Source organism: Brevundimonas sp. EU05-FHT14B07, from assembly GCF_058790795.1.
The window spans coordinates 277,456-723,568 of the sequence record NZ_JBYTCZ010000001.1 but is presented as its reverse complement, the minus strand read 5'-3'; the positions used below and the strand labels follow the sequence as shown (position 1 = coordinate 723,568).

At 66.9% G+C, this 446,113-nt stretch carries 429 protein-coding genes, 2 tRNA genes, 3 pseudogenes and 2 riboswitches (2 of these 436 running past the window's edge); of the genes and pseudogenes, 201 read left to right on the top strand and 233 right to left on the bottom strand.

The window, feature by feature from the left end:
• Together pstC and AC3WRC_RS03565 are read right to left on the bottom strand one after the other, a co-directional pair.
• On the bottom strand, positions 1-1,397 hold the 5' portion of the coding sequence (gene pstC, locus AC3WRC_RS03570) for a phosphate ABC transporter permease subunit PstC (RefSeq protein ID WP_492302925.1). It extends 34 nt beyond the left edge of the window; 1,397 of the gene's 1,431 nt are visible here — the first part of the coding sequence; the start codon lies at positions 1,395-1,397; the stop codon falls past the left edge of the window.
• A 140-nt stretch (positions 1,398-1,537) separates the two neighbouring features.
• The gene (locus tag AC3WRC_RS03565; protein ID WP_492302924.1) at positions 1,538-2,935 is read right to left on the bottom strand and encodes an ATP-binding protein; all 1,398 of its coding nucleotides are present in this window, start codon (positions 2,933-2,935) and stop codon (positions 1,538-1,540) included.
• A 144-nt stretch (positions 2,936-3,079) separates the two neighbouring features.
• Here AC3WRC_RS03565 and AC3WRC_RS03560 point away from each other — a divergent pair, with 144 nt between their 5' ends.
• From AC3WRC_RS03560 to ychF, 8 genes are all read left to right on the top strand, one after another.
• On the top strand, positions 3,080-5,368 hold the full coding sequence (locus AC3WRC_RS03560) for an ATP-binding protein (RefSeq protein ID WP_492302923.1): 2,289 nt from the start codon (positions 3,080-3,082) through the stop codon (positions 5,366-5,368).
• A 134-nt stretch (positions 5,369-5,502) separates the two neighbouring features.
• Positions 5,503-6,135: a 50S ribosomal protein L25/general stress protein Ctc gene (locus AC3WRC_RS03555; RefSeq protein WP_045810293.1), complete on the top strand. Its 633-nt coding sequence runs from the start codon at positions 5,503-5,505 to the stop codon at positions 6,133-6,135.
• A gap of 86 nt (positions 6,136-6,221) precedes the next feature.
• A complete protein-coding gene (pth, locus tag AC3WRC_RS03550) occupies positions 6,222-6,830 on the top strand; it encodes an aminoacyl-tRNA hydrolase (protein ID WP_055755013.1) in 609 nt (202 codons plus the stop codon).
• 49 nt (positions 6,831-6,879) lie between these two features.
• Positions 6,880-7,266 carry a hypothetical protein gene (locus AC3WRC_RS03545; protein ID WP_492302922.1) on the top strand — a complete coding sequence of 129 codons (387 nt, stop codon included), beginning with the start codon at positions 6,880-6,882 and terminating at the stop codon, positions 7,264-7,266.
• A gap of 67 nt (positions 7,267-7,333) precedes the next feature.
• Positions 7,334-9,415, top strand: a complete 2,082-nt coding sequence (locus tag AC3WRC_RS03540; RefSeq protein WP_492302921.1) for a TonB-dependent receptor family protein — start codon at positions 7,334-7,336, stop codon at positions 9,413-9,415.
• On the top strand, positions 9,415-10,770 hold the full coding sequence (locus AC3WRC_RS03535; protein ID WP_492302920.1) for a PepSY-associated TM helix domain-containing protein: 1,356 nt from the start codon (positions 9,415-9,417) through the stop codon (positions 10,768-10,770). Before AC3WRC_RS03540 ends, AC3WRC_RS03535 begins: the two co-directional genes overlap by 1 nt.
• Positions 10,771-10,783: 13 nt before the next feature.
• The gene (locus AC3WRC_RS03530) at positions 10,784-11,275 is read left to right on the top strand and encodes a copper chaperone PCu(A)C (RefSeq protein WP_492302919.1); all 492 of its coding nucleotides are present in this window, start codon (positions 10,784-10,786) and stop codon (positions 11,273-11,275) included.
• A gap of 70 nt (positions 11,276-11,345) precedes the next feature.
• Entirely contained in the window at positions 11,346-12,440 is a 1,095-nt protein-coding gene (ychF, locus tag AC3WRC_RS03525; protein WP_066623261.1) for a redox-regulated ATPase YchF, read from the top strand.
• On the opposite strand, the gene AC3WRC_RS03520 is transcribed toward ychF, so the two are convergent.
• The 3 genes from AC3WRC_RS03520 to AC3WRC_RS03510 all read right to left on the bottom strand — a co-directional run bounded on the left by AC3WRC_RS03520 (position 12,433) and on the right by AC3WRC_RS03510 (position 15,530).
• Positions 12,433-12,966 (bottom strand): hypothetical protein, encoded by a 534-nt coding sequence (locus AC3WRC_RS03520; protein WP_492302918.1) that lies wholly within the window; start codon positions 12,964-12,966, stop codon positions 12,433-12,435. The genes ychF and AC3WRC_RS03520 overlap by 8 nt on opposite strands.
• Positions 12,967-13,034: 68 nt before the next feature.
• Positions 13,035-14,468: a hypothetical protein gene (locus AC3WRC_RS03515; protein ID WP_492302917.1), complete on the bottom strand. Its 1,434-nt coding sequence runs from the start codon at positions 14,466-14,468 to the stop codon at positions 13,035-13,037.
• Positions 14,469-14,540: 72 nt separating this feature from the next.
• Positions 14,541-15,530, bottom strand: a complete 990-nt coding sequence (locus tag AC3WRC_RS03510) for a helix-turn-helix transcriptional regulator (protein WP_492302916.1) — start codon at positions 15,528-15,530, stop codon at positions 14,541-14,543.
• Between the two features lie 91 nt (positions 15,531-15,621).
• On the opposite strand from AC3WRC_RS03510, the gene AC3WRC_RS03505 reads away from it, so the two are divergent.
• On the top strand, positions 15,622-15,846 hold the full coding sequence (locus tag AC3WRC_RS03505) for a hypothetical protein (protein ID WP_055755021.1): 225 nt from the start codon (positions 15,622-15,624) through the stop codon (positions 15,844-15,846).
• Between the two features lie 2 nt (positions 15,847-15,848).
• On the opposite strand, the gene AC3WRC_RS03500 is transcribed toward AC3WRC_RS03505, so the two are convergent.
• From AC3WRC_RS03500 to AC3WRC_RS03460, 9 genes are all read right to left on the bottom strand, one after another.
• Positions 15,849-16,955 (bottom strand): acyltransferase family protein, encoded by a 1,107-nt coding sequence (locus AC3WRC_RS03500; protein ID WP_492302915.1) that lies wholly within the window; start codon positions 16,953-16,955, stop codon positions 15,849-15,851.
• A gap of 51 nt (positions 16,956-17,006) precedes the next feature.
• Positions 17,007-17,303: a hypothetical protein gene (locus AC3WRC_RS03495; RefSeq protein ID WP_492302914.1), complete on the bottom strand. Its 297-nt coding sequence runs from the start codon at positions 17,301-17,303 to the stop codon at positions 17,007-17,009.
• A 111-nt stretch (positions 17,304-17,414) separates the two neighbouring features.
• Positions 17,415-18,836, bottom strand: a complete 1,422-nt coding sequence (locus tag AC3WRC_RS03490) for an NAD(P)(+) transhydrogenase (Re/Si-specific) subunit beta (RefSeq protein WP_492302913.1) — start codon at positions 18,834-18,836, stop codon at positions 17,415-17,417.
• 13 nt (positions 18,837-18,849) lie between these two features.
• A complete protein-coding gene (locus tag AC3WRC_RS03485) occupies positions 18,850-19,116 on the bottom strand; it encodes a hypothetical protein (RefSeq protein WP_165115899.1) in 267 nt (88 codons plus the stop codon).
• Positions 19,113-19,460, bottom strand: coding sequence for an NAD(P) transhydrogenase subunit alpha part 2 (locus AC3WRC_RS03480; RefSeq protein WP_165115897.1), 348 nt, complete (start codon positions 19,458-19,460; stop codon positions 19,113-19,115). The genes AC3WRC_RS03485 and AC3WRC_RS03480 overlap by 4 nt, the downstream gene beginning before the upstream one ends.
• A 4-nt stretch (positions 19,461-19,464) precedes the next feature.
• Complete coding sequence (locus tag AC3WRC_RS03475; protein WP_174085687.1) at positions 19,465-19,677, bottom strand: hypothetical protein; 213 nt, start codon at positions 19,675-19,677, stop codon at positions 19,465-19,467.
• Positions 19,674-20,807, bottom strand: a complete 1,134-nt coding sequence (locus AC3WRC_RS03470) for a Re/Si-specific NAD(P)(+) transhydrogenase subunit alpha (protein WP_492302912.1) — start codon at positions 20,805-20,807, stop codon at positions 19,674-19,676. The genes AC3WRC_RS03475 and AC3WRC_RS03470 overlap by 4 nt, the downstream gene beginning before the upstream one ends.
• Before the next feature lie 130 nt (positions 20,808-20,937).
• A complete protein-coding gene (locus tag AC3WRC_RS03465; RefSeq protein ID WP_017505952.1) occupies positions 20,938-21,210 on the bottom strand; it encodes an aa3-type cytochrome c oxidase subunit IV in 273 nt (90 codons plus the stop codon).
• Between the two features lie 76 nt (positions 21,211-21,286).
• Entirely contained in the window at positions 21,287-23,080 is a 1,794-nt protein-coding gene (locus AC3WRC_RS03460) for a M3 family oligoendopeptidase (RefSeq protein ID WP_492302911.1), read from the bottom strand.
• Positions 23,081-23,176: 96 nt separating this feature from the next.
• Here AC3WRC_RS03460 and AC3WRC_RS03455 point away from each other — a divergent pair, with 96 nt between their 5' ends.
• Positions 23,177-24,946, top strand: coding sequence for a DUF4153 domain-containing protein (locus AC3WRC_RS03455; RefSeq protein ID WP_492302910.1), 1,770 nt, complete (start codon positions 23,177-23,179; stop codon positions 24,944-24,946).
• 106 nt (positions 24,947-25,052) lie between these two features.
• Positions 25,053-26,504: a sigma-54-dependent transcriptional regulator gene (locus AC3WRC_RS03450; protein ID WP_492302909.1), complete on the top strand. Its 1,452-nt coding sequence runs from the start codon at positions 25,053-25,055 to the stop codon at positions 26,502-26,504.
• Positions 26,505-26,532: 28 nt separating this feature from the next.
• Here AC3WRC_RS03450 and AC3WRC_RS03445 read toward each other — a convergent pair whose 3' ends face one another.
• The 3 genes from AC3WRC_RS03445 to ykgO all read right to left on the bottom strand — a co-directional run bounded on the left by AC3WRC_RS03445 (position 26,533) and on the right by ykgO (position 27,518).
• Positions 26,533-26,910, bottom strand: a complete 378-nt coding sequence (locus AC3WRC_RS03445; RefSeq protein ID WP_492302908.1) for a hypothetical protein — start codon at positions 26,908-26,910, stop codon at positions 26,533-26,535.
• 12 nt (positions 26,911-26,922) lie between these two features.
• On the bottom strand, positions 26,923-27,198 hold the full coding sequence (gene gapR, locus AC3WRC_RS03440; RefSeq protein WP_017505946.1) for a nucleoid-associated protein GapR: 276 nt from the start codon (positions 27,196-27,198) through the stop codon (positions 26,923-26,925).
• A gap of 194 nt (positions 27,199-27,392) precedes the next feature.
• Positions 27,393-27,518: a type B 50S ribosomal protein L36 gene (gene ykgO, locus AC3WRC_RS03435; RefSeq protein WP_008263184.1), complete on the bottom strand. Its 126-nt coding sequence runs from the start codon at positions 27,516-27,518 to the stop codon at positions 27,393-27,395.
• A gap of 470 nt (positions 27,519-27,988) precedes the next feature.
• On the opposite strand from ykgO, the gene AC3WRC_RS03430 reads away from it, so the two are divergent.
• Positions 27,989-29,272, top strand: coding sequence for a lytic murein transglycosylase (locus tag AC3WRC_RS03430; protein WP_492302907.1), 1,284 nt, complete (start codon positions 27,989-27,991; stop codon positions 29,270-29,272).
• A 667-nt stretch (positions 29,273-29,939) separates the two neighbouring features.
• Here AC3WRC_RS03430 and cysS read toward each other — a convergent pair.
• On the bottom strand, positions 29,940-31,391 hold the full coding sequence (gene cysS / locus AC3WRC_RS03425) for a cysteine--tRNA ligase (protein ID WP_492302906.1): 1,452 nt from the start codon (positions 31,389-31,391) through the stop codon (positions 29,940-29,942).
• Between the two features lie 128 nt (positions 31,392-31,519).
• On the opposite strand from cysS, the gene folE reads away from it, so the two are divergent.
• The 14 genes from folE (at position 31,520) to AC3WRC_RS03355 (ending at position 43,960) form a co-directional block, all read left to right on the top strand.
• Positions 31,520-32,134, top strand: coding sequence for a GTP cyclohydrolase I FolE (gene folE / locus AC3WRC_RS03420; RefSeq protein ID WP_066552114.1), 615 nt, complete (start codon positions 31,520-31,522; stop codon positions 32,132-32,134).
• A gap of 168 nt (positions 32,135-32,302) precedes the next feature.
• Positions 32,303-32,737, top strand: coding sequence for a biopolymer transporter ExbD (locus tag AC3WRC_RS03415; protein WP_055753310.1), 435 nt, complete (start codon positions 32,303-32,305; stop codon positions 32,735-32,737).
• Between the two features lie 126 nt (positions 32,738-32,863).
• Positions 32,864-34,693 carry a gamma-glutamyltransferase family protein gene (locus AC3WRC_RS03410; RefSeq protein ID WP_492302905.1) on the top strand — a complete coding sequence of 610 codons (1,830 nt, stop codon included), beginning with the start codon at positions 32,864-32,866 and terminating at the stop codon, positions 34,691-34,693.
• 23 nt (positions 34,694-34,716) lie between these two features.
• Complete coding sequence (locus AC3WRC_RS03405) at positions 34,717-35,079, top strand: MmcQ/YjbR family DNA-binding protein (protein WP_284877923.1); 363 nt, start codon at positions 34,717-34,719, stop codon at positions 35,077-35,079.
• 38 nt (positions 35,080-35,117) lie between these two features.
• Positions 35,118-35,960 carry an aldo/keto reductase gene (locus AC3WRC_RS03400; RefSeq protein ID WP_492302904.1) on the top strand — a complete coding sequence of 281 codons (843 nt, stop codon included), beginning with the start codon at positions 35,118-35,120 and terminating at the stop codon, positions 35,958-35,960.
• A gap of 18 nt (positions 35,961-35,978) precedes the next feature.
• Positions 35,979-36,641 carry a Pr6Pr family membrane protein gene (locus AC3WRC_RS03395; protein WP_492302903.1) on the top strand — a complete coding sequence of 221 codons (663 nt, stop codon included), beginning with the start codon at positions 35,979-35,981 and terminating at the stop codon, positions 36,639-36,641.
• 10 nt (positions 36,642-36,651) lie between these two features.
• Positions 36,652-38,181 carry a UbiD family decarboxylase gene (locus AC3WRC_RS03390; RefSeq protein WP_492302902.1) on the top strand — a complete coding sequence of 510 codons (1,530 nt, stop codon included), beginning with the start codon at positions 36,652-36,654 and terminating at the stop codon, positions 38,179-38,181.
• 30 nt (positions 38,182-38,211) lie between these two features.
• Positions 38,212-38,844, top strand: a complete 633-nt coding sequence (locus tag AC3WRC_RS03385; protein ID WP_055753382.1) for a hypothetical protein — start codon at positions 38,212-38,214, stop codon at positions 38,842-38,844.
• Between the two features lie 101 nt (positions 38,845-38,945).
• Entirely contained in the window at positions 38,946-40,715 is a 1,770-nt protein-coding gene (locus AC3WRC_RS03380; protein WP_492302901.1) for a M14 family metallopeptidase, read from the top strand.
• Positions 40,716-40,718: 3 nt separating this feature from the next.
• The gene (locus tag AC3WRC_RS03375; RefSeq protein WP_284877917.1) at positions 40,719-41,126 is read left to right on the top strand and encodes an MAPEG family protein; all 408 of its coding nucleotides are present in this window, start codon (positions 40,719-40,721) and stop codon (positions 41,124-41,126) included.
• Between the two features lie 39 nt (positions 41,127-41,165).
• Entirely contained in the window at positions 41,166-42,521 is a 1,356-nt protein-coding gene (locus tag AC3WRC_RS03370) for a TldD/PmbA family protein (RefSeq protein ID WP_492302900.1), read from the top strand.
• Positions 42,518-43,315 carry a 3'(2'),5'-bisphosphate nucleotidase CysQ gene (locus AC3WRC_RS03365; RefSeq protein ID WP_284877915.1) on the top strand — a complete coding sequence of 266 codons (798 nt, stop codon included), beginning with the start codon at positions 42,518-42,520 and terminating at the stop codon, positions 43,313-43,315. The genes AC3WRC_RS03370 and AC3WRC_RS03365 overlap by 4 nt, the downstream gene beginning before the upstream one ends.
• Positions 43,316-43,424: 109 nt before the next feature.
• Positions 43,425-43,670 (top strand): DUF4170 domain-containing protein, encoded by a 246-nt coding sequence (locus tag AC3WRC_RS03360; protein WP_284877913.1) that lies wholly within the window; start codon positions 43,425-43,427, stop codon positions 43,668-43,670.
• Positions 43,671-43,747: 77 nt separating this feature from the next.
• Positions 43,748-43,960, top strand: a complete 213-nt coding sequence (locus AC3WRC_RS03355) for a hypothetical protein (protein ID WP_112861567.1) — start codon at positions 43,748-43,750, stop codon at positions 43,958-43,960.
• A gap of 5 nt (positions 43,961-43,965) precedes the next feature.
• Here the strand turns inward: AC3WRC_RS03355 and AC3WRC_RS03350 are convergent, their stop codons facing one another.
• Positions 43,966-44,631, bottom strand: coding sequence for a fused DSP-PTPase phosphatase/NAD kinase-like protein (locus tag AC3WRC_RS03350; RefSeq protein ID WP_284878072.1), 666 nt, complete (start codon positions 44,629-44,631; stop codon positions 43,966-43,968).
• A gap of 88 nt (positions 44,632-44,719) precedes the next feature.
• On the opposite strand from AC3WRC_RS03350, the gene AC3WRC_RS03345 reads away from it, so the two are divergent.
• Genes AC3WRC_RS03345 through lpxK form a run of 5 tightly spaced genes read left to right on the top strand, consistent with a single transcriptional unit; the run spans position 44,720 to position 50,098 of the window.
• Positions 44,720-45,241: a COG3650 family protein gene (locus AC3WRC_RS03345; protein WP_284877912.1), complete on the top strand. Its 522-nt coding sequence runs from the start codon at positions 44,720-44,722 to the stop codon at positions 45,239-45,241.
• 31 nt (positions 45,242-45,272) lie between these two features.
• Positions 45,273-47,102, top strand: coding sequence for an ABC transporter ATP-binding protein (locus AC3WRC_RS03340; RefSeq protein ID WP_492302899.1), 1,830 nt, complete (start codon positions 45,273-45,275; stop codon positions 47,100-47,102).
• On the top strand, positions 47,099-47,782 hold the full coding sequence (locus AC3WRC_RS03335) for a lysophospholipid acyltransferase family protein (protein ID WP_165115858.1): 684 nt from the start codon (positions 47,099-47,101) through the stop codon (positions 47,780-47,782). Before AC3WRC_RS03340 ends, AC3WRC_RS03335 begins: the two co-directional genes overlap by 4 nt.
• Before the next feature lie 10 nt (positions 47,783-47,792).
• Positions 47,793-49,085 (top strand): 3-deoxy-D-manno-octulosonic acid transferase, encoded by a 1,293-nt coding sequence (locus AC3WRC_RS03330; protein WP_492302898.1) that lies wholly within the window; start codon positions 47,793-47,795, stop codon positions 49,083-49,085.
• Positions 49,082-50,098: a tetraacyldisaccharide 4'-kinase gene (gene lpxK, locus AC3WRC_RS03325; RefSeq protein WP_492302897.1), complete on the top strand. Its 1,017-nt coding sequence runs from the start codon at positions 49,082-49,084 to the stop codon at positions 50,096-50,098. Before AC3WRC_RS03330 ends, lpxK begins: the two co-directional genes overlap by 4 nt.
• Here lpxK and AC3WRC_RS03320 read toward each other — a convergent pair.
• Positions 50,083-51,408, bottom strand: coding sequence for a metal-dependent hydrolase family protein (locus AC3WRC_RS03320; protein WP_492302896.1), 1,326 nt, complete (start codon positions 51,406-51,408; stop codon positions 50,083-50,085). The genes lpxK and AC3WRC_RS03320 overlap by 16 nt on opposite strands.
• Before the next feature lie 156 nt (positions 51,409-51,564).
• Here AC3WRC_RS03320 and AC3WRC_RS03315 point away from each other — a divergent pair, with 156 nt between their 5' ends.
• Entirely contained in the window at positions 51,565-52,215 is a 651-nt protein-coding gene (locus AC3WRC_RS03315; protein ID WP_235559190.1) for a murein L,D-transpeptidase catalytic domain family protein, read from the top strand.
• 82 nt (positions 52,216-52,297) lie between these two features.
• A complete protein-coding gene (locus tag AC3WRC_RS03310; RefSeq protein WP_492302895.1) occupies positions 52,298-53,236 on the top strand; it encodes a hypothetical protein in 939 nt (312 codons plus the stop codon).
• A gap of 8 nt (positions 53,237-53,244) precedes the next feature.
• On the opposite strand, the gene purD is transcribed toward AC3WRC_RS03310, so the two are convergent.
• The 3 genes from purD to AC3WRC_RS03295 all read right to left on the bottom strand — a co-directional run bounded on the left by purD (position 53,245) and on the right by AC3WRC_RS03295 (position 55,202).
• Entirely contained in the window at positions 53,245-54,519 is a 1,275-nt protein-coding gene (gene purD / locus AC3WRC_RS03305) for a phosphoribosylamine--glycine ligase (RefSeq protein ID WP_492302894.1), read from the bottom strand.
• A 73-nt stretch (positions 54,520-54,592) separates the two neighbouring features.
• On the bottom strand, positions 54,593-55,024 hold the full coding sequence (locus AC3WRC_RS03300) for a hypothetical protein (RefSeq protein ID WP_492302893.1): 432 nt from the start codon (positions 55,022-55,024) through the stop codon (positions 54,593-54,595).
• A gap of 16 nt (positions 55,025-55,040) precedes the next feature.
• Positions 55,041-55,202 (bottom strand): hypothetical protein, encoded by a 162-nt coding sequence (locus AC3WRC_RS03295; protein ID WP_165115848.1) that lies wholly within the window; start codon positions 55,200-55,202, stop codon positions 55,041-55,043.
• Between the two features lie 64 nt (positions 55,203-55,266).
• Here AC3WRC_RS03295 and xseA point away from each other — a divergent pair, with 64 nt between their 5' ends.
• The 8 genes from xseA to AC3WRC_RS03255 all read left to right on the top strand — a co-directional run bounded on the left by xseA (position 55,267) and on the right by AC3WRC_RS03255 (position 63,747).
• The gene (gene xseA / locus AC3WRC_RS03290; RefSeq protein ID WP_492302892.1) at positions 55,267-56,862 is read left to right on the top strand and encodes an exodeoxyribonuclease VII large subunit; all 1,596 of its coding nucleotides are present in this window, start codon (positions 55,267-55,269) and stop codon (positions 56,860-56,862) included.
• A gap of 64 nt (positions 56,863-56,926) precedes the next feature.
• Positions 56,927-57,433 (top strand): signal peptidase II, encoded by a 507-nt coding sequence (lspA, locus tag AC3WRC_RS03285; protein ID WP_055804071.1) that lies wholly within the window; start codon positions 56,927-56,929, stop codon positions 57,431-57,433.
• Between the two features lie 71 nt (positions 57,434-57,504).
• Positions 57,505-58,071 (top strand): DUF3035 domain-containing protein, encoded by a 567-nt coding sequence (locus AC3WRC_RS03280; RefSeq protein WP_055753289.1) that lies wholly within the window; start codon positions 57,505-57,507, stop codon positions 58,069-58,071.
• Positions 58,072-58,145: 74 nt separating this feature from the next.
• Positions 58,146-58,589 (top strand): PaaI family thioesterase, encoded by a 444-nt coding sequence (locus tag AC3WRC_RS03275; RefSeq protein ID WP_055753288.1) that lies wholly within the window; start codon positions 58,146-58,148, stop codon positions 58,587-58,589.
• 120 nt (positions 58,590-58,709) lie between these two features.
• Positions 58,710-59,396 (top strand): Tat pathway signal sequence domain protein, encoded by a 687-nt coding sequence (locus tag AC3WRC_RS03270; protein ID WP_492302891.1) that lies wholly within the window; start codon positions 58,710-58,712, stop codon positions 59,394-59,396.
• Positions 59,396-61,198, top strand: coding sequence for an arginine--tRNA ligase (gene argS / locus AC3WRC_RS03265; RefSeq protein ID WP_492302890.1), 1,803 nt, complete (start codon positions 59,396-59,398; stop codon positions 61,196-61,198). The genes AC3WRC_RS03270 and argS overlap by 1 nt, the downstream gene beginning before the upstream one ends.
• 35 nt (positions 61,199-61,233) lie before the next feature.
• On the top strand, positions 61,234-62,244 hold the full coding sequence (locus tag AC3WRC_RS03260; RefSeq protein WP_492302889.1) for an adenosine deaminase: 1,011 nt from the start codon (positions 61,234-61,236) through the stop codon (positions 62,242-62,244).
• Positions 62,245-62,415: 171 nt separating this feature from the next.
• Complete coding sequence (locus AC3WRC_RS03255; protein WP_492302888.1) at positions 62,416-63,747, top strand: Y-family DNA polymerase; 1,332 nt, start codon at positions 62,416-62,418, stop codon at positions 63,745-63,747.
• Positions 63,748-63,753: 6 nt separating this feature from the next.
• On the opposite strand, the gene pncA is transcribed toward AC3WRC_RS03255, so the two are convergent.
• The 3 genes from pncA to AC3WRC_RS03240 form a co-directional block, all read right to left on the bottom strand.
• Positions 63,754-64,374, bottom strand: coding sequence for a bifunctional nicotinamidase/pyrazinamidase (gene pncA, locus AC3WRC_RS03250; RefSeq protein WP_055753282.1), 621 nt, complete (start codon positions 64,372-64,374; stop codon positions 63,754-63,756).
• Positions 64,374-65,339, bottom strand: a complete 966-nt coding sequence (locus AC3WRC_RS03245; RefSeq protein ID WP_492302887.1) for a class 1 fructose-bisphosphatase — start codon at positions 65,337-65,339, stop codon at positions 64,374-64,376. The genes pncA and AC3WRC_RS03245 overlap by 1 nt, the downstream gene beginning before the upstream one ends.
• Before the next feature lie 131 nt (positions 65,340-65,470).
• Positions 65,471-66,508, bottom strand: coding sequence for an alpha/beta hydrolase (locus tag AC3WRC_RS03240; RefSeq protein WP_492302886.1), 1,038 nt, complete (start codon positions 66,506-66,508; stop codon positions 65,471-65,473).
• 105 nt (positions 66,509-66,613) lie between these two features.
• A riboswitch (glycine riboswitch) is annotated at positions 66,614-66,711 on the top strand.
• Positions 66,712-66,714: 3 nt separating this feature from the next.
• Positions 66,715-66,799: riboswitch (glycine riboswitch) on the top strand.
• Positions 66,800-66,854: 55 nt separating this feature from the next.
• On the opposite strand from AC3WRC_RS03240, the gene gcvT reads away from it, so the two are divergent.
• The 8 genes from gcvT to AC3WRC_RS03200 all read left to right on the top strand — a co-directional run bounded on the left by gcvT (position 66,855) and on the right by AC3WRC_RS03200 (position 74,047).
• The gene (gcvT, locus tag AC3WRC_RS03235; protein ID WP_492302885.1) at positions 66,855-67,967 is read left to right on the top strand and encodes a glycine cleavage system aminomethyltransferase GcvT; all 1,113 of its coding nucleotides are present in this window, start codon (positions 66,855-66,857) and stop codon (positions 67,965-67,967) included.
• Positions 67,968-67,978: 11 nt separating this feature from the next.
• Positions 67,979-68,344, top strand: a complete 366-nt coding sequence (gene gcvH, locus AC3WRC_RS03230) for a glycine cleavage system protein GcvH (RefSeq protein WP_185223822.1) — start codon at positions 67,979-67,981, stop codon at positions 68,342-68,344.
• A gap of 62 nt (positions 68,345-68,406) precedes the next feature.
• A complete protein-coding gene (gene gcvPA, locus AC3WRC_RS03225; protein WP_492302884.1) occupies positions 68,407-69,747 on the top strand; it encodes an aminomethyl-transferring glycine dehydrogenase subunit GcvPA in 1,341 nt (446 codons plus the stop codon).
• Between the two features lie 25 nt (positions 69,748-69,772).
• On the top strand, positions 69,773-70,279 hold the full coding sequence (locus AC3WRC_RS03220; RefSeq protein WP_492302883.1) for a surface-adhesin E family protein: 507 nt from the start codon (positions 69,773-69,775) through the stop codon (positions 70,277-70,279).
• On the top strand, positions 70,276-71,844 hold the full coding sequence (gene gcvPB, locus AC3WRC_RS03215; protein WP_492302882.1) for an aminomethyl-transferring glycine dehydrogenase subunit GcvPB: 1,569 nt from the start codon (positions 70,276-70,278) through the stop codon (positions 71,842-71,844). The genes AC3WRC_RS03220 and gcvPB overlap by 4 nt, the downstream gene beginning before the upstream one ends.
• Before the next feature lie 66 nt (positions 71,845-71,910).
• Positions 71,911-72,828 carry an SDR family oxidoreductase gene (locus AC3WRC_RS03210; RefSeq protein WP_492302881.1) on the top strand — a complete coding sequence of 306 codons (918 nt, stop codon included), beginning with the start codon at positions 71,911-71,913 and terminating at the stop codon, positions 72,826-72,828.
• 211 nt (positions 72,829-73,039) lie between these two features.
• Positions 73,040-73,444, top strand: coding sequence for a PGPGW domain-containing protein (locus tag AC3WRC_RS03205; RefSeq protein ID WP_156355841.1), 405 nt, complete (start codon positions 73,040-73,042; stop codon positions 73,442-73,444).
• Between the two features lie 132 nt (positions 73,445-73,576).
• Positions 73,577-74,047, top strand: coding sequence for a DUF6789 family protein (locus AC3WRC_RS03200; RefSeq protein ID WP_091748144.1), 471 nt, complete (start codon positions 73,577-73,579; stop codon positions 74,045-74,047).
• 76 nt (positions 74,048-74,123) lie between these two features.
• On the opposite strand, the gene AC3WRC_RS03195 is transcribed toward AC3WRC_RS03200, so the two are convergent.
• The 5 genes from AC3WRC_RS03195 to AC3WRC_RS03175 all read right to left on the bottom strand — a co-directional run bounded on the left by AC3WRC_RS03195 (position 74,124) and on the right by AC3WRC_RS03175 (position 76,714).
• Complete coding sequence (locus AC3WRC_RS03195) at positions 74,124-74,639, bottom strand: F0F1 ATP synthase subunit B (RefSeq protein ID WP_017505300.1); 516 nt, start codon at positions 74,637-74,639, stop codon at positions 74,124-74,126.
• Positions 74,639-75,211 (bottom strand): F0F1 ATP synthase subunit B family protein, encoded by a 573-nt coding sequence (locus tag AC3WRC_RS03190; RefSeq protein WP_165115817.1) that lies wholly within the window; start codon positions 75,209-75,211, stop codon positions 74,639-74,641. The genes AC3WRC_RS03195 and AC3WRC_RS03190 overlap by 1 nt, the downstream gene beginning before the upstream one ends.
• A 68-nt stretch (positions 75,212-75,279) precedes the next feature.
• On the bottom strand, positions 75,280-75,504 hold the full coding sequence (locus AC3WRC_RS03185; protein WP_017505298.1) for a F0F1 ATP synthase subunit C: 225 nt from the start codon (positions 75,502-75,504) through the stop codon (positions 75,280-75,282).
• Positions 75,505-75,562: 58 nt separating this feature from the next.
• Positions 75,563-76,348 (bottom strand): F0F1 ATP synthase subunit A, encoded by a 786-nt coding sequence (locus AC3WRC_RS03180; RefSeq protein ID WP_017505297.1) that lies wholly within the window; start codon positions 76,346-76,348, stop codon positions 75,563-75,565.
• Between the two features lie 6 nt (positions 76,349-76,354).
• Positions 76,355-76,714, bottom strand: coding sequence for an AtpZ/AtpI family protein (locus tag AC3WRC_RS03175; RefSeq protein ID WP_017505296.1), 360 nt, complete (start codon positions 76,712-76,714; stop codon positions 76,355-76,357).
• A 251-nt stretch (positions 76,715-76,965) separates the two neighbouring features.
• On the opposite strand from AC3WRC_RS03175, the gene ispH reads away from it, so the two are divergent.
• Positions 76,966-77,937 (top strand): 4-hydroxy-3-methylbut-2-enyl diphosphate reductase, encoded by a 972-nt coding sequence (ispH, locus tag AC3WRC_RS03170; protein ID WP_492302880.1) that lies wholly within the window; start codon positions 76,966-76,968, stop codon positions 77,935-77,937.
• On the opposite strand, the gene AC3WRC_RS03165 is transcribed toward ispH, so the two are convergent.
• The 6 genes from AC3WRC_RS03165 to AC3WRC_RS03140 all read right to left on the bottom strand — a co-directional run bounded on the left by AC3WRC_RS03165 (position 77,934) and on the right by AC3WRC_RS03140 (position 84,174).
• The gene (locus AC3WRC_RS03165; protein WP_492302879.1) at positions 77,934-79,529 is read right to left on the bottom strand and encodes a sensor histidine kinase; all 1,596 of its coding nucleotides are present in this window, start codon (positions 79,527-79,529) and stop codon (positions 77,934-77,936) included. The genes ispH and AC3WRC_RS03165 overlap by 4 nt on opposite strands.
• A gap of 50 nt (positions 79,530-79,579) precedes the next feature.
• The gene (scpB, locus tag AC3WRC_RS03160) at positions 79,580-80,260 is read right to left on the bottom strand and encodes an SMC-Scp complex subunit ScpB (protein ID WP_492302878.1); all 681 of its coding nucleotides are present in this window, start codon (positions 80,258-80,260) and stop codon (positions 79,580-79,582) included.
• The gene (locus AC3WRC_RS03155) at positions 80,257-81,075 is read right to left on the bottom strand and encodes a segregation and condensation protein A (RefSeq protein ID WP_045810344.1); all 819 of its coding nucleotides are present in this window, start codon (positions 81,073-81,075) and stop codon (positions 80,257-80,259) included. Before AC3WRC_RS03155 ends, scpB begins: the two co-directional genes overlap by 4 nt.
• 6 nt (positions 81,076-81,081) lie before the next feature.
• Positions 81,082-82,131, bottom strand: coding sequence for a beta-N-acetylhexosaminidase (nagZ, locus tag AC3WRC_RS03150; protein WP_492302877.1), 1,050 nt, complete (start codon positions 82,129-82,131; stop codon positions 81,082-81,084).
• On the bottom strand, positions 82,128-82,907 hold the full coding sequence (locus AC3WRC_RS03145; RefSeq protein WP_492302876.1) for an SPOR domain-containing protein: 780 nt from the start codon (positions 82,905-82,907) through the stop codon (positions 82,128-82,130). Before AC3WRC_RS03145 ends, nagZ begins: the two co-directional genes overlap by 4 nt.
• A gap of 76 nt (positions 82,908-82,983) precedes the next feature.
• The gene (locus tag AC3WRC_RS03140) at positions 82,984-84,174 is read right to left on the bottom strand and encodes a deoxyguanosinetriphosphate triphosphohydrolase (RefSeq protein ID WP_492302875.1); all 1,191 of its coding nucleotides are present in this window, start codon (positions 84,172-84,174) and stop codon (positions 82,984-82,986) included.
• 141 nt (positions 84,175-84,315) lie between these two features.
• Between AC3WRC_RS03140 and erpA the strand changes: the two genes are divergently transcribed.
• A complete protein-coding gene (gene erpA / locus AC3WRC_RS03135; RefSeq protein ID WP_492302995.1) occupies positions 84,316-84,633 on the top strand; it encodes an iron-sulfur cluster insertion protein ErpA in 318 nt (105 codons plus the stop codon).
• On the opposite strand, the gene AC3WRC_RS03130 is transcribed toward erpA, so the two are convergent.
• From AC3WRC_RS03130 to AC3WRC_RS03120, 3 genes and pseudogenes are all read right to left on the bottom strand, one after another.
• Positions 84,617-84,814 carry a hypothetical protein gene (locus AC3WRC_RS03130; RefSeq protein ID WP_039245449.1) on the bottom strand — a complete coding sequence of 66 codons (198 nt, stop codon included), beginning with the start codon at positions 84,812-84,814 and terminating at the stop codon, positions 84,617-84,619. The two genes, erpA and AC3WRC_RS03130, sit on opposite strands and share 17 nt — an antisense overlap.
• Positions 84,811-86,006 (bottom strand): annotated as a pseudogene (locus AC3WRC_RS03125) (PepSY-associated TM helix domain-containing protein). Before AC3WRC_RS03125 ends, AC3WRC_RS03130 begins: the two are co-directional and overlap by 4 nt.
• Positions 85,976-87,874, bottom strand: a pseudogene (locus AC3WRC_RS03120) (TonB-dependent receptor); the annotation flags it as partial. The pseudogenes AC3WRC_RS03120 and AC3WRC_RS03125, both read right to left, overlap by 31 nt.
• Before the next feature lie 356 nt (positions 87,875-88,230).
• Between AC3WRC_RS03120 and AC3WRC_RS03115 the strand changes: the two are divergent.
• Genes AC3WRC_RS03115 through AC3WRC_RS03100 form a run of 4 tightly spaced genes read left to right on the top strand, consistent with a single transcriptional unit; the run spans position 88,231 to position 90,582 of the window.
• Complete coding sequence (locus tag AC3WRC_RS03115; RefSeq protein WP_492302874.1) at positions 88,231-88,536, top strand: metalloregulator ArsR/SmtB family transcription factor; 306 nt, start codon at positions 88,231-88,233, stop codon at positions 88,534-88,536.
• Positions 88,533-89,213, top strand: coding sequence for an SdpI family protein (locus AC3WRC_RS03110; RefSeq protein WP_492302873.1), 681 nt, complete (start codon positions 88,533-88,535; stop codon positions 89,211-89,213). Before AC3WRC_RS03115 ends, AC3WRC_RS03110 begins: the two co-directional genes overlap by 4 nt.
• Before the next feature lie 22 nt (positions 89,214-89,235).
• Positions 89,236-90,168 (top strand): alpha/beta hydrolase, encoded by a 933-nt coding sequence (locus AC3WRC_RS03105; RefSeq protein WP_492302872.1) that lies wholly within the window; start codon positions 89,236-89,238, stop codon positions 90,166-90,168.
• 54 nt (positions 90,169-90,222) lie between these two features.
• Complete coding sequence (locus tag AC3WRC_RS03100) at positions 90,223-90,582, top strand: hypothetical protein (protein WP_492302871.1); 360 nt, start codon at positions 90,223-90,225, stop codon at positions 90,580-90,582.
• Positions 90,583-90,611: 29 nt separating this feature from the next.
• Here the strand turns inward: AC3WRC_RS03100 and AC3WRC_RS03095 are convergent, their stop codons facing one another.
• The 3 genes from AC3WRC_RS03095 to AC3WRC_RS03085 form a co-directional block, all read right to left on the bottom strand.
• Entirely contained in the window at positions 90,612-91,334 is a 723-nt protein-coding gene (locus tag AC3WRC_RS03095; RefSeq protein WP_492302870.1) for a prephenate dehydrogenase/arogenate dehydrogenase family protein, read from the bottom strand.
• On the bottom strand, positions 91,331-92,662 hold the full coding sequence (locus AC3WRC_RS03090; protein WP_492302869.1) for a dihydroorotase: 1,332 nt from the start codon (positions 92,660-92,662) through the stop codon (positions 91,331-91,333). Before AC3WRC_RS03090 ends, AC3WRC_RS03095 begins: the two co-directional genes overlap by 4 nt.
• Before the next feature lie 163 nt (positions 92,663-92,825).
• A complete protein-coding gene (locus AC3WRC_RS03085; RefSeq protein WP_492302868.1) occupies positions 92,826-93,785 on the bottom strand; it encodes a glycosyltransferase family 9 protein in 960 nt (319 codons plus the stop codon).
• An 86-nt stretch (positions 93,786-93,871) separates the two neighbouring features.
• Between AC3WRC_RS03085 and AC3WRC_RS03080 the strand changes: the two genes are divergently transcribed.
• The 7 genes from AC3WRC_RS03080 to rnhB all read left to right on the top strand — a co-directional run bounded on the left by AC3WRC_RS03080 (position 93,872) and on the right by rnhB (position 99,476).
• Positions 93,872-94,102 carry a hypothetical protein gene (locus tag AC3WRC_RS03080; RefSeq protein ID WP_492302867.1) on the top strand — a complete coding sequence of 77 codons (231 nt, stop codon included), beginning with the start codon at positions 93,872-93,874 and terminating at the stop codon, positions 94,100-94,102.
• Positions 94,099-94,665 carry a hypothetical protein gene (locus AC3WRC_RS03075; protein WP_492302866.1) on the top strand — a complete coding sequence of 189 codons (567 nt, stop codon included), beginning with the start codon at positions 94,099-94,101 and terminating at the stop codon, positions 94,663-94,665. The genes AC3WRC_RS03080 and AC3WRC_RS03075 overlap by 4 nt, the downstream gene beginning before the upstream one ends.
• 67 nt (positions 94,666-94,732) lie before the next feature.
• Positions 94,733-96,121, top strand: coding sequence for a hybrid sensor histidine kinase/response regulator (locus AC3WRC_RS03070; RefSeq protein ID WP_492302865.1), 1,389 nt, complete (start codon positions 94,733-94,735; stop codon positions 96,119-96,121).
• A 50-nt stretch (positions 96,122-96,171) separates the two neighbouring features.
• Positions 96,172-96,975 carry a CAF17-like 4Fe-4S cluster assembly/insertion protein YgfZ gene (gene ygfZ / locus AC3WRC_RS03065; RefSeq protein WP_492302864.1) on the top strand — a complete coding sequence of 268 codons (804 nt, stop codon included), beginning with the start codon at positions 96,172-96,174 and terminating at the stop codon, positions 96,973-96,975.
• 7 nt (positions 96,976-96,982) lie between these two features.
• A complete protein-coding gene (locus AC3WRC_RS03060) occupies positions 96,983-97,741 on the top strand; it encodes a 3-oxoacyl-ACP reductase (protein WP_492302863.1) in 759 nt (252 codons plus the stop codon).
• 501 nt (positions 97,742-98,242) lie between these two features.
• Positions 98,243-98,842: a DNA-3-methyladenine glycosylase I gene (locus tag AC3WRC_RS03055; RefSeq protein WP_492302862.1), complete on the top strand. Its 600-nt coding sequence runs from the start codon at positions 98,243-98,245 to the stop codon at positions 98,840-98,842.
• Complete coding sequence (gene rnhB, locus AC3WRC_RS03050) at positions 98,835-99,476, top strand: ribonuclease HII (RefSeq protein WP_492302861.1); 642 nt, start codon at positions 98,835-98,837, stop codon at positions 99,474-99,476. The genes AC3WRC_RS03055 and rnhB overlap by 8 nt, the downstream gene beginning before the upstream one ends.
• Before the next feature lie 7 nt (positions 99,477-99,483).
• Here rnhB and AC3WRC_RS03045 read toward each other — a convergent pair whose 3' ends face one another.
• From AC3WRC_RS03045 to AC3WRC_RS03030, 4 genes are all read right to left on the bottom strand, one after another.
• Positions 99,484-99,762, bottom strand: coding sequence for a hypothetical protein (locus tag AC3WRC_RS03045; protein ID WP_492302860.1), 279 nt, complete (start codon positions 99,760-99,762; stop codon positions 99,484-99,486).
• A 62-nt stretch (positions 99,763-99,824) separates the two neighbouring features.
• Positions 99,825-100,862, bottom strand: a complete 1,038-nt coding sequence (locus AC3WRC_RS03040; protein WP_492302859.1) for a DNA adenine methylase — start codon at positions 100,860-100,862, stop codon at positions 99,825-99,827.
• Between the two features lie 271 nt (positions 100,863-101,133).
• Positions 101,134-103,623, bottom strand: coding sequence for a TonB-dependent receptor domain-containing protein (locus AC3WRC_RS03035; RefSeq protein ID WP_492302858.1), 2,490 nt, complete (start codon positions 103,621-103,623; stop codon positions 101,134-101,136).
• Between the two features lie 216 nt (positions 103,624-103,839).
• Positions 103,840-105,720 carry a methyl-accepting chemotaxis protein gene (locus AC3WRC_RS03030; protein WP_492302857.1) on the bottom strand — a complete coding sequence of 627 codons (1,881 nt, stop codon included), beginning with the start codon at positions 105,718-105,720 and terminating at the stop codon, positions 103,840-103,842.
• 381 nt (positions 105,721-106,101) lie between these two features.
• Between AC3WRC_RS03030 and AC3WRC_RS03025 the strand changes: the two genes are divergently transcribed.
• Positions 106,102-107,166: a DUF2332 domain-containing protein gene (locus AC3WRC_RS03025; RefSeq protein ID WP_492302856.1), complete on the top strand. Its 1,065-nt coding sequence runs from the start codon at positions 106,102-106,104 to the stop codon at positions 107,164-107,166.
• A gap of 346 nt (positions 107,167-107,512) precedes the next feature.
• Positions 107,513-108,202: a VIT1/CCC1 transporter family protein gene (locus AC3WRC_RS03020; protein WP_492302855.1), complete on the top strand. Its 690-nt coding sequence runs from the start codon at positions 107,513-107,515 to the stop codon at positions 108,200-108,202.
• Here AC3WRC_RS03020 and AC3WRC_RS03015 read toward each other — a convergent pair whose 3' ends face one another.
• The 3 genes from AC3WRC_RS03015 to AC3WRC_RS03005 all read right to left on the bottom strand — a co-directional run bounded on the left by AC3WRC_RS03015 (position 108,203) and on the right by AC3WRC_RS03005 (position 112,220).
• Complete coding sequence (locus AC3WRC_RS03015; RefSeq protein WP_492302854.1) at positions 108,203-110,578, bottom strand: TonB-dependent receptor; 2,376 nt, start codon at positions 110,576-110,578, stop codon at positions 108,203-108,205. It lies immediately after the preceding gene.
• A gap of 21 nt (positions 110,579-110,599) precedes the next feature.
• Positions 110,600-111,571 (bottom strand): FecR family protein, encoded by a 972-nt coding sequence (locus tag AC3WRC_RS03010; protein WP_492302853.1) that lies wholly within the window; start codon positions 111,569-111,571, stop codon positions 110,600-110,602.
• Positions 111,572-111,656: 85 nt separating this feature from the next.
• Positions 111,657-112,220 carry an RNA polymerase sigma factor gene (locus AC3WRC_RS03005; RefSeq protein ID WP_492302852.1) on the bottom strand — a complete coding sequence of 188 codons (564 nt, stop codon included), beginning with the start codon at positions 112,218-112,220 and terminating at the stop codon, positions 111,657-111,659.
• Positions 112,221-112,342: 122 nt separating this feature from the next.
• Here AC3WRC_RS03005 and AC3WRC_RS03000 point away from each other — a divergent pair, with 122 nt between their 5' ends.
• From AC3WRC_RS03000 to AC3WRC_RS02975, 6 genes are read left to right on the top strand one after another with little or no spacing between them, the layout of a single operon-like run.
• Positions 112,343-113,029 (top strand): thermostable hemolysin, encoded by a 687-nt coding sequence (locus AC3WRC_RS03000; RefSeq protein ID WP_492302851.1) that lies wholly within the window; start codon positions 112,343-112,345, stop codon positions 113,027-113,029.
• A complete protein-coding gene (locus AC3WRC_RS02995) occupies positions 113,026-114,450 on the top strand; it encodes an AMP-binding protein (protein WP_492302850.1) in 1,425 nt (474 codons plus the stop codon). Before AC3WRC_RS03000 ends, AC3WRC_RS02995 begins: the two co-directional genes overlap by 4 nt.
• 8 nt (positions 114,451-114,458) lie before the next feature.
• Positions 114,459-115,136 (top strand): iron-containing redox enzyme family protein, encoded by a 678-nt coding sequence (locus AC3WRC_RS02990; RefSeq protein WP_492302849.1) that lies wholly within the window; start codon positions 114,459-114,461, stop codon positions 115,134-115,136.
• Positions 115,126-115,878 (top strand): SDR family NAD(P)-dependent oxidoreductase, encoded by a 753-nt coding sequence (locus AC3WRC_RS02985; RefSeq protein ID WP_492302848.1) that lies wholly within the window; start codon positions 115,126-115,128, stop codon positions 115,876-115,878. The genes AC3WRC_RS02990 and AC3WRC_RS02985 overlap by 11 nt, the downstream gene beginning before the upstream one ends.
• Positions 115,879-115,902: 24 nt before the next feature.
• Complete coding sequence (locus tag AC3WRC_RS02980) at positions 115,903-116,550, top strand: tetratricopeptide repeat protein (protein WP_492302847.1); 648 nt, start codon at positions 115,903-115,905, stop codon at positions 116,548-116,550.
• An 11-nt stretch (positions 116,551-116,561) separates the two neighbouring features.
• Positions 116,562-117,191 (top strand): methyltransferase family protein, encoded by a 630-nt coding sequence (locus AC3WRC_RS02975; protein WP_492302846.1) that lies wholly within the window; start codon positions 116,562-116,564, stop codon positions 117,189-117,191.
• A gap of 115 nt (positions 117,192-117,306) precedes the next feature.
• On the opposite strand, the gene guaA is transcribed toward AC3WRC_RS02975, so the two are convergent.
• The 5 genes and pseudogenes from guaA to guaB all read right to left on the bottom strand — a co-directional run bounded on the left by guaA (position 117,307) and on the right by guaB (position 122,745).
• On the bottom strand, positions 117,307-118,869 hold the full coding sequence (gene guaA / locus AC3WRC_RS02970; RefSeq protein ID WP_492302845.1) for a glutamine-hydrolyzing GMP synthase: 1,563 nt from the start codon (positions 118,867-118,869) through the stop codon (positions 117,307-117,309).
• 157 nt (positions 118,870-119,026) lie between these two features.
• Positions 119,027-119,536: pseudogene (locus tag AC3WRC_RS02965) on the bottom strand (5'-methylthioadenosine/S-adenosylhomocysteine nucleosidase); the annotation flags it as partial.
• A gap of 38 nt (positions 119,537-119,574) precedes the next feature.
• Positions 119,575-120,876: an RsmB/NOP family class I SAM-dependent RNA methyltransferase gene (locus AC3WRC_RS02960; protein WP_492302844.1), complete on the bottom strand. Its 1,302-nt coding sequence runs from the start codon at positions 120,874-120,876 to the stop codon at positions 119,575-119,577.
• 9 nt (positions 120,877-120,885) lie between these two features.
• Positions 120,886-121,281, bottom strand: a complete 396-nt coding sequence (locus tag AC3WRC_RS02955; protein ID WP_066626054.1) for an MAPEG family protein — start codon at positions 121,279-121,281, stop codon at positions 120,886-120,888.
• A gap of 6 nt (positions 121,282-121,287) precedes the next feature.
• Positions 121,288-122,745, bottom strand: a complete 1,458-nt coding sequence (gene guaB / locus AC3WRC_RS02950) for an IMP dehydrogenase (RefSeq protein ID WP_271041476.1) — start codon at positions 122,743-122,745, stop codon at positions 121,288-121,290.
• A 127-nt stretch (positions 122,746-122,872) separates the two neighbouring features.
• On the opposite strand from guaB, the gene AC3WRC_RS02945 reads away from it, so the two are divergent.
• The gene (locus tag AC3WRC_RS02945) at positions 122,873-123,418 is read left to right on the top strand and encodes a DUF2061 domain-containing protein (protein WP_492302843.1); all 546 of its coding nucleotides are present in this window, start codon (positions 122,873-122,875) and stop codon (positions 123,416-123,418) included.
• Positions 123,419-123,422: 4 nt separating this feature from the next.
• Here AC3WRC_RS02945 and AC3WRC_RS02940 read toward each other — a convergent pair whose 3' ends face one another.
• Complete coding sequence (locus AC3WRC_RS02940) at positions 123,423-124,133, bottom strand: RlmE family RNA methyltransferase (protein ID WP_066626066.1); 711 nt, start codon at positions 124,131-124,133, stop codon at positions 123,423-123,425.
• 72 nt (positions 124,134-124,205) lie between these two features.
• Between AC3WRC_RS02940 and AC3WRC_RS02935 the strand changes: the two genes are divergently transcribed.
• From AC3WRC_RS02935 to AC3WRC_RS02925, 3 genes are all read left to right on the top strand, one after another.
• A complete protein-coding gene (locus tag AC3WRC_RS02935; protein WP_017504078.1) occupies positions 124,206-124,667 on the top strand; it encodes a peptidylprolyl isomerase in 462 nt (153 codons plus the stop codon).
• A gap of 69 nt (positions 124,668-124,736) precedes the next feature.
• Entirely contained in the window at positions 124,737-125,834 is a 1,098-nt protein-coding gene (locus AC3WRC_RS02930) for a glycosyltransferase family 4 protein (protein ID WP_492302842.1), read from the top strand.
• Positions 125,827-126,879: a glycosyltransferase family 4 protein gene (locus tag AC3WRC_RS02925; RefSeq protein ID WP_492302841.1), complete on the top strand. Its 1,053-nt coding sequence runs from the start codon at positions 125,827-125,829 to the stop codon at positions 126,877-126,879. Before AC3WRC_RS02930 ends, AC3WRC_RS02925 begins: the two co-directional genes overlap by 8 nt.
• On the opposite strand, the gene AC3WRC_RS02920 is transcribed toward AC3WRC_RS02925, so the two are convergent.
• The 7 genes from AC3WRC_RS02920 to AC3WRC_RS02890 all read right to left on the bottom strand — a co-directional run bounded on the left by AC3WRC_RS02920 (position 126,825) and on the right by AC3WRC_RS02890 (position 134,092).
• The gene (locus AC3WRC_RS02920; protein WP_492302840.1) at positions 126,825-128,057 is read right to left on the bottom strand and encodes a glycosyltransferase; all 1,233 of its coding nucleotides are present in this window, start codon (positions 128,055-128,057) and stop codon (positions 126,825-126,827) included. The two genes, AC3WRC_RS02925 and AC3WRC_RS02920, sit on opposite strands and share 55 nt — an antisense overlap.
• Positions 128,033-129,211 (bottom strand): O-antigen ligase family protein, encoded by a 1,179-nt coding sequence (locus AC3WRC_RS02915; protein WP_492302839.1) that lies wholly within the window; start codon positions 129,209-129,211, stop codon positions 128,033-128,035. The genes AC3WRC_RS02920 and AC3WRC_RS02915 overlap by 25 nt, the downstream gene beginning before the upstream one ends.
• Before the next feature lie 35 nt (positions 129,212-129,246).
• Complete coding sequence (locus AC3WRC_RS02910; RefSeq protein WP_055753227.1) at positions 129,247-130,161, bottom strand: glycosyltransferase; 915 nt, start codon at positions 130,159-130,161, stop codon at positions 129,247-129,249.
• The gene (gene glf, locus AC3WRC_RS02905) at positions 130,158-131,306 is read right to left on the bottom strand and encodes a UDP-galactopyranose mutase (RefSeq protein WP_492302838.1); all 1,149 of its coding nucleotides are present in this window, start codon (positions 131,304-131,306) and stop codon (positions 130,158-130,160) included. The genes AC3WRC_RS02910 and glf overlap by 4 nt, the downstream gene beginning before the upstream one ends.
• Complete coding sequence (locus AC3WRC_RS02900; RefSeq protein WP_492302837.1) at positions 131,290-132,537, bottom strand: oligosaccharide flippase family protein; 1,248 nt, start codon at positions 132,535-132,537, stop codon at positions 131,290-131,292. The genes glf and AC3WRC_RS02900 overlap by 17 nt, the downstream gene beginning before the upstream one ends.
• Before the next feature lie 104 nt (positions 132,538-132,641).
• Positions 132,642-133,055 (bottom strand): DUF2177 family protein, encoded by a 414-nt coding sequence (locus tag AC3WRC_RS02895; RefSeq protein WP_039245498.1) that lies wholly within the window; start codon positions 133,053-133,055, stop codon positions 132,642-132,644.
• Positions 133,056-133,066: 11 nt separating this feature from the next.
• Positions 133,067-134,092 (bottom strand): SAM-dependent methyltransferase, encoded by a 1,026-nt coding sequence (locus AC3WRC_RS02890; RefSeq protein WP_492302836.1) that lies wholly within the window; start codon positions 134,090-134,092, stop codon positions 133,067-133,069.
• Between the two features lie 334 nt (positions 134,093-134,426).
• Here AC3WRC_RS02890 and AC3WRC_RS02885 point away from each other — a divergent pair, with 334 nt between their 5' ends.
• Positions 134,427-135,152: a CoA transferase subunit A gene (locus AC3WRC_RS02885; RefSeq protein WP_137722023.1), complete on the top strand. Its 726-nt coding sequence runs from the start codon at positions 134,427-134,429 to the stop codon at positions 135,150-135,152.
• A 2-nt stretch (positions 135,153-135,154) separates the two neighbouring features.
• Entirely contained in the window at positions 135,155-135,811 is a 657-nt protein-coding gene (locus tag AC3WRC_RS02880; protein WP_045810180.1) for a 3-oxoacid CoA-transferase subunit B, read from the top strand.
• Between the two features lie 20 nt (positions 135,812-135,831).
• Here the strand turns inward: AC3WRC_RS02880 and AC3WRC_RS02875 are convergent, their stop codons facing one another.
• Entirely contained in the window at positions 135,832-136,611 is a 780-nt protein-coding gene (locus AC3WRC_RS02875; protein WP_492302835.1) for a hypothetical protein, read from the bottom strand.
• Positions 136,612-136,687: 76 nt separating this feature from the next.
• Between AC3WRC_RS02875 and trmFO the strand changes: the two genes are divergently transcribed.
• Positions 136,688-138,082, top strand: coding sequence for a methylenetetrahydrofolate--tRNA-(uracil(54)-C(5))-methyltransferase (FADH(2)-oxidizing) TrmFO (gene trmFO, locus AC3WRC_RS02870; protein ID WP_492302834.1), 1,395 nt, complete (start codon positions 136,688-136,690; stop codon positions 138,080-138,082).
• A 19-nt stretch (positions 138,083-138,101) separates the two neighbouring features.
• On the opposite strand, the gene AC3WRC_RS02865 is transcribed toward trmFO, so the two are convergent.
• Complete coding sequence (locus AC3WRC_RS02865) at positions 138,102-139,307, bottom strand: MFS transporter (RefSeq protein ID WP_492302833.1); 1,206 nt, start codon at positions 139,305-139,307, stop codon at positions 138,102-138,104.
• A gap of 66 nt (positions 139,308-139,373) precedes the next feature.
• On the opposite strand from AC3WRC_RS02865, the gene AC3WRC_RS02860 reads away from it, so the two are divergent.
• Positions 139,374-139,865, top strand: coding sequence for a MarR family winged helix-turn-helix transcriptional regulator (locus tag AC3WRC_RS02860; RefSeq protein ID WP_492302832.1), 492 nt, complete (start codon positions 139,374-139,376; stop codon positions 139,863-139,865).
• 1 nt (position 139,866) lies between these two features.
• Here AC3WRC_RS02860 and AC3WRC_RS02855 read toward each other — a convergent pair whose 3' ends face one another.
• Positions 139,867-140,502, bottom strand: a complete 636-nt coding sequence (locus AC3WRC_RS02855) for a squalene/phytoene synthase family protein (RefSeq protein WP_492302831.1) — start codon at positions 140,500-140,502, stop codon at positions 139,867-139,869.
• Positions 140,499-141,440 carry a polyprenyl synthetase family protein gene (locus AC3WRC_RS02850; RefSeq protein ID WP_492302994.1) on the bottom strand — a complete coding sequence of 314 codons (942 nt, stop codon included), beginning with the start codon at positions 141,438-141,440 and terminating at the stop codon, positions 140,499-140,501. The genes AC3WRC_RS02855 and AC3WRC_RS02850 overlap by 4 nt, the downstream gene beginning before the upstream one ends.
• A gap of 198 nt (positions 141,441-141,638) precedes the next feature.
• Between AC3WRC_RS02850 and AC3WRC_RS02845 the strand changes: the two genes are divergently transcribed.
• From AC3WRC_RS02845 to tgt, 3 genes are all read left to right on the top strand, one after another.
• Positions 141,639-142,397 (top strand): tRNA1(Val) (adenine(37)-N6)-methyltransferase, encoded by a 759-nt coding sequence (locus AC3WRC_RS02845; protein WP_492302830.1) that lies wholly within the window; start codon positions 141,639-141,641, stop codon positions 142,395-142,397.
• Between the two features lie 63 nt (positions 142,398-142,460).
• A complete protein-coding gene (locus AC3WRC_RS02840; protein WP_492302829.1) occupies positions 142,461-142,934 on the top strand; it encodes a hypothetical protein in 474 nt (157 codons plus the stop codon).
• Positions 142,935-144,047, top strand: coding sequence for a tRNA guanosine(34) transglycosylase Tgt (gene tgt, locus AC3WRC_RS02835; RefSeq protein WP_492302828.1), 1,113 nt, complete (start codon positions 142,935-142,937; stop codon positions 144,045-144,047). It begins immediately after the preceding gene.
• 3 nt (positions 144,048-144,050) lie between these two features.
• Here tgt and AC3WRC_RS02830 read toward each other — a convergent pair whose 3' ends face one another.
• Positions 144,051-144,590, bottom strand: coding sequence for a hypothetical protein (locus AC3WRC_RS02830; protein ID WP_091745976.1), 540 nt, complete (start codon positions 144,588-144,590; stop codon positions 144,051-144,053).
• A 112-nt stretch (positions 144,591-144,702) separates the two neighbouring features.
• On the opposite strand from AC3WRC_RS02830, the gene AC3WRC_RS02825 reads away from it, so the two are divergent.
• Complete coding sequence (locus tag AC3WRC_RS02825) at positions 144,703-147,177, top strand: PAS domain-containing protein (protein ID WP_492302827.1); 2,475 nt, start codon at positions 144,703-144,705, stop codon at positions 147,175-147,177.
• Between the two features lies 1 nt (position 147,178).
• Here AC3WRC_RS02825 and AC3WRC_RS02820 read toward each other — a convergent pair.
• Positions 147,179-147,255: transfer RNA gene (locus AC3WRC_RS02820), tRNA-Lys, on the bottom strand.
• A 94-nt stretch (positions 147,256-147,349) separates the two neighbouring features.
• Between AC3WRC_RS02820 and AC3WRC_RS02815 the strand changes: the two genes are divergently transcribed.
• From AC3WRC_RS02815 to AC3WRC_RS02800, 4 genes are all read left to right on the top strand, one after another.
• Positions 147,350-148,432 (top strand): CaiB/BaiF CoA transferase family protein, encoded by a 1,083-nt coding sequence (locus AC3WRC_RS02815; RefSeq protein ID WP_492302826.1) that lies wholly within the window; start codon positions 147,350-147,352, stop codon positions 148,430-148,432.
• Between the two features lie 73 nt (positions 148,433-148,505).
• Entirely contained in the window at positions 148,506-148,769 is a 264-nt protein-coding gene (locus AC3WRC_RS02810) for a hypothetical protein (RefSeq protein ID WP_055753212.1), read from the top strand.
• A gap of 44 nt (positions 148,770-148,813) precedes the next feature.
• Positions 148,814-150,604 carry an autotransporter assembly complex protein TamA gene (locus AC3WRC_RS02805; protein ID WP_492302825.1) on the top strand — a complete coding sequence of 597 codons (1,791 nt, stop codon included), beginning with the start codon at positions 148,814-148,816 and terminating at the stop codon, positions 150,602-150,604.
• A gap of 38 nt (positions 150,605-150,642) precedes the next feature.
• On the top strand, positions 150,643-154,839 hold the full coding sequence (locus AC3WRC_RS02800) for a translocation/assembly module TamB domain-containing protein (RefSeq protein WP_492302824.1): 4,197 nt from the start codon (positions 150,643-150,645) through the stop codon (positions 154,837-154,839).
• 21 nt (positions 154,840-154,860) lie between these two features.
• Here the strand turns inward: AC3WRC_RS02800 and AC3WRC_RS02795 are convergent, their stop codons facing one another.
• Both AC3WRC_RS02795 and AC3WRC_RS02790 read right to left on the bottom strand, forming a co-directional pair.
• A complete protein-coding gene (locus AC3WRC_RS02795; protein ID WP_492302823.1) occupies positions 154,861-155,205 on the bottom strand; it encodes an arsenate reductase family protein in 345 nt (114 codons plus the stop codon).
• Positions 155,202-155,744, bottom strand: coding sequence for a hypothetical protein (locus AC3WRC_RS02790; RefSeq protein ID WP_492302822.1), 543 nt, complete (start codon positions 155,742-155,744; stop codon positions 155,202-155,204). Before AC3WRC_RS02790 ends, AC3WRC_RS02795 begins: the two co-directional genes overlap by 4 nt.
• Before the next feature lie 95 nt (positions 155,745-155,839).
• On the opposite strand from AC3WRC_RS02790, the gene AC3WRC_RS02785 reads away from it, so the two are divergent.
• The 5 genes from AC3WRC_RS02785 to AC3WRC_RS02765 are packed head-to-tail and all read left to right on the top strand — an operon-like array spanning position 155,840 to position 162,139.
• Entirely contained in the window at positions 155,840-157,090 is a 1,251-nt protein-coding gene (locus AC3WRC_RS02785) for a hydrolase (protein WP_492302821.1), read from the top strand.
• Between the two features lies 1 nt (position 157,091).
• Complete coding sequence (locus AC3WRC_RS02780; protein ID WP_492302820.1) at positions 157,092-158,099, top strand: arginine N-succinyltransferase; 1,008 nt, start codon at positions 157,092-157,094, stop codon at positions 158,097-158,099.
• Complete coding sequence (astD, locus tag AC3WRC_RS02775; protein ID WP_492302819.1) at positions 158,096-159,511, top strand: succinylglutamate-semialdehyde dehydrogenase; 1,416 nt, start codon at positions 158,096-158,098, stop codon at positions 159,509-159,511. Before AC3WRC_RS02780 ends, astD begins: the two co-directional genes overlap by 4 nt.
• Positions 159,508-160,845, top strand: coding sequence for an N-succinylarginine dihydrolase (gene astB, locus AC3WRC_RS02770; RefSeq protein ID WP_492302818.1), 1,338 nt, complete (start codon positions 159,508-159,510; stop codon positions 160,843-160,845). Before astD ends, astB begins: the two co-directional genes overlap by 4 nt.
• A gap of 25 nt (positions 160,846-160,870) precedes the next feature.
• Positions 160,871-162,139 (top strand): MFS transporter, encoded by a 1,269-nt coding sequence (locus AC3WRC_RS02765; RefSeq protein ID WP_492302817.1) that lies wholly within the window; start codon positions 160,871-160,873, stop codon positions 162,137-162,139.
• Between the two features lie 6 nt (positions 162,140-162,145).
• On the opposite strand, the gene phhA is transcribed toward AC3WRC_RS02765, so the two are convergent.
• The gene (phhA, locus tag AC3WRC_RS02760; RefSeq protein WP_492302816.1) at positions 162,146-163,021 is read right to left on the bottom strand and encodes a phenylalanine 4-monooxygenase; all 876 of its coding nucleotides are present in this window, start codon (positions 163,019-163,021) and stop codon (positions 162,146-162,148) included.
• A 55-nt stretch (positions 163,022-163,076) separates the two neighbouring features.
• Entirely contained in the window at positions 163,077-163,385 is a 309-nt protein-coding gene (gene hspQ, locus AC3WRC_RS02755; RefSeq protein WP_017504111.1) for a heat shock protein HspQ, read from the bottom strand.
• A gap of 145 nt (positions 163,386-163,530) precedes the next feature.
• Between hspQ and AC3WRC_RS02750 the strand changes: the two genes are divergently transcribed.
• Positions 163,531-164,631, top strand: a complete 1,101-nt coding sequence (locus tag AC3WRC_RS02750) for a Ppx/GppA phosphatase family protein (RefSeq protein WP_492302815.1) — start codon at positions 163,531-163,533, stop codon at positions 164,629-164,631.
• Here the strand turns inward: AC3WRC_RS02750 and AC3WRC_RS02745 are convergent, their stop codons facing one another.
• Genes AC3WRC_RS02745 through gyrA form a run of 5 tightly spaced genes read right to left on the bottom strand, consistent with a single transcriptional unit; the run spans position 164,632 to position 170,598 of the window.
• On the bottom strand, positions 164,632-165,504 hold the full coding sequence (locus AC3WRC_RS02745; RefSeq protein ID WP_492302814.1) for a peptidylprolyl isomerase: 873 nt from the start codon (positions 165,502-165,504) through the stop codon (positions 164,632-164,634).
• Positions 165,505-165,530: 26 nt separating this feature from the next.
• Entirely contained in the window at positions 165,531-166,394 is an 864-nt protein-coding gene (locus AC3WRC_RS02740; RefSeq protein ID WP_066550839.1) for a peptidylprolyl isomerase, read from the bottom strand.
• Positions 166,395-166,407: 13 nt separating this feature from the next.
• Positions 166,408-166,893 carry a pantetheine-phosphate adenylyltransferase gene (gene coaD / locus AC3WRC_RS02735; RefSeq protein WP_017504115.1) on the bottom strand — a complete coding sequence of 162 codons (486 nt, stop codon included), beginning with the start codon at positions 166,891-166,893 and terminating at the stop codon, positions 166,408-166,410.
• Positions 166,894-166,946: 53 nt separating this feature from the next.
• Complete coding sequence (locus tag AC3WRC_RS02730; RefSeq protein ID WP_066550838.1) at positions 166,947-167,786, bottom strand: aminotransferase class IV; 840 nt, start codon at positions 167,784-167,786, stop codon at positions 166,947-166,949.
• Between the two features lie 34 nt (positions 167,787-167,820).
• On the bottom strand, positions 167,821-170,598 hold the full coding sequence (gene gyrA / locus AC3WRC_RS02725; RefSeq protein ID WP_492302813.1) for a DNA gyrase subunit A: 2,778 nt from the start codon (positions 170,596-170,598) through the stop codon (positions 167,821-167,823).
• Positions 170,599-170,720: 122 nt separating this feature from the next.
• Between gyrA and AC3WRC_RS02720 the strand changes: the two genes are divergently transcribed.
• Complete coding sequence (locus tag AC3WRC_RS02720; protein ID WP_045810201.1) at positions 170,721-171,296, top strand: superoxide dismutase family protein; 576 nt, start codon at positions 170,721-170,723, stop codon at positions 171,294-171,296.
• Positions 171,297-171,334: 38 nt separating this feature from the next.
• Here the strand turns inward: AC3WRC_RS02720 and AC3WRC_RS02715 are convergent, their stop codons facing one another.
• From AC3WRC_RS02715 to AC3WRC_RS02625, 19 genes are all read right to left on the bottom strand, one after another.
• Positions 171,335-171,868: a DUF1003 domain-containing protein gene (locus AC3WRC_RS02715; RefSeq protein WP_492302812.1), complete on the bottom strand. Its 534-nt coding sequence runs from the start codon at positions 171,866-171,868 to the stop codon at positions 171,335-171,337.
• A gap of 19 nt (positions 171,869-171,887) precedes the next feature.
• Positions 171,888-172,826 (bottom strand): DMT family transporter, encoded by a 939-nt coding sequence (locus tag AC3WRC_RS02710; protein ID WP_492302811.1) that lies wholly within the window; start codon positions 172,824-172,826, stop codon positions 171,888-171,890.
• A 118-nt stretch (positions 172,827-172,944) separates the two neighbouring features.
• A complete protein-coding gene (gene ssb, locus AC3WRC_RS02705; RefSeq protein WP_492302810.1) occupies positions 172,945-173,442 on the bottom strand; it encodes a single-stranded DNA-binding protein in 498 nt (165 codons plus the stop codon).
• A gap of 166 nt (positions 173,443-173,608) precedes the next feature.
• Positions 173,609-174,031 carry a hypothetical protein gene (locus tag AC3WRC_RS02700; RefSeq protein WP_492302809.1) on the bottom strand — a complete coding sequence of 141 codons (423 nt, stop codon included), beginning with the start codon at positions 174,029-174,031 and terminating at the stop codon, positions 173,609-173,611.
• Positions 174,031-174,702, bottom strand: a complete 672-nt coding sequence (locus AC3WRC_RS02695; protein WP_492302808.1) for a hypothetical protein — start codon at positions 174,700-174,702, stop codon at positions 174,031-174,033. The genes AC3WRC_RS02700 and AC3WRC_RS02695 overlap by 1 nt, the downstream gene beginning before the upstream one ends.
• A gap of 81 nt (positions 174,703-174,783) precedes the next feature.
• A complete protein-coding gene (locus AC3WRC_RS02690; protein ID WP_492302807.1) occupies positions 174,784-177,492 on the bottom strand; it encodes a transcriptional regulator in 2,709 nt (902 codons plus the stop codon).
• A gap of 60 nt (positions 177,493-177,552) precedes the next feature.
• Positions 177,553-178,377: a flagellin gene (locus AC3WRC_RS02685; RefSeq protein ID WP_055753194.1), complete on the bottom strand. Its 825-nt coding sequence runs from the start codon at positions 178,375-178,377 to the stop codon at positions 177,553-177,555.
• Between the two features lie 135 nt (positions 178,378-178,512).
• Complete coding sequence (locus AC3WRC_RS02680; RefSeq protein ID WP_492302806.1) at positions 178,513-178,755, bottom strand: flagellar protein FlaG; 243 nt, start codon at positions 178,753-178,755, stop codon at positions 178,513-178,515.
• A gap of 123 nt (positions 178,756-178,878) precedes the next feature.
• Positions 178,879-179,616 (bottom strand): flagellin, encoded by a 738-nt coding sequence (locus AC3WRC_RS02675; protein WP_055753193.1) that lies wholly within the window; start codon positions 179,614-179,616, stop codon positions 178,879-178,881.
• Positions 179,617-179,727: 111 nt separating this feature from the next.
• A complete protein-coding gene (locus tag AC3WRC_RS02670) occupies positions 179,728-180,531 on the bottom strand; it encodes a flagellin (protein ID WP_055753192.1) in 804 nt (267 codons plus the stop codon).
• A 140-nt stretch (positions 180,532-180,671) separates the two neighbouring features.
• Entirely contained in the window at positions 180,672-181,415 is a 744-nt protein-coding gene (locus AC3WRC_RS02665; RefSeq protein ID WP_055753191.1) for a flagellin, read from the bottom strand.
• A gap of 287 nt (positions 181,416-181,702) precedes the next feature.
• Entirely contained in the window at positions 181,703-182,521 is an 819-nt protein-coding gene (locus AC3WRC_RS02660; RefSeq protein ID WP_055753190.1) for a flagellin, read from the bottom strand.
• A gap of 218 nt (positions 182,522-182,739) precedes the next feature.
• Entirely contained in the window at positions 182,740-182,922 is a 183-nt protein-coding gene (locus AC3WRC_RS02655) for a hypothetical protein (protein ID WP_492302805.1), read from the bottom strand.
• Positions 182,882-183,361 (bottom strand): hypothetical protein, encoded by a 480-nt coding sequence (locus tag AC3WRC_RS02650; RefSeq protein ID WP_492302804.1) that lies wholly within the window; start codon positions 183,359-183,361, stop codon positions 182,882-182,884. The genes AC3WRC_RS02655 and AC3WRC_RS02650 overlap by 41 nt, the downstream gene beginning before the upstream one ends.
• Positions 183,358-183,741, bottom strand: a complete 384-nt coding sequence (locus AC3WRC_RS02645) for a M15 family metallopeptidase (RefSeq protein ID WP_055808057.1) — start codon at positions 183,739-183,741, stop codon at positions 183,358-183,360. Before AC3WRC_RS02645 ends, AC3WRC_RS02650 begins: the two co-directional genes overlap by 4 nt.
• Positions 183,738-184,007, bottom strand: a complete 270-nt coding sequence (locus AC3WRC_RS02640; RefSeq protein WP_492302803.1) for a hypothetical protein — start codon at positions 184,005-184,007, stop codon at positions 183,738-183,740. The genes AC3WRC_RS02645 and AC3WRC_RS02640 overlap by 4 nt, the downstream gene beginning before the upstream one ends.
• Positions 184,004-184,159, bottom strand: a complete 156-nt coding sequence (locus tag AC3WRC_RS02635; protein WP_165117449.1) for a hypothetical protein — start codon at positions 184,157-184,159, stop codon at positions 184,004-184,006. The genes AC3WRC_RS02640 and AC3WRC_RS02635 overlap by 4 nt, the downstream gene beginning before the upstream one ends.
• Positions 184,156-185,592, bottom strand: coding sequence for a DUF2793 domain-containing protein (locus tag AC3WRC_RS02630; protein WP_492302802.1), 1,437 nt, complete (start codon positions 185,590-185,592; stop codon positions 184,156-184,158). Before AC3WRC_RS02630 ends, AC3WRC_RS02635 begins: the two co-directional genes overlap by 4 nt.
• Before the next feature lie 143 nt (positions 185,593-185,735).
• Entirely contained in the window at positions 185,736-186,197 is a 462-nt protein-coding gene (locus AC3WRC_RS02625) for a DUF4112 domain-containing protein (RefSeq protein WP_055753365.1), read from the bottom strand.
• A 68-nt stretch (positions 186,198-186,265) separates the two neighbouring features.
• Between AC3WRC_RS02625 and AC3WRC_RS02620 the strand changes: the two genes are divergently transcribed.
• Positions 186,266-187,222, top strand: coding sequence for an endonuclease/exonuclease/phosphatase family protein (locus tag AC3WRC_RS02620; protein ID WP_492302801.1), 957 nt, complete (start codon positions 186,266-186,268; stop codon positions 187,220-187,222).
• Here AC3WRC_RS02620 and AC3WRC_RS02615 read toward each other — a convergent pair.
• The 6 genes from AC3WRC_RS02615 to AC3WRC_RS02590 all read right to left on the bottom strand — a co-directional run bounded on the left by AC3WRC_RS02615 (position 187,197) and on the right by AC3WRC_RS02590 (position 192,038).
• A complete protein-coding gene (locus AC3WRC_RS02615; RefSeq protein WP_492302800.1) occupies positions 187,197-188,411 on the bottom strand; it encodes a CCA tRNA nucleotidyltransferase in 1,215 nt (404 codons plus the stop codon). The two genes, AC3WRC_RS02620 and AC3WRC_RS02615, sit on opposite strands and share 26 nt — an antisense overlap.
• Positions 188,408-189,070 carry a CoA pyrophosphatase gene (locus tag AC3WRC_RS02610; RefSeq protein ID WP_492302799.1) on the bottom strand — a complete coding sequence of 221 codons (663 nt, stop codon included), beginning with the start codon at positions 189,068-189,070 and terminating at the stop codon, positions 188,408-188,410. The genes AC3WRC_RS02615 and AC3WRC_RS02610 overlap by 4 nt, the downstream gene beginning before the upstream one ends.
• Positions 189,067-189,612, bottom strand: coding sequence for a DUF1285 domain-containing protein (locus tag AC3WRC_RS02605; protein ID WP_492302798.1), 546 nt, complete (start codon positions 189,610-189,612; stop codon positions 189,067-189,069). Before AC3WRC_RS02605 ends, AC3WRC_RS02610 begins: the two co-directional genes overlap by 4 nt.
• A 37-nt stretch (positions 189,613-189,649) precedes the next feature.
• Positions 189,650-190,144, bottom strand: a complete 495-nt coding sequence (locus tag AC3WRC_RS02600) for a GNAT family N-acetyltransferase (RefSeq protein WP_492302797.1) — start codon at positions 190,142-190,144, stop codon at positions 189,650-189,652.
• A gap of 68 nt (positions 190,145-190,212) precedes the next feature.
• Positions 190,213-190,986: an enoyl-CoA hydratase gene (locus AC3WRC_RS02595; protein ID WP_492302796.1), complete on the bottom strand. Its 774-nt coding sequence runs from the start codon at positions 190,984-190,986 to the stop codon at positions 190,213-190,215.
• The gene (locus AC3WRC_RS02590; protein ID WP_492302993.1) at positions 190,983-192,038 is read right to left on the bottom strand and encodes an MBL fold metallo-hydrolase; all 1,056 of its coding nucleotides are present in this window, start codon (positions 192,036-192,038) and stop codon (positions 190,983-190,985) included. Before AC3WRC_RS02590 ends, AC3WRC_RS02595 begins: the two co-directional genes overlap by 4 nt.
• A 151-nt stretch (positions 192,039-192,189) precedes the next feature.
• Between AC3WRC_RS02590 and AC3WRC_RS02585 the strand changes: the two genes are divergently transcribed.
• The 4 genes from AC3WRC_RS02585 to AC3WRC_RS02570 all read left to right on the top strand — a co-directional run bounded on the left by AC3WRC_RS02585 (position 192,190) and on the right by AC3WRC_RS02570 (position 195,610).
• A complete protein-coding gene (locus AC3WRC_RS02585) occupies positions 192,190-193,194 on the top strand; it encodes a hypothetical protein (protein ID WP_492302795.1) in 1,005 nt (334 codons plus the stop codon).
• Positions 193,195-193,298: 104 nt separating this feature from the next.
• Positions 193,299-194,084, top strand: a complete 786-nt coding sequence (gene xth, locus AC3WRC_RS02580) for an exodeoxyribonuclease III (RefSeq protein WP_492302794.1) — start codon at positions 193,299-193,301, stop codon at positions 194,082-194,084.
• A gap of 5 nt (positions 194,085-194,089) precedes the next feature.
• On the top strand, positions 194,090-194,605 hold the full coding sequence (locus tag AC3WRC_RS02575) for a hypothetical protein (RefSeq protein WP_055753176.1): 516 nt from the start codon (positions 194,090-194,092) through the stop codon (positions 194,603-194,605).
• An 87-nt stretch (positions 194,606-194,692) separates the two neighbouring features.
• The gene (locus AC3WRC_RS02570) at positions 194,693-195,610 is read left to right on the top strand and encodes a cobalamin biosynthesis protein CbiG (RefSeq protein WP_492302793.1); all 918 of its coding nucleotides are present in this window, start codon (positions 194,693-194,695) and stop codon (positions 195,608-195,610) included.
• Positions 195,611-195,620: 10 nt separating this feature from the next.
• On the opposite strand, the gene recN is transcribed toward AC3WRC_RS02570, so the two are convergent.
• A complete protein-coding gene (gene recN / locus AC3WRC_RS02565; protein ID WP_492302792.1) occupies positions 195,621-197,318 on the bottom strand; it encodes a DNA repair protein RecN in 1,698 nt (565 codons plus the stop codon).
• 76 nt (positions 197,319-197,394) lie between these two features.
• Positions 197,395-198,249, bottom strand: a complete 855-nt coding sequence (locus AC3WRC_RS02560; RefSeq protein WP_039245588.1) for an outer membrane protein assembly factor BamD — start codon at positions 198,247-198,249, stop codon at positions 197,395-197,397.
• Between the two features lie 190 nt (positions 198,250-198,439).
• On the opposite strand from AC3WRC_RS02560, the gene AC3WRC_RS02555 reads away from it, so the two are divergent.
• Together AC3WRC_RS02555 and AC3WRC_RS02550 are read left to right on the top strand one after the other, a co-directional pair.
• Positions 198,440-199,375, top strand: a complete 936-nt coding sequence (locus AC3WRC_RS02555; RefSeq protein WP_039245590.1) for a ribose-phosphate pyrophosphokinase — start codon at positions 198,440-198,442, stop codon at positions 199,373-199,375.
• Between the two features lie 83 nt (positions 199,376-199,458).
• Positions 199,459-200,592: a hypothetical protein gene (locus tag AC3WRC_RS02550; protein ID WP_055753172.1), complete on the top strand. Its 1,134-nt coding sequence runs from the start codon at positions 199,459-199,461 to the stop codon at positions 200,590-200,592.
• Positions 200,593-200,660: 68 nt separating this feature from the next.
• Here AC3WRC_RS02550 and AC3WRC_RS02545 read toward each other — a convergent pair whose 3' ends face one another.
• Together AC3WRC_RS02545 and aceA are read right to left on the bottom strand one after the other, a co-directional pair.
• Positions 200,661-200,870, bottom strand: coding sequence for a hypothetical protein (locus AC3WRC_RS02545; RefSeq protein ID WP_066626249.1), 210 nt, complete (start codon positions 200,868-200,870; stop codon positions 200,661-200,663).
• Between the two features lie 19 nt (positions 200,871-200,889).
• Positions 200,890-202,170 carry an isocitrate lyase gene (aceA, locus tag AC3WRC_RS02540; RefSeq protein WP_492302791.1) on the bottom strand — a complete coding sequence of 427 codons (1,281 nt, stop codon included), beginning with the start codon at positions 202,168-202,170 and terminating at the stop codon, positions 200,890-200,892.
• 156 nt (positions 202,171-202,326) lie between these two features.
• Here aceA and AC3WRC_RS02535 point away from each other — a divergent pair, with 156 nt between their 5' ends.
• Positions 202,327-203,757 carry a helix-turn-helix domain-containing protein gene (locus AC3WRC_RS02535; RefSeq protein WP_492302790.1) on the top strand — a complete coding sequence of 477 codons (1,431 nt, stop codon included), beginning with the start codon at positions 202,327-202,329 and terminating at the stop codon, positions 203,755-203,757.
• A gap of 3 nt (positions 203,758-203,760) precedes the next feature.
• Here the strand turns inward: AC3WRC_RS02535 and AC3WRC_RS02530 are convergent, their stop codons facing one another.
• From AC3WRC_RS02530 to petA, 5 genes are all read right to left on the bottom strand, one after another.
• A complete protein-coding gene (locus AC3WRC_RS02530; RefSeq protein WP_492302789.1) occupies positions 203,761-205,404 on the bottom strand; it encodes a M28 family peptidase in 1,644 nt (547 codons plus the stop codon).
• A 72-nt stretch (positions 205,405-205,476) separates the two neighbouring features.
• Positions 205,477-207,144, bottom strand: a complete 1,668-nt coding sequence (locus AC3WRC_RS02525; protein WP_492302788.1) for a M28 family metallopeptidase — start codon at positions 207,142-207,144, stop codon at positions 205,477-205,479.
• Positions 207,145-207,296: 152 nt separating this feature from the next.
• Complete coding sequence (locus AC3WRC_RS02520; RefSeq protein WP_200918537.1) at positions 207,297-208,172, bottom strand: cytochrome c1; 876 nt, start codon at positions 208,170-208,172, stop codon at positions 207,297-207,299.
• Positions 208,173-208,177: 5 nt separating this feature from the next.
• The gene (locus AC3WRC_RS02515) at positions 208,178-209,482 is read right to left on the bottom strand and encodes a cytochrome b (RefSeq protein WP_039245598.1); all 1,305 of its coding nucleotides are present in this window, start codon (positions 209,480-209,482) and stop codon (positions 208,178-208,180) included.
• Between the two features lie 16 nt (positions 209,483-209,498).
• On the bottom strand, positions 209,499-210,056 hold the full coding sequence (gene petA, locus AC3WRC_RS02510; RefSeq protein ID WP_045810115.1) for a ubiquinol-cytochrome c reductase iron-sulfur subunit: 558 nt from the start codon (positions 210,054-210,056) through the stop codon (positions 209,499-209,501).
• A gap of 194 nt (positions 210,057-210,250) precedes the next feature.
• On the opposite strand from petA, the gene AC3WRC_RS02505 reads away from it, so the two are divergent.
• Entirely contained in the window at positions 210,251-210,706 is a 456-nt protein-coding gene (locus tag AC3WRC_RS02505) for a tRNA (cytidine(34)-2'-O)-methyltransferase (RefSeq protein ID WP_292078412.1), read from the top strand.
• Here the strand turns inward: AC3WRC_RS02505 and AC3WRC_RS02500 are convergent.
• Positions 210,697-211,956 (bottom strand): dipeptidase, encoded by a 1,260-nt coding sequence (locus tag AC3WRC_RS02500; RefSeq protein WP_492302787.1) that lies wholly within the window; start codon positions 211,954-211,956, stop codon positions 210,697-210,699. The genes AC3WRC_RS02505 and AC3WRC_RS02500 overlap by 10 nt on opposite strands.
• 103 nt (positions 211,957-212,059) lie before the next feature.
• Between AC3WRC_RS02500 and hemF the strand changes: the two genes are divergently transcribed.
• Complete coding sequence (hemF, locus tag AC3WRC_RS02495; RefSeq protein ID WP_492302992.1) at positions 212,060-212,941, top strand: oxygen-dependent coproporphyrinogen oxidase; 882 nt, start codon at positions 212,060-212,062, stop codon at positions 212,939-212,941.
• Here the strand turns inward: hemF and AC3WRC_RS02490 are convergent.
• Positions 212,938-213,813 carry a LysR family transcriptional regulator gene (locus tag AC3WRC_RS02490; protein ID WP_316409501.1) on the bottom strand — a complete coding sequence of 292 codons (876 nt, stop codon included), beginning with the start codon at positions 213,811-213,813 and terminating at the stop codon, positions 212,938-212,940. The two genes, hemF and AC3WRC_RS02490, sit on opposite strands and share 4 nt — an antisense overlap.
• 76 nt (positions 213,814-213,889) lie before the next feature.
• Here AC3WRC_RS02490 and AC3WRC_RS02485 point away from each other — a divergent pair, with 76 nt between their 5' ends.
• A complete protein-coding gene (locus tag AC3WRC_RS02485) occupies positions 213,890-214,951 on the top strand; it encodes a YeiH family protein (protein WP_492302786.1) in 1,062 nt (353 codons plus the stop codon).
• Here the strand turns inward: AC3WRC_RS02485 and AC3WRC_RS02480 are convergent.
• On the bottom strand, positions 214,948-215,679 hold the full coding sequence (locus AC3WRC_RS02480; RefSeq protein WP_316409499.1) for a glutamine amidotransferase-related protein: 732 nt from the start codon (positions 215,677-215,679) through the stop codon (positions 214,948-214,950). The genes AC3WRC_RS02485 and AC3WRC_RS02480 overlap by 4 nt on opposite strands.
• Positions 215,680-215,701: 22 nt before the next feature.
• Positions 215,702-216,517: a 23S rRNA (adenine(2030)-N(6))-methyltransferase RlmJ gene (gene rlmJ, locus AC3WRC_RS02475; protein ID WP_492302785.1), complete on the bottom strand. Its 816-nt coding sequence runs from the start codon at positions 216,515-216,517 to the stop codon at positions 215,702-215,704.
• A gap of 91 nt (positions 216,518-216,608) precedes the next feature.
• Between rlmJ and AC3WRC_RS02470 the strand changes: the two genes are divergently transcribed.
• Positions 216,609-216,953, top strand: coding sequence for a hypothetical protein (locus AC3WRC_RS02470; RefSeq protein ID WP_492302784.1), 345 nt, complete (start codon positions 216,609-216,611; stop codon positions 216,951-216,953).
• A complete protein-coding gene (locus tag AC3WRC_RS02465) occupies positions 216,953-217,975 on the top strand; it encodes a DNA topoisomerase IB (protein ID WP_492302783.1) in 1,023 nt (340 codons plus the stop codon). Before AC3WRC_RS02470 ends, AC3WRC_RS02465 begins: the two co-directional genes overlap by 1 nt.
• Before the next feature lie 17 nt (positions 217,976-217,992).
• Here AC3WRC_RS02465 and tdh read toward each other — a convergent pair whose 3' ends face one another.
• The 9 genes from tdh to AC3WRC_RS02420 form a co-directional block, all read right to left on the bottom strand.
• Complete coding sequence (tdh, locus tag AC3WRC_RS02460) at positions 217,993-219,045, bottom strand: L-threonine 3-dehydrogenase (protein ID WP_055807997.1); 1,053 nt, start codon at positions 219,043-219,045, stop codon at positions 217,993-217,995.
• A 105-nt stretch (positions 219,046-219,150) separates the two neighbouring features.
• A complete protein-coding gene (locus tag AC3WRC_RS02455) occupies positions 219,151-220,341 on the bottom strand; it encodes a glycine C-acetyltransferase (RefSeq protein WP_492302782.1) in 1,191 nt (396 codons plus the stop codon).
• A gap of 42 nt (positions 220,342-220,383) precedes the next feature.
• On the bottom strand, positions 220,384-221,298 hold the full coding sequence (locus AC3WRC_RS02450) for a DUF4232 domain-containing protein (protein ID WP_492302781.1): 915 nt from the start codon (positions 221,296-221,298) through the stop codon (positions 220,384-220,386).
• Positions 221,299-221,350: 52 nt separating this feature from the next.
• The gene (gene mce, locus AC3WRC_RS02445; RefSeq protein WP_492302780.1) at positions 221,351-221,773 is read right to left on the bottom strand and encodes a methylmalonyl-CoA epimerase; all 423 of its coding nucleotides are present in this window, start codon (positions 221,771-221,773) and stop codon (positions 221,351-221,353) included.
• Complete coding sequence (gene scpA / locus AC3WRC_RS02440) at positions 221,770-223,929, bottom strand: methylmalonyl-CoA mutase (RefSeq protein ID WP_492302779.1); 2,160 nt, start codon at positions 223,927-223,929, stop codon at positions 221,770-221,772. Before scpA ends, mce begins: the two co-directional genes overlap by 4 nt.
• Positions 223,926-225,305 (bottom strand): methylmalonyl-CoA mutase family protein, encoded by a 1,380-nt coding sequence (locus AC3WRC_RS02435; RefSeq protein ID WP_492302778.1) that lies wholly within the window; start codon positions 225,303-225,305, stop codon positions 223,926-223,928. The genes scpA and AC3WRC_RS02435 overlap by 4 nt, the downstream gene beginning before the upstream one ends.
• 157 nt (positions 225,306-225,462) lie before the next feature.
• Complete coding sequence (locus AC3WRC_RS02430; protein WP_492302777.1) at positions 225,463-227,442, bottom strand: acetyl-CoA carboxylase biotin carboxylase subunit; 1,980 nt, start codon at positions 227,440-227,442, stop codon at positions 225,463-225,465.
• Positions 227,443-227,461: 19 nt separating this feature from the next.
• Positions 227,462-228,160, bottom strand: coding sequence for a hypothetical protein (locus AC3WRC_RS02425; RefSeq protein WP_492302776.1), 699 nt, complete (start codon positions 228,158-228,160; stop codon positions 227,462-227,464).
• Positions 228,157-229,692, bottom strand: coding sequence for an acyl-CoA carboxylase subunit beta (locus AC3WRC_RS02420; RefSeq protein WP_492302775.1), 1,536 nt, complete (start codon positions 229,690-229,692; stop codon positions 228,157-228,159). The genes AC3WRC_RS02425 and AC3WRC_RS02420 overlap by 4 nt, the downstream gene beginning before the upstream one ends.
• Here AC3WRC_RS02420 and AC3WRC_RS02415 point away from each other — a divergent pair.
• Genes AC3WRC_RS02415 through AC3WRC_RS02405 form a run of 3 tightly spaced genes read left to right on the top strand, consistent with a single transcriptional unit; the run spans position 229,691 to position 232,290 of the window.
• Positions 229,691-229,828 (top strand): hypothetical protein, encoded by a 138-nt coding sequence (locus tag AC3WRC_RS02415; RefSeq protein ID WP_153923009.1) that lies wholly within the window; start codon positions 229,691-229,693, stop codon positions 229,826-229,828. The two genes, AC3WRC_RS02420 and AC3WRC_RS02415, sit on opposite strands and share 2 nt — an antisense overlap.
• Positions 229,821-231,245: a helix-turn-helix domain-containing protein gene (locus AC3WRC_RS02410; RefSeq protein WP_492302774.1), complete on the top strand. Its 1,425-nt coding sequence runs from the start codon at positions 229,821-229,823 to the stop codon at positions 231,243-231,245. The genes AC3WRC_RS02415 and AC3WRC_RS02410 overlap by 8 nt, the downstream gene beginning before the upstream one ends.
• A gap of 7 nt (positions 231,246-231,252) precedes the next feature.
• A complete protein-coding gene (locus AC3WRC_RS02405) occupies positions 231,253-232,290 on the top strand; it encodes an oxidoreductase (RefSeq protein ID WP_492302773.1) in 1,038 nt (345 codons plus the stop codon).
• Here the strand turns inward: AC3WRC_RS02405 and pyk are convergent.
• The 5 genes from pyk to AC3WRC_RS02380 form a co-directional block, all read right to left on the bottom strand.
• Positions 232,287-233,732 (bottom strand): pyruvate kinase, encoded by a 1,446-nt coding sequence (pyk, locus tag AC3WRC_RS02400; protein WP_055753148.1) that lies wholly within the window; start codon positions 233,730-233,732, stop codon positions 232,287-232,289. The two genes, AC3WRC_RS02405 and pyk, sit on opposite strands and share 4 nt — an antisense overlap.
• 136 nt (positions 233,733-233,868) lie before the next feature.
• Positions 233,869-235,572 (bottom strand): alkaline phosphatase family protein, encoded by a 1,704-nt coding sequence (locus AC3WRC_RS02395; RefSeq protein ID WP_313007799.1) that lies wholly within the window; start codon positions 235,570-235,572, stop codon positions 233,869-233,871.
• Positions 235,573-235,644: 72 nt separating this feature from the next.
• Positions 235,645-236,589 (bottom strand): DUF808 domain-containing protein, encoded by a 945-nt coding sequence (locus tag AC3WRC_RS02390; protein WP_492302772.1) that lies wholly within the window; start codon positions 236,587-236,589, stop codon positions 235,645-235,647.
• A 2-nt stretch (positions 236,590-236,591) separates the two neighbouring features.
• A complete protein-coding gene (locus AC3WRC_RS02385; RefSeq protein WP_055753360.1) occupies positions 236,592-237,800 on the bottom strand; it encodes an LL-diaminopimelate aminotransferase in 1,209 nt (402 codons plus the stop codon).
• Positions 237,801-237,963: 163 nt separating this feature from the next.
• Complete coding sequence (locus tag AC3WRC_RS02380; RefSeq protein ID WP_492302771.1) at positions 237,964-239,997, bottom strand: TonB-dependent receptor; 2,034 nt, start codon at positions 239,995-239,997, stop codon at positions 237,964-237,966.
• A 123-nt stretch (positions 239,998-240,120) separates the two neighbouring features.
• Between AC3WRC_RS02380 and AC3WRC_RS02375 the strand changes: the two genes are divergently transcribed.
• Positions 240,121-240,711 carry a class I SAM-dependent methyltransferase gene (locus tag AC3WRC_RS02375; protein ID WP_492302770.1) on the top strand — a complete coding sequence of 197 codons (591 nt, stop codon included), beginning with the start codon at positions 240,121-240,123 and terminating at the stop codon, positions 240,709-240,711.
• Positions 240,712-240,714: 3 nt separating this feature from the next.
• Here AC3WRC_RS02375 and AC3WRC_RS02370 read toward each other — a convergent pair whose 3' ends face one another.
• Positions 240,715-241,866 (bottom strand): glycosyltransferase family 4 protein, encoded by a 1,152-nt coding sequence (locus AC3WRC_RS02370; protein WP_492302769.1) that lies wholly within the window; start codon positions 241,864-241,866, stop codon positions 240,715-240,717.
• Between the two features lie 3 nt (positions 241,867-241,869).
• Complete coding sequence (locus AC3WRC_RS02365) at positions 241,870-242,835, bottom strand: glucosamine inositolphosphorylceramide transferase family protein (RefSeq protein WP_492302768.1); 966 nt, start codon at positions 242,833-242,835, stop codon at positions 241,870-241,872.
• 197 nt (positions 242,836-243,032) lie between these two features.
• Here AC3WRC_RS02365 and AC3WRC_RS02360 point away from each other — a divergent pair, with 197 nt between their 5' ends.
• The 3 genes from AC3WRC_RS02360 to AC3WRC_RS02350 all read left to right on the top strand — a co-directional run bounded on the left by AC3WRC_RS02360 (position 243,033) and on the right by AC3WRC_RS02350 (position 247,090).
• Entirely contained in the window at positions 243,033-243,560 is a 528-nt protein-coding gene (locus AC3WRC_RS02360) for an RNA polymerase sigma factor (RefSeq protein WP_492302767.1), read from the top strand.
• Positions 243,561-243,669: 109 nt separating this feature from the next.
• A complete protein-coding gene (locus AC3WRC_RS02355; protein ID WP_492302766.1) occupies positions 243,670-244,626 on the top strand; it encodes a FecR family protein in 957 nt (318 codons plus the stop codon).
• Positions 244,613-247,090: a TonB-dependent receptor gene (locus AC3WRC_RS02350; protein WP_492302765.1), complete on the top strand. Its 2,478-nt coding sequence runs from the start codon at positions 244,613-244,615 to the stop codon at positions 247,088-247,090. Before AC3WRC_RS02355 ends, AC3WRC_RS02350 begins: the two co-directional genes overlap by 14 nt.
• A 720-nt stretch (positions 247,091-247,810) precedes the next feature.
• Here the strand turns inward: AC3WRC_RS02350 and AC3WRC_RS02345 are convergent.
• On the bottom strand, positions 247,811-249,055 hold the full coding sequence (locus AC3WRC_RS02345; protein ID WP_492302764.1) for an MFS transporter: 1,245 nt from the start codon (positions 249,053-249,055) through the stop codon (positions 247,811-247,813).
• Between the two features lie 207 nt (positions 249,056-249,262).
• Here AC3WRC_RS02345 and AC3WRC_RS02340 point away from each other — a divergent pair, with 207 nt between their 5' ends.
• Positions 249,263-251,119 (top strand): glycoside hydrolase family 9 protein, encoded by a 1,857-nt coding sequence (locus AC3WRC_RS02340; RefSeq protein ID WP_492302763.1) that lies wholly within the window; start codon positions 249,263-249,265, stop codon positions 251,117-251,119.
• 62 nt (positions 251,120-251,181) lie between these two features.
• Here AC3WRC_RS02340 and AC3WRC_RS02335 read toward each other — a convergent pair whose 3' ends face one another.
• The 4 genes from AC3WRC_RS02335 to AC3WRC_RS02320 all read right to left on the bottom strand — a co-directional run bounded on the left by AC3WRC_RS02335 (position 251,182) and on the right by AC3WRC_RS02320 (position 257,718).
• The gene (locus AC3WRC_RS02335; RefSeq protein WP_492302762.1) at positions 251,182-252,612 is read right to left on the bottom strand and encodes a sugar porter family MFS transporter; all 1,431 of its coding nucleotides are present in this window, start codon (positions 252,610-252,612) and stop codon (positions 251,182-251,184) included.
• Between the two features lie 47 nt (positions 252,613-252,659).
• On the bottom strand, positions 252,660-253,964 hold the full coding sequence (locus AC3WRC_RS02330) for a cation:proton antiporter (protein ID WP_492302761.1): 1,305 nt from the start codon (positions 253,962-253,964) through the stop codon (positions 252,660-252,662).
• Positions 253,965-253,995: 31 nt separating this feature from the next.
• Positions 253,996-256,521 carry a glycoside hydrolase family 3 protein gene (locus AC3WRC_RS02325; protein ID WP_492302760.1) on the bottom strand — a complete coding sequence of 842 codons (2,526 nt, stop codon included), beginning with the start codon at positions 256,519-256,521 and terminating at the stop codon, positions 253,996-253,998.
• 153 nt (positions 256,522-256,674) lie between these two features.
• Positions 256,675-257,718: a LacI family DNA-binding transcriptional regulator gene (locus AC3WRC_RS02320; RefSeq protein WP_235551222.1), complete on the bottom strand. Its 1,044-nt coding sequence runs from the start codon at positions 257,716-257,718 to the stop codon at positions 256,675-256,677.
• Between the two features lie 137 nt (positions 257,719-257,855).
• Here AC3WRC_RS02320 and AC3WRC_RS02315 point away from each other — a divergent pair, with 137 nt between their 5' ends.
• Both AC3WRC_RS02315 and AC3WRC_RS02310 read left to right on the top strand, forming a co-directional pair.
• Positions 257,856-259,382: a tryptophan halogenase family protein gene (locus AC3WRC_RS02315; RefSeq protein WP_492302759.1), complete on the top strand. Its 1,527-nt coding sequence runs from the start codon at positions 257,856-257,858 to the stop codon at positions 259,380-259,382.
• Positions 259,379-260,785 carry a tryptophan 7-halogenase gene (locus AC3WRC_RS02310; protein WP_492302758.1) on the top strand — a complete coding sequence of 469 codons (1,407 nt, stop codon included), beginning with the start codon at positions 259,379-259,381 and terminating at the stop codon, positions 260,783-260,785. The genes AC3WRC_RS02315 and AC3WRC_RS02310 overlap by 4 nt, the downstream gene beginning before the upstream one ends.
• A gap of 65 nt (positions 260,786-260,850) precedes the next feature.
• On the opposite strand, the gene AC3WRC_RS02305 is transcribed toward AC3WRC_RS02310, so the two are convergent.
• Positions 260,851-263,946, bottom strand: coding sequence for a TonB-dependent receptor (locus AC3WRC_RS02305; RefSeq protein ID WP_492302757.1), 3,096 nt, complete (start codon positions 263,944-263,946; stop codon positions 260,851-260,853).
• Between the two features lie 214 nt (positions 263,947-264,160).
• A complete protein-coding gene (locus tag AC3WRC_RS02300; RefSeq protein ID WP_492302756.1) occupies positions 264,161-265,672 on the bottom strand; it encodes a tryptophan halogenase family protein in 1,512 nt (503 codons plus the stop codon).
• Between the two features lie 199 nt (positions 265,673-265,871).
• Here AC3WRC_RS02300 and AC3WRC_RS02295 point away from each other — a divergent pair, with 199 nt between their 5' ends.
• Positions 265,872-266,813, top strand: a complete 942-nt coding sequence (locus AC3WRC_RS02295; RefSeq protein WP_055753131.1) for a histone deacetylase family protein — start codon at positions 265,872-265,874, stop codon at positions 266,811-266,813.
• A gap of 2 nt (positions 266,814-266,815) precedes the next feature.
• Entirely contained in the window at positions 266,816-267,346 is a 531-nt protein-coding gene (locus AC3WRC_RS02290; RefSeq protein ID WP_492302755.1) for a 2'-5' RNA ligase family protein, read from the top strand.
• A gap of 331 nt (positions 267,347-267,677) precedes the next feature.
• On the opposite strand, the gene AC3WRC_RS02285 is transcribed toward AC3WRC_RS02290, so the two are convergent.
• Positions 267,678-267,890: a hypothetical protein gene (locus AC3WRC_RS02285; RefSeq protein ID WP_492302754.1), complete on the bottom strand. Its 213-nt coding sequence runs from the start codon at positions 267,888-267,890 to the stop codon at positions 267,678-267,680.
• Positions 267,891-267,994: 104 nt separating this feature from the next.
• The gene (locus tag AC3WRC_RS02280; RefSeq protein ID WP_492302753.1) at positions 267,995-268,531 is read right to left on the bottom strand and encodes an arylesterase; all 537 of its coding nucleotides are present in this window, start codon (positions 268,529-268,531) and stop codon (positions 267,995-267,997) included.
• Between the two features lie 240 nt (positions 268,532-268,771).
• On the opposite strand from AC3WRC_RS02280, the gene AC3WRC_RS02275 reads away from it, so the two are divergent.
• The 6 genes from AC3WRC_RS02275 to AC3WRC_RS02250 all read left to right on the top strand — a co-directional run bounded on the left by AC3WRC_RS02275 (position 268,772) and on the right by AC3WRC_RS02250 (position 274,163).
• Positions 268,772-269,464: an ABC transporter ATP-binding protein gene (locus AC3WRC_RS02275; protein ID WP_492302752.1), complete on the top strand. Its 693-nt coding sequence runs from the start codon at positions 268,772-268,774 to the stop codon at positions 269,462-269,464.
• Entirely contained in the window at positions 269,461-271,974 is a 2,514-nt protein-coding gene (locus AC3WRC_RS02270) for an ABC transporter permease (protein ID WP_492302751.1), read from the top strand. Before AC3WRC_RS02275 ends, AC3WRC_RS02270 begins: the two co-directional genes overlap by 4 nt.
• Positions 271,975-272,131: 157 nt before the next feature.
• Positions 272,132-272,275 (top strand): hypothetical protein, encoded by a 144-nt coding sequence (locus AC3WRC_RS02265; RefSeq protein ID WP_492302750.1) that lies wholly within the window; start codon positions 272,132-272,134, stop codon positions 272,273-272,275.
• A gap of 77 nt (positions 272,276-272,352) precedes the next feature.
• Positions 272,353-272,859 (top strand): hypothetical protein, encoded by a 507-nt coding sequence (locus AC3WRC_RS02260; RefSeq protein ID WP_492302749.1) that lies wholly within the window; start codon positions 272,353-272,355, stop codon positions 272,857-272,859.
• Position 272,860: 1 nt separating this feature from the next.
• The gene (locus AC3WRC_RS02255) at positions 272,861-273,100 is read left to right on the top strand and encodes a helix-turn-helix transcriptional regulator (RefSeq protein ID WP_492302748.1); all 240 of its coding nucleotides are present in this window, start codon (positions 272,861-272,863) and stop codon (positions 273,098-273,100) included.
• A gap of 169 nt (positions 273,101-273,269) precedes the next feature.
• Positions 273,270-274,163 carry a tyrosine-type recombinase/integrase gene (locus AC3WRC_RS02250; protein ID WP_492302747.1) on the top strand — a complete coding sequence of 298 codons (894 nt, stop codon included), beginning with the start codon at positions 273,270-273,272 and terminating at the stop codon, positions 274,161-274,163.
• A 28-nt stretch (positions 274,164-274,191) separates the two neighbouring features.
• On the opposite strand, the gene AC3WRC_RS02245 is transcribed toward AC3WRC_RS02250, so the two are convergent.
• Positions 274,192-274,281: transfer RNA gene (locus tag AC3WRC_RS02245), tRNA-Ser, on the bottom strand.
• Positions 274,282-274,420: 139 nt separating this feature from the next.
• Here AC3WRC_RS02245 and msrA point away from each other — a divergent pair.
• The 6 genes from msrA (at position 274,421) to AC3WRC_RS02215 (ending at position 282,013) form a co-directional block, all read left to right on the top strand.
• Positions 274,421-275,071, top strand: a complete 651-nt coding sequence (msrA, locus tag AC3WRC_RS02240) for a peptide-methionine (S)-S-oxide reductase MsrA (protein WP_055753107.1) — start codon at positions 274,421-274,423, stop codon at positions 275,069-275,071.
• A gap of 71 nt (positions 275,072-275,142) precedes the next feature.
• Entirely contained in the window at positions 275,143-276,465 is a 1,323-nt protein-coding gene (gene hglS, locus AC3WRC_RS02235; RefSeq protein WP_082464968.1) for a 2-oxoadipate dioxygenase/decarboxylase HglS, read from the top strand.
• Between the two features lie 86 nt (positions 276,466-276,551).
• Positions 276,552-278,399, top strand: coding sequence for an acyltransferase family protein (locus tag AC3WRC_RS02230; protein WP_492302746.1), 1,848 nt, complete (start codon positions 276,552-276,554; stop codon positions 278,397-278,399).
• Positions 278,400-278,553: 154 nt separating this feature from the next.
• On the top strand, positions 278,554-280,518 hold the full coding sequence (gene mdoH / locus AC3WRC_RS02225; protein WP_185225583.1) for a glucans biosynthesis glucosyltransferase MdoH: 1,965 nt from the start codon (positions 278,554-278,556) through the stop codon (positions 280,516-280,518).
• A 111-nt stretch (positions 280,519-280,629) separates the two neighbouring features.
• Entirely contained in the window at positions 280,630-280,947 is a 318-nt protein-coding gene (locus AC3WRC_RS02220; protein ID WP_055753103.1) for a hypothetical protein, read from the top strand.
• Between the two features lie 79 nt (positions 280,948-281,026).
• Positions 281,027-282,013 carry an SDR family oxidoreductase gene (locus AC3WRC_RS02215; protein WP_492302745.1) on the top strand — a complete coding sequence of 329 codons (987 nt, stop codon included), beginning with the start codon at positions 281,027-281,029 and terminating at the stop codon, positions 282,011-282,013.
• A gap of 42 nt (positions 282,014-282,055) precedes the next feature.
• On the opposite strand, the gene AC3WRC_RS02210 is transcribed toward AC3WRC_RS02215, so the two are convergent.
• From AC3WRC_RS02210 to AC3WRC_RS02180, 7 genes are all read right to left on the bottom strand, one after another.
• Entirely contained in the window at positions 282,056-282,340 is a 285-nt protein-coding gene (locus tag AC3WRC_RS02210; RefSeq protein WP_052689639.1) for a GNAT family N-acetyltransferase, read from the bottom strand.
• Positions 282,341-282,406: 66 nt separating this feature from the next.
• Positions 282,407-282,790: a hypothetical protein gene (locus AC3WRC_RS02205; protein WP_492302744.1), complete on the bottom strand. Its 384-nt coding sequence runs from the start codon at positions 282,788-282,790 to the stop codon at positions 282,407-282,409.
• Between the two features lie 10 nt (positions 282,791-282,800).
• Entirely contained in the window at positions 282,801-283,457 is a 657-nt protein-coding gene (locus tag AC3WRC_RS02200; protein WP_492302743.1) for a hypothetical protein, read from the bottom strand.
• An 82-nt stretch (positions 283,458-283,539) separates the two neighbouring features.
• A complete protein-coding gene (gene folB / locus AC3WRC_RS02195; RefSeq protein WP_200918529.1) occupies positions 283,540-283,938 on the bottom strand; it encodes a dihydroneopterin aldolase in 399 nt (132 codons plus the stop codon).
• 3 nt (positions 283,939-283,941) lie between these two features.
• Positions 283,942-284,703 (bottom strand): SDR family oxidoreductase, encoded by a 762-nt coding sequence (locus tag AC3WRC_RS02190; protein ID WP_492302742.1) that lies wholly within the window; start codon positions 284,701-284,703, stop codon positions 283,942-283,944.
• Between the two features lie 146 nt (positions 284,704-284,849).
• Positions 284,850-285,869: an NADP-dependent oxidoreductase gene (locus tag AC3WRC_RS02185; RefSeq protein WP_492302741.1), complete on the bottom strand. Its 1,020-nt coding sequence runs from the start codon at positions 285,867-285,869 to the stop codon at positions 284,850-284,852.
• Positions 285,869-286,657 (bottom strand): SDR family NAD(P)-dependent oxidoreductase, encoded by a 789-nt coding sequence (locus AC3WRC_RS02180; RefSeq protein WP_492302740.1) that lies wholly within the window; start codon positions 286,655-286,657, stop codon positions 285,869-285,871. The genes AC3WRC_RS02185 and AC3WRC_RS02180 overlap by 1 nt, the downstream gene beginning before the upstream one ends.
• A gap of 103 nt (positions 286,658-286,760) precedes the next feature.
• On the opposite strand from AC3WRC_RS02180, the gene AC3WRC_RS02175 reads away from it, so the two are divergent.
• From AC3WRC_RS02175 to pgsA, 7 genes are all read left to right on the top strand, one after another.
• Entirely contained in the window at positions 286,761-287,324 is a 564-nt protein-coding gene (locus tag AC3WRC_RS02175; RefSeq protein WP_492302739.1) for a TetR/AcrR family transcriptional regulator, read from the top strand.
• Positions 287,325-287,447: 123 nt separating this feature from the next.
• A complete protein-coding gene (locus tag AC3WRC_RS02170; RefSeq protein WP_492302738.1) occupies positions 287,448-287,918 on the top strand; it encodes an NUDIX domain-containing protein in 471 nt (156 codons plus the stop codon).
• 42 nt (positions 287,919-287,960) lie between these two features.
• On the top strand, positions 287,961-288,569 hold the full coding sequence (locus AC3WRC_RS02165) for a hypothetical protein (RefSeq protein WP_492302737.1): 609 nt from the start codon (positions 287,961-287,963) through the stop codon (positions 288,567-288,569).
• On the top strand, positions 288,566-289,012 hold the full coding sequence (locus tag AC3WRC_RS02160; RefSeq protein ID WP_492302736.1) for a DMT family transporter: 447 nt from the start codon (positions 288,566-288,568) through the stop codon (positions 289,010-289,012). The genes AC3WRC_RS02165 and AC3WRC_RS02160 overlap by 4 nt, the downstream gene beginning before the upstream one ends.
• Before the next feature lie 16 nt (positions 289,013-289,028).
• Positions 289,029-290,909: an excinuclease ABC subunit UvrC gene (uvrC, locus tag AC3WRC_RS02155; protein WP_055805754.1), complete on the top strand. Its 1,881-nt coding sequence runs from the start codon at positions 289,029-289,031 to the stop codon at positions 290,907-290,909.
• A 21-nt stretch (positions 290,910-290,930) separates the two neighbouring features.
• Positions 290,931-291,554, top strand: a complete 624-nt coding sequence (locus tag AC3WRC_RS02150; RefSeq protein WP_055753092.1) for a carbonic anhydrase — start codon at positions 290,931-290,933, stop codon at positions 291,552-291,554.
• A gap of 44 nt (positions 291,555-291,598) precedes the next feature.
• The gene (gene pgsA, locus AC3WRC_RS02145) at positions 291,599-292,243 is read left to right on the top strand and encodes a CDP-diacylglycerol--glycerol-3-phosphate 3-phosphatidyltransferase (protein WP_026108402.1); all 645 of its coding nucleotides are present in this window, start codon (positions 291,599-291,601) and stop codon (positions 292,241-292,243) included.
• On the opposite strand, the gene AC3WRC_RS02140 is transcribed toward pgsA, so the two are convergent.
• A complete protein-coding gene (locus AC3WRC_RS02140; RefSeq protein WP_492302735.1) occupies positions 292,240-292,755 on the bottom strand; it encodes a retropepsin-like aspartic protease family protein in 516 nt (171 codons plus the stop codon). The genes pgsA and AC3WRC_RS02140 overlap by 4 nt on opposite strands.
• 73 nt (positions 292,756-292,828) lie before the next feature.
• Positions 292,829-293,050, bottom strand: a complete 222-nt coding sequence (locus AC3WRC_RS02135; protein WP_492302734.1) for a DUF1289 domain-containing protein — start codon at positions 293,048-293,050, stop codon at positions 292,829-292,831.
• A 156-nt stretch (positions 293,051-293,206) separates the two neighbouring features.
• On the opposite strand from AC3WRC_RS02135, the gene AC3WRC_RS02130 reads away from it, so the two are divergent.
• Positions 293,207-293,359, top strand: coding sequence for a hypothetical protein (locus AC3WRC_RS02130; RefSeq protein ID WP_017505113.1), 153 nt, complete (start codon positions 293,207-293,209; stop codon positions 293,357-293,359).
• 116 nt (positions 293,360-293,475) lie between these two features.
• A complete protein-coding gene (locus tag AC3WRC_RS02125; RefSeq protein WP_271041664.1) occupies positions 293,476-294,273 on the top strand; it encodes a crotonase/enoyl-CoA hydratase family protein in 798 nt (265 codons plus the stop codon).
• A gap of 9 nt (positions 294,274-294,282) precedes the next feature.
• Here AC3WRC_RS02125 and AC3WRC_RS02120 read toward each other — a convergent pair whose 3' ends face one another.
• The 3 genes from AC3WRC_RS02120 to AC3WRC_RS02110 are packed head-to-tail and all read right to left on the bottom strand — an operon-like array spanning position 294,283 to position 297,246.
• Positions 294,283-295,287, bottom strand: coding sequence for an HlyD family secretion protein (locus AC3WRC_RS02120; RefSeq protein WP_039248126.1), 1,005 nt, complete (start codon positions 295,285-295,287; stop codon positions 294,283-294,285).
• Between the two features lie 34 nt (positions 295,288-295,321).
• Entirely contained in the window at positions 295,322-296,077 is a 756-nt protein-coding gene (locus AC3WRC_RS02115; protein ID WP_039248125.1) for an ABC transporter ATP-binding protein, read from the bottom strand.
• On the bottom strand, positions 296,074-297,246 hold the full coding sequence (locus AC3WRC_RS02110; protein ID WP_313445351.1) for an ABC transporter permease: 1,173 nt from the start codon (positions 297,244-297,246) through the stop codon (positions 296,074-296,076). Before AC3WRC_RS02110 ends, AC3WRC_RS02115 begins: the two co-directional genes overlap by 4 nt.
• Before the next feature lie 214 nt (positions 297,247-297,460).
• Between AC3WRC_RS02110 and AC3WRC_RS02105 the strand changes: the two genes are divergently transcribed.
• The 7 genes from AC3WRC_RS02105 to AC3WRC_RS02075 all read left to right on the top strand — a co-directional run bounded on the left by AC3WRC_RS02105 (position 297,461) and on the right by AC3WRC_RS02075 (position 305,993).
• Entirely contained in the window at positions 297,461-299,554 is a 2,094-nt protein-coding gene (locus tag AC3WRC_RS02105) for a S46 family peptidase (RefSeq protein ID WP_492302733.1), read from the top strand.
• Between the two features lie 179 nt (positions 299,555-299,733).
• Positions 299,734-301,812: a S46 family peptidase gene (locus tag AC3WRC_RS02100; RefSeq protein ID WP_492302732.1), complete on the top strand. Its 2,079-nt coding sequence runs from the start codon at positions 299,734-299,736 to the stop codon at positions 301,810-301,812.
• Positions 301,809-302,318, top strand: coding sequence for a GNAT family N-acetyltransferase (locus AC3WRC_RS02095; protein WP_492302731.1), 510 nt, complete (start codon positions 301,809-301,811; stop codon positions 302,316-302,318). The genes AC3WRC_RS02100 and AC3WRC_RS02095 overlap by 4 nt, the downstream gene beginning before the upstream one ends.
• Positions 302,319-302,363: 45 nt before the next feature.
• Positions 302,364-302,939, top strand: a complete 576-nt coding sequence (locus tag AC3WRC_RS02090; RefSeq protein ID WP_492302729.1) for a TetR family transcriptional regulator — start codon at positions 302,364-302,366, stop codon at positions 302,937-302,939.
• A complete protein-coding gene (locus AC3WRC_RS02085; protein WP_492302727.1) occupies positions 302,939-304,636 on the top strand; it encodes an MFS transporter in 1,698 nt (565 codons plus the stop codon). The genes AC3WRC_RS02090 and AC3WRC_RS02085 overlap by 1 nt, the downstream gene beginning before the upstream one ends.
• Before the next feature lie 13 nt (positions 304,637-304,649).
• Positions 304,650-305,765 carry an HlyD family secretion protein gene (locus tag AC3WRC_RS02080; RefSeq protein WP_284876721.1) on the top strand — a complete coding sequence of 372 codons (1,116 nt, stop codon included), beginning with the start codon at positions 304,650-304,652 and terminating at the stop codon, positions 305,763-305,765.
• Positions 305,766-305,816: 51 nt separating this feature from the next.
• Positions 305,817-305,993, top strand: a complete 177-nt coding sequence (locus AC3WRC_RS02075) for a hypothetical protein (RefSeq protein ID WP_492302725.1) — start codon at positions 305,817-305,819, stop codon at positions 305,991-305,993.
• Positions 305,994-306,000: 7 nt separating this feature from the next.
• On the opposite strand, the gene AC3WRC_RS02070 is transcribed toward AC3WRC_RS02075, so the two are convergent.
• From AC3WRC_RS02070 to AC3WRC_RS02055, 4 genes are all read right to left on the bottom strand, one after another.
• Positions 306,001-306,204 carry a hypothetical protein gene (locus AC3WRC_RS02070; protein WP_228763748.1) on the bottom strand — a complete coding sequence of 68 codons (204 nt, stop codon included), beginning with the start codon at positions 306,202-306,204 and terminating at the stop codon, positions 306,001-306,003.
• Positions 306,205-306,355: 151 nt separating this feature from the next.
• Positions 306,356-307,789 carry an efflux transporter outer membrane subunit gene (locus AC3WRC_RS02065; RefSeq protein ID WP_492302723.1) on the bottom strand — a complete coding sequence of 478 codons (1,434 nt, stop codon included), beginning with the start codon at positions 307,787-307,789 and terminating at the stop codon, positions 306,356-306,358.
• A complete protein-coding gene (locus AC3WRC_RS02060) occupies positions 307,789-311,067 on the bottom strand; it encodes an efflux RND transporter permease subunit (protein WP_492302721.1) in 3,279 nt (1,092 codons plus the stop codon). The genes AC3WRC_RS02065 and AC3WRC_RS02060 overlap by 1 nt, the downstream gene beginning before the upstream one ends.
• Positions 311,068-311,070: 3 nt before the next feature.
• The gene (locus tag AC3WRC_RS02055) at positions 311,071-312,273 is read right to left on the bottom strand and encodes an efflux RND transporter periplasmic adaptor subunit (protein WP_055803768.1); all 1,203 of its coding nucleotides are present in this window, start codon (positions 312,271-312,273) and stop codon (positions 311,071-311,073) included.
• 132 nt (positions 312,274-312,405) lie between these two features.
• Between AC3WRC_RS02055 and AC3WRC_RS02050 the strand changes: the two genes are divergently transcribed.
• A complete protein-coding gene (locus tag AC3WRC_RS02050; RefSeq protein ID WP_240893620.1) occupies positions 312,406-313,011 on the top strand; it encodes a TetR/AcrR family transcriptional regulator in 606 nt (201 codons plus the stop codon).
• A gap of 70 nt (positions 313,012-313,081) precedes the next feature.
• On the opposite strand, the gene AC3WRC_RS02045 is transcribed toward AC3WRC_RS02050, so the two are convergent.
• Together AC3WRC_RS02045 and AC3WRC_RS02040 are read right to left on the bottom strand one after the other, a co-directional pair.
• A complete protein-coding gene (locus tag AC3WRC_RS02045; RefSeq protein WP_492302719.1) occupies positions 313,082-314,356 on the bottom strand; it encodes a sugar MFS transporter in 1,275 nt (424 codons plus the stop codon).
• 199 nt (positions 314,357-314,555) lie between these two features.
• The gene (locus AC3WRC_RS02040; protein WP_492302717.1) at positions 314,556-317,354 is read right to left on the bottom strand and encodes a TonB-dependent receptor; all 2,799 of its coding nucleotides are present in this window, start codon (positions 317,352-317,354) and stop codon (positions 314,556-314,558) included.
• 289 nt (positions 317,355-317,643) lie between these two features.
• On the opposite strand from AC3WRC_RS02040, the gene AC3WRC_RS02035 reads away from it, so the two are divergent.
• Together AC3WRC_RS02035 and AC3WRC_RS02030 are read left to right on the top strand one after the other, a co-directional pair.
• Positions 317,644-319,461, top strand: a complete 1,818-nt coding sequence (locus AC3WRC_RS02035; RefSeq protein ID WP_492302716.1) for an alpha-amylase family glycosyl hydrolase — start codon at positions 317,644-317,646, stop codon at positions 319,459-319,461.
• A complete protein-coding gene (locus AC3WRC_RS02030; protein WP_492302715.1) occupies positions 319,458-321,101 on the top strand; it encodes an alpha-amylase family glycosyl hydrolase in 1,644 nt (547 codons plus the stop codon). Before AC3WRC_RS02035 ends, AC3WRC_RS02030 begins: the two co-directional genes overlap by 4 nt.
• Before the next feature lie 5 nt (positions 321,102-321,106).
• Here the strand turns inward: AC3WRC_RS02030 and AC3WRC_RS02025 are convergent, their stop codons facing one another.
• Positions 321,107-322,120, bottom strand: a complete 1,014-nt coding sequence (locus tag AC3WRC_RS02025) for a LacI family DNA-binding transcriptional regulator (protein WP_271042717.1) — start codon at positions 322,118-322,120, stop codon at positions 321,107-321,109.
• A 103-nt stretch (positions 322,121-322,223) separates the two neighbouring features.
• Between AC3WRC_RS02025 and AC3WRC_RS02020 the strand changes: the two genes are divergently transcribed.
• Genes AC3WRC_RS02020 through AC3WRC_RS02005 form a run of 4 tightly spaced genes read left to right on the top strand, consistent with a single transcriptional unit; the run spans position 322,224 to position 329,117 of the window.
• Positions 322,224-324,290 carry a glycoside hydrolase family 97 protein gene (locus AC3WRC_RS02020; RefSeq protein ID WP_492302713.1) on the top strand — a complete coding sequence of 689 codons (2,067 nt, stop codon included), beginning with the start codon at positions 322,224-322,226 and terminating at the stop codon, positions 324,288-324,290.
• Positions 324,287-325,798 (top strand): MFS transporter, encoded by a 1,512-nt coding sequence (locus AC3WRC_RS02015; protein ID WP_492302711.1) that lies wholly within the window; start codon positions 324,287-324,289, stop codon positions 325,796-325,798. Before AC3WRC_RS02020 ends, AC3WRC_RS02015 begins: the two co-directional genes overlap by 4 nt.
• Positions 325,795-326,736, top strand: coding sequence for an alpha/beta hydrolase (locus tag AC3WRC_RS02010; RefSeq protein ID WP_492302710.1), 942 nt, complete (start codon positions 325,795-325,797; stop codon positions 326,734-326,736). Before AC3WRC_RS02015 ends, AC3WRC_RS02010 begins: the two co-directional genes overlap by 4 nt.
• Before the next feature lie 8 nt (positions 326,737-326,744).
• Positions 326,745-329,117, top strand: a complete 2,373-nt coding sequence (locus AC3WRC_RS02005) for a glucan 1,4-alpha-glucosidase (RefSeq protein ID WP_492302709.1) — start codon at positions 326,745-326,747, stop codon at positions 329,115-329,117.
• Positions 329,118-329,176: 59 nt separating this feature from the next.
• Here the strand turns inward: AC3WRC_RS02005 and AC3WRC_RS02000 are convergent, their stop codons facing one another.
• From AC3WRC_RS02000 to ilvD, 10 genes are all read right to left on the bottom strand, one after another.
• Positions 329,177-329,872 carry a TorF family putative porin gene (locus tag AC3WRC_RS02000; protein ID WP_492302708.1) on the bottom strand — a complete coding sequence of 232 codons (696 nt, stop codon included), beginning with the start codon at positions 329,870-329,872 and terminating at the stop codon, positions 329,177-329,179.
• 71 nt (positions 329,873-329,943) lie between these two features.
• On the bottom strand, positions 329,944-331,224 hold the full coding sequence (locus AC3WRC_RS01995) for an ammonium transporter (RefSeq protein WP_088582703.1): 1,281 nt from the start codon (positions 331,222-331,224) through the stop codon (positions 329,944-329,946).
• Positions 331,225-331,504: 280 nt separating this feature from the next.
• On the bottom strand, positions 331,505-332,611 hold the full coding sequence (gene leuB, locus AC3WRC_RS01990) for a 3-isopropylmalate dehydrogenase (RefSeq protein WP_066552359.1): 1,107 nt from the start codon (positions 332,609-332,611) through the stop codon (positions 331,505-331,507).
• Positions 332,608-333,195, bottom strand: a complete 588-nt coding sequence (leuD, locus tag AC3WRC_RS01985) for a 3-isopropylmalate dehydratase small subunit (RefSeq protein ID WP_017505141.1) — start codon at positions 333,193-333,195, stop codon at positions 332,608-332,610. Before leuD ends, leuB begins: the two co-directional genes overlap by 4 nt.
• Entirely contained in the window at positions 333,188-334,600 is a 1,413-nt protein-coding gene (leuC, locus tag AC3WRC_RS01980) for a 3-isopropylmalate dehydratase large subunit (protein ID WP_492302707.1), read from the bottom strand. Before leuC ends, leuD begins: the two co-directional genes overlap by 8 nt.
• The gene (locus AC3WRC_RS01975; protein ID WP_492302705.1) at positions 334,593-335,843 is read right to left on the bottom strand and encodes a 2-isopropylmalate synthase; all 1,251 of its coding nucleotides are present in this window, start codon (positions 335,841-335,843) and stop codon (positions 334,593-334,595) included. The genes leuC and AC3WRC_RS01975 overlap by 8 nt, the downstream gene beginning before the upstream one ends.
• On the bottom strand, positions 335,843-336,094 hold the full coding sequence (locus AC3WRC_RS01970) for an ACT domain-containing protein (protein ID WP_039244600.1): 252 nt from the start codon (positions 336,092-336,094) through the stop codon (positions 335,843-335,845). Before AC3WRC_RS01970 ends, AC3WRC_RS01975 begins: the two co-directional genes overlap by 1 nt.
• 1 nt (position 336,095) lies before the next feature.
• Complete coding sequence (gene ilvG, locus AC3WRC_RS01965) at positions 336,096-337,808, bottom strand: acetolactate synthase 2 catalytic subunit (protein ID WP_492302704.1); 1,713 nt, start codon at positions 337,806-337,808, stop codon at positions 336,096-336,098.
• 19 nt (positions 337,809-337,827) lie between these two features.
• Positions 337,828-338,841 carry a ketol-acid reductoisomerase gene (gene ilvC / locus AC3WRC_RS01960; RefSeq protein ID WP_492302702.1) on the bottom strand — a complete coding sequence of 338 codons (1,014 nt, stop codon included), beginning with the start codon at positions 338,839-338,841 and terminating at the stop codon, positions 337,828-337,830.
• A 6-nt stretch (positions 338,842-338,847) separates the two neighbouring features.
• A complete protein-coding gene (gene ilvD, locus AC3WRC_RS01955) occupies positions 338,848-340,587 on the bottom strand; it encodes a dihydroxy-acid dehydratase (RefSeq protein ID WP_492302701.1) in 1,740 nt (579 codons plus the stop codon).
• A gap of 497 nt (positions 340,588-341,084) precedes the next feature.
• Here ilvD and gap point away from each other — a divergent pair, with 497 nt between their 5' ends.
• From gap to fba, 4 genes are all read left to right on the top strand, one after another.
• Positions 341,085-342,092: a type I glyceraldehyde-3-phosphate dehydrogenase gene (gene gap, locus AC3WRC_RS01950; RefSeq protein ID WP_492302700.1), complete on the top strand. Its 1,008-nt coding sequence runs from the start codon at positions 341,085-341,087 to the stop codon at positions 342,090-342,092.
• A 21-nt stretch (positions 342,093-342,113) separates the two neighbouring features.
• Complete coding sequence (locus tag AC3WRC_RS01945) at positions 342,114-342,536, top strand: hypothetical protein (RefSeq protein ID WP_492302699.1); 423 nt, start codon at positions 342,114-342,116, stop codon at positions 342,534-342,536.
• The gene (locus AC3WRC_RS01940; RefSeq protein WP_492302698.1) at positions 342,533-343,729 is read left to right on the top strand and encodes a phosphoglycerate kinase; all 1,197 of its coding nucleotides are present in this window, start codon (positions 342,533-342,535) and stop codon (positions 343,727-343,729) included. The genes AC3WRC_RS01945 and AC3WRC_RS01940 overlap by 4 nt, the downstream gene beginning before the upstream one ends.
• A gap of 143 nt (positions 343,730-343,872) precedes the next feature.
• Complete coding sequence (gene fba, locus AC3WRC_RS01935) at positions 343,873-344,958, top strand: class II fructose-bisphosphate aldolase (protein ID WP_055803694.1); 1,086 nt, start codon at positions 343,873-343,875, stop codon at positions 344,956-344,958.
• Positions 344,959-344,967: 9 nt separating this feature from the next.
• On the opposite strand, the gene AC3WRC_RS01930 is transcribed toward fba, so the two are convergent.
• Positions 344,968-345,603: a DUF2799 domain-containing protein gene (locus tag AC3WRC_RS01930; protein WP_492302696.1), complete on the bottom strand. Its 636-nt coding sequence runs from the start codon at positions 345,601-345,603 to the stop codon at positions 344,968-344,970.
• An 83-nt stretch (positions 345,604-345,686) separates the two neighbouring features.
• Here AC3WRC_RS01930 and AC3WRC_RS01925 point away from each other — a divergent pair, with 83 nt between their 5' ends.
• A complete protein-coding gene (locus tag AC3WRC_RS01925; protein WP_492302695.1) occupies positions 345,687-346,706 on the top strand; it encodes an RluA family pseudouridine synthase in 1,020 nt (339 codons plus the stop codon).
• A gap of 230 nt (positions 346,707-346,936) precedes the next feature.
• Positions 346,937-347,824, top strand: a complete 888-nt coding sequence (gene rpoH / locus AC3WRC_RS01920) for an RNA polymerase sigma factor RpoH (protein ID WP_026108409.1) — start codon at positions 346,937-346,939, stop codon at positions 347,822-347,824.
• A gap of 47 nt (positions 347,825-347,871) precedes the next feature.
• Here rpoH and AC3WRC_RS01915 read toward each other — a convergent pair whose 3' ends face one another.
• The 8 genes from AC3WRC_RS01915 to AC3WRC_RS01880 all read right to left on the bottom strand — a co-directional run bounded on the left by AC3WRC_RS01915 (position 347,872) and on the right by AC3WRC_RS01880 (position 357,836).
• Positions 347,872-348,684, bottom strand: a complete 813-nt coding sequence (locus AC3WRC_RS01915) for a response regulator (protein ID WP_091748431.1) — start codon at positions 348,682-348,684, stop codon at positions 347,872-347,874.
• A 106-nt stretch (positions 348,685-348,790) separates the two neighbouring features.
• Positions 348,791-350,086: an adenylosuccinate synthase gene (locus tag AC3WRC_RS01910; RefSeq protein ID WP_492302693.1), complete on the bottom strand. Its 1,296-nt coding sequence runs from the start codon at positions 350,084-350,086 to the stop codon at positions 348,791-348,793.
• A gap of 75 nt (positions 350,087-350,161) precedes the next feature.
• Positions 350,162-351,322 (bottom strand): phosphoserine transaminase, encoded by a 1,161-nt coding sequence (locus tag AC3WRC_RS01905; RefSeq protein ID WP_492302692.1) that lies wholly within the window; start codon positions 351,320-351,322, stop codon positions 350,162-350,164.
• 46 nt (positions 351,323-351,368) lie between these two features.
• Complete coding sequence (locus AC3WRC_RS01900) at positions 351,369-352,295, bottom strand: DnaJ C-terminal domain-containing protein (protein WP_174085876.1); 927 nt, start codon at positions 352,293-352,295, stop codon at positions 351,369-351,371.
• 90 nt (positions 352,296-352,385) lie between these two features.
• A complete protein-coding gene (locus AC3WRC_RS01895) occupies positions 352,386-356,084 on the bottom strand; it encodes a baseplate multidomain protein megatron (RefSeq protein ID WP_492302691.1) in 3,699 nt (1,232 codons plus the stop codon).
• Between the two features lie 4 nt (positions 356,085-356,088).
• Positions 356,089-356,577 carry an NlpC/P60 family protein gene (locus AC3WRC_RS01890; RefSeq protein WP_492302690.1) on the bottom strand — a complete coding sequence of 163 codons (489 nt, stop codon included), beginning with the start codon at positions 356,575-356,577 and terminating at the stop codon, positions 356,089-356,091.
• Complete coding sequence (locus AC3WRC_RS01885) at positions 356,574-357,221, bottom strand: phage/gene transfer agent baseplate hub protein (RefSeq protein WP_492302689.1); 648 nt, start codon at positions 357,219-357,221, stop codon at positions 356,574-356,576. The genes AC3WRC_RS01890 and AC3WRC_RS01885 overlap by 4 nt, the downstream gene beginning before the upstream one ends.
• Before the next feature lie 3 nt (positions 357,222-357,224).
• Positions 357,225-357,836 (bottom strand): phage distal tail protein, Rcc01695 family, encoded by a 612-nt coding sequence (locus AC3WRC_RS01880; protein WP_492302688.1) that lies wholly within the window; start codon positions 357,834-357,836, stop codon positions 357,225-357,227.
• A gap of 97 nt (positions 357,837-357,933) precedes the next feature.
• Between AC3WRC_RS01880 and AC3WRC_RS01875 the strand changes: the two genes are divergently transcribed.
• Positions 357,934-358,635, top strand: a complete 702-nt coding sequence (locus AC3WRC_RS01875; RefSeq protein ID WP_492302687.1) for a DUF805 domain-containing protein — start codon at positions 357,934-357,936, stop codon at positions 358,633-358,635.
• Positions 358,636-358,692: 57 nt separating this feature from the next.
• Here AC3WRC_RS01875 and AC3WRC_RS01870 read toward each other — a convergent pair whose 3' ends face one another.
• From AC3WRC_RS01870 to AC3WRC_RS01835, 8 genes are all read right to left on the bottom strand, one after another.
• Positions 358,693-359,217, bottom strand: a complete 525-nt coding sequence (locus AC3WRC_RS01870) for a phage tail tape measure C-terminal domain-containing protein (RefSeq protein ID WP_492302686.1) — start codon at positions 359,215-359,217, stop codon at positions 358,693-358,695.
• The gene (locus tag AC3WRC_RS01865; protein ID WP_492302991.1) at positions 359,207-359,344 is read right to left on the bottom strand and encodes a phage tail assembly chaperone; all 138 of its coding nucleotides are present in this window, start codon (positions 359,342-359,344) and stop codon (positions 359,207-359,209) included. The genes AC3WRC_RS01870 and AC3WRC_RS01865 overlap by 11 nt, the downstream gene beginning before the upstream one ends.
• A 35-nt stretch (positions 359,345-359,379) precedes the next feature.
• Positions 359,380-359,658 carry a GTA-gp10 family protein gene (locus tag AC3WRC_RS01860; RefSeq protein WP_492302684.1) on the bottom strand — a complete coding sequence of 93 codons (279 nt, stop codon included), beginning with the start codon at positions 359,656-359,658 and terminating at the stop codon, positions 359,380-359,382.
• Positions 359,655-360,065, bottom strand: coding sequence for a phage major tail protein, TP901-1 family (locus AC3WRC_RS01855; RefSeq protein WP_492302683.1), 411 nt, complete (start codon positions 360,063-360,065; stop codon positions 359,655-359,657). The genes AC3WRC_RS01860 and AC3WRC_RS01855 overlap by 4 nt, the downstream gene beginning before the upstream one ends.
• The gene (locus AC3WRC_RS01850) at positions 360,062-360,475 is read right to left on the bottom strand and encodes a DUF3168 domain-containing protein (protein ID WP_492302682.1); all 414 of its coding nucleotides are present in this window, start codon (positions 360,473-360,475) and stop codon (positions 360,062-360,064) included. The genes AC3WRC_RS01855 and AC3WRC_RS01850 overlap by 4 nt, the downstream gene beginning before the upstream one ends.
• On the bottom strand, positions 360,472-360,750 hold the full coding sequence (locus AC3WRC_RS01845; protein ID WP_492302680.1) for a phage head-tail adapter protein: 279 nt from the start codon (positions 360,748-360,750) through the stop codon (positions 360,472-360,474). Before AC3WRC_RS01845 ends, AC3WRC_RS01850 begins: the two co-directional genes overlap by 4 nt.
• Before the next feature lie 14 nt (positions 360,751-360,764).
• On the bottom strand, positions 360,765-361,028 hold the full coding sequence (locus AC3WRC_RS01840) for a head-tail connector protein (protein ID WP_492302678.1): 264 nt from the start codon (positions 361,026-361,028) through the stop codon (positions 360,765-360,767).
• 164 nt (positions 361,029-361,192) lie between these two features.
• Positions 361,193-362,419: a phage major capsid protein gene (locus AC3WRC_RS01835; RefSeq protein WP_492302677.1), complete on the bottom strand. Its 1,227-nt coding sequence runs from the start codon at positions 362,417-362,419 to the stop codon at positions 361,193-361,195.
• Positions 362,420-362,464: 45 nt separating this feature from the next.
• Here AC3WRC_RS01835 and AC3WRC_RS01830 point away from each other — a divergent pair, with 45 nt between their 5' ends.
• Positions 362,465-362,743 (top strand): hypothetical protein, encoded by a 279-nt coding sequence (locus tag AC3WRC_RS01830; RefSeq protein WP_156355822.1) that lies wholly within the window; start codon positions 362,465-362,467, stop codon positions 362,741-362,743.
• Positions 362,743-363,561 (top strand): hypothetical protein, encoded by an 819-nt coding sequence (locus AC3WRC_RS01825; RefSeq protein WP_492302675.1) that lies wholly within the window; start codon positions 362,743-362,745, stop codon positions 363,559-363,561. Before AC3WRC_RS01830 ends, AC3WRC_RS01825 begins: the two co-directional genes overlap by 1 nt.
• On the opposite strand, the gene AC3WRC_RS01820 is transcribed toward AC3WRC_RS01825, so the two are convergent.
• From AC3WRC_RS01820 to AC3WRC_RS01775, 10 genes are all read right to left on the bottom strand, one after another.
• On the bottom strand, positions 363,548-363,961 hold the full coding sequence (locus tag AC3WRC_RS01820) for an HK97 family phage prohead protease (RefSeq protein ID WP_492302990.1): 414 nt from the start codon (positions 363,959-363,961) through the stop codon (positions 363,548-363,550). The genes AC3WRC_RS01825 and AC3WRC_RS01820 overlap by 14 nt on opposite strands.
• 47 nt (positions 363,962-364,008) lie before the next feature.
• Positions 364,009-364,242 carry a hypothetical protein gene (locus AC3WRC_RS01815; RefSeq protein ID WP_492302674.1) on the bottom strand — a complete coding sequence of 78 codons (234 nt, stop codon included), beginning with the start codon at positions 364,240-364,242 and terminating at the stop codon, positions 364,009-364,011.
• Between the two features lie 101 nt (positions 364,243-364,343).
• Entirely contained in the window at positions 364,344-365,516 is a 1,173-nt protein-coding gene (locus AC3WRC_RS01810; RefSeq protein WP_492302672.1) for a phage portal protein, read from the bottom strand.
• A gap of 39 nt (positions 365,517-365,555) precedes the next feature.
• A complete protein-coding gene (locus AC3WRC_RS01805; protein WP_492302671.1) occupies positions 365,556-366,611 on the bottom strand; it encodes an acyltransferase family protein in 1,056 nt (351 codons plus the stop codon).
• 38 nt (positions 366,612-366,649) lie between these two features.
• Complete coding sequence (locus AC3WRC_RS01800) at positions 366,650-367,789, bottom strand: SGNH/GDSL hydrolase family protein (protein WP_492302670.1); 1,140 nt, start codon at positions 367,787-367,789, stop codon at positions 366,650-366,652.
• Positions 367,789-368,076, bottom strand: a complete 288-nt coding sequence (locus AC3WRC_RS01795; protein WP_492302668.1) for a spike base protein, RCAP_Rcc01079 family — start codon at positions 368,074-368,076, stop codon at positions 367,789-367,791. Before AC3WRC_RS01795 ends, AC3WRC_RS01800 begins: the two co-directional genes overlap by 1 nt.
• A gap of 32 nt (positions 368,077-368,108) precedes the next feature.
• Positions 368,109-369,281, bottom strand: a complete 1,173-nt coding sequence (locus AC3WRC_RS01790) for a DNA-packaging protein (protein WP_492302666.1) — start codon at positions 369,279-369,281, stop codon at positions 368,109-368,111.
• Positions 369,250-369,693, bottom strand: a complete 444-nt coding sequence (locus AC3WRC_RS01785) for a hypothetical protein (RefSeq protein ID WP_066552402.1) — start codon at positions 369,691-369,693, stop codon at positions 369,250-369,252. Before AC3WRC_RS01785 ends, AC3WRC_RS01790 begins: the two co-directional genes overlap by 32 nt.
• A gap of 116 nt (positions 369,694-369,809) precedes the next feature.
• Positions 369,810-370,271, bottom strand: coding sequence for a YcgN family cysteine cluster protein (locus tag AC3WRC_RS01780; RefSeq protein WP_082854124.1), 462 nt, complete (start codon positions 370,269-370,271; stop codon positions 369,810-369,812).
• A gap of 40 nt (positions 370,272-370,311) precedes the next feature.
• Positions 370,312-370,650 carry a DMT family transporter gene (locus AC3WRC_RS01775; RefSeq protein WP_055803632.1) on the bottom strand — a complete coding sequence of 113 codons (339 nt, stop codon included), beginning with the start codon at positions 370,648-370,650 and terminating at the stop codon, positions 370,312-370,314.
• Positions 370,651-370,825: 175 nt separating this feature from the next.
• Between AC3WRC_RS01775 and AC3WRC_RS01770 the strand changes: the two genes are divergently transcribed.
• Positions 370,826-372,643 (top strand): ABC-F family ATP-binding cassette domain-containing protein, encoded by a 1,818-nt coding sequence (locus AC3WRC_RS01770; protein ID WP_492302665.1) that lies wholly within the window; start codon positions 370,826-370,828, stop codon positions 372,641-372,643.
• 48 nt (positions 372,644-372,691) lie between these two features.
• On the opposite strand, the gene AC3WRC_RS01765 is transcribed toward AC3WRC_RS01770, so the two are convergent.
• Positions 372,692-372,859 carry a hypothetical protein gene (locus AC3WRC_RS01765; RefSeq protein WP_492302664.1) on the bottom strand — a complete coding sequence of 56 codons (168 nt, stop codon included), beginning with the start codon at positions 372,857-372,859 and terminating at the stop codon, positions 372,692-372,694.
• A 92-nt stretch (positions 372,860-372,951) separates the two neighbouring features.
• Between AC3WRC_RS01765 and AC3WRC_RS01760 the strand changes: the two genes are divergently transcribed.
• Entirely contained in the window at positions 372,952-373,920 is a 969-nt protein-coding gene (locus AC3WRC_RS01760; protein WP_492302662.1) for an alpha/beta hydrolase, read from the top strand.
• Here the strand turns inward: AC3WRC_RS01760 and AC3WRC_RS01755 are convergent.
• On the bottom strand, positions 373,917-376,787 hold the full coding sequence (locus AC3WRC_RS01755; protein ID WP_492302661.1) for a PAS domain S-box protein: 2,871 nt from the start codon (positions 376,785-376,787) through the stop codon (positions 373,917-373,919). The two genes, AC3WRC_RS01760 and AC3WRC_RS01755, sit on opposite strands and share 4 nt — an antisense overlap.
• A gap of 1,127 nt (positions 376,788-377,914) precedes the next feature.
• Here AC3WRC_RS01755 and AC3WRC_RS01750 point away from each other — a divergent pair.
• The 5 genes from AC3WRC_RS01750 to AC3WRC_RS01730 all read left to right on the top strand — a co-directional run bounded on the left by AC3WRC_RS01750 (position 377,915) and on the right by AC3WRC_RS01730 (position 382,544).
• Positions 377,915-378,688 carry an energy transducer TonB gene (locus tag AC3WRC_RS01750; protein WP_492302660.1) on the top strand — a complete coding sequence of 258 codons (774 nt, stop codon included), beginning with the start codon at positions 377,915-377,917 and terminating at the stop codon, positions 378,686-378,688.
• Between the two features lie 44 nt (positions 378,689-378,732).
• On the top strand, positions 378,733-379,773 hold the full coding sequence (locus AC3WRC_RS01745) for an ABC transporter substrate-binding protein (RefSeq protein WP_492302659.1): 1,041 nt from the start codon (positions 378,733-378,735) through the stop codon (positions 379,771-379,773).
• 95 nt (positions 379,774-379,868) lie between these two features.
• On the top strand, positions 379,869-380,771 hold the full coding sequence (locus tag AC3WRC_RS01740) for a hypothetical protein (RefSeq protein ID WP_492302657.1): 903 nt from the start codon (positions 379,869-379,871) through the stop codon (positions 380,769-380,771).
• On the top strand, positions 380,768-381,883 hold the full coding sequence (locus tag AC3WRC_RS01735; protein WP_492302656.1) for a DUF2336 domain-containing protein: 1,116 nt from the start codon (positions 380,768-380,770) through the stop codon (positions 381,881-381,883). The genes AC3WRC_RS01740 and AC3WRC_RS01735 overlap by 4 nt, the downstream gene beginning before the upstream one ends.
• Before the next feature lie 232 nt (positions 381,884-382,115).
• Positions 382,116-382,544, top strand: coding sequence for a hypothetical protein (locus tag AC3WRC_RS01730; protein WP_492302655.1), 429 nt, complete (start codon positions 382,116-382,118; stop codon positions 382,542-382,544).
• Positions 382,545-382,664: 120 nt separating this feature from the next.
• On the opposite strand, the gene AC3WRC_RS01725 is transcribed toward AC3WRC_RS01730, so the two are convergent.
• The 4 genes from AC3WRC_RS01725 to AC3WRC_RS01710 all read right to left on the bottom strand — a co-directional run bounded on the left by AC3WRC_RS01725 (position 382,665) and on the right by AC3WRC_RS01710 (position 386,358).
• Entirely contained in the window at positions 382,665-383,099 is a 435-nt protein-coding gene (locus tag AC3WRC_RS01725; protein WP_055753018.1) for a Ros/MucR family transcriptional regulator, read from the bottom strand.
• Positions 383,100-383,249: 150 nt separating this feature from the next.
• Entirely contained in the window at positions 383,250-384,467 is a 1,218-nt protein-coding gene (locus AC3WRC_RS01720) for a DUF2336 domain-containing protein (RefSeq protein WP_271042674.1), read from the bottom strand.
• A 43-nt stretch (positions 384,468-384,510) separates the two neighbouring features.
• Positions 384,511-385,491 carry a cysteine synthase A gene (cysK, locus tag AC3WRC_RS01715; RefSeq protein ID WP_039244679.1) on the bottom strand — a complete coding sequence of 327 codons (981 nt, stop codon included), beginning with the start codon at positions 385,489-385,491 and terminating at the stop codon, positions 384,511-384,513.
• 105 nt (positions 385,492-385,596) lie between these two features.
• Entirely contained in the window at positions 385,597-386,358 is a 762-nt protein-coding gene (locus tag AC3WRC_RS01710) for a LytTR family DNA-binding domain-containing protein (protein ID WP_174085861.1), read from the bottom strand.
• Positions 386,359-386,494: 136 nt separating this feature from the next.
• Between AC3WRC_RS01710 and AC3WRC_RS01705 the strand changes: the two genes are divergently transcribed.
• Together AC3WRC_RS01705 and AC3WRC_RS01700 are read left to right on the top strand one after the other, a co-directional pair.
• Positions 386,495-387,484 (top strand): alpha/beta hydrolase family protein, encoded by a 990-nt coding sequence (locus AC3WRC_RS01705; RefSeq protein WP_492302653.1) that lies wholly within the window; start codon positions 386,495-386,497, stop codon positions 387,482-387,484.
• 153 nt (positions 387,485-387,637) lie between these two features.
• Positions 387,638-388,927, top strand: a complete 1,290-nt coding sequence (locus AC3WRC_RS01700; protein ID WP_492302651.1) for a sensor histidine kinase — start codon at positions 387,638-387,640, stop codon at positions 388,925-388,927.
• Here the strand turns inward: AC3WRC_RS01700 and AC3WRC_RS01695 are convergent.
• A complete protein-coding gene (locus tag AC3WRC_RS01695) occupies positions 388,924-389,406 on the bottom strand; it encodes an Lrp/AsnC family transcriptional regulator (protein WP_492302649.1) in 483 nt (160 codons plus the stop codon). The genes AC3WRC_RS01700 and AC3WRC_RS01695 overlap by 4 nt on opposite strands.
• An 84-nt stretch (positions 389,407-389,490) precedes the next feature.
• On the opposite strand from AC3WRC_RS01695, the gene AC3WRC_RS01690 reads away from it, so the two are divergent.
• On the top strand, positions 389,491-390,399 hold the full coding sequence (locus AC3WRC_RS01690; protein WP_492302648.1) for an EamA family transporter: 909 nt from the start codon (positions 389,491-389,493) through the stop codon (positions 390,397-390,399).
• On the opposite strand, the gene AC3WRC_RS01685 is transcribed toward AC3WRC_RS01690, so the two are convergent.
• Positions 390,396-391,892, bottom strand: a complete 1,497-nt coding sequence (locus AC3WRC_RS01685; RefSeq protein ID WP_492302646.1) for a methyl-accepting chemotaxis protein — start codon at positions 391,890-391,892, stop codon at positions 390,396-390,398. The two genes, AC3WRC_RS01690 and AC3WRC_RS01685, sit on opposite strands and share 4 nt — an antisense overlap.
• A gap of 205 nt (positions 391,893-392,097) precedes the next feature.
• On the opposite strand from AC3WRC_RS01685, the gene fliI reads away from it, so the two are divergent.
• From fliI to AC3WRC_RS01670, 3 genes are read left to right on the top strand one after another with little or no spacing between them, the layout of a single operon-like run.
• Complete coding sequence (fliI, locus tag AC3WRC_RS01680; RefSeq protein WP_066552424.1) at positions 392,098-393,441, top strand: flagellar protein export ATPase FliI; 1,344 nt, start codon at positions 392,098-392,100, stop codon at positions 393,439-393,441.
• Positions 393,442-393,449: 8 nt separating this feature from the next.
• On the top strand, positions 393,450-393,860 hold the full coding sequence (locus tag AC3WRC_RS01675; RefSeq protein WP_055803572.1) for a flagellar export protein FliJ: 411 nt from the start codon (positions 393,450-393,452) through the stop codon (positions 393,858-393,860).
• Between the two features lie 43 nt (positions 393,861-393,903).
• Positions 393,904-394,971 carry an endo-1,4-beta-xylanase gene (locus tag AC3WRC_RS01670; protein WP_492302645.1) on the top strand — a complete coding sequence of 356 codons (1,068 nt, stop codon included), beginning with the start codon at positions 393,904-393,906 and terminating at the stop codon, positions 394,969-394,971.
• An 81-nt stretch (positions 394,972-395,052) separates the two neighbouring features.
• On the opposite strand, the gene AC3WRC_RS01665 is transcribed toward AC3WRC_RS01670, so the two are convergent.
• Positions 395,053-395,298 carry a hypothetical protein gene (locus tag AC3WRC_RS01665; protein ID WP_492302643.1) on the bottom strand — a complete coding sequence of 82 codons (246 nt, stop codon included), beginning with the start codon at positions 395,296-395,298 and terminating at the stop codon, positions 395,053-395,055.
• Between the two features lie 91 nt (positions 395,299-395,389).
• Positions 395,390-395,584 (bottom strand): hypothetical protein, encoded by a 195-nt coding sequence (locus AC3WRC_RS01660; protein WP_017505846.1) that lies wholly within the window; start codon positions 395,582-395,584, stop codon positions 395,390-395,392.
• A gap of 195 nt (positions 395,585-395,779) precedes the next feature.
• Here AC3WRC_RS01660 and AC3WRC_RS01655 point away from each other — a divergent pair, with 195 nt between their 5' ends.
• From AC3WRC_RS01655 to AC3WRC_RS01645, 3 genes are all read left to right on the top strand, one after another.
• Positions 395,780-396,496 (top strand): response regulator, encoded by a 717-nt coding sequence (locus tag AC3WRC_RS01655; RefSeq protein WP_112861390.1) that lies wholly within the window; start codon positions 395,780-395,782, stop codon positions 396,494-396,496.
• The gene (locus tag AC3WRC_RS01650) at positions 396,484-397,797 is read left to right on the top strand and encodes a sensor histidine kinase (protein WP_492302640.1); all 1,314 of its coding nucleotides are present in this window, start codon (positions 396,484-396,486) and stop codon (positions 397,795-397,797) included. Before AC3WRC_RS01655 ends, AC3WRC_RS01650 begins: the two co-directional genes overlap by 13 nt.
• Positions 397,798-397,883: 86 nt before the next feature.
• On the top strand, positions 397,884-399,263 hold the full coding sequence (locus AC3WRC_RS01645) for a serine hydrolase (RefSeq protein WP_492302639.1): 1,380 nt from the start codon (positions 397,884-397,886) through the stop codon (positions 399,261-399,263).
• 63 nt (positions 399,264-399,326) lie between these two features.
• Here the strand turns inward: AC3WRC_RS01645 and ctrA are convergent, their stop codons facing one another.
• A complete protein-coding gene (ctrA, locus tag AC3WRC_RS01640) occupies positions 399,327-400,028 on the bottom strand; it encodes a response regulator transcription factor CtrA (protein WP_017505852.1) in 702 nt (233 codons plus the stop codon).
• 379 nt (positions 400,029-400,407) lie between these two features.
• Here ctrA and AC3WRC_RS01635 point away from each other — a divergent pair, with 379 nt between their 5' ends.
• The gene (locus tag AC3WRC_RS01635; protein WP_017505853.1) at positions 400,408-400,764 is read left to right on the top strand and encodes a hypothetical protein; all 357 of its coding nucleotides are present in this window, start codon (positions 400,408-400,410) and stop codon (positions 400,762-400,764) included.
• Positions 400,761-401,471, top strand: coding sequence for a DUF6456 domain-containing protein (locus AC3WRC_RS01630; RefSeq protein ID WP_492302638.1), 711 nt, complete (start codon positions 400,761-400,763; stop codon positions 401,469-401,471). The genes AC3WRC_RS01635 and AC3WRC_RS01630 overlap by 4 nt, the downstream gene beginning before the upstream one ends.
• Positions 401,472-401,547: 76 nt before the next feature.
• On the opposite strand, the gene AC3WRC_RS01625 is transcribed toward AC3WRC_RS01630, so the two are convergent.
• Both AC3WRC_RS01625 and AC3WRC_RS01620 read right to left on the bottom strand, forming a co-directional pair.
• Positions 401,548-402,006, bottom strand: coding sequence for a hypothetical protein (locus AC3WRC_RS01625; RefSeq protein WP_492302636.1), 459 nt, complete (start codon positions 402,004-402,006; stop codon positions 401,548-401,550).
• A gap of 559 nt (positions 402,007-402,565) precedes the next feature.
• Positions 402,566-402,829 (bottom strand): hypothetical protein, encoded by a 264-nt coding sequence (locus AC3WRC_RS01620; protein ID WP_492302635.1) that lies wholly within the window; start codon positions 402,827-402,829, stop codon positions 402,566-402,568.
• A gap of 232 nt (positions 402,830-403,061) precedes the next feature.
• Between AC3WRC_RS01620 and AC3WRC_RS01615 the strand changes: the two genes are divergently transcribed.
• A complete protein-coding gene (locus AC3WRC_RS01615) occupies positions 403,062-404,453 on the top strand; it encodes a hypothetical protein (RefSeq protein WP_492302633.1) in 1,392 nt (463 codons plus the stop codon).
• 330 nt (positions 404,454-404,783) lie between these two features.
• On the opposite strand, the gene AC3WRC_RS01610 is transcribed toward AC3WRC_RS01615, so the two are convergent.
• Together AC3WRC_RS01610 and AC3WRC_RS01605 are read right to left on the bottom strand one after the other, a co-directional pair.
• Positions 404,784-407,507, bottom strand: coding sequence for a hypothetical protein (locus tag AC3WRC_RS01610; RefSeq protein WP_492302632.1), 2,724 nt, complete (start codon positions 407,505-407,507; stop codon positions 404,784-404,786).
• A gap of 556 nt (positions 407,508-408,063) precedes the next feature.
• Positions 408,064-408,342: a hypothetical protein gene (locus AC3WRC_RS01605; protein WP_492302630.1), complete on the bottom strand. Its 279-nt coding sequence runs from the start codon at positions 408,340-408,342 to the stop codon at positions 408,064-408,066.
• 188 nt (positions 408,343-408,530) lie between these two features.
• On the opposite strand from AC3WRC_RS01605, the gene AC3WRC_RS01600 reads away from it, so the two are divergent.
• From AC3WRC_RS01600 to AC3WRC_RS01590, 3 genes are all read left to right on the top strand, one after another.
• Positions 408,531-408,833 carry a hypothetical protein gene (locus AC3WRC_RS01600; RefSeq protein ID WP_492302628.1) on the top strand — a complete coding sequence of 101 codons (303 nt, stop codon included), beginning with the start codon at positions 408,531-408,533 and terminating at the stop codon, positions 408,831-408,833.
• Between the two features lie 16 nt (positions 408,834-408,849).
• Positions 408,850-409,074, top strand: coding sequence for a hypothetical protein (locus tag AC3WRC_RS01595; RefSeq protein WP_492302627.1), 225 nt, complete (start codon positions 408,850-408,852; stop codon positions 409,072-409,074).
• A gap of 94 nt (positions 409,075-409,168) precedes the next feature.
• The gene (locus tag AC3WRC_RS01590; protein ID WP_055752995.1) at positions 409,169-409,411 is read left to right on the top strand and encodes an acid shock protein; all 243 of its coding nucleotides are present in this window, start codon (positions 409,169-409,171) and stop codon (positions 409,409-409,411) included.
• 630 nt (positions 409,412-410,041) lie between these two features.
• Here the strand turns inward: AC3WRC_RS01590 and AC3WRC_RS01585 are convergent.
• On the bottom strand, positions 410,042-410,683 hold the full coding sequence (locus tag AC3WRC_RS01585) for an NrsF family protein (RefSeq protein WP_492302626.1): 642 nt from the start codon (positions 410,681-410,683) through the stop codon (positions 410,042-410,044).
• The gene (locus AC3WRC_RS01580) at positions 410,673-411,200 is read right to left on the bottom strand and encodes a sigma-70 family RNA polymerase sigma factor (protein WP_373427513.1); all 528 of its coding nucleotides are present in this window, start codon (positions 411,198-411,200) and stop codon (positions 410,673-410,675) included. The genes AC3WRC_RS01585 and AC3WRC_RS01580 overlap by 11 nt, the downstream gene beginning before the upstream one ends.
• A gap of 197 nt (positions 411,201-411,397) precedes the next feature.
• On the opposite strand from AC3WRC_RS01580, the gene AC3WRC_RS01575 reads away from it, so the two are divergent.
• The 4 genes from AC3WRC_RS01575 to AC3WRC_RS01560 are packed head-to-tail and all read left to right on the top strand — an operon-like array spanning position 411,398 to position 413,790.
• The gene (locus AC3WRC_RS01575; protein ID WP_055805874.1) at positions 411,398-411,688 is read left to right on the top strand and encodes a BufA1 family periplasmic bufferin-type metallophore; all 291 of its coding nucleotides are present in this window, start codon (positions 411,398-411,400) and stop codon (positions 411,686-411,688) included.
• 14 nt (positions 411,689-411,702) lie between these two features.
• Complete coding sequence (gene bufB, locus AC3WRC_RS01570) at positions 411,703-412,566, top strand: MNIO family bufferin maturase (protein WP_492302625.1); 864 nt, start codon at positions 411,703-411,705, stop codon at positions 412,564-412,566.
• A 7-nt stretch (positions 412,567-412,573) separates the two neighbouring features.
• Positions 412,574-413,332, top strand: a complete 759-nt coding sequence (locus AC3WRC_RS01565; RefSeq protein WP_174085226.1) for an HvfC/BufC N-terminal domain-containing protein — start codon at positions 412,574-412,576, stop codon at positions 413,330-413,332.
• Complete coding sequence (locus AC3WRC_RS01560) at positions 413,329-413,790, top strand: DoxX family protein (protein WP_492302622.1); 462 nt, start codon at positions 413,329-413,331, stop codon at positions 413,788-413,790. Before AC3WRC_RS01565 ends, AC3WRC_RS01560 begins: the two co-directional genes overlap by 4 nt.
• Positions 413,791-413,987: 197 nt before the next feature.
• On the opposite strand, the gene AC3WRC_RS01555 is transcribed toward AC3WRC_RS01560, so the two are convergent.
• The 3 genes from AC3WRC_RS01555 to AC3WRC_RS01545 all read right to left on the bottom strand — a co-directional run bounded on the left by AC3WRC_RS01555 (position 413,988) and on the right by AC3WRC_RS01545 (position 416,433).
• Positions 413,988-414,248: a hypothetical protein gene (locus AC3WRC_RS01555; protein ID WP_284876610.1), complete on the bottom strand. Its 261-nt coding sequence runs from the start codon at positions 414,246-414,248 to the stop codon at positions 413,988-413,990.
• A gap of 1 nt (position 414,249) precedes the next feature.
• A complete protein-coding gene (locus tag AC3WRC_RS01550; protein ID WP_492302621.1) occupies positions 414,250-415,860 on the bottom strand; it encodes a methyl-accepting chemotaxis protein in 1,611 nt (536 codons plus the stop codon).
• A gap of 114 nt (positions 415,861-415,974) precedes the next feature.
• The gene (locus tag AC3WRC_RS01545) at positions 415,975-416,433 is read right to left on the bottom strand and encodes a MarR family winged helix-turn-helix transcriptional regulator (protein ID WP_492302620.1); all 459 of its coding nucleotides are present in this window, start codon (positions 416,431-416,433) and stop codon (positions 415,975-415,977) included.
• A 249-nt stretch (positions 416,434-416,682) separates the two neighbouring features.
• On the opposite strand from AC3WRC_RS01545, the gene AC3WRC_RS01540 reads away from it, so the two are divergent.
• Positions 416,683-418,233, top strand: coding sequence for a PAS domain-containing hybrid sensor histidine kinase/response regulator (locus AC3WRC_RS01540; RefSeq protein WP_492302618.1), 1,551 nt, complete (start codon positions 416,683-416,685; stop codon positions 418,231-418,233).
• A 22-nt stretch (positions 418,234-418,255) separates the two neighbouring features.
• Here AC3WRC_RS01540 and AC3WRC_RS01535 read toward each other — a convergent pair whose 3' ends face one another.
• Positions 418,256-418,753, bottom strand: a complete 498-nt coding sequence (locus AC3WRC_RS01535; protein ID WP_492302617.1) for a hypothetical protein — start codon at positions 418,751-418,753, stop codon at positions 418,256-418,258.
• 143 nt (positions 418,754-418,896) lie between these two features.
• Between AC3WRC_RS01535 and AC3WRC_RS01530 the strand changes: the two genes are divergently transcribed.
• The 5 genes from AC3WRC_RS01530 (at position 418,897) to AC3WRC_RS01510 (ending at position 424,501) form a co-directional block, all read left to right on the top strand.
• Positions 418,897-419,394 (top strand): GAF domain-containing protein, encoded by a 498-nt coding sequence (locus AC3WRC_RS01530; protein ID WP_492302615.1) that lies wholly within the window; start codon positions 418,897-418,899, stop codon positions 419,392-419,394.
• Between the two features lie 60 nt (positions 419,395-419,454).
• Entirely contained in the window at positions 419,455-420,132 is a 678-nt protein-coding gene (locus tag AC3WRC_RS01525; RefSeq protein WP_492302613.1) for an SDR family NAD(P)-dependent oxidoreductase, read from the top strand.
• Complete coding sequence (locus AC3WRC_RS01520) at positions 420,132-420,962, top strand: HpcH/HpaI aldolase/citrate lyase family protein (RefSeq protein ID WP_492302612.1); 831 nt, start codon at positions 420,132-420,134, stop codon at positions 420,960-420,962. The genes AC3WRC_RS01525 and AC3WRC_RS01520 overlap by 1 nt, the downstream gene beginning before the upstream one ends.
• 215 nt (positions 420,963-421,177) lie before the next feature.
• Positions 421,178-423,232, top strand: a complete 2,055-nt coding sequence (locus AC3WRC_RS01515; RefSeq protein ID WP_492302611.1) for a capsule polysaccharide biogenesis protein — start codon at positions 421,178-421,180, stop codon at positions 423,230-423,232.
• 114 nt (positions 423,233-423,346) lie between these two features.
• A complete protein-coding gene (locus AC3WRC_RS01510) occupies positions 423,347-424,501 on the top strand; it encodes a beta-ketoacyl-ACP synthase III (RefSeq protein ID WP_370451836.1) in 1,155 nt (384 codons plus the stop codon).
• A gap of 4 nt (positions 424,502-424,505) precedes the next feature.
• Here the strand turns inward: AC3WRC_RS01510 and AC3WRC_RS01505 are convergent, their stop codons facing one another.
• Together AC3WRC_RS01505 and AC3WRC_RS01500 are read right to left on the bottom strand one after the other, a co-directional pair.
• Positions 424,506-424,967, bottom strand: a complete 462-nt coding sequence (locus AC3WRC_RS01505; RefSeq protein WP_055752982.1) for a DoxX family protein — start codon at positions 424,965-424,967, stop codon at positions 424,506-424,508.
• A gap of 41 nt (positions 424,968-425,008) precedes the next feature.
• Positions 425,009-426,214: a M48 family metallopeptidase gene (locus AC3WRC_RS01500; RefSeq protein WP_492302609.1), complete on the bottom strand. Its 1,206-nt coding sequence runs from the start codon at positions 426,212-426,214 to the stop codon at positions 425,009-425,011.
• Between the two features lie 136 nt (positions 426,215-426,350).
• Here AC3WRC_RS01500 and AC3WRC_RS01495 point away from each other — a divergent pair, with 136 nt between their 5' ends.
• Entirely contained in the window at positions 426,351-426,620 is a 270-nt protein-coding gene (locus AC3WRC_RS01495; RefSeq protein WP_017504786.1) for a hypothetical protein, read from the top strand.
• A 72-nt stretch (positions 426,621-426,692) separates the two neighbouring features.
• Here the strand turns inward: AC3WRC_RS01495 and AC3WRC_RS01490 are convergent, their stop codons facing one another.
• Together AC3WRC_RS01490 and ppdK are read right to left on the bottom strand one after the other, a co-directional pair.
• Positions 426,693-427,220, bottom strand: a complete 528-nt coding sequence (locus tag AC3WRC_RS01490) for a porin family protein (protein WP_354071957.1) — start codon at positions 427,218-427,220, stop codon at positions 426,693-426,695.
• Positions 427,221-427,452: 232 nt separating this feature from the next.
• A complete protein-coding gene (gene ppdK, locus AC3WRC_RS01485) occupies positions 427,453-430,134 on the bottom strand; it encodes a pyruvate, phosphate dikinase (protein WP_492302608.1) in 2,682 nt (893 codons plus the stop codon).
• Between the two features lie 196 nt (positions 430,135-430,330).
• Here ppdK and AC3WRC_RS01480 point away from each other — a divergent pair, with 196 nt between their 5' ends.
• Positions 430,331-430,684 (top strand): endonuclease domain-containing protein, encoded by a 354-nt coding sequence (locus AC3WRC_RS01480; protein WP_492302607.1) that lies wholly within the window; start codon positions 430,331-430,333, stop codon positions 430,682-430,684.
• A 157-nt stretch (positions 430,685-430,841) separates the two neighbouring features.
• Here the strand turns inward: AC3WRC_RS01480 and glyS are convergent, their stop codons facing one another.
• From glyS to AC3WRC_RS01445, 7 genes are all read right to left on the bottom strand, one after another.
• Positions 430,842-433,040, bottom strand: a complete 2,199-nt coding sequence (glyS, locus tag AC3WRC_RS01475) for a glycine--tRNA ligase subunit beta (RefSeq protein WP_492302605.1) — start codon at positions 433,038-433,040, stop codon at positions 430,842-430,844.
• Positions 433,040-433,417, bottom strand: coding sequence for a hypothetical protein (locus AC3WRC_RS01470; protein ID WP_143007350.1), 378 nt, complete (start codon positions 433,415-433,417; stop codon positions 433,040-433,042). Before AC3WRC_RS01470 ends, glyS begins: the two co-directional genes overlap by 1 nt.
• Positions 433,414-434,307: a glycine--tRNA ligase subunit alpha gene (locus AC3WRC_RS01465; protein WP_091749489.1), complete on the bottom strand. Its 894-nt coding sequence runs from the start codon at positions 434,305-434,307 to the stop codon at positions 433,414-433,416. The genes AC3WRC_RS01470 and AC3WRC_RS01465 overlap by 4 nt, the downstream gene beginning before the upstream one ends.
• A 100-nt stretch (positions 434,308-434,407) precedes the next feature.
• Complete coding sequence (locus AC3WRC_RS01460; RefSeq protein WP_492302604.1) at positions 434,408-435,304, bottom strand: fasciclin domain-containing protein; 897 nt, start codon at positions 435,302-435,304, stop codon at positions 434,408-434,410.
• A gap of 203 nt (positions 435,305-435,507) precedes the next feature.
• Positions 435,508-436,386, bottom strand: a complete 879-nt coding sequence (locus AC3WRC_RS01455) for a 4-(cytidine 5'-diphospho)-2-C-methyl-D-erythritol kinase (protein WP_492302603.1) — start codon at positions 436,384-436,386, stop codon at positions 435,508-435,510.
• A 3-nt stretch (positions 436,387-436,389) separates the two neighbouring features.
• Complete coding sequence (locus tag AC3WRC_RS01450) at positions 436,390-438,267, bottom strand: tetratricopeptide repeat protein (protein WP_492302601.1); 1,878 nt, start codon at positions 438,265-438,267, stop codon at positions 436,390-436,392.
• A gap of 64 nt (positions 438,268-438,331) precedes the next feature.
• The gene (locus tag AC3WRC_RS01445; protein ID WP_492302989.1) at positions 438,332-439,987 is read right to left on the bottom strand and encodes an electron transfer flavoprotein-ubiquinone oxidoreductase; all 1,656 of its coding nucleotides are present in this window, start codon (positions 439,985-439,987) and stop codon (positions 438,332-438,334) included.
• A 195-nt stretch (positions 439,988-440,182) separates the two neighbouring features.
• Here AC3WRC_RS01445 and AC3WRC_RS01440 point away from each other — a divergent pair, with 195 nt between their 5' ends.
• Together AC3WRC_RS01440 and AC3WRC_RS01435 are read left to right on the top strand one after the other, a co-directional pair.
• The gene (locus tag AC3WRC_RS01440; RefSeq protein ID WP_492302600.1) at positions 440,183-440,995 is read left to right on the top strand and encodes a uracil-DNA glycosylase; all 813 of its coding nucleotides are present in this window, start codon (positions 440,183-440,185) and stop codon (positions 440,993-440,995) included.
• A gap of 84 nt (positions 440,996-441,079) precedes the next feature.
• The gene (locus tag AC3WRC_RS01435) at positions 441,080-442,765 is read left to right on the top strand and encodes a lytic transglycosylase domain-containing protein (protein WP_055805946.1); all 1,686 of its coding nucleotides are present in this window, start codon (positions 441,080-441,082) and stop codon (positions 442,763-442,765) included.
• Positions 442,766-442,769: 4 nt separating this feature from the next.
• Here AC3WRC_RS01435 and AC3WRC_RS01430 read toward each other — a convergent pair whose 3' ends face one another.
• The 3 genes from AC3WRC_RS01430 to AC3WRC_RS01420 are packed head-to-tail and all read right to left on the bottom strand — an operon-like array spanning position 442,770 to position 443,948.
• Positions 442,770-442,901, bottom strand: coding sequence for a hypothetical protein (locus AC3WRC_RS01430; protein ID WP_255353863.1), 132 nt, complete (start codon positions 442,899-442,901; stop codon positions 442,770-442,772).
• A 35-nt stretch (positions 442,902-442,936) separates the two neighbouring features.
• Entirely contained in the window at positions 442,937-443,605 is a 669-nt protein-coding gene (locus AC3WRC_RS01425) for a glutathione S-transferase family protein (RefSeq protein WP_492302598.1), read from the bottom strand.
• A gap of 22 nt (positions 443,606-443,627) precedes the next feature.
• Complete coding sequence (locus AC3WRC_RS01420) at positions 443,628-443,948, bottom strand: DMT family transporter (RefSeq protein ID WP_492302597.1); 321 nt, start codon at positions 443,946-443,948, stop codon at positions 443,628-443,630.
• 162 nt (positions 443,949-444,110) lie between these two features.
• On the opposite strand from AC3WRC_RS01420, the gene purB reads away from it, so the two are divergent.
• From purB to AC3WRC_RS01405, 3 genes are all read left to right on the top strand, one after another.
• Complete coding sequence (purB, locus tag AC3WRC_RS01415; RefSeq protein WP_492302595.1) at positions 444,111-445,412, top strand: adenylosuccinate lyase; 1,302 nt, start codon at positions 444,111-444,113, stop codon at positions 445,410-445,412.
• On the top strand, positions 445,409-445,909 hold the full coding sequence (locus AC3WRC_RS01410) for a DNA-deoxyinosine glycosylase (protein ID WP_492302594.1): 501 nt from the start codon (positions 445,409-445,411) through the stop codon (positions 445,907-445,909). Before purB ends, AC3WRC_RS01410 begins: the two co-directional genes overlap by 4 nt.
• 148 nt (positions 445,910-446,057) lie before the next feature.
• Positions 446,058-446,113 carry the 5' end (the start) of a fasciclin domain-containing protein gene (locus AC3WRC_RS01405; RefSeq protein WP_055752966.1) on the top strand. Its footprint extends 577 nt past the window's final position, so the window shows 56 of its 633 coding nt (coding positions 1-56); its start codon is at positions 446,058-446,060; its stop codon lies off the right edge, out of view.

Sequence of the window (446,113 nt, the reverse complement as noted above, 5' to 3'; positions counted from 1 at the left end):
CGGTGGGCGATGATGTTCAGCATCAGGGTGACCAGGAACAGGGTCAGGCCCAGGCCGAAGGCGGACAGGGTCTTGGCGCTGTTGAACTCCTGGTCGCCGGTCAACAGGGTCACGATCTGAACGGTGACGGTGGTGACGGTGTCCAGCGGATTGAAAGTCAGGTTGGCGGCCAGGCCCGCGGCCATGGTCACGATCATGGTCTCGCCAATGGCGCGCGACACGGCCAGCAACAGGGCGCCGGCGATGCCCGGCAGCGCGGCGGGCAGAAGAACCCGCTTCACCGTCTCGGACTTGGTCGCGCCCATGGCGAACGAGCCGTCACGCAGCGACTGGGGCACGGCGTTCAGGATATCGTCGGACAGGGACGACACGAACGGGATCAGCATGATGCCCATCACCGCGCCGGCCGTCAGGGCCATCTGGTTCTGAACCAGGGCCAGGTATTGACCCAGCCCGTCCAGCGGTCCGCCGATCAGGAAGAGGCCGATCTCGTTGAAGAACACCCGCAGCAACGGCCCGACGGTCAGGGCGGCGAAGAATCCGTAAACGACGGTCGGCACGCCGGCGAGGATCTCCAGCAGCGGCTTGATCACCGCGCGGGTCGTGCGGCCGGCGTATTCCGACAGATAGATGGCCGACAGCAGGCCGATGGGCGCTGCGACGCACATGGCGATGACCATGATCAGCAGGGTGCCGGCGAACAGCGGCACGGCCCCGAAGGCGCCCGACGACCCGACCTGATCGGCGCGGATGGCGATCTGCGGGCTCCATTGGGTGCCGAACAGGAAGTCGAGAACCGGCACCTTCTGGAAGAAGCGGAAGCTGTCGAAGGCCAGGGAAGCGATGATGCCCAGGGTCGTCAGGACGGCGATGGCCGAGCAGACGAACAGGGCGCCGTAGATCCAGCCCTCGACCCGGTTGCGGGCGCGCGTCTGAGGCTTGATCTGCGTCAGGGCGAACAGGCCGCCCAGGATGGCGGCCAGGATGGCGGCGACACCGCCGCCCCACGACAGGGTGCGTTCGATGCGAACCATGCGGCGCGCCTCGACCGGCAGCTGTTCGGCCAGCGAGCGTTCCCAGATCTGGAGCGCGGCCTCTCCGCGACCCACGCGGTGGGCGTCGGCGAAGAAGGCGTCGCGACGGAACGGCTCCAGCGCCGCGACCGCATCAGGCGTGCCGACAGCGGTCAGCTGACGCTGAAGCGGCGCGGCGAAGACCGAGGCCAGGATCAAGACCAGCAGAGCCGGCGCGGCGACCCAGATCAGCGCATAGGCGCCGTGCTGGCCGGGGCGGGAATGGGGTTTTGCGCCGATCGCACGACGACGCGCCAACGTGCGTCCGCCCAAGAAGGCGGCCGCACTCAAGGCGACGAGGATCAGCAGATAAATCCAGATCATTCAGAAGTCCGAAGCGCCGTGCGCGAATCGACGACAGTCCTGAACATCGGGACCAACGCGGCGCGACTACTGCCTGCGAATGGTCAGCGGATTACGACGGGTCGATGACAGTTGGGTGACAGCGACCGTCCGTCGCGCCCTCAGCGTCGCTCGATCGGTTGAGGAAACCAGGCGGTGAAGGCCGCGCCCATACCCGGCGCGCTTTCGACCACCAGACCGCCCTGGTGACGATTGATGATGTGTTTGACGATGGCCAGGCCCAGCCCCGTCCCCTGCCGCTCGCCGCTCTTTTGACCCTCGACCCGATAGAAGCGCTCGGTCAGGCGGGGCAGGTGTTCGCGCGCCATGCCGGGCCCATGATCGCGCACCGTGACGGCGGCATAGGAGACGCCCGCCGTGCGGTCCGGCGTGACCAGCGGCAGTCGTGTGGCGCCAGGCATGCGCGAGGCCCAGGCCTCGTCGAACGACAGGTCCGAACGCACCGAGATTTCGACCGTGCCATTGCGTGACGAATATTTGACGGCGTTGTCGAGCAGGTTCTGAACCACTTGCAGAATCTCGTCGCGATCGCCGCTGATCGACGCCCTCGCCTCCCCTTGATCTAGGGCGATGGCGATCTCCTTTTCGCGCGTCAGAACGCTGATGGCGTCGACCACGTCAGATGCGGCGCGGTCCAGATCGACACGGCCGGACGGCGGAATATGCTCGTTCAGTTCGATACGGCTTAGCGACAGCAGATCCGCGACCAGCCGCCCCATCCGGTCCGCCTGGGCCGACATGATGTCCAGGAAGCGGTCCCGCGCGACCACGTCCTCACGGGCGTGGCCTTTCAAAGTCTCGATGAAACCGCTTAGCGAGGCCAAGGGCGTGCGCAGTTCGTGGCTGGCGTTGGCCAGGAAGTCCACGCGCATCATCTCGATGCGGCGCGAGTCCGTTTCGTCGCGCAGGATCAGCAGGGCCAGTTCCGACCCGGCCTTGCCTGACGCATCGAGTGAGAGCGGACGGGTCCAGGCGCGCCAGCGTCGGTCGCGCTGACCGCCCGTCGCATAATCCGTTGTGCGCGCCGTCCCGCCGAACAGGGCCTCGTCCACCGCCTCTAGCACGCCCGGTTCGCGGATCACCTGAACCAGCAAGGCGCCCTGACGCTGGATGCGAAGAAGTTCGCGTGCGGCCGCGTTCGCCATGACGATGCGTCGCCCGGCGATGTCGTCCGGCTCGCCGCCGCTGACCACCAGCACCGGATCATCCAGCGCCTCGAATACCCGGTCGAGAAGATCGCCTGTCACCATGTCTATGGCGGGCTCGGTCGCAGCGCCTTGACTGGTCGCCGGCTCAGCCCTGCTCGCCTCGCTCATGTTCAACAGCCAGGCCGAGGCCGCCACGATCACCGCCCCGCCGACCAGCCAGTTCGCGAGTTCGGGATGCAGGATCGCCAGCACGAGCAGGGTCACGATGGCGATGCCAATGCTGGCGCCGACCGTCCACAGCCGCGAGGTGGATACCGGAGCGACAGGCGATGGCGAGACTTCGTAAGGCATGGGTCCGGGCGACCTCGAACTGAAGAACGATTCCGATCCTTGCACGGATTCTGTGACGGCGTGCCGACAGCCTGAGGCGCCCATAAGCTTCGCCGCACGGTTTCTTTAGGATTGTCGCCTATCGTACATCCAAGGGGAGGCCTCGTGGACCGCATCATCCATTGCATTGCGCACGATCACGACTGGCGGATTACGGTATTCGCTGCGCTGATCTGCATGGCCGGTCTGGGCGTCTCCACCCACGTCATGCAGCAGATGGGCCGACGCGACCCCAATCGACGCCGCCGTTCGGTCCTGCTGGCCGTCATGATCGGGGCCCTGTCGATCTGGGCGACCCATTTCGTGGCCATGCAGGGGTTCGTCGCCGGCGTGCCGGTGCGTTACAATCCCTTCCTGACGGTCGCCTCCCTGGGGATCGCGCTGGCCATGATCGGCCTGACGATCGGCTCGACGCTGATGGGCAAGGGCCGCATGTGGCGCGTGCTGGCCGCCGTGATCGCCGTCGCCGGCGTCGGAGCCATGCATTACCTCGGTATGGCCGCCATCAAGGCGCCGGCGCACATTAGCTGGGACCCCGGCCTTGTCGCCCTGTCCATCATCGCGGCTCTGGCGATCGGCGGCGCGACGGCCTTCTTCTATCGTCGAGGCGGCCTGCTGCGGCTGCTGGTGACGACGACGGGACTTTCCGCGACCGTCATCGTTCTTCACTTCATCGGCATGGCGGCCATCACGGTGACGCCGGACCCGACCGTCGCCGCCGACCAGGGGCTGTCCAGCGAGGCGATGAGACTGCTGCTGGCCGCCATTCTGCTGATGATCTGCACGGCCGCCGCCGTCCTGGGCATGATGGCCTATATTTCGCGCGCCACCGCGCTGCGCCGTATCCGCGAGGCGGTGGACGCCATGCCTGACGGCCTGGGCTTCTATGATTCCAAGGATCGGCTGGTGCTTTGGAATGCACGCTATGCCGAGGTGAACCCCGAGCTTGAGCCGCATCTGGTTGTCGGCCTGACCTTCCGAGAGGCCCTGCGCATCGGTATCGACGAAGGCCGCTATCAGGAGGCGGCCGGCCGTGAGGAGGAATGGCTGAACGAGCGCATGCAGGCGCGTCGTCAGCTATCATCGAACAGCGAGCAACAGGTCGCCGGCGGGCGTTGGCTGCGTATTCAGGATCGCCGCACATCCGAGGGCGGAACCGTCACGGTCTGCAACGACATCACCGATCTGAAGCGCGACGCCGAGGCCCTGTCCGAAGCGCGTGACGCGGCCGAGGCCGCCAATGTCGCCAAGAGCCAGTTTCTGGCCAACATGAGCCATGAGATCCGCACGCCGTTGAATGGTGTGATCGGCCTGTCCCAGGCCCTGGCCAAGACCGATCTGACGGCTGAACAGCGTGAGATGCTGGATCTGATGCAGGCGTCGGGAAAGACGCTGCAGACCCTGCTGAGCGACATCCTGGATCTGGCTCGCGTCGAATCGGGCAAGCTGGAGCTGACCGAAGACGCCTTCGAACTGGCGACGGTCGTGCGCGAGGCGGCTCAGCTCTATGCCGAGAACGCGCGCGAGAAGCATCTCGACTTCCATGTGGATATCGATCTGGAAGACGACGTCTGGATCTTGGGCGATGCGGTGCGCCTGAAACAGGTGCTGACCAATCTGATCTCGAACGCCGTCAAGTTCACCAGCAAGGGCTTTGTCGGCCTGATCGTGCAGCGCGGAGCGGATCGCCAGGGCTCGCCCGTGCTGCGTTTCACCGTCGAGGACAGCGGCATCGGCTTCGACGCCGCGACGCGGGCGCGCCTGTTCAGCCGGTTCGAACAGGCCGACGGCGGCATCACGCGCAAGTTCGGCGGCTCGGGTCTTGGCCTGTCCATCTGTCGTCAGCTGGCCGAGATGATGGGCGGCGACCTGGGCTGCGAGAGCGAACCCGGCGGCGGCGCGGCCTTTATCCTGACGTTGCCGCTGAGACAGACCCAGGCCCCGTCGCGCAAAGAACCGGCGCCGGCCCAACCCGCCGTCGTGGAGCAGGCGCGGACGATCCGCGTGCTGGTCGCCGACGATCATCCGACCAACCGCCGCGTCATCGAACTGATTCTGGCGCAGACGCCGACGCAGATCGTGATCGCCGAGAACGGCGCCCAGGCGCTGGAAAGTTTCCGGGCCGACACCTTCGACCTGGTGCTGATGGACATGCAGATGCCCATCATGGACGGGCTGACGGCGACTCAGGAGATTCGCCTGCACGAGGCGACGATGGGTCTGGATCGCACGCCGATCGTCATGCTGACCGCCAACGCCATGCCAGAGCACGTCGCCGCCGGACGCGCGGCCGGGGCGGACCACCACCTGGCCAAGCCGTTCAATGCCGCAGAACTGCTGGGCATCGTCGCAGCGCCGACCTCGCTCCTGAAGGATCGCGCGCGGGCAGCGTGAAGCGGAACCTTTGACGGTTGCGCCTTGGACCTGATGCGTGTAATAGCCCGCGCTCTTGAATTCGAGGGTTCATCACCCCCGCCGCGAGAGCCCCGGGTTGGCGCGGCGTTTCCGTTGTTGTTGAGGCGAGCCACATGGCCGAGATCATTCTGAACGTGGACGTCCGCGATGGCGTCGGCACCGGCGGCGCTCGCGCTGCGCGTCGCGCCGGTTTCGTGCCGGGCGTCCTTTACGGCGGCGAGCAAGCCCCCGTCGCCATTTCGGTGAACGAGAAGGACTTCCGCAAGTCGCTCTACACCGGCAAGCTGCTGGGCCATTTGGTGACCCTGAAGTACGGCGACGAGACCCAGCCGGTCATCGCCAAGGACGTGCAGTTCGACCCCGTTTCGGACCGCCCCCTGCACTTCGACCTGATGCGCGTCGACGAGAAGGCTCCGGTCAAGATCGAAGTGCCGGTTCACTTCCTGAACGCCGATGAAGCGCCCTACTCGCGTCAGGGCGGCTCGCTGGAGATCGTCCGTCACGCCGTCGAGATCCTGGTCCGCGCCGACCAGATCCCGGAAGAGCTGGTTGTCGATCTGGCCAAGGCCGAAATCGGCGACACCATCCGCATCTCGGACATCAAGCTGCCCAAGGGCGCGGAAGCCACCATCACCGACCGCGACTTCGTGATCGCCACGGTCAAGATCTCGTCGGCCGCCCTGTCAGAAGCTGCTGACGAAGCCGCTGACGCCGAGGCCGCCCCGGCCGAGAAGACCGAAGACTGATCCTTCGTCGCTTCGACAAGATCAGGCCCCGCCCGGTTCGCCGCGCGGGGCTTTTCTTTGCCTGACGCAAACGGCAAGAGGACGCCATGATCATCATCGCGGGGCTCGGCAATCCGGGCGGGAAATACGAAAAGAACCGGCACAACATCGGCTTCATGGCCGCCGACGAGATCGCGCGCCGGTGGCAGTTCGGTCCCGAGCGCGCAAAGTTCCAGTCGATCGTCAGCGAGGGTCTGGTCGACGGGACCAAGGTCCTTCTGATGAAGCCCCAGACCTATATGAATGAAAGCGGTCGGGCGGTCGGCGAGGCGGCGCGATTCTACAAGATCAAGCCGAGCGAAATCATCGTCTTCCACGACGAGATCGACCTGGCCCCCGGGCGGTTCCGCATGAAGACCGGCGGCGGCGCGGCCGGCCAGAACGGCATCCGCTCCCTGATCAGTCATCTGGGCGCCGACTTCCGACGTGCGCGCATGGGCATCGGCCATCCCGGCGAAAAGGAACTGGTCATGCCCCATGTTCTGGGCGACTTCCACAAGGCGGAACAGCCTTGGCTGGACGCCATGCTTCAGGCCTGCGCCGACGCCCTGCCGTTCGCGATCGCCGGCGACGACGAACGCTATCAGGGCGAGGTCATGCGCCTAGCCCCCGCGCCCAAGTTCAGCCCCCGCCAGGCCGCGCGCGGCGAGCTTTAGGACAAACCGCCGCCTATCGCGCCGTCGCAAAACGCCGTAGAGGCCAGACGTGACCCGCGCCCAGGCCGACAATTGGTCGATCTCGCAATCGCTCGCCTTCCTGGCGGCGGTGTTCGCGCTCGTGCTCGGAACCCTGCTGCCGTTCGCGGCTCTCGCGGCGGTCCAGCCGGGTCATCCGCTGGTCATCTGTTCGGCGGAAGGCCCCCAGACGATCCAGTCCGGCGGCATGGACGGCCCGGTCAACAAGCACGTCGGGGCCAAATGCGCCGCCTGCGTCATGCCGTTGGCCGCCGCCCTGCCCTGCCCGCCTGCGCCCGAGCCGGCGCCGGTGGTCCGCACCGTCGAGCGCGTCGTCTATGTCTCTGCAAGCGTCAGCCCGCCGCCGCCCGCGCGCGCGCCGCCGCGTCCGCCGTCCACCGCCCCACCCCAAGCCTGAACCAGACCCAAGCCCGCGCCGTCCTCAACGCCTGCGCGCCGTCTCGTTCTGATTTCAGGTTCATTCCATGTCCTTCAAGACTACCGCAGCGCCCTGCGCGCTGCTGCTCGCCGCCCTCTCCAACGCCGGTTGGACGAGCCCCGTCCTGGCCCAGCAGACGCCCGAACCGGCTTTGCTGGACAGCGTCATCGTCACCGGCCGCCGCAACGCCGAGGATCCGCCCATCGTCGCAGACGCGCGACAGCGGCTGTCACGCACGCCGGGCGCCGTTGCTGTCATTTCAGCCGAATCCTATGCCGACCGGTATGCGACCAATCTCGCCGACGTGCTGCGCGATGCGCCTGGCGTCTATGCCCAAAAGAAGTGGGGCGGCGACATTCGCCTGTCGATTCGCGGATCGGGCATAGGCAATGCCGTCCACAACCGAGGCGTTCTGCTGGCTCAGGACGGCGTGCCGTTCAACGAGGCCGATGGGTTCGGTGACTTCCAGCTGATCGACCCGCTGATCGCCCGCTACACCGAAGTCTACAAGGGCGGGAATGCGCTGCGGTTTGGTGGAGCCCTGCTGGGCGGAGCGGTCAATCTGGTCACGCCGACGGGACACACAGCTTCGTCTAACCTGAATCTGCGCCTGGACGGCGGCTCCTATGGAGCCCTGCGCGCCCATGCCGAGGTTGCGGGCGTTCGCGGCGACTGGGACGGTTTCGCCGCCGTAACGGGCCAGAGCGTCGATGGTTGGCGCCAACAGAGCGAAGGCAAGGCGCTGAACCTGTCGGGCAACATCGGGCGCAGCTTTGGGCAGGATCGCGAAGCTCGCCTGTTGGCCTCGTGGGGCGACATCCATCAGGAGATTCCGGGCAGCGTCAGTCTGTCCGACGCCCTGACAAATCCCGAGGCGGCCAATCCCGCCAATATCGCCCTCAACTATCAGCGCAATATGCGCTCGCTTCGCACCACTTTGCAGACCCGCTGGAGACTGGACGACGCGACGGTGTTCGAGGGCGCCCTCTATGGGACTTGGAAAGACCTGGACCATCCCATCTTCCAGGTCATCGACCAACAGAGCCGCAACTACGGCGCCTTCGGCCGGTTCGATTGGCAGGGCCGGATCGGCGGGCTGCGCGCCGACGCCTTCTATGGCGCTTGGTATCGACAGGGTGATCTGGACGCCAAACAGTGGGTCAATGTCGGCGGACAGCAGAACGGTTTACGCGCCCGCAGCTTCCAGAACGGCAAGGGGCTGGATGTCTTCGGCGAAGGGCGACTGTTCGTGACCGACCGTCTGGCGCTGGTGGCCGGTGGAACCTGGGGGCGCGCCGAGCGGGATTATCAAAGCTATGTCGTCCCCGGCGTCGTCGGCACGATCGATCTGACCACCGACAAGATCTTCGACTGGTTCGCGCCTCGCGCCGGCCTGTTGTGGGAGAGCGAGGACGGCGCCCAGGTCTTCGCCAACTTCACCCGCTCGATCGAGCCGCCCAACTTCTCGGCCCTGTCGCCGACCGCCGGCGGCTATCAGCCCCTTGTTCCGCAAGAGGCCGTGACCTGGGAAGTCGGCACCCGGGGTCGGCAGGGACCGCTGACGTGGGACGTGACCGCCTATCGCGCCGATCTAAAGCACGAACTGCTGAACTTTGCGGTAAACGCCGCCCTAGGCATACCGGCTGCAACCTTCAATGCCGGCCCGACCATCCACCAGGGGATCGAGGCAGGGCTGGATTGGCGGATCGCGCCGCAATGGCGGCTGCGCCAGACCTACGCCTTCTCCGACTTCTATTTTGACGGGGACAAGGTCTATGGCGAAAGCCATCTGCCGGTCGTGCCGCCTCATTTGTACCGCGCAGAGCTTCGCTACGACGATCCGGCCGGCTGGTTCATCGCGCCCAGCGTGGAATGGTCGATCAAGGATGCCTGGGTCGATTACGCCAACACTCTGAAGTCGCCGTCCTACGCCGTCGCGAACCTGAACATGGGCTGGACCGTCAATCGCCGACTGACGGTGTTCGCCGATGTACGCAACCTGTTCGACGAAGCCTATGTGTCGAACTTCGGCGCGGTCACGGACGCCCGGGTGGCTACCGTGTCCAAGGCCGTCTTTTTCCCCGGCGACCGCCGTTCGGCCTATGTCGGCGTCAGGATGAGCTACTGATGGCGCGCAATCTCGACAAGACGACGCCGGACGACCTGTCCGACGCCTATCGCGCGGTCTGGCGCTGGCATTTCTATGCCGGCGTGTTCGTCATGCCGGTGCTGATGCTGCTGGCCCTGACGGGGGGTCTTTATCTGTTCAAGGACGAGATCGACGGTTTTCTTTATCGCGACATGATCCGCGTGCCGGCGGTTCAGGCCGAAGCGGCGCCGGATGCCTGGGTGGCTTCGGCCGCACAGGCCGCAGGCGGGGGGCGCGTCGCCAATCTGGTCATGCCTGCGCGCGGCGATCAGGCGATCCGGCTGCGGGTCGATCGACCCGACGGCGTGCAGAAGACGGTCTTCGTCGATCCGCACACCGGCCGGGCCACCGGCGTCATTCCGGCCGGCGGGTTCATGGAGCTGGTCAAGAAGACACACAGCCTGACCCTGCTGGGGCGGCCGTTCAACATCCTGGTCGAAATCGTCGCCGGCTGGACGATCATCCTGTTCGCCACGGGGCTTTATCTGTGGTGGCCGCGCGGGCGGGGCGTGGCGACCTTTGCGCCGCAGACGACAGACAGCCGCCGACGACCGTTCTGGCGCGACCTGCATGCGCTGACGGGCTTCTATGTCGGCGGAGTGGTGCTGTTTCTGGCCGTGACCGGCATGCCGTGGTCCGCGGTCTGGGGCGACAAGGTCATGGGGGCGGTCAAGGAGACGGGGCTCGGTCGGCCGCCAGCACCCGTCGCCGGCGCCTGGCAGAGGGCGCAGCACCACGATGCGCCGGTCGGGGCCGGCTGGACCATGGAGGGCATGGTGATGACCCACGACCATGCCGGCCATGGCGGCCTGGCGCAGGTTCTGCGGGTCGCGGATCAGGCCGGTCTGGCGCGCCCCTATACGGTGAACATCCCCAAGGCCGATGACACCGCCTATACGCTGACGACCCAGGCGACGCGGGTTCAGGACAGCCGGTCGCTCTATGTCGATGCGGCCTCCGGACGGCTGCTGGGCGACATCGGCTATGACCAGTTCGGCGCCGGCGCCAAGGCCATCGAGTTCGGCATCTATACGCACCAGGGCACGCAGTTCGGACAGGCGAACCGCATCGTCATGCTGCTGGGCTGCATCGGCGTTTGGCTATTGGCGATCAGCGGCCTGGTCATGTGGTGGAAGCGCCGCCCGCCCAATCTGTCGCGCCGACGCCTGGGCGCGCCGCCTGCCCCGCCAGGACCGCGAGCGCGCGCCGCCGTCCTCGGCATCGTCCTGCCCCTCGCCATCCTCTATCCCCTGACGGGACTGAGCCTGATCGCGGCCGTATTGCTCGACCGAGCCCTGCGTCCGATGATCCGGCGCTGTTCCGCCGCCTCGTGAAAGACCTGACGCCATGAAGATCAAACTCGCCCTCGCCGCCGCCGCCCTGTCGCTGGCGGCCTGCAATCCGTCTGAGCCGGCCAAGGCGCCGACGGCTAAGACGCCGACGGCGACCGCCACCGTGACCGCGACCGACGCCTGGTGCCGCCCGTCGCCGAACGGGGCCAAGGCCGGCGGCTGCTACGTCACCCTGACCGCTGCGACCGACGACCGACTGACGGGCGGATCGACGCCGCGCGCCGCATCGCTTCAGGTGCACGAGATGAAGACCGAGAACGGCATGATGAAGATGGCCGAGCTGACGGCGGGCCTGCCCCTGCCCGCTGGTCAGGCCGTGGCCCTGGCGCCGGGCGGCAACCACCTGATGCTGATCGGCCTGACCGCGCCTCTGGTCGCCGGCGAGACCGTGCCGCTGACGTTCCAGTTCGCCTCGGCGCCGGCGATCACGGTTCAGGCGCAGGTTCGCCAACCGGCCATGGACGGCATGGATCACGCCGCCCACTGACCTCAGTTGAAGCGCGAGCCTGACAAACGGCTCTGAACCCGCTAAAGGCTCGCGCCTCACGAGGAATACCATGGCTCTTAAAGTCGCGATCGTCGGCCTGCCCAACGTCGGCAAGTCCACCCTGTTCAACGCCCTGACCAAGACGGCGGCGGCCCAAGCGGCCAACTATCCGTTCTGCACCATCGAGCCGAACACCGGCGACGTGGCGGTGCCCGAGGCGCGTCTGAACGCCTTGGCCGAGATCGCCGGATCGAAAGAGATCATCCCAGCCCGCATCACCTTCGTCGACGTCGCCGGCCTGGTGCGCGGCGCGTCCAAGGGCGAAGGCCTGGGCAATCAGTTCCTTGCCAACATCCGCGACTGCGACGCCGTGGCCTTCGTCGCGCGCTGCTTCGTCGATGACGACATCACTCACGTCGAGGACCGCATCGATCCGATCGCCGATCTGGAGATCATCGAGACCGAACTGATGCTGGCCGACATGGAAAGCCTGGAGCGCCGCCGGCCGCAGCTGGAGAAGCGCGCCAAGGGCGGCGACAAGGAATCCGTCCTGACGCTGAAGCTGGTCGATCTGGCCCTGGCCCAGCTGAACGCCGGCAAGCCCGCGCGCACCGCCGAGGTGTCCAAGGAGGACATCAAGGCCTGGCACATGCTGCAACTGCTGACGGCGCTCCCAGCTCTTTATGTCTCGAACGTCGAGGAGGGCTCGGCCGACAAGGGCAACGACCTGTCGGACAAGGTCGCGGCCCGGGCCGCCCAGGACAACGCCAACTCGGTCGTCATCTCCGCCCAGATCGAATCCGAGATCGCCGTGCTGGACGACGAGGAACAGAAGGAGTTCCTGGAGACCCTAGGTCTCGAAGAGCCCGGCCTGAACCGTCTGATCCGCGAGGCCTATAAGCTGCTGGGCCTGCAGACCTATTTCACGGTCGGGCCAAAGGAAGCCCGCGCCTGGACCATCAATGTCGGCGACACCGCGCCCCAGGCGGCCGGCGTGATCCACACCGACTTCGAAAAGGGCTTCATCCGCGCCGAGACCATCGCCTTCGACGACTTCGTGGCCCTGCGTGGGGAAGCCAAGGCGCGCGAGGCCGGCAAGCTGCGCGCCGAAGGCAAGTCCTATGTCGTCAAGGACGGCGACGTGATGAACTTCCTGTTCAACTAGGCGGCGCGGCAGGCGGGGTTTCGGCCCCGTCCTTCTTCATCATCTTTTCCAGCGGATTGGCGGGATCGGGCGCGCGCGGCGAACCGGGGCAGCGCGCCAGTTTCACCGTCTTCATGTCCTGATCGACATAGGTCAGGTTCATCACGTCGCCGCTCGTGCCCATGTGCACCCGCTCGGTCTGAGGCCGGCCCGCACATCGCAGCACTGCGACATAGCCGGAACCCGTCTCGTCGATGCTGGCGATGTCGCAGTTGCGGCCGTAGGCGTCGAAGCGCAGGGGCGTCAGGGTGATCGGGCTGCGTTCGCCCTGGGGCCGGGCGCACCATTGCGGGTTCGCCGCCCAGACGCCCACGAAGCTGCGCGGCCCACGTCCAGCCAGAGACGACGGTCCAGGCGGTTCGACCGGCTGCATGGCCTCGGGCGTTCGCAGCGGCGCCGCCGGTTCGTTCGGCGGATTGACATCGTGATCGCCGCAGGCGGCCAGAAGGGCGATCGCACCCGCCATCGGGATCAAGGCTGTTTTCATCCCGCCACAACGCCACGGCCAAGGTTCGGGTTCAATCCGACTAACCGCGCCAGCGGCTGAGATCGGATTCAGCTCAAGACCACGCGGCCGTCGATCATGCGGAAGGCCACGCCGGTGCGCTGGAACAGGCGGGCGATGACGGCGGACGGATCGGGCGCGCCCTGGTCCAGCAGCCGCTCGACATCGCCGCGCAACGACGGGTCGCGCGATGTCCGGGTCAGGGCCGTCAGCCATTCCTCGCGGCTGAGCACGCCGTCCGGCTGGCGCAGCAGAGGTCTGAGGAAGTCGAACCAATCGCCGCTGGTCCGCTGACGTTGCGCGCCTTCCGCCGCCAGGGCGAAGACAGCTCCGCAGGCGTAGTAGGCGCGGTGTTCGCCCCGGGCGCCGGCTTGGGCGACCGGCTGGCGGGCCAGGTTGACGCAGTCGTCCACCTCGGACTGAAGCTCGGCCCGGTCGTCATAGTTTGCGTCGAGGGCCTTCAGGGCGCGCACGGCCATCAGGTCGGCCCCGCCCTCGGTGATCCAGGCCTCGTCGGCGAAGGCGTATCGCACCGTCTGCCCCAACCAGAAATGCGCCCCTTCGTGGCCGATGAACCAGCGCGAACGCTCCACGATTTCCGGCTGGGGCGAGGTCACGCCCCTGCCCTCGAACGACATGACGATCAGGCCGGGCAGGACGCTGCCGCCCATGCTGGTCATGCTTTCCGTCGGCCCGTTCCAGGCCACCATGACGATGGGCGTATCGCCGCCAGAGCCCGGCGCGCCGAGGCGGTCGCGGTAGTAGTGACCGACACGCGGCGCAAAGCCCCGGATCTCCTCGCCGATCCACGGCGGCAGATTGGGGTCCATGACGGTCGACAGGCCATCCCCCGGCGTCACCGTCGCCTCGCCCAGCAGGACATAGCTACGCTCGTCCGTCGTGGTCAGTTCGTCGCGGCGGCGCCCGTTGAACAGGACGGGTCCGTTCTCATCGCGCCACGTCACGCGCGAGGGACCGCCATCCAGCCGGATCCGGTTCAGGTCGTCCGGCACCTGTTCGGCCGCCTGTGCCGACGGCAGGGCGAAGACGTCCAGTTGCCGGGTCGGCAGCGCCACCGCGCCATTGGAGAACAGCAGGGTCGGATACTCGGCCTCAAGATCCACCGCCTGCGGTCGAACGCGGAAGCGGACTTCGCACGGCACGGGACCGCCGTCGGTGCTGCGGATGATGTCGTAATGGCCGCGTCGCTCCATGACGACGCCGGCCGTCTCGACCGTCCATTGGCGCGGCCGCCAGGGCTGGCGCGAATCCTGTTCCAGCGCCGAATCCTGGAAGGCCCAGACCGGCACGTCGCGCCCGAAGCGATAGTCGATGTTGAGGTGATCGCCGTCGCGGGTCACCGTCACCTGGGGTCCGCCTTCCTCCTGAAGGGTCGCCGGCGCCGACATGGGCCCTGCGGCGCAGGCGCCGCTCATAAGGGCGAGGGCCAAAACGGCGGACGAGGCGAAGGCGTGGACGCGCAAGGGCGATCTCCTGAAGGGCGCTCGGCGCGAAGCCTAGCGGTCGTCAACGCGCCGCGTCAGCTTACGGTTTCGTCAGGCTGAGGCCCGTTCCAAGGCGCGCCCCGCCGCCGCCAGTTCGCCGGCCATCACGGCCTTTAGCCGCTCCGGCGCCAGGATCTGCACCTGCTCGCCCCAGGTGAACAGATGCCAGGCCAGCTCGCGCATGCCCGAGGCGCGGAACCGCACGATCACGCCGCCGTCCGACTGGTCCTCAAACGACTGGGTCGGGTGCCAGCGCCAGCCCCTGGCCTCGGCCGCGCCGTCGGGCGCGATGCGCAGCACGATGTCCTCGATCTCGTCCTGATAGATGCCGAAGGACTGGCTGGCGAAGACGCCGAGGTCGAAATCGGCGGGCGGGACGGCCATCCCCTCCTGCGGGGCGACGTGGCTCATCCGGTCCAGACGGAAGGTCTGGATGCGGCCCGTCTCGCGGTCGGCGGCGACCAGATAGTTGGCCCGGCCGAACATGACGCCGCAGGGCGCCACGCTGCGCCGACGCGGCTCGGCGCCTGGACGGGAATAGGTGAAGCCCAAGGGCTGCTGCGCCAGCACCGCCGCGCGGATAGCGGTCAGCATGGCCTCGTCGGCGGAGGGGCGCGGCCCGGCCTGGACCGCAATGGTCTCGGCCCGGACCAGGGCCTCCAGATCCGGCGCCATCCGATTCAGCGTGGTCGAACGCATCGCCGCCTTCAGCTTGCGCTCCAGCCCCTCCAGCGCCGTGGCGCGCGCCGGTTCGCCGGCAGCGCGCAGAGCGGTCGCCGCCTTGGACAGTTCCAGCATTTCGGTCGCCGTCGGGGCCTGTTCGAAGGCCGACAGACCGCCCCGGATGCGCCAGCGTTTGGACGGCGGGTCCGAGACCTCGTCCACCTGGGGAAACAGCATCAGCACGGCGTCGCGCATCCGTTCGGCGGTGCGGCGGCCGACGCGCATGTCGCGCGCGATCTCGTCCAGGCTCAGCCCTTCGGCGCTGGCGGCCATGCGGCGCGCCAGATCGATCACCATCGCCGCCTTGTCGTGTCTCAATGCTCTCGCCGATCCCTACGTCCGTTTCTGACGCAACACTGCTTCATAACGACATCATCGACAAGAGGCCCTCGCTTCAGGAGATCATCAGATGGCGCGTTTCCAACCCACCCAGACCGTCAACGCCAGCCGCTACATCATCGTGCCGTGCGAGGCCGATGGCTCGTCCGACCTCGCCGTGATCTGGGACCGGCTGGAGGAACAGGTGGTCGACGTCATTTCGGCCGCCGCCAGCAGCCGCTATTCGGACGAGGACATGCTGTGGGATGAAGGCCGCGCCGGCGACATGGCCCCCGAATGGCGGATGGCGGCCTGAGCTCAAGCCGCCTTCGGCTTGGTCCAGCGATCGATCATGCGCTGGGCCGGCTGCTCGACTAGTCGGTGCGCCACGACGGCGACCGCAACGATGAAGCAGAACATGGCGACGGCGAACAGGTCGTTCAGCCAGACAGAGCCAAAGTCGATGCGACGAACCGGTACGAGGTCCAGCTTCCTGGCCACGATCATCATCACGGTCAGGATGAACATGTGGACCATGTAGATGGCGAACGACCATCGTCCCAAGGTGACCAGAGCTGGGTGATCCAGCACGCGTGACAGCGCCCCCTCCTCGCCGGCGAAGACCCAGATCAGCGCCACGAAGATCAGCGTGACCGCCACGGTGATCGGCCCCTGAGCATAGCCGATGAAGACACAGGCCGCGACGATGGCCGCGATCTCCAATAGCGTCGCGGCGCCGCCCTTGAGCCGCGGAATGCGGGTCCAGAGCCCTTGGAGCAGGCAGCCCAGGAAGAAGCCATAGACCGCGCGCGGCACGGCGAAGTCATAGGTCGTGTTCATCCAGCGCCGGGCGTAGCTGAGCACCAGCACGCCGCCGATGATCGCCAGCACCAACCCGATCCAGCGGAACCGTTTGGGCGCAATCAGCACCAGACCCGCGAAGATCAGATAGCAGGCCCATTCGGCGCTGAGCGTCCACGACGGCCCGTTCCAGGTCAGATAGGGATGCACATGCCAGGCCTGGATCAGCGCCAGATTGGTGAAGATCGCCTCGATCGACCGATCCCGCGTGAAAGGCGGCGCGCTGTCGAAATGGAAGACAAGCCGCGCCAGCTCCAACCCGATGAAGGCCGCCAGCATCAGCAGATGCAGCGGCCAGATCCGCCCGAAGCGCCGCACCATGAACCGCCCGGCGTCGCGTCCCGACTTCAGTCGGTTCGCATAGGCATGGGCAATGACGAAGCCCGACAGGACGAAGAAATAGTCGACGAACAGATAGGAATGCTGAATGAAACCCCAGTCGCGCCAATGACTTGCGACCGGCATGTGGAACATCACCACAAGGATGGCGCACACACCCCGCAGGGAGTCCAAAGCCTCAAAACGGCGATGGACGGCAGGAAGAGGTTCGGACAATGTGTTCACGGGCGCGTGATAGCGCCGGTCAAGGTTGCGCGATAGGGGTCTGACGAGACTTCAGTCCGCCCCGGCTTTGAGCGCACGAACAGCGCGACCGCAAAGGTCGCGCAGAACCGCCTGATCGACATCTTCCAAACGCGAAATATAGAGGCAGCCAACGCCGGTTTTCACCTTGCCCAAGCGGGCGATAAGCTCGGCACGTTCAGGGAAATCCCCAGCGACATAAAGCACCAGATTGGCTTTTCGCGGCGAGAAGCTGATCAGCGGCCAGCCGCCCTTGGGGCCGCCGTCATTGCCGAACCCGATGATGGACGATCCCCAGAGCACGGCCGGTTCACCGGTGATCTCCGACATCAGCGCGGCGACGGCATGAGCGTCAGACCGTCGGCGTGGATCGTCGATCGCAGACAAGAAGTCATCGACAGAGGCGTCTGTGGGGCCGGTCTTGGGCGTGCTGGCCATGGCTCAAAGCCCCTTCACGATCCCTTCGACCATCTTCTTGGCGTCGGCGAACAGCATCATAGTGTTATCGCGGAAGAAGAGTTCGTTCTCGACCCCGGCATAGCCCGAGCCCATGCCGCGCTTGATGAACAGCACCGTGCCGGCCTTTTCCACGTCCAGGATCGGCATGCCGTAGATGGCGCTGGTCGGGTCGGTCTTGGCCGCCGGGTTGGTCACGTCATTGGCGCCGATGACGAAGGCGACGTCGGCGGTGGCGAACTCGGCGTTGATGTCCTCCAGCTCGAACACCTCGTCATAGGGGACGTTGGCCTCGGCCAACAGGACGTTCATATGGCCCGGCATCCGGCCGGCGACGGGGTGGATGGCGTATTTCACCTCGACGCCCTCCTCCTTCAGCTTGTCGGCCATTTCGCGCAGGGCGTGCTGGGCCTGGGCCACCGCCATGCCGTAGCCGGGCACGATGATGACCTTGGACGCATTCTTCATGATGAAGGCCGCGTCCTCAGCCGAGCCCTGTTTGACCGGGCGCGTCTCCTTGGCGCCGCCGGGATCCGCGGCCGCATCGCCGCCGCCGAACCCGCCCAGGATGACCGAGACGAAACTGCGGTTCATGCCCTTGCACATGATGTAGCTGAGGATCGCGCCCGACGATCCGACCAGGGCGCCGGTGATGATCAGGGCGATGTTCTCCAGCGTGAAGCCCAGCGCCGCCGCCGCCCAGCCGGAATAGGAGTTCAGCATCGACACCACGACCGGCATGTCGGCCCCGCCGATGGGGATGATCAGGGTCGCGCCCAACACTAGCGCGATCAGGAAAACGCCCCAGAAGGCCCAGGTCGCCGCGCCGTTCGTTCCGATCAGAATGCCGATCAGGAAGACCAGGCCCAGCGCTAGGCCGACGTTGATCAGGTGCCGCGCCGGCAAGATGATCGGCGCGCCGCTCATGTTGCCATTCAGCTTGGCGAAGGCGATGACCGAACCGGTGAAGGTAATGGCCCCGATGGCCACGCCCAGGCTGAGTTCGATGATCGACAGCGTCTTGATGCCGTTTCCGTCGTCGGACAGGATTCCGAAGGCCTCGGGCGCATAGATGGCGCCGATGGCGACGAGGCAGGCGGCCATGCCGACCAGGCTGTGGAAGGCTGCGACCAGTTGCGGCATGTCGGTCATGGCGACCCGCTTGGCGATCAGGCCGCCTGCCCCGCCGCCGACGATGACGCCGCCCGCGATCAGGGCCAGGGTCACGGTATCCAGCGCCCCCGTCGTGCCCAGCGTCAGCAGGGTCACGCCGATGGCCAGCGCCATGCCGACCATGCCGAAGGTGTTGCCCTGACGGCTGGTCTCGGGGCTAGACAGCCCCCGCAGCGAAAGGATGAACAGGACGCCCGAAACCAGATAGGCCAGTGCGGCCAGCGATGCGTTCATCACGCCCCTCCCCTCAAGACGTGCGGGCCAGCCGCCAAAGGGCGGCGGCGATGAACAGCGGGCCGATGAAGAACAGGGCCCATTCGAAAACGCCCAGCGGCCGGTCCTGCGTCACCACGCGAACCAGAATGGCCGAAAAGACCAGGGCGATGCCGCAGTCGTGCAGCCGCTGGCGCTTGATTGGGATTTTCGTCCCGAACCAGCCATACAGCCAAAGGCAGAAGCCGATGCCGGTCGCGACCCAGGATCCGGTGATGGCGATCTGTGCGGCGTCCGTCACGTTGACGCCTCGGGAGCGGCCTTGGCAGCGGGCCGCTCCTTCTTCTTGTACATGGCCAGCATCCGCCGCGTGACCATGAAGCCGCCGAAGATGTTGACGCTGGCCAGGGTGACGGCGAGCACGCCCGCGCCCTTGGCGATCCAGGCGCTGGGGCCGCTCGCGTCACCGGACACGGCCGCCGCCGCGATCAGGCCGCCGACGATGATAACGCTGGAAATGGCGTTGGTCACGGCCATCAGCGGCGTATGCAGGGCCGGCGTCACGCTCCAGACGACGTAATAGCCGACGAAGATCGCCAGCACGAAGATGGCCAGGCGGAAGACGGTGGGATCGACGTGTTCCATATCACTACGTCCTTTTTTTTGGTCGAGCCGGATCGTTTTTGGGTTCCAGCCCAAGACGGCGAGCCAGATCAACAGCGGCCAACATCGCCACCATCACGCCAGTATAAGCCGCAAAGTGCTGCCCTGAATGATCGACTTTCCAGAGGACTACCGCGACCGCACCTGCACCGGCGGCGATCGCAATGAGATGGAATGGGTGTTTCCAGATCGCGTTCATCCCCGCACCCCCTCATGCACCACGGCGCCGCCGTTGGTGACCACTGCCGCTCTCAGAATCTCGTCTTCGAGGTCCACCGACAGGCCGCCGTCCTTGATCAACAGACCCACAAACGCGGTCAGGTTGCGGGCGTAGAGGGCGCTGGCGTCGGCGGCGATGCGGCCGGGCAGGTTCGACCAGCCGACGATGGTGACGCCGTTCGCGGTGGTCACCACTTCGTTGAGCTTGGAGCCCTCGACATTGCCGCCCGCCTCGACCGCCAGATCGATGATGACCGAGCCGGGCTTCATCGAGGCGACATGGGCGGCGGTCAGCAGCACAGGCGCGGCGCGGCCGGGGATCAGGGCCGTGGTGATGACGATGTCCTGCTTGAGCACATGGGTCGCGGTCAGTTCGGCCTGTTTGGCCTGATATTCGGCCGACATGGGTTTGGCATAGCCGCCGGCGGTCTGGGCGTTCTTGAACTCCTCGTCCTCGACGGCCAGGAATTTGGCGCCCAGGCTTTCGACCTGTTCCTTGGTCGCGGGGCGGACGTCGGTGGCGGTGACGACGGCGCCCAGGCGACGCGCGGTGGCGATGGCCTGCAAGCCCGCGACGCCCACGCCCATGATGAAGACCTTTGCGGCGGCGACGGTGCCGGCCGCCGTCATCATCATCGGGAAGCCCCTGCCATAGGCATAGGCCGCCTCGATCACCGCGCGGTATCCGGCCAGGTTCGCCTGGGACGACAAGACGTCCATGACCTGGGCGCGGGTGATGCGGGGCACGAACTCCATGGCGAAGGCGGTGGCGTTGGCCCCTGCCAGGGCGTCGACGGTCGCCTTGTCGCGCCAGGCGTCCAGCAGGGCGATAACGACGGCGCCAGACTTCAGCGCGCTGGTTTCCTGAGCGGTGGGGCCGCGCACCTTCAGCACGATGTCGGCGCCGTCCAGCACGGCGCGGGTGTCCGGCTTCACCACCGCGCCGGCGGCGGCGTAGTCGGCGTCAGGAATAGAGGAGCCAAGGCCGGTCCCGGCCTCGACCGTGACGGTCGCCCCAAGGGCGATCAGCTTCTTGACCGTCTCGGGCGTGACGGCGCAGCGCGTCTCACCTTCGCGACGTTCACGGGTGACGGCGATAGCGACGGCCAAGCGAATCCCCTCGTTCTTTTCGTTGAACGAAGGTTAGGCCCTTCCGGAGCAGGCCGTCAAAACACGGTTATGCCAAAGCTTGGCGAGGGCGCGTGATTTAAGACCGCCGCAAGGCGATCCGATGCAAGGCTCAGTGCGCGGCGCCCGGCTTGGACTTCAGCGCCACGAAGCCGACGCCGCCCAGAACGACCGCGCCGATGACGGCGGCCATAAAGCTGCCGCCCGGGTGGAACCACAGCGTCAGGAACAGCAGCAGCACGGCGATGGCCAGGCTGCCCCACTTGGCCAGGTTCAGGAACAGGCGGTAGGTCGAGACCTGTTCGCGCACTTCCATATGGCCGTGCAGATAGGCTTGCGCATCGGCGTCGGCAGGTGCGTTGGCGGTGTCGTGCAGGTCGGCCATTCGTGGAATCCCCTCGTCGTTATCGCGGACTTACACCGAGGCGACCGCCCCGCTCAAGCCCGCAGTCATGCCTTGGTCAGGCCAGCGCCTCGAACTGATCGACCAGCCGCTCCAGCCTCTGACAGCCGACGCTCCAGAAGGCCGGGTCGCGCGGGTCCAGACCGAACGGCTTCAACGCCTCGACGTAGGTCCGCGATCCGCCGCCGGCCAACAGCTCGCGATATAGCGGCGTGAACCCAGCCGGGTCATTGCGTCGCGCCTCCATCAACGCCGCAACCAGCAGGTCCCCGAACGCATAGGCGTAGACGTAAAACGGCGAGTGGACGAAGTGGCTGACATAGGCCCACCAGTGTTCATAGCCGGGGTTCAGCTTGACCGACGGCCCCAGCGAGGCGGCCATTTCCTCCAGCCACAGCTGGTTGATCCGCTGCTGTGACACCTCGCCCTGCAGCCGCTCGTCGTGGAAGCGGGTTTCGAACCGGTGGAAGGCGATCTGGCGCACGACGGTGTTCAGCCCGTCCTCGATCCGACCGGCCAGCAGGCCGCGCTGCTCGGACTTCGGCGCGGTCGCCAATAGACGATCAAAAGTCAGCCCCTCGGCGAAGATCGACGCCGTCTCGGCCAGGGTCAGGGGCGTATCGGCCAGAAGCGTGCCCTGATCGGCCGCCAGGGTCTGGTGGACGCCATGACCCAGTTCGTGCGCCAGGGTCAGCACGTCGCGCCGCTCGCCCATCCAGTTCAGGAAGACATAGGGATGGCGGTCGGCGGTGACGGGGTGGGCGTAGGCGCCCGACTGCTTGCCCGGCCGCGCCCGGCCGTCGATCCACGGCTTGTCGAAGAAGCCGCCGGCCCGGTCGGCGAAATCGCCGCCCAGGTCCGAGAAACTGTCCAGCACGATCTCGCGCCCCTGGGTCCAGGTGAAGGCGCGCGGGGCGGTCGTTTCGATAGGCGCGTTGCGGTCCCAGTGGTCCAGGCGCGCCTTGCCCATCGCCTTGGCCTTCAGCGCATAGTAGCGATGCGACAGGCGCGGATAGGCGGCGGCGACCGCCTCGGCCATCGCATCCACGGCCTCGCCATCCACCTCGTTGCCCAGGTGACGGCTGTCGGCGGGACGTCTGAAACCGCGCCAGCGATCCTCCATCGCCTTGTCGGCGGCGACGGTGTTAAGCACCAGGGCCAGGGTCGGGGCGCGGGCGGCCAGCGCTTCGGACAGGCCCTCGGCGGCGGCCTTGCGACGCGCCGGCTTGGCGTCCGACAGGCGGTTCAGCGCCTCGGCCAAGGTCAGGTCCTCGCTGCCCGCCTTGGCACGCAGGGCAGCCAGTTGCTCATCAAACAGGCGCGGCCATTGGGCCGTGATCGGGCCGCGCTCGGCGATGAAGGTCTCCAGTTCGGCCGAAAGCTCATGCGGCTTCATCGCCCGCACGCGCCGCAGCCAAGGCCGCCAGCGCGCCGCGCTCGCATGGGCGATCAGCGCCGCTTCCAGCGCCGCATCGTCGATCTGATTGATCTCCAGCGTCAGCCAGACGGTCGGGGTGGCGATGGCGGTGATCTTCTCGCGCACATCGGCCTCGAATCCTTGCGCCGTCGCATCGTCGCGCGCGGTCGAGGCCGACAGGAAGGCGTAGGCGCCCAGCGCGCCCAGCACATCGGACGCCTGCTCATAAAGCTGAATCGCGCGGTCCAGCGCCTCGCCCAGCGCCTGGGCGTCCTGATCCGCCGCTAGCCGACCCTTCAGCCCGTTCAGAGCCTCGACCAGACCCCGCGCCTTTTCCAGATCGGCGGCGACCTTGGCGTCGTCGCGCGACGCATAGAGGTCGGTCAGGTCCCACAGCGGGGCTTCAGTGTTGGGCGTCTTGAAGGGAGCGTTCATGCCCCTGTTCTGGGGATGCGCGGCGACGGCCGCAACCGTCCCTTGCGCTTTCTCGGCGTCACGGCCCGTGCAATCCTGCCTTTCGGAGACGCGTGAATGACCGAAACCCTGCAGCATGACACCGGCCGGACGGGCCTTGGCGGGGCCTCGGCCCTGTTTGCGATTCGCCTGGCGACGGGTCTGGTTCAGGGGTTGGCGCTCTATCTGCTGTATCTGGCGGCCGACAGCCGCGTCTGGCCCGAAACCCAGCCGGTGGTGTTCGGCGCTCTGGCCTTGGCGGCCGGCTATGTGCCGGTGGTGGTTCTCGCCGGCGTCGGTCGGGTCAAAGCGCTGGCCCTGATCCTGTGGGCGGCGGCCGCGGCCGGCGTGCTGGCTCTGTTGGGCGCCCACGACGTCGCCCGCCAAGTGCTGAAGCCGCATGAGGAGCCGCCTTTCCTGAGTTTCCCCGTGCTGGCCTTCGGGGCGGCGGCTCTGTTTATCGCCCACCACCTGATCGTGCCCGCGATCCGCGAAAGACGCTGGATCGTCGACTATCCCGACTATTTCGACATCGCCTGGAAGGCGGGGGTACAACTGGCCCTGTCGCTGGGCTTCACCGGCGCCTTCTGGATCCTGCTGCATCTGGGCGCGGCCCTGTTCAAGATGATCGGCCTCGGCTTTCTGCAGCATTTGCTCAGCGAGGCGTGGTTCGCCATTCCGGTCACGGCCCTGGTCTTCGCAACCGCCGTCCAGCTGACCGACGTGCGCGACGGCCTGATCCGGGGGGTGCGGACGGTGGCCCTGATGCTGTTGTCCTGGCTGCTGCTGGTGATCACGGTCCTGGTCGGCGGCTTCCTTCTCGCCCTGCCCTTCACCGGATTGGACGGCCTGTGGGAGACGCGCAGCGCGACGGCCCTGGTGCTGTCGGCCGCCGCCGCCCTGATCGTGCTGATCAACACGGCCTATCAGGATGGGCGCGCCGACAATCTGCCGCCGGTCGTCCTGCGATACGGCGTGCGGGCCGCGTCCGCCCTGATCGCGCCGCTGATCGTTCTGGCCGCCTGGGGCCTGGGCTTGCGGATCGGCCAGCACGGCCTGACGCCCGATCGGATCATCGCCGTCGCATGCACCCTGATCGGCTTGGTCTATGGCGCGGGCTACCTGCTGGCGGCCGTAAAGCCGGGCGGCTGGATGAAGCCGCTGGAGCGGACCAATGTCGTCGCGGCGGTTCTGGCGGTTCTGGTCATCCTGGCCCTGTTCAGCCCGCTGGCCGATCCCGCCCGCCTCGCTGTGCAGGATCAGGTCGCTCGGTTGCAGCGTGGGGCGGTGTCCGCAGACACCTTCGACTATGACTTCCTGCGCTTCGAGAGCGGCAAGGCCGGTGAGACGGCGCTGAGACGTCTGGCCGCCTCAACCGATCCACGCATCGCGCGAAACGCGCGCGCCGCCCAGGCTCGCCCGTGGCCGTCAGGCGATACAGCGCAGGGACGGAAAGAGCGCAAGGCCGCCATCCGCCTGAAGGCCGTCGATGGCCAATCCGTGCCCGCCAGCTTCGTCGACCAGTTGGATGCGCAGGTGGACGTGCTGTTCAGTTGCAATGCGGAAGCCCCCTGCGTCGTGCGATCAATGGACCTGAACGGCGATGGACGAACCGATCTGCTGGTCGCCACGGCTCGTGAAATCGTCGCCTTCGATCAGGACGCCCAGGGCCAGTGGCGCGTGACGGGCCGATACGGCTTCACCTGCGGGCGCAATGCCGAACGGATGAACGAGGGCCTGTCGAAGGGCGTCGCGACGGCGCCGGCGGCCCTGCCCGACCTGGTTGTCGACGGCCAGAGATTGCGCGCCAGCCCCGAGGTGCGATGCGACGCAACAGAGCCGCGTTAACGGGACGCTCACCACGCCGTGTCACCCGATTTTCACCTCGCCACCCTAGGAATCGTCCCGAAACGATCCATCCGTGACGGGCTGGGCGACAGGACAAGGGATTTTCATGGCCAAGACCATCCTGGTCGTTGACGACGATCCGACCCAGCGCCGGTTGATCCAGGCCGTGCTGGAGCGGGACGGCAACGCCGTGGTCCATGCCGCCAGCGGCGGCGAGGCCATCGACCGGATGACGCGCGGCGGCGGGGCCGACCTGATCCTGCTGGACATGGTCATGCCCGAGATGTCGGGGCTGGAATGCCTGGCCGAACTGCGCAGCGCCGGGGTCAATGAGCCGGTGATCGTCCTGACGGCCAACGGCGGCATCGACATGGTGGTGAAGGCCATGCAGGCCGGGGCCCAGGACTTCTTCGTCAAACCGGTGGGCCCGGAACGCCTGTTGGTCGGCGTGCGCAACGCCATGCAGATGAAGCGCCTGACCGCCGAGGTCGGGCGCCTGACCAAGCGCGTCCAAGGCCGCACCAGCTTCGACGATATCGTGGGCGACAGCCCGCCGATGCGCATGGTCAAGGCGCTGGGCGCCCGGGCCGCCAAATCCTCGATCCCCGTCCTGATCACCGGCGAGAGCGGCGTCGGCAAGGAGGTCATCGCCCGCGCCCTGCACGGCGCCAGCGACCGGGCCGGCAAACCCTTCGTCGCCGTCAACTGCGGCGCCCTGCCCGCCAATCTGATCGAGTCCATCCTGTTCGGGCATGAGAAGGGCGCCTTCACCGGCGCCGTGGACAAGACGCTGGGCAAGTTCCGCGAGGCGGACGGCGGCACCCTGTTCCTGGACGAAATCGGCGAACTGCCGCTGGACATGCAGGTCAAGCTGTTGCGCGCGCTGCAAGAAGGCGAGATCGATCCCGTCGGCGGCAAACGCCCGGTCAAGATCGACGTGCGCATCGTCTCGGCGACCAATCGCGACCCGGCCCAGCAGGTCAAGGACGGTGCCTTTCGCGAGGACCTGTTCTATCGCCTGAACGTCTTCCCGATCGAGGCCCCGTCCCTGCGTGACCGCCGCGAGGACATCGCGCCCCTGGTCGATCACTTCATCGCCCGCTTCAACGCCGAGGAGGGCAAGCGGATAGCCGGATGCGCGCCCGAAACCCTGGCCCTGCTGCAAGGGTTCGACTGGCCCGGAAACGTGCGACAGCTGGAAAATGCGGTGTTCCGCGCCATCGTGCTGGCCGATGCGCCCTTCCTTCAGCCGCACGACTTCCCCGCGATTTCGGGCGTCGCCGCGCCAATGCCCGACGCCCGGCCCCTGAAGGCCGCCACAGCCGCCGGCGCTCAGACCGACGCCGCCGCGCAGGTCGATCAGCCGATCCGTATCCTGGACGAGCGCGGCCATCTGCGCACGCTCGAGGACATCGAACGCGACCTGATCCAGCACGCCATTGAGGTCTATGCCGGGCACATGAGCGAGATCGCACGCCGCCTCGGCATCGGCCGCTCGACCCTGTATCGCAAGGTCCGCGAACAGGGGCTGGAAGGTCAGCTCAAGGAAGCGGGCTGAGTCTCTCGCAATTTATGGGGTGAGCTGATCACTCCGACGGCTTCCTGCCCCACCGCCGTTTCGGCTCTTCGCCATTGGCCTTGGCGGTGATTTCTTTCAGCTTGCGGCCCTGCATGGCCGAGAGGGCCTGGCCCGGCGCGCCCTTTTCGGGGTCGGCGAAGGCGCGGCCGTGGGTTTTCACACGCTCGCTGACCGAATCGATGAACTCGCCCTCCCATTCGGACAGCGAAACGCCCGCCTTGTCCGCCGCGCGGCGAGCGCGTTTCAAGGCATTCAACGCAGCGCGTTTAGCCGCCTCGCGCTGCATCTCGAAGGGGCTGGGCAGCGGCTTCTTGTTGGCGCCATCGCCCTTCAAGCCGCCTGATCGCGACAGCCCGCCTCCTGGCTTGAAGGGGGTGCGCTTCAAGCCGGGTCAGCCTCAGATCTCGCCGAGCGCCGACAGGTAGAGGTCCAGGATGGCGTCCTCTTCCTGACGCTTGGCCTTGTCCTGCTTCCTGATGCGGATGACCTTGCGCAGGATCTTGACGTCGTAGCCCTCGCCCTTGGCCTCGGCGAAGACCTCCTTCATGTCGGTCATGACGGCCTGCTTGTCCTCTTCGAGGCGCTCCAGGCGCTCGATGATGGTGCGAAGGCGGCCCTGCGCCGTGGCGGTGAGAACGTCGGAACCACCGTCGAACGAGGCGTCGTCAGCCATGGGAATACTCCAGAAATCAGGCGCGGACGCTAACCATGCGGACAGGCGCGCGACAACCGCCAACACGAAAAAGGCCGCGGACAGAAATCCGCAGCCTGTGGATCGTCATCTTTCAAGCGCGCTATCGCCCTTCGGGCTGCTTGAGCGCGACCCAGCGTGCGCACGCCGCCGAAGCGGCGCGCAGCGAACGCTGCTTAGCCCTGCTTCGCCTTGAAGCGCGGGTCGGTCTTGTTGATGACGAAGACGACGCCCTTGCGACGCACGACCTTGCAGTCGCGGTGGCGGGTCTTCAGCGACTTGAGCGAGCTACGGACCTTCATGGTCGGACGTCCTGAAAGAAACCAATAAGAAAGCCGCTGACCCGGTCGGATCGCGGCGGAGGCGGTCGTATAGAGAGAGGGGTTCGGAAGGTCAAGCCGCCAAAGGCCGAAACCGCAGAAAACCCAGGCCCCGCCTGCCTGGCGACGCATTTTCTTACACGTGCTCAAGTAGCGCGAAGCGCGATAGCACGACAAAAACTATGGAGGCCTGACCTCCGAGTCGAACGGAGGGTTTACGGGGTTGCACGCCCGCCGCGTCGCCGCTCCGCCATCAGGCCGTCAGAGGTGGTGCGTTATTACGACACACACGTCTAAGGCGTCCAATACAAAGGTGGTTAACGGCGCGCCTTACACCCGAGCGGGGAACGGCGAGGCAACGCATTCGCGCCGCGCGCGCTTTAGGGCGTCGAAATGGCCGTTCGCGCGGATGTCATTTCGTGTCTGACCCCGGGGGCTCTAGTTTGAATCTCATGCGCTTTTCCTACCGCCTTCTCCTGATCGGCTGCGTCTCGGCCTGCGCGCCCATGCTGCCCGAGCCGCAGGTGAACCTGCCGACGCCCCAGCCTCAGCCCCAGGCGGGCGCGCCGGTCACGACGCCAGCCCCCGCCCCCCAGACGCCGCCGTTGGCCGCCTATGACCAGCAGGGTTTCGAGGGCTGGAAACAGGGATTTCTGGCGCGCAAGGGCGGCGCCCGCCGCGCGGACTACGCCCGGGAACTGGAGGGCCTGACGCCCGATCCGACGGTGATCCGCCTGGATCGCAACCAGCCTGAGTTCTCCAAACCCGCCGGCGCCTATGTTCAGAATGCGGTGACCCCGGTGCGAATCGCCCAGGCCAAACAGCGCATAGACCGGGTGCCGTGGTCGGTGGTTCAACGCTTCGGCGTGCCCAGCGAAATCCTGGTCGGCGTCTGGGCTCAGGAAAGCGCATTCGGTCAGGTGCAGGGCGACTATGACGTGATCCGCTCGCTGGCGACCCTGGCCTATGATGGTCGCAGACGCGATTGGGCCGAGGGGCAGCTGAAGGACGCGCTGGACATCGTCGTGGACGGCCGGCGCGAGCGTTCGGGCCTGAAGGGCAGCTGGGCCGGGGCCATGGGCCAGACCCAGTTCATGCCCGACAACTATCTGCGCCTGGGCGTGGATCAGGACGGCGACGGCAAGGTCGATATCTGGCGCGACGACGCCGACGCCCTGGCGTCCGCCGCCAACCTGCTGGCCCAGGCCGGCTGGAAGCGCGGTCAGGGCTGGGGCTATGAAGTCACCTTGCCCTCCGGCTTCGACTATGCCGAGGCGGAAGGCCCGAAACACAACTGGGCCTATTGGGCGGCCAAGGGCGTGCGCCTGGCGCAAGGCGGCACCCCGAACGGCGCCGAGGCGCTGGAAGAGGCGACCATCCTGCTGCCGCAGGGCGCGAACGGTCCGGCCTTCCTGGCCCTGCCGAACCACTATGTGATCCGCCGCTACAACAACTCGGTATCCTACGCCCTGGCGATCGGCCTGACGGCAGACGGGATCATGGGCAAGCCGGGGCTGACCAAGGCCTGGCCCAACGATCCGTCGATGACGCGCGATCAGCGTATCGGGGCGCAGCGCGCCCTGACCCAGCTGGGCTACGACACCCAGGGCGTCGATGGGGTGATCGGCTCCAACACCCGCGCGGCCCTGCGTCGCTGGCAGATCGCCAACAACCGGATCGCCGACGGCTATCTGACGCCGACGCTCGCGGACGAACTGATCCGCCGGACGAACTGAGGGCGTAAATCCGGGCATGATTCGGCGCTCCTGCCTTTTACCGGGCGGAGGGATGGAGGGCTGGGCGGAGCGCCGGGCCTTCGCCCGGAGTGTGAGTTTATAAGTAGCGTTTCGACGAAGGGTATGACGCTCCGCGCGGGGGGTCGGCCTGCAAGCTCGGGGCGCCGAGCGGTGGCGGTCTTATCGCCTAACCCCATAAGCCTGCGACGGGCGGGTCGGAGCAGCGATCCCCGATCCCCGGTGCGGCCGAGTATCCCCCTCGACCCTGCGACGCGACTGCGGACGCCGGGGCGATCCCCCGACCGATCAGCCCCGGCGCCGCGATGGGATTTCACCATCGCCCCCGTTCCCTCCGCTCTCGCCGCCGCAAGGTCGCAGGCCAGGCGAGCCCTCCATGCGACGAGACGGGGGCATTATGGCGCTGTTTGACCCCTGGGATGGGAGACGGGGGACATAAATCGGCAAGCGGTTGAAATCGCAGGAAACGGACCAGCGGCATTGCGATGGCTGAGCATCGTCTCCTCCCCATGTCATGGGGAGGTGGCTCGGAGCGCAGCGGAGAGACGCAGGGGCTCTTCAGCGCATCGCAGGCGTCTGTGGGACGTCAAGAACCCCTCCACCGCTTCGCGGTCCCCCTCCCCGCGCTGCGGGGAGGAGACGGTTGATCTCAGCCCTTCACGCGCCAGGTGGCGCCGTCGGGGCCGTCCATGACGACGACGTTCAGGGCGTTCAGGCGGTCGCGGATGCGGTCGGCCTCGGGCCAGTCCTTTGCGGCGCGGGCCTTGGCGCGTTGGTCCAGCAGGGCCTCGACCTCGGCCTTCAGGGCGGGATCGCCGCCCTCGAACCAGGCGTCCGGCGTCAGCGACAGGACGCCGAGCAGACCGGCCGCTTCCTTCAGGCTCCAGCGGGCCATGGCGACATCGTTGATATCGGCCTCGGCGTCATTCAGCAGCTCGCGCAGGGCGTTCCCGAGCCCGAACAACTGGGCGATGGCGCCCGGCGTATTGAGATCGTCTTCAAGCGCGTCCAGCACCGGATCCAGGGCGTTCTCGGCCAGCTCCATCTCAGCCTCGTCCAGCGTGGCCTCGTCGAAGTCGGCCAAGGCCGCGTCGGCGTCGCGCAGGACGCCATACAGCCGGTCCAGGTTCTTGCGACTCTGATCCAACAGCCCCTGGTTCCAGTCCAGCGGCTGGCGGTAGTGGGCGCTGAGCAGGGCCCAGCGGACGACCTCGCCCGGCATGGCCTGGACCAGGTCGTGCAGCAGCAGAACGTTGCCGATCGACTTGGACATCTTCTCGGCGTCCACGGTCAGAAAGCCATTGTGCATCCAGTAGCGGGCGTATTCGTCATGAGCCTGATCGCCATGGGCATGGCCGTGGGCGCAGACGCCCTGGGCGATCTCGTTCTCATGGTGGGGAAAGACCAGGTCGATGCCGCCGCCGTGGATGTCGATGGGCAGGCCCAGGGTCTTTTCGATCATGGCCGAGCATTCGATGTGCCAGCCGGGGCGCCCCTCGCCCCACGGCGAAGGCCAGGACGGCTCGTCCGCCTTGGACGGCTTCCACAGGACGAAGTCGTGCGGGTTCTTCTTATAGGGCGCGACCTCGACGCGGGCGCCGGCGATCATGTCGTCCAGGTTCCGCCCCGACAGGGCGCCGTAGGCCTTGTAGGACGAGACATCGAACAGGACGTGACCCTCGGCCGCATAGGCGCAGCCGGCGTCGACGATGGCCTGGATCTGATCGACGATGGCCGGGATGTAGTCAGTGACGTGGGGCGCGATATCGGGCGGCGAGACGTTCAGCAGGCCCATGTCGGCGAGGTAGGCGGCTTCATAGCGGGCCGTGACCTCGCCGATCGGCACGCCTTCGCGTGCGGCCTTCTGATTGATCTTGTCGTCCACGTCGGTGACGTTGCGGGCGTAGATCACATGGTCGGCGCCATAGGTCCGGCGCAGCAGCCGCACCAGGACATCGAACACCACCGGCGGACGCGCATTGCCGATATGGGCGTAGTCATAGACCGTGGGGCCGCAGACATAGAGGGTCACACGATCCTTGTTCCGGGGCTCGAACAGGCGCTTTTCACGGCGCAGGGTGTCGTGGATGTGCAGCGGCATGGATCAGTCTTTAGCGGGTTTTCTTGCGGGACGGACGGTCTGTCCCATATAGCGGCCTGATATACAGTCCCGACGGATTGTAGAAGGTAAACCGGGCGACCCGCCCGCCCCGGCCGGAAATCGAGTTCATGAGCGTCACCCCCGCCAAGCCCGTCCTCGTCAGCGACGAAACCGTGCAACGCCCGTCGCGCGAACAGGCGCTGGAGGCCGTGCGCACCCTGATAGCCTGGGCTGGCGACAATCCCAATCGTCCGGGCCTGATCGACACGCCCAAGCGGGTGGTCGACGCCTATGGCGAATGGTTCGACGGCTATGACGCCGATGCGGGCAAGGAGCTGAGCCGCACCTTCGAGGACGTGACCGGCTATGACGACATGGTCATCCTGCGCGACATCGAGGTCGAGAGCCACTGCGAGCACCACCTGGCCCCGTTCCTGGGCAAGGCCTACGTCGCCTATCTGCCCGGCGAGAAGGTGGTCGGCATCTCCAAGCTGGCGCGGGTCGTCGAGATTTATGCGCGGCGCCTGCAGAACCAGGAAACCCTGACCAACGACATCATCGAGGCCATCGAATCGCACCTGCAGCCGCGCGGCGTGGCGGTGCTGGTGGACGCAGAGCATCAGTGCATGACCACGCGCGGCGTGCATCATCGGCACGTTTCGACCATCACGACCCGCTTCACCGGCGCCTTCAAGGACGATCCTGCCCTGGCGGACCGTTTTTTGAAGCTGGCCAAGGCCTGAAGGCCGAACCGTCGTCCCTCTGTCGTGTATAATTGACGTTCGGGAACGGCAGATCGTTTAGAACCGCTTTACAAGCCCGCATCGGGACGCCAAGAACCGATCAAGCCTTCGGGCGATCCATAGGGAAATGTCGGCGCGGAACGCAGCCGGCGAGTAACGGAGACGAGCATGGCTGCGAAGATCGGCGGTTCCGGTGGGGACAAGCACACGATCGAACAGACGGCGGATATCAACATCACGCCGTTCATCGACATTCTGCTGGTGCTCATGATCATCTTCATGGTCGCCGCGCCGATGGCGACCGTGTCGATCCGTCTGGACCTGCCGCCCGCACAGCCGCCCACCAATCCGACCGAAGAGAAGGAGCCGGTGTACATCACCATCCAGGAAAACGGTCAGCTGTTCCTGTCGGATAAGCAAACCTCGATCGACAACCTGGCTACCGACGTCTGCACCGCCCTGGGCGGCGGCGCCTGCCAGGAAGAGCGCGTCTTCGTCCGCGCCCAGCCCGAAGTGAAATATTCGCAGTTCATGGAAGTCATGAACAAGATGCAAGAGAACGGCTTCTTCAAGGTCGGCCTGCTGAACGAAGACATCGAATAGGACCTTCGTCCTTCCAGGATTTGGGCCGCGTTCCGAAAGGGACGCGGCCTTTTTCTTTGCCGCAAGGCTTGCCGGATCGATCGACTGCACCCTTGATGCCGCATCGGTTATTCGAGGAGTCCGCCCATGCGTCGTCGCACTTTCCTGTCCGCCCTGCCCGCCGGCGCGCTGGCGGCGACCGCAGCCCAGGCCCGGCAGGCTTCTCCCGCTGCCAAGCCGACCGAGGCGGCCCCAGCGCCGGCTCGCCCGGCCGACCCCTATGCCGGCGTCGGCATAGGCGACCGGATCTCGGGACCGAAGTTCATGGGGCGCTCGACCGTTTGGGGCGCGAACGGAGCGGCGGCCACGGCGCACCCGGCGGCCAGTCTGATCGGCATCGACACCTTGCGGCGCGGCGGATCGGCCATCGATGCGGCCATCGCCATCAATGCGGCCCTGGGCTTTCTTGAACCGGTGGCCAACGGCATCGGCGGCGACGCCTATTGCATGCTCTGGGACCCGAAACAGAAGAAGGTCGTCGGGCTGAATGGATCGGGCGCCAGTCCGCGGGGCCTCAGCCTGGAGATCGCGCGATCCAAGGCCATCGACGGCTATCTTCCCCGCTATGGCGCGGTGACGGTCAATGTGCCGGGCACGGTGGACGCCTGGTGGAGCGCGCATCACCGCTATGGGAAACTGCCGTGGAAAGAGGTGCTGCTGCCCGTCGCCGAACTGTGCGAACAGGGCGTGCCCGTGCCCCAGGTCATCGCCTACTATCTGGAACGCAACATGGCTGCGTTTGATCGGGGCCAGATCCCGATCGAGGAAAACGAGAACCGAAAGCGCATCTGGGCCGCCAGCGGAGCGACGCCGAAGGTGGGCGAGATTTTCGCCAATCCCTATCTGGGCAAGACCCTGCGGATGATCGCAGAGGGCGGCCGCGACGCCTTCTACAACGGTCCCATCGCCGATCAGATCGAGGCCTATTTCAAGCGGATCGGCGGCTGGATGACCCGCGCCGATCTGGCCGCCCATCACACCGAATGGGTCGAGCCGATCCGGACCAACTATCGTGGGGTCGATGTTTTCGGCCTGGGGCCGAACACCCAGGGGCTGAGCACCAACCAGATCCTGAACATCTGCGAACAGTTTGACCTGAAAGCCATGGGCTTCCAGTCCGCCGCCTCGCTGCACGTCCAGGCCGAGGCCAAGCGGCTGGCGTTCGAGGACCGGGCGCGCTGGTTCGCCGACGACCGTTTCTCCAAGACGCCGGTCGAATGGCTGAACTCCAAGGCCTATGCGGCAGAGCGGGCCAAGCTGATCCGGCCCGATCGGGTCATGGATCGCGTCATGCCGGGCGATGCGCCGCACCACGGCGACACCACCTATTTCAGCGTCGCCGATGCCGACGGGATGATGGTCAGCTGGATCCAATCCAACTATCGCGGCATGGGTTCGGGCCTGGCGCCCGATAACGGCTCCGAACCGCTGGGCTTCATGTTTCAGGATCGGGGCGAGCTGTTTGCCCTGACCGACGGCCACCCCAACATCTATGCGCCCGGCAAGCGTCCGTTCCAGACGATCATTCCCGGCTTTGCGGTCAAGGACGGCGAGCCGTGGATGGCGTTCGGCGTCATGGGCGGCGCCATGCAGCCCCAGGGCCAGGCCCAGATCATCATCAACATGGTCGATTACGGGCTGGAGCCCCAGGCGGCGGGCGACGCGCCGCGCTGGCAACACTATGGCTCGTCCGAACCGACCGGCCAGCCGCAGGAAGGAACCGGCGTGCTGCATCTGGAAAGCGGCGTGCCCGAGACGACCAAGGCCCAGCTGCGCGCGATGGGATGGACGCTGGGCGAACCCGACGGCGGCTTCGGCGGCTATCAGAACGTCATGAAACAGATGAACCCCAGCGGACGCTGGACCTATGGCGCGGCGACCGAGATGCGCAAGGACGGGATCGCGCTGGCTTATTGAAGTGGCCTGAGGTTGACCGAGCGATGACCCACGACGACCTCCGCGCCCTTCTGCTCTCGTTTCCCGGCGTGGAGGACGGCGTGTCCTATGGCGAGCCGTCGTTCAAGGTGGCGGGCAAGTTCTTCACCTGGATGCGCCCGGCGCTGGACGACAGCATCGTGGTGCATCTGGACAATCGGGATGAGCGCGAACTGCTGATCGAAATGGACCCGGCGACCTTTCATTTCACCGACCACTATCGCGACCATCCCATCGTCCTGGCGCGCATCGCCAGCGTCGATCCCGTCTGGCTTAGGGCGGCGCTTGAGAAACGATGGCGTCGGATCGCGCCGAAAAAGCTGTCCAAGGCGCATCCAGACCTTATCGGAGCGGGGTCGGGCGCCTAACTACGCCCCTCAAGCGGACCCAGCCCAAGGAGCGCCCCATGGCCTATGGCGACCAACCCACGATCACCGTCGACGGTATCGAAATCCCCCTGCTCGGTTTCGGCACCTGGCAGCTGGAGCCGGACGATGCGCGGCGCATGGTCGCCGAGGCCCTGCGGATCGGATACCGCCACATCGATACGGCCTGGATCTACAAGAACGAGAAGGCTGTCGGGGAAGGCATCCGGGACTCCGGCGTGGCGCGCGAGGACATCTTCCTGACCACCAAGATCTGGGTCGAACATTTCACCCACGACGCCCTGCTGAAACAGGCCAGGGAATCGGCCGACAGCCTGGGCACGACGCCCGACCTGCTGCTGCTGCACTGGCCCAAGACGACGCCGACGTTCGAAGAAACGCTGGGCGCCCTGAACGTGGCCAAGGAGCAGGGCCTGACCAAGTCGATCGGCCTGTCCAACTTCCCCTCCAAGGAATTCCGCCAGGCGCAGGGCCTATCCAAGGCGCGGCTGCTGACCGATCAGGTCGAACATCACCCCTATCTGGGCGTCGATCAGCTGGTGGCGACGGCGGCCGAGCTGGGGTCGTCGATCACCGCCTGGTCGCCGCTGGCGCAGGGCAAGATCGCTGACGACGCCACGATCAGCGAACTGGCCAAGGCGCATGGCAAGACCAACGGCCAGATCACCCTGCGCTGGCTGATCCAGCACGGGATCATCGCCATCCCGCGCACGACCAAGGAGAGCCGCGCGCGCGAGAACTTCGACATCTTCGACTTCGCCCTGACGGACGAGGAGATGCAGCGGATGGACGCCCTGGATCGCGGCGAGCGATTGGGCGACTGGCTGGACCCGGCGTTCGAATGGGACAAGACTGCCGCCTGACCGACAAGGGAGGCGCCGGTGTTTCGCAAGCGGGACCAGCCCAGGCTGTGGCGTGCGACGTTCGCCGTCGTGGGCTGGACCGCGCTGGCGCTTCAGTATCTGCTGATGATCGCGCCGGCCCAGGGCTGGACCGTGCTGGAACGGACGATCAACTACTTCAGCTTCTTCACCATCCTGAGCAACATCCTGGTCGCCCTGGCCTTTACCGGGCCGCTGCTGGGTGAAGGATCCCGGCTGGCCCGCTGGTCCGCCAGCGAAGGCGTCAGGGCGGCCGTCGCCATGTACATCGTGGTGGTCGGGGTGGTGTACCACTTCCTGCTGCATCCCTACTGGAACCCGACAGGCTGGTCATTGGTGGTCAATCTGGTGCTGCACTACGTCATGCCCGCCGCCTTCGTGCTGGACTGGGTGTGGTTCACGCCAAAGGGCCGTTTGCGCTGGATCGACCCGGCGAAATGGCTGGCCTTTCCCTTGATCTATGGCGGGTGGACGCTGATCCACGGCCTGGCGACGCGCTGGTGGCCCTATGGGTTCGTCAATGTGGATCAGCTGGGACTGGTCCGGGTCGTGGTGATCTTCGGCGTGCTGCTGGTGTTTTTCCTGATCGTCGGGCTCGGCCTCGTCGGGCTGGATCGGCTGTTCGGTCGCGCGACGCGTGACAGAGGGGCCACTCCCGCCTAAGCGTCGCGGCATGGCCTACAAATCCCTGCGTGACTTCATCGACCAGCTGGAAGCTCAGGGCGAGCTGGTGCGGGTGTCCGAACCCGTCTCCACCGTGCTGGAGATGACCGAGATTCAGACCCGGCTGCTGAGGAACGGCGGACCGGCGGTGCTGTTCGAAAAACCGGTGATGCCGGACGGCACGATCAGTCCCATCCCCTGCCTGGCCAATCTGTTCGGCACGGTGAAACGGGTCGCCATGGGGGTGACGCTGGAGGGCAAGGACCGAACCACGGCGGGCGAACTGCGCGAGGTCGGCGAACTGCTGGCCTTCCTGCGCAATCCGACGCCGCCGCGCGGTCTGGGCGACGCGATGGAGATGCTGCCGCTGATGCAGACCGTCCTGTCGATGCGGCCCAAGACGGTGAAGAAGGCGCCGGTGCAGGAGGTGGTGCTGAAAGGCGATCAGATCGACCTGACCGCCCTGCCCGTCCAGTCGTGCTGGCCCGGCGAACCGGCGCCCCTGATCACCTGGGGCCTGGTCGTGACCAAGGGGCCGTCGGACGACCGCGAGGACGACTTCAACCTGGGCATCTACCGGATGCAGGTGTTGGGCAAGGACAAGGCCATCATGCGTTGGCTCGCCCACCGCGGCGGGGCGCAACACTATGCCCGGCACAAGAAGGCGCGGCCCAAGGAGCCGCTGCCCTGCGCCGTCGTGTTGGGCGCCGATCCCGGCACGATCCTGGCGGCGGTGACGCCGGTGCCGGACACCCTGTCGGAATATCAGTTCGCGGGCCTGATGCGGGGCGCCAAGGCCGAGCTGGTCCCATGCAAGACCGTGCCGCTGATGGTGCCGGCCCAGGCCGAGATCGTGCTGGAGGGCCATGTCCTGCTGGACGAGTTCGAGGACGAGGGCCCGTACGGCGACCACACCGGCTATTACAACTCGGTCGAGAAGTTCCCGGTCTTCAAGGTCAGCGCCATCACCATGCGCCGCGACCCCATCTATCTGACCACCTTCACCGGCCGGCCGCCGGACGAGCCGAGCGTGCTGGGCGAGGCGCTGAACGAGGTGTTCATTCCCCTGCTGCGCCAGCAGTTTCCCGAGATCACGGACTTCTGGCTGCCGCCCGAGGGCTGCAGCTACCGGATCGCGGTGGTGTCGATGAAGAAGGCCTATCCGGGCCACGCCAAGCGCGTGATGCTGGGGGTCTGGAGCTATCTGCGCCAGTTCATGTACACCAAATGGGTCATCGTCGTGGACGACGACATCGACGCCCGCGACTGGAAGGACGTCATGTGGGCCATCTCGACCAAGATGGACCCGGCGCGCGACATCACCGTGATCGAGTCGACGCCCATCGACTATCTGGACTTCGCCAGCCCCGAGAGCGGCCTGGGCTCCAAGATCGGCCTGGACGCCACCGACAAATGGCCGCCCGAGACCAAGCGCGAATGGGGCGAGGAAATTCGCATGGACGAGGCGGTCGTCGAACGGGTCAACGACCTGTGGGATCGTCTCGGCCTGCCGGGTGACGGAACGCCGATCTGGAAATAAGCTTGGCTTTTGGTCACGCCGGGGGGCGATGTGAGCGCATTCGAGTTCTTCTTCAGCTTTTACGGCCTGCTGCTGGGCCTGTCGGTGGCCGAGCTGGTCGGCGGGTTCGCGCGGGTGCTGCATGAGAAGCAGCGGATCCGGTTCGGCTGGCTGACGCCGATGCTGGCCCTGTTCGTGGCGATCGACATCGCCACCTTCTGGAACCAGGCCTGGGTCATCTTCCGCGGCGCGCCGTTCAACACCTTCGTGCTGCTGGTTTCGCTGGCCATCGCCGCGACCTTCTACGTCGCCGCCAGCGTGACCTTCCCCCGCGTTTCGGCCGAGGGCGGCGATCAAAAGATCGATCTGGACGCGCATTTCTGGTCGCATCGGCGACTGGTGTTCGGCTGCATCCTGGCGGCCAATCTGATCGTGGCGGTGATCGTGATCATCCTGGCACAGCTCAATCCCGGCTTCGCCAAGATCGCCGGCTCGGTGCGTTTATGGGTCGGAGTCGCCATCTTCGTGATTGGCACGGCGACGGCGGCGTTTGCGCCATCGCGCCGGGTTGCGGTCGGCGCCCTGGTCGTCGTGCTGCTGTACAGTCTCTGGCAGATGGGCAACGCGGCGACGCTGTTGCTCAAGGCCGGCGGCTGGGCGCCCGTCCTGGGCGGGGGCGGTTGAAACCTTGTCAGGGCGACGCAATCGGCTCACGAAAGGCCATGCAGTCCCCTCTTCTGGTTTCGGCGCTGGTCGCCGCCCTTGCCTGTAGCGTGAGCCCCGCCATGTCCCAAACGCTTCCCAACACCGCGCCTTGGGATCAGGCCTTCCTGCCGCCCGCCCCCGCATGGGACGGGGCGTCAAAGGCCCTATTGCGCGACGCGAGCGATCCGTGGGTCACGGCGTTCGAGGCCGATCCGGCGCATGATTTTTCGCCGAACTATGTCGACACCCGCGCCTGGTTCGACCGTCTGGACGCCGCCAGCGACCTGATCCGCATCGAACAGTTCGGCGTCTCACCCGAGGGGCGGCCCATCTATGCGATGATCGCGTCCAAGGACGAGGCGACGTTCGATCCGGCCAAGCCGGTGCTGATGATCCAGGCCGGCATCCACCCCGGCGAGATCGACGGCAAGGACGCGGGCATGATGCTGCTGCGCGACATCGCCTTCTATGGGAAAGACGCCCTGCTGGACCGGGTCAACCTGATCCTGATCCCGATCCTGAGCGTGGACGGCCACGAGCGTTCCGGCCCCTATTCCCGGCCGAACCAGCGGGGGCCGCGCATCCAGGGCTGGCGCAACACGGCGACCAACCAGAACCTGAACCGCGACTATCTGAAGCTGGACCAGCCCGAGATGCGCGCGGTGCGGGGCCTGATCCTGAAATACCGGCCGGACCTGTATGTGGACGTCCACGTCACCGACGGCATGGATTACCAGTACGATGTCACCTACGGCTTCAACGGCGAGGACGGGACCTTCAGCCGCTCGCCGAACGGCTCGGCCTGGCTGGATTCGATCTTCAAGCCGGCGATGAATGCGGCGCTGGAGCGTGAGGGTCACATCCCTGGCGAACTGGTGTTCGGCATCGACGACGACGAGCCGAAGAAGGGCCTGTCGGACGGCGGTCTGGGCGAGCGGTTCTCGAACGGCTGGGGCTCGGCCGCCCATGTGCCGACCATCCTGATCGAAAACCACAGCCTGAAACCGCACGAACAACGGGTGCTGGGCACCTATGTCTTCATCGAGGAGGCGATGCGTCTGCTGGCCGATCAGGGCGCGGGTCTGAGGGCCGCGACCGAGCAGGACAAGGCGCTGCGCCCGGCGCAGATCCCCGCCAACTTCGAGGCCGACGAGACGCCGTCGTCCACCCGGCCCTTCAAGGGCATGCTGTACGAGACGTATGACAGTCCCGCCTCGGGTCGGAAGGAAATCCGCTGGCTGGGCCGGCCCGATCCCGATCTGTGGCAGATGCCCTTCTATGGCTCCAAGCCGACGCTGACCCTGACGCGACAGACCGCCTATTGGGTGCCGGGCTATCGCACCGACATCATCGAGCGGCTGAAGACGCACGGGATCGAAATGGAGACGGTCGAGGCTGCGCGCACCGTCAACCTGTCGATGCTGCGCCTGGTCGAACCCAAGCTGGCGACGCGGGCCAACGAGGGTCACGTCCAGGCCTCAGTGAAGACGGTCGAGGTGGAGAAGCGCGACTGGACGTATCCCGTCGGGTCGGTGCGGGTGCCGACCGATCAGCCGCTGGGCGACATCGTCGTGCTGCTGCTGGAGCCGCAATCCAGCGAGAGCTTCTTCGCCTGGGGCATGTTCCCAGAGGTCATGAGCCGGGTCGAATATATCGAGGCCTACGCCATCGCGCCGCTAGCGGACAAGATGATGGCGGCGGACCCCGCGCTGAAGGCCGAGTTCGAAGCCAGGCTGGCGGCCGATGCGATGTTCGCCGCCGATCCGCAGTCGCGCCTAGCCTGGTTCTACGAACGAACGCCCTTCTATGACGACCACTATCTGCTCTATCCCGTCGGGCGCGAGGACTGATCGATGACCACCCCGCTGATGTACGCCGTCCAGGCCGCCGCCCTGTGGAGCGGCCTGCTGATCCTGATGATGCTGGTGCTGTCGGGCGTCGTGGTCAGCGGGCGCCGCAAACACATGGTGTCGTTCGGCGACGGCGGAAACGCGGATCTGATGGCCGCCAGCCGGGCCTTCGGAAATCTGGTGGAATATGCGACGCCGGGCATGATCGCGATGCTGCTGCTGGCCGCCGTCGGAGCACCGGCCTGGATGGTCCATGGGGTCGGCGCGACGCTGTTCGTCGGTCGGGTCGCCCATGCCGTGGGCCTTTTGCTGCAGACCGGGCCGTCGCTGGGTCGCGTCGTCGGCATGCTGCTGACCTGGGTGGCGCTGCTGACGGCGGCTGTGGGCCTGATCGCCTTCGCCGTCGTCTGACGCTGTTGCGGTGCAGCGGGGCGTCCGCCATATCGGGGCATGACTGAAACCCTGGCCGCGCCCGTTTCCACCGATCTTCTCAACGACATCGTCAAGGCCGCGCTGAAGGCCGGCGCCGACGCCGCAGAGGCGGTCAGCGCTGATCGCCGATCCCTGTCGGTCGGGGTGCGCAACGGCAAGCTGGAAGACGTCGAACGCGAGGAATCGCGCGACTTGGGCCTGCGCGTGTTCGTGGGCCAAAGGCAGGCGTCAGTCTCGGCCTCGGATCTTTCGCCGGCGACCCAGACGCGGCTGGTCGAGCGGGCCGTGGCCATGGCGCGGTTGGCGCCGGAAGATCCATACGCAGGTTTCGCGCCCGAAGATCGGCTGGCGCGGGGGCCGTTTGTCGATCTGGACCTGTTCGATCCCAGCGAACGCAGCGCCCAAACTCTGGAGCAGGTCTCGGCCGAGGCCGAGGCGGCGGCCCTGGCGGTCCCCGGCGTGGCGCGGTCGGAAGGCGGACACGCCGGCTGGTCGTCCAGCCGCTGGCGGCTGGTGACCTCTCACGGGTTCGACGGCGCCTATGAGGGTTCGGCCTTTTCGCTGGGCGTCGGCGTCATCGCCGAAAAGGATGGCGCGATGGAGCGCGGCGGCGAGAGCCGTTCGACCCGCCATTTGTCCGACCTGCCGGGCGCCGACCTGATCGGCCGCACCGCCGGCGAGCGCGCGGTGGCCCGCGTCGGGCCGCGCAAGATCGCCTCGACCACCGCCTCGGTGATTTTCGACAACCGGATGGCGGGCCAGATCGTGTCGCCGGCCATCGGCGCCATTTCCGGCCCGTCGATCGCGCGCGGCACCTCGTTTCTGAAAGACCGCATGGGTCAGCGCGTGTTCGCCGAGGGCGTCACCCTGATCGACGATCCGTTCCGCCCGCGCGGCATGGGATCGACCCCGTTCGACGACGAAGGCGTGGCGGTTCAGAAGCGCGCCCTGTTCAACGACGGCGTCCTGACCACCTGGTTGCTGAACAGCGCATCGGCCCGACAACTGGGCCTGGAAACCACCGGCCATGCATCGCGGGGTTTGGCCGGGCCATCCGGCGTCTCGACCCACAATCTGCATATGGAGCCGGGCGAGCGGGATCTGGCGGGCCTGATGGCGGATGCCGACACCGGCCTGTTGGTGACGTCGATGTTCGGCCCGTCGCTGAACGGCAATACAGGCGACTGGTCCGCCGGGGTGTCGGGCTTCTGGTTCGAGAACGGCGTGATCGCCTATCCGGTCAGCGAGGTCACAGTCGCGGGAAAGCTGACCGACCTCTATCTACGCATCCAGCGCGGTTCGGATCTGGAGTTCCGGGGCGGGTTCAACGTGCCCAGCCTGATGTTCGATGCGGTGGCCATCGCGGGCAAATGATCGACTTGCACGCCGACCTCGACCTGATCCGCCAGGCGGCCATCGACGCCGGGGCGCTGGCCATCGCTGAGCGTGAGGCGGGGCTGAAGATCGAGGCCAAGGTCGGCGGTTCGCCCGTCACCAGCGGCGACCTGAAGGTCGACGCCATGCTGAAGGACAGGCTGCTGTCGGCGCGGCCCGACTATGGCTGGCTGTCGGAAGAGACGGCGGACACGGCCGAGCGTCTGTCGAAACGCCGCATCTTCGTGGTCGATCCCATCGACGGCACCGTCGCCTATATGAAGCGGACGCCGTGGTGGTGCGTGCCCATCGCCGTGGTCGAGGACGGCGAGGTCGTCGCCGCCGTCATCCATGCGCCCGAGGTGGACGAGACCTATGTGGCGACGCGCGGCGGCGGGGCGCGACGTAACGGCAAACCCATCCACGCCTCGGATGTCGATACGCTGGAGGACGCCTCGATCCTGGGCGATGCGCGACTGATCGAAGCGCCCTATTTCGACGAAGAACCCTGGCCGTCGATGCGGTTCGAGAAACGCAACGCCCTGGCCTATCGGATGGCGCTGGTCGCCGCCGGCGCCTTTGACGCCGCCCTGGCCCTGACGCCGAAATGGGATTGGGACGTCGCTGCGGGCTGGCTGATCGCGACTGAAGCCGGCGCGAGGGTCAGCGATCACCACGGGCGGCCGTGGGCCTTCAACCGGCCCGATCCGCGTCAGGCCAGCCTGGTCTGCGCGGCGCCGATCATCCAGCCGATGATCGTGCGGCGCTGTAAAAACGTGCCGCTTTCGACCTGAGGCGAGGGCGGAAAAACCCCGGCCCACATTGATCCGAGGGCGTTCTCGGCCTATGCCGCGCGCAAACCTCCTCCCCCAAAGCCTTCTGGCCCAGCCTTCAGGATTTCCGATGACCGATCAGAACGCCGTCTCGCCGCAACTTCTGCACATCGTGATCGGCGGCGAGCTTCGTCACCTGGGCGAGCCGACTTTCCGCGACCTGTCGCAGGTCGAGTTCGTCGGCGCCTTCGGCAGCTATGACGAAGCCAAGAAGGCCTGGAAGGCGCGCGCCCAGGCGACCGTGGACAACGCCCACATGCGCTATTTCATCCTGCACGCCCACAAGCTGATCGATCCGCGCGGCGACGTGGCCTGAGCCGAGGACTGAGTGCGACATCGAGGAGCCGAACCGGCTCCTCGATCCGACGTTTCGATCTGTAGGCGAGGACGACGATGAACCTGGAACCGCAACAGATCTTCCAACTGGTCAGCCTGCTGGCCGTGCTGGCGCTGTTCAGCTTTTCGCTGCGCGGCCACATCAACTACGCCCGCTGGTTCAAACGGTGGGAGGCCGACCGCAAGGCCCGTCGCGACGCCGAACTGGCCGCCGAGGCCCGCGCAAACGGCGAGGCCGGCGACGAGCCGAAAACCGGCCCCTGGGGCTGAAGCCCCTACTCCCGCCGCAGCAGCTTGTCGGTCAGCAGCGTGCCCCACCAGCCGGCTTTGAACTCGGCGCGGATGGCCTTGGGGTCATAGTCGGGGCTGTCGACCCAGTCGATAAAGCTGACGCCCTTCGGCTCGATCTCGTTGACGTATTTTTCCAGCGTATAGTCCAGCACGCCGGTCAGCCCTTCGCGGGAATGCAGATATTTCTTGGAGAGCTGCTTCATGGCGACCGCGATCGGCTCGCCCAGGTGGAAGTGGCGATAGAAGACCGCCATCATGCCCGCCCGATCCGCGCCGGACTTGCAGTGGATCAGCACCGGATACTGGATCGTCCTGAACAGCTCGCGCGCGCGGTGGATCCGCACCGTCTCGGGCGGATCGCGCGAGTCCAGCGGCGCGTCGATCAGGGTCAGGCCCAGCCGCTCGCAAGCGTCCTTCTCAAGCCAGTAATAGCCCTCGTCGCGTTCACCGCGCAGGTTGATGACCGTCTTGACGCCCTTCTTTTTCCAATAGGCCAGCTGGCGCGGCGACGGCTGGTTGGTGCGCACCAGATCCGGGCCCAGCCAGTGGGCGTTGGAAAAGACCACGCGCAGAAACGCGTGGTCGGCCCAGAAATAATGCCAATGCGCCCGAAAACGGCCCATCGCGGTCGAGAGGTCGAAGCGCGCCATGCCCGCCAGATAGCGATCCGACGCCGCCGCGTCATCCGATCTCGATCCTGATGCGTTGGAATGTTCGTCGAGACCGGAGAACACCCCGATGAGAACCCTCGCCGCAACCGTTGTCTTCGCCGCCAGCCTGTGGGCCGGCGCGGCCGCCGCACAAACACCACCGCCCGAAGACCCCGCCCTGATCGCCTATCTGCGCGACCGGGCCAAGAAGGCGCTGGACACCACCCGCTATACGGCCGCGATCACACCGGACGGGGCGATGACCCTGGTGTATCTGACCGGCCCCAATTGGTGCGGCTCGGGCGGATGTCGGCTGCTGGTGCTGGACCGCACCGGCGCGACATATCGCTCGGTCGGCGAGATCAGCGTCGCGCGCGCGCCGATCCGGCTGCTGGAGCGACAGACCCATGGCCGACGGGATCTGGGCGTCTATGTCGCGGGCGGCGGAATCACCGAAGGCTATGAGGTCGCCGTGCCGTTCGACGGGCGTCGATACGCGTCCAATCCGACGGTTCCGCCCGCCGTAAGGATCCAGGAAGCGCCCGGCGAAACCCTGATCCGCGCCGACGAGCCGGGCCGTGCGCTGGAACCTTCGCCGGACAAGCCTTGACTTGAACGGCGGCTCGGACGACCGAGAGCCGATGACCGTCGCCGCCTCCGAAACCATGCCGCTGCGCGCCTTGCTGGCGCGGATTTGGCGCGACTATCTGTCCAAGCACAAGGGATCGCTGATCCTGTCGGTCTTGTGCGCGGCGACGACGGGTCTGCTGACGGCGGCGCTGCTGAAGCTGCTGGAGCCGGCCGTCAACGGTCTGTTCCTTGGCGGGACCAGGCCGATCAGCCTGTTCGGCCTGGTGACCTTTCCGGCGGACAAAGCCGTCGTCTGGATCCCGGTCGCCATCCTGACCGTCGCCATTGCGCGGACCCTGGCGGCGCTGGGTCAGGCGGCTCTGGTTAACCGGCTGGGCCACACCATCGTCGGCGACATCCAGATTCGCCTGTTCGGGGCCATGATCCGCGCCGATCTGGCGCGCTTACGCAGCCAGCACTCGGGCGGCTTCGTCTCCTCGGTGCTGTTCGACGCCAATATGGTGCGCGAGGCCTTCACCTCGGGCGTGGTCAACTACACCCAGAACCTGCTGACCCTGATCGCGGTCTTGATCTACATGGGCTTCATCGACTGGCAGTTGACGATCGTCGTGCTGCTGGGCGTGCCGCTGGTGGCGCTGGTGCTGCGGCGGTTCGGGCGCAAGACGCGCAAGGCCGCGGTCGGCGCCATGGCCGAGACCGAGAACCTGTCCACTGCCCTGATGGAGAACCTGGACGGGGTTCGCCTGATCAAGATCGAGAACCGCGAGGCCGCAGAACAGGACCGCGTCGCCGAGGTGGTCGCCCGACGCCAGCGCTACGTCATCAAGGGCGCCAACGCCCGCGCCTTCGCCGGTCCGTCCAGCGACCTGGTCGCCTATATCGTCGTCGCCGCCGTCATGGCCTACGCCGGATGGCGGGCGCAATCGGGCGACATGACGGTAGGGGGCTTCGCCGCCTTCATCGGCATGCTGCTGGCCGCAGGGCAAGCCCTGCGCCAGGTGACCAACCTGGCCACAGTGATGAGCGAGGGCTTCACCGCCGCGCGCCGCCTGTTCGGCGCCCTGGACATCCAGCCCGAAATCCGTGAGGCGGCCGACGCCGCGCCCCTGGCCGCCGGGCCGGTCGAGGTCGTGCTGGACAAGGTGTCCTTCGCCTATGCCGGGACCGATGCGCCGACGCTGGACGGGGTGTCCTTGCGGGTCGCGCCGGGCGAGACGGTGGCGCTGGTCGGGCCGTCGGGCGGCGGCAAGAGCACGATCCTGAGCCTGCTGCCGCGCTTCTATGATGTGACCGGCGGGGCGGTGACGATCAACGGCGCGGACGTGCGCGCGCTTCGCATCCATGACCTGCGCGACCACATCGCCCTGGTGACGCAGGAGCCCTTCCTGTTCGACGACACCATCGCCGCCAACATCGCCTATGGCCGGCCCGGCGCGACGCAGGCGCAGATCGAAAACGCCGCGCGGTCCGCCGCCGCCCACGACTTCATCACGGCCTTGCCTGAAGGGTATGCGACCCGCGCGGGCGAGGCCGGCCTGCGCCTGTCCGGCGGTCAGCGCCAGCGGATCGCCATCGCCCGCGCCTTCGTCAAGGATGCGCCGATCCTGCTGCTGGATGAGGCCACCAGCGCCCTGGACACCGAGAGCGAGGCCCTTGTCCAGGCGGCGCTGGAGCGGCTGATGCAGGGACGCGCCACCCTGATGATCGCCCACCGCCTGTCCACCGTCAGAAACGCTGATCGCATCTATGTGATCGAGGCCGGCCGGGTTGTCGAGGAAGGCTCGCACGACGTCCTGGTCGCCAGAGGCGGCCTCTATTCGCGCCTGGCCCGCCAGCAGTCGCTGGACGGCGCCGCGCCCAGCGTCGAGACGGTCGCGTGAGGCCGTTTCGGAATCCCGTCGTCCAGTCCGCCCTGGCCTGGACCCTGGCGCAGTGGATGCGGTTCTGCATCAAGACCATCCGCTGGACCCAAGAGAACCCGTCGGTCGCGGAAAAGGTCTGGCACCAAGGCGGCGGCGTTCTGTGCGTCTTCTGGCATTCGCGCATCGGCCTGGCGCCCGCTTGCTGGCCGCTGGACCGGGCGCAACCGGCCAAGGCCCTGATCTCGCTATCCGCAGACGGCGAGTTCATCGCAAAGGCCGTGGCGCGTCAGGGGTTCCCCGCTGTGCGCGGATCATCCGCCAACAAGGACAAGGCCGCAGCCGCCAAGGGCGGATCTCAGGCGCTGCGGGATGGGCTGAAACAGCTGAAGGTCGGCGCTCTGGCGATTACCCCGGACGGGCCGCGCGGGCCGGCGAACGTCATGGCCGAGGGCCTGCCGTTGATGGCGAAACTGTCAAAGGCGCCCGCCCTGTTCATCGGCATGTCTTGCAATCCGGCGATCCGGCTGAAGAGCTGGGACAGGGCCGTTCTGCCGCTGCCCTTTGGCAAGGGCGCGATCGTCTGGGATCGCGCCGACTTCCCCGCCGATACCGACGTGGCCGATGTCGTCGCCGACTGGACCGCGCGGCTGAAAGCCGTCGAGGCGCGGGCCGATGCGATCACGGGCCTGAAGCCGTGAGGATGCAGCCGTGACGCCGCTGCCGCTGATCGCCTATCGGCTGGCGACGCGCGCGCTGGAGCCGCTGGCCCCGCGCCTGCTGGATGCGCGCGCCAGGCGGGGCAAGGAAGACCCGGTGCGGGTGGACGAGCGGATGGGCTTCACCCGCACCCAGCGCCCCGCAGGTGATCTGGTCTGGCTGCACGGCGTCAGTGTTGGCGAGAGCCTGTCGCTGCTGCCCGTGGTTGAGCGGTTCGTAAAGGCGCGACCGCACCTGACCGTTCTGGTCACCTCCAGCACCGTGACCTCGGCGCATATTCTGGCCGAACGGCTGCCGACAGGCGTGATCCACCAATATGCGCCGGTCGATGCGCCGGGCGTGGTCGAGCGGTTCCTGGACCATTGGCGGCCAAGCCTTGCGGTCTTCGTCGAAAGCGAACTGTGGCCGAACCTGCTGCTTGAGGCGAAACGTCGTGGCGTGAAACTGGCCTTGGTCAGCGCGCGGATCACTGAAAACACGGTCGAGGGCTGGGCGCGGTTTCCGGCCTCGGCGCGGGCGCTGACCGGCGCCTTTGATCTGGTCCTGCCGCAGGATGCGGTTTCGGCCCAACGGCTGGAGGGCATGGGCGCGCGGATCGACGGGCTAGTGAACCTGAAACTGTCGGGAGAGGCCCTACCGCACGATCCCGCCGCCTTCAGCCGTCTAAGCGCCGCCATCGGCGACCGGCCGGTGATCGTCGCCGCCAGCACCCATGAGGGCGAAGAGATCGCCATCGTGCGCGCGCTGGACCATTTGAGCGAGCGTGTCTGCCTGATCCTGACGCCACGCCATCCCGAGCGGGGGGCGCACATCGCCCAGGCGCTGCAACGCGACGGATACGCCTTCGCCATGCGCTCGCGCGGGGAGACGATCGGGCCGGACACCGACATCTATCTGGCCGACACCCTGAACGAGATGGGCCTGTTCCTGCGCCTCGCCGATGTGGTGGTGATGGGCGGCTCGTTCGCGCCCGCCATCGGCCTGCCGCCCGTCGGCGGGCATAATCCGCTGGAGCCCGCGCGGCTGGGCAAGCCGACGATCACGGGGCCGGATGCATCCAACTGGGCGCCGGTGACCGCGGCCTTGGTCGAGGCGGGAGGCCTGGCCCTGGTTCAGGCGCCGTCCGAACTGCCCGGCGTGATCGAGCCCCTGCTGGAAGACCTCAACGCGGCCAAGGCCATGGGCGAGCGCGGGCGTCGCGCGGCGGTTGAGGCCGGAGGCGGCTTGAAGCGACTGTGGGCCCTGGTGTCGCCGCTGATGCCGCAGAGGCAGGGCCGGCGATGAAGCTGAACACGCCGCGCTGGTGGTATGTGCGCGACAGCAACCACGCGCGGATGACGCGCACGGCGCTGAAACCGCTGGGCTGGATCTGGGCCGCCGTGACGGCGCGTCGGATCGCCAAGGCCGTCCCGGTCGACCCCGGCTGCGCCGTCATCTCGGTCGGCAATCTGACGGTCGGCGGATCGGGCAAGACGCCGGTCGCGCGCGAAACCCTGCGGCTGCTGCGCGCTGCGGGGCTGGAGGCGCAAGGCCTGTCGCGCGGCTATGGCGGGCGGCTGGAAGGGCCGGTCCAGGTCGATCCTCAAATCCATACAGCCGACGATGTCGGGGACGAACCCCTGATGCTGGCGCAGGGATCGCCGGTCTGGATCGCGCGCGATCGCGCGGCGGGCGCCAGGGCCGCCGTCGCGGAGGGGGCGCAGGCTTTGGTGCTGGACGACGGCCATCAGAACTCGGCGCTGAAGAAGACCGTCAGCCTGATCGTCGTGGACGGCGAGACGCGCGGCGACGAATGGCCGTTCGGGGACGGATCGGTCTTTCCCTCAGGCCCGATGCGCGAGCCGTTGAAGGCCGGGCTGGCGCGCGCCGACGCCGTGGTGGTCATGCTGCCGACCGATGTTGAGGACGCCGATCCCGAACTGCTGGCGGTGTTCGGCGCCCTGCCCGTCTTTGTCGCGCGCCTGACGCCAGAGGGGCCGCCGCCGTCGGGGCCTCAGGTCGGGTTCGCCGGCATCGCCAAGCCGTGGAAGGTCGAACGGTCGCTTAAGGCGGCGGGCTGTGACCTGGCGGACTTCGTCCCCTTCCCTGATCATGCGGCCTATAGCGCCGAGACCATGGCGTTCCTGGCGGATCGGGCGGCGGTGTTCGACGCCGGGCTGGTGACCACGGAAAAGGACTGGGTCAGGCTGACGCCCGACCAGCGCGCGCATGTCACGGCCTGGCCGGTCGTCGCCAGGTTCGAGGATGTGGCGGCTTTCGCCGCCTTCCTGACCTCCAGGATTCAATCGGCGCGATAGATGACGCCGGACTTCATCACGAACTTCATCCGCTCCAGCTCGGTCACGTCCGTCAGCGGATCGCCCGACACAGCGACGATGTCGGCGGGCATGCCCACGGCGATCTTTCCGGCCTCATTGGCGATGCGCAGGTGTTCGGCGGCGCCGACGGTGGCGGCCTGGATGGCCTCAAGCGAGCTCAGGCCGGCGCGGACCAGAAGCGCGAACTCCTGGGCGTTGTCGCCGTGGGCCGAAACGCCCGAGTCGGTGCCGAAGGCGATCTTGACCCCGCCCTCGTGCGCGCGGCGCGCCATGTCCAGCATCTTGGGCCCGGCTTCCAGCGCCTTGGCCGTCTGGGCGGGGGTGAAGAAGTTGTCGGGTCCCGAGGCGATGCGCGCCACAAAATCCCCAGCCAGCAGGGTCGGGATCAGCCAAGCGCCGTTCGACTTGAACAGGCGGATCGACTGATCGTCCAGATAGGTCCCGTGCTCGATGGAATCGCCGCCGGCCCGCAGGAAGGCGTTGATGCCGTCCACCCCGTGGGCGTGCGCCGTCACCTGGCGGCCCATGCGGTGGGCGCTGCCGACGATGGCGGCCAGTTCGTCGTCGCTGAACTGCTGGTTCAGGCCGGCGGCGGTATTGGACAGCACGCCGCCCGTCGCGGTGATCTTGATGATGTCGGCGCCGGCGCGAACCTGGGTGCGCACGGCCCGCATGCAGTCCTCAGGTCCCGAGCAGATGCTTTCGGACGACAGCAGGTGCATGACGTCCTCGCGATAGCCGTTTATGTCGCCATGCCCGCCGTGGATCGACACCGACGACCCCGCCGCAATGATGCGCGGTCCCGGCACGTCGCCGTTCCTGACAGCGTTCCGCAGTGCGAAGATGGCTTGGTTCGAGGCGCCCAGATCCGCCACCGTCGTAAAGCCGGCCATCAGTGTGCGACGCGCGTAGCGGGCGCCGACCATCGCCTGGTCCGCGTCCGAAAGGGTCACCTCTTCGAGGCGTGCGTTCGGGTTTTGCTGGCTCGTCAAATGGACGTGGCTGTCGATCAGGCCGGGCAGGACAAAGGCCTGGCGCAGGTCCACGACCTTGCCTTGCGACGCGTCGCCGACGAAGCCGTCGCGCACGTCAACGACCTGGTTCCCTCTGATCACGAGAGTTTTATCGCGTTGCACAACGCCGTTCGCCGGATCCGCAAGCAACCTTCCGGCCTCAACGAACGTTGTGTTGGGTTGCGTCGAAACGCCTGTGGCCACGGGGGTTTGCTGCGCGTGAGCGCTTGGCGCCGACGCCATCAGCGCCGCCAGCGCGATTCCAAAACGTTTCATCGATCTCTCCCCGCGACGCGTCGGCCGCAAAAATGCCCCACAAGGCTCAGGTTGCCTCGCCCGTAACCAACTGAAACAAACACGCCTCAAGACCAACCGCAACGAGGGCGTCGCATGCGGCTATCGAGACGAGGACTTATTCTGGGTGGATCGGCCATGCTGGCGGGATGCGCCAGCGCGAGCGCTACGGCGCCGCTGACGACGGCTCAGAACGGAACTCCGATCGCCATGCCGCAGGTCGGTCTGCCTACGGTCCAGACCTCCGCCCTGACGCCGCCGCCGCTGGATCCGCGCGGTCACGTTCGCAAGGACCTGATGGAGCGCGCCATGACCGCGCTGGATACCCACCATCACCGCCTGCCTCTGCGTGACCGGATGTATCTGGTCGATTTCCAGAAGTTCTCGGGCGAGGAGCGTCTCTATGAGGTCGATCTGATCGCGGGTGAAGTGAAGGTGCTGCGCACCTGCCACGGTCGGGGATCGGACCCCAGCCACACCGGCTATGCCCAGCGCTTTTCCAACACGCCGGATTCCAACATGTCCTCGATCGGCGCCTATGCGACGGCGGGCGCCAATTGGGGCGCGCAGCAGGGGCCGAACGTGCTGCTGGACGGGCTGGAGTATACCAACGACAAGGCGCGCGAGCGCGCCATCATCATCCACGGCGCCGACTATGCCGATCCCGACTTCCTGGCGCGCGAAGGCAAGCTGGGTCGCAGCTACGGCTGCTTCTCGGTCGCACACACCGACCTTCCGGCCTTGCGCGAGCGCATGGGCGAAGGCCGACTGCTGTTCGCGGCGGCCTAAACTGCAACGTCGCCCGCTCGCTCAAGTGGTTTGACGGCCTCGTGAAAGGTGCATAGGGTTTGCTCCTCACAGGAGCACCCCGATGTCTCTCGTCGCCGCTTTGGCCGCTCTGATGCTCATTCAAGAGCCATCAGCGGGTGCGGTCGATCAGCCCACGCGGCTGGAAGACATCGACGTGGTCGGAAGAAGCCTAAGATCGATGATCGATGACTTCGTCGGCGAAGTCGCTGCTCCGAACTCGGGTCGCGGCATCGCAAGATGGGATAATGCGGTCTGCGTAGGCGTTGCCAATCTTGAACGAGAGACGGCGCAATACATCGCCGACAGGGTGTCGACAGTAGCGGAAGACATTGGTCTTTCGCCTGGCGCGCCGGGATGTAAACCGAATATATTGGTGATCGCCACTGACCAGCCGTCAGCCTTGGCGACCGAGCTTGTGCAGCGGCGCTCGAGAGCTTTTCGAATGGGTGGGTCCGGTATGGACCGAGGCGGCGCTGCTCTTCGTGCCTTTCAGTCGTCTGACAAACCTGTTCGATGGTGGCAACAGGCAATGCCCGTAGACTCTGAAACGGGGCAGCGCGCGGTACGTATTCCGGGCGAGTGTCGCAACTCTTGTACAAGCGTGAAAGACTTTGCCCCTACAATCAGCGTTTTTTCCGCATCGCGCATTTCGTCTCAAATCGTGGACAATATTTTCCGAACGATTGTAGTAGTCGATGTCAATCAAACAATGAATGTCTCCGGTCAGCAGTTGGCTGACTACATAGCCATGATTTCGTTTGCTCAGATTGACCCTGACGCTAATACGCGACCTTACGTGTCTGTGCTCAATGTCTTCGACACGCCAGACATAGCTGAAGGCCTGACCGATTGGGACGTGGCTTATCTAAAAGGCTTGTATGACGCCGAAAGAACGCGCCAAAACGGTAGAGCGGGAAAGACAGAAATCGCGGCATCAATAGAGCGCACCCACGAGAGATTGCGTTCAGCAAGCGATGCGGACGAAGCGCCTCCTCCCTGATTTAGGCTTCAACCCCGGTCCAGCGCGCGCCAGCCGATGTCGGAGCGGTTGAAGCCACCGGGCCAGTCGATCTTGCGGATGGCGGCATAGGCGCGTTCGCGGGCCTGAGCGATGTCGTCGCCCTCGGCGCAGACGTTCAGGACGCGCCCGCCCGAGGCGGCCAGCAAGCCGTCGTCGCGGCGCTTGGTTCCGGCGTGGAAGACCTGGACATGAGGGCCGAAGTCCTGATCGGCGCCACGGATGATCGAGCCTTCCAGCGGGCTGTCGGGATAGCCCTTGGCGGCCATGACCACACAGATCACCGTCTGCGGCTTGAAGGCGGGCGAAGCCAGGCCCGAAACGTCGCCGCGCGCGCAGCCCAGCAGATAGGGCACGATGTCACCCGCCATCCGCATCATCAGCACCTGGCATTCCGGGTCGCCGAAGCGAGCGTTGAACTCGACCACCTTGGGGCCGTCTTCGGTCGCCATCAGACCGGCGTAGAGGACGCCGCGATAGGGCGCGCCTTCCTCCGCCATCTTGCGGATCGTCGGCTGGACGATCAGCGCGTCGGCCTGCTGGACCAGATCGGGGGTGAAGACAGGCGCGGGCGAATAGGCGCCCATGCCGCCGGTGTTCGGCCCCAAGTCGCCGTCGAAGGCGCGCTTGTGGTCCTGGGCGCCGCCGAACAGCAGGGCCTGCTTCCCGTCGCACAGGGCGAACAGCGAGCCTTCCTCGCCGTCCATGAACTCCTCGATCACGACACGGGCGCCGGCTGCGCCGAACCGGCCGCCCAGCATGCGCTCGATTTCGGCCTCGGCGTCGGGGCGGTCGGGGCTGATGGCCACGCCCTTGCCGGCGGCCAGGCCATCGGCCTTGATGACATAGGGCGGCCGGAACACGTCCAGCGCCGCCTTGGCGTCCTTGACCGTGTCATAGACGCCGTAGCCGGCGGTGGGGATTTCGTGCCGTTCAAGGAAGCCCTTCGAAAAGGCCTTCGAGGTTTCCAACTGCGCCGCCTTGGCGGTCGGCCCGAAGCAGGGGATGCCGGCTGAGGCCAGACGATCAGCCAGACCAGCGGCCAACGCCACCTCTGGCCCCACAACGACCAGGTCGGCCTTGATCTCTCTGGCCAGGGCGGCCAGGCCGTCGGCGTCGTCCGCCTTGACGGCGCGCAGCTCGCACAACTTCTCGATGCCAGGGTTGCCGGGCGCCGCGACCAGGCGCGTGACCAGCGGCGACTGGGCGATCTTCCAGGCCAGGGCGTGTTCGCGGCCGCCCGATCCGACGAGAAGAATGTTCATGAGATCGGGCAATGACCGGCCGGCGCCGGCCGGTCAAGCGCCCGTCAGACTTAACGCCGCATTCAGCGTCCAATCAGCGCGCTGGCGAGGTCCAGGCCGGCAGGGCCTGAAGCTGACCGGGCGTCAGATCGGTGACCAGATCCCGGTCGCCGTTGCGGTCGATCGGAGACACGTCCGCGACCGGAACCAACACCTTCATGTCGCCAGGTCCCTCCAGTTCGACGACCAAATGGGTCAGGGCGCCCGAGGCGTCCAGCACCAGGGTTTCCACGTCGCCCAAATCGACGTTGGCGCGCGAATACAGATCCGCGTCTTCCAGCTGATCGCGGGTCATGTTGAAGGCCAAGGCGGCGTTCGAGGCGGCGGCATCCGCCTGCTGGTCCGGCAACGCCACGGGCGCTGCGCCCGGCGCAGGGGCCTGGACGACATCGTCGTCGCGATCCGAGCAGGCCACGACGCCGCCGGTCAGGCAAAGAATGGCGGCGAGCGGGACGAAGCGGTTCATACGGCCTCCTTGGGCGTTAGAGCAAGGCCGAGACGACATAGACGCCCAGCCCCAGCAGAATGATGCAGCCGATGATCAGCCACGGGCTCATGGCGCCGCCGCCCCCGGCACGGCGCGACAGATCGCGCTCGTGCGGGTCGCGGTCAGAAGGATCGGTTCCGGGCGGGTCGGCGGCCATGAAAGTCGAACGACAGGGCGCGCGCGGCGTTCCCGGGCGGATCGACGCAGGCTAGGATGCTTCCATGAGCGACGACACCTACGTATTCGAAGGTCCGGCCGAGGTCCCTGCCCCGCGCGACAACAATCCGCCCCTGTCGATCTCGGAGCTGTCGTTCGCGCTGAAGCGCACGCTGGAAGACCGGTTCGGCCACGTGCGGCTGCGCGGCGAGGTCTCCAAGGTCAATCGCCACGCCTCGGGCCACATCTATCTGACACTGAAGGACGACAAGTCGGCCATCGACGGTGTGGTGTGGAAGGGGTCGGTGCGCGGCCTCGGCGTCCAGCCCGAGGCGGGGCTGGAGGTCATCGTCACCGGCAAGATCACCTCCTATCCGGCGCGGTCGTCCTATCAGATCGTAATCGAGAGCATGGAAGCGGCCGGGGCGGGCGCCCTGCTGGCCCAGTTGGAACGGCTGAAGGTCCGCTTGCGTGAGGAAGGGCTGTTCGAGCTGGGGCGCAAGAAGCCCCTGCCCGCCTTTCCCGCGACCATCGGCGTGATCACCAGCCCGACCGGCGCGGTGATTCGCGACGTGCTGCACCGGATTGCCGAACGCTGGCCCTGTCGTGTCATCGTCTGGCCCGTGGTCGTTCAGGGCGAATCGGCCTGCGGTCAGGTGTCGAACGCCATTCGCGGCTTTGATGCGATGACCGCCGACGGGCCGATCCCCCGCCCCGACCTGCTGATCGTCGCGCGCGGCGGCGGGTCGGTCGAGGACCTGTGGTGCTTCAACGACGAAGGTCTGGCGCGGACCGTGGCGGCGGCGCGCATTCCCATCATCTCGGCCGTGGGGCACGAGACGGATACGACCCTGATCGACTTCGTGTCGGATCGCCGGGCGCCGACCCCGACGGGCGCGGCCGAAATGGCGACGCCGGTGCTGGCGGACCTGCGCTATACCGTCGCCGACATGGACCGGCGCATGGTGCAGGCGGGCGGACGGCTGATCGAGGATCGACGCACGCGCCTGCGGGCCGTGGCGCGCGGCCTGCCGGCGCGGCCGGAGGATCTGCTGGCCCTGGCGCAGCAACGGCTGGACCATGTGTCGAGCCGGCTGGGATCGGGCCTGCAACGCAATGTCGCCCTGCACGAGCGGCATCTGGCGGTGACGGGCGGCAAGCTGAGCCCGGGCCTGCTGCGCACCCGGATCGAGCGAGGTCAGGACCGGCTGCGCGGCGCGAGCGATCGGCTGGGCGCGGCGCTTCAGGCCGGAGTGGCGCGCGGCGAGCGGCGGCTGTTGCAGGTCTCTGGGCGGCTGTCGCCCGAACCGCTGCATCGACGGCTGGACCAGCGTCAGGCGCGGCTTGAAGCCGTCGGCGCGCGACTGGACGGGGTCATGCCCCGTCGGCTGGAGCGCGAAGCCGATCGCCTGGCGGCGCTGTCTCGCGCGCTGACGACCCTGGACCCCGGACGGCCCAAGCCCGGCTTCGCCCGCGTTGAAGATTCAGACGGCGCCTGGATCACCTCGGCCAAGGCGCTGGAGGCGGGTCAATCGGTCCGACTGGTGTTCGGCGACGGCGTTCAGCCCGCGACGATCGACGGCGGCGAATCCCGTCCGTCCCCGCTGCGGCCGGCGGCCAAGCCGAAGCCGACCGCCGCCGATCAGGGCAGCCTGTTCTGACGCCGGCGGATATGACCCGCGTTTTCCGCTTCGCCCCGGCGCCGCTTCCTGCTAACCGCGCCGCATGAAGATCACGCGCCTCGCCGTCACCGCCTATGTGTTCGCCCTCCTGATCATCGTCCTGGATCAGCTGACCAAGGCCTGGATCATCAGCGGCCTGTCGCTGCAGGAAGTCGGCCGCATCCCCGTCTTCCCGCCGATCCTGAACTTCAGCTGGGTCGAGAACACCGGCGTCAGCTTCGGCCTGTTCGGCGGCGGCGAAGCGCGCTGGGGCCTGGCCATCTTCTCCATCGTCGTCTCGGCCGGCCTGGCCTGGTGGGCGACGCAATCGAACCGGCGCCTGCTGATCACCGCGATCGGGTTCGTCATGGGCGGCGCCCTGGGCAATGTGATCGACCGGATCCGCTTCGGCTATGTGGTCGACTTCATCGACTTCTCGGGCACCGGCGTGTTTCCTTGGGTGTTCAACGTCGCCGACAGCGCCATCACCATCGGCGTCGTGCTGCTGATCATCGACAGTCTGGTGTCTGACAAACCCGCCAAGGTTGGCGCGGCCGTCGAAAAGTCGTAATCACCCCGTCTTCACTATGCCGACTGCGCCATCGCGGCGCTTCCTGCATCAGCCGACCAGAGCCTGAAACCATGCGTATCCGCAGTGTCGCCGTCCTGACCCTCGTCGCCTCCTCCGCGCTCGCCGTCTCGGCCTGCGGAAGCATCAAACAGGGCATCGGCCTGACCAAGGTCGTGCCGGACGAGTTCGTCACCGTCTCCACCGCCCCGCTCAGCATTCCGCCCGAGTACGGCCTGCGTCCGCCCGCACCGGGCCAGCCTCGCCCGCAGGAACTGGCCCCCGAAAGCGCCGCGCGTCAGATCCTGCTGGGTCAGCGCCAGGCCGTCACCCGCACGCCGGGCGAGCAGGTTCTGGTGGCCCAGGCCGGCGGCGAACAGGCCGATCCCCTGGCCCGCTACGTCGTCGACGACGAGTTCGGCGACCTGGCGCACAAGGACGAAAGCTTCGCCAACCGCCTGATGTTCTGGCGCAAGGACGACGCCTCGACCCAGGCCCCGACGGTTCGCCAGACCGCCGAAGGCCAGAAGACCATCGACGCCACGACCGAGGCGGCCCGCCTTCAGGCCCTGACCGGCGGCCAGCAGGCCATCACGATCCAGCCGCGTCGCAGCAGCGGCTTCAAACTGCCGGGCCTGTAAGGACCGATACGACGGGCGCTTGCCACGGCAGCGTCCGTCCTTATTGTAAACGGACCTGATAAGGAGCCGTTTGCATGAGCCAAAACGTGGATATCGCCGCCCTGTCCGGGATCGACCAACTGCGTCTGGGCATGACGGGCGGCTTCATCGCGCCCATCGCTCGCACAGTCGGCTTCGAACTGACCGAAGTGGAAGAAGGCCGGGTGGTGTTCGAGGCCATCCCCACCACCGCCGTCTATAATCCGCTGGGCACCGTCCATGGCGGTTGGATCGCGACGGTGCTCGACTCGGCCTGCGGCTGCGTTGTCCATTCGACGCTTCGGCCGGGCCAGACTTATACGACGCTGGAACTGAAAACGGTTTTCCATAAGGCGCTGACGGCCGGCACGCCGGTTCGGGCCGAGGGCCGGATCGTTCAGGCCGGTCGCCGGGCGGCCTTCTCGGAGGCCGATCTGCGCGGCCTGGACGGCAAGCTTTATGCAACCGCGACCTCGACTTGCCTGGTCATGGAGCGTTGAGGGGAGCGCTGAGGGCAGCAAGCGTTTGCCGCGCCTCGCTTTAGCCGCTATCAGCGGCGAGCGTTGATGATCGGCCGCCGATCGTCGTGCGCCCTCTCTCGCTGTCGGAAAAATAAGCTGATGCGTCGCGTGTTCACCGCCCTGGCCGCCCTCTCCATCGCGGCCTCCGTCCTGCCCGTCGCCGCCGAGGCCCAGACCTCCCAGCGTCAACGCGAGCGCGACGGGCAACAGCAGCAGGCCTCGGGTGAAGACGCCGCGCCTGCCCGTGCGCCGCGTATCGCCCCCTTGCGTCGCCGCGCCAACGCCGGCCCCTGCCCCTATGTGAAGATTCTCTACGACGCCGCCCGCTACGTCGAACTGGAAGGCGGCCGCGCCGCCGTGGCCAATGTCGGCTACACCGGCGAGATCGAAGGCATCTCTTCGGACTGCGAATATCGCGAGGCCGATCCGATTCGCGTCGACATGGACGTGCTGTTCAACCTGGGCCGTGGTCCGCAGGCGGCGGGCGAACAGCGCACCTACCGCTACTGGATTGCGGTGACCGAGCGGAACAACGCCATCCTGTCCAAGGAATATTTCGACCTGCCGGTGAACTTCGAGGGCCAGCGCACCGCCTCAGTCACTGAAAAGCGCACCATCGTCATTCCGCGCGCCGGCATCGAAACCAGCGGCAGCAACTTCGAAATCCTGGTCGGTTTCGACGTGACGCCTGAAATGGCCGAGTTCAATCGCTCGGGCAGCCGCTTCCGCGTCAACGCCGGCACGACGCCGGCCGCCCCCGCGCCTGCCTCCGCACCGAGCCAATAATGTCTGATCTGAAGACCGTCCTCAGCGAAGCGGTCGCCGCCGCCTTCGCCGCCGAAGGCGTGGACCCGGCCCTGGCCCGCGTTACCCCGTCGGACCGCCCCGACCTGGCCGATTTCCAGTCCAATGGCGCGCTCGCAGCCGCCAAGGCGCTGAAGGCCAATCCGCGCGAACTGGCCGGCAAGATCGCCGAGCGGCTGAGCGCGGACGTGCGCTTCGCCTCGGTCGAGGTGGCGGGACCCGGCTTCATCAATCTGAAGCTCTCCGACGCGCTGCTGGCAGAACGGGCGACCGAGGTGGCGAACGACGCAGACCACGCGGGCGCCGCGACTGTGGCCGAACCGCGCCAGGTGGTCATCGACTACGGCGGTCCCAACGTCGCCAAGCCGATGCACGTCGGCCATCTGCGCAGCGCCATCATCGGCGAGAGCCTGAAGCGGTTGTTCCGCTTCCGCGGCGACCACGTCACCGGCGACGCCCACTTCGGCGACTGGGGCTTCCAGATGGGCCTGCTGATCGTCGCCTGCGGCGACGAGGGCCTGGCCGAGGCCTTCATGGCCGAAGGCGATGGCCCCTTCCCGGCCGAAAGCCCGGTCACCCTGGCCGATCTGGACCGCCTTTATCCGCAGGCCGCCGGCAAGGCCAAGGAGGACGCAGGTTTCCGCGATCGCGCCCGCAAGGCGACGGCGGAACTCCAAAACGGACGTTCCGGCTATCGCGCGCTCTGGCAGCATTTCGTGGCGGTCAGCCGAGAGGCGCTGAAGCGCGAATACGGCGACCTGTCGGTCGATTTCGACCTGTGGAACGGCGAGAGCGACGCCGATCCGCAGATGCCGGAAATGCTGGCGCACCTGAAAGAGACCGGCCTGCTGGTCGAGGACGACGGCGCCCAGGTGGTTCACGTCGCCAAGCCCGGCGAGACGCGCAAGAAGAAGCTGGCCGACGGCTCGGTGATCGAGGCCCCCTCGCCCCCGCCCCTGTTGGTCATCAGCTCGGAAGGCTCGGCCATGTACGGCACGACCGACCTGGCCACCATCCTGGACCGCAAGAAGGCTCTGGCGCCCGACCTGGCCCTCTACGTTGTCGACGAACGCCAGGCCGAGCATTTCGAACAGGTCTTCCGCGCCGCCTATCTGGCCGGTTACGCCGAACAGGGCGCGCTGGAGCATCTCGGCTTCGGCACGATGAACGGCCAGGATGGCAAACCCTTCAAGACGCGCGCGGGCGGGGTTCTGAAACTGCGCGACCTGATCGATCAGGCGACCGAAAAGGCGCGCGAGCGCCTGCACGAGGCTAAGCTGGGCGACGACCTGTCGCCGGAAGAGTTCGAGGCCATCGCGCACAAGGTCGCCATCGCGGCCCTGAAGTTCGCCGACCTGTCGAACGCGCGCACCACCAGCTACGTCTTCGATCTCGACCGCTTCATGAGCTTCGAGGGCAAGACCGGGCCCTATCTGTTGTATCAGTCGGTCCGTATCAAATCCCTGCTGCGCAAGGGCGCCGAACAGGGACTGACGCCCGGCGCCATCGTCATCGCCGAACCGGCGGAGCGCGATCTGGCCCTGACGCTGGACGCCTTCTCGACCGCCGTGTCGGACGCCTACGACAAGCGGATGCCGCATCTGGTCGCCGAACACGCCTATCGCGTGGCCCAGTCCTTCTCGAAGTTCTACGCCGCCTGCCCCGTGCTGATCGCGCCGGACGAAGCGACCAAACGCTCGCGTCTGGGCCTGTCCGCTGCGGCTCTGCGCCAGCTGGAAATCGCGCTGAACCTGCTGGGCATCGACACGCCGGAGCGGATGTAGGGTATAGACGGGCGACATCCTCCCGGAGATCGCCCATGTCGCTCGACGCCTATATCGCCGGCCTGCCCAAGGCTGAACTGCACCTGCACATCGAAGGCTCGCTGGAGCCCGAGCTGATGTTCGAACTGGCGCAGCGCAACGGCGTGTCCATTCCTTACGACAGCGTCGAGGCGGTCAGGGCGGCCTATGATTTCTCGAACCTGCAGGACTTCCTGGACATCTATTACGCGGGGGCCGCGGTTCTGCTGACGCGGCAGGACTTTGAGGACCTGGCCTTCGCCTATTTCCAGCGCGCGGCCGCCGACAATGTGCGCCACGCGGAGATCTTCTTCGATCCCCAGACCCATACCGACCGGGGCGTGCCGTTCGGCGTGGTGGTCGAGGGTCTGATCGCGGGCATGGACCGGGCGAAAGCGGAGCTGGGCGTGTCCAGCGGCCTGATCCTCAGCTTCCTGCGCCATCTTACCGGGGAGGAGGCCTTCGCCACCCTGGAGGCGGCCAAACCCTATCTGCACCATTTCATCGGCGTCGGACTGGATTCGTCGGAGGTCGGCCATCCGCCGTCCAAGTTCCAACGCGTTTTCGCCGCCGCGCGTGAGCTGGGCCTGAAACTGTGCGCCCACGCCGGCGAAGAAGGGCCGCCCGCCTATGTCCATGAGGCGCTGGACCTGCTGAACATCGACCGGATGGACCACGGCAATCGCTCCATGGAGGACGAGGCCCTGGTCCAGCGGCTGGTCGCCGAGCAGATGACCCTGACCGTCTGTCCCCTGTCGAACCTGAAGCTGTGCGTGGTCGATGACCTGAAGGACCATCCCGTCCCCGAGATGCTGCGCCGGGGTCTGCACGTCACCCTGAACTCGGACGACCCGTCCTATTTCGGGGGATATGTGAACGATAACTATAGCCGGCTGGCTGAGGCCGTCGGCCTTACGCGCGATCAGGTGACGCAGTTGGCGAAGAACAGCTTCGAAGGGTCTTTCCTGGGCGAGGCGGAGAAGGCGGCCTACCTGGCTGAGGTTGATGCCTACGCGGCGGGGCACTGACGCCCTCTCCTTTCGTCATTCCGGGGCGTCCGAAGGACGAACCCGGAACCCAGGAGGCGCGCATCCGGCCTAGGCTGTATCGTGCAGAGGGAATGCGGCCCTGGGTTCCGGGTCTTCGCTACGCTTCGCCCGGAATGACGAAAGGAAGAGGTGATCGCTTCCTCGAACCCAATGTTCCTGATATGTTCCGGCATGGACCAGGCGGGCACTAAGGTAGAAGACAGCGCGAACCTCCGTTGGCTCTTCGTCGATCTGAACGCCTTCTTCGCCAGCGTCGAACAGCAGATGAACCCGGACTGGCGGGGCAAGCCGGTCATCGTGCGGCCGGCGATGAGCGAATACACCGGCGCCATCGCCGCCAGCTATGAGAGCAAGGCCTGGGGCGTTCATACCGGGATGCGGGTGTCCGAGGCGCGCAAACTGTGCCCCGACCTGATCGTCGCCGAGGCGCGCCCCGACCTCTACGTCAAAATCCATCAGCAGATCATGGCCGAGATCGACCGGCATGTGCCGGTGTGGAAGGTCGGCTCGATCGACGAATGTTCCTGCGAGTTGCTGGGTCCAGAACGGCTGGAGGCGAACGCCGTCGCCCTGGCCCGCCGGATTCAGGCGGGCATCCTGCAAAACGTCGGCGACTGTCTGCGGTCGTCTGTCGGGCTGGCGCCGTCGCGGTTCCTGGCCAAGACCGCCTGCGGCATGCAGAAGCCCGCCGGGCTGACGGTGCTGCGCGCCAACGAGCTGCCCGGTCCCTTGCTGGACCTGCCGCTGTCGAAATATCCAGGCATCGGCTCGCGTATGCAGATCCGGTTGCAGGCGGCGGGCGTCACCGACACGTCCGGCCTTTGGAACATGAGCGCGAAACAGGCCCGGGCGGTCTGGAACAGCATCGAGGGCGAACGCATCTGGCGCGGCCTGCACGGTCTGGACAGCGAGCCAACGCCCGAGAAACCGCCCGCCTCCATCAGTCATAGCCACGTCCTGGCCCAGGCCATGCGGACGCCGGACAAGGCGCGGGCGGTAGCGCGGCGGCTGGTGGTCAAGTGCGGAGCGCGTCTGCGGCGCATGGGCCTGACCGGCGCCAGCCTGACCCTGCATCTGGACATGGGGCCGAAGGCGACGCCCCGAAGCGGTCGTCGCGGGTGGGAAACGGCGGCGATGAGTTGCCCCATCGCGCCGACGCAGGACACCTTCGCCCTGCTGGCCGCGCTCGACAGTCTGTGGCGCAAGGTCGAGCCGGAGCTGGAGGCGGGACGCCTGAGCTATGTCGGGGTCGGGGTGCACGGCCTGAAATCCCGCGACGCGTTCGAGACCGACCTATTCGCCGCCGGCCCGGATCAGGATGGCGAGGCTCCGTCTCTTCGCCTTTCCCAGGCGCTGGATGCGCTGAACCGCCGCTACGGCAAGGACACCGTCAGCATCGGCCCCAAGGCCGGCTTGCCCGATTATATCGGCGCCAAGATCGCCTTCACCCGCATCCCCGAGGCAGAGGATTTCTGGGAGTGACCCAGGCTAGCTCAGCAGGGACGCCGCGGCGATCTCCGCCACGCCCAAGGCCCGGAAACTGTCTTGGGCCGCCACCTCAGTCTGCGGCGCGATGGCCCGGCTGGCGTCAGTGATCACCACGGCTTCAAACCCCTCGCGAATCGCGTCCTCGGCCGTGAAACGGACGCAGTAGTCGAAGGCCAGACCGCATAGGAAAACGCGCTTCACGCCCAGTTCGCGAAGCAGGCCGCCTAGGCCCGTCGGGGTGCGGTGATCGTTCTCGAAGAAGCCGGAATAGCTGTCGACCGCCGGATTATAACCCTTGCGGATCACGGCCATGGCCTTGTCCACCGTCGGCGCTGCATCGGGATGAAAGTCGGCGCCAGGCGTGCCCTGAAGACAATGATCCGGCCAAAGCATCTGGCGACCGTAGGCGACCTCGATCTCGGTGAAGGGCGCCGCGCCGGGGTGGTTGGAGGCGAAAGAAATCTGGTCCGGCGTATGCCAGTCCTGGGTCACGATCACCCGGTCGAACCGAGCCGCCAGCCGGTTTATCAGCGGCATGATCCCCGCGCCGCCCGCCACCGCCAGACGGCCGCCTTCGCAGAAGTCGTTCTGCGGATCGATGACCAGAAGGGCGGCGCTCATCAGACGCCTGCGTAGGCGTCGATCTCGTTGGCCGAACCGAGCGCGACGGGGATGCGCTGGTGCAGATGCTCGGGCTGCACGTCCAGAATGGCCTGGCGTCCGTCCGTCGTCGCCTTGCCGCCCGCTTGCTCGACCAGGAAGGCCATCGGATTGCCTTCGTACATCAGCCGCAGCTTGCCCGGCTTGTTCGGCTCGCGCCGATCCCAGGGATAGAGGAAGACCCCGCCGCGCATCAGGATGCGGTGAACATCCGCGACCATGGCCGCGACCCAGCGCATGTTGAAGTTCTTGGCCCGAGGCCCTTCCTCGCCCTTCAGCAGGTCGCCGACATAGGTCTGCACCGGCTCGGCCCAGTGGCGCAGGTTCGACATGTTGATGGCGAACTCCTTGGTGTCCGGCGAAATGGCGATGTCGTCGTGGGTCAGGATCCAGTCGCCGTCGTTCGACAGCGTGAACCCCTTCACGCCCGCGCCGGTCGTCAGCACCAGCATGGTTTGCGGTCCGTAGACGGCGTAGAGGGCGGCGACCTGATTGCGGCCGGGCTGCATGAAATCAGTCTCGGTCGGCGTCGCCGTCGCGGACTTCAGCACCGAGACGATGGTGCCGACGGGCGCATTGATGTCGATGTTGGACGAGCCGTCCAACGGGTCGAACAGCACAAGATAGTCGCCGGCCGGATTGGAGGCCGGCTGGACCTCGTCCATCTCTTCCGACGCGACGCCGGCGACGGCTGAGCTGGCCAGCAGGGCCTCGGTCAGCATGTCATTGGTCATGACGTCGAGCTTCTTCTGCTCCTCGTCCTGCACGTTGATCTGACCCGATGCGCCCAGCGCCCCGGCCAGGGCGCCGCCCGCAACGACCTTGCTGATGTCCGCGCAGGTGGCGGCGACCACGGTCAGAACCGTCTTCAGCCCCTCAGGCGCATCCAGGGCGGCGATATGGGCGTCGAGGCGTGTGCGGGTCATGCGAGCAGTCCGGTTCTGGGCGTTGCGCCGTTTTGGCGGGGGATAGGCCCCAGGGCAAGGCGGCAGGGCGCCGCGACAACGAAAACGCCCCGGCGAAACCGGGGCGCTTCCTTATCCATCGGCGTTGTCGATCAGATCGGCAGGATCGCCGTACCGAACGCCCGCTTCAGTTCGTGGGCGGCGAAGGTCTGGGCCGCCGCCGCATCCGGCACGACCGCCGCCATGCCGAAGAACTCGTGCGTCGAGCCGTTGAAGGTCTTGTGACGCACATCGACGCCCGCCTGCTCCAGCTTCTCGGCCAACAGCTCGCCCTCGGTGCGCAGCGGATCGATCTCGGCGCAGATCACGGTGGTCGAGGGCAGGCCCGACAGGTTCGCCTTCTCGACGATATTGATGCGCGGGTCTTGCGCGTCGGCCTCGTTGGCGAAGATGTGCTTCACGAACCACTTCATCATCGGCTTGTTCAGCGGCTTGGCGTCGGCGTTCTCGACGTAGGACTCGTTGTCCATGTCCACGCCGGCGACCGGATAGACCAGCACCTGATGTTTGGGCGCCGGCAGGCCGGCGTCGCGCGCCATCATCGACACGCCGATGGCCAGGTTGCCGCCTGCGCTTTCGCCCATGACCGCCACCTTCTGCGGGTCGCCGCGGAAGGTCTGCGCATTCTCCAGAACCCAGCGGTAAGACGCCAGTGCGTCGTCGTGGGCGGCAGGGAAATGATGTTCCGGGGCCTGGCGATAATGGACCGAGACTACGATCACATCGGCCATCTTGGACACGCCGCGCGGGCCGCCGTCATAGACGTCCAGATCCGCGATCACGAAGCCGCCGCCGTGGAAATAGACGACGACCGGGTGCAGCTTGTCTTCGGAATGGTCGTGCGGCTTGTAGATGCGCGCCTGGATCGGGCCAGCGGCGCCGGGGATGGTGATGTCGCTGGTTTTGACGCCCATGTCGTCGCTAGGGTCCTTGCCGTCCTTGCGCAACAGCGATTTCACCGCATCGGTCGGCGTCGGTTGCTGGCGGGCCTCCTCTGGCGACAGGGTCTCGATGGGCTTGCCGCCGAGGGACGCGAGTTCGTCCAGCACCTTCTGCATTGGGCCATCGGCCTTGGCGGGCGTATCGCGCGGCTTGTCGTTGTCGCCGAACAGCTTGTCTATAATGGACATTTTCGCATTCCTGGGTTTGGTTTCGGGGTTCGGAACGACAACCCGCCGCACGCATCCTTGTTCCCGGCCCGCTTGACTTGGCGCTTGAGTCGATGCCTTAGGTCGCAGGCTCTCGCGGGAGAGATCGGGCGCTGGAAACAGGGTTCGACGCCGAAGGCGCAACCGCCCCGGAAACGCTCAGGCAAACGGACCGCGAAGCATACGGACGCTGGAAAGTCGCCCATTCGGGCGCGCCGACGGAGCAAGGCGACATGATTTGGTCGCCGGAATCTCTCAGGCTTCAGGACAGCGGGGGCGCGAGGACGGCGGAGCTCCGCCACAACACGCGACCGTGAAAGCCTGAACCATGACCGACCAGACCCTGAAGACCACGCCCCTGAACGCCGCGCACCGCGCGCTGGGCGCCCGTATGGTGGGGTTCGGCGGCTATGACATGCCGGTCCAGTACGAAGGCGTTCTGGCCGAGCACCGCTGGACGCGGGAACACGCCGGTCTGTTCGACGTCTCACACATGGGCCAGTGCAAGATCACCGGCGAGGATGCGACCGCCCAGTTCGAACGGTTCGTGCCCGGCGACTACGCGATCCTGAAGGCCGGCAAGCAGAAGTATTCGCTGCTGCTGAACAAGGACGGCGGCGTCATCGACGACCTGATGGCCGGACGGCCGGATCACGACGGCCTCTTCGTCGTCGTCAACGCCGGCAACAAGGACGAGGACTTCGCCTTCTGGAACGCCAATCTGGAAGGCGACGCCAAGCTGACGGTGCTGGACCGCGCGCTGATCGCCATCCAGGGACCGGAAGCCGCCGAGGTCATGGCCGCGCACGAGCCGATCCTGGCCGAAATGGGCTTCATGGAATGCGCCCGCCTGATGCTGTTCGGCGCCGACTGCTACGTCTCGCGCTCGGGCTACACCGGCGAAGACGGCTATGAGATTTCGGTCCCGGTGGACCAGGCCGAGCGCATCTGGAACACCATTCTGGAAGACGCCCGCGTCAAGCCGATCGGCTTGGGCGCGCGCGACAGCTTGCGTCTGGAAGCCGGCCTGCCGCTCCACGGCCACGACATCGACCCGACCACCTCGCCGGTCGAAGGCGCCCTGACCTTCGCCCTGTCCAAGTCACGCAAGGAACGCGGGGACTTCGCCGGCGCCGACCGGATCCTCAAGGAGCTGTCCGACAGCCCGTCGCGCGTTCGCGTCGGTCTGATCGTCAAGGAAGGCGCTCCGGCCCGTGAAGGCGCCGACATCGCCGACGCCGACGGTAATGTGATCGGCAAGGTCACTTCTGGCGGCCCCTCCCCCACCTTGGGCAAGAACATCGCCATGGGCTACGTCCCGCCGGCCCATGCCGCCCTGGGCACGGCGCTGAAGGTCATCGTGCGCGGCAAGACCGCCGCAGCCGAAGTCGTCGCCATGCCCTTCGTGGCCCAACGCTATTACCGCAAACCCAAAGCCTGAGAGATCAGACCATGAAGTTCACCAAGGATCACGAGTGGGTCAGCCTGGACGGCGACATCGCCACCGTCGGCATCTCCAAACACGCCGCCGACGCCCTGGGCGACGTGGTGTTCGTCGAAGTGCCTGAAGTCGGCAAGACCGTCTCGAAGGGCGACAGCTTCGCCGTGGTCGAGAGCGTCAAGGCGGCGTCGGACGTCTACGCCCCCGTCTCGGGCGAAGTGGTCGAGGCCAACGACGCCCTGTCGACCGCCCCGGAAACCGTCAACTCGGGCGCCGAGGCCGACGGCTGGTTCGCCAAGATCAAGGTTTCGGACGCCTCGCAGTTGGACGCCCTGATGGACCAGTCCGCCTACGACGCCTTCCTCGCCACCCTCTAAGCCCCATCGGACCCGCTGATTAGTCAGCGGGTCTTCGGCCTTTCATGGCCCAGGACAAGACCATGCGTTACCTCCCCCTGACGCCCGACGACCGCACGGCGATGCTCGCCGCCATCGGCGCGAAATCCATCGATGATCTGTTCGCGGACGTGCCGCAGGCCGCCCGTCTGGACGGCCCGGTCGATCTGCCGCGCGTTGCGGGTGAGTTGGAGGTCGAGCGCGCCCTGTCCGCCATGGCGGCCAAGAACGCCACCGCCGGCGCCGTGCCCTTCTTCTGCGGCGCAGGGGCATACAAGCACCACGTCCCGGCGACGGTGGATCACGTGATCCAGCGCTCGGAGTTCCTGACCAGCTACACCCCCTACCAGCCGGAAATCGCGCAGGGCACGCTGCAGTACCTGTACGAGTTCCAGACCCAGGTCGCGAACCTGACCGGGATGCCGGTCGCCAACGCCAGCCTGTACGACGGTTCGACCGCCATGGCCGAGGGCGTGCTGATGGCTACCCGCGTGACCCGTCGCAACAAGGCGGTGATCTCGGGCGGCGTCCATCCGCACTACATCAAGGCGACCGAGACCGTGGTTCACGCCGTCGGCGTCGAGACCCTGGCCCTGCCCGCCGCCGTCGACGCCGAGGCCGCCGTCATCGAACAGATCGGTTCCGACACCGCCTGCGTCGTCGTCCAGACCCCCAACGTCTTCGGCACGGCCACCGACGTGACCAAGATCGCCGAGGCCGCCCACGCCGCCGGCGCCCTGCTGATCGTCGTGGTCACCGAGGCCGTGTCGATGGGCCTGCTGAAATCGCCCGGCGAGATGGGCGCCGACATCGTCGCCGCCGAAGGCCAGTCGATCGGCAACGCCCTGAACTTCGGCGGTCCCTACGTCGGCCTGTTCGCCACGCGCGAGAAGCTGATCCGCCAGATGCCCGGCCGCCTGACCGGCGAAACCGTGGACGCCGACGGCGAACGCGGCTTCGTCCTGACCCTGTCCACGCGCGAGCAGCACATTCGCCGCGACAAGGCGACGTCGAACATCTGCACCAACTCGGGCCTGTGCACCCTGGCCTTCACCATCCACATGAGCCTGCTGGGCGAGACGGGCCTGCGCAAGCTGGCCCTGCTGAACCACGAAAAGGCCGTCGCCACGCGTGACGCCCTGGCCGCCATTCCGGGCGTCGAAATCCTGACCGACCGCTTCTTCAACGAGTTCGCGGTGCGCCTGCCCAAGAACGCGGCCGAGGTCGTGGATCAGCTGGCCGCCCATCACGTCCTGGCCGGTGTGCCCTACAGCCGCCTAGCCCCCGACGCCGGCATGGACGACGTCCTGCTGGTCGCTGCGACCGAGACGACCCTGGATGCCGACATCCAGATTTTGGCGAAGAGCCTCACAAAGGTTTTGTAGAATGAGGCATATTACAGTTGCTGCTATGGCGACGATACTGGCCCCTTCAGCGCCCGCTTACGCTCAGGCCGATCGCGGCGATCAGCCGGCACTGATTCATCGAAGTCAGACCGTTGAGGGTGATTGGTCATCATTAGTCCAATGGATCAAGGATAATGTTCCGTCAGAGAACATCCGCGATCTGGCAACGATGATCCCGGGTTCTGCGGTGGTCTGGGTTGATCGCAGCTCCGTCTCGAAAACGGACGGGCTGGGGCAGGCCTGGCAGCACTGGGAAATATATGACGTTGATACGGCCAAGGCCGTCGGGTTCAGGTCTTTCCGGATCCTACAAAGGTATCAATGCGCTGAGGGCGGGACGGTCTATGTCGAAGGCTTGATGTATCCAGGTAATGGCCTGACCGGCACGCCCGTAAAAGTTCCTCCCGCCGGCGCACCGGATTGGAAGGGGCTTAATTTCGTCCTTTCGGACGACCTTCGACACACCGTCTGCGACGGGATCTATTTCTTCGACGAGAAGGCGCCCCAATGAGCACCATGAACACCGTCGGCCGCCCGACCGCTCCGAACCAGGTCCAGACCAAGCCCGCCACCCTGACCGGCGGCCGCGGCCTGTTGCAGAACGAAGCCCTGATCTTCGAGGGCGACGGCTGGGGCAAGACCGGCGTCGATCTGCCGGAACCCAAGACGGACGGCTCCGACCTGGGCGACCTGGTCCGCAAGGATCCGATCGGCCTGCCCGGTCTGTCCGAGCCGGAAACCATGCGCCACTATGTGCGCCTGAGCCAAAAGAACCACGCCATCGACCTGGCCATCTATCCGCTGGGATCGTGCACGATGAAGCACAACCCGCGCCTGAACGAGAAGATGGCCCGCCTCCCCGGCTTCTCGGACATCCACCCGTTGCAGCCGATCTCGACCGTTCAGGGCGCGCTGGAGCTGATGGACACCCTGGCCCACTGGCTGAAGACCCTGACCGGCATGCCCGCCGTCGCCCTGTCGCCCAAGGCCGGCGCCCACGGCGAACTGTGCGGCCTGATGGCCATCCGCGCCGCCCACGAGGCCTCGGGCCAGCATGAGAAGCGTCGCAAGGTTCTGGTGCCCACCAGCGCCCACGGCACCAACCCGGCCACCGCCGCCTTCGTCGGCTATTCGGTGGTCGAAGTGGCCCAGACCGAGGACGGCCGCGTGGACGTCGCCGACCTGGCTTCGAAGCTGGGTGACGACGTCGCCGCCATCATGGTGACCAACCCCAACACCTGCGGCCTGTTCGAGCGCGACATCCTGGAGATCAGCCGCCTGACGCATGAGGCCGGCGCCTACTTCTATTGCGACGGGGCCAACTTCAACGCCATCGTCGGCCGGGTTCGTCCTGGCGACCTGGGCGTCGATGCAATGCACATCAACCTGCACAAGACCTTCTCGACGCCCCATGGCGGCGGCGGTCCGGGCGCGGGTCCGGTCGTCCTGTCCGAAGCCCTGGCGCCGTTCGCCCCCGCCCCCTGGGTCGTGCATGACGACGGCGGCTATCGCCTGATTGAGCGCGAGGAGGACGAGGCCGAGCAAGCCTTCGGCCGTCTGTGCGCCTTCCAGGGCCAGATGGGCATGTACACCCGCGCCCTGTCCTACATGATGTCGCACGGCGCCGACGGCCTGCGTCAGGTCGCCGAGGACGCCGTCCTGAACGCCAACTACATCAAGGCCCGGCTCGGTGATTTGATGTCGGCCGCCTTCCCCGACGGCCCCTGCATGCACGAGGCCCTGTTTGACGACGAATGGCTGAAGGGCACGGACATCACCACGCTCGACTTCGCCAAGGCGATGATCGACGAGGGCTTCCACCCGATGACCATGTATTTCCCGCTGGTCGTCCACGGCGCCATGTTGATCGAGCCGACGGAAACCGAGTCCAAGGCCGAGCTGGACCGCTTCATCCACGCCATGCGCCTGCTGGCCGAGGCGGCGAAAGCCGGCGACGTCGACCGCTTCAAGGGCGCGCCCTTCCACGCGCCGCTGAAACGTCTGGATGAAACCCGCGCCGCCCGTTCGCCGGTTCTGCGCTGGACCGCGCCGGAAGGCTCCAACAAGGCGGCCTGACCCCTTAGCCGCCCCTTCCTGCGGGAAGGGGCTGACGCGGGGCTGATCCATCGCTAGGTCATGGCCATGACCTGGACGACGAACGACATCCCCGACCTTTCCGGCCGACTGGCCATCATCACCGGAGCGACCGGCGGGCTGGGGCTGGAAACCGCCCTGGTGCTGGCCGGCAAAGGCGCCGAGGTCGTGCTGGCGGCCCGCAATCCCGACAAGGGGGCAGAGGCCGAACGGCTGATCCGGGCTCGTCATCCGAACGCGGCCGTGCGGTTCGAGCTGCTGGACCTCGCCAGCCTAGCCTCCGTCCAGGCCTTCGCCGAGCGGTATCTGGCGACGGGACGCCCCATCGACATCCTGATCGACAATGCGGGCGTCATGGCCCTGCCGACGCGCCAGACGACCGTCGATGGGTTCGAGATGCAGTTCGGGACCAACTACCTGTCCCACTTCGCCCTGGTCGGCCGCCTGCTGCCTTTGCTGAGGACTGCGAAAGCCCGCGTGGTCCAGCTGTCCAGCGTCGCCCACCGCAGCGGCCATATCCGCCTGGACGACCTGAACTATCAGACCCACTACAGCCCCTGGCCTGTCTATCAGCAGTCCAAGCTGGCCATGCTGATGTTCGTCTTGGAGCTTCAGCGCCGCAGCGACACGCACGGCTGGGGCCTGACCAGCGTGGCGGCCCATCCCGGCTTCGCCCGCACCGACCTGATCGCCAACGGCCATGCCGGCAAGCCCGGCCTGTTCGCGCGCGGCGCTCGCCTGCTTGAGGCCGTGCTCAGCCATTCGGCCGCGGACGGCGCCCTGCCCGTCCTGATGGCCGCGACCCTGCCGGACCCGACGCCCGGCGGCTATTACGGCCCCACCGGCTTTCAGGAGATGAAAGGCCCGCCCGGCGTTGCGGTGATCAAGCGCCACGCTAGCGACGCCGATGTGGCCAGGCGTCTGTGGGCGGAATCGGAACGGCTGACGGGCGTAACCTACGGCTGACGGCGCGGGGCGTGTCCGTCGCGACACGACGCGGAGAGATCGTCTCTTCATGACCAAAGCTTCACCCGCCGGACATCCATCCGCCATGGACGCAGGGCGTTAAGGGGTCTTGTGGCAAGGTCGTCACGGTCGCCTTTTCCTTTCCCGACGAGGGATCGCGCGCCCGTGGCGACCGTTGTCATGACGATCCTCCTCCCCATCCGGCGTATTCGTGACCTCACTCCCCGTTCCCTTCGTCCGCCCAGACAAGCCGCGCGCCTCGACGCTGCGGGTCGTCAAGCGCTGGGCGCTGATGATCGGCGGTCTGTTCGTCGTGCTGCTGGGCATTCTGATCGCCCCCCTGCCCGGGCCCGGCGGCATTCCCGTCATCGCCGTCGGCCTGATGCTGATCCTGAAAAGCTCGTTCTGGGCCAAGCGACAGTTCATTCGCGCCCAATATGCGCGGCCGAAATGGGTCTATCCCTTCCGTCGCCTGATGCGGAAGAAGCCCGAGTTCGCACCGGTCTTCTGGCAACAGGCGCTCCGCGCCGAGAAGATCGTGACCAAGCGGTCCAGCCGTCGCCTCTCGCGCGGCCGCAAGAGCGTTCGGCGCTATTTCCGCAAGCTTTTCCGCTAGTCGCCGCCTGATTTCGCGGTTGCGTTGCTGCAACCGCTAACCACAGGATCGTGAACACCGCTCTCCCAAGTCAGGCGTATTCTGTCTGCGCGTTATCAGAGAACCACTTAGGCGTTGGGAGGCGCTAAGGTCATGATGTCACGCGTACAAAAAGGTCTGATCGCCGGCGTTGCGGCGACCGTGGCCGTCTCACTGCTCGAAATACCCAATATGTTCCTGAACTGGTTCGATCCCTTCCAGGGGGTCATCGCCAGCATGATCGGCATGCCCGGCAATCTGGCCGTCGGCTGGGTCGTTCATGTCATCAGCGGCGTCTTCATCCTGGGGCCGCTGTTCGCCATCCTGTGTCCCCGCCTGCCGACGGACACGCCCGAGACCAAGGGCATCGTCTTCGCCGTCGGCGCATGGATCCTGATGATGGCCGCCATCGTGATGTTCGGCAACTACCGCACCTTCACGGCCGGCGCGGGCTTCGGCACCTTCGCCTGGCTGCTGATCACCCATGCGGTCTTCGGCATTGTGCTGGGCAACGTCTATGCCCGGCTGGTGGCGCGCGACAAGCGGATGGGCGCGACCATCATCGGCGGCGCACACGCCCACTGATCACGACTTGATCGCCCAAGAAAAAGGCCCCCGACGGCGACGTCGGGGGCCTTGTTTCATTCAGGATCAACCCTGATTAGTTCAGGCGATCGCCGATCTGGGCGATGGCGCTGTCGAGCAGCGGATCCTTGGCGCCGCTGGCGAGGCGCGCGGCCAGAACCTGTTCCGCCGACTTGGCGGCCAGATCGGCGGCGGCGGCCTTCACCTCGGCCGAGGCCTGGGCTTCGGCTTGGGCGATGCGGGTTTCGGCCATCTTCTGACGACGGGCCAGCGTCTCTTCCAGCTTGGCCTTGGTCTCGACTTCCAGACGACGGGCGTCGGCTTCGGCCTGAGCCATCATCTCGGCGGCTTGAGCTTCAGCCTCGGCCTTCTCCTTGCGGATCTGGGCCAGCAGGGCTTCGGCCTCGGCGCGCAGGCGAGCGGCCTCGTCCAGGTCGGCCTGGATCTTGACGGCCTTGGCGTCCAGCGCCTTGCCGGCCATCTTGGGCACGCCGGCGGCGATCAGGATGCCGAAGAAGATGATCAGGCCGATGCCGACCCAGATCTCCGCATTGGCGAAGCTCCAGATGCCGTGTTCGAAGATCAGGTTCATCAGGCGGCTCCCTTGACGGCGGCCAGCTCGGCGGCGGTCGCGGCCTTGCCGGTCAGACGCTCGACCATGGCGGCGGTCGTGTCGGAGGCGATGGTGGAGACATTGGCCATGGCGGCGTCGCGCGTCTTGCCTATCGAGGCTTCCGCCTCGGCGATGCGGGCGTTGACCACGGCTTCTTCGGCGGCCTGACGGGCGTTCGCTTCTTCGGTCACGCGCGCCTTGGCGGCGGCGGCCGTGGCGCGGGCGTCAGCGCGAGCCTTGGCGACTTCGGCCTGAGCCTGGGCGGCCTGTTCGGCAGCCTCGGCCTGAACCTGACGCGCGGTCGCAACGGCGGTTGAAATGGTGTCGGCCCGTTCGTCCATCACCTTGCGAAGGCGTGGCGCGAAGACCTTGGAAACCAGAACATACAGGATGACGAACAGGATCAGCAGATAGCCGATCTGGCCCGCCCAGTGTTCGAACTGGAATTGCGGCAGGCCGCCCGAGCCGTGCTCGGCGGTGGTCGCCGTCTCGGCGTGCAGGTCCGCTTCGACCGAAGGCGGGACCGCGTCGATGGTGTGGGTGCTGGCCATGAACCGTCTACTGCAGGATCAGATGAAGCGGCGCGCGGGCGAACCCCGCGCGCCGTAATCGACTGATATCAGCCGAAGATCATCAGGATGCCGAGGACGAAGGCCAGGATGCCCAGGGCTTCGGCCAGAGCGGCGCCGACGAACAGGTTGCCGACTTGGCCGGCGGCGGCCGACGGGTTGCGCAGGGCGCCGGCAAGGAAGTTGCCGAAGATGTTGCCCACGCCCAGGGCCGAACCGATCATGCCCAGGGTGGCGAGACCAGCGCCGATGTACTTCGCGGCTTCAGCGTCCATGATTGTATTCCTAGATTAAAGTCGTTGGTGGTTGGGGTGAAGAGACTGGTCCGGCCCTTTAGTGGGCGTGGTCCAGGTTGACCACATCGTTCAGATAGATGCAGGCCAGAACGGCGAAGACGAAGGCCTGGAGGAAGGCCACCAGGAACTCCAGAGCGGTCAGGGCGACGACCATGCCCAGCGACAGGGCCGCGACCGGGAAGGCCAGCAGACCGATGCCGCCGCCCAGGCCCAGAAGGCCCAGCGACACGACGAAGCCGGCGAAGATCTTCAGCGCGACGTGACCGCCCAGCATGTTGCCGAACAGACGCAGCGCCAGGGTGACCGGGCGAAGCAGGAAGGACACGAACTCGATCAGGCCGACCACCGGGCGCAGCGCCAGCGGCGCGCCCATCGGCCAGAACAGCTTGAAGAAGCCCAGACCGTTCTTGGCGAAGCCGACGACCAGCACCAGACCGAAGGTGATCAGGGCGAAGGTGGCGGTGATGGCCAGCTGCGAGGTCGCCGTGAAGGTCAGGAACAGACCCAGAATGTTCATGCCCAGGATCAGGATGAACAGGGTGAAGATGAACGGGAAATACTTGCGGCCTTCGTGACCGATGATGGAATCGGCCAGATTGTCGATCAGGCCGAACAGGCCCTCGCCGGCGGCTTGCAGCCGGCCGGGAACGACCTGGGCGTTCGCGGTCACGGCGGCCAGGAAGCCGACGATCAGCACGAAGGCCACCGTCATAGCGATGTGCGAGTTGGTGATCGCCAAATCGACCGTCCCCAGCACAGGCAGGGTGACGTCGCCAAGGTCGACGACCTTCTGAATCGCAAACTGATGAATCGGATCGGCCATGAAGCCCTATCGTTCCCCGTCTTCGTCGGCCTCGACGTAGGGCTCGGCCGGAGCCGTCGTCCCTTGCGCCTTGGCCTGCGCCATCAGCCGGTTGGCTGTGCGACGCGCCATGTAAATCGACAAGGCGAAGCCCAGAAGGACCCCGCCGATCAAACCCCACGGACGGGTCCCGAGGGCCCAGTCTGCGATCGCTCCGAACGCCAGCCCCACGAAGACGCCGCCGAGAAGCTCGGCGATGATCTTGTAGGCCTGACCCGACACCTGATGGCCGGTCAGTTCGGCGGATTTCTCCGCCGTGGTCCGCGCCTCCAATGCGGATGCGCTGTCTTGGAGGCGTTTGATCGCCTCTTCGCGCGATTCCGACATGGGGGATAGGACCTGTGCGTTCGGCGTCCAGACGGTGCGTCCGGACGGGTCTGAATTCGGCGCGGAAACTAATCGTGAGCGGCCTACAGGTCAAGGCGTCGTGATTATAGCCTAAGACATTGTAGAATATCGGCTTTCCATTCGCGCCCGCCCGCCGTGACGATGCGCCGCTGCTGCGGGCGACAGAATCCGTCGCATCCGCCCTTCGGCTCCGATGGCGGTCAGCGCCGCAAACGACTAGGTTCGCCGCCATGAATGCGCATGTTACTGTCCCCAACGCTCCGCTTCGCCCGCTTTCGGTGAGGTTGGCCACCCCGCGGGGCTTTTGCGCCGGGGTCGACCGGGCGATCCAGATCGTCGAGCGCGCGATCGAAAAGTTCGGCTCCCCCGTCTATGTGCGCCACGAGATCGTCCACAACAAACATGTGGTCGAGCGGCTGAAGGCCATGGGCGCCGTCTTCGTCAAGGAACTGGACGAATGCCCTGACGACCGGCCGGTCGTCTTCTCGGCCCACGGGGTGCCCAAGTCCGTGCCGGCGACGGCGCGGGCGCGCGAACTGGTCTTCCTGGACGCGACCTGCCCCCTGGTGTCCAAGGTCCACGTCGAGGCCGAGCGTCATCATGCGGCCGGCCGCCACATCATCCTGATCGGCCACGCAGGCCACCCCGAGGTCGTCGGCACCCTGGGCCAGCTGCCGCCCGGCGCCATCACCCTGGTCGAGACCGAGGCCGACGCCGAATCGTTCGAACGCCCCGACGACGCGCCTCTCGCCTACGCCACCCAGACCACCCTGTCGGTGGACGATACGGCAGGCATCCTGAAGGTGCTGAAGCGCCGCTTTCCCGAACTGCCCGATCCGCACAAGGAAGACATCTGCTACGCCACGACCAATCGCCAGGACGCCGTCAAGGCGCTGGGCGAGGGCTGCGACCTCGTACTGGTCGTGGGGTCCAAGAACTCCTCCAATTCGGTGCGCCTGGTCGAGGTCGCGATGCGCGCCGGCGCCCCGGCCGCCTATCTGGTGGATGATGCGTCCCAGGTGGACTGGTCCTGGTTCGACGGCGTGAACACCGTCGGCGTCACCGCCGGCGCCTCGGCGCCCGAGCCGCTGATCGAGGCACTGGTCGACGCCATCCGGGCGCGCTTCGACGCCACGGTGACCGAAGACGACGGCGCGCGCGAAACCGTCACCTTCAAACTGCCGCGCCTGCTGACAGCCTAGGCGACCGCCTTCAACGGCAAGACGACGCGGAAGGTGCTGCCGGCGCCGGGCGCTGTGACGATTTCGATCTTGCCGCCCATCAGAGCCGCCAGACCGTGCGCCGCCGTCAATCCCAGTCCCAGCCCTTCGGCGGTGCGCGTCGCGCTTTCATCGCCCTGGGTGAAAGCCTCGAACAGGCGCGCCGCTTCCGCCGGCTCCATGCCCGGCCCGGTGTCCTCGACCTCCAAGGCCAGGCCCGCGCCCGCAACGGCGCGCAGCATCACGCCGCCGGTGCGTGTGAACCGCACCGCATTGTCCGTCAGCGCCGCCATCAGCTTTTCGACGTGGACCGGGTCGCCCAGCCACTCGCCTTCGGCGGCCTCGACCGAAATCTTCAGTCCCTTGGCCTCGGCGGCGCCCCGGAAGTCGTTGGCGACCCGCTGCAGCAGGTTGTCGGGCCGGAACGGTCGGGTTTCCAGCGCCACGGCCCCGTCGCGCAGCCGCACCACGTCTAGCAGCTCCTCGACCAGCCTCAGTTGCTGACGTCCCGACGCCTTCAGGATTTCCAGTCGCTCGCGCTGCTGCGGCGTCACCAGATCGGCCCCGATGATCTCGGCCATGCCCAGAACCCCGTTCAGGGGCGTGCGCAGTTCGTGACTGACGTTGGACAGGAACCGCGTCTTGGCCCGGTTCGCCGCCTCGGCCCGCTCCAGCGCCGCGGACAGGGCGACCTCCGAGGCTTTGAGGCGCCGAACGTCGGCCGTCGTGTTCCACAGCAGCGACCCGGTGCCGATCAGCAGCACGATGAAGAGCAGCAGCAGCAGCGGCCCGGCCTTGGTCAGGATCTGATAGCCGGGCTGCTCCGGCGCCCAGACGACACGCCCCAACAGGGCGCCGCCGACGTCGCGAACATCGACGCCGATCATGCCCTTGGGCGGCTCCGAACCGCCGGGCTGGAAGTGAATTTGGTCCAGCGCCAGCCGCGTTCGCAAGAGATTGAGCTCGCCGGCGAACGGTTTGAACGACGCGACGATCGGATCGGACGCCGGCGTCGATCCGCCTGCCGTATGCCGCACGACGGTGGAGGCCCCCAGCACATAGACGTCGTCGCCGACGCGAACGAACGCCGCCTTCAGACGCACCCCGGCATCAGCGGTGACCAATCGGTCGCGCCCGGCGGCCTCGGCCCGGAGCGCGTCGATCAGCGGCCGGGCCGCCTGGCCGAATGGCTCGCCGACCTGCGTCTCGGCCGGTCGGCCCAGCGTGCTGATGCGAAACAGCCGCCCGGTCCCGTCATAACCCAGTGTGAACTGATGCTTATGCTGCGCGGCGTAGAAGGCGCCGAAGTTGCGGTCGTACCAGGCTACATCGCCCGCCGTCATCCGATCGACGGCCTCGTCCCAGACCGAGGCGGTGGTCAGGTTTTCGCCGATGGTTTCCAGCGCGCGCGTCAGACGCAGCCGCACCAGACCTTCTTCCTTGCGCGCCTGATGGGCGTCAATGCCGCGACTGACGATCGCCAGAACCCCAGCCATGCCGATGATGGACGACAGCATCAGGATCAGCGCGATCCTGAACGTGCTCCACGCCCGCCAACCCGTCTTCGATGTCACGCCACTCATACGGTCTGGCTTAAGGTGCGCAGACTAAGACGTCGTGAACATCATCCAGGTCCGCCGCGTTCGCCGACGAAATCCTGGGCGAACTCGGGCGCCTCGTCGTCCAGCGGCAATGTGCCGTCCTCGTCGTCCGCCTCGGAGGCGCGGCTGGGATCCGGCACCTCGAACCCGACGGGCAGCGACAGGTCCAACAGGCCCGCCGCCTTCATCTCCTGCACGCCCGGCAGATCGTACAGGGTCGCCAGGCCGAAATGCTCCAGGAAGCGGTCGGTGGTCGCATAGGTGACGGGCCGCCCCGGCGTGCGCCTTCGTCCGCGCAACCGCACGAACCCCATCTCCAGCAACAGGTCCAGGGTGCCCTTGGAGATGCTGACGCCGCGCACGCTCTCGATCTCGGCGCGGGTGACGGGCTGGTGATAGGCGATGATGGCCAGGGTTTCCAAGGCGGCCTTGGACAGCCGGCGCGGCTCCTCGCGCTCCTGCGTCATCATGAAAGCCAGGTCCGGCGCGGTGCGGAAGCGCCAGCGGTCGGCGACGCACTCCAGCTCGACCCCCCGCCCCTCATAGCGGGCGCGCAGACCCGATATGGCGCGGGCGACGTTGCAGTTCCCGGGCAGGCGCGCGGCGATCTCGGCCGCCGTCAGCGGCCCGGCGGCGGCGAACAGCAGGGCCTCGACCCGCCGCTCGATCTCGGCCTCGTCGGGCTGGAACGACAGGTCGCTCACGGCGTCAGCTCCAGCGGCTGGCCCGGTCCGCGCCGCTTCAGATACAGGTCCGCAAACGCCTCGCTCTGCCGGATGTCCATCGCCCCCTCCTTCACCAGCTCCAGACTGGCCGAGAGGGTCGAGGCCGTAAAGCTGGCCTGGCTGGGCCCCTCCTCGTCCTCGCGATGGGGCGCCACCTGTTCCAGCGGCGTCCAATCCGCCAGCTTCGGCATAATCTCGCGCAGCCAATCGCGCGCGGCCTCCAATGGAAAGGCCTCGACCCGCTGGCCGGGGGCATAGCGTCGGGCCTCCTCTCGCCGGCGCTGCACCACATAGGCGCTCATCAGTTCGTACAGGCTGGCGTCGATGCGATCCGACGGCACGATCACCGTCGCCTCGGGATCGCCGCGTGTGAAGACGTCGCGTTTCAGCTGGGGCCGGGCCATCAGCTGTTCGACGGCCTTTCGCATCGCCTCCAGCTTCTGCAGCCGGAACGCCAGGGCGGCGGCCATTTCCTCAGCCGGCGGTTCTTCGGCCTTGCCCTTGTCGGTGCGCGGCAGCAGCAGGCGCGACTTCAGATAGGCCAGCCACGACGCCATCACCAGATAGTCCGCCGCCAGGGCGAAGTTGCGCCTGCGCGCCTCGTGGACGAAGGCCAGATACTGTTCCGCCAGCTGGGTGATCGACAGCTTCAGCAGATCGACCTTCTGGTTTCGCGCCAGGGCCAGCAAGACGTGCAGCGGTCCCTCATAGCCCTCCAGATCGACGACGAAGGCCTCGCGCTCCTCGACCTCCTCGGCGTTGAAATCCAGATTGGGCTGGAAAGACTCCGTCATAGGTCTTTAGGCCTGCGCCTCACCCACGTCCGGCCCCTTGGCGACGTTCATCCGACCGCCCATGGCCTTGAAGAAGCGATCGTGCCCCGCGACGGGATCGAGCGGCTCGGGCGTCCGCACAATCCGGGCCAGCGCGGCTTCCGCCCGGCGGCGCGCCCCGCCCTTCAGCGATCCGACGCCCTCGGCGACCTGGCGCATTTCGTCCATGTCGCCGTTCCAGTGGACGACGAGATCGCACCCCGCCTTCAGCGCCTTGTGAGCGCGCTGGGTCAGCGAGCCCGAAAGGGCGTTCATCACCAGATCGTCGGACAGCAGCAGACCGCCGAATCCCAAGCGCTCGCGGATCAGGCGAATGGCCTTCTTGGACTGCGTCGCCGGATGTTTGCGATCGATCGCGGTGAAGACGATGTGCGCCGTCATGCCGATCGGCATATCCGACAGGGCCTTGAATGGCGCAAAGTCCCAGGCGTCCAGCGTGTCCAAGTCGGCATGAACCGTGGGCAGGTCCTTGTGCGTGTCCGCAAACGCCCGGCCATGGCCCGGCATGTGTTTGATGCAGGGCAGAACCCCGCCTGCCAGCAGCCCCTCCGCCGCCGCCCGGCCCAGCACGGCGACGGTCTCGGGATCGACGCCATAGGCGCGGTCGCCGATGATGTCGTGGGCGCCGGGAACCGGTACGTCCAGCACCGGCAGCAGGTCGACGGTCACCCCGACCTCGCGCAGATCGTGCGCCATCAGACGTGCGCCCAGGCGCGTCAGCTCACGCGCCTGAGCCAGCTCGTTCGTCGCCTTCAGATAGGCGTTACCCGGCGGATATTTGGGCCAGTGGGGCGGCCCCATCCGCTGGACGCGACCGCCTTCCTGGTCGATCAGGATCGGCGCCTCGGGATCGCCGATGGACGCCCGCAGTTCGTCGGTCAGGGCCCGCACCTGTTCCGGCGTGTCGATATTGCGCCGGAACAGGATGAAGCCCCAGGGTCGGACCTCGGCGAAGAAGGCCTTTTCGGCCTCCGTCAGCCGATGTCCCAAGCAGCCATAGATGGCGGCGGACGTCACCGGACGATGCAGTCCCGGCCCGCCGCCTTCAGCGCGTTGCAGAAGGCGACCGCCCGTTCGCGCGACAGGCCCGAGAAGGCCGTGCGGTAAAGGGTCGATCCGCTGGACGAGGTCACTTCGGTCACCCGCTTTTCAGCGCCCGAGGCGTACGCGCCGAAGCGGCCGGCGACGGCGGCGTATTCACGGTCCGCGATCTCGGTCGAGGAGAAGGCGCCGATCTGGACCGAGGCCGATCCGCCGGTCGCGGCCGGAGCCTTGGTCGCCGGCGCAGCGACGGGCGCGGGCGCCGGGGTCGTCGGGCGCGGCGCCGGTGCGGCCGGCATCGCCGTATTGGCGGGCGGCAGGCCCTGTCCGGTCGGTGCGGCGGTCGGCGGTGCGGCCGGACGCGGCTGGGGCGCCTCGGGCGGCGGGGTGAAGGTCACGGGCGCATCTGTCGTCTCGGTCTCGTCGCGATAGACGCGCACGCCCTCGGCCGGGTCGATAGGCTGGGCGTCGATGGGCGCGGCGGTCTTCATCTCGCCGACGGGCTGACCCACGGCCGGCGGCGCGTCGGTCGAGGCGCGCATGCCTGAGCGATAGAAGAAGATCACCGCCACGATCAGCAGCAGCAGGACCACCGCGCTGATGATCAGCGTCACTGGCGGCGCCTTGCCCCCGCCCGAGCCGACATTGCGGCCGCTGCGCGGATCGTAGCTGTTGCGGCGGAACGGCAGGTCGTCGTCGGTCGGCGGCGTATAGGCGCCCCGGCCGGGTTTGTTGTCGTCGTCAAAGGACATGGTCGCGCTCCGCCGTCTGTCGGCGCGAATCGGCGCGCCGAACGATCACTCTACGCCCCCGCGTGCATCTTTCGAATCACAGATCGAGGGCGAGGTCGAGGCTGAACAGCTTCTGGTGCACTTCTATGGCGTAACGGTCGGTCATGCCGGCGATGTAGTCGCACACGGCGCGCGCCCGCTGCGTCTTGTCCGGGGTCATCGCCGGCTCTCCCCATTCCGGCGGCATCACCTCGGGCTCGGCCATGAACAGTTCGAACAGTTGCGACAGCACGCGCCGCGCCTGGCTGCGGGTGCGGTTGACCCGGTAGTGGCGATACATCCGCTCGAACAGGAACTTCCTCAGCACTGCCAGATCGACGTGCATGGTGTGCGAGAAATCCACCATCGTGCGCCTGGCCATCCGCACGTCCTCGGTCGTGACGATCCGGTCTTCCTCCAGCCGCCGCGCCGTCTCGGCCAGCACGTCCTCGACCATGACGCCGATCATCCGCCGCACCGCCTCGATCCGCAGCATCCGGTCGTCGATCGTGGGATATTCGCTGCGCACCTCGGCCAACATGGGGCCGATCAGCGGCACCTGATCCAGATCGCGCAGGGTGATCAGACCCGCCTGCACCCCGTCATCCACGTCATGGTTGTTGTAGGCGATGTCGTCGGCGATGGCCGCGCACTGGGCCTCCAGCGAGGCGAACGTCCCCAGCCGCAGGTCCCACCCCGCCTCGCCACCTGATGCATAGGGGCGCACCACCGACCAGGCCGGCTCGTCCAGCCGGTGCGATACCGGGCCGTTGTGCTTGATGACGCCCTCGACCGTCTCCCAGCTGAGGTTCAGCCCGTCGAACTGCGGATAGCGGTTCTCCAGCTCGGTCACGACGCGGAAGCTCTGGACGTTGTGATCGAACCCGCCGTGATCGCGCATCTGCACCACCAGCTCGTCCTCACCGGCATGGGCGAAGGGCGGATGGCCGAGGTCGTGGGCCAGGGCGATGGTCTCGGCCAAGTCGTCATCCAGCCTCAGAGCATGGGCCAGCGACCGTGCGATCTGCGCCACCTCCAGCGAATGGGTCAGGCGGGTGCGGTAGTGATCGCCCTCATGCGCCACGAAGACCTGGGTCTTCTCCTTCAGCCGCCGAAACGCCGTCGCATGGATGATGCGATCACGGTCGCGAGCGAAAGCGGTGCGCGTGCGGCTGGCGGGCTCGAAAACGCGGCGGCCCTGCGTCAGGTCGGCGCGTTCGGCGTAGGAAGCGAGGTCTGTGTGGCTCAAGTCATCAACTTTGAGGCTGCTTTGATGCGGGGGGCCTTTGCGAACGGCCGTGCCCGCCTCATATAGACAGCCGTGAGCACCGTCCAATCCACAGAACCGTCCACACCCGCCTTCACCGTCGCCACGCGCGCGCCGGAAGGCATCGTCCTGGCCGCCAGCGCCGCCAAGCGCCTGGCCAAGCTGGGCGCGGCCGAGGGCAAGACCCTGATGCTGCGCGTCGCGGTGGACGGCGGCGGCTGCTCAGGCTTCCAGTATCGGTTCGAGCTGGTCGAGACGGCCCAGGACGGCGATCTGCGCATCCATGCCGACGGCCAGACCGCCTTGATCGACCCCGTCTCGGTTCCCTTCCTTAAGAATTCCGAGATCGCCTACGTCGATGAACTGGCCGGCGCCCAGTTCGTGGTCAGAAACCCAAACGCGGCCTCCAGCTGCGGCTGCGGCGTCAGCTTCTCGATCTGACGACGGCCCAGCCGGTCGCCAGGATGGGCGAGGCCAGCAAGGCCGCAAAGGCCCAGTCCCACACCCCATCCTGCAACAGCGCGCCCACCAGCCCGATCAGGCTGAGCGCAAACAGGACGATGGGCGCGCGGAAGATGGCCCACAGGGTCAGATCCCTCGGGTTATGACGGCGACGGCTCACGCCTTCCGCCTCCCCTTGCCCAGCCACAGATAAAGACCGGACCCCAGGATCACGATGGTGGCGATGTCCAAGAGCGCCCACAGGATCTTCAGCGCCAGCCCGCCGTAGTCTCCGAAATGCAGCGGCTGCGACAGCGACAGGGTCTTCACATACCAGGGCATCGGCGCCACCGCCGCCAGTTCCCCCGTCCGCGCGTCGATCAGCGCCGGCGTCGTCATATGCGTCGTCAGCGGCGTGTCGCCGTGGAAGAAGACGGCATAGTGGTGGTCGGTCGAATAGTCGGTCCCCGGAAACGCCACGAACTGCAGCTTCATGCCCGGCAGCGCCGCCTTGGCCCGCTCCACCGCCGCGTCCAGCGAGGCCCGGCCCTGCGCGGGCGCCGGCGTGTCATAGGCGACCGTCAACTCCTTCAGCGCCGTCTCTTTCCAATAGGCCAGGATGGGCGTGGCCAGGGTGTTGACCACCCCCGTCAGCCCCACCACCAGCACCCAGGCCGCTGTCACAACGCCCAGCAGATTGTGATAGTCCAGCCACCGCGTCCGCGCCGCCTTCTTGACCCGCACCGTCCCGAACGGCAGCCGACGCATGAAGGGCGCATACAGCACCACGCCCGACACCACGGCGACGACCAGCAACAGCCCCATCGCGCCCAGAAACAGCATTCCCGGCAGACCCAGGAACATGTCGGTGTGCAGCTGAAGCAGGAACTCCATCACCGGATGACCGGCGACCAGCGGCGCGCCCTCGCCGCTGGTCTGGTCGATGGGCTCGAAACTGTATTTGCCGGCCGGGGCGTCGGGGGCGCGGCTGGTGACGTTCACCACCGGCCGGTCCTCGTCGAAGCTCATGAAGGCCGGAACCTCGCCCGGATGTTTGGCCAGACCGGCGGCCAGCACCTGATCCAGGCTCAGCAGCGGCCCGTCCGGATTGGCGGGCTCCCACGCCTGTGGCAGCAAGACTTCCTCGATCTCGTGCGTGAACACCAGCGGTAGGCCCGTGACGCACAGCATCAGCAGGAAGACGGTCGAGATCAGGCTCGACCATTTATGCGTCCAGGACCAGGCGCGGATTGTTCGGGCGTGCATCAGCCGGCGCGGATCAGAACTCGGCCGAGACCGACAGGCGGAACGTACGCGGCGCGCCCAGCGTCAGATAGCTGGACGTCGGGGCGTAACCACCCACCGACACCCACTGATCCTCGTCGGCGAGGTTCTCGACCCGCGCGCGAACCGTCAGCGGCTTGCCGCCCGCCTCGAAGGCATAGCGCACGCCCGCATCGAAACGGGTCCAGGCGTCCAGCTCCACCGTATTGGCTGCGTTGACCGGTTGTTCGCCCGTATAGACCGCGCGGCCTTCCAACGTCAGGCCGGCGACCATCGGCACATCCCATTCCGCATTCAGATTGGCCTGGAACTCGGGCGATCCCGTGGGCCGTTTTCCGACCAGAGTGGCGTCCAGCGAACGGGTGACCTCGGCAGCCAGCCAGGTCGCGCCGCCGATCAGGCGCACGCCCGCGACCGGTTCGCCATAGACGCCCAGCTCGACGCCGGTGTTCTGCTGCTCGCCGTCGGCGGTGTAGTTCTGGCCGTCGAAATAGGCCTGCGGGCGGTTCGCCTGGAAGACGCTCAGCGTGCCTCCAAACGTCCCGGCGTCATATTTGACGCCGACTTCGTATTGCTCGGACTGGAAGGGCGCCAGCACTTCGCCGGCGTTGCCGACCGGCGCGCCGCCGACCTGGGCCGGCGCCGTCGCGCCCGGCTGCAGCGCTTCGGCATAGTTGGCGTAGAGCGAGATACGGTCGCTGGGCTTGAAAACAACCGCAAAGGCCGGCGTCCAGGCATCGCCCTCATAGGCTCCGTTTTCGACATCGGTGTTGTAGTCGAACGACCGCGTCTCGATCTCCTGATACCGCACCCCGACCGTGGCCAGCAGGCGACCGTCCAGTAAGGACATCATGTCGGCGAAGGCGACCGAGCGATTATTCACACGCTCCGTCACCCGCGGATCGGACAGGTCGCCGCCGACGAAGAAGTCGGGCGTCGGCGCCGTCACGTCGACCGGGTCATCCAGATTGCTGGCAAAACCGGCGAAGTTCGAAAAGGCGTAGGCGTTCTTGGACTTGGACCGCACCTGCGACGCCGAGACGACAAGCCGATGTCCGACCGGGCCCGTCGTCACGTCCGCACGCAGGCCGACATCGCCGGCCCACACCGTGTCCTCGCGCACATTGTCGAAGCGATAGGCGCTCAGCGTCCCGTCGGCCGCGGCGTTCGGATTGGCCAGCACATTGTCCTCCTCCCCACGACGCCCGCCCACGGCCGCCCAGGCGGTGACGCGGTCGGTCAGGTCGAACTCGCCGCGCGCGGCGCCGAACAGCTGTTGGTCGTCGGTATAGGTCCAGGGCTGCGCGAAGTTGGCGTCGGCCGAGGGCGCCTCGGGAACCGCGCCGTTGGGCGTCACCTGCGGCTGCGGCGCGTCGATGCGGTGGTCCTGCCAGCCCAAATCGGCCGAGAAGCGGGCGCGTTCCCCGCGACGGTCCACGCCCAGGCCCAGCACGCGCAGTTCGCTGTGCTGATCCTCGACCGCGCCCTCGCCGGCACGGCTGACCAGGTTCAGGCGCGCGCCCCAGGCGTCGTCGGCGCCGAAGCGGCGCGCCAAGTCGGCGGCGGCGTAGATCTCGTCGCCGCCTTCCCATCCGGCCGTCAGGCGGTTCAGGTCCGCGCCCGTCGCGCGCTTGGGAACCAGGTTGAAGGCTCCGCCGACCCCGCTGCCACCCGGCGCCGCGCCGTTCAGGAAGGCCGTCGCGCCGTGAAAGACCTCGACCCGCTCCAGCAGTTCCGGCGCCACATACTGGCGGGGCAGAACGCCGTACAGGCCGTTGTAGGTCATGTCGTCCGAGTAAACCGGGAAGCCCCGGATCAGATAGACTTCCTGGAAATTGCCGAACCCCTTGGTCACCCGCACGGCTGGATCGTTCTGCAACACGTCGCCCACGCTGCGCGCCTGCTGATCGCGGATCAGGGTCTCGGTATAGCTGGTCACATTGAACGGCGTATCCATCGCATCCAGCGCGCCGAACAGACCGACGCGGCCGCCTGTGGCGACCTGTCCGCCGGCATAGGTGCCGGGCAAGCCGACTTGAGACCCGCCGGTGACCACGATCTCGCCCAGCTCCACGGGCTCCGACGTCGTCGACTGCGCCAAGGCGGGCGCGGCGGCGGCAAGGGCCAGGCTGCTGACGGCACAGGCGAGACGGGACGAACGGATCATGAAGTGCAACGCATTCTCAGGAACAAAGACGGCGCTCTTACTCTTCGTTGCGACTGCTTTGCAATGGCGAGTTCGCGCCTGCGACATAATGCAGTCCATCCATCCCGAGCTTGCATTTAGCCAATTTCCTAATTATGGATATCCCTATGAACACCCTGTTCAAGGCTCTGTCGCACCCCGTGCGTCGTCGCATCATCGCCATGCTGCGCGCCGGTCCGCTGGCGTCCGGCGACATCGCCGCCGCCTTCGACATGAGCTGGCCCACCATCACCGGCCATCTCAACGCCCTGAAGGAGGCCGGCCTGGTCAGCCCGGAGCGCGAGGGCCAGACCATCCGCTATCGGCTAGAAATCTCGGCGGTCGAGGAGGCGATGGCCTTCCTGATGGACATCGTCGGAACCGGCGAAGCGACCGAAGCCCTGCCTGACGCCCGCAAGGAGCCCCGTCGATGAAGGACCGCCTGTCGCTGCTGGACTATCTGACCGTCGCCGTCTTCGGCATGCAGGCGGCCTTCGCCCTGTATATCGGCGTCAACGGCCCGACGACGCCCATGCCGATGCACTGGACCGCGGACTGGCAGGTCGATCGCTGGGGCGACCGGGTGGAGTTCGCGACCTTCACGGGCGGCATGGCGGTGATCGGCTTCATCGCCGCCGCCGGCCTGGGTCTGGCCGCCCTGCGCGCCGAGGCCCAAGGCGACGCCTCGCGTCGTCGTTCGATGCGGATCGGTCAGGGACTGACCCTGTTCATCGTCGCCGCCATCGGCGTGATGATCGCCTGGGCCAGCCTAGGACATGCGACCGTCGACAGTGGCCCCGCCGTCATGACGGGCGCCCTGTCGCTGATCCTGCTGGTCGTCGGCGCCTTCCTCGGCCGGGTCGCGCCCAATCCCCTGATCGGCGTGCGCACGCCCTGGAACTACAAGAGCCGCCTGGCATGGGACCGCTCGAACCGTCTGGCCGGCCGGCTGTTCTGCCTGGTCGGTCTGGCCGGCCTGATCGCCGCGCCGATTGCGCCCCCGCCCTACGGCGTCACGGCCCTGACCGCCGCCGTCATCATCGTCGCGGGCCTTTCGATCTTCGAAAGCTGGCGCGTCTGGCGCGCCGATCCCGACCGCCAACCTTTCTGATCTCGCCGCCAAGGAGACTGCAATGCTGACGCTGACCCACGCCCTTCTCGCCGCCAGCCTGCTCGCCGGCCCGGTTTCGACAGACATCGCCCTGCCCGCCCAGCCCGCGCCCCTGCATGGCACGCTGCTGACGCCCGAGGCGCCGACGGCCGTCGCCGTCATCCTGCCCGGCTCCGGCCCGACGGATCGAGACGGCAACAGCCCGATGGGCGTCGCCGCCTCCACCTATCGCCTGCTGGCCGAAGGCCTGGCGGAACAGGGCGTCGCCACCGTCCGCATCGACAAGCGCGGCATCGCGGCCAGCGCCGCCGCCGGGCTCGAGGAGACCAAGCTGCGTTTCGACGACTACGCCGCCGACGCCCGCGCCTGGGCCGCCGAGGCCGCCTCGCGCACGGATCAGCCCTGCGCCTGGTTGATCGGCCACAGCGAAGGCGCCCTGGTCGCGCTGAAGGCGGTCGAGGGCGGAGACGACAAGATTTGCGGCCTGATCCTGCTGTCCGGCGCCGGCCGTCCAGCGGGCGTAGTGATCCGCGAACAACTTCAGGCCGGCCTGCCCGAACCCCTGAAGACCCAGGCCTTCGCCGTCCTGACCGAGCTTGAGGCCGGCCGCACCGTCGCCGACACGCCGCCCGCGCTGGCGGCCCTGTTCCGCCCCTCGGTCCAGCCCTATCTGATCTCGTGGCTGCCGCTGGACCCCGCCGCCCTGCTCGCCGCCTACGACGGCCCGGTCTTTATCGGCCAGGGGACCACCGACCTCCAGATCGGCGTCACGGACGCGCAAGGCTTGGCCGCCGCCAACCCCAAAGCCACGCTGAAATTCTGGGACGGCGTCAACCACCTCCTGAAGACCGCCCCCGCCGACCGCGCCGCCAACCTGGCGACCTATTCAGACCCGACGCTACCGCTAGCGCCGGGCGTAGAGGAGGATGTTAGGTCGTTTATCCGGGCGCATTAATCGTCATCAACATCTGACCGGCTTGAAAAAATTATTCAGGCGACCGAGGCTCGCTTGAGCATGCGCAGGGTGATTAACGAACTTCGGGTGGTATGGACCTTTCACAAGGTTGCTCTAGGTGGAGCGCTTATTGTGGTCGTACTCGCGGTCGTGATGGCGATCGTGGTAGCCTTTGTTAGCGCACCGCAATTCACCAAAGGCAAGGTGATATCGTTCGATGTCGCCGGAAGCGAACGGCGCAATGCTCCTGCGGCTATCGTTCATGTGGAAGGCCGCTTGGCCCGGATCAAAGTGTACAGACGCATCTCGTGCTTGGTCGGCGAAGAGATGGAGCTCATGCGCTATGACACGCCACTCGGATCGTTTTACGCTCTCGCTTCTGGTCCTCGCCCCTGCCATTCGCCGGAGGGCTGAATGGCGATTATGAGAACTTCGCCGTAAAGTTAGTCCACCCCTCCCCGCGCCTCATCCGCCAAAGCGAAAAACCGCTCCCTGACCTCGGCCGCGAACGGGTTGTCGCGTTCGATGGCGCGGAAGACGGCGGGGCTGTCGTGGCGGACCATGTCGACGGCCTGCATCAGGCGATCGAAACTGGCGGTGGTCATGCGCGTCGGCAGGGGCTCCATCGCCATCAGGACGCGGGCGATCAGATGGGTCAGACCCTGCACCGTCGCAGCCTCGCGGTCGTGGTCCTCGGGACTGACCTGAAACACCTTCAGGCGCAGCGCCCGGCGGCAGAAGGCGGCGACGCGGCGCGCGTCTTTCGCCCCCCTCACCTCGCACACGGCGATCCGCAGGCCCGCGATGCCGTCCTTGCCGCTCTGTGGGCCGAACAGCGGGTGCGTCCCGACAATCCGCACGCCGGGCGGCAGCAGTTCGTTCATCGCCTGCGCCGGCTTCACCTTCACCGAGCCCACGTCGATGACCAAGGCGTTGGGCCTCAGGAGCGGGCCGATGGCGATCAGCGTCGCCTCCAGCGCCTCGACCGGCACGGCCAGCATCACCGTCGGAAAGGCGGCGGCGGTCGCCAGATCGGTCAGGGTCGCGAGGCCCTCGTCATCGCTGGCCGCCGGATCATGCGCCAGGATATCGAACCCCGCCGACAGATGCCGCGCCGTCAGCCGCCCGAAGGCGCCGAAGCCGATCAGGCCGAGCGTTTCCCTCACAGTGTCTCCATGAACCGCACCGGCCGCCCGTGCGCCGATCCGATCAGTTCGCCGTCCTGCATCACCACCCGGCCGCGCACGATCGTCGCCATCGGCCAGCCTGTCGCCTCCACCCCATCGAACGGGGTCCAGCCGCAGCGCGTCGCCTGCTGTTCATGGGTGATCGTCCGCTTGGACTTCAGATCGACGATGGTCAGGTCGGCGTCATAGCTGACGGCCATCCGCCCCTTGTTGGCCGTGCCGAACACCCGCTGCGCGCCCGCCGAGGTCAGGTCGATGAACCGCTCCAGCGACAGTCGCCCGTTCGCCACGTGCGTCAGCATCAGCGGCACCAGCGTCTGCACCCCCGGCATGCCGGACGGCGAGGCCGGGTACGGTTTGGCCTTCTCCTCCTTCGTGTGCGGCGCGTGGTCGGAGCCCAGCACGTCGGCCACGCCCTGCTGCATTCCCCACAGCCACAGGGCGTCCACATGCTCCTGCGACCGGATCGGCGGGTTCATCTGGGCATAGCTGCCCAGCCGCTCATAGACTTCCGGTCCGACCAGGGTCAGGTGCTGGGGCGTGATCTCGACAGTGGCGACATCCTTGTGGAAGCGCAGATATTCCATCTCGTCCCTGGTCGTGACGTGCAGCACATGGATGCGCGCGCCCGTCTCCTTGGCCAGGCCGACCAGGCGCCGCGTCGAGCGGATGGCGCTCTCGGCGTCGCGCACCTCGGGGTGGCTGGTCCAGTCGCCGGTGCGGGCCAGACCGCGACGCTCGACCAGACGGTATTCGTCCTCGGAGTGGAAGGTGGCGCGACGACGCACGTTCGACAGGACCTTGCGCACCCCCTCGTCGTCGGCGATCAGCAGGTCGCCGGTCGAGGCGCCCATGAAGACCTTGACCCCGCAGCAGCCAGGCAGCCGCTCCAGCTCGCCCAGATAGTCCGCATTCTCGTGCGTGCCGCCGATGTAGAAGGCGTGGTCCGTCCACATCCGATCCTTGGCCCGCGCCAGCTTGTCGGCCATGGTGTCGGGGTCTGTGGTGTTGGGATTGGTGTTTGGCATCTCGAACACGGCGACGACCCCGCCCAGCGCCGCCGCGCGGCTGCCCGTCTCCAGATCTTCCTTCCACTCCAGCCCCGGCTCGCGGAAATGCACCTGGGTGTCGATCACCCCGGGCAGAACCGTCAGGCCCGTCGCATCGAAGACCTCCCCGGCCGAGGCCTGAGACAGGTCGCCGATGAAGGCGATCTTGCCGTCGATCACCCCGACATCCGCCATGCCCCGCCCCGCATGGTTCGCCACTTCGCCGCCACGGACGATCAGGTCATAGGTCTGGGTCATGGGGCGGCGTCCTTTCTTTCACTCCGTCATCCTCGGGCTTGACCCAAGGATCGGACTGTCCGCATCGCGACAGGCGACGCATTGACGCCATGCTTCTACCGGAACCACCGCCCAGCGGAACCCTCGATCCTCGGGTCAAGCCCGAGGATGACGGAAGACATGATCAACGTTTCAACATCCGCTGCGCCGCCTTCAGCACCCGCTCCCACGGCAGGTCCATCATATGCTGGATCGCCTGGTTCAGGCGCGGATCCAGCTTTTTGAACTCGTCATAGGTGCGCGGCCCGCGCACGGCTTCGCCCTTCCAGGGTCCGCGCACGGTCTCGTCGGACGGTCCAAACACGGCCACCACCGGCACGCCCGAGGCCACGGCCAGCTGGGTCCAGATCGAGTCCGCCCCGATATACAGCACCGACGTCGACAGGGCCGCGACCGTCTGCAGCCGCGTCAGCCTGCCCTGAAGCTCGATCACCCTCGCGCGCGGCACGGCGTAGCGGATCGTGTGCGCCGCCTCGCGGTCGATCTCCTCGCCCACGATCATCAGCCGGCCGCCCGCCAGCGGCCCGTCGTCGGCCAGCAGCTTGGCCGCGACCTTGGCGTAGCGTTCGGCGGGCCAGCGCTTGCCCATCCATTCCACGCCCGGGCCGACCGCCAAGATCGGCCCGTCTCCACCCGTCGCCGGGATCAACGCCTCGACCTGGGCCCGCGTCTCATCCGAGACGTAGAGTTTCGGCGCCGGGATCTCATCGGGCTCCAGCTTCAGCACCGCCGCCGCCGCCTCGACCGCATGCAGGCCCGGCTGATCCTTGCCCCGCACCGCGCGCTTGTGCCGCCTCAGCTTGCCCGACAGATCCGAGCCGCGCATGTCCACGACCAGCCCCCATTTGGTCGCGCGCACCTGGTTCCACAGGGCGATCCATTCGAAATGGCCTTCGCGCTCCAGCACGATCGACTTCGTCAGGCGCGGCGTATCGGCGAACAGCGGCGCGCTGGCGGCCGATCCGACGATGGTGAAGGTCGCGTGCGGCAGGCTCTCGACCAGATGCGCCAGCACGCCTGAAGACAGCACGGCGTCCTCGGCGTCCGCCTCGGCGATGTACAGGATGGGAAACCGCCCGATCATCCGTCGACGGATACAGGGATTCTATCTGCGGTTCAGCGCCAAACGCGTGTTTCCACAGAAAGGCCCCATGCGCTACAGCACCGCGCATGAGCCACACGCCCGACGCCGCCCCGGATCCAGAAGCCGCCGCCGCCCTTGAACGCTTCAAGGCCCAGCGCGTCACGGCCATCTACCGGCTGGACCTGATCGCCAAGGGCGCGACGATTTCCTACGAGGACGGCACGCCCATCGACATGGCTTCCGAAAAGGCGCGACTAGAAGCGGTCGTCGCCGACATGGATCGCCGCATCGCCCGGATGGAGCGTTCAGCCGGGTGAGCCTGCCCCTCCTCCCCGGCCGGACCTGCGGCGGTTGCGTCGAATGTTGTCGGGTCATTCCGCTGAACCTGCCGGAACTGGCCAAGCCGACGGGCGAACTGTGCGCCTATTGCGTCGACGGCGCGGGCTGTTCGGTCCACGCGATCCGACCGAACACCTGCCGCGTCTGGTTCTGCCTGTGGCGTGTGGTCGAGCTGTCCGACGACTGGCGACCGGATCGCAGCGGCGTCATCGTCCGCCCCGACGGCGTCGAGGATGGGGTCATCACCCTGTATGTCCTGCGCCGCTCCGACTTCCTGGCCTCGCCCGAGTTTTTCGTGACCGTCGCCGGCTGGGTCGCGGAAGGCATTGAGGTCGCACTCAGCATTCCCGGCCCCGTCGGGACCTATCCGGCCCGTGCCGTCGTCACCGATTGGCTGCGTCCGGCCATCGAGGATGGCGACACGGACGCCTTCACGACCCGCGTTCTGATGTCCCTCGACCGGCTGGCCGAACACGATTTCCAGCCGGACGGCGTCGTCGCGCGATATGCGGTGACAACCCAGGATCGGCCGAAAGCTTAGCCGAAGCTTAAGCCCTTGGCGATACGATAAAATCCGTAACGCCGTCGCTGGAAAGGGCACGCCGTCGATGCAGGCCTGGGACGCGCTGAAACGACCGATCTGGATGTTCGATCCGGTCGCCTTGCGCGGCGTCTACGCTAATGCGGCCGCGCTCGACCTCTGGGGCTCCGATAATCTCGACGCCCTTCTGGCGCGCGATTTCAGCAACGTCTCCCCCGCCGTCCTGGCTCGCACCGAGCGTCTGGCGCGCGAGACGGCCAATGGTGAGACCCTAACGGAAGACTGGACCTTCTACCCGCACGGGCGACCGCTAACGGTGTCGGCGGTGATCTCGACCTATCGCCTGACGGACGGCACGCCGGTTCTGCTGTTTGAGGCCGCGCCCATTGCGGTCGAAAACGAGGAGCGTCGCGCGGTGGAGGCGTTGCGCCACACCTCGACGCTGATCACCCTGTTCGACAGCGAGGCCCGCCCGATCTTCTCCAATCCGTCGGCCTTCGCCGCCTACGGATCGACCGCGCACCCCTTCGAGGCCCGGTTCGCCGAACCCGAGCGCGCCCAGCCCATGCTGGCGACCGCCCTGTCGGGGTCAGCGATTTCCGACGTCTGCGAGATCATCACGCGAGAAGGCGTGCGCTGGCACCATCTCGACGTTCGTCCCGTGACGGACCCCGTCACGGGCCATCTCGGCGTCTTGCTGAACGAGATCGATGTGACCGACCGCGTCGAGGCCGAACAGGCCCGCGTCGCCGCCGAGCAGAAAACATCGATGGCCGAGGCTCGGCAGAAGTTCCTGACGGACATGTCGCACGAACTGCGCACGCCGCTGAACGCGGTCATCGGCTTCTCCGACCTGTTGTCCAAGGCCGGCTTGCCCGACGAACAGGCCGATCAGGCCGCCCGCATCAACGGCGCGGGCCAGCGCCTGCTTTCCGTCGTCAACGACATGATCGACCTGTCGGCCGACAACGTCGTTCCCCTGGCGCCCTCAGACACCCCGGCCGAGCCCGCCCCGCCGGCCGATGAGGCCGTCCCTGCCCTGCGCGTCCTCTATGTCGACGATCACGACAGCAATCGCGCCCTGGTCATGGCGGTGTTGACGGCCCAGGGCATTGCCTGCGCCACCGCCAACGACGGCGAACAGGGCGTCGAGGCCGCCCGCACCGGCGACTGGGACGTGATCCTGATGGATATCCAGATGCCCGTCATGGACGGCGTCGAGGCGACCCGCGCCATCCGCGCCCTGCCCGGCGTCGTGGGCCGCACGCCGATCCTGGCCCTGACCGCCAACACCCTGCCGGAACAGCTGACCCAGTACGAACAGGCCGGCATGGACGACTGCATCGCCAAGCCGATGAACATTGTCGACCTGGTCATGCGCGTCACCGCCTGGGGCGCCAGCGACTGGCGCACCTTCGATCCTCGCCTCGAGGAAGCGGCGGTCGCTGTCGCCTAAATTCTCTGCGGCGTCTTCTGAAGGCACGCCGTGCGCCCTATCTTCGCCCCATGCCCATCGCCCGTCTCGACAGTCGCGCCCTGGTCTCCGTCACGGGCGAGGATGCGAAACCCTTTCTGCACAATCTGTTGACCCAGGATGTGGAGACGCTGGCCGAAGGCGAGCTGCGCTTCGGCGCATTGTTGTCGCCGCCCGGTCGGCTGTTGTTCGACCTGTTTCTTCTGGGACAGACTGACGGCGTTCTGCTGGATGTGGCTACTGAGCGTCGCGACGCCCTGATCCAGCGCCTGTCGATGTACAAGCTGCGCGCCAAGGTCGAAGTCGCCGCCGACGACCGCCCGGTGTTCGCCGCCTGGCCCGAGGTCCCCGCCGGCTTCATCCCCGACCCCCGCACGCCCCTGATGGGCGGCCGTCTCTATGGCGAGGCGACTGCGGACGCCGCCGAGACAGACTACGACGCCCACCGTCTGTCGGTCGGCCTGCCCGATCCGACCGCCGACGCGCCCCAGGACAAGACCTATCCGATCGAGGCCGACTTCGACCTGCTGAACGGCATCGACTTCCAGAAGGGCTGTTTCGTCGGCCAGGAAACGACCTCGCGCATGAAGCGCCGGGGCACGATCAAGAACCGGATGCTGCCGCTGGACTTCGACGGCCCGCCCCCCGCCTTCGGCGCCGAGGTGCTGAAGGGCGAACTCCGCGCGGGCGAGGTCCTCTCGGGTCAGGACGGTTCGGCCATGGCCCTGCTGCGCATCGACCGCCTCGACGGCGACCTGACCGTGGACGGCCGCCCGGTGCGCTTGCGCAAACCCGCCTGGATAGGCGAGGACGTCCTTCCCTCCTCCAACGCGTGAGTCCCCCATGAAGATCGCCGATCAGATCGTCCTCGTCACCGGCGGGGCGCGCGGCGTCGGCGCCGCCTGCGTCCGCGCCTTCGCCCATGAAGGCGCTCGCGTCGTCATCAATTGGAGGAACAGCGGCGAGGCCGCGAACGCCCTGGCCGCCGAGATCGGCGAGCGCGCCCTCGCCCTCCTGGCCGACGTGACCGACCGCGCCGCGGTGGACGCCATGGTCGCGGCGGCACAAGGCCACTTCGGCGCACCCGTCACCACCGTCGTCAACAACGCCCTGGACTACAGCTTCAACGGCGACGCCCGCTCCCAGATGACCGCCATCGGCTGGGACGAGATGGATCGCCAGTTCTCCACTGTCGTGCGCGGCGCTCTGAACCTGATCCAGGCGACCGCGCCCGGCATGGCCGCGGCCCGGTTCGGCCGCATCGTCAATATCGGCACCAACCTGTTCCAGAATCCGGTCGTGCCCTACCACGACTACACCGCCGCCAAGGCCGCTCTGCTCAGCCTGACCCGCACCGCCGCCGGCGACCTCGGCCCTGACGGCATCACCGTCAACATGGTCTCGGGCGGCCTTCTGCGCACCACCGACGCCAGCGCCGCCACGCCCGAGGCCGTCTTCGACCTCATCGCCGGCATGACCCCGCTGCGATCGGTGACAACGCCCGAAGAGTTCGCCGACGCCGTCCTCTTCTTCGCCTCCCCCTGGGGCCGCGCGGTCACCGGCCAGAACCTGGTCGTGGACGGGGGATTGGTCAGGGACTGAAATGACGACCGTCTCCTCCCCACTTCGTGGGGAGGTGGCGCGGCGCTCCTTAGCGCCGTGACGGAGGGGTTCTTCACCACATCACAAGCGCCCGTGGGACTTTAAGAGCCCCTCCACCGCTTCGCGGTCCCCCTCCCCATTTCATGGGGAGGTGACGGTCTCCATCCTATTTGCTCAGTACATTTCTCCAGTTTTCAGGGCCTTACTCGCCACCAGCGTCAATCGACCGCCCCCTCCTCCAAACGCCCATAAAATGCGTAGGTTTAGGACCGGAGGAGACGAAAACTTGGACTCGTTGGACTCGCTGGACCGTTTTTCACTGTCCAACGCCGCCCCGCCAAATTGCACTTTCTTGCATTTTGCACGCGTTTCGGAGGGTGCAGTGCAATTTCGCCGCTCCGCCAAGATCAGACAATTAGACACTTTAGACGGTGTTTTTCCGCCGCCTGCGTCGCAAATCCCGCCCTTCCCCAAAATCGACCGCCCAGCCACCATCACCCTATGACCGACCCACATGCAAAAAGCCGATGCGGCTGGTGCGGCACGACCGACCCGCTCTACATCGCCTATCACGATGCGGAATGGGGCGTGCCCGAGCGCGATCCCCGCGCCCTGTGGGAAAAGCTGGTGCTCGACGGCTTTCAGGCCGGTCTCGCCTGGATCACCATCCTCAGAAAACGCGAGGGCATCCGCGACGCCTTCGATGGTTTCGATCCTGAGATCGTCGCCCGCTATGGGGAGGCCGACATCCAGCGCCTGCTGAACGATCCGCGCATCATCCGCTCGCCCGCCAAGATCAACGCCGCCATCCGGGGCGCCCAGATCTGGCTTCAGATGCGCGATGACGGCGAGGACTTCTCCGCCTGGCTCTGGTCGTTCGTCGGCGGCGAGCCGATCCAGACCCCACACGCCGACTATCGCCAGGCCCCGACCCAAACCGAACAGTCCGTCGCCATGGCCAAGGCCCTGAAGAAGCGCGGATTCAACTTCTGCGGCCCGGTCATCGTCTATGCCTTTATGCAGGCTGTCGGCATGGTCAACGATCACCAGACGACCTGCTTCCGTCACGCCCAGGTTCGTGCGATGGCGAGCCATGGCTAAAGCCCCCGCAAATTCGAAAGCTTTCCCGACCCTCGCGCTGGAAACGGTGCTGATTCAGCGCGTCAACGGTCACGTCTGCGGCGTGGACGAGGCCGGGCGCGGTCCCTGGGCCGGCCCCGTCTCGGCGGCGGCGGTCATTCTGAACCCCGACGACCTGCCGCCCGGCATCGACGATTCCAAAGCCCTGACGGAAAAGCGGCGCGCCGCCCTTGAGCCCGAGATCAAGGCCCGCGCCGTCGCCTGGGGCGTCGGCTTCGCCTCGGTGGACGAGATCGAGGAGCTGAACATCCTGCACGCCACGGGTCTGGCCATGTGCCGCGCCATCGAGGCCTTGCAGGTCCAGCCGGTCGCCGCCCTGGTCGACGGCAACTATCGCTTCAAGCTTCCCTGCGAAATCCAGACGGTCGTCGGCGGCGACGGACTGTCGCTCTCCATCGCGGCAGCCTCGATCCTGGCCAAGACCGCACGGGATCGGTTGATGATCGATCTGGACGCCCAATACCCCGGCTACGGCTTCGCCAGCCACAAGGGCTACAACGCCCCCATCCATCAAAACGCCTTGAAGACCCTAGGCCCCTGCCCCGCCCATCGGCGCAGTTGGTCGCCGATCAAGGCGCTGTTGCAGGAGGCCTGACGCCGTCTCAGATGTGCAGGAAGCCGCCCAGCAGCGCGCCCATCAGGGCCGCCACGGCCGCCCCGGCGATCGCCATCATCCAGCGCGGCGGCGGCGCCACTTCAGGCTCGACATCGATCTGTTCGACCGGCTGAACGGCCTCGACCGGCCGTGTGTAACGTGCGGCGTTGTGGGTGAAGGTCGCATCCGCCGTCCGCGGCGCCCACGAGCGCGGCTCGGCCGCCGGACGCAAACGGTAGTCGTCGGGGCGATCGGTCTTGGGGGCGGTGTACGGGTGCGGTTGCATAGTCCCACAACGGCACGCAGCGATTCGCGTTCCGCCCTACCCTCCGTTGTTTTCATTGGTGTCTATGCGGCCACGGGCAGTGAGACCGGCCGCTCGGTGACCACGAACAGGTGCTCGACATTCTTGAGCCGCCCCACCTGCCCGACCTTCTCGCCCTTGGGATTATGGATCCCGATCCGGGCGCCGACATAGCGCGGATGCGCCACCTCGAGGACCTGCACATGGCCTCGCGCCGACAGCATCTCGACCAGGTCGGCGCGGCTTAGATACCCTTCGTCGTTGAAGCTGACGATCAGGTTCGGCGCCTTGACCCGCTCGATCACGGTCCGCAGCGCGGGACCGATGCCGGGCCGGCTGTTGAAGGCGCTCTTGCGCGTCCTCACGTCAACCCGCTTGTTGGCCACCCCATAGGTCTCGGGCCGGTCCCACAGCACCAGGCTTTCCCAGCAATGGTAGTTGCCCAGATAGGAATGCTGGTTGTAGGGCGGGTCCAGATAAACTAGGTCCGCCTCGACCTGTTCGGCGATCTCGACCGCATCGCCCTGCGTCGCGCGGCACGGCCCGTCCACCGCCGGAACCAGGTCCGGGGTGCGCAGCTCCAGCGTCTTCAGCGCCCTCGGCGCCCACTGCTTCATATAGGCCATCTGAACCCCGGCGGTGGAATCCACCCGATCCGCCGCCTCCATCAGGCTGACCAGGGCGATGGCCTTGAGTTCCGGTTCCAGTCCCATGGCCTCGATCCGGTCGCGCATGGCGTCGATGCGAGCACCGTTGTTCGGGTGGAAATACCGCGCGTCCTGACAAAAGGCCTGGGTGAACCAGCCCGCCTCGGGCTTGACTGTCCGCAGCTCGGCCAGCACGGTCTCGACCCGATCGATCCACCGCTCCCGATCCGCCTGGACATATGTCGCCGCCAGGGCGTGGGCATAGGCGTTCAGGTCGTTCGACCAGACCTGAAACCCCTGCTTCTTCAGGGCGTGCCCGACCCGCGCCGTGCCCGAAAACAGATCGCACACCCGCCCGCCCTGCGGCAGCACCCCCGCCACCGCACCCGTCACATGCCCCAGCAAGGCGCGCTTGGAGCCGATATATTTGATCATGACGCGGCCCGACTCATCGCGGCAGCATAGCGGGTTGAGGCGTCGCGCGAGAGAGTGGGCGCCACTGACTTTGGGAGCCCTGCAGATCAGGGTGCATCAGCTGTCGCAAAAACGCGCAAGGCCGCCATCCCGAAGGATGACGGCCTTGGCTGTTCATGGCTCTCGGCGGGATTCGCTCTGTCCTCGCGGATCAAGCGAAAGCGCCAATGCTCCGGGTCTTACGTCAAAAGCATTCAGGCTTCCGGGCTCACGCCCGGAAGCCTGCACGGCATCAGAAGTAGAAGCGGACGGCCGCCGTGACGGTGCGACCAGGCAGGGCCTGGGCCAGGACCACGCCGCTGGCGGGCAGGCTGTCGGCCGACACCTCCGTCAGGGCGGTTTCATCGAACAGGTTGTTGGCGGTCACCGACAGCACGACGCGATCGATGGGGCGCACCTGGACGAAGGCGTTGACGGTCGCGTAGCCCGGCATCTTCAATTGGTTGACGTCCTGCGTATAGCTCTCGGTCGTGCCGACGACGCTGGCGCCGACCGTGAACAGGTCCGTCTCGTACTGCGGCATGACCTGGAAGATCAGGTCGGCCTGACGGCGCGGCGAGTTGCCGACCAGGGCCGCATCCTCGGCCTTGGTGATCTCGGCGCTGGTGACGGTGGCGCTGCCGGTCAGGCTGAACGGACCGTGACGCACGCCGGCCTCGAATTCGGCGCCCTTGGCCTCGTAGCTGCGCTGGACCAGCACCAGACGAGTGACGCCGCCGGCATCCGCGCGGATCTGCTGGTTGGTCTCGCTGACCTCGGCCCAGAAGCCCGTGACGTTGGCGAACAGGCCGTTGGCCCGGTACTTCATGCCGATCTCGGCCTGGTTCACCGGATCATAGGCCGCGTCAGCCTGCAGCAGGTCGCCGTCGACATTGCTGATGGCCGGCGAGCGCAGGATCTTGTCCGCCGCGGCGCGCGCGCCCTCGCTGTAACGGGCGAAGGTCGAGAAGCTGTCCGACACGCGATAGTTGGCGCTGAGCGAATACGAGACATAGTCGTAGTCGTAGTCGACCGGGGTTGCGCTGGCCGCCGGCGCGAAGGCGAAGGTGCGCTCGGCTTCCGAGATGACGCCATCGTTGTCCACGTCGATGGTGCGAACGTCGGTCAGGCCGTTGGCGACCGTGCGGCCGCTGACGTCGCCGCTGTCGAAACGGATCGACCCACCCAGCGCCAGCTTGCCCAGCCGGTAGTTCAGCGAGGCATAAGGAGCCAGCACCTTGTAGGTCACATCGGTGCGCGAGTTCGACCCGGCGCCCGAGGGACCGAAGAAGTTGACCACGCCGTCCTGGGTGCGGGGCGTGCCGTTCGTATTGAAGATATCGACCAGGGCCGAGTTTCCGCCGCCCACGACGTCCTGAAGGAAGGGGATATACTGGCGATCGAACTTCAGATCCTGCTGGGCCGAATAGACGCCAACGGTGGTCGTCAGGTCGCCGCCGCCGATCTTCCAGACGCGGTTGGCGCGCAGATCGTTGGTGAAGTTGTCCAGGCTGTCGATGTCGGTGTGGACCAGGGTCGAATAGGCCAGCAGGCCGTTGCCGTTCAGGGTCGTCGGGCTGGTGATCGCCTGACCGGCGCGCGGACCTGTGGCGTAGGCCAGGGTTCCGGGACGACGACCGAACGCCAGCGGCGCCTGGGCCGCCGGCACCACGGCCAGCGGGTAGTTGAACGACTGATCACCAGATTGCTGCGCATAGCGCATGTGCTCGGAAATCGTCCAGCCGTGCAGGTTGAAGCGGGTCTGGAAGCCCAACGCGCGCACCTGAACCTGATTGCCGTCCTGCAGATTGACGCGCTTCAGGTTGTTGTCGCCGTCCAGCAGCGGGAACACCGTGGTGTTGCGCGACGTCAGGGTGTCGCGCGTCATCGAGAAGTTGGGAACGTCGCTGTAGTTGGGATCGTCGTTCCTGCCGGACACCAGCAGAGGCGTCGGACCATAGGCGACGACGGTGTCATCCAGGATCTTGCCGTACAGACGCACGAAGCCGCCGTCGAAGGTCTTGGTGATGTTGGCCTTGATCTGGCCGCCCTTGTTGCCCGTGAAGCCGGCGTCGCGCGGGCCTTCACCCTCGCGATAGAAGCCGCCGACGTGGAAGCGCACGGTGTCGCTCAGGTGACCGCCATAGCTGAAGTCGCCGCGGTAGGTGTCGTAATCCAGGCCCGAAGACACCTGGACCGAGCCGCCTTCGACCTCACCCGTCTGCGAGATCAGGTTGATCACGCCGCCCGGCGCGTTGGAGGCGAAGGTCGAGGACGACCCGCCGCGGATGGACTCGATCTGGCCGACGTTGAAGTCGTAGCGCATGAAATAGTCGGACGTCAGCGCCAGGATGTCGCCGAACTCCAGGACCGGCAGACCGTCTTCCTGGAATTGCAGGTACTTCGCGCCGGTGCTGACCATGGGCAGGCCGCGGATCGTATAGTTGCCGTTGGTCTCGCCCGTGCTGGCCTCGGCGCGAATGCCGGGGATGGTGCGGAACAGGTCGTTGACGGAATAGGCGCCGATCTTGGCGATCTCGACATCGTTGATCGAGCTGGTGGAGGTCGCGCTGTCCAGCCTGTCGCGCGCCTTGGCCACGCCCGTCACGATCACGTCGTCATTGGCCCGCGTCCGGCTGGCCTCCCAGGCCGTCTGGCGCTGCGGCGCAGGCTGCGTCTGCGCATGAGCAGGCATGGCGAGGATAAGCGGCGCAAACGCAGCCGTGAGGTACAGGGATTTCAAGGAAGCCTCCAAGGCGTTGTCTTGCAGTGCAGAGACTGGACAACTGATTTTCGTTCGGAAATTCTTCCATGCAGTTTCTTGCATGGCTGTTATCAATAAAACACGGATGTGTTTGATGATTTATAATGCCAGACTACGGATTAATACTGACATAATGGCGCTTACAAAGATCGGATTGCTGCGCCGATTTCTTCTACACTCAACTGGCTTGATATCTTAAAACTCGTTCCAGTCGTCATCGGCCGCTTCGCTCGACAGGGCGAGCGCACCGACCGTGCGGATGACCTTGGGCGCCGGCCTCGGGGCGGACGCGGCGTCTCGGCGAGGCGCCGGCGCGGCCGAGGCCGTCGTATTCAGCCGGAATCTGGAAACCAGGGTCGCCAGCTCATCGGCTTCGGTCGCCAGGATGCGCGCGGCCGCCGTCGCCTCTTCCGCCATGGCGGCGTTCTGCTGGGTCATGCGGTCCATGCTGCCGATGGCGCTGTTGACCTGCTTCAGGTTCTCGGACTGGACCTGCGCCCCGTGAGCGATGTCGACGATCAGGGTGTTGGCGTCGCCGATCTTGGACACGACACGCGCCAGCATCTCGCTGGTCTCGCCGACGCGATCGACGCCCAGCCGCACCTCGTCCGAAGAGCGGCTGATCAGCTGCTTGATGTCCTTGGCGGCGTCGACGGTGCGTTTGGCCAGTTCGCGCACCTCGCCCGCGACCACGGCGAACCCACGCCCCGCATCGCCCGCCCGCGCGGCCTCGACGCCGGCGTTCAGGGCCAGAAGATTGGTCTGTAGGGCGATGGCGTCGATCATGTTGATGATCTCGCCGATCTCCTGCGATCCGGCCTTGATGGCGTCCATGGCGACGATCGCTTCTTCAACGATCACGCGACCGTCCGCGGCGTCGCCATTGGCCAGGGTGATGGCGTTGCGGGCGTTGGCCGCGCTGCGCGCCGTGTCGCCGACCATGTCGGTGACGTGGTTGGTGGCGGTGGTGGTTTGCTGCAGGCTGGACGCCTGCTGTTCGGTTCGCAACGACAGGGTTTCGGACGCCGAGCAGATTTGGGTGGCGCCCAGGCGAACGCTCTGTGCCGAACCGGCGACGCTGGCCAGGCTTTCTTCCAGACCCTGGACCGCCACGTTGAAGGCCGTGCGCAGGCGCTCATATTCCGGGGCGAACGGCGTGCGAATGGTGTGGGTCAAATCACCGGCGGCCAAGGCTTCCAGAGCTGTGTCGAGCTCCTCGACGACGTGACGTTGCGCGGCGTCGGCGACGATCTTCTCGCGCTCGGCGGCGTCCTTGGCCAGATCGGCGGCCGCCTTGGCCCGTTCGGCCTCGGCCTTGGCCAGAGCCGTGTCGCGGAACACCAGGACCGCGCGCGCCATGTCGCCCAGTTCGTCGGCATGGCTGGCGTCCACGACGATGTCGTTGTCGCCCTTGGCCAGCTGCCCCATGGCCACTGTCAAGACCGTGATCGGACGCGCGATCATGCGGCTGAGCATGGCCGACAGAACCATGGCGATCGTGATCAGGGCGATGCCGCCGACGATCAGGGCGATGATCGCGGTGACGATCGCAGCCTGCTGACGTTCCAGATTTTTCTCGGTGACGGCGGCTTCAGCCTCGCGCAGGTCTCGCAGAGGCAGGACGGCGTCGCTGACCAGAACCTTCTTGCCCGCGTCACGGACTTCTTGCTGCGCCTGCTCGCGCTTGCCGGCGCGAACCTCAGCGATCATGCGATCGCCCCAATCGGCCCTCCAAGCCAGGGTGGCCAGGCGCGACTTTTCGAGCAGCGCCTGTTTTTCCACGTCGCCCAGCTGTCCTTTCAGCTCGACGACGACCTTGTCGAACTCGTCACGCCCTTCGTAGTAGGATTTCAGATAGGTCTCGTCGCCGGTGACCAGAAAGCCTCGAAACTGGCTGTTCTGACGCAGGATCGCGGTTTCCAGCGACATCGCCTGCGCCTCGATCGTGCGGCTGAGATTGTTGCTCTCGATGGACGCGCGGATCATCATGATCGTGGCGAAGAACACCGCCATCATGACCGCCGCCGAGACGCAGATCAGGGTGAAGGAAAGCCGCAGCTTCTTCGGAATTCGCATCTTGGACATCATGAGCTCGCCCCCGTTACGCACTTATACTTACCTAGGGGCAGCTAATTACTCAGCTGACGCCACTGCGCACAGCCCGGTCTTGGTTCGAGCTACGCAAAACACCCTGTTTTTCAGGTGACTATCCACTCCTATGACGGAACGACTAAAAAGATAGTTAAGCTGGAGACGCTTGGCCGCTTACATCGACCGGACCTGAATTTCGCGAGATTCACGCGCTGTTAAGCGAGGTGATCATAGGTAAGTCACCCATCCCGTCCGCGCTTCAAGCAACGTCGGGGCGCAACCCTTGAGCGAATACTTTTCGAACTTGGGGCACACAAGTAACAGTTCGTTTTATTCGGAACGCGTGACGATGCCATTGGTGACTGGATGATCTGCCCCGTCGCCGACCGTTTCACCCAAGAACTCGCGGCCCAGGCCGACCGCTGCCGCGCCATGGGGTCGCCCTTTGTCGCCCGCGTTCTCGAAGCCGCAAGCCGGCAGCTGCCGCACGCGCCGCTCACCGCTGCCCGACTGTATGACTGGCCGGGAGATCAGGCCGCAGCCGCCTTGGCTCTACGTTTGAACGGCGCCCTTCACGCCTTGGCGCGCGCGGGCCGGTCCTATGCCCTGACCAGCCTCTATCGTCGCGAACACACCGACTTCGACGCGGCCGTGGTCGACGCCCTGGCCCGGAACGATCAATACATCGCCGACTGGATCCTGCATCCGCCGCAAACGAACGAGGTGGCGCGCGCCGCCGCGCTGATGAGCGCGCTGATGGCCGCCCCTCTGGATCGCACCATGCCCTTCGAGCTGCTCGAGCTCGGCTCCAGTTGCGGTCTGAACCTGAACTTGGATCGCTACGCCTATGCTCTGGGGTCGGCGTCAGCCGGCGATCCCTTCTCGAACGTGCAGATCGAGCCCCTGTGGCAGGGCGCGTCGCCGAAGGCCGGCCCGGTTTCCATCGCGGCGGCGCGCGGCGTCGATCTGCACCCGCTGAATGCCGCAGACCCGGCGCATCGCGAACGTCTGCTGGCCTTCGCCTGGGCGGATCAGCCGGCGCGCACCCAACGCCTCGAGAACGCCCTACGCATCGCCGCCGATCATCCGCCGCGCATCGATCAAGGCGACGCCGTGACCTGGCTGACCGACCGGCTGGCCGAGCCGCAGCCAGCCGGGCGCTGCCGCGTAGTCATGCACACCATGGTGCTGCAATATCTCAGCGACGACGACCGTCGCCAGATCGTAGCGTTGCTCTCGACCGCCGGCCGCCGAGCCGACGCCGACCACCCGCTGCTCTGGATCAGCTTCGAATGGACCCGCGACCGCAGCCACGTGGAACTGCGCCTGACAGCCTGGCCCACCGGCGAAACCCACATCCTGGCGCACTGCCACCCCTACGGCGACGAGGTGGAGTGGTTGCTGTCATCTGCGGCGGCTCTGGCAGCGTGAGGCTAAGCCATTGTCCATATCGCGTTCCCGATCAATTTTATCGCATAGGGTGGTGGAAAACTTATTGAAGTCGGGTCGCCCCGTTCCCGCTCAATCATTGATTCAGTCCGGAATACGGGATCTGTCCGATGCGGACCGGCCAGCCGCTCCAAGTCATCGAAACGCTGCTCTTAAAAGTCTTGCGCTAGTTCGCGTGACCAATAAGCGTGGCTGTCGATGAGCTCAATCATCCGTTATCTTTGTTTCTTGCGCCTCATTCTGCGTTCAATCAGCGCCCGCGTCATGCAACAGCCTCTCTTGTGTTGGCTGGGTTTCGCGGGCGAGTTGATATGGCGAGGAACACATCATGCCCCACAGTGAAAGCCATCGGGTCGATCGGATCGGCTGGCTCAGGGCGGCGGTGTTGGGGGCCAATGACGGGCTGGTGTCGACGGCCAGTCTGGTCGTTGGCGTCGCGGCGGCGGCGACCGGTCATGGCGGCATCCTGATCGCGGGCGTCGCTGGATTGGCGGCAGGCGCGATGTCGATGGCGGCGGGCGAATATGTCTCGGTCAGTTCGCAGTCCGACACCGAAAAGGCCGATCTGGCGCGCGAGGCGGTCGAACTGGCCGGCGATCATGAAGCGGAGACGCGCGAACTGGCCGGCATCTATGTCGGGCGAGGCGTCGCGCCGGATCTGGCGACCGAGGTGGCGCGTCAGATGATGGCGCATGACGCGCTGGGCGCCCATGCGCGCGATGAGCTGGGTATTTCGGAGATCACCACCGCGCGGCCGATCCAGGCGGCGCTGACCTCGGCGATCACCTTCTCGGCCGGGGCCGCCTTGCCTCTGGTCGTCGCTGCCGTCGCGCCGCTGGACACGCTGGCGATCTGGGTCGCGGTTTCCGCCCTGCTGGGCCTGGCTGTGCTCGGCGCTCTGGGCGCTCGCGCAGGCGGCGCGCCTGTCGGACGATCGGTCCTGCGCGTCGTCTTCTGGGGCGCGCTCGCCATGGCCATCACGGCGGGCGTGGGCCGGCTGTTCCACATCGCCGCCTGATCAGAAACGGGCGGTCAGGGCCAGGCGGGCGGTGAGCGGTCGTTGCGGCGTGCTGATGTCGCCCGAGGCGTAGAAGGGATTGCCGAAGGTGAAGGTGTCGTCGCTGCGGTTGAACAGATTGTCCATCGACGCCCTGATCGCCCAGCGATCGATCTCCACGCCGACGCCCAGCGAACTGGTCAGATAGCCGGCCGACGCGCCGGTGGAGGTCGGCGACAGGGCGATATCGGTCGGGCCGACATAGCCCAGGCGAAGCTCCGAACGCACCGTCGCGTGCGCCAGATGCGCCTCATGCACGAGGCCGCCCTGCACGCTGAAATCGGCGACCGCCGGCAGGCGCGTATCGGTCCCCAGCGCGAAACCGGGATCCGGTCTGGTCAACTCGGGATCATTGACGACGGCATGCGCATCCAGCGTCCATGGGCCGTCGCGCCATTCGACCTCGCCCTCGACGCCGCGATTGCGGCCGTCGCCCAGGTTGGCGGTGAAGGGCAGACCCCGGGCGTCGAACCGGTCCGATTGGATGTTGCGCCAATCGGCGACGAAGACCGCGCTTCGCCCGCGCAGTCGCCCTTCGAACAGGGTGAAGCGCGCGCCCAGCTCGCCGGCGACGATCTCGTCCGGCTTCACGCGCCGCGCGGGCTGCCGGTCGCCGCCCGGCACGCCCCCGGCGTTGAAGCCCGGCCCGCGATAACCCTCGGTCGCCAGGGCGTAGAAGACGAAGGGACCTCGATCATATTCGATCACCAGACGCGGGGTGATATCGACCAGAGCGTCTTCTCCAGACACCTCCGTCGTATCGCCGTCGGTTTCGCTGCGATGCTCGACCCCTATGCGGAACAGGCGCGCGCCGGCGGTGATCTTCAGGCGGTCAGTGAGCGCATAGGCGGCGTCGCCGAACAGAGCCGCCTCGTCCACATGGTCGCGCCTGTGCTGTCGATAAACCCCCGGCCCGCCCTGCCCGTCCGAGATCGCGACGGTGCGAGTGTGGGTGTATTCCGAGAAGAACAGCCCGGCGCTCCATCTCAGCCGCGCGCCGAAGTCGCCGTTCAACCGCACCTCATGCACCGCAGCCGACAGGTCGTCGGCCTGGTCCAGCGCCGCTGTTCCCGTAAGCCCGAACAGTCCGGCCCCAGGCGTCGCATCGTAGCGCGCATCAAGGCTGTGCGACTGAACGCTGGACGAGGCCCGCAGCCGCGCCCAGCCCAAATCCCCGTCCACCGAGGCCCAGACGCCGTCGAAATCGTTGCGGCTGGGCTCCGTCAGGCTGCGACGACGCGCATAGGGGTCGTCGGCGCCCAGGTTGGCGTACTGGCTGTCGTCGATGTCGATGGTCTGGGCCAGGAAGCCCGTCTTCAAGGTCCAGCCGGGGTTCAGGCGCAGCAGCGCCGCCGCCCTCAGCCCCTGCCGATGCATGCCGCCGGTATTGCTCAGGCTAAGGGCCTCGTCATCGATGTAGCCCCCGACCGTCTCGTCATAGCCGACGACCCGGACCGCCAAGCGATCGCGAAGGATCGGGGCGTTGATCATCAGCTCGACGGCGTCTCCCGGCGCGCCGCCGGCCGTCAGCGCCCCCTCCGCCGTCACGCGCCCATAGACGCCGTCCAGGTCCGGCGCGCGGCTGACCATCTGAACGACGCCGCCCATCGAGCCGGCGCCGTACAGCGCCCCCTGCGGTCCACGCAGAACCTCGACCCGTTCGATGTCGGCCAGACGCAACGCCGGATCGGGCGCGTCGTAGGTCAGGCGCACATCGTCGAGATAGAGCCCGATCAGGCTTTGCGCCTGTCCCGCGACCGGTCCGTCCGCCAGGCCGCGAATGAAGAGCTTGTCGCGCCCCGGCCCCAGGTTTGTGACCGTCAGGCCAGAGACGCGCGCGGCGACGCCGTCTAGGTCGCTGACCCCGGCCCGTTCCAGCGTCACTCCATCCAGCGACGACAGGCCGTAGGGGGCGCGCGACAGCAGCAGATTGTCCGTGCGTGAGGCGGTCACCACGACTTCATCCAGAGTCGTCGGGATCACGGGCGCGGGCGGCGCTGCGATCGTTCGCGCGACGACGGGCGGCGCGGCGGCGACCCGCACGATCCTGTAGGCGCCGTCGCCGACACGGGTCGCGACGCAGTGTGTGCCCAGCATCAATCTGGACAAGGCGGTATCGACTGAAAGTCGGCCCCTCACCCCGCGCGTGGGGCCGCATCGATCGGTTCCGGCGGCGTCGATGCTGACGCCCGCCTGCAGGCCGAAGTCGAGAACGGCGCTCCGCAACGGCTGAGGCGAGACCGACACCTGAAGCGCGGAACGGCCTTGGGCCATGCTGATCGACGGCGTGGTCACACCGCAAACGACGACCAGGGCGCAGAGGAAGGCTCGTACCAAAAGGCGACGTCCGAAGCAGGTTCAGCGCCGTTCTAGACGAACCCCTTGCGGCCCGCGAGTGGCCTTGATCGGCAGGAACCGTTCCAGCCGGCCGATCACAGCCGCTTCGTCATCAAGCACCAGCGTGCCAGAGAAGCGCAGGTTCGCCGCATTCGGCGCCACGGTCACCGGCGTAGCGAAGGCGCGGCTGAGGTCGGCGGCGATCTCGCGCAGCGGTCGATCGTCATAGGCCCGTCGGCCCTGGGTCCAGGCGGCGGCAGTGCGGACATCGACAGGGGCCACGGTCATCCGGTCGTCGGCGTCGTCGCGCAGGACCGACTGACCGACCGTCAGACGCACCCGGCGCGCAGGCTGTTTCAGGTCGCTGACCTCGACCACGCCCCGCAGCACCGCAACCTGGGTGTCGTCGGCGGATCTGCGGATGTTGAAGGCCGTGCCGACCACGCGCACCTGGCTTTCGCCGACATCGATCAGGAAGGGTCGGCCGGCGTCATGCGCAACGTCGAAGGTCGCCTCGGCCTGATCCATATGCACCAGACGCCGTCCCCGCTCCATATTCACCGACAGGGTCGAGCCGCCGTTGATCTGAAGCCGCGATCCGTCGTCCAGCGTCACCGTCCGCGTTTCGCCGGGCGCGGTGCTGTAGATCACGGTCGGCGCGGTTTGCAGCATCGGACCCAGGAAGATCGCCGCGGCGAGGGCCGCAGCCATCGCCGGGGCCGCCACCATCCATCGCCGCCCCAAGCCCTTGCGCCGCTCGCGGTGCGCCGACAGGTCGATGACCGGCGCCGGCTGAACGTCGGACAGGTGGCCCGACGCCGCCCACAGCCCCTCGGCCTCATCGAAGGCGCGCCGATGGGCCGGATCTTGATCGAGCCAGGCCGTCGTTGCGTCGATGTCCGCGATCGTCACGTCATCGGCGCGCAGACGCACGACCCAGGCGGCGGCCTGGGCGGCGATCTCCTCGTCCTTGATGACGTCGTCCTGGGTCATGATCCGGTCCGGGCCCGAGCGGGCTTTGGGGGAGAGACGACGCCGTCGCGCCGCATCCTCAATGAAAAATGGCGAAATCCGGTCGTCATGGCCAACCGACCCGCAGCAGAAGTTCCTTCAGCGAGGCGGAAACGTATTTTTCGACCGCGCTGCGCGAGACGCCCATCCGCTCGGCCACCTCGGCCTGGCTGAGCCCGGCCATCTTGTGCAGACGGAAGGCCTCTGCAGCCTTGGGCGGCATCCGCTCGATCGCGGCGACCACCTTTTCAAGTTTCAGCTTGGCCCAGACGGCGTCCTCGGCCGACGGCGCATCCTGGGCTTCGGTTGCATCATCGATAGCGGAAGCGCGCCGCCATTCCAGATCGCGCGCGCCCGCACGACGCTGCGCCTTGGACGCATCCAGGGCCAGATTGGCGGCGATCCGATAGAGGAAGGCCTGCGGGTGGCGGACCTCGGCGGCGGCCTCTTCGGTCATGGATTGCAGCCGCACCCAGACATCCTGCGCCAGATCTTCGGCCGCAGCCGACGATCCCGTGCGCGCCGTCAGAAAGCGCACCAGGGCCGAGCGGCTGTCCAGCCACGCATCCGCCAGGGCTTGCCGCGCCGGTCGGCTCGGGTCGTGCTGAGGGGGACCGGAAGAGGCGTTCACCACCCCATCGTGGGTTGCTGCGCCCTCTGCGGCAACCGCGATTGCGACGGCGAAAGATTTTTTTGCGGGGGTCGCCGCACCGCGTCGTCTCTGGCCCGAAGTCCCCCTGGCCCGAGGCCCGCATGTTTCCACTCCGCCTGCCCGAAGACGCCGATCCGGTTCGGCCGCGCGCGCGCCGCACGCTGTCGTCGCGCATCATCCGGTTCGACGACCCCTGCCGAGGCGAACGTCGCCGCGTGGAGCATTTCATCGAGGCGGCCTATGCCGAGGCCTATGGCGGCCAGATCCAGGCCCATTTCCCGACCCTGATGAGCGTTCAGGATGAGGCGGGCGTCATCTATGCCGCCGTCGGCTTCCGGCACGCCGCCGAGGCGCCTCTGTATCTCGAGCAGTACCTGGACGGGTCCATCGAAACGGTGCTGAGCCAGGCCATCGGCGCCGTCATTGACCGCGCGCAGGTGGTAGAGATCGGCAGCCTGGCCTCCAGCGGACAGGGCGCGATCGTCTTCCTGTTCGCCGCCATGGCCCATCATCTGCAGTCCGAAGGTCTCAGGTTCGCCGTCGCCACCGCGACCGACGAACTGCGCCGCATCTTCCACAAGGCCGGTCTTGGCGCGCTTCAACTTGCGCGCGCCGATCCGCGCCGCCTGGACGACGGCGGCGGCAGCTGGGGCGCCTACTATCAGACCGATCCGGTGGTGCTGGCCGGCTCGATCGACGCGGCGACCGCGCCGCTGGATCACTTCTCCGAAACGGCGCCGGTCGGACGGGCCGTCCGCACCCGCCTGCACTACGAGGATCGCTCATGAGCGCCGTTCTGGACGCCCTGTCGCGTCGCGCCCGCGCCACGCCCGATGATGTGATGATCCAGTGGGCCGAAGGTTCGCTGACTGCGGCCGAACTCCTGGCGCAGGTCGGTCAGCTCGCGGCCGCCCTGGCCGACGACCGGTCTCCGGTCGGAGTCCTGCTCGACAACGGGCCGGCCTGGGTCGTCGTCGATCTGGCGCTGATCCTCGCCCAGCGACCGAGCGTGCCGATCCCGCCCTTCTTCACGGCCGCTCAACGCGATCATGCCCTGGCCGACGCCGGCGCGGGGCTGCTGATCACGCCAGGCGCTCCGGGCGAACTGACGGCGGGCGGCGCGCCCATCCGGCTGACGCCGACAGGGTTGGTGGTGCGCGATCTGCATCCCGGCACGGCCAAGATCACCTACACCTCCGGCTCGACCGGCGCGCCCAAAGGCGTCTGCCTGTCGCAGGATCAGATGGAGGCGGTCGCCGCCTCTCTGGTTCAGGTTCTGGGTCGGGACCGCGCCGGGCTGCATCTGCCGGTGCTTCCATTGGCGGTGTTGCTGGAGAATGTCGCCGGCCTCTATGCGACGCTTCTGGCCGGCGGCCGCTATCACGCGGCGAGCCTGGCCGAGGCCGGGATGGGCGAGGCCTTCCGCCCCGACTTTGCGCGCCTGCTGACAACCGTCGTCCAGACCGGCGCCACGACCCTGATCCTGGTTCCCGAGCTGCTGCGCGGCCTGATCGGCGCCCAAGGCGCCATGCGGCTGGATCATCGGCTGGAGATGATCGCGGTCGGCGGCGCCCGGGTGTCCCCGGCCCTGCTGGAGGCCGCCGCCAACGCCGGCCTGCCCGTGGCCGAGGGCTATGGCCTCAGCGAATGCGCCTCGGTCGTGGCGCTCAACAGCCCGGACGACGCCCGCCCCGGCACGGTCGGCCGGCCTCTGCCTCACCTCGATGTCCATCTGGCCGACGACGGCGAAATCCTGGTCTCGCCCCATCCCTTCCTCGGCTACGTCGGCCAGGCGCCCGCGCCGGAGCGTGTGCACACAGGCGACATCGGTCGTTTCGACGCCGATGGAAGGCTCAGCATCGAAGGTCGCAAGGCCAACACCCTGATCACCGCCTTCGGCCGCAACGTCGCGCCTGAATGGGTCGAGAGCGAGCTTCTGGCCGAGCCCCACATCCTTCAGGCCATGGCGATGGGCGAGGCGCAGGCGTCGTTGTCGGCCCTGATCGTGGCGACGCCCGGCGCCGAACTGGCCCAGGTCGAAGCGGCCGTCGCGCGCGCCAACGCCCGCCTGCCCGACTACGCCCGCATCGGCGACTGGCGTCTGGTGCCGCCCTTCGATCCCGCCGCCGGTCAGGTCACCGCCAACGGTCGTCCGCGTCGCGAGACCCTGCTGCGCACCTACGCCCCCTCCCCCTCGCAAGCCGCCTGAGAGTTCGCATGTCGTTTTTTGAAACCCTGGTCGCCGCGACCGCAACCGAGCGGGCCGCCTTCGCCGCCATCCTCCAGATCAGGGACGGTCTGGCCGGCCGCATCAGTCGCGACACCTACGTCGCCTATCTGGCCCAGGCCTATCACCACGTCCGCCACACCGTGCCGCTGATGCAGGCCGCCCGGGCGCGGCTGAGCGATGACCACGCCGTCTTCAAGGCCGCGCTCGACGACTATATCGCCGAGGAAACCGGCCACGAGCAGTGGATACTGAATGACATCCGCGCCGCCGGCGGCGACCCCGATCAGACCGTGCATGACGGCCCGAACGTCGCGACCGAACTGATGGTGGCCTACGCCTATGACACCATACAGCGCATCAATCCGATGGCCTTCTTCGGCATGGTCTATGTGCTGGAGGGCACCAGCATCCAGCTGGCCAGCGTCGGGGCGGAGGCCGTGCAGCACAGCCTCGGCCTGCCGCCCGCCGCCTTCACCTATCTGATCTCTCATGGGGCTCTGGATCAGGACCACATCCTGTTCCTCAAGCAACTGCTGGACGGAGTGTCGGACGCCAACGACCGCGCCGCCATCGTCCACATGGCCAAGGTGATGTTCGGCCTGTTCGGCGGGGTCTTCGCCTCCATCCCCCACATCGCCGCGCGGGAGACGGTCGATGCAGTTTGAGGATTGCAACATCCTGATCACCGGCGGGTCCGGCGCCTTGGGGCGTCGCGTGGTCGAGCGGATCGAGCGCGAGGGCGGTCGGGTCGCCATCGTCGCCCGTGCGCCGGTGGCGGGCCATCACACCCTGGTGGGCGACCTGTCCACTCCGCATGGCCTAGACAGCGTCGCCGAACAGGCTGGCGCTCGCGCCTGGGACATTCTGATCAATATCGCCGGCATCCAGCATTTCGGCCCGCTTGAGCAGCAGACGCCGGAGCACCTGCTGGCGACCTATATGGTCAATCTTGTCGCGCCGGCGCGTCTGGCCCAGGCCGTCCTGCCCGGGATGAAGGCGCGTGAGCATGGCCAGATCGCCAACGTCGGCTCCATTTTCGGCTCGATCAACTTCGCCCACTTCGCCAGCTATTCCAGCGCCAAGGCCGGGATGCGGGCGCTCAGCCAATCGCTGCGCCGCGAACTGGCCGGCACGGGCGTCGGCGTCACCTATGTCGCGCCCCGCGCAGTGGCTACGCCGTTCAACTCCGCCAAGGTTGATGAATATGCGCGCCTGACCGGCATGGCCGTCGACGATCCGGACCCGATCGCAGATCGCATCGTCGCCGCCATCCGCTCAGATCGCCGCGACATCTATCTCGGCTTCCCCGAAAGCCTGTTCGTCCGCCTCAACGCCCTGGCGCCCGGCTTGATCGACGGCGCACTGAAATCCAACGACCTGAAGGCCCGCGCCCTGTTCGCCGCCTGAACCACAGAAAAGGAGAGACACGCCATGAAAACCGCCCTGTTCGCCCTGGCCCTGATGACCGCCCCCCTGACGGTCGCCTCCGTCGCCCATGCCGACGCCTGCGACGACCGCGCGCGCGGTCTCCAGCAGTCGTGGGACCATGTGAACTTCGACGTTCCGCAAGGCGTTCGAATGGCGGAAATGGCGCGGCTGAACACCCAGGCCGACGCCGTCGTGGCCCAGTGCCCCAACCGCGCCGAACCGTTGGTCTGGGACGCCATCATCACCGCTTCGGAAGCGGGATTGAAGGGCGGCATCGGCGCGCTGGGCCTCGTGCGTGAGGCGCGCACCGAACTGGAACAGGCCGAGCGGATCAACCCGCGCGCGCTGAACGGCTCGGTCTATGTCAGCCTCGGTTCGCTCTACGCCCAGGTGCCGGGCGCCCCGATCGGTTTCGGCAACCGTCAGCGCGCCCGCGACTACCTCCAGCGCGGTTTGGCTATGGCGCCCAACGACGTTGACGCCAACTTCTTCATGGGTGATCTGCTGGTGCGTGAACACGATTGGAACGGCGCTGCCCGCTACCTGCAAAAGGCCATCGACGCCCCCGCCCGTCCCGGTCGCGCCGTCGCCGACCGCGGTCGCAAGGCCGAGGCCCGCGCCCTGCTCGTCCGCGCCCAGCAGCACCACTGAATAGACCCGCCATGAGCCCTGTTCCCCCCGCCCTGTCGCTCGATGTCGTTCAGCGGCGTCGCAAATGGTTCGCTGGTCTTGTTCTGCTGGCCCTCATCGTCCTGACCGCCAGCGTCCGCTCGGTCGCCGCCCTCGACGGCGAATGGCATGAGGGCGTCGAAGGCCTAGGCCTGGCCGCGATCATCGTCGCCATCGTCGGCCGCGCCTGGTGCTCGCTCTATATCGGCGGACGCAAGAAGGCCGAGATCGTCGATCGTGGCCCCTATTCCATCACGCGCAACCCGCTGTATGTCTTCAGCTTCATCGGCGCCTTCGGCGTCGGAGCCCAGACCGGCAGCGTGACCATCGGCGCGATCTTCGCCGTGGCGACGTTCCTGGTCTTCCTGCGCACGGTCGGTCGCGAAGAGGCCTGGCTGGCTGAACATTTCGGCGCGCCCTATGCCGCCTATTGCGCTCGCACGCCGCGCTTCTTGCCCAATCCCGCCCGCTGGCGCGACGCCGACGAACTGATCGTCCGTCCCGCCTTCTTCGTCCGCACCCTACGCGACGGCCTGGTCTTCCTCGCCGCCATCCCCGTCATGGAAGGCATCGAGCACCTGCAATCGTCGGGGTTGATCGGTTTTCCGATCAGCCTATTCTGACGTCGGCCCGATCAACAAATCGGGTGAGCGCTGTCGCAGTTGACTAGTGAAAACTCAAAACCGATCAATCGGACAGCCTCGCGTAGGCGGCCCAGGCGGCAGTCTCCAAAAATGCTTATTCCCACTCGATCGTCCCCGGCGGCTTGGACGTGACGTCGTAGACGACGCGGTTGACGCCGCGGACTTCGTTGATGATGCGGGTGGCGGTCTTGGACAGCACGTCCCAAGGGAATTGGTAGAAGTCGGCGGTCATGCCGTCGGTGGAGGAGACGGCGCGCAGGGCCAGGACCTTTTCATAAGTGCGGGCGTCGCCCATGACGCCGACGGTCTTGACGGGCAGCAGGACGGCGAAGGCCTGCCAGATCTTGTCGTAGAGGCCGGCCTTGCGGATCTCGTCGAGATAGATAGCGTCCGCCTGTTGCAGGGTTTCGACGGCCTCCGGCGTGATCTCGCCCGGTATGCGGATGGCCAGGCCCGGTCCGGGGAACGGATGGCGACCGACGAAGGCGTCGCTGAGCCCCAGTTCGCGGCCTAGCGCACGCACCTCGTCCTTGAACAGTTCGCGCAGAGGCTCGACCAGTTTGAGTTTCATATAGTCCGGCAGGCCGCCGACGTTATGGTGGCTCTTGATGACATGGGCCTTGCCGCTGGACGAGGAGACGCTCTCGATCACGTCCGGATAGAGGGTGCCCTGGGCCAGGAATTCGGCGCCCTCGATCTTGGCGGATTCGCGATCGAACACCTCGATGAACAGCCGGCCGATGGTCTTGCGCTTGGTCTCGGGGTCGGAAATCCCGGCCAGTTCGCCGAGGAATTCCTTTGATGCATCAACATGCACCAGCGGGATGTTGTAGTGTTCCCGGAACAGGGTCGTGACCTGGGTCGCCTCGTCCTTTCTCAACAGGCCGGTGTCGACAAAGACGCAGGTCAGTTGATCCCCGATGGCCTCATGGATCAGGACGGCGGCGACCGAGGAGTCCACCCCGCCCGACAGGCCGCAGATCACCTTGGCGTCGCCGACCTGTTCGCGGATTTGAGCGATCTTCTCGTCGCGATAGGCGGCCATGGTCCAGTCGCCCTTCAAGCCCGCGATCCCGTGGGTGAAGTTCTTCAGCATCTGATGGCCGCGCGGTGTGTGCATCACCTCGGGGTGGAACTGCACACCGTAGAAGCGACGGGCCTCGTCGGCGATCACCGCATAGGGTGACCCCTCGGACGAGGCGACCACGTCGAAGCCTTGCGGAATGGCGACGATCTTGTCGCCATGGCTCATCCAGACCTCTTCGTTCTCGCCGACGGGGGCCAGGTCGGCCAGCAGGGGCGAGGTCTTCTGAACCGTGATCTCGGCGCGGCCGAACTCGCGGGTATGGCCGCCCTCGACCTTGCCGCCCAGTTGCTCGCACATCGTCATCTCGCCGTAACAGATGCCCAGCACCGGCACGCCGGCCTCGAACACGCCCTGCGGCGCGCGGGGACTGCCCTCTTCATGCACGCTCTCGGGACCGCCCGACAGGATGATGGCCGCCGGGTTCATGGCCGTCAGAGCCGCTTCCGCCTTCTGGAACGGATGGATCTCGCAATAGACGCTGGCCTCGCGCAGGCGCCGCGCGATCAGTTGCGTCACCTGGCTGCCGAAGTCGACGATGAGGACCTTTTGGTGGTCTTGCGGCGTGGTCATGGCGTGAGCGAATCCGGGGCAGGAAGATGGGCGGGGTCTTGGCGGGGTGGGGCCGATATTCAAGGGCGGGAAGCTCAAGAGCGGCGGGGCCGTCGACCTCCAGCACGGCGATCAGCCGATCCAGGGCAACGGCCAGGTTCTCGTCCACATGATGCAGGGTTGAGGTCCAGTCCTCCAACGCCTTCAACTCGGCGCGGCCGTCCGACACGCCGCGCAGGGCGATCAGGGGCACGCCGAAGGTCTGAGCGGCGCGGACCAGGGCCCAAGTCTCCATGTCCACCATCTCGGCGTCGATGGCGTCATAGGCGGCGCCGGAGACGACGTTCGCCCCCGTCGACAGGGTCGCCGTCGGCACGCCGGGGGTCGGGCACGGCAAAGACAGGACGGCGGGCTGGTCCAGCAAGGGGGTCACGCCCTTCGGAAAACCGAGCGGGCTGGCGTCCATGTCGCGATAGGCGACCGACGAGGCCTGATAGACGGCCGCATGTTCCAGCACCCGCGATCCGCACGAGCCCAGCGATACGATCAGATCCGGCAGACCGCCCGCCGCCTCCAGCCGCGCCAGGACGGCGCTCAGGCTGACGGCGGCCTCGACCGGACCAACGCCGGTCATCAGCGGCGCGATCCGGGCCTGAAGGTGCAGGCCGAATTCAGCAGGCGCGGCCATGACGTAGAGCAGCGAAACTCCGCCATGCCGCGCCAGCTTCATGCCGCGCGCTCGTAGACGGCGGCGAAGAAGCCGTCAGTGTCGGCCGAGGCTGGCGACAGGCGCAGGCGCGCCCCGGACGCCAGCTCGGCGAACTTCGCCTGAGCCGCCTGGCTCAGTTGCGGCGCCGACAGGACATCGGCGACGGCGACCGGGCGGAAATCGGGATTGGCGGCCTCGAAGGCGTCCACGCTGGCCTCGTTTTCGCGCGCCAGCATCGAACAGGTGACATAGACCAGACGGCCGCCCGGCTTCACCAGCTTGGTCGCCTGGCTCAAAATACGCACCTGCAGGCCGTGCAGCTTTTCGACCTCTTCGGCGGTCAGACGCCAGGCGTCCTCGGGACGGCGACGCCAGGTGCCGGACCCCGAACAGGGCGCATCGACGAAGACCAGATCGGCCTGCCCGTTCAGGTCTTCCAGGCCGCCGCCGTTCTGACCGATCAGGACCAGCTCCGCCTCGACGCCTGCGCGCTGCAGGCGAGGACGGATGTTTTCCAGCCGCTTGTTGACGACGTCCGAGGCGACCAGCTTGCCCTGCCCTTTCATCGCCTGGGCCAGACCCAGCGTCTTGCCGCCGCCGCCGGCGCAGTAGTCCACCACCGTCATGCCGGGTGCGGCGCCCGCCAGCCAGCAGACGACCTGACTGCCTTCGTCCTGGATTTCGAACCGACCGGCCTTGAAGCCGTCCAGCGCCTGGATGTTGGGCGGCGGTTCCGACGGCACGCGCAGGCCGACGGCCGACCAGGGCGTGCGCGACACGTCCAGCCCTGCGGCCTTCAGTTCGGCTTCGACCTCATCGACCGTGGCGCCCGCATCATTGACGCGCAGGTCGATCGGCGCGCGCGGCGCCATCAGGGCGTGGGCTTCCTCGGCCCAGCGGTCGCCGAAGGTGGCCTTGAAATCCTCGACCACGAACTCGGGCAGGCCGGCGGCGACCCAGCCCGGCAGTTCGCCCTGCCCGGCCGTGATGCGGCTGCGCTCCTGTTTGGATAGCGGGCGCGGACCATAGCCGTCGCCCGAATGCAGGGCCTCGATCTCTTCTAGCGAAAGGCCATCGATGGCGTGCAGCGAACCGATGACCAGGGCCCGACCGTCTTCACGCCCGCCCATGATCCACGACAGGCGTCCGCGCGCGCGCAGCACCTTATAGACCCGGTCGGCGATGGCGCGACGGTCCTTGGACCCAGCGTAGCGGTTGGCCGTGCCCCAGGCCTTCATGACGGCCTCGGCGGGTTGGCGGCCCTGGGCGATGGAGTCCAGGACGGAGGCGGCGGCGGCGAGGCGAGCGGCTGGGGTCAATTCAGGCTTTCAAACGAAGAACAGGGACGCCAGGACCATGACCAGTCCCGCAAGCGAGACCACCCAGACCAGCGACCGGATATAGGGAACGCCGAAGGCGTAGAGCGGCACATAGACCACCCGCGCCCAGAAATAGAGCGCCGCGCCCCAAACCGTCAGAGCGCTGGACGCGCCGATGACATGGGCGATCAGCACCGCGCCGATGAACAGGGGCAGGGTCTCGTACAGATTGGCCTGGGCGCGTTCGAGACGGCCGGTCAGCGGCTTCTTCGCCTCCGGCGTCTCGTCGCGCGGGCCCGCATTCCATTTCGAGCCGAACTCGGCCGTCCGCGCCCCGGCGGGCAGGAAGATCTGAACCAGGGCCAGGATCAGCGTCAGGGCCAGATAGGTGAGTTCGGTCGTCATGGTCGCCTACCCCTGCCGATAGTTGGGCGCTTCACGCGTGATCATCACGTCGTGGACGTGGCTTTCACGCAGACCCGCGCCGGTGATGCGCACGAAACGGGCGCGTTCCTGGAACTCCGGAATCGTGCCGGCGCCGACATAGCCCATGGAGGCGCGAAGACCGCCGACCATCTGGTGCAGGACCGGGCTGATCGGCCCCTTGTAGGGCGTCTGACCCTCGATGCCCTCGGGCACCAGCTTCTCGGACGAGACTTCCTTCTGGAAATACCGATCTGCCGAGCCGCGCGCCATCGCGCCGACCGAACCCATGCCGCGATACGACTTGTAGCTGCGGCCCTGATACAGGAAGACCTCGCCAGGGCTTTCGTCGGTGCCGGCGAACATCGAGCCCATCATGGCCACGTTGGCGCCGGCCGCGATGGCCTTGGCCAGGTCGCCCGAGTATTTGATGCCCCCGTCCGCGATGACCGAGGCGCCCGTGCCCCTGGCCGCGCGCGCGGCGTCCATCACCGCCGTCAGCTGCGGCACGCCCACGCCGGCGACAATGCGCGTGGTGCAGATGGAGCCGGGACCGATGCCCACCTTCACCGCATCCGCGCCTGCGTCGATCAGGGCCCGCGTCGCATCATAGGTCGCGACATTGCCGGCGATGATCTGCAGCCGGTTGTTCTCGCGCTTGATCCGCTCGACCACCTGGGCGACCGAGGCCGAGTGACCGTGGGCGGTGTCGATCACGACCACGTCGCAACCCGCTTCGGCCAGAGCCATCGCCCGCTCGTAGCCGGCGTCGCCGACCGTCGAAGCCGCCCCGACCAGCAGACGCCCCTGGTCGTCCTTGGCCGCGTGGGGGAAGGCCTGGGCCTTCTCGATGTCCTTCATGGTGATCAGGCCGACGGCCCGATAATCCTCGTCCACCACGATGACGCGTTCGATCTTGCGGGTCTTCAGCAGCTCGCGCGCCTCGTCGCGGCTGGCGCCTTCGCGGACCGTGATCAGGTCGCCCGTGGTCATCAGCGAGGCGGCGGTGACGTTGAGGTCGCTCTCGAAGCGCATGTCGCGGTGGGTCAGCATGCCGACCAGCTTGCCCGTCGCCGGATCCACGACGGGGAAGCCGGTGATCTTCTTGCGCGCAACGATCTCGCGCACTTCGCCCAGCGTCGTCTGCGGGCCGACCGTCACAGGATTGACCACCATCCCGCTCTCATAGCGTTTGACGGCGCGGACCTCGTCAGCCTGCTCCTCGATGGTCATGTTGCGGTGCAGAACGCCCAGACCGCCGGACTGGGCCATGGCGATGGCCAGACGGCTTTCCGTCACCGTGTCCATGGCGGACGACAGCAGTGGGATGTTCAGTTTGATGTCGCGCGTCAGCTGGGTCGAGACATCGACCATCGCCGGCATGAACTCGGATGCGCCGGGTTCCAGCAAAACATCGTCGAAGGTCAGTCCTTCGCGTATCTCCATAGGGAGTCTCCGTTTTGCGGGCCGCGTATAACGGGATGCGGGGGTCGGGGGCAAGGCCGATTGCGGTTATAGGCCCGATAGATTTTATTGCTTTGCAACCCGCAGGGCCGCTCACCATTCTCTCCGCATGGTCGCCGTCATCCTCAGCACCGCGCGCAAACTGGCTCTGAAGATCGCCAGCTATGGCGTCATGCACCTGATCGTCGCCATCCTGGTCGCCTTCGCCATCACCCGCGACTGGCGCATCGCCCTGGCCGTCGGCATGGTCGAGCCGATCTTTCAGACCATCGCCTACACCGTCCACGACCGCGTCTGGCACAAGGTCGAGCGGCGTCGCATGGCCTCCAATATCGAGGAGGCGACAGAGGCCTTCACCGCCCGCCTCGACATCATGTCGCCCGAGGAACAGCGCCGCTCGCACGACGCCCATCACGGCCACAGCCACACCCTGCCCCGGTCGTTCAAACAGATCGCGCTGAAGACCGTCACCTATGGCGTCATGCATTTCGCCGTGGCGGTCGCCGTGGCCTACGCCCTGACCAACGACATCCGCACGGCGCTGACCATCGGCATGGTCGAGCCTCTGGTGCAAACGCTCTTCTTCGCCCTGCACGACCGCATCTGGTCCCGCCTGGAAGATCGCAGAGCCCGCGCGGGCACAGCCGCCGCCTGACGCGTCAGCGCTTGTTCAGCGCAACCAGAAACACCTCGGCGCTGTCCTTACGGCTCGACGCCGGCTTGACGTATTTCACCGTCTCGAACTCCTCGCGCAGCCGCGCTAGAACGCCGCCGGCGTCCCCGCCCTGGAAGTTCTTGGAGACAAAGTTGCCACCCGGCCTCAGGGTACGGATGGCGAAATCGGCGGCGATCTCGATCAGGGCGATGATCTTTAAATGGTCCGTCTGGCGATGCCCGACCGTGTTGTGCGCCATGTCCGACAGCACCAGGTCCGGCGCCCCGCCGATGGCGTCGATCAACTGCTGGTCCACGCCCGGATGGGTGAAGTCGGCCTGAAGCAGGGTCGCGCCCGGGATCGGCGCGATCATCAGCAAATCCACGCCCGCCACCGCGCCCGCACCCCGGTTCAACGCCACCTGAACCCAGCCGCCCGGCGCCGCGCCCAGATCGACGACCTTTGACCCGCGCTTGATCAGCCGGAACTTGTCGTCGATCTCGATCAGCTTGAACGCCGCGCGCGAGCGCCAGCCTTCGGCCCGCGCTTTTTCGGACCATTTGTCCGACAGCTGGCGTTTGATCCATTGCTGGCTCGACATCGACTTGGTGTCGGCCGTCTTCATCTTGGTGCCCATGCCGCGTCCGGCGGCGGTCCCGCCGGTGGGCGGTTTCACCATCCGGCGGCGCTCTTGGGGCTTTTCGTCTTCGCTCATCGTCCCCACATAGCCCCGACCGGCGTTGCGGGCTATGTCCCGCCTCAAATCAACCCAAAGAGGACGACCGACATGGCCGACACCCTGACCTTCACCCTGGACACCGGCGACGGCGAAGCCCGCGACGTGGTCATCAAGCTGCGCCCCGACCTGGCCCCCGGCCACGTCGAACGCATCACCGAGTTGGCCAAGGAAGGCTTCTACGACGGCGTGGTCTTCCACCGCGTGATCCCGGGCTTCATGGCTCAGGGCGGCGACCCTACCGGCACCGGCACCTCGGGCTCCAAGAAGCCGAACCTGAAGGCCGAGTTCTCGGCCGAGCCGCACGTGCGCGGCGTCTGCTCGATGGCCCGCACCTCGGACCCCAACAGCGCCAACTCGCAGTTCTTCATCGTCTTCGACGACGCCACCTTCCTGGATCGCCAGTACACCGTCTGGGGTCAGGTCGAATCGGGCATGGAACACGTCGATGCCCTGCCCAAGGGCGAGCCGCCGCGCAGCCCCGGCAAGATCGTCAAGGCGACAGTCAACTAAGCACGCAATCTTGACGTTTCTCGATGATGGCTTTCAGTTGCAACGCTGAGCCATCGTCGGGGGACGACATTGCGCATTCTTCTGGTCATCGAGCCGTCCGGCGGCGGCTCGGGGCGTCATGTGGTCGATCTGGCCCGCGCCCTGATCGGAAGCGGCCATCAGGTGTCCCTCATCTGGTCGCCACGCCGCGCCGAGCCCTGGTTCGAGGCCGCGGTCGCCGCCCTTCCCCTCCACGCCAATGAACGCTTGCCGATGAGGCGCAGCGTCGGACCGTGGGACGTCGCCGCCCTTCACGCCCTGAACCACCTGATCGCCCGCCTCGGCCCGTTCGAGGTCGTTCACGGCCACAGCGCCAAGGCTGGCGCCCTGGTCCGGCTGGCCCACGCGCCCGGCGCCGCCAAGATCTACACCCCTCACGCCCTGCCGATGATGGGCCCGGCCAGCCTGACGACGATCATCGCCGGCGCGGCCGAGGCGCTGTTGGCCCTGTGCGGCGACGCCATCATCGCCGTCTCTGAGGAAGAAGCTGCCGTCGCCCGTCGCTGGCGGCTCGGCGGAAACCGCTTGCACATCGTTCCCAACGGCCTGGCCGCGCCGCCCGCCAACGATCGTCTCGCCGCCCGCCAAGCCCTCGGCGTTCCCAACGACGCTCTGGTCATCGGCTTCGTCGGCCGGTTCTGCACCCAGAAAGACCCCGTTCGATTCGCCCACGCCGTCCGCGAAGCGAACGCGATCGATCCGCGCATCATCGGCGTCATGATCGGTGACGGGGATCTGGCCTCGGCGGTCAGGACCGCCGGCGGCGACACCTTACGTCTGCTGGGCGCACGCGACGCTGCGCCGTTGATGCCGGGCTTTGATCTTTTTGCTCTTACCAGCCGTTACGAGGCCGATTCCTACGCCATGATCGAGGCGGCCGCCCTGGGCCTGCCGATCGTCTGCACCAACGTCGGCGGGATCGGGCGTCTGATCCAGGCCGGCGCGCGCATCGACCGCCTGCCCGTCGACGCCTCGCCCGATCATCTGGCCGAGGCGATGCGCACCGCGCTGGCCAGCCGCGTCGTTCCCCTGCCAATTGCGCCGGGCCTGCTGTCCGCCTCACGCATGGCCGAACAGACCGTCCAAATCTACCGCGACGCCTTCGCTCGCCGACGCCTGGGTGGCTGAGCCCATCTTCATCAACGGCCGCTTCCTGACCCAGCCGATGAGCGGGGTTCAGCGCTATGCGCGTCAGATCGTCCGCGCCCTTGACCAGCGCCCCGGCGCGGCCGAGCGTTACGTCCTACTGACGCCCCCCGGCGCCGAGAACCTGAACCTGCTCAACATCCCGACCCGCAAGATAGAGCGCGCGGGCGGCCATCTTTGGGAACAGACCGCCCTGGCCTGGACCGCGCGCCATGGCCGGCTGCTTTCGTTAGGGGGTTCGGGTCCGGTGCTGCACCGGCGGCACATCGTCGTCATCCACGACGCCGCCGTCTTTCGTCATCCTGAGCATTTCCGAACAGGCTACGCCGCCTTCCACCGCGCCCTGAACAGAATCCTGGCGCGCCGGGCGCGGTTGGCGACCGTCTCCGAGTTCTCCCGGCGCGAGTTGGCCTCGGTCCTGAACCTGTCGCCCAACAGCATCGCCGTCGCCCCGAATAGCGCCGACCATCTTCGCAACATCACGCCCGACCCCGCCGTCATCGAAAGCCTAGTCCTGACGCCCCGTCCCTACTTCGTGGCCTTGGGTAATCTGACGCCGAACAAGAATCTCGCCGTCGCCATCCACGCCCTGTCCCATCTTGCAGACCCCGCCGTTCGGCTGGTCCTCATCGGCGACCGACCCGCTGTCTTCGACCGTTCCACCTTTCCGGCCGACCCGCGTCTGATCTTCGCCGGCCGTCGCTCGGATGCCGAGATCACCGCCCTGCTCGGCGGCGCGCGCGCCCTGGTCTTTCCCAGTCTCTACGAAGGCTTCGGCATCCCGCCGCTTGAGGCGATGACCCTCGGCTGTCCGGTCATCGCCTCCGACATCCCCGCCACGCGCGAGGTCTGCGCCGACGCCGCCCTCTATTTCGACCCTGCCGACGACGCAGCCCTGGCCGCCCATATGGCTGAGATGCTCAGCCGACCGGGTGTCGCTCGCCGCGACGCCGGCCTTCGCCGCGCCGATCATTATGCTTGGTCACGCTCGGCCGAAGTCATCGAAGCCCTTCTGCTCAGCACCTGACGATAGACGGCCCTGTGCGCCTCGACGATCGACGCCTCGGTCCAGGCCGGCGCTCCAACTGCCGCGAAACGCCAGCATCCCGGCTGGTCCACAGCCGCCTGCATCGCCGCCGTCAGCGCGCCTGCATCCCCCGGTTCAATCAAAGCTGACATGCCCGCCCCCTGCGCCGCCTCCGGCAAGCCGCCGATGCGCGAGGCGATCACGCCCCGTCCCTGCTGAACCGCCTCCACGACGCTGCGTCCGAACGACTCGGCCCACACCGCCGGCGCAACCAGCACATCCACCTTGAGCCAGAACGCCTCCGCCTTCACCTGCCCCAGCCAGACGATGCGCGGGTCATCGTAAGCTCGCCTCAACGCCTGCACGTAATCCGCCTCGCCCCGACCGCCGATCATCAGCCTCCAGTCGCCAGCCAACCCTCTCGTCGCCGCCAGCAGAACCTCGATCCCCTTTTCCGGCTCGACCCGCCCCAGAAACCCGAATCGCATCGTCGGCGCCTCGGCCAACGATGGTCTTGGCGCGATCGCCGCCGCGCCCGCTGCATTGCCGATCACCGACCCTGGCGTCCGCCGAAAATAGCCCGCCGCCCGATGCGTCTCCAGCACAGGCCCGCTCAGCCCGATGATATGGTCCACCCCTTGCGACCGCGCCCGCTTACCCGCCGTCACCAACACGCACGACCTACACCGCCGCTCGCAACGCCGTCCGCGTCGAAACAGCGACGCCCGCGCGCACAGCATCGACCAGTCCCTCAGCGTCTGCACCAGCGGCAGATCCCACCGCGCCGCCGCGCGATAGACCGACAGCGAAAACCCCGTCGTCAAATGCAGATGGATCAGATCCGGCCGCACCCGCGCGACCGCCCGATCCACCGCCTGATCCATCAGCGGATTGGCCGCCTCCAGCCCATGCCAGACCGCCCGCCGAATCGCCGATCGCCCCGCGCCCTCATAGGGCCAGTACAGGTTTCGCAACGGCAGACGCTGCACGGGCACGCCGTCGATCCGTTCGTTCACCGCCTCGCGCCCCGGCGTCAGCGTCAGCACGGACGCCTCGACGCCCGCCCGTCTCAGCCCTTGGGCCAACTGCGCCACGCTGCGTTCCGCCCCGCCGACCTGCGCCGGCGGATACAGGGTGTTGACGATCAGCACCCTCACGGCGCCAGCGGCCTTCGCCAAGCCAAGGCGCCGACCAGACAGCACAGGAAGACCATCCCCGCCCCCTGCGTCAGGTCCTCTCCGAACATCGCCGCCAGCACATAGACCGACAGCGGCGTCAGCGTGTCCAGCCGCGCCGCCGACGCCAGATGCAGCCCCAGCAGCACCAGCGCGCTCGCCACGCCCGCCGTCCGCGCCGTGAACAGATAGCCGTTGTGGCTGACCGACAGCGCCCGAAACGCCCCCATCTCGTCTGCCGACGACCAGCCAGCCCCCATCGGCCGCTCCACGACCAGATCGACCGTCCGCCGCCAGGTCAGCGTCCTTCCGGCCAGATTGTCCTGCAGCGCCATCCTGTCGAACCGTCCAGCAAACCGGCCGTCATCGAGGTCGAACCGCCCCGCTTGCAAAGCCGCTGCGCCCGCCGCCAGCACACAGACCGTCAGCACCACGCCCAACGGCCGCACCCGTTCACGCCCACGCCAACCGACGACCATCCTCGCCAGCATCGCCGCCATCATGCCGCCCCGCGACAGGGTGCTGACGAACCCCAGCGCCGCCACGGCGACGCCGCCCCACGTCGTCGCGCCTCGCGCCCAGCGCCGTCCCGCCAGCATCACGCCTGCCGGGACCGCCAGCCCGATCATCACCATCGCCGCATTCGGATGCTCAGCCAGGGTCGTCAGGCGCACCTGTGCGGCCGTCGTGGTCAGCATCGCGCGCGGCGACGCGAGCCCCAAGGCCTGCAAAGGCTCCAATCCCACCAGCGTCACCAGCCCGTAGGTCGCCAGGTGACACGCCGCGCCCGCCAGCACGGCCCAAAGGAAAAGCCCCCGCCGTCGCTCGTCCCTCAGGATCAGGCTCGCCGCCGCCGGCGCCGCCAGCGCCGAGGCGATCCACCGAAACCAGAAGGCCGCATCCCCGACGTTCAGGCGATCGCCGCCCTGCGCGACCTGCACCAGCAGCGTCATCGCCAAGAACGTCGCCGCGACCACGCCCGCCGCCCTCAGAACCGGCGCCATGCCTCGCCACGTCACACCCACGAGCGGCACAGCAACCGCCAGCGCCAGATCGCCTAACCGGGGCCCGCTGACCTGTCCGGGCGTCAGAAAGAGCGGCAAGGTCACGCCCAGGCCCAGCAGACCCACAGCCACCCGCTCATAGGCCGCGCGCACCTGCGACCACCGCAGCGTTCCGCGCCGCGATGCGCTCAGGACGGCCTGCAATGCTCGACCTCGGGATCGAACCGCGCCCCGTCCACCACGCCGGCGACCAACACCCCGGCCTTTCGCCAGCGTCCGCCCAGCGCCAGCCGACCCGCCAGCCTCAGCCGCGACGCGGCATAGCGCAGCGCCGAGCGCCTTCCCTCGTGCCGCCGCTTGGCCAGGATGACGTTGCGCGTCAGATAGCGATGCAGCCGCTCGCGCCGCGCATCCGGCTCGGTCTCGATGGTCAGCCGTCCCGGCGCCGCGCGCACATGCTCGACGCGGCTGGCCGCGACCAGATAGCCCGGCCCCTCGCGCGACAGCCGCAGCGTATATTCCGTGTCGTCGCCCCATATGAACATGGGCGCCAGCGGCAGGCCGTGCCGCATCACCGCCGCCCGACTGACCAGAACCGAGACGAAGGTCGCCTGCCGCACCGGCGCCATCCCCTGCTCCAGGCGCTCGCCCCAGGCCGGATAGCCCAACACATTCTCGCGTCGGTCGATCTCGGGCGTATTGGTCAGATGCCCCTCAGGCGATCGCACGCTGGAACACAGGAAGGCCGGAACGACGCCCTCATCCGCCAGCCCCGCTTCCGCCGCCAGCAAGGCCTCCAGCGCATCCGGCGCCGCCAGCACGTCGTCGTCCATCAGCCAGACCCGGTCGGCGCCTGCCTCGATCGCCGCGCGGATGCCGGCGTTGAAGCCGCCCGCGCCGCCGGTGTTGACCGGCATCCGCACCACCATCGCCTGACCCGCCCAGGCGTCGGCCAGCATCTCGGCGGTGCCGTCGTCGCTGGCGTTGTCGACCACTACCAAGCCGTCGCAAAGCCGCGTCTGGGCGATCAGGTGCGCCAGACATTGCTCCAGCAGAGCCCGCCGGTTCCACGTCACCACCACCGCCCAAACCGAAGAGCTCATGCCGCCATCCGGGCGATGGCCGGCGCCAGCGATTTCTCGACCAGGCTGAGCGCCCGCCCGACCGCCTGGTCCATGTTGTAGTACTGAAAATCGGCCAGCCGTCCGGCGAACCAGACCTTGCCCGACAGCGTCGCCGCCATCTCGCGATATCGCCCGGCCAACGCTCGCGACGCCTCCGTCAGGATTGGATAATAGGGGTCGTTCACGCCCGCCTCATGAGCCATCGGATATTCAGTCACCGTCGCCGTCGTCGGCCCGCGCTCGCCGGTCAGGTGGCGGAAATCGGTGATGCGCGTGAAGTCGAAGTCGTTGGGATAGTTGACTGTCCCGACCGGCAGGCCGTCCTCGACATCCACGACCTGATGGTCGAACCGCACGCTGCGATAGGGCAAGGCCCCGACCGACCGGCCGAAATAGTCGTCCAGCGCGCCGCAATAGACCATCTGGTCCCACGACTCCGCCCCCACCTGATCCATCGGCGTGTTCAGCGACACTGTGATGTTCGGATGATCCAGCATCCGCTGGAACAGCGCCCCATAGCCGTCGCGCGGCATGGCCTGATGGCGGTCGACGAAATAGCGGTCGTCCCGGCTGACCGCGATCGGCACCCGCGCCGTGACCGAGGCATCCAGCGCCTCGACCGGCAGCCCCCATTGTTTGGCGGTGTATCCGGCGAACACCTTGTCGAAGACATATTCGCCCAGCCGCCTCAGATCCGGATCGTCGCCCGCCTGTCGCAGGTCATGGATGCTGGGCCGCGCCCCGAAACCAAACCGCTGGACCAGGGCGTGCGTCATCCGCTGGGCCGTTGCTGCGGGAAACAGCGTTCCGATCGAATCCAGATTGAACGGCAGCGGCACCTGTCGCCCGTCCACCCGCCCCTGGACACGATGGGCGTATGGCCTCCATCCCGTGAACTGGCTCAGATAGTCGAAGATACGCGCACTGTTGGTGTGAAACACGTGCGGGCCGTAAGGATGGATCAGCCGCCCGCCCGCATCGCGCCGGTCGTGCGCATTGCCGCCGACATGGTCGCGCTGATCGATCACCAGCACGCTCTGATCCAGCCCGCGCGCCAGCCGTTCGGCGACCACCGCGCCGGTGAAACCGGCGCCGACGATCAGCCAGTCATATCGCCGGGACATCACGCCCCCTGCCGGTCTGGAACAGCGCGCCCCAGTGCGCCCTCAGGCCGATCAGACACGCCACGACCACCGCCGCCTCGCCGATGATCCGCGCGCCCGCCATGCCGGCCGCGCCAAGGCCGGGCGCCAGCACCACCGCCGGCCCCAGGGTTGCGACACACCCCAGCGCCACGATCAGCGCGAACCGTCCATCCATCCGCAGCGGGTTCATCAGATGCAGCCCCAGCACCTGGCTGACGGCCACCAGCGGCAGCACCCAGGCCAGAAGTCGCAACACGTCGACGGCGCCCGCTAACCCCGCCCCGAACAACAGTCTGATCAGCAGCGGCGCCGTCAGCGTCAGTCCCGCCGCCAGCAGCACGAACGCTCCCGTCGATGCCGCCAGCGTCCACCGCGCCGTGCGAAACGCCGCTGCCTGATCCTGTCCCAGCAGTCCGGCGATCCGGGGCGCAATCAGACCGGCCAGCGGCCGCATCAGCGACCCGGACGCCGCGACCAGCCGGTCCGCCGCCCCGTAAAGCGCCGCCTGCGCCGGCCCGGCCAGCGCCGCGACAGCCAGAACGCCCGCCCCCGTATAGGCGACGATCACCGCCCGACTGGCGAACAGCGGCCCGCCCTGGATCAGGAGCCTCACAAAGCCCCGCTCCGGCGCCTGAACCCTCTGCCGTCGCAACAACAGGATGCCGGTCGCGACCAAGCCGGCCCAGACGCCGCCCGCCTGGACGGCCATCACGCCGCCGACGCTCAGGCCGGGCATCGCCAGAACGACCCCCGTCGCGGCCAGGGCGAAGCCAACCTCCAGCATCGCTGCCAAACCGGGATCGCGAATGCCCTGAAAGAACCACAGCAGGCTGGCCCCCTGCCCGATCCCCAGAACGACCGCCATCGCCACGACGACGCTCGCCCCTTCCAGAACCGGATTCAAGGCCGCCAGACCTACGCCGACCGCAGCGGCGGGCAGGATCAGCACGCCGCGCATCGCCAGGGCCTGACCGACCAGGACGCCGCGCCCTTCGACGGATCCGGCGATGTCGCGCGGCCCCGAGAGCGACTGCCCGTAATCCACGACCACCGACACCACCAAGGCCAGGGCGATGGCCGAGGCGAACATCCCGAACCCTTCCAGCCCCAGGCGTCGCGTCAGAACCGGATAGAGCAGCAGCGGCGAGACATAGCGGGCGACATGCGCGCCATAGACCCAGCCCGCATCGGCCGCGCCGCGCGCCGACATCAATCGGTGCCTGCCATCCCCCAACTGTCGCCCCCGCGATCAACCCTGGCGCGAGCTTTAGACACGCGCGGCTGCAATCGCAAGCGCGGGCTCTGCCGGGCTGCTTAGCCGAAACGGCCCTCGGCCCAGCGCGCGGCGAAATAGCCGCCGGTCGCCGACAGCATCGTCAGGGTCGTGCCCCAGATCAGGTCGATGATCGTCAGCTTGGTCTGCCAGACCGCCAGGGTCGCCTGATTGGTCAGGTCGTAGGTGGCGTAGGCGACGAAGCCCAGCACCGCCCCGTTGATCGCCGCCCGCGTCCAGTTCCCTTCCTTCAGGGCCGGCGCGATCGCCAGGAACACGGTCCCGGCGATGGAGATCAGATAGAAGGCCACCGCCGCCTTCATGTCCGGCTTGTCGGCCATGATCGGCCCGATGACGGGCTTGTACAGCCGGTTGGTCATGGTGGTCAGCCAGACGAAATCGATGGCTGCAAAGGTCAGGCCGGCCCCGAGATAGGCCGCGACATATTTGATCATCCTCGTCTCCCTTAAGCAGGCTTCAGTCTATAGTGGCTGACCGCCCAGGTGCGGCCCTCGTCGTTTCCGAACAGACCGGCCGTCGCCAGATAGAACCGCCGCCAGCGACGGGTCCAAAGTTTGGCGTCGTCGCCATAGGTCTCCCGCATCAACACCGCGATCCGCGGGGCGTTCCGGTCCATGTTCGCCAGCCAATCGTTGGCGGTCTTCGCATAGTGACCGCCGTTCCAGGTCCATTCCTGCTCGACCGCGAACAGGTCCGGAAACTGCCGGATCAGTCCGTGGCTGGGCATGACCCCGCCGGTGAAGAAATGCTGGGCGATGAAGTCGCCGCTGTCGGTATGGTCGAACCGATAGGGCGCGTCGCGGTGCGTGAAGACGTGGATGAACATCCGCCCGTCGTCCTTTAGCCAGCCCCGCGCCTTGGTCAGCAGGGCGCGCCAATTGGCCATATGCTCGAACATCTCGACCGAGACGATGCGGTCGAAGCGCTGCTCGGTGTCGAAGGCGTTCATGTCCTGGGTGATGACCGTCAGATTGGTCAGGCCCCGCGCTCCCGCCTGGGCTTCGATATGGCCGCGCTGGCCGTGGCTGTTCGACACCGCCGTGATTTTCGAAGTGGGGTATTTCTCGGCCATCCACAGCGACAGCGAGCCCCAGCCGCAGCCCATCTCCAGAATCGTCTGACCGTCCTTCAGATCGGCATGGGCGCAGGTCTCGGCCAGCGCCGCCTCCTCCGCCTGATCCAGCGTCTCGCGGCCCGTGGGATAGAGGCAGCAGGAGTATTTCAGCCGCTTGCCCAGGCACAACTGAAAGAACTCTGGCGGCAGTTCGTAATGCTGCTGGTTCGCCGCATCCGTATGTTCGGCGATGGCGCGCTGGGCCATTTCGCGCGCAAAGGCCGCCTCGTCATGCGGCCCGTCGCGATCCAGACGCTTCCGGGCCTCCGTCACCAGGCTGTCGATCGCCGGACGCGTCACGAAGTCCGGGAATGGCGCGTCCTGAAGCTGGCGAATGGCGACATTGGTCAGGTTCATCGGCGTCCTCGATCGTCGGATCTTGCTGCAGGCTTGACGGCAATACGACGCCTCGGCCCCTACGGATCCCTCCGCCCTCTTGAACGCAACCCCAAGGATGCCGACATCCGCCTCCCGCGACGACCGATTCCGTAGAAAGTGCACCAATTGCACTCTCTTTTTCGAACCCGGCTCGCCGTCATTTCAGATGAATTAGACGAATCAGACTCTGTTTTTCGCCTTCACTGTCTGAAATCGCCGCGTCGGATCGACGCCGCGTCTTGCCCCCCGCCCGCCCCCGCGTTAGGCGTGGTCAAAAGCCGATATTCATCAGGCAGTGAAAAAAGGGAGAGCGATGGGAAAGATCTACGCTGACGTTACGTCCGCGCTGGAGGGGCTGACCTTCGACGGCATGACGGTCATGTCCGGCGGCTTCGGCCTGTGCGGCATCCCCGAGAACCTGATCGCCGCCCTGCGCGACAGCGGCGTCAAGGGCCTGACGGTCATCTCCAACAACGCCGGCGTCGACGGCTTCGGCCTGGGCCAACTGCTGGGCACCCGCCAGATCGCCAAGATGATCAGTTCCTACGTCGGTGAGAACAAGGAGTTCGAGCGCCAGTATCTCGCCGGCGAGCTGGAGCTTGAGTTCAACCCGCAAGGGACGCTGGCCGAGCGCATCCGCGCCGGCGGCGCGGGCATCCCCGCCTTCTTCACCGCCACCGGCGTCGGCACCCTGGTCGCCGAGGGCAAGGAGGTCCGCAACTTCAACGGCCGCGACTACGTCATGGAGACCGGCCTGGTCGCCGACCTGTCCATCGTCAAGGCGTGGAAGGCCGACGAGCGCGGCAACCTGGTGTTCCGCAAGACCGCCCGCAACTTCAACCCGATGATGGCCACGGCCGGCAAGGTCACGGTCGTCGAGGTCGAGGAGATCGTCCCCGTCGGCGCGCTCGATCCCGACCACATCCACACGCCGGGCGTCTATGTCGACCGCCTGGTCCAGACGGTGTCCGAAAAGCGAATCGAACAGCGCACCGTCCGTCAACGTGCCGCCGGCGCCGCCGCCGGATCGGAGGTCTGATCATGCCCCGCACCCGCGAACAACTCGCCGAACGCGCCGCCCAGGAACTGCAGGACGGCTTCTATGTGAACCTGGGCATCGGCATCCCGACCCTGGTCGCCAACTACATCCCCGCCGGCATGACCGTGACCCTTCAGTCCGAAAACGGCATGCTGGGCATGGGGCCCTTCCCCTATGAGGGCGACGAGGACCCCGACCTGATCAACGCCGGCAAGCAGACGATCACCGAGATCCCGGAGTCGTCCTACTTCAGCAGCGCCGACAGCTTCGCCATGATCCGCGGCGGCCATATCAACCTGTCGATCCTGGGTGCGATGGAAGTGGCCCAGAACGGCGACATCGCCAACTGGATGATCCCCGGCAAGCTGGTGAAGGGCATGGGCGGCGCCATGGACCTGGTCGCGGGCGTCAAGCGCGTGGTCGTGGTCATGGAGCACGCCAACAAGCACGGCCAGTCCAAGGTGCTGAAGGCCTGCACCCTGCCGCTGACCGGCACCGGCGTCGTCAGCCGCATCATCACCGACCTGGCCACCTTCGACGTCAAGCCGGACGGCGCGGGCCTCGAGCTGATCGAACTGGCCGACGGCGTCACCCTCGACGAAGTCGCCGCCAAGACCGAGGCGGCCTACACCGTCGCACCGGGCTTGCAGGCCGCCTGATAAACCTGCGCCGCTCTGATCTACCGGGGCGGCGCGGGCTCCAGCCGGCGATAGGCCGCGCCCACGAAGGCCATCGTCAACGGAGCCTGTAAGCCCGTCAGCACGACGACGAAGACGATCCAGCCCGCCGTCCCCGACAGCGGCCCCGCGCCCCACAGCAACACCAGCGCGATCTTCGGCGCGGCCGTAACGACAAGCCCGACCAGCAGGGGCCAGAAGCCGCCGCGCGCGATGCTCATGCTCTGCAACGACACCATCTGCCCGCGCCCGATCGTCGCCGGCGCGAACAGACACAGGCGCACGGCGAAGGCGATGACGGCGAACAGGGCGAAGGCCGTGACGACCGCCAGCAGGATCAGCTTCCACGCCGGCCCCACCGCGCTCCACTGGCGCATCTCGATGGCCTGTGCGTTCAACTCGGCCATGCCGAACACCGCCAACAGGACCAGGGCCACGACCGACAGGATCATGGCGAGAAAGATTACGCACAGCAGGCCCGCGCCCAGCAGCCGCCCCTCCGGTCGTCCGAACTGCAACCCAACCGGCCCCAGGCCCAGGCGTCGCGCCTCGACCAGATCGTCCGTGATCGCAATCCGCGCTAGAGCGCCCGCCAGCACCAGGGTCGAGGCCAGGGCGCACGCCGCCCAGATCAGGCCCGCTGCGCCCGCCGCCAGTGGCTTGAGGCTCCAGACCACGGCCGCCAGCACGATCGCGCCGCAAGCCCCGCGCCACAGGCGAGGCAAGGCGCGAACCGCCGCCGACAGCGTCTCGCCCAGTCGCAAAATCCGATGCTCGCTCAATCTACGCCCCCGATGACCGGCGGCGGATATAGCAGGGGGCCATGACACCGCGCCACCCGCCCGCTAGAAGGCCGCGATGAGCGCTTCCCCCTCTCCTTCCCCCATCCACGTCATCGGCGGCGGCCTGGCCGGCTCCGAGGCCGCCTGGCAGATCGCCCAGGCCGGCGTGCCCGTCGTCTTGCACGAGATGCGCGGCGTGCCCGGCGTCAAGACTGACGCCCACCACACCGATGGCCTGGCCGAGTTGGTGTGCTCCAACTCCTTCCGCTCGGACGACTGGCAGTTCAATGCGGTCGGCCTGCTGCACGCTGAGATGCGGGCGCTGGATTCGATCATCATGGCCTGCGGCGACATCAATCAGGTGCCGGCCGGCGGCGCCCTGGCTGTGGACCGCGACGCCTTCTCCCAGGCGGTGACCGCCAAACTGGCCGCCCACCCCTTGGTCACCATCGTGCGCGAAGAGATCGCCGGCCTGCCGCCGCAGGCGTGGGACAATGTCATCGTCGCCACCGGCCCCCTGACCTCCCCCGCCCTGGCCGACGCCATACTGAAGGCGACGGGCGAAGAGTCCTTGAGCTTCTTCGACGCCATCGCCCCCATCGTTCACGCCGACTCGATCGACTTCGACATCGCCTGGCGTCAGTCGCGCTATGACAAGGAGGGTCCGGGCGGCGACGCCGCCGCCTACGTCAACTGCCCGATGGACAAGGCGCAGTACGAGGCCTTCATCGACGCCCTCCTGAGTGGTCCCAAGGCTGAGTTCAAGGCGTGGGAGCACGTCCCCTATTTCGACGGCTGCCTGCCCATCGAGGTCATGGCCGAGCGTGGTCGCGAGACCCTGCGGCACGGCCCGATGAAGCCGGTCGGCCTGACCAATCCGCGCGACCCGCTGGTCAAGGCCTACGCCATCGTCCAGCTTCGCCAGGACAATGCGCTGGGCACTTTGTTCAACATGGTCGGCTTCCAGACCAAGCTGAAGCACGGGGCGCAGGCCGAGGTCTTCCGCATGATCCCGGGACTTCAGAACGCTCAGTTCGCGCGTCTGGGCGGTCTTCACCGCAACACCTATCTGAACAGTCCCCAACTGCTGGACAAGCAGCTGCGGCTGAAGGCCATGCCACGCCTGCGTTTCGCGGGTCAGGTGACGGGCGTCGAAGGTTATGTCGAGAGCGCGGCCATGGGCCTGCTGACCGGCCGTCTGGCCGCCGCGCAAGCGCTGGGTCGCGACCTGGCCCCGCCGCCGCCTGAGACCGCCATGGGCGCGCTGGTCGAGCACATCACCGGCGGGCATCTGGCCGGTTCGAAGTTCCAGCCGATGAACATCAACTACGGCCTGCTGCCGCCGCTGGAAGCGCCCAAGGTCGATGAGGCGGGCGTCAAGATCCCGCTGAAGGAACGCGGCCGGGCCAAGAAGCGACTGATGAGCATCCGGGCGATGGAAAGCCTGAAGGCCTGGCGCGACGCGGGCTGATTTCTGAAGGCCGGGCCGCTCAGTCCAGCTTGGACAGGCCCGGCCGGAACCCCAGTGTCATCACGCCCAGCAGGATGACGCCCACGCCCATCAGCACCCAGGCCTGGGTAAGGTCGGCCATGTGGTCGCGCAGCAGGCCGGCGCCTAACGGCGACAGGCTGGCGATGATGTAACCGCCGCCCTGGACGAAGGCGAGCAGATCCCCGGAGCGCGCGGGGTCGTCGATCTGGTCCATCGCCAGGATCAGGCTGAGCGGGAAGATTGCGCCGATGCCGAGGCCCAGGACGATCACGATCGGCACGGCCAGGCCGAGGGGCGCGACCACGAGACCGGCCAGACCCGCCAGGGCGAGCAGAAGCGCCGTCAGGATCGGGCCGCGCCGATCCGGAAAACGCCCGATGGTCAGCGACACCAGCAGGCCGGCCGTCACCTCCGCGGCCGTCATGCCGCTGAGCAGATAGCCGGCCGTGGCCCTCGGCTCGCCCAGGTCGATGTAGAAGGGCGGCAGCCAGGCCAGCATCAATGTATAGGCCGAGGTCCCCAGGCCCATGATCAGGATCAGCCGCCACGCCCGCCCCTGACGCCAGAAGGGCAGCTCCGGGTCCGTCGCCTCGACCACCGCGGCGCGGTTCGGCTCTTCGGCCGCGGGGTCAAGTGACGCCGCCAGCCAGATCAGAGCGGCGACAAAGGCCGGCGCGCTCCACAGCGCCAGCGTCCCGGCCCAGCCGATCGTCTCGGCCAGACCGGCCGCTGTGGCCGCCGCGACGGCGGCGCCGCCCATGATGCCGGTGGTGTAGAGCGCCATGACCGTGCCGAACTGCGCCGGAAAGGCCCGTTTGATGACGACCGGCGCCAAGGCCTGGATCAAGGCGACGCCGACGCCGACGACCACTGCGCTGGCGATCAGGCCGGTCGCACCGGTCAACACTACCCGCACCAGGCAGGCCGCGCCGATCAGAAGCGCGCCCAGCAAGATCCCGCGCCGCTCGCCCAACCGCCGACGCAACGGCCGGATCGACAGGGCGCCCAGACCGATCATCAGCACGGGTAAGGTGGTCAGCAGGCTGGCGGCGGTCGAACCCATGCCCGTCGCGCCCTCGATCAGATCCAGCAGCGGCCCCACCGCCGCCATCGCCGGCCGCAGATTCAGCGCCAGGGCGACGATGGCCGCCAGCAACAGCAGCGAGGCGCCGCGCGCGGGCGTGGCGTCAGATCGTGCGGTCATGGTGGGGACTCCGACTGAAAATCGCGCTAGTCTCTCGACCTCAAGTATCTCGATGTCAAGATAACCATGCCCGATAGAGCTTCTCGCGCCGCCGCCCAATGGGCCGTGCAACGCCCCGACCTGGACATGTTGCCGATGGAGGTGCTAGGACGCCTGAACGAGGCGTCGCAACTGGTGATCCGCGAGCGCCAGACGCCGCTGTTTGCGCGCCATGGTTTGCAGCACGGCGAGTTCGACGTGCTGGCGACGCTGCGCCGATCGGGCGAACGCGAAGGCCTGACGCCGACGGCGCTGTTCGAGGCGGCCATGATGTCGTCCGGCGGCATGACCGCGCGGATCGACCGGCTGGAAAAGGCGGGCTGGGTCGAGCGGCGCCCGCATCCGAGCGACCGACGGGCGACCCTGGTCCGTCTGACGGACAAGGGTTTCGACCTGATCGAGACGATCATGCCCAGCCATCAGGATACGGCCAAAGAGGCCTTGAGCGGCCTGTCGCGAGAAGATCAGAAAACGCTGAACGCCCTGCTGACCTGCTTGATCGCCGGCCTGAACGGCTAGGTCAGATCCGGCCGCGCAGCACGGCCCAGAGCAGGCGCAGCCGCTTCAGCGGCTCCGGTTGGTCCGGATCGGTCAGGGCGGCGTGAGCCACGGCCGGAAATCCCTCGGGCGGAAGGCGTTTCAGCGCCCCATTGGCGGCGGATTTCAGGGACGCCGCCTCCTGGCGCCGGCCGGTCTGCGTCAGCCCCCAGACGCGGGCCGCATCGGCCACGGCGGCGTCATGCCCCTGCCCTGCCAGCACACGCGTCGCGACCTGCATTGGGCCAACGTAGAAGGCGTCGAGGTCGTGCGGCTGTTCGCGCACGCGGCCGATGTGGGCGTCGATCAAGGCGTCGAACCGCGCGCGGTCCAGGCCGTGACGCGCGACAAGTTCAGTCAGGGACTCCAGCACCGGATGGCCCTTGCGCGGCTCGCCGGCGAAGACACCGTCCATCTGTTCCGCCCACCAGGTATAGCGCATCTCGGCCAGGAGCGGCTGGGTCACGCGCGTAGGGATGGTCATCAGCTCGGCTTCGAAGGCGTAGAGCGTGATCAGGTCGGCGCGGGCGCGGTCATCCGCGACCAGGCGACTGGACAGCCAGCGGTCGAGGTCGGCGGTGCGGACCTGTTGGTCGAGCGTATCCGCAGTCTCGGTCAAGCGGCGCGCGACACCGCGAAATCGGCGAGGTCTTCCAAAGCAGTCCGCCAGTCGCTGGGCGGCAGGAACGACAGGGCAGCCTTCGCCTGATCGGCATAGTCGCCGGCCAGGTCTAGGGTCGCGCCGATGGCGCCCGAGCCGATGATCAGTTCGCGCGCGCGGGCGAAGTCTTCGGGCGTCCGCTCGCCCTTGGTCACGGTGCGCTCCCAGAAGGCTTCCTCGCGGCCGCGCGTTCGGGCGACGGCCAGCAGCAGCGGCAGGGTCGCCTTGCCCTCGTTGAAATCGTCGCCGGCGTTTTTGCCCAGGGCCTCGGCCGTCGCGCCGTAGTCCAGGGCGTCGTCGGCCAGTTGGAAGGCGATGCCCAACGCCATGCCGTAATCACGCAAAGCTTTGATCGCGGCCGGATCGGCCCCGGCGCCCACCGCGCCCGCCTCGGCGGCGGCGGCGAACAGTTCGGCGGTCTTGGCCGAGATGATCTGCAGATAGGTGGCCTGGTCCAGATTCAGGTCGTGGGCGCGCGTCAGCTGCAGCACCTCGCCTTCGGAGATGACCCGCGAAGCCTCGGCCAGAATGCCCAGGGCGCGCATCGAATCCGTCTCGACCATCAGTTCGAAGGCGCGGGCGAACAGGAAGTCGCCGACCAGGACGCTGGTGGGGGCGCCCCAGATCAGATGGGCCGCGACCTTACCGCGACGCAGCTCGGACGCATCGACGATGTCATCGTGCAGGAGCGTGGCGGTGTGGATGAACTCGACCGCAGCGGCCAGCTTGCGCGGCGCGACGATGTCGTCCGTCGCGCCCACGGCGCGCGCCGCAGCGACGGTCATCAGGGGTCGCAGACGCTTTCCGCCCGCCGACACCAGATGTTCGGCCAGTTTCGGGATGATCGGCACGTCCGACTGCATCCGATCCAGGATCAGCGCGTCTACGGCCGCCATATCGACCTCAGCCAGCCGGACAAGGGCGTTGACGTCCCCCTTCGGGCGGTGAGCGGCGGCGATGGCGACGTCCAAACGAATACTCTTTCACTGGCGCGGCGGGCCGCGGGAATGGCTTTTTGCGGCCGGGCCGGCTTGCCCCCGCGAGTTGCGGCGCACAATGATGTTCGACCCCTTGAGGGTCAAGGAGATTGAGGCTTGGAGCCGGTCGAAACCCTGCCGACGGCGATCGTCGAGAACGGCCTGTTGAACGGCCGGGTGCGCTTGCGTCAACCCGCGCGCGGCTATCGCGCCGGGATGGATGCGGCTTTGCTGGCGGCGGCGGTCCCGGCCGAGGCGGGCCAGAGCGTGATCGAGGCAGGCTGCGGGGCGGGCGCGGTCCTGATGCAAATCGCGGCGCGACAGCCCGGCGTGACCCTGACGGGCGTGGAGCGCGATCCGGCGATGGCGGCGCTGGCGACCGAGAATGCGGCGCTGAACGGCGCAGCTGGATCAGCTATGATTCGTCAGGGCGACGTGGCGGCCGGGTTTCGGGCCCTCGGCGTGGAGCCGGCCGACTGGGCCATATCCAATCCCCCCTTCTTCGATGACGCCACGGCGTTGCGCGCCCCGGCCGAGGGCAAGCGGGGCGCCTGGATGGCCGACGACGGGCTGAAGGCGTGGACCGATTTCCTATTGAAGGCGGTGAAGGAAGGCGGGCGCATCGTGGTCGTTCACCGCGCCGACCGACTGGCCGATCTGATGGCTCTGCTGGGCGAAAAGGCGGGGTCGTTCGCCGTGCGGCCCATCCATCCCTTCGCGGACGAGCCGGCCAAGCGGGTGCTGGTGCACGCCATAAAGACCGGGCGCGCGCCGCTGCGTCTGCTGCCGCCGCTGATCCTGCACGACCGCGAGGGCGGCAAGCACACCTCCCAGGCCGAAGCCATCCTGCGCGGCGAGGCGTCGCTGGGATGGTGATCGGGTGGTCAATCGCGACCGAAACGCCTAAATGCCGCCTCCTGACGAAATCGAGCCCGCCCCGTGTGCCCCGACGACCTTCCGCATGATCTTCAAGACGGCCTGATCGCCGTCGGCGAGGCCGCGCGCGACCTGCGCGAGCCGTGGTGGATCTTCGGCGGAGCGGCCATGGCGCTTTATGGCCTGACCGACATCCATGTGCCCGACATCGACGTGCTTTGCGCGCCCCGTGATGCACGCAGCCTGCTGGGCGCGCTTGGCGGCGTGGTGATACCCGATCCGGGCGAAGGCCTGTTCCGCTCCGCCGTCTTCGGCCGCGCGCCGGATCAGCCGATACTGGTCGAGGTCATGGCCGATCTGGAAACACGCGACGGCGGCGACTGGACGCCAGTCGCCTTCGGCTCGCGTCGCCGCGTCTTCGTCGAGGACACGCCCCTGTTCGTCCCGGACATCCGGGATCACATTGCCCTGTATCGCCTGTTCGGCCGCCCCAAGGATCTGGCGCGCGTGGAACAGCTTGAACGACTGATCGCCTGAATGCCTTTCCCCTTCCAGATTTCCGCCACCGAGGGCCGCGCCCGCACCGGGGTGTTGAAGACCGCGCGCGGCGACATCCGCACCCCCGCCTTCATGCCGGTCGGCACCGCCGCCACGGTCAAGGCGATGACGGTGGATCAGGTCAAGGCGACCGGCGCCGACATCCTGCTGGGCAACACCTATCACCTGATGCTGCGCCCTGGGCCCGAGCGGATGGAGCGTTTGGGCGGGCTTCATACGTTCATGGGCTGGGACAAGCCGATCCTGACCGACAGCGGCGGGTTCCAGGTCATGTCCCTGGCCGGCATCTCCAAGGTCAAGGAGGAGGCCGTAACCTTCTCCAGCCACATCGATGGCTCCAAACATGTTCTGACGCCCGAGCGGTCGATCGAAATCCAGGCCGACCGAATCGGTGCCGACATCTCGATGCAGTTGGACCAGTGCGTCGCCTATCCGGCCGAGAAGGACGCAGCCAGAAAGGCGATGGAGCTGTCGATCCGCTGGGGTGCGCGGTCCAAGGCCCGGTTCGGCGAACGTGAAAACCAGGCCCTGTTCGGCATCCAGCAGGGATCCACCTTCGAGGACTTGCGCCGCCAGTCATCGGAGCAACTGCAAGAAATCGGTTTCGACGGCTACGCCATCGGCGGTCTGGCGGTCGGCGAAGGCCACCAGGCCATGTGCGAGGTGCTGGACTACGCGCCGGAAATGCTGCCCGCCGATCGTCCGCGCTATCTGATGGGCGTGGGCAAGCCGGTCGACCTGGTCGAGGCGGTGTATCGCGGCGTCGACATGTTTGACTGCGTCCTGCCGACCCGCGCCGGCCGTCACGGTCAGGCCTGGACCTGGGATGGCCCGCTGAACCTGAAGAACGCCCGCTTCGCCGAGGATCAGGACCCGCTGGACCCGACAATCGACGGCCCGTCATCGTCGTATTCGAAGGCCTATCTGCACCACCTGATTCGCGCCGACGAAATCCTCGGGAAGGTGCTGCTGAGCTGGCACAACATCGCCTTCTATCAGGCGCTGACGGCGGCCATGCGCGCAGCGATATCCGAGGGCCGGTTCGAACAATTCAGGCGCGACTTCCACGCCCGCCACACGTCGAACGGCTGACGGCTAGGGGTGCGGTCTGAACCAGCTGGGCGCCGCCGGCGGCGCGCAGTTCCGCTGCATGCCCATGCCTTTCAGGAAGGCGCGGCGCATTCGGCCGGACTGGATGGCCGACTGAACGTGCTTTGAGTGCTGTTCGGCGCCGCTCAGTCGACGGATCCAGTTTCGGCCGGGAATAAAGTCTGTCGTCGTGTCGCGAATGGCGTTCAGCGCCGCCTTGGCCGCCGCATCCGCCGCCCGCTCACTGAGATAGGAGCCATCCTGACGGGGCGGTTCGTCCGTATCGGGTCCCAGCGCTTCGTCGAGCCTTGCGACCTCTGCGCCGATGGTCGTGCACTGATTCAGATTGCGCAGGTCGTAGGGATTGGCTTCGGCCTGAAGCAGCACCGTCGGGATCATCTGACGACGCAGGTTGAAGTCTTCCAGCGGAGCCGTCGCCGCCGCCGCGAAGCCTGCCCCGACCTGTTCGGCGCCGCCCATCGCCGACCGACCGGCATTGCAACCGGAGAGCGCAACAAGACTGACTGCGAGAAGAAGGCGTTTCATGTGATGGCTTAGACCACGCCTCGGCTAACGATTAAAGCGTAGCGGCGGAAGCGTTCGGTAACGAAGAATTCTCTGATTTTATGTCACTTTGGCCGGTCGTTGGAGTTCGGTCGTGCCTTACATCGCCAAGAGCCTGGAAGCCCTGGACGCCCCTGCCGGACCGTTCCAACGTCTTACGGAACTGGCCTGCACGGTTTTCGATGCGCCCGCCGCCGTCGTCACCCTGGTCAGCGGCGACAACGCTGTCCTCTGGTGCAGCGATCGTGAACTGGTTCGAAGCCTGCCGCGCGAACGCACCCTCGGCGACCGTCTGCTGCGCCAGGGCAAGGGCGCCGTCCTGGTGGTCGAAGACGGCCTGGCGGACCCCGCAGCGCGCAATCATTTCCTGGTGGCGCCCCCCTATAATTTGCGTTTCTACGCCGGCGTTACGATCTGCGGCCCGGACGGTCGGCCGCTGGGCGCGTTCGGCGTCATGGATCGCCAACCCCGCCCTCACCCCTCCGACGCCCAGATCGCGACGCTGCGAACCTTGGGCGCCATGGCCGAAGACATCATCGCGTCGCTGGAAGTCGGTCGCGTCAGCGATGAGCGCCACGGCACGCTGGAGCTGATCGAAAACATGGCCGGCGTCGGTCATTGGCGGTTGGAGCTGGCCAGCGGCAAGGTCCACTGGTCCGACGAAGTGTTCCGCATCCACGGTCTGGATCGCAAGACCTTCGATCCGCAGGTCGATTCGGCCATCGACCGCTATCATCCTGACGACAGGCCCGGATTGTTGGCGGCGATCGCGCATTCGGCCGAAACGGGCGACGGCTACAAAATGCGTCTTCGGTTGATCCGCGCCGATGGCGAGGAGCGTGCGGTTCTGACCCAGGCGCGCGCCGAACGTGACGACGCCGGGGTCGTGAAGGTCCTTTACGGCGTGTTTCAGGACATCACGGACCAGCAGGCCCAGATCGCCCGCGCTCAGCGTGACGAGGCCCGCTATCGGCTGTTGGCCGAAAACGTGGGCGACGTGATCACCCGCGTTCGCCCGGACGGCACCAGCAAATACATCTCGCCGGCGATCGAAAGCCTGCTCGGCTGGACCACCGAAGAGATGAACGGTCGACCCATGGACTATGTCCATCCCGACGATCGGGAAATGGTGACCCGGGCCGTGCTGGGCACCATCCACACCAAAGAGCCGTGCCGGCTGGAGCACCGCGCCCTTCATCGCGACGGTTCGATCGTCTGGGTCGAATGCACCTTCCGCGCCCTGGCCGCCGAGGCGGGCAAGCCGTCGGAGGTGGTGGTGGTCATCCGTGACATGACGGATCGCAAGATCCTGGCCGACGAACTGGTCACCGCGCGCTACCGGGCCGAGGCGGCGGCGGCGGCCAAGAGCGAATTCCTGGCGAACATGAGCCACGAACTGCGCACGCCGCTGACCAGCGTCATCGGCTTTTCCAACCTGCTGAAGGCCAGCGAGGCCTTGCCCGAGGCCGAGAAGGGCTATGTCGCGCGCATCGCCACGGCTAGTGAAGCCCTGCTGTCGGTCATCAACGACGTGCTGGACTATTCCAAGCTCGAAGCCGGCATGATCGAGCTGGAGCCCCAGCGGTTCGACCCGGCCGCCCTGGCGCACGAGACGGTCCAGATGATGGAGGCCCAGTGTCTGGCCAAGGGTCTGGCGCTGCACGTCGATCTGGCGCCGGACATGCCGGATCGCCTGATGGGCGACCAGGCCCGTCTTCGACAGGTCCTGCTGAACCTGCTGGGCAATGCCGTGAAGTTCACCCGCCAGGGCTCGGTCAGTCTGTCGGTCGGCGGTGCAATGGACGATAGCGGCGCATGGCGTCTGACGGCCGAGGTGACCGATACCGGCATCGGCATGAGCGCTCAGACCCAGGCCCATCTGTTCGAACGTTTCTCGCAGGCGGATCGGTCGACGACCCGGCTCTACGGCGGCACCGGCCTGGGGCTGGCGATCTCGCGGCGGCTGGCGCGGGCGATGGACGGCGACATCGTCGTCACGAGCCAGCCCGGCCTGGGATCGACGTTCAAGGTGACCGTCCCGCTGCACATCGCCGAGGGCGGATCGGAGGCCGAGGGGCCGCGCCTCAGCGTCATGCCCGAGGGCCGCGTGCTGATCGCCGACGACGCCCCGGCCAACCGCGAACTGATCAGCGTCATCCTTGTCGGCATGGGACTAGAGGTCGCCACCGCCAGCGATGGAGCCGAGGCGGTGCATGCGGTGCAGTCCGAAGTCTACGACCTCGTCCTGATGGATATGCAGATGCCGGTCATGGACGGCCTGACAGCCACGCGCGAGATTCGCCGGATTGAGCAGGGCAGCGGACGCCGACTGCCGATCATCGCCCTGTCCGCCAATGTTCAGCCGGACCAGATCCAGCTGTGTCGCGACGCCGGCATGGACGACCATCTGGCCAAGCCGCTGCAACTGCCCGCCCTGGTCGCCACCCTGTCGAAGTATCTCGACAAGTCGAACGCACCGATCGCGCGGGATGCGACTGCGCCGGGGTCGTTTCGCGACCCACTGAAGGCAAGGCCCGGACAGCAAAAAGCCCGCCGAAGCGGGCTTTAAATGGTACGTCCTCTCGGGCTCGAACCGAGGACCCTCTGATTAAAAGTCAGATGCTCTAACCAACTGAGCTAAGGACGCACCGCGCGACGTCCGGGCTGGCCCGAACCGTCGAAGGGCGCCTTCTGTTGTAATCCGGCCTTCCGGTCAAGACCCGGTCTGCTACTCATTGGGCATGAAACCGTTAAATGGCGTCCGCATCATCGAATTCGACGGCCTGGGGCCGGTCACCTTCGCCGGAATGATGCTGGCGGACCTGGGGGCGGAGGTGGTGCGGCTGACGCGCGACGCCTCGGCCGGACCGGCGGTCTTCGACGAGGTCGGAGGCGAGGTCCTGCACCGGGGACGAGCGGCGGTTCCCGTCGATCTGAAATCAGCGGCCGATCGCGAGCGCATCCTGCAGCTGATCGATGGGGCCGACGCGGTGATCGAAGGTTTTCGACCCGGCGTCATGGAGCGGCTGGGCTATGGTCCCGACGCCCTCCAGGCGCGAAAGCCCGCTCTGGTGTTTGGACGCGTGACGGGGTGGGGCCAGACGGGGCCGCTAGCGAATGTAGTCGGGCATGATCTGAACTACATCGGCCTGTCCGGAGTGTTGCATGCCATGGGCGAGGCGGATCATCCGCCCTCCCCGCCGTTGAACCTGGTCGGAGATTACGGTGGCGGGGCCATGCTGCTGGTGGTCGGAGTGCTGGCCGCGCTGGTGGAGGCTAGGACAACGGGCAAGGGACGCGTGGTGGACGCCGCCATGGCGGACGGGGCGGCTCTGCTGGGCGGTCTGTTCCAAGCCTTGCGGGGTCGGGGACTGTGGAGCGACCGGCGCGGATCCAACCTGCTGGACGGGGGCGCGCCCTTCTATCGCTGCTACGCCTGTCGCGACGGTGGGTTCGTGGCGGTGGCGGCGCTGGAGCCGCGTTTCTACGCCGCGCTGCTGGCCGGCTTAGAGATCGATCCGGCTGATGCGGTTCAATACGACATCGCCGCCTGGCCGGCCCTGCAAGCGCGGCTTGCGGCCTTGTTTGCAAGCAGAGACCGCGATGACTGGAGCGCCCATTTCGCCGGGACGGAAGCCTGCGTCACGCCCGTGCTGAGCCTGGCCGAGGCGCCGGATCATCCGCACAATCAGGCGCGTGGAACATACCACAGCGGCCTGCCGCAACCCGCGCCCCGTTTCGACGGCGTAGTTGCTGCGCCCTCCCCCAAGTCCGAACTGACCTTGGATCAAATGGTCACAAAATGGTCCGATCACGCAGGATGACCGACGCAGATTTCGGCGCTAAGGGAACAGCTTAGCGCGACAGGCGTTTGGTCGGCGGAGACCGGGGACTTTCATGACACGCTCGATTTTTGTCTTGGCCGCCGCCGCCAGCGTGCTCGCGCTGTCGGCCTGCGACGACCGTCCTTCCCGCTCGGACGACGACAATCGCGAGATGTCGGTCCAGCCGGCGCCTCCGCCGGTCAAGGAAGAAGCCCCCCCGCCTGCGCCAGAGGTGCAGGATCCGACGCCCACGCCTCCGCCGTCGACGACGCTTCCGCCTGAGGAACGCACGTCGGAACAGTCGGTCCAGCCCGAGAGTGAGACGCTGTTCTACTGACGAACAGGTATGCCGGGGGGCGTCCTTTTGACGAAAGATCGAGTTTGACGTTCAGGCCTACCCTGCTGGTCGCCCTCGCGGCGTTTTCGGCCTGCGCCCATGCAGCGGCGGCGGAACCCCGCGCACAAATCCGGGGCGACATGGACGGCGATCTGCGGCGGGCGCTGGAGCGGGCCGTGGGCGAGGTTGACGGCGCGCCGGCCAGCCGCTTCGAGGCCCGTCGTCGCGCCGAGAGCGCCGTGACCTCGGCGACCGCCCTGCTGCGGTCCGAAGGCTACTATCAACCGGTCGTCGAAGACATCGTCGAGGGTGAGGAGACGCCGATCGCGGTGGTCGCGGTCGAACCGGGGCGCCGTTTCCTGCTGACCGATCCAACGATCCAGTGGGCCGATCCAGCGCCGGAGGCCGAGGCGGCTGACAAGGCGAAGACTGCGATCGCGCTGAAGGCGGGCGATCCAGGTAGAGCGGCAGACGTCATATCCGGCGAAGGTCGGGCCGTGGCGGCGCTGGTGCGTGACGGCTATGCCGACGCCAAGGCCAATCCGCGCCGTGTCGTGGTGGATCACGCGGCCTTCACCGTCGCGCCGGAGTATCGCATCGCCTCCGGCGCGCTGGTGCGTCTGGACGGCGTGCGCCTGACCAGTCAGGGGCGAACCAATCCCGCCTGGGTCGCGGGCCTTGCGCCGTGGAACGAGGGCGATCGCTACGATCCCGAAATGGTCGCGGAGTTGGAACGCCGGCTGCTGGATACCGGCGTTTATGACGGCGTCAGCGTCGCGCTGTCGCCGCTGGATCAGATCACCGCCGGCGGTCATCGCCCCGTGGTGGTCAGCCTGCAAGACCGCCCCCGTCGCGTGCTGGAGGCCGGCGCCACCTGGTCGACGGCGGAGGGCGCGGGCGTGGACGTGATCCAGACCCGCTACAATCGCTTCGGCCGCGCCGACACCCTGAGGCTGGAGGCGCGACTGGCCGACATCGACAGCCGGATCGGCGCCGACCTGTCCCTGCCCCACTGGCGTCGGCCCGGCCGGACGCTGAAGCTGGGCGCGGCGGTCGTCAACGAGGACACCGACGCTTACCTACGGACCGCCGTGGTTCTGTACGCCGACCTGCAACAACGGATCGGCAAGACCTCCTATTTCAACTACGGGATCGGGCTGGACGCCGGGCGCTACAGCGAGACCCGCTACGACTTCACCACCCTGCCCCCTCAGCGCGTGACCTTTGACCGCGATCTGGCCATCATCACCGCGCGGACCAGCGCCTACATCGACCGCTCCAATGATCCGCTGAACCCGACCAAGGGCTGGCGGGTCAATCTGGCGGTTCAGCCGACGGCGGTGACCGGCGCGAGCAACATCCTTTTCCTGCGCACCGAAACGCAAGGCACCGCCTACTTCCCCGTCGCGGGTGATCGCACCATCCTGGCCGGGCGCATGAAGATCGGCTCCATCGTCGGCGGCAGCGAGCTGAACGTGCCGGCCGACCGTCTGTTCTATTCCGGCGGCGGGGGTTCGGTGCGGGGTCATTCGTATCAGAACGTCAATCCGCAGCTGCCGGACGGCACGCCGCGGGGCGGTCTGTCGCTGTTCGAAACCTCCTTCGAGGTACGCCAGTCGATCGGTCAGAGCTTCCAGGCCGTCGCCTTCGTCGACGCCGGCTCCGTGGGCTTCCAGGAGACGCCGAACCTGACCAACATGCGCTACGGCGCAGGCGTGGGCGTGCGCTACATGCTGCCGTTCGGGCCGATCCGGGCGGATGTCGCCATGCCGCTCAACAAGCGTGAGGGCGACTCGGCCTTCCAGATCTACATCAGCATCGGGCAGGCGTTTTGACCGATACACCGCCCGAAGCCACGCCTGAAGACGCGACGATGCCGGCCAAGGCCGCGCGGCCCGCAAAGCCGCGTCGCGGGCTGATCAGACGCATCGCCCTGGGCGTGGGCGTCGTGCTGGCCGGACTGCTGGTGCTGATCGCCGCCGCCCTGGTCGGAGGGCGTTACTACATCGCCTCGGACGGCGGTCGCGACATGGTTCTGCAACGGCTTCAGGACCTGAAGATCAGCCGCTACGGCCGGCTGAAGGTCTATGGGCTGAAGGGCGATCTGCTCAGCGACTTCACCATCGACCGCATCACATTGGCCGACAGTCAGGGCATCTGGCTGGAGGCGAACAACCTCAGCATGGACTGGTCGTATCTGGCGCTGCTGGGCCGCAGTTTCCATGCGAACGACATCAAGGCCGAGACCATTCGCGTCCTGCGTCGGCCTGTGGTCGAGCCGCCCACCGGCGAACCGCCCAGCCCCCAGCCGATCTCGGTCCGCATCGACAAGTTCGCGGCCAACATCGAACTGATGGAAGGTTTTTCCAAGGAATACGGCCGTTGGAGCCTGTCGGGGAACGCCAGCTTGCCGCGCGCCGGCGCCAAGAGCGCGACGGTCAACGCCGACAGCCTGAACCGGCCGGGCGACTTCCTGCGTCTGGCGGCGACCTTCGGGGGCAAACTCGAAGATACGCGCCTGAACCTGCGCGCCAATGAGGCTCTGGGCGGACCGCTGGCCGGCGCCTTGGGCTATTCCCCGGATCAGCCGTTCTCGGCGGTCGCGGTTCTGAACGCCGATGTCGTAAATGCGCGGGTCCAGACGGGACAGTTCGTCCCCCTGATCGTCCAGGGCCATTTCGGCGACAAGGGCTCGCGTGTGGCGGGCTTCGCCGACTTCAGCAACTCGGACCTGCTGGCGCCCTTCGTCACTAAGATCGGCCGCACGGCGCGGTTCGGCTTCGCCATGGTGCCGACGCCGGACAAGGCCAGCCAGGGCGTTGCGTGGAAGCTGATTTCCGACAATGTCCAGTCCGAAGCGCGCGGCCTGATCCGCAACTCCGATCGCAGCTCGCCCGACGGAATCAGCCTCAACATCCGGACGGCCTCGCTGAGCCGGCTGGTCGGGTCCGATGTGGCGGGACCTGCGGCCTATTCCGGCCTGTTCAAGGGCGACGCCCAGACCTGGACGCTGGACGGCCAGGTCACCCTGCTGAACGCGAATGTCGCCAGCTATCGCGCCACGCGCATCGCCGGACCGCTGAACGTCGCGGTCAAGAACGGCCGCATCGATCTGGACGGCGACATTCGTGCGAACGGCGGATCGGGCGAAGGCATCATCGGCGGTCTCCTGGGGCCGGCCCCGCGCGTGCAGATGAAGGCGGCGCGGATGAAGGACGGCGCCATCCTGCTGACCAAGGTCGATCTGCAGGGCCAGGGCCTGACGCTGAACGGCTCGGGCTCGCGCAATCTGCTGGGCGGGATGAACTTCCGCGGCGAGGCGCAGTTGACCGATGCCAGGCGCGTGCTGCCCGACGCGCGCGGCGCCTTCGGCGGTCCGATCCGGGCCTCGTCGGCGCGGGCCGGCGCGCCGTGGATGCTGAACTTCGACGGACGGGGCCGCAATCTGACGGTGGGTCTGGACGAGCTGGATCGCCTGCTCGGCAAGACGCCGCGTCTGCAACTGGCCGGCAAGCTGAACGGCGGACGCATCGAGGTCGAGCGCGGCGAACTGACCGGCGCGGCCGGGCGCGCGGGGGCCAAGGGCATCATCGAAACCGCCGGCAAGCTGAGGCTGGCGCTGGACTGGAACGCGCGCGGCCCGTTCGCGGCCGGGCCGGTCGAGATCGGCGGCGACATGAATGGACGCGGCGCCCTGACCGGCACCCTGGCCCAACCGCGCGTCGATCTGACCGCCGGCTTCCAACAGGTCACGGCCGGCGCGCTGACGCTGAACAACGCCGACCTGACGCTCAGCTTCCGCAAGGGCGCGGATGCGTCGGACGGTCGGATTTCGGTGGTCAGCGGCTCGAACTATGGTCCGGCGCGCGCGTCGGGCAACTTCTTCCTGGGCGGCAAGCGCATCCGATTGAGCGATCTGGACGTGGACGCCGGCGGCGTGACGGCCAGGGGCGCCATCGCCCTGTCCGACAGCATTCCCTCCAGCGCGGACCTGACCTTCTCGGCGCGGGCGGGCGCCTTCCTGGCTTCGGGCGAAGCCAACGGACGGGTGCGGCTGACCGACGGCGGCGGATCGGACAGCGCCATTCTGGACGTCAGCGGTCGCAACGTCCGGCTGGCCGGTCAGAGCTGGATCATTCGTAATCTGGATCTGGACGGGCGCGGCACGCTGAACAACCTGCCCTTCACCCTGGCGCTGGACGTGGGCGGCCCAACCCCGGCTCAGTTCAACGGCACGGGCGTCTATTCCCGGCAGAACACCACCCACGGTCTGACGCTGCGCGGCGGCGGCCGGGTGCGAGAGGTGGCGTTCACGACCCGCAGTCCGGCCTCGATCACCCTGAACGGGGCCACCCGCACGGCGCATCTGGATCTGGGCGTGGGCGGCGGCGTGCTGCTGGCCGACTTGCGGCAGGATGCACGCGGCGCCGCGATCCAGGCCGACCTGACGCGGGTCGATCTGGGCTCCCTCTCGCCCGAACTGCGCGGCAGCGTGACCGGTCAGGTCGCCCTGCGCGGCGCCGGCAGCGATCTGTCAGGCACGGCCAATATTGTGCTCCAGAACGTGCGCAGCATCGATGCGCCGCGCGGCCTGGCCGTCGATGGGCGCGTGGACGCGACCCTGGCGGGCGACCGGCTGAGCATCAAGGCGACGGCGGTCGACGAGGGCGCGGTTCAGGCGTCCGCCGATGTCGTCCTGCCGGTCGAGGCCTCTGCGGCGCCGCTGCGGCTGGCCATCGCCCGGACGCGCGAGATGTCGGGCCGAGTGTCGATCAATGGGCAGATCCAGCCGATCTGGGACCTGTTCCTGGGCGGCGACCGCAGTCTGGCCGGTCAGGTGGCGGGTCAGGCGACGATCGGCGGGACGCTGAACGCGCCGCGCCTGAACGGCCGATTCGATCTGAGCCAAGGCTCCTATCGCGAGAATGCGGTCGGTCTGGTGCTCAGCGACCTGACGCTGCGGACGCGCTTCGATGACACGGCCGCCCAGATCGAGACCTTCACAGCCAATGACGGCAAGGGCGGCACGGTGTCCGGCCAGGGCCGCATCGGCCTGCGCCAAGGCTCCGGATCGAACGCACAACTGATGCTGAACCGCTTCCGGGTCATCGACAACGATATCGCCGAGGCGCGCGCCTCGGGCCCAATCACCATCGTTCGCGGCGCCGACGGCAATATTCAGCTGGGCGGCCGCATCGACATCGACGAGGCCAAGATCGAACCGGAACTGCCCGGCGCGACCGGCATCGTCTCGATGGATGTGGTCGAGATCAATCGCCCCGGCGGCGATCCGGAGGAGAACGAGCAGAAGGCGCGGGGTCCGCAGATCGGCATGGACATTGTCCTGCGTTCCAGCGGCGGCAAGGTGCGGGTCAACGGTCGCGGCCTGAACGTGATCCTGGACGTGAACGCCCGGGTGCGCGGCACGATCGCCCAGCCGCAACTGACCGGCACGGCCAATGTAGTGCGCGGCGATTATGAGTTCGCGGGCAAGCGGTTCGTGTTCGACGACACCGGGCGCGTCACCCTGTCGACCGATCCCAAGCAGATCCGTCTGAACCTGGCGGCGACGCGCGAGGACGCGGCACTGACCGCCTCGATCAACGTCACCGGCACGGCCGCCGAACCGAAGATCGCCCTGACCTCCACCCCGTCCCTGCCCCAGGACGAAATCCTGTCGCAGGTGCTGTTCGGACGGTCGGCGTCGCAGCTGTCGGCCTTCGAGGCGGCGCAGCTGGCGGCCGGGGTCGCGGCCCTGGCGGGCGGCGGCGGGTTCGACGTGATCGGCAACCTGCGCGAACTGGCGGGCCTGGACCGGCTGTCGTTCGGCGGCGACGCTTCTGCGGTCACCGTTGCGGGCGGTCGCTACATCACCGACGACGTCTATCTGGAGGTCATCGGCGGCGGTCAGAACGGCGCGGCGGTCAAGGTCGAATGGCAGCCTCGGCGCAACGTCGCCATCGCCTCGCAGTTCGGCGGCCAGGGCCAGACCAGCCTGTCGATCCGCTGGCGTCACGAAAGCCGCGAGGCGGGCGACCGTCGTCCGAACCGGGGCGGCCGCAACCGCTAGGCCGCCCCATCGGATCTGTCGCTAGAGAACGTCCAGCACCCGCTCTACGGGTCGTCCGATGACCGCGCCCTTATCGGTTTCGACGATCGGACGTTCGATCAGGATCGGCTGAGCGATCGCTGCGGCCAGGATGGCTTCGTCATCTGCGCCGGCGTCCAGCAGCGCCTTGGCGTCGGCCTCCTTCCTGCGGAGCAGGCCGGACAAACCGAGGCCGGTTCTGGACGCCAATCGCTCCAGCGTCTCGCGGTCCCATCCGGTCTTCGGATATTCGACGACCGTCGGCTCGACGCCCTGCTCGCGCAGCAGGGCGAGGGCGTTGCGCGACGTGCTGCATTTCGGATTGTGGTAGAGGACGACCGACATCATGCCTCCTGCTTCAGACGATGCAGCAGCATGGCGCCCTGCAGCGACGCGACATAGATCACGCCCGACACGAGCATGGCGGGCCAGGTCGTCAGGTTGATCCACAGCGGAAGGTCCGGCGATGGCATGGTCCCCAGCAGCCGCATCCCCAGATTGGCCACTACGCTGTAGGCGATCAGCGCCAGCATGATGATCGGGATGGCGCGCGTCATCATGCGCCACTGAACCACCGCCACGACGCCATAGAACAGGACGGAGAAGATCGCGCCCGAGGCGATAGCGAACGGCCAGATGACCTTCATCATCTCCTGCTGCATGGCCAACTGATCCGCCGACAGACCCATCTTGGCGTACTCCGCGCTCATCGCCGTCTCGAACCAGCCCGAGGCGAACATCCACCAGGTCGGGATCAGGCCGACGATCAGGGCGATGACCAGGCCGATCACCATCGAGCGCGCCGAACGCTGGGCCTCGGCCATGCCGCGCGGCAGCTTCAGCGGGTTCATGGCGCGGAGCCAGAGATCGATCTTGTTGCGTGTCATGGGGCCCTCGCTTCGAGCGGAACCTAGCGGTGATCGGCGATGACTTACAGGCCCCGACCTTCACCTTTGGGGTCGAGGCGTCTAGGGTCCGGGCGATGCGGATTCTGACCTCGGACCAGGCCGTCCTCGACCACGTCGCCGCGCGACGCGAGACGATCATCGGCCGCACCATCGACTGGGCGAACATCAACTCCGGCAGCCGCAACGCCGCCGGTCTGAATACTGTGCTGGATGCGCTGGAATCGGCGGCGAGCGCCCTGACCGCCACCGTCGAACGCCTCCCGACGCAGGGTTCGACCACCGTCGCCGACGACGGATCGGTCCGGACCGAGGCCCATGCCGACGCCCTGAAAATCACCGCCCGGCCGGAGGCCCCGATCCAGGTCGTGCTGACCGGCCACTATGACACCGTCTTCCCCGCCGACAGCCGGTTCCAGACCGTGACCACGCGGGCCGACGGCGCCCTGAACGGGCCGGGCGTCGCCGACATGAAAGGCGGGATCAGTGTGCTTCTGGCCGCGCTGGAGGCGTTCGAGACCCATTCAGACAAACACGGCGTTGGCTGGACCGTGCTGCTGAGCCCCGACGAAGAAATCGGCTCACCTGCTTCAGCCCCGCTGCTGGCCGAACTGGGTGCGCGCGGCCATGTCGGCCTGACCTACGAACCGGCGCTCGCGGACGGCACGCTGGCGGGGGCGCGCAAGGGCAGCGGCAACTATCATCTGATCGTGACGGGTCGCGCCGCGCATGCCGGCCGCGCCTTCGACGAAGGCCGTAATGCGATCGCCGGCGCCGCCATCATCGCCGCCGCCCTGCATGGACTGAACGGTCAGCACGAGGGCGTCACCGTCAACGTCGCCAAGATTTCGGGCGGAGGCGCGCTGAACGTCGTCGCAGACAACGCCGTGGTGCGGTTCAACGTCCGGGTGCCGGACAAGGCGGCTGCAGACTGGATCGACGCATCCGTGCGGGCCATCGCCGCGACACCGCCGTTCGAGGGCCTGACGCTGGATCTGCACGGCGGCTTCACCCGTGCGCCCAAGCCGATGGACGCCGCCCAGACCGCCCTGTTCGAGGCGGTGAAAGAGGCGGGCGCCCTGTTGGGCCAGCCCATCGCCTGGAAACCGTCGGGAGGGGTGTGCGAGGGCAACAATCTGCATGCCGCCGGCCTGCCCAATATCGACACCCTGGGGGTGCGCGGCGGAGACATCCATTCGGATCAGGAGTTCGTCTGGCCCGACAGCTTCGTCGAACGCGCCCAGCTTAGCGCCCTGATCCTGTGCAAGATCGCATCGGGTGAAATCGATGCGGCCAAACTGAAATCCCTGCGGATGGAAACCCTGTAGAATGCTTGTCGTCCGTCCCGCCGGCCCCGCCGATCTCGATCATCTGCTGGAACTAGCTATCCTGTCCGGCCCCGGCTTCACCAGCCTGCCTGAGGACCCCGACGCCCTGGCTGATCGGCTGGAGCTGAGCCAGGCGAGCTTTGAAGGTCGCGTGCCATGGCAAGAGGCCTGGTACACCCTGATGCTGGAAGACGGCGACACCGGCGACATCGACGGCGTCGGCTCGGTCAAGGCCACGGTGGGGCTGAAGCGACCCTTCTTCTCGTTCCGCGTCGTCAACAACACCGTCCAGTCGCCCTCGCTAGGGGTGAAGCTGGATCACCAGACGCTGGTTCTGGTCAATGAATGCACGGGCTGGACCGAGGTCGGTTCGCTGTTCCTGAAGGCGGATCGGCGAAAGGGCGGCGCGGGTCGTCTGCTCAGCCAGTCGCGATATATGCTGATCGGCGCACAGCCCGAGCTGTTCGCCGACAATGTACTGGCCGAGTTGCGCGGGGTCTTCACGCCCGACGGCGCCTGCCCGTTCTGGGACCACGTGGCGCACAAGTTCTTTCCGATGGAGTTCGACCACGCCGACCGGATGACCGGCTCGACGGATAAGCAATTCATCCTCGACCTGGCGCCGCGCCACCCGATCTATACCGAGGTGCTGCCCGAACCGGCCCGCGCGGTGATCGGCAAGGTCCATCCGCAAGGCGTGCCGGCCATGGCCCTGCTGGAAAGCGAGGGCTTCCGGCCCAATGGTCTGGTCGACATCTTCGACGCCGGTCCGACCGTCGCCTGCGGCCGCGACAATATCCGAACTGTGCGCGATGCCCGGCGCCTGACGGTTCAGATCGTCGAGGGGGTTGAAGCCGAGTTGCCGGCCCTGATCTCGACCGACAGCGTCGCCGCCTTCCGCGCCGTCCGCGCCAAGGCCGACATCGATGGCGACGCCGTTCGCCTGAACGCCGAAACCGCCGCCGTGCTCAAGGTGCGCGGCGGAGACACTGTGCGAGTAAAATCATGACCCGTTTCACCTCCACCGATCCCGCCACTGAAGCGACCAACTGGGAAGGCGAGGCCGCCAGCCCGGCCCAGGTCCAAGCCGCCGTCGACGCCGCCCGCGCCGCCTTCCCCGCCTGGGCCGATGCGCCGCGCGCCGAACGAATCGACGCGGTGAAGCGCTATCAAGCCGTCCTGAGAGATCGCGCGCCGCAGATCGCCGAGGCCATCGCGCGCGAGACCGGCAAGCCGCTGTGGGAAACCAAGACCGAGGCCGCCGCCATGATCGGCAAGGTGGACATCTCGATCCGCGCCTATGACGAGCGCACCGGCGAGCGGACCAGCGACACGGCGTTCGGCCGCGCGACCCTGCGGCACCGTCCACACGGCGTCGCGGCGGTGCTTGGCCCGTTCAACTTCCCTGGCCATCTGCCGAACGGCCATATCGTCCCGGCCCTGCTGGCGGGCGACACGGTCGTCTTCAAGCCGTCGGAAGAAACGCCCCTGGTCGGTCAGGTGATGGCCGAAGCCTTCGCCGCCGCCGATCTGCCCACCGGCGTGGTCAATGTGGTCCAGGGCGGTCGCGAGACCGGGGCGGCCCTGCTGGACGCCGGTATCGACGCCCTGATGTTCACAGGCTCGGGCGCGGCGGGCGCGCATTTCCGGCGCAAGTTCGCGGATGATCCCCACGTCATCCTGGCGCTGGAATTGGGCGGCAATAACCCACTGGTCGTGTGGGACGCAGCGGATGCCGAGGCCGTCGCGGGCATCGCGGTTCAATCCGCCTTCATCACCACCGGCCAGCGTTGCTCGTGCGCGCGTCGCCTGATCGTGCCGGAAGGACCGCAAGGCGATGCCATCATCGAAGCCATCGCCGCCCTGTCCGACCGGCTGATCTTCGGCCCGTGGGACAACGATCCCGAACCGTATGCCGGACCGCTGATCTCTGCGCGTGCCGCCGAGGCGGCGCTGAAGGCTTTGCAGGACCGGATCGACATGGGGGCCAAGGTCATCCGCGCCTCTGGACCGGTCGCCAATCTGCCCGGCGCCTTCGTCAAACCGGCCATTATCGACATGACGGGGGTCGATGTTCCGGACGAGGAGATGTTCGCCCCCTTCCTGTCGGTGACGCGCGTCGCCTCGTTCGACGCGGCCATCCAGGCGGCGAATGCGACCCGCTACGGCCTGTCCGCCGGTCTGGTCAGCGATGATCCGAAAAACTGGGACCACTTCATCCGCCGCATCCGGGCAGGCGTGGTCAACTTCAACCGGCCAACCACCGGCGCCGCCGGCGACATGCCGTTTGGCGGACTGGGGGCCAGCGGCAACCACCGGCCCAGCGCCTATTACGCCGCCGACTATTGCGCCTATCCGGTCGCCAGTTTCGAGGCCGACGCCGTCGCCAACATCGAAGGCGAGATCAAGGGATTGCGATGATCAGCGCTGTCGAGGCCAACGCCGACGGTCTGATCGGGCCGACCCATTCCTACGCCGGTCTGTCTCCGGGCAATCTGGCGTCCAGCCTGAACAAGGGCGAGGCGTCCAATCCCCGCGCGGCCGTGCTTCAGGGCCTCGACAAGATGAAGACCCTGGCGGACCTGGGCCTGCCCCAGTTCGTCCTGCCGCCGCATGAGCGACCGAATATCCCCTTCCTACGGAGCCTAGGCTTCGCCGGCTCGGACGCCCAGGTCCTGGAGCGGGCCTGGCGGAGCGCGCCCTCGTTCGCCGCCGCCGCCTGTTCGGCCTCGCCGATGTGGGCCGCCAACGCCGCGACCGTGACGCCCAGCGCCGACGCCGCCGACGGCCGAGTGCATTTCACGCCGGCCAATCTGCACACCAATCTGCACCGCAGCCTGGAGCACCGGCAGACCAAGCGCGCCCTGGACGCTCTGTTTCCTGACGCCAGCCGGTTCGCCGTCCACGACGCCCTGCCCGCGGTCGCGCATCTGGCCGACGAAGGCGCCGCGAACCACGTTCGCCTGTGCGCCGAGCATGGCGGTCGCGGCGTCAATCTGCTGGTCTGGGGTCGCGAGGCGTTCGAGCCTTGGGACGGCCCCTTCCCCGCCCGCCAGACGCGCGAAGCGTCGGAAGCCATCGTCCGCCGCCACGAAGCCGGACGGCCGGTCCTGGCCCAGCAATCCCGCGCCGCCATCGCGGGCGGCACCTTCCACAACGACGTCGTCTGCGTCGGGGCGCTGGACACCTTGTTCTTCCACGAGTTGGCGTTCGAGGACACGGCCGCAACCCAGGCCGCCATTCGCCGCGCGGCCGATGGCCTGTTTGAGCCGATCTTCGTCGAGGTGTCGTCCGCCGACCTGCCGCTGGCCGACGCGATCTCGAGCTATCTGTTCAACTCCATGCTGATCCAAGTCCCGGGCGAGGATCGCCTGACCCTGATCTGCCCGACCGAGACCCGCGACAACCCGCGTAGCCATGCGGTGGCGCAGGCGCTGGCCGCCTCCAACGGTCCGATCGGCCGGGTCCATTACGTCGACGTGCGCCAATCGATGCGCAACGGCGGCGGACCGGCCTGCCTGCGCTTGCGTGTCGTGCTGACCGAAGCCGAGCTGGCGGCGACGAACCTGGCCATGCGCCTGACCGACGATCTGCATGCGCGTCTGTCGGATTGGGCCGGGCGCTGGTACCGCGACGAACTGCGCCCCGCCGATCTGGCCGACCCTGACCTGCTGTTCGAAAGCCGCAGCGCGCTGGACGAACTGACGACGATCCTGAACCTCGGAACCGACTTCTACCCCTTCCAGAGAGGCTGATCCGGCCATGACGACCGCAGCGCCTATGAGCCCCGCCCGCCGATTGAGAAATATCGTCGGCGGATCGGCCGGCAATCTGGTGGAGTGGTTCGACTGGTACGCCTATGCGGCCTTCACCCTGTATTTCGCGCCCGTCTTCTTCCCCAGCGAAGACCCGACGGCGCAGTTGCTGAGCGCCGCCGCCGTATTTGCGGTGGGCTTCTTGATGCGGCCTATCGGGGCATGGATCATGGGGGTCTATGCCGACCGAAAGGGTCGCAAGGCGGGGCTGACCCTTTCGGTGACCCTGATGTGCACGGGTTCACTGATCATCGGCGTGACGCCCGGCTATGCTTCCATCGGCCTGGCGGCGCCGGCGCTGCTGCTGTTCGCGCGGCTGTTGCAAGGGCTGAGCGTCGGCGGAGAATACGGATCCAGCGCCACCTATCTGTCCGAAATGGCCGAGCCGCATCGCCGGGGCTTCTGGTCCAGCTTCCAGTACGTCACTCTGATCTCGGGCCAGTTGATCGCCCTGCTGCTGTTGATCGTGCTGCAGAACACGCTGAGCGAGAAGGCGCTGGCCTCCTGGGGGTGGCGCATCCCCTTCTTCGTCGGCGCGGGCTTGGCGGTCGTCGTCTTCTGGCTGCGTCGCCGGCTGGACGAGACGCATAAGGCGACGGAGGCCAAGGACGCCCCAAAATCCAGTGCGGTGCAGCTGATCCTGAAACACCCAAAAGAGGCCTTGATGGTGCTGGGCCTGACGGCCGGCGGCACCTTGGCCTTCTACACCTACACGACCTACCTCCAGAAGTTCCTGGTCAATACGAGCGGGTTCTCCAAGAACACGGCGACCGAAATCAGCGCGGCGGCCCTGTTCGTCTTCATGCTGCTTCAACCGGGGGTCGGCGCGCTTTCGGACAGGGTGGGACGGCGCCCCGTGATGATCGCTTTCGGCGTGCTGGGGGTGTTGTGCACCGTACCCATCATGACGACCCTATCGACGGTCGAAAGCCCTTTCGTCGCCTTCCTCTTGGCGCTGGTCGGTCTGGTGATCGTGTCGGGCTACACCGCGATCAATGCGGTGGTGAAGGCCGAGCTGTTTCCCGCCCACATCCGCGCCCTCGGCGTCGCTCTGCCTTACGCCGTTGCCAATGCGGTGTTCGGAGGCACGGCGGAATATGTGGCGCTATGGCTGAAGGGCGCGGGCGTCGAGAGCGTCTTCTTCTGGTACGTGACCGGGATGATCGGGCTGTCGCTGCTGACCTTCATCCGCATGCGCGACACCAAGCACAACAGCCTGATCACCCATACCTGACGCCGATCAGGCCGCGAACCGCCCGCCGCGCTGGGCATAGGCCTGGGTGCCGCGGGTGAAGACCTGGTCGGTCGGCAGGACGGTCTCGATGGCGAGGTCGTCCTTGCCTTTCAGCGCCGCATAGACCGGGCCAAAGTCCCTGAGCGTCTCGTCCTTCAAAGCTTCCAAACTGTCGATGACGAAATAGACCTGCTGGAAATCGTCGATCCGGTACAGGGTCCGCATCACCCGCTCCAGGTCGAACCCCAGGCGGTTGGGCGACGGATCGTCCAGAGCAAAGACGCTCTCGGTCGCCGAGGAGACAATGCCGGCGCCATAGATGCGAAGGCCGTCCGCCTCCTTCATCAGACCAAACTCGACCGTGTACCAGTACAGGCGCGCCAGGTTCGGCAGCATGCCCAGGCTGGCCGCCCGCTGACCGCCCTTGCCATAGGCCTCCATGTAGGCGGCGAAATCGGGGTCGGTCAGCATCGGCACGTGGCCGAAGACGTCGTGGAAGATGTCGGGCTCTTGGAGATAATCCAGTTGGTCGGGCTTGCGGATAAACTGACCCGAGACGAAGCGGCGATTGGCCAGATGGTCGAAAAAGACCTCGTCCGGCACCAGGCCCGGCACGCAGACAACCGTCCAGCCGGTCAGGGCCTGAAGCTTGGGATTGATCACGTCGAAGTCGGGAATGCCGCCCGCGTTCAAATCCAGCGCGTCCAGTCCCCGCATGAAGGCGTCGCAGGCGCGACCGGGCAGGATCTTCATCTGCCGGGCGTAAAGCGTGTCCCAGGTCTGGTGCTCGACCTCGGTATAGGCGGCCCAGTTCTGGGGAATGGTCCAGTCGGCGGCCGCGCCCTCGGGCGGCTTTTCGAAGACGTGTTCGAAGTCGGACATGGCGTATTCCTCTTTTGCCGCCATCCTAGCCCGGAGCCGCCACGGCTTCCAACCGTCAGTGCAGACGTTCGTCCAGCGGTGCGTGGTGGCCCATGCCGTCGGTGGTGAACCACCGCTCGGCGTCGTCGGGCAGCAGCACGGAATCGCCGTCTTCAAGTGCACCTTCGGCCGCATAGGCGACAAAGCCGCCATCCTCTCCCAAAGCGAAGACGCGGTAGAAGGGCTGGTCCGGTCTGACCAGACCGCTTTCACCGGCCGGTCCCTCATAGGCGTGATCCACATCCATCACGACGCCACGAAAGGCGTCGTCGCGGTGGCGGACGATCTGGCCAATGGCGAAACGTGCGGTCTGAATGCGGGTCATCGCACTTCATACAAATCAGCGCATGACCCCAATGCCTGCCGGTCTGTTCATCTTCCTGACAGAATGGCTTGGCGCGGACGATCCTGGCGGGTTAGGCTGATCAGGACGGGCGCCGCTTTGGACCGCCCACAACGGATGACGGCCCATGCCGGAGACCCACGGCGCGCCTCGACGGCGCGACGAGCGGTCCCAGCCTTCCCGTTCGCGGGATGCGTCGGGTCGAGATGCGCCGCTGTATGGCGCGCTCGATCTGGGGACCAACAATTGCCGGCTGCTGATCGCGCGGCCGTCACGCGAAGGCTTTCGCGTGGTCGACAGCTTCAGCCGCATCGTGCGGCTGGGCGAAGGGCTGTCGCGGACGGGCCTTCTGGACCCGCGCGCCATGGACCGAGCCTACGACGCCCTGGCCCTGTGCGCCGAGCGGATCGTGCGCAAGGGCGTCGATTCCGCGCGATTGAGCGCCGTCGCCACCCAGGCCTGCCGGGCGGCCGAGAACGGCGCCGACTTCATCGACCGGGTGCGCAAGGGCACGGGCCTGCGCTTGCGGATCATCGATCCCGCCGAAGAGGCGCGACTGGCGGTCGAGGGATGCCTGAACCTGATCGACCCCAAGGCCGAGGCGGTGCTGGTCATCGATGTCGGCGGCGGCTCGACCGAGATGTCGTGGCTGAAGCGCAGCGGGACCGACTGGACGACCGCCGCCTGGATGTCGGCGCCGGTGGGGGTCGTTACCCTGGCCGAGCGGCATCCTGAGCCGCCGAACTCCGGCGAGGACTGGTACGAGGCCATGGTCGCCGACATGGGCGCGGCCATTGCATCGGGCGGGATCGTCGACGAACCGATGCTGGAGTTGTTCCGGCAGAATCGGGCGCATCTGGTCGGCACCTCGGGCGCGATCACCAGCTTGGCCGGCATTCACCTGAACCTGCCGCGCTACAATCGCGACCGGGTCGATGGATTGTGGATGACGCGCGCCGACTGCGAGGCGGCGGCGGATCGCCTGAAGGCGCTGGGTCCGGACGGTCGAGCGCGCGAGGCCTGCATCGGTCCCGATCGTGCGGACCTCGTTTTGGCGGGCGCCGCCATCCTGGAGGCGGTGCAGCGCGCCTGGCCGTCGGAGCGGGTGCGGGTCGCGGATCGGGGCCTGCGCGAAGGCCTGCTGCTGCAACGGATGCGCGAAGACAAGAAACCGCCGAGAGGACGGCGTCGGCGGCGCGGACGGGGGCGGCCGGCCCCCGCCGCCTGATCAGGCGGGCGTGACGCGCACCGGCAGTTCGATGTCGCAGACCGAGAAATCCGCGCCGCGCGCCTGACGCGCCTGCTGAGCCAGGGTCTGGAAGGTGGCGGAGTTGGTGTTCAGGACGGCGGCCGTCGGACGTTCGGCTGCGGGCAGATCCGACGCCACGCGAACGCGGGTCATCTGATCCGGTCCCTGCACCAATCCATCCGGCGTGTCGCTGGCCTTCAGCGATCGCACGACGTCCAGACCGGACACGACCCGACCCCAGACGGTGTAGCGCTTGTCCAGGGCCGGATAGGCCTGACGCATCAGGAAGAACTGGCTGTTGGCGGTGTCGTTGCCCTCGTCTCGCGCCATGCCCGCGACGCCCGGGCAATACAGGGCCCAACCGTGGACCTTCTTGTCGCTGGTGCCGGACATCAGGGCGTCGGGCTGGGTCTGGACGGGGATGGAATCGACAAAGCCGACCAGGGCGCCGACCGGGGCCGCCACTGGAGTGAAGGCCATGTCCGCGCCACGGCGGAAGGTGAACTCGGCCTTCAGGTCGGGATACCAGCTCTGCCCCTCGCCCGTGCCCAGCGGATCGCCGGTCTGGGCCATGAACCAGTCGATCACCCGGTGCCAGACCAGGTTGTCGAAGAACCCGCGCGACGCCAGCAACTTGATGCGTTCGACATGGGCGGGCGCGATCTCGGGCGCCAGTTCGACCAGAACCCGCCCCTTGTTGGTGTCGATGACCAGCAGGTTCTCGGGCGCGATGGTCCTCCATTCACCGGGCGGCGGCGGAGGCGCGGGAACGGCGGTCGCGTCTTGCGCCAGGGCGGCGCCCGCCGTGGCAGCCAGCACGGCCGCCGCCATCGCCATCATTCGTATCGTCATCGTCCCCTCCCCCGTTTGCGAAAGCCTCAGCCGCCTGTCACTTCGGCGACCGGCTGAACATCGCAGACGCTGAAGGCGGCGCCGCGCCCGGCGCGCGCCGTGGCGATCCGTTCTGCGAAGGCGGCGCTGCCGGCGTTCAGAACGCGCACGGTCGGACGTTCGGCTTCGGGCAGGGCCGAGGCCATGCGGACGCGGGTCATGGTGTCGGGATCGGTCACCTTGCCGTCCTCGGCGTCCGAACCCTTCTTCAGCTTGCCGACCACATCCAGGCCGGACACCACCCGGCCGAAGGCGGTGTAGATGCCGTCCAGCTGTTCGCGCGCGCCCATCATCAGGAAGAACTGGCTGTTGGCGCTGTCAGGCGAACCCGAGCGGGCCATGCCCAGCACGCCGGGACAGAACAGGCCGTGGGCGTCGACCTTGAAGTCGGCGGTGATCATCATTTGGGCGTCGGGTTGGGTCTGGACCGGCAGATCGCCGACCAGACCGCGCACGCCCGCGCCGACGCTGGGCACCGCGACGAAGCCGGCGTCGCGTCCACGACGGAAACTGAACTCGGCCTTCAGGTCCGGCAACTCGCTGCCGCCTTCGCCCGTGCCCTTCGGATCGCCAGTTTGCGCCATGAAATCAGGGATGACGCGATGGAACTTCAGACCATCGTAGAAGCCTTGGTTGGCCAGGGTGCGGATGCGTTCCGCATGGTTGGGCGCGGCGACGGGGATCAGTTCGACCAGCACCCGCCCCTTCGACGTATCGATAACCAGCAGGTTTTCCGGCGCAATGGTCCGCCAGTCGGACGCCGCCGGCGCCGTTTGCGCCACAGCCGGGGCCTGGGCCGCGCCGGCTGCAAGAAGGGCGGCGACGGTCGCTGCGATGATGGCCTTACGCATGGTCTTGTCTACCCTAACCGTTCTTGACCTTGGCCCGCACGCGCTCGGCGATGGCGGGGCTGACGAAACTGTCGATCGCGCCATCCAGTCGAGCGATCTCCTTGACGAGGCGCGAGGCGATCGCCTGATGGCGCGGATCGGCCATCAGGAATACGGTCTCGATGTCCTGATTGAGGCGCTGGTTCATGGCCGTCATCTGGAACTCGTATTCAAAGTCGGCGACGGCGCGCAGACCCCGGATGATGACGCTGGCGTCCAGCTCTTCGGCGAAATGCATCAGCAGGGTCGAAAACGGCTGGACCACGATGTCGCCGCCGAGGGGCGCCATCTCGGCCTTCAGCATCTCGACCCGCTCGGCGGTGGAGAACAGCGGCCCCTTGTCATCGTTCTGGGCCACGCCGATGACCAGCCGGTCCACCAGCTTCAGCGCGCGCTTGATGATGTCGGTATGCCCGTTCGTCACCGGGTCGAAGGTGCCCGGATAAAGTCCGATGCGCATGCGTGTCTCCCCGGCCTGTCGCGTGGCGTCAGCGTCGTTTAGCAGGTGCGAAATCAGCGGCCTAGCCGGCTGACGCCATCGTCATCGTCACGAGCCGCGATGGGCTGGGGCGCCTGCGCGCTCCAGGCCGCTTCGACCTTGGCCAGCAGGACCGGATCATTGGCGAAGGCGACATCGTCGATGGCGGTGATCGGACAGACGGGCGTGGCGCTGTTGCACAGAAAAGCGCCGTCGAAGGCGCCGATCTCGTCGAGACGGATCGGCCGCGTTTCACTGGTCAGCCCGATCTGGGGCAGCCCGCGCGTGATCAAGGCCTGGGTCACGCCCGCCAGCATTGGGGCCTGGGGCCAGACGATCCGGTCGCCTTGGACGAAGCCGATGTTCCACAGCGTGCCTTCGGTGACCCGCCCTTCGCCATCCACAAACAGGGCGTCGCCAAACCCGGCGGCGCGCGCGGCGCGGCGCGCGCGAATCAGGCCGAAGGTGGCGAGATGCTTCAGATGCGGCGTCTCGCGCTCATAGGGCATCGCGGTGAGCCGCACTAGGGTCGCCAGCGGCGGCGGCGCTGGGGAGACACTGGTCATCACCTTCGGTCGGCCGACGTAGCTCGGGTCGCGATGAGCGATGTCGGGCGAGAACAGGCTGACGCGCAGCCAGCAGGCGTCTCGGCCGGCGACTCCCAACGCCATCAGACGCCGAAACTCCGCCTCGCCGGGGCTTTCGCCGAACAGTTCGACGGCGGCCTGCTCCAGACGGGCGAGGTGGAGGTCGAGGCCGCGCGCGGCGCCATCCTCGACGCGGAAGGAGGTGTAGGCGCCGTAGTTGACCAACGCCTGGTGCGCCAGGTCGTCAGGCGTGGCGGGAAGGCCGTCGATCAGAATCGTCGCGCTCAAACGACCCTTCCCTGCTCTGCTGCGCGGAGGCGGATCAGGCCTCGCTGCCTTCTTCTCCAGCGACATCCGCATCGTCCGCGCCGCCGCTTTCCGGCAGACGTTCAACCGAGACAACCTTTTCATCCTTGCCGGTGCGGAAGATGGTGACGCCCTGGCTGGAGCGGCCGACGATGCGGACCTGATCCATCCGCGTACGGATCATTTGCCCACCCGAGGTGACCAGCAGCAGATCGTCCGTCTCCTCGACCGGGAAGGCCGCCGCCAGACGCGTGCCGGCGCGACCGCCCAGGCCGTGGGCCGTCAGGCCCTGACCGCCGCGACCGGTGCGGCGATACTCGTAGGCCGAGGATCGCTTGCCGAAGCCGGTCTCGGTGACCGTCAGGATGAACTGTTCGGCGGCGCCCAGTTCGGCGATCCGCTCCACGGTCAGAGCCGCATCCGCGACCTCGTCTTCAGCCTCGACCGGAGCTGCGGCATCCTCTTCCGCATCCGCGCCGGCCAGGGCCTTGCGCATGGCGTTGGCGTGTTTGACGTAGGCGGCGCGTTCTTCCGGCGTCGCGTCCACACGCCCCAGGATGGCCATGGAGATGACTTCGTCGCCGTCCTGCAGGCGCACGCCCCGGACGCCGGTCGAATCCCGTCCCTTGAACACGCGCACGTCGTCGGCCTTGAACCGGATCGCGCGGCCCAGCGCCGTGGTCAGCAGCACGTCGTCGTCGGCCGTGCACAGGCCGACGCCGACCATGCGGTCAGCGCCTTCCAGCTTCATGGCGATCTTGCCGGCGCGGTTGACCGTGGCGAAGTCCGACAGCTTGTTGCGCCGCACATCGCCGCTCGAGGTGGCGAACATGATGTCGTAGTCGCCCCAGGTCGTCTCGTCCTCGGGCAGAGGCAGGACGTTCATGATGCTGTCACCCGGCTCGATGGGCAGCAGATTGACGAAGGCCTTGCCCCGCGACTGCGGATTGCCCAGCGGCAGACGCCAGGTCTTCAGCTTGTAGGCCTTGCCGTTGGTGGCGAAGAACAGGACCGGAGTGTGGGTCGAGGCGCTGAACACGCCGGTGATGGCGTCCTCGTCCTTCATCGACATGCCGCTGCGGCCCTTGCCGCCGCGATGCTGGGTCCGATAGGCGTTCAGCGCCACGCGCTTGACGTAGCCGCCGTGGGTGACGGTGACGACCATATCCTCGCGTGGGATCAGGTCCTCATCCTCCATCTCGCCGTCGCCTTCCCCGATCAGGGTGCGGCGCGGAACGGCGAACCGATCCTTCACGTCGATCAGGTCGTCGCGGATGATGGCCAGGACGTTCTTGCGGTCCGACAGGATGGTCAGGTGGCCCTGGATGGTGTCGGCCAGGCCATGCGCCTCGCCGAAGATGTCGTCGCGGCCCAGACCGGTCAGGCGCGACAGGGTCAGGGCCAGGATGGCGCGGGCCTGTTCGTCGGTCAGGCGGATCTTGTCGCCCTCGACGATGACGGTGCGCGGATCGGCGATCAGCTCGACCAGGGCCATCATGTCGCCGACGGGCCAGGCCTTGGCCTGCAGGCGCTCGCGCGCCTCGGTCGGATCGGCCGACGATCGGATGATGTGGATCACCTCGTCGATATTGGCGACGGCGACCGCCAGACCGACCAGGACGTGGCCGCGATCACGGGCCTTGTTCAGCTCGAACTTGACGCGGCGAACCACGACCTCCTCGCGGAAGTCGAGGAAGATCTGCAGCAGTTGGCGCAGGCCCATCTGCTCGGGCCGGCCGTGGTTCAGCGCCAGCATGTTGACGCCGAACGAGCTCTGCATCGCGGTATAGCGCCACAGCTGGTTCAGGATCACGTCGCCGGACGCGTCGCGCTTCAGCTCGATGACGATCCGCATGCCCTGGCGGTCGGATTCGTCGCGAACGTCGGAAATGCCTTCCAGCCGCTTCTCGCGCACCATTTCGGCGATGCGCTCGATCAGGGTCTGTTTGTTGACCTGATAGGGCAGTTCGGTGACGACGATGGCCTCGCGGTCCTTGCGGATCTCCTCCACCGAGGCGCGGCCGCGCACGACGACCGAGCCGCGACCGTCGCGCAGGGCGTTGCGCGGGGCTGTGCGGCCCATGATCTCGCCGCCGGTCGGGAAGTCCGGACCGGGCACGATATCCAGCAGGGCGTCGTCGGAGACGTTGGGATCATCCAGCAGGGCCAGGGCCGCATCCACGACCTCGCCCAGATTGTGCGGCGGGATGTTGGTCGCCATGCCGACGGCGATGCCGCCCGCCCCGTTGACCAGCAGATTGGGAATCCGGCTCGGCAGAACGACCGGCTCCAGCTCCTTCTCGTCGTAGTTCGGCTGGAAATCGACCGTGTCCTTGTCGATGTCGGCCATCAGGGCGACGGCGGCCGGGGCCATCCGGGCTTCGGTGTAACGCATCGAGGCGGGCATATCGCCGTCGACCGAACCGAAGTTGCCCTGGCCGTCGACCAGCATCAGCCCCATCGAGAACGGCTGCGCCATCCGCACCAGGGCCATATAGACCGACGCGTCGCCGTGAGGGTGGAACCGGCCCAGCACGTCACCGACCACACGAGCACATTTCGAATAGCTGCGCTCGGGCGTCATGTTCAGGTCGTGCATCGAATACAGGATGCGACGGTGAACCGGCTTCAGCCCGTCCCGGGCGTCAGGCAGGGCGCGCGAGACGATAACGCTCATGGCGTAATCGAGGTACGAACGCTTCAGTTCGTCCTCGATCGTGATCGTGGAAATGTCGGAGCCGCCGCCTCCCGGAACGATCGGAGATGCGGCGTTTTCGTAGCTGTCGTCGGTCAATGAAGCGTGGCTTTATGCGGCCGGAATCGGAACGTGATCCGCTGTGACGATTTCTAGCATTCCAGGGCCTCGGTGGCAAAGCGACGTCGCCGTGAAAGCCCGTCTCTGAAAGGACTTTCGACATGCGCGCCACCCGCCTCGCCGCCGCCCTTCTCCTCGCCTCCCCCTTGGCCCTGACAACCGCCTGCGCCGCGACCGGAAACGCGCCCCAGGCGGCCGTCGAACGCGCGCCCGTCGGCGCGACGGGACAGGCCGTTCTGATCAACGCCTCCGGCGCCAATATCGGTCGCGTCGACCTGCGTCAGGGACCGACCGGCCTGCTGATGAAGATCGAGGCTTCAGGCCTGACGCCCGGATGGCACGGCATCCACATCCATGCGACCGGCGAATGCGCCGCGCCCTTCACCTCGTCCGGCGCCCACATCAACCACGGCGAGCCCAAGGCCCCGCACGGCCTGTTGAACGCCGCCGGTCCGGACGACGGCGACCTGCCCAACGTCTGGGCCGGTGCGGACGGTAAGGTGAACGCCGAGCTGTTCACGACCCGCGCCCGGATTTCGTCCGAAGGCCCCGGCCAATGGCTGTGGGACGCCGACGGCTCGGCCATCATCATCCACGCCAACCCCGACGACCATTCGACCCAGCCCATCGGCGGCGCCGGCGACCGGGTGGCCTGCGCGGCGCTCAGCGCAAGCTAAGCTTTTTCCGAAACGGAAGATGGCCCGCTGGACAGCATTCAGCGGGTCTCTTTTTGTGCGAGAAGACGGCGGATCATTTCGGTCTGCTCCTCCTGCCGGGCGGTCATGTGTTCGACCTTTTCCAGCAGGGCCATGATCTCGATCTCGGCCTTCAGATTGACCTGATAGTCATTGCCCGCATCCAACCGATCCTTTGACGCCTGGCGGTTCTGGCTCATCATGATGACCGGCGCCTGGATCGCCGCCAGCATCGACAGGACCAGGTTCAGGAAGATGAAGGGATAGGGGTCGAAGGCTTCCTTGCGCAGCAGCAGGTTCAGCCCGGTCCAGATCGCTAGGAAGACCCCAAACGCGATGATGAAGGGCCATGAACCGCCGAAGGCCGCCACCCGATCGGCCAGCCGCTCGCCAAAGGTTTGGCGGTCGTCGAAGGTCTCGTTGATGTCTTCGGAAACGGGGCGACGATCGGCGGTGCTCTGAACGACGACGGCTTCGTTCGCCGCAAGATCGTGCTTCGCCTTGCCCAGCCAGCGGCGGGAAACGTGGTCGGCGTCGAGGGGGGCGTGGTGCATGAGGGGCTCCAGGAACAGATCAAGCCTTGGCGGCCCCCGCACGCAAGCCCCGTTCGGCCAGGGCCACAAGGGCCACCCCGCCCATGGTGATGGCCGATCCCGTCAGAATCTGCGGCGTTAGGATATCGCCCATGAAGCTCCAGCCGATGAACATCGACACCACGGGCGTGACCAGCAGATAGGGCGTCACCCGCCCCGCCTCGCGCCGCTGCACCAGCCAGAACAGCAGGGTGGTCGCCAGCACGGACGACACGACGCCCGCCCACAGCAACGAGGCCCAGACCATGGGCGTGGCGCTCTTCAGCGCCTCCCACTGGCCATGCTCGAACACCGCCGAGCCGAAGGCCATGACGGGAAAGGCGCCCAGCGCCAGCAGACCCTGCATCTTCAGTGGCGGGATGGAGGTGGTGCGACGCGCGACCACCGTGGTCACGCCCCAGGCGGCGCCGGCCGCGATGGCGACCAGAATGGCCTTCCAGTCCTGCAACGCATGGGCGTCCAGCGTCATCCAGGCCACGCCGACGAAGGCCACGCCCATGCCGACCAAGGCCGCTTTGGACAGCCGCTCGCCCAGGATCAGAAAGGCGAACAGGGTGGTGAAGGGGATCCAAAGCTGGTTGGCCACGGTCACGGGGCTGACGTCCGTCGCCAGCCAGTAGGCGGTGTAGGCCAGGCCGTACTGGATCGGCCCGCCGATGATGACGATCAGCATCAGGCTCTTCCAGTCCGGGAACGGCGGCCGCACGAAGGCGATCAGACAGGCGGTGGCGATGCCGAACCGGATGGCGCCGACCAGCAGCGGCGACAACTCCTGCGTCGCCAGCTTGGCCCCGGCGTTGTTGACGCCCCACACCACGATGATCGCCACGATGGCGGCGATCTCCAGTCCCGTCAGGGCATGAGGCCTCTTGGGCAGGGGCGCGGGCGCAGGCGCAACTTCGGAACGGACGTCTGTCATGGCCGCCCTATGGCACGACCCGCCCGCCGCGTCGGCTCAATTTGGATGACCTCAGGTTTCCGCTCAGAAATCCGGCTTGGCGACCGCTCGCACCGATCGCCGAGCCAGGCAGTCAGTCTCAGAACGGGATGTCGTCGTTCAGGTCGTAGCTTTCCTTGGGGCCGCTCGGCTTGTTGGCGCCGCCGGTGGAGAAGCCCGAGGAATAGTCGTCATCGCCGCGACCACTGCCGCCGCCGTAACCACCGCCTGACGAGCCGCCTTCCGAACGGCCGCCCAGCATGGTCAGTTCACCCTTGAAGCGGCTGACCACGATCTCGGTCGAATATTTCTCGACGCCCTGCTGGTCGGTCCATTTGCGGGTCTGGAGCGCGCCCTCGATGTAGACGGTCGAGCCCTTCTTCACATAGTTTTCGACCACCTTGACGATGTTGTCGTTGAAGATGACGACCCGGTGCCACTCGGTCTTTTCCTTGCGCTCGCCTGAGGACTTGTCGCGCCAGGTCTCCGAGGTGGCGATGGAGAGGTTGGCGATGCGGTCGCCATTAGGCATGGAGCGGATCTCGGGGTCGCGACCCAGATTGCCGACCAGAATGACCTTGTTGACGCTGCCCGCCATGGAAACTTCCTTCTTGTGTGAGGCGGCGACGACTTCGCCTGCCCCGTCAATTCAGTCCGATGTCTGACTGTAGCAGCACGCCACCGCCAGCCGCTTTTGACATCCGACCCGCCAAAACGGTGGATCATTAACAAAATGTTCCACCTTTGTTCTTTTTGCGCAAGCCCTACTTGGCGGCAGGGTCGGCGGCGATGGCGATGGGACGACCCGTCTCGTCGCGCTGGATGGCGCCGGGGATGGCCAGACGACCGTCGCCTGTGCGCGCCATGGCGAAGAAGCGACTGCCGTTCAGGCTCTTGCCGATCTTGACCCCTTCGCGGTCCACGAAGATGAAGCGGCCCTGATAGGCGCCGGCGATTTCCTGGTTCGATCCTCCCATGCGCAGGAAGCGAAGACGCATCTCCTCCAGCCGCGCGGCGCACTGTTCGAGCTGGGGCTGGTTGTCGGCGATTTTCTGCAGGCGCGGCGGCGCATTGTCCGGCGTCGCCACGAAGTAGCAGGCGCCCTCGGCGAACTCATATTTGGGTTCGTTTGAGCAGGCGCCCAGCAGAGCGATCCCGGCGACGGCGGCGAGGGCGACGAAACGCATCAGTTCATTCCCATGAATTGGCAGTTGCGATCCTGCTCGGCCAAGGTCCTGAAACGGTTGTTGTCATTCGACTGTTCCACCCGGCGGGGCACCAGACGCAGGGTCGTATCGCCCCAGCGGCCGTATTGGGCGTCGCCCGGCCCGACGCAGGTTCCGGCGTAAAGCGCCTGAACGCAGGCGTTCAGGCTCATGTTCGGCGACAGGGTGCGCCAGTCAGAGCCGGTGTGGCGCAGGCAGGGACTGCCGCTGGCCACGGGCGTGGGGCGCGGCGCAGGCGTCTGTTCGACGGAGGCCGGCGGCGGGGCCTGGGCCATCTCGACGGCAGGCAGTTCGGGCGGGGGGGCGAAGGCGGCGGTCGGGGCGGCGGCCAAGGCGCCCGTCGCGTCCAGCCCGACGTCCAGAGCATCCGTCGCCAATCCATTGCGCTGGGCGCAGACGGCCAGGGTCGCCATGCCGACGAACTGACCATCGACGAAGCAGCGCAGTTCCCGCGTCGGCTCAAGCGTGGGCGCCTCGGCCAGGTTGACGACCAGGCCGCCCTTGGACGCCGGCGGCGCTTCCGTCGTCTTGTCGCCGCCGCCCGTAAAGATCAGGGCGAGCACGACGGCGATGACGATCGCCACGCCGGCGCCGACCAGCAGGATGACGCGGTTGTCTTTCGGAAGGGCCATGGACAGGCTTTCGCGGATGAGGAGGTCAATAACTCCGACCCGGCCTCGGGCGTCAACCGCCTTGACCGGTCACGACCGCCATCAGGCCGTCAGGCGGCTCAGCGCAGCCTGATAGTTGGCCAGTTGCGTCTGCTGGTAGGCGGTCGAGGAGCCGTTGCCGGTCTGTGTGTTGGTTAAGCCGCCGGTCGATGGCGCGAGGGCGCGATAGGAGGACCGGACCGCCGTCATCGCCTGGGCCAGCGATTCGATGGCCGCCTTAATCGAGGCGGGATCGTTCAGGTTCAGCTTGTTTGACAGGTTCAGCCCATAGGTCTTGATCGCGTCCCTGTCCGGCTTCACCGGACCGACGAACCCGGGCGTCAGACCCAGCGCGCCCAGGGCGTCCTTGCCGATCGCCCCGGCGGAGATGACGGCGCCGTCCTTGTTGGCCGCCGTCTTGATTTCCAGCCGCTGGACGATGGGTTTGGCCTTCAGGTCGGTGATGACCTTGGCTTCCAACTGCCGGCCAGAGGCGGCGTTGATCTTCTTGGCCAGGCTTTCCAGCGTGTCCTTGGCGTCGATGGTCACTGTGACGGCGCGGCCGCCGGCTGCGGGGCTGATCGAAAACTGATCGCCGACGCGGGCCGAGGTGGCGACGGTCAGCAGCTTGGAATCCGCCTGCATGATCTGGCCTTGAGGCAGGCCGAGGCGGTCGAGCACGCTGGCCCCGCCCGCTGCGATGCTCAGGCTGGTTGGCTTGGCCTGATCACCGTCCGCACGCCAGGCTCGGTTCGATTGAACCTGCCCCGTGGCCAGATCGATCTGCGCGAGATAGCCGGATGTGGGGTCGTCCTTGCCGGCGCCTTCCGCCCGGTTCGTGCCGGTGATCCAGACCTTGCCGTCCTTGATGGCGACGTCGGCGGCGGTGTCCGCGCCCGCCCCGCCGAAATAGGTCAGTTGGTCACTGGCCGAGGCCTGAAGGTCTGTCGACAAGGTGGCGATGAAGACATCGCTGCCGCCGGCATGCGCGTTGGTCACCGTGGCGATATCGAGGGCGGTGTTTTCGGTATGGCCGGTCACGACCACCTTGCCGTTCTCGACCGATATGCCGGCGATCGCGCCGCTGGCGTAGCCAAGGTCACGCGTCGAAGCCAGGCTCGGCACGCCGTCGGCGTCCAGGGTGAAGCGGCGCACGACGGCCTTCCCGTTCTCGACGCCGGCCGTATAGAGGTCGTTTCCTGACACCGTCATGGCCTGAACGGAATCGTCCCCGCTGGTGCCGAACTGCACGGTCGCGACGTTCACGCCCACATCCGGGCCGTTGATCTTGATCGACTTTTCCTGGAAGGCCTGAAGATAGGAATCCCAGCCGCCCAACGCCGCATTGCCCGGCATGGCCGATTTCGATCGTCCGGCGACATAAACCATGCCGTCGGCGCCAAAGCGGACCTCGGTCGCTTCATCGGCCGCCTTGGCCCCGCGCCGCTGGGTCCACAACTCCTGGCCCGAACTGTCGAACACAGAGACGAAACTGTCGGCCACGGCCGCGTTGTCGCCGCTCTTGCCGGGCTCAAGCGCCCCGGTTACGGATCCGGCCAGGGCGACCCGGCCGTCATCGTCGATGGCGATGGAGAAGCCGTTGGCGCTGGAGGCGGCGCCGAGCAGCTTGGTCTGCATGAGATTGCCGGCGGAATCGTATTTCATCAGGGCGACATCGCGCGCACCCTTGATCGGCTGGCTGGCGTCGCCCGCCGTCAGTTCGACGACGACCCAGACGGAGCCGTCCGGGGCCACGGCGCTGGCCTTAACCGCAGCCACGCCATTGGGCAGGTCGGCGTGTCCCACCCTGCCCTCGACCCAGAACGGATCATCGACGCCCTGCTGGGCGGCCGGCGCCGCGCCGCCGTCGGCCTGGAACTTCAGCAGTTGGCCCGCCGTGCCGGTCTTGCCGACCCCTTGCGTCACATAGACGGCGTCGGAGGTGTCGACGGCCTGGAAGCTGATGGCTTCGCCGGTCCCGCCATTGACCTTCAACGCCCACTGATCCGGTCCTGCCGGCAGGGTGATGGTCTTGGTCCCGCTTTTGACCGTCTTGGGCTCGGCGGGGATCAACTGAGCGCTGATGCGCGTCGCGACGCCCGCGTCCTCCAGCTTGCCGTTCATATAGGCGGTGACATTGACCAACGACCGATCGGTCGCACCCATCTCGGACAGGTCCATGGCGATCGCCTGCTCTCCGGCCGCCGTCTTGACGGTCACGGAGAACTTCACGTCGCCCTCGAACGCCTTGACCGTGGCGGTGGGGTCGCCGTCGTGGATGGGGGCGGTAACGAAACTGGTCGGCGCCCGTTCCAGCGCATAGGTGCTCTTGACCGAGGTCTGGGCCACGCCCTGCACCAGCCGCATGTCTTCGAAACTGGCGGTGCTCAGATAGGTCGACAGTTCGGCCAGGCCTTCGCCGAAACGCTTGGACACCAAGGCGGCTTCCGACGCGCTCAGCCCCTTGACGCCAGCACGGTCGGCCAAGGCGCCCAGCGTGTTCAGGCCCTGATACAGGGCGAACATCTTGCGATAGTCGGTAGAGGCGCCGGCCAAATCCAGGCTGACATTGCCCTCGTCGATCAGGCGGCGACCGCCCAGGGCCGCACGGACCAGGTCGCTGGCCTTCGCTGGTGTCGCCGTGGACGACCAGGGGGCCGTCGGTTGGGTCTTCTTGGTTTTGACGGCCGGACTGGCGGTCGTGGCAGCGCCCGACGACGACGTCCCCGTCGTCGTTCCGAAAAGACCCAGCAGATAGCTGTTGTTGATCATTCAGACGGCTCCGATCCTATCGTGCGGCGGGCGTCGATAAGGAACCGTTAAGCTGTCAGATCAGCCCTTGAACAGCGACAGGATGACCTGCGGCGCCTGGTTGGCGATCGACAGGGCCTGAACGCCGAGTTGCTGCTGGACCTGCAGGGCCTGAAGGCGGGCGCTTTCCTTGGCAAGATCCGCATCCACCAGATTGCCGATGCCGGCTTCCAGCGCGTCCGACAGCTTGCCGACATAGGTGGTGTGGCGTTCGATTTGCTTGGACTGGGCGCCCAGTTCCGCCAGACGCGCGCTGCTGGTGGTGATGGCGGCGTTGACGGCGGCCAGGGCCGTGTTGGCGTTGGCCTGGCTGGTCAGGGTCGTGCCGGTCAGCGACAGGCCAGCGACGGTCAGGTTCTGACGATCCAGCGCGATGGTCTCGGCGCCGTCGGCGCTGGCCAGGAAGTTCAGCGTCGTCGTCGCCGAACCGTCCAGAATGTTGGCGCCGTCGAAGATGGCGTTGTTGGCGAACGAATCGATCGAGCTCAGCAGCGCCTGAAACTCATCATTGTAGGACGTGCGGGTGGCGGCGCTGGCGCTCGGGTCCGCCGCTGCGGTCGCCTTCTGCTTTAACTCCAGCAGGATGTCCGAAATCTGCTCGCCGGCCGCCAGCGAAACGTCGGCGATAGATGTCGCGCGGTTCAGGCTGGTGGTGACGGCTTCGAGCGATCCCCGGTCGGCGCGTTGACCTTGCGCGACCGCCCAGACCGCGGCGTTGTCGCGCGCGCCCTGAACCTTCAGCCCCGTGTTCACCCGGCTCTGCGTCGCCGCCAACTGGTCGTTGGTGCGGTTCAGATTCTGCAGGGCGATCATCGCCGAGGTGTTGGTGTGGATGCTGGTGGTCATGGCTTCAAGCCCCCGGACGTTCTGTAGGCTACAGGATTAACCATGAGTCGTAATCACATGGTTAACGCGCCGGAAACCATGATTGCGCCGTCCGGCGAGCCGGCGGCGTTAGAGAGTTTGAGCCCTCGCCTGTCGTCAGACGGCGGTATCGACCAGACGGCCTCCGCGGTAGGTCGGGTCGCTGTTCAACTTCTCGACATCCTCGCGCGGCAACTGGCGGATCACCTCCCCCGTCACCCGATCCAGGACCTTGTAGACGAAGCGGTTGTCGCCCACGGCCTCGATGGTCAGGCGAAAGCGGCTGGCGTCGTGGTTGTCGTTCCGGGCCGCCGGCGCCGGCGTTGCAGGCTGAACGGCGATGGGACCAACGGGAGGCATTTGAGGTACGCTTACTGATCTCGCGACATTGTCTGTCATGGCTCCACGCGCAGGTCGTCCCGCGCCCTCTAGAGAAACGAACGATCAGCCGGAGCGGTCGCGAAACCGCTCCGGCCGCGCGTCTTAGCGGAACAGGCCCAGCAGGATCGAGCTGCCCTGGTTGGCGATCGACAACGCCTGCACACCCAGCTGTTGCTTGGTTTGCAGGGCGGTCAGCTTGGCGCTTTCCTTGGCCAGATCGGCGTCCACCAGATTGCCCACGCCGGCTTCAAGAGCGTCCTGAAGCTTGTTGACGAAGGTGATCTGACGGCCCAGCGACTTGGACTGGGTGCCCAAGGTGGCCAGGGCGCTCGTCGTCGCCGAGATGGCGGCGTCGACGTTCGCCGCGGTGGCGTTAGCGGCCGTGACGCTGCCGGTGTTCACGGCGGTGATCGCCGCGTTCGAACCCAGTGCCGTCAGGCTGTTCACGCCATCGAAGGTCGCGCCGGAGATGGCCGAGGCGACTTCCAGACCCAAGGCGTTGTAGTCGGCCAGATAGGCCGTCTGCGCCGAGCCGGTCGACGAGGCGATGTTGACGGCGAGCGACTTCATCTCTTCCAGGGCGGAAGTGACGGAATCGCCGGCGGCCAGAGCCACGTCGGTGATCGACTGGGTGCGTTGCAGGCCGGCGCGAACGGCGTCCTGCGAGGCGGCGTTGGCGCGTTGCGACGTGGCGATCGCGAAGATCGCACCGTTGTCCTTCGCCGACGACACCTTCATCCCGGTGCTGATCCGGTTTTGGGTCGTGTCCAGCTGTTGGCTGGTCTTGTTCAGGCTCTGCAGAGCGACTGCGGCGCCGTAGTTCGTATTGATGCTGGGCATTTCTAGCCCTCCTTTTCACTTCGTGAGAGCCCCGGCGTTTTGCCGGGGTGAGCGTTTTGCTCGGGGTTCAAGGCCACGACCCCGCCGCCGGGACGGCGAGGTCTCCGGGCCTTAGCGGAAGAGGCTCAGCAGTATCGAGCTGCCCTGGTTGGCGATCGACAGCGCCTGCACGCCCAGCTGTTGCTTGGTTTGCAGGGCGGTCAGTCGTGCGCTTTCCTTGGCCAGATCAGCGTCCACCAGATTGCCCACGCCAGCTTCCATCGCGTCCTGAAGCTTGTTGACGAAGGTGATCTGACGCCCGACCGACTTGGACTGGGTGCCCAGGGTGGCCAGGGTGCTGGTCACGCCCGCGATCGCCAGATCGACGTTCGCGGTGGTGTAGTTGGCGACGGTCGGCGTCGCCGCCGTGAACATCGCCAGTTGGGTGTTCGCGCTGACCGCCGTGGCGGTGCCCAGGCGATAGGTGCCCGAACCCGTCTGGACGTCGGTGGTCGTGCCTGCAGCCGTGTTCAACAGGTTGACCCCGTCGAAGCTGGCGCCGGCGATCGCGTCGTTGATTTCCTTGCCCAGGGCAGTGAAGTCGGCCTCGTATGCCGTCTTCGCCGAACCCGTGGACGAGGCGATGTTGACCGCGAGCGACTTCATCTCTTCCAGGGCGGAGGTGATGGTGTCGCCGGCCGCCAGCGCCACATCGACGATGGACTGACCGCGTTGCAGCGAGTTGCGAACCGCGTCTTGAGAGGCGGCGTTGGCGCGCTGTTGTGTGGCGATGGCGAAGATCGCGCCATTGTCCTTGGCCGAGGAGACTTTCAGGCCGGTGCTGATCCGGTTCTGGGTCGTCTCCAGCTGGGCGCTGGTCTTGTTCAGGCTCTGCAGGGCGACTGCGGCGCCGTAGTTCGTATTGATGCTGGGCATTTCTGGCCCTCCTTGTTCACTTCGTGAGATCCCCTGGCGTTTTGCCGGGGTGAGCATTTTGCTCAGGTCCGGGCGCCGGGAACCGACGACCGATCAGATGCGGCCTTGGCCCGACCGCCTTAGCGATCGGGCCGTGGGCCTTAGCGGAACAGGCTCAGCAGGATCGAGCTGCCCTGGTTGGCGATCGACAGCGCCTGCACGCCCAGCTGTTGCTTGGTTTGCAGGGCGGTCAGCTTGGCGCTTTCCTTGGCCAGGTCTGCATCGACCAGGTTGCCGACACCGGCTTCCATCGCGTCTTGCAGCTTGTTGACGAAGGTGATCTGGCGACCCAGCGACTTGGACTGGGTGCCCAGCGTCGCCAGCGACGATGTGACCGTCGCGATGCCGGCGTCCACCGCAGCCGTCGTGGCGCCCGCACGAGCGACGGAGCCGCCCGTCAGGCCGGTCACCGAGGCGACGCCCAGAGGCGTCGTCAGGCTGTTGGCGCCATCGAACGAAGCGCCAGAGATCGCGGTGGCGATTTCCGCGCCCAAGGCGTTGAAGTCTTTCAGATAGGCCGTCTCAGCATCCGAACCGGCAACCGAAGACTGGATGCTGACAGCGAGCGACTTCATCTCTTCCAGGGCGGAGGTGATCGTGTCGCCGGCGGCCAGGGCCACGTCGGTGATCGATTGGCTGCGTTGCAGCGAGTTACGCGTCGCGTCTTGCGAAGCGGCGTTGGCGCGCTGCTGGGTGGCGATGGCGAAGATCGCGCCATTGTCCTTGGCCGAAGACACCTTCATGCCGGTGCTGATCCGGTTTTGGGTGGTTTCCAGCTGGGCGTTGGTCTTGTTCAGGCTCTGCAGGGCGACTGCGGCGCCGTAGTTCGTGTTGATGCTGGGCATTTCTGGCCCTCCTTGTTCACTTCAGTGATTTCCGGCGTCGTTTTGCCGCCGGGAGCTTTTTGCTCGGTGAGTAAGAAGCAATTGCCGGGCCATTTCTGATCCGCACAAAAGCCTACAACTAACTGATTTTACTGGTTTACCTTTGATTTACCCTCCTTCCGACCCGGCAGCTCTTGCCGGGCTGGTCCGTGCACCAGGCAAGATTTGCCGGGTGCACGTCGAGTTGGTCTGCGCCTGTGCGGGTTCACCACACGGCGAAAGGCGAAGCCTTCAGCCCAATGGCGGGCTTAGTTGCGGAAGAGGCTCAACAGGATCGAGCTGCCCTGGTTGGCGATCGACAGCGCCTGCACGCCCAGCTGTTGCTTGGTCTGCAGGGCGGTCAGCTTGGCGCTTTCCTTGGCCAGGTCTGCGTCCACCAGGTTGCCGATGCCGGCCTCGGTCGAGTCCTGCAGCTTGTTGACGAAGGTCAGTTGCCGTCCGACCGACTTGGACTGGGTGCCGATCGTGGCCAGATCCGCCGTGATCGTGGCGATGGCGGTATCGACGATGGCGGTCGTGGCGCCGGCGCGGGCGGCGGTGCCGGCGGAGACGGCCGTGATCGGGGCGGCGGCCGCCTTGTCGGTCGTTCCGAAACCGATCTGATAGGTTCCGCCGCTGACGTTGGTGGTAATGTTGGTGGCCGTGGTGGTGTTCCACAGGTTGACGCCGTCGAAGGTCGCGCCCTTCAGCGCCGCGTCGATTTCCTTACCCAAGGCGTTGAAATCGGCCAGATAAGACGTCTCGGCGGCCGAGCCGGCGACCGACGATTGAATGCTGACGGCCAGCGACTTCATCTCTTCGAGGGCGGCGGTGATGGTGTCGCCGGCGGCCAGGGCCACATCGACGATCGACTGTCCGCGCTGAAGTGAATTCCGAACCGCATCCATAGCGCCCATGTTGGCGCGCTGGGTCGTCGCGATGGCGTAGATCGCGCCGTTGTCCTTGGCCGAGCCCACCTTCAGGCCCGTCGAGACACGGTTTTGCGTGCGCTCCAACATAGCGTTGGTCGCATTGAGGTTTTGCAGGGCGACAGCGGCGCCGTAGTTCGTATTGATGCTCGTAGCCATTTTGGCTTTCCTGTTCACTTCGTGTGATGTCCGACGCCATTTTGGCATCAGGAGCGTTTTGCTCGGTCTTCAGGAGAGCAAGGGCGGGGCCAGTCCAAAAAGCGACGCCAGCCAGACGCCGACGCTGAATTCATTGAACTTATCTCGGCGGTTTGAGAAACGACCCGGCAAGCCTGCACACCAGGCGGCAGAAGTTGCCGAGTCGTTTTTGCAGGGCGTCAGTCGCGGCGTCGAACCTGAGCGTCCTGCATCGCGCGTTCGGCCAACAGGGTCTCGACCGCCAGCCGCCGCGCCCCGTCGCAGGCCACGATTTGGGCGCCGCGCTGCACATAGGCCGCGTCCAGATCGCCGGCCGTCGGTTCAGCCGGCAGGGTCGCCAGCGCGCACGGGCGTGTCGCCACCTCCGGCAAGACCAGTCGCGCCGGCGCAACCGTCGAGATCGGGGGCAACGCGGCACAGTTCGCGGTCATGGTCGCGCAGGCGATCAGCGCGGCGGTTGTCCAAGGTTTGGTCGGCATCGTCGGCGCTCCTGCTCTGGGCGACGGCGGCCGTGGTCGCCCGGTCCGCCGCCCCCGTCATGTAGTGATAGTGATCGACGCGCTGGGCCTGAGCCGCGGCGCCTTCGATTTCGATGCGTCGGGCGTCAGCCTGCGCCGCCGCCACGGCAGTCGCATCCCGCGCCTGATTGCGCGCGGCCTCCAGACGCTTGTGCTGCAGGTTCAGCGGGTCCCAGCGGAAGCCGAGCCCGCCCAGCAGGACGAACCCCAGCGCCAACGCTGTCGCACCCACCACCAGCCAGCCGAGCGGCGTCAGCGCCCGCAGTATCGATCCCGCGCTCATGGAAAGGCCTTTCGATCCAGCTCGAAATGCGGACCGTCCCGCAACGTCTTCCAGTCGCCGCCCCAGATCAGCGGCGTCTTGAGATCCCGCGCCGCCGCCTTGAACGCCTCGGCGATCCGGCCATACAGCGGCCAGTCCCAGCGCACCTGCCCTTCGACCAGTGCGGCGACATCGACGGCATAGCCCGTCAGATGGCGCGAGCGCGCGGTGCGGCTGGCGCCCGCCTTGACCAGGACAGCCTGACGTTCGACCGTTCGCAGTCCCTCGGTGATCATGAAATCCACGGTCGTGCGGGTGATGGCCGCCTCGACCACCGCAATCAGGGCCGGATGCACCCCGACGAGCCGTGCCCGCGACCGGCTGGACAGACGAAAGCTCATGGTCGGCCTCCGCTGATCCGCAGCCGCGCTGTGGCGATCAGGGTGATCAACTGCTGAGCGGTCGGCGCCACCAGATAGAGCACCAGGATCAAGGCCAGCAGGCCCATCAGCCCGTCCGTGATCCTGGGCAGCATCTCAGCCGGCGTCCGCCCGACCGTGCGCATCAACAGCACCCAAAGTCCCGCGCTGACAGCAAAGGCATAGAGGCGACGAAACAGCCACCGCCCCTCCGCCAACGGGACCACCCCCTGTTTGTGTCGGGTCATCGTTCGTCCTCCTCGTCATAGGTTTCGACGGCGCAGCGGCCGTCCCATCCGGACTGGGCGCGCCATTCCCCGTCGCTGAGGCTGTCGGGCGCTTCCCACGCCTCGGCCTCCAGCACCTCGACCGGCTCAGCCGGATGTCCGCGCCGGGTCATCCGACGACCGTGATAAGAACCGCGCCCGAAGCGCCCGAACCGCCTTGGCCGCCGAAGGTCAGGCCTGCGCCGCCTCCCCCGCCCCCGGCCCCGAACAGCGCGCCTGAGCCGCCGGGGCCGCCCGCTCCGCTCGCTGATGCGTCGCCGCCCCCGCCGCCGCCGCCGACCATCGACAGGAGCGGCTTGGGCGAGGCCTGTCCCGCAGCGCCCGCGACGCCGCCGTCCGCGCGGAGGCCCGACCAGCCGCCCACGCCGCCCGCGCCTCCGGCATAGGCGACATCCGCCGCACTCAGACCGCCGCCTGCCCCGCCTCCGCCCGGTCCGTCCGCGCATATGGTTGCTGCGCCCGTCGCCGCCGTCGCGGTTGTCGACGAGTTGCCGCCGGGATTGGCGAGCCGTTGGCCGATACCGCCTGCTCCACCGACGCACGAGCCGCCTGCGGTCCCGCCCGTCGCGCGCAACAGGACCGTGTCACCCATCGCGACCTCACTATCTCCGCCCGAAACGCCGCCGATCCCGCCGGCGCCGACCGTGATCGTCAGGACGCCATCCAGATCGTCGGCCGACCATCGCCCGAGGGTCAGCCCGCCGGCGCCGCCTCCGCCGCCACCCAGGCGGGACGCGCCAGGCGGGCCCGCCAGCCCTGCGGACCCGCCGCCCCCGCCGCCCACACACGTCGCCTCGACCCAGCGCGCCCAGGCCGGCAGGGCATAGTCGTCATCGCTGGTGAACAGCATCGTCTCGCGCCGGACCGCGCCTTGATCGAAGCCGATACGCCCCGTCGCGCGATCCACGCGCCACACCGACCGCCATATCCCGGCGTCGTCGCAGACCTTGAGGCTCAGGTCGTCGTCGCCGATCAGACCCAGCTCTGCGCGGGCGGCATATCCGCTCTGGAACAGCAGCGACAGGACATCGCCCGCCGTCGTCTTGTTCAGCGTCAGGCGCAAATCGCCGTCGCCGCCTTCCGCCTCGCCGCGCGCCGTGAACAAGGCGGCGTTGATCTTGGCCGCCAGGGGATTGGCGTCGTCGGCGGTCGTCCCGAGACCCAGCCGCGTTAGCCCCTGCACCTCGCCCAGTCGCTGCCCCAACGTGATCCAGCCCTCATCGGCCCGCACCACCACGACGCCTTCATCCAGGACGCCGGCGATCATGCCGTCCGGCGTCGTCACGACGGTCCAGCCGCCGCGCTCGAACCGCATCAGGGCGCCGGCCGCCCGCCCGGCCCAGGCTACGCCTTCGGCCTCTTGCGGCAGGATATAGAGATCGCCATCCGACGCATCGGCCGGCTGGATGACCGTCGTGCGACTGACCACCGCCGTCTGCAACAGGGCGTCCAGCCGGGTCAGGGCCGTATTCAGGGTCACATGCTTCTGCATCTGCCCCGCCGCCAGATAGGGCAGGTTCAGACGCGCGCTGAAATCGTCGCTCATTCTTCTCTCCGTTGTCGTGGAGATCAGTCTGGACGCAGCCCTTCCTCAGGCCGGAAGACGGCCGTTCATTTGGATCAGGCCGTTGATTTCAGGCAGATTCGTTGCGGAGAAAACGATGGCTAGGCCGCCTCAGCCAGCGCATCTCAATCGTGCAGATAGATGATCCGCTTCAGCGTCTTGTCGTTCTGCACGCGCGCCTCGTGCATCGCGTGGTCGCCCGTGACGCGCGCATTGGCCTCGGTGTCCTCGACCCAGTGGGTGCTTTCGATATGTTTTTGCAGCGCCCGCGCCGCCATCAGCTGTCCGGGAAAGAAGGTGTCGACGATGTCGCCTGCGATCGGCACCGTACCAGTGGCGGTGTCGATGGCCATATAGGCCCCCATCCGCGCCAGGGTCGCCGGCGTCGCCTTGGCCCGCACGGCCTGAAGCATCAGCCAGCCGCCCGTTCCGACCGTGTATGCCGTGCCGACGACCGGCACCCAGGTCAGCATGGCGTCCAGCCCCATGCCGAACGGGCCGATGCCGATGACCCGGTCCGACAGTTTCTTGACGCCCTCGACATTGGACCAGATGTTCTCGATATCCCGGATCGACCGTCTGGCCATGTCGCCCTCCAAAGCGTCGCCTTAACGCTGGGCGAGGCTTCCTGTTCAATCCGAGAGAAACGTCTTCGATGACCCTGATCAAGCTGGCGGCGAATGTGACGGCGAGCGCCCTGCTGCTGGGCTTGGCGGCTTTCGGCGCAGCGGCGCTCAGCGGCATCGGCCATCGCTGGGTGGATATCCTGGCGCAATTCACATCGCCGATGTTGCTGGCGGCCGTCGGCGTGACCGTGGTTTGTCTGCTCTTTCGCCTATGGCCGGCCTCGATCGTCGGTGGACTGGCGTGCGTGGTGCTGGCCCTGTCGGTCTGGCCGCAATGGACGCCGACGAAGGGCACCCCGGTTCCCGACCAGCCGATCGTACGGGTCTATTCGGCCAATCTGTATGTGTTCAACACCGATGTCGCAGCCATGCGCCGGTCCATCGCGGCCGCCGACGCCGACATCCTGGTGCTGGTCGAGTTGGGGCAGGCCCCGGCGTCGCGGCTGGACCAGTTGCTGCCGGACTATCCCCACCGCGTTCTGATCGGCCATGCGCGCGCCGGCGACCACGCGCGCTCGATCATCGCCTCGCGCTATCCGATCCTGCAAGGCCTGCCCGAGCGCCCCGACGGCCTCAGCGCCGTGGGCGCGACGGTTCAGACGTCTATCGGCCCGATCAACGTCTTCGGCGTCCACCTGACCCGACCCTGGCCCTATCAATATCAGTGGGGTCAGATCAGCCAAGTCATGGCCCTGGCCGAGCGGATGAAGGCCGCGCCAGACCATCCCGTCATCGCCGCCGGGGACTTCAACAGCGTCTCCAGCGCTCGAATCGGCAAACAAATCCAGTCCGACTTGGGCCTGGTCCCCGCGCCCGGCTGGCCCGGCACCTGGCCCAGCCAGATTCCCGCCTTCGCCGGCATCACCATCGACCAGATCTATCGCTCGCCTGATCTGGCCCTGATCACGCGCCGCCTGGGCGAGCCGACAGGATCCGACCACCGCCCCGTCATCACCGAGTTCACCCGCGCTCAGCCGCCGCGATAAGAATCTTCAGCCGCGCCTCATGCCCCTCGGCAGGGAAATCGTCATCGACCCAACCGTCCTCGAACGCCTTCAACACCCGCCCTGTCTTCGGCCCCGGCTTCAGGCCCAGACGATCCAGATCGCGCCCCCCGATCGGCATCTTGGGCGGCGTCCAATTGGCGGCCAGCGCCTGCAATCGCGCGCCGACGCCCGCACCGGCCGCCTGGGCGCGCATCAGCCGATCCTCGAACGCCCTGCGTCCCAAACGATAGATCGCCGCTCGCGCCTCGGCGTCGCTCATCGTCGGCGAAACCGCAGGCCCGTCCGCGACCGCCGCCGCCAACCGATCTCGCACCGCGTTCGACAATCTCAGACCACCCGCGATCTCCGTCACACCTGCCGCATCTGCGGGCACCAAGGCCGACAGCCGCATCACAGGATCGTCGGTCAGGTCACACATCGCATCGAACAGCGCTAGCGGCTGCGCCTGCGGCAGCACTTGAGCCAGCACGCCGGTCTCGGCCATCGCCCGCACCGCCGCACGCGGGTCAGGCGCCGCCAGCAGTTTCAACATCTCCTTGGACACCCGCTCGGCCGACAGCTGCGCCATCCCGGCCTTCAGCGCCGCGCACGCCGCCAGTCCGATCGCGTCCGGCTCACCCCGCCCGTACCAGGCGTAGAACCGGAAGAAGCGCAGGATGCGTAAGTAGTCCTCGCGGATGCGCGTCTCCGCCTCTCCGACGAAAACGATGCGTCCCGCCGCCGCATCCTCCAACCCGCCGCCGGTCGGATCGAACACCGTGCCTGTGGCATCGGCGTAAAGGGCGTTCAGACGAAAATCCCGCCGCGCCGCGTCCTCGGCCCAGTCCTCGGTGAAGGCGACCACCGCACGGCGTCCGTCCGTCTCGACATCACGACGCAGGGTCGTGATCTCATAAGGACGCCGCTCCGACACGCCCGTCACCGTGCCGTGCTCGACGCCCGTTGGCACGGCCTTCAACCCGGCCGCCTTCAGCGCCGCGATGGTCTCTTGCGGCCTCAACCGCGTGGCGATGTCGATGTCGTCGACCGACTGGCCCAGCAGACTGTTGCGCACGCAGCCGCCGACGAACCGCGCGCAGCCCGGACCGCCCGCCGCTTCCAGCGCCCGCATCACCGCCCGCGTCGCCTGGCTTTCCAGCCAGGGCTGTCCCTTCACAGAGACGCTCATGCCGCGTCCTCGTCGGCCGCCGCTTCTGGCACAGCCTCATCCCCATAAAGCCGCACGTGCAACGCCTTCAGAATCCCCGCCGTCACGCCCCAGATGTAGCGCTCGCCCCAAGGCATGGCCCAGAACCAGCGCCGCAGCCCTTCGTCCATGTCGTAGAAGTCGCGCCTGTGGTTGGCGGCGTCCATCAGGAAGTCCCAAGGCGTCTCGAAGACCTCAGCCACCTCGTCCGGCGAGGGCGTCGTGACCGGCGCCTCGCGCAGCCAGCCGATCACCGGCGTCACTAGAAAGCCCGTGCCGGTCTCATAGGCGTCGGACAGGCCCAGCACCTCGACCGCAGCCGGGTTCAGCGCCACCTCCTCGTCCGCCTCGCGCAAGGCCGCCTGGACCGCGTTTTCGCCGGGATCCAGCCGTCCGCCCGGAAAGGCGATCTGGCCCGTGTGCCGCGCCAGGGTGTCCGCCCGCCGCGTCAGCAGCACCGTCGCCCCCTCGGGTCGCGCCACGATCGGGATCAGCACCGCCGCCGGCCGAAGCTCCTTGGCCGTCCGTGTCGCCTGGGGATTCAGGTCGAAGTCCGACCGCGCCGCGACCAGTTCCGGCCGCCAGGTCTCGACCGGCGCCAGCCGCTCGACCAGCCGGTTTCTCAGCGTCTCCAGACTCACGTCACGGTTCCCAGCGAGAAGGTCTGGCCCCCTGACCGCACCACCAGCCGCCCATCGACCTCCTCGGCCATCTCGACCAGTTCGTAGAAGACCGGCCGTGCGATCCGCGCCCACAGGTCTCGCCGCACATGGACGCGCGGCGCCGGTTCGCCGGTCGTCGCATCGGTCTCGACCACGATGGGATCGACCTCGCTCGCCCGCACCTCGTCCCCGACATCGGTCGTAAACACCAGGTCGTCGCCCTCGCGCGCCATCGCCACAGCCCGGAACGGCAGGTCCTCGACCTGGATCTTCAACTTCTCGACCGGCGTGACCAGGTGATAGCCGTCCGGGTCCTTGCGCAACACGGTCGAGAACAGCCGCACCAGTTCCTTGCGGCCGATGGGCGATCCTTCATGCATCCAGACGCCGTCGGCGCGAATGATGATGTCGATCTCGCCGCAATGCTCGGGATGCCACAGGTGAACCGGCGGCAGCCCTTTGCCGGGCACCTGTTTCGCCGCCTCGGCGACGGCGTTCAGTCCTGACTTGGGATCATTCATCCCTCTGACTTAAGCCCCGCAAAGCGTGCGGGAAAGGTCAGCCGATGCGAACCGGTCCCGAAACCTGATCGACACCCGTCGCCAGCCACAGGACGCGGCGGCGATCCACCGGACCCGGCAGGATCGCGCCAGGCGCGCCGACGAAACCGAACCGCTCGAAATAGGCGGCGTCGCCGACCAGCAGCACCCCGCCGACATCCAGCGTCCGCGCCTGATCGAGACAAGCCTGCACCAACTCAGCGCCCAGGCCGTCGCTGCGTCGGCCGGCGTCCACCGCGATCGGCCCCAGGAACAGGGCGGGCGTGTCTCCGATCGTCACCGGCCACAGCCGCACCGAACCGATCACACGTCCATCCAGCCGCACGACAAAGCCCACGGCGGCGTGCGAGCCTTCACGCAGCCGCTCGGCCGTCTTGGCGAACCGACCCGGCCCGAAGGCGGCCATGACCAGGGCCTCCACGCCTTCGGCGTCGGCCGGGGTCTCGGCTTCGATCCGGCTCAGGGCCGCAGGTATGGCGAGGGCGTGCGACATCGGCGCTCCAACAAGCGCGGGCACCTAGAAGCAAAGCTGCGCCAAATCAAGGCGCGCTTCGATGACCGTCATCCGGCCTTGGAAAAGTCCGGCGCACGCTTTTGCGTAAAGGCCATGAAGGCCTCCATGGCTTCGGGGCTCTTCATCTGCGAGCCGAAGGCCTCGCCCTCGCGCTGCATCAAGGCCCACAGACCTTCCGCGTCGCGCATCAGCCGCTTGGTCTTGCGGATGGAGTTGGGCGCGCGGGCCGCCACCCTGGCGGCCAGGTCCGCCGCCGTCGCCTCGACCTGATCGGCCGGGAGCGCGCGGTTGGCGATGCCCCAGGCCATGGCCGTGCGACCATCCAGCGGCTCGCCCAGGGCGAACAGCTCGAAGGCCCGCTGATGACCGATCACGGCCGGCAGCAGCAGGCTGGACGCCGCCTCGGGCGCCAGGGCCAGGTTGACGAAGGGCACCGACAACAGGGCGTCCTCGGCCACCACCACCAGGTCGCAGTGCAGCAGCATGGTCAAGCCGATCCCGACCGCCCGCCCCTTCACCGCCGCCACGGCCGGCTTGTCCAGGTCCGCCAGCGCCTTCAGGAAGCGGAACACCGGCATCTCGCCCGGTCCCGCGCCTTGCGAGCCCAAGGCGATGAAGTCCTGAATGTCGTTGCCGGCCGAGAAGCTGTCGCCCTCCGCGCGCAGCAGCAGCACCCGCACCGCATCGTCGGTCCGCGCCCGCTCCGTCGCCTCGGCCAAGGCCGAATACATGGCCTGGGTGATGGCGTTTTTCTTGTCGGCCCGGTCCAGGGTGACGGTCAGGACGCCGTCGGCCAGTTCGCTTCGGATATGTTCGCTCACGTCGTTTCCTCGTCCTGTGCGACGGCGCTCCACCAGTCGACGCCGCTCTCGTCCCGCGTCCGCGTCGCGCGGCCGCGTCTTTCCAGATAGTTCAGGTGCGCCTGGGCCTCGCCCGTGGCCATGCCCAGCACCCCGTCCCCAACCGCTCGACCGAAGACGGCGGAGAAGCCGTCGATCACTCTAGACGGTTGACGCAACGTCCGCTCAAGCCGTTTCAGCGCGACCTCATGCCCTCGCTTCAGGGCATCGAGCCGCGCATGCACGCCGTAGAAGGGCTCGCCATGCGCCGGCAGGACGAACGCGCCCTCCGGCAACAGCGCCCTCAGCTTGTCCAGCGAGTCCATCCAGTCACCCAGAGGGTCGGCTTCCGGCTCCGTCGACCAGACCGAGACATTGGAGGAAATGCGCGGCAGGATCTGATCCCCGGCGATGAAGACGTCGTCCGACCGCCGCCACAGGCAGACGTGCTCCGGGCTATGGCCCGAACCGACCACCACACTCCAGTCGTCGCCGTCGATCTGAACGACATCGCCGTCGGACAGTCGCAGATAGCTGCGCGGCATCGTCGCCACGCCCTTGCCGAACCCGCCGTAGTCGGCCCGCCAGCGCGCGATCTGCTCATCGCTCCAGCCTGCGGCGCGATAGTATCGCTCGCCGTCCGCCGGCGCATCGCCCGCCTCCTCGGCCATCAGCATCCGCGCGGTCACATATTCCAGTCGCGACATCAGCAACGGCGCCCCCGACCGCTCGCAGAGCCAGCCCGCCAGGCCGATGTGATCGGGATGCATATGCGTGCAGATCAGTCGCGTCACCGGCTTGCCGCCCAGCGCGCCATCCAGCGCCGTCTCCCATGCAGCAACGGTCGTGGATGTCTTCAAACCCGTATCGACGACGACCCAGCCGTCGCCGTCCCGGATCGCATAGACATTCACGTGATCCAGTTGAAACGGCAGGGCGAACCGCAGCCACAGCACGCCTCGCGTCACTTCAACTGCGCTCTGTTCGGGGACATTCGCGCCCAAGGGATAATGAAGAATGGGTCGGCGTGACATCCGCTCGCGCTCATCGCTTTGTGATGTCACGCTTGTCTTGCCATTTCGCACTAGCTTTCCAAACCCAGGTCACACTTGCTGTGCGTGGTTCTCTTGACGATTATCTTATGACAGCTCAAGGCTGAACAAAACTGGTCTTCGGAGGTCCTGCTTGTCCCATCATCGCGTCCTTGCGGCTCTTGCTAGCAGCGCATTTATCGGCCTGGCTTTGGCTGGTTCAGCCGTTGCTCAATCGGCTGGCCCTACGTCCAACCCTGAATACGGCGGCAGGGCGGCGCCAGGAAATCCGTCTGACCCCTCCCGGGCACAATCAACACGCGAAACGTCTGCTTCGCGCCTGCGACAGAACCGCCAGAATCGTAGACAACAAGCGCCTAGTGCAACCGCTCCCACCGCAGAGCAAGTTCTTGCATCCGCGCAAGAACAGGCAACTTTAGCGAATACGAAATGTCAGGTCACTGAGGCCAAGCTGTTGGGCCAAACGGCGGACAAAACCTCCGTTTTCGAGGTTGCATGCGGAGCAGAGGCTGGCTTCATCATTGAAGCGAAGACGCCAGCTGTCGCGACAAGCTGCATCAATCTAGCCTATTCGGCGCGGATCGTACGCGAGAGAGATCCAGCGGCGGATGTCGGTATGCAATGCACGATAGCAGCGAATACGGATGTAGATCGGTTTATCCGTGCCTACGCTCAGCAAGCCAGCGTACCTTGCTCGGTTGATCAGACAAAGGTTTTGGGCCAGTCGGGCGACGGGGCTGTTGTTTATGAAATCGGTTGCGCGGACGCTGCTGGTTACTGGATTCAGAAGGAGGGCGAAGCTTGGACAAAGACACCCTGCATCCGAGTTTTGGCCGAAAGCGGAGTTTGTGAATTCACTACAGTCGCTGAAAATGCCGCATTCGTGAAAGGCCTTCTTGCAGGGTCGGATGCCGCGTCTTGTAACGTGACCGAAGCTCGGCTGATGGGCCAGAACGCCAACGGCGTTTTCTATGAAGCCAAGTGCGACGGCGCTGATGGCGTTATCGCCCGCGTGAACACTGAAAACGCGGTTCAGCAAGTCTATCCTTGCGCCACGGCACAACGCATCGGCGGCGGCTGCAAGTTGACAATGGCGGCTCCGGCCGCTGCGCCAGCCCCTGCCGGCGGTCGCCCGTAAACGACGACAGAGACCAGACGAAAGGGTCTTCGGAGCGATCCGGCGGCCCTTTTGTTTTGCGCGCCCTCTTTTCCAGAACGGTGACGCAGCCTAGCGTCGCCGTCATGCGCATCGCCACCTGGAACGTGAACTCCGTCAACGCCCGCCTGCCCACTGTGCTGGCGTGGCTGGAGCAGGCCGCCCCCGACGTCGCCTGTTTCCAGGAGATCAAATGCGTGGACGAGAAGTTCCCGCAGGAGGCTTTCGAGAGCCTGGGCTACAATGTCGAGACCCACGGGCAGAAGAGCTACAACGGCGTCGCCCTGTTGTCGAAGTATCCGCTGTCCGACATCCGGCGCGGCCTGCCTGGCGACGAGACTGACGAACAGGCGCGCTATATCGAGGCTCTGGTCGAGGCGCCCCGGCCCATTCGCGTCGGCGCCATCTATTTGCCGAACGGCAATCCGATCGGGACCGAGAAGTTCGCCTACAAACTGGCCTGGTTCGATCGGTTGAACCGCCATGCCCAGGATCTGCTGGCGTTCGAGGAGCCGCTGGCCCTGTGCGGCGACTACAACGTCATCCCCGAGGCCGAGGACGCCAAGAATCCGACCGCCTGGACCGACGACGCCCTGTTCCAGCCTCAGAGCCGCCAGGCTTTCCGCGCTCTGAAGAACCTGGGTCTGGCCGACGCGCACGAGATCGGCGGCGAACCGGCCGGCACCTACACCTTCTGGGACTATCAGGCCGGCGCCTGGCAGCGCGATCACGGAATCCGAATCGACTTCGCCATGCTGTCGCCCCAGGCCGCCGACCGGTTCCGCGGGATCGAGACCCACCGAGACGCCCGGGACATGGAAAAACCCAGCGACCACGTTCCCGTGGTGGTCGACATTGATCTAGAGGCCTGACGACCATGGCCGACGTATTGCGGGTGGTGTTGCTGATCGCCCTCGCGGCGGCCCTGCTGACGACCCTGGCCCTGGCGCTGTCGTGGTGGATGGAGCCGCCACGCCGTTTGCACCGCGCCATGCTCAAGACCTTGGGCGCCGCGCCGGAGGTCGAGGCCTTGTCGCCGGGCGAAGGTCGCGCCTGCGCCTTGAACTTCGATGTCGAACAGGTCGTCGTGCTGTGGGCCAACGGCGCCCATGGCCTGGTCTATGCCTTCGATGAGGTCGAGGGGGGAGAGATCATCGTGGATGGCCACGTCGTCGCCCGCATCCGTCGCGGCGAGGCGCGCAAGTCGCTGGACGTGCTGGCCCCCGACGCCGAACAGGTGGTGCTTCGGCTGATGTTCGCCGACGCCCGCCACCCGGAGTTCGAACTGGCCTTGTGGGACGCCGCCCTGCCTGTCCAGACCGGCTCACCGGGGGAAGCGCTTCGTCTCGGTCGCCGCTGGCTGTCGCATCTGGAGGCCCTGCTGAAGGGCTGAGACGCGACAGGGCCTTTCGGTCGCCGCGATGCGGCGTTAGAAGCCCGGCTCATTCCTAACCGACAAGCCTTTATCAGGGAGGCCGCCTTGGCCCGCCTTTTCGACGCCTATATCGTCGCTGACTGGACCGCCGCCGAAACCAAGAAGCTCGGCGACACCTCGCTGTGGATCGGCGTGGCCAAGCGCGACGTGCGTTTCCGCCTCTATACCGAGACGCACAATGTCGCGACCCGGGCCGAGGGCGAAGCCCTGCTGGCCTCGATCCTGGCGGACCACAGAAAGCGCGGCGACCGGGTTCTGGTCGGGCTGGACTTCAACTTCGGCTATCCCGCCGGCACGGCCGCACGGCTGAAGCTGGAGGGAACGGCGGGGCAGCCCCCCTGGCAGCTGATGTGGAAATTCATCGCCTCCAACGTCGTGGACAAACCCGACAACACCAACAACCGCTATCAGGTCGCGGCCAAGATGAACCGGCTGATGACCGATGAGGCCTGGCCTCTGTGGGGCGCGCCGGCCAAACAGGCCCAGCGCTGGTTGACTACGACGAAACCGCCCGCCGGCTCCGGCGCCGACATCCCCGAGTTCCGCGCCACAGAAAACGCGGCTCGCAAGGGCCGGCTTCAGCCCAAGAGCGTGTGGCAGATGCACGGCGCCGGCGCCGTGGGCGGCCAGACCCTGGTCGGCATCCCGGCTGTGCGGCGGCTTCTGGAAAGCCTCGGCCCGTCAGGCGCCGTCTGGCCCTTCGGCACCGGCTGGCGCGCGCTGACCCCCGATGACGTGGAACCCTTGTCGGCCCTGGTTGTCGAGGTCTGGCCGTCGATGCACGAGACCAAGCCTCAACCCGGCGAGTTCAAGGACCAGGCCCAGGTCCGCTCCACGGCCGAGGCCCTCGCCCGCATGGACGAGGCCGGCGACCTGGCCAAGGCGTTCGCCCCGCCCAAGGACGCCTCGCCCGAACTGATCGCCCAGGTCGAACAGGAAGAAGGCTGGATCCTGGGCGTCTAGGCCGGGCTTATCAGCCGATCAAAGCCCGCGCCGCCGCGCGGGCTTCGTCGGTGATCTCAGCCCCGGACAACATGCGCGCGATCTCTTCCTGACGGCGCTGATCGTCCAGGGCGACCACGGTGGTGGTGGTCAGGCCGTCGCGGTCGGCCTTCATCACCTTCCAGTGGGCATGGCCGCGCGCGGCGACCTGGGGGCTGTGGGTCACGACCAGGACCTGGGCGCCGTTCGACAGGCGTTTCAAGCGTGAACCGACGGCCTCGGCGACCGCGCCGCCGACGCCCTGATCGACCTCGTCGAAGATCATCACGGGCTGACGGATGTCCTCACGGCTTGCGAGGGCCGCCTTCATCGCCAGGGCGAAACGCGCCAGTTCGCCGCCTGAAGCGATGGCGTCCAGCGGGCCGAAGTCGGTTCCGGCGTTGGTGGCGATCTGGAAGCGCACCGTCTCGACGCCGTCCGGCCCGCGTCGGCCCTCGATCGGCTCCAGAGCCACGCGGAACCGCGCGCGCTCCAGCTTCAGCGGGCCCAACTCGCCCATGACGGCGGCGGTCAGCCGTTCGGCGGCGGCTTCCCGCGCCGAGGTCAGGAAAGTGGCCGCCAGATCATAGGCTTCCGCCGCCTCGGCCGCCTCGCGCCCGGCATTGGTCAGCGCCTCCTCGCCATCCTCGATCAGCCGCAGCTGCTCGCGCAGGCGAATGCGCAGAGTCGGCAGGGCGTCGACCGTGGTGTGCAGCTTGCGGGCGGCGGCGCGCAAGGCGAACAGACGCTCCTCGGCCTTGTCCAGACGGCCGGGCTCATAGTCGAAGGCGTCGGCGGCTGCGTCCACGGCGGCGAGGGCTTCCGCCGCCTCGACCATGGTGCGGTCGATCGCCTCCACGGCGGCCGACAGTTTGACGATGACCGGATGATCGCCCTCGGCGCCCGCCTGCCCTGCCCTCTGGCGCGCATGTTCGACGGCCCTCAACGCCGCGCCCAGCTTCTGGCTCAGCTTGTCGCCGCCCAACTGGGTGCGCGCGTCGCCCAAATCGGCGATGGCCTTTTCGGCGGCGCCCAGCAGGGCGCGTTCGCCTGCCAGTTCCGTCTCTTCGTCGGCGCGCGGATCCAGCGTATCCAGTTCGGAGAGGTTCAGGCTGATTTCTTCGCGCCGCGCATCGGCGTCCGCCGCCTGCGCCTTCAGCTCCGCCAGCTTCGCCTCGGCGGCCTTGAGCCTCGCGGAGGCCGACGCGACCGCCGACAACTGAGGCTGCAGTCCGCCATAGGCATCCAGTGACGCGCGATGCGTTCGCCAGTCCAGCAGGCCCACCGTCTCATGCTGTCCATGCACCTCGACCAAGGCCGCGCCGATCTCGCGCACGGCGGTCACACCGGCCGGCTGATCATTGACATAGGCCCGGCTGCGGCCATCCGCACCCAACACCCGTCGCAGGATCAAATCCTCCCCTGGCTGCACATCGAATCCCTTGTCGGCGATCAGGGCCAGCAGATCGGGATCGTCGGGGGCGGAGAAGACGGCGGTGGCCACAGCCTGTTTGGCGCCATTGCGCACCAGGCCCGCATCGCCGCGCCCGCCAAGCGCCAGGCCGAGCGCGTCCAGAATGATCGACTTGCCGGCTCCGGTCTCGCCAGTCAGCACAGTCAGGCCATTCTCGACCTCGAGATCGAGCACGTCCACCAGGACGACATCACGAATGGAAAGGGCGGTCAGCATCGCGTCAGGCGCCGGCGGAACGAATCATGACCGACAGAATCCCGATCCCCGCCGGATTGCACAAGCCGTCGCGTGATCAGCCCGGAATGATCCGCTGCAGCCAGCTCTCGCGCTTGCCCTCGGGCGCCTTGTCCGGCGTCTGGCCATTCTCGGTCAGCAGCGCATAGGCCTCGGCGTACCAGGGGCTGCCCGGATAGTTGTAGCCCAGCACGGCGCCGTTGCGCGTCGCCTCTTCCTTCAGACCCAGCTGAAGGTTGACCTCGACCAGGCGATACAGAGCTTCGGGCGTGTGCGAGGTGCGCTGGAAGTCCGGGTTGGCGATCACCGCCTTGTAACGGTTCAGGGCCGCCAGCGGTTGATTGGCGCGCTGATAATAGCGGCCGATGTTCATTTCCTTGCCGGCCAGCTGGTCGTTGACCATGTCGATCTTGACGGCGGCGTCCGAGGCATAGGGCGTGCCCGGATAGCGGCGCGAGACATCCTTCAGACCAGCCAGGGCGGCGGTGGCGTACCCCTGATCGCGCCCCACGTCGGTGATCTGCTCGAAGTTGCAGACGGCCTTCATGTAGAAGGCGTAGGAGGCCGACGGATTGCCCGGGAACAGCTGGATGAACCGGTCCGCCGCCGCGATGGCGTCGGCATAGGCGTTGTTCTGATAGTAGGCGTAGATCTGCATCAGGATCGAACGCCGCGCCCAGTCCGAATAGGGATGCTGGCGTTCGACTTCCTGGAAATAGTCCACGGCGTCGGACCAGCGGCGCTGCTGCAGCCGATCATAGCCGGTGTTGTAGAGCGCCTCGACCGGACGTTCCTCATAGGCCAGCTTTGGACGCTTGGTGCCCGAGCAGCCTGAAATCGTCACTGCGGCGAGCGCCGCGGCCATCAGCACCATGCCGGAACGGAACTTAGAAGCGGACAAGGACGACCCCATGACGTGTGAAGGACGGCCCTGAAGCCGTTCCCCGGAAACCAACGCGGCGACCTCTAGCACCCGCGACCGAGCCGCGCCATGCCGAGGAAAACTCAGCATACGACTTGCCCTGCCCGGCTCCACTGGTAAAGAGCGCGCCAACCGACCGCCGTTCATGGGGGGCGGATGACGGCGAAAGGATGACCGGCCGATGAAGCTGCTCTCAGGCAACTCCAACCGCGCACTGTCCCAGGCGATCGCCGACCACCTGGATGCGCCCCTGACCAAGGCTCAGGTCAAGCGGTTCGCCGACAACGAGGTCTTCGCCATCATCGAGGAAAACGTCCGCGGCGAGGACGTCTTCATCCTGCAGTCGACCTCCTATCCGGCCAACGACAACCTGATGGAGCTGCTGATCATCACCGACGCCCTGGTGCGGGCGTCGGCGAAACGGATCACGGCGGTCATTCCCTATTTCGGCTATGCGCGTCAGGACCGTAAGACCGGTGGCCGTACGCCGATCTCGGCCAAGCTAGTCGCCAATCTGATCACCCGCGCCGGCGCCGACCGCGTCCTGACGATGGATCTGCACGCCGGTCAGATCCAGGGTTTCTTCGACATTCCGACCGACAATCTGGTCGCGACCCCCGTGTTGGCGCAGGACATCAAGGAAAACTACGCCCGCGGCGACGACCTGATGATCGTCTCGCCCGACGTCGGCGGCGTGGTGCGCGCGCGTTCGCTGGCCAGCCGCCTGGACGCCGATCTCGCCATCGTTGACAAGCGCCGGCCCAAGGCGGGCGAGAGCGAGGTCATGAACATCATCGGCGACGTTCAGGGTCGCCGCTGCATCCTGTTCGACGACATCGTCGATTCGGGCGGCACCCTGGTCAACGCCGCCAAGGCCCTGATCGACCAGGGCGCGACCGAGGTTTCGGCCTACATCAGCCACGGCGTCCTGTCCGGACCAGCCGTCCAGCGCATCACCGACGGCCCGCTGAAGGAGTTGGTGATCACCAACTCCATCGAGCAACCCCACGAAGTTTTGAACTGCCCAAAAATCCGAGCGGTTTCCGTGGCTCCGCTGGTCGGAGAGGCTATCCGACGGATCGCGAACGAAGAATCGGTATCGAAACTGTTCGATTAACCTTCGGATAACCATAAGGCCCGCCTTATAAGCGCCAACAGTATTGGCGCTTTTTGCGCGCGTATTCGCCTGAGGAAGTCTCCATGAAAACGGCCCTACTGAGCCGCGGTCTGTCGGCCGCCGCCCTCGCCGCCGCTGTCCTGCTCGCCAGTTGCGAGAGCGGACCCTCGAAGGCCGAGCTGGAGGCCCAGCGTCTGGCGGCCGAACTGGCCGCCCGCAAGCCGCCCCCCGTGTCCCTGAACCAAGGCGTGGCGGACGCCGCCGCCATCTATGTCGCCTTCCTGCGTGAAGCCCAGACGATCCAGCCGGGCGGATTCCCCGATGCCGAATCGATCCAAGCCGCCCTGCGCAAGGGTTCAGCCTATGACGCCGACCAGCTGTCGCGCGGCCTGATCGCTTACGGCGCCATCATCGCCCTGCAGTCGCCCGAGTTCGTCGCCGGCGTGCAGCAGTATGCGATCGATCCGGCGCAGCGTCAGCGCATGGTGGCCCAGATCGTCGCCGATCCGGCCTACGCCGCCACCCTGCCCGGCGCCGACGCCGCCGCCGGCCTGATCTCGGCGACCGTCGGCAAGGACGCCATCGCCATGCGCGCCATCGCCGAGGCGATCGAGCAGGACGCCTACACCATCCAGGGCCGCAGCGATCCCCGACGCCGCTGGGCCATCACCCCCATTCCGAACCGCGAAGTGCGACTGGAAAGTGCAAAGACCCTGTCGGCCGTGAAGATGCTGCCGTCGCCAGAGGAATCGAGCCGCCTGTTCGCCGCCGCCAACAGCGGCACGGGTCTGGGACTGGAGCCTTCGCGCAAGGGCCCGCCCTACACCCCCGCCGTCGTCCGCTCTCTGGCCATCGCGGCTCTGGGCGCGCTCGGCGCCGGCGGCGACGAGGCCCGGGTCAATACCGAGGCCCTGACGCACGAGCCGAACAGCGAGTTCTGCATGGATATGTCCAAGCTGATGCTGTTCCAGTGCCTGGCCGCCTCGCGCCCCAGCTACGAGGACATCTTCTGCCTGGGCCGTCACATCACCCGCGACCTGGCGACCTGCACCACCGAGGCGACGCAGATCACCACCATCGTCGTCGGCGATCCTCAGGAAACCGGCGCCGCGCCAGCGCGCACGCCCATCTCGGTCACCGTCCCGCAAGCGACGCCTGTTCCGACCCCGGCGGTTGCGACCACCCAATCGCTGAACACCGGCCCGACGACGCGCTAAGCGACACTTCGAACAGAGCAAGGCCCGCTCCGAGCGATCGGAGCGGGCCTTTTTCTTGGGCCATAGGCCTATTCGTAACCGTGCGCCGCTTCGTTGATGACTTGTGACGGCATGGACGAGAAGTCCACGGCGACGGGCGTCGCGGTCTTGGATTGATAGGTTCTCAGCACGTGAGTCAGACGACGACGCACCTCACGTTCGGCCTCCGTGCCGGAGTCGAGCGCCAGGGGCGCCAGGCAGAAGTCGATGATGGCTTCGGTTCGGGTCAGCGGTTCCATTTGCGGGTTCCTTTCCGGGTTAAGCCGCGTGGGTGAACTGGGCGGTCTCGGTCGAGTCCTTCAGCGCCGTCGTCGAGGACGTGCCGTTGGAGATGACCGTAGCGACCTGGTCGAAATAGCCGGTGCCGACTTCGCGCTGGTGACGCGTGGCGGTGTAGCCGATGGCCTCGTTGGCGAACTCGCGCTGTTGCAGCTCGGAATAGGCCGCCATGCCGCGATCGCGATAACCGTCCGCCAGCTCGAACATCGCGTTGTTCAGGCTGTGGAAACCGGCCAGGGTCACGAACTGGAACTTGTAGCCCATGGCGCCCAGCTCGCGCTGGAACTTGGCGATGGTGGCGTCGTCGAGCTTGGCCTTCCAGTTGAAGGACGGCGAGCAGTTGTAGGCCATCAGCTTGCCCGGATGCTTCTTCTGCACGGCTTCCGCGAACTTCTTGGCGTCGTCTAGATCCGGATGCGACGTCTCCCACCACAGCAGGTCGGCGATATTGGCGTAGGACAGGCCGCGCGCGATGCAGTGATCCAGACCCGTGCCCTCCTTTAGGCGGAAGAAGCCTTCAGGCGTGCGGTTGTCGCGATCGATAAAGGGCTGGTCCCGCTCGTCGATGTCCGAGGTGATCAGTTGCGCGCTTTCGGCGTCCGTGCGCGCGACCGTGATGGTCGGCGTGCCCATGACGTCGGCGGCCAGACGCGCGGCGACCAGATTGCGCTCATGCGCCTGGGTCGGGATCAGAACCTTGCCGCCCAGGTGGCCGCACTTCTTTTCCGACGCCAGCTGGTCCTCGAAGTGAACGCCGGCCGCGCCCGCCTCGATGAAGGCCTTCATGATCTCGAAGCTGTTCAGCGGCCCGCCGAAACCGGCTTCCGCGTCGGCGACGATGGGAACGAACCAGTCACGCTTGGCGCCGCCCTCGGCATGCTCGATCTGATCGGCGCGTTGCAGGGTGCGGTTGATGCGGCGGCACAGTTCCGGCGCGGCGTTGGCCGGGTACAGCGACTGGTCGGGGTACATGGCGCCGGCCGTATTGGCGTCCGCCGCGACCTGCCAGCCTGACAGATAGATGGCCTTCAGGCCCGCGCGGACCATCTGCATGGCCTGGTTGCCGGTCACGGCGCCCAGCGCATTGATGAAGGGCTCGTCGTGCAGCAATTGCCACAGGCGGTTGGCGCCCCGCTCGGCCAGCGTATGGGTGATCAGCACCGAGCCGCGCAGGCGCAGGACGTCTTCCGGCGCGTAGGGGCGCTCGATGCCGTCGAAACGGCCGGCGGGCGAAGGCACCAGATCGGCGAAGGTGGTCATGGTCGAACTCGGTCTCTGAATGGCGCGGCCGCAGCCGCCGTCTCGGAGACAAGAACACGCGACAGTCACGAATTACACTGCATCACCCGGCGCTTTGATGTCATTTTGTCACATCATGACTTTGCATAATCCGTAATTTTGTGACATTCTGCAGCCATGAACGCCTCCGCCGATCGCAAGCTCTTCCTCGGCTCCCGGCTGAAGCGGCTGCGGCGCGACCTGACCCTGACCCAGACGGCCATGGCGGCTGACCTGGGGGTTTCCCCCAGCTATCTCAATCACATCGAGCGCAATCAGCGACCCGTTTCGGCCCAGCTTCTGCTGCGTCTGGCGGACACCTATGACGTCGATCTGCGCGCCCTGAACCAGGGCGGGACCGCAGACGAAGCCCGGCTGACCGAAATCCTGGCCGATCCCCTGTTCAAGGGCCTGTCCGCGCCGCGCCACGAACTGGTGCAAATGCTGGAAGAGGCGCCGGGCGTCGCCGACGCCATGCTGCGCCTGTATCAGGCCTTCGACGACGGCCGCACCCGCGCCCGCGCCGCCGCCGAGAATGGCGAGGGCCTGGTCGAAACCAGTCCCGCCGAATGGGTGCGCGAATACATCCAGTCGCGCGGCAACCACTTCCCCGAACTGGATCAGATGGGCGAGGCCTTGTCCGACGCCCTGTCCGCCGAGGCTCCCGTCCACGCCGACGGCTTCGAACCCGCCGCGCGTCATCGTCTCGCGGCCAAACACGATCTGGGCGTCCGCACCCTGCCGGCCGAGGTCATGGTGGAGTGGACCCGCCGCTACGACCTGCATCGTCGTCGCCTACTGCTTTCCGAAACCCTGGGCCCCTCCTCGCGCGCCTTCGCCGTCGCCTATCAGCTGGCCCTGGCCGAGCACGGCCCCGCACTGAACGATATGGTCCAGGCCGCGAACGCCCCTGACGACGCCACACGCGCCCTGCTGAAGGTCGCCCTGACCAACACCCTCGCCGCCACGACTTTGATGCCCTACGCCGCCTTCCAGCGCACGGCGGAAGAGACCGGCTACGACATGGCCCGGATCCAGGCCCGGTTCGGCGTCAGCTACGAACAGGCCGCCCACCGCCTGACCACCCTGTCGCGCCCTACAGCGCGCGGCGTGCCCTTCTTCCTGATGCGGGTCGATCAAGCCGGCAATATCTCGAAACGTTACGCGGCGGGGGCCTTCCCCTTCTCTCGCTTCGGCGGCGCCTGCCCGCGCTGGCGGCTACATTCCGCCTTCCGCACGCCGGGCCGAATCGTCACCCAGATCATCGAGACGCCGGACGGAAGCCGCTGGTTCACCTTCGCCCGAACGGTCGAACGCCAGGGCCACGACGGGTTCGGCGAAAGCCATGACCTCGCCATCGGCCTGGGCTGCGAACTGCGCCACGCCCACCGCCTGGCCCATGCCCACGGCCTGGATCTGGACAAGCCCGACGTCACCCCCATCGGCCCGGCCTGCCGCCTGTGCCACCGCCACCCCTGCGCCGAACGCGCCGCCGCCCCCGTCGACCGCCCGCTGGCCGTCGACGACTGGTCGAAATCGGTCAGCCCCTATCCGTTCGCGGCGGCCTGAGACCTACCGCCGCTGATCGGCCGTGCGGTCGCGGATGGCGTTGAACTCGGCGGTCGGCTTCCACGCGGGCCAACTCTCGCTGTCAGCCACCGTCAGACCCAGCCGATACAGCAGGTCCAGGTTCTGCAGCGCCGCCGTGAAGTCATAGTCGGCGCGCCATTCGTCGGTCAGCTTGTGATAGTAGCGCGCCATCTGCCCCTCATAGTAGGGCTTGCCCGCGTCGATCCCGCCCTCGACGAAATCACGCCCCGTCCACGGCATCAACGCCGGCACCCCGCCCGCCGCGAAGTTGAAATGGTCCGAGCGGTAGTAGAAGCCCTCCTCGGGATAGCCGTCGCCCGTCACCACCCGCCCCTGCACGGCGGCGAACCGCCCCAGGATGTCCTCCAGCTCCGACTTGCCGACCCCGAACACCGCCACGTCGCGCGTCGCAGGCGTGAAGGGCAGCATGTCGATGTTGATGTCCGCCGCCGTCTTCGCCAGCGGATAGACCGGATCGGCGGCATAGGCTTCCGACCCCAACAGCCCCTGCTCTTCGGCCGTGACGTGCAGGAAGACCACGGTGCGTTTCGGCGCTGGCCCGGCCTTGAACGCGCGCGCCATCTCGATCAGGCCCGCCGTCCCCGACGCATTGTCCCAGGCGCCGTTGAAGATGTCGTCGCCCTCGGCGTTCGGCGTCTTCGCCTTGCCGACGTGATCCCAGTGGGCGGAGTAGAAGACATATTCGTCCGGCCGTTCCGTGCCGGGAATCTTGGCCAGCAGGTTGTTGGAGTGAATGACCTCGGTCGTCTCAGCGATGTCCACGCTCAGCCGTGCGCCCATATCGACTGCACCGCCCAGCGCCGCCGTCTTGCCGCGCTCAGCCACGTCTATGACGGCCTCGCCGCCGATGGCGGTTGCGGTGGCCATGTTGATCGCGCCGGTAAAGCGGGCGTCCTCTGCGCCCTTGACCGTCATCTGCGGCCGGGTCGCCCCGCCCACGGCGCGCCGCCAGCGACCGTCCTGATCCTGAAGCGTGATGACCCCGACGGCGCCACGCCTCAGCGCCTCCTGCGTCTTGTGCGTGGTGGAGCCGTAGAAGTTCGGGTCCGCCCCCATGACGCTCGGCTGGCCGCGCAGGACGACCACGACCTTGCCGGTCAGGTCCGCGTCGCCATAGTCGTCCCAGGTCGGGGCCGAAATACCATAACCGGCGAACACCAGCGCCGCGCCCTCGATCTTCACTATCGGGTCAGCCGGCCCGGCGCGCAGGGTGATGTCGGTTCCCGAAACCAGCGGGTGCGTCGCGCCGTCCGCCCCGGTCCAGGACGCCGTCGGCGCCCGCCCAGGGGTAAATCGCACCAGGTCCACCGGCTGCAGCCATGATCCGTCGCGGCCGCCGGGCTCCAGCCCCATCGCCTCATACTGGGCTTGCAGATAAGCCAGGGTCAGACCCTCGCCGACCAGACCGGGGAATCGGCCCTCCATCTCGTCCGACGCCAGATATTTGATGTGGTCCGACAGGCGTTGGGCGCTGAACTGGGGCGTCGCGGCCGAGGCGACGGCGAAGGCGTCCAGCTTGGGCGCCGGCGATGCGACCGGCGTCGTCGCGCAGGCGGTGAGCGCAAGCGCCGCAAGGGCGACCAGGGGTGAACGGCGATGGATCATTGAACTGACTCGACAGGCGAAATGGCAAATGGGTGGAGATTCCTCCCCGCCCCATCTTGATGTGTGAAAAGACTAGCGGCGTTCGGACGCGGTCGTGGCGCGCACCGGCGCGAACTCTGAGCCCGACTTCCACTGCGGCCAGTCGCGACCGTTCGCCAGGGCGCGACCGACATCGTAGAAGACGGTCAGGTCCTCGATCATGCCGCTGTAGTCCCAGTCGGGCGACCATTCGTCCGCCGCCTGGTGATAGCGTTTGGCGCCGTATTCCGACCGCGCCGCCTCGCGCGCGGCGATCGGCTCGTCGCGGAATTCGCCCCGGCTGCCGGCATAGGCCATCGGCACGCCGCGCTTGGCCAGCGGGAAGTGGTCCGAACGGTAATAGGTGCCGGCCGCATTCTCGTAGTCCGGGACCAGTGCTCGCCCTTGCGGCTGGGCCGCCGCCGCCAGACGCTCGTCGAAGTCCGACTGGCCATATCCGGTGACGCCCAGCCCCGTGACGCGGCCATAGACGTTCATGGAGTCCATGTTGAACCCGCCCACCGTCTTGGCCAGCGGATAGACCGGGTTCACCGCATAGTATTCCGAGCCCAGCAGGCCGCTTTCCTCGCCGGTGAAGCTGATCATCACGATCGAGCGCTCGGTGCGCGGCGCGCGACCGAACATGCGCGCCAGTTCCAGCAGCCCCGCCGTGCCCGAGGCATTGTCCACCGCCCCGTTGAAGATGCGGTCGCCGGTCGCATCCGGCTCGCCCATGCCGATGTGATCCCAGTGGGCGGTATAGAGGATCGTCTCGTCCGGATGAGTCGCGCCCGGCAGGCGGGCGATGACGTTGTGGCTGGTGACCTGATTGGTGGCCACGTCGAACTCGGTCGAGAAGGATGCGCCGGGCAAGGCGACCGGCTGGAAGTCACGGCTGCGCGCCTGGACCTTCAGCGCGTCGAAATCCAGACCCGCGCGACGGAACAGGTCGACCGCCACGTCACGCTGGATCCAGCCCTCCATCGGCACGCGCTCCGCCGCCGCATTTTGGCGCAGGATGTCGAATTGCGACACGCCCCAGGAGTTGGCGACCGTCTGCCAGCCGTAAGACGCCGGCGCCGTCTCGTGCACGATCAGCACGCCCGCCGCGCCCTGTTTGGCCGCCTCTTCGTATTTGTAGGTCCAGCGGCCGTAATAGGTCATGGCCTTACCGCCGAAGGTGTTCAGCGCCGGCTCCTCGAAGTCGGCGTCATTGACCAGCACCACCAGGATCTTGCCTCGCAGGTCCTGGCCCTTGAAGTCGTTCCACTGCCGCTCGGGCGCATTGATGCCATAGCCGACGAAGACCAGCGGGGCGTCCTTCAGGCTGACGTGTTCGGCCGGGCGACGGGTCGAGATGGCGACCTCGCGCCCTTGCGTCATCGGCAGGGTCCAGTCGCCCAGCTTCAGCGAAGCGCGCACATTGGACTGGGTGAAGCGGTTCAGGATCACGTTCTGCGTCCACTGGCCGTTCGGCCCGCCCGGCTCAAACCCAGCGGCAGCGTAGCCTTCGCTCAGATACCGGATGACCTTTTCCTCGGCCGGTGTGGCGATGCCCCTGCCCTCAAAGCTGTCGTCCGACAGCGTCTTGATGTCCTGCGAGATCCGCGCCGCATCGAAAGTCGGGACGGTGTGAACCGCAGCGGGATTGGCCGCCGTGGCGCAGGCGGACAAGGCGGCGCTCGCCAACAGAACGGCGGCGAAAGAAGAGACAAGACGCATGAACTAAAGGCCCCACAGCCGAAAACGATACGCGACCCTAGGGGGCGAACTTCTCCCTGTCGATGCTGCGTCCCGGACCTTTCGTCGCAAACGAAAAAGCCCGCCAAGGCGAACCTTGGCGGGCTTACGAGTTCGATCCCGCAGCGTAGCCCTTAGTGGGCGACGCCCTTCCAGATGCGGCGGTAGGCGACATAGGTGATGCCGGCGAACAGCAGCAGATAGATCATCACGCCCAAACCGGCCTGCTTGCGCTCGACCATCTTCGGCTCGGACGTCCAGGCGATGAAGGCCGCGACGTCCTTGGCGTATTGATCGACCGTCTGCGGCGAGCCGTCGTCATAGGTCACCTGACCGTTCTGAAGCGGCGGCGGCATGGCGATGAAGCCGCCGGGCGGAACGTCCTTGTGGTCGCCCGTCCAGAACGGCGTCAGGTCGCCGGCCATATAGGGGTTGTAGTGCTGACCCTCGCGGATCTGCAGGCCGGCCGGCGCGGCCTTGTAGCCCGACAGCAGCGAATAGATGTAGTTCGCGCCGTCGTGACGGGCCTTGGCCATGACCGAAAGGTCGGGCGGCGCGGCGCCGCCATTGCCCGCCGCCGCTGCCGTGGCGTTGGGATAAGGGGCGCGGAACTTGTCGGCGGGCGTGGCGTCACGCTGGATCGCCTCGCCGGTCTCGCTGTCGATGTCGCCGACCTGGTTTTCCTTGGCCAGAGCCTTCACGACGGGGTTGTCGTTCGGGTTCGGATACTTCGGATTCCAGAACGGCCCATGACGGTCGCCCAGGTTCCGATAGTGCATCAGGTTCATGCTGTGACAGGCGGCGCAGACCTCGTGATAGACCTTGTAGCCGCGTTGCAGCTGGCCCTGGTCATAGGTGCCGAACGGCCCTTCGAAGCTGAATCCGCCCGAGCGCGGATGGGCCGCAGCGCCCGCCGCCATGGCGGGAGCGGCCGCGCTCAACAGACCCAGCGCAATCGCGGCCGAGGCGATGATCGTCTTGAACGACACGGTCTTCATTCCAATCGTCATGATTTTCAGACCTTGTGCTCGACGGCGCCGGCGCCGGTCAGGACCGGCTCGGAGATCGTCGCCGGGATCGGCAGCGGCTGCTCCTTCAACCCGACCAACGGCATGATGATCAGGAAGAAGACGAAGTAGTAGAGGGTGAAGACCCGCGTCAGCCACAGGTAGGAGTTCAGGTCGCCGTCGATCAGAGTGAAGGTCTTGAACGACCCGATCACCGGCGCGTCAGGCAGCTGACCACCGCACCAGCCCAGGCCCACGCCCACCACCAGGAAGATGATGAAGAAGGTCCGCATCGTCGGGCGATAGCGCATCGAGCGCACCTTCGACGTATCCAGCCAGGGCAGGACGAACAGCACGCCGATGGCGCTGAACATCGCCACCACGCCGCCGAACTTGTCCGGGATGGCGCGCAGGATCGCGTAGAAGGGCAGCATGTACCACTCGGGCACGATGTGCGCCGGCGTCTGCAGCGGGTTGGCCGGGATGTAGTTGTCGGCGTGGCCCAGCGCGTTCGGCTGATAGAAGACGAAGATGGCGAACAGGATCAGGAACAGGATGATCGCAAAGCCGTCCTTGACAGTGAAATACGGGTGGAAGGGCAGCGTGTCCTTCTTCTCCCGATCCTTCGGGATCAGGATGCCGACCGGGTTGTTCTGACCGGCCGAGTGCAGCGCCCAAAGGTGCAGCACGACGCAGCCCAGGATCGCGAACGGCAGCAGATAGTGCAGCGAGAAGAAGCGGTTCAGCGTCGCATTGTCGATCGCCGGCCCACCGCGCAGCCAGATCAGGATCGGCTCGCCCAGCACCGGGATGGCGCCGATCAGGTTGGTGATGACTTCAGCGCCCCAGAACGACATCTGGCCCCACGGCAGGACGTAGCCCAGGAAGGCGGTGGCGATCATCAGGAAGAAGATCACGCAGCCGATGATCCAGATCATCTCGCGCGGCGCCTTGTACGAGCCGTAGTAGAGGCCGCGCAGCATGTGCAGATAGACGGCGATGAAGAACATCGACGCGCCGTTGGCGTGGACATAACGGATCAGCCAGCCGCCGTTCACGTCGCGCATGATGCGCTCGACCGAGGCGAAGGCCAGATCGACGTTCGGCGTATAGTGCATGGCCAGGACGATGCCGGTGACGATCTGCGTCATCAGGCACAGGGCCAGGATGCCGCCGAAGGTCCACCAGTAGTTCAGGTTCCGCGGCGTCGGCAGGGACATGTAGTCCGCGCCGAAACGGATGATCGGCAGCCGGGTGTCCAGCCACTTCTCGACGCCCGTCTTCGGGACGTAGGTGCTCTCGTGATCGCTCATGATTCCCCCTTGGTCCTCAGCCGATCTTGACGCGGGTGTCGGACAGATAATCGTATTCCGGCACCACCAGGTTCAGAGGCGCCGGCCCCTTACGAATGCGGCCGGAAGCGTCGTAGTGCGAGCCGTGGCAGGGGCAGAACCAGCCGCCGTAATCGCCCGCGCCAAAGGTCGGCACGCAGCCCAGGTGCGTGCACGAACCGATGACGACCAGATATTTCTCGTGACCCGGCTTGGTGCGCTCGGCGTCGGTCTGGGGCTGTTTCAGGTCCGGAGCGTGATCGTCCGCGATGACCTTCTGCAGCTCGGCCGGGGTACGGTAACGCACGAACACCGGCTTGCCCTGCCATTTGATGACGACCTGCTGGCCTTCCTGAACCTTGGTCAGGTCGAACTCGATCGACGCCAGCGCCAGCGTATCGGCCGCCGGATTCATCTGGTTGATCAGCGGCCATGCGATCATGGCGCCCGCGCCGACCGCTGCGGCGCCCGCCGCGATGTAAATAAAGTCCCGACGATTGGGATCACCGCCCTCAGGGCTATGACCGTCTTCCGTATGCACGACCGATTCGGCCACGTTTCCACCTCTCGAACGCCGCAGAAGACCCCCAAGGGCGTCCCCAGCCACGGCACGAACCAACAAAAGACGCCGGGAATCCCCGACGGCCCGTGACTTGCGCCGCGTTGGACGCAAGCTGCTGACGTTTCTTGCGAAACGCTCGCAAACAGACCGCGACAAACCCCCTCGCCGCGCGTATGTCAGGCCTTAGAATGCGTCTCGCCCTTTTTCAACCGGACATTCCTCAGAACGTCGGAGCCTGCATCCGATTGTCGGCCTGTTTCGGCGTCGATCTGCATGTGATCGAGCCGACGGGGTTCCGTTTCGACGACCGCGCCATGAAGCGCGCGGCCCTCGACTACGGCCCGCTGTCCCACATGACCCGCCACGCCGACTGGGAGGCCTTCCAGGCGGATCGTCCGGCCGGGCGTCTGGTGCTGCTTACGACCAAGGGCGCCACGCCCCTGCCCGATTTCGTCTTCCAGCCTGACGACACCCTGCTGTTCGGCAAGGAAAGCGCCGGCGCCCCCGACTATGTCCATGCCGCCGCCGACGCGCGTGTCGTCGTGCCGCTTAGGCCCGACGCCCGCTCGCTGAACCTGTCCGTCACCGCCGGAATCGCCCTTTGGGAAGGCCTGCGCCAGACGGGCGCCGTCGGTCAGTTCTGAGCCGAAGCGGGCTCCAGCCGCGCCATCGACGGGCGTTCGCCGGACTTTGACGCCGCCACGGCCTCGACCGACCGCATGACCCGCAGCAGGTTCTCGCCGGCGATCTTGCGGATGTCGGCCTCGGTCCAGCCCGCCGCCATCAGGGCTGCCAGGATGCGTGGATAGGCGTCCACCCCGCCCATGCCTTCCGGCAGGCTGCCGATGCCGTCGAAGTCGGCGCCCAGGCCGACATGGTCGATGCCCGCCACTTCACGCACGTGCTGAATATGCGCCACCACGTCGGCCAGGGTCGCCTGAGGCGTCGGATTGGCGGCGGTCCAGGCCGTCAGCCCGGCCTCGACCGCGCCGGGATCGCCGGGGTTCAGGGTCTTCAGCCGCGCCTCCTCGCCCGCCTTGGCCCCGTTCCAGGCCCGCACCGCCTCGGACACGAAACCGGGGGCCAGGTTGATCATCACGATGCCGCCGTCCTGCGGCATCATCCGCAGCACCCGATCCGGCACGTTGCGCGGATGATCAGTGACCGCCCGCGCCGAGGAGTGGGAGAAGATCACCGGCGCATCGGACACGCGCATGGCGTCCAGCATCGTCTCCTCGGACACGTGGCTGAGGTCGACCATCATGCCCAGCCGGTTCATCTCCTTGACCACCGCCTCGCCGAACGGGCTGAGGCCTCCCCATTTCGGCGCGTCCGTCGCGCTGTCGGCCCAGGTCGTGGTCTTGGAATGGGTCAGGGTCATGTAGCGCGCGCCGGCCCGGTAGAACTCCCGCAGCAGGGCCAGGGAATCGTCGATCGAATAGCCGCCCTCCATCCCGATCAGGCTGGCGATCCGGCCCGACTTGAACACCGCATCCACCTCGTCCGCCGTGGTCGCCAGGCCGAAGGTGTCGGGATGGGCGGCGATGATGCGCTTGGCCGTGTCGATCTGCTCAAAGGTTTCCTCGACCGCCTCCAGCGGCGTCAGGCTGGCGGGCACATAGACGGACCAGAACTGCCCTCCGACGCCCCCGGCCCGCAGGCGCGCGATGTCAGTATGCAGTTTGGTCGATGCCGCCAGATTCCTCGTCAGATCAACGGCGTAAACGTCGTTTCCATATTGCTGTCGCAGCGCCCACGGCAGGTCGTTGTGCCCGTCGATCAGCGGCGTGGTCTTCAAAATCTCCATCACCAGCGCCTCATCGGCGTCCTGGGCCTGGACCGCCCCTCCCAGCGCGAGCGAGGCGACGGCGACGGAGACGAGACGGCGGATCATGGGCGGGCTTCCTGAAAACGGCAGGCTGCCATTAGCGCCCGCGATTCTGCTTATGACAACCTCGCCGGATGACGCCGCCGCCGCGACGTGGTTCAAGCGCGCCATGAGCGACGCCGTCTTCTCCGATCCGCTCGACCTGAAGAAGGTCGAGACCCGCGCCTGGTTCGAACATCTGCGCGACCGCATCCATGCCGCCTTCGAGGCGTTGGAGGATGCAGCCCCCGCCGACCTGTTCCCCGGCGAGCCCGGCCGCTTCGTGCGCACGGCATGGGAACGGCCCGAGGGCGGCGGCGGCGTCATGGGCATGATGCACGGCCGCCTGTTCGAGAAGGTCGGGGTCCACGTCTCGACCGTGCATGGCGCCTTTCCCGCCGACTACGCCAGGAACGTGCCCGGCGCCGACGTCGATCCGCGCTTCTTCGCGACGGGGATCAGCCTGATCTGCCACCCCGTCAGCCCGCGCATTCCGGCCGTTCATATGAACACCCGCTTCATCGCCACGACGAAGAGCTGGTTCGGCGGCGGCGGCGACCTGACGCCGGTGCTAATGGCGGATCGTCGTCAGGATCACCCCGACACCGTCGCCTTCCACGCGGCCATGCAGGCCGCCTGCGATGCCCACGACCCGACCTGGCACGCCAAATACAAGGCCTGGTGCGACGAGTATTTCTACCTGCCGCACCGCAAGGAGCCGCGCGGCACCGGCGGCGTCTTCTACGATCATCACGACAGCGGCGACTATGACCGCGACTTCGCCTTCACCCGCGACATCGGCCTGGCCTTCCTGGACGTCTATCCGCGCATTGTCGCCGCCCGCATGGCCGAGCCTTGGACGACCGAGGAGCGCGAGGAACAGCTGATCCGCCGGGGCCGCTACGTCGAGTTCAACCTGCTGTATGACCGCGGCACCATGTTCGGACTGAAGACGGGCGGCAACGTCGACTCGATCCTGTCGTCCATGCCGCCGGTGGTGAAGTGGCCCTAGCCCATCGCCTCGACGAATACGTCGCCGGCCCGGCTGCGATACCGTTCGCGGTGTCGTAACAGGCGGAACGGCCGCTCGGGCAGGGTGAAGGGCGCCGTCACCAGCCGTCCGGCCGCCACCGACGCATAGGCCACGCTTTCCGACAGCGCCGTGGCTCCCGCCCCCGCCTCGGCCGCCGCCAGCACGGCTTCGTTCGACGGCAGGGTCATCGATACCGACAAGGTCGCGGGGTCAATCCCCATGTCCCGCACCGCCGCCTCCAGCGTCGACCGCGTGCCAGAGCCGACTTCGCGCAACACCCAAGGCTGGCCCGCCAGATCCTTGGCCTCCAGCCGACGTCGCGTCGCCCAGGGATGGTCCGGCGTCACCAGCACGGCCAGCCGATCCGACCCCACCTGAACCTGCGACAGGGCCGGTTCGTCCACCGCCCCCTCGACCAGGCCGATCTCGGCGGCGCCGCTCAGCACCGCCTGCGCCGCCTCGCGCGTGTTGCCGATCTCGACCGCCAGTTCGACGCCAGGATAGGCCGTGTGGAAATCCACCAGCCGGCGCGGCAGCCAGTAGCTGGCGATGGTCTGGCTGGCGAACACCGCCAGCCGCCCGCGCCGCAGGGCGCTCATGTCCGCCAGCGCCGCCTCGGCCGCCGCAGCCCGCGCCAGCACCGCCTTGGCCTCGGGCAGGAAGGCGCGGCCGGTCTCGTTCAGAACGACGCCCCGCCCGACCCGATCGAACAGCCGCACATCATGCTCGGTTTCCAACGCCGCCAGGGCGTTCGACACGGCCGACTGTGTCAGGTTCAGCGCCCTCGCCGCCGCCGTCACATGGTCGCGCTCGGCGACGGCGACGAAGATACGCAGGCGTTCCAAGGTCACGATTGATCTCCAAATCGGATTGGAACGACCATAACTATCCGTTGGACCGCCGTCGAGGGCAGGCGCATCACGCTCGATGATGAAGTCCGCCGCCCTGCCCGCCCCGCTTCACGCGCCCACTCTGGCGTCGGCGACGGCGTTCGCGCGCAAAATCCGGCCCGGCGTCATGCTGTGCCTGCTAGTCACCCTTGCGGCCATCGGCCTGACCAGCATCGAGCGCGACGTGATCGGCCATGTCTGGCTGGAGCCGCTGGTGCTGGCCATCCTGCTGGGCGCCGCCGTCCGCACCGCCTGGACGCCTGATACGCGGTTTAAGGCCGGGATCGACTTCTCAGCCAAGATCTTGCTGGAGGTCGCGGTGGTGCTGCTCGGCGCCTCGGTCAGCGCCGCCACCCTGTCATCGCTGGGCGTCGGCTTCGTCCTGGGCATCTTCGCCCTGGTCGCGCTCGCCATCGTCGTCGGTTTCGGCGTCGGTCGCGCCCTGGGCCTGAACCCACGCATGGCCCTGCTGGTCGCCTGCGGCAACGCCATCTGCGGCAACTCCGCCATCGCCGCCGTCGCCCCCGTCATCGACGCCGATGGAAAAGAGGTCGCCGCCTCCATCGCCTTCACCGCCGTGCTCGGCGTGATCGTGGTTCTGGCCCTGCCCCTGCTGGGCGGCCTGATCCATCTGAACGGCCTGCAATACGGCGCCCTGGCTGGACTGACCGTCTATGCCGTGCCGCAGGTTCTGGCCGCCGCCGCGCCCTTCGGCGCGGTCGCCACGCAAACCGGCACGGTGATCAAGTTGGTGCGGGTGCTGATGCTGGGTCCTGTCATCCTCGCCCTGTCGCTGATCTTCCGCGACCGCGCGCCCAGCACCGCAAAGCCCGGCCTGTCGCGCCTGCTCCCTTGGTTCATCATCGGCTTCCTGGTCATGATCGGCCTGCGCTCGTTTGACCTAATCCCGCAGGCTGCGCTCGCGCCCATGGCCGCCGCCTCGGGCCTGCTGACCGTCGTCGCCATGGCCGCCCTGGGTCTCCAGACCGACATTCGCGCCGTCGCCCGTGCCGGCGGCCGCGTCGTCGCCGCCGTCATCCTGTCACTGGGCGCTCTGGTGGTGCTGGCGCTGGCGTTGATCCGGCTGCTGGGCCTCTAGATCCCGCTGCCGTCATCCTCGACTGGCGGCGGGGTCAGCAGCAGGAAGGCGCGGATCCAGGCCGTCAGCACCGCCCGGTCGTTTGGCCGCTTCAAACTGTCGATCGCCTGATCCGCCACATCGTGCGGGATGCGCGCCCCGCGCCGTCCCTCGATCAGGGCCGCCGCATAGTCCGGCTGAAACTCCGGGTGGCACTGAAACGAGATCGCATCGTCGCCCCAGGCCAGGCCGGCGTACGGCGTGAACCCGCTGGACGCGATCACCCGCGCATCGTCCGAAACCGCGACGACCTGATCCTGGTGCGACACGGGAATGGCGATCGTCCGCGCACGCGGATGCATCCACGGCGCATCCTCGCGCACGTCATAGCGGTGCAGACCCACGCCCCAGCCCTTGTCCGATTTCTCCACCACCCCGCCGAACGCATGGGCCAGCGCCTGATGCCCGAAACAGATGCCGACCAGCCGCGTCCGCCCCCGCGCCGCCCTCAGCCAGTCGATCAACTGCGGGATCCACGGCAGGTCGTCATAGACCCCCGCCGCCGACCCCGTGACGATGGCTCCCTGAAAGACCGACGGATCCTCAGGCAGTTGCCCCGACTGCACGTCGAACCGCGTCGTCGGCACGCCCTCGCCCAGCAGGGCCCGGAACCGCGCCGGGTAGTCGTCGAAGTCGTCCTTCAGATGATCTGGCGGATGTCCGGTTTCCAGAATGGCGATACGCGTCATGCAACCAACCTAGTGACTGCGGTCAGAAGGTCCAGACCTCGGCCCGTCCGCCCGCCTCGCCGAGCGCCCCCGCGACCCAGCCGCAGATCTCGGCCGCGGCCGCTTCCGCGCCCGCCGGCGGATTGACCACCACCATGGCGCAGCCGTTCATCTTCATCGGATTGGTCAGCGGCCTCAGCCGCGCCTCGGCGACCAGGGTCGGACCTGCCTTGCCTTGCAGCCGCCGAATAAAGCCGTCGAAGGTCTCCAGATCCTTCAGCGGCGTCCAGATGACCACCGTCGCCGTCGGATCACGCCTGACCACCGAAATCGCAGTCTCGGCCGAACGGATATAGTCGTCGGGCTTTTCGAAAGGCGGGTCGATAAGCACCAGCGGCCCGCGCACCTTCGCCGCCTCCGCCGCCACCGCGGCATAGCCGTCGCCCTCGCGCGCCTCGGCGTTCGCGCGCCCCGCCAGCGCCTCGGCCAGCATGGCCCGCACCGGCGGGTTCAGCTCGAACCCGACATACCGACCGCCAGGCGTCAGCGCGTCCGCGATCAGCAACGGCGACCCCGGATAGAACCGCGCCCCGCCCTCAGGATTCAGCACCGCGACCTCGCCCGCCAGCGCATCCATCAGCGTCGTCCGCCCGTCGGCGGACATCAGCCGCGCCACGCCGGCCTCGGCCTCCCTGGACCGCGCGCCATCGCCCGTCAGATCGTACAGCCCCGCCCCCGCATGGGTGTCGAACACCGTCACCGGCCCCGCCGCCTGCCTAGCCTTCACCAGCCAAAGCACCAGGGCGTGCTTGACCAGGTCGGCGAAGTTTCCGGCGTGAAAGCTGTGGCGATAGTTCATGCCGCCTCGTCTCGCGCCCGGCCCGCGCGGTCAAGCGGAACTCGCGCGCCAGACACGGCGTTCGGCCTAAGTCCTTGTACGGAAAGATGCGATGGCCGCCAAAACCACCCTGACCGACGCGCAACGCAAGCCGCCCAAGGGCGTCGCGACCCAGGCCAAGCGCGGTCTCGACCTGCGCGACAAGCACGACCGGGGCGGCACCGAGGTCGGCGTACGCCGCGCCCATCAATTGGCGGACCAGAAGCCCGTCTCGGACAAGGACATCAAGGACATCTACAGCTACTTCGCCCGCCACACCGTGGACAAGGACGGCAAGGGCTGGGGCAGCCGCACCGATCCTTCGGCCGGCTATATCGCCTGGCTGCTGTGGGGTGGCGACCCGGCCGAACGCTGGATCAAACGGCTGCATGAGCGCCTCGAAAAGGCGAACGGGTGATGGCAGACGGATCGCACGCCTTCGACATCGCCGCCGAAGTCCCTCAAGGCCTCAGCTATTGCAGCGACGAGTTCGCGGGCCTGACGCGCCGCCGCGCCGGCAAGGGTTGGTCGTATCGCGACGCCAAGGGCAAGACCGTCACGGACGCCAAGACCTTGGCCCGCATCCGCGCCTTGGCCATTCCGCCCGCCTGGACCGACGTCTGGATCTGTCCCAAGGCAAACGGCCATATCCAGGCCACCGGCCGGGACGTGAAGGGCCGCAAACAATATCGCTATCACAACGACTGGAGCACCGCCCGCTCCGAGAACAAGTTCGACAAGCTGCCCGCTTTCTCGCGCAACCTGCCGAAACTGCGCGAGAAGGTCGAACACGACTTGGCCCTTCGCGGCGTCTGTCGCGACAAGGTGCTGGCCACCGCCGTGCGCCTGCTCGAGATCACCCTGATCCGGGTCGGCAACTCCATCTACGCCAAACAGAACCGCAGCTACGGCCTGACGACCCTGCACAAGCGCCACATCGACGTGGATGGCGCAGCCCTGACGTTCGAGTTTCGCGGCAAGAGCGGCAAGGATCACAGCGTCAGCGTCAAGGACCGCCGCCTGGCCAAGGTCGTGCGGCAGCTGGAAGGTCTGCCCGGCCAGCAGTTGTTCAAATACCGCGCGGCCGACGGCGCGCTGTGCCCGGTCGATTCCGACGACGTGAACGCCTACATCCGCGAGGCGATGGGCGAGCAGTTCTCGGCCAAGGACTTCCGCACCTGGGCCGGCACCGTCTCGGCAGCGCGGGCGCTGCGCGACACCGAGGCCCCGACCTCGCCCACCGACGCCAAGCGAAAGATCACCGTCTGCATCAAGGCCGTCGCCGGCCTCTTGGGCAACACCCCTACCGTCTGCCGTGCGTCCTACGTCCACCCCAAGGTCTTCGCCCTGTTCGAAAGCGGCGAGATCGGCAAGGCCTTGCCGGGGTCGGAGACCAAGGGGTTTGAAAAGGCCCTGATCAAACAGCTGCTGGCTGTCTGATCAGCAGCATTCGTCTCTCAGGCCGCCTTGTCCCAGTCCAGCACGACCTTGCCCGATTGGCCCGACTTCATGGCTTCGAAGCCTTCGCGGTAGTCGGCGTAGCCCAGGCGGTGCGTGATCAGCGGGCTGAGGTCCAGGCCGGCTTTCAGCAGGCCCAGCATCTTGCGCCAGGTGGTGAACATCTCGCGGCCATAGACGCCCTTGATGGTCAGGGCCTTCAGAATGATCGCGCCCCAGTCGGTTTCCATCGGCTTGCCGGGAATGCCCAGCAGCGCCATGCCGCCGCCCATGATCAGGGTGTCGACGCACTGTTTGAAGGCGATGGGCGAGCCCGACATCTCCAGCGCCACGTCGAAGCCAACCTTCAGGCCCAGTTCCTTCATGACATCGTGGATGTCTTCCTTGGTCGTATTCACGGTGCGAACGCCCGGCGCGACCTTCTGCGCCAGCTCCAGCCGGAAGTCGTTGATGTCGGTCAGGACCACGGTGCGCGCGCCCGCGTGGCGGGCAACAGCGGCGGCCATCATACCGATCGGGCCGGCGCCGGTGACCAGCACATCCTCGCCCAGCAGGTCGAACTGCTGGGCCGTGTGAACCGCATTGCCGAACGGATCGAGGATCGAGCCGATCTCATAGGGCACATCGTCCGGCAGCTCGATGACGTTGAAGGCCGGGGCCACCACGAACTCGGCGAAGGCGCCCTGACGGTTCACGCCAATGCCGCGCGTCTTGGGGTCCAGGTGGAAATGGCCGGCGCGGGCGGCTTCCGAGTTCAGGTCGATGACGTGGCCCTCGGCCGAGACGCGCTGGCCGATCTTCAGCGGCCGATCCACGTCCTTGCCGATGGCGACGATCTCCCCGGCGAACTCGTGGCCGGTGATCATCGGGGTCGGAACGTTCTTCTGGGACCACTCGTCCCAGTTCCAGATGTGGATGTCGGTGCCGCAGACGGCCGTGCGATGCACCCGGATCAGCACATCCTCCGGTCCCGCCTCGGGAATCGGCGCGTCGATCAGTTCCAGGCCGACGCCGGGCGCGGTCTTGGCCAAGGCCTTCATCGTGTCGGTCATAGTCTTAACTCCCTGAAATCGTGGCTCCGGGTTCATCCCGAAACCTGCGGCTGAGGCCCCACGCCTCCTCGCCGCTTGGTCTTCGTCGATGGCGCGCGAAAAGGGCTAAATGACGCCGAGTTCCCGGCCCGCCTGGGTGAACACTTCGACCGTACGGTCGATCTGGTCGAAGGTGTGGGCCGCCGACATCTGTGTGCGGATGCGGGCCTGGCCGCGCGGCACGACGGGGAACGAGAACCCGATCACATAGACGCCCAGCTCCAACGCCCGCGCCGCGAAATCCTGCGCCAGTTTGGCGTCGCCCAGCATGACAGGGATGATCGGATGCTCGCCGTCCAGCAGGGTGAAGCCTGCGTCCGACATGGCCCCGCGATAGCGATGGGCGTTGGCCGACAGACGGGTGCGCAACGCATCGCCTTCCGTCCCTTGGGCGATGCGGATGGCCTCCAGGCTGGACCCGCACACGGCCGGCGCGAGTGCATTGGAGAACAGATAGGGCCGCGCCCGCTGCTTCAGCAGTTCGACCACCGACTTCTTGGCGCAGATGAAGCCGCCCATGGCGCCGCCCAGGGCCTTGCCGAAGGTTCCGGTGACGAAATCCACCTCGACACCGTGATGGGCGAACGAGCCCCTGCCTTGCATGCCGAGGAAACCCGTGGCGTGGCAGTCGTCCACCATGATCAGGGCGTCGTATTTGTCGGCCAGCGCCCGGATCTCGTCCAGCTTGGCGATATAGCCGTCCATTGAGAAGGCGCCGTCGGTGGCGATGATGATGTCGCGGGCGCCGGCCGCGCGGGCCTCCTTCAGCCGGCTTTCCAACTCGTCCATGTCGGAGTTGGCGAAGCGATAGCGTTTGGCCTTGCACAGCCGCACCCCGTCGATGATCGAGGCGTGGTTCAGGCTGTCGGAGACGATGGCGTCGTTTTCGCCCAGCAGCGGCTCGAACAGACCGCCGTTGGCGTCGAAGGCGGCGGCGAACAGGATGGCGTCCTCGAAACCGAGATAGGCGGCGATGGCCGCTTCCAGCTCCTTGTGGATCTCCAGCGTGCCGCAGATGAAGCGCACGGACGCGGTGCCGGCGCCCCACTTCGCTTGCGCCGCCATTCCGGCCTGGGTCACGCGCTCGTCGCCGGCCAGGCCAAGATAGTTGTTGGCGCAGAAGTTCAGCACGTCGCGGCCGGCGACCTGGATCACAGGCCCCTGGCGCGAGGCGATGATGCGTTCGGGCTTGGTCAGGCCCTGGGCGTCGATCTCGGACAGTTCGCCGGCGACGCGGTCGTAGAAGCTCTGGGTCATGAGCCGCGACCTACGCCGATTTTCGATCGGTTTCCACCCGCCTCAGGTCGCCGGGGCCGGGTTGGCCTCGGCCCGGATCGGACTGACGCGAATGCGACCGCCGCAGGGGCTGAACGAGAACGGCAGGCTGACGGCGGCGGTATCGCTGGGCGCCGTGACCTTTATCGTGGCCGCGTCGGGACAGGTCTTTTGCATGGCTTCGTTGGGCACGACGCTCCAGGCCATTTCGAAATAGGCCTTGGCGCGGGGCGCCAGCTGGACCGGCGTCGGGGCCTGGCCTTGGCGGAAATAGCTTCCGGGGCTCTGTTCGGCGCGTATGGACGACAGGGTGCGTCCGCGCGCGTCCTGCAAGGTCACTGTCGGATAGCCGGTCAGGCTGCAGGCCTGGCTTCCGATATTCTGAAGACTGAAGTTGGTGACCCGATTTCCGGCGCCCGCATCCCCGTCGCCCGCCGCCAGCGTCAGTTGCGGCCCCTTGCAGGGCAGCGCAGCGGGCAAGACCCCGCCGGTCGCCTCGGTCGGCGTCTGACCTGGCGTCGGCAGCGGTCCGGGCGTCGCATCCGCCCCGGGGATCGGCCGCGAGCAGCGCTCCAGCACCGCGACACCTGTGGTGCCGTCCGGACCCAGTCGGCTCAGCGTGCCGCTCTCCTGTCCATCACGCGTCGCCGTCCACCATTCCACCCCGCCGCCGACATAGCGCGCGCCGCTGGCGGCCTGCACCGAACGCAAGGCATAGTTCTGGTTCTGATGGGTCAGCCTGGCGTTGTCGCTGTCGACATACTGGACCTGAAGCGTCGCGCCGCTTTCGCAGGCATAACCGATCGAGGGCGCATCGGATGCAGGCGCGGCCGACGGTTCGACCGGGGCGGCGGGCTGTTCGGGCTGGGTGCGAGAGCAGGCTGCGGCGCCGGCCAAGGCGGCGATGGCGACGAATGCGGTTAGGCGGTGCGACATCATGTCATGTCCTCTGGTTTCGCCTTCAACGGCCCAACCTGACCAAAGGCTCCGCTTAATGCCCCGCTTTCGGCGTCTCCATCAGCTCGATCAATACGCCGCCCATGTCACGCGGGTGCAGGAAGACGACCGGCGTCCCGTGCGCCCCGATGCGCGGCTGGCCTGTGCCCAGGATCGTCACCCCCTTGGCGCGCATTTCGGCGACGGCGGCGTGGATGTCGGCGACCTCGAAACAGACGTGGTGCTGGCCGCCCTTGGGATTCTTGGCCAGGAAGCCGACGATGGGGCTGGTCTCGTCATAGGGTTCGATCAGCTCGATCTGAGCCGTCGGCGTATCCACGAAACAGACCTTCACGCCTTGCGCCGGCAGGTCGAACGGCTCGCCGATCTTCGTCGCGCCGAGGATATCGCGATACAGTTTGATCGAGTCGGCGATGGACGGCGTGGCGACGCCGACGTGGTTCAGGGCGCCGATCATGACTTGTCCTTGTCAGGGGCGGGCTGGGCGTAACCCAGACGCTGGTTCAGCTTCTCGACCAGGTCGACCGCCGTATCGGCGATGGCCGAACCGGGCGGATAGACGGCGGCCGCGCCCATATCGAGCAGAGGCTGGACGTCGGACGGCGGGATCACGCCGCCGACCACGATCATGATGTCGGGCCGGCCCAGTTTCTCCAACTCGGCCTTCAGCTCGGGCACCAGCGTCAGATGCCCGGCCGCCAGCGACGATGCGCCGACCGCGTGAACGCCCTTCTCGACCGCTTCTTGAGCCGCCTCGGACGGCGTCTGGAACAGGCTGCCCGCCGTGACGTCGAAGCCCAGATCGCCGTATCCGGTCGCGACGACCTTCTGGCCCCGGTCGTGCCCGTCCTGGCCCAGCTTCGCGATCAGAATGCGCGGTGGGCCGCCGTCATTCTCGACGAAGGTCGCAACCATCTCGCGGGCGCGGGCGAAGCGGGCGTCGGTCCCCGCCTCCTTGGCATAGACGCCCGACACGGTCTGGACCGTCGCCACGTGGCGGCCGAAGGCGGCCTCCAGCGCGTCGGAGATTTCGCCCACCGTCGCCTTGGCGCGGGCCGCCTGAACCGCCAGTTCCAGCAGGTTTGCGTTCCCGCGCGCCCCCTCGGTCAGGGCGTTCAGCGCCGCATCGGTCGCCGCCTGATCCCGCTCGGCGCGCAGGCGCTTCAGCTTGTCGATCTGGGCGGCCAGCACCGCCGCATTGTCGACCTTCAGCATCGGAATGTCGTCGACGACGGGGTTCAGATATTTGTTCACCCCGACCACCGTCTGCTGGCCAGTGTCGATCCGGGCCTGGGTCTTGGCGGCGGACTCCTCGATCCGCAGCTTGGGGATGCCGGCTTCGATCGCCTTGGCCATGCCGCCCAGGGCCTCGACCTCGGCCATATGGGCGCGCGCCCGTTCGGCCAGTTCGTGGGTCAGCCGTTCGACATAGAAGCTGCCGCCCCAAGGATCGATCACCCGCGTCAGCCCCGTCTCCTGCTGCAACAGGATCTGGGTGTTGCGCGCGATCCGGGCCGAGAAGTCGGTGGGCAGGGCCAGGGCCTCGTCCAGCGCATTGGTGTGAAGGCTCTGCGTCTGGCCGCCCGCCGCCGCCATGGCCTCGACCATGGTGCGGGGCACATTGTTGAACACGTCCTGAGCCGCCAGAGACCAGCCCGACGTCTGGCAGTGGGCGCGCAGCGACAGCGACTTGGGATCGACCCCGCCTTCCTTGCGCACCGCCTCGGCCCACAGCAGGCGGCCGGCGCGCATCTTGGCCACCTCCATGAAATAGTTCATGCCAATGGCCCAGAAGAAGCTGAGACGCGGCGCGAACCGGTCGATCGGCATACCCGCCGCGACGCCCGCCCGCAGATATTCAATCCCGTCCGCCAGGGTGTAGGCCAGCTCGATATCCGCCGAGGCTCCCGCCTCCTGCATGTGATAGCCGCTGATGGAGATCGAGTTGAACTTCGGCGTCTCCTGCGCCGTCCAGGCGAAGATATCGGCGATGATCCGCATCGAGGGCTCGGGCGGATAGATGTAGGTGTTGCGGACCATGAACTCCTTCAGAATGTCGTTCTGAATGGTCCCGGTCAGCTTGGCGTGCGGCACGCCCTGTTCTTCCGCCGCGACGACATAGAGGGCCAGGATCGGCAGCACCGCCCCGTTCATCGTCATCGACACCGACATCTGGTCCAGCGGGATCCCGTCGAACAGGGTGCGCATGTCGTAGATGCTGTCGATGGCCACGCCCGCCATGCCGACGTCGCCCTTCACCCGCGGGTGGTCGCTGTCATAGCCCCGGTGCGTCGCCAAGTCGAAGGCGATGCTCAGCCCCTTCTGACCGGCCGCCAGGTTGCGGCGATAGAAGGCGTTGGACTCCTCGGCGGTGGAGAATCCGGCGTATTGCCGGATCGTCCAGGGATTGCCCGCATACATGGTCGGATAAGGACCACGCACGAACGGCGCGAACCCCGGCAGGCCATGCGGATGATCCAGCGCGTCCGTGCTGTCGGGACCATAGGCGGTCTCGACCGTCAGCCCCTCGGGGGTCAACCAAGGATCGCGCATCGGCCCCCGCCCCGTCGCATCGAGGTTCAGGGCGATCTTGCTGAAGTCTGGAAAGCTCACTGAGCCGCCTCCTCGAAGGCCGCGGCAAACCGGATCGGAGCCAAGGGCTCGCACACTCTTTCGACCGCCACGGCCGCCTCATCGCCCGCCTCGACCGGCGCCGGCCGCACGTCCGCATCGACATATTTGGTCACGCCGATGATCTGCGCCGCGCCGTTCGTCAGCGCGGCTTCGCGGACCGCGCGGGCGCGGGCGATACGCGGCTGGATGACCGAGCCCTTCAGGGCCTCGACCAACCCGCCCTCGGCCTCGATCATCTGGAACTCGGCCCAGCCGGCCTCGGCCAGATCGCGGGTGCGGGCGTCTAGGTACCAGGACCCCGCGGCCGGATCGTCGACCCGGCCCAGATTGGCCTCTTCCATCAGCACCAGCTGGGTGTTCCTTGCCTGACGCCGGGCGAAGGCGTCGGACGTTCCGGAGGCGCGGGTGAAGCCGTCCAGCACCACCACGTCCGCCCCCCCGACCGCGCCGGCGAACCCCGCCGCCGTCAGCCTCAGCAGATTGGGCCAGGGGTCGCGCGCCGACAGCATCCGCCGTGACGAGCGCGCTTCGATAACCGCCGGAACATCCACGTCGAACGCTTTCGTCAGGCTGGCCCAGATCAGCCGCATGGCTCGCACCTTGGCCAGGCTGTCGAAATATTCCGCATCGACCGACAGGCCGACGACGATGCCGCGCAAAGCCGCCTCGACCGACATCCCGGCCTCCACCGCCGCCTTCGCATGGGCCACGACGCTGGACGCCGCAAAGGCCAGCTCCTGCGCCGCCGATCCGCCCGCCTCGTGCGCGACCCGGCCGCTGGCCAGGAAGAAGGTCGCGTCGGGATAGGCGCCCGCATGACGCACCGCCGTATTGGCCGCCAGGCTCAGATGCTCTTCCACAGAACGCGGCGCCCCGCCCGCCTCGGCGAAGGCCGAGACCGGGTCCATATGAAACCGCAGCTGGGCGCGCGGCGAGCCCTTGGCGACGACCGCCAGGGCATTGGCCGCATCCGGCCCGTCGATCCCTGCATCCAACGCGACCGGCGCCAGCTCCAGCGCCACGCCTTCCAGCGCCCGGCCCAGGGGCGCGGAATCCGCCAGCACCCGCCCCTTCAGCACCACCGAGGCCGCGCCGTTCTCCAGATCGCTCAGGACGGCGGCGTTGACCGCTTCGGCATCGTCGCCCTCCACCAGCGTCCGCAGATCCCAGGCCCGGCCTTCGGAGTCGGACGGACGAGGGGCGAAGATCGGCTGCACGCCCGTCGCGCCCGCATACAGGGGCCGCGTCACCAGTTGATCGGCGTCGAGATGCATCAGCGACTCGATCGGCCGATCCTTCAGCGCCTTCTGGGCCGCCTCGCGCCATTCGAGCGGCGTGGGGGTGGGGAAGGTCATGCGCAGCCCTCCCCACCCGTGCGGCATGAAGAGCCCCTCCACCGCTCCGCGGTCCCCCTCCCCACTACGTGGGGAGGAAACGCAACACCCCCCTGTCTCCTCCCCATGCAATGGGGAGGTGGCTCGGAGCGAAGCGGAGAGACGGAGGGGTTCTTCATCACCCGAACTCCACCAGCACGTCATCCGCCGCCACCGGATCCCCGTCTTTGGCGCCGACGGCCTTCACAACCCCGTCGCGCTCGGCCTTCAGGATGTTCTGCATCTTCATGGCCTCGATGATGGCCACCGTCTCGCCGGTCTTGACCTCTTGGCCCACGACCACCGGGATCGAGACCACCAGACCCGGCATCGGCGACAGCACCATCTTGGAGGTGTCCGCCGCGACCTTCTCCGGCAGGCGCGCATACAGTTCGGCGACATGGGGCCGCAGCACCCGCACCCGCGCCTTGGCCGCACGGTGGCGGATGTCGAACCCGTCGGCGACGCGCTTGACCTCAGCGGTGAAGGGCTCGCCGTCCAGATCGGCCTTGAACTGGGCAAGACCCGGCCGCCAGTCGATGTCCGACAGGCGGATGTCGCCCCCGCCCGTCAGGGTCAGGATCATCTCCTCATCCTCGTCATAGGACAGGCCGACGCCGTGCGGCGTTTTGTCGATCATCACGATCCATTCGGTGCGGTCCGACGGATCGCCGTCCTGTTCGGCGATGACCTCGTGCATGGCTAGCGCCGAGGCGATCAGGATGCGCTCCTGGTCCTGCGTCGGTTTCAGGCCGTGGAAGCCGTCCGGAAACTCATCCTTGATGTAGCTGGTCGACAGATTGCCCGACTTGAACCGGTCCTGGTCCATCACCGCCGCCAGGAAGGGCACATTGTGGCCCAGGCCCGACAGGTGGGTGTCCTCCAGCGCGCGGGCCATGCCCTCGACCGCCGCCTCACGCGTCTCGCCCCAGGCGCACAGTTTTGCGATCATGGGATCGTAGAACATGCTGATCTCGTCGCCCTCGCGGACGCCGGAATCGTTTCTGACCGTATAGTCCCCCTGATCGCCTTCCTCCGGCTGCTCATAGCGAACCAGCCGCCCGATGGACGGCAGGAAGCCGCGATACGGATCCTCGGCGTAGATGCGGCTCTCGATGGCCCAGCCGTCGATCTTCAGGTCCTTCTGCTCGAAGGCCAGCGTCTCGCCCCAGGCCGAACGGATCATCTGTTCGACCAGATCGACGCCCGTGATCAGCTCCGTTACCGGATGCTCGACCTGCAGCCGGGTGTTCATCTCCAGGAAGTAGAAGCTCTTGTCCTGACCGGCGACGAACTCGACCGTGCCGGCCGAGTCATAGTTCACCGCCTGGGCCAGGGCGACGGCCTGCGCCCCCATGGCGGCGCGGGTGGCCTCGTCAAGCAAGGGGCTCGGCGCCTCCTCTATGACCTTCTGGTTGCGCCGCTGGATCGAGCATTCGCGCTCGAACAGGTGGACCACATGGCCGTGCTTGTCGCCCAGCACCTGGATCTCGATGTGGCGCGGATCGACGATGAACTTCTCCAGGAAGACCCGGTCGTCGCCGAACGCGTTCAACGCCTCGGCCTTCACCGCCGCAAACCCCTCGGCCATGTCGGCGTCCGAATGGGCCACCCGGATGCCCTTGCCGCCGCCGCCGGCCGAGGCCTTGATCATGATCGGATAGCCGATCTCGTTGGCGATCCTGACCGCCTCGTCCGGCGTCTCGATCAGGCCTATATGGCCCGGCACGGTCGAGACCCCCGCCTCGGCCGCCAGCTTCTTGGAGCTGATCTTGTCGCCCATAGCCTCGATGGCCTCGGGGTTCGGGCCGATGAAGGCGATCCCCTCGTCCCTCAGCCGCCGCGCGAATCCGGCATTCTCGCTCAGGAAGCCAAAGCCCGGATGCACGGCCTGCGCCCCCGTCTGGCGCACCGCCTCGACGATCTTGTCCGCCAGCAAATAGGACTGCGCCGCCGGCGCCGGCCCGATCAGCACCGCCTCGTCGGCCATCTCGACCGCCAACGACCCGGCGTCGGCCTCCGAATAGACCTGCACCGTCTTGATGCCCATGCGGCGGCAGGTCTTGATGATCCGAACCGCGATCTCGCCCCGGTTGGCGATGAGGATTTTGGAGAACATTTTGAGCCTTACCGGTCCACTAAGACTGAGCAATCAGAAGGTTAAAACACGAGCATCCGCCGAAAGGCATTCGTCCGGCGAGCGCGATGTGCGTTCCGCCATCTTCGGCGACAGCGCACACGATCACGGTAGAACGGTCACGGGTCATGACGTGGTGAGCAGAAAGCAGCTCAACCAATTGGCTGTGTGCAGAATGGATTTCTTTCAACAAGTCTTCGTCTGAAATTGGATCCGAAAGCAAAGATTTCACACTGCCCCGGTGCAAAATCGAACCCGCTCGGCGATACAGCTTCACCAAACCGTCCTTGGTCAAAAACGGCTCAGTCTTTTCCGTATATCTGAAGAAAATTCCTTCAGAGTTTTCCTCTGGATCATTCTCGATGGAGTGTGGCACCGGATAAAAATCTGGATGCAGCCGCTCTAATGAATTTACGATAAAATCAGCTTCATACGCCTTCTGAAGGCGAGAGGTATTCACCTCTTCTAGGTCGCCGTGTGCAACGAGACACCCGAGCGCAATCAGCTCGCAAATTATTCGAAGCTGAAGAACGCACGCCTCCAATCGCAAGACGGGAGGAATGCTTGATTCACATTCAACAAACTGAGGAATAGAGCTCGTTCGAGTTCTCGCTTCAGCGATGATCTCGCCATAGACGTTTATCGCCTTCTGTTGAGAAGGGGACAGAACATTTGCGGTTTCTGTCGGGAAATCGCTCACAGCGGAATATTGTCGTGCTTCTTCCAGGGGTTCTCCTGGACCTTGTTCTTCAGCGTCCGCAGCGCCTTCACCAGCCGCCGCCGCGTCCCGTGCGGCATGATGACGTCGTCGATGTAGCCCAGCCCCGCCGCCACGAAGGGGTTGGCGAACCGGTCCTTGTACTCGGCCTCGCGTGCGGCCAGGGCCTCGGGATCGCCGGCCTCCTTGCGGAAGATGATCTCGACCGCGCCTTTGGCGCCCATGACCGCGATCTCGGCGGTGGGCCAGGCGTAGTTGACGTCGCCGCGCAGGTGTTTCGAACTCATCACATCATAGGCGCCGCCATAGGCCTTGCGCGTGATCAGGGTCAGTTTCGGCACCGTCGCCTCGGCATAGGCGAACAGCAGCTTGGCCCCATGTTTGATCAGGGCGCCATACTCCTGCTTGGTCCCCGGCATGAAGCCCGGCACGTCCACCAGGGTCACCAGCGCGATGTCGAAGGCGTCGCAGAAGCGCACGAACCGCGCGGCCTTGCGGCTTGAATCGATGTCCAGCACGCCCGCCAGCACCTGGGGCTGGTTCGCGACGATCCCGACCGTCTGACCGTCCAGCCGGCCGAAGCCGCAGATGATGTTCCTGGCGAAGTCGGCCCCGATCTCGAAGAAGTCGGCCTCGTCGACCACCTTCAGGATCAGCTCCTTCATGTCATAGGGCTGGTTCGGATTGGCCGGGATCAGGGTGTCCAGCGACGGCTCGTCCCGCTCGGGCTCGTCATAGCTCTCGCGCACCGGCGGCTTTTCGCGGTTCGACAGCGGCAGGAAGCCGATCAGGCGGCGCACCTCCGACAAGGCTTCCAGATCGTTCTCGAACGCCCCGTCCGCCACGCCAGACTTGCCCGCATGGACCCGCGCGCCGCCCAGGTCCTCGTGGCTGACCACCTCATTGGTGACCGTCTTCACCACGTCGGGGCCGGTCACATACATGTAGCTCGTGTCCTTCACCATGAAGATGAAGTCGGTGATGGCCGGCGAATAGACGTCGCCGCCCGCGCAAGGCCCCATGATCACGCTGATCTGGGGAATGACGCCGCTGGCCAGGGTGTTCTGCAGGAAAATGTCGGCGTAACCCGCCAGGCTCTCCACCCCCTCCTGGATCCGCGCGCCGCCCGCGTCGAACAGTCCGATGATCGGCGCCCCCGTCGTCAGGGCCATCTTCTGCAGCTTGACGATCTTGGCCGCATGGGCGCCCGACAGGCTGCCGCCAAAGACGGTGAAGTCCTTGGAGAAGACATAGACCAGCCGTCCGCCGATCGTGCCGCGACCCGTCACCACCCCGTCGCCGGGGATGCGCTGATCCTGCATGCCGAAGTCGTGGCTGCGGTGCTCGACGAACATGTCGGTCTCCTCGAAGGAGCCCTCGTCCAGCAACACGTCGATGCGTTCGCGCGCCGTCAGCTTGCCCTTGGCGTGCTGGGCGGCGATACGCTTTTCCCCACCGCCCAGTTTGGCGGCGGCGCGACGGCGCTCCAGTTCTTCAAGGATGGCTTGAGTCATGATGGATCTTCGCCTCTCGTTCAAAGAACGCGTGGCGCCTTCATCGCAAAATGGCAAACGCAACTTTGCAAAAAGTGTGGAACTGCGCGGGCTTGCAAAGGATGGCGATATGATCTGCAAAGTTGCGAATGGCTGAGAAGCTTTTCCTGGGCGCCAAACTGCGCAAGCTGCGCGAGGCGCGCGGCTGGACGCTGGAGGCCTGCGCCGAGCGGTTGGGCCTGTCGCCGTCCTATCTGTCGCAGATCGAGACCAACCAGCGCCCGGCGACCGCGCGCGTCCTGATCGCCCTGACCCGCGCCTTTCATGTGGACGCCAGTCTGTTCGATCTGGAGGGCGACGCCCGCCTGATCGCCGATTTGCGCGAGGCGACCACCGACATCGCAGGTCAGGCCGAGCCGCCCACGGCCGCAGAGCTGAAACAGGCCGTCGCCAACACCCCGCGTCTGGCCCGCCAGTTTCTGGCCCTGCATCAGACCTTCCGTCGTCTGGACGAGCGGGTGAAGGCGCTGGACGACACCCTGGGCCGGGATGAACACGGCGCCAGTGTCGCCCTGTTGCCCTACGAAGAGGTGCGCGACTTCTTCCACTATCGCGACAACTACATCGACACGCTGGACACCGCGGCCGAGGCGCTGGCGGCGACCTTGGTTCAGGACGGCCAGATCGAGCGGGCGCTGGAGTCTGCCCTGAGCCAGGCGCACGGCGTCCGCGTCGCCTATGTCGCGGGTCAGGAGGCGCTGCGTCGCTACGATCCCGCCAGCCGCGTACTGACGCTTGACGCCTGGCAGCCCGGCGCGACGCGGTCGTTCCAGCTGGCGCACCAGCTGGCCCTGCTGTCCTTCCGCGACCTGATCGAAGCCGAGCTGGATCAGGCCGCCTTCCGCACCGACGCCGCGCGGGACGTGGCCCGCGTCGGTCTGGCCAACTACGCCGCCGGCGCCCTGCTGCTGCCCTACCGCGCCTTCCTGGAGGCCGCGCGCGAGGAGAAGCACGACATCGACCGGCTGCGCACCCGTTTCCAGGTCAGTTTCGAACAGGTCTGCCACCGCCTCTCGACCCTGCAACGGCCCGGGTGGCGCGGCGTGCCCTTCTATTTCGCCCGCGTGGACATGGCCGGCAACATCACCAAGCGCCACAGCGCCACCCGCTTCCAGTTCGCCCGCTTCGGCGGCGCCTGCCCCCTGTGGAACGTGCACGAAGCCTTCGCGGCGCCGGACCGGATCGGGGTCCAGCTGGCCGAGATGCCGGACGGCTCGCGCTACATCTCCATCGCCCGCAGCGTGTCCAAACCCAGCGGCTCCTATCTGGCCAACGACCGTCGCTACGCCCTGTCGCTGGGGTGCGAGGTCGAGCATGCGGGCGCCCTGGTCTATGCCGCCGGTCTGGACCTGAACGGCCCCGCCGCCCGGATCGGCGTCAGCTGCCGCATCTGCGAGCGCACCGACTGCACCCAGCGCGCCTTCCCGCCCCTGGACAGGACCCTGCACGTGCCGGAGAACGAGCGCGGCGTGGTGCCCTATGTGCTGGATGGCCCGCGCCCCGACCGCTATTGATCGGGGCATGACCTCCAATACACCCATCGGCGTCGCCGTCGTCGGCTACGGCTTGGCGGGCCAGACCTTCCACGCCCCCCTGATCGCGGCGACCCCCGGCCTGCGCCTGATCGCCGTCGTCTCGTCCCGGCCCGAAGCGGTCCACGCCGACCTGCCCGACGTCGCGGTCCTCCCCGATCTGGACGCCGCCCTAGCTCGCGACGACATCGGCCTGATCGTCGTCGCCAGCCCCGACGCCCTGCACGCCGAACAGTCGATCGCCGCGCTGAGGGCCGGCAAGTCGGTGGTGGTGGACAAGCCCTTCGCCGCCACCCTGGCCGACGCCCAAGCCGTCGCCGCCGTCGCCGCCGATGCGCCCGGCGTGTTCAGCGTCTTCCAGAACCGCCGTTGGGACGCCGACTTCCTGACCCTGCGCCGCGTGATCGACCAGGGGGAACTCGGCGAAGTCGCCGTATTCGAAAGCCACTACGACCGCTTCCGCCCCACCGTCACCGACCGCTGGAAGGACCAGCGGGACGGCGGCGTCTGGGCCGACCTGGGCCCGCACCTGATCGACCAGGCGGTTCAGCTGTTCGGCCCGCCCCTGGCCATCTATGCCGACCTCCAGGCCCAACGTGTCGGCGCCAAGGCCATCGACTACGCCCACGTCCTGCTCCGCTACGACCGGCTGCGCGTCATCCTGAACATGAGCCACCTCGCCGCCGAGGCCAGCCTCCGCTACGCCGTCCACGGCACGGCTGGCAGTTTCATCAAACGCGGCCTCGACGCCCAAGAGGGGCAGTCCAAGGCCGGCCTGCGTCCCGGCGACGCGGACTGGGGCGTCGATCCTTCGCCCGGCGTGCTGACGAAACAGATCGACGGCGACACCGTCCGCACCACGCCGACGCCCGAGCGCGGCGACTATCCCGCCTTCTACGCCGCCATGCGCGATGCGATCCTCGGCGAGGGACCGCCGCCGGTGCCCGCCGATCAGGCCCTGACCGTCATGCGCATCCTCGACGCCGGTCTGCGTAGCGCGGCGGAGCGCCGCGAGATCGCGCTCTAGCTCTTCTTGCGGCCCTTCGACGTCGCCGCAGGCGCGTGGGCCAGTCGCAGCAGGTTGGCCGCGCCAGGCGCCCCGAACGGCGTGCCGGCCAGGATCAGGATGCGCTGGCCCGGCTCGGCCAGACCGTATTTGACCGCACTGTTGACGGCGTCGTCCGTCACGGCCTCCAGCGAGTCCGGCTGCTCGCCCAGACGCGGCTCCAGCCCCCAGACCAGGGCCAGCCGCCGCGCGGTGTTGGGATTGGGCGTCAGCACGAGGATCGGCTTCAGCGGCCGCTCGCGCGCCATCCGCCGCGCCGTGCCGCCCAGGGTCGTGAACACCACCAGACAGCCGGTCGAAGGCGCATTCGCCGCCATCCGCGCCGCGCCGACCAGGGCATCCACGTCATGCTCGTCCATGCCGGCGTGTTCGGCGCCCATCAGGCTGGGCCACATCGGATCGCGTTCGACGCGCTCTATGATCCGGCTCATGATGCCGACGGATTCCAGCGGATAGTCGCCCGACGCGGTCTCGGCCGACAGCATCAGGGCGTCCGCGCCTTCATAGACCGCATTGGCCACATCGGTCGCCTCGGCGCGGGTCGGGGCCGGGGCGCTGGTCATAGATTCCAGCATCTGGGTGGCGACGATCACAGGCACGCCGCGATTGCGGGCCGCGCGCACGATCTGCTTTTGCGCCACCGGCACGTCCTCGGGATCCAGCTCGACGCCCAGATCGCCGCGCGCCACCATCACCCCGTCGCAATAGTCGAGGATGGCTTCGAGATCGGCCAGGGCCGCCGGCTTCTCGATCTTGGCGAGGCAGGCCGCCTGACCATTCACGATCCGCTTCAGCTCGGCCATGTCCTCGGGCTTCTGCACGAAGCTGAGCGCCACCCAATCCACGCCCATCCGTAGGGCGAAGGCCAGGTCCTCACGGTCCTTGGGCGTCAGGGCCGAGACCGGGATCACCGCCTCCGGCACCGCCACGCCCTTGCGGTCCGACAGCTTCGAGCCGCTCTCGACCGTCACATCGGCCCACTCGTCGGTCCGCTCGCCTACACGCAGCCGCACCCGGCCGTCGTCCAGAAGCAGCAGCATGCCTTTGCGCAGCGCCTTGAAGATTTCGGGATGCGGCATCTGCACCCGCGTCTCGTCGCCGGGCGTCGGGTCCAGATCGAAACGCATGGTGTGGCCCGGCTTGACCGAGATCTCGACGTCCTTGAACCGGCCCAAACGCAGCTTCGGCCCTTGAAGGTCGGCCAACACGCCCAGCGGACGCTGCAACGCCATTTCGGCGCCGCGCACCGCCTTCAACGCGGCGGCGTGATCCTCATGCGACCCGTGGCTGAAGTTCAGGCGAAAGACATCCACCCCCGCCTGGGCCAGCGCCTTGACGGTGCTGGGCGCACGGCTGGCGGGTCCCAGGGTGGCGACGATGCGCGCGCGACGGGCTCGGTTCATGACGTTTCCTGTTGGCTCCCTCGGACGGCAAAACGGGGCCGCCTGGGCGATTTCGCCCTCTTCTGCCAACGAAACCTGCGCTGCGTAAGGCCGCCTTCCCCTCAGGAAACATGAGTTGACGGCCGGAAACAGGAGTTTATCTGGCCGCCGCCCCGCAAGTCGCAACGGCGAACCCGTTCAGATCGATGCACCGGCCCTCCACCTGCGGCGCGGGGACGCCGATCACATGGGCGAGGGTCGGGGCGATATCGACGGTCCGGATCGGCAGAAACCGCTCCTCGGCCTTGGCGCCTGGCCACCAGAAGATGATCGGCACGCGCCGGTCATATTCCCACGGCGTGCCGTGTCCGGCCAGGGTCGAGCCGACGCGGCCGCCCGAGGTGGTGTTCTGGGTCCAGGCGAACTGGATGTCGGGCGATCGCTCGGCGACGGTCGACAGTCGCATCCGCTCGCGCACCGTCATCATCTCGGGCTGCCGGCTATCCGGCAGAGGCTCGGCCAGCAGCCGGTCGCGCGTCTCGGCGAAGGCCACTTCAGGCAGGGCGCGCAGCATCTCGACCGCCGCCTCCGCCACCTGTGTCCGCAACGGATCGGGCAGCGACCTGTGATCCGCATCGGCGACCATCCAGCCGCTTCCGCCGGACTGCAGCGGATCGGCACCCAGGTTAAAGCGCGCCTTCAGCGCGGCGTTGACGCCCTTGATCGCATCGGTATCGGCGCGGTGCGCCTGCGGATAGCCATGCTCATGCAGGCGCTCGACGAAGTCCGAACCGCCGTGATCCGCCGTCAAAACCACCAGCGCGCCGCCCGGAACCTCGGCCAGCTTATCCAGGAAGGCGCCCAGCGCCGTATCCAGCCGGTGCATCTGCTCGCACATCTCCGGCCCTTGGGTGCCGTACATATGGCCGATCCGGTCGGTGGCCGACAGGCTGACGCCCAGCATGTCGGTCGCCGTCCCCTGCCCCAGCTTCTGGCTGTCCAGCAGATATTCCGCCGCCTTCAGCGTCTGCTCGTCCAGCAATGGCGAGGTGTCGAACTTCAGCCCCGCCGGCGGCAGCACCGAATGGAAGGTCTGGCCGCGAATGGTCCAGTCGCCCGCCAGCGCCCGGCAGTCCGCGTTCTGATAGTCCCAGGCTGTCGGCGTCGCCGCCGTCCAGGCGTTGAAGTCACGGTTGAACGCCGCAACCGGTGCCAGCTTTGTCTCGGCCGTCTGACCGGGCTCGACATAGGTCGTCAATCCAAACCCGTCAGTGAACCAGAAGGCCTGCCCCTGATGACCGGCCAGATTGATCGCCCCGCGATCCTTGCCCGACACCGCCATGACCTTGCTGTCCGGGCTGACGGCCTTCAGCCAGTCGCCCAGCGTCGTCGCGCGCAGCTGATCCGGTCCCACTGGCCCGTTGTCGGTGTCGTCGCGCCCGTGCGCCAGATGGTTCTGCGGCGCGGCCAGGCAATAGACTTCCTTGCCGGTCTTGCCGTCGATCCAATCGTTGGCGGGAATGCCGGTCTCGGCCGGGTGCATGCCGGTCAGAACCGTGGAGTGGCCGGGGCAGGTCTCGGTCAGACCGTGGGTCTGATAGCCGTTGATCGACACCAGTCCCTGGTCGGCCAACCGGCGCAGGCCGCCGCTGTAGCGGCTGCGATACTGGTTGAAGAGGTTGGCGCTGAACTGATCGACCACGATGGTCACGATCAGTTTGGGCGGCGTAAGGGCCGCGAGCGACGACTGCGGCGCAGCGGCCTGAACCGCCGGCTGGGCGACCGGCGCGCCCGCACAGGCGGCGCCAGCGATCGACAAGACGGCCAGACACGCGGCGGCGACGTGACGCGACAGGGACATGAACAACTCCAACAACAGCCGTGCGGCCTCTAGCTGTTGCGGATGGCGCCCGCGTGACAGCCCGGCTCGCTCCTAGTGCGATTCCCTGGAGCGCAGGCGCGCGACCTGATGCAGGACCAGCACCACCGCCCCGCCGACGATCAGCCCGATCACGGCCGAGGCCACCGCCGTCGTCAGCCAGCTCATCACGCCGGCCAACGGCCCGAACAGTTCGCCGACGGCATGCGACAGATGCTCGACCGGTACCGCCGGCCAGTGCAGCCCCAGCGTATGGGAACCATGCAGCAAAATGCCGCCGCCGACCCACAGCATGGCCGCCGTGCCGATCGCCGACAGGGCGCTCATCACCATCGGCATGCCCTTGACCAGACCCCGCCCCAAGGCGCGCACCCCGCCATTGGGCCGCTGGGCCAGATGCAGGCCGATGTCGTCCATCTTCACGATCAGGCCGACCGCGCCATAGACGACGACGGTCATGGCGATGCCGACCACCGCCAGCACAGCGGCCTGGGTCAGTATCGGCTGCGCCGCCACATCGGCCAGGGCGATGGCCATGATCTCGGCCGACAGGATCAGGTCGGTGCGTACCGCCCCCGACACCGTCGTCTTCTCCAGCGCCGCCGCATCCCCGGCGATCGGCTCCGCATCACCATGCCCGCCATGCCCCATCGCCTCCAGCAACTTTTCCGCCCCCTCGAAACACAGATAGGTCCCGCCGCACATCAGGATCGGGGTGATGGCCCAGGGCGCGAAGGCGCTGAGCACCAGGGCCACCGGCAGGATGAAGATCAGCTTGTTGCGAAACGACCCGAGCGCGATCTTGCTGATGATCGGCAGCTCGCGGCTGGGCGACAGGCCCATGACATAGCGCGGCGTCACCGCCGCATCGTCCACCACCACGCCGGCGGCCTTGGTCGAGGCCTTGCCCGCCGCCGCGCCCACGTCATCCAGCGACGCGGCCGCCAGCTTTGCGATGCCGGCGACGTCGTCCAGCAGCGCGATCAGTCCGGAGGGCATAGTCAGTCTTCCCGGCTGGGCGGCACATTGACGCCCTGCGATTTCAGATAGGATTTGATGTTGCGCGCGGCCTGGCGGATGCGCTGCTCGTTCTCGACCATGGCGATGCGTACGAAGCCCTCGCCGTTCTCGCCATAGCCCACGCCCGCCGCCACCGCGACCTTTGCGTGGGTCAGCAACTGCTTGGAAAACTCCAGACTGCCCAAATGCTTCAGCGCCGGCGGCAAGGGCGCCCAGGCGAACATGGAGGCGGCCGGCTTGGGAATGTCCCAGCCCGCGCGGCCGAAGCTCTCGACCAGCACGTCGCGACGGCGGTGATAGAGTTTGCGGTTCTGCTCGACGATGTCCTGCGGCCCGTTCAGCGCGGCGCACGCCGCCGCCTGGATCGGCGTGAAGGCGCCGTAGTCGAGGTAGGATTTCACCCGCGTCATCGCCGCGATCAGCTTCTTGTTGCCGACGGCAAACCCCATGCGCCAACCGGCCATGCTGTAGGTCTTCGACAGGGAGGTGAACTCGATCGCCACGTCCTTGGCGCCCGGGACCTGGAGGATGGAGACCGTCGGCTTGCCGTCGTAATAGAGCTCCGAATAGGCCAGGTCGCTGATGATCCACAGATCGTTCGCCTTGGCGAAGTCCACGACGCGTTCGTAGAAGGCAAGATCGACCGTCTCCGCCGTCGGGTTCGACGGATAGTTCATGACCAGGATCTTGGGTCGCGGCACGGTGAAGGCCATGGCCCGCTCCAGCGCCTCGAAATACTTCTCGTCCGGCGTCGTTGGCACGCTGCGGATCGCAGCCCCGGCGATGATGAAGCCGAAGGTGTGGATCGGATAGGACGGATTGGGCGCCAGGATCACATCGCCCGGCTCGGTGATGGCGGTGGCCAGGCTGGCCAGGCCCTCCTTGGAGCCCATGGTGACGATCACCTCGGTCTCGGGATCCACATCGACGCCGAAGCGGCGGCCGTAATAGTTGGCTTGGGCGCGGCGCAGGCCGGGGATACCGCGTGACGCCGAATAGCCGTGGGCGTCGGGCTTCCTGGCCACCTCGATCAATTTGTCGATCACATGCTGGGGCGGCGGCAGATCGGGGTTGCCCATCCCCAGATCGATCACGTCCTCGCCCGCCGCACGGGCCGCCGCGCGCATCGCATTGGTCTCGGCGATGACATAGGGCGGCAACCGCTTCATGCGGTAGAATTCTTCGGACATGACAGGCTCGTCGTTGGGATCAGCGGCCGTGGATCGACCGCCTTTAGCGCTTAGCGCGCCAGCGCCCTCGCGCAACAGCATTGAAGGTCATTTTCACCCTTTGGGCGGACGAAATCTGTGCGTCGCGCAAAAACCTGGTCGATAAGACCGCCGGTCATCCCCCTCAATAGCTCAGGCGCAAACCGACGCTGAGCGTTCTCGGCGGGCCGTATCCGGCGACGCCCGTGCCCGTTTCCGACACCTCGACATCCTCGTCGAACAGATTGTCCGCCGCCATCCAGAGGGTCGCGTTCGGCGTGAAGGCCCACTCCGCACGCGCATCCAGCGTCACGGCGGCGTCCAGCACCCGGCTGTTCAGGTCGTCGTCGAACCGGCTCGATTCATAACGCGCCGCCAGGGCCAGGGTCAGTCGATCGGTCGCGCGCCAATCCAACCCAGCGGTCGCGCTCCATTCCGGCGCCTGGGCGGGACGCAGGCCGGTCAGCTGCGCGGCGGACGATCCGCCGTCGATCTCGGCGTCGGTCCAGGACGCAGCGGCGTTCAGCGACACGGCTGACGACAGGTCCAGCGCCCCCGTCAGTTCCACGCCCCAGGCGTCGATGGTCCCGGCGTTCTGGCGCTGGCGCAGCACGCCGCCCGCCGGCACGAACCCGGCGCGCGGGAAGGTCGCCGGCCCGGACCCGAGCGTCACATTGACGATGGCGTCTTCGATCTGATTCCAGAACACCGACGCACCCCAACGCATGCCCTCGCGGTCGAAGGCCAATCCCGTCTCCACGCCCTTTAGCGTTTCCGGCGTCAGGGCGGCGTTGGCCTCGGTGATGTCGTTGCCGACGCGGAACGGCCGGTGCAGTTCGTTCAGCGTCGCCGGCCGGAATCCGGAATAGGCCGCCGCCCGCGCCGCATAGCCGCCGCCCAGATCACGCCGAAGGGCCAGACGCGCGCTGACCACCTCGCCCGACCGATCCGGATCACTTTCGTTCAGCAAGACCGCGCCGGTCGCCAGCGTGTTCTCCTGACGGAATCCGCCGGCATTCTCCCACCGATCCACCCGCAGTCCGCCGGCCACCAGCCAGTCGGCCGCGGTCCAGGACGCATCGACATAGGCCCCGGCCACCGCCGTCTCCCCGCCCGCACGCCGAATGCGGGTGAAGCCGGCTCCTGTCGGATTGCTGAACAGTTCGTTGGTTTCGCCGTAGTTGAAGCGCGCATCGGCGCCCACCTCCCACTCTAGCCGTCCGCCCGCGAAATCGGTCATGCGGCGGCGCAGCGCCGCGTTCAGTCCCCATCCCGTCGCGGGCGTCTTGAACTGATCGTTGGCCGGCGTCGTGGTCGATCGATCGGCCGACACTGAGGCCGAACTGTTGGCCAGATTACTGTCGATCCGCCATGCCTGCAGCCGCCAGCCATAGCCGTCGGCCGACGGCGTCTGAGCCGCCGTGGCGCTCAGGCTGTGCCCGCTGGCGTTGGCGCGCGTTCCGGCCAGACCCGATCCGCGATCCTCCTCCCAGTTCGCCGCCCTGACCGACAGGTTCGCCTGTCCCAAGGCCGTATCGACGCGCAGCGCTGCACTTCGGCTGTCGAGATCCAGCGGCGTGTCCGCGGCGCCTGCCGCCGGCCCGCGCACCGGCACATAGCCGTCGCTGACTTCGCGCAACCCGCTCAACGTCACCGCCAGAGGTCCCAGTCGCGTGGAGGCGGACCCCGCCGCCCGCAACCCGCCGCGCTCGGACGCGGACACATCCACCGCGCCGCCTTTCGCGCGTTCACGCAGGGTGATCGTGCCCGTCAGCGCGCCCGCGCCATAGGGGCCCGAGCCCGCCCCCCGGATCACATCCAGGCTCTCCAGAGATTCCGGCGTCGCCTGGGACCAGATGACCCAGCCGCCGAACGGATCGTTCAGCGGCACGCCATCCAGCAGCACCAGCGTCCGACCTGCCCCGGACGGCGCAATGGCCCTCAACGAAATCCCTTGCGTCGTCGGGTTGGCCGCCGCGCTGCTGGTGCGTCGAAACAGCGACACCGCCGGCACGGACCGTAGCGCCTCGTCCAGACGCGACGACCGAGACAAGACCCCCTCATCGATCCGCACCACAGAAAACGCAGCATCAGCCGCCGCCGGCGGCAGACGCGCGGCGGTGACGACGATCTCGGGCAAGGCGGTGGGCGTGACGGGGGGAGGAGCGTCCTGGATCATGCGCCGTCAGTAGGCGGTCGTTTCGCCACATCAAAGCCCGGCGATCCGAAACGCCCGGAAAAGCGCGAGACAGATCGCCGCCCCCTCGATAACAACCGTATCGAACAGTCCAAGGGGAAGCACGTGGGTCTGGGAACGCTCGTCAGGGGTCTGATCTTCGGTAAGGACGCCGACCGCAGGCGACGGTCCGCCAAGGCGGCGCGAATCCGCGCCCTGCCCGACCGACAGGTGATGGCCGACAGCTATGTCCCAGCGTTGGCGGCCGACGGCGGGCGCATCATGTGGGTCGGTTGCCGCGAGTATACTCTGGACGACTACGCCTTGCTGGAGGCGCAGGGCGGCGAGGTCTGGACCACCGACATCGATCCGGCGGCCGCACGCTGGGGCCGCGAAGGTCGCCACCGCACCGGCGACATATGCGAGGCGGATCGGCTGTTCTCGGACCTGACCTTCGACGCCGTCGTCTGCAACGGCGTGCTGGGTTATGGCGTCGACAGTCCCGACCAGCAGCAGCAGGCCTTGAAGGCTCTGGCGGCCATCCTGCGCCCGGGCGGTCGCCTTCTGCTGGGCTGGAACACCGACAAGATCGCCGATCCCGTTGCCGCAGGATTGATTGATCTCTACTTCCAGGCTGCCCCCTTGGGCGACCAGCCGACGCGCGTGCGGTTCGACGCGGTCACCCACGTTTACGACAGCTTTATCCGAAGAGGCTGAAGCCTAGCCCTGAAGCCGGGTCAGCGACGCCGCCGGCCCCAACAGAGGACGCCTCCGCAGCGGCGGCTTCGGCGTGACAAACGCATTGTCGACCAAGGCCTCGCGCAACGCATCCAGCTCGGCCGCGCGCGCGGCCGGCGAATGCACCCGCTCGACATAGGCCTGCCCGCCACGCGCCAGGGCCAGACGTTCATCGGGATTTTCGACCAGACGCATCATGGCGCTTGTCAACGAGCCGGCCTCCTCGACATCGACATACAGCGCATATTCGCCGCTGGCTTCGCGCAAGCCGCCGCGTCCCGACGAGATCAGGGCGGCGCCCGCCGCATGGGCTTCCAGCGCGGCCAATCCCAAGGCCTCGCGCACCCGCGAAGGCGTGACCGCGATGGCGGCGCGCTGCGTCATCGCCCGCACCGCGTCCAACGACGCCGACTTGTGGATTTCGACCCGGTCGCCAAACCGTTCCAGCATCTGCACCTGCGGCGCGGCCCAGTCCTGATGCTTGTCCCAGTCGCCCAGCATCAGTGCGCCGCGCCAGTCGGGATGACGATCCAACGTCTCGGCCAGGGCTGCGCAGAACAGGTCCAGCCCTTTGTCCCTCATCGCCCGCCCCGAAAACAGGATCAGGTTCTCGCGCTGCTCGGGCGATGCACGCCAGGCGTCGCTTTCGATCGGATTGCAAACCGACGATACGCGCCCGGCCAGACGCGGATAATCGGAGGCAAACTCTTCACCCGCCGCCCGGCTGACGAACACCAGACGGTCGAACCGCGCGAGGCGTCGACCATATCGCAGGCTTTCGATCAGGTTGCGCGGCGGCTTGATCCGCGTGTGGCGATAAAGAACGTGGATCGCGTCAGGCAGTTGTCTCGCCAGCTCCGAGGCCGCCTTCAGCTGCTGATGGTATTCCACGATGTCCGGCGACAGTTTCTTCAGAACGTCAACCACCGCAGCGTTTCGCGCCTTGCGGCCCAGTCCGGCAGGCACCGTCACCATCTGCACGCCCGCCGGCGTCGGCCCGCCGGCATCGGCGATCAGCGTCACCAACCGGTTCAAACGGCTGTGCGCGGACAGGGTGCGCACCACCGTCTCCATCGAGTTGGTCTTGTCCGGACAGAAGGTGCAGCCTCGCGGCAGAACGACGGCGATACGCATGGTCTAGCCTTCCTTCCGAACGGAAGCGGTCTGGAAAATCTTTGGATGGACGGCGGCGCCGGTGGCGCGGCGACCGCGCGGCCCGTTCAGGCCCAGCAGGCGACGCGCCTTGAAGCCGGCCTTCAGCCATGGCTCCGCCGACGACTGGCGGATGCCCTTCACGTCGATGAAGGTGATGTCGCCGTGACCCGAGAGGGTGTGCAAGCCGTCGCCGTATCCGTCCAGCAGATGGCCCGGCTCGAACCGTTTCACGACCACCGCCGAAAACGCGTCTGGCGACAACACATCGATCCGCAGCAGATTGATGGCCGCCCCATAGGTCTCGGCGCAGTCCTGAACCGGCAGATGAAGCGCGCCGTCCTGAAGGAACGCCGAGCCGCCCGGACGCGAGGTCTGAAAACCGCTCAGCACCGGATTGGCGTGATGCGGCGTCCAAGGCCCCGTCAGGCTGTCGGCCCAGGCGATGTGCAGTTCGCGCATCGCCCGGTCGTCCGGTCCGGGCAGCGCATGGAACATCCACCACCGGCCGTCGTGCTTGACCACCGTGGCGTCGACGGCCGCCGCCTCGCCGATGCGGGCCACCGCCTCCCACTGATCCGGGAAACGGACACAGCGATAGAGGATCAGCCCGCCGCTCTTGTAGCCTTCGGGCAGCATGTAGAGTTCGCCGCCGTCCTCGATCAGGGTCGGATAGGACAGGTGCCAGGGCTCGGACAGGGCCACGCCCTGCCTCACCAGCCGGTCGTCGGCGTCATACTGGCGATAGTGAATCTCGCCGCGGCGCACATGATAGTCGAACGCCTCGACGAAGACGGTCAGCACGCCATCTCGGGTGATCCCGAACGGGTCCGCGACATAGGCATGAGGGCCGCAGTCAGGCAGCCAGACGATTTCTTCCGCGCGCGGCTCATGGTCAACGAAGCTGCTTAAGGGACGGCGGATGAAGCCCGAGCGCCAGAGATCGAACACGACGACGCCCTAGCCGACCGAAAGAACCGGGGCCGTCGTGCCGTCATGTCCTGCAAACGCGCGCATCTGGGTCCTGCTCGTCGCCGCAACACGGCGCCTTCATGACAAGGACGCCGCCGACCAGCCCTTGCCTCATGAAAATCGTCACGGCATTGAAGGTCTTGGCCTGTTTGGCTGCACGAGAGGACTTCGCCCGTTTGACCGCGCCTGCCGCGCATCCCCTGATCGCCGCCTATCTTGAGCAGCGCGAGGATCTGGCCCGGTTCTGCCGCGCGCGGCTGGGCGGCGCGTCTGGCGATGTCGATGATGTGTTGCAGGACATCTATCTGAAGGTCTCGACGCTCGATCCCGACCCGCCGCCGGACAATCCTCGCGCCTTTCTATTTCGCCTGACCTCCAACCTGCTGATGGATCGCTGGCGGTCAGGGCAGCGGTCGGCCAACCGCGACGCCCAGTGGCGTCAGCTGAACCACGAGACGGGCGCCGCCGAAGACCTGGACGCGGCCCCTTCGGCAGAGGCGGTCGTGGCTGGGCGCAAGAAACTGGCGCGCCTTCTCGCCGCCCTGGACACTTTGCCGCCCAAGACTCAGACGGTCTTTCGGCTGCACAAGTTCGATGGGGTCAGCTATGCCGACGTCGCCGTCCAACTGGGCATTTCGCGCAGTTCCGTCGAGAAACACATGATGGACGCGCTGCGCGTTCTTTCCCGCAAGGTTCAACCGTGATGCCGGTTCTTTTCACGTCCTGGGGGAATTTGTCTGAAGGTGAAAGCTTGGCGGCGCCGTCTTGCTATCAGGAGGCGCGTTGCACGGCGTTCCTCCAGGCTGAGATCGGATGACCGCACAAACCGACATCGAGGAAAAGGCGCTGCACTGGTTCGTCGTCCTGCGTGACGACGATGCGCCCGAATCCGCCTGGCTTGAATTCCAGGACTGGCTGGAGGCGTCGCCGACCCACGCCCCCGCCTATGACGCCGTCGAGCGCCTGTGGGTCGATCTGGACGCCCCGGCCGTATCCGCACCGACAGAGACCCCTGTCATCGACCTCGTCGCCGCGCGTGCACGTCGCTTCAAGACGCGTTCGCTTTGGCTGGGCGCGGCGATCGGCATCGCCGCCAGCGTAACTCTGGCTGTCGGCCTGTTCCTTTGGCTGACGCCGGGCTCGCAAATCTACGCCACCACCGACGCGCCCTTGACGGTCGCGCTCGAAGATGGATCGCACGTCTATCTAAACCGCCATTCCACCTTGGACGTCCGATTCGACGGCGACAACCGCTCGGTGTCGCTGACTGAAGGCGAAGCCGCCTTCGACATCGCCCACGACCCTGCCCATCCGTTCATCGTCGCTGCCGGCGATCATCAGGTCGAGGTGCTGGGCACCGCCTTCAACGTGCTGAACCATGGCGACCGTTTCGCCGTCGCCGTGGAGCGTGGCGTCGTCGCCGTAACACCCGTCAACGCACCCAAGGTCCGCCTGGTCGCCGGTCAGGCGCTAGCGCAGAGCGACGAGCAGGCCCCAGCCCTGTCTCAGGTTTCGCCGGACCAGACTTCACCTTGGCGACAAGGCGTTCTCGTCTATCGCAACCGACCGATGACTGATGTCGCGGACGATCTTTCGCGTTATCTCGACAAGCCGGTCGTGCTATCGACATCGGCTCGGGCGCTGCGGTTCACCGGCGCCCTTCGCATTGGCGACGAGGCCGTGATGTTGAAGCAGTTGCAGGATTTCGCCCCCGTCCGCGTGGACGCATCTTCGCGTGAAGTCCGCGTCAACGCCCGTGAGGTCGGTTAAGGGCGGGCGGCCCGAACGCCTCGGCCGGTCCAAGCCACACGCCGCCGCCCTTCTTCCCAGTCTCTTTCTGCTCGCCACGACGGCCCTGAGCACGCCGGCGCAGGCGGATGCGCGTCTGTTCGACATCTACATCCCGCGCCAGTCCGTAGACGACGCCCTGCTGGACCTGGCGCTTCAGGCCCGCGTTTCACTGGGCGGCAGCCTGACGTCGTGTGCAGGCGTCAGCCCAGCGATCAGTGGCCGGATGTCGCTGGACGCGGCCCTTACGCAATTGCTGGCGGGCAGCGGATGTCGCTACGCCATCCGCCAAGACGGCGCTGTGATCATCAGCAGGCAACTAAGCGCACCGCCCGCTCCCGCTCGACCGATCGCCCCACGCCCCGCCGCTGCTGTGGCGTCGCCGGAAGACGTGGCTCAAGTCAGCGAAGTCGTCGTGACCGCCCCGCGCCGACCCGAACTGATCCAGTCTTCTTCATCCGCAATGACGGCGGTCGGCGCCGATCGCATCACCCGTGCTGGGGTCACGGGCATGCAGGGACTGGACAGCCTCGTGTCCGGCATGACTGTGACCAATCTCGGCCCCGGCCGGAACAAGATCCTGCTGCGCGGCATATCGGACGGCGTCTTCACCGGCCTGACCCAATCCACCGTCGGCCTGTACCTCGACCTGACGCCGCTCACATACGCCGCTCCGGACCCGGACCTGAAGCTGATCGACATCGACCGGGTCGAGGTGCTGCGCGGCCCGCAAGGTACGCTGTACGGCACCGGCCCCATCGGCGGCGTCGTGCGTATCGTCACGCGGGCTCCGGCGATGGGCGAGGAATCTCTGTCGCTCTCTGCGACCCGGTCGCGCACTGACGGCGGCGGCTGGAACTCCGACTATGGCCTGGTCGCCAACCTGCCTATCGCCGGCGACCGCGCCGCGATCCGCGCAGCCCTCTATGGCGAGACCTACAGCGGCTATATCAACGACGTCGAACTGAACCTGCGGCGGGTCAATGACGGCACGCGGCGCGGCGGCCGGCTGTCCGCCGCGCTGGAGATTGCGCCCGGCTGGACGGCACGCGCCGGCGTCGTTCACCAGTCCATCGTCACCGAGGACACCCACTACGTCTATCGCGGCCTCGGCCCTTTGAGGCGCGCCAATCTGGTTCGAGAACCGCATCAGAACCGCTTCGACCAGGGCTCGGCCTCGATCGAGGGACGTGGCGCCTGGGGCCGGCTGAACGCCTCGGTCTCGGTCGTCGAGCATGGTTTCAAAAGCCGCTATGACGCCTCCAGCGCCCTTCGTCGCTTTGGATCGGGCTGGCGCATCGGCGCGCTGGACGAAGGCAAGGATATCCATCTGGTCGTCGGCGAGGCCAACTTCGCCTCTCCCGATATCGGTCGCTGGCGCTGGTTGGCCGGCGGTCTGGTGTCGTCCAACACCACACGCACCAATCCCGTCCTGTCCGCCCTGACGCCCGAGCCTCGCACGGTCTATTCAGAGGCGCGGCGCGACCGGCTGAACGAGGCCGCCGTATATGGCGAAGCGTCGCTGGACCTGCCCCACGACCTGACCCTGACCGCCGGGGCCCGCTACTACGCCCTTGAATACGACACCACCTCCCTGGTTCGACAGTTCAGCCGCTCGCGATCGTTCGACGGACGCGGGGAATCCGCCGGCTTCACGCCCAAGATCGCCCTCGCCTGGCAGCCCAGCGAGCGCCTGAATCTGTCCGCTTTGGTCAGCCAAGGCCACCGGGCCGGCGGCTTCAACACCGCCGGGGTCATCGGCCAGGACTTCAGCGGCCTATCCGATTCACCGGCGCGCCAGTACAAGCCAGACAGCCTATGGAACGCCGAGTTTGGGGCCAAGTACCGATCGGCGGACGGTCGCGCCCGCTTCCGCGCCGCCGTCTACGCCGCACGCTGGCGCAATGTGCAGAGCGACCAGTTTTTGCCCAGCGGCCTGGCCTATGTCGTCAACGTCGGCGACGGCGCCGACAAAGGCTTCGAGGTCGAAGCCAACTGGCGCCCCTCTGAGACGCTTGAGCTTTTCGCCAACGGGCTTGTCGCCGACCCACGCATCACCTCGCCCAGCGCGCGGTTTGATTCCCGCCGAGACGCGAGTTTGCCGGGGGTGCCTCGGGCTTCTGCGAATGTCGGCTTCAGCTGGCGTCGTCCGCTGGGCGTGCGTTTGGCGTTGCTTGCGGACGGCGGCCTTTCCTACGTCGGCGCGTCGCGCCTGACGTTCGACGGACGCCAACAATATCGTATGGGCGATTACGGCACGGGAAGACTGGCCTTTGGCGTCGAAGCGTCGGCTTGGACCGCGACGATCTTCGTGGACAATCTGTTCGACACCGAAGCCAACACCTTCGCCTACAGCGACCCTTTCCGCCTTCCCGACGCCCAGGCCATCACCCCTTTGCGCCCTCGCACAATCGGCCTGACGCTTAGGTGGGGAGCGCCGCAGTAGACCTATTCGGATCGCGGGAGCCTGCGGCTGGATTCCCGATCATCAAACACAAAAAGGCCGCTCGGTTTTGTGCAGTGGAGCTTCTTGATGTTTTGTGTCTCTTGCAACCGACCGTGGCCGCAATTGATCGACCAAGAAGTCGACGAACACCCCGGATGCGAGCGGGCACGCCGCCGCCGCCGACAAAGACGGCATGGATGGTGTCGCGGTCGCCAGGACTGAAATCTTCAAGCTGCGGCATGAACTCACCCTTAGCAATCGCGTCGGCGACGCTGAAGTTGCCCACGCGAGTTACGCCGACGCCGGCCGGCGCAAGTTGCGTCAGGCTCTCGCCATTGTTTGCTTCCACGGGGCCGCGAACCGTCAGCGCATAGTCACGACCGTCCCGTCAAAAAGGCCACGCGGTCTCCAACCTTCGGAAGTTGAAGTTCAGAAAGTCATGTTGGCGCCCCCCTGCGGCGGTGATCCGCCGAGCCGTGTGGCTCTACTTTTGCTTCAGCCTCAGCCCAGCGCTTCCTCACCACTCGTGCCGCGATCGACAACACCTTCTACACCCAACGAAATCTCATCAGCCGACCAAATCTTTGCCGCTTCTGCGCAGGGGCTCAGGCAGCGTAGGTTGCGGCCTGCGCCTGATATTTCGGCGGGTTGGGCAACGTGCAACTTGCACTTGGCAACCTGACAGCACCGTTCAGCCCGCGCAGGTTAACCCGGCAACGTTCATGTCCGGGCTGACCGAAATAGGGTCATAACGACCGCAGCAGCAGCGAAACACGCTGCTGCTGCGACGTAGAGGCCTCGGATATCCAAGCCTACCTGTTCCAGAATGATGGCAGCGATTGGGGCCATCGCCTGGGGTAAGGCCACTGCCAGATTGTTGAGTCCCATATCCCGACCACGATTGTCTTGTGTGGGAAGTGCATCCGCCAACAATCCCATTTCCACGGATCCATAGCCCCCTTGCCCCAGGCCGTAGATTGCGAAGGCGAAAACCACGACGGTCCATGACGGCGCGATCGCCAAGGCGACGGTAGCCACACAAAGGGCCACCGCTCCCGCAAGAGCAATGGGTTGTCGCTGCACGATACGCGTCCCAAACACCGCCATTAAACTAGCAATGAATACGACACTCACGAAGGCGACGCCCGTTAGCACGGCATGGGAACGTTCCGGAGTACGACCAGGCCATCCGACTGCGTCGGTAACGAAATAAAGCAGATAAATGCTGACAAGGGCGTAGCCGGTCGCGATGAGGAGGCGACCTGTCCAGACCGTAGCGAAATTGCGCGATCGAAACGGCGCAAGCAGCGATCCGCTCCCGCCAGTCTGAGACGACGGCGCTATAGGTTGTCGTTCCGAAGACGACTCATCGAAAACGAGGAGGAAGAAAGCGGCTGCACCAAGAAGAATGCCCGCCAGAAGCGCTAATCTGCCGGGTTCGTACTGCGGACCGAGCGCCATCAGACTGGAGCCCAGAGCGACAGCGAGCGGATACGACAGTCCCAGCATCGCCGAGACAGTACTTCTCAGCGAAATCGGCACGCGATCCGCAAATACGGCTGCGAGCGGAGCCATGAGCACGTTGAACGCAAGTTGAAATCCGACCAAGGCCCATACGAACTCGCCCGGCGTCGACGACCGCCATATGCCGACATAGCTTAAAACCGTCAGCAGCGCCCCAAGCGCAATCCAAGGTCGGCGACGACCAAACCGCGAACGCGTCCGGTCGCTGATCGCGCCCATGGCGATATTGGCCACGGCGGCCGTGATCGCGCCCCAGACCATAGCCCGGCTAAGAATTTGAGTTTTACCCCCGGCGTCAAGAGCGGCGGCGTGGAGCGGAGCGACGATTTGGAACAGGGGCGCCAGACCGATGAAGGCGGCTAGGAAAAGCACCAGATATGCCACCAAGACCAGGGGCGTGCGGCGGGTTTGAGAACGGCTGGAAACTTCACCCTCCTCCATCGAGCGGCCCCCTCCTCTATGGCACGTGGCTCGACACGCTTGCTAGCGCGATCATGGCGTCATCCGGTGTGAGTAGCTGCAACAAAATGCGATCGGCGAAACACTTGTGACAACGCTGTCAGATGCTAGGGTTTTCGCGAGGATCGTGCGGCACGTCGGCGTATGGGCGTCGCTCATGAAAGTACACAGGCCTTGAGGGAGGTTGGGGTGAGAAAGAGATCGAGCGCGAGCGTCGCGGCCGTGGCCCTGGCGGCCGCCTTCAATGCGGCACAGGCGGAGACGGAGACCAGCGCCGTCCGGATGAGCCAGATCGGGTTCGAAACCCAAGGGCCGAAGACGGCAACGGTCGAGGATCGGGCCACCCGCCCCCTGCCTTGGCGCGTGGTGGACCCGGCGGGCGCTAACGTGGCCCAAGGCACGTCCAAGGTCTTCGGCCAAGACGCCGCCTCGGGCCAAGCCGTGCATACGGTCGATTTTCAGTCGCTGCAGACCGTTGGCGAAGGCTATCGGCTGATCGTGGGATCGCACGAAAGCCGACCATTCTCGATCCAGCAGCATCCGCACGCCCGCCTGAAGTACGACGCCCTGGCCTATTTCTACCAGAATCGGGCCGGCGTGCCGATCCTGGCGGATCACGTCGCGCGGCCGGATCTGGCGCGTGCAGCCGGGCACCCGCACGAAGTCGCCGCCTGTTTCTCGGGCGCGGATATGGCCGGCGTGGTCTGGCCCGGATGCGACTATACGCTGGATGTCACCGGCGGCTGGTATGACGCCGGCGATCACGGAAAATACGTCGTCAACGGCGGCATCTCGGTCTGGATGCTGTTGAACGCCTATGAACGCGCCATGACCAAGAGCGGCCCCGGCGCAAGCGCCTTCGCGGACGGCAAGGTCGACATTCCCGAGGCCGGAAACGGCGTCAACGATCTGCTGGACGAGGCGCGTTACGAGATCGAGTTCCTGCTGAAGATGCAGATTGCTGACGGCGTGAAGCTGAAGGTCCCGGTCGGTGCCCAGGCGCCGGGTCAGCCGCTAACCCTGACCGAGATCGACGCCGGCGGCATGGTCCATCACAAGGTGCATGATGCGCAGTGGACGGGCCTGCCGATGGCCCCGGCGGACGATCCCCAGCCGCGACTTCTCTATCCGCCCAGCACAGCCGCGACGCTCAATCTCGCCGCGGTCGGCGCCCAATGCGCGCGGATCTGGCGTGACATCGACCCGGCGTTCGCGCGCCAGTGTCTGACGGCGTCGCAGCGCGCTTTCCGCGCGGCGCTGCGCAATCGCGACGTTCGGGCCGGAGAGAACTTCGCCGGCGGCGGCGCCTATGGCGACAACGACTTCTCGGATGAATTCTATTGGGCCACGGCCGAGCTTTTGGCCACGACGCGCAATCCGGCCTATCTGACCGCGCTCAAGACCTCGCCCTACTATCTGGGCGGACCCCTGTCGGGCAAAAGCGCGACTGGCGATCCGGGCTTCTCCTGGACGGCGTCGCTGGGGTCGCTGACGCTGGCGACCGTGCCTGACGTTCTGCCGCCCGAGGATCTGGTCACCGTGCGCGCCAACATCGTGGCGGCCGCCCGCGCCTACGTCGATGCCGGCTATGGTCAGGGCTACGGCCTGCCGGTCGCGGGCGAGAAATACGAATGGGGTTCGAACGGCGCCTTGATGAGCCGGGCGGTGATCCTGGGTTCCGCCTTCGACTACACTGGCGACTGGGATTTCCGCAATGCGGTGATCTGGTCACTGGATTATGTTCTGGGCCGCAATCCGATGGATCGGTCCTATGTGACCGGCTACGGCGATCGTCCGGTCCAGAACCCGCACCATCGCTTTTGGGCGCATCAGGCCGACCCGGCCTATCCCCTACCCCCGGCGGGCGCCCTGTCGGGCGGGCCGAACAATCAGGCCATGATCGACGACGTGGCCAAGACCCTGGTCGGCAAGTGCGCGGCCCAGACATGCTGGGCCGACGACATCAACGCCTATGCCCTGAACGAAGTGGCCATCAACTGGAACGCGCCCCTGGTCTGGGTCGCCGCCTTCATCGACGATCACTGACGCGTTGCAGACCTGGGACTTCCGCCGTTCGGAGGAACGGCGGAAGTTGGGATCTTAAATCCTTAGGCCATCTCTTCCAGTTCGCGACCGCGCGTTTCCTTCACCCAGGCCTGGACCAGGAAGAAGGAGATCAGGGCGCTGACCGCGTAGAAGCCGTAGGTGATCACCAGGCCCAGGGTCGCCGCCATCCACGGGAAGCTGACCGAGATGGCGAAGTTGGCGATCCACTGGGCGAAGCCGGCGACGGCCAGGGCCGAACCCCGCATCTGGTTGGGGAACATCTCGCCCAGCATGACCCACATGACAGGGCCCCAGCTGAAGTTGAAGAAGACGACATAGGCGTTGGCCGCGATCAGGGCGATCAGGCCGGTGTTGTCGTCCAGATGCAGCGAACCGTCGATCAGGGCGGCCTTTGAGAAGCACCAGGCGACGGTGGCCAGGGTCACGAACATGCCCGCCGAACCGATCAGCAGCAGCGGCTTACGGCCGATCTTGTCGATGACCGAAATGGCCGCAAGACAGGCCGCGATCGACAGGACGCCGGACAGGATGTTGATCTGAAGCGCGTCGTTCTCGGAGAAGCCGACCGACTGCCATAGCACCGCGCCGTAGTAGAAGACGATGTTGATGCCGACGAGTTGCTGGAACACGGCCAGGATCAGGCCGGCCCAGACGATGGGGCGCACCTTCTTCGTCGCGGGGTCCAGCAGGTCGGCGAACTTCGGCTTGTGATCGGCCGCCAGCGAGGCGCGGATTTCCTGGACCTTGCGCGCACCGGCGCCCGCACCGAACAGTTTGGACAGCACGGCCTCGGCCTGAACGTCCTTCTTCTTGACCACCAGGAAGCGCGGGCTTTCCGGGATGACTAGCAGGGCGATCAGATAGACGGCGGCGGGGATGACCTGCAGCCAGAACATCCAGCGCCAGGCGGGGAAGCCCAGCCAGAACTCGGCGGTCGAGCCGCCCGCCGTCGCCGCCAGCACATAGTTGGCCACGAAGGCGCCGGTCAGGCCGGTGATGATCATGATCTGCTGCACCGACGACAGTCGGCCGCGGATCGAGGCCGGGGTCACTTCGGAGATATAGGCCGGCGACAGGACAGAGGCGGCGCCGACGCCCAGACCGCCGATGAAGCGGGCGATGATGAAGTGGGCCGAGGTGTCTGCCGTCCCCGCCCAAAAGGCCGAAACGATGAACAGGCCGGCGGCGATCTGCATGACCGTGCGACGGCCGATGGCGTCGGCCAAACGTCCCGCGATAAAGGCGCCGACGGCGCAGCCCAAGAGGATTGCGCCGACGTTGAAACCGGTTCCCAGGGCCGACAGGTTGAAGGCCGCCTCCAGCCCGTCCTGGGTGCCGTTGATGACGCCGGAATCGTAGCCGAACATGAAGCCGCCGATGGTGGCGACCGCCACGATCAGGGCGATAAAGGCCATGTTGACGCGGTCGTCGCCCGCGATGTCGGGGCCTGAGCCCCCCGTCGGTCCTGCCATCTCGATATTCCCTCCGAAAGCCCGCAAAATGGTTCGGGCCTTTATTCCTAAGCCTGCTGGCGTTCCGTGATACCCGGCAATTCGGGATCGGACTCTTTCGACCCGCCCAGCTCGCCCCGCGCCCTCGCCTTCCGGCCGTAAACCCATTCGAACAGGGGCGAGGCCATCAGGGTGGTGATGATGGCCATCAGCACCAGGATGGAGAACAGGGCCGGGCCGATGACGCCCTTTTGCAGGCCGATGTTGATGATGATCAGCTCCATCAGACCGCGCGCGTTCATCAGGGCGCCGATGCCCATGGCCGTGGCGTTGTCCTGACCGGTCAGGCGCGCGGCGGCCCAGCAGGCGCCGCCCTTGGCCAGGATTGAGCCCAGCAGGATGACGACGGTCACAGCCAGCAGCCCCAGGCTGTTGACCATGGTCAGCTGTGTGTTCAGCCCCGAGAAGGTGAAGAACATCGGCAGCAGCACCAGCACGGCGAACGGCTCCAGCTGACGCTTGACCTCGTCGCTCAAGGGACCGCGCGGCATGGCGACGCCCAGGATGAAGCCGCCGAAGACGGCGTGGATGCCGACCGCATCCATGGCCCAGGCGCTGAGCATGAACAGGATCAGCACGATCCCCAATACCGTCGGGCTGAGCCGCCCTTCCCGCTCGACGATACGGCCCAGCGGCGCCAGCAGCTTCGGGCCCAGCGTCAGCATGAACAGGGCGAAGGCGCCGCCTCCGGCGATGGCCATGATCGCCACCATCGGCCCGGCGCCGAAGCTGGCCAGGACGATGGCCAGGACACACCAGGCCCCGGCGTCGTCGATGGCGCCGGCCGCCAGCGACAACGACCCCAGCCGGGTGCCGCTGAGCCCCCGCTCATGGATGATGCGCGCCAGCATCGGGAAGGCGGTGATCGAGATGGCCGCGCCCATGAACAGCATGGCTTGCCAGGTCTGGATGCCCTGCCCGAACAGACCCTTAGCGACCAGCCAGGGCGCGATCGCGATGGCGACCAGGAAGGGCGCCGCCATGCCCGCCAGCGACACGGCGGCGGCGCTTTTCGCATTGGCCCTGAAGTGATCGCGACGAAAGCCCAGCCCGACCAGGAACATATAGAGGCCGACGCCCAACTGGGCGCCGACGAACAGGATCGACTGCGACTCCTTTGGGAACAGAGCCGCCTGCAGATCGGGCGCCAGCAGGCCAAACAGCGATGGCCCGAGGATCACCCCGGCGATCATCTCGCCCACCACCTGCGGCTGGCCGAAGTAGCGCTTGGCCAGCCAGCCCACGATGCGGCAGGCGGCGATGATGATCGCCATCTGCAGGAAGAAGGCCACGCTCAGTTCAGCATTGGTCATGCGGCCGGTTCCCCCCTTGGCGAGCGCCAGCCTACTGCGTCGGACAGACGGCGTCGCCCTCGTTCGACGCCAGGCGAATGTCTTCGACCGTGACCGCGAAATCGGCGTTGGTGCGCAGGCCCCAAGGTTGATCGACGGCGGCGATGTCGGCGCCACGGTCACGCAGGCACGACAGACGCACGTTCAGCGTACGCCATTCGCCGACGGGGGCTGCGCCGATCAGACCGGAGATATCGACCGAACCGGCGCCCAAGGTCAGGAAGACGGCCCCCTTGGGCCGTGCGTCCACGCGGTAGCGGAAGGCGATGGCCATCTCGCCGTTCGACTGGCGCGTCAGATCGACCGGCTGCGCCGCGATCAGAGCCTGTCCCCCGCCCTGCGAGAAGGTCAGGGCGCGGGCCGACTCCTGGCCTGCGCCGTCGGTGGCGCGCGCCGACACGCCGCCGCGCGGGCTAGCGCCGCTCTTTTCGGCCCCGAGGCGGAAATCTCCACCCGCATCGCGCAGCATCAGCGACCACGGGGCGACGAAGCGGCCATCGACGAAATAGCGATCCAGGCTGCCGCCGGCGTTGGCGACGCCGCTGTCTTCCGACAGGGCGCCGACGCGGGCGTTGCGCGCATAGGTCAGGCCGTAGCCATAGGCGAACTGCGGGTCATAGCCAGGCTGACCGACGTTCAGGGGTTCGCCCTTGGCGGTCTTGGGCCAGCTGAAGGACAGGGTTCCTGTGAAGTCGTTGCGCGGCTTGCCCGCCGCATCGCCGATCAGGACGTCGGCGACGCCGGCCCCTTCGGTGCCCGGCAGCCAGGCGGCGACGAAGGCGTCGGACGCATTGATCTCGGGGTTGGTCCACATCGGCCGGCCGGACAGGAAGACTGACACCGTCGGAATGCCCCCCGCCTTCAGACGCTTCAGCGTCTCCAGCGGGCCGGTCGGCAGGAAGTCCAGCGTGTCCACATCGCCCTGGAACTCGGCGTACGGGGTTTCGCCGAAGACGACGATGGCCACGTCGGGCTTCTGGGTGAAGGCCCCGTCGGCGCTGAGCGTCGCTTGGCCGCCGCCGGCGGCGACCGCCTCCTTGATGCCGCCCCAGATCGACTGGCCGTTGGGGAAGTCGGCGTTCGAGTTGCCCGTGCCCTGCCATGTCAGGGTCCAGCCGCCCGAGGCCTGGCCGATGTCGTCAGCGTGACCGGCGACCAGCACCCGCGCGCCCGAGCGGATCGGCAGGACCGAGCCCTCGTTCTTCAGCAGCACCAGCGACTTGCGCACCGCCTCGCGCGCCAGGGCGCGGTGAGCGGGCGAGCCCAGTTCGTTCAGATGCCCCTCGACCGGGCGGCTGTCGTTGAACAGGCCAGTCTTGACCTTGACGCGAAGGATGCGGCGCACCGCCTCGTCCAGGCGCGCCATCGGGATTTCGCCCGACTTCGCCTGGGACAGGGTGCTTTCGTACAGCGGCTTCCAGCTGTCGGGGGCCATGAACATGTCGATGCCGGCGTTGAAGGCCAGGGCGCAGCTCTCGTTGGAACAGCCCGGCAGCTGGCCGTGGGCGTTCCAGTCCGACACCACAAAGCCGTCGAAGCCCAGCGGGCCGCGCAGCACGTCGGTCAGAATGGTCTCGTTGCCCGAGTGCTTGACGCCGTTCCAGCTGGAGAAGCTGGCCATGATCGACAGCACCCCGGCGTCGATCGCCTGGGGATAGCCCGACAGATGGGTACGGATCAGCTCCTGCTCGGACCCGGCAAAGTCGCCCTGGTCCTTGCCGCCCGTGGTGCCGCCGTCAGCCAGGAAATGTTTGGCCGAGCCGGCGATATGGCCGGGGGTCAACGGGTGGTCGGCCGACAGCGTCCCCTGCAGGCCCAGGGTCATCGGTCCGGCGTAGCTCTGGGCCACTTCCGGATTCTCGGAGTACCCTTCGTAGGCGCGGCCCCAACGGTCGTCCTGGGGAACAGCCAGGGTCGGACCGAAGGTCCAGTCTGCGCCGGTCACCGCGACTTCCAGTGCGGTCGCCTCGCCGATGCGGCGGATCAGGTCGGGATCGCGCGCGGCGCCCAGGCCGATGTTGTGCGGAAAGATGGTGGCGCCGACGATGTTGTTGTGACCGTGAACGGCGTCGATGCCGTAGATCAGCGGCACCTTGGCGCCCGGGCGCTGGGCCGCCGCCGCGCGGAAGGCCCGGGCCAATTCGACCCATTTCTGGGCGGAGGCGCGCTCGTCCCCACCAGGCGACGAGTTGCCGCCCGCCAGGATCGAACCCAGCGGATAAGTCAGCAGGTCCTCAGGCTTGATCGAGCCGATGTCGGCCTGGATCGTCTGGCCGACCTTCTCCTCCAGCGTCATCCGGCTCATCAGGTCGGTGACGAACGCTTCCGTCGTCGCATCCGTCATCGCCGCCGGCGAGGCCGCTCGGGGCCAAAAAACTGGATGGGCGCGGGTGGCCTCAGTGACGATGGAGGCCTGGGGCGTCACGGCCTGCACGGGAACGGCCCGAGCCATGCCGGGGTCGATGGCGCAGGCGCTCGACATGAGGGTGATCACCAGGGCGGTGGCGGCCATGCGCATGGAGGGAGACCTGATCGTTGCGGCCGCCACGCCGCCCAAGCCAACCCCGGAGACGCGCCTTCAGGCCGATATGGATGTCCGAAACAGCCCCGGACAAAACCCACTGTGCCAAACGTCTGACAGCGCTGTCAACAACTGCCTGAGTTCGCCCTTTCAATGCTCGATGCGAGCCGTGGACTGGCGCGCGATCAGATCATGCGGAACGATGACACGCGCCGCGGCGTCGCCGTCCAAGAGACGACGCAGAGGCGGAATAAGGCGTTGCGCGGCGGCGGCGGCCATCTCCGCTACCGGCTGACGGATGGTGCTTAAATCCGGCGTGCTGAAACCCGCGCCGGGCGAATCGTCGAAACCGGCCACCGACAGGTCGCCGGGCACCGACAGTCCCAGCCTCGCCGCACATTGCAGGACGCCAAGGGCCGTATCGTCGTTACTGGCGAAGACGGCCGTGATGTCGGGCGAGGTCTCGTGCAGTTTCTCCATCGCCAGCGCCCCGGAGTTGAAGGTGAAGTCGCCCTCCACCACCCAAGCCGGCGCCACGTCCAGGCCAGCCTCGGCCATGGCGTCCGTGTAACCGGCCAGACGACGCCGGCTGGCCCCATAGGCGACAGGCCCGGTGACAAAGGCGATCCGCGTGTGGCCCAGTTCGATGAGATGGCGGGTCATCTCCAATGCGGCGCGCCGTTCGTCCATCTCGATGCAGAAGCCCCGATCAAACGCCGCTTCCGGTCCAATGCGAGCATAGGGCGTACCGGCCGCGTCGAGGGCGTCCATCACCACCGTATTGTCCGAGTTCGGCGGGGTCAGAATGACGCCCTCGGGCCGGATCGAGTTCAGCAGCGCCATGAGATCGCGTTCAAGATCGGCCGAGTTGTGATCCACCAACTCGATCATCAGATGGTAATCGACCTGGCGCGCCTCCATCAGGGCGCCGAACTCCAGACGCCCCAGATAGTCGCTTCCGCGCCCGCTCTTCCAGTGTTCGATGGTCAGATCCGCGTCCACCAGGACCGCGATCAACGACGACGACGCCCCCGCCAGACTGCGCGCCGACAGGCTGCGCCGATAGCCCAGAGACGCAGCCGCCTCCTCTACCTTGGTTCGCAGCGTCGGGCTGACGTTCGGCTCGTTGTTGAGCACGCGCGACACGGACTTGATGGACACGCCCGCCTTCGCGGCCACGTCGTAGATCGTCACCGTCGCCAAAATCCGTCCCCCTGAACGTCGCTCAGACCGCTTCTAACATCCCCGCTCGAAAAGGCGATGCCGACACCGCTTGTGGTCAGGCTTGTCCATCGCTGTCATGCCGAAAAATGGTCTGCTAGACAGTCGGCATGATGATCCAAAACGATGCCGGTCCGATCCGAAAAATCGTCATCCTGGGCGGAGGAACCGCTGGCTGGATGACGGCCGCCGCCCTGTCTCATCGTCTGGCGGGCAGCGCCGTCTCGATCGAACTGGTCGAGTCCGACGAGATCGGCATCGTCGGCGTGGGCGAGGCCACCCTGCCCCACATCCGCGCCTTCAACACGGCCATGGGCATCGACGAACAGACGTTGATCGACCAGACTCAGGCCACCTTCAAACTGGGCATCCAGTTCGTGGACTGGGGGCGGCCCGGCGACAGCTATATCCATCCCTTCGGTGCCTATGGCGAGCCGATCGAGGGGATCGATTTCCAGCATGTCTGGGCCGCGCGCCGCGCCATGGGCGACGCCGCCGACATCAGCGACTACAGCTATCCGGTCAGGGCGGCCGAGGCGAACCGGTTCCAACGGCCGGTTTCCGACCCCGGCTCCATGCTGTCCACCTTCAGCTACGCCTTTCAGTTCGACGCCAGCCTCTACGCCGCCTTCCTGCGCCAAGTGTCGTGCGGACGCGGCGTGGTCCGCACCGAAGGGAGGGTCGTCGATCACGTCCTGAATCGCGCGACCGGCGAGGTCGACGCCATCATCCTGTCGGACGGGCGTCGCATCTCGGGCGATCTGTTCGTCGATTGCTCGGGCTTTCGCGGTCGGCTGATCAATCAGGCGCTGGAGACGACGTTCGAGGACTGGAGCCATTGGCTGCCCTGCGACAGCGCCTTCGCCGTGCCGTGCCGGACGACGGCGCCGGTCGGCCCCTATACCCGCGCGACGGCCCGCGCAGCGGGGTGGCAATGGCGCATTCCGCTGCAACATCGCACCGGAAACGGCCACGTCTTCTCATCGGCTCACATTTCGGACGAGGACGCCGTGGCGACCCTGATGTCCAATCTGGAAGGTCCGGCGCTGGCCGAGCCGCGTCGGCTAGGCTTTAAGACCGGACGACGCCAAAGGCTGTGGAGCCGCAACGTCGTCGCGATCGGCCTGTCCGGCGGCTTCCTTGAGCCGCTGGAATCCACCAGCATCTACCTGATCCAGTTGGGGATCACGACCTTGCTGGATCTGTTTCCCGACAGGGTTGGGATGGCGGCGGACGCCGAGGAATACAATCGGATAATGGCGCTGGAGTTCGACCGGGTTCGTGACTTCCTCGTCCTGCATTATGTCGCCAACCAGCGTGATGAGGCGTTCTGGCGCGAGATGCGAACCATGGCCTGGCCCGACAGTCTGTCGGCCAAGGTCGAAGCGTTTAAGTCGCGCGGCCTGCTTCCCGACTACGACATCGGCGTCTTCCTGCCGCCCAGCTGGCTCGCCGTGCTGGTGGGGCAGAACATCGTCCCGAACGCCTGGGATCCGCGTGTCGATCGGCTGGAACCGCAAGCCCTGTCCGCCAAGCTGGGGGGCCTGAGCGACGACGTCCGATCGACCGTCGATCGAACGCCCGATCACATGACCTTCATCCGCCAGGCGGGCCAGCGCGCAGGGGGCGTCCGATGAGCGGGTCAGACAAGGCTTGGGTCATTCGAGGCGGCGGACTGGCGGCCTGGGCGGCGACCGCCCTGTTGGCCAAGACGCTGCCGCCCGGTCATTCGGTCCTGATCGAAGACGCCGCTCCTCCCGCGCTTGGTGAAGAGCCCGAGGTCGTGATCGCTGATCCAGACGGCGTGCTCGTCCAGTTGTCTGACGGCGCCGACCTGTTGGCTCGGGGCCACGGCGGCTTCTTACTCGGCTCACTGCTGCGAAACTGGCACGACGGGCGAGACATCGCCGTCGTCGAGCAGGAGCCCCTACCTGGGATCGATGGGGTCGCGTTGGCGGACGTCGTGCTGCGCGCCGCCCGTCAATCTCCCGCCGCCCCCGACTACGCCGCGCTTCTGGCGCCGTTGCAGTTCCAGGCGCGCGTGATGGCGGCCGGTCGTTACGCCCATCCCAGCCCGGATCGGCAATCGCCCCGCTCTCTTCTTCGTCCCAGACTGATGCTGGACGCGCGCGTTCTGACGGCGCGACTGCGGGACATCGCCCGGCGCGCCGGCGTGCGAGAGGGTCTGGGCGACACCCGCGAGATCGCGCCCTTCATGACCGTGGACACGCGAACGACCAGAGCCTTTGACGGCGACGGCGACTGGACCGCACGCCTGGGCTACGACCGCTGTCTGACGGTGCGCTACGCGGGCGGCGACCACGCGCCGCGTCTGGATATGACCAACCTGGTCGAAGGGCTGGCCAGTCGCAGCCCCCTGCCCGGCGGCGGTTTCGCCAGCCTGGCCTACGCCGCAGATCGCACGACCGCTGACGTTGCGAAGGCGGCGCTGGCGGCCTGGCTGGGTGATGTTGATGTCGTCGCCCTGTCGGACGTCGCCCTCGCGCCCGGCCTGGATACGCATCCCTGGAGCGGCCGTCGTCTTGCTCTTGGTCCGGCGGCGGCGCGCTTTGGCGACGCCTTGGGCCTGGATAGCGCCGCGCTGGAGCGACAGCTGACACAACTGGTCGCATCGCTGCCGGGCGCGTCCGCGCAGATTATAGCCTGCGCCGAGGCCTATAATCAGGCGGTGGTTCGCGACATCACGCACCGCGCGGACCGACTCCATTTGATCCTTCTATGCGGATCGCAAGGCCAACGACTAGCCCCGGCTGGCGACGACCTGGCGCGTCGCATCGCCCAGTTCACGTCTCGCAACGCCGGCGTCGGCCTGGATGGCGATCCCTACGACGCACAACACTGGACCCTGCTGATGGCCGGCCTTGGCCTGACGCCGCGCCGTTACGACATCCAGGCCGACCGTCTGGACATCAAGAGCGCCACGGCTTCGCTGGGGCGAATGGTCATGGCTTTCGACCAGACCTTGGCCGCCCTGCCCGCCCATTCTCAGTTCATCGAACGGCTGCGCGAAGGCGGCTGATCCAGCACGAAAAAAAGGGGCGTCGATCAGATCGACGCCCCAAGTCTTCGCTCAGAGAAGAAGTCTTAGAAGGTGTAGCGCAGGCTGAACGTCACCCGACGGTCGCTGCGGAAGTAGGACCGCGGGGCCAGCGGGCCGGCCTGGTTCGCGCCGTTCAGGTTGTAGGAGGTCTGCTGCTGCGTGACGGTGACCTCGTCCAGCAGGTTGGCGCCATACAGACCGATCTTCCAGTTGTCGTTCAGAGTGTAGAAGATCGAACCGTCAAGCTGACCCGTCGAGTCGTTGAAGATCGGCGAGAACGGGTTCACGTCGTCGCGCGGGGTCAGCAGGAAGCCGTTGCGCCAGTTGTAGGCCAGGCGCGCCGACAGACGATCCCGCTCGTAGAAGATCGAGAAGTTGTAGGTGTGCTTCGACAGCTGCTGCAGCGGCAGTTCCAGACCCACATAGCGCGGCTCGGTCACAGCATTGGGGAAGGTCGAAGGCTCGACGTAGGTGTAGTTCGCCTCGATGCCCAGCCCGCTCCACAGGCCTGGCAGGAAGCTGTAGGTCTGCTGATAACCGACCTCGAAGCCCTTGATCCAGCCTGAGCCGATATTGACCTGTTGGTTGACCTGGACGTCGGTGGAGACGCCCTGCGCGTTGCTGAACTGCTGCACGGTCGAGCCGCTGGCCAGAATGTCCGACAGGTCCTTGTAGAAGGCGTTGAAAGTCACCGAGCTGCCCGGCTTGAAATACCATTCCACGCCAAGGTCATAGTTCCACGAGCGCACGCCCGTCAGCTGCGATCCGCCGGTGAAGGTAGTCAGCAGCGGGGCGGTGTTGACGTCGCCGCCGTTGTCCCGGACCTGGTTCATGTCTGTGTAGAACAGGGTGGCGGCGAAGGCCGTCACGCCGAAGTCCGGGCGCGTCATGGCGCGCGACACGGCCCCGCGGAACACCCATTCCTTGTACTTCAGATTGACGTTCAGGCTGGGCAGCCAGTCGTCATAGCTGTTGCCGCGCTCGACCTCTTGGAAGCTGCCGTCGCTGAAGGCGACCAGCTGGTTCAGACGGTCGTTCGACAGCAGGCAATAGCCCGGCGCCGACTGACCCGGCTGGACGGTCGAGCACCGGAAACGGGCGATGGCCGCCGCGTTTGCCTGTGTCACCGGAATGTTCTGACCCGGGAAGCGCGGATCGTTGCCGTTCGCATCACCGAAGTTCTGCGCGATGTTGGGGCTGGAGATGAAGCCGCGCGTCTGGAAGTCGGTCTTGGCGTAGCGAACACCCAGGTTGCCGGTGACGGCGGTGTCCGGACCGAAGACATCATCCCAGCCGAAGTCGAACCGGACATAGGCCGAGGTGGTCTGTTCCGCCGAGTTGTTGATATCGCCCGGCAAGAACGGCGTGCCGGCGATAGCGCCGGGACGCTGATCAAGCGGACGCCAGGTCGAGCCCGAGCTGCTCGCCGCAGCCAAGGCCGCCTGCAGCGTGCCGTCCCGATAGGCCGCGATCAGATCGGCTGTCGGATAGAATCCGCTCATCGGCGTCGGATTATGGCCGCGCTGGAAGTTGGGGAAGTCGTAGGCTTCGACGGCGAGCGGACCGGTGGTCTGGAACGGCGTGACGCCGCCTGCCCAGCTCTCGGAAATCGCACCCCAGTTATAGGCTGTATAGCGGCGGGTCTGCTCGCGGTCCGAATAGCGCGCGCCCATGCGGATGGCGCGCAGCGGCGAGTTGTCGAAGTCGTATTTGACGTCGGCCTTGAACGCGGTCTGATCGCCGTCCGACTGTTCGATGTGGTCCATCGCCGAACGATAGTAGAAGTTCGACGGGCTGTTTGTGCTGGCCGACGGCTGGCCCGAGGCGTCCACAAACTGGATGTCCGGCACGCCGTGACGCCCTTCGCCGATTAAGGTGTAGAGCGGCGTGATTGCGCCGTAGACGCTCATGTCCAGATCGTCGGCGCTGGCCTTGCTGTATTGCGCATCCAGCCAGATCGACAGGCGATCGGTCGGATGGAACTCGGCGGCCAGAGAGAAGTCTTCGGTCAGGGTTTGCAGATCGCGCTGACGCTTGGGCAGAACCTGCAGGTTCGGCGCATTGCTGACCAGCAGCCCGCTCGTGAAGACGCCGTTGGAATCATAGGTGAACGACTGGCCCGGCAGGGGGGTGGGATTGCCGCCGCTGCCCAGATCCACTTCGACCACGCGCTCGCCCCAGGCCGAGGTCGAGTCGGCGCGAATGTATTCGCCGGTCAGCTTGGCGCGGCCGTCGGTCGATTCCCATTGCAGCGAGCCATCCAAGGTCGAACGCGAACGGTCGAACTGCTGGGTCCGCACCGCGCCGCCGCGCGGGACGTATCGGCGATCCTCGCCGTTCGACAGATCGGACCGATAGGTGAAATCTGTCAGGTGGCTGCCGTAAGCTTCGGAATACAGGTCGGATTCGCCATAGCTCAGCAGGGCGCCGAACGAGCCGTACTGGGTGTCCCAGACGTTGCTGATCAGGGACGAGAAGCCCAGGCCCGGCTTTTCACGCAGGTCGCCGTACGACCCTTCGACCGTCGCGCCGAAGACGAACTTGCGGCTGTCGAACGCCTTGCGGGTGCGCAGATCAACGACCCCGGCGATGCCGCCTTCGATCCTGTCGGCCGTCGCATTCTTGAACACCTGCACGCTCGACAGGAGTTCCGGCGACACGTCGTTGAAGCCCAGGGCGCGACCCGTGTTCACGCTAAAGGCGTCGCGGCCGTTGAACTCCGAGCGGACGTAGGACAGGCCGCGAATGATGACGTTGGAGCCTTCGACCGAGAAGTGGTCGGGGTCGGTCGGGCCCTGGAAGCGGTTGATGTTCACGCCGGGGATGCGTTGCAGCACTTCGTTGACGGACTTGTCCGGCAGCGCGCCGATATCGTCAGCCGTGACTGCGTCAACGAAGGTGTCCGAGTCGCGCTTGATCGCCTGCGAGGATGCGATCCGCGCCCGGATGCCGGTGACGACGACGTCGTCCACCTGCGCCGCATCGTCCGTGGCCGGGGCAGTCGTCTGCGGCGCCGGCGTCGATTGCGCGTGGGCGGCAGTTGCGCCGACGACGGCGACCGTCAACGCCAGGGCGGACGCGGAACGGCGCAGCCCGCGAGCGGCGGGCGCATAGCCGGCTTGGAACATCTCTGACTTCACTTCTGATCCCCCCGAGGACGGTTCAGCCCGTCGCAATCGTTTCGGCAGCCTTGATCGACCGTCCGCGAGCGTGTTGGACTACTGATTGACAGCGATGTCAACGCCTCGCGACAAGCTTGGCTCGTTTTTGATCAGCGGGTTCAGAAGCGGCGCGCGCCCACCATTGCGAAGGACGCCAGTCTGCTGACACGGTTTTCAGGCGGCAGGCCCGGTCTCAAAACGCCTTGCGATTCATCGTCGTCGCCAGAACATCTTCGTGCGTCGGCAGGGCGTCGGCCGTGCGCCAGATGCTGTCTCGGATCGCTGACAGCCGGCCCAGATTGGCGTCATGACTGATAACGTCGGAAATCGGGTGACGTCCGTGCGGCGTCAGTCCCTGCCCCACCGCGACCGCCAGCCAGCTTGATTCGGAAAAGATATCATGGTCGCGCCTGACGATCCGACCCGTATCCTCGAACAGGGCGATCTTGGCCGCCAGCCGGTCCGAGATCGGCATGTCGCGCACTTGGCTCCAGAACGATCCCGCTCGCTGATTGACCTTGTAATGCAGGATCAGGAAGTCGCGGACCGTGACGAATTCCTCCTCCATCAGCACGTTGAACTCACGGCGAAGGCCGTCGCTGTTTTTGTGCGACGGAAACAGGGTGATCAGCTTGGTGATGGCGCTCTGGATCAGGTGAATGCTGGTCGATTCAAGCGGCTCCAGGAATCCGCTCGACAGTCCGACCGCCACGCAGTTGCGCTTCCAGCAATCCTTGCGCCTGCCCGTGGCGAACCGCAGGCGACGCGGCTCGGCCAGGGCCGTGCCCTCCAACCGCGACATCAGCGCGTCCTCGGCGGCCTGATGCGAGATGTGCGCCGAGGAATAGACGTAGCCGTTGCCGACCCGGTGTTGCAGCGGGATGCGCCACTGCCATCCGGCCTCGCGCGCCGTCGACCGCGTGTAAGGAGACAACGCCCCCTCCCGTTCGCATGGGACGGCGACAGCGCTGTCACACGGAAGCCAAGAACTCCAGTCCTCATAGCCGGACGCCAACGCCTGCTCGATCAAAAGGCCGACGAAGCCGGTGCAATCGATGAAGAAGTCGCCTTCGACGACCCGCCCGTCGTCCAGCCTGACGCCCGCGATATCACCATCCGCCGCCTGCTGGACCTCGACCACCCGCCCTTCGCACCTGACGACCCCCAGCCCCTCCGCAAAGCGGCGCAGGAAGGCCGCATAGAGCGCCGCATCGAAATGATAGGCGTACCCCAGGCTGGACAGCGGCGACTGCGGCCCGCCCTGGGGATGAACGAAACGGCCACGGCGCGCGGCCTGCCAGGCCATGGAATAGGTTTCCAACGGCTCCGCCCCCCCCTCGGCGCAGGCCTTCAGCCAAAAATGATGAAAGGCGACGCCTTCCATATCCAGCCCAAAGGCGCCGAACGGATGGAAATAGCGCTCGCCCTCGCGTCGCCAGCCGTCGAACTCGATCCCCAGCTTGAAGGTGGCCTTCGTCTCGCGCAGGAAGTCCGCCTCGTCGATCCCCAGGCGCGCATTGAACTTCAGGATCTCCGGGATCGTCGCCTCGCCGACGCCGATGATGCCGATCGCCTCGGATTCGACCAGGATCACGGTCTTGCCAGCGCCCTCGAACGCCTGCGCCAGCGCCGCCGCCGCCATCCACCCCGCCGTCCCGCCGCCAACGACGACGATGCGATCGATGATTGGAGATGGGTCAGACACGTTGCGCCTCGTTCAAGATTGATAGCTCGATTGCATGATCGCCACTATCGTTACCCTAATTTCGTAACCACTGCCGCGCGGAATGGATGAGCACGCAAAATACATAAGGCTATCCTTATGTGTTTCTGCAGAGAGCCTTCCGAGGGTCGGCAAACTAGAATGCAGCGTCATCAATCCTAGTACGTTCTCTACGAAACCCATGTCCGTCCCAGGCCCCCTTCCCCCGATCGTCTATCACCCGGCCTACAGCGCCGCACTGCCCTCGGGTCATCGCTTTCCGATGCAGAAATATGCGCGCCTGGTCGAGGTGCTGAGAGAAGAGGGAATTATCGGACCGGAGGGGCTGTGGGAGCCCGAACCTGCGGATTTCTCGCTGCTCGCCGCCGTGCATGATCCCAACTATGTGCGCCAGGTGCTGGACGCCCGCGTTCCGCCGAAGGTCGAACGTGTCATCGGCCTGCCCATCACGCGAAGCGTCGTCGAACGCACGCAGGCCGCCGTCGGCGGCACGCTGACAGCCGCCCGTCTCGCCCTTCGCCACGGCCTCGCCTGCAACACGGCCGGCGGCAGCCATCATGCCGGCCCGATGGGCGGCGCCGGCTTCTGCGTCTTCAACGACATCGGCGTGGCCGCGAGAGCCTTGCTCGATAATGGCGAAGTCGGCCAGGTCCTGGTGGTCGATCTGGACGTCCATCAGGGCGATGGAACCGCCTTCATCTTCGAACACGAACCTCGCGTCTTCACCTTCTCCATGCATGGCGAGAAGAATTTTCCGGTGCGTAGGGGGCCCAGCGATCTAGATATCGACCTGCTCGACGGAACAGGCGACGAGGCCTATGTCGCCCGGCTCAAAGACGTTCTGCCCGACCTGCTTCAACGCGTTGCACCGGATCTCGTCTTCTACATCGCCGGCGTCGATCCGCACGAAAGCGACCGGCTGGGGCGACTGTCGCTGAGCGACGAGGGATTGGCTGAGCGCGACGCCTATGTGCTGGAAACCTGTCTGGCGGTCGCGCCGCTCGTCGGAGTCATCGGCGGTGGATATGACCACGACATTGATCGTCTGGCGCGCCGCCATGCGACGCTCCATCGCGCGGCCGCCCACGCCTGGCGGCGCGGCTTGGCCCGGCGGGAGGCTTGATCGTGGCAGATCAGCCGCCGCTCATCATCACCGCAGCCCTGGACGACGGCGCCTTCGACTGGTTCGACGGCTTGCGCCAGGCGCACTTTCCCCGCCACCGCAACTTCATCCCAGCTCATCTAACCCTGTTCCACGCGCTTCCTGGGGCGCAGGAAGACTTCGTGTTGGAGACGCTGAAGTCGGCGTGCCGGCGGCAGACGCCCATCCGCCTCGATGTACGCGGCCCGTGGTCCTTGGGGCGTGGCGTGGCCTACCGCCTGGCGTCCGCCGATCTGGACCGACTGCGTGGACAACTCGCGGACGCTTTTTCGCCCTCGCTGACCCGCCAAGATCAGGCCCCGTTCCGGCCGCACATCACGATCCAGAACAAGGTCGACCCCCCAGACGCCAAAACACTGCTTGAGCAGCTTCAACTTGAGTTCGAACCTTTCGACATTCTGGCTGAAGGCCTGCTCGTCTGGCGCTACTTGGGCGGCCCGTGGGAAGCGGTCGATAAGATCACGTTCGAGGGCAAGTCGACCCTCGACGTCTGAAATGCACAAACAGTGCGTGTGGGAACTTTATAATAAGGGTTCTCAAAGGCAGTTGATTTACCGCCTCCCCTGCGTCCTGCTGTCGGCTCGGAACCAACACCAGGCTGTCATTCGCCAAGAGGGCCGCTTACCGCCGAATTCAGCCATCTGCGAAGGTCTTCGAGGTGGACTTCAGAATGGCTCACTGAACGACGCTTTGGTTAAAAGGCCGTTCTTGAAGGCGATATCGATGCGCCTTGGCCGCACATTGACAGCGGCGCTGCCGGCCAGCAGCACTTTTAGTCTACGGCATTTGGGCATGCGATGTAGAGAAACTAGGATAACGAAGTGGTCACGGCCGCGCCCGGACTTCGAAATCGAGCGTCCAACGGCCCTCTCCGGCTCGGCGAAAATCGGCGATACGGGTGGCGATCTGACGATCCAGGCCGTCTAGCAGGGCGGTTCCGTTGGCGACCGAGGCCACTGTTGCATTGGTCTGCCAGAATGGACCGCTTTGGCCCTTTAGCGTGAAGCGCAGATGCACCGTGTCGTTGGATTTCGGCATAGGACGCTCAGACAGGAATTCTTCTCAAACAACAGTAAGCTCCGCCGCACAAAGCGATGAGCACTCGGGGGCGGTGCGAGCCCTTAACGTCGCCGCGTCCTCGACTACCCAGACAGCGCTTTTGCGACGACCTGCGCCAAACCGTCTGCGATGATGCGCACCCCTTCAGCATTGGGATGGATGCCGTCGGGCTGGTTGTAACGGCGATCCAGAGCAACCCCTTCCAGCAGGAAGGGATAGGTCGGAACATCTTCCTTGCGCGCCAGGTCCGCGAAGATGCGGTCGAACTCGGCGGCGTAGGCGCCGTACTGAGGCGGGGCCTTCATCCCCGCGAGCAGGACGGGAATATCGCGCGCCTTCAGCGAGGCGATGATCGCCTCCAGATTGGACCGGACCGTTTTGGGGTCGACGCCCTGGAGCATGTCATTGCCCCCCAAGGCGACAATGCACAGATCGGTGTCGTCCTGGACGCTGTAGCCGACCCGGGCCAGCCCGCCGCCGGTCGTGTCGCCCGAAACGCCGGCGCCGCGAACCCTCACCCTGAGCCCTTTTGCCCTCAACGCCTCTTCCAGGCGCACCGGCAGAGCCTCGGCCGAAGGCAGGCCGAAGCCGGCCGTGATGGAATCGCCCAAGAGGGTCACGATTTTTTCGGGTCCGTCTGAAGGTGCAGCCGTGGGTGAAGGCGAGACCGAGGGCTTAGCCGGCGCCTCTGACGTGTCCTCTTTCGAGGCGCTGCATCCGGCAAGGACGAGCCCCACCCCTCCGGTCAAGAGCGTGCGGCGGTGGATGGGCGGCATGGGCGAAGGGGGCTTTGGAGTCATGATCTGCACACCCATATAGGGACCGGCTTTCCTCCTCCCAATCCAGCAGGCGACATATCGATGGCTTCAGCCGCTCCGCTCGTCCTCGACGGCGTCGTCCTCACCTTGCCCTCGACCGCAGGCCCAGTGGAGATTCTTCGTGGCGTGGACCTGGTCGTAGCGCCAGGCGAGACGGTCGCCATCGTCGGCCCCTCCGGATCGGGCAAGTCGTCGCTGATCTCCATCGCCGCGGGGCTGGAAACCCCGACCCGGGGCCGGGCCATGCTGTTCGGTCAGGATATGGCCGCGCTGGGCGAGGACGGCCGCGCCCGCCTGCGTCGGGGGCGCGCCGCCCTGGTGTTCCAGAGCTTCCACCTCCTGCCCAATATGACGGCCGAGGAGAATGTGTCCGCGCCGCTCGAGTTGGCCCACAGGCCGGAGGCTGTAGCCTTGGCGCGTAGCTGGCTGGAGCGGGTCGGCCTCGGCGCCCGGCGGTCGCATTATCCTCATCAGATGTCCGGCGGCGAGCAGCAGCGCGTCGCCCTGGCCCGCGCCCTGGCGATCGAGCCCGAGCTGCTGTTCGCTGACGAACCGACCGGAAATCTGGACGGGACCAACGGCGCTCTTGTCGCCGACTTGCTGTTCGACCTCTTGCGCGACAGCGGCGCGGCCCTGGTCATGGTGACCCATGACGACCGTCTCGCCGCGCGCGCAGATCGGATCGTGACGATGCGCGACGGCCGGGTCGTCGCTTCGGCCTTGGCCTCTGCATGAAACTCGCCTTCCGCTTCGCCCGCCGCGAACTCCGTTCCGGAATTGCGGGGTTTCGAATCTTTCTGGCCTGTCTGGCGCTGGGCGTGGCGGCGATCGCCGCCTCCGGATCGACTGCGGAGGCCTTCCGCCAAGGATTGGCCAGCCAAGCGCGCGAGATTCTCGGCGGCGACGTCATCTTCAGCCTCGACCAGGGCCGGTTCAGCCCTGACCAACGCGCCGCCTTCTCCGCCCTGGGGCCCGTGGCCTATTCGGTGAGGGCCAACGGCATGGCCGAAACCGGAACCGGCCAGCGTCGTCTGGTCGATATGCGCGGGGTCGACGCGGCCTACCCGCTCGTCGGGGCGGTCGAACTGTCGGGCGCTGCTGATCTGGCCACGGCCTTGCGCGTCGAGAACGGCTTAGCGGGCGCTGTCGTCGAACAGGCGCTGCTGGACCGATTGAATCTCAAGCTCGGCGACACCTTCACCGTCGGCGGCGCGCGGTTCGTCGCCCGCGCTGTCCTTCTGGCGGAACCCGACCGCCTGGGTCGGGGCTTTGCGCTCGGGCCGCGCGTGGTGACGACGATTCCCGCCGTCGAACAGGCCGGCCTGCTCGCGCCCGGCGGCCTGTTCGGCGAGGCGGTGCGCATCGCCCTTCCCGCCGGCGTCGACCCCAAGGCCGCCATCGCTGGCATCGAAAAACAGTTTCCGCAGAGCCGGCTCGAAGCCCGGGATCGGTCAGAGGCCGCCGCCGGCGCCGGACGGCTGATCGATCAGCTGGAGTATTTCCTGGGTTTCATCGGTCTGGCCTCCCTGGTGGCTGGAGGACTCGGTGTCGGGGGCGCCGTCTCGGCCTATCTGGAGGGGCGCAAACCGTCGATCGCGACGCTGAAGGCGCTCGGCGCCGAGGGCGGGCTGATCCGCGACATCTATCTGATCCAGATCGGCGTGTTGGCCGCCGTCGGGGTCGCTATCGGGCTGTTGATCGGGGCCGTCACGCCGCTCGTCATCGGCGTGCTGGCGAAGGACAGCCTGCCCATCCCCGCCCTCTTCGCGGTCTATCCGGCGCCCTTGGTCAAGGCTGGAACATTCGGCCTTCTGGCGGCCGCCGCCTTCGCGCTTGCGCCCCTGGCCCGCGCCCGCGCCACGCCGCCTTCCGCCTTGTTCCGTCGCCAGCTCACCGACCGACCTGTCCTCGGCGTCGAACTGGTTTTCGCTGTCCTGGCGGCGATCGGACTGGCGGGACTGGCCCTTTGGACCGCGCCGTCCAAGCTTGCAGCGGCGGCCTTGATCGGCGGCACGGTCGTCGCCTTCGCCCTTCTGTGGGCGCTCGGCCGTGCGGCGGCCTTCCTGGCCGGGCGTTTGAGACGACACGCCGGCGGCGCGGTGCGGCTGGGACTGGCCAATCTCGCCGGGCCGCGCTCGGCGGCGCGCACCGCCTCCCCCGCCATCGGCCTGGGCGTCGCGCTTCTGGCCATGGTCGTCCTGATCCAGTCCAGCCTGCTGGGCCAGATCACAGAGGTCGCACCACGATCAGCCCCATCCGTCGTCTTCACGGAAATCCCCGCTGATCGCGGCGCAGCGTTCGATGCGGCGGTGGCGAAGGTGATGGCGACGCCCGGCCCGGATCGTTATCGGCGCCTTCCCCTCCTGACCGGGCGGATCGTGCGGTTGAAGGGCGCGCCGGTCGATGTGGACGCCCTGCCTCAAGGCGAACGCTGGGCCTTCGATCAGGATATTCTCCTGTCCGCCCTGGCCGGCGCGCCGGACGATGCGAATGTCGTGTCCGGCAAATGGTGGGCCGCCGACTATGCCGGTCCGCCGCAAATCGCCCTCTCGCGGGATCTGGCCAAGGCCGCCGATCTCAAGGTGGGCGACAGCCTGACCCTACAACTGCTGGGCCGCGAGATGGACGTCCGCATCGCCGCCCTTCGTCGGACCGAGCCGGGCGGGTTCGGGACCAACTTCCTGCTCGTCCTCAACGCCGCCGCTATCCAAGGCGCCAATCCGCGCAGCGTCGCCATCGCCCGCGCCTCGCCCGCCGAAGAACGCGCCCTGACCCAGGCGCTGGGCGCAGACTTCCGAGAGGTGAATATCATCAGCGTTCGCGAGCAGCTCGAGGCCGCCGCCACCCTGTTCGACCGCCTCGCCCTGGCCATTCGCGGGGCCGCGGCCGTCGCCGGTCTCGCGGGCCTGCTCGTTCTTATCGGAGCTATTGCGGCGGGCGTGCGCGAGCGGGCGCGCGAGGCCGCCGTCCTCAAGGTGCTGGGCGGCTCCCACGCCCAGATCCTGACCGCCTACCTCGTTGAATACAGCCTGGTCGGCACCATTGCCGGGCTCGCCGGCCTCCTTCTCGGCGCCGCCGGCGCCTGGCCAGTCGTGACCCTCGCCTTCAAGGCGACATGGAGCGTGGACTGGACCGGCGTCGTTCTTCTTCTCACCGGCGCCACGGGCGTCGCGGCTCTAGGCGGCGGTGTGGCGGCCCTGCACGCCCTTTCGCGACGCCCGGCTCCGGTTCTTCGGTCGGATTAACTAGAGCAACACCTCATGCATCGGAAAGCCGACGTATCAGGTCGTGACCAAGCCGCATCCAAAATGCCAGCCCGATTTCTGGCAATGCCGATTAGGTGCAAGGCGCCGTCCACCTCCGGTGAACGAACCCGGTTTGTCCGTATGGCAAAGTCAACTGATGGCGATGGCGATCTATTCCGCGCTCGATGACCGCCAGAAGTCTGCCGCGCGCGCGTTCCTGACGGCGACCGATCCGCTGCGCACCGATCCTGCGACTGGTCGCCTTGAGCAGCTATTCCGGCGGATTAAACAAATCTCATAGTGAGTGAACAATCGCTGAGTCCACCCATTGACGCGGGCTGGAAGTGCGCTCATGGTTTGTTCAAAGGAGCAATCTCTATGTCTAAATTTTTTATCCCGGCTGCGGTTATTGAGGCGGCGACTGCTGGGGCTGTTCATCAAAAGATGATGGTCAACTGGAACGAGCGCAATCTGTGGCAGACGGAGCTTCAGCCCGCCGAGCGAGGACGCCCGCGCCTTTACAGTTACGACAATGCGCTAGAAGCCATGCTGGCGGGGGCTATGGCCCGAAGCGGCATGACGCGTGAGCGGTCTCGAGCCAGAATCGGAAAGCGCTGCGTAGACGTATTCGGTCGGGTCTCTGGTTGGGTTGGCGACGTCGCGCAAAACCTGTCTTTGCTGCCGGAGTGGGGATGGTCGAGCGCTTGGTGGATCTTTGCTGACGATCTCGGGCTTATCGCCGCTACGGGCAGTGCGTCCGACATCCCGACGGAGTGGGAAGCGCAGGACGTCATTCACCTGGTCAACCTCACCAATCTGAAGGCGCGGCTCGACAAGGCCGTCTCTGACGCCGGCTTGGTGTCGCCAGAATTTGAAACCGCCTGAGATGGCCCGCGCAAACGCACTTCCACCTAGCCTCGCCCCTCTTGGCGTCGGTCGAGAGGTCGCGGCGCAGTTTTTGGGCATTAGCGTCAGCAAGTTCGACGAGCTGGTGAAGGACGGTCGGATGCCTCGGCCGAAGCGGATCGACACTCGCAAAGTGTGGGATCGTCGCGATCTCGAAAGCTATTTCTCTGCGTTGCCCGACGATCTCGGGCCGAATGAGTGGGACAATGCCACGCTCTAAGCCCGTCCACGTCAGCAGCTATAGAGATCGCCACGGCGTGTTACGCTGGCGGTTCCGGCAGCCGGGCAAACCGCAGTCGCAGACGCGGGAGCCGTTCGACAGTGCTGCCTGGTGGACGTGGTATGACGCGGCAGTTCGGGCAGTTTCGCCGCCCATAGGGGCCAGCCGCGTGAAGCCAGGCAGCGTCAATGCTTTGGCAGTCGCCTATTACGCCTCTGCGGAATGGGCGCAGATGAGGCCAGCGACGCACAACACGTATCGGGGCATCATCGAGCGCCTCCGGACGAAGCACGGCGACAAGTCTGTCGCAGCCATCGAGGCCCACCAAATCCGCGGAATGATGGACGCGATGGCGGCGACGCCGTCTGCCGCCAACAATCTGCTGAAGATTTTTCGTGCGCTGATGCGCTTCGCCGTCGAACGGAACTGGCGGCCATCCGATCCCAGCCGCTCCGTGCGACCCCTGAAATATCGCAGCGAGGGCTGGCACACCTGGACGGAGGACGAAGTCTCGGCGTTCGAAGCACACTGGCAAGTGGGGACCAAGCAGAGGTTCGCCTTGGATCTGATGCTCTACACCGGGCAGCGGTCAGGCGATGTTCGGCAGATGACCCGCCAGCACGTCAAGGGCGGCCGTGTGGTCGTGAAGCAAGACAAGACAGGCGCTCCTATCGATATTCCGGTGCATCCCGCCCTGGCGGCGTCGCTGTCAGCCTACGACGGCGGCCACCTGCTGTTGATCACGACTGACTACGGCAAGCCTTTCACGCCGGCCGGATTTGGAAACTGGATCAAGTGGGCCACCAAGGCGGCAGGCATCGCGCATTGCTCGGCCCACGGGCTTCGAAAGGTTATGGCTGTCCGTCTCGCCGAGGCGGGCTGCTCAGCTCACGAGATCATGGCGATCACCGGCCACACAACGCTGAAGGAAGTCGAACGATACACGCGTGACGCGGGTCGGAAACGTCTCGCCGACAGCGCAATGCTGCGGATCGGCGGCACAGAAGCAGAACAATCGCTGTCTAACCTTGAAGACCGGTTAGACAAAAATGGAGCCAAGTAGTTGAACTTGTTCGCGGAAAAATGCGCCGTGGCGGACAGAGAGGGATTCGAACCCTCGGTAGGCTTTCACCTACACACGCTTTCCAAGCGTGCGCGATCGACCACTCCGCCACCTGTCCGTTTCACGCTGCGTCTTGCGCGCCGCCGGAGGTCGATCCGGCGGGAGGCGGGCCTGATAGAACACCCTCGCCCCCTCGGCAAGCGCCTCTCGCATCCCCATATGGACTTCAACGTCATTTTCCGATGAGGGAGCCCCAAATGCTGTTCAAGAAGACTGCCGAAATGCCCACGCCCGAGACCGCCCTGCCCGGCCGCGCCGAGCCGCTGGACACCGATGTGAACCACTATGTCAGCGGCAACCCGCTGAAAGGGCCCTATCCCGACGGTTTCCAGACCGCCATCTTCGGCATGGGCTGTTTCTGGGGCGTGGAGCGCATCTTCTGGCAGTTGCCGGGCGTCTGGGTGACCTCGGCCGGCTATTCCGGCGGCATCACGCCCAACCCGACCTATGAGGAGACCTGCACCGGCCGGACGGGTCATACCGAGGTGGTGAAGGTCGTGTTCGACCCGAGCGTCATCACCTACGCCGAACTGCTGAAGGCCTTCTGGGAGAACCACGACCCGACCCAGGGCATGCGCCAGGGCAACGACATCGGCACCACCTATCGCTCGGCCATCTACACGCTGAACGCCGATCAGCAGGCCGAAGCCGAGGCGTCACGCGACGCCTATCAGACCGCCCTGACCAAGTCGGGCCGCGGGACGATCACCACCGAGATCGAACCGGCGGGCGACTATTTCTACGCCGAGGGCTATCACCAGGGCTATCTGGCCAAGAACCCAGCCGGATACTGCGGCATCGGCGGGACCGGCGTGGTCTGCCCCATCGGGGTCGGCGTCGACGCCTGACCCCTGCGACGGCCGCCGGGTTTCAACCGGCGGCCAGTCGGCCTATGGATCGGCGAAAAATGGGAGCGCTCATGTCCGCCTTCGTCCATCCTGACGAGATCCGCAGCCGGTTTTCGGCCGCCCTGTCCGCCATGTACCGGGCCGAGGTGCCGCAATACGGCGACCTGCTGACGCTGGTGGCGGACATCAATGCGCAGACGTTAAAGGCGGATGCCGGCAGCGCCGACCGGCTGGCGGCGTCCGGCGAACTGGCGCGTCTGTCGGAGGAACGCCACGGCGCCATCCGCCTCGGCACGGCCGATGAATTGGCCACGATCGCGCGCGCCTTTGCGGTGATGGGGATGGAGCCGGTCAGCTATTACAACCTGGCCCCCGCCGGGGTGCCGGTCCATTCGACCGCCTTCCGCCCCGTCGATCCGGCGGCCCTGGCGCGCAATCCGTTCCGGGTCTTCACCTCGCTGCTGCGGCTGGAGTTGATCGAGGACGAAGCCTTGCGCGCGGAAGCGGCCGAGACGCTGGCCCGCCGCGACATCTTTACCCCCGGCGCGCGTGACCTGATCGCGACGGCGGAGACGGCCGGCGGTCTGGACGAGGCTCAGGCCGATCGTTTCGTGTCAGAGCTGCTGGAGACCTTCCGCTGGCACGCCCAGGCGACCGTCAGCGCCGAAACCTACGAACGGCTGGTCGCCGCCCACCGACTGATCGCCGATGTGGTCAGTTTCAAGGGGCCGCACATCAACCACCTGACGCCTCGCACGCTGGATATCGACGCGGCCCAGGCCGCCATGCCCGCACGCGGCATTTCACCCAAAGAAACCATCGAGGGCCCGCCCGCCCGCGCCTGTCCGATCCTGCTGCGCCAGACCAGCTTCAAGGCATTGCAGGAGGCGATCACCTTCCCCGGCGCCGACGGCCCCACGGCGGGCGCCCACACCGCCCGCTTCGGCGAGATCGAACAGCGCGGCTGCGCCCTGACCCCCGCCGGTCGCGCCCTGTATGACGAGGCCCTGGCGAAGAAGGACTTCTCGGCCCTGCCCGATGACTGGGACACGCTGCGCCGCGCAGACCTGGCCTGGTTCCGCTATCGCGCGACGCCTGAGGGGCTGGCCGTCCGCGCCGAGACTGCCGACCTGGACGCCCTGATCGCCTCGGGCCACGTGATCGCCGAACCCATCACCTACGAAGACTTCCTGCCTGTCAGCGCCGCCGGCATCTTCCAGTCCAACCTGGGATCGGAGGCCCGCGAAACCGCCTATGCCGTCGATCCCGCCAAGGCCGATTTCGAACAGGCGTTGGGCCGCTCGGTCCAAGACGAGATGGCCCTGTACCGCGCTGAACAGGACGCCTCGATCACAGCGACGCTGAAGGCCTTGGGCCTGACGGAGATGGTCTAGTCCGTTCAACCGGATGCGGGGCTGGCGGCGCCCCGCGTCCATCCGGCGTCTTGCCTGATCCGCGTCCCCGGATCATAGACGCGGCCGTGAACCCGCCCGCTTCCCCGACCCAGCGCCGTTACGATCTCGACTGGATCCGTGTCGGCGCCTTCGGCCTGTTGATCCTGTATCATGTGGGCCTGGTTTACGGGGTCTATGACTGGCACATCCACAGCGCCCACACCTTCGAGTGGATGCGCGAGGCGATCCTGGTCACCAATCCCTGGCGGCTGACCCTGCTGTTTCTGGTGTCCGGCGCCGCCCTGCGGTTCATGACGTTCCGGCGCACCCCGCGCGAGGTCGCTCGCGCCCGGTTCGAGCGGCTGGTCCCGCCCCTGATCTTCGGCGCCCTGGTTCTGGTGCCGATCCAGTCCTGGATCGAATCGATGGACAAGGGCGGCTGGCCCGGCGGCGTCGCCGGCTTCGTCGCCTGGCTGGGCCATGAGTTCAGTTGGAGCGGTCTCGCCGACGGCGTACCGGTCAACCATCTGTGGTTCATCGTCTATATCGCCGTCTACAGCCTGATCGCCGTCGTCCTGTGGCGTCAGCCCGGCCTGATCGAGCGCTTGGGCAATGGGCTGGAAAAGGCGCTGACAGGCCCGCGCCTGCTGATCCTGCCGATCCTCTATCTCTTCGCCATCCGGTGGCTGCTCTTTCCCTGGTTCGGCCTGACCAACACCCTGCACAACGACTGGTACAATCACGCCCTGTCGCTGGTCGCCTTCCTGTTCGGCTTCAGCATCGTGGGGCGTGAGAGCCTGTGGCGCACGATGGAGCGGTATCGCTGGATCGCCCTGGCCCTGGCGGCCGTCGCCCTGCCGATCATGATGGTCCAGGTCTGGCATCCCGGCGCGCGGGCCTTCTGGGGCGTGCCCAAGGCCGCCGTTTACGGCGTCGACCAATGGGCGGTGATCGTCGCCATCCTGGGCTTCGGCTATCGCCATCTGCGCGACCGAGGCGGCCCTGCGCTCAACTATCTGACGCAGGCGACCTTTCCCCTCTATCTGGCGCACCAGACGGTGCTGGTCGCGGCCGTCTGGATCATCCGCCCGGCGAACCTGCCGGCGCCGATCGAACTGCTGTCCCTGATCGCCGTCACCTTCGTAGGCAGCCTGGCGATCTATGAGGTCGTGCGGCGCATCCCGGCCATTCGCCCCTTGTGGGGGCTGAAGCCCTTAGACGGCAGGCCCTGGCCGCTGGACCTCCAGGCCCTGCTGAAACCGCAGCTTCGCTATCACCGCCGTCGTCGGCTGCTGGGCGTGGGCGTCGCCGCGCCGCTTCTGGCCCTGACGGTGGTTGCGGCGGCCATCCTCGCCTACCCCGGGTTCAACAATGCGACCCAGTATCTCAGCGAACTGGGCGGGGCGACGGCCAAGGCGCCGATCATCTTTAACGGCGGGGTCTTCGTCGCCGGCGTCATGGCCGGGCTGGCGGGAATCGGCTTTGGTCTGGCCATCTACGCCCTGACCGGCGCGCGGGTCGCGGCTTGGGTCATCGCCATCGTCTTCATCCTGGCCGGCGGCGGCATGTCGGCCTCCACCCTGTGGCCCTGGCCCGATCCGCGCCACATGGTCATCAACCTGGCCCTGGGCATTCAGCTGGCGCCGATGCTGCTGCTGTGGGGCCTGGCCAAACGCCGCGACCTGCCGCGCCTGAAGCTCTTCCTCGCCGTCACCTTCGTCGTCATGGCGATCCTGACGGTCCTGACCAAGCACCTCGTCTTCCCCGGCACGGTCAACGACGCCAACGTCGGCTGGTGGGAGCGTCTCTACGCCATCGTCCTGGTCTGCTGGGTGGGGGTTGCAGCCTGGGTGCTGGATCGTAAACTGCTGTCGGTCGCCACGGAGTCGCCGCACGGCCGCCCGGCTTGCGCCCCGTTCGACGTTCCGGCCTGACTTCACCCCCACATTTTTTTGGTTTCATCAACATTGCGTGATTGAAAATCGCGCGAATGTGATCGATTATGCAGGTCGTGTTGCAGTGCAGCACTCCGCGTCGTCCCCAGCCCTCGGGACGACATCCGGTTCACTCGGGGGCGTCCAGAGCGGCATGAACAAGCTGGCGATCCGGCCTGTCGAACAGGCTGAAATCGAGACGACGATCCACGGCGCGCAAACGCCCAGCTGGTCGTGGCTGCCCGACGAGGCGCCGCTGGCCATGCCGGTTCAGTCCCTGTCCGCGCCCGACGCCGTCGCCGACGTGACGCCCGCGACCTCACCGCGCACGGTTGCGACGCGCCGCCTGGCCCTGCTGGCCGGCACCATCGTCCTGACCGGCCTGTCGGCCATCACGCCCTTCTACCTCTATGCCCGCAAGGGTTGGGACGGCACCGAGATCCTGGCCTTCAGCCTGTTCATGGTCCTCATCACCGCCATCTCCTGCTGGTTCGTCAGCGGCCTGATGGGCCTGTTCGTCATGCTGCGCGGCAAGGATCAGGCGGACCTCGCCTTCTCGCCGCATCCGCCGATGCCGCGCACCCGCACGGCCCTGCTGATGCCGCTGTACAACGAGGACGCCCGTTCGTCCTTCGCGCGCCTGTCCCAGATCGATTCCTGCCTGGCGCGTCTGGGCGCCTCGTCGGCCTTCGACATCTTCGTGCTCAGCGACTCGACCAAGGAAGACGCCGCCGCCGCCGAGCGTTCGGTCTTCCAGGCGTTCCGCATGGCCGCCAACTCCAAGGCCTTCTACCGTCGCCGCACCGACAACGCCGAGCGCAAGGCCGGCAACCTGGCCGAATGGGTCCGTCGTTTCGGCGGCGCCTATGAGAACATGATCGTCCTGGACGCCGACAGCACCATGGCCGGCGAGACCCTGCTGCGCATGGTCGACGCCATGGAGCGCAATCCCGGCGTCGGCCTGATCCAGACCGCCCCGGTCATCATCAAGGCCCGCACCATCTTCGCGCGCGTGTCGCAGTATTCGGTGCGCCTGTACGGCCGCGTCGCCGCTGCCGGACTGGCCTACTGGACTGGTTCGGAATCCAGCTACTGGGGCCACAACGCCATCATCCGCACGCGCGCCTTCGCCGCCTGCTGCGGCCTGCCGCACCTGAAGGGCAGGAAGCCCTTCGGCGGTCACATCATGAGCCATGACGTCGTCGAGGCCGCCCTGATGCGCCGCGCCGGCTGGGCCGTCCACGTCACCGCCTCGCTGGACGGATCGTGGGAAGAGACCCCGCCGTCGATCACCGACTTCATCCGCCGCGACCACCGCTGGTTCCAAGGCAACCTGCAGCACCTGGGCCTGATCACGGCCAAGGGCCTGTCGCCGATGAGCCGCCTGCAGCTGCTGATGGGCTGCATGGCCTATCTGTCGTCGCCCCTGTGGCTGGCGTCGCTGATGGTCGGCCTGTTCATCCAGATGTTCTATCCGGTCGACTGGACCAGCTTCTTCTACATCCTGAACCCCCAGTTCACGCCCTTCATGCTCGCCTCCTTCCTGTCCGGCGTGCTGCTGATCGGGCCCAAGTTCATGGGCGCCGCCCTGGTCCTCAGCCGTCCGGCCGAGCTGCGCGCCTTCGGCGGCCGTCGCGCCATCGCCAAGGGCATGGCGGCCGAGATCGCCCTGTCCGCCATCCTGGCCCCCATCCTAATGGTCGCCAACACCAAGGCCTTCATCCAGATCGTCTCGGGCCACGACACCGGCTGGTCGACCCAGCAGCGCGAGGCCGACGGCCTGGCCTGGTCGGACGCTTTCCGCGCCATGCGCTGGCAGATGATTGCCGGCGTCGGCTTCCTGATTCCGCTGGCGGTTCGTCCCGACCTGGCCACCTGGTTCGCCCCGATCGTCCTGCCGCTGCTGCTGGCCGCGCCGATCACCGTCTGGACCTCGCGCGTCCGCTCGGGCGACAAGCTGGCCGCCAAGGGCTATCTGGTCACCCCGGTTCAGGACGGCGTCAGCGTCTCGCCGGCCGTCCTGCACACGCCGCGCTCGCCGCTGCGTGCCGTCGCCGGCGGCGTCCTGGCCCCCGTCGCCGCGCCTGCGATGGTCCCGGCGCGCGCGCCCGAGCGGTAATCGACCGATGCGTGGCGGCCACAGTGTCGCCACAACCGTTACAGCAACGCTCGACGGCAATCTCGATCGGCCTCACCCTAGGGTCCTGTCGTTTGCGGGAGACGTGATTCCATGGCCAAATCCACCGGTTCCGACGCCAAGCCTGACCTGCGGCTCGTCGCGGCCGAGGCCGAGATCTACGACCTGATGAAAGCGCCCGAAACCACCGCCGACCGCGTCAAACGCCTTCAGCTGGAAGCCCACGCCCTGGCGTTGGAAGAAATCGAAGGTCTGGAGCGTCTGCTGCTCGAAGCCGCCGCCAAGGCCAAGGCCATCGCCGACGGCGGCGACGCCTATCCGGTCGGCGCCCGCGAGATCGCCTCGCGTCTCGCCGCCGATCTGCCGACCAAGGCCGAGACCATCAAGACCATCGTCCACCGCGTCGGCTGAAAAAACCGAAGCTGGGCCGTCGGAACGACCCGCCCGCCCGTCCGCTTTCCTGAGGACCCCATCTTCAGGAGACGACCCCATGGACGACCGGACCCACGCGCGCGCCGAAGACATCGCCGATCAGGAACGCGCCATCCAGCGCGACATCGACGCCAAGGACAAGGCGTCCGGCGATGACAAGCCGTCCGGCGCGATGCAGGCCGGCGCCCGCCCCTACCCCGAACCGCCCTTCCCCAAACAACATCAGACAAAGCCCGGCGACGAGGCCGCGCTCGACCCCGCGCCGATGTACGACGCCCCCTTCTGGAAGGGCTCGGGCAAGCTGGACGGGTTCGCCGCCCTGATCACCGGCGCGGATTCCGGCATCGGCCGCTCGGTCGCCGTCCTGTTCGCGCGCGAAGGCTGCGACGTCGTCATCTGCCATCTGGACGAGGACGCCGACGCCGAAACCACCAAGGCCGCCGTCGAGGCCGAGGGTCGCCGCGCCGTGGTGTTGAAGGGCGATGTCTCCGATCCCGCCTTCGCCGAGATGGCGGTCAAGGCGACGCTCGACGCCTTCGGACGCCTGGATGTCCTGGTCCCCAACGCCGCCTTCCAGGAGCACGTCCCCGCCTTCGAGGACCTGACCTACGAGCATTTCGACCGCACGTTGAAGACCAACCTCTACGGCTATTTCAACATGACCAAGGCAGCGGTCCCGCACATGAAGGCCGGCGGCGCCATCGTCATGACCGGCTCGGTCACTGGTCTTATGGGCAACAAGGACCTGCTCGACTATTCGCTGACCAAGGGCGGCATCCACGCCTATGCCCGTTCGTTGGGCACGCATCTGGCCCCGCGCGGCATTCGCGTGAACGTGGTTGCGCCCGGCCCGGTCTGGACCCCGCTGAATCCCGCCGACAAGGACGCCGAGGCGACCTCGAAGTTCGGCGCCGAAACGGTGATGAAACGCCCGGCCCAGCCCGAAGAGATCGCGCCCGCCTACGTCTTTCTGGCCTCGCCCCAGATGTCCAGCTTCATCACCGGCGAGATCCTGCCGATCATCGGCGGCTACGCCGGCGGCTGAACCGAAACCGCCGCCCTGCGATCGCGGGGCGGCGGAGTTTTCTCAGGCCAGCACGTCGTCGTAATCCGGGTGCCGTTTGTGCCAGGCGACGGCGTAGCTGCATCGCGGAAACAGCTTCAGGCCGGTCTGGCGCGCATGGTCGGCCAGCGACTGCATGAACCGCCCCGCCGCGCCCGATCCGCGCAGCGACGGCTCGGCCTCGACATGCAGGATGATCCGCGCATCGCCCTTCACGGCATAGTCGGCCCAGACCAGGCCCGCGCCCTTGTCGTCGTCGAACGCCTGTTCGAACCGGTTGTCGCCTTCGACGTCCTTGAACTGTCCCATCGGGTTCTCCTTTGACGGATCAACCGCCAAGGCCGTCGGGACGTTCCGTCACGTTCAAATCGGCCCTTAGATCGGCTTGTCGTTCAGCAGATTCAGCAGGCCGATCACGCTCTTGACCGTGAACCAGACGCTCAGAAGGAACCAGACCAGCAGGAACAGCAGCAGGAACGGAATGCCGATCAGCACCAGAGAGGCGAAGGCGCTGACGATGATCCCGACCCAAGCCGCGACCGTCCACCAGAACACCGACCAGAACAGCCGGATCTGCGCCTCGATGTGCTGGCGCGCCACGCCCGTCGCCGTCCCACGCGTCACATAGGACACCACCAGCCCGATCAGCACCAGCACATTGGCGCTGGGGATCGACAGGATGAACAGGGCCCAGGCGATCAGCGCCCCGACCTTGCCCTCGGACGGCTGTCCGGCGATGAAATTGGGTTCGTTCGTCATCGTCGGTCCTTCAGAACAGCCAGCTGCGCGGGTTGGGAACGGCCTGTCCGCTCTTCAGTTTCAGCACCCCGAACGCGCCGCGCGCCAGGACCCAGATCGCCAGGGCGAACAGCACCAGCACGCCGATGTTGACCACGATCAGAAGGGCCCCGACCACCGCCGCCCCGACCGCGCCCAAGATGGTGCGCTGCTGATAGACGGCGTGGCTGTGCTCCAGCTGATCCGTCGCCCCGTCGCGCCGCATCACCGCCAGCAGCGCCACCAGGCACGACACGCCCAGCGTCGGCACCGCCAATAGGATCAGCACATAGATCGCATACAGCCGCATCGGCACGACCGGTCCTTCGCGGCGCGGCGCGGCCTCGGCCGTCAGACGCTGGCGCACCGCGCGCACGGCCGGCGCCGGCTCGGCCTCGACAGGCGTCGGCTCGGAGCGGGGCGGAAACGGCGCCGTCGGCCGGGTCGTCGGGCCAGACCGGTCGAAAGGCCCCGGCTCGGGCGGGTCGAACAGGTCTGGTTCGCGCTCCTCGGCGGTAAACGGCTCCGGCTGACGCTCACGCGCACGGCCCGCCAGCGACGCAGGCGAGACGAAGCCGACCTCGGCGTCATGATCGTGGTCGTGATCGCGGGGCGCTGCTGGGTCTTTCGGATCGCCGGGTTCGGCCATGGACAACGCTTCTGTCACGCCGGACGCCCGGCTGGAATCTGGCGACGACAATGGCGGTCGGCGCGGCGCGAAGCAACCGCCCTTACCGTCCCAGCACGATCTCGCAGCCCGGCGCCGCGACCGCCGCCAGGGCGCCGGGCTTTTCGATTCGCACTGTGGCCCGCTGCACCCGGCCGTCCTCCAGGCACGCCCGCGCCAGCCGTTCGGCGAAGGTCTCGACCAGCCCCACATGCCCCTCTGCGGCGATGGCGCGCGCGGCGTCGGCCACGGTCTCATAGTTGATGGTGTCGCCCAGCCGCTCGATGGGGCGCGGCGCCAACTCCAGCGTCACATCGATCACCAGCCGCTGCAGCCGCCCCTGCTCGTGGTCATAGACCCCGATCCCAGCCTCGACCTCCAGCCCGCGCACGAACACGCTCAGCCGCTCGAAACGCAACGGATCGTCCGCCGGAGCCGGCGTCGCCAGAGGAGAGGAAACCACGCGCTACTCCTGGATGTCTGGGGTGCGCCAGGCCAGATGCTGGCCCCCGTCGACGGCGATCATCTGGCCGGTGACCATGCGGGCGTCAATCAGCCACAGCACCGCCTCGGCCACCGCCTCGGGGCTGCCGGGCGTTTCCAGCAGGGTGGCGCGCGCCTCGGCGGCGAACTCTTCGGGCGTCTGGTGGATGGACGGCAGGGTCGGCCCCGGCCCCACCCCGTTGACCCGGATGCCCGGCGCCAACGCCTGGGCCAGGGTTTGAGTCGCCCACCACAGGCCGTTCCGCGACAGGCTGTAGGAGAAGAAGCGCGGATCCGGCTTCAGCACCTTCTGGTCCAGCAGGTTGACGATCGCGCCCGCGACGGCTTGCGCCGCGAACGCCTCGGCCAGCACGATCGGCGCCCTCAGATTGGTGTCGAGATGCAGGTCCCAGCTGTCGCGCGTCAGTTCGCCGATCCGGTCGTCCTCGAACACCGAGGCGTTGTTGACCAGCACGCTGACCGGCCCCAGCGCCTCGACCGCCGCAGGGATCACCGCCCGCACCTTGGCCTCGTCCGTCAGGTCCGCCTGCAACAGGCACGCGCGCCGTCCCAGGCCCGCGATCTCGTCGGCCAGGGTCCGGGCGTCGTCGCCCGACGCATGATGATGGATCGCCACGTCGAACCCGGCCTGGGCCAGCTTCAGACAGATCGCCCGCCCGATCCGCCGCGCCCCGCCCGTGACCAGGGCGACGCCCCGCTCAGAACGAGCAGCCGCCTCAGTCAACCCGACCGAACTCGAACACGTTGAACGCCGCCAGAACGGCGATGAAGCCGAAGATGATGCCGAGAGCCAGCATGGAATGCTCCTGTTGTCCGTCCCCGATTAGAGCGGGATGGAGCGGGGTTCAAGCGGGGACGGCTCCCCATCGATCAATGGGCGACGACGGACGGCTTCACGCTGACGACGACCTTCCCCTTCGCGCGGCCCGTGTCGATATAGGCGAGCGCCGCGTTCAGCTCCTCGAAAGGAAACACCCGATCCAGCACGGGACGGATGTCCCCGGCCTCGATCAGGCCTGTGATGCGGCCCAACTGTTCGCCGTCCGCCCGCATGAAGACGAAGCTATAGTCCACCTGGCGCGCCCTCGCCTCGCCGCGAATCTTGCGGCTGCCCAGGCCGATGACCTGGCGGATGATCCAGTTCAGGCCCTGGGCCTTGGCAAAGGCCGGATCGGGCGGCCCGGAGATAGAGATAAGCTTGCCGCCGGGCTTCAGCACAGCCAGCGACCGTTGGATCGTCTCGCTGTCCAGGCTGTTCAGAACCACGTCGTATCCCGACAACAACTGGGCGAAGTCCTCGGTCTTGTAATCGACCACCACATCCGCCCCCAGGCTGCGAACCAGGTCCGCGCCCGCTGCACTTACGGTCGTCGCGACGCTGGCGCCCAGGTGTTTGGCCAACTGGATCGCCAGGATGCCGACCCCGCCGGAACCGGCATGGATCAGAACCTTCTGCCCCGGCTTCAAACCCGCCCGATCCACCAGCACTTGCCATGCCGTCAGCGCCGTCAACGGCACGCCCGCCGCCTCCTCCATCGACAGATTGCGCGGCTTCAGCGCGATGTCGTCTTCCGCGATGGCGATATAATCGGCGAAGGTTCCGATCCGCCCGTCGCGTGGCCGTGAATAGACCTCGTCGCCGACCTTGAACCGTCGCACGGCCGAGCCGACCCGCACGACCTTGCCAGCCACGTCGTGGCCGAGAACCAGCGGCGTCTTGTAGGGAAGGATCGGTTTGAACGCCCCGTCCCTGATCTTCGAATCCAGCAGGTTCAGACCGGCGGCATGCACCTCGACCAGCACATCCTTGTCGCCGACCCTAGGCTCAGCCGCCTCGCCCAATCGAAGCGTCGCCTTCTTGGCGTATTGGTCGAGGAAGAAGGCTCTCATCACGCGTCCGCCTTGTAGCGGGGGGCGGCGGTGACCTGCCCAAAGCCGGGCAGCATGACGAGACGGGCGGCCTGGAAGGCGTCCCACTGTCCGGCGTCGTGCAGCGGCGGGATCGTCACCGGCTCGCGGCGGTCGAAGCCCACCAGCGCGGCGTCCACCATCTCCCCGACCTCCATCATGGGCGGCAGTTGCGACGGATCGGCGCCGGCCCGGCTCCAGATTTCGGTCCCCGTAGCGGCCGGCAGCACAGCCTGGACATAGACGCCCTTGGGACCGAGTTCGAACGCCAGCCCCTGTGACAGATACAGGACAAAGGCCTTCGTGGCGCCATAGACCGTCTGGCCGAACTCGGGGACCAGGCTGACGGCCGAGCCCACATTGATGATCGCGCCCTGGCCGGCCTCGACGAACCGAGGCGACACCGCATGGGCCAACCGCAGGACGGCCGTCGTGTTCACCGCCACCAGCCGCGCGATGTCGGACGCGGCCTGGCGATCAAAGCGACCGGCGACCGAAAGCCCGGCGTTGTTGACCAGCACGCCGATGCGGGCGTCGTCGCGCAGTCGGGCCTCGACCACGTCCAGATCGGCGTCTTGCGTCAGATCGGCCTGGATCACGTCGACCGCAACGCCGGCCTCTGCACGAAGCCGCTCGGCCAGAGCGTCGAGCCGCGCCTTGTCGCGCGCGACGATCACCAGATCGTGGCCGCGCCTGGCGAACCGGTCGGCATAGGTCGCGCCGATGCCGCTGGATGCGCCGGTGATGAGAACTGCGGGAAGATCGGACATGAGAGGCTCCATTGCGACCTGGTTATTCATGATCTCTATCATCTATGTTGCCAAATATGACCGTCATCATGTATGTGTCAATGGGCAGAACGGAGATTGCGTCATGAAAGTCAGCCGCGAGCAGATGAAGGCGAACCGCCAGCGTATCTTGACCGAGGCCGGCAGGCTGTTTCGCGCCAAGGGGTTCGACGCCGTCGGCGTGGCCGAGGTGATGCAGGCGGCGGGTCTCACGCACGGCGGATTCTACGGCCATTTTTCGTCAAAGGACGATCTGATCGCCCAGACGGTGGCCCATATGTTCGAGCCATCCGACGACGCAAAATCCGAAACGGCCGATCTCTCCGCCTTCATCGACGCCTATCTCTCGCCCAAGCACAGACAGGGCGTTGCGGTGGGATGCCCGACGGCGGCTCTGGTCTCTGACATCCGTCGCCAAGGGGCAGAGGCCCGCGAAGCCCTGACTTCCGGCGTTCGCTCTCAGATCGACCGGATCACTGCGGCGATCTCCGATACGCCCTCGCCCGAAGCGCGCCGCGACGCCACCGGCGCCTGGGCGACCATGGTCGGCGCGGTGATCATGGCGCGCACCCTCGACGACGAGGCGCTTTCCGACCAGATTCTTCAGGACGCCCGGGCCTGGATCGGCGACCGCCTCGAACCCCGCTAGGTCGCGGCGGCCTGTTAGGTCGAAACGACGTGAAAGGGGTTTTCCCTCTCCTTCGCCGCGCCCTTCCCTCCTGATCGCAAAGATGGTCGAACGGATCGTCACCCACTCCGCACCGGCACATCCATGACCTGGCGCATCCACGTCGAACCCCTCACCCGTCCCCTCTTCTTCGCCTGGTCGCGCCTGACGCGCGGCAAGACGCTGGGCGTGCGGGCGGTGGCGGTGGATACACAGGGGCGGGTGCTGATGGTCCGGCACACCTATCTGGCCGGCTGGTGGTTGCCGGGCGGCGGGGTGGATCGGGGCGAGACGACCCACGCCGCCGTGGTGCGCGAACTGCATGAAGAGGCCGGGCTGATCGCGCGGGCGGCGCCGCGCCTCGTCTCGATCCATTCCAACGAGCGCTTCTTTCCCGGCGACCATGTCGTCGTCTTCCGCCTGGAGGACTTCGACCGGGGCGAGCGCACCAGCCATGGCGAGATCGCCGAGGTCGGCTGGTTTTCCCCCTCCGACCTGCCCGCCGATGTGAACCGGGGCTGTCGCGCGCGCCTGGCCGAAATCTTCGACGGCGCCCCGGTCGATCCGGACTGGTGAGAGACGTCCGCATCTGACGCAGGCGCGTGCCAGCGTCCGCCCATGACCCAAGTCGCCCCCGTCTATCGCGTCCGCTCGCAGGAGATCTGGGATATGGCCCGCGACGACTATCTGGCGGGCGAGCCGGCGCGGATCGTCTGCCGCCGCTACGACCTGGGCCTGTCGGCCTTTCGCATCCGCGCCCGCAAGGGCGAATGGCGGCGCGGCGATCAGGACGACCCCGACCTGTACGACCCCGCACTCGAGCTCGAGGCGGTCGAGCCTGTCGCCTTTTCCGACATGGCCGACACGGCGCGCCGTCGCCTGCAACTGGCCCTGATGGACGGCGAGGCGACCCAGGCCCAGCGCTGGCTCAGGATTTTCGAAGCCCTGTCGTCGATGGCGTCGGCGACCGGCGATGTGCACACATTGCACTCTGATTTTTCGCCCCGACCGTCTGATCGGACCGACGCGCCCGACCCTCACCCTTCGACGGACGACGCCGAGTCCGGACCGGGTGAAGCGCACGAATTGCACCGTGATTCATCTTCGGACGACCTAAGCCGGTCCGGCGCGTCCCTCAATCGGGCCGAGCGCCGCCGCCTGCGTCGCGCCCACCGCCGAACGCCGCCCTCTGCAAGCCATGAAAGCCATGTTAGCCAGGGGCCATGAACCCGTCCCTGCTCGCCATGCTCGTCGTCATCCTGGCCGGGGGCGCCACCGCACTTCAGGCCCCGACCAACGCCAAGCTGGCGACCGCCGTGGCCTCGCCGGTCAACGCCGCCTTCATCTCCTTTGCGGTCGGGACGACGGTGCTGGGGATATTGGCGGCGATCCTGCACAGCCGGCCGGACATGGCCGCGACGCGCGCCCTGCCCTGGTACGCTTGGCTGGGCGGGGCCTACGGCGCCTGTTTCGTGGTCGCCGCCGCCTGGGGCGTGCCGCGCCTGGGCGTGGCCATGACCATCACCCTGATGGTCGGCGGCCAGCTGTTGCTCAGCCTGGCGCTGGATCATTTCGGGGCGCTGGGGGTGCCGCGCCAGCCGCTGAACATCGGCCGCATCGCCGGGGTAGGGCTTGTTCTGGCCGGCGTCCTTCTGGTCCGGCGCTCTTGACCCTATATCGGGCGCGATGACCGAGGAGACGCCTGATTCCCAACTGAAAGCCGCCGCCCTGATCGCCGACGAGGCGCGCCGGGCGCCGGACAAGCCGGGCGTCTATCGCATGTACGGCGAGGACGGCTCGTGCCTGTACGTCGGCAAGGCCAAGTCGCTGAAGAAGCGCATCATCCAGTATGCGCAGGGGCGTTTTCACACCCAGCGCATCGGCCTGATGGTGTCGCAGACCCGGTCGATGGAGTTGGTGGTCACCGCCACCGAGACCGAAGCCCTGCTGCTGGAATCCAACTTTATCAAGAAGCTGAAGCCCCGCTTCAACGTGGTGCTGCGCGACGACAAGTCCTTCGCCGAACTGATGATCCGCCGCGACCACCGCGCGCCCCAAGTCAGGAAGCATCGCGGGGCCCACACCACGCCCGGCGACTATTTCGGTCCCTTCGCCTCGACCTGGGCGGTCAATCGCACGCTGAACACCCTGCAGAAGGCCTTCCTGCTGCGCTCCTGTTCCGACAGCGTCTATGAGACCCGCACCCGCCCCTGCATGCTGCACCAGATCAAGCGTTGCTCGGCCCCCTGCACCGGCCTGATCAGCCTCGAGGACTACGGCGAACTGGTCACCGAGGCCGAACAGTTCCTGCGCGGCAAGTCCCGCGCCGTCATCGGCCGCCTGTCCAAGGAGATGCAGGCGGCGTCGGACGAGATGGACTTCGAACAGGCCGCCCGCGTGCGCGACCGCATCCGCGCCCTGTCGGCCATTGCGATGGAGAACTCCGTCAGCGCCGACAGCGTCGCCGAAGGCGACGTCTTCGCCCTGCATTCCGACGGCGGCCAGGCCTGCGTCCAGGTCTTCTTCTATCGCGCCGGCCAGAACTGGGGCGGCCGCGCCTATTTCCCGCGCGTGGACAAGACCGACACCGATCCCGAGATCCTGGCCGCCTTCCTGGGCCAGTTCTACGAGGACAAACCGATCCCGCGCCTGATCTTGTCCAACGTGCGCCCGCACGAGCTGGAACTGCTGGAAGAGGCCTTCTCGATGAAGGCGGATCGCAAGGTCGAGATCGTCCGACCGATGCGCGGCGAGAAGCTGGCCCTTGTCGACCACGCCCTGACCAATGCGCGCGAGGCCCTGGGCCGGCGCCTGGCCGAAAGCTCGGCGCAGGGCAAGATTCTGGACGAGGTGTGCGAGGCCTTCGGACTGGAGAGCCGACCTGAACGGATCGAGATCTACGATAACGCCCACATTCAAGGGACCAATGCGGTGGGCGGCATGGTCGTCGCCGGCCCCGAGGGCTTCCAGAAGTCGCAGTATCGCAAGTTCAACATCCGGGGCGAGGATCTGACGCCCGGCGACGACTACGGCATGATGCGCGAGGTGATGCGCCGTCGCTTCTCACGCCTGATCAAGGACGAGGAGGAAGGCGAGGCCAAGGGCGAAGACGTGGTGCGCCCTGACCTGCTGCTGATCGACGGCGGCGCGGGACAGTTGGCCGAGGTGCTGGCGGTCATGGCCGACTTGGGCGGGCTGGACGACATCACCGTCGTCGGCGTGGCTAAGGGGCCGGATCGCGACGCGGGGCTGGAGAAGTTCTTCATGCCCGGCAAGGCCCCCTTCATGCTGCCGCTGAAGTCGCCGGCCCTCTACTACCTCCAACGGCTGCGCGACGAAGCCCACCGCTTCGCCAACGGCGCCCACGCCAAGCGCCGCTCGATGGACATCAAGAAGAACCCGCTGGACGAGATCGAAGGCGTCGGCCCCGGCCGCAAGAAGGCTCTGCTGCACGCCTTCGGCTCGGCCAAGGGCGTCAGCCGCGCCTCCCTGGCCGACCTGGTCAAGGTCGACGGCATCAACCAACCCCTCGCCGAGCGCATCCACGCCTTCTTCCGTAAAAGCTGAGCCGGAGCTAAGACACCGACCATGAGCGACATCGAAGACGAACTGACCGCCGGCTATCGCCGCTTCCGCGCCGAGCACTGGCCGACGGCCCGCGCCGAGTACGAAACCCTGGCGACCAAGGGCCAGAAGCCGCACACCCTGATCGTGGCCTGTTCCGACAGCCGCGCCGATCCGGCTCTGATCTTCGACGCCAAGCCGGGCGAGCTGTTCGTCGTGCGCAACGTCGCCAATCTGGTCCCGCCCTATGAGCCGGACGGCAAGCTCCACGGCGTGTCGGCGGCGCTGGAGTTCGGGGTCAAGGTGCTGGGCGTCAAGCGGATCGTGGTCATGGGCCACGCCCACTGCGGCGGGGTCAACGCCATGATCAACGGCGCCCCAGAAATCGTCGCCGACTTTGTCGCCCCCTGGATCGCTCAAGGCGCGCCCGTCGTCCAGCACGTCGCCGAAACCGTCGCCCCCGACCAGCTGGAACGCGCCGCCGAAGAGGCCATCGTGCGGCTGTCGATCCGGAACCTGCGCACCTTCCCCTGGATTGCCGAGCGCGAAGCCAAGGGCGAGCTTCAGCTCAGCGGCCTGCACTTCGGCATCGCCGAGGGGGCGCTCACAGCCCTGACCGACAAGCCCCGGTTCGAACCGTTGGATTGAGCGGCGAACCGTGCCACACCCGGCGCGTTGCAACGGACATGACGATGACCTCCGCCCACCGCGCCAACCCCATTCCCAACATCCTGACCGGGCTGCGCCTGGCGGCCGGGGTGGTGATGTTCGCCATGATGGCCGGGGCCGCGCCGGGCGCGCTGGAGGCCTGGCTGTCGCCGGAAACGCAAGGGCGGTTCAGCGTCTGGGCCTTCTGGATCTTCGTCATCGCCGCCTCGACCGACTGGGTCGACGGCTACCTCGCCCGGCGCTGGAACGCGACCACGCGCTGGGGCGCCATTCTCGATCCCATCGCCGATAAGGTGCTGGTGACCGGCGCCATCCTGGGCGTCCTGGCCTCGGGATCCCTGCCCGGCATCGCCCTGCCCTGCGGCCTGATCCTGTTCCGCGAATTCGCCGTCTCCGCCCTGCGCGAGACGATGGCCGGCCGCATCGAACTGCCGGTCACCCTGGCCGCCAAGTGGAAGACCACGGTGCAGATGGTGGCGCTCGCCGCGCTTCAGCTGACCCTTTTGTGGGGCGCCCTGGGCCTGCAGAACGACGATGGATCGCCGCTGGCCTGGCAGCCGGCGTTCGAGTCCTTCGCCATCTTCCTGATCTGGTTCGCCGCCATCATCACCCTTTGGACCGGCTGGCAGTATTTCAGCGAAGCCCGTCGCCAGATGCGCGACCTTTAGGGCCGCAACGTCAGCCCGGCCGGTGTGGCGGAAAAGGCGGAAAGCCGGCCCAGATAGCTCATGCCCAGCAGGGAGTATTCCAGCCCCTGCTCCACCACCAGGGCCTCGACCCGGTCCACCCGCGCGCCTGCGACCGAGATCGTCTTCAGCTGAACCGGCGCGGCACGCACGACCCCCGATGCGGTCTGGACCTTGCCGGTGAAGGCCTCGGGTTCGGGATCGACGCCCAGCCTCAGGGCGTCGGCGCGCGTCAGGGCGACCACGCTGGCGCCCGTATCCACAAGCACCCGCACCGCCTTGCCGTCGATATTGGCCTCGGCCCAATAGTGGCCGTCCGCGCCCTTCACCACCTGGGCGTCCGTGCCGGAGGCGCCGACCGCCGTTTCGACCACGGGCGTCGCCGCCTGGGCCATGCCGTCGCCTTCCAGATGGCGGATGGTCAGCGCCGTGCCGAACGACGCCATGAGAGCGAAGCCGAGGACGACGACAGACTGGGTATCGATGCGAACCATGCCTCTGTCTTAGAGGCGCGGCGTTTGGATGGGGTGAAACGACGTGGCTGACGAAAGCTTAAGCCGCGAACCGCTAGCCCAGCTTGGCCGGATCCACCTGACTACGGCGCGACGGCAGGTCGGCCATGACCGTCGCGCGCTCGGCGTCGCTCAGCGCCCGCCAGCCGGCGATCTCCTTCAGCGTGCGAAAACAGCCCAGGCACAGGCCGCTCTCGCCATCGACTGCGCACACCATGACGCAGGGCGTGGCGATGGCCTTTGGCGGTGCGGGCCGGTTCGGGGTCGTCGCGCTCATTGTGACACAGTGGCGAAAATCACTCCGACTCCTGACGAATAAAGTTGCAAATTCACGAAACTGTCTTATATCGGCTGATGACGCGAAACGACTGACGGTGGAATCCCATTGGTACGACGCGTCTCTTTTCATCGTTCTGCGAAAGGAGACGCCAAGATGAACGATAAGGAGCGTAACCTCCAACACGCCATGATGTCCTTCGCCCTTTGGGGCGGGATGCTGGTCAACAGTCGGCACATGCCGTCGAACTCGGGCCGGGTGGTCAGCCATCCGTCCAACTTCGTACCCTATACGATCAAGAAACGCTGACGACCCGCTCGGTTCACAGCCTGAAGAAGCCCCGGTCTCGCCGGGGCTTTTGCAATTCCGGGCTTGCCTGACGCGGCGTTCGCGGTCGATGACGGGCGCGAAGACGGAGACGATGCATGGGCCTGATCACCGAAGAGAAGCGGGGCGCGATCCTGATCTGGACGCTGAATCGCGAGGCGCGGCTGAACGCCCTGCCCGATCTGCGCGACGGCGACGAGGTCGCGGCGGCGTGCGAGCGGGTCAACGCCGATCCGTCGATCCGCTGCGTGGTCCTGACCGGCGCCGGGCGGGCGTTCTCGGCCGGCGGCGATCTGACGGCGATGCGGGACAGGCGCGACCTGTTCGAGGGTTCAGGCGCCGCCATCCGCGAACGCTATCGCCGGGTCGTCCACCGGATCGTGCGGTCGCTGTATGGGCTTGAGGTTCCGCTGATCGCCGCCGTCAACGGGCCGGCGATGGGGCTGGGCTGCGATATCGCCGGCCTGGGCGATATCCGTATTGCCTCGGACCGCGCCAGCTTCGGCGTGCCCTTCCTGAAGCTGGGCATCATTCCCGGCGACGGCGGGTCTTGGCTGCTGCCACGCAACATCGGCTATGCCCGCGCCGCCGAACTGCTGTTCACCGCCCGCTCCATCGATGCCGCGACGGCCGCCGAATGGGGGCTGGTCAATCGCATGGTCGCGCACGACGACCTGATGACCGAGGCCCTGGCCGTCGCCGTCCAGGTCGCGGCCCAGCCGCCGCAGGCCCTGCGTATGGCCAAGACCCTGCTGCGTCAGGGCCGAGACACGACCTTCGACCAGATGCTGGAGATGTCGGCGGCCATGCAGGCGCTCGCCCATCTGACCGAGGACCATCAGGAAGGCGTCGCCGCCGTGCTGGAAAAGCGGCCGGGCAATTTCACCGGCCGCTGATCCGACGTTCTATTTCGTCTTCATGGCCTCGCTGGGCCCGACGCCGGCGGCGACCGCGCGTTTGGCCCCGGCGGTCTCGCCCGGCTTCATGAACTTGACCAGCACCCGCTGTCCGATCAGCAGGGGCGCATCGCCGGCCGAGGCGACCACTTCAACCACCCGCTCGTCGCTACGTTGCGAGGGATCGTCCGAGGCCAGTTTACGCGCGCCGAACACGGCGGCCCGACGCATGACGGCGCCGATATAGACCTTGCTGGCGTCGCCCTCGGGGCTGATCTCGACGGCCTGGCCGTCGGTCAGGTTCGGCAGGTCGCTCTCGACCACCTCGGCGCGGACGATGCGCGGCGCGTCGGGTTCCAGATCGAACATGTTGGAAACGTTCAGGGTCGAGGCGCCGGCGCCGGGGTTGGCGTAGCGGCGCACGATCCGGCCGTTGGTGGGGGCGCGGATGACCGTCAGTTCCTGATTGTAGCGGGCCTGATCCAGTTGGGCGCGCGCGGTCTGGACGGCGGCGACCTGCGACCCCAGGCGGGCCTGTGCGGTGGCGATGGCGTCCTGGGCCTGGTCCATGCGCTGGGCGGCGACGAAGTTGGTGGCGACCAGACGTTGCAGACGCTCCTGCTCGCGCTGGGCGGTGCGGATGTCCACGCGGATCTGGGCCAGCTGGCTTTCGGCCTGGCTGACGGCGGCGGCGGCGGCCTGCACCGCCAGACGCGCTTCGTCGTCTTCTTGACGGGCCAGGATCTGACCGGCGACGACGCGATCACCTTCCTGAACCAGAACGTCACGGACGATGCCGCCGCGACGGGCCGCGATCTGGATGATGCCGCCCTCGACGTCGACCTTGCCATTTGCGATGGCCGCATAGGGGCTGTCGACCTTGGTCGCCGCCGCCTTCTCCTGCTCGGCCTTCTTGGTCTTGGCGGCGGACTGGAACAGCATGAAGCCGACCGCCAGCACGATCACCAGCAGCAGGCCGATCCAGGTGCGTTTTTTCTTCAGAAAGCCGGGCATTGGCGTGTCGTCCTAAGGGAAATCTTCGTGTCGGTTAGTGGGACGCCAGGATGGCGTTCGGATCAGGGATGCGGCGCTGGTCGTCCAGGATCTTGCCGTCCTCGATGTGGATGACCCGGTCGGCCCAGGCCTCCAGGCGCGGATCGTGGGTCACGCAGATGACGGCTGCGCCGTGTTCGGTGGCGGCGCGGCGAAGCAGCTTGATGACCACTTGTCCGTTTTCGCCGTCCAGGGCGGAGGTCGGTTCGTCGGCGAACAGGATCTTGGGATCCTTGGCCAGGGCGCGGGCGATGGCGACGCGCTGCTTTTCACCGCCCGACAAAGCCGCCGGCCGCTGGTGCAGACGGTGGCCCAGACCCACCTCTTCAAGGGCGATGGTGGCGCGCTTTTTGGCCTGGCCCGCGGTCAGCCCCTGGAACTTCAACACCGTCTCGACCTGCTGAAGCGCCGTCAGCGCGGGAAACAGGTTGAAGCCCTGGAAGATGAAGCCGCAATTATCCAGGCGGAATTTGTCGATCCGGCCCGAGGACAGCTTCCACAGATCGTCGACGTCCAGCACGTCCACCCGGCCCTCTTCGGGCTTCAGCAGGCCCGACAGGGCTGCGATCAGGGTGGACTTGCCCGAGCCGGAGGGCCCCATGACCATGGTCAGGTCGCCATGCCGCGCATCGAAATCGACGCCCTTCAGCACATCCACCCAGGCCTTGCCGGACTTGAACCGCTTGACCAGGCTTTTGGCCTCGATAGCGAAATCGCCGTGCTTGCCGTGAACCTTTGTATGAACGTTCATCGCAGCAGGTCCGCCGGTTGGCTGTTCTTGAGGATGCCCAGCGACAGCAGGCCGGACACCATGGCGATGGCGATCAGGCCGATGCCGACGATGATCAGCAGCGACAGCGGCAGGGCGATGATCACCGCCCCCATCATCGCCAGCAGCGACACCAGCCAGGTCAGGACGATGGCCGCGATGACGCCGACGACGCCGACCCAGAAGCTGAGCTCGACCACGATCCGACGCAAGGACCCCATGCTGACGCCCAGGGCCCGCAGAGAGGCGAACTCCTTGATGTTGGCCATGATGGCGCCGCGCAGGGTCTGCCATGTGATGGCCACGCCGATGATGATCCCCAAGACGACGCAGCCGCCGATGATGATGACCAGGATGCCTTCCTCGAACATGGCGCCGGCGTTGGCGTCGGCGAGTTGCTGCTTGGTCCACGCCTTCCACTGACCGGCGCCCATGGCGTTCAGCTGGGCCACCACGATGGGCGCGCGGGCCGGATCTCGCAGCTTGACCATCAAAGGACCGACGCGCGGACCCGTGTCGGCCTGGCCCAGCATCCGCAGGGTGTCGCGCGACATGACCACGCCCGGCTGCATCATATTGGGATAGCCGCGCGTCACGCCGACGACGGTGACGGTCTGGCCGTTGTACAGGGCCTTGTCGCCCAGCTTCACGCCCAGGGTCGTCAGGGCCGTCTCATCGACCGCCACGGTGTAGGGTTGGCGCAGCGCATCGACCAGTTCCTGCGAATAGTCGGTCGGGATGGTCACCGAGCCAGGACGAGTGTCGATGATGCTGGCCTGAACGAACTTCTGCCGCGGCGCGCCCTGCGACGCATTGTCCGCCTGGCTCTTGGTCGGATCGACGCTCTTGATGTTCTGGAAGGTGCCCCCGGCGCCGTCCAGCGGCATGACCTCGACCACCTCGGGGTGATTGTAGGCCAGGGGGATGAACCGGCGCGGCACGCCCGACGGCCCGCCGATCAGGCTCTTGGCGCCGGGCTGCATGATGAAGATGTCGGCGTTCGACCGTTCGATGGTCGCGGTGAATCCCTTGCCGATGCCGATGAAGACGCCGGTCATCGCCAGGACCAGAAGCCCGGACAGGGCCAGGGCCATGACCGCCGCCATATAGCGACGCCACTCGAACAGCAGTGTTGATAGCGCAAGCGACATGGTCGTCGATAAACCCCCGGTACTTGCGCCTATCTGACCGTGCGCCCCCTCACCGCCAAGTTAAATCGGGGTAAGGGTTCCGCCACACGGACATTGCGGGTTTGAAATCCGGGGATTAAGGGCGATGCAGCCTCTTGGCGCCGGGCCTTCGTCGGCGCTAGTTACAACATAACAGATGGGACAGGCCGTCCCACGCTCCGGGAAACACGCCTTCATGTCCTTGCCCTCGCTTCGTCTCACCGCCTCGCTCGCCGCGCTCGGCGCCGCCACCGCCGTCCTGTCCGCGCCTGCGACCTCCGCCCGCGCCGACGAGGGCATGTGGACCTTCGACAACTTTCCCATCGCCACGGTGAACGAGAAGTACGGCACCAACATCGACCAGGCCTGGCTGGACCGCGTGCGCAACGCCGCCGTCCGCCTGCAGGGCTGCTCGGCCTCGCTGGTGTCCAACGAAGGCTTGGTGCTGACCAACCACCACTGCGTCGTGTCGTGCGTTCAGGACCTGTCCACGGCCCAGAACGACTACGTCAAGAACGGCTGGATGCCCGCTACGCGTGAGGAAGAGAAAAAGTGCCCCGGCCAGACGGCCGAGATCCTGACGGACATCGTCGATGTCACCGACCGCGTGACCGGCGCCGGCGCCGGCCTTGAAGGCGCCGCCTTCGTCCAGGCCCGCGCCGCCGAGATCGACAAGATCCAGAAGGAGACCTGCGGCGACGACCAAAAGCTGACCTGCCAGGTCATCAGCTTCTACCGCGGCGGCCAGTACAAGCTCTACAAGTTCCGCAAATACGATGACGTGCGCCTGGTCTTCGCGCCCGAGTTCCAGGCGGCCTTCTTCGGCGGCGACCCGGACAACTTCAATTTCCCGCGCTACGCCCTGGATGCCGGCTTCCTGCGCATCTACGAGGACGGCAAGCCGGTCGCCACGCCCAACCACCTGACCTGGAACGCCAATGCGCCCAAGGAAGGCGACGTCACCTTCGTCGCCGGCAACCCCGGCTCGACCCAGCGCCTGCTGACCGTGGCCCAGCTGGAAACCCTGCGTGACCAGCAACTGCCCATCAGCCTGATCCAGACCTCGGAACTGCGCGGTCGCCTGCTGGAATATTCGACCACCGGCGAAGAGGCCAAGCGCGTCTCGGTCGATCCGATCTTCGGCCTGGAGAACGGCTTCAAGGTCAACTACGGCCAGCAGGGCGCCCTGACCGACCCGGCCTTCATGGCCACCAAACGCCGCGAGGAGCAGGAGTTGCGCCAGCGCGTCGCCGCCGACCCGGCCCTGGCCCAACGCATCGGCGATCCGTGGGCCGATCTGGAACGCGCCTCGAGCGCCCAGCGCGACCTCTATCTGCCCTATCGCCAGCTGGAATCGGCGGCCGGTCAGCGCTCGTCGCTCTACAGCTACGCCAAGGCCATCGTCCGCGCCTCCAAGGAACGCGCCAAGCCCGTCGCTGAACGCCGCGCCGGCTATTCGGACGCCGACATCGCTTCGCTGGGCCGTCGCCTGGCGACCGAAACGCCGATCTCAAACGACCTGGAGAAGATCTATCTCGACTTCTGGCTGTCCAAGACCCGCGAATATCTGACGGTCGACAATGCGAACGTGAAGGCGCTGCTGGGCAAGGAAAGCCCCGAGCAGATCGCGGAGCGTCTGGTCGACGGCACGCGCCTGGCCGATCCCGCATTCCGCGCCCAGGCCCTGGCCATGACGCCGGAGCAGTTGGCCGCCTCGGGTGACCCGCTGATCCAGTTCGTCCTGGCCAATGACGATGCGGCCCAGGCCGTCCGCACCCAGTGGGAATCGGCCGTGTCCGGCCCGACCAGCCGCGCCGGCGAAAAGATCGCCCAGGCCCGGTTCGCGGTCTATGGGACCAACCTCTATCCCGACGCGACCTTCAGCCTGCGCCTGTCCTACGGCCAGGTGAAGGGCTGGACCTATCGCGGCGTGACGGTCGAACCCTTCACCCAGATCGGCGGCCTTTATGAGCGCAACACCGGCGCCGAGCCGTTCAATGCGGCCGAGGACTGGCTGGCGGCCGAGGGCAAGGTCAACAAGTCGACCGTTTATGACTTCGTCTCGACCAACGACATCATCGGCGGCAACTCGGGCTCGCCCGTGATCAACGCCAAGGGTGAAGTCATCGGCGCCGCCTTCGACGGCAACATCCACTCGCTGGGCGGCAGCTTCGGCTACGACGGCGAGCTGAACCGCACGGTGACGGTCTCGACCGCCGCCATCACCGAGGCCCTGCGCAACGTCTACAACCAGCCGCGCCTGCTGAGCGAACTGGGCGTGCGTCGCTAGAACGAAAACGAAGAAGTCTCCTCCCCGCTGCGCGGGGAGGGGGACCGCGAAGCGGTGGAGGGGCTCTTCACCACTACACAATCGCCTGTAAACTGCCCAAGAGCCCCTCCGTCACGACGCTGAAGAAGCGCCGCGCCACCTCCCCGCAAGGCGGGGAGGAGACTTAAAGGACACCGCCCATGCGCCCTCTTCTCCTCGCCTCCGCCGCCGTTCTCGCGTTCGCCGCCGCCAGCTCGGCCAGCGCCGAGGAAGGCATGTGGACCTACGACAACTTCCCCATCGCCCGCGCCAACCAGACGTTGGGGACCAATATCGATCAGGCCTTCCTGGATCGGGTGCGGCTGTCGTCGGTGAAGTTCGGCGGCTGCTCGGCGGGGGTGGTGTCGGGCCAGGGTCTGGTGATGACCAACAACCACTGCGTCGCCACCTGCGTGGCCAACCTGTCCACGCCGCAACAGCAGTATGGCGAGACGGGCTTTACGCCCAAGACGCGCGAGGAAGAGCGCAAATGCCCCGGCGCCACGGCCGAGATCCTGACGGACATCTCCGACGTCACCGAGCGGATGCACAAGGCTGGCGAAGGGCTTGAGGGCCAGTCATTCACCCAGGCGCGCGAGGCCGAGGCCGGTCGGATCGAAAACGAAGCCTGCGGAAACGATCCCAAGATCCGCTGCCAGGTAGTCAGCCTGTACCGGGGTGGCCAGTTCAAACTCTACAAATACCGCAAATACAGCGATGTGCGCCTGGCCTGGGCGCCGGAAGATCGCGCCGCGACCTTCGGCGGCGATCTGGACAACTTCTCCTTCCCCCGCTTCGCCATCGATGCCGCCTTCATCCGCCTGTACGAGGATGGCAAGCCGGTCGAGACGCCGATCCACTTCGCCTGGAACGCCAACAAGCCGACCGAGGGCGAGGCCGTCTTCATCACCGGCAATCCCGGCGCGACCCAGCGCCTGCTGACGATGGATCAACTGGCGACGATCCGCGACGTGGTCCTGCCGCTGGATCAGTTGATCGCCTCGGAGCTGCGCGGTCGTCTGATCCGCTATTCTGAAGAGGGCGATGACCAAGCCTTTATCGCAATGGACCCGATCGTGGGCGTGGAGAACACCTACAAGCGCGGATTGGGCCGGATGCGCGCCCTGACCGACGCCCAGTTCATCCGGGCCAAGGCGGCGGCCGAGGTCGACTTCATGCAGCGCTACGCCGCCGCCAACGGCAATGGTCCCGATCCGTGGGGTGCGTTGGAAGCGGTCCAGCCCATCGCGCGCGAACTCTATGCGCCGACCGCCCTGCTGGAAGGCGGCACGGGTCTGGGCACCACCTCGGTCGCCGGCGGATCGCAGCTGTTCCAGTGGGCCAAGGCCATCGTGCGCGGCGCGCAGGAGCGGGCCAAGCCGTCGGACCAACGTCTGGCCGAGTTCGCCGACAGCCGCCTGCCGGGCGTCGAATCCGGCCTGTTCGCAGAGCGGCCGACCTATCCCGAGCTGGAGCAGATCCGGCTGGAATGGTGGCTGTCCAAGACGCGCGAATGGCTCACGGTGGACAGCCCCTACGTTCGCACCCTGCTGGGCAAGGAAAGCCCCGAAGAGTTGTCGGCCCGCGTCGTAACTGGCACCAAGCTGGCCGATCCGGCCGTGCGTCGCGCCCTGTGGACCGGCGGCCTGGCGTCGGTTCAGGCGTCGGACGATCCGATGATCCAGTATGTACTGTCGATCGATGCGGACGCCCGCGCCGTTCGCACGGAATGGGAGAATAAGGTCAAGGCCCCGACCGACCGCGCGTCGGAACAGCTGGCGGCCGCCCGCTTCGCCGCCTATGGCGACGCCGTCTATCCCGACGCCACCGGCACCCTGCGCCTGACCTATGGCAAGGTCGAAGGCTCCGATGTACCCGGCCAGCGCTTCGGCGCCTTCACCACCTTCGCCGGCCTGTGGGACCGCGCCACCGGCGCCGAGCCGTTCAAGGTCGCGCCCAAGCTGATGGCCGCCAAGGACCGGATCGATCCGAACGCGGTGATGGACATGGCCGTCTCGACCGACACCATCGGCGGTTCGTCCGGCTCGCCCGCGGTAAATGCCCGGGGCGAGATCATCGGGGCCAACTTCGATTCCACCGTCCTGACCCAGCGCAACGCCTATGGCTATGACCGCAACACCAACCGCAGCGTGATCGTCACAACCCAGGCCGTCACCGTGGCCTTGCGCGACGTCTATGGGATGGATCATCTGCTGACGGAGCTGGGCGTCAGCCGGTGATTGAGATCGCCGTCCGCGCGGCGACGCCCGACGACGTCGCCGCGCTGCATCCTCTGATCGAGCGCGCCTATCGCGGCGACACCGCCAAGGCCGGCTGGACGCACGAGGCGGACCTGCTGTTCGATGATCGCACCAGCGCGGCGGAGCTGTCGGCTCTGATCGCCGATCCCGACCGGGTCATCCTGCTGGCCCATCGCGACGGCGCGCTGATCGGCTGCGTCCAGGTCGCCCGCCTCGGCGACGACCTGGCCTATCTCGGCATGCTGACGGTCGAGCCGACCTTGCAGGCGTCCGGCCTCGGCCGTCGTCTGCTCGCGGCGGCCGAAAGCGAAGCGGTCGCGCGTTTCGGTGCGCGCCGCATGGAAATGACCGTCATCCACCGCCGGACCGAACTGTTCGCCTGGTACGAACGACGCGGTTACGCCCCCACCGGCGAGACCCGCCCCTTCCCCGTCGATCCGCCCCGGCACGAGCTGGAATTCGCGGTGCTGGAAAAAGCGCTCTAGCCGCCCTTGCAAAACGGACAGTCGTGTCCATTTACGCGCCTCACCATGACGCGCCCTGCCGAAAAACCTGTCCGTAAGGACGCCGCTCTGAACCGGGCGGCGGTGCTGGAGGCGGCGCGCGCGGTCTTCGCCGATCAGGGGCTGGATGCGCCCCTGGATCTGATCGCCGAACGGGCCGGTGTGGGGCGCGGCACCCTCTACCGGCACTTCTCCGACCGCACCGAACTGGCCTTGGCGGTGCTGGAGGCCGACGTCGCAGACCTGGGTCGGCGCACCGCCGAACAGGGCGATGATCCGCAGGCCTTCTTCTGGTTTCTGGACCGCCTGGCCGAGGACATGGTGCGCAATGCGGGACTGGCCGGCGTCGTGCGGAACGTGCGGTCGCCAGATGCGCTTACACCGTTGCGGCAGAGCTTGATGGAGGCGGGCGCCGCACCGCTGAAGCGGGCCCAGGCCGCCGGCCTGGTGAGGGAGGATCTGCGGCCGATGGACATCCGTCTGATCGCCACCCTGCTGGGCGCTGGTTTTCAGGGCGCAGACGAAGCCGAGCGCCAAGCCGTGTCGCTGCGCACCCGCGCGCTTGTACTCGACGGGCTGAGACCTCGCAGGGGGCCGCGCTGATGGCCCGCAACAACTGGCACCTGCCTTGGGAACAGTATGTCGAGACGCTGAAGCCGCACGAGCGGCCGATGATGCCCGGCTCGCCCGCTACGCCCGATCACTCCTGGCCGATGCGGATCCAGTACGCCCTGACCGGCCTGCTGGTCGCCATGGTCGGATCGCTGGGCAACGCCGCCGTCACCGCCAATATCCAGAACCTGCAAGGTTCGCTGGGGATCACGATCACCGAGGCCGCCTGGCTGCCGGTCGTCTTCGTCATGACCAACGCCTGCATGAACCTGATCCTCGTCAAGTTCCGGATGCAGTACGGCTTGCGCCTGTTCACCCAGATCTTCCTGGGCGCTTTCGTGCTGGTCTGCGCTGCTCACCTGTTCGTCGACAACTATCAATCGACCCTCCTAGTGCGGGCCATCGCCGGCATGGCGGGCGCGGGCCTTTCCAGCCTGGGCTTCCTCTACATCATCCAGGCCTTTCCGGCGGCGCATAGGCTCAAAGGTCTGATCATCGGCATCGGCCTGGCCAGTTTCGCCGTGCCGATTTCGCGGCTCGTCATGCCCGGCCTGCTCCAGCTGGGCGACTGGCGCGCCTTCTATATGTTTGAGCTGGGCCTGTGCCTGGTCGCCTGGGGCGCGGTGCAGGTGGTCAAGCTGCCGCCGTCCGAGCGGCTGCGGGTGTTCGACCGGCTGGACTTTTTGACCTTCGCCCTGTTTGCGCCAGGCGTGGCCCTGCTGTGTGCGGCCCTGGGTCTGGGGCGGATCGTCTGGTGGACGCAAGCCGCCTGGATCGGCTGGGCTCTGATCGGCTCCGTCATCCTGCTGACCGCCGCCTTCCTGGTCGAGCACAATCGCAAGAACCCCCTGATCAACACCCGCTGGCTGACCGGACCGGACCTGCTGCGCCTGTTCGGGGCGATCCTGCTGATCCGCATCGTGCTGTCGGAACAGACATCCGGCGCGGTGGGCTTCCTGACCGTCGTCGGCTTGGGACCAGATCAGCTTCACGGCCTGTTCGTCGTCATTCTACTGTCGATGATCGCCGGCACCCTGGTCAGCGCCTTCACCCTGAACATGGAAAAGCTGAACAAGCCGATCGCCATCGCCCTGGCGCTGATCGCCGTCGGCGCCTGGATCGACAGCCATTCGACCGTGCTGACGCGCCCGGCGCAGCTGTATTTCAGTCAGGCCCTGATCGCCTTCGCCTCGGCCATGTTCATCGGCCCGGCGCTGATGATCGGCATCGTCAAGGTGCTGACCCAGGGCAAGCAGAACCTGATCAGCTTCATCGTCATGTTCAGCGTGCTTCAGAACGTCGGCGGTCTGGCGGGTTCGGCTCTGACCGGGACGCTTCAGATCCTCCGCGAGAAATACCATTCCAACCAGCTGGCGGCTGGGATTTCGGCGTTGGACCCGCAGGTGGCCTTGCGGCTGCGCCAGCTGTCGGGCGCCTATGCCTCGACGATAACGGACCCCGCGCTGACGAACGCCGAAGGCGCCGTCCTGCTGGGCCGACAGGTGACGCAGCAGGCCAATGTGCTGGCTTACAACGACGTCTTTCTGGTCATCGCCGTGATCGCGGCCCTGGGCTCCGCCTGGGTGACCGTCACCCACCTGCGGCCGCGCTGGAAAGCGCGCCGCGACGCCAAGAACAACAATGCAGACGCTGCGGTCCAGACCGCCGCCGTCGCCGCCGCCGACTGAACCGAGACCCGCAATGACCGACGCCGCCCCGCCCGCCCCCGCCTCTTCCGCCCCTGCCGCCCCGCAAGCGCCCGCCGCTGCTCCACCTGCGCCTGCGCCGAAGAAGAACGTCATGTGGACCGTCATCGCCGCCGGGGTCGCCCTGCTGGGCGTTCTGATGGTGCTGTACGCCTGGCAGTTGCCGCCCTTCCGAGGCGCGATCCAGCGCACCGACAACGCCTATGTGCGCGGCCAGGTGACGATCATCAGCCCGCAGGTAAACGGCTATGTCACGGCCGTGCCGGTCCAGGACTTCCAGACCGTCCAACAGGGGCAGCTGCTGGCCCAGGTGGACGACCGCATCTATCGCCAGCGGCTGGAGCAGGCCGAGGCCAGCCTGCATTCGGCCCAGGCGGCCCTGTCCAACTCGGCTCAGACCCAGGCGTCGGCTCGCGGATCGGTGGCCCAGCAGCGCGCTTCCATCGCCGCGGCCGAAGCCACGCTGACGCGGGCCCAGGCCGACGCCAACCGCGCCCGCACCCTCAAGGCCGGCGGCTGGGTCGCCCAGGCCAATGTGGACGTCGCCGAGGCCGCCCTGCGCAGCGCCCAGGCCCAGGTCGCCCAGGCCCGCGCCGCCGAGGGCATCGCCCAGACCGGCGTCACCTCCGCCGTCGTCGGCCGCGACAGCCTGGCCGCCGCCGTCGAGAACGCCCAGGCCGCCGTGCGCCTGGCCCAGATCGACTTGGCCAACACCCGCATCGTCGCCCCCCGCGCCGGCCGTCTGGGCGAGATCGGCGTGCGTCAGGGCCAGTATGTGACGGCGGGAACCCAGCTGATGGGTCTGGTGCCGGACGTGGTCTGGGTCACGGCCAATATGAAGGAGACGCAGATGAAGAACATTCGCGTCGGCCAGCCGGTCGAGATCACCGTCGACGCCCTGGGCGGCCAGACCCTGCGCGGCCATGTCGAAAGGATCGCCCCCGCCGCCGGATCGGAGTTCAGCGTCATCCGTCCCGACAACGCCACCGGCAACTTCACCAAGGTGGCCCAGCGCATCCCCGTCCGCATCCGCATCGACCCGAACCAGCCCGCCGCCGAGCGTCTGGCGCCGGGCATGTCGGTGGTGGCGAAGGTGAATACGGCCGGCTGACGGAACGCGCGGCTCCCCATCGCGCTACCTCTCCCAGCAACGGAGAGCAACATGGACCGCGAACAGACCAAGGGTCGTGAAGAGAACAGCGCCGATCCCGCCGGCAAGCCGGACGCCCTGACCTCCGACAAGGCGACCAAGGCGGTCGGTCAGGCCGAGCGCCAGAGCGCAGGACCGGACGGTCCGGACGCCGCCGAGATCGGCGACACGTTCAAGCGCAAGCCCTGACGCCGGATCAGGCCGATCGCGGCGACAGGCTGGCGGCGAGCAGATGCACGTCGTGCGCCCGCATCCGCTCGAAGTTCCCCAGCCCGAGGGCCAGGGCGCGCATGATCTCGGTCTGGCGCGTATGTTCGGGATGGGCGGGCAAGGACGGCTCCGCCCGCGCCAGCTCCGCATCCAGTTCGGCCATCATATGGGCCAGGATTCCGTCGTTCATCTGATCCTCCATCACACCGCCGACCGCCGCAGACGGTTAGAGCATGAATGGAACAAATGCAGAACACCCAGACAGTCGCCAAACTGTGGACGAACGAAAAAGGGCCGGGCGATGCATCGCCCGGCCCCCTTGTTTCAGCATCGCGACGCGATCAGCTGTCGGCTTGCCAACCCCCGGCCAGGGCGCGGAACAGGGCGATCTGATAGGTCGTGACCAGGGCGTCGGACTGGGCCAAAGCCGCGTCTGCCGCCGCCTGGGTGCGTTCGGCGTCGAGCACCAGCAGGAAGCTGTCGGCGCCGGCGTTGAAGCGCAGGCGCGACAGGTCGGCGGCGCGGGCGGCCTGGTCCCTGGCTTCGGTCAGGGCCGCACGGCGGTCCAGTTCGTTAGCGTAGTTGGACAGGGCCGTTTCCGTCTCCTGCAGGGCCGTCAGCACCGTCTGGTCGAAGTTCGCCAGAGCGGCGTCCGAACGGGCGCCGGCGGCCTTGATCTGAGCGCGGGCGGCGAAGACGTTGGGGAAGGACCAGCTGATCAGCGGACCGAAGCTGAAGCGGAAGTTCTGGTCGTCGCCCAGTTCCCCAGCGTCCAGCGCGGTGGAGCCGAACGATCCGCCCAGGCTGATCTGCGGAAACAGGTTGGCGGTCGCCACGTTCACGCGCGCGGCGGCGGCGGCCAGTTCGGCCTCGGCCTGGCGCACGTCGGGACGGCGGGCCAGAAGCGCCGCGCCATCGCCGACCGGGATCGGCTGGCTGAGCTGCGGCGTACGCACGCAGGCGGCGGCGGCCTGGCTGGCCTCGGCCGGGGTGCGGCCGGTCAGGGTCGCTAGGCGGAACAGGGCCTCGTTACGGGCTGCGCGCAGGGTCGGCAGGGTCGCCGCCGTCTGGGCCAGGGCCGCGCGGGCGCTGGCCACATCCAGCCCCGTGCCCGCCCCGCCGTCGAGCAGGGTCTGGGTCAGGTTGGCGGTATTGCGTTGCAGCTCCAGCGTCCGTTCGGCGACCGCGATCTGCGCATTGGCCGAGCAGGTGTCGGCATAGGCGCGGGTCGTCTCGGCCGCGACCGTCACCTGGACCGTGGCCAGGGCGGCCTCGGCGGCGCGGGCGTCGGCGCGGGCGGCGCGGATGGTGGACTCCACCCGTCCGAACAGATCGACCTCATAGGCCGCCTGAATGCCGACGTCATAGGTGTCGATCTCGGGCGCATCTTGCCCTGCGGGCAGGCCCTGGACCGTGGCGGCGGAGGCGCGGCTGCGCTGCGCCTGGGCGCTGGTCGTCGTGGTCGGGAAACGACCCACGCGGGCCTCCGACAGCGACGCCCGGACCGCGCGCAGATTGGCGAAGGCGGCCTCGAGCTGGTTGTTCTCGGCGAAGGCCTGCTGGATCAGGGCGTCCAGCGTGGGGTCTTCGTAAAGCCGCCACCAGTCGTCGCGCGCCGCAGCGGTCGAGACGGTGGGACTGGCCGAGCCGACGAAGGCGGCCGTGCCGGCGACGGGCAGGTCGGCGACGGGCGCCTTAGGCCCGACCGCGCAGGCGGCCAGCAGGGCGCTGGAGGCTGCGGCGGTCAGGAAGCTGAGGGTCTTGTTGCGGGTCATCAGATGTCCCCTCCCCGGCCGGTCGCGGGCGCAGGCCCGTTCGGATCGGTCAGGTCGCTGGTTTCGTCATAACGCACGGGCCGGTCCGAAGGACGGTCAGGCGTCGGGGTCGGTTTCTTGCCTTGCGGCAGTTTCGAGGACAGCCAGCGGCTGACCACATAGAAGACCGGGGTGAAGATCAGGCCGAAGAAGGTCACGCCCAGCATGCCCGAGAAGACGGACGTGCCCAGCGACTGACGCATCTCGGCGCCCGGCCCCGAGGCCAGCATCAGCGGCACGACGCCGAGGATGAAGGCGAACGAGGTCATCAGGATTGGACGCAGGCGGGTCTTGGCGGCGGCGACCGCAGCCTCGAACCGGTTCATGCCCTGCTCTTCCTCAGCCTGTTTGGCGAACTCGACGATCAGGATGGCGTTCTTGGCCGCCAAGGCGATCAGAACGACCAGACCGATCTGGACCAGGATGTTGTTGTCCAGGCCACGCAGGTTCACCCCGATGATGGCAGCCAGCAGACACATCGGCACGATCAGGATGACCGCCAGCGGAAGCGTGAACGCTTCGTACTGAGCCGCCAGCACCAAGAAGACGAACACCACCGCCATCAGGAAGATGACCGTCGCGCCGGAACCCGCCGCCTTCTGCTGATAGGCCAGACCCGTCCATTCGTAGGAGAAGCCCTGCGGCAGGGTCTGGGCGGCCATGGTTTCCATGACCTGCAGCGCCTCGCCGGAAGAGACCCCTGCTGCGGCGTTGCCCTGAAGCTCGGCCGCCGGGAACAGGTTGTAGCGCACGATCCGCGCCGGGCCGGAATCGTTGACCAGGTTGGCCACCGATCCGATCGGCACCATGGCGCCCGTGGACGACTTGGTCTTCAGATTGGCGATGTCGGCGATGTCGTCGCGCGCCGTCGGCTCCGCCTGCGCCGTCACCCGGAAGGTGCGGCCCAGCATGTTGAAGTCGTTGACGTAGGACGAGCCCAGATAGACGCCCAGTGTGTCGAACACCGCGCTGGGTTGGACGCCCAGCATCAGCGCCTTGTCACGATCGACGTCGGCGGTGATGCGCGGCGAGGCCGTGTTGTAGGTCGAGAAGACCTGACTGACCTCGGTCGGCTTCTGGGCGGCGGCGCCCATCATGGCGAAGGTCGCGCCTTCCAGCGGACGATAGCCGGCGCCTTCGCGGTCCTGGATCATCATCGAGAAACCGTTGCCGGTGCCCAGACCCTGGACCGCCGGCGGGGCGATGACGAAGATCTGAGCGTCCTCGATCTGTCCGGTCGCCTGGGTGATGGCGCCGGCCAAGGCCGTGGCGGCCTCTTCCTTGGAGCGTTCCTCGAAGCCGTTCAGACGCACGAAGATGGTGGCGGCGTTGGAGCCGAACGAGAAGCTGGAGCCGTCCAGACCGGCGAAGGCCACGGTGCCGTTCACCCCGGCGGTGCCCTGGATGATCTTGGTGGCGCGTTCCATCACCGCCTGGGTGCGATCCAGAGACGCGCCCGCCGGCAGTTGGATGACGCCGATCAGGAAGCCTTGGTCCTGTTCAGGGATAAAGCCCGAGGGGGTGTCGACCAGACGCCAGGCGGTCAGGCCCAGAAGACCCGCGTAGATGATCAGCACCAGACCGACCGTGCGCACCAGACGCGCGGTCAGGCGGCCGTAACGATCCGACAGCCAATCGAAGCCCTCGTTGAACTTCCGCCCGGCCCAGCCGCCATAATAGACGACCGTGCCCAGGACGCCCGGCTTGCGAGCGTGCTCATGATCCTTCTTGTGCGGCTTCAGCAGCAGGGCGGCCATGGCCGGCGACAGGGTCAGGGACACGAACAAGGAGATGACCGAGGCCGAGGCGATGACGACCGCGAACTGGCGATAGAAGATGCCGGGGATGCCGGGCACAAACATCGTCGGCACGAACACCGACACCAGCACCAGGCCGATGGCGATAAGGGCACCGGAAACCTCCTGCATCGATCGATAGGCAGCCTCCTTGGGACTGAGCCCTTCACCGATGGCCCGCTCCACGTTCTCGACTACGACGATGGCGTCATCGACGACGATGCCGACCGCGAGGACAAGGGCGAACAGGGACAGGGAGTTGATCGAATAGCCCAGCGCCAGCTGCACCGCGAAGGTGCCAACGAGGGCGACGGGGATGGCGACGATGGGGATAATGGCCGCGCGCCAGGTCTGCAGGAAGACCATGACCACGATGATGACCAGGATGACGGCTTCGACCAGGGTGTGCTGAACCGACTCCACCGAGGCGGCGACGAATTCGGTCGGGTTGTAGGGCACGTCCACCTTCATGCCGGCGGGCACTTCGGACTTCAGGGCCTCGACCTCTTTCAGGACGCGGTCGGCGGTGCCCAGGGCGTTGGCGCCCGGCTGTTGAACGATGGCGATGCCGACGCCGCGCTGGCCGTCGAAGAAGCCGCGGATGCCGTAGTCCTGGGCACCCAGTTCGATCCGCGCCACGTCGCGCAGATAGGTGACACGGCCCTGGGCGTCCGTCTTCAGCACGACGTTGGCGAACTCATTGGGATCGCTGAGACGACCCTGAACCTGGACCGGCAGTTGGAAGGCGGCCGCGCTGTTGGGGAACGGCGGCTGGCCGATGGAGCCGGCGGCGGCCTGAACGTTCTGGGCGCGCAAGGCGGAAACGATCTCGGGACCCGTCAGACCGCGCTCGGCCGCCTTGGCCGGGTCGATCCAGACGCGCATCGAATAGTTGCCGCCGCCGAACACCTGAACCGCGCCCACGCCCTCGATCCGCAGCAGACGGTCTCGCAGCGTGGAGTTGGCGTAGTTGCCGACATAGTCGTTATCCAGGGTTCCGTCGGGCGACGTCAGCCCCAGGATCATCAGGAAGCCGCTCTCGGCCTTGTTGACCACGACGCCCGTCTGGCGAACCGCCTCGGGAAGGCGGGGTTCGGCCAAGGCAACCCGGTTCTGGACCAGCACCTGTGCAGAATCCAGGTCCGTGCCGGGCTGGAAGGTCACGGTGATGGCCACCGCCCCGTCCGATGTGGACGAGGAGGAGATGTAGAGCATGTTCTCGACGCCGTTCACCTCCTGCTCGATGGGGGCGGCGACGGTTTCGGCCAGCGTCTCGGCCGAGGCGCCGGGATAGGCGGCGTTGATGGTGATCGTCGGCGGCGCGATCTCCGGATACTGCGACAGCGGCAGCAGCGGATAGGCGGCGATGCCGATGATGGAGATCACCACCGCGATCACGGCCGCGAAGATCGGCCGGTCGATGAAGAAGCGGGAGATGTTCATGGCTTAGCCGGCCGGCAGGCTGTTGGCGAAGGAGGCGCTGGACGCGGGCGCCGACTGGGTGACGGGCGCCTGGGACGCATCGCCGGCGACGGGTTCGATCTTCCCGTTCTTGGGCGTGACCTTGGAGCCCGGCTGAGCGGCGCGTTGCAGACCCGCGATGATGACGCGGTCAGTCGGGGCCAGGCCCGAACGGACGACGCGCAAGCCCTGCACGATCGGGCCGAGCTGAACGGCCTTGTTCGTCACGGTGCCGTCGGCGTTGACCACGGCGACGGTGCGGCGGGCCTGATCCGTGCCGATGGCCGAATCCGGGACCAGCAGGGCGTCATAGGCGCCGGCGCCCGCGACCTGCGCGCTGCCGAACATGCCCGGACGCAGGAAGCCGTCGGCGTTGGGCAGGATGGCGCGCAGACGGATCACGCCCGAGGCGGTGTCCACGGCGTTGTCAGAGAAGTCGAGACGGCCGGTATGCTTGTACGTGCTCTCGTCCTGCAAGCGCACGTTGACGACCGCGCCCTGATTGGCGCCGCCCTGACGCAAGTATTTCAGCAGGACCGCTTCCGAGCCGTCGAAGACGAAATGGATCGGGCCGCCCGAGATGATCGTGGTCAGGATGTCACCGGCCGACGAACCGCCGGCGATGACATTGCCCGGATCGACGCGACGGTCGGACACGCGACCCGAGGTCGGCGCGGTGACGCGAGTGTATTCCAGGTTCAGACGCGCATTGCGGACGGCGGCGTTGCCGGCCGCCAGATTGGCCTGGGCCGCATCGACGGCCGCCTTGTTGGAATCATATTCGGCCTTGGACACCGCCTGCGAGGCCAGCAGGGCCTCGCTACGAGCCAGGTTGGCGCGGGCCAGCGACAGTTGCGACTGAGCCTGGGCCACCTGGGCCTGAGCCTGCGCTAGGGCGGCCTGGGCCGGGCGCGGATCCAGGGTGAACAGCAACTGGCCGCGCTGGACCATCTGGCCGTCGCGGAAGTGGACAGCCTGGATATAGCCGCCGACGCGGGCGCGCACGTCCACGCTCTCGACCGCTTCGAAGCGACCGGTGAACTCGTCCCAGTCCCGCACCTGCTGCTTGAGCGGCACAGCCACCGTCACGGGCGGCGCGCCTTGTGCGGGCGCCTCTGCCTTTGGGGAACAACCATAAAGCGCACCCGTCACCATGACGGATACCGCCGCAATCTTCAGCCCGCGCATCTGCGCATCTCCCTGTCGGAGGTAAATCCCTGTCGTGCGGACAGAGGCCGATGGGGAGTCGGCCTTGTCAACGCGTGGTGACTTAATGGTCGGAGCCGTGGCGCTTGTCAACAGACGTTGACAAAGCCATATGTGATCTACGGTTATTGTCTGTGGAGTGTCATCACCTTGTTATGTCCCGGCCCACGCCCGAGAAACGCCGCCGCCACGCGCACGGCCATTCTCGATGCTGCGCGCGAGAGATTCGCGGCCGAGAGCTATGACGACGTGGGCATGCGCGACATCGCCCGCGATGTCGGCGTCGATGCGGCCCTGATCAGCCGCTACTTCGGCTCCAAGGACGACCTGTTCCTGGCCGCGCTGGACAGCTGCGGCGACGGCAGCGCCCTGATGCAGGGCGAAAAGGCCGACTTCGGCCGGCGCGTGGCGCACGAGATCGTCTTCGAACCCAAGAAGGCCGAAAAGCTGAAGGGCATGTCGATCATGCTGCGCTCCATCGGCTCGGCCAAGGCGTCGGAGATGGTTCAGAACACCTGCACCCAGCGGTTCTTCGGTCCGCTGGAGGAATGGCTGAGCGGGCCGGACGCCACGGTCCGCGCGCGTCTCCTGGCCGGTTTCATCATGGGCATGTCAGTCAGTCGCGAACTGGGCGGCGGCAGCTTCAACATCGAACCCGCCCAATGCGAGGAGATGCGCGACCGCCTGGCGCCCATTCTTCAGTCCCTGATCGACGGCTGACCCAATCGCCGAAATGAAAAAGGGCGCGGAGGCTGACCTCCGCGCCCTTTGTCTTGTGTGGCGACCAGCCTCAGTGGGAGGCGGTCGAGGTCACTTCGGTCCGCGCCTTAGTGCGGATGCAGCCGATGGCGAAGATGGTCAGGCCGACGTAGCCCAGCATCGGCACGATGAAGGCGGGCTGAAGCTTGCCGGCCGCATCGGCGATATGCGCCGCGACTTGAGGCAGCAGAGCGCCGCCGATGATGCCAAACACCAGCAGGCCCGACGTCGCCGATGTCGGGGCGGTCGAGCGCTCCAGCGTCAAGGTGAAGATGGTGGGGAACATGATCGAGTTGAACAGGCCGATTGACAGGACGGCATAGGCCGCCGTCGGGCCGCCGATCTGGCTGACGGTCAGGCACAGGACGGCCGCCGCGACGGTGCAGCAGGCCAGGACGATGCCGGGGCGCACCTTGGTCAAGACGGCCGAACCGATGAAGCGGCCGACCATGGCGCCGCCCCAATACAGGGCCACCATCTTACCCGCCGTCTCGATGGGAGCGTTCAGGATGTCGGGGCTTTCCAGGAAGTTGGTCAGCATGCCGCCGATGGCGACTTCGGAACCGACGTAGAGGAAGATGGCCAGGGCGCCGAACACGGCCCACGGCGACGACAGGGCCTTCAGCGGCGAAACCGCATTGTGCGATTCAGGCGCCGCCGCATTGATCTTCTTGCGCGCCGTGAAGATGAAGACGGCGATCAAGGCGAAGAAGGCGCCCATGCCTAGGAAGGCCATGTCGATGCTGCGCAGCGACTGGGTGCGGGTGGCGGCGGTGACCACTGCGCCAGCGGCGAAGACGCCGCCCGTCAGCAGGACGTGCGAGCCCAGCCACGGCCCCACGGTCGTGCCTAGCGAGTTGAAGGCCTGCGACAGGTTCAAACGGCTGGAGGCGTTTTTGGGGCTGCCCAGCTCGGCGACCAGCGGGTTGGCCGCGACCTGCAGCAGGGTGACGCCCGAGGCGATGACGAACAGGGCGATCAGCACGCCGGGATACCAGTCGGCGGCGGTCGCTGCCGGCACGATCAGACAACCCGCGACCATGACGATCAGGGCGCCAATGATCGAGCGGCTGTAGCCCAGCTTGCTGAGCACCGAGGCCGCCGGCAGGGACATCAGCCCGTAGGCGATGAACCAGGCGAAGGTGGTCAGGAAGGCCTCGGCGTTGTTCAGGTCGAACACCCGCTTCACCGCCGCGATCAGCGGATCGATCAGCGAGGTCGCAAAGCCCCAGGCAAAGAACAGCGTGGTGACATAGGCGAAGGCCAAGCCTGCGCCCTGGCGTTTTCCGGCGTCCGGAACGGTCATGAATGATCCCCCAGTGAAATCGAACGGCCGCGCTGTGGTCGCGCGGTTCTCATCCTGCTTGGTTCGGACATCGCGAAAGGCGCGTCCAGCCGAAAAGCGCGCTCTGTAACGAAACTTTCCCGCCGAGCCGGGGCGCAGGCAAAGAAAAGGGCCGCCTCGCGAACGCGGCGGCCCAAGTTTGCTCAGAAGAGAGGGGAAATCAGAACTTGTAGTTCAGCCCGACCGCGAAGGTGCGGCCGTAGTGCTGATAGTCGATCGTCCGGCGCTCATCGCCGTTTTCGAAGGTCTTGAACGGCTCGTCGGTCAGGTTGTTGACCTGAGCCAGAACCGACAGGCCTTCCAGCGGACCGGACTGGAACTCATAGCCGACCTGGGCATCGACCACGGTTTCCGCCGCGACCGAACGCAGGGTGCGGCCGTTGCCGAAGCCGGCGACCTCGCCCAGATAATCCGAGCGATAGCGGGCCGAAATCCGCGACTGGAAGCCGTAGCGCTCATAGTACAGCGAGCCGTTGATCACGTTCTCCGACAGACCCGGCAGAGCGGTCGGGGCCTGGGTCGGATCCGGCTGGACCTCGCTGTCCGTGGTCGAGGCGCTGAACTGGGCGCCGAAACCTTCCAGGGCCGGATGGAAGATGTCGAACGGCGCCGAGATCGACAGCTCCAGACCCTTGATCCAGCCGCCTTCGCCATTGTCAGGCGCGCCGACCAGGCCTTGGCGCAACGCTGGCTCGGGGTTGGTCGGCGAAATCACGCCGATCGGATAGCCGGTAAAGTCGAAGATCTGGTTGCGATTAAAGACGTAGCTTTCCAGATTCTTGTAGAAGGCCGCCAGCGAGATGTAGCCCTTGCGGTTGGCGAAATACTTCTCGAACGACACGTCGATCACGTCCGCGATGTACGGCCGCAGTTCCGGATTGCCGCCGCCGCCGCCCCACGGAGAACGGTTGATGTCGGTCGATTGGGCCAAGCTGGGGTTATAGCTGTAGTTCCGCGAGGCGCGCATATCGTCCATGCGCGGACGCGCTAGGGTGCGCGAAACCGCCAGACGAGTGAACATGTCCTCGCCTGTTTCCAGGATGAAGTTCGCGCTAGGCAAAATCTCCAGATATTCGTCGCCGCCCGTCACCGCGATAGTCTCGGAGACACCCGGTCCGACCTGACGAGCCGAGAAGCCGCTGGAGCTTTGATCGGTATAGACGAACTGCATGCCGACGTTGCCGGTCAGGGCGCGGCCGAACAGGTTGTGATCGATGTTGGCGCGGACGTAGGCGGTCGAGACTTTTTCCGTCACTTCCCAGTTGCCGGCGGTGACGTCGGCGTTCGGGTTGCGGACGCGGTTCAACGCGCCGCTGTTGACCAGGCCCAGAGCGTCGTAGCTCAGCACGGCGCTGATGCCGAGATAGCCAAGGTCGGTCGGGTCCAGCAGGAAGGCAGAAGGCACGGTCAAATCGCCGCCGCCGGGGACGCCGAGATAGAACTGATCGTTGACGAAGCTCTTCTGACGCTCGGTATAGTTGGCGCCGAAGTCGATCGACTTGAACGGGCTCTGGTGCAGTTGGCGTGTTACGGAGAAGCGCGCCGCCTTGATCTCGTCCTCGATGGAGGGCGTGTTCATATAGCCGGCCTGACCGCCCGGAATGACGTCGCCGCCCCACCCTTGCGGGCTGGTGATGCGGATCAGGTTCGGATCGGCGTAGTTCAGACGGCTGGTGAAGCGGGTCACGCCATCGTCGGTCAGTTCAAAGCCCAGAGTGTCCAGCGCGCCATTGATGTTGCGGCCGGTGCCGGCGTTGGTTTCCAAGATGATGTCGTTACGCTCGACCTTCGAATAGCTGAGGTCCAGGTTCGCCGACCAGTCGTCGCTGAGCGTGAACTCGGTATTCCAGCCCAAGGCGGTGATGTTGCTGTCGCGCTTGTTCAGGTCGTTGCGGACCACGCCCTTGATGTTGTCCCAGGTGCCGGCGACGATCAGGCCGTCCTGGACCGTGTAGCCAGGACGCAGCGCGGGGCCGGGACGGCAGACCGCCGAAGGGACGTTCACGGTGCAGTCACCTGAGGAGCCACCCCAGGCCAGCGGGAATTCGATGCCGCGCAGAACCTGGGTGTTCTTGAACTCGGAATAGAAGGCGTCGATCGTGGAGTGGATGCGATCGTTCGGGCGCCATTCCAGCACACCCATATAGCCGTCGCGCTCCAGCTCCGACGACATCACATAGGGCTTCACGCCGCCGGTCAGCAGATTGCCGTCCGTGTAGTTGGGATAGCCCCAGGCGTTGAAGCGCTCGGACTGATAGGGCGAGCTCATGTGGGCGTAGCCCAGGGCCACGCCCAGCGTGCCGTCCAGGAACTGGTCGATGTAGGAGATGGTGTAACGGTCGCCGTTGTCGGTCGTGCCCGAATTCAGTGCGCCGATCTCGTTCCACTCGTGGCGATAGTTCATGGCGATGGCCTGGCGGCCATAGGCCAGCGGGCGCACGGTGCGCAGATCGACAGTGCCGCCCAGGCCTTGGCCGATCAGGGCCGCGTCCGGGGTCTTGTAGACGACGACGCTGTTCAGCAGTTCGGCGGGGAACTGGTCGAACTCGACGCCGCGGTTGTCGCCAGTGGTGACCAGTTCGCGCCCGTTCAGCAGGGCGGTGGTGAAGTCGGGACCCAAACCACGGATGGAGATCGCCTGGCTGCGGCCGTCGAGACGCTGCATCGTCACGCCCGGAAGTCGCGCCAGGGATTCAGCGATCGAGACGTCCGGCAGCTTGCCGATGTCTTCGGCCGAGATGACTTCGACGATCGAGGTGTTGCTCGCTTTAGCCGAGATCGCGGCTTCGATCGAACGGCGAATGCCGGTGACGACGATCTCATCGACCTGCGTCGCCTGATCGTCGGCCTGCGTTGTCGCGGCGGTTTGTGCGTGGGCCGAGCCGACCGCCATCAGGGCGGCTGCGCCGAAGGCGACGCCGGATAGCAGGCGCGCGCGCCGGTTGAGACGTTGGAACATGGTCATCCTCCCTGGGGCTGACCGCGATTCTGAACGTCGCGATCTGAAGCCGTCGCAAAAATATGCAAATATTTGGGAATGTTGCAAGCAGTTAATGCGGAGGCCTGATTTCCGTCGCACTTCAAGCCGTTTCCGAGGCCGTCGGCACACAAGAACTTGCGGTATCGCGCCATTTCCGTGACGCATTGCAGCATTTCAGCGACGCGTTGACAGCCCCGCTCATTGCTGCAAAATCTTGCAAATCGATCTGGAAGGCTTTGCACTTTCCAGACGCAAGGGAGTGAGCGTCATGGCGAGGGGAACCCACAGAAGGGCCGGGTTGCACGCGGCGATGGCGGCGGCGGCTCTGCTGAGCGGCTTCGCAACGCCGACGGCGGCGGAAACGCGCCAGGCCGAAGACGCCCTATCCGCTCTGCGTCAACGCCTTCCACAGGACGAGGTGATCTACTTCCTGCTGCCGGATCGGTTCGCCAATGGCGATGCCACGAACGACCACGGCGGTTATGCCGCCGACCGGCTGAAGAGCGGGTTCGATCCGGCCGATACCGATTTTTACCATGGCGGCGACTTGGCGGGCGTGACCCAACAGCTGGACTATATCCAGGGCCTCGGTGCGACGGCGGTCTGGCTGGCGCCCGTGTTCAAGAACAAGCCGGTGCAGAGCCATGGCGGCTACACCGGCGCGGCGCACCACGGTTACTGGATCACCGACTTCACCGCCGTCGATCCGCACTTCGGCGACGAGGCTGCGATGCGCGCCCTGGTCGAGGCGGCCCATGCGCGCGGGATGAAGGTCTATCTGGACATCGTCGCCAACCACACCGCCGACGTCATCCAGTATCGCGAATGCCCGGAGGGTCGCTGCGCCTATCGCAGCCGCGCCGACTATCCCTACACCCGTCGCGGCGGCGTCGACGGTGCGCCGATCAATGAGGGCTTTGACGGTCGCGACTTCTCGCGCCTGACCCAGCCCGACTACGCCTACACCCCCTATGTCCCGGCGGGCGAGGAGAACGCCAAGGTTCCGGCCTGGCTTAACGACCCGATCCACTATCATAACCGGGGCGATAGCACCTTCACCGGCGAAAGCAGCCTGGACGGGGATTTCGCCGGGCTGGACGACCTGCTGACCGAGGACCCGGTGGTCATCCAGGGCATGATCGACATCTTCGGCGGCTGGATCGACAAATACGGGATCGACGGCTTCCGCATCGACACCGCCCGTCATGTGAACCCGGGCTTCTGGCAGGCCTTCATCCCCGCCATGATCGCCCGCGCCGAAGCCAAGGGCATTCCGAACTTCCACATCTTCGGCGAGGTCTATGATCCCGATCCGGCGGTGACGGCGCGGTTCACGCGGGTCGACGGCTATCCGGCGGTGCTGGACTTCCCGTTCCAGAAGCAGGCGACCGATGTGGCGGCCGGCAAGGTCGGGACCGACGGCCTGGCCAAGCTGTTCGACGCCGACACGATCTATGACAAGGGCGCCGAGACCGCCGCCATCCTGCCGACCTTCCTGGGCAACCATGACATGGGCCGGGTCGGCTTCTTCGTGAAACAGGCTAATCCGAACGCCGACGACGCCGAGGTGCTGGCGCGCATCAAACTGGCCCATGCCCTGATGATGTTCAGCCGGGGCGTGCCCACGCTCTATTACGGGGATGAACAGGGTTTCGCCGGCGCGGGCGGATACGGAAACTCGCGCCAGGACATGTGGCCCAGCCGCACGCCGGTCTATGCGAACGAGACGCCCGTTGGCGGTCGCCAGCCGGCCTATTCCACGGACGCCCCCCTCTACCAGGCGATCGCAGAGATGACCCGCATCCGCGCCGAGGAGCCGGCCCTGCGACGCGGCCGTCAGGTCGTGCGCGCCTATGGCGACAAGCCCGGCCTGTTCGCCCTGTCGCGCGTCGGCGAGGACGGATCGGAGATCCTGGCCCTGTTCAACAGCTCGACTACGCCCGTCGCCGCTCAAGTCGAGGTGGAGCCCGGTTCAATGCGGTGGCAAGCTCTGCGCGGCGATTGCGCACCCGAATCCTCCGCACCCGCCAGCGTCGCCGTTCGCGTGCCCCCCCTCGATTACCTCGTCTGCAAGAGCGTGCCGTGACTGCCCTGCCCCTCGATCTTTCCACGGCTGACGCCGCCCCCGCATTGGCGCACGACTGGTGGCGCGGCGCGGTGCTGTATCAGATTTATCCGCGCAGCTTCGCCGACTCCAACGACGACGGCGTCGGCGATCTGAACGGCATCACCCAGCACCTCGACCACGTCGCCTCTCTAGGCGTCGACGGCATCTGGCTGTCGCCCTTCTTCACGTCGCCGATGAAGGACTTCGGCTACGACGTGTCGGACTATTGCGACGTCGATCCGATCTTCGGCACGTTGGCCGACTTCGACGCCCTGATCTCGCGCGCCCATGCACTGGGGCTGAAGGTCGTCATCGATCAGGTCTTTTCGCACACCTCGGACGAACATCCCTGGTTCACCGACAGCCGGGCCAGCCGAAACGGCGACCACGCCGACTGGTATGTCTGGGCCGACGCCAAGCCGGACGGCTCGCCGCCCTCGAACTGGCAGTCGGTGTTCGGCGGCCCGGCCTGGACCTGGGACGCGCGGCGCGGCCAGTACTACATGCACAACTTCCTGGCCTCGCAGCCTCAGCTGAACGTCAGGAACCCGGCGGTTCAGGACGCCCTGATCGCAGCGGCGCGGTTCTGGCTGGACCGGGGGGTGGACGGCTTCCGCCTGGATGCGATCAACTTCGCCATCCACGATCCGTCCCTGCGCGACAATCCGCCGATCCAAGACGGCAAGAAGCGCACGCGGCCGTTCGATTTCCAGGACAAGATTTACAATCAGTCCCACCCGGACATCATCGGCTTCCTGAACCGCATCCGCGCCCTGACCGACAGCTATGAAGGCCGGTTCACGGTGGCGGAGGTCGGCGGCGATCACGCTGACCGCGAGATGAAGGAATTCACCGCCGGGAACGACCGCCTGCACTCAGCCTATGGCTTCCTCTATCTCTATGCCGATACGCTGAAGAGCGAACTGATCGGCCTCGGTGACGGCATGTGGCCGGATCAGCAGGGCGAGGGCTGGCCGTCCTGGACCTTCTCCAACCACGATGCGCCGCGCGCGGTGTCGCGTTGGGCCCAGGGCCGGGACGAGAAGGCCTTCTCGGAAATGGCCCTGCTGTTGCTGATGTGCCTGCGCGGCAATGTCTTCGTCTATCAGGGCGAAGAGTTGGGCCTGCCGCAGGCCGAGGTGCCGTTCGAGCGGCTGGTCGATCCCGAGGCCATCGCCAACTGGCCTGAGACTCTGGGCCGCGACGGCGCCCGCACGCCGATCCCCTGGGTGGCCTCGGCGCCCAACGCCGGCTTCTCGACGGTCGAGCCCTGGCTGCCGGTCGATCCGCGCCATCTGTCGCTGGCCGTGGATGCGCAGGAGGCGGACCCGACCTCGATCCTGCATGCCGCGCGCCGCATCATCGCCCTGCGTCAGGCCCATCCGGCGCTGCGGACCGGCGGGTTGGAGATCGAGAGCGCGGGCGACCTGGTGGTCTTCCGCCGGTTCGAACGGGCCGAGGGCGGCGAGCGTCTGCTGTGCGTGTTCAACTTGGGCTTCGAGGCCGTGGACTGGTCTGCGCCTGCCGGCGCGCGGCGGATCGCGGGGGTCAACTGGACCGAAGCGGACGGATCGACGCTGAGGCCGCTGGCTGGCCTGATCTTCGCCGACGCCGGATGACGGGTTCAGCCGCCGCAGGTCTCGCGAACGATCAGCTCGGTCGGAACGCGCTCGGAACGGCCTGCTGCGGCGCCGCCGTGATCCAGCAGTTTGGACACCATCAACCGGCCGGCCTTCATCGTGTCCTGGGCGATGGTGCTGAGCGCCGGGCGCGAGTAGCGGCTGAACGGCACATTGTCGAAACCGATGACCGAGACCTGGCCCGGCACCTCGACGCCGGCGTGCAACAGGGCACGCACGGCGCCGAGCGCGATCTGGTCGGACGCAGCTACGACCCCATCGAAATCCAGCCCGCGTCGGATCAGGGCGTCCACGGCGGCCTCGGCGGATTCGACCTCGAAATGCGCAGGCACGATCAGGTCGGCGTCCACGTCCAGTCCGCTCTGGCTCATGGCGTCCAGATAGCCGCGATGCCGCTGCATGGCCTCGGGCGGATCCAGATCGCCCAGGAAGACGATGCGCTTTCGCCCCAGTCGCGCCAGATGCAACGTCGCGCGGCGTCCGCCCGAGATATTGTCCGAGCCGATGGAGCAATAGTCCTGATCCGGCAGTTCGGCGCCCCAGACGACGAAGCGATGGTCGGCGTCCACCAACCGGTTGAAGGCCGAATGCAGGCTGGATTGCCCCAGGAAGATCACCCCGTCCGCGCGGCTTGTGTTCAGCGCGCCCGACAGCTCGTCATAGTTGGCGGGCGAGATATGGCTCATCAGCAGGTCGCAGCCGCGTTCGCGCGCCGCCTCGCCAACCCCAGCCAGAAGCTCCAGGAAGAAGGGGTCGCTGAGGCGCCCTTCGCGCCCCTGCGGACGCGGCACCACCAGGGCGATCGTGCCCTGGGCGCCGATGGGGCCGGCGGGCATGTGGCGGCGGAACGGATAGTCGTGTTCCTTGGCCAGCTTCCAGATCGTCTGTTTGGTGCGATCGTTGACGGCGGGGCTGTCGTTCAGGGCGCGCGAGGCGGTGGCGATGGACACGCCGGCCAGGCGAGCAATGTCTTCCAGACGGGTTGTCTTGCGGCTCAAGGTCGCGGGTCCTCACAGCAGCATGGTGAAGCTGCAAAATTTTCTGCAAATATTTCAGCCACCGTTCGCGGCGGTTGGCAAGAGGCGGCGTAACGGAGTTCCCATGATGCAGCGCAGATCCTTCCTGGCCCTTGGCGGCGTGTCGATCCTGGCTCTGGGAGCGACGGGCGCGCGCGCCCAGACCGCGCCGAACCATGCCCGGGCGTCCTCGCCCGGCGGCGTGCTGACGGTCGAGGCTTTCACCGACAACGACGGACGGCCGATGTATTCGGTGCTGCGTCAGGGCCGGGTCGTGGTGGCGCCGTCCAAGCTGGGCTTCCTCCTGACCGACGCGCCGGCCATCGAGCGCGGCTTGACCCTGACCGCAGGGCAGCCGGTCACGGTCGACGACACCTGGGAGCAGCCGTGGGGCGAGCGGCAGTTCATCCGCAACCACTACAACGAATGGCGTGTCGCCTATGCCGAGACCGGCGGCCTGCGACGCCGCGTGGACGTGGTCTTCCGCCTGTACGACGACGGTCTGGGCTTCCGCTATGAGTTCCCGCAGCAGGCCGGCCTGACCACCGTCCGCATCGGATCGGAAATCACCGAGTTCAATCTGGCCGAAAACGGCGAGGCTCTGTGGTGCCCGGCCTGGGAATGGAACCGCGAGGAATATCTCTATAGCCGCACGCCCATCGATGCGGTCGGCAGCGCCCAGACGCCGATGACGGTTCGGGGCCAGTCGGGCCTGCACGTCTCCATCCACGAGGCCGCCTGCATCGACTACGCAGGGATGAACCTGCGCCGGTCGGAGGAAACGAAGTTCCGCGCTCAGCTGACGCCGGGCCTGACCAATGCGGCGGTGGTGCGCGAGGCGCCGTTCAACACGCCCTGGCGGACCCTGCAAGTCTCCGACAGCGCCGCGGGCCTGCTGGATTCCAGCCTGATCCTGAACCTGAACGAACCCAACAAGCTGGGCGACGTCAGTTGGTTCAAGCCGATGAAATACGTCGGCGTCTGGTGGGAGATGCACCTGGAGCTGAAGAGCTGGAACTCCGGGCCCAAGCACGGCGCCACGACCGAGAATGCGATCAAACACATCGACTTCGCCGCCAAGCACGGCCTGGGCGGGGTGTTGGTCGAGGGCTGGAACAAGGGCTGGGACGGCCAGTGGTTCGCCAACGGCGCGGACTTCAGCTTCACCGAGGCCTATCCCGACTTCGATATTGAAGCGGTCTGCGCCCACGCGCGGTCAAAGGACGTGCAACTGATCGGCCACCACGAGACCGGCGGCAACGCCTTCCACTATGAGCAGCAGCTCGAACCGGCCATGGCCCTGTATGAACGCCTCGGCGTCCATTCGGTGAAGACCGGCTATGTCGCCGACGCGCAAGGCGCCCGCGTCGCCGGGCCGGATGGACAGATGGTCATGGCCTGGCACGAGAGCCAGGCGATGGCTCAGCACCACATGCGCGTGGTCGAGGCCGGCTATCGCCACAAGGTCGCCGTCAACGCTCACGAGCCGTTCAAGGACACCGGCCTTCGCCGCACCTATCCGAACATCATCAGCCGCGAGGGCCAGCGCGGGATGGAATATTCGGCCTGGGGCAATCCCGGTAATCCGCCCGAGCATGAGCCGAACCTGGTCTTCACCCGCCTCTTGGCCGGGCCCATGGACTATACGCCCGGCATCTTCGGCATGGAGACGCGCAGCCCCGGCGGCGTGCAGACGACCTGGGCCAAACAACTGGCGCTTTATGTCGTGATCTACAGCCCGATCCAGATGGCGGCGGACCTGCTGGTCAACTACGAGGCCAACCCCGGCCCGTTCCAGTTCATCAAAGATGTGCCGGTCGACTGGAGCGAGAGCCGCACGCTGGACGCCGCCATGGGCGACTATGTCGTCACGGTTCGCAAGCAGCGCGGCACGGACGTCTGGGCGCTGGGCGCCGTCACCGACGAGCATCCGCGCGTGCTGAAGGCCCCGCTCGACTTCCTGGACGCCGGCCGTCGATATCGGGCCGAAATCTATCGCGACGGGCCGGACGCCGACTATCGCAGCAAGCGCGAGGACATCGTCATCGAGCAGCGCGAGGTGACTTCTGCGGACGTGCTGACCCTGGCGCTGGCCCCCGGCGGCGGTCAGGCCATCCGGTTCGTGCCGGTCGGCCGGGCGCGACGCGGATGACTCTGCTCTCGCACCGCCCGCGCCTGTCCGGCCTGGCGATCTGGAACATGTGCGTCGGCTTCTTCGGCATCCAGATCGGCTTTGGCCTGCAGAACGCCAACACCAGCCGTATCTTCCAGACGCTGGGCGCCGAGGTCGACAGCCTGGCGATCCTGTGGATCGCCGCGCCGCTGACGGGTCTGCTGGTCCAGCCGATCATCGGCCATTTCAGCGACAAGACCTGGACCCGGTTCGGCCGGCGGCGACCCTATTTCCTGGTCGGGGCCATCGCCACCACCCTGGCCTTGATCGCTATGCCCAACAGCCCCAGCCTGTGGTTCGCCGCGGCCATGCTGTGGATCATGGACGCCTCGATCAACATCACCATGGAGCCGTTCCGCGCCTTCGTCGGCGATAACCTGCCGGAGGAGCAGCGCACCGCCGGCTATGCGATGCAGAGCTTCTTCATCGGCGCTGGCGCGGTCTTCGCCTCGGTCCTGCCGTGGCTGTTGTCCAACGTCTTCGATATCGCCTCGACCGCCGAGGCGGGCGTGGTGCCCCTGTCGGTCAAGATCGCCTTCTACGTCGGCGCCGCCGGCCTGTTCTCGGCCGTGCTGTGGACGGTGCTGTCCACCAAGGAATATAGCCCCGAACAGATCGCAGCCTTCGAACGCGCCCGAGACGACGCGCCGAGCGCGCCCGTCGAGGCCGAAGCGCCGGCTCGCAGCGTCCAGGGCTGGATGACTTCGGGCCTGGTCTGCACCGTCCTCGGCGGGCTGGGTTTCGTGCTGATCGGCGCGCTCGATCTGGAGAAGGAGCTGCTGATCCTGGCCGGCTTCTTCGCCGGGTTCGGCCTGCTCCAGATCGCCGTGGGCATGATGCAGCGACGCCGCATCACCAACGCCGCGACCGAAATCCTGAACGACATCTTCCGCATGCCCGAGACGATGCGCGGCCTGGCTGTCGTTCAGTTCTTCAGCTGGTTCGCCCTGTTCGCCATGTGGATCTACACCACCGCGGCCGTGACCCGCGTCCATTACGGCGCCACCGACACCACCTCGGCCGCCTACGCGACGGGCGCGGACTGGGTGGGGGTTCTGTTCGGGGTCTATAACGGCGTGGCGGCCCTGGCGGCCTTCACCCTGCCGGTCATCGCCAAACGGATCGGACGAAAGGCGACCCACGCGCTGATGCTGCTGCTTGGCGCAGCCGGCCTGTTGGGCGTCTTCGCCATCCGCGAGCCGGGCCTCTTGTGGCTGCCGATGATCGGCGTCGGCTTCGCCTGGGCGTCGATCGTCTCCATGCCCTACGCCATCCTGTCGGCGGCGGTGCCGGACCGAAAGATGGGCGTCTATATGGGCGTCTTCAACATCTTCATCGTCGTGCCCCAGCTGCTGGCCGCCACGGTTCTGGGCCTGATCCTGAAGACCCTGTTCGATGGCCAGGCAATCTGGGCTCTGGTGCTGGGCGCCGTCTCCTTCGTCCTGGCCGCCGCCAGCGCGCTGATGGTCAAGGAGCATCGCGGATGAACCGTCGGGGTCTTCTGGCCCTCATAGCCGCCCTGCCCTTCTCCAGCGCGGCGCGTGCTGAGGGCGCCCTCGCGGGCGGGCGGCTGGTGCTGCATGAGGCGGTCGCGTCGGCCCATGTGAAGGCGCGCAACGTCTCGGTCTGGCTGCCGCCCGGATATGAGGCGTCCGACGCCGCCTGGCCTGTTCTCTACATGCACGACGGCCAGAACCTGTTCGATCCGGCCACGGCCAACTTCGGCGAATGGGGCGTGGACGAGCATCTGACGCGGCTGATCGAAAGCGGTCAGGTGCGGACGCCGATCGTGGTGGGGATCTGGAACACCGACCTGCGGCTGAGGGAATATGTCCCCGCCGACCTGATCGCCGCCCTGCCCGCCGACATGCGCGACGAGGTCCAGGCCATTTACGGCGGCCCGTCCTTGTCCGACGGCTATCTGCGGTTCCTGGTCGAGGAGTTGAAGCCCTTCATCGACGGCGCCTACCGCACCCTGACTGGCCCGCAGGACACGATGATCGCCGGCTCCAGCATGGGCGGCCTCATCTCGATGTATGCGGTGATAAAACAGCCGCAGGTCTTTTCCGCCGCCGCCTGTCTGTCCACCCATTGGCCGCTGAAGGTCGAAGGGCTTGAGCCCGGCGCGGCGCTGGACGCCTGGCGCGAACGCCTGGTCGCGGCCTGGACCGGCGTGATCGAACGCGGCCTGCCCGCGCCGGGCGACCACCGCTTCTATTTCGACCGGGGCGACGAGACGCTGGATCAGTTCTACGCCGTCTTCCAGACCCAGGTAGATCAGAGCTTCCGCCGTCGAGGCTATGGCCCCGGTGACTTCCGCAGCCTGGTTTTCTCCGGCGCCCAGCACAATGAAGCGTCTTGGAACCAGCGCCTGGACGTGCCTTTGACCTTCCTTCTTTCCCCCGCCCCCACGCGCAACCCGTGAGGACCACAATGCGTCACTTCCGTACCTTCTGCCTCGCCGGCGCCGCCGGCCTGGCCCTCGCTTCCGTCGCAAGCGCCCAATCGGGCGTCGCCCCCGGCGCGCCCGGCGCCCCGCCCGTCTGGTCCAGCGCGGCCAAGACCGGCGCGGGAGCCTCTTACGAGGCCTATGTCGACGGCCAGTATCGCGACGGCGGCCCGACCGGCGCAGTGTCCAAGGTCTGGTATTCCATCGCCGACGGCGTCCTGACCGAGACCATGTACGGCCTGATCCATGAGGCCCAGATCAAGGCGCTGCGCTTCGCCGGCGTGACCCAGGACGGTCTGGTCGTCGAAGGCGACGACACAACCAGCCGCACCGAATATCTGCACGTCGACGCCCAGGGGCGTCCGCTCTCGCCGGCTTATCGCGTCACGACGCAGGACAAGAACGGCCGCTTTGAGATCGAAAAGCAGATCTTCAGCGATCCCGACCGCAACGCCCTGGTGTTGCGCGTCACCATCACGGCGCTGAAAGGCGATGTGACGCCCTATCTGATGCTGGAGCCGCACATCGCCAACACCGGCGTCGACGATCGGGGCGCGGCGACGCGCGACGGTTTCCATGCCTGGGAGGGCGACACCCACCTGTTCCTGAAGCCCAGCGAGGCCTTCGAAAAGGCCAGCGTCGGCTTCGTCGGCGCTTCGGACGGTTTGACGGATCTAAAGGACGGCAAGCTGGACTGGACCTACGCCTCCACCGGCGATCAGGCCGGCAACACGATGATGACCGGGGCCCTGCCGCGCCTGCGCCAAAGCAGCCGGATCACGCGCGACTTCGTCATCGGCTTCGGCGCAAGCGAGGCTGAGGCGCGCGCCGCCGCGGACGGTTCGTTCTCGACCGGTCTGGACGAAGTGCTGGCCCGCTTCAACGGCGAGGGCGAGCGCGTGGGTTGGGAGGATTATGTCGGTTCTCTCACCGAGCTGCCGCGCATCGCCGAGCAGGCGACCGACGGCGGCAAGCTGGCCTACGCCTCGGCCCTGATGCTGAAGGTGCAGGAGGATCGCACCCACGCCGGCGCCCTGATCGCGTCACTGTCGAACCCGTGGGGAGACACGGTGGACGCGTCGAAGTCCTCGACCGGCTACAAGGCCGTCTGGCCGCGTGACTTCTATCAGGTGGCGATGGCTCTGGCGGCGCTGGGCGACAAGGAGACACCGCTGGCGGCCTTCAACTATCTGCCCCAGGTCCAGGTCGGCCCTAACACGCCGGGCAACACCGGCGTCGGCGGCTGGTTCTTGCAGAAGACGCACGTGGACGGCGAACTGGAATGGGTTGCGGTCCAGCTGGACCAGACGGCCATGCCGATCATGCTGGGCTATCGTCTGTGGAAGATGGGCTGGCTGTCCGACGCCCAGATGACCGAACACTATCGGTCCATGCTGAAGCCGGCGGCCGACTTCCTGGTCGACGGCGGCAAGATCGGGCTGATGTGGAACGACGCGGAGATCAAGCCGCCCTTCACCCAGCAGGAACGTTGGGAGGAGCAGCAAGGCTATTCGCCGTCCTCGACCGCCGCCGTGGTCGCGGGCCTGACGGTCGCCGCCGAAATGGCGCGCGCCTCAGGCGACGCCGCCGACGCGACGCGCTACCAGATCGCGGCCGACAGCTATGCGTCCAAGATCGAAGACCGAATGTTCACCACCAACGGCGACTTCGGCGACGGTCGCTACTTCATCCGCATCACGCAAAACGAGAACCCGAACGACAAGGCCCCGATCGGCACCGCCAACGGCCAGATCGCTCCGGCCGAAGACCGCGTCGTTGACGGCGGCTTCCTGGAACTGGTGCGCTATGGGGTTCGCAAGGCCGACGATCCGCACATCCTGGCAACCCTGCCCGTCTATGACGATCAGTCCTTGGAACCGCTGTATCGCGTCCGCTACGACTTCGGTCCCGAGGGCGACAAGACGCCGGGCTGGCGCCGTTATGGCGTCGATGGCTATGGCGAGGACCATCTGACGGGCGCCAACTATGGCGTCGGCGGGGAAATGAGCCCTGGCCAGCGCGGTCGGGTCTGGCCCTTCTTCACGGGCGAGCGCGGTCACTATGAGCTCGCCCGCGTCAGCGTGAACGGCGCCCCCTCGGCCGCCGACATCGCCGCCATCCGCCAGACCTATGTGCGCGGCATGGAGCGGTTCGCCAACGGCGGACTGATGCTGGCCGAACAGGTGTGGGACGGCGTCGGAAACCCGACGGCCAAGGATTACGCCGTGGGTCAGAATACGGATTCGGCCACCCCCCTTGCCTGGACCCACGCGGAATATCTGAAGCTGCTGCGGTCACTGGCCGACGGCAAGGTCTGGGACAGCTACGACCCCGTCCACGACCGCTACGCTCGCTGATACGAAAACGGCCCCGGAGATCGCTCTCCGGGGCCGTTCTCATTTCACACTGACGTGGCTCAGAAGGTGAGCTTCACAGCCCCGACGATCCGATCTTCGGCGCCGGGCACGCCGTCCACATCGGTGTCGTGATAGCGGACATCGACGCCCACCTTGTCGGTCAGGGCATAGCCGACGCCGACGTTCCAAGTGGTATAGTCGTCGCTGACGTCGAGCCATTGCTTGCCGAGCGCGCCCGACACCGTCCACTTGGGCGCCGGCGAGAAGGCGGCGCTGACCTCGGCATAGGTCGCCTCCTTGTCCGCACCGAAGAAGTCGGGCGAGTAATAGACGGCCGCGCCAAACGTGGCGGGACCGACCGCGCGCGAGGCCGCAGCCTTGAACTCGGCGTAGTTATAGTCCGCGCCGTCCGGCTCCCCGACATACAGATAGCCGATCGCGCCGAAGTCGAGCGCGAAACCACCCGCCTCGGTGCGATAGCCGCCGTACAGGTCGACTTCCGCATCGGTGTCGTCGCCGAAGTCGACGTTGGAGGCCCAGGCCCCGGCGTAGAAACTGCCCGAGGTCAGATCGACGCCGCCCTGAATGGCGGGATCTTCACTGGTCTGGCTGAAGCCGCGGAAGACATAGTCGCTGACGGCGCCCACGTTCCAGGCGACATCGACGGTGCTCTGGGCCGAGGCCGGCGCGGCGAGGCCGATCAGTCCTGCGGCGAGCGTGGCGGCGGCGGCCGCGCGGATGATGGTCTTTTTCATAGTCTATCCCCTTGTTGTCGTTGTTCGAGGTCGAGGCCGGGCGCGGGTTTGGGAGCCGCGCCCGATCTCCATCAGTGTTCCAGCGCCTCGCCATGCAGCGAGGTGTCCAGACCAGCGGCTTCTTCCGCCTCGCTCACGCGCAGGCCCGTGGTGAACTTGCAGATGAACAGGATGATCAGGGTGCCGACGGCGCTGTAGACGATGGTCCACAGCAGGCCTAGGGCCTGGGCGCCGACGTTGGCGCCTTCCGACAGGCTGTTGATCGCGGTCGTGGCGAACACGCCGGTCAGCAGGGCGCCGATCAGGCCGCCCGCGCCGTGGATGCCGAAGGCGTCCAGGCTGTCGTCGTAGCGCAGCAGCTTCTTGATCCACACCGACGAGGCGTAGCAGGCCGGGCCGGCGATCAGGCCGATGATGACCGCGCCCTTGGGGTCGACGAAGCCGGCCGCCGGGGTGATGGCGACCAGACCGGCGACGACGCCCGACAGCATGCCGATCAGCGAGACCTTTTTCTTCTCGATATATTCGACGACCTTCCAGGTCAGGGCGGCGGCGGCGGCGGCCAGGATGGTGTTCAGCAGCGCAACGCCCATCAGGTCGTTGGCGGCACCCGCCGAGCCGGCGTTGAAGCCGATCCAGCCGACCAGCAGCAGCGAGGCGCCGATCATGGTCAGGACAGGGTTGTGGGCGGTGATGACCTCGGTGCCGTAACCCTTACGGCGACCCAGGAAGATGGCGCAGACCAGGCCCGCGACGCCCGAGTTGACGTGAACGACGGCGCCGCCCGCGAAGTCCAGCACGCCCGCCGAACCCAGGAAACCGCCGCCCCAGACCCAGTGGCAGATCGGCGCATAAACCAGCAGCGACCACAGGGCGGTGAACAGCAATAGCGCAGAATATTTGAACCGTTCGGCGAAGGCGCCGGTGATTAGCGCCGGGGTGATGATGGCGAAGGTCATCTGGAAGGAGATGAACAGGAACTCGGGAATGCCCGGCAGCAGAGCGTTGGCCGTCTTCAGCGACACGCCGTTCAGGAACAGCATGTCCAGGCTGCCGATGAAGGGCTGAAGGCCCGCGCTCTCGTTCTTGCCGAAGGCCAGGCTGTAGCCGGCGATGAACCATACCAGCGACACCACGGCGAAGACGCCAACGGACTGGGTGATGGTGGCGATGACGTTCTTCTTGCGCACCATGCCGCCATAGAACAGCGCCAGACCGGGGAGGGTCATCAGCAGAACCAGGGCGGTCGAGGTGCCGAGCCATGAGGCGCCGGCGCTGTCCAGCTCAAGCGCGGCTTGGTGGCCGAGCAAGGCGGGCGCGGCGTCCTGCGCATTCGCCGCGCCGGCAGCCATCAGGCAGAGTGTGGGAAGTAGGAGCGCAGCCGCTCCCGTAAGTCGTTTCGTGGTCTGCGACATGAGCTAGTACCCCCTATGCAATCTCGCAGTTGCGAAGATTTTACCGCATTTGCGATAGGCGCAAGGGGCTAGACCGTGAACGGCGCAACTTTCTTGCAACGGTCATGGAGAAAAAGAACAGGGCCGCACGATCTTGCGATCCTGCGGCCCGATACCAGATTCTTTATGCCGAAAAAGCCAAGCTGAGCGGCAGGATTTTCAGCTTCAGTTTAAGCCGTCAGGCCCAGTGCATTTGCACCCGGTGCGCCGCCGCCCAATGGATGGCGCGGATGGCGTCGATGACGGCTTCGGTCGCCGCACGCGTGCCCAGCGCGCCGCCCAGGTCAGCCGTCACGGCGCCGGCCGCCAGGACGGCGGCGACGGCGGCCTCGATGGAATCGGCCTCGTCCTCCAGCTTCAGGCTGTGACGCAGCAGCAGGGCCGCCGACAGGATGGTGCCGACCGGATTGGCCAGATCCTGACCGGCGATGTCCGGCGCCGAGCCGTGGATCGGCTCGAACAGGCCCGGCCCGCCCGCGCCCAGCGACGCCGACGGCAACAGGCCGATGGAGCCGCCCAGCACAGAAATCTCGTCCGACAGGATGTCACCGAACATGTTTTCGGTCAGGATGACGTCGTATTCGCGCGGCTTGCGGATCAGGTGCATGGCCATGGAGTCTACCAGGGCGTGCTCCAGGGTGATGTCTGGGAATTCCTCAGCATGGATGCGGGTCACGACCTCGCGCCACAGTCGGCTGGTCTCCATGACATTGGCCTTGTCGACCGAGGTCACCTTACCGCGACGCTGTTGGGCGGTCTGGAAGGCGGCGCGGGTCACCCGCTCGATCTCCGGCACGGTGTATTCGCACAGGTCGGTGGCGCGATCGGCGGTGCGGGTCTTCTCACCGAAATAGACGCCGCCGGTCAGTTCGCGGAAGACGATCAGATCGACGCCCTCGACGATCTCCTTCTTCAGCGGCGAGCGATGCGCCAGCACCGGCGACACCTGCAACGGCCGCAGATTGGCGAACAGGCCCATCGCCTTGCGGATCGCCAACAGCCCCTGTTCCGGACGCGCCTTGCCGCCATCCCATTTCGGCCCGCCGACCGCGCCCAACAGCACCGCGTCGGAAGCGACGCAGGCGGCGCGGGTCGCCTCAGGCAAGGGTTCGCCCGTTTCGTCGATGGCCGCGCCACCGATCAGGTGTTCGGAGAACTCGAAATGGTGACCATAGAAGTCGCCGATGACCCGCAGGACGTCTCGCGCGGCCCGCGTGACCTCCGGTCCGACGCCGTCACCGGGCAGCAGGACGATGTTGTAGGTCTTGGTGGCGGCGGTGCTCATCTTACGGTCTCTTTCGATCGCTCGTAGGCTTCGATTTCAGGCATGTTTGATTGCAGCCAGCCCAGGGTGTCCACCCCGTCCAGCAGGCATTGACGGGCGAAGGATTCGACCCCGAACGGCACGGGTTCGGCATTGCCGCGCTGGATCTGATTGGCCTGGAGGTCGATCGTGACCGGCTGGTCCGGCTGCGACGCCAGATCGTCCCAAACCGCCTGGCTGACAACGATGGGCAGCAGGCCGTTTTTCAGCGCATTCGATGTAAAAATGTCAGCGATCTCGGTCGAGATCACCGCCCGGAACCCATAGTCCAGCAGGGCCCAGGGCGCATGTTCGCGCGACGAACCGCAGGCGAAGTTCCGGCCCGCCAGCAGGATGCGATGCTCGGCCGGATCGATGCGATTCAGAATGGCCTCGGGTTTTTCCGAGCCGTCGTCTTCGTAACGCCAGTCATAGAAGGCGGCCTTGCCCAGCCCTTCTCGCGTGGTCGTGGTCAGAAAGCGCGCCGGAATGATCTGGTCGGTGTCGATATTGGCTTGGCTCAGGGTCACGGTCTTGGAGGTCAGCACCTGGAAGGGTTCAGACATGCTCGACCTCCTTCAGAAAGACGCGCGGATCGGTCAGCACGCCAGCGACCGCCGTCGCCGCCGCCGTCGCTGGACTGGCCAGGATGGTGCGGGCGTCCTTGCCTTGACGCCCTTCGAAGTTGCGGTTCGACGTGGATACGGCCAGTTGGCCCGGCGCGACGAAGTCACCGTTCATGGCGATGCACATCGAGCAGCCGGGAATGCGCCATTCGGCCCCGGCGGCGATGAAGACCTGATCCAGGCCTTCGGCCTCGGCGTCGCGACGCACGGCCTCGGACCCCGGCACCACCAGCATGCGCAGGCCCGGTTTGACCTTGCGGCCACGCAGCACCTCGGCGGCGGCGCGGAGATCGGGCAGGCGCCCGTTGGTGCAGGAGCCGATGAAGACGACATCCACCGGCTGGTCGGTCGTCGCCTCCCCGGCGGTGAAACCCATATAGGCGATGGCCTTGCGGTCTGAGTCTGACTGGGGTTGCGGCACAGGCGAGCCGATCGGCCCGCCCGCATCCGGGGTCGTACCCCAGGTCGCCATCGGCCGGATGGCGGCGCCGTCGATGGTCACTTCCTTATCGAAGACCGCGCCTGCATCCGTCGCCAGTTTCAGCCATTCGGCCGCTGCCGCCTCATAGTCAGCGGGCACGTGCTTGCGACCGCGCAGCCAGTCGATGGTCGTCCGGTCCGGGGCGATCATGCCGGCCCGCGCCCCGGCTTCTATGGACATGTTGCACAGGGTCATCCGCCCTTCCATGTCCAGCGACCGCACCGCCTCGCCCGCGTATTCGATGACATAGCCGGTGCCGCCGCCGAAACCGATGGCGGCGATGACGGCCAGGGCGACATCCTTGCCCGAGACGCCGGGCTGCAACTTTCCCTCCAGCGTCACCCGCATGGCCTTGGCCTTGCGCTGCAACAGGCATTGGGTCGCCAGCACATGGCCGACCTCGGACGTGCCGATGCCGAAGGCCAGGGTGCCGAAGGCGCCATGGGTGGCGGTATGACTGTCGCCGCAGACCACCGTCATGCCCGGCTGGGTCAGGCCCAGCTCCGGCCCCATGACATGGACCACGCCGCGATCGTTCGAATCCCATCCCGCCAGCGGCACGCCGTGGGCGGCGCAGTTGCGCTCCAGCGTATGGACCTGAGCCTCGGCCTGGGCCGTGACATAGGGTTTCAGACCATTCAGCCCCGCCGGCAGCGTCGGCGTCGAATGGTCCAGGGTCGCATAGGTCCGGTCCGGACGCCGCACCTTCAGACCGCGCGCCTCGATCTCGCTGAAGGCCTGTGGGCTGGTGACTTCGTGGACCAGATGCAGGTCGATATACAGCACCCCCGGCGTATCGGCCGTTTCCGACCGCACGACGTGGGCGTCCCACACCTTGTCGAACAGAGTCTTGGAATCAGGCATATTGGGCCACGATCTCGGACACGCCATCGACCCGGTCGATGATGGCGATCAGTTCAGCGTCGTTGATCTCGCCGATCTGATCGGCGCGCGATTTGAAGCCGGCGACCACCGCCGCCAGGCGCTCGCCCTCGATGGGACGGCCGATCGTTTCGGCGCGCTTGGCGATGGCGTGACGGCCCGAATGCTTGCCCAACACGAACCAGCTGCCCTCGAAGCCCACATCCTGGGGCCGCATGATCTCATAGGTGCGGCTGTCGGCCAGCATGCCGTGCTGGTGGATTCCCGCCTCATGGGCGAAGGCGTTGATGCCCACCACCGACTTGTTTCGGGCGATGACCGTTTCGGTGATCTCGCACAGGATCTTGGAGGCGCGCACCAGATGACGGCTGTCGGCGCCGGTCGTGACGCCATAGCGGTCCTCGCGGACCTTCAGCGCCATGATGACCTCTTCGATCGAGCAGTTGCCGGCACGTTCGCCGATACCGTTGATCGCGCCCTCGATCTGACGCGCGCCGCCCTCGACGGCGGCCAGGGAGTTTGCGACCGCCATGCCCAGGTCGTCGTGGCAGTGGGCCGAGAAGATCACGTGCGGATGCCGCTTCTTGATACGCGCGGCCAGGGCGCGATAGGTTTCGCGCACCTCTTGCGGGGTCGCATAGCCGACAGTGTCGGGCACGTTCAGCGTTCGGGCGCCGGCGTCGGCGGCGGCCTCCAGCACATCGGCCAGAAACTCCGGCTCGGTGCGGAAGGCGTCCTCGGCCGAGAACTCTACGTCGTCGAACAGGCTGCGGGCGTATTCCACCGACCGCACGGCCGTCGACAACACCTCATTGGTGGACATCTTCAGCTTGGCGGTGCGGTGGATCGGGCTGGTGCCGATGAAGGTGTGGCAGCGACGGTGGGATTTCGGCGCCGGCGCCAGGGCGCGGAAGGTGGCGTCGATGTCCTTCTCGTTGGCGCGCGACAGGGAGCAGAAGACAGGCCCCTCGACCTCGCCCGCCACGCGGCGGATGCAGTCCTCGTCACCCGGCGAGGCGGCGGCGAAGCCGGCCTCGATAACGTCAACGCCTAGGTCCCGCAGAACCTGGGCCATCTTCACCTTGGCCTGGGCGCTCATCGAGAAGCCCGGAGCCTGTTCCCCGTCCCGCATCGTCGTGTCGAAGACGATGACGCGGTTGGGATCGGCGGCGATCTCCTCGGTGCGGGATACGCCCGATACGCGTACGCTTTCGGGGTTAATCATCACGCGGCCTCGGATTGAATAATGTCGTTGCTGATGCGACGCACGCCGAACAGCCGGTCGATCTGGCGACCCAGGTTGTCCATGCAGCGGCCCGCGTCGCGGCCGCGCACCGTCAGGGCGATGCGGCGGAAGGCGCCCTCGTCAGCCAGGGCCATGCCGTCGATGTGGAAGCCCCGGCGCTCCACCAGGCCGATGAGACGCTGAAGCGAACCGTCCGCACGGTCGATCTGGATGTGGATCGTGTTGCTCATCTCAGGAGCCCTCCATCATTTCAGCATTGCTCTTGCCCGGCGGAACCAGCGGCCAGACGTTGTCTCGGGGGTCGATGACCACATGAGCCAGGCAGGGACCGTCGGCGGCCAGCAGGCGCTGGATGCCGTCGGACACCTGATCGCGGCGATCGATGCGGAAGGCCTCGATGCCGAAGGCTTCGGCGACCTTCACGAAGTCCGGGTTGTCGGACAGGTCGATCTCGGAATAGTTCTCGGCGAAGAACAGCTCCTGCCACTGGCGCACCAGGCCCAGCGAGGAATTGTCGATCAGCACGATCTTCAACGGGATGCCGTAACGCTTCAGCGTCGCCAGCTCCTGGATGTTCATCATGAAGCCGCCGTCGCCGGCGATGGTGACGACCGTCGCGGACGGATCGGCCAGCTTGGCCCCGATGCCGGCGGGCAGGCCAAAGCCCATCGCGCCCAGACCGCCCGAGGTGATGTGGGCTTCCGGCTTGGCGAAGCGACAGTGCATGGCCGCCCACATCTGATGCTGGCCCACGTCGCAGGCGGCAACGAAGTCATCGCCCGCCGCTTCCGAGATTTCCTTCAGCAGGGCGGGCGCATAGACCCCCTCACCCGGCGCGTCATAGCGGTGCGCGCCGGATTCGGCCGCGCGCGCGCAGTCGTCGGCCCAGGCCTGGATGTCCAGCGCCGCGCCCGACCGCATGCGCGCGGTCAGCGCCTCAACGCCTTCGCGCAGCTCGCCGACGACGGCGACATTGGCGCTGCGCAGCTTGCCGACTTCCGAGGCGTCGATGTCGAAATGGACGATGCGGGCATTGGGCGCGAACTCGGCCAGCTTGCCGGTCGCGCGGTCGTCGAACCGGGCCCCGACGACGATCAACAGATCGCTGTCCTGCACTGCATGGTTGGCGGCGCGCGTGCCGTGCATGCCCAGCATGCCCAGCATGCCGGGCGCATCGGTCGGGATGGTGCCCAGGGCGTTCAGGGTCGAGACCTGGGGAATGCCGGTCGCGGCGACGAAGGCGCGCAGGGCCTCGGTCGCGCCGGCGATCTTCACCCCGCCGCCGATATAGACCAGCGGCTTCTTCGCAGCCCGGATCGCGGCATCGGCGGCGGCGATGGCGTCGTGATCGACGCGCGGCGTCTCGTTGGGAATCGAGAAACCGTAGTCGTCCGCGGTCGTCTCGAACTGCACGTCCTTTGGCAGGTCGACCAGGACCGGCCCGGGACGGCCAGACCGAGCGATATGGAAGGCTTCCTCGATCGCAGCGGGGACTTCGGCGGCCGAGCGGACCAGGATCGAATGTTTCACGATCGGCAGGGTGACGCCCAGGATGTCGATCTCCTGAAAGGCGTCAGTGCCCATCAGGCCTTGGGCGACGTTGCCGGTGATGCAGACGATCGGCACCGAGTCCATCATCGCATTGGCGATGCCGGTGACCAGATTGGTGGCGCCGGGGCCTGACGTCGCCATGCAGACCCCGACCTTGCCGCTCTTCCTGGCATAGGCGTCGGCCGAGAAGGCCGCGCCCTGCTCATGGCGGACCAGGATGTGTTTCAGCTTGGAGCCGGCCAGGGCGTCATAGACCGGCATGATGGCGCCGCCCGGATAGCCGAACACCACCTCCACCCCCAGCCGCTCCAGGGTGGAGACCAGCAGACGCGCACCCGATTGGGGTGCGGTCTCGGCTGAGGGTTTGAAAGCGGCGGCGGTCATCAGGGTCATCCGGTCGTTCAGGCGGCGATCAGGCCGCTTCAGCCTTGGGCGTGTTCAGCCAGGCCATGCGTTCGCGCAGACGAGCGCCGACCTGTTCGATCTGGCTCTCGCGGTCCGACTTCAGCCAGGCCTCGTATTGCGGCTTTCCGGCCTCGTTCTCGGCGATCCAGTTGCGCGCGAAGGTGCCGTCCTGGATCTCTTCCAGAATGGTCCTCATGCGGGCCTTGGTCTCTGCGTTGACCACGCGCGGGCCGCTGGCGACGGCGCCGTATTTGGCCGTCTCGGAGATGAAGTGATGCATCTTCGAGATACCGCCTTCGTAGAACAGATCCACGATCAGCTTCAGCTCGTGCAGGCATTCGAAATAGGCGATCTCGGGCTGGTAGCCGGCCTCGACCAGGGTGTTGAACCCTTGCATGACCAGCTCCTTGGCGCCGCCGCACAGAACGGCCTGTTCGCCGAACAAATCGGTCTCGGTCTCTTCGCGGAAGGTGGTTTCCAGCAGGCCGCCGGTCGCGCCGCCGTTGCCCTTGGCGTAACCCATCGCCCGGTCGCGGGCCTTGCCGGTGACGTCCTTTTCGATGGCGAACAGGCTGGGCACGCCTCGACCGCGCTGGAACTCTCGGCGGACCAGATCGCCCGGTCCTTTCGGCGCGACCAAGATCACGTCCATGTCCTCGCGCGGGGTGATGCGCTCGTAGATGATCGAAAAGCCGTGGGCGAACAGCAGGGCCGAGCCCTCCTTGGCGTTCGGCTCAATGATGTCGCGATAGACGTCGCCCTGAACCATGTCGGGCGTCAGGATGGCGATGATGTCGGCGCCCTTGACGGCCTCGGCCGGCTCTGCGGTCGGCACGCCGTCGGCGGTGGCGTGTTTCCAGCCTGTGCCGCCGTGACGGACGCCGGCGACCACGTCGTGGCCGCTGTCCTTCAGGTTCTGCGCATGGGCGCGGCCCTGCGAGCCATAGCCGATGATGGCGATGCGCTGGCCGGCGATGGCGCCCGGCTTGATGTCTTCGTTGGTGTAGATGGTGATGGCCATGGTGGGTCAGGCGTCCTGAGCAGCAGCGGTTTTGTGAGACGCCGGGACTTGGGCCGGCGGCGGGTTGGGGATGGTGACAGCGCCTTGGGCGGCCGAGGCGACCGAGGCGCGGTATTTGGCGAAGACACCTCGCGCCGGGCGGACTACGTGGGGCGTAAAGCCCGCCCGGCGCGTCGCCAGATCGACATTGACGTCGATGCGGCGGTTGGTGACGTCGATGGTGATGCGGTCACCATCGCGAATGAGGGCGATCGGGCCGCCCACGGCGGCTTCCGGCGAGACGTGTCCGGCGACGAAGCCGTAGCTGGCGCCCGAGAACCGGCCGTCGGTCAGCAGGGCGACATTGTCGATCTTGCGCCCCTTCAGGGCGGCGGTGACCTGCAGCATCTCGCGCATGCCCGGACCGCCCTTGGGCCCTTCGTAGCGGATGATGATCACGTCGCCTTCGCCGACCGATCCATCCTGAACGGCGTGGAAGGCGTCTTCTTCCGAGTCGAAGACGCAGGCCGGGCCTTCGAACGTGTCGACCTTGTGGCCCGTCAGCTTGATGACCGCGCCTTCCGGGGCGATGTCGCCATAGATGACGGCGAAGCTGCCGCGATCCATCACAGGGGCGTCAAACGTCGTCACCACCACCTGGCCCGGGGTCTCCTCGGCCTCGGCGGCTTCGGCGAACAGGCTGCGGCCGGTGACGGTGGGGGTGTTCACGATCTTGCCGGCCTCGGCCATCCGCTGGGTGACCAGACGGGTGCCGCCGGCGGCGAACAGGTGCGAGGCCAGGAAGCGGCCGCCCGGCTTCAGATCGCAGATGACCGGCGCCTCGACGCAGGCCTGGTGGCAGTCCTCGACGCCGAACTCGACGCCGGCCTCCGCCGCGATGGCCGTCAGGTGCATGACCGCATTGGTCGACCCGCCCGAGGCCGAGACGGCGACGGCGGCGTTCTTCAGGCTGGCGCGGGTGATGTATTTGCGGGCGGTGTCGCCGGAAAAGACGCGTTCGACGATCAGCCGACCGCAGCGTTCACCCTCGGCGGCCTTGTTCGGATCGACGGCCGGCACGTCGTTGGCGCCCATGGGCGAGATGCCCATGACCGACAGGGCCATGGCCATGGTGTTGGCCGTGAATTGGCCGCCGCAGGCCCCGGCGCCGGGGCAGACGGCCTGTTCGACCGCCTTCAGACCTTCGTCGTCCAAGGCGCCGGCCGAATGGGCGCCGATGGCCTCGAACACCTCCTGGACCGAGACCTCTTTCGTCCCGATCACGCCGGGCATGATGGTGCCGCCGTAATAGACCAGGCCGGGGATATCCATCCGGGCCAAAGCCATGGCCGCCGCCGGGATCGTCTTGTCGCAGCCGACGATGCAGACCACGCCGTCCAGCTGGTGGCCCTCGATGGCCAGCTCGATGGAGTCGGCGACAACCTCGCGGCTGATCAGCGAGGCCTTCATGCCCGCCGTGCCCATCGAGATGCCGTCGGTGACGACGATGGTGTTGAAATCGACCGGATAGCCGCCTGCCGCGATGATGCCGGCGCGCACATCCTTGGCCAGTCGGTCCAGGTGCATGTTGCACGGCGTGACCGTCGACCAGGTGTTGACGATGCCGATCATCGGCTTGTCGAAGTCGGCGTCCTGCATGCCGGCTGCGCGCAGATACGAGCGGGCGGCGGCCCGGTTCGGGCCAGCCGTCACCGCCGCGCTGCGCGCGTTGGGCTTTCTGGGCTGAGGGGTAGAATTTTGCGTCATCGATCCGGTTCGTTTCGAACCGCCGCGCACTAAAAACCCCGCTTCCTTTCGGAAGCGGGGTGGTGCGAGGCGATCCTGAGTGTGTCTAAGGTCAGGTCGCGTGCATCCACGCCGCTTGCGTAAGCAGGCCGAGAAGTACGAGAGTAATGAGGAATACGGGGCTTCCCATGCCGACAGGCGCGCGAACGGCTGCGACCGCCTTGGCGGGGCGTCCTTTCGTCATGTCGCGCGTCATCGTGGCCACGGGCGGCTCCCTGTTCTAACGCCAAGAAACCATAGCCGCCGGAGCCGCACAACCCCTGTCGCAATAATTTTGCGTGACAGATCGAAAACGACTGCGTCCGGGGTGTTTCTTACCCGAAGCTGGCACGGGCGATTTTCGAAGCGTAACCGTCCATCACATCATGTTACGCGCGCGGGGTTGAAACCCGTCAACGACCGCTCCATTGAGACGCGCACCTATATAACGCTCGTCATACCGATCACAGGAGCTCTCCATGACCGTTCGCGTCGCCATCAATGGTTTCGGCCGCATTGGCCGTCTCGTCCTTCGCTCGATCATCGAGCATGGCCGCACGGACATCGAGGTGGTGGCGATCAACGATCTGGGTCCGGTCGAGACCAACGCCCACCTGTTCCGTTACGATTCGGTCCACGGCCGCTTCCCCGGCACGGTGACCTCGGGCGAGGATTGGATCGATGTCGGCACGGGCAAGATCAGGGTCACGGCCGAGCGCGACCCCGCCAACCTGCCGCACGCCGAGCTAAAGGTGGACATCGCCTTCGAATGCACCGGCATCTTTACCTCCAAGGACAAGGCCAGCGCCCACCTGAAGGCCGGTGCCAAGCGCGTCCTGGTTTCGGCGCCCGCCGACAACGCCGACAAGACCATCGTCTACAAGGTCAACCACGAAACCCTGGCCGCCGACGACATCGTCGTGTCGAACGGCTCGTGCACCACCAACGCCCTGGCCCCGGTCGCCAAGGTGCTGAACGACCTGTTCGGCATCGAGCGGGGCTATATGACCACCATCCACTCCTACACCGGCGACCAGCCGACGCTGGATACGATGCATAAGGACCTGTACCGCGCCCGCGCCGCGGCCCTGTCGATGATCCCGACCTCGACCGGCGCCGCCAAGGCGCTGGGCCTGGTCCTGCCGGAGCTGAAGGGCAAGCTGGATGGCTCTTCGATCCGCGTCCCGACTCCGAACGTCTCGGTCGTCGATCTGAAGGTCGTCGCCGGTCGCGAGGTCACGGTCGAAGAGATCAACGCGGCGCTTCAGGCCGCCGCCGACGGCCCCATGAAGGGCGTCCTGTTCACGACGACCGACCCGCTGGTCTCGCACGACCTGAACCACATCGCGGCCTCTTCCACCGCCGCCCTGCCCCAGACCCAGGTCGTCGACGGCAAGCTGGCCCGCGTGTTGAGCTGGTATGATAACGAGTGGGGCTTCGCGACGCGCATGAGCGACACGGCGCTGGTGATGGCGAAGTTCCTGTAAGATCGCACCGAGAACCCCGGCATGCTTCTGTTCTCAGGACTGCCGGGGTTTTTGTTTTTCGCATGGCTTTCGCTGCCATGGTCGTTGCTCGCTATAGCCTTTTGGGGCGTTCTGGTCTGGCTGGGACTGCGAAAGATCAAGCTTGGGTCATTGGCCGACGGAGCATTCGTTATTCGAGGCTGTGCCGCCGTGTTATTGCTCACCCTAGGAACAGCCATCCCGTTTGTGACTGGAAACGGGCCTGACTCAGTCTCCGCTTTTGCTTGGTTCGCGGTTCCTGTGCTTCTCGCAGGCCTCGCTATTGCGGCCTGTCGCGATCACGCCAAGAACGGCCGACATTTCATCGCAGTGGCAGCCCCGGTCATGGCACTGCAAGTTCAACTGATGATCCACGGCGCTTTGCTCTGGATCGGACACATCTTCTCTGGGGGCAGCCCGATATGACATTCCGCACTCTCGACGACGCCCAGAACCTCGCCGGCAAGACGGCTTTGGTCCGCGTCGACTTCAACGTCCCGATGGAGGGCGGCAAGGTCACGGACGACACTCGGCTGCGAGTCGCACTGCCTACGATCCAGCGCCTGCGCGACGCGGGCGCCAAGGTCGCACTGCTGGCTCATTTCGACCGCCCCAAGGGCCAGCGCGTTCCGTCGATGAGCCTAAAGCCGATCGTCCAGCCGCTGGAAGAGCTGCTCGGTGCCCCCGTCCGCTTCGCCGACGACTGCATCGGCCCTGACGCCGTGGAGGCCATTCGCGACCTGGACGCTGGCGGCGTGGTCCTGCTGGAAAACGTACGCTTCCATGCGGCGGAAGAGGCCAATGATCCGGTCTTCGCCCAGAAGCTGGCGGATCTCGGCGATCTCTACGTCAACGACGCCTTCTCGGCCGCCCACCGCGCCCACGCCTCGACCGAAGGCGTCGCTCACCACATCCCGGCCTATGCCGGCGAATCCATGCGCCGCGAACTCGATGCGCTCGACGCCGCGCTCGGCAATCCGCAAAAGCCGGTCGTCGGCATCGTCGGCGGCTCCAAGGTCTCGACCAAGCTGGACCTGCTGAAGAACCTGGTCGGCAAGCTGGATACGCTCGCCATCGGCGGCGGCATGGCCAACACCTTCCTTTATGCCCAAGCCGTCGATATCGGCGGTTCGCTGGCCGAAAAGGATATGGCGGACACGGCGCGCGAAATCCTGGCGGAAGCCGAGGCGAAGGGCTGCGACATCCTGCTGCCCGTCGATGTCGTGGTGGCGACCGAGGTCAAGCCCGGCGCCGCCGCCCGCACCGTAAAGACAGGCGAAGCCCTCTCGACTGAAGACAAGATCCTGGACGCCGGCCCCGATACCGTCGCGCGACTGAACGCCGCCATCGACGACTCCAAGACCCTTATCTGGAACGGCCCGCTGGGCGTGTTCGAAGTCCCGCCCTTCGACGCCGCCACCGTCGCGGCCGCCAAGCACGTCGCTGAGCGCACCAAGGCCGGCGCCCTGATCGCCGTGGCGGGCGGGGGCGACACGGTCGCGGCTGTCGGCCATGCCGGCGTCGCGGCGGACCTGACCTTCGTGTCCACCGCTGGCGGCGCCTTCCTGGAATGGATGGAGGGCAAACCCCTGCCCGGCGTCGAGGCCCTGCGCGCCTGAAGGCTCAGCGCTGCAGGCGGATCACGCCTGCATCCCGTCTTCGAAATTGGCGGTGAAACGACTGTAACACGGCGTGACTTCGCGCTGTCCGGCGTCTAATCTCTCGCCCAACAAAAAGACTATTCGGCTCAGGAGACTACCCCATGGCGCGCATCACGCTGCGACAGCTGCTCGACCACGCGGCAGAGAACGACTACGGCCTGCCCGCCTACAACATCAACAATATGGAACAGGGTCTGGCGATCATGGAGGCGGCCCACGAGGTCAACGCCCCCGTCATCATTCAGGCCTCGCGCGGCGCCCGGAACTACGCCAACGATATCGTTCTGGCCAAGCTGATCGACGCCCTGGCCGAACTCTACCCGCACATCCCGGTCTGCATGCACCAGGATCACGGTAACGGCCCGGCGACCTGCGCCACCGCCATTCAGTACGGCTTTACCTCGGTGATGATGGACGGTTCGCTGGAGGAGGACGCCAAGACGCCCGCCTCCTACGAATACAACGTCGACGTCACCCGTCGCGTCACCGAAATGGCCCACGCCTGCGGCGTCTCGGTCGAGGGCGAACTGGGCGTGCTGGGTTCGCTGGAGACCGGCATGGGCGAGGCTGAGGACGGCCACGGCTTCGAAGGCAAGCTGGACCACTCGCAACTGCTGACCGACCCGGATCAGGCCGTCGATTTCGTCGCCGCCACCAAGGTCGACGCCCTCGCCATCGCCATGGGCACCAGCCACGGCGCATACAAGTTCACGCGTCAGCCGGACGGCGAGGTTCTGGCCATGAACGTGATCGAGGAAATCCACCGCCGCCTGCCCAACACCCACCTGGTCATGCACGGCTCGTCGTCGGTGCCGCAGGATCTGCAGGACATCATCAACCAGTACGGCGGCGAAATGCCCCAGACTTGGGGCGTTCCGGTCGAGGAAATCCAGCGCGGCATCAAGCACGGCGTGCGCAAGGTCAACATCGACACCGACAACCGCATGGCCATCACCGGCGCCATCCGTAAGGCCCTGATGGAAAAGCCGGGCGAGTTCGACCCGCGCTACTATCTGAAGCCCGCCAAGGAGGCGATGAAGAAGCTCTGCATGGAGCGCTACCAGCAGTTCGGCTGCGAAGGTCAGGCCTCAAAGATCCGCCCGCTTTCCACCGCCCAGATGGCCAAACGCTACGCCTCGGGCGACCTGGATCCGTCCTTCCGCGGCGCATCCGTCAAGGCCGCCTAGCACCGTCGTCTAGAGCGGGTAGCGGTCGCTCAATTCGCGCCGCACCCGGCGAACGTTCCATTCCGCGTGATCCAGCGCGTCGCGTGCCTCCCGGGCATTGCGACGCGCATCCTGGATTTCGCCTCTGACCTCTTGAATGCGGTTACGAATACGCTCCCGCTCTTCGTCCGTCAGGCCCTCCCCGCGCAGTTCTCGCTCCTTGGCCTCCAGCTTGTCCTCGCGGTTCTCGATCCGGGCCTCAGCGCTGTTCAAGGCGCTTTCCGCCGTTTCGTACGCGTCCTCGACCTCATGCAGCATTCGGCCGTCACGATAGGCCGGCAGAAACGCCTGCTCCTCCTCCGGCCGACAAACGCCGTAATAGGCATTGCCCGCCCGCCCCTCCTCCCAGCCGCGCTGGAAGGTGCAGTAGGTCCGCAAGCCATCCTCACGCGCCGAGCCATAGGCGGCCGGATTGGGTGCGATCTGAAACTTGGCGCAGGCTTTGGCGTGGTCGTCCAGCCGCGTCATCGGATAGCCCGACGCCCCGTCCGCATAGCCCTTCTCGCCCCACGCGCCGGCGAGGCATTCGCCCTTGCTCATGGTCGTGCAACTGCTCAGCAGCGTCGCTGCGGCGAACGCGCCCCCGGCGATCATCAACCGCTTCATCGGATGTCCCCAACGCCCCCAAGCTTGACTATCGCCTCACCCGCACCCCTCGCGCAAGCGGCCGGTCGTGCTAGGGAGACGACGTGTCCGCCCAAGATCTGATCGATGACGACGAAGACCCCGCGACCGGCGCCCCCGCCGAGGTGCTGGAGGCCCGCATCGACGCGGCCGGCGTTCGCCTGGACAAGGCCCTGGCCGGCGCCTTCCCCACCTTGTCACGCGCCCGGCTCCAGACCCTGCTGGCCGAGGGCGCCGTCAGTCGCGATGGCGCGGTTCTCACCGGCGGTTCCGCCAAAGCTCAGCCCGGCCTCTATGCGGTCGCCCTGCCGCCCGTCGCGCCGGCCACGCCCCAGCCCCAGGCCATCCCCCTGATCGTCCTCTACGAGGACGCCGACCTGATCGTCATCGACAAGCCTGCGGGCATGGCCGCCCACCCCGCGCCCGGCACGCCCGACGGCACCCTGGTCAACGCGCTGCTGGCCCACTGCGGCGACAGTCTGTCGGGCATCGGCGGCGTCGCCCGTCCCGGCATCGTCCACCGACTGGACAAGGACACCTCCGGCGTCATGGTCGCCGCCAAGACCGACCGAGCCCACGCCGGCCTCTCCGCCCTGTTCGCTACGCACGACATCGAGCGCACCTACATCGCCCTGACACGCGGCGCGCCGTCGCCCGCGACCGGCCGCATCCACACCCGCATCGGCCGCTCCACCGGCGATCGCAAGAAGATGGCGGTCCTAAAGGCCGGCGGACGCGAGGCCATCACCGACTATGTCGTCCAGGCGACCTATGGCGAATCCGCGAAAGCTGGCGGCGCGCCGATGGCTGCGCGCGTCGCCTGCACGCTGCACACCGGCCGCACCCATCAGATTCGCGTCCACCTGTCGTCCAAGGGCGCACCCATCCTCGGCGACGCGACCTATGGCTCAGGCAGTCCAGCCATTCCCGTCCGCGCCGCCATCGCCGAAGCGGGCCTTAAGCGTCAGGCCCTCCATGCCGCCGTCTTGGGCTTTGTCCATCCTGTCACGGGCGAGGCGCTTCGCTTCGAGACCGCGCCGCCGTCCGACATGCAGCGCCTGGAAACGCGCCTCGCCGAACTCTGAGCAGGCGTCCATTCAAGCAGGTCTTGAATAGCAACTGACAAAGTTCTATATTGGACGTCGATCGGCGCGAGTGGCGCCAGGGCCACGGTCACGCTTTCGTGTGACGATCCGCCTCTAAAAATGGCGGCAACCCATCGCTACTTTACCGGTTGAGGGGTGAGACGTCGGCGCACACACCGTGGCCGATGACGAAGAGCCCGCTCGTTCAAGACGGTCGGAGGGACCTGTATATGGCTGCCAATAGTACGCTCGCGGTGATGTCGCCTGAACAAGGCCTGTCGCGTTATCTGACGGAAATCCGCAAGTTTCCGATGCTGACCAAGGACGAGGAGTTCATGCTCGCCAAGCGTTGGTCCGAGCACCAAGACCCCGAAGCCGCCCACCGTCTCGTCACCTCGCACCTTCGTCTCGTGGCCAAGATCGCCATGGGGTATCGCGGCTACGGCCTGCCGATCGGCGAGGTGATTTCCGAGGGTAACGTCGGCCTCATGCAGGCCGTCAAGAAATTCGACGCCGACAAGGGTTTCCGCCTGGCGACCTACGCCATGTGGTGGATTCGCGCCTCGATCCAGGAATACATCCTGCGCAGCTGGTCGCTCGTGAAGATGGGCACCACCGCGGCGCAGAAGAAGTTGTTCTTCAACCTGCGCAAGGCCAAGAGCCAGATCTCGGCATTCGAGGAAGGCGATCTGCATCCTGAACACCTCGCCGCCATCGCCACCAAACTGGGCGTGACGGAGGAAGAGGTCACCAACATGAACCGCCGTCTCGGCGGCGACGCCTCGCTTAACGCCCCTTTGCGCGCCGACGGCGAAAGCGAGTGGCAGGACTGGCTGGCCGACGACACGGCCGTGTCTCAGGAAACCCAACTCGCCGACGACGAGGAAAAGGGCATCCGCATGAGCCTCCTGCAAGAGGCGATGGAAGAGCTGACCGACCGTGAGAAGCACATCCTCACGGAACGTCGCCTCAAGGACGATCCGGTCACGCTGGAAGAACTCGCCGGCCAGTATGGCGTCTCGCGCGAGCGCGTGCGTCAGATCGAGGTCCGCGCCTTCGAGAAGCTGCAAAAGGCCATGCGCGCCGCCGCCGAAGAGCGGAACTTGGTCGACGCCTGAGCAACTCGGTTCGCTGCGCCCTCAACGGCGCGGCGAACCGTCGATGGTCACGACGCGCGCGCCACTGGGGCCGTATCGTCGGCCGCTCTCGCAGCCGCCACCACCGTTCCGACGGGCTGGGCCAGTCCCGCCTTCGTCACCTGACCGCTGGCCACATAGGCCTGCAGAGTCGCCACAGCCATCGCCAGTCGGGCGTCCGCCGTCTTGATGGCCAGACCGTTCAGCGTCTCGGCCTGTTGGCGAATGGCGCGCGTCGCCTGCGACGGATCCTGCTCGAACTGCGACATGGCCGAAACCAGGATTCGCGACGCCTGATCGCGGATTTCGGCAGGGCCGCCTCCAGCCGCACCATCGCTGCGGCGCTTGCGCGCGCCCGAATATTCGCCCGAGTTGAACCGGCGACGATCCGGCCCGACGTAGCCGACGGCCTCGATCCAGGGTCGCGGCTTCAACGTCACATTCTCGACCCGCTTGAACAGGTCACCCGTCGTGAACGGCTTTCTCAGGAACTCGTGGATGCCGGCGTCGCGCGCGCCCTTGATCGCCGCGGCGGTCGCCTCGCCCGTCACCATGATGATCGGCGACATGCGGCACGACATGCTGGAGCGTCGGATGCGCCGCGCCAGAGTCTCGCCGTTCAGCCTGTCGCCGGACCGTTCTGTGAAGATCACGCCCGGCTCGACGTCGCGCAGCAACTCTAGCGCCCGCTCCTCGTCGCCCTCGGAATAGACCTCGCGCGCACCCATGCCCTTCACGATGTCCGTCAGCAGTCGCGCTGACGACAGATTGGCGTCCACGATGACCACCCGACGAAGCGCAGGCTCCATGCGGCTTATGGTTCTGGCGTTTGCGGCGAACACATCAGACTCCGAGTTTGGAGCCGTTATCCTTACCGCCCACGGGTTAAGACCTGTTGAATAGGTCTTTCTGCGTAGTCCGCCGCCTCACGCCGCCCCTTCCAAAGCCTCAGCCCTGGAACGGATCGCGCATCAGAATGGTGTCGTCGCGCTCGGGGCTGGTCGACAGCAGGGCCACCGGCGCGCCGATCAGTTCCTCGATCCGGCGCACATATTTGATGGCGTTGGCGTTGATGTCCTTGAAGCTGCGGACCCCGGCGGTGCTTTCGCTCCAGCCCTCCAGCTCTTCGAACACCGGCTCGGCCGCGCCCTGGGCCTTCAGGCTCGAGGGCAGATAGTCCAGCACCTCGCCATCGACCTTGTAGCCGACGCAGATCTTTAGCGTCTTCAACCCGTCCAGCACGTCCAGCTTGGTCAGGGCGATGCCGTCGATGCCGTTGATCGCCACGGACTGGCGCACCAACACGGCGTCGAACCAGCCGCAGCGGCGCGCGCGGCCGGTGTTCACTCCGACTTCGCGGCCAACGGTCGCCAGATGCTCGCCGACCTCGTCGTTCAGTTCGCAGGCGAAGGGGCCCTCTCCGACGCGCGTCGTATAGGCCTTCACGATGCCCAACACATAACCGACGCCGCGCGGACCGATGCCCGAACCCGCCGCCGCCTGGCCGGCCACCGTGTTGGAGCTGGTGACATAGGGATAGGTGCCGTGATCCACGTCCAGGAAGGCGCCCTGCGCCCCTTCGAACAGCACGCGCTTGCCGTCCTTCTGCGCCTGATCCAGCACGCGCCAGGCCGGTTTCACATAGGGCAGGATCTTCGGCGCGATCTCCAACAGAGACGCCAGCAGCGCATCGGGATCGATCGGCTCCAGCCCCAGACCGGCGCGAAGCGGATCGTGGTGCGAGCGCAGCCGATCGATCTTGACCTTCAGATCGTCTTCATTGGCCAGATCGCAGACCCGAATGGCGCGACGCCCCACCTTGTCCTCATAGGCCGGACCGATGCCCCGCCCGGTCGTGCCGATCTTGGCGCCCGGCGCGCTGGCCGCCGCCTCGCGCGCCACGTCCAGCGCCGGGTGGATGGGCAGGATCAGGCAGGCGTTGTCTGCGATGGTCAGGATATCAGGGCTGATCGCCACGCCCTGGGCGGCGATCTTTTCGATCTCGCCAACCAAATGCCAGGGATCGACGACCACGCCGTTGCCGATGATCGACGGCTTGCCCTGCACAACGCCCGAAGGCAGCAACGCCAGCTTATAGACCTTACCGTCCACAACCAGCGTATGGCCGGCGTTGTGACCGCCCTGGAACCGCACGACCATGTCGGCGCGGTTGGACAGCCAGTCCACGATCTTGCCCTTGCCCTCGTCGCCCCACTGGGCGCCGACCACCGCTACGTTCGCCAAAACCGTCTCTCCGCACTGGAATGCGGGCGCAGCCTATAGCGAGGGAATCGTCCGATGTCGTCCCGTCAGGCGGATTTATCCGACTTCGCTGACCGCTGTCTCGAACGCCCATTCCAGCCAGCGCGTCGCCGCAACCACATCGGCCGTCTCGACCGTGCAGCCGCACCACAGACGAAGGCCAGACGGCGCATTGCGGTGCGGCTCCATGTCGAACACGGCCGCTTCGCCTTCCAGCAGGGCCTTGAACCGCACGACGAAGGCCTTCTGCGCCTTGTCGTCCAGCGCGGCGATCCGCGCATCGGTGAACTTCAGGCAGACCGAGGTCGTCGACCGTATCTCCGGCCGATCCGGCAGGAAGGCGATCCAGTCGGTCCGTTCCACCCATTGCGCCAACGCGGCGTAGTTGGCGTCGGTCCGCCGGATCAGTTCGCTCAATCCGCCGATGTCCTTGGCCCAGCCCAGGGCGTCGATCCAGTCTTCGATTGTCAGGATCGAGAAGGTATTGATCGCCACCCCGTCCGCCAACGCCCTATCAAACCGTCCCTTGCCGTCCGTCAGCCGCAACAGCTTGGGAATCGCCCGATCCGGCCGGTAGGTATCCAGCCGCTCGACCGCGCGCGGCGACAGCACCATCACCCCGATGCCCGCCTCGCCGCCCAGCGCTTTCTGGAAGCTGAAGGTCACAACATCCAGCTTGTCCCACGGCAGCGGCATGGCGAAGGCGGCGGAGGTCGCGTCGCAGATCGCCAGTCCCTCGCGATCGTCGGCGATCCAGTCGGCGTCCGGCACGCGCACCCCCGAGGTCGTGCCGTTCCACGGGAACACCACGTCCTTGGACCAGTCGGCCCGGCTCAGATCCGGGAGTTCGCCCCACGGCGCCGTTAGCGCCTCGGGCTCCAGCCCGAGATGATCCCTCACGTCCGCCAGCCAGGTCAGGCCGAAGTTCTCGAACGCCACGACCTGCACGGGCCGGGCGCCCAACATCCCCCACAGCGCCGCCTCGACCGCGCCTGTGTCCGACCCCGGCGTATAGAGCATCACATGGCTGTCAGGCACTTCCAGCACCTCGCGCGTCAGCCGAAGGCCATGCGCGAACCGCTCGACCACCTCCGGCGCGCGAATACCGCGTCCCAGCAGATCGGACGGCAATCCACCGAGCGCATAGCCCGGCCGCTTCGCCGTCGGCCCCGCCGAAAACCACGGCCGCGCCGGCTTCACATCAGGCTTCGTGCTCATGCTCTTTTCCTTTGGCGCAACCGCGCTTCACGCGGCTTGAGCGCGCTCACCGCCCCGGCGTATAGGGCCGCCTGGCCCGCCAATCCTCGGCGAACTGGGTCAGTTCGGCGTCCGGCGCATCCGGCAGCGTCACCATGACCCGCGCCAGCAGATCGCCGCGTCTGCCTTGCGCAAACGCGCCGCGGCCTTTCAGCCTCAGCACCTTGCCCGAGTTCGATCCGGCCGGCAGCGTCATCTGCACCACGCCCTCGGGCGTCGGCACCCGCACCTTGGCGCCCAGCACCGCGTCAGGCACCGACACCGGCAGGTCCATCGTCAAGTCCGCCCCGTCGCGCTTGTAGATGGGGTGCGGCTCGATCCTCAGCTCGATCAGCGCATCGCCGTTCTCGGCCCCGCGTCCCGGCGATCCCTGGCCGCGCAGGCGGATCGTCTGGCCTTCCGACGCCCCCTTGGGAATGGTCACGTCCAGGGTGCGTCCATCCGAGAACTGAATCCGCCGCGTCGCCCCGGCGATGGCGTCTTCCAGACTGATGTCCAGCGTCGCCTTCACGTCCTGGCCGCGCGAGGTGAAGTCCCGCGCGCCGCGCTGACGCCCGGCCCCGCCGAACATCCCGAACAGGTCGTCCAGATCGACGCCTTCAAAGTTGGCCCGGCCGCCCGGCCCGCCGCCTTGGCCGAACGGATTGCCGCCTTGGCCGAACGGGCTGCCGCCGGCGCGACCGCCCCCGCCGAAGCCGCGGTACTGTTCGTTGCCGTCGCCGTCGATCTGGCCCGCGTCGTATTTGGCGCGCTTTTCCTTGTCGCCCAGGATGTCGAAGGCCGCCGTCACCCGTTTAAACTTGTCCTCGGTGATCTTGTCGCCGGGGTTCTTGTCGGGATGCAGCTCCTTGGCGAGCTTGCGATACGCCTTCTTGACCTCGTCCGCGCTCGCGCCCTTCGAAACGCCCAGTTCCTTGTAGGGGTCGCCTGCCACGTCCGTTGTCGCTCCAGCTGAAAAAGGTCGAGAGGCCGTCAGTTAAGCCATGCCCCGCCCCGCGCAAAGGGCTGGACCCGCCCTATTTCGTCAGAGCCGCCGGATTTCCGCATCCACCTCCGCTTCTGGGCCCCACCCGAACCCGTCGCCCCACTGCGCCACGGCGATCCGCGCCGTCGATGTCGCGCCGTCTGGGAAGTCCACCGCCAAGTCGGCCGTAGAATAGGATGCCGATAGCCCCTCGACCTCCATCGTCCGCACCACGACGTCATGATCAAACACGCGCAGCCGGAACCGCATCGGATCGACCGTTGTCGGTTCCCCATCCCAGTTGTCGCCGAACAGCCGTACGCGTGACGTCCATCCGATCTTCAGACCCTCCACCGACGTGTCGACCGTCAGACCAGACGGCGACCACGGCCGATCATGCACGCCCCTCGCCACAAACAGTGCCTCGCTGAACCCCGCACCGCCCGGCGCCGCGCCAGCCGGTCCCGCGCGACAGACCAGCGGCAGGCCACGCTCCCCCCGCCCGATCTCCGCGCGCGCCAGTCGGTCGTCCAGAAACACCACGACGGACCCCGCCCCGGCGCCCGCCCGCATCTCGACCTCGGTCCCCTGCTGCCCGCGCAACAGACCGGTCAGCCGCCACGTCCCCGGCCCGACCAGAACCGCCGACCGATACTGAACGATCTCCCAGCCCGCCGCCGTCTCGACCGCCAGCGCATTGCCGCCGCCCAGCACCGCCGCCTCGACCGCGCTTTCCGGCGCCTCGCCCTCGACCTGCACCACCACGGCGTTGGCCTCGTCCCAGCGGTGCCGCACGCCGGGTGCCAGCGCCTCGACCAGCACCCCGACCGTCGCCGGCGTCTCCACCTCGCCCCTCGCCGTCAGCGCCTCAGCCGTCGGCCCGGCATGCAGCCGCATCGTCCGCCACGGTTCGGCCGCCACGGCGATCAAGGGCCGTGCGTCCGCCTCACGCCCTATCAAGGGCGGCAGGTCCAACACTTTCAGGAACGGCGCCCAGACCACGACCGGTGTCTCTCCCACGCGCCAGACGCCGTCGTCCTCGACCGCCCGCCGCGCACTCACCGGCTCCAGCACCGCCGACGGCGTCTCGTCCGACGTGACCCGCATCACGCGCCAGTCGCCCGACCGACCTTCCACCCTCACTCCGTCCCCCGGCTCCAGCCGCAAGGCTTCCAGGGGCCCCAGCCCCCAGGTCTTCGCCTCCACACCCTCGCCGTCCAGCGCTCTCTCCGCCGCCGCCTTCGCTAATCCGCCGCCGCACACCAGCGGCAGGTCCAGATCGACCCCGCCTGCCGTCGCCGCCGCATCGTCCGACCGCACGACCACCGCCCCGGTCTGATAGTCCGCCGTCTCGTCGATGAACCGCACCCGCGCCTCGCCCGCCCTGTGCTCCAGCGTCCGCGTCGCCGTCTCCGCCGCCCCGCCATCGGGCAGAGCTAGCGCCTCGCGCCCAATCTCGACCACCGTCTCCACCCGCCCCAGCACGGCGACCTTCCCGTTCCGCTCGGCGGCCACGGCGTCGAACGCCGCCAGCAGCGGCTCCAGCGCATCGCGCGTCCGCATCGGCCGGTCGATGACATAGCCGGCCGCCGCCCCCTCGACGCCCTCGATCGCCATCTCTTCGGGTGACAACCCGCCTCGCGCCAACACCGCCTCGATCAGATCGCGCCCGTCGCCCGCCAGCCGTCCGTTCAGCCAATGCCCGGCGCGCCACGCCCCTGCGTCGGCCCAGACATCGCCCCGCGCCGGAAACGTCGGATAGGGCCGCGCGTCCCAGCACCAGGCGTCCGCCGCCTCCAGCATCCGCCCGCCATAGACCTCCGAAACCGGATTGTTCTCAGCCGCCGCATAATGCCCCAGCACCGCCTCCAGCGCCGCCCGCTGCACCGCGTCGTCCCGCGCGCCCGTCGATCCCGGCGGCAGGCTGCTCTCGCTGCTTTTCGCATCCTGAAACAGGTTCGGCGCATTGCCGCCCCGATCCACCGCCGCACAGCCGAACTCCGATAGCCGCACCGGCTTCATTCCCGGAATCCAGGCCGACGGCGTCGCACTCCGCACCCCGCCCGGCCGATCATGGTGCAGATTTGACCACCAGCCCTTCAGGTCCTTGGGCCGAAACACCCAGTCCTCGCCATGCGACCCGTCGACGATGGGCGTCCTCACCTGCGCCGCCCGATCCGCCTCGCTGGCGTAGAACCAGTCGAACCCGTCCGCGCCCGCGACGCCCGCCGCCAGATAGGCCGGGTCCGCCGCCCCGGCAAACGTCTCCGCATCGATCCCGCCGTCGCCCTCGCGCCAGTCCGTCAGCGGCGGATACCAGTCGATCGACACATGATCGATGTTCGCATCGGCCCACAGCGGGTCGAGGTGAAACACCACCTCCCCGCCCGCCTGTCGCCCGAAATATTCGCTCCAGTCCGCCGCATAGGACAGTTTCACGCTCGGCCCGACCACCGCTCGACATTCCGCCGCCAGCGCCCGCAACTGATCGACCGCCGGAAAACCCCCGGCCGCATCCCGCGTCCAGGTCACGCCCCGCATCTCCGACCCGATCAACAGGCCGTCCGCCCCCTCATCCGCCGCGATCCGGGCATAGTGCAGCGCCATCCGCCGCAAGCCCCAGTCGTCCGGCCCGCCGAACAAGGCCGCGATCTCCGCCGTCGCCCCGGCTCCGTCCACGCCCGCCACCCGTCCACGCCACGGATAGGCGAGGCAGTCCATGAAGACGAACGGATACAGGGTCACCTCAAGCCCCCGCGCCTTCAGCTCGCGGATCGCCTGACGCACGCTCTCGTCCGAAGGCGTCCCGCCATAGGCCGGCGCCCCATCCACCTGACTGACCTCATAGGCCTCATCGCGCGCGACGCCCGCCACGGACCAGACCCGCGGTTCGGTCGGCTTCTCGCGCCGCTCCACCCCCGGCCGAACCTGACAATGCCCAGCCCTCAGATCGCTGCCGAACCACCCCACCACCAGACTGACCCGCTTCAGGTTCGGCAGTTGCGCCTGAAGCTGATCCAGCGAAGCGATCAGGTCGGCCCGGCCCTCGCCATTGTGAACATTTTCCGCTGTCGCCCGCGTCAGTCCCTCGCGGCGCACCACCGTCTCGGTCGCCAGGGCAAACTCCCCCGCGCCGGGGATCAGGCACACCCCTTCCAGCCGGTCCTCCAGCCGCACCGTCTGTCCGCGCGGTCGCCGGAACACCTCGAAGCTCAGTTGCGGAACCCGATCCCCGAACGGCCCCAGCGGCAGGTCCTCGAACACCACATAGGCCGTGCCGCGATACGCCGGCGCATCCCGTTCCACCGCCTCGATCAACGGATCCGCCCTCTGCCCGTCGCCCCCGCGATGCACCCGCATTACCACGCCGGTCGTGTCCATCAGCCGCCCGTCGGCCCAGACCCGCCCGACCCCGTCGATCTCGCCCTCGCAAAGCGCCACGGCGAAGCTCAGCGAATAGACATAGTCGATCGTCTTCGGACCGCCCTTGCCCGCACGGCCCTTGTTTTTGCCTTCCAGGAACCGCGCCGCCCAGATCACCTGACCCGTCACCCGCGCCCGTCCGAAGACGCAGGCCATCGGCGCCCCTTCCGCCGTGCCCTGAACCTTCAGTGTCTCCAGCCTCGGCCCCACCTGCCGCGCCGGCCCCAGCGCGCCCACCACCCGACTGTCGATCGCCCGCCCGAGGGTCGAGCCGATCACCCGCCCGACCGGCCCGCCGATCGACTGCCCGACCGCGCTCAAAACGACTTGCGCCATGCCTTTAAACTCCGTCATCCTCGGTCAACGAGGCGGCGCACGCCGCCAAGGCCGAACCGGGGACAGGAAACCGGAACACGGCCGCCAGCCGTCTTTGCCACCACACGCCCATCCAGCTCTCGACCACCGCTCGACCCCAATAGGCGTGGATCATCCTCGGCTCCGGCCCGCCGACGCCGCTCAGGATGGCGCAATGCTTCACCGCCGCCCCCGGCGACATGCGAAACAGCAACACGTCGCCCGCCCGCATCTGATCGACCGCAACCGGCCGCATCCACCGCCCCGCCGCCTCCAGCAGCGTCTCGCGCCCGCCGACCTCGGCCCAGTCGGCCGAATAGGCCGGCAAGACCTCGGGCTCCTCGCCCAACACCTCGCGCCAGACCCCGCGCACCAGTCCCAGACAGTCCGCGCCCACACCCTTCACGCTGGCCTGATGCCGATAGGGCGTGCCGAGCCAGGACCGGGCGGACATCACCACCGCGCTCCCGCTCACCGGCGGCTCCCGCCGTCGTTGCGCGCACTTCCGGCCGGATAGGCCGTCAGGAAGTCGTCCCCCGGCACATCCGGAAATCCGCGAAAGTTCGCCCCATTCCCGAACGTCCCGACACAGGTCGCCCACCGCTTGTCGCAGACCCGCCCCGCCGCCTCCGCGACCCCGCATCTCTGGTCTCCCAGCCGCGCATCGCACATCCGCCCATAGGTCCGCCCGACCACCCGCTCCAGCTTCGCCAGGGGTCCCTCAAGCTCGGCGACGAAGCTCTCCCCCTGGCGCTGGATCTTCGCCAGCGCCCCCGACCACAGCCGCACCCGCAGATCCGGCCGCGCCCAGTCCACGCGCCACAGTTCGACCGTCGCCTTGTCGAACAGACCCGCCGCCACATCCGCTTCAGCGATCGCCGCATCGTCTAGCACGCCCGCCGCCGAAACCGACCCCGCCGCCAGCCCGACCGCGCTCTCGCCCGCCCCCGCCGTCCAGCCGCTCGCCGCCCGACAGACGACCCCGTCCACCATCAGGTCCCGGTCGTGATCGGTGAACCCCATCACCACGCCGTCGGCTCGCTCCAGCCGCCAGACATGGCAAAGCGTCGCCGCCCCGCTCTCGATGCGGGCGGCCATTTCGTTCGGTATGTCGCGCATGGCTCAGACCCGAACCTCGATCAGCGGAACCGCCGCCATCCGTCCGGCCTCGAAGCTCTCCAGCGTCGTCTCGATCCGATCGCTGTCGAACCGCACCGGCGTGTCGAACTGAAACCCCGCCGTCACGCTGACGCCCGCCTCCGGCGCGCGCTCCAGCGTCACCCGCCCGGTCACGAGATCGACCATAAAAGCCGTCGTCTCGACACCACCCAGCGCCACCCGCACCGATCCCTCGACCGGCTTGGCGATCGGCCGCTCCACATCGCCGTAGCGCTTCACCAGATCTAACGCGGTGCGAACCCCGTCGCCCACGCCCAGCACCTGATCCTCCGCCGAGACCACCCCGCCCGGCGCGCACGATTTGAAATCGGCGAAGTCCTTGAACCGGAACCCGTACAGCCGTCCCCGCCGCTCCTCGAAGAAGGCGACCAACTCGGCCATGTCGTCCAGCGACCTCAGGTTCGCCCCGATCAGATACCGCCTGCGCCCCAGCGCCCAGGGCGTGGACCGCCGCTCGAACCCCGACGCCAGGGTCGTGATCTCCGTCCGACGCTCCACCCCGCCGGTCGAACCGAACGCCAGCCGCGCGGGCAGGCGCACCTCATGAAAGGCCATGCGAACCTTTCCTCCCTTTCACTTGTTCATGGATCGTCGCTCGTTCATGGTCGCATTGCGGCCAGCTTCGGCCGCATGCCCAAGGGGAGCGACACGTTTGCGCGGCGAGATTCTCAGCTACGACACCACCACCGGAATCGGTCTGATCAGCGGCGACGACGGCGCCCGTTACGATTTCACCTCGGCCGCGCTGCAATCGCCGGCCGTGCCCGCCGCCGGCGTCCGCGTCGACTTCGTCCCCGAAGGTGCCGCCGCCACCCAGATCCTGATCCTGGCCGGTTCGCCCACCACCACCGGCGTCGCCGGCGGCTACGCCAGCTCGACCTCGACCGCCGTCGCCGGCTTCGACTGGCAAAAGCTGTTTCTGTCCTTCGAGGGGCGCATCCGCCGCAGCCATTTCTGGATCGGCTGGCTGATCCTGCTGGGCGTCAACGTCGTCATCAGCTGGATCCCGATCATCAATCTGTTCGGGATCGTGCTGATCTGGCCCAACCTCGCCATTTCGGTGAAGCGCCTTCACGACATGGGCAAGACCGGCTGGCTGATCGCCATTCCCTGGATTGGCTCCATCGTCGCCTTTGTAGCCGGCTTCGCCATAATGATCGCCGGCGCCGTCGCCAACGGCTATGCCGAGGACTATTACGAGAGCAATCCCGCCGCCGTCTTCGCCCTGATGGGCCCGGCCATCGGCCTGTTCGCCATCGCCGGCCTCTTGGGCTTGGCGTTCCTGATCTGGATCGGCGTCGTCGACAGCCAGAAGGGCGAGAACCGCTTCGGCCCGAACCCGAAGGGCGAATAAGTCTTACCGCCCGAGTGACTTCAGCGCCGCCGCCCCGTCCTCGACGGGGCGGCGTTTTCACATCCGCCTGGCGCCCAGGCTGACGGCCCGCGCCAGCATCTGGGCGATCTGCGCCTCGGACCGCAGCAGGGCCGGTGTGCCGCCGTCCACCGCCACATTGACCGTCACGCCCCCACCGCCGACCGGCCCGATCTCGCCGCCCATCGACGGTCTAAACACCTCCGGCCCGCGCTCGCCGACCAGATAGGCTGCACCGCCCTGCACCGGCCCGCCGTCCGCCCGCGCCCCGCCGAAGCTGGACATCAGCGACTGGATCGCCGCGCTCAGCCCGCCACCCTGCGATCCTGCTGCCGCATTGACCGCATTCAGCACCGCCCGCGCCAGTTCGGCCAGCGACACCTCCCCGTCCGCCGCCGCCCGCGCCAGCGATCGCGTCAGACTGTCGCCCGCCCGACCGAACGCCTCCTCGATGGCGTCAGCCGCATCCTGCGCCGGCGCCTTCAGCGCCTCCAGCGCCGCCCCGGCTTCGGCCGCTCTCAGCGCGACCTGATCGATCCCGTCCCGCCCGAACTCATCCGCCATCCGGCCAACCCTCCATCAATCGCGCCAGCCCCTCGCGTCCCAAAGGCGCCGTCCCCCGCGGAACTTGCGTCAACATCCGCCACTCCCTCAACGACAGCCGCCAGAACGCCTCGGGCGCCACGCCCATCGCAGCCGCCAGCCTCAGCATCTCGGCCCAGGGCGTCACCTCGCCGCCGCCGCAAACGCCTGCGCCACCGCGACCCCCGCCTCGCGCGGATAGACCGTCGCGACATCCACCGCCTCCTCCCCGCCCCCACGCAACACCGCCGCCAGCACCACCATCAGATCCCTCGCCGACAGCGTCTTCATCCGCTCTACCACCGCCGCCAGCCCGTCGACGCCCAGCCCCGTCTCGATCTCCGCCAGCGCCCCCAGCGTCAAACACGCCCGTCGCCGCGCGCCGCCCAGCATCACGGCCGCCTCGCCCCGCGCCCCGTTCATATCGCGCTGAAGCCGATGGCCCCCGCGCTGGCCAGGCTCAGCGCGAAGGTCGCTTCCCCCTCGTGCTCGCCGGCGTATTCCAGCGTCGCCACCAGGAACGGCCCCTCCAGCACGCCGAAGTCCGGCACGATCAGCCGCCACCGTTTCGCCGCCTGATCGAAGAAGGCCTCGCGCACCAAGGCATCGGAGGCGGCATCGCGGAAGATGCCCTGCCCCGACACCGCCGCCGACTTCACGCCCGCGCCAGCCAGCAGCTCGCGCCACCGCCCGGCGCTGTCGCCGTCGGTCGCATCCACCGTCTTGGCGTTCAGCGAGATCGTCCGCGCCCTCAACCCCGCCACCGTCGTGAACACGCCCGGCGCGGCCTCGATCTTCAGCAACATGTCCTTGCCGGCCTGTGCCGTCATGCGTTTTCTCCCACTTCTTCGGTTACCGCCCTCAGCCGCACGACCGCATAGGTCCGCCGCGCATCGCCCGCCCGGAACACTTCCGCCAACGTCGCCCTCAGCGTCGCCGTCCGCACGCCGTCGGCCTCCAGCACGGCCTCGTGCAGACACGCCCGCACCGCCGCCGCGACCGCCTTGGCCTCTTCCGATCCCGCGAAGCGCGACACGCCCGTCAGGGTCAGCTTCTGCTCGACCCCGCCCCCGTCCGCCGCCACCGGCCGACTCTCGCACCGCCCCAGCGCCAGATAGGGACACAGCGCCCCTTCCGGTGCCTGGTCGTAAACCCGCTCCTGGATCAGGGCCGACAGCGCCGGATCGGCCTTCAGCGCCGCCACCATCGCCTTCTGCAGCGCGCCTTCATGGTCCCTCATCGCACCCGCTCCAGAACCAGCTTCGCTCGCCCCGGCCGCGCATCCTCGACCGAGACAATCCGCCACTCCGCCCCGCCGAACCGTAGCACGCGACCGATCATCAGCCGGGCATCCGCCCGCGCCTCGGCGCCCATCGTCTCGACCGCCCGCCTTTGATCGCCCTCGCCGCGTTCAGTGCGCCGACGCGCCCCGCACTTCAGCCAGGCGGATCCTGCCGCCTCGAACGACACGCTGCGCCCGCCGTAAGGCGTCTCGGCCTCCACCGGCTGAAACAACCCCGCTAGAATTCTCACAACCGCACCACGCGATAAGGCGCGATCCAGGCCTCGACCGGCTCCACCACCACCGGCTCCCCCCGCTCATAGGCCCGCAGCACCAGCATCAGGATCGCCAGCCTCAGCGGCGCCGGAGAGGTGGACGTCAGGCTCAACCCGACATCCCCCTCCACCTTCGCCTGCGCCGCCGCGATCAGGGTCTGGATCAAGCCGTCCTCGACCTCATGCTCGACCCTCAGAAACAGCTTTGCCTCCGCCACCGTCACCGGCTGCGCCATTGCAATCTCCATTGTCAGAAATTCCGTCTCCTCCCCATGCAATGGGGAGGGGGACCACGAAGTGGTGGAGGGGCTCTTCGACGCCCGCAGAGCCCCTCCGTCACGGCGCGAAGACGCGCCGCGCCACCTCCCCGTCGCTGCGCGACAGGGAGGAGACGACCGGATCAGCTTGCGCTGAACTTCATCACCTTGATCGCGTCGAAGTTCTGCACCCCGCCGCCCACGCGCTTGGTCGTGTAGAACAGCACATAGGGCTTGGCGGAATAGGGATCGCGCAGCACCCGCACCCCCGCCCGATCGACGATCAGATACCCCCGCTGGAAGTCCCCGAACGCGATCGACAGGCTATTGGCCGCCACGTCCGGCATGGTCTCGATCTCGGTCACCGGATAGCCTAGCAGGCTCGCCGTCTCGCCCAGCCGCGTCGCCGGCTGCCAGATATAGTTGCCGTCCGCGTCCTTGAACTTGCGCACGGCCGAGACCGTCTTGCGGTTCATCACGAACCGGCCGTTCGGTCTGTACTGGGCCTTGGGCGCATAGATCAGGTCGATCAGGCGATCCGCCGGACTGGTCGCCGCGAACCCGCCCGCCGCGCCCGATGCGACATAGCCGATCTGGCCCCAGGCCTGGCCCGCGTCCGCCACGGTCGGATAGGACAGCAGACCCTTGGGCTTGTTCACCCCGTCGCCGTTGATGAAGGCCTGGGTCTCCTGCGCCGCAAAGGCGTCCTCGACCTCGGCCGCCAGCCATTCGTCCAGATCGACCATGGCGTCGTCCAGCAGGGCCTGCGTCGCCGCCGGATTGGCGTAGAGATCAGCCGACGGAAACTCCAGCAGGGCCAGGGTCGCCGGGTCCGTCTCGGGCCGCGCGGCCGTCTCCGCCACCCAGCCGCAGGCCACGCCCGCCGTCGACACCGGCTTTCTGTACACCCCGGCCGCCACAGTCCTGACCGTCGCGATCTCGCGCATCGGACTGGCCGCCATCAGACGCCGCTCAATGGCCCGCTCGGTCTCATACGGCACGACATAGCCGCCCGACGTCGCCCCGCCCGACAAGCCCGCCTTGACCTCAAGCGCGCCAGACTGGCCCGTCTTCAAATAGCCGTCCCACGCCTCTTTCGCCTCGGGCGCAGACGTCGGCTCGGCAGGTTCGCCTCCAATCACCGGACGACGGCTCTGGCTCATCACGCGGTCCAGTCGCGCCTGGGCCGAGGCCACCGCCTGGTCGATGCGCGCCACCTTCTCCTCCAGCAGCACATCGGCCGCCGCCTTCTTCTCGATCTCGCCCAGCCGGGCGTCGTTCGCCCCTTTGAACGCCTCGAACGCCGCCATCACCTCGCGCACGACATCGCGCGCCTCGGGCTGGCCCGAAGCCTGTTTGGTCTCTTTCATGATATCTCCGGTTGAAGAACCGCCTGTTGCGGTTAGGGTCGGCGAATGAGTGCTTCAGCAAAGCTCCCACGCACCGGATTGGGCCGCCTCGTTCCCTTCTCCAACTGGAGGAACGGGGCATTCTGGCTGATGATTTTGGGACTCTGCGCTTCGTCGATCAGCAATGAGATGGGATGGATAGACGACGGCGAGCGATCATTGCTGTTCTTCTCGACGTTGGCCTTTGCTTGCGTGATTTGGGCTCTCTCGCCCCATCTGCCCGCGTTGACGGTGCCGCCAAAACTTGGCCCGCTTGATCGCCTGCAGGCTCACGACGACATCTGATGTCCCACCTGACGCCCCTCGAAAGCGCCGTGATGGACGCCATGATCTGGCAGATGGGCGACAGCGTCCCAGACCTGCGCGCCCAAGTCGCCGCCAGCTCGCCGGGCCTGCGTCGCAACACCGGCGCCGGCCTCTATTCCCAGATCGTCGTCGATGCGGACCGCGCGATCGCCAACCCGGACGCCACCGGCCTGTTCGGCACGGTCCATGCGATGGTCTCGGGCCTGCCCGACCCCGTGGGCTTCCAGATCGAGCTGCGCCAAGGCCGGCTGACGGCCCTGCATGGCCAGAGCTACGGCCAGGACACCCGCGCCATCGACTTCTCGACCACCGCCTTCGAAGAGGTCTTCACCGTCGACGAAGCCGGCCGCTCGATCCTGTTCCGTCCCGCCCGGCGTGCGACCGATCCGATCCCGCCCAAGCCAAAACCCGCCGCCCGACCGGCCGCTGCGCCCGCCGCCCAAGCCGCGCCAAAAGTTCAACCCAAACCCGCGTCCCAACCGGCGTCAAAGCCCTCCGATCACGCCCTGCCGTCCGCCGCCGCCTCACCGGGTCTGGCCGAGATCATCGCCGGCCTGTCCAACCCCACGGCCTCGCGCGGCGGCCAGCTGGCCTTGGTCTATCTCGGCGCCTATGCGCTGGCGGCCGTCTTCATCCTGTTCGCCCACCTCGTGCTGCACGTCGGCTGGATCTTCGGCCTGGTGCTCGCCGGCTGGGCCCTGCGCTATCTCCACGGCAAGAAGGGCCGCGCCCAGATGGCGGCCCTCGCCGAAACCCTCGACCGCAACGGCGCTTTCCAGGCGCTCAAGCCAAACTGAACCGCGCCCCCGGCAGCATGGGAAACGTCACCAGCGACACCTCCCACAGCTCGACCGCGCTCAGCACGCGCAGCCGTCCCTGACGCCGGGCCCGCGCCGTGCGGTAGCCGATCGACAGCCCATCCAGCGCCCCGGCCCGACTCAACGCCCCGGCGAACCGCGCCTCGGCCGACCAGTCCTCGATCCGGCCGCGCACGAACAGACCGCGCGCATCCTCGACGATCTGCTCCCAGACCCCGACCGGCGTGCGCGCATCGTGCTGGTTCAGCATCCGCACCCCCTCAGCCCCCGTCTTGGCCAGACTGTCCGCAAACGCCCCCGCCTGGACCACGTCCCCGTTCAGATCCGCCACGCCCCACAGCGAGGCGTAGCCTTCGATTTGAAGGGGTGAGTGGTGAATCGTGACTCGTGAATGCTTCTGTCGAGTCACCAATCGCGATTCACCACTCACGCCCCGCCCTCCAACCGCCGCTCGATCCGCTCCACGGCCGCCGCCGTCGCCTCGCCCTGGACCTCCAGCCGCGCCAGCCGTTCGGCGACCAGCCTCTGCTCCCCGACCCGCTGCTCCAGCGTCGCGATCCGCGCCGCGGCGCCCCCGGCCCAGACCAGGCCGCCCACCGTCTGCACCACGACGGCGATCAGCAGCGCCGTCGGCACGCGCCGGATATGATGTTCGCTCATTTCGCTCTCCTTTGCGGCGTGACTCGTGAGGCGTGAGTCGTGATTGGCAACCGCCCCAGTCACCACTCACCAGTCACCATTCACCAATCACCAATCACCAATCACGCCCCCAACCCCGCCATCCGCCGACGCTCTTCGTCGGTCAGGAAGCTCGCCGCCTCCAGCCGCGCCCACAGGGCGTCCCGCTCGGGCTGCAGCGCCGAGACTGCATCCAGGTCCGCCCGGATCTCGCACCCCGCGAACCGCTCGCCCAGCCAGCCCGTCATCGCCCCGGCCGCCTTCCGCACCAGCGGGATCACCGTCTGTCGCCAGAAGGCCGCATTGGCCTCGCGATAGTTGGCGTAGGTCGCATCGCCAGGTATCCCCAGCAGCTGCGGCGGAACCCCGAAGGCCAGGGCGATCTCGCGCGCCGCCGCATGTTTGCCGGCCGTGAAATCCATTTCCGCCGGCGTCAGGCTCAGCGGCTTCCAGTCCATCCCACCCTCCAGCAGGATCGGCCGTCCGGCGTTGGTCGCCCCGGCATAGACGTTCGACAACTGATCCTTCAGCGCCTCGAACTGTCCGTCCGTCAGCCGCTCGCCGTTCCTCGCCCCATAGACCAGCGCCCCCGACGGCCGCGCGGCATTGTCCAGCAGGGCCTTGTTCCAGGCGCCGGCCGCATTGTGCGCATCCACCCCTTGCGCCGCCGCCTCCAGCGGCGACAGCCCGTACCAGTCGTCCAGCGGGTGCCACAGCTTCAGGTGCATCACCGGCGCCCAGCCGTCCGTTGCCCGCCCGATCCTCACAGACCGTCCGTCCACGGAATAATCCCACGCCTCGGGCCAGCCTGAACGGCCTGGAACCACCTTCACCCGGTCCGACCGCAGCGCCCACAGCTCGTCCGGCGCCCCGTCCCCGTCCGCATCGCCGGTCGCCTCGACATAGGCGTTGCCCGACACCTGCAGCGCGCCATAGACCGCCTCCATCAGCTCCGCGCCCGACTGCTCGGGATTGGGCCGACGGATCAGTTTCGCCAGCGGATGCGCATCGTCGCGCGCCCCATCCACGAACACCGCGAAAGGCGCAGCCGCCGCCGCCTCGGCGATCATGCGGATGCAGCGATAGGCCACCGCATTCTTCTGATACCCCTCGCGCGCCAGGCTGGCGTAGTCGTTGGGCGTCCATCGCGGTCGCCCCACTCCGGACAGGGCGATCACCCCGCCCGCGCGGCTTTCCTTGCCCTCAGGCGCGCGCATGCGCCCCGTCTGGCCGAACGGCCACCGGATCGAAACCATCGCAATCTCCTTGAACTCTTCTAGATCCTCTCCGAGCCGCTACGCGGCTCTGGGGAGGATTCTCAGCACCGGCCGTTCGATCCAGACGTGGACGACCGCCCCCGCCGCCAGACTGGCGATCACCGTCAGCGCCACCACCGCATCCCCCGGCAGGGCGACCATCCCGCTCTCGAACATCCGCCCCAAGGCCCGGATGACCAGCACGTGGACCAGATAGATCGAATAGGACGCATCCCCCATGAAGGCCGCCGCTCGCTCCAGCCGCCCGGGCGCCTGATCCGTCCGCTCCATCCGCACCACGCCGAACACCAGCATCGCGCTGGGCAGACCCCAGATCAGCACCCGCCTCAACCCGTTCCACGGATCGTTCAGCGCCCGCACATCGTCGATGCCGCCATAGCCGAAGACCAGGCCCAGCCCAAACCCAAGCGTCGCCAGACCGACCGCCCACACCCCAAGCCGACGCGGTGCCGACCGCCACACCCAGGCGATCCCGACGCCCAGCAGAAACTCCAGAATGATCGGCGCGCCCCAGAACCTCAGCACCGGCGTCGCCACGACCAATCCGACCGCCAGCATCACTGCATAGGCCCCCACCAGCCCCCAGCCGACCCGCCGGCCGCCCGCCATCGCCCTGCCCGCTATGGCCAGCCCAAACCCGGCGTAGAACAGCGTTTCGAAACACAGGGTCCACCCCGGCCCCAGCGCCGGAAACGTCATCTCCAGCCCGCTGAACGGCCAGAACAGAAACGTCGCCGCCGCCACGTCCGGGCTCAGCGTCCCGCCCCGCGCCATCCCGATCAGGATCGGCAGCGACAGCAGCCAGTAGATCGGCGCCACCCGCCGAAACCGCCGCCACAGGAAGGCCCCGGCCGCGCCCACGCCCGTCTGCCCCTGCGTCGTCGTGGCGATGATGAAGCCGCTGATGACGAAGAACACGTCCACGCCCACGGCGCCGAAGTTCTCCAGCGTCCCGCCAGCCAGCACCGTCTCCAGCTCCAGCCGCGTGCCGGCCAGATCCACGGCGTGCGTGACGACCACCGCCGTCGCCGCCGCGAACCGCAGCGCCTGCACCCCGTAGAACCGCTCCCCCATCCGCCACGGTTACCACCGCGCGAGAGCGCGCGACAACCTCAGATCATCACACACGCCCGCACCGCCTCGGCGATCCTCGCCTGGCCCGCCGCATTGGGATGGACGGAATCAAACATCAGCCCGTTAGCGAACCCGCCCCCGAACAAGGCCGTCCCGTCGATGGGCGCCGCCAATCCCCGCGTCGCCGCGACGCCGAAAACGGCATCTCGCAGCGCGGTTTGCGCGGCATAGCTCGCCTTGCCCTGCGCCGGATCCGACGGACATCCGGTCATCAGCAGCACGTCCCCTGTCGTCAGGCACCGATCCACCAGCGTCCCCAGCCCGGCCTTATAGGTCGCGACCGCCGTCCCCGCGTTCCAGTCGTTGATCGTCAGACACACGACCGACAGATCAGGCGCCGCCGCCGGGATAGACCCATACGCCCGGTACGGCTGATCCGTCGTGATCCAGTCCGCGATCCGGGCCCCGCCCCACCCGGCGTTGATCACCCGCGCCCGCTTCACATCTGACCGCCACGCGACCCCGCCCGCGATGAACACCGCCCCGCCCGAGGCCCAGCGCACGCTCACCGGCCCGGCGGTCTCGGGAAAGGCCACGGTCGTCACCTCCATCGACGCCGCCTTGGTGGTGCTGACCGTCGCCCGCACTGCGCCGTCCGTCTCGACCGTCAGCACCCCCAGCGCCGTATTGGTCACGGCCCACAGGTCGAACCGATCGACCGGCCGGTCGGGCTGAAAACTCCACATGCCAGTCGACGAGGCCGCGCCCGAAAAAAGCTTGCCGCCCATCCCGGTCAGGGTGTTGACGCCCCACCCGGCGCCCAAGGTTACGCGCGGATCATAGGCGGAATAGCCTCCGCTGGCCCCATCCGCCGCCCCGGCGCCCGCGACCGACGCCGCCGACGCCGGCAGGCCCCGCCCGCTCATCATCGCCGCCAGCCGCTCCGGCCAGGCGCTCGCCTGACCGTTCGGCGTCCAGCCGCCGGAGACCGCGCCATAGCCTTGGGTCACGCTGTCGCCGATGCACAGCAGCCGCGCCTCGCGCCCGCCCGCCTGCATGGTCCTGACCGCCGCCGACCAGACGGGCATATCGGGCACGGCGAACCGCGCCCCACCCAAGACACCGGCCAGCACCCCGCCCGGCGCCGCCGTCGCCGCTCCGATCTCGACACCCGACATCAGTCGAAGGCCGCCACGATCTGCGTCGCCGTCGTCCCGGTCGCCAGCACCCGGCGCACCTGCACCGGCAACCACCCCACCGGATGGTTGGCGAAGGTCACGGCGTCGCCATCCTCAGCCCCGACCGTCAGCACACGGACATTGCCCGCCCCACCGACATACAGCGCCTTGGCGTAGATCGTCAGATCGGCCGTATCGCTGGGCGCTGCCGCCGCCGCACGCCGCGCCGGACCGCTCGCGTCGCGCCCGTGGTTCAGCAATCCGTCCCGCTCGGGAATGGCTGGCATATCGTCTCTCCTGTCGTTGAAAATCGAAAGGGCTAAAGCCCGCGCAATCGCGGTCCCGCCGACTGTGGTCCCAGCATCAGCCGCGTGATCGCCCACACCAGGGCGTCGGCCCGATCCGGGCTGGGTCCGCCCTCGCTGCCCAGCGCCAGCATCTCTTCCTCCAGCGCTGGGAAGGCCTCGCAGTGGACCACCCGCCCCTGTTCGTAGAGCAGGGCCACCGGCTCGGCCCGCGCCGCCTTGGACCGCGAGGCGTGGACCATCTCGATCCGGCATGGACATGCGCTGATGGCCAGAACCGACCGCACCATGTCGCCGCCCTGATTGCTCTCGGCGACCACCTCGTGCGCGCCGAACTCGTGCGCGGCCGCGCTGACCGCCCCGCCCCAGCTCTGGGGCGAGCGCCCCTGCACCGTCCGGTCGGCCAGCACGAAGGCGTGGCGACCTTTTCGCCCCACGACCACGATGCCGCAGGCGTCTCCGGTCGCGGTCGCCGGCGGATCGACCGCCACCACGATCCGGTCCAGTTCGACCGGCCGCGCGCCCCTGGCCCGTTTCAGGTCCGCGATGCGGAACAGGGCCCCCTCCCCCTCGACCACCACGCCTTCCAGCTCCTGCGCCGCCAGTCGCGTCCCGCCATAGACGTCGTTCAGATGCGCCAGAAAGCCGGGCGACAGGTTCTCAGCATTCAGCGCCGTCGCCGCCCGTTCCGTCACCGTCCCAGCCTCGGCCATCAGTCGTCTCAGCGCCGGGATCGGCCGGGGCGTCGTCGTCACCGCCAGCAGCGGCGAGGCCCCCAGCCGCAGTCCGAACCTCAGGTTCGACAGCACCATCTCCGGCCGTCGCCAGGCGCAGAACTCGTCCGCCCAGGCCGCATGGAACTGCGGCCCCCTCAGACTGTCGGGATCCTCGGCCGAAAACGCATAGGCCGCCGACTGATTTTTCCACACCAGCCTCCGCCGCCCGGCCTCCCAGCGCGGCCGATCGCCCGGTTCCGCCAGCGACTTGATCCCCGACGCCCCCTCCACCATCACCTCGCGCACATCGTGCAGAGCGGGGCCGACCAGCGCCAGGGTGATGCCGGGCAGCTCTCGCGCCATGATGTCGATCCAGACCGACCCGGCGAACGTCTTTCCCGACCCCCGGCCGCCCAGCAGCAGCCAGGTCTTCAGGTAGTCATCCGTCGGCGAACACTGATGCTTCGCCACCCGACAATGGCTGCGATGCAGCCTTAGCTCGCGCCCTTTCAGCTGCCTCAGCGTTCTTCTCTTCCAGAATCCGATCAAGCCGCTCGTGCTCGACGACCAGTTCCTGTCGGATTCGCTCGTCCTCGGCGGGGTCGTAGGTTCGTCCACCCATCTCGTCCTCTTCGTTGTCGCTCAGGCACAGCAGTCGCAGCGCCTCGACCGCCTTGGCCGACCGCGCGATCACCCCGATCTGGCGCGCGACCTTCTCGGCGACGGCGGCGTCCTTGACGTCCGTTTCGCAGACGCTCTTGGCCGTCTCTTCGATCTTGGCCTTCATCATCAGGAACAGGGGCTCCATCCACCCGGCGCAGGACGCAGCCGTCTCGCGCGCGCCGCCGCAGCCGCCCTCTCCGTCATCCCGATTTCCCGTCATGCCCAAACCATAGCGGACCAGCGTCCTCAGGCCGGAAGAACGCCCACATAATTCGCCAATGGCTTGTTTTCGCAGCCTTTCAACCAGCGTCATTGCGCTGGCTAGGGGGTGCTACCCTATCGCTCCCGGCCCCGTTCGACCGTCCATTCCGGCGCCTCGAAATCCAGCGCATCTTCCGGCTCGGCCAGCGACAGCTCCGAAATCGTCTGGCCCCGCACCGACACGCCCGCCGTATGCACCGTCTCGCGACTGCCCGAGATCAGATGATGCCATTTGGCCAGCGGCCGCCCCTCATGCAGCCGGCGATAGGCGCACGACTTAGGCATCCACTCCAACGCCTCGATATTGCCGGGCGTCAGCTTGATGCAGTCCGGCACCTGGGCCTTGCGGTTCGCATAGTCCGAACAGGCGCAGGCCTCGGGGTCGAACAGCTTGCAATGCACCCGCGTCGGAATGACCTCGCCCGTATCCTCGTCCTCGAACCGGATCACGCAGCACAGCCCGCACCCGTCGCACAGCCCCTCCCACTCGGAAGGCGACATCTCGGCCAGGGTCTTGGTTTCCCAGTAGGGTTGCATGGCGCGCCTCATACGCGCCGCGCCGCCACTTGTCACAGCCTCAATGCCCGACCGTCTTGGAGAACAGGTTGATCACCACCACTCCGCCGACGATCATCGCCAGCCCGACCATCGCCGGCAGGTCCAGCCGCTGGCGGAACACCACCGTCCCGATCACCGAGATCAGCACCACCCCCAACCCGCTCCAGATCGCATAGGCGATCCCCACCGGCATCTGCCGCAGGGCGATCGACAGAAGGTAGAACGCCAGGCCGTAGCAGACCGCCATCCCCGCCGTCGGCCAGGCCCGCGTGAACTGCTGCGAGGCCTGCAGCATCGTTGTGCCCGCCACCTCCAGCGCGATGGCGCCCAGCAGCGCGGCCCAGGTGATCATGCTCATGACAGGCCCATAGCCCGGCCCGACGCCCGGCCGCAAATCCACAGCCTGCGGCGCGTATCGCCTTTCCAGTGGCGAAATGGGCCTGAACCCCTTAGATCACACCCGTTTCCGCCCCCCTCCGCCGCGCAGTGCGCGGTTTCCCTCTCCGGCGTCGCCCGAGAGGATCGAAAGTCACATGGCAGCCAGACCCCCTCTCGTCGCACTCAAGGACGTCCGCCTTCAGGACGGCCAGCGCCCTCTCTTCGACGGCGTCGATCTTGCGGTCGAACCGCGCAGCCGCGCCGCCCTGGTGGGGCGCAACGGCGCGGGCAAGTCCACCCTGATGAAGGTCGTCATGGGCCTGATCGAGCCGGACAGCGGCGACCGCTCGATCCAGTCCGCCGTCCGCTTCGCCTATGTGCCGCAAGAGCCCGTGATCACCGGCGAGACCCTGCTGGACTATGCGTCGTCGGGCGAGGCCGAGACCTGGACGGCCGAAAGCTGGCTGGAGACCTTCGGCCTGAACCCGGCGAAGTCGACGCAAGGGTTGTCTGGCGGCGAAACCCGCCGCGCCGCCCTGGCCAAGGCTTTCGCCGAAGAACCCGACCTGCTGCTGCTGGACGAGCCGACCAACCACCTCGACATCCTGGCCATCGAACTGCTGGAGAACGAGCTGATCCAGGCCCGGTTCGCCCTCTTGGTCGTCAGCCACGACCGCGCCTTCCTGAACCGCGTCACCAACACCGTCCACTGGCTGGAGGGCCGTCGGGTCCGCACCCTGAACAAGGGCTTCGTCGAGTTCGACGAATGGTCCTCCAAGGTGCTGGAGGAAGAGGCCGAATCCCTGCGCCGCCTGACCAAGACCATCGAGCGCGAGACCGCCACCTTCTACTCCTCCATCACCGCCCGCCGCAGCCGCAACGAGGGCCGCGCCCGCTCGCTTCAGGCGTTGCGCGCCGAACGCGCCGAGAAGATGAAGGATGTGCCGCGCGAACTGTATCTCGGCGTCGATTCCGGCTCGACATCGGGCAAGCTGGTCGCCGAGATCAAGCATGTCTCAAAGGGCTTCAACGGCCGCACCCTGTTCAAGGACCTGACCACCCGCATCATCCGCGGCGACCGTCTGGGCATCGTCGGTCCCAACGGCGCGGGCAAGACCACCCTGGTCAAGACCCTACTGGGCGAACTGGCGCCCGACGAAGGCACGGTGCGCATGGGCGCAAACCTCGAGCCGGTCTATCTGGACCAGTCGCGCGAAGGGCTGAAGTCGGACATGACCCTGTGGGACGCCCTGACGCCGGGCGGCGGCGACAGCATTCTGGTGCGCGGCGTGTCCAAACACGTCGCCGCCTACGCCAAGGACTTCCTGTTCTCGGAGGCCCAGCTGCGCCAGCCGATCTCGACCCTGTCGGGCGGCGAGCGCAACCGCCTGCTGCTGGCGCGCGCCCTGGCGAAGCCCGCCAATATGCTGATCCTCGACGAACCGACCAACGACCTGGACATGGACACGTTGGACAAGCTGGAAGAGCTGCTGGAGGGCTATGACGGCACCCTGATCCTGGTTTCCCACGACCGCGACTTCATCGACCGCCTGTCCACCTCGACCCTGGCCCTGAACGGGCGCGGCGACATCGTCGAGACCCCCGGCGGCTGGACCGACTTCATCCGCCAGAACCCCGGTTTCCTCCAGCCCGGCTCGAACCCCCGCCCCCAGGACAAAGCCGCCGCCCAGCGCGCCGCCGAGGCGCCGCCGCCCGCCGTCGCCCCCAAGAAGACCGCCAAACTTTCCTTCAAGGACGCTCACCGCCTGAAGGAGCTGGAAGCCCTGATCGATGCGCTGCCCGCGACCATCGCGAAACACGACGCGACCCTGGCCGACCCCGGCCTCTACGCCCGCGACCCCAAGGCCTTCGACGCCGCCATGAAGGCTGCCGAAAAAGCCCGCGCCGACCTGGAATCCGCCGAACTGGAATGGCTGGAGCTGGAAGAGAAGAAGGCGGCTCTGGCGGGGTAGAGACCGAACGGCTCGTCACCCTGGCGAGGACGGCTTGAGGTCCTAACCCTAACTGTCTGGATCCCCGGGCGGCGTCTTCGCCGCGCCTCGGTTCTGCATCACGCTGACGGCGATGCAGGCGACCAGGCCGAACGCGAACCACAGGCCGAACTTGCCCGTCAAAAGCCCGACCAAGCCAAAGATCAACAGGACGCCGAAGGGGGTGAGCCGTTTCATGGGGCGGACGATAACCGGCTTTGTCATGGCTGACGAGGCTAGGCCAAAGGCCCCGATTTGAAACCAAACCCGCCGCCGCACACTCAAGCTTGATGACCCTGCGCACCCACCTCGTCGAGTTCGCCCCGCCCCAGCAGGCGGCGGTGCGGCGGATCAACGCCGTCCTCGCCCGCGCGCCGCGCCTGCGCACCGACGGCTGGCGGATCGATGCGGGCCAGCGGCTGTCGCTGTGGCTGGACGCGGCCGCCGGGCGGGTCACCACCCCGCGTTTAAGGAAGCGCGGCGTGACGGTCGAAATCATCCAGACGGACGGCGACCATCCCGTCCCCTTGCGCATCCTGCATCCGACGGGCGCACCCCGAGCGGTCATCCTGGATATCCACGGCGGCGGCTGGGTGCTGGGCAGCGCCGGGCTGAACGACCGGCTGAACGCCCATCTGGCCCACCACGGTTTCTGCGTCGTCTCGGTGGATTATCGTCTGCTGTCCGAACGGCGTCAGATCTATATCGACGCCGCCATCGCCGACTGTCTGGCGGCCGCCTATTGGACGGTCACGAATGTCGATCGACTGGGTGCCTCGACCCTGTTCCTGACGGGCGAATCCGCCGGCGGGCATCTGGCAGCCCTGACCGCCGTCGCCCTGCGCGACCAGGGGCTGATCGACCTGGTGAAGGGCTGCGTCTTCACCTACGGCGTCTTCGACCTGTCGGGCACCGAAAGCGTGCGCTCTGCGGGACCAGAGACCCTGCTGTTCAATGGCCCGACGATGCAGGCCGATCTGGCGCGCCTGGCGCCGGATCGCGACGAGGCGGCCTTGCGCCAGCCCGACGTCTCGCCCCTGTATGCCGACCTGACCGGCCTGCCGCCCGCCCTGTTCCTCGCCGGCGAACAGGATCCTCTTTTCGAGGACAGTCTGTTGATGGCCACCCGCTGGGGCGAGGCGTCGCAGGCCGACCTGATCCGCGTCCCCGAAACCCCGCACGGCTTCCTGCATTTCGGCGGCCCGGCGGCTCGGGGCGCGCGCGCCGCCATCCGCCATTGGCTGAACGCCCGCCTCTAGCTCGCCTCGATCAGTTCGCGGATCCGGCTGCCCAGCGCCTCCATGGCGAAGGGCTTGGTCATGACGTGCATGCCGGGGTCCAGGTGCCCGTTGCCGACCACCGCATTCTCGGCATAGCCGGTGATGAACAGCACCTTCAGGTCCGGCCGATCAATCCGCGCCGCATCCGCCATCTGACGCCCGTTCATCCCGCCCGGCAGACCCACATCAGTCACGAGCAGGTCGATCCGCGCGCCCGATTGCAGCAGCTTCAGCCCCGCCACGCCGTCGGACGCCTCGATGCACTGATAGCCCAGCTCATGCAGGATTTCGGCGACCAGCATCCGCACCGTCGGCTCGTCGTCCACGACCATGACCGTCTCGCCGGCCTGGGCGCGCGGGGCCTGTTCGACCTCGGGGATCAGATCGGCGTCGTCCACCTCGCCGAAGTGGCGCGGCAGATACAGGCAGATCATCGCACCCTCGCCCGCCTCGGAATAGATCCGCACCTGCCCGCCCGACTGGCGCACGAAGCCATAGATCATCGACAAGCCCAGGCCCGTCCCCTCGCCCAGCGGCTTGGTGGTGAAGAAGGGCTCGAACGCGCGCGCCGCCACCTCGGGCGCCATGCCCGTGCCGGTATCGCTGACGCAGATGGAGACATATTGGCCGGGCTCCAGATCCTGGGCCTTGGCCGTGCGCGCGTCGATCCAGCGATTGCCGGTCTCGATGGTCAGACGACCGCCGCTCGGCATGGCGTCGCGCGCATTGATGCACAGGTTCAGCACCGCGTTTTCCAGCTGGTGCGCGTCGATCAGCACGGGCCACAGGCCGGCGCCGGCGACCACCTCGACCTCAATGCCCGGCCCTGTCGTGCGCCGCACCAGATCCTCCATCCCGCGGATCAGGCGGTTGGGATCGGTCGGCTTGGGATCCAGGGTCTGACGCCGCGAGAAGGCCAGCAGCCGGTGCGTCAGGGCCGCCGCGCGTTTCGCCGCCCCCTGCGCCGCCACCGTGAACCGCTCCACCTCGGCATGACGCCCCTGCGCGATCCGGTTGGTGATCAGTTCCAGGCTGCCGCTGATGCCGGCCAGCAGGTTGTTGAAGTCGTGGGCGATGCCGCCGGTCAGCTGGCCGACCGCCTCCATCTTCTGGCTCTGGCGCAGCGCCTCCTCGGCCTGCATCAGGGCGCTGGTGCGTTCGGCGACCTGTTCTTCCAGCGTCTCGTTGAACCGCGCCAGTTCGGCCGATTGGCGGCGCAGGTCCTCGATGTCGGTGTTGGACCCGACCCAGCGCAGGATCCGCCCCTCTTCGTCGTGCACGGGCTCGGCCCGAACCATGAAGGTGCGATAGACGCCGTCGTGACGGCGTATACGGAACTCGTTCTCATAGACCTGGCCGCTGGCCAGGGTCTGGACCCATCGCTCGGACGCCCAGTCCAGGTCGTCCGGGTGAACAACCTTGCCCCACCCGGTCGTGCCGTCCAACGCGCCCTCTGCAAGGCCGGAGTAGGCATAGACCTGGGGGTTGAACCAATACAGCGAGCCGTCCGCCCAGCTGGCCCAGATCTGGATCGGCGTGGCCTGGGCGAAGACCCGGAACTGGGCCTCGCTGTCGCGCAGGGCCGCCTCGCTTCGGGCGCGCTCGGTCGCCGTGCGAACCCGCTCGGCCACGTCGCGCATCAGGCGCAGATCGCTGTCGGTGTAATGGCGCGGCGTCGCGTTGTTGACGAAGACCATCGCCACGACCCGCCCCTGTTCCATCAGCGGCATGTTGACGAAGGACCCCGCGCTGATCCGCTTCAGCACGTCGGCCGTGTCGGCGGTGCGCGGGTCCAGCGCGACATCGGCGATCGCCACCGTCTCGCCGCGCTTGATGTCCTCGATGTAGGAGCCGTGTTCGCGGAAGGCCAGGGTGCCGGCGATGCTGCTCACCCCCGGCTGGTTGAAGTCGCGGGCTATGGTGATGGTCTCGGCGACCGTGTCCACCGTGCCGTATCCGGCCCGGCTCACGCCCATGGTGCGGGCCAGAACCTGGGCGGAGGCCTGGGCGATGTCGCCGGCGTCGGTCAGGTCGCGGATCGCGTCGTTCAGCTCCAGCAGCGCGTTCTGACGTGTCTCGCTCTGTTTGCGCTCGGTGATATTGTTGAACAGGATGGCGACCTGCCACGCGCCCGGCTGGCCGATCCTCAGCGCCTGCACGTCATACCAGCGACCAAAGATGTCGGCCGGGTTCTCGAAACGGACCGGCTCGCCTGTCCGCGCCACCCCGCCGTAGAGATCGAACCAGTGCTGCTCCAGCCCCGGCGCGATCTCGCTGACCCATTTGCCGTAAGGGTCGACCAAGCCGGTCATCTCTTCGAAGGCCTTGTTGCCCTCGACGATCCTGTAATCGACCGGTCGATCGGCCGCGTCGAACTTCATCTCGATGACGCAGAAGCCCGTCGCCATCGCCGCGAACAGGGCGCCGTATCGCGCTTCGCTCAACGCCAGCGCCTGGTCCGCCCGGTGGCGATCCGACACGTCCATCCCCTGGATGAACACGCCCCAGACCCGACCGTCCTCCTTCAGCGGCTGGAAGACGAAATCGACGTAACGGTCCACGATCTCGCCGCCCGGCTCGGCCTGAACGGCGTACAGGGCGCTGTCGGCCCGGTGCGCCTCGCCGCTGCGGTAAACTTGGTCCAGCAGATCCAGATAGCCTTGCGCCACCGCATCGGTCAGCACCTCGCCCACCGTGCGCCCGATCACCTCGCGGTGGCCGATCACCTTCTGGTAGTTGGGATTGGTCAGCTCGAACCGATGGTCCGGGCCCGTGACCAGCGCCATGAACCCCGGCGCATGGGCGAACATCTGGGCCAGCTGGCTGCGATTGATACCGATAGACAAGGCGTGGTCAGAGCCGGTGTTGGACAACGAATTCCCCCAAGGACTTTTGTCCGTTGATCACAGAACCCAAAGCGCGCCGCACGGTTGCAGCGCAATGTGTCCGACGCCGGACATAGCGCTCTATCGCCGCGTTTCTGTGGACAAGACAAGACGCTGATCCGCAATCGCGAATTTGATCCGTCCACCGATGTTCACAGGCTTGTCCACCGCCGCCGGGCCAATCGTGCACACTGGGGCGAGTTCGGGCGCTTGCCTCATAGCCGGTTTCGTCCGAACGTCAACAGGCCAAGGGACACGGGGCAGCGGAAATCCAGGGAGACCTGGACCTCCAGCGAACCGGCCCGGCTCTCCGACCCGGCGCTTCGGGCGATCTTCGGATCGTAACGTGCGACAGGCGGGATCCAGGCTCCAGTCTTCGACGGTCTTTGGATCGACGGCAGACAGGAGAACCGGATCGGGATCGACGGACGACGCGGACTAAAATGCCGTGGGACGCCGAAGACCAGGAGCGCGACAGGATACAGCCGACCGCCCTTTCGGGTTCGCCCGAAACGACGCTGACGCCAAGGTCCAGACCCAAACGGCCAAGTCCAACCCGGACTTGGCGAGGGGACGAAGCTGACGGGTCCGCCCGAACGCTTCGTCCCCTCGCTCAATTGGGGCGCCGACGACATGAAGTCGCACTAGACAGCCGCTGCGCCAGATGCACCCATGGAGTGCAGACGGAGACACCCATGCGCGCGATCCTGTTCGGCCTCGGCCTTGCTCTGACGATGACGGCGCCCGGGTGGGCGCAAGCGCCGGTCGTTCGCCATCAAAGTGCGACATCGCCGGAGCAGGTCGTGTTTTTGATCCCCTCGACCGACATCCAATGTGACGGTCAGGCGGTTAAGCCGACCTTTTCCGACGATCTCCGCGTGGAAACTACTGGCCCATCTCGGGCCGACCGAACGTCCGTCTCCCTGTCTTTCAGCGTCGATGACACGGGTCGCACCTTCGACATTCGTGCGCCCCGGACTGCGACGCCCTCTAACAGCCCGATCATCATCCCGACCGGCATTGGCTCAGAACATGAACAGGCCGCCCTCGCCGCCTGGCGCTTCGATGGCCCTCGTCGCGACTGCATCATGACCATTCGTTACACGGCCAAACCTTTCATCGAGGCGACGAGAGGCGATCTGCTGCGCTATTTCGCGGTCACGCGGACGCGCGGTCCCATCCGAGACGCCGTGGCTGTTCGTCTCGCTGGGCCAGACGCCAACTGCGGAGGAGAGCGCAGAGGCGGTCGCGCGCCCCGCACCGTCAGTTATCCGGACTACAAGATCGGACAGCGTCCGCCGCCAGGCGGTCGATCCTGGACGGTCGTTCGCTGGGACGTCGACGCCGACGGGCGCGCCGTCAATGTCGAGACCCTGGGTTCCGCCGGTGATACGGCGTTCGATGCCGAAACGCGGCGCGCCGTGTCGGAAACCTTTGTCGAGAGCGGAGCGCCGCTGAAAGGCTGCGTCTTCAACTTCTACCGGTACGGCGAAAACCTTCGCGCGCCGGTGATGCAGCAAACCAGCGACGATCCGCTGCAGAACTGTCCCCCCGAAGTCGGTGCGCGATTCCAGGCGCGCGCGACGCCGGAAACCTACCCTCAGGCCTTCAGGGATCGCGGGATCGAGGGCTGGGCCCGCGTGCGGTTCGACTTCGCCACATGGGGTCAAATCGGCAATGTAGGGGTCATCGACGCCCAGCCCGCCTCCGCGTTCGGCGAAAGCGGCGTTCGCGTGGTTCAGACCAGCCGGGCCGACTCCGGGTTCCAGGCGGGCGTTCGCTGTGTAGCGCCCGTCCGCTATGTTCTTTCCCAAAGTCCCGGCGACGGGGCCTCCTCGACATCGGTCAACGCGGCGGACTGACGCCCCGCCTTCCCAAGGCCCCTATCGCCCCGTAAGTCAGCGGCATGAGCTTGTTGGGGAATCGCCTGCTGACCCGTCGCCGTGCGCTGATCGCGGGCGGGGCGGCTGTGGCGGCGGGGACGATCGGGCTTCGGGCCTGCGGGCGGGCCGAGGCGCCGGTCGACGAACAGGGCCGGGTGCGTTTGCGTTTCGCCACCGACTGGCGCGCCCAGGCCGAACAGGGCGGCTTCTATCAGGCGCTCGCCAGCGGGGCCTATGAGAAGCGCGGGCTGAACGTCCAGATCGTCCAGGGCGGGCCGGGCGTGAACGTGCCGCAACTGCTGGCCTCGGGCGCGGTCGAACTGGGCATGGGCTCCAACAGCTTCATCCCCCTGAATCTGGTCGCGTCCGGCGCGCCGGTGAAGGCGGTCGCCGCCTTCTTCCAGAAGGATCCGCAGGTCCTGATGGCCCATCCGGACGCGGCGCTGGAGACCATCGCCGATCTGGCCGGCCGACCCTTCCTGCTGTCCGAGGCCGGGATCAGCACCTTCTGGGTCTGGCTGAAGGCCAAATACGGCTTTACCGACGAGCAGCTGCGCCCCTTCGCCTATGACCCCGCCGCCTTCATCGCCAATGCACGGGCGGTGCAGCAAGGCTATCTGACCAGCGATCCCTACGCCATCGAACAGACGGCCGATTTCGACCCGCGCGTCTTTCTGCTGGCCGACGAGGGCTATCCCTCCTACGCCGCCATGGTCCTGGCGCCAAACGCCTTCGCCCGAGACAATGCGGCGGCGCTGCGCAGCTTCATCGCCGCCTCGGCGGAAGGGTGGCGCGACTATATTCGGGGCGACGCCTCGGCCGCCGACGCCCTGATCCGCAAGGACAACCCGGACATGACCCAGGCTGTGCTGGATCAGGCCCGCGAACGCCTGCGCGACTACGCCATCGTCGATGGCGGCGACGCGGCGCTTTACGGCCTGGGCGCCCTGACCGAGGAACGCTGGCAGGCCTTCTTCGACGTGACCTCGAAAGCGGGGGTTTACGAGTCTGGTCTGAACTGGCGCGACGCCTTCACCGACAACTATCTGCCCGGTCGCGGCTGACACGCGGTCGTTGTCGAATCCTGGCGTCACATTAGCGCGGGATTAAGGGTCCGAGCGCTAGTGTGTGCGCTGGAATTCCTCTCCGGAGAGCCGCCGTGCGCCGCGCCCTCGCAGTTTCGATCGTCCTGACCGCCGTCAATCTGGCGGCCGGCGCCGCTGTGGCGCAACAGGCGCCGACCAACGCGTCGGGCCTGCGCTACCTGTCCTGGCCCGGCAAGCCGGCGGTCTCCGCGCGTGCGACGCCGACGCCCGCCGTCATCCAGGCCGAGGCGCCCGCCCCGACCCTGACCGCCGCCAATCGCACCCTGCCCGGCGCCATCCCCCTGGCCCGCCTGTCGCCCGCCCCTTCGGTCACCCCCTCGATCTCCACGCCGCGCAGCAACGGCCTGACGCCTGCCAGCGCCTGGATGCCCCAGCGTGCGCCGACGCCGGCCGAGCCCGCGCAGACCGCACCCGTAGAGGCCGCCCCCATAGACCCCCCCCCGGCGCAGGCGACGCGCGTCGCGCCCTCGCCCTATGTTCCGGAACCGCAGCCTTCCGCGCCTCAACCTCAGCCTGAACCTCAGATGCAAGCCGAGCCTGCGCCCGTCCCCCAACAGGCCGCGCAGGCCGAGCCGCAACCCGCGCCCCAGCAGGCTCAGGCGGCCGTCGCCGATCCGATGGCCCCGCGCCGCGACGCCCCCATCTATCGCCTGCAACGGCCCCAGGCCGGCGCGCCGCTGGACGCCGCCGCCGTCGCCGCCAGCGGTCAGGCCGCCCCGACGCCCACAGCCGGCGACAACAGCGCCCGCTACTATTCGGTCCACCGCCAGGCCGGCCGTCACCCCGACGCCATCCCTGCGCCGCAGCAGACCTACCTCGACGCCCTGCCCGTCCAGATGGCCCAGACGCCGCAATCCAGCGACCTGGCCCAGCCGGACGGTCCGCCCGCCCTGATCCGCAACGCCAACGGTTCCTTGCGCGCCGTGCCACAGACTGAAGCCGACAACCTGCCATGAGCGATCGCGCCGTGATCGAACCTGCCGAGATCAAGGGCTCGCGCCTGCCCGAACTCATCGCCCTGGCCGGCGAGGAGTCGAGCGAGAAACGTCGTCTGCTGCTGCGCGAACTGACGGCCCACTTCTTTGGTGCGCCTTCGCCGAACGCCAATGAAACCGCGCTCTACGGCACGGTTCTGGCCAAGCTGTCGGCCGAGATGGAGGTCGCGGTCCGCGCCGAACTGGCCGCCCGTTTCGCCCAGGCCCCCAACGCCCCCCACAGCCTGATCCGCCGTTTCGCCGACGACGAGATCGAGGTCGCCGAACAGGTTCTGCGCGCCTCCACCGTCCTGACCGACGAGGATCTGATCCAGGTTGTGCGCAAGCGCAGCCAGGGCCATCTGCGCGCCGTCTCAGGCCGCGCGACGGTGTCCGAGGCGGTTTCCGACGTCATCGTCGAGCACGGCGACGACGACACCTTGAACACCCTGCTGCGCAACGACGGCGCCCAGCTGTCGCGCGCCGCCTCCGAAACCGCCATCGAGCGCGCCAAGGCCAATCCGGCCCTTCACGCCGCCACGGTCGAGCGCCAGAGCCTGCCCGCCGACCTGCTGAACGAGATGTATTTCGTCGTCGAGGCCCGGCTGCGTCACCAGATCCTGGAACAGAACGCGCGCATGGACCCGGCCTTGCTGGAGGCGGCGCTCGCTGCCGGCCGCACCCGCGTCGCCACCGACGACGGCGCCCTGCCGGCCGACTATGCCGAGAACCTGGCCTATATCGACGAGCTTCAGGCCGCCGGCCAGCTGACGCCCCAGACCCTGATCCGCTTCCTGCGCTCCAACGGCCGCACGCCCTTCCTGATCGCTCTGTCCAAGTTGGCCGACGTCGACTTCCACACCGCGCGCGGCATCGTCGAGCGCAAGGACCTGGACGCCCTGTCGGTGGTCTGCAAGGCGGCCGACATGGACCGCGCCGTCTATCTGACCTACGCCGTCGCCGTCCTGGGCGCCGAGGATAACCCGATGGGTAAGGCCGCCGCCTATGGCCGCATGTACGGCGAACTGACCCGCGACGCAGCCCTGCGCACCCTGCGCTTCTGGCGCATGCGCCGCACAGCCCAGGCAGCGTAAGCCAGACACGCCAACGTCTCCCTCCCCCTGCGGGGGAGGGTGGTCGCGCAGCGACCGGGTGGGACCGGCTCTGCACGGGTGCACTCCTTTGACAGACCAGGTCCGTGGGACGTCGTCCGGTTGTCCCCGGCCCCTACCCTGTTTCAGAGCGGCCCAAAGCTTTCCGAAGATTCACGTGCAAACCGGTGGTCAACCTCAGAACATCCTGTGGGCGAGTCTTGGGAGAACGACCATGAGAGACAGGCACGTCGTCGCATCGGCGATTTTGATGTCGTCGCTCGTATGCGGCGCAGCGATCGCACAGACGACGCCTGCGATCACCAGTCGTGACGTGATTGGCGAATGGTCGCTCAGGATGACGCCCGCCGAGGGCGACGGACGCACGATCACCTTCAAGTCCAAAAACGGCGGCCCACTCGTTCAACCACTCTCGATAACGGCGCGATCAGGCGATCGGCTGAACTGCACAATCGATGCCGAACCAGCCCAGTGCAGGATAAGAAACGGCAGGCTCGTAACCGCGACAGGCGCGAACGGCATGCGGATGACCTTCACACTCACAGATCGAACACGTCAGGGATTCGCCGGGGCGGTCGATCTGAGGGTCCGTCTGCTGCCCATCGGCGGGCCTATCGGCACAGTCGATATGGTGCGTCGCTAGCCGCATCCAGCGCCTCGGCCGCCTGCCCCCGAGCAACGGAAAGGCATCACACAAAGGCCCAAAAGAAAAACGCCCGCCTCCTGATGGAAGCGGGCGTCTCCAGACCGAAAACGGTTCGGCTTATTTCTTCGCGCGGGTTCCGGCGGCGCGGGCGGGCTTGCGGCCGCCTTGGCCCAAGCCCATCGACTTGGCCAGTTCCGAACGCGCCTTGGCGTAGTTCGGGGCGACCATCGGATAGTCTTTAGGCAGACCCCATTTGGCCCGGTATTCTTCGGGGCTCATGTCGTATTTGGTGCGCAGGTGGCGCTTCAACGACTTGAACTTGCGGCCGTCTTCCAGGCAGATCAGGAAATCGGGCGCGATCGACTTGCGGATCGGCACCGCCGGTTCCTTGGGTTCAGGTTCGGCCTCGACCGGACCGTTCGACACACCCGAGAGGGCGGCGTGAATATTGGCGATAAGCGCAGGCAGGGCCTCTGCCGAGACCGAGTTATTGCCGACATAGGCCGACACGATGTCTGCGGTCATCTCCAGCAGTTCGGGCTTATCTTCCATTATCGGCTTCGCTTTCCTGATTTATTGAGTTCGGCTGATTCTCCAACCGAACGACCCCAATAGCGTCATAGGGTTGTTTCGCCGCGAAAGCAAACACGCGTATAAGCGGTGCGATATGCACGTCTATGCATTCGACATTAGTGATCAGACCTATCGGCCGAAGTCTTCGGCCAGCACCATCATCGCCGCCCGCTCCGGCGCCGAATATTCATCGACGGCGTCATCCTCGCCGTCGCGAATGGCGCGCAACAGCGTGGGCGTCAGGGCCGAGGACAAAGACCAGTTCCAGTAACGCAGCACGGTCTGGGCGCGATCGACGGCCAGCATTTCATAGGTGATCTGCACACGCTCCCAGTCGGGATGGATCTTGCCGTCCGCCGTCGTCTCGGGCCGCCGCATCGAGCGCCACAGATTGGTCAGATCGACGCGCGACATCCCCGTCGCCTTGCACAGGATCGCCAGCGGCTCGCCGCCGGGATCGCCCAGAAGCTTGGCCCCCGTCAGCGGCTTGATCCCGGCCAGGAAGGCGATCTCGGACGCCGTCTCGCGCGTCAGGCCATCGCTGGCGGCGACCATGACGGCGTGTTCCAGATTGTCGAACGGGCTCTTTTCGATGGCGGCGCGATTGCGCTGGCGGCGCTCGATAAACTGAAGCGCCTTGCGCGCGACAGGATCGGACCAGCTTTCGTCATTGGCGATGGCGAAGACGTCCTCGGACGCCTCCTGCATGACCTCGCGTGATACGGCGAACCGTTGCAGAATGGTGCGGCGATCCTCGGGCGCGCACCACCAGAACATAACATAGGCGCCCGACGGCCTCAGCTCGGGCCGCTTCAGCAAGGGGCTGCACAGGCTCGGCGACTGGCGGCTCAGGCCCACCACCGTCTCGATGCCCAGCTGCGACAGGCGCGCGGTCGTGTTGCGCAGCACCGCCTCAATCACCTCCATCTCGCCGAAGGAGAACAGGGTCTCGGTCACGATCTCCGACAGGCCCCGGCGCACCGCCAGCAGCATCCGGTGTTCGAAACTGGCGTCGCGCGCACAGCCGACGATGTCCGCATCGCTCAGCGAGGCGCATTGTTCGATCAGCAGGCCGGCGATGTCCGGATCGTCGCGCAACAGGATGCGCGCCACGCTGTTGGGCAGTTCGGCCAGCGGCGCCAGACGCGCGGCCACGCGCTTGCGCTCATCGTGCGAGGCCAGCCGCAGCATCTCGACCAGCAGGTCGCCCGTCACCGCCCGCTCGAAGGCGTTGATCCGGCTGGCGGGCAGGGACACGACGTCGGCCAGACGCTTCAGCAGCGCCCGGCGCGCACGCAGCGGCGGCGGCGTCGCCTCTTCCCCGATCATGGCTGCCAGATCGCCCATCCCCCCACCTTAGAAGCGAGCGGTTAACCGGGCGTGAGCCGGATCAAAGCCCTTCGAATAACGCCGTCGACAGATAGCGTTCGGCGAAGGACGGGATGATCACCACGATGGTCTTGCCGGCATTCTCCTCGCGCGCGGCGATGCGGAAGGCGGCGGTCAGGGCCGCGCCCGAGCTGATGCCGACCGGGATGCCCTCGACCCGCGCGGCCTTTCTGGCCATGTCGAAACTGTCGTCGTTGGAGACCTGCTCGACCCCGTCCACCACCGACGGATCATAGATGGCGGGCACGAAGCCGGCGCCTATGCCCTGGATCTTGTGCGGGCCGGGCGCGCCGCCCGACAGCACTGGAGAGGCCTCGGGCTCGACGGCGATGAACTGCACCGACGGCTTCTTGGCCTTCAGCGCCTGGCCCACGCCCGAGATGGTGCCGCCGGTGCCGACGCCGGCGACCACGATGTCCACCGCCCCGGCCGTGTCGTTCCAGATTTCCTCGGCCGTCGTGACGCGGTGAATGGCGGGATTGGCCAGGTTCTCGAATTGCGACGGGCTGATAGAGTTCGGCGTGGTCTCCAGCAGTTCCTGCGCCCGCGCGATCGCGCCCTTCATCCCCTTTTCGGCCGGCGTCAGCTCCAGCCGCGCGCCCAGCAGCGCCAGCATCTTGCGCCGCTCGATCGACATGCTTTCGGGCATGCATAGCGTCAGCTTCAGCCCCTTGGCCGCCGCCACGAAGGCCAGGGCGATGCCGGTGTTGCCGCTGGTCGGCTCGATCAGCACCGTGTCCTGATCGATCTTGCCCGCCTCCTGCAGCGCCTCGACCATAGCCACGCCGATCCGGTCCTTGACCGAGGCGATCGGGTTGAAGAACTCCAGCTTGGCCAGCACCGTCGCCTTCGTATCGTATTCCGCCGACAGACGCGGCAGACGCACGATGGGGGTGTCGCCGATGGTGTCGACGATCGAGTCATAGACCTTGCCCCGGCCCTTCTTCAGGTGGCGGGACGCGTCATAGCTGAAGTCGGTCATGGAAAAGGTCTCCTCGAATGCTGGCGGACAACAGATAAGGCCTTGCCGGCCCACGCAAGGGGTGACGCGCGATGATTTCTGCGAACGACCGTCAGAACCCTTGGCCTAAAGCCAGCCGGCGGCCCGCAGGTTGGCCACCCGCGCGCGCGACACCGGCGCCGTCAGACCACCGGTCAGGGCCAGGCGCAGGTTACGGCCGTCCTCGACGACCTCGACGATGGCCGCGCGCGCCACCCACCACGAGCGATGGGTCTGAAGCCCCTCGACGCCCTTCAACGCCGAGACAGCCTGCGACAGCGACATCAGAACAAGCTGCGACCCCCGCGTCGTATGCACGCGTACATAATGGTCTTCCATTTGCAGGCAGATCAAGTCGCGCCCCAACCCCGTGGGCAGGGTGCGCGCGAAGCCCGGATCGCCTTCACCCGCTCGCGTCGCCGTAGCGGACATCCGCATCCGCAACAGGGCGTAGAGCGCTACATAGACGGCCCCGATCAGCAGAGCCTGTCCATACCATTCGACCCAGCCGACACGCTGGCGAATGCCGGGCCACAGGACCACGGCGATGATCCGGCTGATCACGGCGGTCGGCCCGCTGGCGACGACGATCAGCATGGGCAGCCAGAACTGCATGGACACGCGTCTGCGGCGCATCCTGGGCCAGGCCCAGCGGATCGCAGCCCCGAACACCGCGCCGCTGATCACCAAAACCGCCGTCCAATAGCCGATCCGCACCGCCAGCCCGTCGTTGAAGAAGCTGCCGAAGGGACCGACCGCGCCCAACACCGCCCCCGTCAAGGCGCAGGCCGCGAGATCGACAGCCCAAGCGCGCGGCGTATTCAGTCTGTCAGCGGCGTTCTGCGTCATCGTCCCTCCCCTCGTCAGCCCACTATCGTCGAACCCTTCGCCCGTCCACGCACCCGTTCGCCCATTGGCGAAATGCGACTGGCGCTTGCTCGCCGTCGGTCAGAACCCTGGCCCGTCTCGACCAAGGGAAATCGACATGACCCATCGCTCGCCGCCCCAAAATCTGACCGCCGGCCTCAGCCTGGCCCTGATGCTTCTGGCCGGCGCCGCATCGCCCGTGCACGCGACCGCGCCACAAGCGCAAGGCCCGGCGCGCGCCCAGACTGATCCGCAGGCGCCCGATCAGGTCTTCACCTTTTTCGGTGGACCGGACGGCGCGGTGGAGGCCGGGGTCTGGCTGCCGGCGCGTCCGGCCGATGGTCGGCCCGCGCCCCTGATCATCATCTCGCACGGCAACGGCGGCGGCTTGCGCAGCCATGCCGACACCGCCAGAGCCTTGGCCGACGCCGGCTTCGTGGTCGCCGCCCTGACCCATCCCGGCGACAGCTATCGCGACATGAGCCGCTCTACCCAACTGACCAATCGCGCGCCCCAGCTCAGCCGCCTGATCGACTATATGACCGGCGACTGGTCCGCGCGGCCGCGCGGCGTCGCCATCGATCCGAACCGCATCGGCGCCTTTGGCTTCTCGGCGGGCGGCTTCACGGTCACCTCGGCCATTGGCGGGGTCTCGGACGCGGCGGCCATCGGCGACCATTGCCAGGCCCATCCCGGTTTCTTCGCCTGCCGCCTGCTGGACGCGATGGGGATCGACCTGTCGACCTGGCGTCCGCGTGCGAAGGACGACCGGATCAAGGCCGCCGTCATCGCCGCCCCGGCCCTGGGTTTCTCCTTCACGTCCGACAGCCTCGCCGCCGTGCGCATTCCGGTTCAGCTGTGGCAGGCGGGCGCCGACGACATTCTGCCCGCGCCCTATAATGTAGAGCCGATCCGCGATCGGCTGGGCGCCGCGCCCGAGTACCACCGCGTCGAAGGCGGAGGTCATTACGACTTCCTGCCGCCCTGCTCGCCGGCCCTGGCGGCCGAGGCGCCGCAGATCTGCACGCCGACGCCACACTTCGACCGCGCTGATTTTCACAAGGATCTCAATCGCGAGATCGTCCGCTTCTTCCAGCGAACGCTGTAGCGCCGCGGGGACCGGTCCGGGCGAAACCGATACGGATGACCATGGCTCTTGCGCCCCCACGCAAGGGGTGACGCGCGATGATTTCTGCGCAAACCTTTCAGAGCGGCTATGTCAGCCTATATGTCGCCGTCGCGCGAACCGAGATTTCCGTCCTTGCCCCACACCCGCCCGCCCTCCGACCCCGGCCTGACCCCGGAGATCGCCGAACTGGTCGCCGAGGTGTGGGCCGACACGGCGGCACAGACCCAGATCCAGATGGACGATCCCGTCGCGCCCAAGGTCGAGGATGCGCCGACGCCCGAGACCCGTTCCATCGCCGACGAGTTGCGCTATCGCCTGAAGCAGCAGTCGCTGCTGGCGCGTTTCGGCGAGGTGGCCCTGCGCGAACGCGATCGTCAGGCCCTGCTCGACGCCGCCTGCGTGGTCTGCGCCGACGGCCTGGAGACGCCCCTGTCCAAGGTGCTGATCCACAATGAAAGCCGCGACCGGCTGGTCTTGGTCGCCGGCGTGGGCTGGAGCGGCGAGGTCGAGGGTCACGCCTCGCTGGGCGTCGAGCTGGATTCACCTGCCGGCTACGCCTTCCAGACCGGCAAGCCGCTGATCTCCAACCATCTGGAAAACGAACAGCGCTTCCACACGCCCAAACTTCTGGCCGACCACGGCGTGCGGCGCGCCATCAACGTCCTGATCCGGCCCGAGCTGGATGGCGAACCCTGGGGCGTGCTGGAGGTCGACAGCCCCGACGAGGGTCAGTTCGACGCCCGCGACGCCCTGTTCCTGGACGCCTTCGCCGCCGTCGTCGGCGCCGCCATCGCCCGCCAGCAGACCGAGCAACGGCTTCTGGCCGCCATCGAACATCAGGCCCTGCTGACGCGAGAGGTCAGCCACCGGGTCAAGAACAGCCTGTCCCTGGTCTCCAGCCTGCTGTCGATGCAGGCGCGCGGCGCGGCCTCCGACGAGGTGCGCGCCGCTCTGGCCACGGCCGGATCGCGCATCCAGGCCATCAGCGAAGTCCATGATCAGCTGTGGCGCGGCGCCGACGTCCAGACCGTGATCCTGTCCGACTTCCTGTGCCAGCTGTGCGAGGCCATCGACGCCGGCAGCGACCGCCATGTCGTCACCTGCGAGGCGTCCGATGCGCCGCTGGGAGCAGACATCGCCATCCCGCTCGGTCTGATCGTGAACGAGCTGGTCACCAACGCCATAAAATACGCCTATGGCCCCGAGGGCGGCGGCGTCTCGGTCACCGGCCGCATCGCCGACGGACGCCTGACCGTCACCGTGGCGGACCAGGGCAAGGGCTTCGACCTGATCGCCGCCCGCAGCGACCGCAGCCTGGGCATGCGCGTCATCGACAGCCTGGTCCGCCAGATCGGCGGCACGATCGAGAACCAAACCCAGGGCGTCGGCGCGATCCTGGTGGTCGAGGCCCCGGCGACCTAGCGCTCCAGCACGGCGCGGCCGGGGTCGAAGCCGACGACCTCGCGGATGACGATCATGCTCTTGAAGCCGCGCACGCCCTTTTCGGGGACCAGTTCGCGGATGCCGAAGGCCTCATAGTCCTGCATGGAGCGGACGGCGACGGTCAGCAGATAGTCGGTTTCGCCCGTCACGTCCCAGCAGCCCTGAACCTCGGGGCTGGCCTTCATGGCGCGCTGGAAGGCGTCCATGACTTTACGATCCTGGGTGTTCATCTCGACCTGGACATGCAGGACGATGCGCGGCTCGACGCGGGCGGGATCGATCACGGCGACGTCGGCGGCGATGACGCCCTCGGCCCGCAGGCGACGCAGGCGGCGCAGCACGGCGGACTCCGATAGACCCACCGCCTCGGCCGTCACCCGCGCCGGCTCCAGATTGTTGCGCCGGACCCGCATCAGCAGCTTATGGTCGAAATCGTCGAGCGTGACGAAATTCTTCATTACAGAGTCTCCAGTGACGATTTCCGTCGCATTCAAGCGGAAAATCGCCGGGAAGCGCAAGCGGCGTTACGCTAGCTTTACGCCATGACGTCGCTGGCCCTGAAAACCCACCTGAACTCGCCGCTGGCGGCGCGCCTGGTCCCCTATCTGGCGCTGTTTGCGGGTATGGTGACGCTGGCGTGCGGCACGTCCTTCGCCAAGACGCTGTTTCCGGTGATCGGGGCGGAGGGGACCTCAGCCTATCGCGTCGGGATTTCGGCCCTTCTGCTGGTCGCCGTCTTCCGGCCCTGGCGGTTCCGGCTGACCCGCGCGGACCTGGGCGCCATCGCGCTTTATGGCGTCGTGCTGGGGGCGATGAACCTCAGCTTCTACATGGCCCTGCGCACCATTCCGCTGGGTCTGGCGATCGCCATCGAGTTCATGGGGCCCCTGACCCTGGCCCTGATCAATTCGCGCAAACCCATCCATTTCGCCTGCATCGGTCTGGCGGTCGTGGGGCTGGGCCTGCTGCTGCCGATCCAGGCCGGGGCCGGCGCGCTGGATCCCGTCGGCATGGTGCTGGCGGCCTTCGCCGGCCTGTGCTGGGCGCTGTACATCGTCTTCGGCAAGCGGCTGTCGCACCTGCACGCCGGTCAATCGGTGGCGCTGGGCATGAGCGTCGCCGCCATGGTCGTCGTGCCGTTCGGCGTGGCCCATGCGGGCGCCGCCTTGCTGAACCCCGCCATCATCCTGGCGGGCGTGGCGGTGGCGATCTTCTCCAGCGCCCTGCCGTATTCGCTGGAAATGGTCGCTTTGCGCAGCATCCCCAAACGCACCTTCGGCGTGGTGCTCAGCGCCGAGCCGGCGGTCGGCGCCCTGGCCGGGCTTCTGATCCTGCACGAGCATCTGACCGGCCAGCAGTGGCTCGCCATCGCCGCCATCGTCGCCGCCTCGGTCGGCGCCATCGCGACGACGCGGGAGGCGAAGATCGAGCTGGAGCCGAGCGCGCCCTAGAACTCTTCCCAGCCCGCGCTCGACGCCGCCGCAGCCGCGCCGCCGCTGGCGAAGGCCCGGATACGGGCGCGTTCGCGGGCCAGGGGGACGGGGGCGGCGGCCTGCGACAGGTCATGGATGCGGGCCTGAGCCGGCGCTTCGCCCGTCTCGAAGCGTTCGACCAGCAGGGCCAGTTGTTCGGTTTCGGACTTCAGGCTCATGGCGGCAGCGGTCGTCTGTTCGACCATGGCCGCGTTCTGCTGGGTCACCTGGTCCATCTGGTTGACGGCCGTATTGACCTGGCTCAGCCCCGTCGCCTGTTCCTGAGCCGATGCGGCGATCTCGCTGACCAGGGCGTCCATCTCCGCCACCTTGACCGCGATCGCCGACAGAGCCGCGCCGGTCTCGTCGACCAGCTTGACCCCTTGCGCCACCTCCTGGCCGGAGGTGGTGATCAGGGTCTTGATCTCCTTCGCGGCTTCCGCCGAACGCTGCGCCAGAGCCCGCACTTCGGAGGCGACGACGGCGAAGCCGCGTCCCGCCTCTCCCGCCCGCGCCGCCTCGACCCCGGCGTTCAGGGCCAAGAGATTGGTCTGGAACGCGATCTCGTCGATCACCCCGATGATATCGCTGATCTGGGCCGAACTGCGCTTGATGCCGTCCATCGCCGCGATCGCCTGGCGCACCACTTCGCCCGACCGGTCCGCCTCGGCGCGCGCGCCCAGGGCCGCAGCCGAGGCCTGTTTGGCGCCGTCCGCGCTGCGCTTCACCGTGGCGGTGATCTGGTCCAGCGCCGCGGCCGTTTCTTCCAGACTGGCGGCCTGCTGTTCGGTGCGGCGCGACAGGTCGTCAGACGCGCTGGAGATTTCGCCCACCCCGCCCCTCAGACCCGACACGGCCCGCAGCGCCTGTCCCATCGTCTGGCGCAGGCTTTCGACCGCAGCGTTATAATCGTCGCGCACCCGCACATGGTCGCCCTTCACCGGCGCATCAATCCGCGCGGTCAGGTCGCCGGCCGACAGCTTGTTCAGCACCCCAGCCAAGGCATCGACCAGCAGGGTCTGGGCGCTTTCCGCCTCGACCCGTTCGGCCTCGCGGCGCCCGGCCTCCTGCTCGTCGGCGGTGATGTCGATGGCCAGTTTGATGACCTTGGTCGGCCGCCCGTCGGGGCCGAACACCGGATTGTAGGAGGCCTGCAGCCAGACCTCGCGGCCGCCTTTGGCCAGGCGGCGGAACTTGCGCGCCAGGAACTGCCCCGCGTTCAGCTCGCGCCAGAAGGCGGCGTAGTCGGGCGAAGCCGCCTCGGCCGGGTCCATGAAGGTCCTGTGGTGGGCGCCCCGGATCTCGTCCAGACTATAGCCCATCGTGGTCAGGAGGTTCTGGTTGGCGTCGATGATGGTGCCGTCCAGCTTGAACTCGATCACCGCCTGCGACCGGCCGATGGCGGCCATCTTGCCGTCCAGATCGATCAGCCGGTCCTGCATGTCCGACGACTTCGGTTTACGCGCGAACATAGGTCACAACCTCTTCGCTGTCGGCCGGCCCCCCGCCCGCCTCGGTTGCAAGATTAGCCGCCTAATTAGTTGAAAAACCGTTTCACGTTTGAGTTGCAATCGAGACGCAATAATCGCGGCCTTATCCCCCGCGTTGCAGCAGCGCTTCATCGGTCGTTAACCACGTTGCCGCATCTGTTGAGACCTCTTCCTGGGGTCTGATTTTTTGCGCAATCTCGTCGCCGCCGTCGAAGCGATCGATCCGCTGGTCGTGACCGGCAAGGTCGCGGGCGTGTCGGGCCTGCTGATCGAGTCGCGCGGCGGCCTGTCGCGCCTCGCCGTCGGCGCCCGGGCCGAGATCGGGCGGCGCGGCCACGATCCCCTGCCCGCCGAGGTCGTCGGCTTCCGCGATTCCAAGGCCCTGCTGATGCCCTTCGGTCCGGTCGAGGGCGTGGCCCCCGGCGCCGACATCCGCATCATTGATCAGGCCGCCAGCGTGCGCCCGACCACCGCCTGGCTGGGCCGCATCATCGACGCCTTCGGCCAGCCGATCGACGGCAAGGGGCCGCTGCCCCAAGGCCCCGCCCCCTACCCCCTGCGCGCCCCGCCCCCGCCCGCCCATTCGCGCGGCAGGGTCGGCGAACGCCTCGATCTGGGCGTGCGGGCGATGGACGTCTTCACCACCACCTGCCGGGGCCAGCGCCTGGGCATCTTCGCCGGTTCGGGCGTGGGCAAGTCGGTGCTGCTGTCCATGCTGGCCAAGGAGGCGACCTGCGACGCCGTCGTCGTCGGCCTGATCGGCGAACGGGGCCGCGAGGTGCGCGAGTTCGTGGAAGAAACGCTGGGCGAAGAGGGGCTGAAACGCGCCGTCGTCGTGGTCGCCACCTCGGACGAGCCGGCCCTGAAACGCCGTCAGTCGGCCTATATGACCATGGCCATCGCCGAATATCTGCGCGACCAGGACCTGGAGGTGCTGTGCCTGATGGACAGCGTCACCCGCTTTGCGATGGCCCAGCGCGAGATCGGGCTGGCCGCCGGCGAGCCCCCGACCACCAAGGGCTACACCCCCACCGTCTTCACCGAACTGCCCAAGCTGCTTGAGCGCGCCGGTCCCGGCCCGATCCGGCCCGACGGCACGACGGCGGCGCCCATCACCGCCCTGTTCACCGTCCTGGTGGACGGCGGCGACCATGACGAGCCGATCGCCGACGCCGTGCGCGGTATTCTGGACGGCCACATCGTCATGGATCGCAAGATCGCCGAGCGCGGGCGCTTCCCCGCCATCGACGTGCTGAAGTCCGTCAGCCGCACCCTGCCCGGCTGTCAGACCCCGCCCGAGCGCGAGCTGAACAAGCGCGCGCGCCAGTGTCTGAGCGCCTATGCCAATATGGAAGAGCTGATCAAGATCGGCGCCTACCGCACCGGCGCCGACCCCATCGTGGACCGGGCCATCGCGCTGAACCCCGCGCTGGAAGATTTTCTGGGTCAGGACAAGGACGATGCGACGCGTCTTTCCGATTCCTTTACCCGGCTGGAAGCAATCCTGAACCAAGGCATGATCAGGGAGTGATGATTTAGATGACCGCTTGGGCCCAATCCCTGATCCGCATCTCCAACTATGAGGTCGAGACGCTGCAGAAGCGTCTGGCCGAAATCGCCGAACGCCGCGCCGGCGCCGAACTCCGCATCGCCGTGCTGGACGCCGAGGCCGAGGGCGAACGCAACCGCGCCCGCATGGACGCCGAGGCCGGCATGATGCTAGGCGCCTATCTGAACGGCTGGAAATCCAGGAAGGCCGCCGCCGAAGGCGACCTGTCGGTGCTGGACGCCGAGGAAGCCGGCGCCCGCGACGCCCTGACCGGCGCCTTCGAAGAGCTGAAGAAGTTCGAACACGTCGCCGAGACGACCCGCCTGAACCAGCTGATCGCCCTGGCCAAGCGCGAAACCGCCGCCTTCGACGAGCTGGGCCTGCGGAAGCGTGCGGTCTGACGACCCGCAGCCTTCTACGTCTGCCTTCGCTGGAGGGAGACGCATGACGCCGACCCGCCGCGCTATCCTCGCCGCCCCGCTCGCGCTCGCCGCCTGCGACCGCTTCGCCTCGGCGGAGCCGTCGCCGCCCAACGTTCCTCCGCTGAAATCCATCACCCCGGCGCCCTTCGGCACGGCGATCAAGGCCAGCCAGATCGACGACCCGGACTGGATCGCGCTGGCCCGCGCCAACGTCTCCCAACTCACGCCCGAGTGGGAGATGAAGATGGAGTACATCCTGGCCGACGGCCTGGACCGCCCCAACTTCGACCGGTCGGACCGCATCGCCGCCTTCACCCGGGCTGAGGGCATGGCGATGCATGGCCACACCCTGATCTGGTATGCGCAGGGCAAGGAGGCCTTCGCCGGCCTGTCGGGCGCCGCCTTCGACCGCGCCTTCGACGGCTATATCGCCACGGTCGCCGGCCGCTATCGCGGCAAGGTCCGCAGCTGGGACGTGGTCAATGAGCCGATCCTGGACGACGGGTCGGGAATGCGAGACTGTCACTGGTCGGCGCGATACGGCCACGACGGCTATATCCTGCGCGCGTTCGAAAAGGCCCGGATCGCGGATCCTGACGCCGTCCTGTTTCTCAACGAATACAATCAGGAGAGCGTGCCGGCCAAGGGCGCGCAGTTCCTGAAACTGGTCGAGCGGCTGCTGAAGGCGGGCTGTCCGCTGCAGGGCCTGGGCCTGCAATCCCACCTGTGGATCGACATCCCTGAGGGCGTCATCGCCGCCTATATGCGCGAGATCAGCCAGTTCGGCCTGCCGATCCATGTGTCGGAGCTGGACTGCACCTTACGCACCGAAAACCGTCTGGACCTCCGCAGCCAGGCCGACCGGATCGCGGCCCAGGGCGCGCGCGTCACCGAACTGGCCTCGGCCTTTGCGGCCCTGCCCAAGGCCCAGCAGTTCGCCTTCACCGTCTGGGGCCTGCGCGACACCGACAGCTGGTATCGCCAGGGCGATAAGGACGATGGCCGAGACAAGCCCCTGCCCTTCGACAGCTTCGGCCGTCCCAATCCGATGGCGGCCGCCATCGCAGCAGGCTTCAAGACCCCCGCCTGACGACAGGCCTCTGAATACGGAAACGCCCGGCCGTCATGCGACAGCCGGGCGTTCCTGTGCGAACCGGAGGGGGCGGCCGGTTTACTTCTTCTTGGCGGTCGCGGCGGCCGGCGCCTGGACCGAGGTCTGGGCCTGGGCTTGATGACCCCGGCGATGCGCATGCGGGGCGCGGGCCGACGGCGCAGGGGTCGTCGCAGAAGCGGTCGCGGCCGGACGGGCGGTCATGGCGGTCGAGGGCGCCGGGGTCGTGCCGGCGAAGGCGGCGCCGCTGGTCAGGGCGACGAAGGCGACGGCGGAAACGGCGGCGGCGGTGCGGAAGGATTTCATGTCGATGTCTTTCGTTTGAAGGTCGAAGTCTCAGGCGTGTCGGGGGTCCTGCCGGCCGGGGACGCCGGCAGGGCCAGCAAGGCGTCGGGCCTTACTTCTTCTTGGCGGGCGTCACGGCGCGGTGGGTGCGGGCGTGGCTGACCCGATGATGCGCACGGGCGGAGGCGGCGGGGCGGGCGTGAGCGCCCGACGACGGGGCCGAAGGGGTGCCGGCGAAGGCTGCGCCGCTGGTCAGGATCACCAGTGCGGCGGCGCCGAAAGCGGCGGTGGAACGGAAGGACTTCATGGCGGGTCTTTCTGTGGGTTTGGCGTCCGGCCTCGTGTCGGACAGCTGCTGTTTCGGACCCGCGTCCGGCCGGTTCGGGGCTGGTCGGTGTCGCCGCGTATCGTCGGCGAAGAGAATTGTGTCCGACTGTATCCGCCGCGCTTTGGCCATGAGACAGGACGACAGATCGCGCTTCTTCCCGCTCGCCGAACGCCAATGTCCCAGACCTCCGCCGCCCCCGTCCTTCTGGTCGTCGACGACGATCGCGAGATCCGAAACCTGTTGTCCGACCATCTGGAGCAGCACGGATTTCGCACGGTGAAGGCCGCCGACGGCCGGGCCATGAAGGCGGCGCTGGAGGCCGGGCCGGTCGATCTGGTGGTGCTGGACCTGAACCTGCCGGACGAGGACGGCCTGTCGCTGTGTCGCGGCATCCGGGCGGCGTCGAAAACGCCGGTCATCATCCTGACGGCGCGCGGCGATCCCATCGACCGGATCGTGGGGCTGGAGATGGGCGCCGACGACTATATGGCCAAACCCTTCGAGCCCCGCGAGCTGGTGGCCCGCATCCGCACCGTTCTGCGTCGCACCGGCGGCGAGGCGACGACGAACGAAGGGCGACACGCCGACTTCTCCGGCTGGTCGCTGGACATCGCCGCGCGGGCGCTGACGGCGCCGGACGGACGGCTGGCCCCGCTGTCGGGCGCCGATTTCGACCTGCTGCACGCCCTGGTCAGGAACGGCGGCAAGCCCCTGTCGCGCGAGCGAATCCGCGCCCTGTCCACCGTCGCCGACGCCGACGACCGCGCCATCGACCTGAGGGTCAGCCGCCTGCGCCAGAAGCTGGGCGACGACGCCAAGGCCCCGGCTCTGATCCGCACGGTGCGCAGCCTGGGCTATATGCTGGCGGGGCCTGTGACATGGCGCGCCTGACCCCACGCCACGGCCGGGCCGAGGCCGAGACCACGCGGCTGTTCCTGCTGCTGTTGGTCGGAGCCCTGCTGGCGGCGGGCGTGACCTTCGCCGCCTTGGGCCTGAATCATCGTCATCGCCTGTCGCAGGCCCATGACTTCACCACCGCCGAACGGATCGTGGATCTGGCGGGCTCCAGCGACGATCCCGCCGCCGGCCTGACAGACGGCCTGCCGGATGCGGCCGGTCAGAGGCTGGGCGCGCCCGATCCGTCCCTGACCCATGCGGTCGCCGAGGCCCTGAAGCGGCGGGGCGTCGACGGGGTCTCGGTCAAGGCGTTCGAGGCCTCGGCCGGGGCGTGCGGCGCGGCGACCGATCGCCTGCGGTGCCGCATCCTGGTGCTGCGGCCGGTCAACGGCGCGCCGGTCCCGGTGGCGATCAGCCTGCCGCCCGCTCCGCGCCCATGGATGCTCAGCCGCGAGGCCGCCGCCCTGCTCTTCGCCGGGCTCGCCGCCGTCCTGCTGACCGGCTGGATGGCGTCGCGTCTGGCGGCCGGGCCGCTGAACCGTCTGTCCCAGGGCGCCGTCGCCCTCAGCCACGATCTGGACCGCCCGCCTCTGGTCGAGGAGGGCGCGCGCGAGGTGCGCGAGGCCGCCGCCGCCCTGAACGCCATGCAGACCCGGCTTAAGGCCCTGATCGAGGATCGCACGCGCGTGCTGGCCGCCGTCGCCCACGACCTGCAGACGCCCCTGACCCGGATGCGGCTGCGCGTCGAAAAGATCGAGGACGAGACGCTGCGCGCCCAGTTCATCAGCGACCTGGCCGGCATGCAGCATCTGGTCCGCGAAGGGTTGGACCTGGCCCGGATCGAAACCACGGTCGAGGCCGTGACCCCCGTCGATCTGGACGCGCTACTGTCCGCCATCTGCGAGGACGCGGCCGAGGCGGGCCAGCCGGTTGTCTTCACCCAAGGCTGCAACGCCGTCGTGCCGACCCGGCCCCAGGCCCTGCGCCGCTGCCTGACCAATCTGGTCGACAACGCCGTCCGCCACGGCGGCGATGCGGCCGTCTGCGCCGTGCGCGACGACCATACGGTACGCCTGATCGTGCGCGACCACGGTCCCGGCGTGGCGCCCAACCAGTTGGAGAAACTGTTCGAGCCCTTCTACCGCCTCGATCCGTCCCGCTCGCGCGACAGCGGCGGCTCCGGCCTGGGCCTGACCATCGCGCGCCGCATGGCCGAACGCGCCGGCGCCCATCTGGCGCTCGCCAACGCCGACGGCGGCGGGCTGGAGGCGACCCTGACCTTCCGACAGCCCTGACGAAAAGGACGGACGCCTGCATCCGAACGCCGCGCTCGCCGCCTCTCTCTGAAAGCGTTAGCGTGACGCGTTCAGGAGACCGCCCCTTGCCTCATTCGTTGCTCGCCCGCCGTCGTCCGGCCATCCTGCTGCTGGCCGCCAGCGCCCTGGCCCTCACGCTCAGCCCGCTGGCCAGCCGCCCGGCCGCCGCCCAGGACGTGGCCCGCATGGACCAGGTGATCCGCGCCTCCAGCGACGCCGACGCCTTCTCCGGCGCCGTCCTGGTCGCCCGCGACGGCCGCATCCTTCTGGATCAGGGCTACGGCCTGGCCAACCGCGAGTGGAACATCCCCAACGACGGTGATGTGAAGTTCCGCCTCGGCTCGCTGTCGAAACAGTTCACCGCCGTCGCGGTCATGCTGCTGAACCAGCAGGGCAAGCTGGATCTGGATGCGCCGATCAAGACCTGGCTGCCCGACGCCCCGGCCGCCTGGGACGCGATCACCCCGCGCCATCTGCTCAGCCACACGGCGGGCGTGCCCAACTTCACCGCCTTTTCCGACTTCGAGGCCCAGAAGACCCGGCCCGCGACGCTGCCGCAGCTGATCGCCCGCTTCCGCGACCGGCCGCTGGATTTCTCGCCGGGCTCCCGGTTCGCCTATTCCAACTCGGGCTATGTGCTGCTCAGCGCCATCATCGAGGCGGCCAGCGGCCAGACCTACGCCGACTTCGTCGCCGCCAATCTGTTCCAGCCGCTGGGCATGAGCGACAGCGGCTATGACCGCCACGACGTGATCCTGCCCCGCCGGGCCTCGGGCTATGCGCCGGGCGCCGACGGCGTCGTCAACGCCGACTATGTGGACATGACCATCCCGACCGGGGCCGGCGCCCTGTATTCGACCACCCACGACCTGCTGAAGTGGGAACAGGGCCTGTTCGGCGGGCGGCTGCTGAACGCCCAGTCGATGACCGCCCTGACCACGCCGGTGCGCAACGGCTACGCCATGGGGCTGATGGTGTCCGAAGCCGACGACAAGCGTCTGGTCTGGCACAACGGCGCCATCGAGGGCTTCAACACCTATATGGCCTATGATCCGGGCGATCGGACCGCCGTCATCGTCCTCGGCAATCTGAACGGCGAGGCGCCCGACAAGCTGGGCGCGGCGCTCGTCACGCTGGCGCGCGGCGGGACCGTCACCCTGCCAAGCGAACGCCGCGCCGTCGCCCTCTCGCCCGAGGTGCTGAAGGCTTACGAGGGCGTCTATAACCTGGCCCCGACCTTCGCCCTGACGATCTCCGTCGTGGACGGAAAGCTGATGGCCCAGGCCACCGGCCAGCCCGCCTTCGCACTGACGGCGGAAGCTGAGGACGCCTTCTACCTCACCGCCGTCGATGCCCAGATCACCTTCACCCGCAACGCCGCCGGCGCCGTCGAGGGCCTGGTCCTGCACCAGGGCGGCCGCGACATGCCGGCGAAGCGTCAGTAAGCTCTCAACGCAAAACGCCCGCCGTCACCGGCGGGCGTTTCGAAATCGCGGATCGAAGGTCGATCAGGCGGCGACGGTGACGACGCCCTCGGCCGGGTCGCGCAGGACATAGCCGCGGCCCCAGACGGTTTCGATATAGTGTTTGCCGTCGGCGGCGGTGGCCAGCTTCTTGCGCAGCTTGCAGATGAAGACGTCGATGATCTTCAGCTCGGGCTCGTCCATGCCGCCGTACAGATGGTTCAGGAACATTTCCTTGGTCAGGGTCGTGCCCTTGCGGAGCGAGAGCAGCTCCAGCATCTGGTATTCCTTGCCCGTCAGGTGGACACGGTGACCGTTCACCTCGACCGTCTTGGCGTCCAGGTTCACGGCGATCTCGCCGGTGTGGATGATCGCCTGGGCGTGACCCTTGGAGCGGCGGACCACGGCGTGGGTGCGCGCGATCAGTTCGTCCTTGTGGAAGGGCTTGGTCATGTAGTCGTCGGCGCCGCCGCCGAAGGTCTTGACCTTGGTTTCGATCTCGTGGCTGCCCGACAGGATCATGACCGGGGTGTTGACCTTGCCGACGCGCAGCTGGCGCAGCACTTCCAGGCCGCTCATGTCCGGCAGGTTGAGGTCAAGAAGAATGAGGTCGTAGTCATAGATCTTGCCCAGATCGATGCCTTCCTCGCCCAGGTCCGTCGTATAGACGTTGAAGCCTTCCGACTTCAGCATCAGTTCGATGCTTTGGGCGGTTGCGTGATCGTCTTCAATCAACAGGACGCGCATACGTGCCCCTCCAGGCAAAAGCTTTGCGGTAACCACCCTGACACACGGCCGGGTAACCTTGTTCGCAAGTTAAGACGTGAAAACCTTAAGAAGGGTTAACGCCATCCAATTGAGGCGAATCTAGGCTGATTTGCGAATCGGCGTCGAGGGGCTGGAGTCAACGATTCGAGATTTATTAACCATGTTGAACCTGCGCCCCCGTGTTTTGGGCGACATATCGCCCGTTCCCCGCCTCCCTCACGCACGACGTCCCACCTGCAACCCCAAGGCGGTTAAGCTGCCACGACCGATTTTGGCGCACAGTAGGACTATATTCCTATCGCGACGTCGCGGCCGCCTATGATGCCGGCGTCGAGAGTTCGTGAGAGGGAGACGTTTCGTGCTGGAGGACTACAGGGTGCCGGTCACCGAGGAGGACCAGGTCAAGGCCGGGCTGGCCATTCATCTGATCGCGGCGCGCACCGGCGCCCATCCGTCGCAGATGACCGGCCGGGGCCGGATGAACCCGCGCGCGGCCCGCCCGCGCTGGCTGGCCATGTATCTGTCTCACGTCGCCTATGGCTGGACGTTGGAGCGGGTCGGCCACGTTTTCGGCGTCAATCGCGCCAGCGTCGGCGCCGCCTGCCGCTGGGTCGAGGACGAGCGCGAACGGCGCAGCATCGACGACCTGATGAACGACCTCGAAGGGTGCATCCAGGGCCTGTATCAGTCGCCCCGCCTGGAGCTGCCGCAATGAGCCGGCTTCTGGAACGCGCACGCGATCTTATGGCCAAGCCCGGCGCCTGGCTGTCGGCCGAAGGCGGCGCCTATGCCCTGCGCCTATCGCCCGATCGCCGCAGCCGCATCAGCCTGACGCTGACCGAGACCGAGTTTCGCGCCCTGATCGACCAGCCCGGCCTGCGCGTGCGACCCGGCGGCGGCTGGTCGGGACGCGCCCAGCCGGACCCGACGCCGTCCCCTGCTCCCGGCCGTCCCGGCTTCGTGGCGGGCGAGCGCGACCTGATGCAGCCGGACGGCCGCATGGTCCGCGCGCGGGCCAATCTGGGCGAAAGCCCCATCGCCTGGCTGGCGCGGCGCAAGGATGCGTCCGGCCGCCCCTGGCTGACCCCGGCTGAAGCCGCCGCCGGCGAACGGCTGCGACGCGAGGCGGAACAGGCGACGAAGGGCGCCTCGGTCACCATGCGCTGGGACGCCCTGCCGACCTCCGGCTCGGGAACCGCCGCGCGGATGGAGCCGACCGACCGCGCCCTGTCCGCCGCCCGCCGCATCGAACAGGCCCTGACCGCCGTCGGCCCGCGCCTTCGCCCCATCCTGACCCGCATCTGCATCCACGGCGACAGCCTGCAACTGGCGGAAACCGGCCTGGGCCTACGCCGTCGCCAGGGCAAGACCGTGCTGAAACAGGCGCTGCAAGCGCTGGCGGATCATTATGGGATCGGATGAAGTGCACAGATTGCACTCAATTTCTGATGGGCGGTCCGGACGCGGCGAACGTCGGCTTTGGGTGGGAAGCGGACGTTCACCGACCAACGGAGTGGCTGGTGCTTGCGACGTGCAGCAGCGAGAGCATCATCACGACCCCGAAGGATGCGCACGCCAGAAGTTGGAGGACGGGCACCTCGCGCACCAGCAGCGTCACCACAACGACCTCGATGAGAAGAACCATCCGGATTGTTAGTAAAAGCGGCGATCCCGTACGGCGCCCAAAGATACCCCATTGAGGGTCCAAAACGGAGGTGAGGCGAAACTGAAACCCGTAGCCGCCCATCATCTCTTGGTTCGCAACCTTAATACCCCTGTGGCACCTCGGATCAAAAAGCATCCGCAGAAAGAGAAGAATGGCGACCCCAGCCGCCAAGAGCGCAAGGGGACTGGCAAGCGTTGCCCGTGCCGGTTCGTATGCGGCGCTGATGACCACAACCGCACCGCCGACCGCCGCGAGTAGTAAGGAGGGCCAATAGATCCAGCGCGAGGACATGCATTGAACTGAGCATTGACCGGCGGCATCCGCAATGGGTCGATCTAGGTCGTGCTCTTCACCGAGACAAGCGGACGCTGGCCTAACGACCGCAAAGCGAGCGCAGTGATGATCGGTAAGGGTAGAACGCTGGCATTGTCCCAGGTAGCATAGGTCATGAGTGATGAGTCACCATCCAGCGAAGCCAGGCTTCGCGATCTTACGAAAGCGATAGAAGGGTTAGAGCGAAAGACGGCGCCGATCCCGCCTCCTAGAAAACGACAAAGGGCGTCAGAGCCTGAACTTGGAACAAAGACCAAGTTTGCAGTCAAAGTGCTGGTTTGGTTCTTCCGGGTTTATTGGGTGGTTTGGTTAACTATCTCCTTGACGGTAGACCCGCCTTTGCAGCTGCAGGGTTGGCTCTACGTCCCGTTCTCGGCGCTTATTTGCTGGCTACTTTTTCAGTTCCACAAGGCGATAACCGTCGCCGTCGCCCAAAGAATTTCCAAGTCTCGCCGCAGCTAACAATGTCCGCAATGGATCGGCAGCGGATGGTCGGGCGGTTGGATAGCGGACGAAATCAGTCGGCATCAAAGTAGACGGTTTCGCCGACGCGAGCGTCTTCCATTGCGCGTTGAACCTGTCGGACGACGTATGATCTCCAATCCGGGGAGTTGAGGCCTGCCGGAAGAAGCGAGAACTCCATGGAAGGTCTTGTCGATTGCTCTGCGATGAACAAACATTCGTAGCCATTGCGAAACGCCGGATCGGCGACCCTTCGCTTTCCGATCTCATCGACGATTTCAGCGGCAGGGATCGCGTCAGGATAGTGCTCTTTGGTCATCGAGCCATCATTCCCAGACCCGCAGGTTTGCCACAAGCGGAGCAAGCCGAGGTTCGCTAAGGGTCGATTCTTACCGCAGGCTCGGCGCTGAGGGAGGACACTGGCCTGCAGGCTGGCGGCAGCTTGTCGATGAGTGGTCGAAGCCTCAACCGTCAAACCGGACACCTTCGCTGTTCGCAATGCGGCCACGATAGAGTCTCAAAGATCGAGAAAACGAACACAGGCGGAAACGATGATGAGAGTTCTGGCGCTCGCTGCTGCATGCCTCGCCGCAAGCTGCGCGCCGGGAGAGGCCAGTCCCCCGCCGCCAGTCGATGCCGCCGATTATCTTGTGCAGATGGTATGCGTGGACGCCAACGGTCGTCCGTTGCCGGCAGATCCCGTGGCCTGCCCCGGATCGCGAAGGAAGCTGCAGGTTGGCGAGCCGCTTCCCTATCATAAGGTCGATTTCACCGAAGGGCAGATCAGCGACTCCTATCCAATCGCTGACGTGAATGGGATTTCGCGGGGGGTGCAGACCTATTTCTATGTCTCTGACCTGTCGACCAATCCGCTGTTCCCGAACATGGTGCACTTCAACCCTGAGAACGGCGGCTACAACATCCTCGGGGCTGATCGAGAGAACGTGTATTTTCGCGGCACCTTCGACCAGGGCGGCGGATGGCAACCCTGGTGGACCGGCGACTGCCGCGCCGCCGGCTGGCTACTTTTTCCAAGCGGGCAGCAAGCATTCACGCCGGGCGCAAAGCCCTCGCCAACCCAAAATGCCGCGACGTGTCGCGGACAGATAAACGCCGTCGCTTCGACGGTTGAGTGGTCCCATGATCCGCAGCATCGATATGAGAGCGGCAAGGTACTCGACACGCTGCGGGTCGCCCACTTCGCGCCCGGTCATGCATCGGCGGAGTTCAACTATTTCACCCGCGAATACGGTGTCACGCGATGGGAAGCCTGGCGTCAGGGCACAGGCGAGACATCCGAAGTCGTTCGGCTTCAATGCCCCACAGGTCCTCATGATCTCACACTGCATGGCAAGCCATTCTACATGGCGGATTGCCACGACTGGTCGGTGATCATGCCGCTGGCGACGCCGTGGGATCCTGACGGTCGGTCGCCAGTCGATGCTCGGGCGCCGACGTGGCCTGTCGATCCGCTCTACACAGGGGCCAACCGGCTTCGGAATGGCTACCTGCCGTCGCTGCCGGATGGCGAATGCAGCGCCTCGCCCTGGACCATGTCGCGGGACCTGCGCCTGACTTGGCTGGACGTGCCCCCCTGGTCGGGCAACGGCAACTGCACGGCTGTCATCTCCGCTCCATCGGAATCGGGATTGGCCGCCCTGAGCCAAGATTTTACTGCGCGCGCAGGTGACACGCGTTTGTCGTTCGGTTCACTACTTTGGGCGCCGGGCGGGACCGGTCAGGCGGCCATCGCGCTTGCTGAACTCGATGCCGACGGCCGCGAGATTGCCTCCTCGGTGATCAGGGTCAATCTCACGGCCCGTCCTCAAATGTTCACCGGGCAGCTACGGCTCTCGGGTGGGGCGACCTCGTTGCGTTACAAGATCGTTCCGCTGACGCCGCAGACTGGCGTGGCTGTCACCGGCTCGTTCGTGAGCGTCTGAGCCGTGAGGCCGTGGGACCCGCGCGCGACATCGCCCCACGCTCTCTAGTGCAGGCACCGGCAAGGTCCAGCGGATCGCATCAAACAGGGTCGATGGATAGGTGTCGAGGCCAGCCCAATACTCCGACGCGACTGGGCTAAAGAATGCGCTCACGGTGCGTAAGCAGCTTCAACAAGCTGTCAGCGCTAATCAGAAACGTGACCAAGAAACTCATGGGGTGACAATGAGGTTATCCGGCCGGCGGTGTCACCATAATATTTGGAAAGCTTGGAGAAGCCCGCCCTTTCAAAAGGGCGGGCCGAAACCAAAAACCATACAAGTACAGGCTCGTCACAGCGACCAGTAGTCATACCTCAGGTGGGACGTGTCTTCGAAGACCGAAAACGCGAGATCACTTGCGTCCACAAGTCCGGTCAGACGCGCGCTGTTGGAAGGCGTCCATGTGTCCAGTAGAAGGCGCACGCCTTCGGTTGGGGTGGCGGCTTCAAATGGCGTTGGCAGCATTGTGATATCATGGTCCGGAATTACGAAACCATCGTCAGACGCGTGCCTGATCAGGTCAGTCGGCAAAGTCTGAGGACCGTCCCAGCTCTTGATGCTGTAGGTGTCTTCGAAGTCAGCCGCCCCGCTGGTCTGAACGCGCGAAATATCCCCCGCGACCACCTTCGCGCCGCTCTGCAAAGTGGCCAAGACGACCGCCTGACCGGCGCCCGTGCCGTCGGCGTCGTAAAGCAAGCGGTTCGTGCTGGAATCCCAGATCACTTGCGCCTGGGCAGCCGTCGCTGTCGTACCGGCGACAAACCAGGCGTCGCCGGTCAGGTGAAGCCCGTGCAGCTCAAACTGATCGTTTCCGGACTCAAAATCGGTGATGAAATCACCGCCCTCCGGCGCCCCGAAATAGATAAAGGAGTCGCGTCCTAGCCCGCCGGTCAGAATGTCGACGCCCTGCCCGCCGGCGATCCGATCATTGCCTGAACCCGTGTCGATGACGTCATCGCCGCCACGACCCTCGACGACATCATCGCCATCACGCGTCAGGACGTAATCGCGATTGTTGGTTCCGAGGATGTAATCGTTGGAGTTGGACGAAACGACACGTTCGATCGACGTGTATTGATCACCGGCCGCTGTCCCTGTGTTTCGGCCAAAGGACAGCAGATCGATCAGGAGCGTGCCGCCGGCGACGCCTTCGTCGTACCAGACTGTATCAATGCCAGCACCGCCATCGATGATGTCGCCGCCGCCACGCCCCAGGAAGACGTCGTCGCCATCGCGGCCCAGGAAATAGTCTGCGCCAGCCGTTCCGCGCACGACATCCGACCCATTGGATCCAACGACGCGTTCGATAGAACTGTAGGTGTCTCCGCTCGCGGCGCCGCCATTGGCCGTCAGTCCGGCAAGATCGACGATGGCCGTGTCGTCAAACCAGATGGTGTCGAGGCCATCACCGCCCTCGATGAAGTCGCCACCGCCGCGCCCCTGGAACACGTCGTCGCCACCACGACCGACAAAATAGTCAGTTCCGGTTGTTCCACGCATGACGTCATCGCTGTTGGAGCCAACGACGCGCTCGATGCTCGCATAGATTTCGCCGGTTGCCGCTCCGCCATTGGTCGATGAGTTCAGCAGATCCACGATGGCGCTGCTCTCATACCAAACGGTGTCGATGCCGGCGCCACCGTCGAGGACGTCTCCCCCTCCGCGTCCGAGAAACACATCGTTGCCGCCACGGCCTACAAAGTAGTCCCTTCCGGATGTGCCGCGAATGATGTCGTCACCATCTGACGCGACGATACGTTCGATTGAGGTGAAACCGTCACCCGCCGCCGCGCCTGAATTGCTCGACGGCGTCTGGAGGTCGACGACCGCCGCCTGATCGTACCAGACCGTGTCTAAGCCTGCGCCACCGTCGAATGTGTCGCCGCCGCCGCGGCCGAGGAAGACATCGTTGCCTTCCCTACCGCTCAGGAAATCGGCGCCCAGGGCGCCGCGGATGATGTCGTCTCCGACCGACCCGATAACGCCTTCGATAGAGTCGTAAGTGTCGCCGGCCGCCTCGCCAGTGTTCTGCGAAACGTCAAGAAGATCAACGATCAGATACCCGCCTGCGACGCCGTTTTGATATTGGGCCAGATCGAAACCGTCTCCACCCCGTAACACGTCCGCTCCGGCGCCGCCGATCAGGATATCGTTTCCAGCGTCTCCGTTCAGGAGGTCAGCCCCATCGCCACCGTCGAGCCGGTCGTTGCCGTCGCCACCGGAGAGAACATCGGCGGCGGTATTGCCGATGAGGGTGTCATTGCCGCCCCCGCCTTCAAAGAATGCACGGCCTGCTTGGCCGTAGGTGTTGCTTGTGGTCAGCACGTTGTCGCGATCATCTCCCCTAACAGTCGCATCGTACCCGGAGGTGACGCTGGCAGTGACGTTTTCGAAGTTGGAGATTGCGAACGTCGAGGTGCCCGATATCGCTGTGCCCGCTGCCAGATCAACCGTGAATGCAATGTTCGTTCTTAGCAGATCTATGCCTGCACCGCCGTCAACGAGACCGGTTCGCGCCACTCCGCCGAATGAGCCAGACAGGAAAAAGCTGTCGTCGCCGTCTTCGCCATAAACGGAAGCGTCGGCATACGTATAAATATTGTCGTTGCCTCCGCCCGCGTAGACTGACACGCCGAAGCCGCCCGCCGACCCGATATCGATCGTGTCCGCGCCGAAGCCGAGCCTAATCACCTCAATGCTTGTGAGGCTGAAGCCCTGATTCCCAGCGCGAAACTGACGATTGTCCGCTGAGAAAATGTTGACCGCGCCCGGGGAGATAGAACGCGCGTCGATTTCGTCGACACCATCGCCGCCATCAATCGTACCCGTAGGCGGCGTGGGGAAGGTGAACGAGACCGACGTGAAGCGGAAGATGTCGTTCCCGCTTCCACCGTAGAGGCGGTCTGCACCAAAGCCGCCGTCAATGACATCATCGCCGTCCAGGCCGTAGATTTCATCGACGTCGGCTGTCCCGATCAGTGTGTCGCTTCCCGTCGTTCCAGTGATGACCGGCATAGTTCCTCAACCCAAAATCTTTCTGGCGCTCGGATTGGCACACGCGCCGGTAGATCGTCCAGCACATTTGGTTATTCGACAGGTCTTCCGACCGTCGAGCGCATGGCGTTCGTCATGTCCATGATGGCCTGGGGACCGGAGCGCTGGCGATACAGGTTGCGCATCGCGAGAAGCTGGCATGTCGACGGCCCATTGTGGAGTCACCGACGGAATGTCGCAGCCATTAATGACGATTGGTGATTGCTCGCTCTACAATCTCGTGACGCATTGTCTATTGGGAGATCAGCTCCCTTGGAGAAATGCGATGACTAAGACGCTTAGGACTGTAGTTGCCTCGCTGGCTCTTGTCGGGTCTTCTCTGGTAGCGCCAACTATGGCGAGCGCCACTGATGAAGGCTGTCTGCTAAGGAGCGGCTGTTTCTTCACCACTACGGACTTTGGCGGCTATTGGACGTGTGACGATCCTCAAGTCTATCAAGACTGTGTAACGCCCGCAGGTTGAGATACCGACGGCCGCCCCGGGGAACCGGGGCGGCCTTTCGAGGGCGAACTGCTTTCAGAAGTCGTTTGGCAGCATGGGGCCGCTGCCAGTGCAGACATAGATCGGCGTCGCATCATAGTAGGGCGACGGCACGTTGGCCCTCAGAACATAGACGTTGCTGCCCCAGCCGCCACATCCACGATCGGAAACTTCGCCAAGGTATTCGGTCTTTGCAGCGTCGGCGTAATAGACGTAGCTGTAGGCCGTCAGGTCGGCCTGAGCTGAGGCCGTAGTCACGCCGGCTGCAGCGACTAACGCGGCGCCGACCAGCAGGGCTTTGACGCGGATTTTCATCGTGTTCACTCCCATGTGCACGCCCTATCGCGTGCTGTTCTAGGAGCGGCCCAGGGCTGATCGAAATCAACTCACAGGCGTGTCATAAACCATGATTGTAAGCGTCACAGGGGAATCTTCGCATTGACATCACAACTCCTAGGTGCCGGTATGAGGTAGCCTCCGCTTTTGGAGAAATGGAGTATGTGATGAAGAACCCGCTACGCCTGTCCTTCATCGCCGCCGGTTCAGTGGCGATCGCCGCCCTGACCGCGACGGCGCCATCCGCGCAAATATCCGGCCCTGGCGATCGGGTCGCCCTGTACGATGTCGTTTACTACAGCGACGCCTCGAAAACCGAGGAAGTCGGCCGCAACCAAGGTGTCTGTTACGGCGGCTGGGGCAGCCCGATCTGGGCGGGAAGCAGCCAGTACACCTACGGCCAGCAGACCGCATTCTACAGCCAGGAGCACGTCGGCTGGTGCACTGCCAACGGCACCGAATATTTCTGAAAGGTGGAGAGCTGACATGATCACGAAGACCATTCGCACAACCATCGCCGCCGCCGCCTTCTGCGCGGCCGCCATCGCCACGACCGGTGCACAGGCCGCGCCCGGCAACTACTGTCCCTACGCTGATGGTGCTGTCTACTGTGGCACGGAGGAATTCATCTACGAGAACGATCCTCAATTCTACAATTGCCTCCAGCGCTGGCAGATCGGCGCAATGGCCTGCCCGCCTGAGGAAGGTTGAGTTTCCAAATACGTCGGCCCGCAAGGATCGAGACTATGCAAACCTTGATCTCCGACCGCGTTACTGCGGCGGATCTTTCGATAGGAACACCATCATGAAGAAGCTGGTCCATCTCGCTCTAGCGGCTGCAATGCTGAGCTCTTCCGCCGTTGGCGCGGCCACACTCGCTCCGACCCAGGCTCAGGCCGCCGAGCGCCCATGGCTGATAATCACCTATTTTCGGAACGGCCAAAACGTCGGCAATACCCAAGTGTTCTGCAATAGCCCGGATGTGAATTTCGGCGACACGACGAACTTCGACAACACCCACTACGACTACTACTTCATGTGCCCCTGACAGGCTGCGGCCATTGTTAGATGGCTAAGCGTTGAGGCCGTCATCCTACGAGGTGGCGGTCTTTCGTCTCTTGCGCCGCCTGCAGGCGCCGCGGCCGCCGCAACACCTGCTGCCAGATGCCGATTTGTCACTCAAGCCCGATCCAGCGAGCATCTAGCGTCAGCATTGGAGACGGGGAGAAGGCGTGGTCGCGACATTAGCGGCAGTTCTCATATCCAGCGAGGCCGCCAAGGGCTGAGCCAGCCTCAAGTGTCGGCCTTGGGAGACTACTTCGGCCTACGGACCGTATCGGCGGAGATCGGCGGTCAGACGGGGACCTTTGTGATTGATACAGGCGGCGGCATATCGATCATGGGGCCATTTGTTGTGGCCGCTGCGGGCTGTAGGCCCTGGGCCAGATCACAGGTTGCCAGTTTCACAGGTGAACAACTGACGATGCCTCGCTGCGATAGCCTGCATTTCACATCTGATAGTGCCGAACTCATCTCGCCCAGGCGGGTGATTTGACTTGTCGACTCAATTTACTACTGAAGCGCCTCGGCTCTCATCGGTAAGCAATCGGCGCGAGCACTAGTTTGTCAGGGCCACTCAGCGGCTCAAGACCGCTTAACGGCAGTGTCGCATGCACACTCACCAGCGGAAGGTGAAACGACCCAGAGCCGCGCCCAGGACCGCGACGAGGCCCATGCCCAAGGTGTACCAGACCGCCACAAAGGCGGCCGTGTGCTCGGGGCAATGCAGGCCATAGACGGTCGCGGCCAGCCCTGCGGCCAGAAGACCGGCGGCGGCGCCGGCGGAAGCGGGCTTCACAGGGGCGAACCGTCTCGCGCCGAAGAATATGAAAGGCGCCGCCAGAGCGCCCAGCGACAGTATGTTCGTCGGACAGACCCTGGCGGAGCGCCCCATGACCATGTCCATCCGCGCGTCAGGCGCAGCGCCCAGCAACTCCACGACAGCCCATCCTGCAGCGACGGCCAAAATGGCGGCTAGCAGGATTGCGGGACGGCGCGGCGAAGCGCCCGGCCGCCCCAGTCGATCCAGAAGCCAGAAGCCCGCGACGCACAGGGCCGCCGTATAGGCCGCCTTGGCCCAGAAGGTCGGTCCGGCGACGGCCGACATCAGATCCGGTCGCAATCCCAGCCACCAAACGACACCAGCAAGCGCGACGCCCGCCGCCGGCAGCATGAACAGCAGCACACGACGGTCGATGTCGCTTCGGAACGTCGGCGGCAAGTCCAGCGCCAGGCTGGTGATCAGGTCGTCAGTCTTCATCGTTGGACCCTGCTGCTCCAGCCGCGAAGCGCGCGGTCAGAGCCTTGAAGCTGCGATGGATGCTGACCTTGGCGGCGGCGACGGAATAGCCGTGACGCTCGGCCGCCTCGGCCACGCTCAGCCCGGTGACTTTCACATCATGGATCAGGGCGCGCTGTCGCGCCGGGAGGATCGACAAGGCGCGGGTCAAATCGCGTCGCATGACCCCGTCCTCGACCGTGTGCTCGGCCAGCAGCACGCTTGCGTCATCCAGCGGCTCGGTGAGGCGTCGGCCTTGGCGGCGCAGGTGGTCGATCAGCTTGTGGCGGGCGATCGTGAAGGCCCAGGCCGTGAACGACTGGTTGCGATCCCATGTGGCGCGCTTGGCGTGAATGGCGATCAAGGTCTCTTGCACGAGGTCCTCCGCGTCGCTTTCTCCGTTGAAAAGACGGCGTTTGAAAAAGGGCCGCAGGTGCGCGGCCAGGTCCGACAGCAGCACGCGCCAAGCCTGCGCGTCACCGTCCAGGCCTTTGAGCATCAAGGCTTTGAGTTGTGATTCCCGGTCAAGCACGTGCGACTGCGACCTACGCTGCGGAGACCGCGACGGTTACATGGCGTCTCGCAAAATGATGCACGAAAAATAGTTGGCTCGAAAATGTAACGCGCGGCGGGTCGTCGGCGAAAGGCGGATTCAGCGGCCACGAACGGCCGTGCCTTTTGAGAAGGACCTCTTGCATGACCCGCACCAAGATCGCCGCCGCCACCCTAGTCGCCTTGACCGCCGGCGCCGGCATGGCGCACGCCCAATCGACCAGGAACCCCGAGGCCAAACCGGCCGCCATGGAAAAATGCTACGGCATCGCTCTGGCCGGCAAGAACGACTGCGCCGCCGGCCCCGGCACGACCTGCGCCGGCACCTCGGTGCGCGACTATCAGGGCAACGCCTGGAAGCACACGCCCGCCGGCACCTGCACCAGCATCCGCACCCCGCGCGGCAACGGCTCGCTGACGCCAGTCTCGCGCTGATCGGAACTGGACTGATGAACCATGGATCGACCGCCACGACGCCTGTCCCCACTGTGGGACTGGGCCTCAAGGCCCGCCATTACGACGAGGCTCTGGCGTCTGCGGCGGCCGGTCTGTGGTTTGAGGTCCATCCTGAGAACTATATGGTCGATGGTGGCCCTCGCTTGAAATGGCTGGAGGCCATCCGTCGAGAAAAGCCTCTGTCGCTGCACGGTGTCGGCTTGTCGCTCGGCGGAGACGAGGCGCCGGACCCGGAGCATCTGGCGCGGCTCAAGACGCTCGCTGACCGGTTCGAGCCGTTTCTGATGTCCGAGCATCTGGCCTGGTCGCGGGGCGGCGGCGTCTATCATCCTGATCTGCTCCCGTTTCCGCGCACCCGACAGATGTTGAAGCGGGTCAGCGACAACGTCGGGCGCGCGCAGGACGCACTGGACCGACGCCTGCTGATCGAGAATCCGTCCCTCTACCTTGACCTGAAAGGCCACGAGATGGGGGAGGTTGACTTCCTGGTCGAACTGGCCGCCGCGACAGGCTGTGGCCTGCTGCTCGATCTGAACAATGTGCACATCAGCGCCAACAATCTGGGCGCAGACCCGTCGGACTATCTGGCGGCCGTTCCGGCCGATCTTATCGGCGAGATCCATCTGGCCGGCTTTGCGCCCGATCCCGCCCACGCAGAGGCGCTGTTGATCGATACCCACGACGCGCCGGTCAGCGACGCCGTCTGGTCCCTCTATGCCGAGACACTCATGCGGATCGGGCCGCGTCCCACGCTGATCGAGCGCGACGACAACATCCCCGACTTCGCCGAGTTGATCGCCGAACGCGATCAAGCCGTCGCTATAATGGAGGCCTGCCATGTCCAGTGCGCCGCCTGACGATCCGATGCTGTCATTTCATGCGAGCTTCTCCCTGGCCTTACAGGGGCAAGGCTCCATGCTCACACCGTGGCTGGCGGACCCAAATGCGCCCGGACTGGCGGTTTATCGAAACACGGTGGCCAAGGGGCGTGCCGACGCCCTGGCGGGTCTCTATCCGACTGTCGAACGGTTGGTCGGTCCGGACTGGTTTCGCGACGCCGCTCTGATCTACGCCGACAGCGCGCCTCCCTCCTCCCCGGTTCTCGATGCCTATGGCGAGGGCTTCCCGGAGTGGCTGGCGACGTTTCCGCCCGCGTTTGAACTTCCGTTTCTGCCGCCTGTCGCCCGTCTTGATCGCGCATGGAGCCGCGCGCACCGCGCCGCTGACGCACCGACCCTGCGCCCTGGGACGGTCGCCGCCCTGTCGCACACTGCTCTCAACGCCGGCAGCGCGGTCCTGCATCCGTCTGCGCAAGTCTTCTGGTTCGACTGGACCGCGCCATCGATCTGGCTGGCCAATCGTCTGGCTATGCCTTCGGAAGACATGCTGTGGGACCAGTCCCCTGAGGGCCTGTTGATCGTGCGTCCGGAAATGGAGGTCCAGACCCATCGGCTGAACCGGCCCCAGTTCGCCTTCCTTGACGCCTGTCGTCACGGCCGCACTGTCGGAGCGGCGGCCCTCGCCGCCCTCGCCGCCGATCCCGCAGCCAATCTGTCCGAGCTGTTCAGAGATCTGCTTCTGAGCGGCGCCTTCACCCGCATCGATACCGGAGCGCCACAATGACCGAACTGACCGCCGCATCGTCGCCGCGCCCCTTCTTGGCGGCCCTCCCACGCCTGGCCCAGGCCGCGATCTCCCTGCCGGTGCTCAGCCTGATCGCACGCGTATCAATCGCGGCGATCTTTTTTCTTTCCGGCCGGACAAAGGTGGAGGGCCTGCTGACCATCACAGACAGCACCTATGCTCTGTTCGCCGAGGAATACCGACTGCCTCTGATCCCCAGCGATATCGCCGCCCACCTGGCGACCTATTCGGAACATTTGTTCCCGATCCTGCTGGTGCTCGGCCTCGGCGCGCGCTTCGCCGCGCTCGCGCTTCTGGGCATGACCATAGTGATCGAGGTTTTCGTCTATCCCCTCGGTTGGCCGACCCACCTGCTCTGGGCGACGGTGCTGCTCTACATCATCAGGTTCGGCGCCGGGCCGATTGGTTTCGATCACTGGCTGGGCCGACGAAGCTGATCCGCCGAGCTTGTTCAGTCTGCTTTCCGGCGTCCCTAGCTGCGTGCCGTCAACGCAAATCCAGAACAAACGGAGGTGCCATCACAGGCTGCATTAATCAGCAGCCGGAAAGATTACGTGCTTTTCACCTGGCGGTTGGGCCACTCTTAAGTGGTCCCGGCGCACCGGGTCGTCAGAACGCGGTCTGAGCAATCGCTTCAGCCATTGTCGTTTCCGGCGCTTTGGCAGCGGTGTTCGAGCGATAGTCGGCGAACGTCGGCGGCGTTCTGAAAGACGGCGCGGCTGATGAAGGCGCCCATGTCGCGCCAGGCGTTGGATATGGTCTGGAAGGTCTGTTCGTCGGTCTGGCTGGCGGCCAGGGCTTCGTTCCAGCGCGACGTCAGCGCATTGATCTCGTCCAGCATCAAAAGCCGCCCGCAGGCCAGAGTCATCCGGTAGCTCGCGCTTCCTTCGCTCATCTCAGAACTCCTCCCAGTCCGCTATGTCCGCCTCCTCCACGACGGCCAGCGCGGCCGAACCGGAGGATCGCGGGGCGGCCGGACGCGTGGGGCGGGTCGCGCTCGGCTTGCGTGGCGTTGGCGCGGCGAGGGCTCGGCTGCTCAGCGCGGTTTCGCGTGTCAGGCTGAAGCGCTGGACCAGATCCGACAACTGACGGCTTTCAGAGGTCAGGCTGTGGCTGGCCGCCGTCGATTGTTCGACCATGGCGGCGTTCTGCTGGGTCACCTGGTCCATCTGGTTGACGGCGGTGTTGACCTCTTCCAGCGCCGTCGACTGCTCGCGCGTCGAGGCCGTGATCTCGTTCATCAGCTCGTCGATTTCGGCGACGCGCTTGACGATGGACGACAGGGCGTCGCCCGTTTCCGCGACCAGGGTGACGCCGGACTTCACCTGGACGGACGAGGTGGTGATCAGCGACTTGATCTCCTTGGCCGCCTCGGCGGAACGCTGCGCCAGGGCCCGAACCTCGGAGGCCACCACGGCGAACCCGCGCCCCGCGTCGCCCGCGCGCGCGGCCTCGACGCCGGCGTTCAAGGCCAGCAAATTGGTCTGGAAGGCGATCTCGTCGATGACGCCGATGATCTGGTTGATCTGCGACGACGACTGTTCGATCGCGGTCATGGCCTCGACGGCGCGGCTGACCACCTCGCGCGACTGCTCTGCGGATTGACGAGAGGTTTCGACGACCGCGGCGGCGCGACTGGCGCCTTCGGCCGCCCGCTTCACCGTGGCGGTGATCTCGTCCAGCGCGGCCGCCGTTTCCTCCAGCGTCGCCGCCTGATGCTCGGTGCGCCGCGACAGGTCGTCGGCCGCTTCGCTGATTTCGGCGGCGCCCAGCTGCATGGCGCCCGTATTGCCGGCGATCTCGGCCATGGCGTCGTCGAGACGCTGCATGGCGGTGTTGAAGTCGGTCTTCAGGCGCGCGTAGCCGCCGGTGAAGTCGGACGCGATGCGGGTTCGCAGATCACCCTGCGCCAGGGCCGCCAGAGCCGCCGCCGTATCCTCCACCACCCGCGTCTGTTCGGCCTCGGCCTCTGCGCGCTTCTGGTCCGCCTCCAGGCGCTTGGTCTCGGAGGCTTCCAGATACAGCGAAATGACGAAATCCATGTCGAGCATGGCGGCCTTCACCACACTGGCCAGCGTCGCCGCCAAGGCCTTGCCGTCATCGCGCTTCGAAAACAGCGACCGCGTCTTAGCGTGGGATGTGACGATCGCCTCGATCAACCCTTCCAGGACCAGGGCGTAGCCGCCGATATACCAGCGCGGCTCCAGGCCGATGCGGGCGTGGGTCTGGCCGATGCGGCGCACGCCCTCGACATAGGCCGGATCAAAGGCGCCTGAGGCTATCAGGCCCCAGTGTCGCGCCTGGGCGTCCTTGGCTCCAGCGATCTGGCTTTCCGCGCCGAAGAAGCGGGCCACGTCCGGCGTCGCGCGAACCTGAGCGTAAAAGGTTTCAAGGCTGGGCTGAAGCGCCGCCTCGATGACGGGCCTGGCGTCGGCGAGGCGGGACCTTGCGGCCTTGTCCATCTTCAAGAAGCGAAGTCTTTGGTCCAGATTCATTGCGTCCGACATGACGGCCCCCTTGCATGGCGGTCAGTTGGACGAGGTTCGATCTAAAGGCCGGTTGAAGTCTCTTCAGCCTGTAGACTGTTTCACAGCGGAAGCATTGTTTGCGCCGGTCTGACGTCAGGTCGCGGTATGACCGACGTCCTTCGCCATGGTCTGCAGCAGCGGGATCAGCTGGGCGGCGGTCTTCAGACCCTCGCTGGTCAAAAGGCCGGCCAGACGACCGTATTGGGACCGCCGATCTTCGAGAACAGCGCGGCCTGCCTCGGTGATTTCCAGCATGGTGACACGCCGGTCGTTCGGATGGGGCGAACGCTTGACGAGATCGGCGCGAACCAGATGATCAACCAGACGCGACAGCGAGGCCGGCGGCGCCTGAAGCGTCGATCCCAGGGCGCATTGTTTGACACCGCGACGGCCCTCGCCGGCGATCAGGCTCAAGGCGCGGACGGCGGCATTGCTTTGACCATCGGCGCGCAGGACGCGATCAAGCTGGCGATCGAGTTCGAGTAAGGCGGTGTCGAGCGCATAGAGCGCCATCGCGGGATCATCGAACGCCCGCACGGTGAACTCATCCATCGTTCCCCGAACACCCATAGGTCCGGTGTGACAGGATTGGCCGCAACCTGCAAGATAGACGAAGGTCAACCCTTAGGGCTACCGAACCTCTAACAGCGCATCCAGAAGGAAATCATTTCATACCGGCGCAATCCTAGATTGCCGCGCAAGCCTTTGGAAACAAAGTGGCGAGGCAACAACCGGAAAGAGCCGATGGCGTCGGTCAGAAGACATCCCACCCACCCAGTCACGGCGACACGATCGCTGGGGATGAGCACGGGAGGCGCGCTCGATGCCGAGCTTCGAAGAGCGCTCGAAGTCGCCGCTATCCTGGTGACGACCGATCGACATGGGGTCATCACCGACTGCAACGAGAAGTTCGTCGCAGTCAGCGGCTACAGCCGAGAAGAGTTGATCGGCTCGACCCATCGGATCGTGAACTCCGGCCTGCATTCCAAGGCCTTCTTCCAGGATCTGTATCGCACGATCCGCAGCGGCAAGGTCTGGACCGGCACGTTGCGGAACCGGCGCAAGGACGGCAGCCTATACTGGGTCGATACGACCATCGTGCCGGCGCTCAGCGGTCCCGAGGGCCCGACGTCCTACACGGCCATCCGTTTCGAGGTGACCGAACATGTGCTGGCTCTGGAGGCGCTTTCTGAAGCGCGGCTCGTCGCCGAACGCGCCGCGGCTCTGCGCGACACCTTCCTCGCGACGATGAGCCATGAGGTTCGCACACCGTTGAACGGCGTCCTGGGCTTGGCGCAGTCCCTGTCAGGCGCCGACCTGCCCGATGATGCGCGTCAAAAGGTCGATCTGATCATCAAGTCCGGCGAAACGCTGAGGCGCATCCTGGACGACGTGCTGGACCTGTCCAAAATCCAGGCCGGCGAGATGAACCTTGTCGACGAACCCTTTGCGCCGTCCGACACCATCTCCGGCGCGGTCGATCTGATGCGGCCGCTGGCCAGCGAAAAGGGACTTGAGCTGATCTCCCGGTTGGACGGTCTTCCAGCCCATCTCATGGGCGACGGGGCCCGCCTGCGTCAGATCGTGCTGAACCTGGTCTCCAACGCCATCAAGTTCACTGCGGTCGGCCAGGTGCTGGTCGATGCGCGCTACTCGACGCCGTCCGGGCGTCTTCGCATCCGCGTCGCCGATACCGGCATGGGCTTTGACCGATCGACGGCCAAACTGCTGTTCTCGCCGTTCAGCCAGGCCGACGATTCCATCTCGCGGCGGTTCGGCGGCACGGGCCTTGGCCTCTCCATCAGTCGTCGTCTGGCGGAGCTGATGAGCGGCGGCCTCAGGGTGCGCTCAAAGCCCGGTCGGGGAACGCTCTTCGTTCTCGACTTGCCGATGGATCCCAGCGGCGAGATCACCCACGAAGGCGAGAGCCATGTGGAAGCGCTGGATCGACTCTACGGCGCGCGGATCCTCTTGGCGGAGGACAATCTCGTCAACCAGCAGGTCGTCCAGGCGCTCCTCAGCGGCTTCGGCTGTCAGATCGATGTCGCCGAAAACGGCCAGGAAGCCGTCGATCTGTGGTCAGCGCACGCCTACGACCTGATCATGATGGACATGCAGATGCCGGTCATGGACGGCGTCGAGGCCATCCGCAGCATCCGCAGAGGCGAACAGCAGCGCGAGATCAACAGGCTCCCGATCGCCATGCTGACGGCCAACGCCTCGTCCAACCATCGCGATCTGGCCTCACGCGCCGGCGCCGACGTCGTTATCCCCAAGCCCCTGTCCGCCGATCACCTGATCTTCGAATCCGCCCGCCTCCTAAACAACGCCGCCCGCTATCACTGGATATGAAAGCGGGGCTTCGAAACGAGGGTCACCGCACGCAGATGCGCGCGCGGTCGTTGATCCAGCAGTCGCCGTCCAGGCGAACCGTTCCAAGGCGATCGCCGGCCTTGTCGTCATCGGGATCGGCGTTCCAGGTGGCGTCGGCCGAGCCGTCGGCCATCAGGACGACGACGGCGAAATGTGAGTTTTTGGGCTTGCCCTCGGACCAGGCGTTCATCGTGTAGCCGCCGTCGCCGAACGGATAGACGAGGCAGGGCTCGTCGAGCAGAACCTTGCCGTCGACCGAGAGATAGCAGGGCTTGCGCGACGCCGTCGGCGTCGCGGATGTCGACGGCGAGGCGGCGGGGCTTGCGCCGGTCTTCGCCGGTTCCAGGGGCGGTGCTGTCGGCTCTGGCGCGGACGGCGCGGGGGTCTGCGTCGCGTCAGCCGGCGCAGGCGCGCCGGCGTCCTGACCGCAGGCCGCTGCGGCGGCCGACAGCATCAGGGCGGCGATCAGGCTGAGCGATCGTGAAAGGGTGGATGTCACGCGAGCCTCCGTCGTTGTCTCCCAGCGCCAACACGGGGGCGCATGCAAGCGTTCCCGCCGAAGCGGCGGCGAATGACGGCGCCCCTCCCCTTCGGCCGAGCGCTCGCCTATATCGCCAGCCTGTCCCGCTCAGGAGGTTTTCCATGGCCTATGTCGCCCGCAACGATCGTCCCGCCGACAAGGCGGCGCGCTATCTGGAGGTCGAGGCGGAGATCCTGGCCGTGCTGGACGGCGAGCCGAATGTGACGGCGCGAATGGCGACGGTGGCGTCGATGCTGGCCGATGCGTTCGAGCACTATTTCTGGACCGGCTTCTATGTCGTGGCGCCGGACAAGGCGGACGAGCTGGTGGTCGGGCCCTATCAAGGGACGCTGGGGTGCCTGCGCATCGCGTTCGGGCGCGGAGTGTGCGGCGCGGCAGCGGCGACGGGCCAGACGCAGTTGGTCGAGGACGTGCACGCCTTCCCCGGCCACATCGCCTGCGACAGCCGTTCGGCCAGCGAGATCGTGGTGCCCGTGCGCGACGCCTCAGGCGCTCTGATCGCAGTGTTCGACGTGGATGCGACGACGCCGGCCGCCTTCGATACGGACGATCAAGAGGCGCTGGAGCGGTTGATGGCGAAGGTGTTCGCCGACGCTTGATCGGGGCCGGTTGATCCGGCCGCAGCCGGCTCTATGGTCCCCGGCGACATGGAGGATCGGATGATGCAGCGAACAGTCGCAATCACGGGCGGACACGGCGTCCTGGGCCGGGCGGTGCTGGAGGCGGCGCTGAAAGCCGGCTGGCAGGTCGCGGTCATCGACCATGCCGAGGGCCATACCGTGCCCGACGGCGTGCTGGAAGTCGGCGGGGTCGATCTGACGGACGCCCGCCAGGCGCAGAAGGCCGTAGACGCCGTGATCGCCCGGTTCGGGCGGCTCGACGCCCTGCTGAACATCGCCGGCGGCTTCGTCTGGCAGACGACCGACGATGCGGAACCGGCCTGGGACCGAATGCATGCGCTGAACGTCGCGACCGCCGTCAACGCCAGTCGCGCGGCGCTGGATGCGCTGAAGGCCTCGCCCGAGGGTCGGATCGTCAATGTCGGCTCGGCCGCCGCGCTGAAGGCCGGCGCGGGCATGGGGGCATACGGCGCGGCCAAGGCCGGAGTCCACGCCCTGACCCAGGCGCTGGCCGAGGAACTGAAGACGACAAACGTGACGGTCAACGCCGTCCTGCCCTCCATCATCGACACGCCGACGAACCGCAAGGACATGCCCGACGCCGACCCGACGGCCTGGGTCGCGCCGGCCGATCTGGCGGCGGTGATCCTGTTCCTGGCCTCGCCCGAGAGCCGCGCCATGACCGGCGCCCTGGTGCCCGTCACGGGCCGCGTCTGATGCGCAGCGACCGGGTCCGCAGCGTCCTTTATCTGCCCGCCTCCAATGCGCGGGCGATTGAGAAGGCGCGGACGCTGGATTGCGATGTCGCCGTGCTGGATCTGGAAGACGCCGTGGCGCCCGAGGCCAAGGTTGACGCGCGTGACGCCGCCGTCGCGGCGGTTCGGGCTGGCGGGTTCGGGCCGCGCCTGGGCGTTCGGATCAACGGGCTGGACACCGACTGGGGGCTGGACGACCTGGAGGCGATGAAGGCGGCCGGCGCCACGCTGATCGTCGCGCCCAAGGTCGAGACGCCCGAGGCCGTGCACGCCCTGTCCGCCGGCCTGGCCAAGGGCTGCGCCCTGTGGGCCATGATCGAGACGCCGCGCGCCTTGATGGCCCTGGCCGACATCGCAACGGCGGACGGGGCGCTGGACGGGCTGATGCTGGGGGTCAACGACCTGGCCAAGGCGCTGGGGACCGGGGCGTCGCCGGATCGCGAGCCGTTCAAGCCGTGGCTGGCGATGCTGGTCGCCGCCGCGCGGGCCAATGGCTTGCTGGCCATCGACGGGGTGTTCAACCGGATCGACGATGCCGAAGGCCTGGCGGGCGAGGCATTGCAGGGGCGATTGTATGGGTTCAACGGCAAGAGCCTGATCCACCCGTCGCAGATCGCGGCCGCCAACGCCGCCTTCTCGCCGTCCGAAGCCGAGATCGCCGATGCACGGGCGATCGTCGCCGCCTTCGACGGGCCAGACGCCGACGGGCGGGGCGCGATCCGCGTGAACGGGGCGATGGTCGAACGGCTGCATCTGGAGCAGGCGAAGGCCTTGCTGGCCCGGGCGGGCTGACCGGCTGTCTCCTCCCCACTCGTGGGGAGGGGGACCGCGAAGCGGTGGAGGGGCTCTGGAACTCCCGCAGGCCCCCGTGATGCGGTGCAGAACCCCTCCGTCTCTCCGCTGCGCTTCGAGCCACCTCCCCATGAAATGGGGAGGAGACGGGTGCGAACCCTAGCCGCCTTTACGCAACCGCCCTAAACCTCGCGTCGAAACTCAGCGGACTCGCCTTGCCCCTACCCTCCGACACGCCTTCGAAAATCCCGGCCTGGGTCTGTGCGCCCGGCGTGCTGAAAGTCCCGTTCCTCGACGTGTTTCTGGCCGACTACGAGCTGCGTCGGTTGCCAGGCGAGGACGTGCAAGCGGTGCTGGGCTGGGGGATGAAGCCGACGGCGGCGGCGGGGCGACGGTGGGCGCAGAAGAACGGGCGGCCCTATGTGGCGCTGGAGGACGGGTTCCTAAGATCGGTCGGGATCGGCGAGGCGGGGGCGACCAGCCTGAGCCTCATCGTCGACGATCTGGGCGTCTATTATGATGCGACGCGGCCCAGTCGGTTGGAGCATCTGATCCAGACGGCCGACGACTGGTGCGACGCCGCCATGACCGTGCGGGCGCGCGGGTTGATCGACCGGATCGTGGCGTCTGGCGTGTCCAAGACCAATATGGGCGGGCCGCTGGATCCGGGCCTGCTGAAACCCGGTCGGCGTGTGCTGATCGTGGACCAGACGTTTGGAGACGCCTCAATCGCCTGTGGCCTCGCGACGGCCCAGCGCTTCGATGAGATGATCGCCGCCGCGCGGCGCGACGAGCCGGACGCCCAGCTGATCGTCAAACGCCACCCGGCGGTGGCGGCGGGCCGGAAGCGCGGGTGCGTGACGAACCTGACGGGCGTCACCCTGGTCGATACGGATGTACGGCCTGCCGACCTGCTGGCGGCGGTGGATGCGGTCTATTGCGTCACCTCGGCCCTGGGGTTCGAGGCGCTGTTGCGCGGCTTGCCTGTGCGGTGTTTCGGGGCGCCCTTCTATTCCGGCTGGGGCCTGACGACCGATGCGGTCCAGACGGGGCGGCGCGGAGTCGCGCGGTCGATCGAACAGATCGCCGCCGCCGCCCTGATCGCCTACAGCCGCTATGTCGATCCGGTGACGGGCCAGCGATGCGAGGCCGAACAGGCGCTGGAGCGGTTGATTGCGCTCCGCGACCGGGCCGACCGACTGGCGGGGTCGTGGTCGGCGGTCGGGTTCGCGCCCGCCAAGCGGCCGCCGGTGCGCCGTCTGCTGAACTCGCCCAAGGCGACGATGCGTTATTTCATGTCGCCCTCGCGCGCCGCCGCCCATGCCAAGGCGACCGATGGCCGGCTGATCTGGTGGGCCGGCAAGGAGAGCGAGGCGACGCGTCAGGCGGCGGCCGATTTCGACGGCCCGACGGTGCGGATGGAGGATGGCTTCATCCGTTCGCGCGGCCTGGGGTCCGACTTTGTCGGCGCCCTGTCAGTCGCCCTGGACGACCAGGGGGTCTATTACGACCCGTCGCGCCCGTCGCGGCTGGAGACCCTGATCGAGACGACAGACGCCACGCCCGATCAGTTGGCGCGCGCGGCGGCGCTGGGCGCACGCATCGTCCAGGCCGGTCTGTCGAAATACAATCTGAAGGGCCAGGCGCCGGCCCGTTGGCCGACCGACCGCGACATCCTGCTGGTCGTCGGTCAGGTCGAGAACGACAAGTCGATCCTGCTGGGCTGTGCGCCGGATCTGAACACCAACTCGGCCCTGGTGGAGGCGGCGCGGCGCGATCATCCGGACGCCTTCCTGATCTATCGCAATCACCCCGACGTGCTGGCGGGCAACCGGCCGGGTCGGCTGGATGCCTCGGCCATGGCCTCGGTGGACGCCAGCGCGGATGGGCTGGACATCATCGACTGCCTGAACGCGTGCCGGCGGGTGGCGACCTTGACCTCCCTGACCGGGTTCGAGGCCCTGATGCGGGGCAAGGCTGTGTCGGTCTATGGCCGGCCCTTCTATGCCGGATGGGGGCTGACCGACGACCGGCTGGCGTTTGCGCGTCGGACGCGGCGGGCGACGGTGGATCATCTGATCCTGGCGGCCCTGATCCACTATCCGATCTATGTCACGCCGTCGGGCTGGCCCTGCGAGGCTGAGGATTTGGTCGAAGCCCTGATCGCGGCGCGCGACCAGCCGACGCCCAAGGCGCCGCGCGGTCAGATCCAGCGCTGGGCCACGGGCGTAATCGCCAGTCTCGACCGCAGACCGCCGCCGTCCTATTGACGCGTTCTGATAGGAAACGGACTGTCCTCAAGCAGCGAGGCCCCGCGGGCCGAGTGATAGGAACACACTCCTCAAGCAGCGAGACGCCGCGCGTCGAGCGATAGGAACCACAAAGTGTCGAATGCAGTGATCGCCGCCACCGGCCTCTTCACCCCCGAACAGTCGGTCTCCAACGCCGAGTTGGTCGACAGCTACAACGCCTGGGCCGACGGCTGGAACGCCCGCCACGCCGCCCAGATCGAGGCCGGCGAACTGGAGGCCAAGTCGCATTCCTCGCCCGAGTTCATCGAAAAGGCCTCGGGCATCAAGAGCCGGTTCGTGCTGGACAAGGCCGGGATCATCGACCCCGAGCGGATGGCCCCGAACCTGGCCGAACGCTCCAACGACGAGATCTCGATCCTGGCCGAGATGGCGGTCAAGGCCGCGCGTCAGGCCATCGAGGCCTGGGGCAAGCCCGTCAGCGAGATCGGCGCCGTCCTGTGCGCCGCATCGAACATGCAGCGCGCCTATCCGGCCATGGCCATCGAAGTGCAGCAGGCGCTGGGCATCGAGGGCTTCGCCTTCGACATGAATGTGGCGTGCAGCTCGGCGACCTTCGGCATCAAGACGGCGGCGGACTTCATCGCCGGCGGCTCGGTCAAGGCGGTGCTGATGGTCAACCCGGAGGTCTGTTCGGCGCACCTGAACTTCACCGATCGCGACAGCCATTTCATCTTCGGCGACGTGGCCACCGCGGTGATCGTGGAGTCGTCAGACACGGCGGGACCGGGCGGCTGGGACGTGCTGGGCACGCGTCTGAAGACGACCTTCTCGAACAACATCCGCAACAACTTCGGCTTCCTGAACCGCAATGCGCGCGACACCGCGCATCTGGACAGCCCGGAGGCCGACGACAGCGTCCAGAACGACAAGCTGTTCATCCAGCAGGGCCGCAAGGTCTTCCGCGACGTGGTGCCGATGGTGTCGGACATGATCGTGGATCACGCCAGCGAACTGGGCTTGGATCCGCATGATCTGAAGCGCCTGTGGCTGCACCAGGCCAACATCAACATGAACACGATGATCGGCAAGAAGGTGCTGGGTCGTGAGCCCTCGGCGGACGAGAACGTCATCATCCTGGACGAATACGCCAACACCTCCTCGGCCGGGTCGATCATCGCCTTCCACCTGCACAACGACGGATTCGAGGCGGGCGATACGGGGCTGATCTGCAGCTTCGGCGCCGGCTATTCGGCCGGGACGGTCTTTGTCAGGAAGCGCGCGGCCTGAAGCCCTAAAGCCGGGGCAGGAACAGGACGAAGTCCAGGCTCCACAGGCCCGGTCCATTGGCGATCAGCCAGATCAGGATGACCATCAGCAGGGTCTCGGGCAAGTCGAAATAGCTGGAGAGGCGATAGCCGAGGCTGGTCCCCTCCACCGACTTTGACGCCACGGTCACCAGGGCGACCAGGCTGATGATCAGCAGCACCAGGGCCGCCAGGCTGGTGAACAGGCCCATGATCAGCAGGGCGCCGAAGGCGAACTCGCACACCGAGACGAACTTGGCGGTCTGGCGCGGCGCCGCGATGCCGGCCTCGACCATCGTCTTCTGCATCTTCTCGGCCTGGGCCGGGGTGAACAGTTTGTAGAAGCCGGACAGGAAGAACATTCCCCCGACCACGACCCGCGCGATCAGGGGCGCGATGTCCATCAGGGCCGGAACGCCCAGGCCGAGGCCGCGATAGAGGTCGATCATGGGGCGAAGGCTCCGCTTGGAATGGCGAAGCCTTCAATGCCCTAGGGCCGCGTCGGTTGCTCTGCCGAGGCTTGGGCGGGATGCGTCGCCTTCCATTCCATGGCGCGGCGGATGCGGTTCTCCACGCTGGGGTGATCGTAGAACAGGAACTCCTCGATCGCCGATGGCGACGGGGCGCGGTATTCGGCGGTCTTGATCAGGGCTTTGGACAGACCGTCCGGCGCATTAGCGTGAACCAGCGAAAAGTGGTCGGCGTCCTCCTCCATCGTGCGGGTCATGGTGGCGAAGACCGGGGTGCCAAGCACGCCCAGGAAAGCCAGCACCAAGGCCAGGACCGGCAGGCCCGCAGGGTCGGAGATGTCGCCCACGCGGTCCGCCCTCAGCAGACGATGCGCCACCGGATACAGCCGGTCGGTCAGCCAGAAGGCCAGCACCGACAGGAGGACCAGAATGCCGACGGTCCAGAGAATGTGCGCCCGGACGTAGTGGCCCATCTCGTGGCCGACCACGCCCCGCACCTCGGCCAGATCCGCGCCCTGTTTGAACATGGTGTCGCTCATCGCCACCCGCGCCGTGCCGAACAGGCCCGAGACATTGGCGGTGTAGCGGTCGGACTGTTTGGAGCCGTTGTAGATGAAAATCTTGTCCGACGGCGTGCCGGTCTGTTTGGCCAGGGTCACGACGGCGTCGCGCACCGGCCCGTTCGGCGCGGGCGTATAGGTGTTGAAGATCGGCTCGATCACCAGGGGCGCGAGCACCAGGCCGATGACGATGAAGGCCGCCGTCACGCCGGCCGCCCAGGCCCACCAGAACCGACGCGCGCGCCGGATCAGGGCATAGATCGCCACGAGCAGCAGCGAGGTCGCCACGACCGAAATCGCTGCGCCGATCACAGCCTCGCCCAGCCAGCCGCCCAGGGTCTGGCTGGTCAGTCCATACTGTTTCTCTCGCCACCAGCCCTGATAGATCGCCCACGGCAGGGTCAGCGCCCAGCTCATGGCCGAATAGACCAGGGCGACGGCGAAACTGGCCAGGATCGGACGACGGCGGCGACGTTCGATCCGGCTGCGGATCGCGACCAGCAGGCCGGTGCGCACGATGATCCAGGCGACCAGGGCTGAGACCAGCAAGCTCCATAGGATCAACCAGTGCGAACCGTGGGTATAGGCGATGGCGCGTGCCGTTTCCTGGGGCGACAAGGTCGCCAGCCATTGGGCCGTCGCGGCCGCCGGATCGAAATTCGTCATGGTTGTCTCCCTTGAGAGAACCAAACCGCGCGACCCGCGTTATGTCAGGTTAATTCGCATCCATGATGATTCTCGCCCGGCCACGCTTGAATCTTTCACGACTTTTTGTCACGCATTCTCCTGTCGAGAACAGGGGATGTCCCAGATGGCTCACAAGACGCCCAAGCAGGTCCTGGAAAGCTTGGCTCATGATATCGCCACCGTGTTGAAGAGCATGGGCGGCTCGGCGCACCAGAACATGGTGGTCGATTGCGTAGCGGCGATGAAGCGCCAGCGCGGCGAGGCGGTCAACCCGCCCGATCTTCGCCAAAAGATCATCGAGACCTTCGAATACTATCGCGACTGGTTCGTTCGCCCGTTCGGCGAAGGCTCGCAGCGTTGGGCCCTGGCCGGCGACTTCGGCTGATTTGAATGTCCTGAACGAAAAAGGCGCGCTCCCTGCGGAGCGCGCCTTCGTCGTTAGGACTGATCGATCAGATCAGAAGCGACGGATGTAGCTGACCGAATAGGCGTCGGCTTCACCACCGTTGTCGCGGTAGTCGCGACGGGTCCAGTCGGCGCGCACGCCGTTGACGCCGTCCAGATAGTAGTTGGCGCCCGCGCCGTAGTTCCAGCTGTCGCCGCCCACGTCGGTGTTCGCGCCCGGGAACTTCTGCTTCAGCTCGGTGTGGCCGTAGCCGCCGCGTGCGAACAGTTCCAGCTTGTCAGAGACCGGCACCTTGCCGACCACGTAGCCGGCGGCGTCCCACTCGTGTTTGATCTCGCCATCGACGCCCGCGACGGTGAAGTCGTCATGCTTCACGCCGACCGAGGCTTCAGTTTCCACAGCGATGTAACGGTTGAGGTTGACGCCAAGACGACCGGTGACAGCGCCCGTCGTTGCATTGTCGCCTTCAAGATGAGTGTAGCCCAGCGAGCCGTAACCACGCGGCTCAGGATTGATTTGAGCAAAGGCCGGAGCGGCGATTGCGGAAACGGCGACAGCGGCGAGAAGAATGTTACGCATTGTTTCTTATTAACTCCTAGATGTGATGACCGAGCCGATCATCAGCCCCATCCAGCGAGTGCTTAAATAGGTCACAGCGTCATCTGTTCCAGAGGCCCGAAAACAGGACGAATGCCTGTGGACGCAGGGACACATACAGCGTTCCGCCAAGATCGGCGACTTTGTGGCGCCGCAGCAAAAAGGGCGGCCTCAACCGAGACCGCCCTTCTTGGGTTCTTCCTGCTGAGGAGGCCTAGCGGTCCTTCTCGCGCTCCACGTTCAGCGCGGCCTGGGCCGCCGCCAGACGGGCGATCGGCACGCGGTAGGGCGAGCAGGAGACGTAATCCAGCCCGGCCTGTTCGCAGAAGGCGATCGACGACGGGTCGCCGCCATGCTCGCCGCAGATGCCCAGCTTGACCTCGGGCCGGACCTTGCGCCCGCGTTCGGCGGCGATCTCGATCAGGCCGCCGACGCCGTCCCGGTCAAGGCGCACGAAGGGATCGGTCTCGAAGATGCCCTTGTCCAGATAGGCCTGCAGGAACCGGCCGGAATCGTCACGCGAAATGCCGAACGTCGTCTGGGTCAGATCGTTGGTGCCGAAGCTAAAGAACTGGGCGTATTCGGCCAGGTCCCCGGCGCGGATGGCGGCGCGCGGCAGTTCGATCATCGTGCCGACCAGATAGTCGAGGCTCTGGCCCGTCTCCTCGAACACGGCCTTGGCCGTGCGGTCGGTCAGCTCGCGCAGATATTTCATCTCAAGGCCCAGGGCGACCAGCGGGTGCATGATCTCCGGCAGGGGCGCGGCGCCGGACTTCTGCTTGACCTCCAGCGCCGCCTCGATGATGGCGCGGACCTGCATCTCGTAGATTTCGGGATAGGCGACGCCCAGCCGGCAGCCGCGGTGGCCCAGCATCGGGTTGGTCTCGTGCAGCTCCTTGGCGCGGCGCTTCAGCTTCTCGGCGTCGATGCCGGACGAGGCGGCCAGGGCGTCGATGTCTTCCTCGGTGTGCGGGATGAACTCGTGCAGCGGCGGGTCCAGCAGGCGCACCGTCACCGGCAGGCCGGCCATGATCTCGAACAGTTCGACGAAGTCCGACTTCTGGAACGGCGCGATCTTGGCGAGCGCAGCGCGACGGCCCTTTTCGTCGTCGGCCAGGATCATCTCGCGCACGGCGGCGATCCGGGTGTCGTCGAAGAACATATGCTCGGTGCGGCACAGGCCGATGCCCTCGGCGCCGAAGCCGCGCGCGGTCTTGGCGTCCAGCGGGGTCTCGGCGTTGGCGCGGACCTTCAGGCGGCGCACCTTGTCGGCCCAGCCCATCAGGGTCTGGAAGTCGCCGGTCAGTTCCGGCTCGATCATCGGCACGGCGCCGTCCAGCACCTCGCCCTTGGAGCCGTCGATGGTAATGACCTCGCCGGCCTTGAAGGTGCGGCCGCGCGCGGTGAAGGTGCCCTTGGCCTCGTCGATGTGGATCTCGCCGGCGCCGGAGACGCAGGCCCGCCCCATGCCGCGCGCCACGACGGCGGCGTGGCTGGTCATGCCGCCGCGGGCGGTGACGATGCCGCGCGCCGCATGCATGCCGTGAATATCTTCAGGACTGGTCTCTTCGCGCACCAGGATGACCGCTTCGCCCAGACCCGACATGCGCTCGGCCTCGTCGGCGTCGAAGACGATCTTGCCGGTCGCGGCGCCGGGCGAGGCCGGCAGGCCGGCGGCGACCACGGTGCGCGCCGCATCGGGGTCTAGCGTCGGGTGCAGCAGCTGGTCCAACGCCGACGGCTCGACCCGGCTGATGGCCTCTTCCTGAGAGATAACGCCCTCGGCGGCGAGGTCCACGGCGACCTTCAGCGCCGACTTGGCGGTGCGCTTGCCGTTGCGGGTCTGCAGCATCCACAGACGGCCCTGCTCGACCGTGAACTCAATGTCCTGCATGTCGCGGTAGTGGCTTTCCAGCTTGCCGACGACATCGACGAACTGGGCGAACACCTCGGGCATGGCCTCTTCCATCGAGGGGGCGGTCTCGCCCATCTCCTCGCGGCCGATCTTGGTCAGGGACTGCGGCGTGCGGATGCCGGCGACCACGTCTTCGCCCTGGGCGTTGATCAGGAACTCGCCGTACAGGCGCGCCTCGCCGGTCGAGGGGTTGCGGGTGAAGGCCACGCCGGTGGCCGACGTCTCGCCCATATTGCCGAACACCATCGATTGGACGTTGACGGCCGTGCCCCAGCTTTCGGGGATGTCGTGCATGCGGCGATAGAATTTCGCCCGGTCGTTCATCCAGCTTTCGAACACGGCGCCCACGGCGCCCCACAGCTGGTCCTTGGGATCCTGCGGGAAGGCGTGACCCAGTTCGCGCTCGACCACGGCCTTGTAGTCGGCGACGACCTTCTCCCAGTCGCCGGCGGTCAGGTCGGTGTCGACCGTGACGCCCAGGCGATCCTTGTGCTGATCCAGCACCTCTTCGAAATCGTCGTGGCTGAGCCCCAGCACGACGTTGGAATACATGGTGATGAAGCGGCGATAGCTGTCGAAGGCGAAGCGACGGTCGCCTGACAGCTTGGCCAGACCCTCGACCGTCTGGTCGTTCAGGCCCAGGTTCAGCACCGTGTCCATCATGCCCGGCATCGACGCCCGCGCGCCCGACCGCACCGACACCAGCAGCGGGTTTTCGACATCGCCGAACGTCTTGCCGACCACGCCCTCGACCTTGGCCAAGGCGGCCTGGACCTGGGCGTCCAGATCGGCCGGATAGGTCTCGTTGTTGGCGTAATAGTGGGTGCAAACCTCGGTGGTGACGGTGAAGCCCGGAGGAACCGGCAGACCCAGCGACGACATTTCCGCCAGATTGGCGCCCTTGCCGCCGAGAAGGTTCTTCATCGACGCGTCGCCGTCGGCGGAGCCTCCGCCGAAGCCGTACACCCACTGAGTCATCATGCAGTCCCTGAGCTTTTCGGATCGTCCGGCGGGTTGGCCCCGCTCGCACATGCAGCATGATCTAGCGCGTGAGAGCGGCCTTGACCATTGCGGATGTAACAATGCGTGAGGGGGTGTGCGGTTTCCTTGACGGCTCCGTCTCCTCCCCATTTCATGGGGAGGTGGCTCGTAGCGCAGCGGAGAGACGGAGGGGTTCTTGACGCACGAAGGCTCCGTCTCACGCGCTCGCATCCTGCGCCGCGCAATGACTCCGCCCGAAGCGCGACTGTGGGTCCACCTGCGCCGCCGCGCGCTGGACGGTCTGAAATTCCGACGCCAGCATCCGGCGGGTATCTATGTGCTCGACTTCTATTGCGCCGAGGCGATGCTGGCGGTCGAGGTCGACGGCGAAAGCCACGAAGGCCGAGGCGAATACGACGCCCGACGCACGCGCTGGCTTGCGGCTCAGGGCATTGCGATCATTCGCGTCTCGGCTGAGCAGGTGCGGGTGGACTTAGGCGACGTGCTCGAGTTCATCGCCGACAGGGCGAGAGACCGAATCCGAGGCTGAAACACCCCGTCTCCTCCCCATGAAATGGGGAGGTGGCGCGGCGCGCTTGCGCCGGGACGGAGGGGTTCTTCACCGCATCGCAGCCGTGGGACGTCAAGAGCCCCTCCACCACTTCGTGGTCCCCCTCCCCACAGGTGGGGAGGAGACAATGCGGCCCCTACCCCGCGATCTGGCCGAAGTCGGCGACCTGGCCCATGACGTCTCGAACCTGGCCCAGCAGCTTCAGGCGGTTTTCGCGTTCGGCGGGGATGTCGGAGTTGACCAGAACGTCGTCGAAGAAGCGGTCCACGGGCGCGCGCAGGCGCGCCAGGGCCGTCATGGCGGCGGCGAAGTCCTCGGTCTCCAGCGCGGCCTCGACGGCGGTGCGGGCGGCGCCGACGGCGAAGGCCAGGGTGGTCTCGGCCTCGGGCTGGTTCGGCAGGCCGGTCTGAACCATGCCGGTCGGCAGCGGGCCCTTTTTCTCCTCGGCGCGCAGGATGTTGGAGGCGCGCTTGTAGCCGGCCAGCAGATTGGCACCGTCGTCCGTAGCGAGGAAGGCGGCCAGCGCCTCCACCCGACGCACGATGCGCACGAGGTCGTCGTCGCCCAGAGCGAAGACGGCGGCGACGAGGTCGTGGCGCTGCCCCCGATCGCGCAGGAGGACGGTCAGGCGGTCAGCGAAGAAGGTGCTGACCTCCATCGCAATGGAAAAGGCTTTATCACTCGTTTGAGCAACCATCTCGGACGCTCGACTAGGGCTTAAAAGCGCAAGGCTTTCCTCGGCAGCAACCTGAGCGGATGGGATACCGAACTGATCGCGCAATGCTAGAGCTAACGTGACTGCTTGTTCAGCATTCTCACGGTCAGGGTAAGTCAGCGCATGTGCGATGGTCGCTGGCATAAATCGGATGAGACTCAGCCGCAGATCATTCTCCAGCACCAGCCGGATCACGCCCAGCGCCGCTCTGCGCAGGGCGAACGGGTCCTTCGACCCCGTGGGCTTCTCGTCGATGGCGAAGAAGCCGACCAGGGTGTCCAGCTTGTCGGCCAGGGCGACGGCGACCGTGACGGGCGCGGTCGGGACTGTGTCGGCGGGACCTTGGGGCTTGTAGTGGTCGCGCACGGCGTCCGCGATCGCCTCGGACTGGCCGGCGAGACGGGCGTAATAGCCGCCCATGATCCCCTGCAGTTCCGGAAACTCGCTGACCATGCCTGACATGAGGTCGGCCTTGGACAGGCGGGCGGCGGTTTCGGCCTCGTCGGCGTCGGCGCCGACCAGCGGCGCGATCTCGCGCGCCAAGGCGGCGATGCGCTCGACGCGCTCGGCCAGGGTGCCCAGTTTGGCGTGGAAGGTGACGCCGGAAAGTTTGGCGTTCCAGGCGTCGAAGCCGACCTTCTGGTCCTCGTCCCAGAAGAAGCGCGCGTCGTTCAGGCGGGCGGACAGGACGCGGCTGTTGCCGGCGGCCAGGGCCTTGCCCCCGTCGGTCGCCTCGACATTGGCGACGACCAGGAAGTTCGGCGCCAGGCCGTCTTTCGAAGGATCACGGACGGCGAAATACTTCTGGTGCACCTTCATCGACAGGCGCACGACTTCCGGCGGCAGGGCCAGGAACTGCAGGTCCATGTCGCCCAGGATCGGGGTCGGCCATTCCGCCAGGCCCGCCACCTCGTCCAGCAGGCCGTCGTCATCGACCAAGGCCAGGCCGCGCGCGGCGCAGGCGGCCTTGGCCTGTTCCAGAATGCGTAGCTTGCGGTCGGCGACGTCCAGCAGGACGAAGTTCTTTTCCAATTGGGTGCGGTAATCGACGAAGTCGCTGACGCGCAGCAGCTCGCCGGACCCCAGGAAGCGGTGCCCCTCGGTGATCGCATCGCTCTGGATTCCGTCAATCTCGAACGGCACCACCTTGCCGTCGAACAGGCACAGGATGCGCTTGATCGGACGCACCCAGCGCAGGGTTCCGGAACCCCAGCGCATCGACTTGGGCCAGGGGAAGGTGCGGATGACCTGATCGACCGTCTCGGCAACCAGATCGGTCGTGGCGCGGCCCTTGGACGACAGGACGGCGAACAGGACGCCGTCGCGCTCGGTCAATTGATCGCGCGTCAGGCCGGTCTTGCGCAGGAAGCCTTCCAGCGCCTGTTCTGGGGCGGAGGCGCGAGGGCCCTTGATCTCTTCCTCGCGGTCCGGCGTGGCCGTGGGCAGGCCGTCGATGACCAGGGTCAGGCGGCGCGGACCGGCATAGGTCGTCAGCGCCTCCCACGTCAGGCCGGCGGCCTTCAGACGGTCGGAGACCATCCGCTCCAGGTCGCGCGCCGCGCCCTGCTGCATCCGGGCGGGGATTTCTTCGGAGAAGATTTCGAGAAGCAGCTGGGGCATCAGGCGGTCTTGTGTTGGAGCGTTAACATCAGCGTCTCGACCTGTTGGTCGCGTGCGCCGAAGATCACGGTGAGTTCAAGGTCTGCCGCCGAAAGCGCGGCCTGCTGCAGCAAATCAAAATAGGCAGGTTCAAAGCAGAACTCGCCGTTCAGACCATGCTCGTTCTCCCAAAGGCTACCGAGCGTGCCGTTATGCGATTGGACAAGGGACTCGAAGCTGGCGTGGATGATGCTAGGCGCTCGACCATTCAAGGTCACAGGCTGCGGATTCATCTGCCACACTGGCCCACGCTGACCGAGTCCAGCTGTCAGACGCAGCAGGCGGTTCGAAAACGCCATACTGCCGCTCACGAGCTCAGAAGAATGATCAACGCTCACGCCGTTTTCCGCTCTTGTTCGACGTAGGCGAGAGCGCAGGCTTTGCAGAGTTCGCGGATGCGGCCGATGTAGCTTTGGCGTTCGGCGACGGCGATGGCGCCGCGGGCGTCCATCAGGTTGAACAGGTGGCTGGCTTTCAGCACCTGATCATAGGCGGGCAGGACCAGCGGCTGATCCTGCGGCCCGCGCATGTCCAGCAGGCGCGAAACCTCGCCCACCATGTCCTCGAACCGCCGCTTCAGACCGTCAACGTCATAGCCGTGGAAGTTGGCTTCCGACTGTTGCCGCTCGTTCTCCAGGAAGACCTCGCCATAGGTCAGGCCCTCCTTGGTGAACTTCAGATCATAGACGTTGTCCACGCCCTGGACATACATGGCCAGACGCTCCAGCCCGTAGGTCAGCTCGCCCGACACCACATCGACCTCGATGCCGCCGACGCCCTGGAAATAGGTGAACTGCGTCACCTCCATCCCGTCGCACCAGACTTCCCAGCCCAGACCCCAGGCGCCGACGGTGGGGTTTTCCCAGTCGTCCTCGACGAAGCGAATGTCGTGCAGTTTCGGATCGATGCCGATGGCCGCCAGCGACCCCAGATACAGCTCTTGAAGGTTGTCCGGGTTCGGCTTCAGGATGACCTGGTATTGGTAATAGTGTTGGAGGCGATTGGGGTTTTCGCCATAGCGGCCGTCGCCGGGACGGCGGCTGGGCTGGACATAGGCGGCCTTCCACGGCTTGGAGCCGAGCGCGCGCAGGACGGTGGCGGGATGCAGCGTGCCGGCCCCGACCTCGATGTCATAGGGTTGCAGAATGGCGCAGCCCTGCTCGCCCCAATAGCGGTGGAGAGTCAGGATCAGGTCCTGAAACGCGAGCGGCTCGGTCGAGGTGGTCAAATCGGGCTCTTGGGGAGGGGCTGCAAAAAAGACGGCGGACCATAGGGCCCGCCGCCTTCCGCTTCAACACGCTACCGAGCGAGCGCGTGGATGACCCTGATCAGTTCGGGGTCGGCTTGGCTTCGGCTGCGCCGTCGGCGGCGGGATCAGCCGCATCAACCGGCGGCGTGGCCGGGGTGTCGACCTGACCGTCAGTCGGATTGACGACCGGCGACGAGGACGTGGTGGTCGTCATCGCGGCGGGCTGGCCGTTCGGCGCGGTCGGGGCCGGCGTCGCTTCAGCATCTGGCGTCGCCTCAGCGGCCGGAGCGGCGGCTTCGGCGGGCGCGGCGGCCTCTTCATCGCCCATGGCGGCCATGGAATTCGCCGGGTTCAGGACCTTGTCGATCGGGAAGATGGCGCCGTTCGAGGCGTCCAACTCGGCGCTGACCACGATCGCGCCGTCAGCCTTGATTGCCGAACCGGTGCCGTCCAGCAAAACCTGGCTCTCGGCGGCCGTCTCTACGCCGCCCTTCTTGCCCATGATCTGGTCGGGCGTCACGTCGGCGACGATGACGTGATACAGCAGCAGCTGGCGTAGTTCGGCGGCGTTTGCCGGTTCCATCAGACGGGTACGCTCGGCCTCGGGCACGGCGGCGAAGGCGGCGTCGGTCGGGGCGAAGATCGAGATGGCCGGACGGCTGGCCAGGGTGTCGGTCAGCTGGGCGGCGTCCAGCGCGGCCAGCAGTGTGGTGAACTGACCGCTGGCCTTCAGCTTGTCGACAACGGTTTCGCCGGCGACAGGCGTGGTCGCCTCCGCAGTCGTGGTCGTGGTCGCGGCGGCCTCAGCCGTCGGAGCCGGCGTCTGCGGCGTGGCTGGCATGGCCGGATCGGTTTGCGGCATGGTCGCCGGGGCGGGCGTCGTCGTGGTCGCCGGGGCGGTCATGTCCTGGGCGAAAGCAGGGGCAGCCATCAGGCTGACGACGGCCGTGGCGGCAAGCAATTTTGCACGAAGCATGGCGATTTCCTTTTTCCTGTTTGAGGATCGCCACGAGGGAGAAGGCGACCCGTTCCAGACATCGGAACTGCCGACTCAAATCAGAACGCCGTGATCTGGTTCCGAGATTTCGAAACAATGCGTAACGTTTGTGATGATCTGGGCGAGACCTGGGCGAAATCGCCGGTTTCGCAGCCTGATCGCCGGTATTCGGCCACAAAGCTTTAGCGTTGCTGTACGGACAGTTGCGTTGCTTTGGCCCAGGCCGTGGGATGAGCGGCGGACAATGCGCGCGCAGCAGATTGGGCGGCGTCGTCGCTGGGGTACAAACCGAACACCGTCGCGCCTGAGCCGGACATGCGGGTCAGAGCGACCTGGGCCGTCACCGCCACCGCCGACAGGGCCGCGCCGATCGCCGGCGTCAGGGCCAGCGCAGGCGCTTCAAGATCGTTGCGCTGGGCCGACAGCCATTCGATGACGGCGGCGATTGACCAGTCCTGGGGCGGCGTGGGTCTGTCGGCGGCCTGCACCGGCCCTTGATCAAAGGCGCGATAGACGGCGCCGGTCGGCGATGGGACGCTAGGGTTGAACAGAACGGCCGGCAGCGGCGGCAGGCGGGGTTCGTCGATCAGCACATCTCCCCTCCCCTCGGCCCAGGCCGTGCGCATCCGCAGACACATCGGCCCGTCCGCGCCGACGACGCCCGCGACCGTCTCAAGCGCGTGGTCGTCGAGATCGAGCGCCAGGACGTCGCGCGCCAGTTTCAGCGCCGCGCCCGCATCGGACGATCCGCCGCCCAGCCCCGCCGCGATGGGCAGGTGCTTGTCCAGCGTGACCTTCAGTTTCGGCTCTCCAATGCCGCAGGCCTCGCCCAACTGACGCAGCGCGCGCAGGATCAGATTGTCGTCCGTCGCGCCCAGCCCGCCGCCGAAGGGCCCGTCGACCGTCAGCGACAGGCGATCCGCCGGCTCGACCGACACGCGATCCCCGACATCGGCGAAGGCGACCAGGCTGGACAGCGGATGATAGCCGTCAGCGTCCACCGCGCCGACGTGTAGGAACAGATTGATCTTGGCCGGCGCCAAGGCGGTCAGGGCAGGCATGACCTATTGCGCGACGCCCTGAGCGCTCGGCGCGCCGTCCAGCCCATTGGCGATCTTGCGTTCGACCTCGGCCCGACGTTCGGGTTCAGGCTCCAGCACCAGGACGCGATTCCACAGCCAGACGGCTTCGCGTTGACGGCCGACCTTCCAATAGGCGTCGCCGAGGTGATCATTGATCTCGGCGTTGGACGGTTCCTTGTCGACAGCCTCTTCCAGCGTATTGACGGCGGTTTCGTACTGGCCCTGTTTGAACTGCGCCCAGCCCAGCGAATCCTGGATGTTGCCGTTGTCGGGCTCCAGCGCATGAGCGCGGGCGATCATTTCGGCGCCTTCCTGGACGCGCAGCCCCTTATCGACCCAGAGATAGCCGAGGTAGTTCAGCATGTCGGCGTCGTTCGGCGCGGTCTGAAGCGCGGCCCACAGTTCGGCCTCGGCCTCGGGAACACGACCCAGCGCCTCATAGGCGGCGCCGCGCAGGAAGTGGACGCTGGCGCCCTGATCAGCGGTGTTCAGAAGCGGCCCGTCCAGCAGGGTCAGCGCCTCGTCATGCTGTTTTAGCTGCATCAGCTGACCGGCCAAGACCAAGGCGATCTGCCGATCGTCGGGGCTGGCGGCGGCGGCGCGGCGCAGTTCGGTGAGCGCGTCCTGCGACTGGCCGTCTTCCTCCAGCGCCACGGCCAGCTGAGCGCGGGCGGCGGCGTAGAGCTGCGGATCGGCGGTCCCGACCCGCGACAGGGCGTTGCGGGCGGCGGATTTCAGCCCGGCGCGGGAAAGCACCTGGGCCAGCTGATATTCCGTCTCGTCATCGTCGTGCAGGTTCTGGGCGAGGCGCAGATAGACGGCGGCGAACTCATTGCCGCGCTCGGCCGAAGCCTGGGCGGCGGCGGTGATCAGGCCTTGGGCGGCGCCTTCGCGGAAGTCGGGCAAGGCGGGCGGGCGCCCTCCGTCCTTCAGCCGTTGCAGCGCGCGGGCCACGCCCGGATCGACGGGTTGCACCGCCATGGCGGCTTCATACAGGGCGACGGCGTCGTCGCGGCGACCGCGCCGTTCCAGAAACTCGCCATAGGGGCGTTTGAACAGGGCGCCGACGCCGGCGACTTCGGAAGCGGTCTTCAACTCGACCTCAGCCTCGGCATAGTCGCGACGTTTTTCCAGCAGGGCGGCGCGATTGATGCGGGCGAAAGCCAGGGTCAGGGGATCGCCGGCGGTCGGGACCGGCTGAAGCGCCCGGGTCCAGTCGCCCGCCGCCGCCGCGATCCACGGCGCAACCAGCAGACCGGCGCGCGCGTGCGGGGCGCCGATGGGCTGACGGGCCAGTTCGGCGTTCGGCGTCCTGGCGTCGCCGCGCACGAAGTCCTGCACCAGACGCACCAGCCGCCCACCCTCCACAAACGCGGGAGACGCGGTCGCATCGGTCGGGGCCAGGGCGCCCGCCACATCCAGATCGCCGGTCAGCAGGGCGGAGGTGAAGGCCTGTTCGCGCACGCGCGGCTGTTCCGGCGTTAGCCGTTCCGCCTGGGCCAGATAGTCCGATCCGGTCGCCCCCTCGCCCTGCATCAGGGCCAGCTTGCCCGCCAGATACAGGCCATAGGCGCTGCGGCCCTCGGCGTTCGTCGGGATCGGCGCCCAGACGGCCGGGATCGCCGGCGTCGCGGGCGTGTCGGTGATGATGATGCGAGGATCGGGCGCGGCCTCGGTCGGCGCCTGAGCCGGCGCAGTCTGGCCCGGCGCCGTCTGGCCCGGCTCCAGGATGACGGCCGGCGGATGGGTGTCCGGCGTCGGGGCGGGCGGGGTCGTTTCCTGAGCCGAGGCATGGCCGGCAAGCGCCACAGCGAGGACGGTCAGGGAGGCGGCGAACAGGCGAGGACGGGAGGCGATCATGCCCGGACCCTTCACGCTTTTGCGGCGGCGGGCAAGGGCGGAACGCCGCCCCTGCCCCGTTCCGTCACATGTTCGGATAGTTGGGACCGCCGCCGCCTTCGGGCGTGGTCCAGACGATGTTCTGCGACGGATCCTTGATGTCGCAGGTTTTGCAGTGAACGCAGTTCTGGGCGTTGATGACGAAGCGGGGATCGGCCTTGGCCGCCTCGTCGCCATAGACCACCTCGTACACGCCGGCCGGGCAGTAAAGCCGCGCCGGCTCGCCGTATTTGGGCAGGTTGACGCGGATCGGGATCGACGGATCCAGCAGCTTCAGGTGGGCCGGCTGGTCCTCGGCGTGGTTGGTGTTGGAGATGAACACCGAAGACAGCTTGTCGAACGACAGCTTGCCGTCCGGCTTGGGATACGCGATCGCCTTGTGGTCGGCGGCCAGACCGGTCGAGGCGGCGTCGGTCTTTTCGTGCTTCAGCGTCGGGATCGGCGACAGGCCGCCGAACAGGGTGCGGCACCACATGTCGAACATCCCCAGCGCCCCGCCCAGCGTCGTGCCGAACTTGGACAGCAGGGGCTTCGCGTTCCGGACGACCGACAGCTCCTTGTAGACCCAACTCTTTTCGAAGGCGGTCTGGTATTCGACCAGTTCGTCGCCCGCGCGCCCGGCCTGAACGGCCTCATAGGCGGCGTCGGCGGCCAGCATGCCAGTTTTCATGGCGTTGTGGCTGCCCTTGATGCGGGGCACGTTCACGAAGCCGGCCGAACAGCCGATCAACACGCCGCCGGGGAAGCTCAGCTTCGGGATCGACTGCAGGCCGCCCTCGGTGATGGCGCGCGCGCCGTAGGAGATGCGTGTCCCGCCCTCCAGGTGCTGGGCGATCTCGGGGTGGTGCTTGAAGCGCTGGAACTCGTCGAACGGCGACAGGAACGGGTTCTTGTAGTTCAGGTGAACCACATAGCCGACGGCCACGTAGCGATCGCCGAAGTGATACAGGAAGCTGCCGCCGCCGGTATGTTCGTCCAGCGGCCAGCCGGTCGTGTGCTGGGCCAGGCCGGGCTGGTGCTTGTCGGCCGGCACCTGCCACAGCTCTTTCAGGCCGATCCCGTATTTCTGGGGCGACTTGCCGTCCTGAAGCTTGTGCTTGGCGATGATGGTCTTGGCCAGGGAGCCGCGCACGCCCTCGGCGATGAAGACGTACTTGCCGTGCAGTTCGATGCCGGGCTGGAAGTCGCCGGTCGGCTTGCCCTCGCGGTCGATGCCGAAGACGCCGGCGACGACGCCTTTCACCTGACCCGTCTCTTCTTCCCAGACGACGTGGCTGGCGGCCATGCCGGGATAGACCTCGACGCCCAGCGCCTCGGCCTGCTCGCCCAGCCAGCGCGTGACGTTGCCCAGCGAAGCGATGTAGCAGCCATGATTGTGCATGAAGGGCGGCATTAGCGGCATCGGCAGCGACGCCGACCCTTGCGGGCCCAACAGCAGGAACTTGTCCTTGGTGACCGGCGTCTCCAACGGGGCGCCGCGTTCCTTCCAGTCGGGGAACAGTTCGTTCAGCGCCTTGGGATCGATGACCGCGCCCGACAGGATATGACCGCCGACCTCGGCCGCCTTTTCCAGAACGGCGACGGTGATTTCCTTGCCGTCCTTTTCCGCGCGCTGCTTCAGGCGGATGGCCGCCGACAGGCCGGCGGGGCCGCCGCCGACGATCACGACGTCATATTCCATGATCTCGCGCTCGACGCCGTTCAGCGCCTCCAGCGGCGGCAGATTGTCGATGATGGCGTCCTGACGGGCGTTCTCCGCGCCGCCTTCGATGGCGTCTTCGGCCATGGTTTCCCCTGAATCCCGGTTATCTGTGTGGTTATGCCGCTTATCGGAAGGTGACGCGAGGGCGGTCAAGGCTTATCGGTGGTTCGAGACATGAACGCGCAACCCCATGACATCGCTGCAGTCGAAAGCCTGCTCTCCTTCTGGCGGGATGCGGGGGTCGACGCCTGCTATGGCGATGCGCCCGTCGATCACACACACATCGCCCCGCCGCCGGCCGTCAAGGCGGTGCAGAGGGCGACGGCCTCGGTCATCATGCCTCTGGCCGGCGTCAACGCCGATGACGCCCTGGCCGAAGCGCGGCGGCTGGCCGCCGGCGTCGCGACGCTTCAGGATCTGGCGGCGGCGGTCGCGGCGTTCGAGGGCTGTCCGCTGCGCGGCATGGGCGCGACGCAATCGGTGTTCGGACGCGGCAACCCCAATGCCTCGGTCCTGATTATCGGCGAAGGGCCCGGCGGGGACGAGGATCGGGCGGGACAACCCTTCGTCGGCAAGGCCGGGCAGTTGCTGGACCGGATGCTGGCGGCGGCAGGCCTGACTGACAAGGTCTTCATCACCAACACGGTCTTCTGGCGCCCCCCCGGCAACCGCACCCCCAGCCCGCAGGAACAGGCGGTGTGCGCGCCCTTCGTCGAGCGCGCCTTCGCCCTGCTGAAGCCGAAGGCGGTGCTGCTGCTGGGCGCAGCCTCGGCCAAGTCGGTGCTCGGCGCCGAAGAAGGCATCATGAAGCTGCGCGGCAACTGGAAAGAATGGCGCCTGCTGGAAGGGGCGGTGTCGGCGCCGGTCATGCCGACCCTGCATCCCGCCTTTTTGCTGCGTCAGCCACAGGCCAAACGGCAGGTGTGGGCGGACCTGCTTTCTCTGGCCGTTCGCCTTGAAACGGACTCGGTTGAAGAACAAGGCTAATCGCGGCATGCTCGCATGCTGACGACCGATCGCCATACACGCGCCCGTAGCTTACGCGCGTCGCCAACGAGGGGGCCGCCGCTTATGTTTCTGTTCCGCCGCGCGATCCTCGCGTCGACGCTTGTCCTTGCGTTCTGCGCCGCCACGACGGCCGCGACCGCCGAGACGCCCTACGGGTCAACCGCCGAGGCCGGAGCCGGTTCCGGACGTCCCACCGCGCTGAGCTCGGCCGACAGAATCTCCTACACCACCGCCTTTGACGCCCTGCGACGCGGCGACATCGAGACGGCCCGCACGGCGGCCCGTCAGGCGCAGGACCGCGTGCTGCTGGGTCAGGTCGAGTTCGAGAGCCTGTTTCATCCCGATCATGTCGCCACCTACGAAGAGCTGACGGCCTGGCTTGAGACCTATTCGGATCTGCCGTGCGCGGACCGGGTCTATACGCTGGCGCTGCGTCGTCGCCCCGACGGCGCGCCCGAGCCGGTGCGTCCTGGCGGCGTGCTGGGCCGCACTTGGAACAGTCTGGTCAGCGCCGTGTCCGGCGACGGCGGCGTGACCGATCCGGCCAAGGCGGCGCGCGTCGCCTACAACAATGACGACCTGACCGGTGCCTCGGCCCTGGGGCGCCAGATCGGCGACTGGTGGACGGTCGGCCTGGCGGAATGGCGCCTGGGCCAGTTCCACGAATCCTTCGCCGCCTTCGAACGCGTCGCCAACGACCCAACCGAGGACGCCTGGGTCCGCGCCGGCGCCGCCTTCTGGACCGCGCGCGCCGCCGCCCAGTCCGGTCGCCAGGATCGCGTCACCGACTATCTGCGCCTGTCGGCCCAGTGGCCCGCCACCTTCTATGGCCAGATCGCCCTGCGTCAGCTCGGAGAAGAGCCGACGATCGAGAACATGGGCCCCCGCCCCTACGAAGCCGAGCCACGCCTGCGCCGCGCCGCCTATGTGCCCCAGAGCGCCGCCGTCGAACCGACCGCCCTGGAAGCCTTCGTCCAGGCCGACGCCCGCGCCAAACGCACCGTCGCCTTCTATGAGGTCGGGCGCAACGCCGACGCCGAGACCGAGCTGCGGTCCGGGCTGCGCACCGCCGTGGGCGATGCGGCCAAGATGTGGACGGCCCTGGCGCGCGCCATCCTGCCGGTCAACAACGGCGACGCCACCCGCATCGATGCGACCCGCTATCCGATGCCGGACCTGGCGCCCGAAGGCGGCTTCGTCATCGAGCGGGCGCTGGTCTATGCCCTGGCGCGCAAGGAGACCGACTTCAATCCGAACGCCCGTTCCAGCGTCGGCGCCTATGGGCTGATGCAAGTCATGCCGACGACGGCGGCCGAGATGACCGGCGATCGCACCTTCGTCTCGGACCCGACCAAGCTGCTGGTTCCGGCGGTCAACATGCGTTTGGGCCAGGCCTACATCAACAAGATGCTGGCGTTGCCGGCCTTCCAGGGCGATCTGCTGCGGGCCGTGGCCTCCTACAACGCAGGGCCGGGGCCGATGCTGGCGGCCGTCAGGAAGCTGGGCGCGGACGCCGATCCCCTGCTGCTGATCGAGACGATCGACGTGCCCCAGGCGCGTGACTACGTCGAAAAGGTCATGGCCAGCTATTGGATCTATCAGCGGCTGTTCGGCGGCCCGCTGAAGACCCTGGACGCCGTCGCATCGGGCGCGCGCGCCGTTCCGATGGCGCTGGATTACGTGGCTCCGCCGCCCCAGGCCGAGCCGGTCCTGATCGCCGAGACGACGCCCATCGCCGGCGCGCGCTGACCTTTTAGAAGACCGCGAACAACAGGCTGGCCCAAAACGCCGCCCCGACCAAGGCCGCAAGCCCATAGGCCATGACCGGATTCAGGCCGCGCGCAGCGGCTTGGGTCGGAGGGCTGGGCAGGATCGGGCTCGTCATGCCCTTAGAGATAACGGCGTCCACTTAACGCTGCGTCAGCCGGGATGGTTGTCGTGCGTTAAGCCCAGCGCGTCGGCTTCCCACTCAAGAAAATGCGGATGGGCCAGCAATGTCTCCGCATAGGTCCGGGCCGTACCGTCGTCTCCGTGCGCCGCGAGGTCCAACTGGAAATGGCGGATGCGGGCGGCCACCGGCGTGAAGAAGGCGTCCGGCACGGACCAGTCTCCGAACAGATACGGCCCGCCCGCGCCGAACCGCTCACGCAGGCTCCGCCACAGGTCGACGATCCGGCGCAGATCCTTGGCCAGTCCCGGATGGTCCGGCGCGGATGCGCGACTGGGGCCGATCATCCAGTGATCCGGGCCGGTCGAACAGGCCGTGCGCAAGGCGGTGAAGCCGCCGTGCATCTCGCACGCCGCCGAACGCGCCAGCCAGCGCGCATGGGCGTCTGACGGCCAGAGGCGGGCTTCCGGATAGCGTTCGGCCGCCCAGACGGCGATGGCCATCGAGTCCCAGATCACCTCGCCCTCGACCTTCAACACCGGGACAAGGCCGGACGGCGAATGCTCACGGATGCGCTGATCGGTGTCGGGCTGGTTCAGCGGCACGATGATCTCGTCGAAGGCCGCGCCGCAATGTTTCAGCACCAGCCACGGCCGCAGCGACCAAGTCGAATAGGCTTTGTCGCCGATCACCAGTTCCATCACGCGTCTCCTGTCACCGCCATCAATGGCTCGCCGCCAGCTTCAGCACAACCAGGCCCGATGCGACCAGGGCGACGCCCGCGATCCTGAGCGGCGTCAGCGGCTCGCCCAGAAAGACCGCGCCCGCCACAAAGGCGCCGACTGCGCCGATGCCGGTCCAGATGGCGTAGGCCGTGCCCAGCGGCAGGGTCTTCATCGCCAGCGACAGCAGACCGAACGAACCGATCATGAAGACGATCATCCCCACCGTCGGCCACGGTCGCGTGAAGCCGGCCGACGCCTTCATCAGGAACGCCCAGACGACTTCGAGCAGGCCGGCGAAAACAAGGAATATCCAGGCCATGACATTCTCCCTGCATGGCGTCGGGTCGTCCCGGCGTTGGTCCCATGTGGGGGAGGTCGTCCTCCTGAAAGCGCGCTGAATCTGGGACAACGGCCTGCAAAGTCAACCGCGCCGTCCCGCAAACCTTGACTCCGCGCCCCCCACGACCGACACGACCCGCCCATGATCACGCGCTACTCCCGCCCCGTCGCCGCCGCCATCTGGTCCCAGGAAACCAAGTACAAGATCTGGTTCGAGATCGAGGCCCACGCCGCCACGAAGATGGCCGAGCTGGGCGTGATCCCCAAGGAATCGGCCGACGCCATCTGGGCCAAGGGCAAGGATGCGACCTTCGACGCCGACCGCATCGACGAGATCGAACGCACCACCAAACACGACGTCATCGCCTTCCTGACGCACGTCGCCGAGACCGTCGGCGAAGAAGCCCGCTTCCTGCACCAGGGCATGACCTCTTCGGACGTGCTGGACACCTGTTTCGCGGTCCAGCTGGCACGGTCTTCGGACCTGCTGATCGAGGGCGTCGATCGGGTTCTGGCCGCGCTGGAGACACGCGCCAAGGAGCATAAATACACCCCGACCGTGGGCCGTTCGCACGGCATCCACGCCGAGCCCGTCACCTTCGGCCTGAAGCTGGCCGGCTATCACGCCGAGTTCCAGCGCGCCAAACGCCGCCTGATCACCGCCAAGGAAGAGATCGCCACCTGCGCCATCTCGGGCGCCGTCGGCACCTTCGCCAACGTCGATCCGGCGGTCGAGCAATATGTCGCCGACCAGATGGGCCTCACCGTCGAACCCGTCTCGACCCAAGTCATCCCGCGCGACCGCCACGCCGCCTTCTTCGCCGCCCTGGGCGTCGTCGCCAGCTCGGTCGAACGCCTCGCCGTCGAGATCCGACACCTGCAACGCACGGAAGTCCTCGAAGCCGAGGAGTTCTTCGACAAGGGTCAAAAGGGCTCGTCGGCCATGCCGCACAAGCGCAACCCAATCCTGACGGAGAATCTGACCGGCCTGGCCCGTCTGGTCCGCTCGGCCGTGACGCCCGCCATGGAGAACGTGGCCCTGTGGCATGAGCGGGACATCAGCCACTCCTCGGTCGAACGCGGGATCGGGCCGGACGCCACCATCCACTTGGACTTCGCCCTGCATCGTCTGGCCAATGTGGTCGAGCGGCTGAACGTCTACCCAGAGAACATGCAGAAGAACATCGACCGCCTGGGCGGTCTTGTGCATTCGCAGCGGGTCATGCTGGCCCTGACCCAGGCCGGCGTGTCGCGCGAAGACGCCTATGCCGCCGTTCAGGAAAACGCCATGAAGGTCTGGCGCGGCGAAGGCGCCTTCCTGGATTTCCTGAAGGCCGACGACCGCGTCACCCTGCCCGCCGACCAGCTCGAAGCCCTGTTCGACCTCGGCTACCACACCAAGAACGTGGACGTGGTGTTCAAGCGGGTGTTCGGAGACGCGTGACGGACGTCCGACGCATCGGCTTCGCACCCGTCGTCGATACGGAAACCCGATTGTTGATCCTGGGCAGCCTGCCCGGCGACGCCTCGCTGAAGGCGGCCCAGTACTACGCCCATCCGCGCAACGCCTTCTGGCCGCTGATCAGCGGGGTGCTGGGTGAAGACCTGGCGGCACAACCCTATGAGCAGCGGCTGGATCGATTGAAGGCGCGCGGCGTGGGCCTGTGGGATGTGATTGCGTCGGCGGAAAGGTCGGGCAGTCTGGATGCCGCGATCCGCTCGCCGGAGGCGGTTGATCTGCGCGGCCTGATCGGCAGCTTGCCACGGCTGAGAGCGGTCGCCTTCAACGGCAAGCTAGCGGCCAAGTTGGGACGGCGCATTATCGGCGACGTCGCAGGGGTTGGCCTTATCGACCTGCCTTCATCCAGCCCTGCTCATGCGATTCCACTGGCAGGCAAGGCGAACATCTGGAATTCGTTGACTGATCTGATCGAACGATAGTTCTCTTGCTGCAAAGCAGCATAGAAGTGCGCGCGAAAACTGAATGGTGAAGCTGCGATGTCTTGTCGCGCGGCATGCATCCATTGTGCGGTGTCGCGCGTAACGTTCCCGTTACCGCCTTGAGAGCGGCCCAAAGGGAACGAAACACATGACCAAACTTCGCAATCTTATGCTCGTCGCCGTCTCCGGCGGCGCGCTGATGGC

Excerpts from the sequence above, each read along its gene's own strand:
- AC3WRC_RS03565 (WP_492302924.1), bottom strand. The coding sequence starts at position 2,935 with ATGCCTTACGAAGTCTCGCCATCGCCTGTCGCTCCGGTATCCACCTCG.
- AC3WRC_RS03555 (WP_045810293.1), top strand. The coding sequence starts at position 5,503 with ATGGCCGAGATCATTCTGAACGTGGACGTCCGCGATGGCGTCGGCACC.
- pth (WP_055755013.1), top strand. The coding sequence starts at position 6,222 with ATGATCATCATCGCGGGGCTCGGCAATCCGGGCGGGAAATACGAAAAG.
- AC3WRC_RS03540 (WP_492302921.1), top strand. The coding sequence starts at position 7,334 with ATGTCCTTCAAGACTACCGCAGCGCCCTGCGCGCTGCTGCTCGCCGCC.
- AC3WRC_RS03535 (WP_492302920.1), top strand. The coding sequence starts at position 9,415 with ATGGCGCGCAATCTCGACAAGACGACGCCGGACGACCTGTCCGACGCC.
- AC3WRC_RS03530 (WP_492302919.1), top strand. The coding sequence starts at position 10,784 with ATGAAGATCAAACTCGCCCTCGCCGCCGCCGCCCTGTCGCTGGCGGCC.
- ychF (WP_066623261.1), top strand. The coding sequence starts at position 11,346 with ATGGCTCTTAAAGTCGCGATCGTCGGCCTGCCCAACGTCGGCAAGTCC.
- AC3WRC_RS03520 (WP_492302918.1), bottom strand. The coding sequence starts at position 12,966 with ATGAAAACAGCCTTGATCCCGATGGCGGGTGCGATCGCCCTTCTGGCC.
- AC3WRC_RS03505 (WP_055755021.1), top strand. The coding sequence starts at position 15,622 with ATGGCGCGTTTCCAACCCACCCAGACCGTCAACGCCAGCCGCTACATC.
- AC3WRC_RS03495 (WP_492302914.1), bottom strand. The coding sequence starts at position 17,303 with ATGTCGGAGATCACCGGTGAACCGGCCGTGCTCTGGGGATCGTCCATC.
- AC3WRC_RS03490 (WP_492302913.1), bottom strand. The coding sequence starts at position 18,836 with ATGAACGCATCGCTGGCCGCACTGGCCTATCTGGTTTCGGGCGTCCTG.
- AC3WRC_RS03480 (WP_165115897.1), bottom strand. The coding sequence starts at position 19,460 with ATGGAACACGTCGATCCCACCGTCTTCCGCCTGGCCATCTTCGTGCTG.
- AC3WRC_RS03475 (WP_174085687.1), bottom strand. The coding sequence starts at position 19,677 with ATGAACGCGATCTGGAAACACCCATTCCATCTCATTGCGATCGCCGCC.
- AC3WRC_RS03465 (WP_017505952.1), bottom strand. The coding sequence starts at position 21,210 with ATGGCCGACCTGCACGACACCGCCAACGCACCTGCCGACGCCGATGCG.
- AC3WRC_RS03460 (WP_492302911.1), bottom strand. The coding sequence starts at position 23,080 with ATGAACGCTCCCTTCAAGACGCCCAACACTGAAGCCCCGCTGTGGGAC.
- AC3WRC_RS03455 (WP_492302910.1), top strand. The coding sequence starts at position 23,177 with ATGACCGAAACCCTGCAGCATGACACCGGCCGGACGGGCCTTGGCGGG.
- AC3WRC_RS03450 (WP_492302909.1), top strand. The coding sequence starts at position 25,053 with ATGGCCAAGACCATCCTGGTCGTTGACGACGATCCGACCCAGCGCCGG.
- gapR (WP_017505946.1), bottom strand. The coding sequence starts at position 27,198 with ATGGCTGACGACGCCTCGTTCGACGGTGGTTCCGACGTTCTCACCGCC.
- ykgO (WP_008263184.1), bottom strand. The coding sequence starts at position 27,518 with ATGAAGGTCCGTAGCTCGCTCAAGTCGCTGAAGACCCGCCACCGCGAC.
- AC3WRC_RS03430 (WP_492302907.1), top strand. The coding sequence starts at position 27,989 with ATGCGCTTTTCCTACCGCCTTCTCCTGATCGGCTGCGTCTCGGCCTGC.
- cysS (WP_492302906.1), bottom strand. The coding sequence starts at position 31,391 with ATGCCGCTGCACATCCACGACACCCTGCGCCGTGAAAAGCGCCTGTTC.
- folE (WP_066552114.1), top strand. The coding sequence starts at position 31,520 with ATGAGCGTCACCCCCGCCAAGCCCGTCCTCGTCAGCGACGAAACCGTG.
- AC3WRC_RS03415 (WP_055753310.1), top strand. The coding sequence starts at position 32,303 with ATGGCTGCGAAGATCGGCGGTTCCGGTGGGGACAAGCACACGATCGAA.
- AC3WRC_RS03410 (WP_492302905.1), top strand. The coding sequence starts at position 32,864 with ATGCGTCGTCGCACTTTCCTGTCCGCCCTGCCCGCCGGCGCGCTGGCG.
- AC3WRC_RS03405 (WP_284877923.1), top strand. The coding sequence starts at position 34,717 with ATGACCCACGACGACCTCCGCGCCCTTCTGCTCTCGTTTCCCGGCGTG.
- AC3WRC_RS03400 (WP_492302904.1), top strand. The coding sequence starts at position 35,118 with ATGGCCTATGGCGACCAACCCACGATCACCGTCGACGGTATCGAAATC.
- AC3WRC_RS03390 (WP_492302902.1), top strand. The coding sequence starts at position 36,652 with ATGGCCTACAAATCCCTGCGTGACTTCATCGACCAGCTGGAAGCTCAG.
- AC3WRC_RS03380 (WP_492302901.1), top strand. The coding sequence starts at position 38,946 with ATGTCCCAAACGCTTCCCAACACCGCGCCTTGGGATCAGGCCTTCCTG.
- AC3WRC_RS03375 (WP_284877917.1), top strand. The coding sequence starts at position 40,719 with ATGACCACCCCGCTGATGTACGCCGTCCAGGCCGCCGCCCTGTGGAGC.
- AC3WRC_RS03370 (WP_492302900.1), top strand. The coding sequence starts at position 41,166 with ATGACTGAAACCCTGGCCGCGCCCGTTTCCACCGATCTTCTCAACGAC.
- AC3WRC_RS03365 (WP_284877915.1), top strand. The coding sequence starts at position 42,518 with ATGATCGACTTGCACGCCGACCTCGACCTGATCCGCCAGGCGGCCATC.
- AC3WRC_RS03360 (WP_284877913.1), top strand. The coding sequence starts at position 43,425 with ATGACCGATCAGAACGCCGTCTCGCCGCAACTTCTGCACATCGTGATC.
- AC3WRC_RS03355 (WP_112861567.1), top strand. The coding sequence starts at position 43,748 with ATGAACCTGGAACCGCAACAGATCTTCCAACTGGTCAGCCTGCTGGCC.
- AC3WRC_RS03350 (WP_284878072.1), bottom strand. The coding sequence starts at position 44,631 with ATGGCGCGCTTCGACCTCTCGACCGCGATGGGCCGTTTTCGGGCGCAT.
- AC3WRC_RS03345 (WP_284877912.1), top strand. The coding sequence starts at position 44,720 with ATGAGAACCCTCGCCGCAACCGTTGTCTTCGCCGCCAGCCTGTGGGCC.
- AC3WRC_RS03340 (WP_492302899.1), top strand. The coding sequence starts at position 45,273 with ATGACCGTCGCCGCCTCCGAAACCATGCCGCTGCGCGCCTTGCTGGCG.
- lpxK (WP_492302897.1), top strand. The coding sequence starts at position 49,082 with ATGAAGCTGAACACGCCGCGCTGGTGGTATGTGCGCGACAGCAACCAC.
- AC3WRC_RS03320 (WP_492302896.1), bottom strand. The coding sequence starts at position 51,408 with ATGAAACGTTTTGGAATCGCGCTGGCGGCGCTGATGGCGTCGGCGCCA.
- AC3WRC_RS03315 (WP_235559190.1), top strand. The coding sequence starts at position 51,565 with ATGCTGGCGGGATGCGCCAGCGCGAGCGCTACGGCGCCGCTGACGACG.
- AC3WRC_RS03310 (WP_492302895.1), top strand. The coding sequence starts at position 52,298 with ATGTCTCTCGTCGCCGCTTTGGCCGCTCTGATGCTCATTCAAGAGCCA.
- purD (WP_492302894.1), bottom strand. The coding sequence starts at position 54,519 with ATGAACATTCTTCTCGTCGGATCGGGCGGCCGCGAACACGCCCTGGCC.
- AC3WRC_RS03300 (WP_492302893.1), bottom strand. The coding sequence starts at position 55,024 with ATGAACCGCTTCGTCCCGCTCGCCGCCATTCTTTGCCTGACCGGCGGC.
- AC3WRC_RS03295 (WP_165115848.1), bottom strand. The coding sequence starts at position 55,202 with ATGGCCGCCGACCCGCCCGGAACCGATCCTTCTGACCGCGACCCGCAC.
- xseA (WP_492302892.1), top strand. The coding sequence starts at position 55,267 with ATGAGCGACGACACCTACGTATTCGAAGGTCCGGCCGAGGTCCCTGCC.
- lspA (WP_055804071.1), top strand. The coding sequence starts at position 56,927 with ATGAAGATCACGCGCCTCGCCGTCACCGCCTATGTGTTCGCCCTCCTG.
- AC3WRC_RS03280 (WP_055753289.1), top strand. The coding sequence starts at position 57,505 with ATGCGTATCCGCAGTGTCGCCGTCCTGACCCTCGTCGCCTCCTCCGCG.
- AC3WRC_RS03275 (WP_055753288.1), top strand. The coding sequence starts at position 58,146 with ATGAGCCAAAACGTGGATATCGCCGCCCTGTCCGGGATCGACCAACTG.
- AC3WRC_RS03270 (WP_492302891.1), top strand. The coding sequence starts at position 58,710 with ATGCGTCGCGTGTTCACCGCCCTGGCCGCCCTCTCCATCGCGGCCTCC.
- argS (WP_492302890.1), top strand. The coding sequence starts at position 59,396 with ATGTCTGATCTGAAGACCGTCCTCAGCGAAGCGGTCGCCGCCGCCTTC.
- AC3WRC_RS03260 (WP_492302889.1), top strand. The coding sequence starts at position 61,234 with ATGTCGCTCGACGCCTATATCGCCGGCCTGCCCAAGGCTGAACTGCAC.
- AC3WRC_RS03255 (WP_492302888.1), top strand. The coding sequence starts at position 62,416 with ATGTTCCTGATATGTTCCGGCATGGACCAGGCGGGCACTAAGGTAGAA.
- pncA (WP_055753282.1), bottom strand. The coding sequence starts at position 64,374 with ATGAGCGCCGCCCTTCTGGTCATCGATCCGCAGAACGACTTCTGCGAA.
- AC3WRC_RS03245 (WP_492302887.1), bottom strand. The coding sequence starts at position 65,339 with ATGACCCGCACACGCCTCGACGCCCATATCGCCGCCCTGGATGCGCCT.
- AC3WRC_RS03240 (WP_492302886.1), bottom strand. The coding sequence starts at position 66,508 with ATGTCCATTATAGACAAGCTGTTCGGCGACAACGACAAGCCGCGCGAT.
- gcvT (WP_492302885.1), top strand. The coding sequence starts at position 66,855 with ATGACCGACCAGACCCTGAAGACCACGCCCCTGAACGCCGCGCACCGC.
- gcvH (WP_185223822.1), top strand. The coding sequence starts at position 67,979 with ATGAAGTTCACCAAGGATCACGAGTGGGTCAGCCTGGACGGCGACATC.
- gcvPA (WP_492302884.1), top strand. The coding sequence starts at position 68,407 with ATGCGTTACCTCCCCCTGACGCCCGACGACCGCACGGCGATGCTCGCC.
- AC3WRC_RS03220 (WP_492302883.1), top strand. The coding sequence starts at position 69,773 with ATGGCGACGATACTGGCCCCTTCAGCGCCCGCTTACGCTCAGGCCGAT.
- gcvPB (WP_492302882.1), top strand. The coding sequence starts at position 70,276 with ATGAGCACCATGAACACCGTCGGCCGCCCGACCGCTCCGAACCAGGTC.
- AC3WRC_RS03210 (WP_492302881.1), top strand. The coding sequence starts at position 71,911 with ATGACCTGGACGACGAACGACATCCCCGACCTTTCCGGCCGACTGGCC.
- AC3WRC_RS03200 (WP_091748144.1), top strand. The coding sequence starts at position 73,577 with ATGATGTCACGCGTACAAAAAGGTCTGATCGCCGGCGTTGCGGCGACC.
- AC3WRC_RS03195 (WP_017505300.1), bottom strand. The coding sequence starts at position 74,639 with ATGAACCTGATCTTCGAACACGGCATCTGGAGCTTCGCCAATGCGGAG.
- AC3WRC_RS03190 (WP_165115817.1), bottom strand. The coding sequence starts at position 75,211 with ATGGCCAGCACCCACACCATCGACGCGGTCCCGCCTTCGGTCGAAGCG.
- AC3WRC_RS03185 (WP_017505298.1), bottom strand. The coding sequence starts at position 75,504 with ATGGACGCTGAAGCCGCGAAGTACATCGGCGCTGGTCTCGCCACCCTG.
- AC3WRC_RS03180 (WP_017505297.1), bottom strand. The coding sequence starts at position 76,348 with ATGGCCGATCCGATTCATCAGTTTGCGATTCAGAAGGTCGTCGACCTT.
- AC3WRC_RS03175 (WP_017505296.1), bottom strand. The coding sequence starts at position 76,714 with ATGTCGGAATCGCGCGAAGAGGCGATCAAACGCCTCCAAGACAGCGCA.
- ispH (WP_492302880.1), top strand. The coding sequence starts at position 76,966 with ATGAATGCGCATGTTACTGTCCCCAACGCTCCGCTTCGCCCGCTTTCG.
- AC3WRC_RS03155 (WP_045810344.1), bottom strand. The coding sequence starts at position 81,075 with ATGACGGAGTCTTTCCAGCCCAATCTGGATTTCAACGCCGAGGAGGTC.
- AC3WRC_RS03145 (WP_492302876.1), bottom strand. The coding sequence starts at position 82,907 with ATGTCCTTTGACGACGACAACAAACCCGGCCGGGGCGCCTATACGCCG.
- AC3WRC_RS03115 (WP_492302874.1), top strand. The coding sequence starts at position 88,231 with ATGAACACCCTGTTCAAGGCTCTGTCGCACCCCGTGCGTCGTCGCATC.
- AC3WRC_RS03110 (WP_492302873.1), top strand. The coding sequence starts at position 88,533 with ATGAAGGACCGCCTGTCGCTGCTGGACTATCTGACCGTCGCCGTCTTC.
- AC3WRC_RS03105 (WP_492302872.1), top strand. The coding sequence starts at position 89,236 with ATGCTGACGCTGACCCACGCCCTTCTCGCCGCCAGCCTGCTCGCCGGC.
- AC3WRC_RS03090 (WP_492302869.1), bottom strand. The coding sequence starts at position 92,662 with ATGACCCAGACCTATGACCTGATCGTCCGTGGCGGCGAAGTGGCGAAC.
- AC3WRC_RS03085 (WP_492302868.1), bottom strand. The coding sequence starts at position 93,785 with ATGATCGGGCGGTTTCCCATCCTGTACATCGCCGAGGCGGACGCCGAG.
- AC3WRC_RS03080 (WP_492302867.1), top strand. The coding sequence starts at position 93,872 with ATGAGCCACACGCCCGACGCCGCCCCGGATCCAGAAGCCGCCGCCGCC.
- AC3WRC_RS03070 (WP_492302865.1), top strand. The coding sequence starts at position 94,733 with ATGCAGGCCTGGGACGCGCTGAAACGACCGATCTGGATGTTCGATCCG.
- ygfZ (WP_492302864.1), top strand. The coding sequence starts at position 96,172 with ATGCCCATCGCCCGTCTCGACAGTCGCGCCCTGGTCTCCGTCACGGGC.
- AC3WRC_RS03060 (WP_492302863.1), top strand. The coding sequence starts at position 96,983 with ATGAAGATCGCCGATCAGATCGTCCTCGTCACCGGCGGGGCGCGCGGC.
- AC3WRC_RS03055 (WP_492302862.1), top strand. The coding sequence starts at position 98,243 with ATGACCGACCCACATGCAAAAAGCCGATGCGGCTGGTGCGGCACGACC.
- rnhB (WP_492302861.1), top strand. The coding sequence starts at position 98,835 with ATGGCTAAAGCCCCCGCAAATTCGAAAGCTTTCCCGACCCTCGCGCTG.
- AC3WRC_RS03045 (WP_492302860.1), bottom strand. The coding sequence starts at position 99,762 with ATGCAACCGCACCCGTACACCGCCCCCAAGACCGATCGCCCCGACGAC.
- AC3WRC_RS03040 (WP_492302859.1), bottom strand. The coding sequence starts at position 100,862 with ATGATCAAATATATCGGCTCCAAGCGCGCCTTGCTGGGGCATGTGACG.
- AC3WRC_RS03030 (WP_492302857.1), bottom strand. The coding sequence starts at position 105,720 with ATGCGAATTCCGAAGAAGCTGCGGCTTTCCTTCACCCTGATCTGCGTC.
- AC3WRC_RS03025 (WP_492302856.1), top strand. The coding sequence starts at position 106,102 with ATGATCTGCCCCGTCGCCGACCGTTTCACCCAAGAACTCGCGGCCCAG.
- AC3WRC_RS03020 (WP_492302855.1), top strand. The coding sequence starts at position 107,513 with ATGCCCCACAGTGAAAGCCATCGGGTCGATCGGATCGGCTGGCTCAGG.
- AC3WRC_RS03010 (WP_492302853.1), bottom strand. The coding sequence starts at position 111,571 with ATGACCCAGGACGACGTCATCAAGGACGAGGAGATCGCCGCCCAGGCC.
- AC3WRC_RS03000 (WP_492302851.1), top strand. The coding sequence starts at position 112,343 with ATGTTTCCACTCCGCCTGCCCGAAGACGCCGATCCGGTTCGGCCGCGC.
- AC3WRC_RS02995 (WP_492302850.1), top strand. The coding sequence starts at position 113,026 with ATGAGCGCCGTTCTGGACGCCCTGTCGCGTCGCGCCCGCGCCACGCCC.
- AC3WRC_RS02990 (WP_492302849.1), top strand. The coding sequence starts at position 114,459 with ATGTCGTTTTTTGAAACCCTGGTCGCCGCGACCGCAACCGAGCGGGCC.
- AC3WRC_RS02985 (WP_492302848.1), top strand. The coding sequence starts at position 115,126 with ATGCAGTTTGAGGATTGCAACATCCTGATCACCGGCGGGTCCGGCGCC.
- AC3WRC_RS02980 (WP_492302847.1), top strand. The coding sequence starts at position 115,903 with ATGAAAACCGCCCTGTTCGCCCTGGCCCTGATGACCGCCCCCCTGACG.
- AC3WRC_RS02975 (WP_492302846.1), top strand. The coding sequence starts at position 116,562 with ATGAGCCCTGTTCCCCCCGCCCTGTCGCTCGATGTCGTTCAGCGGCGT.
- guaA (WP_492302845.1), bottom strand. The coding sequence starts at position 118,869 with ATGACCACGCCGCAAGACCACCAAAAGGTCCTCATCGTCGACTTCGGC.
- AC3WRC_RS02955 (WP_066626054.1), bottom strand. The coding sequence starts at position 121,281 with ATGACGACCGAACTCACCTATCTGGCCCTGACGCTGATCCTGGCCCTG.
- guaB (WP_271041476.1), bottom strand. The coding sequence starts at position 122,745 with ATGGAGATACGCGAAGGACTGACCTTCGACGATGTTTTGCTGGAACCC.
- AC3WRC_RS02945 (WP_492302843.1), top strand. The coding sequence starts at position 122,873 with ATGGTCGCCGTCATCCTCAGCACCGCGCGCAAACTGGCTCTGAAGATC.
- AC3WRC_RS02940 (WP_066626066.1), bottom strand. The coding sequence starts at position 124,133 with ATGAGCGAAGACGAAAAGCCCCAAGAGCGCCGCCGGATGGTGAAACCG.
- AC3WRC_RS02935 (WP_017504078.1), top strand. The coding sequence starts at position 124,206 with ATGGCCGACACCCTGACCTTCACCCTGGACACCGGCGACGGCGAAGCC.
- AC3WRC_RS02910 (WP_055753227.1), bottom strand. The coding sequence starts at position 130,161 with ATGAGCTCTTCGGTTTGGGCGGTGGTGGTGACGTGGAACCGGCGGGCT.
- glf (WP_492302838.1), bottom strand. The coding sequence starts at position 131,306 with ATGTCCCGGCGATATGACTGGCTGATCGTCGGCGCCGGTTTCACCGGC.
- AC3WRC_RS02900 (WP_492302837.1), bottom strand. The coding sequence starts at position 132,537 with ATGTCGGCGCGCGGCGCGGCCGATGCGGGCTGGGTCTATGGCGCGCAT.
- AC3WRC_RS02895 (WP_039245498.1), bottom strand. The coding sequence starts at position 133,055 with ATGATCAAATATGTCGCGGCCTATCTCGGGGCCGGCCTGACCTTTGCA.
- AC3WRC_RS02890 (WP_492302836.1), bottom strand. The coding sequence starts at position 134,092 with ATGAACCTGACCAATGTCGCCATTCGCCAGCTTCAGGACGCGCCATTC.
- AC3WRC_RS02885 (WP_137722023.1), top strand. The coding sequence starts at position 134,427 with ATGGGAAAGATCTACGCTGACGTTACGTCCGCGCTGGAGGGGCTGACC.
- AC3WRC_RS02880 (WP_045810180.1), top strand. The coding sequence starts at position 135,155 with ATGCCCCGCACCCGCGAACAACTCGCCGAACGCGCCGCCCAGGAACTG.
- trmFO (WP_492302834.1), top strand. The coding sequence starts at position 136,688 with ATGAGCGCTTCCCCCTCTCCTTCCCCCATCCACGTCATCGGCGGCGGC.
- AC3WRC_RS02865 (WP_492302833.1), bottom strand. The coding sequence starts at position 139,307 with ATGACCGCACGATCTGACGCCACGCCCGCGCGCGGCGCCTCGCTGCTG.
- AC3WRC_RS02860 (WP_492302832.1), top strand. The coding sequence starts at position 139,374 with ATGCCCGATAGAGCTTCTCGCGCCGCCGCCCAATGGGCCGTGCAACGC.
- AC3WRC_RS02850 (WP_492302994.1), bottom strand. The coding sequence starts at position 141,440 with ATGGCGGCCGTAGACGCGCTGATCCTGGATCGGATGCAGTCGGACGTG.
- tgt (WP_492302828.1), top strand. The coding sequence starts at position 142,935 with ATGCCTTTCCCCTTCCAGATTTCCGCCACCGAGGGCCGCGCCCGCACC.
- AC3WRC_RS02830 (WP_091745976.1), bottom strand. The coding sequence starts at position 144,590 with ATGAAACGCCTTCTTCTCGCAGTCAGTCTTGTTGCGCTCTCCGGTTGC.
- AC3WRC_RS02815 (WP_492302826.1), top strand. The coding sequence starts at position 147,350 with ATGAAACCGTTAAATGGCGTCCGCATCATCGAATTCGACGGCCTGGGG.
- AC3WRC_RS02810 (WP_055753212.1), top strand. The coding sequence starts at position 148,506 with ATGACACGCTCGATTTTTGTCTTGGCCGCCGCCGCCAGCGTGCTCGCG.
- AC3WRC_RS02800 (WP_492302824.1), top strand. The coding sequence starts at position 150,643 with ATGCCGGCCAAGGCCGCGCGGCCCGCAAAGCCGCGTCGCGGGCTGATC.
- AC3WRC_RS02795 (WP_492302823.1), bottom strand. The coding sequence starts at position 155,205 with ATGATGTCGGTCGTCCTCTACCACAATCCGAAATGCAGCACGTCGCGC.
- AC3WRC_RS02790 (WP_492302822.1), bottom strand. The coding sequence starts at position 155,744 with ATGACACGCAACAAGATCGATCTCTGGCTCCGCGCCATGAACCCGCTG.
- AC3WRC_RS02785 (WP_492302821.1), top strand. The coding sequence starts at position 155,840 with ATGCGGATTCTGACCTCGGACCAGGCCGTCCTCGACCACGTCGCCGCG.
- AC3WRC_RS02780 (WP_492302820.1), top strand. The coding sequence starts at position 157,092 with ATGCTTGTCGTCCGTCCCGCCGGCCCCGCCGATCTCGATCATCTGCTG.
- astD (WP_492302819.1), top strand. The coding sequence starts at position 158,096 with ATGACCCGTTTCACCTCCACCGATCCCGCCACTGAAGCGACCAACTGG.
- astB (WP_492302818.1), top strand. The coding sequence starts at position 159,508 with ATGATCAGCGCTGTCGAGGCCAACGCCGACGGTCTGATCGGGCCGACC.
- AC3WRC_RS02765 (WP_492302817.1), top strand. The coding sequence starts at position 160,871 with ATGAGCCCCGCCCGCCGATTGAGAAATATCGTCGGCGGATCGGCCGGC.
- phhA (WP_492302816.1), bottom strand. The coding sequence starts at position 163,021 with ATGTCCGACTTCGAACACGTCTTCGAAAAGCCGCCCGAGGGCGCGGCC.
- hspQ (WP_017504111.1), bottom strand. The coding sequence starts at position 163,385 with ATGACCCGCATTCAGACCGCACGTTTCGCCATTGGCCAGATCGTCCGC.
- AC3WRC_RS02750 (WP_492302815.1), top strand. The coding sequence starts at position 163,531 with ATGCCGGAGACCCACGGCGCGCCTCGACGGCGCGACGAGCGGTCCCAG.
- AC3WRC_RS02745 (WP_492302814.1), bottom strand. The coding sequence starts at position 165,504 with ATGACGATACGAATGATGGCGATGGCGGCGGCCGTGCTGGCTGCCACG.
- AC3WRC_RS02740 (WP_066550839.1), bottom strand. The coding sequence starts at position 166,394 with ATGCGTAAGGCCATCATCGCAGCGACCGTCGCCGCCCTTCTTGCAGCC.
- coaD (WP_017504115.1), bottom strand. The coding sequence starts at position 166,893 with ATGCGCATCGGACTTTATCCGGGCACCTTCGACCCGGTGACGAACGGG.
- AC3WRC_RS02720 (WP_045810201.1), top strand. The coding sequence starts at position 170,721 with ATGCGCGCCACCCGCCTCGCCGCCGCCCTTCTCCTCGCCTCCCCCTTG.
- AC3WRC_RS02715 (WP_492302812.1), bottom strand. The coding sequence starts at position 171,868 with ATGCACCACGCCCCCCTCGACGCCGACCACGTTTCCCGCCGCTGGCTG.
- AC3WRC_RS02710 (WP_492302811.1), bottom strand. The coding sequence starts at position 172,826 with ATGACAGACGTCCGTTCCGAAGTTGCGCCTGCGCCCGCGCCCCTGCCC.
- ssb (WP_492302810.1), bottom strand. The coding sequence starts at position 173,442 with ATGGCGGGCAGCGTCAACAAGGTCATTCTGGTCGGCAATCTGGGTCGC.
- AC3WRC_RS02700 (WP_492302809.1), bottom strand. The coding sequence starts at position 174,031 with ATGCGTTTCGTCGCCCTCGCCGCCGTCGCCGGGATCGCTCTGCTGGGC.
- AC3WRC_RS02695 (WP_492302808.1), bottom strand. The coding sequence starts at position 174,702 with ATGGCCCTTCCGAAAGACAACCGCGTCATCCTGCTGGTCGGCGCCGGC.
- AC3WRC_RS02690 (WP_492302807.1), bottom strand. The coding sequence starts at position 177,492 with ATGATCAACAACAGCTATCTGCTGGGTCTTTTCGGAACGACGACGGGG.
- AC3WRC_RS02685 (WP_055753194.1), bottom strand. The coding sequence starts at position 178,377 with ATGACCACCAGCATCCACACCAACACCTCGGCGATGATCGCCCTGCAG.
- AC3WRC_RS02680 (WP_492302806.1), bottom strand. The coding sequence starts at position 178,755 with ATGCCTCCCGTTGGTCCCATCGCCGTTCAGCCTGCAACGCCGGCGCCG.
- AC3WRC_RS02675 (WP_055753193.1), bottom strand. The coding sequence starts at position 179,616 with ATGCCCAGCATCAATACGAACTACGGCGCCGCAGTCGCTCTGCAGAGC.
- AC3WRC_RS02670 (WP_055753192.1), bottom strand. The coding sequence starts at position 180,531 with ATGCCCAGCATCAATACGAACTACGGCGCCGCAGTCGCCCTGCAGAGC.
- AC3WRC_RS02665 (WP_055753191.1), bottom strand. The coding sequence starts at position 181,415 with ATGCCCAGCATCAACACGAACTACGGCGCCGCAGTCGCCCTGCAGAGC.
- AC3WRC_RS02660 (WP_055753190.1), bottom strand. The coding sequence starts at position 182,521 with ATGGCTACGAGCATCAATACGAACTACGGCGCCGCTGTCGCCCTGCAA.
- AC3WRC_RS02650 (WP_492302804.1), bottom strand. The coding sequence starts at position 183,361 with ATGAGCGCGGGATCGATACTGCGGGCGCTGACGCCGCTCGGCTGGCTG.
- AC3WRC_RS02645 (WP_055808057.1), bottom strand. The coding sequence starts at position 183,741 with ATGAGCTTTCGTCTGTCCAGCCGGTCGCGGGCACGGCTCGTCGGGGTG.
- AC3WRC_RS02640 (WP_492302803.1), bottom strand. The coding sequence starts at position 184,007 with ATGACCCGACACAAACAGGGGGTGGTCCCGTTGGCGGAGGGGCGGTGG.
- AC3WRC_RS02635 (WP_165117449.1), bottom strand. The coding sequence starts at position 184,159 with ATGACCCGGCGCGGACATCCGGCTGAGCCGGTCGAGGTGCTGGAGGCC.
- AC3WRC_RS02630 (WP_492302802.1), bottom strand. The coding sequence starts at position 185,592 with ATGAGCGACGATTTCAGCGCGCGTCTGAACCTGCCCTATCTGGCGGCG.
- AC3WRC_RS02625 (WP_055753365.1), bottom strand. The coding sequence starts at position 186,197 with ATGGCCAGACGGTCGATCCGGGATATCGAGAACATCTGGTCCAATGTC.
- AC3WRC_RS02620 (WP_492302801.1), top strand. The coding sequence starts at position 186,266 with ATGACCCTGATCAAGCTGGCGGCGAATGTGACGGCGAGCGCCCTGCTG.
- AC3WRC_RS02615 (WP_492302800.1), bottom strand. The coding sequence starts at position 188,411 with ATGAGCGTCTCTGTGAAGGGACAGCCCTGGCTGGAAAGCCAGGCGACG.
- AC3WRC_RS02605 (WP_492302798.1), bottom strand. The coding sequence starts at position 189,612 with ATGAATGATCCCAAGTCAGGACTGAACGCCGTCGCCGAGGCGGCGAAA.
- AC3WRC_RS02600 (WP_492302797.1), bottom strand. The coding sequence starts at position 190,144 with ATGTCGCACGCCCTCGCCATACCTGCGGCCCTGAGCCGGATCGAAGCC.
- AC3WRC_RS02590 (WP_492302993.1), bottom strand. The coding sequence starts at position 192,038 with ATGTCACGCCGACCCATTCTTCATTATCCCTTGGGCGCGAATGTCCCC.
- xth (WP_492302794.1), top strand. The coding sequence starts at position 193,299 with ATGCGCATCGCCACCTGGAACGTGAACTCCGTCAACGCCCGCCTGCCC.
- AC3WRC_RS02575 (WP_055753176.1), top strand. The coding sequence starts at position 194,090 with ATGGCCGACGTATTGCGGGTGGTGTTGCTGATCGCCCTCGCGGCGGCC.
- recN (WP_492302792.1), bottom strand. The coding sequence starts at position 197,318 with ATGCTGACCGCCCTTTCCATTCGTGATGTCGTCCTGGTGGACGTGCTC.
- AC3WRC_RS02560 (WP_039245588.1), bottom strand. The coding sequence starts at position 198,249 with ATGGGGTCGTCCTTGTCCGCTTCTAAGTTCCGTTCCGGCATGGTGCTG.
- AC3WRC_RS02555 (WP_039245590.1), top strand. The coding sequence starts at position 198,440 with ATGAAGCTGCTCTCAGGCAACTCCAACCGCGCACTGTCCCAGGCGATC.
- AC3WRC_RS02550 (WP_055753172.1), top strand. The coding sequence starts at position 199,459 with ATGAAAACGGCCCTACTGAGCCGCGGTCTGTCGGCCGCCGCCCTCGCC.
- AC3WRC_RS02545 (WP_066626249.1), bottom strand. The coding sequence starts at position 200,870 with ATGGAACCGCTGACCCGAACCGAAGCCATCATCGACTTCTGCCTGGCG.
- aceA (WP_492302791.1), bottom strand. The coding sequence starts at position 202,170 with ATGACCACCTTCGCCGATCTGGTGCCTTCGCCCGCCGGCCGTTTCGAC.
- AC3WRC_RS02535 (WP_492302790.1), top strand. The coding sequence starts at position 202,327 with ATGAACGCCTCCGCCGATCGCAAGCTCTTCCTCGGCTCCCGGCTGAAG.
- AC3WRC_RS02530 (WP_492302789.1), bottom strand. The coding sequence starts at position 205,404 with ATGATCCATCGCCGTTCACCCCTGGTCGCCCTTGCGGCGCTTGCGCTC.
- AC3WRC_RS02525 (WP_492302788.1), bottom strand. The coding sequence starts at position 207,144 with ATGCGTCTTGTCTCTTCTTTCGCCGCCGTTCTGTTGGCGAGCGCCGCC.
- AC3WRC_RS02520 (WP_200918537.1), bottom strand. The coding sequence starts at position 208,172 with ATGACGATTGGAATGAAGACCGTGTCGTTCAAGACGATCATCGCCTCG.
- AC3WRC_RS02515 (WP_039245598.1), bottom strand. The coding sequence starts at position 209,482 with ATGAGCGATCACGAGAGCACCTACGTCCCGAAGACGGGCGTCGAGAAG.
- AC3WRC_RS02505 (WP_292078412.1), top strand. The coding sequence starts at position 210,251 with ATGCGTCTCGCCCTTTTTCAACCGGACATTCCTCAGAACGTCGGAGCC.
- AC3WRC_RS02500 (WP_492302787.1), bottom strand. The coding sequence starts at position 211,956 with ATGATCCGCCGTCTCGTCTCCGTCGCCGTCGCCTCGCTCGCGCTGGGA.
- hemF (WP_492302992.1), top strand. The coding sequence starts at position 212,060 with ATGAGCGACGCCGTCTTCTCCGATCCGCTCGACCTGAAGAAGGTCGAG.
- AC3WRC_RS02485 (WP_492302786.1), top strand. The coding sequence starts at position 213,890 with ATGATGAAGTCCGCCGCCCTGCCCGCCCCGCTTCACGCGCCCACTCTG.
- AC3WRC_RS02480 (WP_316409499.1), bottom strand. The coding sequence starts at position 215,679 with ATGACGCGTATCGCCATTCTGGAAACCGGACATCCGCCAGATCATCTG.
- rlmJ (WP_492302785.1), bottom strand. The coding sequence starts at position 216,517 with ATGAACTATCGCCACAGCTTTCACGCCGGAAACTTCGCCGACCTGGTC.
- AC3WRC_RS02470 (WP_492302784.1), top strand. The coding sequence starts at position 216,609 with ATGGCCGCCAAAACCACCCTGACCGACGCGCAACGCAAGCCGCCCAAG.
- AC3WRC_RS02465 (WP_492302783.1), top strand. The coding sequence starts at position 216,953 with ATGGCAGACGGATCGCACGCCTTCGACATCGCCGCCGAAGTCCCTCAA.
- tdh (WP_055807997.1), bottom strand. The coding sequence starts at position 219,045 with ATGACCGACACGATGAAGGCCTTGGCCAAGACCGCGCCCGGCGTCGGC.
- AC3WRC_RS02455 (WP_492302782.1), bottom strand. The coding sequence starts at position 220,341 with ATGACCCAGAGCTTCTACGACCGCGTCGCCGGCGAACTGTCCGAGATC.
- AC3WRC_RS02450 (WP_492302781.1), bottom strand. The coding sequence starts at position 221,298 with ATGATGTCGCACCGCCTAACCGCATTCGTCGCCATCGCCGCCTTGGCC.
- mce (WP_492302780.1), bottom strand. The coding sequence starts at position 221,773 with ATGATCGGCGCCCTGAACCACGTCGGCGTCGCCACGCCGTCCATCGCC.
- AC3WRC_RS02435 (WP_492302778.1), bottom strand. The coding sequence starts at position 225,305 with ATGACCTTCCCCACCCCCACGCCGCTCGAATGGCGCGAGGCGGCCCAG.
- AC3WRC_RS02430 (WP_492302777.1), bottom strand. The coding sequence starts at position 227,442 with ATGTTCTCCAAAATCCTCATCGCCAACCGGGGCGAGATCGCGGTTCGG.
- AC3WRC_RS02415 (WP_153923009.1), top strand. The coding sequence starts at position 229,691 with ATGATGGATCTTCGCCTCTCGTTCAAAGAACGCGTGGCGCCTTCATCG.
- AC3WRC_RS02420 (WP_492302775.1), bottom strand. The coding sequence starts at position 229,692 with ATGACTCAAGCCATCCTTGAAGAACTGGAGCGCCGTCGCGCCGCCGCC.
- AC3WRC_RS02410 (WP_492302774.1), top strand. The coding sequence starts at position 229,821 with ATGGCTGAGAAGCTTTTCCTGGGCGCCAAACTGCGCAAGCTGCGCGAG.
- AC3WRC_RS02405 (WP_492302773.1), top strand. The coding sequence starts at position 231,253 with ATGACCTCCAATACACCCATCGGCGTCGCCGTCGTCGGCTACGGCTTG.
- pyk (WP_055753148.1), bottom strand. The coding sequence starts at position 233,732 with ATGAACCGAGCCCGTCGCGCGCGCATCGTCGCCACCCTGGGACCCGCC.
- AC3WRC_RS02395 (WP_313007799.1), bottom strand. The coding sequence starts at position 235,572 with ATGTCCCTGTCGCGTCACGTCGCCGCCGCGTGTCTGGCCGTCTTGTCG.
- AC3WRC_RS02390 (WP_492302772.1), bottom strand. The coding sequence starts at position 236,589 with ATGCCCTCCGGACTGATCGCGCTGCTGGACGACGTCGCCGGCATCGCA.
- AC3WRC_RS02385 (WP_055753360.1), bottom strand. The coding sequence starts at position 237,800 with ATGTCCGAAGAATTCTACCGCATGAAGCGGTTGCCGCCCTATGTCATC.
- AC3WRC_RS02380 (WP_492302771.1), bottom strand. The coding sequence starts at position 239,997 with ATGATCCAGGACGCTCCTCCCCCCGTCACGCCCACCGCCTTGCCCGAG.
- AC3WRC_RS02370 (WP_492302769.1), bottom strand. The coding sequence starts at position 241,866 with ATGCGTATCGCCGTCGTTCTGCCGCGAGGCTGCACCTTCTGTCCGGAC.
- AC3WRC_RS02355 (WP_492302766.1), top strand. The coding sequence starts at position 243,670 with ATGACCGCACAAACCGACATCGAGGAAAAGGCGCTGCACTGGTTCGTC.
- AC3WRC_RS02345 (WP_492302764.1), bottom strand. The coding sequence starts at position 249,055 with ATGGAGGAGGGTGAAGTTTCCAGCCGTTCTCAAACCCGCCGCACGCCC.
- AC3WRC_RS02335 (WP_492302762.1), bottom strand. The coding sequence starts at position 252,612 with ATGGCAGGACCGACGGGGGGCTCAGGCCCCGACATCGCGGGCGACGAC.
- AC3WRC_RS02330 (WP_492302761.1), bottom strand. The coding sequence starts at position 253,964 with ATGACCAATGCTGAACTGAGCGTGGCCTTCTTCCTGCAGATGGCGATC.
- AC3WRC_RS02325 (WP_492302760.1), bottom strand. The coding sequence starts at position 256,521 with ATGCGCATGGCCGCCACCGCCCTGGTGATCACCCTCATGTCGAGCGCC.
- AC3WRC_RS02315 (WP_492302759.1), top strand. The coding sequence starts at position 257,856 with ATGATGATCCAAAACGATGCCGGTCCGATCCGAAAAATCGTCATCCTG.
- AC3WRC_RS02310 (WP_492302758.1), top strand. The coding sequence starts at position 259,379 with ATGAGCGGGTCAGACAAGGCTTGGGTCATTCGAGGCGGCGGACTGGCG.
- AC3WRC_RS02295 (WP_055753131.1), top strand. The coding sequence starts at position 265,872 with ATGTCCGTCCCAGGCCCCCTTCCCCCGATCGTCTATCACCCGGCCTAC.
- AC3WRC_RS02285 (WP_492302754.1), bottom strand. The coding sequence starts at position 267,890 with ATGCCGAAATCCAACGACACGGTGCATCTGCGCTTCACGCTAAAGGGC.
- AC3WRC_RS02275 (WP_492302752.1), top strand. The coding sequence starts at position 268,772 with ATGGCTTCAGCCGCTCCGCTCGTCCTCGACGGCGTCGTCCTCACCTTG.
- AC3WRC_RS02270 (WP_492302751.1), top strand. The coding sequence starts at position 269,461 with ATGAAACTCGCCTTCCGCTTCGCCCGCCGCGAACTCCGTTCCGGAATT.
- AC3WRC_RS02265 (WP_492302750.1), top strand. The coding sequence starts at position 272,132 with ATGGCGATGGCGATCTATTCCGCGCTCGATGACCGCCAGAAGTCTGCC.
- AC3WRC_RS02260 (WP_492302749.1), top strand. The coding sequence starts at position 272,353 with ATGTCTAAATTTTTTATCCCGGCTGCGGTTATTGAGGCGGCGACTGCT.
- AC3WRC_RS02255 (WP_492302748.1), top strand. The coding sequence starts at position 272,861 with ATGGCCCGCGCAAACGCACTTCCACCTAGCCTCGCCCCTCTTGGCGTC.
- msrA (WP_055753107.1), top strand. The coding sequence starts at position 274,421 with ATGCTGTTCAAGAAGACTGCCGAAATGCCCACGCCCGAGACCGCCCTG.
- hglS (WP_082464968.1), top strand. The coding sequence starts at position 275,143 with ATGTCCGCCTTCGTCCATCCTGACGAGATCCGCAGCCGGTTTTCGGCC.
- mdoH (WP_185225583.1), top strand. The coding sequence starts at position 278,554 with ATGAACAAGCTGGCGATCCGGCCTGTCGAACAGGCTGAAATCGAGACG.
- AC3WRC_RS02220 (WP_055753103.1), top strand. The coding sequence starts at position 280,630 with ATGGCCAAATCCACCGGTTCCGACGCCAAGCCTGACCTGCGGCTCGTC.
- AC3WRC_RS02215 (WP_492302745.1), top strand. The coding sequence starts at position 281,027 with ATGGACGACCGGACCCACGCGCGCGCCGAAGACATCGCCGATCAGGAA.
- AC3WRC_RS02210 (WP_052689639.1), bottom strand. The coding sequence starts at position 282,340 with ATGGGACAGTTCAAGGACGTCGAAGGCGACAACCGGTTCGAACAGGCG.
- AC3WRC_RS02205 (WP_492302744.1), bottom strand. The coding sequence starts at position 282,790 with ATGACGAACGAACCCAATTTCATCGCCGGACAGCCGTCCGAGGGCAAG.
- AC3WRC_RS02200 (WP_492302743.1), bottom strand. The coding sequence starts at position 283,457 with ATGGCCGAACCCGGCGATCCGAAAGACCCAGCAGCGCCCCGCGATCAC.
- AC3WRC_RS02185 (WP_492302741.1), bottom strand. The coding sequence starts at position 285,869 with ATGAGAGCCTTCTTCCTCGACCAATACGCCAAGAAGGCGACGCTTCGA.
- AC3WRC_RS02180 (WP_492302740.1), bottom strand. The coding sequence starts at position 286,657 with ATGTCCGATCTTCCCGCAGTTCTCATCACCGGCGCATCCAGCGGCATC.
- AC3WRC_RS02175 (WP_492302739.1), top strand. The coding sequence starts at position 286,761 with ATGAAAGTCAGCCGCGAGCAGATGAAGGCGAACCGCCAGCGTATCTTG.
- AC3WRC_RS02170 (WP_492302738.1), top strand. The coding sequence starts at position 287,448 with ATGACCTGGCGCATCCACGTCGAACCCCTCACCCGTCCCCTCTTCTTC.
- AC3WRC_RS02165 (WP_492302737.1), top strand. The coding sequence starts at position 287,961 with ATGACCCAAGTCGCCCCCGTCTATCGCGTCCGCTCGCAGGAGATCTGG.
- AC3WRC_RS02160 (WP_492302736.1), top strand. The coding sequence starts at position 288,566 with ATGAACCCGTCCCTGCTCGCCATGCTCGTCGTCATCCTGGCCGGGGGC.
- uvrC (WP_055805754.1), top strand. The coding sequence starts at position 289,029 with ATGACCGAGGAGACGCCTGATTCCCAACTGAAAGCCGCCGCCCTGATC.
- AC3WRC_RS02150 (WP_055753092.1), top strand. The coding sequence starts at position 290,931 with ATGAGCGACATCGAAGACGAACTGACCGCCGGCTATCGCCGCTTCCGC.
- pgsA (WP_026108402.1), top strand. The coding sequence starts at position 291,599 with ATGACCTCCGCCCACCGCGCCAACCCCATTCCCAACATCCTGACCGGG.
- AC3WRC_RS02140 (WP_492302735.1), bottom strand. The coding sequence starts at position 292,755 with ATGGTTCGCATCGATACCCAGTCTGTCGTCGTCCTCGGCTTCGCTCTC.
- AC3WRC_RS02135 (WP_492302734.1), bottom strand. The coding sequence starts at position 293,050 with ATGAGCGCGACGACCCCGAACCGGCCCGCACCGCCAAAGGCCATCGCC.
- AC3WRC_RS02130 (WP_017505113.1), top strand. The coding sequence starts at position 293,207 with ATGAACGATAAGGAGCGTAACCTCCAACACGCCATGATGTCCTTCGCC.
- AC3WRC_RS02125 (WP_271041664.1), top strand. The coding sequence starts at position 293,476 with ATGGGCCTGATCACCGAAGAGAAGCGGGGCGCGATCCTGATCTGGACG.
- AC3WRC_RS02120 (WP_039248126.1), bottom strand. The coding sequence starts at position 295,287 with ATGCCCGGCTTTCTGAAGAAAAAACGCACCTGGATCGGCCTGCTGCTG.
- AC3WRC_RS02115 (WP_039248125.1), bottom strand. The coding sequence starts at position 296,077 with ATGAACGTTCATACAAAGGTTCACGGCAAGCACGGCGATTTCGCTATC.
- AC3WRC_RS02110 (WP_313445351.1), bottom strand. The coding sequence starts at position 297,246 with ATGTCGCTTGCGCTATCAACACTGCTGTTCGAGTGGCGTCGCTATATG.
- AC3WRC_RS02105 (WP_492302733.1), top strand. The coding sequence starts at position 297,461 with ATGTCCTTGCCCTCGCTTCGTCTCACCGCCTCGCTCGCCGCGCTCGGC.
- AC3WRC_RS02100 (WP_492302732.1), top strand. The coding sequence starts at position 299,734 with ATGCGCCCTCTTCTCCTCGCCTCCGCCGCCGTTCTCGCGTTCGCCGCC.
- AC3WRC_RS02090 (WP_492302729.1), top strand. The coding sequence starts at position 302,364 with ATGACGCGCCCTGCCGAAAAACCTGTCCGTAAGGACGCCGCTCTGAAC.
- AC3WRC_RS02085 (WP_492302727.1), top strand. The coding sequence starts at position 302,939 with ATGGCCCGCAACAACTGGCACCTGCCTTGGGAACAGTATGTCGAGACG.
- AC3WRC_RS02080 (WP_284876721.1), top strand. The coding sequence starts at position 304,650 with ATGACCGACGCCGCCCCGCCCGCCCCCGCCTCTTCCGCCCCTGCCGCC.
- AC3WRC_RS02075 (WP_492302725.1), top strand. The coding sequence starts at position 305,817 with ATGGACCGCGAACAGACCAAGGGTCGTGAAGAGAACAGCGCCGATCCC.
- AC3WRC_RS02070 (WP_228763748.1), bottom strand. The coding sequence starts at position 306,204 with ATGAACGACGGAATCCTGGCCCATATGATGGCCGAACTGGATGCGGAG.
- AC3WRC_RS02065 (WP_492302723.1), bottom strand. The coding sequence starts at position 307,789 with ATGACCCGCAACAAGACCCTCAGCTTCCTGACCGCCGCAGCCTCCAGC.
- AC3WRC_RS02060 (WP_492302721.1), bottom strand. The coding sequence starts at position 311,067 with ATGAACATCTCCCGCTTCTTCATCGACCGGCCGATCTTCGCGGCCGTG.
- AC3WRC_RS02055 (WP_055803768.1), bottom strand. The coding sequence starts at position 312,273 with ATGCGCGGGCTGAAGATTGCGGCGGTATCCGTCATGGTGACGGGTGCG.
- AC3WRC_RS02045 (WP_492302719.1), bottom strand. The coding sequence starts at position 314,356 with ATGACCGTTCCGGACGCCGGAAAACGCCAGGGCGCAGGCTTGGCCTTC.
- AC3WRC_RS02040 (WP_492302717.1), bottom strand. The coding sequence starts at position 317,354 with ATGTTCCAACGTCTCAACCGGCGCGCGCGCCTGCTATCCGGCGTCGCC.
- AC3WRC_RS02035 (WP_492302716.1), top strand. The coding sequence starts at position 317,644 with ATGGCGAGGGGAACCCACAGAAGGGCCGGGTTGCACGCGGCGATGGCG.
- AC3WRC_RS02020 (WP_492302713.1), top strand. The coding sequence starts at position 322,224 with ATGATGCAGCGCAGATCCTTCCTGGCCCTTGGCGGCGTGTCGATCCTG.
- AC3WRC_RS02015 (WP_492302711.1), top strand. The coding sequence starts at position 324,287 with ATGACTCTGCTCTCGCACCGCCCGCGCCTGTCCGGCCTGGCGATCTGG.
- AC3WRC_RS02010 (WP_492302710.1), top strand. The coding sequence starts at position 325,795 with ATGAACCGTCGGGGTCTTCTGGCCCTCATAGCCGCCCTGCCCTTCTCC.
- AC3WRC_RS02005 (WP_492302709.1), top strand. The coding sequence starts at position 326,745 with ATGCGTCACTTCCGTACCTTCTGCCTCGCCGGCGCCGCCGGCCTGGCC.
- AC3WRC_RS02000 (WP_492302708.1), bottom strand. The coding sequence starts at position 329,872 with ATGAAAAAGACCATCATCCGCGCGGCCGCCGCCGCCACGCTCGCCGCA.
- AC3WRC_RS01995 (WP_088582703.1), bottom strand. The coding sequence starts at position 331,224 with ATGGCTGCCGGCGCGGCGAATGCGCAGGACGCCGCGCCCGCCTTGCTC.
- leuB (WP_066552359.1), bottom strand. The coding sequence starts at position 332,611 with ATGAGCACCGCCGCCACCAAGACCTACAACATCGTCCTGCTGCCCGGT.
- leuD (WP_017505141.1), bottom strand. The coding sequence starts at position 333,195 with ATGTCTGAACCCTTCCAGGTGCTGACCTCCAAGACCGTGACCCTGAGC.
- leuC (WP_492302707.1), bottom strand. The coding sequence starts at position 334,600 with ATGCCTGATTCCAAGACTCTGTTCGACAAGGTGTGGGACGCCCACGTC.
- AC3WRC_RS01975 (WP_492302705.1), bottom strand. The coding sequence starts at position 335,843 with ATGATTAACCCCGAAAGCGTACGCGTATCGGGCGTATCCCGCACCGAG.
- AC3WRC_RS01970 (WP_039244600.1), bottom strand. The coding sequence starts at position 336,094 with ATGAGCAACACGATCCACATCCAGATCGACCGTGCGGACGGTTCGCTT.
- ilvG (WP_492302704.1), bottom strand. The coding sequence starts at position 337,808 with ATGACCCTGATGACCGCCGCCGCTTTCAAACCCTCAGCCGAGACCGCA.
- ilvC (WP_492302702.1), bottom strand. The coding sequence starts at position 338,841 with ATGGCCATCACCATCTACACCAACGAAGACATCAAGCCGGGCGCCATC.
- ilvD (WP_492302701.1), bottom strand. The coding sequence starts at position 340,587 with ATGACGCAAAATTCTACCCCTCAGCCCAGAAAGCCCAACGCGCGCAGC.
- gap (WP_492302700.1), top strand. The coding sequence starts at position 341,085 with ATGACCGTTCGCGTCGCCATCAATGGTTTCGGCCGCATTGGCCGTCTC.
- AC3WRC_RS01945 (WP_492302699.1), top strand. The coding sequence starts at position 342,114 with ATGCTTCTGTTCTCAGGACTGCCGGGGTTTTTGTTTTTCGCATGGCTT.
- AC3WRC_RS01940 (WP_492302698.1), top strand. The coding sequence starts at position 342,533 with ATGACATTCCGCACTCTCGACGACGCCCAGAACCTCGCCGGCAAGACG.
- fba (WP_055803694.1), top strand. The coding sequence starts at position 343,873 with ATGGCGCGCATCACGCTGCGACAGCTGCTCGACCACGCGGCAGAGAAC.
- AC3WRC_RS01930 (WP_492302696.1), bottom strand. The coding sequence starts at position 345,603 with ATGAAGCGGTTGATGATCGCCGGGGGCGCGTTCGCCGCAGCGACGCTG.
- rpoH (WP_026108409.1), top strand. The coding sequence starts at position 346,937 with ATGGCTGCCAATAGTACGCTCGCGGTGATGTCGCCTGAACAAGGCCTG.
- AC3WRC_RS01905 (WP_492302692.1), bottom strand. The coding sequence starts at position 351,322 with ATGAGCACGAAGCCTGATGTGAAGCCGGCGCGGCCGTGGTTTTCGGCG.
- AC3WRC_RS01895 (WP_492302691.1), bottom strand. The coding sequence starts at position 356,084 with ATGGCGCAAGTCGTTTTGAGCGCGGTCGGGCAGTCGATCGGCGGGCCG.
- AC3WRC_RS01885 (WP_492302689.1), bottom strand. The coding sequence starts at position 357,221 with ATGCGCGACATACCGAACGAAATGGCCGCCCGCATCGAGAGCGGGGCG.
- AC3WRC_RS01880 (WP_492302688.1), bottom strand. The coding sequence starts at position 357,836 with ATGGCCTTTCATGAGGTGCGCCTGCCCGCGCGGCTGGCGTTCGGTTCG.
- AC3WRC_RS01870 (WP_492302686.1), bottom strand. The coding sequence starts at position 359,217 with ATGGCGGATGAGTTCGGGCGGGACGGGATCGATCAGGTCGCGCTGAGA.
- AC3WRC_RS01865 (WP_492302991.1), bottom strand. The coding sequence starts at position 359,344 with ATGGGCGTGGCGCCCGAGGCGTTCTGGCGGCTGTCGTTGAGGGAGTGG.
- AC3WRC_RS01860 (WP_492302684.1), bottom strand. The coding sequence starts at position 359,658 with ATGAACGGGGCGCGGGGCGAGGCGGCCGTGATGCTGGGCGGCGCGCGG.
- AC3WRC_RS01855 (WP_492302683.1), bottom strand. The coding sequence starts at position 360,065 with ATGACGGCACAGGCCGGCAAGGACATGTTGCTGAAGATCGAGGCCGCG.
- AC3WRC_RS01850 (WP_492302682.1), bottom strand. The coding sequence starts at position 360,475 with ATGAGGGACCATGAAGGCGCGCTGCAGAAGGCGATGGTGGCGGCGCTG.
- AC3WRC_RS01840 (WP_492302678.1), bottom strand. The coding sequence starts at position 361,028 with ATGGCGCAGCCGGTGACGGTGGCGGAGGCAAAGCTGTTTCTGAGGGTC.
- AC3WRC_RS01835 (WP_492302677.1), bottom strand. The coding sequence starts at position 362,419 with ATGAAAGAGACCAAACAGGCTTCGGGCCAGCCCGAGGCGCGCGATGTC.
- AC3WRC_RS01830 (WP_156355822.1), top strand. The coding sequence starts at position 362,465 with ATGAGTGCTTCAGCAAAGCTCCCACGCACCGGATTGGGCCGCCTCGTT.
- AC3WRC_RS01825 (WP_492302675.1), top strand. The coding sequence starts at position 362,743 with ATGTCCCACCTGACGCCCCTCGAAAGCGCCGTGATGGACGCCATGATC.
- AC3WRC_RS01815 (WP_492302674.1), bottom strand. The coding sequence starts at position 364,242 with ATGAGCGAACATCATATCCGGCGCGTGCCGACGGCGCTGCTGATCGCC.
- AC3WRC_RS01810 (WP_492302672.1), bottom strand. The coding sequence starts at position 365,516 with ATGGTTTCGATCCGGTGGCCGTTCGGCCAGACGGGGCGCATGCGCGCG.
- AC3WRC_RS01805 (WP_492302671.1), bottom strand. The coding sequence starts at position 366,611 with ATGGGGGAGCGGTTCTACGGGGTGCAGGCGCTGCGGTTCGCGGCGGCG.
- AC3WRC_RS01800 (WP_492302670.1), bottom strand. The coding sequence starts at position 367,789 with ATGTCGGGTGTCGAGATCGGAGCGGCGACGGCGGCGCCGGGCGGGGTG.
- AC3WRC_RS01795 (WP_492302668.1), bottom strand. The coding sequence starts at position 368,076 with ATGCCAGCCATTCCCGAGCGGGACGGATTGCTGAACCACGGGCGCGAC.
- AC3WRC_RS01785 (WP_066552402.1), bottom strand. The coding sequence starts at position 369,693 with ATGACGGGAAATCGGGATGACGGAGAGGGCGGCTGCGGCGGCGCGCGC.
- AC3WRC_RS01780 (WP_082854124.1), bottom strand. The coding sequence starts at position 370,271 with ATGCAACCCTACTGGGAAACCAAGACCCTGGCCGAGATGTCGCCTTCC.
- AC3WRC_RS01775 (WP_055803632.1), bottom strand. The coding sequence starts at position 370,650 with ATGAGCATGATCACCTGGGCCGCGCTGCTGGGCGCCATCGCGCTGGAG.
- AC3WRC_RS01770 (WP_492302665.1), top strand. The coding sequence starts at position 370,826 with ATGGCAGCCAGACCCCCTCTCGTCGCACTCAAGGACGTCCGCCTTCAG.
- AC3WRC_RS01765 (WP_492302664.1), bottom strand. The coding sequence starts at position 372,859 with ATGAAACGGCTCACCCCCTTCGGCGTCCTGTTGATCTTTGGCTTGGTC.
- AC3WRC_RS01760 (WP_492302662.1), top strand. The coding sequence starts at position 372,952 with ATGACCCTGCGCACCCACCTCGTCGAGTTCGCCCCGCCCCAGCAGGCG.
- AC3WRC_RS01750 (WP_492302660.1), top strand. The coding sequence starts at position 377,915 with ATGACCATTCGTTACACGGCCAAACCTTTCATCGAGGCGACGAGAGGC.
- AC3WRC_RS01745 (WP_492302659.1), top strand. The coding sequence starts at position 378,733 with ATGAGCTTGTTGGGGAATCGCCTGCTGACCCGTCGCCGTGCGCTGATC.
- AC3WRC_RS01735 (WP_492302656.1), top strand. The coding sequence starts at position 380,768 with ATGAGCGATCGCGCCGTGATCGAACCTGCCGAGATCAAGGGCTCGCGC.
- AC3WRC_RS01730 (WP_492302655.1), top strand. The coding sequence starts at position 382,116 with ATGAGAGACAGGCACGTCGTCGCATCGGCGATTTTGATGTCGTCGCTC.
- AC3WRC_RS01725 (WP_055753018.1), bottom strand. The coding sequence starts at position 383,099 with ATGGAAGATAAGCCCGAACTGCTGGAGATGACCGCAGACATCGTGTCG.
- AC3WRC_RS01720 (WP_271042674.1), bottom strand. The coding sequence starts at position 384,467 with ATGGGCGATCTGGCAGCCATGATCGGGGAAGAGGCGACGCCGCCGCCG.
- cysK (WP_039244679.1), bottom strand. The coding sequence starts at position 385,491 with ATGACCGACTTCAGCTATGACGCGTCCCGCCACCTGAAGAAGGGCCGG.
- AC3WRC_RS01710 (WP_174085861.1), bottom strand. The coding sequence starts at position 386,358 with ATGACGCAGAACGCCGCTGACAGACTGAATACGCCGCGCGCTTGGGCT.
- AC3WRC_RS01705 (WP_492302653.1), top strand. The coding sequence starts at position 386,495 with ATGACCCATCGCTCGCCGCCCCAAAATCTGACCGCCGGCCTCAGCCTG.
- AC3WRC_RS01695 (WP_492302649.1), bottom strand. The coding sequence starts at position 389,406 with ATGAAGAATTTCGTCACGCTCGACGATTTCGACCATAAGCTGCTGATG.
- AC3WRC_RS01690 (WP_492302648.1), top strand. The coding sequence starts at position 389,491 with ATGACGTCGCTGGCCCTGAAAACCCACCTGAACTCGCCGCTGGCGGCG.
- AC3WRC_RS01685 (WP_492302646.1), bottom strand. The coding sequence starts at position 391,892 with ATGTTCGCGCGTAAACCGAAGTCGTCGGACATGCAGGACCGGCTGATC.
- AC3WRC_RS01675 (WP_055803572.1), top strand. The coding sequence starts at position 393,450 with ATGACCGCTTGGGCCCAATCCCTGATCCGCATCTCCAACTATGAGGTC.
- AC3WRC_RS01670 (WP_492302645.1), top strand. The coding sequence starts at position 393,904 with ATGACGCCGACCCGCCGCGCTATCCTCGCCGCCCCGCTCGCGCTCGCC.
- AC3WRC_RS01665 (WP_492302643.1), bottom strand. The coding sequence starts at position 395,298 with ATGAAATCCTTCCGCACCGCCGCCGCCGTTTCCGCCGTCGCCTTCGTC.
- AC3WRC_RS01660 (WP_017505846.1), bottom strand. The coding sequence starts at position 395,584 with ATGAAGTCCTTCCGTTCCACCGCCGCTTTCGGCGCCGCCGCACTGGTG.
- AC3WRC_RS01655 (WP_112861390.1), top strand. The coding sequence starts at position 395,780 with ATGTCCCAGACCTCCGCCGCCCCCGTCCTTCTGGTCGTCGACGACGAT.
- AC3WRC_RS01650 (WP_492302640.1), top strand. The coding sequence starts at position 396,484 with ATGGCGCGCCTGACCCCACGCCACGGCCGGGCCGAGGCCGAGACCACG.
- ctrA (WP_017505852.1), bottom strand. The coding sequence starts at position 400,028 with ATGCGCGTCCTGTTGATTGAAGACGATCACGCAACCGCCCAAAGCATC.
- AC3WRC_RS01630 (WP_492302638.1), top strand. The coding sequence starts at position 400,761 with ATGAGCCGGCTTCTGGAACGCGCACGCGATCTTATGGCCAAGCCCGGC.
- AC3WRC_RS01625 (WP_492302636.1), bottom strand. The coding sequence starts at position 402,006 with ATGTCCTCGCGCTGGATCTATTGGCCCTCCTTACTACTCGCGGCGGTC.
- AC3WRC_RS01620 (WP_492302635.1), bottom strand. The coding sequence starts at position 402,829 with ATGACCAAAGAGCACTATCCTGACGCGATCCCTGCCGCTGAAATCGTC.
- AC3WRC_RS01615 (WP_492302633.1), top strand. The coding sequence starts at position 403,062 with ATGATGAGAGTTCTGGCGCTCGCTGCTGCATGCCTCGCCGCAAGCTGC.
- AC3WRC_RS01610 (WP_492302632.1), bottom strand. The coding sequence starts at position 407,507 with ATGCCGGTCATCACTGGAACGACGGGAAGCGACACACTGATCGGGACA.
- AC3WRC_RS01605 (WP_492302630.1), bottom strand. The coding sequence starts at position 408,342 with ATGAAAATCCGCGTCAAAGCCCTGCTGGTCGGCGCCGCGTTAGTCGCT.
- AC3WRC_RS01600 (WP_492302628.1), top strand. The coding sequence starts at position 408,531 with ATGAAGAACCCGCTACGCCTGTCCTTCATCGCCGCCGGTTCAGTGGCG.
- AC3WRC_RS01595 (WP_492302627.1), top strand. The coding sequence starts at position 408,850 with ATGATCACGAAGACCATTCGCACAACCATCGCCGCCGCCGCCTTCTGC.
- AC3WRC_RS01590 (WP_055752995.1), top strand. The coding sequence starts at position 409,169 with ATGAAGAAGCTGGTCCATCTCGCTCTAGCGGCTGCAATGCTGAGCTCT.
- AC3WRC_RS01585 (WP_492302626.1), bottom strand. The coding sequence starts at position 410,683 with ATGAAGACTGACGACCTGATCACCAGCCTGGCGCTGGACTTGCCGCCG.
- AC3WRC_RS01580 (WP_373427513.1), bottom strand. The coding sequence starts at position 411,200 with ATGCTCAAAGGCCTGGACGGTGACGCGCAGGCTTGGCGCGTGCTGCTG.
- AC3WRC_RS01575 (WP_055805874.1), top strand. The coding sequence starts at position 411,398 with ATGACCCGCACCAAGATCGCCGCCGCCACCCTAGTCGCCTTGACCGCC.
- bufB (WP_492302625.1), top strand. The coding sequence starts at position 411,703 with ATGAACCATGGATCGACCGCCACGACGCCTGTCCCCACTGTGGGACTG.
- AC3WRC_RS01565 (WP_174085226.1), top strand. The coding sequence starts at position 412,574 with ATGCTGTCATTTCATGCGAGCTTCTCCCTGGCCTTACAGGGGCAAGGC.
- AC3WRC_RS01560 (WP_492302622.1), top strand. The coding sequence starts at position 413,329 with ATGACCGAACTGACCGCCGCATCGTCGCCGCGCCCCTTCTTGGCGGCC.
- AC3WRC_RS01555 (WP_284876610.1), bottom strand. The coding sequence starts at position 414,248 with ATGAGCGAAGGAAGCGCGAGCTACCGGATGACTCTGGCCTGCGGGCGG.
- AC3WRC_RS01550 (WP_492302621.1), bottom strand. The coding sequence starts at position 415,860 with ATGTCGGACGCAATGAATCTGGACCAAAGACTTCGCTTCTTGAAGATG.
- AC3WRC_RS01545 (WP_492302620.1), bottom strand. The coding sequence starts at position 416,433 with ATGGATGAGTTCACCGTGCGGGCGTTCGATGATCCCGCGATGGCGCTC.
- AC3WRC_RS01540 (WP_492302618.1), top strand. The coding sequence starts at position 416,683 with ATGAGCACGGGAGGCGCGCTCGATGCCGAGCTTCGAAGAGCGCTCGAA.
- AC3WRC_RS01530 (WP_492302615.1), top strand. The coding sequence starts at position 418,897 with ATGGCCTATGTCGCCCGCAACGATCGTCCCGCCGACAAGGCGGCGCGC.
- AC3WRC_RS01525 (WP_492302613.1), top strand. The coding sequence starts at position 419,455 with ATGATGCAGCGAACAGTCGCAATCACGGGCGGACACGGCGTCCTGGGC.
- AC3WRC_RS01520 (WP_492302612.1), top strand. The coding sequence starts at position 420,132 with ATGCGCAGCGACCGGGTCCGCAGCGTCCTTTATCTGCCCGCCTCCAAT.
- AC3WRC_RS01505 (WP_055752982.1), bottom strand. The coding sequence starts at position 424,967 with ATGATCGACCTCTATCGCGGCCTCGGCCTGGGCGTTCCGGCCCTGATG.
- AC3WRC_RS01500 (WP_492302609.1), bottom strand. The coding sequence starts at position 426,214 with ATGACGAATTTCGATCCGGCGGCCGCGACGGCCCAATGGCTGGCGACC.
- AC3WRC_RS01495 (WP_017504786.1), top strand. The coding sequence starts at position 426,351 with ATGTCCCAGATGGCTCACAAGACGCCCAAGCAGGTCCTGGAAAGCTTG.
- AC3WRC_RS01490 (WP_354071957.1), bottom strand. The coding sequence starts at position 427,220 with ATGCGTAACATTCTTCTCGCCGCTGTCGCCGTTTCCGCAATCGCCGCT.
- ppdK (WP_492302608.1), bottom strand. The coding sequence starts at position 430,134 with ATGATGACTCAGTGGGTGTACGGCTTCGGCGGAGGCTCCGCCGACGGC.
- glyS (WP_492302605.1), bottom strand. The coding sequence starts at position 433,040 with ATGCCCCAGCTGCTTCTCGAAATCTTCTCCGAAGAAATCCCCGCCCGG.
- AC3WRC_RS01460 (WP_492302604.1), bottom strand. The coding sequence starts at position 435,304 with ATGCTTCGTGCAAAATTGCTTGCCGCCACGGCCGTCGTCAGCCTGATG.
- AC3WRC_RS01455 (WP_492302603.1), bottom strand. The coding sequence starts at position 436,386 with ATGCCTGCCCTGACCGCCTTGGCGCCGGCCAAGATCAATCTGTTCCTA.
- AC3WRC_RS01450 (WP_492302601.1), bottom strand. The coding sequence starts at position 438,267 with ATGATCGCCTCCCGTCCTCGCCTGTTCGCCGCCTCCCTGACCGTCCTC.
- AC3WRC_RS01445 (WP_492302989.1), bottom strand. The coding sequence starts at position 439,987 with ATGGAATATGACGTCGTGATCGTCGGCGGCGGCCCCGCCGGCCTGTCG.
- AC3WRC_RS01440 (WP_492302600.1), top strand. The coding sequence starts at position 440,183 with ATGAACGCGCAACCCCATGACATCGCTGCAGTCGAAAGCCTGCTCTCC.
- AC3WRC_RS01435 (WP_055805946.1), top strand. The coding sequence starts at position 441,080 with ATGTTTCTGTTCCGCCGCGCGATCCTCGCGTCGACGCTTGTCCTTGCG.
- AC3WRC_RS01430 (WP_255353863.1), bottom strand. The coding sequence starts at position 442,901 with ATGACGAGCCCGATCCTGCCCAGCCCTCCGACCCAAGCCGCTGCGCGC.
- AC3WRC_RS01425 (WP_492302598.1), bottom strand. The coding sequence starts at position 443,605 with ATGGAACTGGTGATCGGCGACAAAGCCTATTCGACTTGGTCGCTGCGG.
- AC3WRC_RS01420 (WP_492302597.1), bottom strand. The coding sequence starts at position 443,948 with ATGGCCTGGATATTCCTTGTTTTCGCCGGCCTGCTCGAAGTCGTCTGG.
- purB (WP_492302595.1), top strand. The coding sequence starts at position 444,111 with ATGATCACGCGCTACTCCCGCCCCGTCGCCGCCGCCATCTGGTCCCAG.